General features: G+C 41.5%; 433 protein-coding genes, 23 tRNA genes, 3 rRNA genes, 1 other RNA gene, 3 pseudogenes, 5 riboswitches and 1 other annotated feature (2 of these 469 running past the window's edge). Of the genes and pseudogenes, 117 read left to right on the forward strand and 346 right to left on the reverse strand.

All coding sequences use genetic code 11. The features are described from left to right. The 26 genes from QNN06_RS25680 to QNN06_RS25805 all read right to left on the reverse strand — a co-directional run. Window positions 1-73 carry the 5' end (the start) of a glucose-1-phosphate adenylyltransferase gene (locus tag QNN06_RS25680; RefSeq protein ID WP_217037294.1) on the reverse strand. Its footprint begins 1073 nt before the window's first position, so 73 of the gene's 1146 nt are visible here — the first part of the coding sequence; its start codon is at window positions 71-73; its stop codon lies beyond the left edge, outside the window. After that, entirely contained in the window at window positions 15-1964 is a 1950-nt protein-coding gene (gene glgB, locus QNN06_RS25685) for a 1,4-alpha-glucan branching protein GlgB (protein ID WP_284036213.1), read from the reverse strand. Before glgB ends, QNN06_RS25680 begins: the two co-directional genes overlap by 59 nt. A 404-nt stretch (window positions 1965-2368) precedes the next feature. Then, window positions 2369-2440, reverse strand: a tRNA-Glu gene (locus QNN06_RS25690). 3 nt (window positions 2441-2443) lie between these two features. Then, window positions 2444-2534: transfer RNA gene (locus QNN06_RS25695), tRNA-Ser, on the reverse strand. Window positions 2535-2537: 3 nt separating this feature from the next. After that, window positions 2538-2612, reverse strand: a tRNA-Asn gene (locus tag QNN06_RS25700). A gap of 9 nt (window positions 2613-2621) precedes the next feature. Continuing rightward, window positions 2622-2698, reverse strand: a tRNA-Ile gene (locus tag QNN06_RS25705). 4 nt (window positions 2699-2702) lie between these two features. Further along, window positions 2703-2776, reverse strand: a tRNA-Gly gene (locus tag QNN06_RS25710). A gap of 7 nt (window positions 2777-2783) precedes the next feature. Beyond that, window positions 2784-2859: transfer RNA gene (locus tag QNN06_RS25715), tRNA-His, on the reverse strand. 24 nt (window positions 2860-2883) lie between these two features. Beyond that, window positions 2884-2956 (reverse strand) — tRNA-Phe (locus tag QNN06_RS25720). A 37-nt stretch (window positions 2957-2993) separates the two neighbouring features. Next, window positions 2994-3070, reverse strand: a tRNA-Asp gene (locus QNN06_RS25725). Window positions 3071-3073: 3 nt separating this feature from the next. Then, window positions 3074-3147 (reverse strand) — tRNA-Met (locus QNN06_RS25730). A gap of 169 nt (window positions 3148-3316) precedes the next feature. Next, window positions 3317-3409: transfer RNA gene (locus QNN06_RS25735), tRNA-Ser, on the reverse strand. A 17-nt stretch (window positions 3410-3426) separates the two neighbouring features. After that, a tRNA-Ile gene (locus QNN06_RS25740) sits at window positions 3427-3503 on the reverse strand. Between the two features lie 25 nt (window positions 3504-3528). Further along, window positions 3529-3605, reverse strand: a tRNA-Met gene (locus QNN06_RS25745). Window positions 3606-3626: 21 nt separating this feature from the next. Next, a tRNA-Ala gene (locus tag QNN06_RS25750) sits at window positions 3627-3702 on the reverse strand. 16 nt (window positions 3703-3718) lie between these two features. Then, window positions 3719-3795 (reverse strand) — tRNA-Pro (locus QNN06_RS25755). Window positions 3796-3810: 15 nt separating this feature from the next. Beyond that, window positions 3811-3887 (reverse strand) — tRNA-Arg (locus QNN06_RS25760). Between the two features lie 14 nt (window positions 3888-3901). Next, a tRNA-Leu gene (locus tag QNN06_RS25765) sits at window positions 3902-3990 on the reverse strand. A gap of 5 nt (window positions 3991-3995) precedes the next feature. Further along, a tRNA-Gly gene (locus QNN06_RS25770) sits at window positions 3996-4070 on the reverse strand. A gap of 10 nt (window positions 4071-4080) precedes the next feature. Continuing rightward, window positions 4081-4165: transfer RNA gene (locus QNN06_RS25775), tRNA-Leu, on the reverse strand. Window positions 4166-4175: 10 nt separating this feature from the next. Beyond that, window positions 4176-4251: transfer RNA gene (locus QNN06_RS25780), tRNA-Lys, on the reverse strand. 104 nt (window positions 4252-4355) lie between these two features. After that, window positions 4356-4431 (reverse strand) — tRNA-Thr (locus QNN06_RS25785). Between the two features lie 9 nt (window positions 4432-4440). Further along, window positions 4441-4516, reverse strand: a tRNA-Val gene (locus QNN06_RS25790). A 9-nt stretch (window positions 4517-4525) separates the two neighbouring features. Next, a 5S ribosomal RNA gene (gene rrf, locus QNN06_RS25795) occupies window positions 4526-4642 on the reverse strand. Window positions 4643-4777: 135 nt separating this feature from the next. Further along, window positions 4778-7712, reverse strand: a 23S ribosomal RNA gene (locus tag QNN06_RS25800). A 205-nt stretch (window positions 7713-7917) separates the two neighbouring features. After that, window positions 7918-9467 (reverse strand): 16S ribosomal RNA (locus QNN06_RS25805). The 16S, 23S and 5S rRNA genes sit together here with 21 tRNA genes alongside, the layout of an rRNA operon. Window positions 9468-10044: 577 nt before the next feature. Here QNN06_RS25805 and QNN06_RS25810 point away from each other — a divergent pair. From QNN06_RS25810 to QNN06_RS25825, 4 genes are all read left to right on the forward strand, one after another. Then, window positions 10045-10740 (forward strand): MgtC/SapB family protein, encoded by a 696-nt coding sequence (locus QNN06_RS25810; RefSeq protein WP_213117947.1) that lies wholly within the window; start codon window positions 10045-10047, stop codon window positions 10738-10740. Between the two features lie 81 nt (window positions 10741-10821). Continuing rightward, a tRNA-Ala gene (locus QNN06_RS25815) sits at window positions 10822-10894 on the forward strand. A gap of 304 nt (window positions 10895-11198) precedes the next feature. Further along, window positions 11199-11525: a DUF485 domain-containing protein gene (locus QNN06_RS25820; protein WP_213117946.1), complete on the forward strand. Its 327-nt coding sequence runs from the start codon at window positions 11199-11201 to the stop codon at window positions 11523-11525. Next, the gene (locus QNN06_RS25825) at window positions 11525-13063 is read left to right on the forward strand and encodes a solute symporter family protein (protein ID WP_213117945.1); all 1539 of its coding nucleotides are present in this window, start codon (window positions 11525-11527) and stop codon (window positions 13061-13063) included. Before QNN06_RS25820 ends, QNN06_RS25825 begins: the two co-directional genes overlap by 1 nt. A 63-nt stretch (window positions 13064-13126) precedes the next feature. Here the strand turns inward: QNN06_RS25825 and QNN06_RS25830 are convergent, their stop codons facing one another. Continuing rightward, complete coding sequence (locus tag QNN06_RS25830) at window positions 13127-14380, reverse strand: DEAD/DEAH box helicase (protein WP_213117944.1); 1254 nt, start codon at window positions 14378-14380, stop codon at window positions 13127-13129. A 140-nt stretch (window positions 14381-14520) separates the two neighbouring features. Continuing rightward, window positions 14521-14886 carry an SCP2 sterol-binding domain-containing protein gene (locus QNN06_RS25835; RefSeq protein ID WP_249366614.1) on the reverse strand — a complete coding sequence of 122 codons (366 nt, stop codon included), beginning with the start codon at window positions 14884-14886 and terminating at the stop codon, window positions 14521-14523. A gap of 214 nt (window positions 14887-15100) precedes the next feature. On the opposite strand from QNN06_RS25835, the gene QNN06_RS25840 reads away from it, so the two are divergent. Continuing rightward, window positions 15101-15985, forward strand: coding sequence for a selenium metabolism-associated LysR family transcriptional regulator (locus tag QNN06_RS25840; protein WP_217032012.1), 885 nt, complete (start codon window positions 15101-15103; stop codon window positions 15983-15985). A gap of 161 nt (window positions 15986-16146) precedes the next feature. Here the strand turns inward: QNN06_RS25840 and QNN06_RS25845 are convergent, their stop codons facing one another. The 10 genes from QNN06_RS25845 to QNN06_RS25890 all read right to left on the reverse strand — a co-directional run bounded on the left by QNN06_RS25845 (window position 16147) and on the right by QNN06_RS25890 (window position 28046). Continuing rightward, window positions 16147-17631 carry a class I adenylate-forming enzyme family protein gene (locus QNN06_RS25845; protein ID WP_284036214.1) on the reverse strand — a complete coding sequence of 495 codons (1485 nt, stop codon included), beginning with the start codon at window positions 17629-17631 and terminating at the stop codon, window positions 16147-16149. A gap of 282 nt (window positions 17632-17913) precedes the next feature. Next, on the reverse strand, window positions 17914-18816 hold the full coding sequence (gene phaZ / locus QNN06_RS25850) for an intracellular short-chain-length polyhydroxyalkanoate depolymerase (protein WP_217032014.1): 903 nt from the start codon (window positions 18814-18816) through the stop codon (window positions 17914-17916). A 5-nt stretch (window positions 18817-18821) separates the two neighbouring features. Further along, window positions 18822-19832, reverse strand: coding sequence for a 3-oxoacyl-ACP synthase (locus tag QNN06_RS25855; RefSeq protein WP_213117940.1), 1011 nt, complete (start codon window positions 19830-19832; stop codon window positions 18822-18824). Between the two features lie 14 nt (window positions 19833-19846). Beyond that, complete coding sequence (locus QNN06_RS25860; RefSeq protein WP_213117939.1) at window positions 19847-20026, reverse strand: hypothetical protein; 180 nt, start codon at window positions 20024-20026, stop codon at window positions 19847-19849. Between the two features lie 12 nt (window positions 20027-20038). Then, window positions 20039-21037 (reverse strand): branched-chain amino acid ABC transporter permease, encoded by a 999-nt coding sequence (locus QNN06_RS25865; protein WP_213117938.1) that lies wholly within the window; start codon window positions 21035-21037, stop codon window positions 20039-20041. A gap of 4 nt (window positions 21038-21041) precedes the next feature. Further along, a complete protein-coding gene (locus QNN06_RS25870) occupies window positions 21042-21902 on the reverse strand; it encodes a branched-chain amino acid ABC transporter permease (RefSeq protein WP_284036215.1) in 861 nt (286 codons plus the stop codon). Between the two features lie 17 nt (window positions 21903-21919). Further along, window positions 21920-22627 carry an ABC transporter ATP-binding protein gene (locus QNN06_RS25875; protein WP_213117936.1) on the reverse strand — a complete coding sequence of 236 codons (708 nt, stop codon included), beginning with the start codon at window positions 22625-22627 and terminating at the stop codon, window positions 21920-21922. Further along, complete coding sequence (locus QNN06_RS25880) at window positions 22624-23379, reverse strand: ABC transporter ATP-binding protein (protein WP_213117935.1); 756 nt, start codon at window positions 23377-23379, stop codon at window positions 22624-22626. The genes QNN06_RS25875 and QNN06_RS25880 overlap by 4 nt, the downstream gene beginning before the upstream one ends. A 77-nt stretch (window positions 23380-23456) precedes the next feature. Next, a complete protein-coding gene (locus tag QNN06_RS25885) occupies window positions 23457-24653 on the reverse strand; it encodes a substrate-binding domain-containing protein (RefSeq protein WP_213118009.1) in 1197 nt (398 codons plus the stop codon). 153 nt (window positions 24654-24806) lie between these two features. Next, window positions 24807-28046, reverse strand: a complete 3240-nt coding sequence (locus QNN06_RS25890; protein WP_213117934.1) for a winged helix-turn-helix domain-containing protein — start codon at window positions 28044-28046, stop codon at window positions 24807-24809. Window positions 28047-28202: 156 nt separating this feature from the next. On the opposite strand from QNN06_RS25890, the gene QNN06_RS25895 reads away from it, so the two are divergent. Both QNN06_RS25895 and QNN06_RS25900 read left to right on the forward strand, forming a co-directional pair. Continuing rightward, the gene (locus tag QNN06_RS25895) at window positions 28203-28346 is read left to right on the forward strand and encodes a hypothetical protein (protein ID WP_213117933.1); all 144 of its coding nucleotides are present in this window, start codon (window positions 28203-28205) and stop codon (window positions 28344-28346) included. A gap of 74 nt (window positions 28347-28420) precedes the next feature. After that, a complete protein-coding gene (locus QNN06_RS25900; protein WP_284036217.1) occupies window positions 28421-30961 on the forward strand; it encodes a bifunctional diguanylate cyclase/phosphodiesterase in 2541 nt (846 codons plus the stop codon). Window positions 30962-30989: 28 nt separating this feature from the next. Here QNN06_RS25900 and thrB read toward each other — a convergent pair whose 3' ends face one another. Genes thrB through QNN06_RS25915 form a run of 3 tightly spaced genes read right to left on the reverse strand, consistent with a single transcriptional unit; the run spans window position 30990 to window position 34253 of the window. Next, a complete protein-coding gene (gene thrB / locus QNN06_RS25905) occupies window positions 30990-31904 on the reverse strand; it encodes a homoserine kinase (protein ID WP_213117931.1) in 915 nt (304 codons plus the stop codon). Then, a complete protein-coding gene (gene thrC / locus QNN06_RS25910) occupies window positions 31891-32961 on the reverse strand; it encodes a threonine synthase (protein ID WP_284036218.1) in 1071 nt (356 codons plus the stop codon). Before thrC ends, thrB begins: the two co-directional genes overlap by 14 nt. Next, complete coding sequence (locus QNN06_RS25915) at window positions 32958-34253, reverse strand: homoserine dehydrogenase (protein WP_284036219.1); 1296 nt, start codon at window positions 34251-34253, stop codon at window positions 32958-32960. The genes thrC and QNN06_RS25915 overlap by 4 nt, the downstream gene beginning before the upstream one ends. 290 nt (window positions 34254-34543) lie before the next feature. Then, window positions 34544-34752 (forward strand) — a binding site (T-box leader). Window positions 34753-34854: 102 nt separating this feature from the next. Here QNN06_RS25915 and serA point away from each other — a divergent pair. Then, a complete protein-coding gene (serA, locus tag QNN06_RS25920; RefSeq protein ID WP_284036220.1) occupies window positions 34855-36498 on the forward strand; it encodes a phosphoglycerate dehydrogenase in 1644 nt (547 codons plus the stop codon). A gap of 267 nt (window positions 36499-36765) precedes the next feature. Here the strand turns inward: serA and QNN06_RS25925 are convergent, their stop codons facing one another. From QNN06_RS25925 to QNN06_RS25970, 10 genes are all read right to left on the reverse strand, one after another. Beyond that, window positions 36766-37890: an HAD family hydrolase gene (locus tag QNN06_RS25925; protein WP_284036221.1), complete on the reverse strand. Its 1125-nt coding sequence runs from the start codon at window positions 37888-37890 to the stop codon at window positions 36766-36768. A 150-nt stretch (window positions 37891-38040) separates the two neighbouring features. Continuing rightward, window positions 38041-39459, reverse strand: coding sequence for an NAD-dependent succinate-semialdehyde dehydrogenase (locus QNN06_RS25930; RefSeq protein WP_213118008.1), 1419 nt, complete (start codon window positions 39457-39459; stop codon window positions 38041-38043). A 35-nt stretch (window positions 39460-39494) separates the two neighbouring features. Then, entirely contained in the window at window positions 39495-40871 is a 1377-nt protein-coding gene (gene gabT, locus QNN06_RS25935; protein ID WP_284036222.1) for a 4-aminobutyrate--2-oxoglutarate transaminase, read from the reverse strand. A gap of 81 nt (window positions 40872-40952) precedes the next feature. After that, a complete protein-coding gene (locus tag QNN06_RS25940) occupies window positions 40953-42326 on the reverse strand; it encodes a putrescine aminotransferase (protein ID WP_213117925.1) in 1374 nt (457 codons plus the stop codon). A gap of 21 nt (window positions 42327-42347) precedes the next feature. Next, window positions 42348-43841: an aldehyde dehydrogenase family protein gene (locus tag QNN06_RS25945; RefSeq protein ID WP_284036223.1), complete on the reverse strand. Its 1494-nt coding sequence runs from the start codon at window positions 43839-43841 to the stop codon at window positions 42348-42350. 196 nt (window positions 43842-44037) lie between these two features. Beyond that, complete coding sequence (locus QNN06_RS25950) at window positions 44038-46170, reverse strand: sigma 54-interacting transcriptional regulator (protein ID WP_284036224.1); 2133 nt, start codon at window positions 46168-46170, stop codon at window positions 44038-44040. Window positions 46171-46306: 136 nt separating this feature from the next. Next, window positions 46307-46555, reverse strand: a complete 249-nt coding sequence (locus QNN06_RS25955) for a biotin/lipoyl attachment domain-containing protein (RefSeq protein ID WP_213117922.1) — start codon at window positions 46553-46555, stop codon at window positions 46307-46309. Window positions 46556-46577: 22 nt separating this feature from the next. Then, on the reverse strand, window positions 46578-46868 hold the full coding sequence (locus QNN06_RS25960) for an SAV0927 family protein (protein ID WP_284036225.1): 291 nt from the start codon (window positions 46866-46868) through the stop codon (window positions 46578-46580). Between the two features lie 14 nt (window positions 46869-46882). Continuing rightward, window positions 46883-48166, reverse strand: coding sequence for a Glu/Leu/Phe/Val family dehydrogenase (locus tag QNN06_RS25965; protein WP_213117920.1), 1284 nt, complete (start codon window positions 48164-48166; stop codon window positions 46883-46885). Window positions 48167-48359: 193 nt separating this feature from the next. Next, entirely contained in the window at window positions 48360-49700 is a 1341-nt protein-coding gene (locus QNN06_RS25970; RefSeq protein ID WP_284036226.1) for an APC family permease, read from the reverse strand. A 343-nt stretch (window positions 49701-50043) separates the two neighbouring features. On the opposite strand from QNN06_RS25970, the gene speB reads away from it, so the two are divergent. Further along, window positions 50044-50997 (forward strand): agmatinase, encoded by a 954-nt coding sequence (gene speB / locus QNN06_RS25975; protein WP_213117918.1) that lies wholly within the window; start codon window positions 50044-50046, stop codon window positions 50995-50997. A gap of 85 nt (window positions 50998-51082) precedes the next feature. Here the strand turns inward: speB and QNN06_RS25980 are convergent, their stop codons facing one another. Further along, window positions 51083-51679, reverse strand: coding sequence for a cell wall hydrolase (locus QNN06_RS25980; protein WP_213117917.1), 597 nt, complete (start codon window positions 51677-51679; stop codon window positions 51083-51085). Between the two features lie 274 nt (window positions 51680-51953). Here QNN06_RS25980 and QNN06_RS25985 point away from each other — a divergent pair, with 274 nt between their 5' ends. Next, window positions 51954-52193 carry a glutaredoxin family protein gene (locus QNN06_RS25985; protein WP_213117916.1) on the forward strand — a complete coding sequence of 80 codons (240 nt, stop codon included), beginning with the start codon at window positions 51954-51956 and terminating at the stop codon, window positions 52191-52193. Window positions 52194-52279: 86 nt separating this feature from the next. Next, window positions 52280-53170, forward strand: a complete 891-nt coding sequence (locus QNN06_RS25990; RefSeq protein WP_213117915.1) for a DUF2935 domain-containing protein — start codon at window positions 52280-52282, stop codon at window positions 53168-53170. 8 nt (window positions 53171-53178) lie between these two features. On the opposite strand, the gene QNN06_RS25995 is transcribed toward QNN06_RS25990, so the two are convergent. Next, window positions 53179-53601: a disulfide oxidoreductase gene (locus QNN06_RS25995; RefSeq protein ID WP_213117914.1), complete on the reverse strand. Its 423-nt coding sequence runs from the start codon at window positions 53599-53601 to the stop codon at window positions 53179-53181. A 1-nt stretch (window position 53602) separates the two neighbouring features. Further along, the gene (locus QNN06_RS26000) at window positions 53603-54301 is read right to left on the reverse strand and encodes a DsbA family protein (RefSeq protein ID WP_213117913.1); all 699 of its coding nucleotides are present in this window, start codon (window positions 54299-54301) and stop codon (window positions 53603-53605) included. 210 nt (window positions 54302-54511) lie between these two features. Here QNN06_RS26000 and QNN06_RS26005 point away from each other — a divergent pair, with 210 nt between their 5' ends. From QNN06_RS26005 to QNN06_RS26055, 11 genes are all read left to right on the forward strand, one after another. Further along, window positions 54512-55570: a lactonase family protein gene (locus QNN06_RS26005; protein WP_213117912.1), complete on the forward strand. Its 1059-nt coding sequence runs from the start codon at window positions 54512-54514 to the stop codon at window positions 55568-55570. Window positions 55571-55711: 141 nt separating this feature from the next. Beyond that, a riboswitch (SAM riboswitch) is annotated at window positions 55712-55826 on the forward strand. 82 nt (window positions 55827-55908) lie between these two features. Then, window positions 55909-57021, forward strand: a complete 1113-nt coding sequence (locus QNN06_RS26010) for a methionine biosynthesis PLP-dependent protein (RefSeq protein WP_213117911.1) — start codon at window positions 55909-55911, stop codon at window positions 57019-57021. Beyond that, entirely contained in the window at window positions 57021-58193 is a 1173-nt protein-coding gene (metC, locus tag QNN06_RS26015; protein ID WP_284036227.1) for a cystathionine beta-lyase, read from the forward strand. The genes QNN06_RS26010 and metC overlap by 1 nt, the downstream gene beginning before the upstream one ends. A gap of 11 nt (window positions 58194-58204) precedes the next feature. Next, entirely contained in the window at window positions 58205-60064 is a 1860-nt protein-coding gene (locus tag QNN06_RS26020; protein WP_284036228.1) for a bifunctional homocysteine S-methyltransferase/methylenetetrahydrofolate reductase, read from the forward strand. Continuing rightward, complete coding sequence (gene metH / locus QNN06_RS26025) at window positions 60045-63494, forward strand: methionine synthase (RefSeq protein ID WP_284036229.1); 3450 nt, start codon at window positions 60045-60047, stop codon at window positions 63492-63494. The genes QNN06_RS26020 and metH overlap by 20 nt, the downstream gene beginning before the upstream one ends. A gap of 136 nt (window positions 63495-63630) precedes the next feature. Beyond that, a complete protein-coding gene (locus QNN06_RS26030; protein WP_213117907.1) occupies window positions 63631-64035 on the forward strand; it encodes a MarR family winged helix-turn-helix transcriptional regulator in 405 nt (134 codons plus the stop codon). Window positions 64036-64049: 14 nt separating this feature from the next. Beyond that, on the forward strand, window positions 64050-65252 hold the full coding sequence (locus QNN06_RS26035) for an MFS transporter (RefSeq protein ID WP_284036230.1): 1203 nt from the start codon (window positions 64050-64052) through the stop codon (window positions 65250-65252). Between the two features lie 70 nt (window positions 65253-65322). Then, the gene (locus QNN06_RS26040; protein ID WP_217032041.1) at window positions 65323-65535 is read left to right on the forward strand and encodes a hypothetical protein; all 213 of its coding nucleotides are present in this window, start codon (window positions 65323-65325) and stop codon (window positions 65533-65535) included. A 137-nt stretch (window positions 65536-65672) separates the two neighbouring features. Beyond that, window positions 65673-66236 carry an FAD-dependent oxidoreductase gene (locus QNN06_RS26045; protein WP_284036231.1) on the forward strand — a complete coding sequence of 188 codons (564 nt, stop codon included), beginning with the start codon at window positions 65673-65675 and terminating at the stop codon, window positions 66234-66236. Window positions 66237-66518: 282 nt separating this feature from the next. Beyond that, window positions 66519-68030: an MDR family MFS transporter gene (locus tag QNN06_RS26050; RefSeq protein WP_284036232.1), complete on the forward strand. Its 1512-nt coding sequence runs from the start codon at window positions 66519-66521 to the stop codon at window positions 68028-68030. Window positions 68031-68236: 206 nt separating this feature from the next. Beyond that, the gene (locus tag QNN06_RS26055) at window positions 68237-69211 is read left to right on the forward strand and encodes a nuclease-related domain-containing protein (protein WP_284036233.1); all 975 of its coding nucleotides are present in this window, start codon (window positions 68237-68239) and stop codon (window positions 69209-69211) included. 246 nt (window positions 69212-69457) lie between these two features. Here QNN06_RS26055 and QNN06_RS26060 read toward each other — a convergent pair whose 3' ends face one another. The 9 genes from QNN06_RS26060 to QNN06_RS26100 form a co-directional block, all read right to left on the reverse strand. Then, window positions 69458-69856, reverse strand: coding sequence for a cytosolic protein (locus tag QNN06_RS26060; RefSeq protein WP_213117901.1), 399 nt, complete (start codon window positions 69854-69856; stop codon window positions 69458-69460). Between the two features lie 59 nt (window positions 69857-69915). After that, window positions 69916-70089 (reverse strand): hypothetical protein, encoded by a 174-nt coding sequence (locus QNN06_RS26065; protein WP_213117900.1) that lies wholly within the window; start codon window positions 70087-70089, stop codon window positions 69916-69918. Between the two features lie 74 nt (window positions 70090-70163). Continuing rightward, window positions 70164-70316: a hypothetical protein gene (locus QNN06_RS26070; RefSeq protein WP_213117899.1), complete on the reverse strand. Its 153-nt coding sequence runs from the start codon at window positions 70314-70316 to the stop codon at window positions 70164-70166. A gap of 19 nt (window positions 70317-70335) precedes the next feature. Next, complete coding sequence (locus QNN06_RS26075; RefSeq protein WP_284036234.1) at window positions 70336-71556, reverse strand: tetratricopeptide repeat protein; 1221 nt, start codon at window positions 71554-71556, stop codon at window positions 70336-70338. Between the two features lie 148 nt (window positions 71557-71704). Then, window positions 71705-72964 carry a S8 family peptidase gene (locus QNN06_RS26080; RefSeq protein WP_284036235.1) on the reverse strand — a complete coding sequence of 420 codons (1260 nt, stop codon included), beginning with the start codon at window positions 72962-72964 and terminating at the stop codon, window positions 71705-71707. 212 nt (window positions 72965-73176) lie between these two features. Beyond that, on the reverse strand, window positions 73177-74115 hold the full coding sequence (locus QNN06_RS26085; protein ID WP_213117896.1) for a magnesium transporter CorA family protein: 939 nt from the start codon (window positions 74113-74115) through the stop codon (window positions 73177-73179). Window positions 74116-74133: 18 nt separating this feature from the next. Then, the gene (locus QNN06_RS26090; protein WP_284036236.1) at window positions 74134-74259 is read right to left on the reverse strand and encodes a hypothetical protein; all 126 of its coding nucleotides are present in this window, start codon (window positions 74257-74259) and stop codon (window positions 74134-74136) included. A gap of 129 nt (window positions 74260-74388) precedes the next feature. Beyond that, complete coding sequence (locus QNN06_RS26095; protein ID WP_213117895.1) at window positions 74389-75279, reverse strand: cation diffusion facilitator family transporter; 891 nt, start codon at window positions 75277-75279, stop codon at window positions 74389-74391. 34 nt (window positions 75280-75313) lie between these two features. Continuing rightward, complete coding sequence (locus QNN06_RS26100; protein WP_284036237.1) at window positions 75314-75451, reverse strand: hypothetical protein; 138 nt, start codon at window positions 75449-75451, stop codon at window positions 75314-75316. Window positions 75452-75590: 139 nt separating this feature from the next. Here QNN06_RS26100 and QNN06_RS26105 point away from each other — a divergent pair, with 139 nt between their 5' ends. After that, window positions 75591-75800 carry a YozQ family protein gene (locus QNN06_RS26105; protein ID WP_213117893.1) on the forward strand — a complete coding sequence of 70 codons (210 nt, stop codon included), beginning with the start codon at window positions 75591-75593 and terminating at the stop codon, window positions 75798-75800. A 62-nt stretch (window positions 75801-75862) separates the two neighbouring features. Here the strand turns inward: QNN06_RS26105 and QNN06_RS26110 are convergent, their stop codons facing one another. Next, window positions 75863-76621, reverse strand: a complete 759-nt coding sequence (locus QNN06_RS26110; protein WP_217032051.1) for a TraR/DksA C4-type zinc finger protein — start codon at window positions 76619-76621, stop codon at window positions 75863-75865. Between the two features lie 231 nt (window positions 76622-76852). Between QNN06_RS26110 and QNN06_RS26115 the strand changes: the two genes are divergently transcribed. Beyond that, complete coding sequence (locus tag QNN06_RS26115; RefSeq protein WP_284036238.1) at window positions 76853-77014, forward strand: hypothetical protein; 162 nt, start codon at window positions 76853-76855, stop codon at window positions 77012-77014. A 33-nt stretch (window positions 77015-77047) separates the two neighbouring features. Next, on the forward strand, window positions 77048-78412 hold the full coding sequence (locus tag QNN06_RS26120) for an amino acid permease (protein WP_213117890.1): 1365 nt from the start codon (window positions 77048-77050) through the stop codon (window positions 78410-78412). A gap of 43 nt (window positions 78413-78455) precedes the next feature. Here the strand turns inward: QNN06_RS26120 and QNN06_RS26125 are convergent, their stop codons facing one another. The 10 genes from QNN06_RS26125 to yugI all read right to left on the reverse strand — a co-directional run bounded on the left by QNN06_RS26125 (window position 78456) and on the right by yugI (window position 88826). Next, window positions 78456-79079, reverse strand: coding sequence for a LysE family transporter (locus QNN06_RS26125; protein ID WP_213117889.1), 624 nt, complete (start codon window positions 79077-79079; stop codon window positions 78456-78458). Window positions 79080-79170: 91 nt separating this feature from the next. After that, complete coding sequence (locus QNN06_RS26130; protein ID WP_213117888.1) at window positions 79171-80190, reverse strand: glycosyltransferase; 1020 nt, start codon at window positions 80188-80190, stop codon at window positions 79171-79173. An 18-nt stretch (window positions 80191-80208) separates the two neighbouring features. Continuing rightward, window positions 80209-81879, reverse strand: a complete 1671-nt coding sequence (locus QNN06_RS26135) for a DUF6044 family protein (RefSeq protein WP_481819270.1) — start codon at window positions 81877-81879, stop codon at window positions 80209-80211. A gap of 123 nt (window positions 81880-82002) precedes the next feature. Beyond that, window positions 82003-82167, reverse strand: a complete 165-nt coding sequence (locus tag QNN06_RS26140; RefSeq protein ID WP_254124320.1) for an aspartyl-phosphate phosphatase Spo0E family protein — start codon at window positions 82165-82167, stop codon at window positions 82003-82005. Window positions 82168-82351: 184 nt separating this feature from the next. Beyond that, a complete protein-coding gene (locus tag QNN06_RS26145; protein ID WP_213117886.1) occupies window positions 82352-82759 on the reverse strand; it encodes a YugN-like family protein in 408 nt (135 codons plus the stop codon). A gap of 99 nt (window positions 82760-82858) precedes the next feature. Then, window positions 82859-84208, reverse strand: a complete 1350-nt coding sequence (locus tag QNN06_RS26150) for a glucose-6-phosphate isomerase (protein WP_284036239.1) — start codon at window positions 84206-84208, stop codon at window positions 82859-82861. 196 nt (window positions 84209-84404) lie between these two features. After that, window positions 84405-85568 (reverse strand): iron-containing alcohol dehydrogenase, encoded by a 1164-nt coding sequence (locus tag QNN06_RS26155; RefSeq protein ID WP_213117884.1) that lies wholly within the window; start codon window positions 85566-85568, stop codon window positions 84405-84407. A 123-nt stretch (window positions 85569-85691) separates the two neighbouring features. Further along, window positions 85692-86963, reverse strand: coding sequence for a Glu/Leu/Phe/Val family dehydrogenase (locus QNN06_RS26160; protein ID WP_284036240.1), 1272 nt, complete (start codon window positions 86961-86963; stop codon window positions 85692-85694). A 79-nt stretch (window positions 86964-87042) separates the two neighbouring features. Further along, entirely contained in the window at window positions 87043-88242 is a 1200-nt protein-coding gene (locus QNN06_RS26165; protein WP_213117882.1) for an ornithine--oxo-acid transaminase, read from the reverse strand. Window positions 88243-88424: 182 nt separating this feature from the next. Beyond that, on the reverse strand, window positions 88425-88826 hold the full coding sequence (yugI, locus tag QNN06_RS26170; protein ID WP_217032063.1) for a S1 domain-containing post-transcriptional regulator GSP13: 402 nt from the start codon (window positions 88824-88826) through the stop codon (window positions 88425-88427). 229 nt (window positions 88827-89055) lie between these two features. Between yugI and QNN06_RS26175 the strand changes: the two genes are divergently transcribed. Beyond that, window positions 89056-89277, forward strand: a complete 222-nt coding sequence (locus QNN06_RS26175; RefSeq protein WP_217032064.1) for a helix-turn-helix domain-containing protein — start codon at window positions 89056-89058, stop codon at window positions 89275-89277. Between the two features lie 138 nt (window positions 89278-89415). Here QNN06_RS26175 and QNN06_RS26180 read toward each other — a convergent pair whose 3' ends face one another. Further along, window positions 89416-89679, reverse strand: a complete 264-nt coding sequence (locus QNN06_RS26180; RefSeq protein WP_213117879.1) for a DUF1871 family protein — start codon at window positions 89677-89679, stop codon at window positions 89416-89418. Window positions 89680-89771: 92 nt separating this feature from the next. Here QNN06_RS26180 and QNN06_RS26185 point away from each other — a divergent pair, with 92 nt between their 5' ends. Next, on the forward strand, window positions 89772-90935 hold the full coding sequence (locus QNN06_RS26185) for a MalY/PatB family protein (RefSeq protein ID WP_284036241.1): 1164 nt from the start codon (window positions 89772-89774) through the stop codon (window positions 90933-90935). Window positions 90936-90981: 46 nt separating this feature from the next. On the opposite strand, the gene QNN06_RS26190 is transcribed toward QNN06_RS26185, so the two are convergent. From QNN06_RS26190 to QNN06_RS26220, 7 genes are all read right to left on the reverse strand, one after another. Then, complete coding sequence (locus tag QNN06_RS26190) at window positions 90982-91359, reverse strand: PH domain-containing protein (RefSeq protein WP_213117877.1); 378 nt, start codon at window positions 91357-91359, stop codon at window positions 90982-90984. 73 nt (window positions 91360-91432) lie between these two features. Continuing rightward, on the reverse strand, window positions 91433-92845 hold the full coding sequence (gene gndA, locus QNN06_RS26195) for an NADP-dependent phosphogluconate dehydrogenase (protein WP_284036242.1): 1413 nt from the start codon (window positions 92843-92845) through the stop codon (window positions 91433-91435). Between the two features lie 149 nt (window positions 92846-92994). Then, entirely contained in the window at window positions 92995-94197 is a 1203-nt protein-coding gene (locus QNN06_RS26200; RefSeq protein WP_481819271.1) for an alanyl-tRNA editing protein, read from the reverse strand. Between the two features lie 214 nt (window positions 94198-94411). Beyond that, a complete protein-coding gene (locus QNN06_RS26205; protein ID WP_284036244.1) occupies window positions 94412-94717 on the reverse strand; it encodes a spore coat protein in 306 nt (101 codons plus the stop codon). A 160-nt stretch (window positions 94718-94877) separates the two neighbouring features. Continuing rightward, the gene (locus QNN06_RS26210) at window positions 94878-95432 is read right to left on the reverse strand and encodes a superoxide dismutase family protein (RefSeq protein ID WP_213117873.1); all 555 of its coding nucleotides are present in this window, start codon (window positions 95430-95432) and stop codon (window positions 94878-94880) included. Window positions 95433-95530: 98 nt separating this feature from the next. After that, a complete protein-coding gene (locus QNN06_RS26215; protein WP_217032069.1) occupies window positions 95531-95740 on the reverse strand; it encodes a hypothetical protein in 210 nt (69 codons plus the stop codon). A gap of 81 nt (window positions 95741-95821) precedes the next feature. Beyond that, complete coding sequence (locus QNN06_RS26220) at window positions 95822-96358, reverse strand: peptidylprolyl isomerase (protein WP_481819272.1); 537 nt, start codon at window positions 96356-96358, stop codon at window positions 95822-95824. A gap of 333 nt (window positions 96359-96691) precedes the next feature. Here QNN06_RS26220 and kapB point away from each other — a divergent pair, with 333 nt between their 5' ends. After that, the gene (kapB, locus tag QNN06_RS26225) at window positions 96692-97072 is read left to right on the forward strand and encodes a kinase-associated lipoprotein KapB (protein WP_284036246.1); all 381 of its coding nucleotides are present in this window, start codon (window positions 96692-96694) and stop codon (window positions 97070-97072) included. Window positions 97073-97108: 36 nt separating this feature from the next. Here kapB and kapD read toward each other — a convergent pair whose 3' ends face one another. From kapD to QNN06_RS26275, 10 genes are all read right to left on the reverse strand, one after another. Then, a complete protein-coding gene (gene kapD, locus QNN06_RS26230; RefSeq protein ID WP_213118006.1) occupies window positions 97109-97732 on the reverse strand; it encodes a 3'-5' exonuclease KapD in 624 nt (207 codons plus the stop codon). Between the two features lie 171 nt (window positions 97733-97903). Beyond that, window positions 97904-98284, reverse strand: coding sequence for a hotdog fold thioesterase (locus tag QNN06_RS26235; RefSeq protein ID WP_213144358.1), 381 nt, complete (start codon window positions 98282-98284; stop codon window positions 97904-97906). Between the two features lie 116 nt (window positions 98285-98400). After that, window positions 98401-98661: a hypothetical protein gene (locus tag QNN06_RS26240; protein ID WP_284036247.1), complete on the reverse strand. Its 261-nt coding sequence runs from the start codon at window positions 98659-98661 to the stop codon at window positions 98401-98403. A 101-nt stretch (window positions 98662-98762) separates the two neighbouring features. Then, complete coding sequence (locus QNN06_RS26245; protein ID WP_284036248.1) at window positions 98763-100271, reverse strand: leucyl aminopeptidase; 1509 nt, start codon at window positions 100269-100271, stop codon at window positions 98763-98765. A gap of 65 nt (window positions 100272-100336) precedes the next feature. Then, a complete protein-coding gene (locus tag QNN06_RS26250; protein WP_284036249.1) occupies window positions 100337-100714 on the reverse strand; it encodes a DUF309 domain-containing protein in 378 nt (125 codons plus the stop codon). Window positions 100715-100803: 89 nt separating this feature from the next. Further along, window positions 100804-101412 carry a 3D domain-containing protein gene (locus QNN06_RS26255; protein ID WP_284036250.1) on the reverse strand — a complete coding sequence of 203 codons (609 nt, stop codon included), beginning with the start codon at window positions 101410-101412 and terminating at the stop codon, window positions 100804-100806. Between the two features lie 120 nt (window positions 101413-101532). Further along, a complete protein-coding gene (locus QNN06_RS26260) occupies window positions 101533-101856 on the reverse strand; it encodes a YuiB family protein (protein WP_213117864.1) in 324 nt (107 codons plus the stop codon). A 134-nt stretch (window positions 101857-101990) separates the two neighbouring features. Next, complete coding sequence (locus tag QNN06_RS26265) at window positions 101991-102119, reverse strand: YuiA family protein (protein WP_213117863.1); 129 nt, start codon at window positions 102117-102119, stop codon at window positions 101991-101993. A 154-nt stretch (window positions 102120-102273) separates the two neighbouring features. After that, window positions 102274-102765, reverse strand: a complete 492-nt coding sequence (locus QNN06_RS26270; protein WP_284036251.1) for an NUDIX hydrolase — start codon at window positions 102763-102765, stop codon at window positions 102274-102276. A gap of 200 nt (window positions 102766-102965) precedes the next feature. Next, the gene (locus tag QNN06_RS26275; RefSeq protein WP_213117861.1) at window positions 102966-104183 is read right to left on the reverse strand and encodes an NAD(P)/FAD-dependent oxidoreductase; all 1218 of its coding nucleotides are present in this window, start codon (window positions 104181-104183) and stop codon (window positions 102966-102968) included. A gap of 439 nt (window positions 104184-104622) precedes the next feature. Between QNN06_RS26275 and QNN06_RS26280 the strand changes: the two genes are divergently transcribed. Then, window positions 104623-105618 carry an NAD(P)/FAD-dependent oxidoreductase gene (locus QNN06_RS26280; protein WP_284036252.1) on the forward strand — a complete coding sequence of 332 codons (996 nt, stop codon included), beginning with the start codon at window positions 104623-104625 and terminating at the stop codon, window positions 105616-105618. Window positions 105619-105667: 49 nt separating this feature from the next. On the opposite strand, the gene QNN06_RS26285 is transcribed toward QNN06_RS26280, so the two are convergent. Beyond that, on the reverse strand, window positions 105668-106735 hold the full coding sequence (locus QNN06_RS26285; protein ID WP_217032072.1) for an NAD(P)/FAD-dependent oxidoreductase: 1068 nt from the start codon (window positions 106733-106735) through the stop codon (window positions 105668-105670). Window positions 106736-106998: 263 nt separating this feature from the next. On the opposite strand from QNN06_RS26285, the gene QNN06_RS26290 reads away from it, so the two are divergent. Both QNN06_RS26290 and QNN06_RS26295 read left to right on the forward strand, forming a co-directional pair. Beyond that, the gene (locus tag QNN06_RS26290; protein ID WP_213117858.1) at window positions 106999-107238 is read left to right on the forward strand and encodes a YuzB family protein; all 240 of its coding nucleotides are present in this window, start codon (window positions 106999-107001) and stop codon (window positions 107236-107238) included. Window positions 107239-107374: 136 nt separating this feature from the next. Beyond that, complete coding sequence (locus QNN06_RS26295) at window positions 107375-107740, forward strand: HesB/IscA family protein (protein WP_217032073.1); 366 nt, start codon at window positions 107375-107377, stop codon at window positions 107738-107740. Window positions 107741-107790: 50 nt separating this feature from the next. Here QNN06_RS26295 and QNN06_RS26300 read toward each other — a convergent pair whose 3' ends face one another. Then, window positions 107791-108117, reverse strand: a complete 327-nt coding sequence (locus QNN06_RS26300; protein ID WP_213117856.1) for a YuzD family protein — start codon at window positions 108115-108117, stop codon at window positions 107791-107793. Window positions 108118-108373: 256 nt separating this feature from the next. Between QNN06_RS26300 and QNN06_RS26305 the strand changes: the two genes are divergently transcribed. Continuing rightward, window positions 108374-108616: a NifU family protein gene (locus QNN06_RS26305; RefSeq protein ID WP_249366610.1), complete on the forward strand. Its 243-nt coding sequence runs from the start codon at window positions 108374-108376 to the stop codon at window positions 108614-108616. Window positions 108617-108694: 78 nt separating this feature from the next. Here the strand turns inward: QNN06_RS26305 and yutH are convergent, their stop codons facing one another. Next, window positions 108695-109705, reverse strand: a complete 1011-nt coding sequence (gene yutH / locus QNN06_RS26310) for a spore coat putative kinase YutH (protein ID WP_217032074.1) — start codon at window positions 109703-109705, stop codon at window positions 108695-108697. A 295-nt stretch (window positions 109706-110000) separates the two neighbouring features. Here yutH and QNN06_RS26315 point away from each other — a divergent pair, with 295 nt between their 5' ends. Beyond that, window positions 110001-110501: a phosphatidylglycerophosphatase A family protein gene (locus QNN06_RS26315; protein ID WP_213117853.1), complete on the forward strand. Its 501-nt coding sequence runs from the start codon at window positions 110001-110003 to the stop codon at window positions 110499-110501. A 154-nt stretch (window positions 110502-110655) separates the two neighbouring features. Here the strand turns inward: QNN06_RS26315 and QNN06_RS26320 are convergent, their stop codons facing one another. The 3 genes from QNN06_RS26320 to QNN06_RS26330 all read right to left on the reverse strand — a co-directional run bounded on the left by QNN06_RS26320 (window position 110656) and on the right by QNN06_RS26330 (window position 113252). Beyond that, complete coding sequence (locus QNN06_RS26320; protein ID WP_284036253.1) at window positions 110656-111420, reverse strand: TIGR01457 family HAD-type hydrolase; 765 nt, start codon at window positions 111418-111420, stop codon at window positions 110656-110658. Between the two features lie 65 nt (window positions 111421-111485). Continuing rightward, window positions 111486-111923, reverse strand: a complete 438-nt coding sequence (locus QNN06_RS26325) for a DUF86 domain-containing protein (RefSeq protein WP_284036254.1) — start codon at window positions 111921-111923, stop codon at window positions 111486-111488. A gap of 27 nt (window positions 111924-111950) precedes the next feature. Next, complete coding sequence (locus QNN06_RS26330) at window positions 111951-113252, reverse strand: EAL domain-containing protein (RefSeq protein WP_254124322.1); 1302 nt, start codon at window positions 113250-113252, stop codon at window positions 111951-111953. A 190-nt stretch (window positions 113253-113442) separates the two neighbouring features. Between QNN06_RS26330 and QNN06_RS26335 the strand changes: the two genes are divergently transcribed. Further along, window positions 113443-113709, forward strand: a complete 267-nt coding sequence (locus tag QNN06_RS26335) for a DUF3055 domain-containing protein (RefSeq protein WP_213117850.1) — start codon at window positions 113443-113445, stop codon at window positions 113707-113709. A gap of 58 nt (window positions 113710-113767) precedes the next feature. After that, entirely contained in the window at window positions 113768-114061 is a 294-nt protein-coding gene (locus tag QNN06_RS26340; RefSeq protein WP_284036255.1) for a cytosolic protein, read from the forward strand. Between the two features lie 109 nt (window positions 114062-114170). Here QNN06_RS26340 and QNN06_RS26345 read toward each other — a convergent pair whose 3' ends face one another. Next, complete coding sequence (locus tag QNN06_RS26345) at window positions 114171-114446, reverse strand: YutD family protein (protein WP_213117848.1); 276 nt, start codon at window positions 114444-114446, stop codon at window positions 114171-114173. A gap of 112 nt (window positions 114447-114558) precedes the next feature. Here QNN06_RS26345 and QNN06_RS26350 point away from each other — a divergent pair, with 112 nt between their 5' ends. Next, window positions 114559-115200, forward strand: coding sequence for a YhcN/YlaJ family sporulation lipoprotein (locus tag QNN06_RS26350; RefSeq protein ID WP_284036256.1), 642 nt, complete (start codon window positions 114559-114561; stop codon window positions 115198-115200). Window positions 115201-115247: 47 nt separating this feature from the next. Here the strand turns inward: QNN06_RS26350 and lipA are convergent, their stop codons facing one another. Then, window positions 115248-116168 carry a lipoyl synthase gene (lipA, locus tag QNN06_RS26355; RefSeq protein ID WP_213117846.1) on the reverse strand — a complete coding sequence of 307 codons (921 nt, stop codon included), beginning with the start codon at window positions 116166-116168 and terminating at the stop codon, window positions 115248-115250. A 177-nt stretch (window positions 116169-116345) separates the two neighbouring features. On the opposite strand from lipA, the gene QNN06_RS26360 reads away from it, so the two are divergent. Then, window positions 116346-117329, forward strand: coding sequence for a M23 family metallopeptidase (locus QNN06_RS26360; RefSeq protein ID WP_213117845.1), 984 nt, complete (start codon window positions 116346-116348; stop codon window positions 117327-117329). A gap of 28 nt (window positions 117330-117357) precedes the next feature. Here the strand turns inward: QNN06_RS26360 and yunB are convergent, their stop codons facing one another. From yunB to QNN06_RS26385, 5 genes are all read right to left on the reverse strand, one after another. After that, on the reverse strand, window positions 117358-118143 hold the full coding sequence (yunB, locus tag QNN06_RS26365) for a sporulation protein YunB (RefSeq protein WP_213117844.1): 786 nt from the start codon (window positions 118141-118143) through the stop codon (window positions 117358-117360). A gap of 92 nt (window positions 118144-118235) precedes the next feature. Beyond that, window positions 118236-118538: a YunC family protein gene (locus tag QNN06_RS26370; RefSeq protein WP_213117843.1), complete on the reverse strand. Its 303-nt coding sequence runs from the start codon at window positions 118536-118538 to the stop codon at window positions 118236-118238. A 67-nt stretch (window positions 118539-118605) separates the two neighbouring features. Next, complete coding sequence (locus QNN06_RS26375) at window positions 118606-119955, reverse strand: bifunctional metallophosphatase/5'-nucleotidase (protein ID WP_217032084.1); 1350 nt, start codon at window positions 119953-119955, stop codon at window positions 118606-118608. Window positions 119956-119965: 10 nt separating this feature from the next. Continuing rightward, complete coding sequence (locus QNN06_RS26380; protein ID WP_217032086.1) at window positions 119966-120787, reverse strand: sulfite exporter TauE/SafE family protein; 822 nt, start codon at window positions 120785-120787, stop codon at window positions 119966-119968. Window positions 120788-120823: 36 nt separating this feature from the next. Further along, window positions 120824-121669 carry a DUF72 domain-containing protein gene (locus QNN06_RS26385; protein WP_284036257.1) on the reverse strand — a complete coding sequence of 282 codons (846 nt, stop codon included), beginning with the start codon at window positions 121667-121669 and terminating at the stop codon, window positions 120824-120826. 62 nt (window positions 121670-121731) lie between these two features. Here QNN06_RS26385 and QNN06_RS26390 point away from each other — a divergent pair, with 62 nt between their 5' ends. Beyond that, a complete protein-coding gene (locus QNN06_RS26390; RefSeq protein ID WP_284036258.1) occupies window positions 121732-122037 on the forward strand; it encodes a hypothetical protein in 306 nt (101 codons plus the stop codon). Here QNN06_RS26390 and sufB read toward each other — a convergent pair. The 10 genes from sufB to QNN06_RS26440 form a co-directional block, all read right to left on the reverse strand. After that, the gene (gene sufB, locus QNN06_RS26395) at window positions 122026-123423 is read right to left on the reverse strand and encodes a Fe-S cluster assembly protein SufB (RefSeq protein WP_213117837.1); all 1398 of its coding nucleotides are present in this window, start codon (window positions 123421-123423) and stop codon (window positions 122026-122028) included. The two genes, QNN06_RS26390 and sufB, sit on opposite strands and share 12 nt — an antisense overlap. Window positions 123424-123494: 71 nt before the next feature. Continuing rightward, the gene (gene sufU / locus QNN06_RS26400; protein ID WP_213117836.1) at window positions 123495-123932 is read right to left on the reverse strand and encodes a Fe-S cluster assembly sulfur transfer protein SufU; all 438 of its coding nucleotides are present in this window, start codon (window positions 123930-123932) and stop codon (window positions 123495-123497) included. Next, on the reverse strand, window positions 123922-125151 hold the full coding sequence (locus QNN06_RS26405; protein ID WP_213117835.1) for a cysteine desulfurase: 1230 nt from the start codon (window positions 125149-125151) through the stop codon (window positions 123922-123924). Before QNN06_RS26405 ends, sufU begins: the two co-directional genes overlap by 11 nt. Continuing rightward, complete coding sequence (gene sufD / locus QNN06_RS26410; protein WP_213117834.1) at window positions 125151-126461, reverse strand: Fe-S cluster assembly protein SufD; 1311 nt, start codon at window positions 126459-126461, stop codon at window positions 125151-125153. Before sufD ends, QNN06_RS26405 begins: the two co-directional genes overlap by 1 nt. A 24-nt stretch (window positions 126462-126485) precedes the next feature. Then, window positions 126486-127271 (reverse strand): Fe-S cluster assembly ATPase SufC, encoded by a 786-nt coding sequence (gene sufC / locus QNN06_RS26415; RefSeq protein ID WP_213117833.1) that lies wholly within the window; start codon window positions 127269-127271, stop codon window positions 126486-126488. Window positions 127272-127642: 371 nt separating this feature from the next. Continuing rightward, window positions 127643-128473, reverse strand: a complete 831-nt coding sequence (locus QNN06_RS26420) for a MetQ/NlpA family ABC transporter substrate-binding protein (protein ID WP_217032090.1) — start codon at window positions 128471-128473, stop codon at window positions 127643-127645. A gap of 15 nt (window positions 128474-128488) precedes the next feature. Next, complete coding sequence (locus QNN06_RS26425) at window positions 128489-129154, reverse strand: methionine ABC transporter permease (RefSeq protein ID WP_213117831.1); 666 nt, start codon at window positions 129152-129154, stop codon at window positions 128489-128491. Further along, the gene (locus QNN06_RS26430) at window positions 129147-130172 is read right to left on the reverse strand and encodes a methionine ABC transporter ATP-binding protein (RefSeq protein WP_284036259.1); all 1026 of its coding nucleotides are present in this window, start codon (window positions 130170-130172) and stop codon (window positions 129147-129149) included. The genes QNN06_RS26425 and QNN06_RS26430 overlap by 8 nt, the downstream gene beginning before the upstream one ends. 122 nt (window positions 130173-130294) lie before the next feature. After that, a riboswitch (SAM riboswitch) is annotated at window positions 130295-130400 on the reverse strand. Window positions 130401-130525: 125 nt separating this feature from the next. Continuing rightward, window positions 130526-131842 carry an O-acetylhomoserine aminocarboxypropyltransferase/cysteine synthase family protein gene (locus QNN06_RS26435; RefSeq protein ID WP_284036260.1) on the reverse strand — a complete coding sequence of 439 codons (1317 nt, stop codon included), beginning with the start codon at window positions 131840-131842 and terminating at the stop codon, window positions 130526-130528. Window positions 131843-131911: 69 nt separating this feature from the next. Continuing rightward, a riboswitch (SAM riboswitch) is annotated at window positions 131912-132014 on the reverse strand. An 81-nt stretch (window positions 132015-132095) separates the two neighbouring features. Further along, on the reverse strand, window positions 132096-132452 hold the full coding sequence (locus QNN06_RS26440; RefSeq protein ID WP_284037981.1) for an SCP2 sterol-binding domain-containing protein: 357 nt from the start codon (window positions 132450-132452) through the stop codon (window positions 132096-132098). Between the two features lie 286 nt (window positions 132453-132738). Between QNN06_RS26440 and QNN06_RS26445 the strand changes: the two genes are divergently transcribed. Beyond that, window positions 132739-133608, forward strand: a complete 870-nt coding sequence (locus QNN06_RS26445; protein ID WP_284036261.1) for a nuclease-related domain-containing protein — start codon at window positions 132739-132741, stop codon at window positions 133606-133608. A gap of 788 nt (window positions 133609-134396) precedes the next feature. Here QNN06_RS26445 and ltrA read toward each other — a convergent pair. The 9 genes from ltrA to QNN06_RS26490 all read right to left on the reverse strand — a co-directional run bounded on the left by ltrA (window position 134397) and on the right by QNN06_RS26490 (window position 143897). Next, entirely contained in the window at window positions 134397-135671 is a 1275-nt protein-coding gene (ltrA, locus tag QNN06_RS26450; protein ID WP_284035999.1) for a group II intron reverse transcriptase/maturase, read from the reverse strand. Between the two features lie 532 nt (window positions 135672-136203). After that, entirely contained in the window at window positions 136204-136518 is a 315-nt protein-coding gene (locus tag QNN06_RS26455; protein WP_284036262.1) for a thioredoxin family protein, read from the reverse strand. An 8-nt stretch (window positions 136519-136526) separates the two neighbouring features. After that, the gene (locus tag QNN06_RS26460) at window positions 136527-136883 is read right to left on the reverse strand and encodes a toprim domain-containing protein (protein WP_213117825.1); all 357 of its coding nucleotides are present in this window, start codon (window positions 136881-136883) and stop codon (window positions 136527-136529) included. 145 nt (window positions 136884-137028) lie between these two features. Beyond that, entirely contained in the window at window positions 137029-137268 is a 240-nt protein-coding gene (locus tag QNN06_RS26465; RefSeq protein WP_284036263.1) for a YusG family protein, read from the reverse strand. Between the two features lie 109 nt (window positions 137269-137377). Then, window positions 137378-137761, reverse strand: coding sequence for a glycine cleavage system protein GcvH (gcvH, locus tag QNN06_RS26470; protein WP_213117823.1), 384 nt, complete (start codon window positions 137759-137761; stop codon window positions 137378-137380). Window positions 137762-137834: 73 nt separating this feature from the next. Continuing rightward, window positions 137835-138194, reverse strand: a complete 360-nt coding sequence (locus tag QNN06_RS26475) for an arsenate reductase family protein (protein WP_284036264.1) — start codon at window positions 138192-138194, stop codon at window positions 137835-137837. Between the two features lie 180 nt (window positions 138195-138374). Then, window positions 138375-140156 (reverse strand): acyl-CoA dehydrogenase family protein, encoded by a 1782-nt coding sequence (locus tag QNN06_RS26480; RefSeq protein WP_217032105.1) that lies wholly within the window; start codon window positions 140154-140156, stop codon window positions 138375-138377. Window positions 140157-140226: 70 nt separating this feature from the next. Then, entirely contained in the window at window positions 140227-141402 is a 1176-nt protein-coding gene (locus QNN06_RS26485) for an acetyl-CoA C-acetyltransferase (RefSeq protein ID WP_213117820.1), read from the reverse strand. A gap of 107 nt (window positions 141403-141509) precedes the next feature. Beyond that, entirely contained in the window at window positions 141510-143897 is a 2388-nt protein-coding gene (locus QNN06_RS26490) for a 3-hydroxyacyl-CoA dehydrogenase/enoyl-CoA hydratase family protein (protein WP_284036265.1), read from the reverse strand. Window positions 143898-144117: 220 nt separating this feature from the next. Here QNN06_RS26490 and QNN06_RS26495 point away from each other — a divergent pair, with 220 nt between their 5' ends. Further along, window positions 144118-144249: a YuzL family protein gene (locus QNN06_RS26495; protein ID WP_213117818.1), complete on the forward strand. Its 132-nt coding sequence runs from the start codon at window positions 144118-144120 to the stop codon at window positions 144247-144249. Window positions 144250-144413: 164 nt separating this feature from the next. Here QNN06_RS26495 and QNN06_RS26500 read toward each other — a convergent pair whose 3' ends face one another. Genes QNN06_RS26500 through QNN06_RS26520 form a run of 5 tightly spaced genes read right to left on the reverse strand, consistent with a single transcriptional unit; the run spans window position 144414 to window position 148315 of the window. After that, on the reverse strand, window positions 144414-144665 hold the full coding sequence (locus QNN06_RS26500) for a DUF2573 family protein (RefSeq protein ID WP_217032109.1): 252 nt from the start codon (window positions 144663-144665) through the stop codon (window positions 144414-144416). Beyond that, window positions 144625-145419 (reverse strand): IucA/IucC family C-terminal-domain containing protein, encoded by a 795-nt coding sequence (locus tag QNN06_RS26505; RefSeq protein WP_284036266.1) that lies wholly within the window; start codon window positions 145417-145419, stop codon window positions 144625-144627. Before QNN06_RS26505 ends, QNN06_RS26500 begins: the two co-directional genes overlap by 41 nt. Next, window positions 145412-146233: an ABC transporter ATP-binding protein gene (locus QNN06_RS26510; RefSeq protein ID WP_217032113.1), complete on the reverse strand. Its 822-nt coding sequence runs from the start codon at window positions 146231-146233 to the stop codon at window positions 145412-145414. The genes QNN06_RS26505 and QNN06_RS26510 overlap by 8 nt, the downstream gene beginning before the upstream one ends. A 25-nt stretch (window positions 146234-146258) precedes the next feature. Then, the gene (locus tag QNN06_RS26515; protein WP_217032115.1) at window positions 146259-147314 is read right to left on the reverse strand and encodes a FecCD family ABC transporter permease; all 1056 of its coding nucleotides are present in this window, start codon (window positions 147312-147314) and stop codon (window positions 146259-146261) included. Continuing rightward, window positions 147311-148315 (reverse strand): FecCD family ABC transporter permease, encoded by a 1005-nt coding sequence (locus tag QNN06_RS26520; RefSeq protein WP_284036267.1) that lies wholly within the window; start codon window positions 148313-148315, stop codon window positions 147311-147313. Before QNN06_RS26520 ends, QNN06_RS26515 begins: the two co-directional genes overlap by 4 nt. A gap of 253 nt (window positions 148316-148568) precedes the next feature. On the opposite strand from QNN06_RS26520, the gene QNN06_RS26525 reads away from it, so the two are divergent. Further along, window positions 148569-149558, forward strand: a complete 990-nt coding sequence (locus QNN06_RS26525) for an ABC transporter substrate-binding protein (RefSeq protein WP_284036268.1) — start codon at window positions 148569-148571, stop codon at window positions 149556-149558. Between the two features lie 241 nt (window positions 149559-149799). On the opposite strand, the gene rodA is transcribed toward QNN06_RS26525, so the two are convergent. Then, window positions 149800-150969, reverse strand: a complete 1170-nt coding sequence (gene rodA / locus QNN06_RS26530; protein ID WP_284036269.1) for a rod shape-determining protein RodA — start codon at window positions 150967-150969, stop codon at window positions 149800-149802. Window positions 150970-151071: 102 nt separating this feature from the next. Beyond that, entirely contained in the window at window positions 151072-151830 is a 759-nt protein-coding gene (locus QNN06_RS26535) for a DUF4931 domain-containing protein (RefSeq protein WP_217032119.1), read from the reverse strand. Window positions 151831-152026: 196 nt separating this feature from the next. Here QNN06_RS26535 and QNN06_RS26540 point away from each other — a divergent pair, with 196 nt between their 5' ends. After that, the gene (locus QNN06_RS26540; RefSeq protein WP_213117811.1) at window positions 152027-152809 is read left to right on the forward strand and encodes an undecaprenyl-diphosphate phosphatase; all 783 of its coding nucleotides are present in this window, start codon (window positions 152027-152029) and stop codon (window positions 152807-152809) included. Window positions 152810-152845: 36 nt separating this feature from the next. Here QNN06_RS26540 and QNN06_RS26545 read toward each other — a convergent pair whose 3' ends face one another. After that, window positions 152846-153508, reverse strand: coding sequence for an FMN-dependent NADH-azoreductase (locus tag QNN06_RS26545; protein WP_213117810.1), 663 nt, complete (start codon window positions 153506-153508; stop codon window positions 152846-152848). Window positions 153509-153744: 236 nt separating this feature from the next. Between QNN06_RS26545 and QNN06_RS26550 the strand changes: the two genes are divergently transcribed. The 4 genes from QNN06_RS26550 (at window position 153745) to QNN06_RS26565 (ending at window position 157056) form a co-directional block, all read left to right on the forward strand. After that, window positions 153745-154689: a substrate-binding domain-containing protein gene (locus tag QNN06_RS26550; protein ID WP_213117809.1), complete on the forward strand. Its 945-nt coding sequence runs from the start codon at window positions 153745-153747 to the stop codon at window positions 154687-154689. Then, window positions 154686-155555, forward strand: coding sequence for an ABC transporter substrate-binding protein (locus QNN06_RS26555; RefSeq protein ID WP_213117808.1), 870 nt, complete (start codon window positions 154686-154688; stop codon window positions 155553-155555). Before QNN06_RS26550 ends, QNN06_RS26555 begins: the two co-directional genes overlap by 4 nt. A gap of 62 nt (window positions 155556-155617) precedes the next feature. Beyond that, entirely contained in the window at window positions 155618-156316 is a 699-nt protein-coding gene (locus QNN06_RS26560; RefSeq protein ID WP_213117807.1) for an ABC transporter permease, read from the forward strand. Continuing rightward, window positions 156313-157056, forward strand: a complete 744-nt coding sequence (locus QNN06_RS26565; RefSeq protein WP_213117806.1) for an ABC transporter ATP-binding protein — start codon at window positions 156313-156315, stop codon at window positions 157054-157056. The genes QNN06_RS26560 and QNN06_RS26565 overlap by 4 nt, the downstream gene beginning before the upstream one ends. 157 nt (window positions 157057-157213) lie before the next feature. Here QNN06_RS26565 and QNN06_RS26570 read toward each other — a convergent pair whose 3' ends face one another. Next, the gene (locus tag QNN06_RS26570) at window positions 157214-157348 is read right to left on the reverse strand and encodes a hypothetical protein (RefSeq protein ID WP_284036270.1); all 135 of its coding nucleotides are present in this window, start codon (window positions 157346-157348) and stop codon (window positions 157214-157216) included. Between the two features lie 71 nt (window positions 157349-157419). Here QNN06_RS26570 and QNN06_RS26575 point away from each other — a divergent pair, with 71 nt between their 5' ends. Then, a complete protein-coding gene (locus QNN06_RS26575; protein WP_284036271.1) occupies window positions 157420-158178 on the forward strand; it encodes a (S)-benzoin forming benzil reductase in 759 nt (252 codons plus the stop codon). Between the two features lie 40 nt (window positions 158179-158218). On the opposite strand, the gene QNN06_RS26580 is transcribed toward QNN06_RS26575, so the two are convergent. From QNN06_RS26580 to QNN06_RS26595, 4 genes are all read right to left on the reverse strand, one after another. Further along, entirely contained in the window at window positions 158219-159592 is a 1374-nt protein-coding gene (locus tag QNN06_RS26580; RefSeq protein WP_284036272.1) for a HAMP domain-containing sensor histidine kinase, read from the reverse strand. After that, a complete protein-coding gene (locus tag QNN06_RS26585; protein WP_284036273.1) occupies window positions 159570-160280 on the reverse strand; it encodes a response regulator transcription factor in 711 nt (236 codons plus the stop codon). Before QNN06_RS26585 ends, QNN06_RS26580 begins: the two co-directional genes overlap by 23 nt. A 264-nt stretch (window positions 160281-160544) precedes the next feature. Further along, a complete protein-coding gene (locus QNN06_RS26590) occupies window positions 160545-162539 on the reverse strand; it encodes a galactosyltransferase-related protein (RefSeq protein WP_284036274.1) in 1995 nt (664 codons plus the stop codon). A gap of 40 nt (window positions 162540-162579) precedes the next feature. Beyond that, window positions 162580-163380, reverse strand: a complete 801-nt coding sequence (locus tag QNN06_RS26595) for a UTP--glucose-1-phosphate uridylyltransferase (protein ID WP_284036275.1) — start codon at window positions 163378-163380, stop codon at window positions 162580-162582. Window positions 163381-163665: 285 nt separating this feature from the next. On the opposite strand from QNN06_RS26595, the gene QNN06_RS26600 reads away from it, so the two are divergent. Together QNN06_RS26600 and QNN06_RS26605 are read left to right on the forward strand one after the other, a co-directional pair. Then, complete coding sequence (locus QNN06_RS26600) at window positions 163666-164115, forward strand: AAA family ATPase (protein ID WP_284036276.1); 450 nt, start codon at window positions 163666-163668, stop codon at window positions 164113-164115. A gap of 11 nt (window positions 164116-164126) precedes the next feature. Then, entirely contained in the window at window positions 164127-165056 is a 930-nt protein-coding gene (locus QNN06_RS26605; protein ID WP_284036277.1) for an ROK family protein, read from the forward strand. Between the two features lie 114 nt (window positions 165057-165170). Here QNN06_RS26605 and QNN06_RS26610 read toward each other — a convergent pair whose 3' ends face one another. From QNN06_RS26610 to QNN06_RS26630, 5 genes are all read right to left on the reverse strand, one after another. Continuing rightward, entirely contained in the window at window positions 165171-166688 is a 1518-nt protein-coding gene (locus QNN06_RS26610) for a flotillin lipid rafts scaffold protein FloT (protein WP_213117799.1), read from the reverse strand. A 27-nt stretch (window positions 166689-166715) separates the two neighbouring features. Continuing rightward, a complete protein-coding gene (locus QNN06_RS26615) occupies window positions 166716-167258 on the reverse strand; it encodes an NfeD family protein (protein WP_213117798.1) in 543 nt (180 codons plus the stop codon). A gap of 380 nt (window positions 167259-167638) precedes the next feature. Then, complete coding sequence (locus QNN06_RS26620) at window positions 167639-168373, reverse strand: amino acid ABC transporter ATP-binding protein (protein ID WP_213117797.1); 735 nt, start codon at window positions 168371-168373, stop codon at window positions 167639-167641. 270 nt (window positions 168374-168643) lie between these two features. Then, the gene (locus QNN06_RS26625) at window positions 168644-169339 is read right to left on the reverse strand and encodes an amino acid ABC transporter permease (protein WP_213117796.1); all 696 of its coding nucleotides are present in this window, start codon (window positions 169337-169339) and stop codon (window positions 168644-168646) included. Next, window positions 169326-170156: an amino acid ABC transporter substrate-binding protein gene (locus tag QNN06_RS26630; RefSeq protein ID WP_217032131.1), complete on the reverse strand. Its 831-nt coding sequence runs from the start codon at window positions 170154-170156 to the stop codon at window positions 169326-169328. The genes QNN06_RS26625 and QNN06_RS26630 overlap by 14 nt, the downstream gene beginning before the upstream one ends. A 651-nt stretch (window positions 170157-170807) precedes the next feature. On the opposite strand from QNN06_RS26630, the gene spo0A reads away from it, so the two are divergent. Beyond that, complete coding sequence (gene spo0A / locus QNN06_RS26635; RefSeq protein WP_284036278.1) at window positions 170808-171581, forward strand: sporulation transcription factor Spo0A; 774 nt, start codon at window positions 170808-170810, stop codon at window positions 171579-171581. 46 nt (window positions 171582-171627) lie between these two features. Here spo0A and nadE read toward each other — a convergent pair whose 3' ends face one another. Continuing rightward, window positions 171628-172449: an ammonia-dependent NAD(+) synthetase gene (gene nadE, locus QNN06_RS26640; protein ID WP_284036279.1), complete on the reverse strand. Its 822-nt coding sequence runs from the start codon at window positions 172447-172449 to the stop codon at window positions 171628-171630. A gap of 123 nt (window positions 172450-172572) precedes the next feature. Between nadE and QNN06_RS26645 the strand changes: the two genes are divergently transcribed. Further along, a complete protein-coding gene (locus QNN06_RS26645; protein ID WP_284036280.1) occupies window positions 172573-173085 on the forward strand; it encodes an acyl-CoA thioesterase in 513 nt (170 codons plus the stop codon). A 56-nt stretch (window positions 173086-173141) separates the two neighbouring features. Here the strand turns inward: QNN06_RS26645 and QNN06_RS26650 are convergent, their stop codons facing one another. Continuing rightward, window positions 173142-174143 carry a DUF3231 family protein gene (locus QNN06_RS26650; protein ID WP_284036281.1) on the reverse strand — a complete coding sequence of 334 codons (1002 nt, stop codon included), beginning with the start codon at window positions 174141-174143 and terminating at the stop codon, window positions 173142-173144. 156 nt (window positions 174144-174299) lie between these two features. Then, on the reverse strand, window positions 174300-175271 hold the full coding sequence (locus tag QNN06_RS26655) for a cation diffusion facilitator family transporter (protein ID WP_284036282.1): 972 nt from the start codon (window positions 175269-175271) through the stop codon (window positions 174300-174302). Between the two features lie 124 nt (window positions 175272-175395). On the opposite strand from QNN06_RS26655, the gene QNN06_RS26660 reads away from it, so the two are divergent. Further along, window positions 175396-176103, forward strand: coding sequence for a DNA alkylation repair protein (locus QNN06_RS26660; protein WP_217032137.1), 708 nt, complete (start codon window positions 175396-175398; stop codon window positions 176101-176103). 21 nt (window positions 176104-176124) lie between these two features. Here the strand turns inward: QNN06_RS26660 and QNN06_RS26665 are convergent, their stop codons facing one another. The 4 genes from QNN06_RS26665 to QNN06_RS26680 all read right to left on the reverse strand — a co-directional run bounded on the left by QNN06_RS26665 (window position 176125) and on the right by QNN06_RS26680 (window position 179133). After that, entirely contained in the window at window positions 176125-176562 is a 438-nt protein-coding gene (locus tag QNN06_RS26665) for a GtrA family protein (protein ID WP_284036283.1), read from the reverse strand. A 113-nt stretch (window positions 176563-176675) separates the two neighbouring features. After that, window positions 176676-176909 (reverse strand): ubiquitin-activating E1 family protein, encoded by a 234-nt coding sequence (locus tag QNN06_RS26670; protein ID WP_213117787.1) that lies wholly within the window; start codon window positions 176907-176909, stop codon window positions 176676-176678. A gap of 86 nt (window positions 176910-176995) precedes the next feature. Further along, window positions 176996-177997 (reverse strand): AI-2E family transporter, encoded by a 1002-nt coding sequence (locus QNN06_RS26675; RefSeq protein WP_284036284.1) that lies wholly within the window; start codon window positions 177995-177997, stop codon window positions 176996-176998. A 137-nt stretch (window positions 177998-178134) separates the two neighbouring features. Then, a complete protein-coding gene (locus QNN06_RS26680; RefSeq protein ID WP_284036285.1) occupies window positions 178135-179133 on the reverse strand; it encodes a polysaccharide deacetylase family protein in 999 nt (332 codons plus the stop codon). 315 nt (window positions 179134-179448) lie between these two features. Here QNN06_RS26680 and QNN06_RS26685 point away from each other — a divergent pair, with 315 nt between their 5' ends. Continuing rightward, complete coding sequence (locus QNN06_RS26685) at window positions 179449-179670, forward strand: hypothetical protein (RefSeq protein ID WP_284036286.1); 222 nt, start codon at window positions 179449-179451, stop codon at window positions 179668-179670. A gap of 69 nt (window positions 179671-179739) precedes the next feature. Continuing rightward, window positions 179740-180369, forward strand: coding sequence for a DUF2085 domain-containing protein (locus QNN06_RS26690; protein ID WP_213117783.1), 630 nt, complete (start codon window positions 179740-179742; stop codon window positions 180367-180369). Here the strand turns inward: QNN06_RS26690 and QNN06_RS26695 are convergent, their stop codons facing one another. From QNN06_RS26695 to QNN06_RS26735, 9 genes are all read right to left on the reverse strand, one after another. Then, on the reverse strand, window positions 180370-180708 hold the full coding sequence (locus QNN06_RS26695; RefSeq protein ID WP_213117782.1) for a helix-turn-helix domain-containing protein: 339 nt from the start codon (window positions 180706-180708) through the stop codon (window positions 180370-180372). A gap of 63 nt (window positions 180709-180771) precedes the next feature. Next, window positions 180772-181701 (reverse strand): type II secretion system F family protein, encoded by a 930-nt coding sequence (locus QNN06_RS26700; RefSeq protein WP_284036287.1) that lies wholly within the window; start codon window positions 181699-181701, stop codon window positions 180772-180774. A gap of 5 nt (window positions 181702-181706) precedes the next feature. Beyond that, on the reverse strand, window positions 181707-182666 hold the full coding sequence (locus QNN06_RS26705; RefSeq protein ID WP_284036288.1) for a type II secretion system F family protein: 960 nt from the start codon (window positions 182664-182666) through the stop codon (window positions 181707-181709). 2 nt (window positions 182667-182668) lie between these two features. Then, on the reverse strand, window positions 182669-184012 hold the full coding sequence (locus QNN06_RS26710) for a TadA family conjugal transfer-associated ATPase (RefSeq protein WP_284036289.1): 1344 nt from the start codon (window positions 184010-184012) through the stop codon (window positions 182669-182671). A 13-nt stretch (window positions 184013-184025) separates the two neighbouring features. Further along, window positions 184026-185207: a CpaE/TadZ family protein gene (locus QNN06_RS26715; protein ID WP_284036290.1), complete on the reverse strand. Its 1182-nt coding sequence runs from the start codon at window positions 185205-185207 to the stop codon at window positions 184026-184028. Beyond that, the gene (gene cpaB / locus QNN06_RS26720; RefSeq protein WP_213117777.1) at window positions 185204-185827 is read right to left on the reverse strand and encodes a Flp pilus assembly protein CpaB; all 624 of its coding nucleotides are present in this window, start codon (window positions 185825-185827) and stop codon (window positions 185204-185206) included. The genes QNN06_RS26715 and cpaB overlap by 4 nt, the downstream gene beginning before the upstream one ends. Before the next feature lie 151 nt (window positions 185828-185978). Further along, window positions 185979-186341, reverse strand: a complete 363-nt coding sequence (locus tag QNN06_RS26725; RefSeq protein ID WP_213117776.1) for a TadE/TadG family type IV pilus assembly protein — start codon at window positions 186339-186341, stop codon at window positions 185979-185981. Beyond that, a complete protein-coding gene (locus tag QNN06_RS26730; protein ID WP_213117775.1) occupies window positions 186341-186847 on the reverse strand; it encodes an A24 family peptidase in 507 nt (168 codons plus the stop codon). The genes QNN06_RS26725 and QNN06_RS26730 overlap by 1 nt, the downstream gene beginning before the upstream one ends. 81 nt (window positions 186848-186928) lie before the next feature. Beyond that, the gene (locus QNN06_RS26735) at window positions 186929-187099 is read right to left on the reverse strand and encodes a Flp family type IVb pilin (RefSeq protein ID WP_213117774.1); all 171 of its coding nucleotides are present in this window, start codon (window positions 187097-187099) and stop codon (window positions 186929-186931) included. Window positions 187100-187332: 233 nt separating this feature from the next. On the opposite strand from QNN06_RS26735, the gene QNN06_RS26740 reads away from it, so the two are divergent. Both QNN06_RS26740 and QNN06_RS26745 read left to right on the forward strand, forming a co-directional pair. Next, window positions 187333-187659: a DUF192 domain-containing protein gene (locus tag QNN06_RS26740; protein ID WP_284036291.1), complete on the forward strand. Its 327-nt coding sequence runs from the start codon at window positions 187333-187335 to the stop codon at window positions 187657-187659. Between the two features lie 72 nt (window positions 187660-187731). Then, on the forward strand, window positions 187732-188604 hold the full coding sequence (locus QNN06_RS26745; protein ID WP_213117772.1) for a pilus assembly protein TadG-related protein: 873 nt from the start codon (window positions 187732-187734) through the stop codon (window positions 188602-188604). A gap of 355 nt (window positions 188605-188959) precedes the next feature. Here QNN06_RS26745 and QNN06_RS31465 read toward each other — a convergent pair whose 3' ends face one another. Further along, window positions 188960-189175 (reverse strand): 2Fe-2S iron-sulfur cluster binding domain-containing protein, encoded by a 216-nt coding sequence (locus QNN06_RS31465; RefSeq protein WP_217032158.1) that lies wholly within the window; start codon window positions 189173-189175, stop codon window positions 188960-188962. Window positions 189176-189282: 107 nt separating this feature from the next. Further along, window positions 189283-189457, reverse strand: a pseudogene (locus QNN06_RS31470) (bacteriocin); the annotation flags it as partial. Between the two features lie 165 nt (window positions 189458-189622). Here QNN06_RS31470 and QNN06_RS26750 point away from each other — a divergent pair. Continuing rightward, window positions 189623-190306, forward strand: a complete 684-nt coding sequence (locus QNN06_RS26750) for a spore coat protein (protein ID WP_284037982.1) — start codon at window positions 189623-189625, stop codon at window positions 190304-190306. A gap of 61 nt (window positions 190307-190367) precedes the next feature. Here the strand turns inward: QNN06_RS26750 and QNN06_RS26755 are convergent, their stop codons facing one another. From QNN06_RS26755 to rpoN, 21 genes are all read right to left on the reverse strand, one after another. Beyond that, a complete protein-coding gene (locus tag QNN06_RS26755; protein WP_284036292.1) occupies window positions 190368-191549 on the reverse strand; it encodes a M20 family metallopeptidase in 1182 nt (393 codons plus the stop codon). 23 nt (window positions 191550-191572) lie between these two features. Beyond that, entirely contained in the window at window positions 191573-192631 is a 1059-nt protein-coding gene (locus QNN06_RS26760) for an alpha/beta fold hydrolase (protein WP_284036293.1), read from the reverse strand. Between the two features lie 71 nt (window positions 192632-192702). Beyond that, the gene (locus QNN06_RS26765; RefSeq protein WP_284036294.1) at window positions 192703-194019 is read right to left on the reverse strand and encodes an MFS transporter; all 1317 of its coding nucleotides are present in this window, start codon (window positions 194017-194019) and stop codon (window positions 192703-192705) included. 27 nt (window positions 194020-194046) lie between these two features. Next, a complete protein-coding gene (locus QNN06_RS26770) occupies window positions 194047-195633 on the reverse strand; it encodes a class I adenylate-forming enzyme family protein (RefSeq protein WP_213117768.1) in 1587 nt (528 codons plus the stop codon). 14 nt (window positions 195634-195647) lie between these two features. Then, window positions 195648-196412 carry an SDR family NAD(P)-dependent oxidoreductase gene (locus QNN06_RS26775; protein ID WP_213117767.1) on the reverse strand — a complete coding sequence of 255 codons (765 nt, stop codon included), beginning with the start codon at window positions 196410-196412 and terminating at the stop codon, window positions 195648-195650. Window positions 196413-196649: 237 nt separating this feature from the next. After that, complete coding sequence (locus QNN06_RS26780) at window positions 196650-198068, reverse strand: sigma-54 interaction domain-containing protein (RefSeq protein ID WP_249366606.1); 1419 nt, start codon at window positions 198066-198068, stop codon at window positions 196650-196652. A 92-nt stretch (window positions 198069-198160) separates the two neighbouring features. After that, window positions 198161-198469 (reverse strand): sortase domain-containing protein, encoded by a 309-nt coding sequence (locus tag QNN06_RS31475; RefSeq protein ID WP_372447599.1) that lies wholly within the window; start codon window positions 198467-198469, stop codon window positions 198161-198163. Window positions 198470-198794: 325 nt separating this feature from the next. After that, window positions 198795-199130, reverse strand: a transfer-messenger RNA (tmRNA) gene (gene ssrA, locus QNN06_RS26785). Window positions 199131-199307: 177 nt separating this feature from the next. Beyond that, complete coding sequence (smpB, locus tag QNN06_RS26790) at window positions 199308-199775, reverse strand: SsrA-binding protein SmpB (RefSeq protein WP_213117765.1); 468 nt, start codon at window positions 199773-199775, stop codon at window positions 199308-199310. Window positions 199776-200063: 288 nt separating this feature from the next. After that, window positions 200064-202451 (reverse strand): ribonuclease R, encoded by a 2388-nt coding sequence (rnr, locus tag QNN06_RS26795; RefSeq protein ID WP_284036295.1) that lies wholly within the window; start codon window positions 202449-202451, stop codon window positions 200064-200066. 36 nt (window positions 202452-202487) lie between these two features. After that, a complete protein-coding gene (locus tag QNN06_RS26800; protein WP_284036296.1) occupies window positions 202488-203234 on the reverse strand; it encodes an alpha/beta hydrolase in 747 nt (248 codons plus the stop codon). A 199-nt stretch (window positions 203235-203433) separates the two neighbouring features. Further along, window positions 203434-203667, reverse strand: a complete 234-nt coding sequence (gene secG, locus QNN06_RS26805; protein ID WP_213117762.1) for a preprotein translocase subunit SecG — start codon at window positions 203665-203667, stop codon at window positions 203434-203436. Between the two features lie 117 nt (window positions 203668-203784). Further along, a complete protein-coding gene (locus tag QNN06_RS26810; RefSeq protein WP_213117761.1) occupies window positions 203785-204327 on the reverse strand; it encodes a DUF6241 domain-containing protein in 543 nt (180 codons plus the stop codon). Window positions 204328-204564: 237 nt separating this feature from the next. Continuing rightward, window positions 204565-205863 (reverse strand): phosphopyruvate hydratase, encoded by a 1299-nt coding sequence (gene eno, locus QNN06_RS26815; protein WP_213117760.1) that lies wholly within the window; start codon window positions 205861-205863, stop codon window positions 204565-204567. Between the two features lie 207 nt (window positions 205864-206070). Continuing rightward, a complete protein-coding gene (gpmI, locus tag QNN06_RS26820) occupies window positions 206071-207603 on the reverse strand; it encodes a 2,3-bisphosphoglycerate-independent phosphoglycerate mutase (protein ID WP_213117759.1) in 1533 nt (510 codons plus the stop codon). Continuing rightward, window positions 207596-208357, reverse strand: coding sequence for a triose-phosphate isomerase (tpiA, locus tag QNN06_RS26825; RefSeq protein ID WP_217032178.1), 762 nt, complete (start codon window positions 208355-208357; stop codon window positions 207596-207598). Before tpiA ends, gpmI begins: the two co-directional genes overlap by 8 nt. A gap of 151 nt (window positions 208358-208508) precedes the next feature. Next, a complete protein-coding gene (locus QNN06_RS26830) occupies window positions 208509-209693 on the reverse strand; it encodes a phosphoglycerate kinase (RefSeq protein ID WP_213117757.1) in 1185 nt (394 codons plus the stop codon). A 164-nt stretch (window positions 209694-209857) separates the two neighbouring features. Further along, complete coding sequence (gap, locus tag QNN06_RS26835) at window positions 209858-210865, reverse strand: type I glyceraldehyde-3-phosphate dehydrogenase (protein WP_213117756.1); 1008 nt, start codon at window positions 210863-210865, stop codon at window positions 209858-209860. Between the two features lie 66 nt (window positions 210866-210931). Next, window positions 210932-211954, reverse strand: coding sequence for a sugar-binding transcriptional regulator (locus QNN06_RS26840; protein WP_284036297.1), 1023 nt, complete (start codon window positions 211952-211954; stop codon window positions 210932-210934). A 143-nt stretch (window positions 211955-212097) separates the two neighbouring features. After that, window positions 212098-212346: a glutaredoxin family protein gene (locus QNN06_RS26845; RefSeq protein WP_213117754.1), complete on the reverse strand. Its 249-nt coding sequence runs from the start codon at window positions 212344-212346 to the stop codon at window positions 212098-212100. 55 nt (window positions 212347-212401) lie between these two features. Continuing rightward, window positions 212402-213724: an RNA polymerase factor sigma-54 gene (gene rpoN / locus QNN06_RS26850; RefSeq protein ID WP_213117753.1), complete on the reverse strand. Its 1323-nt coding sequence runs from the start codon at window positions 213722-213724 to the stop codon at window positions 212402-212404. 301 nt (window positions 213725-214025) lie between these two features. Here rpoN and QNN06_RS26855 point away from each other — a divergent pair, with 301 nt between their 5' ends. The 4 genes from QNN06_RS26855 (at window position 214026) to QNN06_RS26865 (ending at window position 215700) form a co-directional block, all read left to right on the forward strand. Continuing rightward, entirely contained in the window at window positions 214026-214652 is a 627-nt protein-coding gene (locus QNN06_RS26855) for a hypothetical protein (protein ID WP_284036298.1), read from the forward strand. 29 nt (window positions 214653-214681) lie between these two features. Then, entirely contained in the window at window positions 214682-214936 is a 255-nt protein-coding gene (locus tag QNN06_RS31480) for an alpha-helical endospore appendage domain-containing protein (protein ID WP_481819273.1), read from the forward strand. Window positions 214937-215010: 74 nt separating this feature from the next. After that, window positions 215011-215238, forward strand: a complete 228-nt coding sequence (locus tag QNN06_RS26860) for a hypothetical protein (protein ID WP_213117751.1) — start codon at window positions 215011-215013, stop codon at window positions 215236-215238. A gap of 177 nt (window positions 215239-215415) precedes the next feature. Then, window positions 215416-215700 carry an alpha-helical endospore appendage domain-containing protein gene (locus QNN06_RS26865; protein WP_213117750.1) on the forward strand — a complete coding sequence of 95 codons (285 nt, stop codon included), beginning with the start codon at window positions 215416-215418 and terminating at the stop codon, window positions 215698-215700. Window positions 215701-216364: 664 nt separating this feature from the next. Here QNN06_RS26865 and QNN06_RS31485 read toward each other — a convergent pair. After that, a pseudogene (locus QNN06_RS31485) lies at window positions 216365-216433 on the reverse strand (sugar phosphate nucleotidyltransferase); the annotation flags it as partial. 384 nt (window positions 216434-216817) lie between these two features. Here QNN06_RS31485 and QNN06_RS31280 point away from each other — a divergent pair. The 7 genes from QNN06_RS31280 (at window position 216818) to QNN06_RS26910 (ending at window position 225300) form a co-directional block, all read left to right on the forward strand. Continuing rightward, window positions 216818-217696 carry an alpha-helical endospore appendage domain-containing protein gene (locus QNN06_RS31280; protein WP_349654923.1) on the forward strand — a complete coding sequence of 293 codons (879 nt, stop codon included), beginning with the start codon at window positions 216818-216820 and terminating at the stop codon, window positions 217694-217696. Window positions 217697-218728: 1032 nt separating this feature from the next. Beyond that, window positions 218729-219856 carry an alpha-helical endospore appendage domain-containing protein gene (locus tag QNN06_RS26880; RefSeq protein ID WP_213117748.1) on the forward strand — a complete coding sequence of 376 codons (1128 nt, stop codon included), beginning with the start codon at window positions 218729-218731 and terminating at the stop codon, window positions 219854-219856. Between the two features lie 649 nt (window positions 219857-220505). Continuing rightward, on the forward strand, window positions 220506-221705 hold the full coding sequence (locus QNN06_RS26890) for a glycosyltransferase (protein WP_213117747.1): 1200 nt from the start codon (window positions 220506-220508) through the stop codon (window positions 221703-221705). An 89-nt stretch (window positions 221706-221794) separates the two neighbouring features. Further along, window positions 221795-222127, forward strand: coding sequence for an alpha-helical endospore appendage domain-containing protein (locus QNN06_RS26895; RefSeq protein WP_213117746.1), 333 nt, complete (start codon window positions 221795-221797; stop codon window positions 222125-222127). Window positions 222128-222360: 233 nt separating this feature from the next. Then, the gene (locus QNN06_RS26900) at window positions 222361-222687 is read left to right on the forward strand and encodes an alpha-helical endospore appendage domain-containing protein (RefSeq protein WP_213117745.1); all 327 of its coding nucleotides are present in this window, start codon (window positions 222361-222363) and stop codon (window positions 222685-222687) included. A 1652-nt stretch (window positions 222688-224339) separates the two neighbouring features. Further along, window positions 224340-225098 carry an alpha-helical endospore appendage domain-containing protein gene (locus QNN06_RS31285; RefSeq protein WP_307852049.1) on the forward strand — a complete coding sequence of 253 codons (759 nt, stop codon included), beginning with the start codon at window positions 224340-224342 and terminating at the stop codon, window positions 225096-225098. Between the two features lie 58 nt (window positions 225099-225156). Next, complete coding sequence (locus tag QNN06_RS26910) at window positions 225157-225300, forward strand: hypothetical protein (protein ID WP_284036299.1); 144 nt, start codon at window positions 225157-225159, stop codon at window positions 225298-225300. Window positions 225301-225656: 356 nt separating this feature from the next. On the opposite strand, the gene QNN06_RS26915 is transcribed toward QNN06_RS26910, so the two are convergent. Continuing rightward, window positions 225657-225728 (reverse strand) — tRNA-Arg (locus QNN06_RS26915). A gap of 236 nt (window positions 225729-225964) precedes the next feature. Here QNN06_RS26915 and clpP point away from each other — a divergent pair. Next, window positions 225965-226567: an ATP-dependent Clp endopeptidase proteolytic subunit ClpP gene (gene clpP / locus QNN06_RS26920; protein WP_213144221.1), complete on the forward strand. Its 603-nt coding sequence runs from the start codon at window positions 225965-225967 to the stop codon at window positions 226565-226567. A gap of 84 nt (window positions 226568-226651) precedes the next feature. Here clpP and QNN06_RS26925 read toward each other — a convergent pair whose 3' ends face one another. From QNN06_RS26925 to QNN06_RS27060, 28 genes are all read right to left on the reverse strand, one after another. Then, on the reverse strand, window positions 226652-226909 hold the full coding sequence (locus QNN06_RS26925; RefSeq protein ID WP_213117730.1) for an HPr family phosphocarrier protein: 258 nt from the start codon (window positions 226907-226909) through the stop codon (window positions 226652-226654). A gap of 76 nt (window positions 226910-226985) precedes the next feature. Beyond that, a complete protein-coding gene (whiA, locus tag QNN06_RS26930) occupies window positions 226986-227936 on the reverse strand; it encodes a DNA-binding protein WhiA (RefSeq protein ID WP_213117729.1) in 951 nt (316 codons plus the stop codon). A 181-nt stretch (window positions 227937-228117) separates the two neighbouring features. Beyond that, window positions 228118-229101, reverse strand: a complete 984-nt coding sequence (locus QNN06_RS26935; protein WP_213117728.1) for a gluconeogenesis factor YvcK family protein — start codon at window positions 229099-229101, stop codon at window positions 228118-228120. Further along, window positions 229098-229994 (reverse strand): RNase adapter RapZ, encoded by an 897-nt coding sequence (rapZ, locus tag QNN06_RS26940; RefSeq protein ID WP_217032193.1) that lies wholly within the window; start codon window positions 229992-229994, stop codon window positions 229098-229100. Before rapZ ends, QNN06_RS26935 begins: the two co-directional genes overlap by 4 nt. A gap of 21 nt (window positions 229995-230015) precedes the next feature. Continuing rightward, window positions 230016-230474 (reverse strand): 8-oxo-dGTP diphosphatase, encoded by a 459-nt coding sequence (locus QNN06_RS26945; RefSeq protein WP_213117726.1) that lies wholly within the window; start codon window positions 230472-230474, stop codon window positions 230016-230018. A 365-nt stretch (window positions 230475-230839) separates the two neighbouring features. Beyond that, the gene (gene trxB / locus QNN06_RS26950; RefSeq protein WP_213117725.1) at window positions 230840-231790 is read right to left on the reverse strand and encodes a thioredoxin-disulfide reductase; all 951 of its coding nucleotides are present in this window, start codon (window positions 231788-231790) and stop codon (window positions 230840-230842) included. Between the two features lie 119 nt (window positions 231791-231909). Beyond that, window positions 231910-233406, reverse strand: a complete 1497-nt coding sequence (locus tag QNN06_RS26955) for a tetratricopeptide repeat protein (protein WP_284036300.1) — start codon at window positions 233404-233406, stop codon at window positions 231910-231912. 274 nt (window positions 233407-233680) lie between these two features. Beyond that, on the reverse strand, window positions 233681-234310 hold the full coding sequence (gene hisIE / locus QNN06_RS26960) for a bifunctional phosphoribosyl-AMP cyclohydrolase/phosphoribosyl-ATP diphosphatase HisIE (protein WP_284036301.1): 630 nt from the start codon (window positions 234308-234310) through the stop codon (window positions 233681-233683). A 66-nt stretch (window positions 234311-234376) separates the two neighbouring features. Next, a complete protein-coding gene (gene hisF, locus QNN06_RS26965; protein ID WP_284036302.1) occupies window positions 234377-235138 on the reverse strand; it encodes an imidazole glycerol phosphate synthase subunit HisF in 762 nt (253 codons plus the stop codon). A 21-nt stretch (window positions 235139-235159) separates the two neighbouring features. After that, window positions 235160-235888, reverse strand: a complete 729-nt coding sequence (hisA, locus tag QNN06_RS26970) for a 1-(5-phosphoribosyl)-5-[(5-phosphoribosylamino)methylideneamino]imidazole-4-carboxamide isomerase (RefSeq protein WP_284036303.1) — start codon at window positions 235886-235888, stop codon at window positions 235160-235162. After that, window positions 235885-236511, reverse strand: a complete 627-nt coding sequence (hisH, locus tag QNN06_RS26975; RefSeq protein WP_213117720.1) for an imidazole glycerol phosphate synthase subunit HisH — start codon at window positions 236509-236511, stop codon at window positions 235885-235887. The genes hisA and hisH (QNN06_RS26975) overlap by 4 nt, the downstream gene beginning before the upstream one ends. A gap of 61 nt (window positions 236512-236572) precedes the next feature. Next, on the reverse strand, window positions 236573-237160 hold the full coding sequence (gene hisB, locus QNN06_RS26980) for an imidazoleglycerol-phosphate dehydratase HisB (protein WP_213117719.1): 588 nt from the start codon (window positions 237158-237160) through the stop codon (window positions 236573-236575). 12 nt (window positions 237161-237172) lie between these two features. Further along, complete coding sequence (hisD, locus tag QNN06_RS26985) at window positions 237173-238447, reverse strand: histidinol dehydrogenase (protein WP_217032202.1); 1275 nt, start codon at window positions 238445-238447, stop codon at window positions 237173-237175. Between the two features lie 3 nt (window positions 238448-238450). Then, window positions 238451-239080, reverse strand: coding sequence for an ATP phosphoribosyltransferase (gene hisG / locus QNN06_RS26990; RefSeq protein WP_213117717.1), 630 nt, complete (start codon window positions 239078-239080; stop codon window positions 238451-238453). Next, window positions 239077-240246: an ATP phosphoribosyltransferase regulatory subunit gene (locus tag QNN06_RS26995; protein ID WP_284036304.1), complete on the reverse strand. Its 1170-nt coding sequence runs from the start codon at window positions 240244-240246 to the stop codon at window positions 239077-239079. The genes hisG and QNN06_RS26995 overlap by 4 nt, the downstream gene beginning before the upstream one ends. 396 nt (window positions 240247-240642) lie before the next feature. Then, the gene (locus QNN06_RS27000; protein ID WP_217032203.1) at window positions 240643-241176 is read right to left on the reverse strand and encodes an acyltransferase; all 534 of its coding nucleotides are present in this window, start codon (window positions 241174-241176) and stop codon (window positions 240643-240645) included. 140 nt (window positions 241177-241316) lie between these two features. Next, on the reverse strand, window positions 241317-241952 hold the full coding sequence (gene ppaX, locus QNN06_RS27005) for a pyrophosphatase PpaX (protein WP_217032205.1): 636 nt from the start codon (window positions 241950-241952) through the stop codon (window positions 241317-241319). Continuing rightward, entirely contained in the window at window positions 241952-242887 is a 936-nt protein-coding gene (locus QNN06_RS27010; RefSeq protein WP_217032207.1) for a nucleoside recognition domain-containing protein, read from the reverse strand. The genes ppaX and QNN06_RS27010 overlap by 1 nt, the downstream gene beginning before the upstream one ends. Window positions 242888-242949: 62 nt before the next feature. Then, the gene (lgt, locus tag QNN06_RS27015) at window positions 242950-243765 is read right to left on the reverse strand and encodes a prolipoprotein diacylglyceryl transferase (RefSeq protein ID WP_213117712.1); all 816 of its coding nucleotides are present in this window, start codon (window positions 243763-243765) and stop codon (window positions 242950-242952) included. A gap of 110 nt (window positions 243766-243875) precedes the next feature. Next, window positions 243876-244802 carry an HPr(Ser) kinase/phosphatase gene (gene hprK, locus QNN06_RS27020; protein ID WP_213117711.1) on the reverse strand — a complete coding sequence of 309 codons (927 nt, stop codon included), beginning with the start codon at window positions 244800-244802 and terminating at the stop codon, window positions 243876-243878. A gap of 280 nt (window positions 244803-245082) precedes the next feature. Beyond that, on the reverse strand, window positions 245083-245451 hold the full coding sequence (locus tag QNN06_RS27025) for a phage holin family protein (RefSeq protein ID WP_213117710.1): 369 nt from the start codon (window positions 245449-245451) through the stop codon (window positions 245083-245085). A gap of 68 nt (window positions 245452-245519) precedes the next feature. Beyond that, complete coding sequence (locus QNN06_RS27030; RefSeq protein WP_284036305.1) at window positions 245520-246626, reverse strand: DUF4097 family beta strand repeat-containing protein; 1107 nt, start codon at window positions 246624-246626, stop codon at window positions 245520-245522. A gap of 42 nt (window positions 246627-246668) precedes the next feature. Then, the gene (locus tag QNN06_RS27035; RefSeq protein WP_213117708.1) at window positions 246669-246983 is read right to left on the reverse strand and encodes a magnetosome magnetite crystal formation protein family; all 315 of its coding nucleotides are present in this window, start codon (window positions 246981-246983) and stop codon (window positions 246669-246671) included. 158 nt (window positions 246984-247141) lie between these two features. After that, window positions 247142-250015: an excinuclease ABC subunit UvrA gene (uvrA, locus tag QNN06_RS27040; protein WP_217032208.1), complete on the reverse strand. Its 2874-nt coding sequence runs from the start codon at window positions 250013-250015 to the stop codon at window positions 247142-247144. Between the two features lie 39 nt (window positions 250016-250054). Beyond that, the gene (gene uvrB / locus QNN06_RS27045; RefSeq protein WP_217032210.1) at window positions 250055-252034 is read right to left on the reverse strand and encodes an excinuclease ABC subunit UvrB; all 1980 of its coding nucleotides are present in this window, start codon (window positions 252032-252034) and stop codon (window positions 250055-250057) included. Window positions 252035-252320: 286 nt separating this feature from the next. Then, window positions 252321-252566, reverse strand: a complete 246-nt coding sequence (locus tag QNN06_RS27050; protein ID WP_284036306.1) for a CsbA family protein — start codon at window positions 252564-252566, stop codon at window positions 252321-252323. A 100-nt stretch (window positions 252567-252666) separates the two neighbouring features. Beyond that, window positions 252667-254112, reverse strand: coding sequence for a sodium/pantothenate symporter (gene panF, locus QNN06_RS27055; protein ID WP_213117704.1), 1446 nt, complete (start codon window positions 254110-254112; stop codon window positions 252667-252669). After that, on the reverse strand, window positions 254109-254375 hold the full coding sequence (locus QNN06_RS27060; protein ID WP_372447589.1) for a YhdT family protein: 267 nt from the start codon (window positions 254373-254375) through the stop codon (window positions 254109-254111). Before QNN06_RS27060 ends, panF begins: the two co-directional genes overlap by 4 nt. Before the next feature lie 418 nt (window positions 254376-254793). On the opposite strand from QNN06_RS27060, the gene QNN06_RS27065 reads away from it, so the two are divergent. Continuing rightward, a complete protein-coding gene (locus QNN06_RS27065; protein WP_284036307.1) occupies window positions 254794-257160 on the forward strand; it encodes an immune inhibitor A domain-containing protein in 2367 nt (788 codons plus the stop codon). Between the two features lie 19 nt (window positions 257161-257179). Here QNN06_RS27065 and QNN06_RS27070 read toward each other — a convergent pair whose 3' ends face one another. The 3 genes from QNN06_RS27070 to QNN06_RS27080 form a co-directional block, all read right to left on the reverse strand. Next, on the reverse strand, window positions 257180-257749 hold the full coding sequence (locus QNN06_RS27070; protein WP_284036308.1) for a TVP38/TMEM64 family protein: 570 nt from the start codon (window positions 257747-257749) through the stop codon (window positions 257180-257182). Between the two features lie 116 nt (window positions 257750-257865). Further along, window positions 257866-258507, reverse strand: a complete 642-nt coding sequence (locus tag QNN06_RS27075; RefSeq protein ID WP_284036309.1) for a YcnI family copper-binding membrane protein — start codon at window positions 258505-258507, stop codon at window positions 257866-257868. Window positions 258508-258530: 23 nt separating this feature from the next. Then, window positions 258531-260105, reverse strand: a complete 1575-nt coding sequence (locus QNN06_RS27080) for a copper resistance CopC/CopD family protein (protein WP_284036310.1) — start codon at window positions 260103-260105, stop codon at window positions 258531-258533. 183 nt (window positions 260106-260288) lie between these two features. Between QNN06_RS27080 and QNN06_RS27085 the strand changes: the two genes are divergently transcribed. The 8 genes from QNN06_RS27085 (at window position 260289) to QNN06_RS27120 (ending at window position 267537) form a co-directional block, all read left to right on the forward strand. Then, entirely contained in the window at window positions 260289-261080 is a 792-nt protein-coding gene (locus QNN06_RS27085) for a sensor histidine kinase (RefSeq protein WP_284036311.1), read from the forward strand. 2 nt (window positions 261081-261082) lie between these two features. After that, window positions 261083-261724 carry a response regulator gene (locus QNN06_RS27090; protein ID WP_213118001.1) on the forward strand — a complete coding sequence of 214 codons (642 nt, stop codon included), beginning with the start codon at window positions 261083-261085 and terminating at the stop codon, window positions 261722-261724. Window positions 261725-261954: 230 nt separating this feature from the next. After that, window positions 261955-263184 carry an efflux RND transporter periplasmic adaptor subunit gene (locus tag QNN06_RS27095; protein ID WP_284036312.1) on the forward strand — a complete coding sequence of 410 codons (1230 nt, stop codon included), beginning with the start codon at window positions 261955-261957 and terminating at the stop codon, window positions 263182-263184. Next, window positions 263168-263851 carry an ABC transporter ATP-binding protein gene (locus QNN06_RS27100; RefSeq protein ID WP_213117696.1) on the forward strand — a complete coding sequence of 228 codons (684 nt, stop codon included), beginning with the start codon at window positions 263168-263170 and terminating at the stop codon, window positions 263849-263851. The genes QNN06_RS27095 and QNN06_RS27100 overlap by 17 nt, the downstream gene beginning before the upstream one ends. Next, window positions 263848-265053 carry an ABC transporter permease gene (locus tag QNN06_RS27105; protein ID WP_284036313.1) on the forward strand — a complete coding sequence of 402 codons (1206 nt, stop codon included), beginning with the start codon at window positions 263848-263850 and terminating at the stop codon, window positions 265051-265053. The genes QNN06_RS27100 and QNN06_RS27105 overlap by 4 nt, the downstream gene beginning before the upstream one ends. Window positions 265054-265252: 199 nt before the next feature. Continuing rightward, window positions 265253-266038: an amino acid ABC transporter substrate-binding protein gene (locus QNN06_RS27110; RefSeq protein ID WP_217032221.1), complete on the forward strand. Its 786-nt coding sequence runs from the start codon at window positions 265253-265255 to the stop codon at window positions 266036-266038. Between the two features lie 75 nt (window positions 266039-266113). Further along, window positions 266114-266773: an amino acid ABC transporter permease gene (locus QNN06_RS27115; protein ID WP_284036314.1), complete on the forward strand. Its 660-nt coding sequence runs from the start codon at window positions 266114-266116 to the stop codon at window positions 266771-266773. Between the two features lie 17 nt (window positions 266774-266790). Then, the gene (locus QNN06_RS27120; protein WP_254124330.1) at window positions 266791-267537 is read left to right on the forward strand and encodes an amino acid ABC transporter ATP-binding protein; all 747 of its coding nucleotides are present in this window, start codon (window positions 266791-266793) and stop codon (window positions 267535-267537) included. A 53-nt stretch (window positions 267538-267590) separates the two neighbouring features. Here QNN06_RS27120 and QNN06_RS27125 read toward each other — a convergent pair whose 3' ends face one another. Both QNN06_RS27125 and QNN06_RS27130 read right to left on the reverse strand, forming a co-directional pair. Continuing rightward, window positions 267591-268325: an urease accessory protein UreH domain-containing protein gene (locus QNN06_RS27125; protein ID WP_213117692.1), complete on the reverse strand. Its 735-nt coding sequence runs from the start codon at window positions 268323-268325 to the stop codon at window positions 267591-267593. Between the two features lie 316 nt (window positions 268326-268641). After that, window positions 268642-270117: an alanine/glycine:cation symporter family protein gene (locus QNN06_RS27130; protein WP_213117691.1), complete on the reverse strand. Its 1476-nt coding sequence runs from the start codon at window positions 270115-270117 to the stop codon at window positions 268642-268644. A 362-nt stretch (window positions 270118-270479) separates the two neighbouring features. Here QNN06_RS27130 and QNN06_RS27135 point away from each other — a divergent pair, with 362 nt between their 5' ends. Further along, window positions 270480-271397, forward strand: a complete 918-nt coding sequence (locus tag QNN06_RS27135; RefSeq protein WP_284036315.1) for an urea transporter — start codon at window positions 270480-270482, stop codon at window positions 271395-271397. A 41-nt stretch (window positions 271398-271438) separates the two neighbouring features. On the opposite strand, the gene QNN06_RS27140 is transcribed toward QNN06_RS27135, so the two are convergent. The 9 genes from QNN06_RS27140 to QNN06_RS27180 form a co-directional block, all read right to left on the reverse strand. Continuing rightward, window positions 271439-271654, reverse strand: a complete 216-nt coding sequence (locus QNN06_RS27140; RefSeq protein WP_284036316.1) for a hypothetical protein — start codon at window positions 271652-271654, stop codon at window positions 271439-271441. A gap of 61 nt (window positions 271655-271715) precedes the next feature. Then, window positions 271716-272387 carry an urease accessory protein UreH domain-containing protein gene (locus QNN06_RS27145; RefSeq protein ID WP_284036317.1) on the reverse strand — a complete coding sequence of 224 codons (672 nt, stop codon included), beginning with the start codon at window positions 272385-272387 and terminating at the stop codon, window positions 271716-271718. 73 nt (window positions 272388-272460) lie between these two features. After that, window positions 272461-273285, reverse strand: a complete 825-nt coding sequence (locus QNN06_RS27150) for an urease accessory protein UreD (RefSeq protein ID WP_284036318.1) — start codon at window positions 273283-273285, stop codon at window positions 272461-272463. A gap of 2 nt (window positions 273286-273287) precedes the next feature. Then, window positions 273288-273899: an urease accessory protein UreG gene (gene ureG, locus QNN06_RS27155; RefSeq protein WP_213117686.1), complete on the reverse strand. Its 612-nt coding sequence runs from the start codon at window positions 273897-273899 to the stop codon at window positions 273288-273290. 22 nt (window positions 273900-273921) lie between these two features. Beyond that, complete coding sequence (locus QNN06_RS27160) at window positions 273922-274608, reverse strand: urease accessory protein UreF (RefSeq protein WP_284037983.1); 687 nt, start codon at window positions 274606-274608, stop codon at window positions 273922-273924. After that, a complete protein-coding gene (ureE, locus tag QNN06_RS27165; protein ID WP_217032231.1) occupies window positions 274598-275056 on the reverse strand; it encodes an urease accessory protein UreE in 459 nt (152 codons plus the stop codon). The genes QNN06_RS27160 and ureE overlap by 11 nt, the downstream gene beginning before the upstream one ends. Before the next feature lie 11 nt (window positions 275057-275067). Beyond that, complete coding sequence (gene ureC, locus QNN06_RS27170; protein WP_213117684.1) at window positions 275068-276780, reverse strand: urease subunit alpha; 1713 nt, start codon at window positions 276778-276780, stop codon at window positions 275068-275070. Continuing rightward, entirely contained in the window at window positions 276777-277106 is a 330-nt protein-coding gene (gene ureB, locus QNN06_RS27175) for an urease subunit beta (protein WP_213117683.1), read from the reverse strand. The genes ureC and ureB overlap by 4 nt, the downstream gene beginning before the upstream one ends. Window positions 277107-277129: 23 nt before the next feature. Next, entirely contained in the window at window positions 277130-277432 is a 303-nt protein-coding gene (locus QNN06_RS27180) for an urease subunit gamma (protein ID WP_213117682.1), read from the reverse strand. A gap of 236 nt (window positions 277433-277668) precedes the next feature. Here QNN06_RS27180 and QNN06_RS27185 point away from each other — a divergent pair, with 236 nt between their 5' ends. The 4 genes from QNN06_RS27185 (at window position 277669) to QNN06_RS27200 (ending at window position 281883) form a co-directional block, all read left to right on the forward strand. Then, window positions 277669-278565 (forward strand): DMT family transporter, encoded by an 897-nt coding sequence (locus QNN06_RS27185; RefSeq protein ID WP_284036319.1) that lies wholly within the window; start codon window positions 277669-277671, stop codon window positions 278563-278565. Window positions 278566-278751: 186 nt separating this feature from the next. Beyond that, window positions 278752-279828: a BMP family lipoprotein gene (locus QNN06_RS27190; protein WP_284036320.1), complete on the forward strand. Its 1077-nt coding sequence runs from the start codon at window positions 278752-278754 to the stop codon at window positions 279826-279828. 37 nt (window positions 279829-279865) lie between these two features. Next, window positions 279866-280975, forward strand: a complete 1110-nt coding sequence (locus QNN06_RS27195) for a PfkB family carbohydrate kinase (RefSeq protein ID WP_213117679.1) — start codon at window positions 279866-279868, stop codon at window positions 280973-280975. After that, window positions 280972-281883, forward strand: coding sequence for a pseudouridine-5'-phosphate glycosidase (locus tag QNN06_RS27200; RefSeq protein WP_213117678.1), 912 nt, complete (start codon window positions 280972-280974; stop codon window positions 281881-281883). The genes QNN06_RS27195 and QNN06_RS27200 overlap by 4 nt, the downstream gene beginning before the upstream one ends. A 40-nt stretch (window positions 281884-281923) precedes the next feature. On the opposite strand, the gene QNN06_RS27205 is transcribed toward QNN06_RS27200, so the two are convergent. The 12 genes from QNN06_RS27205 to QNN06_RS27255 form a co-directional block, all read right to left on the reverse strand. Beyond that, window positions 281924-282856 (reverse strand): cation diffusion facilitator family transporter, encoded by a 933-nt coding sequence (locus QNN06_RS27205; protein WP_284036321.1) that lies wholly within the window; start codon window positions 282854-282856, stop codon window positions 281924-281926. Between the two features lie 147 nt (window positions 282857-283003). Beyond that, complete coding sequence (locus QNN06_RS27210) at window positions 283004-285067, reverse strand: heavy metal translocating P-type ATPase (RefSeq protein ID WP_284037984.1); 2064 nt, start codon at window positions 285065-285067, stop codon at window positions 283004-283006. Next, window positions 285057-285428, reverse strand: coding sequence for an ArsR/SmtB family transcription factor (locus QNN06_RS27215; RefSeq protein WP_213117676.1), 372 nt, complete (start codon window positions 285426-285428; stop codon window positions 285057-285059). Before QNN06_RS27215 ends, QNN06_RS27210 begins: the two co-directional genes overlap by 11 nt. Window positions 285429-286474: 1046 nt before the next feature. Continuing rightward, the gene (locus tag QNN06_RS27220) at window positions 286475-287635 is read right to left on the reverse strand and encodes a chromate transporter (RefSeq protein WP_284036322.1); all 1161 of its coding nucleotides are present in this window, start codon (window positions 287633-287635) and stop codon (window positions 286475-286477) included. 304 nt (window positions 287636-287939) lie between these two features. Beyond that, on the reverse strand, window positions 287940-288470 hold the full coding sequence (locus QNN06_RS27225; protein ID WP_213117997.1) for a chromate transporter: 531 nt from the start codon (window positions 288468-288470) through the stop codon (window positions 287940-287942). After that, window positions 288470-289048 (reverse strand): chromate transporter, encoded by a 579-nt coding sequence (locus QNN06_RS27230; RefSeq protein ID WP_213117674.1) that lies wholly within the window; start codon window positions 289046-289048, stop codon window positions 288470-288472. Before QNN06_RS27230 ends, QNN06_RS27225 begins: the two co-directional genes overlap by 1 nt. Before the next feature lie 253 nt (window positions 289049-289301). Next, window positions 289302-289751: an Lrp/AsnC family transcriptional regulator gene (locus QNN06_RS27235; RefSeq protein ID WP_213117673.1), complete on the reverse strand. Its 450-nt coding sequence runs from the start codon at window positions 289749-289751 to the stop codon at window positions 289302-289304. A 64-nt stretch (window positions 289752-289815) separates the two neighbouring features. After that, window positions 289816-289917 carry a cytochrome bd oxidase small subunit CydS family protein gene (gene cydS / locus QNN06_RS31490; RefSeq protein ID WP_372447587.1) on the reverse strand — a complete coding sequence of 34 codons (102 nt, stop codon included), beginning with the start codon at window positions 289915-289917 and terminating at the stop codon, window positions 289816-289818. Between the two features lie 15 nt (window positions 289918-289932). Then, on the reverse strand, window positions 289933-290958 hold the full coding sequence (locus tag QNN06_RS27240; RefSeq protein WP_284036323.1) for a cytochrome d ubiquinol oxidase subunit II: 1026 nt from the start codon (window positions 290956-290958) through the stop codon (window positions 289933-289935). Beyond that, on the reverse strand, window positions 290955-292304 hold the full coding sequence (locus QNN06_RS27245; protein WP_284036324.1) for a cytochrome ubiquinol oxidase subunit I: 1350 nt from the start codon (window positions 292302-292304) through the stop codon (window positions 290955-290957). Before QNN06_RS27245 ends, QNN06_RS27240 begins: the two co-directional genes overlap by 4 nt. 292 nt (window positions 292305-292596) lie before the next feature. Next, window positions 292597-293139, reverse strand: coding sequence for a GNAT family N-acetyltransferase (locus QNN06_RS27250; protein WP_213117670.1), 543 nt, complete (start codon window positions 293137-293139; stop codon window positions 292597-292599). A gap of 224 nt (window positions 293140-293363) precedes the next feature. Then, window positions 293364-293945: a putative ABC transporter permease gene (locus QNN06_RS27255; RefSeq protein ID WP_213117669.1), complete on the reverse strand. Its 582-nt coding sequence runs from the start codon at window positions 293943-293945 to the stop codon at window positions 293364-293366. Window positions 293946-294265: 320 nt separating this feature from the next. Here QNN06_RS27255 and QNN06_RS27260 point away from each other — a divergent pair, with 320 nt between their 5' ends. The 3 genes from QNN06_RS27260 (at window position 294266) to QNN06_RS27270 (ending at window position 296861) form a co-directional block, all read left to right on the forward strand. Then, the gene (locus QNN06_RS27260; protein WP_213117668.1) at window positions 294266-294868 is read left to right on the forward strand and encodes a TetR/AcrR family transcriptional regulator; all 603 of its coding nucleotides are present in this window, start codon (window positions 294266-294268) and stop codon (window positions 294866-294868) included. A 215-nt stretch (window positions 294869-295083) separates the two neighbouring features. After that, complete coding sequence (locus QNN06_RS27265) at window positions 295084-295803, forward strand: ABC transporter ATP-binding protein (RefSeq protein WP_217032245.1); 720 nt, start codon at window positions 295084-295086, stop codon at window positions 295801-295803. Window positions 295804-295805: 2 nt separating this feature from the next. Next, entirely contained in the window at window positions 295806-296861 is a 1056-nt protein-coding gene (locus QNN06_RS27270) for an ABC transporter permease (RefSeq protein ID WP_217032246.1), read from the forward strand. A gap of 95 nt (window positions 296862-296956) precedes the next feature. Here the strand turns inward: QNN06_RS27270 and QNN06_RS27275 are convergent, their stop codons facing one another. The 10 genes from QNN06_RS27275 to prfB all read right to left on the reverse strand — a co-directional run bounded on the left by QNN06_RS27275 (window position 296957) and on the right by prfB (window position 307886). After that, the gene (locus QNN06_RS27275; RefSeq protein WP_213117665.1) at window positions 296957-297652 is read right to left on the reverse strand and encodes a Na-translocating system protein MpsC family protein; all 696 of its coding nucleotides are present in this window, start codon (window positions 297650-297652) and stop codon (window positions 296957-296959) included. A 78-nt stretch (window positions 297653-297730) separates the two neighbouring features. After that, complete coding sequence (locus QNN06_RS27280; RefSeq protein ID WP_213117664.1) at window positions 297731-298423, reverse strand: Na-translocating system protein MpsC family protein; 693 nt, start codon at window positions 298421-298423, stop codon at window positions 297731-297733. A gap of 284 nt (window positions 298424-298707) precedes the next feature. Then, the gene (locus QNN06_RS27285) at window positions 298708-299901 is read right to left on the reverse strand and encodes a PDZ domain-containing protein (RefSeq protein WP_213117663.1); all 1194 of its coding nucleotides are present in this window, start codon (window positions 299899-299901) and stop codon (window positions 298708-298710) included. 340 nt (window positions 299902-300241) lie between these two features. Then, window positions 300242-301717, reverse strand: coding sequence for a S41 family peptidase (locus QNN06_RS27290; RefSeq protein ID WP_213117662.1), 1476 nt, complete (start codon window positions 301715-301717; stop codon window positions 300242-300244). Window positions 301718-301954: 237 nt separating this feature from the next. Beyond that, window positions 301955-303220: a murein hydrolase activator EnvC family protein gene (locus tag QNN06_RS27295; protein ID WP_213117661.1), complete on the reverse strand. Its 1266-nt coding sequence runs from the start codon at window positions 303218-303220 to the stop codon at window positions 301955-301957. A 114-nt stretch (window positions 303221-303334) separates the two neighbouring features. After that, complete coding sequence (gene ftsX, locus QNN06_RS27300) at window positions 303335-304228, reverse strand: permease-like cell division protein FtsX (RefSeq protein WP_213117660.1); 894 nt, start codon at window positions 304226-304228, stop codon at window positions 303335-303337. Continuing rightward, window positions 304218-304904: a cell division ATP-binding protein FtsE gene (gene ftsE / locus QNN06_RS27305; RefSeq protein ID WP_213117659.1), complete on the reverse strand. Its 687-nt coding sequence runs from the start codon at window positions 304902-304904 to the stop codon at window positions 304218-304220. The genes ftsX and ftsE overlap by 11 nt, the downstream gene beginning before the upstream one ends. A 373-nt stretch (window positions 304905-305277) precedes the next feature. Then, window positions 305278-305610, reverse strand: a complete 333-nt coding sequence (cccB, locus tag QNN06_RS27310) for a cytochrome c551 (RefSeq protein WP_213117658.1) — start codon at window positions 305608-305610, stop codon at window positions 305278-305280. Window positions 305611-305661: 51 nt separating this feature from the next. Next, a complete protein-coding gene (locus QNN06_RS27315) occupies window positions 305662-306483 on the reverse strand; it encodes a YitT family protein (protein ID WP_481819274.1) in 822 nt (273 codons plus the stop codon). Window positions 306484-306784: 301 nt separating this feature from the next. Next, window positions 306785-307886, reverse strand: a protein-coding gene (gene prfB / locus QNN06_RS27320) for a peptide chain release factor 2 (protein WP_213117656.1) whose coding sequence is annotated in 2 segments (ribosomal slippage) — window positions 306785-307813 and window positions 307815-307886 — 1101 coding nt in all. Because the reading frame shifts where the segments join, the coding sequence is not laid out codon by codon here. A gap of 227 nt (window positions 307887-308113) precedes the next feature. On the opposite strand from prfB, the gene QNN06_RS27325 reads away from it, so the two are divergent. Beyond that, window positions 308114-308521, forward strand: a complete 408-nt coding sequence (locus QNN06_RS27325; protein ID WP_213117655.1) for a UPF0158 family protein — start codon at window positions 308114-308116, stop codon at window positions 308519-308521. A gap of 6 nt (window positions 308522-308527) precedes the next feature. Then, window positions 308528-310453, forward strand: coding sequence for a YecA family protein (locus QNN06_RS27330; RefSeq protein WP_213117654.1), 1926 nt, complete (start codon window positions 308528-308530; stop codon window positions 310451-310453). 165 nt (window positions 310454-310618) lie between these two features. Here the strand turns inward: QNN06_RS27330 and QNN06_RS27335 are convergent, their stop codons facing one another. The 8 genes from QNN06_RS27335 to QNN06_RS27370 all read right to left on the reverse strand — a co-directional run bounded on the left by QNN06_RS27335 (window position 310619) and on the right by QNN06_RS27370 (window position 321789). Then, a complete protein-coding gene (locus QNN06_RS27335; protein ID WP_284036325.1) occupies window positions 310619-311587 on the reverse strand; it encodes a hypothetical protein in 969 nt (322 codons plus the stop codon). A gap of 245 nt (window positions 311588-311832) precedes the next feature. Further along, on the reverse strand, window positions 311833-312570 hold the full coding sequence (locus QNN06_RS27340; protein ID WP_213117652.1) for an Ig-like domain-containing protein: 738 nt from the start codon (window positions 312568-312570) through the stop codon (window positions 311833-311835). Window positions 312571-312926: 356 nt separating this feature from the next. Then, window positions 312927-315176 (reverse strand): multiheme c-type cytochrome, encoded by a 2250-nt coding sequence (locus QNN06_RS27345; RefSeq protein WP_284036326.1) that lies wholly within the window; start codon window positions 315174-315176, stop codon window positions 312927-312929. 296 nt (window positions 315177-315472) lie between these two features. Next, window positions 315473-317371: a cytochrome c3 family protein gene (locus tag QNN06_RS27350; protein WP_284036327.1), complete on the reverse strand. Its 1899-nt coding sequence runs from the start codon at window positions 317369-317371 to the stop codon at window positions 315473-315475. Between the two features lie 117 nt (window positions 317372-317488). Beyond that, the gene (locus QNN06_RS27355) at window positions 317489-318457 is read right to left on the reverse strand and encodes a 6-bladed beta-propeller (protein WP_213117649.1); all 969 of its coding nucleotides are present in this window, start codon (window positions 318455-318457) and stop codon (window positions 317489-317491) included. Between the two features lie 19 nt (window positions 318458-318476). Beyond that, a complete protein-coding gene (locus QNN06_RS27360; RefSeq protein WP_213117648.1) occupies window positions 318477-319172 on the reverse strand; it encodes a tetratricopeptide repeat protein in 696 nt (231 codons plus the stop codon). A gap of 29 nt (window positions 319173-319201) precedes the next feature. Then, window positions 319202-320365: a cytochrome c3 family protein gene (locus QNN06_RS27365; protein ID WP_213117647.1), complete on the reverse strand. Its 1164-nt coding sequence runs from the start codon at window positions 320363-320365 to the stop codon at window positions 319202-319204. Between the two features lie 23 nt (window positions 320366-320388). Further along, the gene (locus QNN06_RS27370; protein ID WP_213117646.1) at window positions 320389-321789 is read right to left on the reverse strand and encodes a NapC/NirT family cytochrome c; all 1401 of its coding nucleotides are present in this window, start codon (window positions 321787-321789) and stop codon (window positions 320389-320391) included. Window positions 321790-322275: 486 nt separating this feature from the next. On the opposite strand from QNN06_RS27370, the gene secA reads away from it, so the two are divergent. After that, window positions 322276-324786, forward strand: coding sequence for a preprotein translocase subunit SecA (gene secA / locus QNN06_RS27375; RefSeq protein WP_213117645.1), 2511 nt, complete (start codon window positions 322276-322278; stop codon window positions 324784-324786). Between the two features lie 333 nt (window positions 324787-325119). Here secA and QNN06_RS27380 read toward each other — a convergent pair whose 3' ends face one another. The 10 genes from QNN06_RS27380 to QNN06_RS27425 all read right to left on the reverse strand — a co-directional run bounded on the left by QNN06_RS27380 (window position 325120) and on the right by QNN06_RS27425 (window position 337280). Next, complete coding sequence (locus tag QNN06_RS27380) at window positions 325120-326499, reverse strand: DUF5667 domain-containing protein (RefSeq protein ID WP_284036328.1); 1380 nt, start codon at window positions 326497-326499, stop codon at window positions 325120-325122. Between the two features lie 413 nt (window positions 326500-326912). Further along, the gene (locus tag QNN06_RS27385) at window positions 326913-327761 is read right to left on the reverse strand and encodes a DUF1028 domain-containing protein (RefSeq protein ID WP_284036329.1); all 849 of its coding nucleotides are present in this window, start codon (window positions 327759-327761) and stop codon (window positions 326913-326915) included. A 182-nt stretch (window positions 327762-327943) separates the two neighbouring features. After that, complete coding sequence (locus tag QNN06_RS27390; protein ID WP_284037986.1) at window positions 327944-329554, reverse strand: gamma-glutamyltransferase family protein; 1611 nt, start codon at window positions 329552-329554, stop codon at window positions 327944-327946. A 135-nt stretch (window positions 329555-329689) separates the two neighbouring features. Continuing rightward, complete coding sequence (gene hpf / locus QNN06_RS27395) at window positions 329690-330232, reverse strand: ribosome hibernation-promoting factor, HPF/YfiA family (RefSeq protein WP_213117643.1); 543 nt, start codon at window positions 330230-330232, stop codon at window positions 329690-329692. Window positions 330233-330556: 324 nt separating this feature from the next. Next, the gene (locus QNN06_RS27400) at window positions 330557-331273 is read right to left on the reverse strand and encodes a ComFC family protein (protein WP_213117642.1); all 717 of its coding nucleotides are present in this window, start codon (window positions 331271-331273) and stop codon (window positions 330557-330559) included. Between the two features lie 36 nt (window positions 331274-331309). Further along, the gene (locus QNN06_RS27405; RefSeq protein ID WP_213117641.1) at window positions 331310-332800 is read right to left on the reverse strand and encodes an ATP-dependent helicase ComFA; all 1491 of its coding nucleotides are present in this window, start codon (window positions 332798-332800) and stop codon (window positions 331310-331312) included. Window positions 332801-332816: 16 nt separating this feature from the next. Continuing rightward, window positions 332817-333848 carry a nuclease-related domain-containing protein gene (locus QNN06_RS27410; protein WP_249366661.1) on the reverse strand — a complete coding sequence of 344 codons (1032 nt, stop codon included), beginning with the start codon at window positions 333846-333848 and terminating at the stop codon, window positions 332817-332819. A 559-nt stretch (window positions 333849-334407) separates the two neighbouring features. After that, window positions 334408-335250 (reverse strand): DegV family protein, encoded by an 843-nt coding sequence (locus QNN06_RS27415; protein WP_284037987.1) that lies wholly within the window; start codon window positions 335248-335250, stop codon window positions 334408-334410. 139 nt (window positions 335251-335389) lie between these two features. Further along, window positions 335390-336073 carry a response regulator gene (locus tag QNN06_RS27420; RefSeq protein ID WP_213117639.1) on the reverse strand — a complete coding sequence of 228 codons (684 nt, stop codon included), beginning with the start codon at window positions 336071-336073 and terminating at the stop codon, window positions 335390-335392. A 64-nt stretch (window positions 336074-336137) separates the two neighbouring features. Continuing rightward, window positions 336138-337280, reverse strand: coding sequence for a sensor histidine kinase (locus tag QNN06_RS27425; protein ID WP_213117638.1), 1143 nt, complete (start codon window positions 337278-337280; stop codon window positions 336138-336140). A gap of 282 nt (window positions 337281-337562) precedes the next feature. On the opposite strand from QNN06_RS27425, the gene QNN06_RS27430 reads away from it, so the two are divergent. Continuing rightward, entirely contained in the window at window positions 337563-338201 is a 639-nt protein-coding gene (locus QNN06_RS27430; protein ID WP_284036330.1) for a YigZ family protein, read from the forward strand. A 133-nt stretch (window positions 338202-338334) separates the two neighbouring features. Here QNN06_RS27430 and QNN06_RS27435 read toward each other — a convergent pair whose 3' ends face one another. From QNN06_RS27435 to QNN06_RS27480, 10 genes are all read right to left on the reverse strand, one after another. Next, a complete protein-coding gene (locus tag QNN06_RS27435; RefSeq protein WP_284036331.1) occupies window positions 338335-339393 on the reverse strand; it encodes a glycosyltransferase family 4 protein in 1059 nt (352 codons plus the stop codon). Between the two features lie 161 nt (window positions 339394-339554). Then, entirely contained in the window at window positions 339555-340652 is a 1098-nt protein-coding gene (locus QNN06_RS27440) for a glycosyltransferase family 4 protein (protein WP_284036332.1), read from the reverse strand. A gap of 335 nt (window positions 340653-340987) precedes the next feature. Beyond that, window positions 340988-341833, reverse strand: a complete 846-nt coding sequence (gene rfbD / locus QNN06_RS27445; RefSeq protein ID WP_284036333.1) for a dTDP-4-dehydrorhamnose reductase — start codon at window positions 341831-341833, stop codon at window positions 340988-340990. Continuing rightward, complete coding sequence (rfbB, locus tag QNN06_RS27450) at window positions 341833-342855, reverse strand: dTDP-glucose 4,6-dehydratase (protein WP_284036334.1); 1023 nt, start codon at window positions 342853-342855, stop codon at window positions 341833-341835. Before rfbB ends, rfbD begins: the two co-directional genes overlap by 1 nt. An 11-nt stretch (window positions 342856-342866) precedes the next feature. Beyond that, window positions 342867-343427: a dTDP-4-dehydrorhamnose 3,5-epimerase gene (gene rfbC, locus QNN06_RS27455; RefSeq protein WP_284036335.1), complete on the reverse strand. Its 561-nt coding sequence runs from the start codon at window positions 343425-343427 to the stop codon at window positions 342867-342869. Between the two features lie 10 nt (window positions 343428-343437). Next, on the reverse strand, window positions 343438-344313 hold the full coding sequence (gene rfbA, locus QNN06_RS27460) for a glucose-1-phosphate thymidylyltransferase RfbA (protein WP_284036336.1): 876 nt from the start codon (window positions 344311-344313) through the stop codon (window positions 343438-343440). 72 nt (window positions 344314-344385) lie between these two features. Beyond that, window positions 344386-345450, reverse strand: a complete 1065-nt coding sequence (locus tag QNN06_RS27465) for a glycosyltransferase family protein (RefSeq protein WP_284036337.1) — start codon at window positions 345448-345450, stop codon at window positions 344386-344388. A 260-nt stretch (window positions 345451-345710) separates the two neighbouring features. Continuing rightward, the gene (locus tag QNN06_RS27470; RefSeq protein WP_284036338.1) at window positions 345711-346058 is read right to left on the reverse strand and encodes an EamA family transporter; all 348 of its coding nucleotides are present in this window, start codon (window positions 346056-346058) and stop codon (window positions 345711-345713) included. Next, window positions 346055-346429: a DUF2304 domain-containing protein gene (locus QNN06_RS27475; protein WP_284036339.1), complete on the reverse strand. Its 375-nt coding sequence runs from the start codon at window positions 346427-346429 to the stop codon at window positions 346055-346057. The genes QNN06_RS27470 and QNN06_RS27475 overlap by 4 nt, the downstream gene beginning before the upstream one ends. A gap of 51 nt (window positions 346430-346480) precedes the next feature. Continuing rightward, window positions 346481-347179, reverse strand: coding sequence for a glycosyltransferase family 2 protein (locus QNN06_RS27480; protein WP_284036340.1), 699 nt, complete (start codon window positions 347177-347179; stop codon window positions 346481-346483). A gap of 314 nt (window positions 347180-347493) precedes the next feature. Between QNN06_RS27480 and QNN06_RS27485 the strand changes: the two genes are divergently transcribed. Next, window positions 347494-348873: a DUF2142 domain-containing protein gene (locus QNN06_RS27485; RefSeq protein ID WP_284036341.1), complete on the forward strand. Its 1380-nt coding sequence runs from the start codon at window positions 347494-347496 to the stop codon at window positions 348871-348873. A 62-nt stretch (window positions 348874-348935) separates the two neighbouring features. On the opposite strand, the gene QNN06_RS27490 is transcribed toward QNN06_RS27485, so the two are convergent. From QNN06_RS27490 to QNN06_RS27510, 5 genes are all read right to left on the reverse strand, one after another. Next, window positions 348936-349751, reverse strand: a complete 816-nt coding sequence (locus tag QNN06_RS27490) for a glycosyltransferase (RefSeq protein ID WP_284036342.1) — start codon at window positions 349749-349751, stop codon at window positions 348936-348938. A 22-nt stretch (window positions 349752-349773) separates the two neighbouring features. Next, window positions 349774-350703: a glycosyltransferase family 2 protein gene (locus QNN06_RS27495; protein WP_284036343.1), complete on the reverse strand. Its 930-nt coding sequence runs from the start codon at window positions 350701-350703 to the stop codon at window positions 349774-349776. Next, the gene (locus QNN06_RS27500; RefSeq protein ID WP_284036344.1) at window positions 350696-351592 is read right to left on the reverse strand and encodes a glycosyltransferase family 2 protein; all 897 of its coding nucleotides are present in this window, start codon (window positions 351590-351592) and stop codon (window positions 350696-350698) included. The genes QNN06_RS27495 and QNN06_RS27500 overlap by 8 nt, the downstream gene beginning before the upstream one ends. Beyond that, the gene (locus QNN06_RS27505; protein ID WP_284036345.1) at window positions 351576-352361 is read right to left on the reverse strand and encodes a hypothetical protein; all 786 of its coding nucleotides are present in this window, start codon (window positions 352359-352361) and stop codon (window positions 351576-351578) included. The genes QNN06_RS27500 and QNN06_RS27505 overlap by 17 nt, the downstream gene beginning before the upstream one ends. A 688-nt stretch (window positions 352362-353049) precedes the next feature. Further along, window positions 353050-354702, reverse strand: a complete 1653-nt coding sequence (locus tag QNN06_RS27510) for a peptide ABC transporter substrate-binding protein (RefSeq protein WP_284036346.1) — start codon at window positions 354700-354702, stop codon at window positions 353050-353052. 384 nt (window positions 354703-355086) lie between these two features. On the opposite strand from QNN06_RS27510, the gene QNN06_RS27515 reads away from it, so the two are divergent. Together QNN06_RS27515 and QNN06_RS27520 are read left to right on the forward strand one after the other, a co-directional pair. Further along, complete coding sequence (locus QNN06_RS27515; RefSeq protein WP_284036347.1) at window positions 355087-356520, forward strand: oligosaccharide flippase family protein; 1434 nt, start codon at window positions 355087-355089, stop codon at window positions 356518-356520. 82 nt (window positions 356521-356602) lie between these two features. Beyond that, window positions 356603-357505, forward strand: a complete 903-nt coding sequence (locus tag QNN06_RS27520) for a glycosyltransferase family 2 protein (protein ID WP_284036348.1) — start codon at window positions 356603-356605, stop codon at window positions 357503-357505. Between the two features lie 71 nt (window positions 357506-357576). Here QNN06_RS27520 and QNN06_RS27525 read toward each other — a convergent pair whose 3' ends face one another. The 3 genes from QNN06_RS27525 to QNN06_RS27535 form a co-directional block, all read right to left on the reverse strand. Beyond that, a complete protein-coding gene (locus tag QNN06_RS27525; RefSeq protein ID WP_284036349.1) occupies window positions 357577-358707 on the reverse strand; it encodes a glycosyltransferase family 4 protein in 1131 nt (376 codons plus the stop codon). Between the two features lie 322 nt (window positions 358708-359029). Beyond that, window positions 359030-361753, reverse strand: a complete 2724-nt coding sequence (locus QNN06_RS27530) for a glucosaminidase domain-containing protein (protein WP_284036350.1) — start codon at window positions 361751-361753, stop codon at window positions 359030-359032. Window positions 361754-362026: 273 nt separating this feature from the next. Then, window positions 362027-363013, reverse strand: coding sequence for an LCP family protein (locus QNN06_RS27535; RefSeq protein WP_284037988.1), 987 nt, complete (start codon window positions 363011-363013; stop codon window positions 362027-362029). Between the two features lie 245 nt (window positions 363014-363258). On the opposite strand from QNN06_RS27535, the gene QNN06_RS27540 reads away from it, so the two are divergent. Continuing rightward, window positions 363259-364254, forward strand: coding sequence for an LCP family glycopolymer transferase (locus QNN06_RS27540; RefSeq protein WP_284036351.1), 996 nt, complete (start codon window positions 363259-363261; stop codon window positions 364252-364254). An 81-nt stretch (window positions 364255-364335) separates the two neighbouring features. On the opposite strand, the gene QNN06_RS27545 is transcribed toward QNN06_RS27540, so the two are convergent. Further along, window positions 364336-366372, reverse strand: a complete 2037-nt coding sequence (locus tag QNN06_RS27545; protein ID WP_284036352.1) for an N-acetylmuramoyl-L-alanine amidase — start codon at window positions 366370-366372, stop codon at window positions 364336-364338. Between the two features lie 157 nt (window positions 366373-366529). Continuing rightward, on the reverse strand, window positions 366530-367408 hold the full coding sequence (gene galU, locus QNN06_RS27550) for a UTP--glucose-1-phosphate uridylyltransferase GalU (RefSeq protein ID WP_284036353.1): 879 nt from the start codon (window positions 367406-367408) through the stop codon (window positions 366530-366532). Between the two features lie 364 nt (window positions 367409-367772). On the opposite strand from galU, the gene tagU (QNN06_RS27555) reads away from it, so the two are divergent. Continuing rightward, entirely contained in the window at window positions 367773-368705 is a 933-nt protein-coding gene (tagU, locus tag QNN06_RS27555; RefSeq protein ID WP_284036354.1) for a polyisoprenyl-teichoic acid--peptidoglycan teichoic acid transferase TagU, read from the forward strand. 419 nt (window positions 368706-369124) lie between these two features. Here tagU (QNN06_RS27555) and QNN06_RS27560 read toward each other — a convergent pair whose 3' ends face one another. From QNN06_RS27560 to QNN06_RS27645, 18 genes are all read right to left on the reverse strand, one after another. Further along, complete coding sequence (locus tag QNN06_RS27560; protein ID WP_284036355.1) at window positions 369125-370192, reverse strand: acyltransferase family protein; 1068 nt, start codon at window positions 370190-370192, stop codon at window positions 369125-369127. 839 nt (window positions 370193-371031) lie between these two features. Further along, a complete protein-coding gene (locus tag QNN06_RS27565; RefSeq protein WP_284036356.1) occupies window positions 371032-372057 on the reverse strand; it encodes a GDP-mannose 4,6-dehydratase in 1026 nt (341 codons plus the stop codon). Beyond that, window positions 372029-373408, reverse strand: a complete 1380-nt coding sequence (locus QNN06_RS27570; protein WP_284036357.1) for a UDP-glucose dehydrogenase family protein — start codon at window positions 373406-373408, stop codon at window positions 372029-372031. Before QNN06_RS27570 ends, QNN06_RS27565 begins: the two co-directional genes overlap by 29 nt. A gap of 342 nt (window positions 373409-373750) precedes the next feature. Continuing rightward, complete coding sequence (locus tag QNN06_RS27575; protein WP_284036358.1) at window positions 373751-375199, reverse strand: oligosaccharide flippase family protein; 1449 nt, start codon at window positions 375197-375199, stop codon at window positions 373751-373753. 21 nt (window positions 375200-375220) lie between these two features. Beyond that, window positions 375221-376306, reverse strand: a complete 1086-nt coding sequence (locus tag QNN06_RS27580; protein ID WP_284036359.1) for an EpsG family protein — start codon at window positions 376304-376306, stop codon at window positions 375221-375223. A gap of 16 nt (window positions 376307-376322) precedes the next feature. Further along, window positions 376323-377234 carry a WaaS/CpsH family glycosyltransferase gene (locus QNN06_RS27585; RefSeq protein WP_284036360.1) on the reverse strand — a complete coding sequence of 304 codons (912 nt, stop codon included), beginning with the start codon at window positions 377232-377234 and terminating at the stop codon, window positions 376323-376325. A 77-nt stretch (window positions 377235-377311) separates the two neighbouring features. After that, window positions 377312-378502, reverse strand: a complete 1191-nt coding sequence (locus tag QNN06_RS27590; protein WP_284036361.1) for a glycosyltransferase — start codon at window positions 378500-378502, stop codon at window positions 377312-377314. Window positions 378503-378557: 55 nt separating this feature from the next. Beyond that, a complete protein-coding gene (locus QNN06_RS27595; protein WP_284036362.1) occupies window positions 378558-379334 on the reverse strand; it encodes an AglZ/HisF2 family acetamidino modification protein in 777 nt (258 codons plus the stop codon). Between the two features lies 1 nt (window position 379335). Then, entirely contained in the window at window positions 379336-379953 is a 618-nt protein-coding gene (gene hisH / locus QNN06_RS27600) for an imidazole glycerol phosphate synthase subunit HisH (protein WP_284036363.1), read from the reverse strand. 25 nt (window positions 379954-379978) lie between these two features. Next, window positions 379979-381115, reverse strand: a complete 1137-nt coding sequence (locus QNN06_RS27605) for an N-acetyl sugar amidotransferase (protein ID WP_284036364.1) — start codon at window positions 381113-381115, stop codon at window positions 379979-379981. A 13-nt stretch (window positions 381116-381128) separates the two neighbouring features. Then, window positions 381129-382253 (reverse strand): non-hydrolyzing UDP-N-acetylglucosamine 2-epimerase, encoded by a 1125-nt coding sequence (wecB, locus tag QNN06_RS27610; protein ID WP_284036365.1) that lies wholly within the window; start codon window positions 382251-382253, stop codon window positions 381129-381131. Between the two features lie 3 nt (window positions 382254-382256). Further along, complete coding sequence (locus QNN06_RS27615) at window positions 382257-383366, reverse strand: capsular polysaccharide biosynthesis protein CapF (RefSeq protein ID WP_284036366.1); 1110 nt, start codon at window positions 383364-383366, stop codon at window positions 382257-382259. Between the two features lie 16 nt (window positions 383367-383382). Next, window positions 383383-384420, reverse strand: coding sequence for a polysaccharide biosynthesis protein (locus QNN06_RS27620; protein WP_284036367.1), 1038 nt, complete (start codon window positions 384418-384420; stop codon window positions 383383-383385). Between the two features lie 5 nt (window positions 384421-384425). Further along, window positions 384426-385610, reverse strand: coding sequence for a glycosyltransferase family 4 protein (locus tag QNN06_RS27625; protein ID WP_284036368.1), 1185 nt, complete (start codon window positions 385608-385610; stop codon window positions 384426-384428). 19 nt (window positions 385611-385629) lie between these two features. Then, on the reverse strand, window positions 385630-386523 hold the full coding sequence (locus QNN06_RS27630; RefSeq protein ID WP_284036369.1) for an NAD-dependent epimerase/dehydratase family protein: 894 nt from the start codon (window positions 386521-386523) through the stop codon (window positions 385630-385632). Between the two features lie 25 nt (window positions 386524-386548). Then, window positions 386549-387184, reverse strand: a complete 636-nt coding sequence (locus QNN06_RS27635) for a sugar transferase (RefSeq protein ID WP_284036370.1) — start codon at window positions 387182-387184, stop codon at window positions 386549-386551. Window positions 387185-387280: 96 nt separating this feature from the next. Next, window positions 387281-389107: a polysaccharide biosynthesis protein gene (locus tag QNN06_RS27640; RefSeq protein ID WP_284036371.1), complete on the reverse strand. Its 1827-nt coding sequence runs from the start codon at window positions 389105-389107 to the stop codon at window positions 387281-387283. Between the two features lie 483 nt (window positions 389108-389590). Further along, entirely contained in the window at window positions 389591-389995 is a 405-nt protein-coding gene (locus QNN06_RS27645; RefSeq protein ID WP_284036372.1) for a hypothetical protein, read from the reverse strand. A gap of 530 nt (window positions 389996-390525) precedes the next feature. Here QNN06_RS27645 and QNN06_RS31495 point away from each other — a divergent pair. After that, entirely contained in the window at window positions 390526-390669 is a 144-nt protein-coding gene (locus tag QNN06_RS31495) for an IS3 family transposase (protein ID WP_481819275.1), read from the forward strand. 101 nt (window positions 390670-390770) lie between these two features. Here the strand turns inward: QNN06_RS31495 and QNN06_RS27655 are convergent, their stop codons facing one another. Then, window positions 390771-393170 (reverse strand): immune inhibitor A domain-containing protein, encoded by a 2400-nt coding sequence (locus tag QNN06_RS27655; RefSeq protein ID WP_284036373.1) that lies wholly within the window; start codon window positions 393168-393170, stop codon window positions 390771-390773. A 275-nt stretch (window positions 393171-393445) separates the two neighbouring features. Here QNN06_RS27655 and QNN06_RS27660 point away from each other — a divergent pair, with 275 nt between their 5' ends. Then, complete coding sequence (locus tag QNN06_RS27660; protein ID WP_284036374.1) at window positions 393446-394063, forward strand: hypothetical protein; 618 nt, start codon at window positions 393446-393448, stop codon at window positions 394061-394063. 67 nt (window positions 394064-394130) lie between these two features. Here QNN06_RS27660 and QNN06_RS27665 read toward each other — a convergent pair whose 3' ends face one another. After that, complete coding sequence (locus QNN06_RS27665; protein ID WP_284036375.1) at window positions 394131-395045, reverse strand: CPBP family glutamic-type intramembrane protease; 915 nt, start codon at window positions 395043-395045, stop codon at window positions 394131-394133. Between the two features lie 453 nt (window positions 395046-395498). Here QNN06_RS27665 and QNN06_RS27670 point away from each other — a divergent pair, with 453 nt between their 5' ends. Together QNN06_RS27670 and QNN06_RS27675 are read left to right on the forward strand one after the other, a co-directional pair. Further along, window positions 395499-397280: a vWA domain-containing protein gene (locus tag QNN06_RS27670; RefSeq protein ID WP_284036376.1), complete on the forward strand. Its 1782-nt coding sequence runs from the start codon at window positions 395499-395501 to the stop codon at window positions 397278-397280. Between the two features lie 143 nt (window positions 397281-397423). After that, window positions 397424-398047 carry a LysE family translocator gene (locus QNN06_RS27675; RefSeq protein ID WP_217032303.1) on the forward strand — a complete coding sequence of 208 codons (624 nt, stop codon included), beginning with the start codon at window positions 397424-397426 and terminating at the stop codon, window positions 398045-398047. Window positions 398048-398081: 34 nt separating this feature from the next. On the opposite strand, the gene QNN06_RS27680 is transcribed toward QNN06_RS27675, so the two are convergent. The 6 genes from QNN06_RS27680 to QNN06_RS27705 form a co-directional block, all read right to left on the reverse strand. Continuing rightward, on the reverse strand, window positions 398082-399359 hold the full coding sequence (locus QNN06_RS27680) for a UDP-glucose dehydrogenase family protein (protein ID WP_284036377.1): 1278 nt from the start codon (window positions 399357-399359) through the stop codon (window positions 398082-398084). 224 nt (window positions 399360-399583) lie between these two features. Beyond that, window positions 399584-400186, reverse strand: a complete 603-nt coding sequence (locus QNN06_RS27685; RefSeq protein WP_217032307.1) for a response regulator transcription factor — start codon at window positions 400184-400186, stop codon at window positions 399584-399586. Beyond that, a complete protein-coding gene (locus QNN06_RS27690; protein WP_284036378.1) occupies window positions 400183-401316 on the reverse strand; it encodes a sensor histidine kinase in 1134 nt (377 codons plus the stop codon). Before QNN06_RS27690 ends, QNN06_RS27685 begins: the two co-directional genes overlap by 4 nt. A gap of 4 nt (window positions 401317-401320) precedes the next feature. Beyond that, window positions 401321-402058: an ABC transporter permease gene (locus QNN06_RS27695; protein ID WP_284036379.1), complete on the reverse strand. Its 738-nt coding sequence runs from the start codon at window positions 402056-402058 to the stop codon at window positions 401321-401323. Then, window positions 402059-402961, reverse strand: a complete 903-nt coding sequence (locus QNN06_RS27700) for an ABC transporter ATP-binding protein (RefSeq protein ID WP_284036380.1) — start codon at window positions 402959-402961, stop codon at window positions 402059-402061. 362 nt (window positions 402962-403323) lie between these two features. Next, window positions 403324-403464, reverse strand: coding sequence for a hypothetical protein (locus tag QNN06_RS27705; RefSeq protein ID WP_213117604.1), 141 nt, complete (start codon window positions 403462-403464; stop codon window positions 403324-403326). 335 nt (window positions 403465-403799) lie between these two features. Between QNN06_RS27705 and QNN06_RS27710 the strand changes: the two genes are divergently transcribed. Then, window positions 403800-404852, forward strand: a complete 1053-nt coding sequence (locus QNN06_RS27710) for a multicopper oxidase domain-containing protein (protein ID WP_284036381.1) — start codon at window positions 403800-403802, stop codon at window positions 404850-404852. Window positions 404853-405001: 149 nt separating this feature from the next. Here the strand turns inward: QNN06_RS27710 and QNN06_RS27715 are convergent, their stop codons facing one another. Next, a complete protein-coding gene (locus tag QNN06_RS27715) occupies window positions 405002-405178 on the reverse strand; it encodes a hypothetical protein (RefSeq protein WP_213117602.1) in 177 nt (58 codons plus the stop codon). Window positions 405179-405226: 48 nt separating this feature from the next. Beyond that, window positions 405227-405311: riboswitch (cyclic di-GMP riboswitch) on the reverse strand. Window positions 405312-405545: 234 nt separating this feature from the next. On the opposite strand from QNN06_RS27715, the gene QNN06_RS27720 reads away from it, so the two are divergent. Further along, on the forward strand, window positions 405546-406322 hold the full coding sequence (locus tag QNN06_RS27720; protein ID WP_284036382.1) for a M15 family metallopeptidase: 777 nt from the start codon (window positions 405546-405548) through the stop codon (window positions 406320-406322). A 963-nt stretch (window positions 406323-407285) separates the two neighbouring features. On the opposite strand, the gene QNN06_RS27725 is transcribed toward QNN06_RS27720, so the two are convergent. The 4 genes from QNN06_RS27725 to wecB (QNN06_RS27740) form a co-directional block, all read right to left on the reverse strand. Continuing rightward, entirely contained in the window at window positions 407286-408461 is a 1176-nt protein-coding gene (locus tag QNN06_RS27725; RefSeq protein WP_213117601.1) for a toxic anion resistance protein, read from the reverse strand. Beyond that, entirely contained in the window at window positions 408458-409114 is a 657-nt protein-coding gene (locus tag QNN06_RS27730; protein WP_213117600.1) for a 5-bromo-4-chloroindolyl phosphate hydrolysis family protein, read from the reverse strand. Before QNN06_RS27730 ends, QNN06_RS27725 begins: the two co-directional genes overlap by 4 nt. Before the next feature lie 208 nt (window positions 409115-409322). Next, window positions 409323-409709 carry an SMU1112c/YaeR family gloxylase I-like metalloprotein gene (gene gloA2 / locus QNN06_RS27735; RefSeq protein ID WP_284036383.1) on the reverse strand — a complete coding sequence of 129 codons (387 nt, stop codon included), beginning with the start codon at window positions 409707-409709 and terminating at the stop codon, window positions 409323-409325. 185 nt (window positions 409710-409894) lie between these two features. Continuing rightward, on the reverse strand, window positions 409895-411034 hold the full coding sequence (gene wecB / locus QNN06_RS27740; protein ID WP_481819227.1) for a non-hydrolyzing UDP-N-acetylglucosamine 2-epimerase: 1140 nt from the start codon (window positions 411032-411034) through the stop codon (window positions 409895-409897). 106 nt (window positions 411035-411140) lie between these two features. Between wecB (QNN06_RS27740) and QNN06_RS27745 the strand changes: the two genes are divergently transcribed. The 4 genes from QNN06_RS27745 to QNN06_RS27760 all read left to right on the forward strand — a co-directional run bounded on the left by QNN06_RS27745 (window position 411141) and on the right by QNN06_RS27760 (window position 415775). After that, a complete protein-coding gene (locus tag QNN06_RS27745; protein ID WP_284036385.1) occupies window positions 411141-412679 on the forward strand; it encodes a S1C family serine protease in 1539 nt (512 codons plus the stop codon). 421 nt (window positions 412680-413100) lie between these two features. Continuing rightward, on the forward strand, window positions 413101-414027 hold the full coding sequence (gene tagU, locus QNN06_RS27750) for a polyisoprenyl-teichoic acid--peptidoglycan teichoic acid transferase TagU (protein ID WP_213117596.1): 927 nt from the start codon (window positions 413101-413103) through the stop codon (window positions 414025-414027). A gap of 211 nt (window positions 414028-414238) precedes the next feature. Next, the gene (gene zupT / locus QNN06_RS27755) at window positions 414239-415060 is read left to right on the forward strand and encodes a zinc transporter ZupT (protein ID WP_284036386.1); all 822 of its coding nucleotides are present in this window, start codon (window positions 414239-414241) and stop codon (window positions 415058-415060) included. A 145-nt stretch (window positions 415061-415205) separates the two neighbouring features. Continuing rightward, complete coding sequence (locus QNN06_RS27760) at window positions 415206-415775, forward strand: glycerol-3-phosphate acyltransferase (RefSeq protein ID WP_284036387.1); 570 nt, start codon at window positions 415206-415208, stop codon at window positions 415773-415775. A 12-nt stretch (window positions 415776-415787) separates the two neighbouring features. On the opposite strand, the pseudogene QNN06_RS31500 reads toward QNN06_RS27760, so the two are convergent. Continuing rightward, window positions 415788-415916, reverse strand: a pseudogene (locus tag QNN06_RS31500) (magnesium chelatase subunit ChlI family protein); the annotation flags it as partial. Between the two features lie 146 nt (window positions 415917-416062). On the opposite strand from QNN06_RS31500, the gene QNN06_RS27765 reads away from it, so the two are divergent. After that, window positions 416063-416326: a hypothetical protein gene (locus QNN06_RS27765; protein ID WP_217032320.1), complete on the forward strand. Its 264-nt coding sequence runs from the start codon at window positions 416063-416065 to the stop codon at window positions 416324-416326. Between the two features lie 57 nt (window positions 416327-416383). Here the strand turns inward: QNN06_RS27765 and QNN06_RS27770 are convergent, their stop codons facing one another. After that, window positions 416384-416824, reverse strand: a complete 441-nt coding sequence (locus QNN06_RS27770) for a ferritin-like domain-containing protein (protein WP_213117592.1) — start codon at window positions 416822-416824, stop codon at window positions 416384-416386. 299 nt (window positions 416825-417123) lie between these two features. On the opposite strand from QNN06_RS27770, the gene QNN06_RS27775 reads away from it, so the two are divergent. Continuing rightward, the gene (locus QNN06_RS27775; RefSeq protein WP_284036388.1) at window positions 417124-417729 is read left to right on the forward strand and encodes a DUF3267 domain-containing protein; all 606 of its coding nucleotides are present in this window, start codon (window positions 417124-417126) and stop codon (window positions 417727-417729) included. Between the two features lie 283 nt (window positions 417730-418012). Beyond that, window positions 418013-420097, forward strand: coding sequence for a molybdopterin-containing oxidoreductase family protein (locus tag QNN06_RS27780; RefSeq protein ID WP_284036389.1), 2085 nt, complete (start codon window positions 418013-418015; stop codon window positions 420095-420097). A gap of 203 nt (window positions 420098-420300) precedes the next feature. On the opposite strand, the gene QNN06_RS27785 is transcribed toward QNN06_RS27780, so the two are convergent. Beyond that, the gene (locus QNN06_RS27785) at window positions 420301-420654 is read right to left on the reverse strand and encodes a hypothetical protein (RefSeq protein WP_284036390.1); all 354 of its coding nucleotides are present in this window, start codon (window positions 420652-420654) and stop codon (window positions 420301-420303) included. A gap of 163 nt (window positions 420655-420817) precedes the next feature. After that, window positions 420818-421651, reverse strand: coding sequence for a YitT family protein (locus QNN06_RS27790; protein ID WP_213117589.1), 834 nt, complete (start codon window positions 421649-421651; stop codon window positions 420818-420820). 331 nt (window positions 421652-421982) lie between these two features. Between QNN06_RS27790 and QNN06_RS27795 the strand changes: the two genes are divergently transcribed. Further along, window positions 421983-425510: a bifunctional 2',3'-cyclic-nucleotide 2'-phosphodiesterase/3'-nucleotidase gene (locus QNN06_RS27795; RefSeq protein ID WP_284036391.1), complete on the forward strand. Its 3528-nt coding sequence runs from the start codon at window positions 421983-421985 to the stop codon at window positions 425508-425510. A 193-nt stretch (window positions 425511-425703) separates the two neighbouring features. Here the strand turns inward: QNN06_RS27795 and QNN06_RS27800 are convergent, their stop codons facing one another. After that, on the reverse strand, window positions 425704-427659 hold the full coding sequence (locus QNN06_RS27800; protein WP_284036392.1) for a bifunctional 2',3'-cyclic-nucleotide 2'-phosphodiesterase/3'-nucleotidase: 1956 nt from the start codon (window positions 427657-427659) through the stop codon (window positions 425704-425706). A gap of 181 nt (window positions 427660-427840) precedes the next feature. On the opposite strand from QNN06_RS27800, the gene QNN06_RS27805 reads away from it, so the two are divergent. Then, window positions 427841-428260 carry a VanZ family protein gene (locus tag QNN06_RS27805; protein ID WP_284036393.1) on the forward strand — a complete coding sequence of 140 codons (420 nt, stop codon included), beginning with the start codon at window positions 427841-427843 and terminating at the stop codon, window positions 428258-428260. Between the two features lie 68 nt (window positions 428261-428328). Here QNN06_RS27805 and QNN06_RS27810 read toward each other — a convergent pair whose 3' ends face one another. The 3 genes from QNN06_RS27810 to QNN06_RS27820 form a co-directional block, all read right to left on the reverse strand. After that, on the reverse strand, window positions 428329-429204 hold the full coding sequence (locus tag QNN06_RS27810) for an ADP-ribosylglycohydrolase family protein (protein ID WP_284036394.1): 876 nt from the start codon (window positions 429202-429204) through the stop codon (window positions 428329-428331). Between the two features lie 88 nt (window positions 429205-429292). Beyond that, on the reverse strand, window positions 429293-429733 hold the full coding sequence (locus QNN06_RS27815) for an NUDIX hydrolase (protein ID WP_213117584.1): 441 nt from the start codon (window positions 429731-429733) through the stop codon (window positions 429293-429295). 160 nt (window positions 429734-429893) lie between these two features. Further along, window positions 429894-430358 carry a hypothetical protein gene (locus QNN06_RS27820; RefSeq protein ID WP_249366598.1) on the reverse strand — a complete coding sequence of 155 codons (465 nt, stop codon included), beginning with the start codon at window positions 430356-430358 and terminating at the stop codon, window positions 429894-429896. Between the two features lie 269 nt (window positions 430359-430627). On the opposite strand from QNN06_RS27820, the gene QNN06_RS27825 reads away from it, so the two are divergent. Next, window positions 430628-431926: an NCS2 family permease gene (locus tag QNN06_RS27825; protein WP_217032337.1), complete on the forward strand. Its 1299-nt coding sequence runs from the start codon at window positions 430628-430630 to the stop codon at window positions 431924-431926. A gap of 142 nt (window positions 431927-432068) precedes the next feature. Here the strand turns inward: QNN06_RS27825 and galE are convergent, their stop codons facing one another. Next, complete coding sequence (gene galE, locus QNN06_RS27830; protein ID WP_284037989.1) at window positions 432069-433040, reverse strand: UDP-glucose 4-epimerase GalE; 972 nt, start codon at window positions 433038-433040, stop codon at window positions 432069-432071. Window positions 433041-433262: 222 nt separating this feature from the next. On the opposite strand from galE, the gene QNN06_RS27835 reads away from it, so the two are divergent. Continuing rightward, on the forward strand, window positions 433263-434915 hold the full coding sequence (locus QNN06_RS27835; protein WP_284036395.1) for an N-acetylmuramoyl-L-alanine amidase: 1653 nt from the start codon (window positions 433263-433265) through the stop codon (window positions 434913-434915). Here QNN06_RS27835 and QNN06_RS27840 read toward each other — a convergent pair. Beyond that, window positions 434912-435139 carry a hypothetical protein gene (locus tag QNN06_RS27840; protein WP_213117581.1) on the reverse strand — a complete coding sequence of 76 codons (228 nt, stop codon included), beginning with the start codon at window positions 435137-435139 and terminating at the stop codon, window positions 434912-434914. The two genes, QNN06_RS27835 and QNN06_RS27840, sit on opposite strands and share 4 nt — an antisense overlap. Before the next feature lie 129 nt (window positions 435140-435268). On the opposite strand from QNN06_RS27840, the gene QNN06_RS27845 reads away from it, so the two are divergent. The 3 genes from QNN06_RS27845 to QNN06_RS27855 all read left to right on the forward strand — a co-directional run bounded on the left by QNN06_RS27845 (window position 435269) and on the right by QNN06_RS27855 (window position 438081). After that, window positions 435269-436078: an N-acetylmuramoyl-L-alanine amidase gene (locus QNN06_RS27845; protein WP_284036396.1), complete on the forward strand. Its 810-nt coding sequence runs from the start codon at window positions 435269-435271 to the stop codon at window positions 436076-436078. A 315-nt stretch (window positions 436079-436393) separates the two neighbouring features. Further along, entirely contained in the window at window positions 436394-436897 is a 504-nt protein-coding gene (locus QNN06_RS27850) for an Lrp/AsnC family transcriptional regulator (protein WP_213117579.1), read from the forward strand. Further along, a complete protein-coding gene (locus QNN06_RS27855) occupies window positions 436894-438081 on the forward strand; it encodes an aminotransferase (protein ID WP_217032343.1) in 1188 nt (395 codons plus the stop codon). The genes QNN06_RS27850 and QNN06_RS27855 overlap by 4 nt, the downstream gene beginning before the upstream one ends. 247 nt (window positions 438082-438328) lie before the next feature. On the opposite strand, the gene QNN06_RS27860 is transcribed toward QNN06_RS27855, so the two are convergent. After that, a complete protein-coding gene (locus QNN06_RS27860; protein WP_284037990.1) occupies window positions 438329-439321 on the reverse strand; it encodes a zinc-binding dehydrogenase in 993 nt (330 codons plus the stop codon). Window positions 439322-439446: 125 nt separating this feature from the next. Here QNN06_RS27860 and QNN06_RS27865 point away from each other — a divergent pair, with 125 nt between their 5' ends. Continuing rightward, window positions 439447-441009, forward strand: a complete 1563-nt coding sequence (locus QNN06_RS27865; RefSeq protein WP_284036397.1) for a sensor domain-containing diguanylate cyclase — start codon at window positions 439447-439449, stop codon at window positions 441007-441009. A 279-nt stretch (window positions 441010-441288) separates the two neighbouring features. Here the strand turns inward: QNN06_RS27865 and QNN06_RS27870 are convergent, their stop codons facing one another. The 13 genes from QNN06_RS27870 to QNN06_RS27930 form a co-directional block, all read right to left on the reverse strand. After that, complete coding sequence (locus QNN06_RS27870; protein WP_284036398.1) at window positions 441289-443286, reverse strand: FapA family protein; 1998 nt, start codon at window positions 443284-443286, stop codon at window positions 441289-441291. Between the two features lie 448 nt (window positions 443287-443734). After that, window positions 443735-444049, reverse strand: a complete 315-nt coding sequence (locus QNN06_RS27875) for an STAS domain-containing protein (protein WP_284036399.1) — start codon at window positions 444047-444049, stop codon at window positions 443735-443737. A 69-nt stretch (window positions 444050-444118) separates the two neighbouring features. Then, on the reverse strand, window positions 444119-444952 hold the full coding sequence (locus QNN06_RS27880; protein ID WP_284036400.1) for a PP2C family protein-serine/threonine phosphatase: 834 nt from the start codon (window positions 444950-444952) through the stop codon (window positions 444119-444121). 3 nt (window positions 444953-444955) lie between these two features. After that, window positions 444956-445273 carry an STAS domain-containing protein gene (locus QNN06_RS27885; RefSeq protein ID WP_284036401.1) on the reverse strand — a complete coding sequence of 106 codons (318 nt, stop codon included), beginning with the start codon at window positions 445271-445273 and terminating at the stop codon, window positions 444956-444958. An 18-nt stretch (window positions 445274-445291) separates the two neighbouring features. Then, window positions 445292-446890 (reverse strand): methyl-accepting chemotaxis protein, encoded by a 1599-nt coding sequence (locus tag QNN06_RS27890; protein WP_284036402.1) that lies wholly within the window; start codon window positions 446888-446890, stop codon window positions 445292-445294. Window positions 446891-446906: 16 nt separating this feature from the next. After that, window positions 446907-448343 carry a class I adenylate-forming enzyme family protein gene (locus QNN06_RS27895; RefSeq protein ID WP_284036403.1) on the reverse strand — a complete coding sequence of 479 codons (1437 nt, stop codon included), beginning with the start codon at window positions 448341-448343 and terminating at the stop codon, window positions 446907-446909. Continuing rightward, window positions 448340-448579: a hypothetical protein gene (locus QNN06_RS27900; protein ID WP_284036404.1), complete on the reverse strand. Its 240-nt coding sequence runs from the start codon at window positions 448577-448579 to the stop codon at window positions 448340-448342. Before QNN06_RS27900 ends, QNN06_RS27895 begins: the two co-directional genes overlap by 4 nt. Further along, the gene (locus QNN06_RS27905; RefSeq protein WP_284036405.1) at window positions 448569-449657 is read right to left on the reverse strand and encodes an alpha/beta hydrolase; all 1089 of its coding nucleotides are present in this window, start codon (window positions 449655-449657) and stop codon (window positions 448569-448571) included. The genes QNN06_RS27900 and QNN06_RS27905 overlap by 11 nt, the downstream gene beginning before the upstream one ends. Then, entirely contained in the window at window positions 449632-450588 is a 957-nt protein-coding gene (locus tag QNN06_RS27910; RefSeq protein WP_284036406.1) for an ATP-binding protein, read from the reverse strand. Before QNN06_RS27910 ends, QNN06_RS27905 begins: the two co-directional genes overlap by 26 nt. Window positions 450589-450605: 17 nt before the next feature. Beyond that, entirely contained in the window at window positions 450606-451328 is a 723-nt protein-coding gene (locus QNN06_RS27915; protein WP_284036407.1) for an SDR family oxidoreductase, read from the reverse strand. After that, window positions 451328-452143 (reverse strand): 6-carboxytetrahydropterin synthase, encoded by an 816-nt coding sequence (locus tag QNN06_RS27920; RefSeq protein WP_284036408.1) that lies wholly within the window; start codon window positions 452141-452143, stop codon window positions 451328-451330. The genes QNN06_RS27915 and QNN06_RS27920 overlap by 1 nt, the downstream gene beginning before the upstream one ends. 13 nt (window positions 452144-452156) lie before the next feature. After that, window positions 452157-452774 (reverse strand): GTP cyclohydrolase I FolE, encoded by a 618-nt coding sequence (gene folE, locus QNN06_RS27925; RefSeq protein ID WP_284036409.1) that lies wholly within the window; start codon window positions 452772-452774, stop codon window positions 452157-452159. 109 nt (window positions 452775-452883) lie between these two features. After that, window positions 452884-452972: riboswitch (cyclic di-GMP riboswitch) on the reverse strand. Window positions 452973-453375: 403 nt separating this feature from the next. Then, window positions 453376-454344 carry a 2-hydroxyacid dehydrogenase gene (locus tag QNN06_RS27930; protein ID WP_284036410.1) on the reverse strand — a complete coding sequence of 323 codons (969 nt, stop codon included), beginning with the start codon at window positions 454342-454344 and terminating at the stop codon, window positions 453376-453378. Window positions 454345-454649: 305 nt separating this feature from the next. On the opposite strand from QNN06_RS27930, the gene QNN06_RS27935 reads away from it, so the two are divergent. Further along, on the forward strand, window positions 454650-455552 hold the full coding sequence (locus QNN06_RS27935; RefSeq protein ID WP_284036411.1) for a DMT family transporter: 903 nt from the start codon (window positions 454650-454652) through the stop codon (window positions 455550-455552). Window positions 455553-455607: 55 nt separating this feature from the next. Here QNN06_RS27935 and QNN06_RS27940 read toward each other — a convergent pair whose 3' ends face one another. From QNN06_RS27940 to flhB, 6 genes are all read right to left on the reverse strand, one after another. Then, entirely contained in the window at window positions 455608-455949 is a 342-nt protein-coding gene (locus tag QNN06_RS27940) for a PilZ domain-containing protein (RefSeq protein ID WP_284036412.1), read from the reverse strand. A gap of 256 nt (window positions 455950-456205) precedes the next feature. Then, the gene (locus QNN06_RS27945) at window positions 456206-456919 is read right to left on the reverse strand and encodes a sigma-70 family RNA polymerase sigma factor (protein ID WP_284036413.1); all 714 of its coding nucleotides are present in this window, start codon (window positions 456917-456919) and stop codon (window positions 456206-456208) included. Window positions 456920-456977: 58 nt separating this feature from the next. Further along, window positions 456978-457847 carry a MinD/ParA family protein gene (locus QNN06_RS27950; RefSeq protein ID WP_284036414.1) on the reverse strand — a complete coding sequence of 290 codons (870 nt, stop codon included), beginning with the start codon at window positions 457845-457847 and terminating at the stop codon, window positions 456978-456980. Next, window positions 457807-458985 carry a flagellar biosynthesis GTPase FlhF gene (gene flhF, locus QNN06_RS27955; RefSeq protein ID WP_284036415.1) on the reverse strand — a complete coding sequence of 393 codons (1179 nt, stop codon included), beginning with the start codon at window positions 458983-458985 and terminating at the stop codon, window positions 457807-457809. Before flhF ends, QNN06_RS27950 begins: the two co-directional genes overlap by 41 nt. Further along, entirely contained in the window at window positions 458982-461012 is a 2031-nt protein-coding gene (gene flhA, locus QNN06_RS27960) for a flagellar biosynthesis protein FlhA (protein ID WP_284036416.1), read from the reverse strand. Before flhA ends, flhF begins: the two co-directional genes overlap by 4 nt. A 13-nt stretch (window positions 461013-461025) precedes the next feature. Beyond that, window positions 461026-461373: the 3' portion of a flagellar biosynthesis protein FlhB gene (gene flhB / locus QNN06_RS27965; protein WP_284036417.1), read on the reverse strand. It continues 705 nt past the right edge of the window; only the last 348 of its 1053 coding nucleotides appear in the window; the start codon falls outside the window, past its right edge; its stop codon occupies window positions 461026-461028.

Here is a 461373-nt window from a genome sequence, read left to right on the forward strand (position 1 = left end):
CCTTTGTAAGAGCATTAAGCCTGCTCCCTTTCCCTCCTGCCAGCAGCATGGCTACGCACCTTTTCTTTTCCATTGCCTTTTCTCTCCTTCCGTTTTTTCACTTGTCTTATCATTTGAAACCCATACGGGGCAATTGTGAGCTTAATAGAATACGGTCTTCCGTGGAAGGGCTCATCTGAAGCCGGAATGGTGTGCTTATTAATGTGGCCGGCACCACCAAATTCTAAGTCGTCATTATTAAGAATTTCCCGGTATTCACCAGGGTTTGGCACGCCTATCTGATAATCCTGATAGCTGATGCCCGTAAAATTGCAAATGATGATTATCGCATCCTCTTCCTTCTTCCCTTTTCGAATAAAGGAAAACATAGACTGCTCGTTGTTATTAACATCCATCCACTCAAATCCATCCCACAGATGATCGAGTTCGTAGAGGGCTTTCGTGCGTTTGTAAACTTTCGTTAAGACTTTCACATAGGCATTCAGTTTTCGGTGCAGCTCGTAGTCCAAAAGATGCCAATCTAGCTGTTCTTTATCTTTCCATTCCGCGAACTGTCCCAGTTCAAATCCCATAAATAGCAGCTTCTTCCCGGGATGGGCAAACATATAGCCCAGTAAAAGCCTTAGCTGGGCAAATTTTTCCCAATAATCGCCGGGCATCTTATCCAATAATGATTTTTTCCCGTGGACAACCTCATCGTGTGAAAACGGGAGCATAAAGTTTTCTGAGAACGCATATAAAAGTGAAAAAGTGACCTTTGAATGGGCCTGTGACCTTGCAAACGGCGGCGTTTCCATGTATTCAAGCATGTCATTCATCCAACCCATATTCCATTTGTAATCAAATCCAAGACCGCCATAACGGACTGGGGTCGTTACCTTCGAAAAATCGGTAGAGTCTTCCCCTATCATTAAAAAATATGGATTATAGTCGTTTATTGCTTGATTAAGTTTTTTTAAGAAAGCAATGCCGAAGGGGTTTTCACTTTTTCTATTTGAGGCATTCGGCCAATAAATGATATTGGCAACAGCATCCATTCTGAAGCCATCGATATGGTAATTTTCCATCCAAAATAGGGCGTTTGAAATGAGGAAACTTTGCACTTCTCCTTTTCCAAGGTCAAAATTGGCTGTGCCCCAGATGTGGTTTTCCCTATCATTTAGATGGGAATAGGAATAAAGATGTGTACCGTCAAAATTATATAACCCATGAGCGTCCTTGCAGAAATGCCCAGGTACCCAGTCAAGGATGACCCCTATGCCATGCTGATGGCACTGTTCGACGAAATAGCGGAAATCATCCGGAGTCCCGTACCGCGATGTTACGGAGAAATAACCAGTCCCTTGGTACCCCCAAGAAGCGTCAAGTGGGTGTTCAACCAGCGGCAGCAGTTCAATATGCGTAAAGCCATGCTCCAATACATAAGGGACAAGTTCTTCCGCCAGTTCTCGATAGGTTAAAAAATCACCATTATCCTTGGTCTTCCATGAGCCCGCATGAACCTCATAAATGACGGCTGGTTCTGCCAGGAAGTTCGATTGTGCTTTGCGACTCATCCATTGAGTGTCACGCCATTTATAGTCCCCCAGCGAATAAACGACAGAGGCTGTATTTGGCCTTAATTCTGAGTAAAAAGCATAAGGATCTGCTTTTAACAGTCGTTTCTTTGATTTTGTGGTGATTTCATATTTATAATTGCAGCCATCTAAATTTTGCTTGATGACAATAATCCATACACCCTCACCATTTACTTTTTGTAATTCATATCCATCACCATTCCAGTGATTAAAATCCCCCACTAGCCTTACTTGGAGGGCATTCGGAGCCCAAACGCAAAATCGTGTATAAGTCTCTGCGGAATCCTTAAAGATATGAGCGCCAAAAAGCTGATGACTTTGAAAAAGATTTCCCTCGTGAAATAAGTGAAGCTGGTAATCAGTCGGAAAAAATGTATTCACTGCCATGGCTCTCCTCATCCTCACCTGAAAATATGTATTTCAAAAACCAATTATAAGTGCAAATAACAAATAATCCTTGTAAAACTTTTTTATCTTTTCTGACAGCAAGCGGGGAATGATTCTAAAAAATCTGTTTTTTTGACACAAATCTTCGTAATACGACAAAAAATCATTCAATTTTCGACATGATTCTATTAAGTTTTTTTGTAATTTTATTGTGAAAATAGTTTGAAAAGTTATTCAATTTTTGAAATGTTAGATACCAACATTTACGGAGAATAGGAGATTTGCAAGCGATTTCAACACTTTATTGCATTGCAGGAATAGCAAAAAGGTTATATTAATATAATGATTTGCATGTTCAAAAACAACAAAAAAGCTGATGACTATATGTCATCAGCTTTTTTGTATGACCCCTACGGGATTCGAACCCGTGTTACCGCCGTGAAAGGGCGGTGTCTTAACCGCTTGACCAAGGGGCCAAATGGCAGAGAAGAAGGGATTCGAACCCTCGCGCCGCTTACGCGACCTACTCCCTTAGCAGGGGAGCCCCTTGAGCCACTTGGGTACTTCTCTATTTGGCTCCGCAGGTAGGACTCGAACCTACGACCGATCGGTTAACAGCCGATAGCTCTACCACTGAGCTACTGCGGAATAATACTATGGTGGGCCTAAATGGACTTGAACCATCGACCTCACGCTTATCAGGCGTGCGCTCTAACCAGCTGAGCTATAGGCCCATAATGGAGCGGGTGATGGGAATCGAACCCACAACAACAGCTTGGAAGGCTGTGGTTTTACCACTAAACTACACCCGCATTATAATGGGGCGGCTGATGGGAATCGAACCCACGAATGTCGGAACCACAATCCGATGCGTTAACCACTTCGCCACAACCGCCGTGATGTTTTTTAAAATGAAAGGTGGCTCAGGACGGAATCGAACCGCCGACACAAGGATTTTCAGTCCTTTGCTCTACCGACTGAGCTACTGAGCCATTATTAAATCATTTTTTCTATTGAGCCAAAGATAAATGGCGGTCTGGACGGGACTCGAACCCGCGACCTCCTGCGTGACAGGCAGGCATTCTAACCAACTGAACTACCAGACCGGATTGCGGGGGCAGGATTTGAACCTGCGACCTTCGGGTTATGAGCCCGACGAGCTACCGGACTGCTCCACCCCGCGATAATAAGAAGTATTAAATTTACGTCATGCTAAAAGCTAACGTAGGACTGTATCAATCTCAGAAAGCTTATTCAAACAGCAGCTCGATTGATACAACTCGCAGATTATTCATCGAAGCAACGCTCGTTGCTCCACCCCGCGATAATAAGAAATATAAAATTGAACTTTATGGCGGAGGAAGAGGGATTCGAACCCCCGCGCGGTTTAACCCGCCTGTCGGTTTTCAAGACCGATCCCTTCAGCCAAACTTGGGTATTCCTCCATAAAATATGAAACTAATGGTGGACCTTGTAGGACTCGAACCTACGACCGGACGGTTATGAGCCGTCTGCTCTAACCAGCTGAGCTAAAGGTCCAAGTTAAGGTTCTCAAAAGATAATTTGGTAGCGGCGGAGGGGATCGAACCCCCGACCTTACGGGTATGAACCGTACGCTCTAGCCAGCTGAGCTACACCGCCAAATTACATATTTAAATCTAATGGTGGAGCCTAGCGGGATCGAACCGCTGACCTCCTGCGTGCAAAGCAGGCGCTCTCCCAGCTGAGCTAAGGCCCCATGATTTTAGTGAGAATGGTCGGGAAAACAGGATTCGAACCTGCGACCCCTTGGTCCCAAACCAAGTGCTCTACCAAGCTGAGCTATTTCCCGTACTATTAAATTTAATGGCGCGCCCGACAGGAGTCGAACCCATAACCTTCTGATCCGTAGTCAGACGCTCTATCCAATTGAGCTACGGGCGCATCTTAATTTTAAATGGTGCCGAGGACCGGAATCGAACCGGTACGGTAGTCACCTACCGCAGGATTTTAAGTCCTGTGCGTCTGCCAGTTCCGCCACCCCGGCAATTTTGGAGCGGAAGACGGGATTCGAACCCGCGACCCCCACCTTGGCAAGGTGGTGTTCTACCACTGAACTACTTCCGCAATATTTAAATGGTGCGGGTGAAGGGAGTCGAACCCCCACGCCTTGCGGCGCCAGATCCTAAGTCTGGTGCGTCTGCCAATTCCGCCACACCCGCATAATTATAATGGTGAGCCATGAAGGACTCGAACCTTCGACCCTCTGATTAAAAGTCAGATGCTCTACCGACTGAGCTAATGGCTCGAAATAATAAAGTCTATCCAAAGACAACTTAGTTATTTCTGCTTAAAATCCCTTCGGGATTTCTCGCATGCTTCCGCTGATGTAACTCAAGGAAGTAAGAAGCATGGTGCCGGCTAAAGGACTTGAACCCTCAACCTACTGATTACAAGTCAGTTGCTCTACCAATTGAGCTAAGCCGGCATATTAATATGGTGGAGGATGACGGGATCGAACCGCCGACCCTCTGCTTGTAAGGCAGATGCTCTCCCAGCTGAGCTAATCCTCCAATTTAACAGCCTGGCAACGTCCTACTCTCACAGGGGCTTTCGCCCCAACTACCATCGGCGCTGAGAAGCTTAACTTCCGTGTTCGGGATGGGAACGGGTGTGACCTTCTCGCCATTACTACCAGACCATTTATCAGACACTATTTTATTATAATGTCTATTTCATATTTTGCAAGAGGAAATTTAAACTTTTTCATTCCCTCAAAACTAGATAATGCAGAAGAAGTTTAGTAAAAACGAGTTCACCTTACTTAATATGACTTGGTTAAGTCCTCGATCGATTAGTATCAGTCAGCTCCACACGTCACCGCGCTTCCACCTCTGACCTATCAACCTGATCATCTTTCAGGGATCTTACTAGCTTGACGCTATGGGAAATCTCATCTCGAGGGGGGCTTCATGCTTAGATGCTTTCAGCACTTATCCCGTCCACACATAGCTACCCAGCGATGCCTTTGGCAAGACAACTGGTACACCAGCGGTGCGTCCATCCCGGTCCTCTCGTACTAAGGACAGCTCCTCTCAAATTTCCTGCGCCCACGACGGATAGGGACCGAACTGTCTCACGACGTTCTGAACCCAGCTCGCGTACCGCTTTAATGGGCGAACAGCCCAACCCTTGGGACCGACTACAGCCCCAGGATGCGATGAGCCGACATCGAGGTGCCAAACCTCCCCGTCGATGTGGACTCTTGGGGGAGATAAGCCTGTTATCCCCAGGGTAGCTTTTATCCGTTGAGCGATGGCCCTTCCATGCGGAACCACCGGATCACTAAGCCCGACTTTCGTCCCTGCTCGACTTGTAGGTCTCGCAGTCAAGCTCCCTTGTGCCTTTACACTCTGCGAATGATTTCCAACCATTCTGAGGGAACCTTTGGGCGCCTCCGTTACATTTTAGGAGGCGACCGCCCCAGTCAAACTGCCCACCTGACACTGTCTCCCACCCCGATGAGGGGTGCGGGTTAGAATTTCAATACAGCCAGGGTAGTATCCCACCGACGCCTCCACCGAAGCTGGCGCTCCGGCTTCTCAGGCTCCTACCTATCCTGTACAAGCTGTACCAAAATTCAATATCAGGCTACAGTAAAGCTCCATGGGGTCTTTCCGTCCTGTCGCGGGTAACCTGCATCTTCACAGGTACTATAATTTCACCGAGTCTCTCGTTGAGACAGTGCCCAGATCGTTACGCCTTTCGTGCGGGTCGGAACTTACCCGACAAGGAATTTCGCTACCTTAGGACCGTTATAGTTACGGCCGCCGTTTACTGGGGCTTCGATTCAGAGCTTCGCTTGCGCTAACCCCTCCTCTTAACCTTCCAGCACCGGGCAGGCGTCAGCCCCTATACTTCGCCTTGCGGCTTTGCAGAGACCTGTGTTTTTGCTAAACAGTCGCCTGGGCCTATTCACTGCGGCTCTTCGGGGCTATTCACCCCAAAAAGCACCCCTTCTCCCGAAGTTACGGGGTCATTTTGCCGAGTTCCTTAACGAGAGTTCTCTCGCTCACCTTAGGATTCTCTCCTCGCCTACCTGTGTCGGTTTGCGGTACGGGCACCTTTTATCTCGCTAGAGGCTTTTCTTGGCAGTGTGGAATCAGGAACTTCGGTACTATAATTCCCTCGGCATCACAGCTCAGCCTTAAGGTGAACGGATTTTCCTATTCACCAGCCTAACTGCTTACACGCACATATCCAGCAGTGCGCTTACCCTATCCTCCTGCGTCCCCCCATCACTCAAACGATAAAGAGGTGGTACAGGAATATCAACCTGTTGTCCATCGCCTACGCCTTTCGGCCTCGGCTTAGGTCCCGACTAACCCTGAGCGGACGAGCCTTCCTCAGGAAACCTTAGGCATACGGTGGATGAGATTCTCACTCATCTTTCGCTACTCATACCGGCATTCTCACTTCTAAGCGCTCCACCAGTCCTTACGGTCTAGCTTCAACGCCCTTAGAACGCTCTCCTACCGCGGACACCATAAGGTGTCCACCCACAGCTTCGGTGATACGTTTAGCCCCGGTACATTTTCGGCGCAGAGTCACTCGACCAGTGAGCTATTACGCACTCTTTAAATGGTGGCTGCTTCTAAGCCAACATCCTGGTTGTCTAAGCAACTCCACATCCTTTTCCACTTAACGTATACTTTGGGACCTTAGCTGGTGGTCTGGGCTGTTTCCCTTTTGACTACGGATCTTATCACTCGCAGTCTGACTCCCACGGATAAGTCATTGGCATTCGGAGTTTGTCTGAATTCGGTAACCCGATGAGGGCCCCTAGTCCAAACAGTGCTCTACCTCCAAGACTCTAACTACGTGAGGCTAGCCCTAAAGCTATTTCGGAGAGAACCAGCTATCTCCAAGTTCGATTGGAATTTCTCCGCTACCCACACCTCATCCCCGCACTTTTCAACGTGCGTGGGTTCGGGCCTCCATCCAGTGTTACCTGGACTTCACCCTGGACATGGGTAGATCACCTGGTTTCGGGTCTACGACTACATACTATTTCGCCCTATTCAGACTCGCTTTCGCTGCGGCTCCGTCTCTTCAACTTAACCTCGCATGCAATCGTAACTCGCCGGTTCATTCTACAAAAGGCACGCCATCACCCATGAACGGGCTCTGACTACTTGTAGGCACACGGTTTCAGGATCTATTTCACTCCCCTTCCGGGGTGCTTTTCACCTTTCCCTCACGGTACTGGTTCACTATCGGTCACTAGGGAGTATTTAGCCTTGGGAGATGGTCCTCCCTGCTTCCGACCGGATTTCACGTGTCCGGCCGTACTCAGGATCCACTCAGGAGGGAACGAAGTTTCGACTACAGGGCTTTTACCTTCTATGGCCGGCCTTTCCAGACCGCTTCATCTACCTCGTTCCTTTGTAACTCCATGTTGAGTGTCCTACAACCCCGAAAGGCAAGCCTTTCGGTTTGGGCTGTTCCCGTTTCGCTCGCCGCTACTCAGGGAATCGCGTTTGCTTTCTCTTCCTCCGGGTACTTAGATGTTTCAGTTCCCCGGGTCTGCCTTCAATACCCTATGTATTCAGGTAAAGATACTGCTCCATTACGAACAGTGGGTTTCCCCATTCGGAAATCTCCGGATCGGCGCTTACTTACAGCTCCCCGAAGCATATCGGTGTTAGTCCCGTCCTTCATCGGCTCCTAGTGCCAAGGCATTCACCGTGCGCCCTTTCTAACTTAACCTAAAAGGTTTTACTTACTCTTAAAAAATAAGAGAGAAAAACTAAAATGGCGATTACTCGGTTCTTACTTGGTTACTTCTTCTATACGATTATCTAGTTTTCAAAGAACGAAAGTTTTGAGAGATTGTTCTCTCAAAACTAAACAAACAAGAAACAATCAAACAAACATGTATTGTCTGGCTCATATGTCCAGCTTATATCCTTAGAAAGGAGGTGATCCAGCCGCACCTTCCGATACGGCTACCTTGTTACGACTTCACCCCAATCATCTGTCCCACCTTAGGCGGCTGGCTCCTTACGGTTACCCCACCGACTTCGGGTGTTACAAACTCTCGTGGTGTGACGGGCGGTGTGTACAAGGCCCGGGAACGTATTCACCGCGGCATGCTGATCCGCGATTACTAGCGATTCCGGCTTCATGCAGGCGAGTTGCAGCCTGCAATCCGAACTGAGAATGGTTTTATGGGATTGGCTCCACCTCGCGGCTTCGCTGCCCTTTGTACCATCCATTGTAGCACGTGTGTAGCCCAGGTCATAAGGGGCATGATGATTTGACGTCATCCCCACCTTCCTCCGGTTTGTCACCGGCAGTCACCTTAGAGTGCCCAACTGAATGCTGGCAACTAAGATCAAGGGTTGCGCTCGTTGCGGGACTTAACCCAACATCTCACGACACGAGCTGACGACAACCATGCACCACCTGTCACTCTGTCCCCCGAAGGGGAAATTCCTATCTCTAGGAGTGTCAGAGGATGTCAAGACCTGGTAAGGTTCTTCGCGTTGCTTCGAATTAAACCACATGCTCCACCGCTTGTGCGGGCCCCCGTCAATTCCTTTGAGTTTCAGCCTTGCGGCCGTACTCCCCAGGCGGAGTGCTTAATGCGTTAGCTGCAGCACTAAAGGGCGGAAACCCTCTAACACTTAGCACTCATCGTTTACGGCGTGGACTACCAGGGTATCTAATCCTGTTTGCTCCCCACGCTTTCGCGCCTCAGCGTCAGTTACAGACCAGAAAGCCGCCTTCGCCACTGGTGTTCCTCCACATCTCTACGCATTTCACCGCTACACGTGGAATTCCGCTTTCCTCTTCTGCACTCAAGTCCCCCAGTTTCCAATGACCCTCCACGGTTGAGCCGTGGGCTTTCACATCAGACTTAAAGGACCGCCTGCGCGCGCTTTACGCCCAATAATTCCGGACAACGCTTGCCACCTACGTATTACCGCGGCTGCTGGCACGTAGTTAGCCGTGGCTTTCTGGTCAGGTACCGTCAAGGTACCGGCAGTTACTCCGATACTTGTTCTTCCCTGACAACAGAGCTTTACGACCCGAAGGCCTTCATCGCTCACGCGGCGTTGCTCCATCAGACTTTCGTCCATTGTGGAAGATTCCCTACTGCTGCCTCCCGTAGGAGTCTGGGCCGTGTCTCAGTCCCAGTGTGGCCGATCACCCTCTCAGGTCGGCTACGCATCGTCGCCTTGGTGAGCCGTTACCTCACCAACTAGCTAATGCGCCGCGGGCCCATCTGTAAGTGTCAGCCGAAACCGACTTTCAACCTTCCCTCATGTGAGGGAAGAAATTATCCGGTATTAGCTCCGGTTTCCCGAAGTTATCCCAGTCTTACAGGCAGGTTGCCCACGTGTTACTCACCCGTCCGCCGCTAACCAATAGGAGCAAGCTCCTATTGATTCGCTCGACTTGCATGTATTAGGCACGCCGCCAGCGTTCGTCCTGAGCCAGGATCAAACTCTCCAATAAAGTTGAGTTGATTAGCTCAAAAATGTTACGTTGGCTTCGTTTCAAATGAAACGAATATTATTGTTTGTTGACGTTTTTGTTTGTTTAGTTTTCAAAGAACTATCATAAGGTTGAGTGTTTGTCCACTCACATTTTCTAGCATCGCTCTCAAAAGCGACTCCTTTAATTTATCACAGTCAACTTCTCGATGTCAACAACTTTTTTAAATTTCTTTTTCAGTTGTTTGCCACTCTCGAAGAGGACGAGAATTAATATACCATGATAAATAAATGTTTGCAATATAATTTATAATTTTTTTTTGAAATGATTTTAGTTTTTCTACCTAAATATCCATTAAAAAATATTATTGACCTCAAAAAACGAATTTTATCCTTGTAATTTCATCCTTAAGGGAGGTTAGAGGCATATTACAGATTCTAAACTGCAAATACATAAAACAAATAATAATTGTATATGTAATTAATGAAGCGTACGCATTTGTTCTTCCATATTGCGGTCCTTTATGCAAGAATCAAAGTATAAATAACAAATGAGTTTTCAAAAAAAATAGACGAATATATAAAATGGACGTGAATTTATGAGCAGCTTGGATTTAGATATACTGATTAAATTAGGAATTTCAGCTGTATTCGGTCTAATTATTGGCCTTGAACGGGAATTAAAAAGAAAGCCGGTTGGATTAAAAACAAGTCTCGTCATTTCAGTTGTCAGTTGTTTGCTGACAATTGTATCTATTGAATCGGCTTATATGTTCCCCGATTCAAAGGAAGTTAGAATTACCATGGATCCTTTGCGTTTGGCAGCACAAATCGTCTCGGGAATTGGTTTCCTTGGAGCAGGAGTCATTTTAAGAAGAGGTAATGACAGCATTTCCGGGCTAACTACAGCTGCCATGATTTGGGGGGCTGCCGGTATCGGGATTGCCGTAGGCGCAGGATTTTATTTAGAAGCATTCGTCGGCGTTGCCCTACTTATAATTAGTGTAGAATTTATCCCTGCCGTTATGAAAATTTTTGGACCAAAGCAATTACGGGAAAAAGAAATCATGCTTCAATTATTTATTCGAGACCAGGATCAGATTGATAAAGCTATATCTTATTTACTTGAGAAAAAATATATTTTGCGCAGAATACGGATTAAGGATCTAGATAACGGTGATCATCTGGTACAAATTTTAGTTGCTGTTGACTACCGCGAAAAGACAACGGATGTATATATGGCTGTTTCTGATATAGAAGGTGTTAAAAAGGTGGAAATTGAAAGCATTAGTTAAAAATAATTTTTTGTGATTCTCTAAATTTCCTCTTGCAATACGCTCGTAATGCAGATATAATTTTTCTTGTACTAATCCATCGGGGGCTTAGCTCAGCTGGGAGAGCGCTTGCATGGCATGCAAGAGGTCGTCGGTTCGATCCCGATAGTCTCCATCGTTATTCTGAAAAAAACCTTTGCAACTGCAAAGGTTTTTTTATTTTTCCAAAATTGATAAAAAAATTCCAAAATAAGAAAATTTTCCCTTGCAGCTATGATTCTCTTAAAATTATAATAAAAACCGTAAAATATTTTCAAATTTTAGAAATATCCGTTATTGAAAGGGGGGGAATTCTCAAGCCGATTGTAATCAGAAGTTTTATAACACCTTTGGCCCCTGCATCATTACCTGTCATCATTTTTTTATCTAAATTCCACATTCACTAATCCAATGGTTTATACGAAAGGGGGAGCTTCTATTTGGAAGCTAAAAAAATAAACACTCAAACTGAAAGCGATTACAGTTCTATCGTCCAGTCTTCTTCGTTTCAGACATTACTCTCCGAAAAGAAAAAATTTATTATTCCATTTACTATTTTCTTTTTCTGTTTTTATTTTGCCTTGCCAATCTTAACCTCTTATTCAACGATACTTAATACAAAATTTATCGGAAATATTACTTGGGCATGGGTATTTGCTTTCCTGCAATTTATTATGACATGGGGTTTGTGCATGCTTTATTCTAAGAAAGCGGCAAGGTTTGATGAGTTATCGTCCCAGGTCATTCAAGAAAGGGGGAATAGCTAATGAATACCCCTGCATTCCTTATGTTTCTTGCCATTGTTCTCGTAACGCTAGTCATCACATATTTCGCTTCCAAGAAAACCAAAAATGCCAGTGAATTTTATACGGCTGGCGGTGGTCTTACCGGCTGGCAAAATGGACTTGCCATCGCAGGTGATTATATGTCTGCAGCATCTTTCCTAGGGATTGCCGGTGCTGTAGCCCTGACCGGCTTTGATGGATTTTTCTATAGCATTGGGTTTCTAGTGGCTTACCTTGTCGTTCTCTATTTGGTAGCGGAACCGTTGAGAAACCTTGGCAAATACACTTTTGCCGATATGATAGCGGCTCGTTTTGATGCCAAAAAAATCCGCGGATTCGCTGCCATGAATACAATGACGATCTCAATTTTTTATATGATTGCTCAGCTTGTCGGTGCTGGTGCACTTATTAAATTATTATTAGGATTGGAGTATACAACCTCTGTCTTAATCGTCGGGGTGTTAATGACGGTATACGTTATTTTTGGGGGAATGCATGCAACAAGCTGGGTGCAAATCATTAAAGCGATCCTGTTAATGGGGGGCACCTTCATTATTTCTATGATTGTTTTTGCCAAGTTTAATTTTAGTATTACCGATATGTTTGCTCAAATGAAAACGGCAACTCCTTTAAAGGAATCCTTCCTAAATCCAGGTGTAAAGTACAAAGACGGTTTGGATACATTATCTCTAAATATGGGACTTGTTCTTGGGACGGCAGGGCTTCCGCACATTCTTGTCCGCTTCTTTACCGTAAAGGATGCCAAGACGGCACGCTCGTCTGTTGTTTATGCTACTTGGGTTATTGGACTATTTTACGTTATGACCATTTTCCTTGGTTTCGGTGCTGCAGCATTTGTCGGCAATGAAAAAATTATTGCTGCCAACCCCGCCGGAAATATGGCAGCGCCTTTATTAGCTCAAGCAATTGGCGGTAACATGTTGTTTGCCTTTATTTCTGCGGTGGCGTTTGCAACCATTCTCGCTGTTGTGGCGGGCCTTGTGCTGACAGCCGCTTCTGCGTTTGCCCATGACTTCTACAATGAGATTTTGAAAAAAGGAAAAGCAACCGAAAAGCAGCAGGTATTGATGGCCCGTTATGCAGCCATTGGGGTTTCTGTCGTATCTATTATTCTTGCATTAGGCGCACAAACGCTGAACGTTGCCTTCCTTGTTTCACTTGCATTTGCGGTTGCTGCAAGCGCAAATTTACCAGTCATTATTTATACCATCTACTGGAAACGTTTTAATACAAGCGGTGCGGTATGGGCGATGGTAGTCGGTCTAATTTCTGCTATCGGCTTAGTGCTGATCAGTCCGAATGTATTCAGTCCGGAAGTTGGTAAAGCTATTTTTGTAGGAAATCCTATTTTTCCATATACTACTCCAGGAATTGTTTCGATTCCGCTTGGTTTCTTAGCAGGTTACCTTGGAACCTTCTTCTCTAGCCAAAAGGCTGATGTTAAAAAATATGAAGAAGTGCTCGTTAAATCCAATACAGGGATTGGTTTAGGAAAATAAAATATAAAGGTTAAAAAAACCCCCTAAGCTGGATTGTTAAGTCCACTTAAGGGGTTCACTTCATTAATGGGGTTTTTTTCCTGTGAAATTCTTCTTCTGATGTTTTCTTTCACCATTTTTCTTTTGACGGACAGTTTTCATTTGCTGTCCAGCTTGACGTTTTTTTGCAGAAGTGTCCAGCTGAGTTTCTTTTTCCTTATTCGCATTCCCTAGGTTTTGTTTATTTATTCTAATATTTAGCTCTTTTTCAATTAAATCAAGAGTCGGTCGGTCCTTAGTAGAATAAAGGGTGATAGCTAGTCCTTTCGTCCCTGCCCTTCCGGTCCTGCCGATTCTATGAATATAACTCTCGGGATCCTGAGGAATATCGTAATTAAACACATGGGTTACACCTTCTACATCAAGTCCTCTTGCTGCTACATCGGTGGCAATTAGCAATTGTATTTCCGCATCCCGAAACCGTTTCATGACCTGCTCTCGTTTTGCTTGTGACAAATCACCATGCAACTCATCACAGGGAAATCCATGGCTTTTTAGAATTTCATAAAGCTTGGTAACTCTGCGTTTTGTCCGGCAAAAAATCACTGCTAAAAATGGCCGATGCGTTTCAATTAATTGAATAAGAGTTGCCTGCTTCGCACGGTCAATCGTATGAATGGCAATCTGTTTCACATTGTCAGCGGGGCCTTGAACTTTTTCGACTTGAATATATTCCGGGGTCCGCATGTATTTATTTGCAAGCTTTTTAACCTCAGGAGGAATCGTAGCTGAAAAAAGCATGGTCTGCCTGCTTGCGGGCGTTTCTTTAATGATCTCCTCAACCTCGCTGAGAAACCCAATATGAAGCATTTGATCTGCTTCATCCAGAACAAGATAAGATACATTCGCTAATTGGATTGTTTCCCTTCGAATATGATCGAGAAGTCTGCCCGGAGTTCCTACAACAATCTGTGGATGGTTCTTCAATTTCTTTAATTGTTTGTCAACATCTTGCCCGCCATAAACAGCTAGAACATTAATATCATCGAAATCATGAATCAATTTTTCAATTTCATCCGTAATTTGCAAAGCCAATTCCCTCGTTGGCGTCACAATAAGGGCTTGAATATGGCCGTCATTTCGATTTAATTTTTCAAGGATGGGCAGGATGAAGGCAAGCGTCTTGCCAGTACCTGTTTGGGCTTGGGCAATAGTATCCTTGTCCTTCATAATAATCGGAATCGCCCGGTATTGAATCGGTGTTGGGGTTGCGATCCCACACCCGCGTAATTTATCCACTACTGTGGTTGAAATCCCTAATGATAAAAATTCTGACAAAAAATCGCCTACTTTCTGTATTACCTTCCACTAATAATGATTGTTTTCCACAATAATTTCAATTATTCATTTGCGAAAAATTGAATTTACCAGGACAAAAGCAAAAGGCTGCTGAGATATCTCAGGCAGCCTGGTATTTCTTATAAAGGTTCTTTAAGATTATATTTTTTGAGAATGCTTTCTATTTTCAAACCAGTGCTTACGTCACCCTTTACCTTCACTTTTCCTGTCAGCAGGGCCATCGTACCGCTCATTTTACACAAAACAAATTTTTTGAAGGTATCATAGTTTAAAGACATCGTCACGTTAGGAGTAACTTGGACTCCTTCTTTAATTGTTAATGTACCCTCTTGAAAATAATGCTGATAGGTTGACGGTATCTGGTCATACACATCGTATTGAACAACTGCGTTAAAGCCTTGGATTGGACCTGGATTTTCATTAAAGATTTCCTCAATTCTTGCCATTAAATCCTTTAAAGAATACTCTTGAATCGCCTTTTCCATTAAGGGGGTCCTCCTTTAAATAAACCTTTATCTCCATGATACTAATTCGTATCATAAGGATAAAGTGACAATATTAAGAACTCTTTCAAATATCTAATAAAAAATTAGCTTTTTGAAATATTGGATTCATAAATATCAATGATATATTTAAACTATCTATTAATTCGGGTACCAATTATCGATTTTTACGAATGAAACATAGGAGGAACTCTCGTTGGATTTACACCAGTTATATGTGTTTACAAAGGTGGTTGAACATAAAAGCTTTTCGAAGGCCGCTGAAGATATTTTTCTAAGTCAATCTACTGTCAGTTCCCATATTCAGGCTTTGGAAAAAACATTGAATGTGCAGCTGTTTGATCGCGTTGGCCGTGAAAGTATTCTAACTCCCCATGGAGAGCGGCTTTATCAGTGGGCGCTTAAACTATTGCTCTTAAAAGACCAGGCTTTAATGGATTTAAAACAAGGAATGACTGAACTTCGAGGCATGATTCGGGTTGCCGCAAGCTCGGTGCCGGGGCAGTTCCTTCTTCCGAAAATGGTCAAGAGGTTTAGAGAAGATTACGAAAATGCCATGTTTCATATTAGCCAGTCCTCCTCAAAAAATGTCGTGGAAAAAGTACTAAACGGATCCGTCGAAGTTGGGGTCTTAGGAGAAAAGTATGAAAGCGATAAACTTCACTATATTCCGTTATTAAAGGAAAAGCTTGTTCTGATTTCAGCGAATGAACGAAATATAACAGAACCGGTTAAAATTCAAGAGATTTTGAAGTTTCCATTTATCATGAGGAACACTGATTCGGGCACAAATGCCATTCTTGAAAGGGTTCTAAAGAAACATAAAATATCAAAGGATAAATTGAATACTATCGCTTATACAGATTCCAGTCAAAGCTTAATACAGTTTGTCATACAAGACATTGGCATCTCGATTATTTCCGAAATAGCCGCACGAGAATATGCTTCTCAAAACAGACTTAAAATGTATGAAATTCCTGGATTTGATGAGGAAAGATACTTTTATCTCACCTATAACATCCATAAAACCCAATCCATCCTAGCCAAACTATTTATTGAAAAAGCCGCTGAATTGCTCTAAAAAAACTTTGACGGGGGTCATGCCCCCGCTGCTGTAAAGTGTAACGTCCGGCAGTTCCCCATCCCGATTCTTTAGTGAATTAAGGTTTAAGGATTACTTTGATGCAGTCCTCGGTTTTAGTATCAAATACTTCGTAACCGTGCTTGGCACGGAGTTCTCCTTTATATTTTGATAGCCATTTCCTTTAATTTCTTTTTATCGATTTTTCCCACATGGGTTTTCGGCAGTTCATTTACTTGAATAAATTTTTTAGGAATTTTATAACGGCCTAGTTTGGCTTCACAATATGTTTTTAGTTCGTCATCAGTTATGCTCCATTCCTTAAAAACTATAAAAGCCGCTACCACTTCGCCCCATTTTTCTTCAGGCAGGCCGATTACTGCAGCCTCTTCGATAGCTGGGTGTTCCGCAAGCCAATGCTCAATTTCCAATGGATAAATATTCTCGCCGCCAGTGATGATCATATCCTTCTTCCGGCCGACAATATAATAATAGCCCTGTTCATCTCTTTTGGCTAAATCCCCGGTTCGGATCCAGCCCTCCGTCATTGTTTCGTCCGTCGCTTGTTCATTATTCCAATAGAACGAAAAAGCATGCTTGCCCCTGATTAATAGTTCGCCTACTTCGTTTGCTGCTGCTTCCCTGCCATCTGTTTTTTCAAGGATGATTGAATTAAACATCATGGGTTTGCCGACTGAGCCTCGCTTTATCTGCGCTTCCTGCGGACTTATATAAAAATTATTCGGCCCTGCTTCTGTCAACCCATACCCCTCTTTAAAGGCCAGGCCCTTTGTTTGAAACGCCTCATAAATTTGCAAAGGACATGGCGCCGCCCCAGATAAGAAGATTTTCATAGAAGGAAAGTGGCTGCTTTTAAATTCTTCCGATTGGATTAACATATGATACATCGTTGGCACTAGGAGAATGATTGTGCAGTGGTAACGATTGATGGATTCTACTGCTTCCGCCGCATCAAAATGGTCCCCAATGACAACGGTCCCGCCCATCATAAGGATGGGAATGCTTAATGCATTCAGGCCGCCTGTATGAAACATGGGCATATAATTGACTGTGACATCTTGATCCGTCAGCCCCCAACTTAAAATGGAATTTATCCCATTCCAGAGGATGGATCGATGACTTAACACAACACCCTTCGGCTTCCCGGTTGTACCGCCTGTGTAAATCATCGCTAATGGGTCAGTTTCAGAAATTCCCTCTACTTTTTGGAGAAAATTAATTTCAGAATAATTAGAGCCTCCGACCATAAAAGCGTGTGGTTTTTCCTCAGGAAGCTGATCATATATTTGAATAAATTGTTCATGTACCCCGATCAGAATCGGTGTGCAGTCCTGCAATATTTCGTTTATTTCATGAACCGAAAGCCTCCAGTTCAGCGGTACAAAAATGGCGCCAATTTTTCCGCAGGCAAATAATAAATCAAAATAGCATATATGGTTTGGGGCCAAGAGAGCAACCCGATCGCCTTTTTTTACGCCCATGTTTTGCAGGTTTGCCGCAGTATTGCTCGCCCGTGCGTTCAATTCTTCGTAAGTCCAAGTCTCTTTTGTCTTATCATCGATTATGGCAGCTTTATTTGGCGATAATCTCGCTCTATTTTCCAGCCAATCCAGTTCCCACCTCACCAAAACTCGCTCCTTCACTACTAGATGGTGCTATTTTAGCTGGGAGTGGTTACAGAGGAGTTACAACAGAAGAGGAGTCTAGATTATAGGAAAGGGTTATCAACACTTTTCGGATTTTATCTACAATTCTTTAAAGATATCTACGAAATTAATTAGGATATCTACAATTTTAAAAAATTTATCTACAAATTTAAGGAACATATCTACAAAGTTCACAATGTAGACAATAATTCGAAGCGTCAAAAAAAAACGACCCCCTCAAAGGCCGTTTTCACTAACTTATTATACCTGCACTTCCCTCTCCAAAAACTTCGTCATTGCCTCCAACAATTGCGGCAGATCATCAACTAATGGGGAGTGTCCACAGTTTTTCAATTCAACATAGGTCGCCTTATCTCCCAAATCTGCTAAAAGCTCGTTCGTCATTTCTCTGGCAATGACCATATCCCTTTCACCATATAAGACCAGAACAGGAACATGAATGTCGTCGACCTTGCCATTTCCAGGGACAAGTCCATTATGAAAATGGCTGATATTAAAGGTATTGTTGCAGTGATGGACTTCAGCCAGATTGCGCTGCGTCCGCATGTCCTGAACATACTCATCATAAAGATCAGGTGCCGGCTGGTTGTGAGTGTAAATGACTGCGTTCCAAATTAATTTCAGTAAAGCGACATCATTGGTATCATAAGCGGCTTGCACAGGAATGGTGCGAACTAGGTCTCGCTTTATCTCTTCATGTAAGGTAAATCGGCGCGGCTCATCAGCATCATTCAATTTTCCGTCAAACGGATAACCCCTAGTAGATTCAGATGCTAATAAAATCAATTTATTGCAATAACCAGGATAATCAGCGGCGAATTGCATCCCCACTGCACCTCCGGTTGACCAGCCGACAAGAGCAAAGTCGTTCAAACCAATCGCGTCTACAAACAGTTTGACATCATCTGCAAAATCCTTAATTGATATAATTAGGTTGTTATAGGTAGACAGGCCGAATCCCCGTAAATCAACGGCATACAATTTATATTTTTCATCCATGTTTTCAAGAACGAGATCCCAGTGCTTGGATGATGTCATATTACCATGGACTAATAATACTTTAATTTCTCCGCCTTCCCTTTCCCGGTAAAAAAGCGTTTCTCCGTTTGAAAGCTCGACACTCTTCACTGATACGTTTACCATTCCTATCATCCCTTTCCCCATTTAATGGTTGTCGCTCCCCACGCATAGCCAATCCCGGCGCTGACAAAAACGACAAGATCGCCGTCCTTCACTTTCTCTTCCCGTAAAGCCAGCTCCAACGATAAGATTTGATCTATCTGCCCAATATGACCGTAATCCTCCAAATAAATTGCCTGCTCGTCGGACAAGCCCAGTTCTCTTAAAACATATTCATGAGCGGATTTTTTCATGTGAAGAATCGCTAAATACGCAATATCATCCACTGTATACCCACTCTTCCGAACCGATTCAAGAATGACTTTTAAAAAATTGCTCATTGATTTTTCCTCAAGGCGCTGTTTCATCCCCTCAGGGTCAAGTACATCGAGCATGTTCAAGCGTTTGGCAATCGCCTCGCTCGAGATTGGATGTTTAGTGCCGCCGGCAACGACGACGACGTCCTCGGAAAAAGAACCATCCGTAAGGATTTCCGTCTCAAGCAAAAGATTTTCCGAATAATCCTTTTGAAGAAGAATGGCCCCGCCGCCAGCGCTAAGATTATACATAAATCTTGTTCTAGGGTTCTCGTAATCTATGAAATCAACATTTCGGTAACCCCCGGCAAGAAGAACCGTGCGTATACCTGGGTCAGAGAGCATCATGCTTTTCGCTACCTTCAACGCCATCACGGTTGTGCCGCACCTTAAAGCCGCATCAAACGCCCAGGCATTAAAAGCGCCGATTGCTTCCTGCAGCTTGATTCCCGCCGTCCAGAGTGGATATTCCTTATGCTCCTCACCGATATAAATGACGAGGTCAATATCCAAAGGATTAAACGAGGCTTTCTCAAGCGCCTTTCTTGCAGCAAGGATGCCCATTTCACAGGTATGGTCATCGGGACCTGGAATATGCTTTTTCTTAATCCCCATTTTTTCTTCTACAACGGTCACCGGAATGCCTGCCTTTTCGGCGATTTCCCGACCAGTCATTGTTTTTTCCGGCAAGTATATCCCTGTACTGACTATACCTATTTGCAAAACGATCACCTACTCTATGAATCTTCCGCAATTTCCTTCATAAACGACATCGCCTCTTCAATCGTTTCAAATAAAGTTTCCCGGTCTTCCTGCACATGGGTCACTTTAATCCTCCAGTGCCGGGACCCGGTCTCCTTTTCGACTGCAGCCAATTGAAAGCGGACGACAAAGGAGGTAACTTGATTCGTATCCATTGCCGCCTCCTTCTAGCCCGCCAGCTTTTCTTTTTTCTTGACTGCCTGCTGCTTTTTCCGCTTCCAGGTTATGGTCCTTAACGTACCGACAATTCCTTTTGGGAAAAACATGACCACTAAAATATAAATAATGCCAAAAAAGATAATCCAGCGTTCGAAAATCCAATGCTCCTTCGCCAGCCCTGTCAGCCAGTCATGGGCGAATTCAATTAATCCGGCACCGATCATCGCACCATATAGCGTGCCGACACCGCCGATAATCGTCATTAACAACGCATCCAATGTGATGTCCATCGAAAAAACACTTGTATTGACAAACCGCAGTGACATCGCATAAAGTATACCCGCTATACCGGCTAATACCCCGGAAACGATGCTTGCGGCAATTTTATAGTGGAGGACATGAAAGCCAAGTGACTCGGTGCGCTGCTCATTCTCGCGGATCGCCTGAAGCACCCTTCCCAATGGTGAATTGGTAAACCGCTTTAACATCATAAAAACCGCCGCTATAATCAGTAGACAAATCAGATAGTAATCGGTCCGGTCAATAAATTGCTCTGGAACACGAAATGTGAAGCCATCATTCCCATGGGTCAGGCTCCGCCATTTTTCTGCCGCTACTAGAAACAATCCCGATAAAGACAACGTTAACATCGCATAAAAGTGGCTTTTTAAGCGGAGCGTCAAAAGCCCGACTAAAAAGCTGACCAGCGCCGTTAAAGCAAGTGTTGCCAAGAGTGCTAGCAGGAAATTCAGCATCGTCGGCTCAAATCGCTTCATAAAGATCCCGATCGAGTAGGCACCAATTCCAAAAAACATCGCGTGACCAAAAGAAACAATACCGGTAAAACCGAGGAGCAGGTCATAGCTCATTGCAAATACCGAAAAAATAAATATTTGCGTTAATAAAATCATCAGATTACGGGATTCATAGACAAATGGTAAGAGGAAGAGAAATGCTGCAACTATCCAAAATAATGTTGTCCCTTTATTGGTACGTAACCACTTCATATTCTCACCCGTTTGCCCCAAATAGCCCTTGCGGCCGAATAATCAATACAACTGCCATCAACAGCATATTAACAGCAAGTGACAAATCCGGAACATAGTACGCCATAAACGAACCGGACAGCCCCACCAGAATGGCCGCCAAAATGGAACCACTGAAATTGCCCATACCCCCGATGACTACCACGATAAAGGCTAAAATGGCAAACTCCATTCCCATCCCGGCATGGATGACTCCGGAATACGGCCCCAAAAGAACTCCGCCGAGAGCGGCCATCCCTGCACCAATCATAAATACAAACATAAATACCTTTTGAATATTGATACCTAATGCCTGGACCATTTCCTTATTCATTACGCCAGCTCGGACGACAAGGCCGATTTTCGTTTTTTTGAGCAAAAATTGCACGCACGTATAAATAAGCAGCCCAGCCAAAATAATAAATACCCGATATTTAATGATAATCACGCCGCCCAGTTCCCAGCTTCCCTTTAAATAATCCGGCGGCGTGGCGGTAATTTGATTTGGTCCCCAAATCACCTTCAGCATTTCCGAAAGCACAAGCATGAGACCAAGTGTAATTAAAATTTGTTGGACATGATTGCCGTAAACCGGTTTGATAATCCATTTTTCCGTGATGATGCCTAAAAGGAATCCGGTCAGGATAGCACCGGCAATCCCAATCAGAAAGCTCCCCGTTTTTCCATAAATCCATAAACCGCTGTAAGCTCCCCAGGCAAATAACCCGCCATGGGCAAAGTTCAATACATCCATTAACCCAAATATTAGCGTTAACCCGGCTGCCAGCAGGAAAATGAGCATCCCAGTCGCCAGCCCATTTAAAGCCAAATTGAAGAATAAATCCACAAAGGTCTTCCCCTTTCCTAGGCAATCCCTAAATATTTTCGTTTCTTTTCCTCGTTTTCTTTCAATTCCTGCATTGTTCCATGGCTTACTGTCTGACCGTCATCGATAATGTAATAACGGTCACCGATTGTACTCGCCATCATGAAATTTTGCTCGACCAAAACAATGGTTCTCTGCTCCTTCATTTGGGTAATCGATTCCATCACCTTTTCTACAACGATTGGAGCCAATCCCTTGCTCGGCTCATCAATTAATAGCAATTCATTCTCATTAATATAGGCTCTGGCAATGGCCAGCATTTGCTTCTGCCCGCCACTTAACAGCCCGCCCGGCTTTTTCCAAAACTTTTTCAAGTCGGGAAACAGCTCCAGGATCCAATCCATTCTCTTCAAGGTTTCTGTATTTTCCTTTTGCATTGCCACCTTCATATTTTCCTCAACGGTTAAGCCTGAAAAAATCCCTTGGTCTTCTGGGACGAAGCCAATCCCTTTATTGGCAATTGTATAGGGGGCAAGAGTATGAATGGACTCCCCTTTAAAGATCACACTTCCTTTGGAAGCAGGCGTAAACCCCATGATGGTCCGTAAAGTGGTTGTCTTACCTGCTCCATTTCGGCCAAGCAGAACGGTCACTTCTCCCCTTTTCACTTCCAACGAAACACCCTGAAGAATATGATATTGGCCAATATGTGTTTCTATGTCCTTTAGCTGCAGTAGTTCGCTCATTCGTAAAGCCCTCCTAAATAGGCCGACTGAACTGTCTCATTTTTCATGATTTCCTCCGGCGTCCCGTCAGCAAGAAGCCTGCCATTAAACAGAACCATGACCGAATCGGACAAATCTAAAATCATATCCATTTTGTGTTCTATAAGAATGATGGTACGATCCCCTTGCATCTTAATCCGCTTGATGACTTCCAAAATCACCGGAACCTCCTCCAAAGACATTCCTGCCGTCGGTTCATCCAGCAATAAAACCTCCGTTTCCAATGCCAGCAGCATAGCAATTTCCAGCTTCCGCTTTTCACCATGGGCAAGGTTAGCGGCAAGTGAGTCTCGTTTGTCATCGAGAAGCACAAGACTCAGCCATTCCATCGCCTTCTTCTCAAATTGGCGATATTTTTTATAATGAAAGAGCATTTGATAGCGGACTCCCGCCTGTGATTGGACAGCGAGCCGGACATTTTCCAAAACGGTTAAATTCGGAAATACATTTGTAATTTGAAAGGAACGGCCAATTCCTGCCCTGGTTCGTTTCGTCGGTGAAAAAGCAGTGATGTCTTTCCCTCGGTAATAAATTTTCCCTTTTGTCGGCGTAAGCTGCCCGCTTAATAGATTAAAAAAGGTCGTTTTGCCGGCGCCATTCGGCCCGATAATTGACTTAAAGTGTTTTTCAGGAACTGTTAATGTAACGGAATCAACCGCGGTATGGCCGCCAAAGGTTATCGATAAATCATTTGTTTCTATCAATGCTGCCAAACATGTCACCACCTTAGATTACAAATAGGAAGAGGGGGACCCTGTCAACCCATAATCCCCCCATTCACCTGTGAAGTTTATTTATTACGGATTGGCGGAGCGGTTTCCTCAGGAGTCAGCTCGCGCATTAATACTGGAACTGGATAATTCACGCCATCCTTTTTCTCAAGCTTAATCGCATATAATGACTGCAGTGCCTGGTGATCCTCAGGTCGGAAGGTCATTTTTCCTTTTGGTGTTTCAAAGCTCATTCCTTCCATCGCTTTAATCAATTTATCGGCGTCAGTATCGCCTTTTGTTTTCTTGACGGCTTCCACGATGGAGATTGCCGCACTCATACCTCCTGGTGTAAATAGGTCGGGAACCTCATTGTTAAATTTCTTTTTATGTTCAGCGACAAGCCAATCATTGATTTTATTTTTTGGGAGGTCATGATAATAAACAGTAAAGCCTTCCATGCCAACCAGCGGTTCCATTGTTGCTAAGGCCGCAATATCCGGCGCTCCGGTGGAGATTTTGATGCCTTTTTCCTGAACCTTCATATCGGCAATCTGTTTCCATGGAGAGTTAGCACCCGCCCAGACTACGAATAGGTAATCAGGTTTAGCATCAATGATTTTTTGAATATTAGAGGTAAAATCTGTTGCTGCCGGATCCGCATATTCTTCCTTTACAATATCAGCACCTAATTTCTTAGCCGCTTCTTTAAATGCCGCTACCCCGTCACGTCCAAATGAATAATCAGGAGCTAGGGTTGCAATTTTGACACCCTTTTTCGCGATGGCTGCTGCACCAGCTACTGCGTCCTGTGAAGAGTTCCGTGCTGTTCGGAAAATATAAGGGTTGAACTCGGACCCAGTAATCGTATCCGCGGCAGCTGGTTCAACCACCATAATCCTTTTATATTCCTCAGCCAGCGGAAGTACTGCTAATGTATCAGCCGAACTGGAAGATCCAACCAAGAAATCTACTTTATCTTCTTCTAATAGTTTCGTTGCTTTTTGTACGGCTACTTCCGGCTTCGTTTCGGTATCTTCCACATAGAATTCAATTTTTCTGCCATCCACTTCCATCTTTCCATCTGTAGCATATTGAAGTCCCAGCTCAAAGCCTCTTAATGTTTGTTTACCGTAGGACTCCAAGGCACCAGTTTTTGATGCTAGCACACCGATTTTAATTGGTGCTTTATTTTCTTCCTTCTTTCCACCGTTGTCCTTCGGCTCTGATGATGATTTGTCCGAGCTGCACGCACTGGCAAACAGCATCACAAACATAAGTAATCCTAAAAATGCCCATCTTTTTCTGCTTCTCTTCACATTTCTTCCCCCTTAAAATTTTTCAGGTCAATCATGGAAATGCTTTGACTTCATCATAGGAAATAGGAGTTACAAAGAAGTTACAAAAAAAACAGCCTTTTTATCAGGCTGTTAGATTGGCTGGATATAGCTGTCAGATTCCATAATCATGTCACGCATATGCCTTGTTGGCTCAAGCGGTGAAACACCAAGTTCCTTTTCGAGGACCTCTGTGCATTTTTGATACCATTTTAAGGCCTGCGGCCGGTTATTTTTACGATAGTAGCAGTACATGAGCAGCCGGTATGCTTCTTCCCAGGTACGGTCCCGTTCCAATATTTTTTCACACCAGAAAATGGCCCCATCATAATTTTCCTGACGAACATAAGTTTGAGCCATTTTTTCCGCTCCTCTTAGGAAATAAACGAGCATCCTCTCCCTTTTGCTGATACACCAATCATCGTAGCGGCGGTCAGGCAAATACTCCCCCTGATAGAGCTTTAATCCCTTTTCCAAGAAAAGCTTCCCTTTCTCAGGTTCTGCTTCCTGAAGCCCTTTTTGAATTAACTCCTGAAAAAGGACTGTATCCAATTCGATTACCGCCAGTGGATTTAATCCATAGAAGCTTCCTTCCCTTATCACAAAAAAAGGGGCAGCTCTTGCCTTCCGTGTGGGTTCAAGGACATTCTGCAGGCTGTTTAAGGCCACCTTGAAGTCCCGGTCTGCACTTTTTCGCTCTTGATTTGGCCAAAGAATTGCAATAATCTCTTCTTTTGAAATTAATTCACCGGTGGTCATCAATAATTGAAATAGTTCCTTTGCCTTTTCTCTCTGCCATTCCTTTTCACCGACTTCTTTATCCGCCAGCCAAATCCTGAATTGTCCAAGGGTTTGGACCCTGATGGAATAGCCGGGGTGGGATTCCAAGGCAGCAATTCCCATATCCTGCAGAATTTTGGCTGCATATCCTGTTTGTCCGTCTTCTTTTAAACAATCTATTAACATAGGAATGAACACCTGCAAATCTCTTGGACCAAAGACAGATCGCTTATGAAAAATAAATTCATATTCGTGTGTTTGGACAACATTTAAGAACTCAGCAAACGCTGTCCTGAAATGTTCCCGATTTTTCTCGATGTGAAAACAATAGGCCAGCCAGAATTTGCTGAGCATTTGACCATAAGAGTCCTCACATTGTACAAACATGATATTCGTTTGTTCCAAGTAATCCAGGGCCTTTGAGAATCGTTCATTATGAATGCAAGTGATCCCCATGCCAAGTGTAATCATGGCCGAAAGCCAAAGGTCATTCACTCTTTCCGTCTCCTGCAAAGCACGTTTACCGGCCGTCATCGCCCGTTCGAATTCCCCTCTGGCACCATATAAAATGCAAAGTCCCATTAATGGCTCTGCCTTACCACGGTCAACATGCAATTTATCCATCAATTCTAGTGCTGTCTGATAGCAGTTCTCCGCTAACGAAGTATCATATTTATTCAAAATTTGAACAGCGTGCCCCATCCTAATCCACCCGCAGGCCTCCACAAAGGGAGCCTTCAAGCTGATTCCCTGCTGGATGCCTGCCTGGGCAAGCTCTTTTGCTATATTCCCTTCTCCTGTAAAAGCCTCGATAATGGAAAGCAATAAGTCAATTTCACGGTGTGCCTGCGGCAGGGAAGAAAATTGAACATTCTCCACTTCAGCTTTTTTCATATATAGAAATTTCTTTGCTTCATCAAACCGTCCTGTTCGTAGATACAATCTTGCCTCGAGGCTTCCGTCAAGCTTGGAAATAGTCGATTCCTTGGCTTTTTTTAGCCAAACCTCCGCTTTTTTTGCTTTCCCGGAGTTAAGCAAATTCTCGGATAATAATTCATAGAGTCTGCCGCTCTCCTCCACAGGGCTATTGCTTTTTTCGCGGTGGGCAATCGCTTCATATAAAAGCTGTTCTGCACGTTGAGGCTGAATCGTGTCCAAGTAAATCTTTGCTTTTCCCTCTAAAGCTCTGCTCATTCCGAGGAAATCATTTCTCCTCCGGGCGCCTTCGTAAGCCTCATGATAACATTCTTCGGCGTCGAGATATTGGGAACGGTATCGGTATACCTCCGCTTTTAATAGCCAAAGAAGATAGTAGGTATCGAACTCATCCTCAGGAATTTTTCTTAATAAATCCGCTAAGCTTTCCAATTTACCGCTTTCTAGCATGTGAAAGCCATTTTCCTGTAATATGGAAGCAATCGCTTTAAGCTGTTTTATTTTTTTGTAATGATAAAGTGCCTTTTCCCAAAGCTCCCTTTTTTCATAAAAACGGGCACATCGTTCATGCAGGAAGATAAAGTTTTCCGGATGATTCTTTTCAAAATGATTTTCTAAGAAATCCTTAAATAATGCGTGGTAACGATAATGCCTTGAGTCAACTTTTTGGATGAACAGGTTTCGGTCTTTTAACTGTTCCAACATACTTGAAGCCGCTTGAATACCGATGACCTCGTCACATAATTCCTCTTCAATCTCCTCAAAAATAGATGTTTGTTCAAGAAATCGCTGAATGATGGGCGGTTGCTTTGAAAACACTTCCAAAACAAGATACTGAAAAAAGTCATGAAGGGACAGGGAAGATTGCTCAAATAAAGCGGAAATGTCCTGTTTCAAGGGAATTTGCTGGGCAATCATACATGTGGCAATAATCCATCCTTCTGTTACTTGATAAATGGCTAGTAAATGATGATGCTCCACCTCCAGCCCATATAAGTCCAACAAGAGCAATTCCATTTCCTCGATGGTCAGAATTAAGTCCTCTTTGGTAATTTCCAGCAATTGTCCGCACACTTTCATTTTTGTAAGAGGCTTCCAAACCGGACGGCTTCGGCTAGAGATCACAATATGCAAATTGATGGGGATATGCTCGAGGAGATTTTCCATGAAACTATTAATTGTATAGGACTGTTCAATTTGGTGAAAATCATCCAAAATCAAGATAATTTCGGAACTGATTTCAAGGATTTCGTTAATAAACAAAGAACAAAGGAAACCTATTTCTTCATTGCGGGTATAACGATCTGTGGTTTCCACAAAGGTTAACAACTCTCTGCCAAACTCGGGGGCAGCTTTTCGAATGGAATGGATAATATGAGACAGAAACGGAAGGATATCATCATCCATAGAAGAGATGGAATACCAGCAGCCATTAATATTTTCGTCCTTCATGAACAAGGCAAGTGCGGTGCTTTTTCCAAAGCCAGCCCCGGAATGAATAATAGTTAAGGGATGTTCTGGTATTTTTTTCAGCTTCCTCGTAAGATTTGCTCTTCTTAGAAACTCATCTTTCACCGCAGGAACCCGCAGCTTCGTTTGAATAATTGGAAGCTTCATACTTGAAGGCCTCCCCCCTAAAAATTTTCCCAATTTTTACACTATTTTACCATACTGGGAGATAGTAGGACGAGTTGCTGAAAGATTTTTTTCTATTATAAAACTTAGGTTGCGGGAAGAAACTAAACTATCTATATTTATAAAGGAGGATAGAAAATGCCTGATACATGCTTTTATTGCACAAACCAATTTGAGGAAAAACATCTTCATCAAGTTTCGTTTGATTCAGCCAATCAAGAAAGGCATGAAACGCTATGTGATGAATGCTATGAAGAATGGCTCCATGGAATAAAGGGTTAATCTGTCCCCTAATCTACAACAGCATACACACCTTATTAAAAGGAAGTGTATGCTGCTCATTGGAGTGTTAAAGCTTGTCTATAAAGAAAAAACTTCCGCTCTTATTTTGTCTGCTTGTATTTATCATTTTAGTTACGAATAATGCCTTTCATTATTTTCGGTCAAAAAATCAGCTCATTAACAATAACAACCGAGAGATTTCTATGATCACAAAGGAAATTTCCTATCATGTCAAAAACACAACCAAGGGCTCCTTATATGTTGAGGATATTCTTGGCAGGGATTTACGAATCGCCTCCCTGGCCATCAAGGATCAGCTTCCGCCACGCTGGGAAGATGTCTCTAATGAGCAGCTCAAACAAATAGCCAAGGATGTCGGTGTCTCACATATTACTTTATTGGCAAAAACAGACGATGACATTATTGGCGTGAAATCTTCCGACCCGCAAGAAATTAACATGGCCACCAAGGGATGGGGCTATTGGTATGATGCCTATATGCAGCTTTTTGCGTTAAAGCCTGTTACAGTTGGAAAGGGGTTAACACTGCCAAATTATTGGTCGGGACCAATCGAAGTTGCCTCCTCCAATCCGGATCACATTGACAAATGGGGCTATTATTTTGATGGGACAACGAATTATATCATTAACCCTTATTTCCGGGACAGCGAAGCAATAGAATACGAAGACCTTTTTGGTCCTAGAAAATTTATTAAAGATTATACAAAGCAAAAAGGCGTTTTGGAGATAACGGTTTTTAATCCGAAGAATTTCGGAAAAAAGGATGAATATGTCCATTTAAATGGAAACAGCTATATGCGCATTTCTGCCCGACCATGGTGGTACGGTGACTATAAAAAGTACGTAAACTATAAGAAGGATACTCCTTTAATCCAAAATGCGATGAAAACGGGGAAAACACAATCCTACAAGGCCCAATTGAACGGAAAAAGCGTAATGAAAACTTTTGTCCCCGCTTCCGCCAATGGCACAGCATTTGTCATAGGCCTTGTCTATGATTATGGCCTTATTGAAAATGAACTGGCACATGAACTGAAAGTTCATATTCTGCTTTCCATCATCATTATGATTATCGTATTAATTATCAGCTTTATTTTTTCAAACTCTATTACTAGGCCGATTGGTTATATTGTCGATCGGGTCAATGAAATCGCCAAAGGCAATTTTGGAAAAAACCTTCATTTGAATCGCAAGGATGAGCTGGGCATGCTGGCGGAAAACGTCAATGCATTGTCTATGGACCTGCACAACTATGTTACGGACCTCCAGCAGAGCAGAGAGTTTATCGAATACCAAGCGAACCATGACCCGTTAACAGGACTGCTTAACAGAAGATATTTTCAAGAAAAACTCCCTTCGATTGTAAATAGGGCGAATCAAAATGGAGAAACCTTATCGGTTATTTTCATGGATATGGACCGTTTTAAGGAAGTTAATGACTCCTTTGGGCATTCCAATGGGGACGAAATCCTCAAAATGACTGCCAGCCGAATAAAGGATAGCCTCGCCAATAATGAAAATCATTTCATCATCAGGCAGGGCGGCGATGAATTTATTATTTTATTGTTCAATTATAATTTACAAGATACAAAGAGTGCTGCAGAGAGCATTATTTCCAACCTAAAAGCCCCTTATTTTCTCAATGAAACAGAAATTTATATGGGGGCCAGCTGCGGTGTCAGCATCTACCCTGAACACACGGATAATATCGAAAGCCTCATCATCTATGCAGACACGGCCATGTATACGGCGAAGAAAATGGGTGGAAACAAAGTTGTTGTTTTTTCAGAACAGTTAAGAAAGGCGAATATTAAAAGACCGCAACTTGAGGCACGCTTAAGAAAAGCTATTGAAAATGAATTATTAGAAGTCTATTACCAGCCAAAAATGAATGTAAAAGAAGGTACCATCTTTGGTGTTGAAGCATTGCTGAGATGGACGGATGATGAATTGGGTGTTGTTTCGCCGGAAATCTTTATCCCGATTGCCGAAGAAACAGAATTAATTCAACCAATCTGGGAATTTGTGATGAAAACAGCCTGCAGTCAGGTAAGCATCTGGAACAGGAATCGGCCTATTCCGTTATCAGTAGGTGTAAATTTCTCTGCCCGGCAGTTCCAGGAACCGCGCAAGATGGTTACGATGATTGAGGGAATTCTTGCCAATAGTGAATTGCGTCCTGATTGTTTTGAAATTGAGATTACAGAAAGCATTCTTTTGAATAATTCACGAGAAATTGTTCAATCACTTCGCACACTTAAAAGTTTAGGAATCTCCATTTCTATTGATGATTTTGGGACAGGTTATTCGTCTTTAAGCTACCTAAAAGATTTACCTATCGATTGTTTAAAAATCGATAAATCCTTTATTCAAAATATCGAAGAAGATTATGAGAACTCCGAAATTCCTGAAGCGATTATTAATCTAGGCCGAAGCCTGAAGCTTAAAGTAATTGCAGAAGGAGTCGAAAAGGAATATCAGAAGGAATTTTTACTTTCTAGAGATTGTTGTTTGATGCAGGGCTATTTATTTAGTAGACCTTTAAATAAAAGCGATTTTGAGGAATATTTGAGAAAGCAAAAAGAGGCTGAATGATTCAGCCTCTTTTTGCTTTTGTTTTAAATTAATTCCGTTTCGCTGTTTCACAGACTCTGCTGCCGGAGGAATCAATTTGCAAGAGCTTTACGGTCATTTCCGGGAAAGCCTTTTGAATATCTTCAACCAGCTGCCTGCCATTGCCCTTTTCAACAAAGCAAAGGACAGTTGGGCCTGCGCCGCTTAATGCTGTTCCGAATGCCCCATTCTCTTTAGCGAATTGTTCAACGTCTTGATAAAAAGGAATCAGCGGTCTCCGATAAGGCTGATGAAACCGATCTCGTTCCATCATTTTTCCGGCCATTTCCCAATTTTCACTTAACATGGATGCCACCAATACGTTTGCTGCCGAAGAAGCCTCGATCGCTTCTTTCATCGAAAAACTGTTTGGCAATACCCCGCGTGAATCCTTAGTTAATAAGATTTCTTTCGGGATAACCGCAGCCATTTCAAAGGAAAGATTGGTAAAGCTCAGCATCTCCACTTCGTTTTGCCGATAACTTCCGATGACAAGGCCCCCATAAAGGGATGCCCCAACATTGTCCGGATGGCCCTCTATATCAGTTGACAAAAGAAGCTTTTCCTCCTTTGTCAGGTTTAAGCCACCCACGATATCAGCAAGTTCAATCCCTGCAATGATAGCAGAAGCACTTGAACCGAGTCCGCGTGCCAAGGGAATCTCACTTTCCATTTTTACACGGCAGGGAGTTAGCTCTTTTCCATATTTCTTAGCTGTCTCAAGGGCAATTTGTGCGATAAAATGGGTTTCATCAGTTGGAAGCTGGTTTAATTCAGGGTTAGGAGAAAAGAATTCCCAATGGTCACTTTTCTCCACCTCTAAAGTCAAATACAGATCTACTGCCAGCCCCATGGAATCAAATCCCGGACCAAGATTGGCAGTGCTTGCCGGAACCTTGATCATCCATTGATTATTCAGCGGCATGCCCGACAACCCCTCGAATATGCTCTGCCACAGCCTTTTCATCGTTTGGCAATACAACAGGTTTCACCAAGCTGCTCTGAATAGCTGTGTCCGGATCCTTCAAGCCATTTCCTGTAAGAACTGCAACAATTTTGGTACCTTTGGCGATTTTCCCATTTTGTAATGATTTATAAACACCAGCGATAGAAGCGCAGGATGCCGGCTCTGCAAAAACACCTTCAGTGGAAGCTAATTTTTTATAAGCCGCGACGATTTCATCATCGGTAACCTCATCAAACTGACCGTTAGATTCTTTTACTGCATTAACCGCCAAATCCCAGCTAGCCGGGTTGCCAATCCGAATCGCTGTTGCGATTGTTTCCGGATTTTCAAACACGCGGTTATGTACAAGAGCGGCGGCCCCTTCAGCTTCATAACCGAACATTCTTGGCAGACCAGTTTCCTTTTTGCTGTTATATTCTTTAAAACCTTTCCAATAAGCGCTGATGTTACCGGCGTTTCCAACCGGGATCGCTAAAATTTCAGGTGCTGAACCAAGCTGGTCACAAACCTCAAAGGCAGCTGTTTTTTGCCCTTCCAGACGGAATGGGTTAACTGAGTTAACCAATGTGATTGGCTCTACTTCGCTGATATCTCGCACCATTTTAAGAGCTTGGTCAAAATTTCCCTCAATGGAGATGATTTCGGCCCCATACATCATCGCCTGAGCAAGTTTGCCCATGGCAATTTTCCCTTCCGGAATCACAACGATACAGTTGATACCCGCCCGGGCTGCATAGGCTGCAGCAGCAGCCGAAGTGTTTCCGGTAGAGGCGCAGATGACAGTTTTGCTGCCTTCCTCAACTGCTTTGGCAACCGCCATGACCATGCCTCTGTCCTTAAAGGAACCCGTTGGATTGGCTCCTTCTACTTTCACATAAAGCTCTACTCCCCATTCCTTGGAAAGATTCTGCAAGTGAATTAGAGGGGTATTTCCTTCATTTAGCGTTAGCTTTGGTGTCTCATTATTTACTGGTAAAAATTCTTTATATGCTTCAATTAATCCTGGCCATCTCATATCGTTTTCCTCACCACTCTATATGCACTTTTTATTTCTTTTACAGCTTGCAGGTCATTTAACTCCTGTAGAATTCCATCGTAGCTTGTTAAAGAAGCTTTGTGGGTTACTAGGACTATTTCTGATGTTTCATGTTTCTTAATTGGCAGCTGAAGAATTTTTTCAAAGCTCACCCCATACTTGGCAAAAATCGTCGTTATATCGGCAAAAACACCAACTTCATCCCGGACGTGGATACGCAGAAAGTACTTCGAATATTTTTCGTTATCATCCTTTAATTGCTTTGGATATTGCGGGGTCACGGCACTTTTCCCGTTCACACCAAGCCGCAAATTTTTCACCACACCGACAAGGTCAGAAACAATGGAGGTTGCGGTTGGCAAACTGCCTGCTCCAGGCCCGTAAAACATCGTTTCACCCACAGCTTCACCATAAACATAAACAGCATTGTATTCATTTTGAACGGAGGCAAGCGGATGATTGTCAGACAAGAAGGTAGGTGCGACACTGACCTCGACCTTTTCTCCTTCGCGGTGGGCATAACCAATCAGCTTCATCGTATAGCCAAGCTGTTTCCCATAGCGTATATCATCTTCCGTTACGCCCGAAATGCCCTTCACCTTTACATCCTCTAAATCAATATGCATGGAGAAGCCCAATGTAGCAAGGATGGTCATTTTACGGGCTGCATCCAATCCTTCGACGTCAGATGTCGGGTCAGCTTCCGCAAAACCGAGAGCCTGGGCCTCTTTCAGCACCTCATCATAGGAGCGGCCTTCATTGCTCATTTTCGTTAAAATATAGTTTGTCGTTCCATTGACAATCCCCATCATTTGCGTAACTCGATCAGAAGCAAGACCATCCACCAAACTTCTAAGAATCGGGATACCGCCAGCCACGCTCGCCTCATAAAACAAATCACAGCCATACTCCGATGCCACCGTTAACAGTTCGGAGCCATGAAGCGCCATTAAATCCTTATTGGCAGTCACAACATGCTTGCCTTGACGGAGGGCCGTAATCAAATAGTCTTTTGTGGCGTCAATGCCGCCCATAACCTCGATGACAACATCAATTTCTTCATCCAATAAGATGTCATCAGCATTATTCGTTAATAAGCCTGCTTCTATTTCAACAGGTCTCGTTTTAATTAAATTTTGAACCAGAATTTTTTTAATCGTTACTGGACAGCCCACCTGGTGCATTAATTTATCTTGATGATTTTTAATAATTTGGACAACACCTGAGCCAACGGTACCCAACCCCAGTAATCCAATCGAAATTGCTTTCACCCATTTCCCCTCCGTTCCTATGTCCTTCTGGTGTGAACAATTGTATTTCTATTGTAGACATTATAAGTGTCTGTTCGTTTTTTTACAATAGATTTATTTCTGACTTTTCCCACTGTAATCGCTTACTATCCTATCATAGCAAGGTTCTTCATTTTGAGTAAAAATTTTCAGAGAAGACTGGCAAATTTTTTTGATTTTACCCCCTTTACAAGGCCGAAAGCGGGATGTAGAATAATCCCTATATTCAGTTAAATTTTGAAATTTCACTCAATTGGGTGTATTCTATTAATGAAATAGTGATGATGAAGACGGCAATAGGAAATAGCTTCAGAGAGCCGGTGGACGCTGCGAACCGGTGCTAATTCTATAATGCCCAGCCCTTCTGAACTGGCTGCTGAAATTGTTAGTAGGCTAGCCCGGGTATTACCCGTTATTTGCTTTGAGGCCGCACTGTGTTGCGGCAAAAGAGGGTGGCACCACGTTAACTTACGTCCCTCATAACACGACCACTGTGTCTGTTATGAGGGGCGTTTTTTATTTTTCAATGAAATAACGTAAGCTATTAAAATTTTTATAAAAAAACAAACTGGAGGTTTTAAAAATGTACAAAGTGCTTGTAACTGACGGAATCAGCCAGACAGGTTTAAAATGCTTAGTCGACCATGCCAATTTCATTGTGGAAAGACAGCCAACACTGCCTACAGATGAATTAAAAAAGATTATCGGTGATTACGACGCCCTTATTGTGAGAAGCCAAACAAAGGTAACAGGAGAGCTTCTTGAGGCAGCAGGCCGCCTGCGTGTCATTGCTAGAGCAGGTGTCGGTGTGGATAACATTGATGTCAACGCTGCTACCAAGAAAGGGATCATCGTCATTAACGCACCTGGTGCCAACACGATTGCTGCAACTGAGCACACATTGGCGATGATGCTGGCGATGGCAAGAAAAATTCCGCAGGCCCACCAAAAGACCTCCTGCGGTGAATGGGACCGCAACTCTTTTAAAGGAGTGGAGCTGTACAAAAAGACACTTGGTGTTGTCGGTATGGGCAAGATCGGTACTGAAGTGGCCAAACGGGCAAAAGGCTTCGGCATGAATATTTTGGGCTTTGACCCATATTTGACGGAAGACCGGGCGAAAAAGCTTGGCATTACAAAAGCAAGCCTTGATTTAATTGCGGCAGAGGCCGATTTTATTACCATCCATACACCGCTGACTAATGATACTCGCGGAATTATTAATGATGAATTTTTAAGCAAAACGAAAAAAGGCGTTCGCTTTGTGAACTGTGCCCGCGGCGGTATCATTGACGAAAAAGCATTGGTCCGGGCCATTCAGTCTGGCCATGTTGCCGGTGCTGCCCTTGACGTATTTGAAAAAGAACCGGTTGCCGACCCGGAGCTATTGCAGAATCCGAATATTATCGTGACTCCGCATCTTGGCGCTTCTACCGTTGAAGCACAAGAGAAAGTAGCAGAAGAAGTCAGCGCGGAAATCGTTGAGATTTTTGAAAACCAATCGATCCAAAATGCGGTAAATATGCCGCAAATGTCAGGCGAAACGCAAGCCAAGCTCCAGCCTTATTTAGTACTTGGCGACCAAGTGGGCGAGCTTGTCATTCAATTATTGAAAAACTCTGCACCTACAAAAATAGAAATCAATTATTATGGTGATCTAATCGATGAGGATACAGAATTATTGACACGGACAATGCTTAGAGGTGTTTTATCCTATCATTTAAGCGATTCTGTCAATCTCATCAACGTGCTTCATTTATTGAAGGAGCAGGGCGTTTCCTATAATGTACAGAAAAATGCTACGAATAAAGGCTTTGCCAACTATTTGGAGCTTTCAGTTTCGCAAGGCGATGAAACTGCTCGGATTGGGGCCACTGTGTTAAACGGCTACGGTGCCCGGATTGTAAAGATTAATCAATACCGGATTGACGTGAAGCCTGAGAAATATCTATTATATATTAAACACCAGGACGTACCGGGTATGATTGGAAAGGTAGGTTCTTTACTTGGAGACTATCAAATCAATATCGGTACGATGCAAGTGGGCCGTACAGAAGTTGGCGGCGAGGCCATCATGGTGTTGACGCTTGATAAGACGCTCGGTACAGAAGTCAGCCGTGAACTTGTCCAAATTCCTGGTTTAGACGAAGCGCAATTTTTGGAGCTATCAAATGTCGATACGTTTGATGCAGGCCGCATTGAGCAGCAGGCTGTGGAGAGTGTGTGATTTTTAGCTGTTTATTAAGGGCTGCTCCCTTTTTGCAAGGGGCAGCCTTTTTTTAAGTTTAGGTGACGGATCCGTGCTAAATTTTTCGATCCGCCAATAGGACCTTCAGATTCGCCAATAGAAATCGATAATTCGCCAATAGAATACATAAATTCGCCAATAGACGCACAAAATCCGCCAATAGAATTTATTTATTATATCTTTATCTGAGAAATTCTATCAAAAATAACTAATAAAGCCATAAAATAATAAAATTCAAAAATTCGTTTATAGAATTCCCTTCAAATCAAGCACAGAATCGAGAATATAGTCTGCTTTATGCTTTTCAAATTCACCCCGCGCGTCTTTTCCTGAGAGTCCGGTTAATACTGCGACGAACTGGCAACCCATTTGCCTTGCAGCTAGAAGATCTGCCAATGAATCCCCGACAATCAGGACCGAATCGCCATCTTTAATTGGCAGCGGCGTGTTCAAACACTCCTGCACGGACAGATCTTTGCGATGCAGACCCAATATGTAGGTATACGGATGCGGCTTTGATAAAGATTTCCCTTCTGGAAGCTCCTGCTCAGCCTTGGCGACATCATCCGCAGTCACAATCCGGCTCACATCAAAATGCTTTAACCATTCCAAGTGCTGAAAAGGCTGAATCGTTTCCAATTCAGGCCGTCCTGTTCCGATCCCAATCTCAATCCCCGAGGCTGTTAAAAATTGAAATAGCTCTCCTATCTCTTCTTTAGGAGCCAATGTTGTTTCATTAACTAGAAAGCCTTTCTTGCCTTTCTGAACAGAAGGCTTGCCAGTTGAAGCAATAATATTGGCATCCCCTACGTACCATTCCTGAGAAACATGCTCACATACTGACCAAAGCTCCCCTTTTTGAAAAATAGTGGTTTCTACCCCAAGTTTCTCAAGTGCCAGCACATTTAAATAATCAAGCAGTTCTTGCTTAGTTGCCTCGGACCTCTCAAACTCCTTCACAAACAAACCGAAATCCAGTTCAACCGAATAATTATTCAACACCCCACCAATCTCAAGTAAGGTCTTACGATGGATTGGTGCTTGACACCATTTTCTAATGTTTTCAATTTCGTATTCTTTGATTTGTGAAAGTAGATGAATTAGCTGGTGGGCAAATGTTAAATAAATCATATCCCAGTTGGCATTAAGGCCTCGTGATTTTTGGAATTTCAAGATTTTATCATTTTCAAATACCAGATTTCGAATTTCTTCTATTTCTTTATCGCTATAGTCTGTTTTGAATTTTTCAGGTGATAAAGCCAAGTAATTACTGCTTATCAGCATCTCCCAGACGGTTAGTGCCGATGCATCAAAGTAACGTTCTTCGCTTAGTAGAACCCCGTCAACGTCGAATAAAATCGTTTTAATCAATTTCCTATAACCCCATTTCCCTGTCTGCTTTTATACGTTATCGTACCACAGTAAATGAACTGAATAAAAGTAAAAAGAGGGAAGATTCAGTTTTAGCAACAATAAAAACAAGCCGTGCCCCGTTGTTTCGGAGCACGGCTTATTTATACTTTAGTCCAAACCGATGGAAATATATTTCACTTCTAAAAACTCTTCAATTCCGAAATGACCACCTTCACGGCCAATACCGCTTTCTTTATATCCGCCAAACGGTGCTTGCGCAACGGAAGGAAGCGCATCGTTGAGACCGACAATACCGTATTCTAGCTGCTCCGTGATTCTAAACGAACGGCTCAAATTCTCGGTATAGACATAAGCAGCTAAACCATAGTTAGAATTATTGGCACGTTCAATCACTTCTTCTTCCGTCTTAAAAGTCGCAATCGGTGCAATCGGGCCAAAGATTTCATCCTTCATGCATTCCATGTCATCCTGCACATCTGTTAAAATTGTTGGGGCATAGAAATAACCATTCTCTTCTGCCGGTTTTAGTCCTGTATAAACGACCTTTCCACCCTTTTCGACTGCATCTTTTAAAAGTTCTTCCACCTTGCTGCGGGCTGCTTGATCGATTAACGGCCCGATATCGACGCCTTCTTCAAGCCCATTTCCAACCTTAAGCTTCTCTAATTCCGCTTGGAATAGCTTCGTGAATTCCTCTGCGACACCTTCTTGTACATAGACACGGTTCGTACAAATACAGGTTTGTCCCGCATTTCGGAATTTCGATTGGACAAGGCCTGCAGCTGCCTTTGCTAAATTGGCATCGTCCATAACGATAAACGGTGCATTTCCGCCAAGCTCAAGTGATACTTTTTTCACAGTTTCGGCAGCGCCCCTCATTAATGTTTTACCAACCTCTGTCGAACCGGTAAAAGTAATTTTAGTAACACGAGGGTCTTTCAACCAAACATCCCCGATTTCTGAGGATCTTCCGGTTATTACATTTAATACGCCTTCCGGTATTCCCGCTTCATGGGCAAGTTCAGCCATCTTTAACGCGGTTAAAGGCGTCTGATTAGCCGGTTTAACTACCGCCGTACAACCGGCAGCAAGCGCAGGACCCACTTTTCTAGTAATCATTGCAGCCGGGAAGTTCCAAGGAGTAATCGCCGCAATAACACCGACAGGCTCTTTGCGTACGAGAATGCGCTTATTTGGATGGGAAGCTGGTATCGTTTCCCCATAAACCCGCTTGCCTTCCTCGGCAAACCACGAGATAAAACTATTGGCGTACTGAACCTCACCAACGGCCTCTTTTAACGGCTTTCCTTGCTCCATTGTCATAATCTTAGCGATTTCAAGTTTATTCTCATCAATCAACTGGTACCATTTCATGAGAAGCTGATATCGTTCTTCAGCTGTTTTTTTCGACCAGGTTTTAAATGCCTTATGGGCCGCATCAACTGCCTGCTCCGCTTCAAAGGCACCGCCGGTCGGTACTGCCCCTAAGACTTCCTTAGTTGCCGGATTGATGACTTCGGTAAATACTTCATAATCATTACCAACCCATTTTCCATCAAGATACATCGGAAAAATTTGATATTTTTGTTTCACAGTGTCCATTACATCCTCCCCGTCCTCGCTGGTGCGGCCGAATCCTTCTGATATACGGCTTCAAAGGCTTCCTCAAGAATTTGTAATCCTTCCTCCAGTTGTTCATCTGAGATGATAAGCGGCATCAGAAGCCGAATGACATTTCCATAAAGCCCGGCGCTTAATAAAAGAAGCCCCCGCTCACCAGCTGATTTGACAATTTTTCCCACTCCCTCTTTATCAGGAGCCTTTGTTAGTTGATCCTTCACGATTTCCATTGCGCACATCGCACCTAGTCCGCGGACATCGCCAATGCACTCAAAGCGCTCAGCCAATTGCTTCATTTTTTCAATCGACCTCGCACCAATTTTTTCTGCCCGGTCATTTAGATTTTCACTTTCAATGATATCTAAAACCGCCAATGCCGCCCGACAGCCAAGCGGACTTCCGGAATAGGTACCGCCGATTTCCCCAACATCTGCTGCTTCCATTATATCAGTTCGGCCAATCACCCCGCTAATCGGGACACCTGCACCCATTGATTTGGAAATCGTTATTAAGTCTGGTACCACCCCAAAATGATCAATGGCAAAGTACTTTCCTGTCCGGGCAAATCCGGTTTGAATTTCATCGGCTACAAAAAGAATTCCATATTGAACACAAATTTCCTTCACTTTTTTTACAAAATAATTATCAGGAACAACAAAACCGCCCTCCCCTTGGACAGGCTCCATTACCACAGCGGCAATCGTTTCCGGTGCTACTTCAGCAAGTAAAAATTGCTCGAATTGCTCGATAATCATGTCGCTGTACTGCTGTTCGCTCATACCTTCCGGGCGGCGATAAACATATGGATACGGTGCCTTGTACACCTCTGGGGCAAATGGCCCAAAGCCGAACTTGTAAGGCTTGACCTTGCTTGTCATTGTCATTGTCATTAATGTTCTGCCATGGAAGCCCCTTGTAAAAGATATGATTCCTTGTCGCTTTGTATACTTCCGTGCTATTTTCACTGCATTTTCAACCGCCTCCGCACCGCTGTTAAAAAATGCAACCTTTTTATCGAAGTCTCCTGGCGCGAGATTGGCAAGTCTCTCAGCAAGATTAATATACGATTCATACATCATCACATTAAAGCCCGTGTGGATAAATTGGCTTGCCTGTTCCTGAAGAGCCCTTACGACTCTTGGATGGGAATGTCCTACGTTAATTGTTCCAATAGCACCAGCAAAATCAATAAAGATATTACCATCAACATCCTCAACCAGCGCTCCCTGTGCCTTTTTAACAAACGAATGACAGTTATTACTGATCCCTTTTGGGACAAATTGATTTCTCCGCTCCAATATTTCCTTCGATTTCGGCCCGGGAATTTCCGTTTGGAGCTTCACATATTTCTTCTCCACTTTATTGCTCCCCCTTTAATATACATACCTCTGTTTAATAGGAAGCAACCGGCAGCTTACCGATTGCTTCTTTTTAAAAAGCTATTCCTTTACCTGTTTTAATACTTCTTTAAAGGTATTGACGACTTTGTCAACTTCGTCGTAGCTAATTGTTAGCGCCGGTTCAATTCGAATAGTTTTAGAGTTAATTAATGTACCGGCCACTAGGACACCTCGGTCAAACATACCCTTTGACACTTCATAGCCGATTTCATCCTTATGAAACTCAATCCCAATCATTAAGCCTTGGCCGCGGATTTCTTGCACTTTATCCTCATGCCCTTCCGCTGCCTTCTTCAATTCAGCAAGGAAGTATTCCCCGACAACCGCTGCACGCTCAGGCAGATTTTCTTCTATTAAAATACCAATCGTCGCAATCGCAGCAGCACAGGCCAGCGGGTTGCCCCCAAAAGTTGTGGTATGCATGAATGGGTTAGGAAACCAGCTCTTGAATACTTCCTCGCGCGCCACAATCGCCCCCGCTGGCATAACACCCCCGCCGAATGCTTTCGCAAGACAGATAATGTCGGGAACCACATCATACAATTCAGCAGCAAACATTTTGCCAGTGCGTCCCATGCCGGTCTGCACTTCGTCAAAAATCAATAGCGTACCATATTGGTCACAAAGCTCGCGAACCTGCTTTAAGTAGCCTTCCGGCGGCAAAATGATTCCGCCTTCGCCTTGAATTGGTTCCAAAATTACTGCTGCCACGTCTTCGCCAACCATTGAACATGTTTCAAACGTTTTTCTCATCATGTCGATATCGCCAAACGGCACATGACGGAATCCAGGAATTAATGGCAGGAATGGCTTCCGGAACATTCCCTTGGCTGTACCTGACAATGACCCTAAGCTTTTTCCATGGAAAGCACGGGTTGTGGAAATAAACGTTGTACGGTCGCTATACATTTTGGCAAGCTTTAACGCTGCCTCCACGCTTTCCGTCCCACTGTTACTAAAATAGGAATATTTTAAATCCCCAGGTGTGATATCTGCCAAAATTTTCGCCAGCATCGCGCGCAGCGGGTCGAGCAGGTCCTGGCTGTGAAGGGCCTGACGCTTTAGCTGATCTGTTACAGCTTTAACAACCTTTGGATGACGGTGGCCGACGTTATAAATGCCAAATCCGCCTAGACAGTCAATATATTCCTTTCCGTTTACATCCTTAAAGCAGGCACCGTTATCGGACCACTCAACAGCAGCAAATTGTCCGTCCTTGGTAACAGTTTTACGATAAGCAAGGAACCCCGGGTTCACATGCTCGCGGAAGCCGTCAACTGTTTCCTTTGTAATCCAGGCAGCTTCCTCAGCATTAATTTCCTCTTTTTCTATTAAACTTAAAACCTTATTAATATAATCCGTTACCTGCAGCTTCTGTTCACTTTTCGTCTCTCGTGATAAATCAATACTCATATTATCTCTCCTCATAATGTTTTAGTTTGAAAACCAGCCAATTGGCTCTACCTGCAAATTGATATTAATCTGTTTAATTTCTTGGAATTCCTCAAGACCGAAGGTTCCAAGGCTGCGGCCGATTCCACTTTGTTTGTAGCCGCCCCATGGCGCTTCATTATAAGTAGGATGATAGGAATTCACCCATGTGATTCCCGAGCGAAGCTTTTTGATTACACGCAAGCCCTTTGCTCCATCATTCGTGAATACACCACCGGCTAGGCCGTAAACTGTACCATTAGCAAGCTTGACAGCTTCCTCTTCATCCTTAAACTTCTGAATCACAACAACAGGACCGAAAATCTCCTCCTGGACAATTCTCATCTCTTGCTTCACATCAACGAACACGGTCGGCTCCACAAAATATCCTTTCCCCAAACCGCTGTGGACAATCCTGTTTCCGCCGCAGGCAACCGTGGCACCTTCCTGTTTACCTAGCTCAATATAGTGGAGAACTTTTTCCAAATGCTGCTGGCTTACCAGAGGCCCCATTTCTGTGGAAGGATCATCCCCTGAGCCCACCACGATTTGCTTCGCTCTCTCTGCAAAACGGGCAACAAAACGAGCATAAATGCTTTCTTCAACAAGAATTCTTGAGCCAGCTGAACAGACCTGGCCGGCACCCGCATAGATCCCAAACAATGCATAATCGACTGCGGTTTCAAAATCGGCGTCAGCGAAAATGATATTTGGCGATTTGCCGCCTAATTCCAGAGAAACCTTCTTCATCGTATCAGCAGCCGTTTTCGCAATATGTTTACCCGTTTTCGTTCCGCCAGTGAAGGAAACCATATCCACCTCAGGGTGGGAGGCAATTTCATTGCCGACAACCGGACCGGCACCCATCACCATATTGGCTACCCCTTTTGGCAGACCCACATCTTCAAAAATTTCAAACAGCTTCTTTGGTGTAACCGGCGTCACTTCAGATGGCTTAAACACAATCGTATTTCCCGCTGCTAAGGCCGGAGCAATTTTCCAAACACTCATTAATAATGGATAGTTCCATGGAACAATGAGTCCACACACACCAACCGGCTCCCGGACCACCATCGCCTGGATCGGATCGGCGACATGGTAGGTGTATCCGTCAGGCTTGGTAATCAGTCCTGCATAATAACGGAAACAAGCTGCTGCGTCAGCTACATCAAAACCGGCTTCTCTTAATGGTTTCCCGTTATCCATTGTTTCGAGCCGAGTGAACTCGTCTGCATATTGATCGATTTTATCCGCAATTTTAAATAGATAGAAGGCTCTTTCTTGAGCGGACAATCCAGACCAAACACCATCTTCAAAAGCGGTCCGTGCTGCAAAGATTGCCGCCCGTGCATCTTCAATTGTTCCTTCAGGTGCGTATGCAATCACTTCTCCATTCGCCGGATTTATAACGGGGCGGGTTTCTTGATTTTCTGCATCCTTCCACTCGCCGTCGATATACATCTTCAGGTTGATTACTTGATTCTTCACTTCGACCATTTCCCATTCCTCCTTTTAATACCCTCACTTACTACTTATGCAAGAAGTGTGCCAAAATCAAAAGACTACTGTATTGCAATTTTTCCGGAATGTTAAAAATCAGTTTATTCATTTTTGCATAACTCTATTTTGTATTGCATAATGGTGGGAAAAATAAAAAGCTGCCTCAGATTCTCAATCTGAAACAGCTTTCGTGTTAAAAGGATGGCATATTTTCTAGTTTAATATTTTTCTCGGTTAGGATTTTTTGATATTTCCTGCTGACAGAGGATTGGCTAATGCCCAGGGCTTTGGCGGCCTTGGTTGTCGTTTTATACTGATTCATGGCAAGAACAATCAGCTGTTCCTCTACATGCTCAAGCGCTTCCTGCAGGGGAATTACCCTTGTGATGACAGGCTTCATTTTTTTACTTTCAAAGCCCAACGATAAAAACTGGCTGACGAATTCGGCATCAATTGCCGGATGATCGGCTGTTACTACCAATCTTTCGATGATGTTTTGCAACTCCCTGACGTTGCCCGGCCATGGATAAAATTCCATTACATTAACGGCATCTGGGGTTAAGTGATAGTTTCTATCATACTTTTCGTTCAATTGCTGCAAAAAGTGAAAAGCCAGCAGTGAAATGTCCTCGGTCCGCTCCCGAAGCGGCGGTATATGAATCGGAATAACATTTAACCGATAGAATAAATCCTCCCGGAACGCTCCTTCCTCAACCAATTTTTCTAATTTTTTATTCGTCGCCGCAATGATTTGCACATTTACCTTAATCGGTGTCGTGCTTCCAACTGGGATAACCTCCTGCTCCTGCAGGACCCGTAATAGCTTTACCTGCAGATGCATTGGCATTTCACCGATTTCATCCAGTAATAAAATACCTCCATCGGCTTGCTTAAAGTAGCCTTCTTTGCCGTTTTTATCAGCACCGGTAAAAGCACCCTTGGCATAGCCAAATAATTCACTTTCCAGCAAGTTTTCCGGAATCGCCCCACAGTTCAATTTGAGGAATGGTTTTTGGCAACGCTTACCTAATTGATGAATCGCCTGGGCAATCACTTCTTTTCCCACACCGGATTCCCCATTAAGCAGAACTGTAGAAGAGAACTCAGCAATTTTCTTTACCTGATTCATGATTTTTTCCATCTTTGGACTGCAATAGATCAGCTTTTTCAAAAAGCGATCCTTGCTTTTGAAGTCATCTAGTTCCTTCTTATACTGTTCCGATATTTTACGCATTTCCTGAAGTTCTGTTTTTAAACGGGTGGTTTCGGTAATATCCCTGGAGGCCACGATAATCCGGTCCAGTTCATTTTTTTCATTAAAAACCGGATTGCCGACAGCAAGAATTTTCCGGCCTGTTTTCGTTTCCTGAACAACCGAAACCTTACGCTTTTTTTCCATCACCAGCCTCGTGACAGATGGCGTAAACAGCCCCTGGTCCTCAAGCTCGAGGACGTTTTTGCCAATTAAATCTTTCAAATCTACCTGCCAAAAATCTTTAATAATATTTTCACTATAGCGGATTAATTCGCCCTTCGCATTGACGACCAGAATTTCATCATAAATGCTAGATAGAATCGCATTTAAATCTTTATTTAAGTCTTTAATATATTCAATTTCCATGGCCATTTCTTCAACCATCGGCAAATCCTGAACAACAATGACAGCACCTTCCACTTCGTCGTTGTAGCCAAAAATAGGACTGTAGTCGACGAGAACGCCCATTTCATCGGAAATTTCCAGATGATTCAAGAATGTCTTTCCGGTTGCAAATACATTGTTGATATGCTGTCGGCTGAAAATTTTTTCCCCGGGAAAGTTCAACACCTTTTCCGCAGTGGATTTAATCATCGTTAAACCGGCTTCATTGCAATTAATGATCCGCTTTTCTTTATCCAATACAAAAATCCCCATCGGAATCGAGGTTAATAGAATCTTTAAAAGGTCCCCGCTTTTATTTTCCTGTTTAAACAGTTCCGCCAGGGCATCTTCTCTTCGGATGTAACCCATAGGCCTGCCGTCATCTCCCTTAATAATGGAAAACGGTTCGCCGATAATCTGGAACAGAGCCGGAAAGGAGATCTGCTCGCTCAACTGACAGATGCTCTCCAAGGATTTGGCATTCTCAAGCAATACGGTTTTAGAAAAATCAGACCCATTCAATTTCTCAACCAGCTGTTTATTCAGTGCTACATAAGCAAATAACTGGTCCTGTTTTTCTAAGAATAAAAAGGGTTCTTTAAAATGATTTAAATCCGGGATTAAAACTTCTTCCTCTACTATGACTGATATAATCGGTTTAATCTTTTCCTTGGCGACGGAAAACATTTTTTCATCCCCTTTAATTCCTGACTACTCTTAATACTATCATTTAATTTCGAATTTTTTAAATAAAATTCAAAAAGAAGATGAGCACTTTTCATCTTCTTTTTATTAAAGCTAAAGATCGGTCCCCTTATCTTTTTTAATCACTTCCCGTTACAAATAAATCCTCCTTAATATAGGCAAGGACCATGCCGGGGATTACATAATCTCCTTGCTGAACCTCCAATGATTCAATTTCTCCGCTTACACTTGTTTGCACTAATTCAACCTTTCCTTCTTCTGTTTTAATGGAAAAAAGCGTTTCCCATTCATAAATTCTTTCTGTCCCTTTAATAGAAATTTTCTCCACTGTCCCGTAACACGGGCTGAGCACCACTCCAAAATACATGCATCCCAACTCCATTCTCCGTTTAATATTGTTCTTGAAAGGGCCGCTGCTGCAAAACAAGGCTAAAGAATTCTTGAAACTCCGGAATGTCCTCTTTCTCAATCCCCAATTTTTCCGCCCAATGATGGTCCTCATATGTATCCTCCTGGCAAAGGAGAACCATTTTTCCAGTCTGAATGGAAGTGACCATGGCTTTTCCGAAAAAATTTCTGGAATAGCCAATCGCTAAATCATAACGGTGATTGCTGGAGATAAGGCAAAAATAATGTAGCAGTTGCTGCTCTTTTTGTTCTGATAAAATATCCAATTTCATTCATTTCCCTCCTTTTAATATTTCAACCAGCCTCGCAGCCTGGAGGCCTCAGCCAGTTTTTGAATTCCTTCAATATAAGCCGCAATTTTCATATTTACTTGATATTTTTTCGCCGTATTGTAAACATTTTTAAAGCTGGCGGTTATTTTTTCCTTCAGACGTTCATCGACTAATTCTTCGCCCCAGTAATAACCTTGATTGTTCTGACACCACTCAAAATAGGAAACGATTACACCGCCGGAGTTGGCTAAAATATCGGGAACCACAAGAATTTCCCGCTCATTTAGGATTGTTAAGGCATCTTTGGTGGTTGGCCCATTTGCCGCCTCAATCACAATCTGACAGTTAATCCGGCTCGCATTCTGTTTATGGATCACACCGGAAATCGCTGCCGGTATTAGAACATCACATTCTTTTTCCAAAAGTTCCTGGTTTGGAACTGAATTTTGGAAGCGGTTCGAAACAATCCCGAAGGAATCGCGATTTTCAAGCAGGTATGGAATATCAAGGCCGTTCTCATCAAAGATGCCGCCAAGTACATCTCCTATTCCAATTACCTTCGCACCCAGATCATACAAATATTTCGCAAGGTAGCTTCCGACATTTCCAAACCCTTGTATGATAACTCTTGTATCCTTTAATTCCATCTTTCTTAATTCACAGACCATTTGCAGGGTATAAAGTACGCCTTTGGATGTGGCCGTTTCCCTGCCCTTTGAACCGCCAAGGGCAATCGGCTTCCCGGTAATGAAGCCTGGGGAATCAAATTCACGGATATGGTCATACTCATCAAGCATCCACGCCATGATTTGAGAGTTTGTGTACATATCAGGGGCCGGAATGTCCTTGGTCGGGCCGACAATCTGGCTGACCGCCCGAACGTAGCCTCGGCTTAATCGTTCCAACTCATCCATGCTCATTTTCCGCGGGTCGCAAATAATGCCGCCTTTAGCACCGCCGTAAGGAAGATCGGTGATGCCGCATTTTAAACTCATCCATCCCGCCAACGCCTTCACTTCTTCCGGCGTTACATCCGGATGGAAACGGATTCCTCCTTTGGTCGGTCCAGATGCATCATTGTGCTGGGCACGGTACCCTTCGAAAATCTGCACCTGTCCATTGTCCATCTTTACAGGAATGCTTACCTCCAGAAACCGCATCGGTTTCTTTAAAAATTCGTATACTTGAGGGGGATAGTTCAGAATATCGCAGGCTTCTTTCAGCGTTTCCTGAAATTCAACTAGAGAATTATCCTTTAATACCTCTCTCTTTTTAACCTCAAGAGAATTGATTGCCATTATAACACCTCATTTTTTGTTGTTATAAATACATTAAGCAAGTTCCGTGCCAAAAATAAAAAAAGCAGTTTTTAAGGGTTCTAAGCGGTAAAAGTAACAGGACATTATGAAAAAATGCGTGTTTTATGCATTTCTGCATACTTTTTTAAAAAGAAAAAAACGCATCCTGCCAAGGCAGAATGCGTTTTATCGTTTAAGCTTCCTCCGCTTTGAATTGCGGAGGAGCCGCACGGAATGCTTTTGTTAAATAGAGCAGATAAATAAATCCAGCAGAGAACCAAATCAACCCCATAATTAAGGAGCTTAATTCGAGATTGATCCATAAGATGCCAACGGTGGCCGCCCCAATCAATGGCATGACTACATAGTCAAAGAAACCTTTTGGAGTCTTGTACATTTTATTTCGTATTGCAAAATGACTGATGACGGATAGGTTAACAAATGTAAAAGCCATTAAGGCACCAAAATTAATTAACGATGTTGCCGTAACTAAATCAAAGAACCAGGCCGATAACGAAATAGCGCCGACAATCACGACATTAATGGCAGGTGTCCTCCATTTTGGATGGATATAGGCAAACCATTTTTCCGGAAACACCTTATCGCGCCCCATAACATACAACAACCTTGAAACACTTGCATGTGAAGCCAAACCAGATGCAAGCGTATTGACAAAGGTTGTACACAAGAAAATCGATTGAAACAGCTTGCCGCCAACATAAAGAGCAATTTCCGGAAGGGCGGCATCAGGTTCTTTGAACCGTGATATATCTGGGAAAAACAATTGAATGAAAAACGATGTTGTGATAAAAATGATACCTCCCCATAAAGCTGTAAGCATAATCGCCTTAGGGATCGTTTTTTCCGGATTAGGAGTTTCTTCTGATAACGTCGTAACAGCGTCAAATCCCAAGAACGAAAAGCAAAGAATGGTTGCCCCTGTAATGAGAAGATGCACGTTCATTCCTTCTTTAAAAAATGGCTGCAGGCTGAATAAGGTTCCGGTTCCTTCACCGTCTTGAAGACCCTTAACGACAAGAATAATGAAGACAACCATAATCGCAATTTGGATAAATACAAATAATGTATTAAAGTTTGCTAGTATATTGACGCTTCTTAAATTAAGGTAGGTAACGATACCGACAAACAATAGTACCCAAACGAAATCCGGCACCGAAGGAAACAAAGCATTTAGGTATATTTTAGTTAACAATGCATTTACCATTGGCAAAAATAAATAATCAAGCAGCGATGACCAACCGACCAAAAACCCTAAATGGCCATTGATTGCTTTTTGAGTATACGTATAGGCAGAACCTGCCTGAGGAAACACCTTGACAAGCTTGCCATAACTTGCCGCCGTAAAAAGCATGCCAAGCAAGGCAATAATATAGGCTGTTGGGACATGCCCCTTTGTCTCACCCGAAACAATCCCAAACGTATCAAAGACAACCATTGGTGTCATATAGGCCAACCCCATAATGACTACCTGCCAAAGCTTTAACGATCTTTTCAGCTTTACGCCATTTTCCACATATCATACCCCCAGTTTTGAATTTAAAGCGTTTTCATCATTCGGCGGCCCCTTTGTTTCGTCTGAATTTTTTATTCCCCCTCTTCGTAAATTTCAAATTATAAACTTGCAATTTTTATGCCAAACCAGTTTCTATCGAAAATTCTTTATGTATTGCCCTATGGAAGGTAATGAGTTATAAATAAGAATATTGTGAATTATTCAAATGTGCATACATTATTCCATAATACATACCGTTTGTCATTATCAAAGTTAGCCGGCTTTAGCGCTCTATGGACATTTTTTTTGGCACAAATATTGCATCTATAAATGGTATAAATAATGAAAAATGGAGGAACCCATCATGCAATATCCATTATCACCAGATGTAAAACCAGAGTTTTGCACAACAGGCACATTTATGAGGCTTCCATCAAACAGAGAGGATGCAAAGCTCGCCATTGTCGGAATGCCTTTTGACACAGCCGCTTCCTTTCGTGTCGGTGCCCGCTTTGCACCACAGGCGATCCGCCAGGCTTCAATGACGCTATTCCCTTATCATCCAATCCATAAGGTCTATCCGTTTGAGGATTGCAACGCCATCGATATCGGCGACGTTTCTGTGATCCCGCATAATATCCACCGCAGCTATGAGGTCATTGAAAAAGCTGTCCGTGAGCTGATGGAACAGGGAATTGTCCCAATCGGCATTGGTGGGGACCATTCCGTTACATTAGCCAACCTCCGAGCTGCCGCCAAAGTGCATGGTCCTGTGGCTTTAATTCATTTTGATTCCCATACCGATACATGGGATACGTATTATGATGAGAAATACTGGCATGGGTCGCCATTCATTCGTGCATATGAAGAAAACCTGCTGATTCCGGATAAAGTCTTTCAAGTGGGGATTCGAGGAACACTGAACCATCCTGGGGATATCGATGCCAGTACGGAATTAGGCTATCATGTCATTACTACTCCAGGTTTAAAGGAACGAGGATATGAAAACGTCATAGCGGAAATGAAACAGAAAATTGGCGACACACCTTGTTTCTTAAGCTTCGATATCGATTTTGTTGACCCTTCCTGTGCCCCGGGAACAGGCACGCTCGAAGTTGGCGGCCTTAACAGCTTTGAAACTCTGCAAATAATTCGCTCACTGACAGATTTTAATTTTATCGGCTATGACTTGGTTGAAGTACTTCCGCCATATGATCCAACTCAAATTACCTCTTTACTTGCGGCAACCATCATCCATGATTTTGCCTCACTTGCAGCTTTAAAAATAAAAAAAGAAGAGCTGGCAGAAACTAAGTAATAGTAATAAAAAAAGCAGTTCATATTCCACTTTCTGGAATTGAACTGCTTTTTTGTTAAAAATTATTTTTTTTGAAATACTAAGATTATCTTGCAAATACATGGTTGCCGATTTTTACAGTCACTGCACGCGACTTAATCCAAGAGCTTTGAGCGGTATTAGGATTATAGAAGAATAGAGAACCATTTCCTTTACCCATTAAAGCTATTGCTTCGTTGACAGCTCTTTTTGATTCAGCATCAGCTGCCTGATTGATTTGACCGTTTTCTACAGGTGTAAACGCATAATGTCCATTTGAAATTTGATAAATAACTTCCCTTACGCTATTCGGGAATTGGTCACTTTTTACGCGGTTCAAGACGACTACAGCAACTGCAACCTTCCCTGCATATGGCTCGCCAACAGCCTCAGCACGAACTAAACGTGCCATTAACTCTTTGTCTGCCGCAGTAACAGGAGAGTTTGGCAGAGTAATATTTTTACCAGTGATAAGCGGTTTGCTATTATTCGCTGCCATTAAGCTATTGACAGGAACACCGAATCCTTTTGCAATATTCCAGTATGTCTCACCAGATTGTACTGTGTGAGTGGTTGTTGCTGCTTCTGTTTGTCCATTTAATGTAAAAGCTGACATTGATAACATTAATCCGGCTGCAATTACTAGTTTTTTAAGTTTTTTCATTTGATAACCTCCTAGATTAGTAGCTCGTTCTCTCTACAACCTAGGCTATCAGTTGTAACACACTTATTCATTACCTAAAAAATGGAAAACTTGTGCAGTAACTAGCATAATAGGCTTCTAATGCTCTTTGGTATTAATCACCAACTTATTTGTTTATCCAGTGGTTGGAGAAAATGGATGATTCCGGTCCCTTTTTTACATAATGTTTCACGCTTGTAATATAGTAAGTGATTGATTATTTTTAATTACAAGATTGTATATGGAGGTTTTTCAGGTGTCCCGTCATGAAATAATTGTATACAGCAGCAATGGCTGCTCTTACTGCGATCAGGTAAAAACATTTTTAAAAGAAAAGGGAATTGAATTCGAAGAGCGGAATGCTTCTATTAATAAGGAGTACTTGGAGCAATTAAAGGAAAAGAAAATTTTCGCTACCCCCGCTACCTTTATTGATGGAAAACTGGTATTGGGATTTCAGGAGAAGAAATTGAACAAGCTTCTTGAATTAACGTAAGAATTCTTAAACTTGACCAAGCAGCCTAACATAAACACTTAAACCCTAAATATAATGTACTATGCGTGTTTTAAGGAGGGCGGCTTATGGTCTACCAAGGACTGAGCGAACAGGAATTTAACAAAATGTTAATTGCCCCGGAAAACTTTGCATCACCACCTGAATCTCTTACGGAGCAAATGTTTATTGAACGTTCTTTAACTGAGAATAAATTTTGGCTGCGGATTATGAAGGAGCATTCTTATTTTTTAGGGGAAGGCTTCAATCGAAAAGACAAGCAGCTTATCCAGCAAACGGACCGATTCTATCAATACTTTGCAGAGCAGGAAAAAAGGGCTCATCAAACGCCTTATAATGTAACAGCAGTACGGAAATTAAATGAAGATACCATTCAGTTAGTATTGGGTTTACGGAATTTTAAGCGGAATCTGCTCATCTTAATCATTAATTGTAAAGTCATGGGGTTCAACTTCCCGCTTCTTGTGGACCATATCGCCCGTGAAGCTGAATACTTTATGAGGACTTTAAAAAAATTAAATGATGGAATACTAGACCCTATCCAGGATGCGATCATCAAAGAAAATGTCTTTTGGCTAAAAATTATGATGGAGCATTCGCGCTTTATCGCCTCCCTTCTCGATCAATCTGAACGGAATTTAGTGATTGCTGCAAGAAAATTTGGGGATGATTTTGAGGTCCTCCTAAATCAGGCTCGAGATGTTGAATCAATGTTGTATAAAAAAAGCCCTACGTATCCTATTATTGGAAAACTCAATAAGGACAGTGAAAGTGCCACTCAGGAACTGCGTGCTTTCAAGCAAGCCGGCCTCGATTTTATTAAGACCTGCCAAATTAGAAATGTCATCGACCCGCTGTTAGCCGACCATGTTGTCAGAGAGGCAGACCATTTCTTGCAAATCGTGCATGTTTTAGAAGAACGATTAAAGGTAAAACAACAGGAGCAACAGAGGATATAAAGAAGAGACTATCCGCGGATAGTCTCTTCTTTTTGGCTGCGTGCCACGATTACCATGCTGATTGTTATGATTGTAAAGGCAATGAAGGCTAAGATAGGGATCGTAATAAACCCCAGCCAGTTAATATAATCCTTGGAGCAAGGTACCCCGCTTGTACACATTTCAAACCTTTGTAAATATGGAAGCTTTTGAAGCAGAGTATGATAACCCGAAATCAGCATACCGATTATAGATAATGGAAGGACATATTTATATATGCCGTTGTCATTCCGGTAAACTGCAATTCCTAACATAATGGCCAATGGGTACATGAATATCCTCTGATACCAGCACAGCGTACATGGAATGAAATGCATAACCTCACTAAAATACAAGCTACCTAAAGTGGCGATAAGCGCGGCAATCCAGGAAAGAAGCAGGGATTTATTCATATCACTTCCCCTTTGCGGCGTTTTCGACCATCTCTTTTAAGTCGTCGATGGATTGACCTTCAAACTTTTTGCCATTAACAAATAATGCGGGAGTTCCTTGAACATTTAATTTTTTCACATAATCCATATCCTTTTGCCAGGCATCCTTCGATTTGTCGGCTTGGAAGTGCTTAACCACCTTATCCACTTCTTTGTCACCAGCCACTTCCTTTAGTGTATCAGTTAAGAACTTTTCCGTATAAAGATCGATTTTTTCATATTTTTGATCTTCAGGCTGCTTTTTATAAAGAAGATCATGGAATTTCCAGAATGTATCGTTTCCAAGTTCAGCATAAACAGATTCCGCAAATTTGGCCGAACGCTCAGAATCGACGTTTATAAAGGAATCATTAAAGAAGTAGAATTTAGCCTTTCCCGTATCGACCAGTTCCTTTTCAATAAACGGAACAGCGGATGCAGAAAACTCCTTACAATACGGACATTTATAATCCCCAAATTCAATGATAGATACTGGAGCGGATTCCTTACCCAAAAATGGCTGATGGCTGTAGTCAATCTCATTTGATTTAACTGCTTCTTTATCCTTGGAGTGGTTGCCTAAAAAAATAAGTGCCAAAACCCCAACGGCAATTAAGCCGACTACCCAAAAAATAAACTTTGAGGATGAATTCTTTGTATTTGCTTTTTTATTATTTGCCATGATCAGACTCCTTCAAAAAACTATTATTTATGAGATAAATTTATTTTCCCAGATAGTTTTAATATTACTTATCTATTGTAATAAATCAAATAATTGATTCCGACTTTATAGGTGTTGTTGACACTTACAGTTATTAAAGTTGTTATTTTTTATAACTTTCAACTAAAATTGATAAAATAAGTTAGATTATGAATATAAAGGAGCACGAATATGACGAATAACAACAGCTATATGGGTTATATCGGTACCTATACAAAGGGAGACAGCAAAGGAATCTACTCCTTTACCTTAAATACTGGGGAAGGGAAGATTGAAAATGTGAAAGTGGCAGCGGAGCTAGAAAACCCTACATACTTAACGATTAGCAATGATAATCGTTTTCTTTATTCTGTGGGGAAAGAGGGGGAAGTTGGCGGCATTGCGGCATTTTCAATTAATGATAACGGGGAGCTGACAGCTATAAACCGGCAAATGACGCCAGGTTCACCGCCTTGCCACGTTAGTGTGGACAGCCAGCGGAATTACGTCTTTACCACCAATTATCATAAAGGTACTGTCGAGTCTCACCTTGTTAACGGGGAAGACGGATCTGTTCAGCCTACGGCTTCAAGTATAAAACATGAAGGCCGAGGGCCGGACCCAAGGCAGGAAAAAGCCCATACCCATTATGCCGGGCTTACCCCTGATGAAAAATACTTAGCGGTTGTCGAATTGGGAACTGATGCGCTGATCACCTATAAGGTCGACGACGACGGAACCCTTACAAAAGTGAAACTATTGCCATTAAAAGCAGGAAGCGGACCTCGGCATTTGACATTTCATCCAAACGGGAAACTTGCCTATTTAATGACTGAGTTCAGCTCTGAGGTAATTGTGCTCACCTATCATCCGGAAAATGGCCATTTTACTGAAAAGCAATATATTTCTACTCTTCCAGAGGACTTTAAAGAGAATAACCAGGGAAGCGCGATCCATATCTCTTCCGATGGCCGCTTTGTGTACGCAGGAAACCGCGGGCATAACAGTATTGCTGTTTTCAGTGTTAATGGAGAGACAGGTGAGTTAACGTTTATTGAGCATACGTCTACTGAAGGGGATTGGCCGAGGGATTTTGAACTGGATCCTTCCGAGAAGTTTATTGTTGCTTCTAATCAGGAATCGGGGAATCTTGTGCTTTTTGCGAGGGATGAAATATCTGGTCGATTAACACTGATTCAGTCGGATATAATAGTGCCTCAACCAGTATGTGTGAAGTTTCTCCATGTTTAAACAATAGTCACCAGGATTAATGGAGAACCAGCAAAGGATATGAAGCGCTTACATCGTGAAACTTACTCAAAATCCTTAGAAATCCATTGACACCATTCATTTAGTGTAGTAAATTTTATAAATAATCTAAATATTAATATGTTCTTATCAAGAGAGGTTGAGGGAAGGGCCCGGTGACACCTCAGCAACCTTCAATGTCTTTAACATTGAAACGGTGCTAAGTCCTGCAAATTGTTACTAATTTGCGAGATAAGAAGAGTGACAGATGTGTTGTACATGCAAAGGTCTTCTTCTTATAGAAGGCCTTTTTTTAATATCAAAAAGGAGTGTAGACAAAAATGTATAAAATCGATACGAAACTAGCGCAAATTGGGAACCGCAGTGAAACTACAACAGGAACCGTTAATCCCCCAGTATATTTTTCAACTGCATTCCGCCACGAGGGGATTGGACAATCAACAGGATTTGATTATATTCGAACTGGAAATCCGACACGCCAGTTGCTTGAGAAAACCATCGCCGATTTAGAAGGCGGAGATCAAGGCTTTGCCTGCAGCTCAGGAATGGGGGCAATTTTAACGATTCTTTCCTTATTTCAGTCTGGTGATGAATGGCTGGTTAGCGAGGATTTATATGGCGGAACCTACCGTTTGCTGGAAAAAGGATTTCAAAAGTGGGGCTTGAAAAGCCAATATGTCAATACCTGTTTTCCGGAAGAAGTTGAAAAGAGCATAACTCCACAGACGAAAGCTATCTTCTTGGAGACTCCAACCAATCCGCTAATGCAGGAGGCAGATATTGCAGCAGTGGCAAAAATTGCAAAGGAACATAGCATATTATTAATAGTGGACAACACCTTCTACACCCCGCTACTACAGCAGCCGATTGCACTTGGTGCAGACATTGTCATGCATAGTGCGACGAAATACCTTGGAGGACATAACGATGTTCTTGCCGGACTCATTGTTGCTAAAGGCAAGGAGCTTTGTGAAGCATTAGCTTTCCATCATAATGGTGCAGGCGCCGTTTTAAGCCCATTCGATTCCTGGCTGTTAATGCGCGGTATGAAAACATTATCACTTCGCATGGAAAGACATGAGAAAAACGCTAAGGCGGTTGTCGAGTTCCTATCTAATAGTGATGCAGTAACAGATGTTCTTTACCCAGGACGAGGCGGGATGGTTTCGTTCCGTTTAAAAGATGAATCATGGGTAAATCCGTTTTTGCAAAACATAAATTTGATTTCATTTGCTGAAAGCCTTGGCGGAACCGAGAGCTTTATCACCTATCCGGCGACCCAAACCCACGCTGATATTCCCGAAGAAATTCGGATTGAAAAAGGCGTCTGCAACCGCTTGTTGCGTTTTTCCGTAGGAATTGAAGATGCAGAGGATATCATTTTTGACCTAGAGCAGGCTCTTGCAAAATTAGTTGAAGGAGTGAATGTGTGATGGAACACGAAGAATTTAGTTTTGAAACGAGGCTTCTTCATAATCGTCATAAAATGGATGCACAAACAGGAGCCGTCAGTGTCCCGATCCAGCACGCATCTACCTTTCATCAGTTTGAAATTGACAGTTTTGGAAAATACGATTACGCCCGCAGCTTAAATCCAACGCGGGAAGCTCTTGAAGATATTATTGCAGAGCTCGAAGGCGGAATCCGTGGGTTTGCCTTCTCTTCAGGAATGGCTGCCATTTCCACCGCCTTCCTGTTACTTTCTTCCGGAGATCACGTTGTTATTACTGAGGATGTATACGGCGGAACCTATAGGATGGTCACTGAGGTCCTAACACGTTTCGGGATTGAACATACCTTTGTTGATATGACTGATTTTGATCAGGTTAAGCAAGCCATCAGGCCAAATACAAAAGCATTTTATGTAGAAACACCATCTAACCCATTATTGAAGGTGACTGATGTACAGGCCATCAGCCAGCTGGCAAAGGCACATAACGCCCTGACCTTTGTTGATAACACCTTCCTTACCCCTGCACTGCAAAAGCCGTTGGAGCTTGGCTCCGATGTGGTCCTTCACAGTGCCACCAAATTCTTATCTGGCCATAGTGACGTTGTCGCGGGTCTAGCGGTAGTTAAGGATGAAGCACTGGCAAAAAGGCTTTATTTTTTACAAAATTCGTTTGGCGCAGTACTTGGCGTACAAGACGCCTGGCTTGTGATGAGAGGCTTGAAAACTCTTCACGTCCGTCTTGAGCAGTCACAGAAAGCCGCTTTGCAAATCGCCAGATTCCTAGAGAATCACCCTCTAATCGAAAAAGTGTATTACCCAGCGCTCGAAAATCATCCGGAGAAGGAATTGCAGGAGAAGCAGGCAAGTGGCGCGGGTGCAGTTCTTTCATTTGAACTGGCTGACGAGGATGCCCTTAGGACCTTTGTTTCAAATGTAAAAATTCCTGTCTTCGCTGTCAGCCTTGGTGCTGTAGAATCCATTTTGTCGTATCCGGCAAAAATGTCCCATGCTGCCATGCCGCAAGCGGAAAGGGAAAAACGAGGAATTAAAAACAGTCTGTTGCGACTTTCAGTCGGACTTGAAAAACCTGAAGACTTGATGAAGGATTTTTCGCAAGCCTTGGAAAAGCTGCAGGTGAATAAGCTCTCTTAAGGAGAATAACGATGAGTTTTCTAGAAAAATTACAAAATCAAATTTTGATTGCCGACGGAGCCATGGGAACAATGCTTTATTCCTATGGAAAAGATTCCTGTTTTGAGGAATTAAATCTTTCCCGCTCTGAGCAAATTCTGAATATCCATAAAGCCTATATTGATGCCGGTGCCGATATTATTCAAACGAACACCTATGCAGCCAACTATTTAAAGCTTGGACGGTACGGGCTGGAGGATTCGGTCAAGGATATCAACAGCGCCGCTGTACAGATTGCCAAAAAAGCCGCCGGGAACCGTGCCTACGTGCTCGGGACCTTGGGCGGCAACCGTGGCATCAAGCCCAAATCCATTTCAATGGAAGAAATTAAACGAAGCTTTCGCGAGCAGCTGTATTGCCTTTTATTAGAGGGTGTTGACGGCCTTTTACTCGAAACCTTTTATGACCTCGAAGAACTCGAAACCGTTCTTACCATTGCGAGAAAAGAAACAAAACTGCCAATTATTGCCCAAGTTTCTCTTGCAGAACCGGGTATTCTGCAGGATCGTACTCCTGTAAATGAGGCATTGCAGAGACTTGAAGGGCTTGGCGCGAACGTTGTCGGTCTAAACTGCCGGCTTGGCCCGCATCATATGCTGGTAGCGCTCGAACAAATCGAACTGCCTAAGCGTGCCTTTCTTTCAGTCTATCCAAACGCCAGTCTCCCTGCTTATACAGATGGAAAGTTTCATTATGATGGTGATGCTGACTACTTCCGCAGGTCAGCGGCTGAATTCCGCAAACAAGGTGTCAGGCTTTTAGGCGGATGCTGCGGAACAACACCTGAACACATCAGGGCATTTGCCACAGAATTAAAAAATAGCGCTCCGATAACAGAAAAAGTAGTAGAATTAAAACCAAAGAAAATCATAGTTGAAGATCGTCCTGCCAAGCGGGATTACACCCCTCTTCAAGATATTGTGAAGGAACGCCCATCTGTTATCGTTGAATTAGATCCACCAAGAAAGCTTGATACAAAGAAGTTTTTTGATGGGGCAAAGGCTTTAAAGGAAGCAGGAATTGATGCGATTACGCTGGCCGATAATTCTCTTGCCCAAGTAAGGATATCCAATGAATCATTAGGTTATATGGTTAAAAAAGAACTGGGAATGCGTCCGCTAATCCATATTTCCTGCCGTGACCGCAACATTATCGGTCTGCAATCCCATTTAATGGGTCTGCACACGTTAGGAATGCACGATGTTCTGGCAATCACCGGTGACCCTGCCCGGGTCGGCGATTTTCCGGGGGCTTCTTCCGTTTATGATGTTTCTTCATTTGAACTAATTCAAATGATTAAACAATTAAATGAAGGCTTATCTTTTTCCGGAAAGGACTTGGGCCAGAAAACGGCGTTCAGCATTGCCGGAGCCTTTAACCCGAATGTCCGCTCTGTGGAAAAAGCAGTCAAACGACTGGAGAAGAAAATTGCGCATGGGGCTGACTATTTTATCTCCCAGCCTGTTTTTTCTGAAGAAAAATTGCTTGAAGTCTATGAAAATACGAAACACTTAAAAGCGCCGATCTACATCGGCTTAATGCCGCTTACCAGCAGTAAAAACGCGGAGTTCCTTCATAATGAGGTGCCTGGAATTAAAATTTCCGACTCCATTCGTGAACGGATGGCTGCGCTTCATGATAACCCGCTCCAAGCGGCCAAAGAAGGTGTTAAAATTACCAAGGGGCTAATCGATGCAGCATTAGATTTATTTAATGGAATTTATTTAATCACACCATTTTTGCGCTATGAGCTTACTGCTGAACTGGCCCTTTATGCCCGGCAGCGTGCGTGTGAACTGAGGGGGAACAGCGATGTCGAAACGACCATTTAATGAGCAGCTGAAAAAACGCATCCTAGTAATGGACGGGGCAATGGGCACGATGCTGCAGCAAGCAGGTCTTTCTGCAGATGATTTTGGCGGCGAACAATACGAGGGCTGTAATGAAAATCTCAATTTAACCGCTCCAGCAGTTATTGCGCGCATTCACCGCGAATATTTAGAGTCCGGAGCTGATATCATCGAGACTAATACATTCGGCGCCGCCAGTATTGTCTTAGATGAGTATGAGCTTGGATATAAAGCCTATGAAATCAATAAAATTGCTGCAATGATTGCTGTGAAGGAAGCTCAGGCAGCTTCCACCGAAGATTGGCCTCGCTATGTGGCCGGTTCCATGGGACCGACAACAAAGACATTAAGCGTTACCGGCGGAACGACCTTTGATGCCTTAGCTGCCGCCTATGAGGAACAAGCGATTGGCTTAATTGACGGTGGAGTTGATCTGCTCCTTCTTGAGACGTCTCAAGATATGCTGAATGTTAAGGCCGGCTATGTCGGCATCCAAAAAGCGTTTGAAAAAACCGGCAAAACATTGCCGCTGTTTATTTCTGGAACAATCGAGCCAATGGGAACGACTTTAGCGGGGCAAACGATTGATTCTTTTTATATTTCCATCGAGCATATGAATCCAGTGGCTGTTGGATTGAACTGCGCAACAGGACCAGAGTTTATGCAGGACCATGTACGCTCGCTCGCTAATCTGTCCGGAACCGCAGTCAGCTGCTATCCGAATGCCGGCCTGCCTGACGAGGAGGGCCACTATCATGAGACACCGGAAACACTGGCGAAAAAGCTGGCTGATTTTGCCGCTCATGGCTGGCTCAATATTGTCGGCGGCTGCTGCGGTACGACCCCTGATCACATTCGTGCTATTGCGGATGCAATGAAAGATTACAAGCCAAGGGAATTCCAGCCATCCTCCCATCATATGGTTTCAGGAATTGAACCGTTCATTTACGATGATCCTACTTTAAGGCCAATCATGGTCGGAGAACGGACCAATGTTATTGGGTCACGCAAATTTAAACGTTTGATAGCTGAAGGTAAATTTGAAGAGGCGGCAGAAATAGCCCGTGCCCAGGTAAAAGGCGGAGCGCACGTCATCGATATTTGTCTTGCTGACCCGGACCGTGAAGAGCTTGTCGATATGGAAAACTTCATCACCGAAGTCGTCAAAAAGGTAAAGGTGCCGCTTGTCATCGACTCAACAGATGAAAAGGTTATTGAAAAGGCGTTGAAGTACTCGCAGGGAAAAGCGATTATTAATTCCATCAACCTTGAGGACGGCGAAGAACGTTTCCAAGCGGTAGTGCCATTGATTCACCGATACGGGGCTGCCGTTGTTGTCGGTACTATTGACGAAACAGGCATGGGGGTTACTGCAGAACGCAAATTGGAAATTGCCCGCCGTTCGCATGATATCTTAGTCAACAAATATAAATTGAAGCCTCAGGATTTAATTTTTGACCCATTAGTGTTTCCTGTAGGTACAGGTGATGAGCAATATATTGGTTCTGCTAAAGCCACAGTTGATGGCATCCGCTTAATCAAGGAACAGCTTCCTGGTGTGCAAACGATACTCGGCATAAGTAACGTATCCTTCGGGCTGCCACCGGTTGGACGGGAAATATTGAATTCTGTATTCCTCTACCACTGCACCCAAGCGGGACTTGATTATGCGATTGTCAATACAGAAAAGCTGGAACGGTTCGCTTCCATCTCCAAAGAGGAAGTGGCACTTGCCGAGGCCCTTTTATTCGATACTACCGATGAAACATTGGCTGTTTTCACTGATTTTTATCGGGATAAGAAGAAGGTAGCCAAAGGCACTACGCTCGATATGAGTCTTGAAGAGCGGCTCGGCTATTATATTATCGAAGGGACAAAGGAAGGACTCATTCCTGATTTGGAAGAGGCACTCGCCAAGTATCCTGCCCCTCTTGATATTATAAATGGTCCGTTAATGGACGGAATGAAGGAAGTCGGACGACTGTTTAATGATAACCAGTTAATCGTCGCCGAAGTTCTTCAGAGTGCAGAAGTCATGAAGGCCTCCGTTTCCCACTTGGAACCTTTTATGGAAAAAGGCGATGTGTCTGCCTCAAAAGGAAAAGTTATTTTGGCCACTGTTAAAGGAGACGTCCATGATATTGGGAAAAACCTGGTCGATATTATTCTCAGTAATAATGGTTACGAAGTCATTGATCTTGGGATTAAGGTGGCACCTGCCGAACTAATTAAAGCTATTCGCGAAAACCAACCGGACATGGTTGGGCTATCCGGTCTTTTGGTGAAATCGGCCCAGCAAATGGTGTTAACGGCACAGGATATGAAGGAAGCAGGCATCTCCCTCCCTATCATGGTAGGCGGTGCGGCACTTTCCCGCAAATTTACGGATACGAAAATTGCCAAGGAATACGAAGGACTTGTTCTTTACGCCAAAGATGCGATGAATGGCTTAGCACTCGCCAACCAACTTCAATCCCCAGAGGAGCTTGAAAGATTATTCGCCGAAAAACAGGAAAAGCTGGCCGCCTTAGATGTACCACGAGAGCTGCCAGTCCGCTCTCCTCTCACTACGGCTGTTAAGCCGAGGGCTGCTGTCTCTACTGAGGTTCCGGTTTTTGTTCCAAGAGATACAAAACGGCATGTACTAAAATCCTATTCCTTGTCGCATATTGAACCGTATATCAATATGCAGATGCTGTTGGGCCACCATCTAGGTGTGAAAGGGAAAATTTCAAAACTGCTGGCCGAGAATGATGAGAAGGCTTGGAAAGTAAAAAACATGGTTGATAATCTGATCGCGGATGCCAGCGCAAATAGCTGGATTACACCTGCGGCCGTGTATCAATTTTTCCCGGCACAATCTGAGGGTAATAATGTTCATATTTATGATCCGGAAAATCATGAGAAGATAATTGAAACATTTGATTTTCCACGTCAGGAATCTGCACCATATTTATGTTTGGCAGATTTCCTAAAGCCAGTCGATAGCGGCGTCATGGATTATGTCGGTTTCTTTACGGTAACTGCCGGAAGGGGCATTCGCGAGCAAGCTGATCAGTTTAAAGCATCCGGCCGCTTCCTTGAAAGCCACGCCTTGCAGTCTCTCGCTCTTGAAAGTGCCGAAGGCTTGGCTGAATTGATTCACCGGCAGATGCGTGACCGCTGGGGCTTCCCGGACCCTCTAACCTTTACAATGCAGGACCGTTTCGCGGCCCATTATCAAGGCCAGCGCTTCTCATTTGGTTACCCTGCCTGCCCTGACCTAGAGGATCAGAAGAAGCTCTTTAAACTAATCCAGCCGGAGGATATCGGTATCCAGTTAACAGATGGCTGTATGATGGAGCCTGAAGCATCTGTTTCTGCCATTGTTTTCGCCCATCCGGAGGCAAGGTATTTTAATGTGTTAAGATAGTCTTATAAAGATTCCGCGGAATAATGTTCCGCGGAATTTTTTTTAGGAAGGTCGACATATTGTGAACATTTCTTGACATTTTTTAATATATCCATTATAGTTACCTAGGTAATTAATTATTGATTTGGAGCGAATTATGATCAATCACGAATTAATCCATACCCTTCATCAATTATCACGACGTCTAACGAATAAACTCAATGAAGCACTGAAACCAACGGGATTATACGGTTCGCAATGGGCCGTTATTTTTGTTTTAAAAAACAAAGGCTCATTAACTCAAAAAGAGCTCAGTGAATATTTAGCTGTTGAAGCACCTCCCATGACCCGAACGATCCAGCGCATGGTTAAACAAGGCTACGTTAAACAGATTCCCGGTCAGGATAAACGTGAAAAACGTGTTGAATTAACGGATGAAGCGCATGCCAAATATCCGGAGTGGGAAAAAATCGTCATCGAATTGAATAAATCATTGCTCCCAAAATCACATAAGGAGGAACTATATCAACTTCAAAAAAGCTGGCTTGAACAGCTTTATTAAAAGGAGTGCATTAAATGTCTAACAAACCAAAATTATGGACGAAAAATTTTATTGGTATTTCTGCAAGTAACTTTTTCTTATTTTTGACCTTTTATATATTGCTAGTAACACTTCCAAGTTATGCGTTGAATGAGCTTCACACAAGCGCTTCACAGGCAGGATTAATGACAACCGTCTTTTTGCTTTCTGCTATTATTTCGCGGCCGCTTGCAGGTAACTGGCTTGAACGTGCTGGAAACAAAAAGGTGCTGTTAACCGCGCTGATTCTTTTTGCAGCAGCGGCTCCCTTTTACCTATTCCCTAAAACAACAGCTGGATTTTTAGTCATCCGCCTGCTGCACGGTATTGGTTTTGGTATGGCAACAACAGCAGCGGGGGCGATTGTTGCTGACATCATTCCTTTTTCCAGGAGAGGTGAAGGAATGGGTTATTTCGTCTTATCAACCAATATGGCCATGGTATTAGGACCTTTTGTCGGGTTGATGACGATGCAGCAATGGGGCACTAAAATCATGTTTATCATAAGCATTGCAGTGGCAATTGGCGCTTTGATTACCGGTCTAAGCGTTAAGCTTCCAAAACAGGAACAAGACGAACAGAAGGTGGCTGCAGCCTTCTCGGTCCGAAATCTGTTTGAGCTTTCCGCTGTTCCGATTGCCATCGTTGGCGGCTTCCTGGCAATTGTTTATTCAGCACTGCTTTCTTTTGTATCTATCTATGCAGCCCAAATTCATTTAGAGCATGTTTCGAGCCTGTTCTTTGTTATTTATGCGGTGGTCCTGCTAATTTCAAGACCTTTTACAGGAAAATGGCTGGATTTATATGGTCCAAACGTGATTTCTTATCCATGTCTCATTCTATTTGCAATTGGAATGGCCGTCTTGAGCCAAAGTAATGGGGCGTTTACGTTCCTCCTTTCGGCAGGCCTAATCGGTTTAGGCTGGGGAACACTTTTTCCAACCTTCCAAACGATTGCGATTCAAAATGCAGAACCTCGAAAAAGAGGCTTAGCAACAGCAACATTTTTATCCATTTACGACACAGGTATCGCATTTGGGTCATTTTTAGTGGGCATAATTGCCGCCAAAATGGAATATAGCTCGATGTATTTCATTTGTGCATTTTATATTTTAATCGGTGCTGGTTTATTTTATGTTCTTCATACAAAAAGGAAGGCGACTACAAAGGCGCAATCTAGAGCTCAGGAAATATCATAAATTTCTCTTACATCACTCCTTCAAATAGTATATAATGTTATCCAAGCAATTTTTAAAGGAGTGATTTTTTATGGCAAAATCAAAAGCAAAAAAGCTGCGCGAAAAGCTTTCCAGGGAAGGAAAAATGAATCCCGAAGCAAAGCGGAGCCCGTTTGTTTTTACCGATATGAGAAACCGGGTAACAAAGACTAAAAAAGACCATTTATACCAATTTAAGCACAGGAACCATCAAACCCCTGACGGAAATGATGGTTCTTTTTATTTTTCCCAAGCAACCAGATAGTTCCGCAGATGTTCATCCCCCATCAAGAAAGAAATTATTTCGTTCTCCAAACATTTAGAAATAAGCAGTTCATTTTACTTTTAGTTTGTAATTGGCTACCATTATTATTGAAAAAATAAATAATTGGAGGTTTTGATATGTTTGATGTAGTCATCGTTGGTGCAGGCGCTGCTGGCGCTAGTGCTGCTTTATTTACTGCAAAAGCCGGGAAACAAACATTGGTTGTTGATAATGATAAGAGCATGACTAAACGGGCGTGGATTGAAAACCATTATGGTGTAAAAGAAATTACAGGCCCTGAACTTGTGGAAACCGGAAAAGAACAGGCTCGTAAATTTGGTGCGGAAATTGTTCAAGCGACCGTTACAAACATTATTAAAACTGATGCTGGATTTTCAGTAGAGACAGATCAAAAAACGTTTGAAGCAAAACATATAATTATTGCGACCGGTGCTTTGACTGACCTTGCTGAAAAGGCTGGCTTAAATACAAAGCCAGGTACAGAACCAAGAATCAAAACAGTTTTTGATGTAAATGCCGAAGGAAAAACAAACATTGACGGTATTTGGGCTGCCGGTACTGCTGCTGGTGTCAGCGTACATACAATTATTACTGCCGGTGACGGCGCAAAGGTTGCCATTAATGTGATCAGCGAAATCAATGGTGAGCGCTACGTTGACCATGATGTATTGAAAGCTTAAGCTGCCTTTGATTGTAATTCTAATACGATAAATGAAAACTCGCTGATTGGCGAGTCCGTTAGGACGAAGACAGAGGCGTAGTTGAATTTATGCGTTAAGAAATATAAAGCTTTCGACAGAAAGTTCATACTTTCTTATTAGCTAAGTTTAATCCCCTTGCAGAAGGGGATTTTTTTTATAAAAATTTAATTTTATTTTCTATCTTCTGTCAGTTAAACTATTTCGGAGGAGTTTTTTTGGGCCATCGGCCTATGAGTTTAAAAATTGAATAAGGAGACTTTTATGATCAAACATGACAGCAATATTAACCTTGTGACAGCCGGTCTGCTTCTGGCCATTTTGATGTCAGCGATGGACAACACGATTGTTGCCACTGCGATGGGAACGATTGTTTCCGACCTTGGCGGGCTCGATAAATTTGTTTGGGTCACCTCTGCCTACATGGTAGCCGTCATGGCGGGCATGCCGATATTCGGCAAACTTTCCGATATGTATGGGCGGAAACGCTTTTTCCTGTTTGGGTTAACGGTGTTTTTGATTGGTTCGGCCCTCTGCGGATTCGCACAAACCATTGTCCAATTAAGTATTTTTCGAGCCATTCAGGGCATTGGCGGTGGCGCATTGATGCCGATCGCTTTTACGATTGTCTTTGATATTTTTCCGCCGGAGAAACGCGGAAGGATGACCGGCCTGCTTGGCGCGGTTTTCGGCCTGTCAAGCGTACTTGGCCCGCTTTTGGGTGCTTATATTACGGATTATATCAGTTGGCATTGGATTTTCTATGTTAATATCCCACTTGGACTCGTTTCGATTATTTTAATTGTTCGCTATTATCATGAATCCTTACAGCATTCAAAACTAAAAATTGATTGGCTTGGGGCGGTTACCCTGGTCATTTCGGTTGTCAGCCTGATGTTCGCGTTGGAACTGGGTGGAAAGGAATATGAATGGAATTCTGCTCCGATTATCAGCTTATTTGCAAGTTTTGTAGTCTTTTTCGTTGCATTTTTTATAGCAGAATTCAAGGCTGCAGAACCGATTTTACCGTTATGGCTTTTTAAAAGACGGTTGTTTGCTGCATCGCAGATTCTCGCCTTTTTATATGGCGGCACGTTTATTATTTTAACAGTGTTTATTCCGATTTTTGTGCAGGCGGTTTTTGGCGGAACGGCTAAAAATGCAGGGCTGATTTTAACACCGATGATGCTTGGATCTGTTGCCGGGAGTTCTATCGGAGGTATTTTTTTAACAAAAACGTCTTATCGGAATTTAATGATTATCTCGATAATCTCATATGCTGTTGGCATGTATTGCCTAGGTACCATGACCGAGGATACGTCCCGCTTGATGCTGACCATTTTCATGATTCTTGTCGGCTTTGGCGTCGGCTTCTCCTTCTCCCTTCTGCCGACCGCCTCGCTTCATAACCTGGAGCCGCAATATCGGGGCACAGCGAACTCCACGAACTCGTTTTTGCGCTCGTTTGGAATGACGCTGGGGGTAACGATTTACGGTACGATTCAAAATAATGTCTTTACAGATCGTTTGAAAGAGGCATTTAAGGGAATGCAAGGCGGCGGTGGGTTTAAAATGGGTGATCCACGGGAAATCTTTGAAGCAAGCGAACGTGCGAAAATTCCTGGGGTTATTTTAGATAAGATCATTCATGCGCTGTCGGAATCAATTACCTATACCTTTACGCTTACGTTGATTCCAATTGCTTTGGCGGCTGTGACGATATTCTTTATGGGGAAAGCTAGGGTTGAGGTAAATAAAGAAGGTTCGCGGGGGTAATTTAGAGCACTGGATCCTGTTTGAGGTCTGGTGCTTTATTAATTCGCCAATAGAGCATAAAAATTCGCCAATAGAAATTTACTTACAATTTAAAGGTTTTCAATTTTTAATACCGGACACAATTTTTTAATAATTTTCGATAAAATTCGGCAGGATTCACCCTCTTTTTTTCGAATTTATTTTTCAAAAAGAAAGGAGAGGTTACCTTGCTTATAAAAGACAGGACAATTCCAATAAAAATTCTTATTTTGGCCGCTATTTTACGGCGCCTGCCACTAAGTAACATGAAGTATCAAGAAATTTTGGATGAACTTAGAAGGAGGGAAGCTGGATATCAGGGAGAAAAATCACTCGATTTCTATTTTCGAATGCTCCCGAAAGACAAATACATGATACTTCATGATTTAAATCTTCCTGATAATGAATTTAACCTTCAAATTGACACCCTTCTGATTACTCCTGCATACGCCTTAGTTATTTCAGTTAAACATATGGCCGGGAAATTAATAATTGATACCGAAAATGAGCAGTTTACGCAAATCGTTAATGAGAAAGAGAAGGGTTATCCTTATCCGGTTGCTCAAGTAGAGAGGCACCAAAAATATATTAAAAAGTTGCTGACCGATAATGGTTATCCCCCATTACCGGTTGAATATTTAATTGTCTTTAGTAATTCATATTGTACTTATGTCGTATCTGGCCCCAATTCCCGCAAAGTAAAGCCCCGTACCTGTAAGGCTGATGTTCTTCTCAACAGAATTGAATTCTTCGAAAAATTGTATCCCGATGCAATCCTCACCTCGAAAGAACTCCGAAAACTTTGCAAATATCTGGTAAAGTTGAATACACCACCAACAAAGTACCTATTAAAAAAGTTTGGAATTCAAAGGTCAGATCTACTAACCGGGGTTCAGTGCCCTTATTGCGGCTATCTTCCACTAATCCGTAAAAAACAAAAATGGTGGTGCCCTCGCTGCGACAAATATTCAGCTGATGCCCATATGAATGCATTGATGGACTATTTTTTGCTTTATGATATGAAAATTACTAGTAAAGAATTTCGTGCGTTTACACATTTAAAATTAATTCATACCGCGAAAAGACTTCTTCATTCTGAAAAACTAAATCATACTGGAGAAAACAGGTATAGAATTTATTTTCCTAAATCATTCCCATGGTAAGAATTCAATTCGCCAATAGAAGTGTCGGATTCGCCAATAGGATCTTATAATTCGCCAATTGAAGTCCTTAATTCGCCAATAGACTCGAAAAATTCGCCAATAGAATTTTTTTAGAAGGAAATTTCCCTTTTTTAAGTGCTAAAATTTATAATTTTTCAAAGAAAAATTACCCTTTTCAAAGACTAATAAACAAGTTTTAGACCAAAAACATCAAAAGGACGCACAAAAATCGGCGTCCTTTTAATGTTAAACCTCCAAATCCCTGCCTTCACCCGCAATATGAAATAGTAAATGCGCTAAATGATGAACCGGGCCGTATGCTTCTTCGTCCTCTTCATCTTGTTCATCATTAAATTCAAAATCATTCAGGTAGAGGGCCATAAATTCGTAAAAATCCTTAAGCTGGAAGGAGTAGCAGGCAACTGGATCCTCGTTGTCTTCTTCATACTGGAGCACCATGTAGGAGATGTCCCCGTCTTTGTCTGCTCCATCGAAAAAAATGAACAAGCCAATGTTTGTGTCCAGTTCAAATAGATGTCTTGTACCGCCTTCTGTCGCTTTTTCAAATTCCTCTTGATTTAATTTTTGAACCTGCATCGTATCAACATTATCTTCTTGATGAAAACTTACCACAAAAGATTTCATTAAAATACCTCCTAAATCACTACCAAAAATTTAAACACATATGAATAGCATAACCATTTTTATTGGTTTTCTTTCGAGTCTTCCTGATAGTGTTCATTCAGGAAGGGATTTTCTGTCGTGGCAAAATTCACAGATAATAAGCTCATTTCCGGATCTAATCCGTAAAGCCCTTTAACAGACTTGTCTTCTGCCTTTCCGCTTTGAAACTGCGGCTCTTTGTTCCTATTGGTCATAAGAAACACCTCTTCAAAAAATTTATTACTTATTATGCACAAAAAAAACCCCTGATTAATCAGGGATTTTCCTATCAACCGATTGGCGGTTGGATTGGAGGTGGTGAAGACATGTAAGTAGAAATTGCTACATCATTGCTAGTCTTTTGAACTTTCCCATTGTCAGAAAATGTGAAGAGCCCTAACACCGAAACGGATAGAACAAATCCAATAATAAACTTCTTCATAAATTTGCCTCCTCTTTTTCTATGTAATTTTATTTAAATACTTGACAGCTTCCAAAGCCATATCCTTTTCAAAATAATAATCAGCAAGCATTTTATAATAATGGGTAAGGTCCTCTTGGGAATCATTTTCCTCTTCTAAAAAAGGTATTACTTTTGATTCCAAGTATTTATAGCCCTTTATCGGAGAAGACATAAGTTGCAGATAATATTCGCTTAAAAGTCTAAATTTCTTTACCCCTAGATCCTTTGCAAGAGAATTTACTTCTTGAAAGCATTCTATCGATTTTTCCTTTGCCCCTAAAAAGTAATTAATTTCTCCAATGGAATATAAAGTAACGAGGTAGTGCTGATTAATATTCGGCTGCAGTTCCAAACTTTTTTCATAATAGAACAGCGACTCATTAAGATGCTTCATTTTAAATTGCAAATGCCCCATATTATGGTAAATTTGCGGAAGTAACTGTTCTTCTTTTAGTAATTTGGCATTTCGGATAATATGTTGGAAACATTCTTCCGCTTCTTCATATATATTTGAGTTAGTATAATTGATCCCTAACAGCATAAGGGTATGAAGAATCCGGATAAAGTTATGTTGATTCATAAACATTTGCAGCGCAAGTTTACCAAAATGAATGGCATGGCCCGACTGCTCAAGAGAACTCTTTACCAGAGCCCGATGATAAAGGAATTCCCCATCCGATGCCTGATAGTTATTTTCAGTATGAAGGGTATCAAATATGTCATCAGCATTTTTATATTGACCCTTCCACATTAAAAATACCGCATTATAATAACGAAATAAATACTCTTCATGTTGGGAAAAATTTTTCTTTTGCTTATACAATAAATCTTTTTGGTGTTCGGCTTCGTCCATTTTTCCCTTAAATAATAGATACCTATATTTATATAAACCCCAAATGTGGATATACTTAGAAAACGGAATTAAATGTTCTATCTGTTTTAGTTTCTGATAAGTTTCCTCTATTTCTTCTTTTAAATAAAAGTTAATCCTGTTACTAAATTCCCGAATAAGGATTTTTATTTTTTCCTCATTTTCCTCCATCTCTTCCATGCTTATATTTAGTCGTTCAAGCAGAAGGGCGATGGTCTCCTCGTTTGCTTCTTTGGAGTTGTTCTCTATTTTACTTAAATGGGGAACCGAGCATATCCCTTTAGCAAGCTCTGCCTGGGTGATTCCTCTCTGGGTACGATAGTATTTGATCAGTGCTCCAAATTCCATTATGTCACCAGCTTGCCTCTCTTTTTTACACTATTTTACATCAATAATTTCCATTCTGAAATATATTTTTTCAGACTATTATTAAAATAACAAAAACATGTTCTTCACAGTATCAAAGCGGCGGAGACCTGAGCCCCCGCCACTATTATTATTTTACTCTAGGGAATCCGAAGCCTGATGCATAATCGTCGCCCGTTGCGGCACCAGAGCCGCCTTTAATATCATATAATTTTGCCCGGTTTTGCAGTTCAGCGCGAAGCTGGGTATGGGACCAGGATGGGTTTGCCGCCCATAGCTTCGCTGCAAGCCCGGAAACATGCGGAGTTGCCATTGATGTTCCGCTAATCGTGTTATAGCCGCCATCCTTCCACGTCGATTCAATCGCTCTTCCCGGCGCAGAAACTTCGACATCGTGTTCCTGAATGATATAATCACCTGCTGTTACAGGATTTCCGCGTGATGAGAAGTCCGCGACGCGATAGGTGCCATTTTCCTGAACATTTTCCAAGGCAGCAACAGCCACCGCATTTACAAGAGCGCCTGGGTAACCGATGGTGTTTGAACCAGGTCCATCATTTCCGGCGGCGGCGACAACAAGCACTCCTTTGCCATATGCATAATTAACCGCATCCTCAATGAGGGTACTCTTTGTACTTGAGCCGAGCGACATCGAAATAATGACCTTTGATCCAAGACGAACACCTTCATCGGCTGCCTTGCGAATGGCTCCGGCAATATCATCCGAATACCCCGATCCGCGGTCACTTAACACCTTATAAGCCCACAGCTTGGAATCTGGGGCAACCCCATAGATTCCGGTGCCATTACTGCCCCCGTTAGCGAGGATAGTCCCGGCAACATGGGTTCCATGCCCGTTGCCATCATTACAGCTTCCCTCAACTAGAGGGGACTTGTTTTGCGAAAAGTCCTTACATTGATCAATATTACTAACCAAATCCTTGTGATTAATTACACCTGTATCTAGCACCGCAACCTTAATTCCACCCCCACCAGAAGTGGAAGCAATAGTGGCATCATTATAAATTGCCTCTATTCCCCATGGCGTCCTGTCACTTGGACCCGTGGCAATCCCTCCTCCCGGTTTTGCCTTAGCCTCCGGTTTATCTGCGAGCTGCATTTCTGGAAGATTTTCAATCGTTAAGTTTTTATTTTTTAAAAGCGCTTGGTATTGCTGGGAATTAACTGTTGTCGTAAAGCCCTCCACTCCAAAATCCCAGCGGGCACCATAATTGGCTTTGGCTTGTGCCTTTTCCGCTGCCGGGCCTTGAATGAATACCCGATAAGACTCCTGACTGCTTGTTTGCTGTCCAAAGGCACCTGAAGCAAAAGTCGAAATTCCCATGACTGCACTGAGTAGAACAGTCCCCAATAATCGTCTTTTTTTCATCCAGAAACTCCCCTCGAAAAGTATGTACAGCGTTTAGCGCTGATACAAAAAAACTATTCGGGGAAATCACAACCGATAACAGGTAGTCAAGCCATCTCATGTTGGGAAAATTTTTTATTTTTTAAAAAATTAACAGTAAAAAATTACAGTCTTATTAACAGTTAGCTCTTACAACATAAAACCGCCCATCTTCCAAGGGGCGGTTTTGTCTTTTAAAAATATTTCTTTTTCCAAAAAATATAGGCCGTTAAACAGGCTAAACATGCCGAGAGGATCAATGGAATTGCAAATGCATAGGTGTTTTTCTCGAATGGAAGCTCTACGTTCATCCCGTAAAAACTCGCCACCATCGTCGGCAGTGCGAGAATAATAGTGATGGATGTTAAAAACTTCATAACGATGTTCAGGTTATTTGAAATAATTGAAGCAAATGCATTCATCATTCCCGATAAGATAGAATGATAGGTTTCCGCCATCTCAATCGCCTGCGTTTTTTCAATAATCACGTCTTCTAATAAATCCTTATCTTCCTCATACATTTTCAAATAATTAAAGCGCAAAATTTTATCCATAACGACCTTGTTTGACTTTAGAGAAGTAGTGAAATAAACCAAGCTTTTTTCCAACGCAAGAAATGCGTAAAGTTCTTTATTTTTCAAGGATTGATGAACAACCCGCTCAATCTCATTGGTTTTCTTATTGATTTGCTTTAAATATCGAAGATAATAAGATGAAATGACAAATAATATCTGCAGGGCAAAACGTGTTTTTTTGAAGGTGTAAAATTCCTTTACCCTGTTTTTCCGGAATTCATCAATAATTGGAGAATCCTTCAAAGAAACGGTAATAATATTATCATCGGTCAGAATAATGCCGATTGGGATTGTCTCGTAAACGGCAAGACCTGATTCATCATGGACGATATAAGGAAAGTCGACGATAATGTAGATTCTGCCATCGTCACGCTCAATCCTTGGGCGCTCTTCATCGTCCAGCGCGTCTTTGATAATGTCGATGTCGACCTGTGCGTCATTTGAAACTTTGGCTATTTCTTCTGCTGTCGGGGCGTACATATTTACCCAGCAGCCCTTTGAAATGGCATCCACCTTTTCTAACATTCTTGTTTCAGTGCTTTTAAAAATTTCCAACATGCCAAAACCTCCTCACTCTCATTTTTGAGGAAGCCAACCGCCTTTTTTTAGAGTTGATATTCTTGCAGCAGCCAATTTCATCAATTCAAAAAACACATTGACTTCCCCGCTCCTTTCAGGGTCCGGGTCTATGGAATAACTCAAAAATATCAACTCCTTCTCTGTAGTTATCTTTATTTTTTAAGGGTACCGCAAGATGCAGCACCCTATACCAATCCTATCATAAACCCAAATTTCCGAAAGTACAAATCAGTTTTTTTTGGTAAATTATTTTTATTCCGGAAAATAAGGGTTTAAATGAATAAGCACTTCTTCGATATTGTCATGCTGATCCATCAGCTTTACCTTGATGGATCTGGCAAGATCATGCCCTTCCTTAATGGTTTTATAATGGTCAATGGAAATCCGTAAATCAACCAAAATGTAATGACCGAGTTCTCTAGCCCTAATTCGGTCAATCCTCCTCACATCGGAAAATTCATGGATAATAGCAATATATTCTTGAATGGTTTCATTGTTAATATTCCGCTCCAGTAAAATATCGAATGCTTCAGTTAACATTTCTTTGGCAATTTTAAAAATGAGATAGGCGACAAAAATACTTGCTACCTTATCACCGTACTGCAGGAGATGAATCGAAAAGCGTTCACCGATGATGGACAGCAGAACACCAATGGCAGCCGCAAGCGAAGCAACAATATCGGCTTTGTGATCAAACGCAATTGCTTCAATCGCTTTTGAATTATTCTGTTTGGCCACGTTCATGGAACTTCTATATAAAACCACTTTTGCAACGTAAGAAAATACCGCCACCCACATCGCCAAAAGGCTCGGTGATTCGACTTCCTTGAAGAAACCTGTAATCCCTTCGTATACAAGATAAATAGACACAAGTAACAATAAAATACCCACAATTCCTGAAACAATGACCTCTGCTTTCCCATGTCCATATGGGTGCTCCTCATCGGCAGGTTTATTGGCAATTTTGATGACCAGCAGAACAATAACGGATGCAAAAACATCGGCAGCTGAATGGATTCCATCGGCAAATACGGCATCACTATGGCCATACCAGCCTATTATCATTTTTCCTAAAGTAAGGATAATATTACTTATTACACTTATCCAGGCAATTTTTTTTGCCAAAGCTTCTCTTGATCCCATAACAACCCCCTAAAACAATCCCAAGCTGCTCCCTCTACTCTTCATGCACGTCTTTTTCTTTTTTAATCATTTCGATTTCTTCGATTACCGCGATTCTGTTAATTTCATCATGCAAAAAGTGAAATGCCTGATCCAATTGTTCCTGCGATGGAAATTCAGTTCTCTTCTTCATATATAGTGCCCCTTCCATGGATTTATTTTATAGGAGTAAGACTAAAATAAAAAGAAACAATACAGATGTAACACGAAAAGCGAATGCGCCTTGATCAGGCGCTGCAGCTAGACAATTATAACAAAAAGGAGAGAGATACATGGTGAAAAAAGACCCAAAAAAAGGAACTGAAGTGGCGGGCAGCTTCTTTCATGCCAGTTATTATCAAAATAGCGATCCACTTTCCTCCGGTTTTGCCACGACACATGAGCAGGTTAGCGATGTCTATGCTGAGGGTGAAATCGGTGCCGTCGTCGAAAATGAAGACGGTGCAGACATTCCGCTGAATAATAACAATAAATCAGAGTAAATATCAGAGAAAACAGCTCTCGTTTGAAAGCTGTTTTCTTTTTTTAAGAATCAGGTCCTTTGCTATCTATCGTCCCGATCCACATACGGGTCATGTTCGTAAGCCGGTAAATCCCCGAAACTTGTCATGATCCCTTCTTCATCAAGTGAGTCCTCATATTTTTCATGCTGTGGATTCGGATAAACGGTGATATTTTTTCCATACATATCATTGCCGACAAAATTTTCATAATCCTCGACATAGCCGATATTTTCATCTGCCTCAACATACACGTCCTGATAATTATCCTGCGGGAAGGCCAGGTCGGATGGCGTGTCCGACGTTCCCCATTGTGCAACAGTCTGCCAGGAATCCTCCGCATCAAAGGCAACGCTCTCGTCCTTTTCATCCATATCAAATTTACCAAATGGAGGCATGAGGACACCTTCTTCGACAGGACGTTTATGAGAGGTCACCTGATCCGGGCTATGCTCAATGCAGTACGTAGTGTTCGGCAATGCTTCCAAACGCTCAAGCGGAATCTCCTTATCGCATACTTCACATTTACCGTATGTCCCATTTTCCATCGCCTCTAAAGCCTTGTTAACATTGTAGAGCTCTAATTTATAATGTTCCAGTAAAGCATTATCTTTTTCCCGCTCATATAGCTCCGTTGCTTCATCAGCCGGATGATTGTCGTAGGAGGACAATTCGCCCGTTGATTCATGAGCATGGCCTCTTTCTAAACCTAAGTGGTCATTTTGCTCCAAATGTGCCTCCAGCTCACTCTTTTCCTCTAATAATTGCAAGCGCAAACCAGCCAGCTTTTCTGTCGATAACATCCAAATCTACCCCTTTCATTAGAAAAGCGTTTGTTATAAAAAATCTATATCATGCCTGATGTGTCCAGTTTTGTCTAGTTCCTCTTTAGTTTCATTTGTTTCGCGGCGGTTTATGTAATAAAAATTTAATTCCATAAAAAAACAAACTGAACATCCTTTGAAGATTGAATAAGAAACAAGCAAGAGTATATCTTAAGAAATATATTTGAGCATTAGAAAAGAGGGATTAATTTGGTAAATGAAGACTTTGATAAGTTTAAAAAGGCGCAAGAAAAACACCAGGGAGAGTATTTAGGGTCGGATAGAAGACAAATGCCTGGCCTGAATGATGAAGACTATAATAACCAAAGCATTACTGACAAATCACCAGGTGCCACTGGGCGCAACGTATAGCCGGGGCCAAATCAGTATAAAAGGAGATATTATATGGGTAAGTCAACGTCTGGCTCAAAGGAAACTACTTTGCGCTGGTGGCAGCTTTCCTTGTTTGGGATTGGCTGTACAATCGGGACAGGTTTTTTCCTGGGCTCGAGCTTGGCAATTAAGATGGCGGGACCGTCCATTTTAATTGCCTATTTAATCGCTGCGCTTGGCACCTATTTAGTATTTGATGCCCTATCAAAAATGACCGCCAAAGAGCCGCTTGAGGGCGGCTTTCGGTCTTATGCCAAAAAGGCTTACGGCAGATGGGCTGGGTTTAGCAGCGGCTGGGTATATTGGTGTTCAGAAGTTTTGATTATGGGGAGCCAAATGACCGCTCTATCTATTTTTTCGCGATTCTGGTTCCCAAACATTCCCCTCTGGGTATTTGCTGCCGTTTACGCCATCCTCGGATTGGCCGTCATTCTTATTGGTGTGGGCATTTTAAATAAGCTGGAAAATGTTCTTGCTGTCTTAAAGGTGGCAGCCATTTTAATGTTTATCATTATTGCCCTGTTGGCCATATTTGGCGTGATTGATGGTGACCGTCCGATTCAGTATCCTAACAGCAAAAAGGATTTCTTTCCGGGCGGAATGAAAGGACTGTGGTCTGCTGTTATTTTTGCCTATTATGCCTTTGGTGGCATTGAAATTCTAGGTTTAATGGCAACTAAATTAAAAGACCCTAAGGAAGCTCCAAAGGCCGGCAGGGTTATGCTCTTTTCCCTAATGGTCATCTATGCCCTATCGATAGGGATTGCCGTCACCATGGTCAATTGGCAGCAATTCAACGCCAAGGAAAGCCCGTTTGTTATTGCATTGGATGCTTACAACCTTTCGTTTGTGCCGCATATCTTTAACGGTGCTTTAATAATTGCCGGCTTTTCCACCATGGCTGCTTCACTTTATGGAGTTACCAGTGTTTTAGTTACCCTTGCAAAAGAAGGGGATGCTCCGGCAAGCTTTGCAAAGGAAGGAAAGCTAAAGATTCCGCTGCCTACACTAATTCTTACAATGATCGGCATTACTGCATCTGTCTTGTCAGCATTACTGATGCCAAATCGAATCTATGAATATATAACGACTGCAGCCGGATTGATGCTGCTTTATAATTGGATGTTTATTCTTGCTTCACCAAGAAAAATTCTTAAAATAACTGCTAAAGATAAAATAAAATATTTTCTTGGAATCCTGTTGATTTTAATTGCGGTAAGCGGCACCTTATTCCATACCTCAAGCAGACCTGGTTTCTTCATCAGCATTGCTTTTGTTGGAGTGATCGGTGCAATTACCTTAATCATGAGAGTGAAATGGAAAAGAAGTGAGAAGAACAAAAAGAAAACCATCCTTAAACCATGGCCGACAGCTTAATCCGTCAAAAAGGCGGCAAAATGCCGCCTTTTCCCTAAAGTGATTAAAATAAAATACTTATCGCCTGAAAACCAAAATACATGCCGAACGCTATTAAAGATAGACCTGAAAGTATCGAAATTACCACAAGAAGCCTTGATGTTAAAAAATTTCGAAAGCTGCTGGCCACACTCGCCATCATAATGTCCCAAATCAACAGCCCAATAAAAATGGCGCTGCTGTACAATACAAGCCTCCCCGCATCATAAGAAGCGGCCGTTTTCGCAAGAACAGAGCCGTAAATTCCCAACCAAAATAGAATCGTTAAAGGATTGGAGATTGACATAAAAAAACCGGTAAAAAAGGATTTTAAAAGTGGCTCCTTTCCACGATAATGATTCATATGGATTTTCCCAACATTAAGGATCGTTTCCACCCCCGTATAAATGAGCACAAAAAAGCCAAAAAGCCACAGAAAGGTCTGCATAAACTCGGTATCGAGGAACTTTACTACTCCTATGTAAACGACCAGCATATATACGCCATCGGCAACTACCGCACCTACTCCAATCAGCCATGAGTGCATAAAACCGCTCCGGATTCCCCTGTCAATTTGCGCTGCATTAATCGGACCAATGGGAGCAGCCAGTGATAGCCCTAGTAAAATATAACTTAAAAATACATTCATTTGATCTTCTCCCCCCAAAAAGCCTGTCTATAACATATGTATTCAAGGGAGGGAGGTTGTACGACAAAAAAAAAGAGGGTAGGCCCTCCTCTTATTTTAGGTTTACAGGAAATAGTTCTTCATCATTGGTGGTGTTCAGTAAATGACGCCGGGGAATCGGCAGATTTAACGTATCGATATCAACAATGTATTTAGGGCGCTGCTTCGTTTCCTTATATATTTTTCCGATATATTCCCCGATTAGACCAATCGCAATTAACTGCAGCCCGCCAATTAACCAGATGGAGGTAATCAGCGAAGTCCAGCCTGTTTCGGTATTGCCTAAAAATTTTAGAGTCAAGAAATAGCCGCCAAAGATTATACTCATCAGAAAAGAAACAAAGCCAATTACCAGCACAAAGCGGATCGGCGAAACAGAAAAGGAGGTAATCCCATCAAAGGCAAATGCCAGCATTTTTTTTAACGGATATTTAGTCTCTCCTGCCTGCCTTTCGAGCCTGTCATAATACACCACATCCGTGTGAAACCCGAGAAGCGGCACGATTCCTCTCAGGAATAAATTCACCTCTTTAAAACGCTCCAATTCATGTAGGGCCCGTTTACTCATCAGCCTGAAATCAGCATGGTTATAAACAAGGTCAACACCTAATTTTCTCATCATTTTATAAAAGCCTTGGGCCGTGCTTCGCTTAAAAAATGTGTCCGTTTCTCGGCCTTTTCGTACACCGTAGACGATCTCGCTGCCTTCATTAAATTTCATAACAAATTCGCGGATGGCTCGAATGTCATCTTGAAGGTCCGCATCAATCGAAATGACGCAATCAGAAAAATCTTTGGCCGCATGGAGCCCAGCAACAAGTGCGTTTTGGTGACCGACATTGCGGGCCAATTTTAAGCCGCGGACATATTTATTTCGCAGCCCCTCTTTATAAATCAGTTCCCATGTTTGATCCTTACTTCCGTCATCTACAAACAAAAGCTTGCTTTGCTTTGAAACAAGCGAATCGGCAATCAGCTCCTCAAGTTGCTGCTGAAGCTTCACCATTGTTTCCGGCAAAACTTCCTCCTCGTTATAGCACGGTACAACAATAGTAAGGATTGGTTCCATCATCTGCTAATACCCCCGATGTTAAAATGTCTTATACAAGTAAATTTTCCAGGCAGACGTTTTGGTGACAAACACCTTTTCAAGTGTCAGCTGATTTTTAGCAGCATTATCGATCGGGATAGCTGAAAAAATATAACGCCCGCCCATTTCCTTAAAAACAGCCGTGTTTAATTCCAAGTTTTTTAGATGCCGCTTGGAATCTTTTTTTATCATATATCTCTTTCCAAGCTGTGCCGTATAAATATAGCAGCGCCCGCCCCATTGGTCGAAATACTTTTGAATGGTTTTATTTTTAGCCAATTCCTTTTCAATTATTTTCCTAAATTGATGTTTGTAGCTTAATGGATAAAAATTATTATAGGTATCAAGTGTGTAAAACCCATTAAACTGGGCGATTGCCGGATGGATGCCAATACTTGCGACCCGATACTCCTCCTGGGGCAGCGCAATATAATCTTTAATTTCCGCGAATAAATCCTCGGCATAAAACTGCTTCACTGTCGGTTTGTCGCGGTAAATGATTTCATCATTGAATAGTCCCAGCACCAGAAGCTGCATTATCGCTAAACACTGGGCTGTTTTCGCCCAATTGACTCCCTGCATGGTGATGATTTTAAGGGCTAACGCAAAGCTTGCATAGATCACCATCGGCCGTAAAAAATGATAACGGGCGAAATTAAAGGTATCCATAAAGTGGAATTTTTTTGTCAAAGGCAGCCAGCCCTCATAAAACCAGAACGCATACCATAACGACAAGAAGAAATTTAGGGCAAATAAAAAAACAAAGATTCTTTCCTGCCTCCACAGCTTTTTTGAAACAATAAAATAAAAGGCGAAAAAAGTAGCTGGCAGGATGATTAAAGTATGAACCGTCATTACATGGGTGTGTCCCAGTAGATAATTTTTAAAGGTGAGCCGGACAGCACGCCAAAAGGGCAGTTGCGCATGGAAATATTCGTCGCGGCTATTCGGTTCTCCTTTAAATAAAAAAGAATAGACTAAACGATACTCAACAATTGCAAAAACAAATGTCATATAAACAATCGCAAACAAGAAGCGAAGGTTCCAGCCCTTTTTACGAAGACAATCTACTAGCCAAAAAACCCCCATCGCACTTAAAAAAAAGAAAAATCCCAATACGATGCTGGCGTAAAAAGGCAGGAAGGTTAACACCGCATAATCCTTTAAAGACCCTTCACCGCTGCGGATATTTAAAAACGCCCACAAGGCCAGCGGCATGCCTAATGTACTTAACATCCCAGATGGCCAGAACGGCGTCATCGCAAAGGCCAGGGCTGCGGAAATGTTTAATAGAAGCCAGCGTCCATCAGGAAGAAAATGATTTTTTAACAGCAAATACATCCCGAAAAATGCCGTGACTCTCGTTAATGCCTGACTTAATGCATAGGCCGTCATCGTTGGCAGCAATGAATGTAGCCAAACAATGACACTGTACTCCGTTCCAAAGGCATTCCTCGAAAGGAGCCCATTAATAATTTGCGGAACTGCCCCCTCAACACCGCCGAATATTTCGCCGCTCCTTGCCAAGACCTTATACCAGGCGATGTTGGAGTCCAAATTATCGTGAACCCGAATATGGGCATTTTCCTGCAGAATAAATAACGGAGAAAGATAGACTGCTAAAACAAGCAAGGCAAAGATGATATATCTTTGCTCTTTTTTTGTTTCCATCATCACTTTTTGCACCTCAAAAACATGGTTGTAATTAGTTCAATTTTCCTTTTTAAACTTTGCATTTTGGCTGGAAATTATTCCATAAAAAAAACCTTCCGGCAAATGGAAGGCTTTTTTGTATTAATGTTTTACACTTTTCCTGTCATATGTATTTAAAAGTTGGTCCAGTTGCTGACTGCATTGGACTACATTTGGATTGGAGTACCCATAAAGATGCGCTAATTCAATCATTTCCTGTCTCGTTTTTTCAATAATGGATAACAAAGAATTCTCCCTCATCATCATGCTCCAACCCTCAATTTCATAATATAACAATAGTATTAAACATAATTTACAAGTTTTCCTAGATATATACAAGTACCTTAATGCAAAGAAAATAGTTTATTTTGTGAAGATTTTGTGAATGTAAATTCTTATGAATAAGGAGAGAGGCAATTGTGCTCCTCTTCTCCTCATTAAGCGAATCAACCTAATCTGATAGCAATAATGATTCCAGTTCCGCTACAAGTGATTCCCCAGCGTTCAAGGCATGATCTGAAAGACTGGCATCTTTATCGGTCGGCTCTTGAAACTGATTAAAGGAACCGGAAAATGTGCCGGAAGTTCCTTGTTCATCAATTCCTTCCTCATATTGGTGGGAGAGCAGAAACGGCCTGCCAAGTTCAACCGTGCAGCCATTTCTATCGAGGTTGCCATCAACCGCTGTAAATGGCAGCCTTAAAAATTGATAGCCATCTTGATCATCTATTTTGTAATCAAAGGAACCATGGTCATAATCCCAATTCCCGCCAATAGAATAGCCGATAGGTTTTAATTTTTGTTCAAGCTTATACAAATCAAACTGTTTTCCTTCAACTTTAGACGGCAATTCCTTCAAAACATATCACCCCTTTTAGACATTAAGGTTAGTATTCCCTTTGCTAATAAATTCATAAAAAAGAGTGCCGAATTTTATCAGCACTCTATACTTTAATTATTATTTTAAACGTTTTTCCAACTCTGCCTTTTTCTCTTCAAATCCAGGCTTGCCTAAAAGAGCAAACATATTCACTTTATAGGCTTCCACACCAGGCTGATCAAATGGGTTGACGCCAAGCAGGTAACCGCTCATGGCGCATGCCTTTTCAAAGAAATAGACAAGATAGCCAAATGTATACTCATCCATTGCCGGAATCGACACAATTAAATTTGGAACGCCTCCATCGGTATGGGCAAGCATGGTTCCTTCAAATGCCTTGTTATTAACGAAATCAACAGTTTGACCTGCTAAATAATTAAGTCCATCAAGGTCGTTATCAAATTTCTCAATAGTCAGCTCATGACGAGGATTTTCTACCTTGATGATGGTTTCAAATAGGTCACGGCGCCCTTCCTGCACATATTGACCAAGGGAATGAAGATCCGTTGAAAAATTAGCCGATGATGGATAGATGCCCTTTTGGTCTTTTCCTTCACTTTCTCCGAACAACTGCTTCCACCATTCTGAGAAATATTGCAGCCCTGGCTCATAATTTATCAGCATTTCAATGGACTTACCTTTATTATAAAGAATGTTTCTGACGGCTGCATATTGATAAGCCTGGTTGTCCTCAAGCTCTGAATGGCTATAGTCCTCCTCAGCTTTGGCAGCGCCATCCATCATTTTCACAATATCCGCTCCGCTCGCAGCGATTGGCAGCAAGCCCACAGCTGTTAACACTGAATAGCGGCCACCGACATCATCAGGAATGACAAAGGTTTCATAGCCTTCTTCGTTCGAAAGTGTTTTCAAAGCTCCTCTCGCTTTATCGGTTGTCGCATAAATTCGTTTGCGTGCTTCATCCACACCGTATTTTTCTTCGAGTAGTTTACGGAAAATACGGAAAGCAATCGCTGGCTCTGTGGTTGTTCCGGATTTGGAGATCACGTTAATCGAGAAATCCTTATTTTCAAGAAGGTCCATAATATCCCGCATATAAGAAGAGCTGATATTATTGCCGGTAAAAATAATTTGCGGGGTCTTCCGCTTATCTTTTGGCAGGGCATTGTAAAAGCTGTGCTGAAGCATTTCAACTGCAGCTCTTGCTCCTAAATAAGAGCCGCCAATCCCGATAACAAGGAGAACATCGGAATCTGTCTTGATTTTTTCAGCTGCTTTTTGGATCCGGGCAAATTCCTCTTTGTCATAGTTAGTTGGTAGGTCAATCCACCCTAAAAAGTCACTGCCAGCTCCGGTTTTTTCATGAAGGGAATGGTGGGCCACTTTAACGGCATCCCTTAAGTATGTAAGTTCATGTTCTCCAAAGAAGGAGAGAGCTTTTGAGTAATCAAAACGAACATGTGTCATGCATGATCCTCCATTATTTTATATTTCATAAATCACTTTATCGAATAAGGGGTGGATTAGCAAGGAAAGCCCCCTGTTGTAAGCGTACCCAATTTTGATGATTTTTTTACAAAATTGGACATTTTTCGTCTTTTGCTTTTATTTTTGCGTTTTGCCCGCAGAAAAAGGCCCGGGCAGTAAGCCCGAGCCACTCTTCTTATAATGCTGCACGATAAATCGCCAAGCAATCTTCTCTATTCAATTTTGTAAAGTTGCCAAATTCCCCGTTGGCCATGGCACGGTCTGCCATCAAGTCAAGCTTGCTTTCATCGATGTCATAATCAGCTAAACGAGCAGGGGCACCGATGCTATTCCAGTACTCCCGCAGCTTACGAATACCTTCAAGGCCTGCTTCCTCAGCGCTTTTCCCTTCAGAATTAACGCCAAGAACCCGTTCGGCAAGCTGCTTGAAACGCTCAGGCTTGACTTTGAGATTGTGCTCCATCCAATGCGGGAAAAGAATCGCAAGGCCGCCGCCATGCGGAATGTCATAAACTGCCGACACTGCGTGCTCTAAATTATGGGTTGCCCAATCGCCGCGGTAGCCCATATTTAAAATACCGTTTAAGGCCATGGTACCGCAATAAAGAATGGTTGCCCGGTGATCATAATTCTCGAGGTCTTCCAGCAATTTTGGTGCTGTTTCCATAACTGTAATCAACAGAGATTCGCACATGCGGTCCTGAAAATCCGTTTCCTCAGTAAGATGGAAATAATGTTCAAGAACGTGGGACATCATGTCAACAATTCCGTAAATGGTTTGATTTTTTGGAACGGAATAAGTATGAACTGGATCAAGAATAGAGAATTTCGGAAATGTTACCGCACTTCCCCAGCCGTATTTTTCATTTGTTTCCCAATTTGTAATGACGGAACCCGCATTCATTTCCGAACCGGTTGCAGCCAGTGTCAGCACGGTGCCGAACGGAAGCGCTTCCTTAGCAAATGCTTTTTTAATGACTATATCCCAGGCATCGCCGTCATATTTCGCTCCGGCAGCAATTAATTTGCTGCAATCAATTACACTTCCGCCGCCTACTGCCAAAATGAAGTCTATTCCTTCTGTTTTGCAGATTTCTACCCCTTTTCGGGCCGTTGTTATACGTGGGTTGGGTTCTACTCCAGGAAGTTCAAATACCTCTGCCCCAATCTCATTTAGAATTGTCACGACCTTGTCATATAGACCAGTACGCTTGATGCTTCCGCCCCCATAAACAAGCAGGACCTTTTTCCCATAGCGCGGAACTTCTACTTTTAGCTGTTGAAGCTGATCTTTCCCAAAAATTAATTTGGTTGGATTTTGAAAAATAAAATTATCCATTTTTTTGAACACTCCCTTCCATTTTTATTATTATGGATATTAAGTTTTTTTGCAAAATTGGCGCCCAGCATATCCCTGGAGACAAACGAAATACCCGCCAGCAGGCGGGCATTCCTTTCTTCATTAAACCCATCCTCTATAAAGAGATGCCTCGGCCATTTTTTGGATCCCCGTCATACAGGCAGCCAAACGCATATTAATATTTCGGCTTTGCGACAAGTCATAGACCGTGTTAAACGATTGGACAATCTTTTCTCGCAGTTTATCTAAGATTTCTTCTCTGCCCCAATAGTATCCTTGTTTATTTTGAACCCATTCAAAATAAGATACAATTACACCCCCGGCCCCAGTTAAAACATCGGGCACCAGAAAAATGCCGCGCTCAGTAAGGATTCTGGTTGCCTTAATGGTCGTTGGGCCGTTTGCCACTTCAGCCACAATCCTTGCTTTTATGGCATGTGCATTTTGGGCCGTAATTTGATTGGAGACAGCAGCAGGAATCAATATATCACAGTCCTGCTCTAGTAGTTCTTCATTTGTGATGACACCGTCAAAAAGAGTTGATATCGTGCCAAAGCTGTCACGTCGTTTAAGAAGGTACTCTATATTTAAGCCGTCCGGTTCATATAGGGCACCATATACATCCGAAATGCCGATTATATCTGCTCCTGCTTCATGCAGAAACTTGGCAATAAAACCGCCGGCATTGTCGAACCCTTGAATGATGACCCGGGCTCCCTTAAGTCTTATCCCCTGCTTTTCGGCTGCTTCTTCAATGCAGATCGCTGCCCCCAATGCTCCGGCTATATCACGGCCTTCTGAACCCCCGAGCACGAGCGGCTTCCCAGTAATGAATGCAGATGAACCATACTGTTTAAGCTTGCTGTATTCATCAAGCATCCATGCCATAATTTGGGCATTCGTGTAAATATCCGGGGCCGGAATATCTTTGGTCGGCCCGACAATTTGGCTGATTGCCCGCACATAACCACGGCTTAACCGTTCAAGTTCTCCCATTGACATGGTTCTTGGGTTACAAAGGACTCCCCCTTTTCCTCCTCCGAAGGGGAGACCTGCAATCCCGCATTTTAGACTCATCCAAATTGCCAATGCCTTTATATCATCTTCACAAACGCGGGGATGAAACCGAATTCCCCCAATTGTTGGCCCAAGGGCATCATTATGCTGGGCTCGGTAGCCTGTGAAAATTTTTGTCGATCCATCATCCATCCTCACTGGAATTCTTACAATGAGCGACTTCATTGGCTCAGACAGCAAATCAAACATCTCCGATTTAAACCCTAGTTTATCTAATACTTCTCGAAAGACCATTTGTGTAGATGTAAGCAGGCTTAATGTTTCTTTTTCTTTTCCATCTCCAACCGTATTCCCCATAACTGCACCCCTACTATATCAAAAAGTCCCCATATGATCAGCGGGGGGTAAAGCCCCACTGCTTTCATGCATGATGTCGTTATCCTAATATTTTTTGAATTCGTTCAATTGCCCAGTCGAGTTCTTCTTTTGTAATGACCAGTGGTGGTGCAAAGCGAATGACGTTGTCATGGGTTTCTTTACACAATAGACCCTCGTCTTTTAATTGCTCACAATATTTTCTAGCAGGTTCAGAGAGTTCCATACCAATAAACAGGCCGCGCCCGCGAATTTCCTTAATTTTTGGATTCTGGATTTCCCTTAGTTTCTTAACGAAATATTCTCCTAGCTCCAATGACTTTTCCGCTAGTTTCTCTTCTTGAAGAACGTCGAGTGCTGCGATTGATACTGCGCATGCCATCGGATTCCCGCCAAAAGTCGATCCGTGTGAGCCCGGATTGAAGACTCCTAAAATCTCGTTATTGGCTACAACACAGGAGATTGGGAATACACCTCCGCCAAGTGCTTTTCCGAGTATATACATATCCGGTTCAATGCCTTCCCATTCACAGGCAAACATTTTTCCTGTCCGTGCCAGACCTGCTTGAATTTCGTCGGCAATGAACAGAACATTATTTTCCTTGCAAAGGTCATATGCTGCCTTGATATATCCTTCAGGAGGAATAATAATACCCGCTTCACCTTGGATTGGTTCAATTAAGAAAGCAGCAGTGTTAGGTGTAATCGCCGACTTTAAAGCCTCAATATCGCCGTATGGAACTAGTTTAATCCCCGGAAGCATTGGGCCAAAACCACGTTTGTATTCGTCGTCAGAAGACAAAGAAACTGCCAGCATCGTTCTGCCATGGAAGTTTCCAACGCAGCCGATGATTTCAGCTTGAGTATCAGGAATCTTTTTGACATCATAGCCCCAGCGCCTTGCTGCTTTTACAGCGGTTTCCACTGCTTCAGCACCAGTATTCATTGGGAGAGCCATTTCTTTGTTTGTCATTTTACAAATTTTTTCGTACCAAGGTCCAAGCTGATCGTTATGGAAAGCACGGGAAGTCAGCGTTACCCTATCCGCCTGTTCCTTTAACGCTTGAATAATTTTGGGGTGGCGGTGGCCTTGATTGACCGCTGAATAAGCGCTAAGCATATCCATAAATTTATTGCCTTCCGGGTCTTCCACCCAAACTCCTTCAGCCTTATGAATCACGATTGGCAGGGGATGATAATTATGTGCTCCATACTTCTCGGTTTTTTTAATAATTTCTTGCGAATTTATATTTGCAGGCATTTATTAATCCTCCGTTTTCAGGCAATTTTAGTTACATACATCTTTATTGTAGCCCAGCACAATAAAAGAATGAATTTGTTCACAAAAATTTTTATAATCTTCTTTAACGGAATCAATAGCGACGGTTAACAGAAAAAATAAAGCCTAGACCCGTTATATGCTGAGTCTAGGCTTTAAAAATACTATTTTTTAATTTCTTCTCGTTGAGATTGGTCAATCCATTCCTGGAGCTTTTCTTTTAATGTGTTGAATCCTTGCTGTCCATCGCCTTCTTGGATAATGGCAGCAGCAGCCTGGCGCTTACGCGGCTTTTTAGGGCGTGCCGCTTGTTGAACAGGTGCTTCTTCTGTAGCTTTGATGGAAAGGCCAATTTTTCCAGCCCCTTCATCTACCGACAAAACTTTAACCTTTATTTCGTCGCCTACTTTTAAATGGTCGTTTATATCCTTCACATATCCGTGCGTGATTTCAGAAATATGAACAAGACCCTGTGTATTTCCGTCCAAAGCAACAAATGCCCCATATGGTTGAATACCTGTTACTTTACCTGTTATAATACTACCGGTTTCAATTTTTCCTGACATGAAAACACTCCTAAGTAAATAAATTATATATCCCTTTTATACGCATTATAAAATTATACCACATCAGCTAGTCATAATCAAAAACTAATTTCCAAAAAATAAACAAATTCTTCAATATTTTCAAATTGTCAGAATATCGTAACATTATTTTGCAATGAGATTAAAAAAAAGAATAGTTACCATGATATAATAATAGACAGCAAACTATCCAAAAATAGGGGTGAACAGTATGAATTCAATCGGTCATATTATTAAAGAGGCCCGTGAAAGACGCCACATGACCCAGGAGGAACTGGCACAAAAGGTTAGAGTAGGGATTCAAACGATTGAGAATTATGAGTCAGGGGAACAAATTCCAAGCTCTCAAACGATTTTAAAACTATCTACTGTTCTCGATATTCCGGCTGCAGAGCTTTTAAAAAACCATAAAGAACCATCTGTTAATGAATGACGAAAAAAAGCGGAAATTTCCGCTTTTTTTATTTTTTGAAGTATATATTGGGGAAAATGTGGAAATTATGATAACATAAGCTTTCTAGTATTCCCCCCTTTTTGAGCGGACCGCCTAACAGTTGGTCCGCTTTTTTTGTTAGATCGAACATGAATCATTGGATTTAATGGTTAAAAGTTCTTCCGCCATTTTCAAGCAGTTCTCCAACGGAATGATTCTCTCAAAAGAAAATTCATATATGCTTTGGATTCTCCTTGCCAGCTTGGCAGGATCATCTAATTCATGGACAGCCTGAATCACATCCGCGATCTCTGTTTCATAACTAGCGTTTGTCAACTGAAATGGGTTCCATTCATTCAATAAATCAACGATTTTCAAATTTGTTTGAATCTCTTTTCTCATCGTAAAAATCTCCTATTATTTTTCCATTTTGCTTAAAATATTTTATCATAAGAGATAGGCACTATAAAAATATTTCGGGTGGTGGGACAAAGATGTCAATATTTAATGAAAGAATTGACCGGAGGAATACCTCCTCAGTTAAATGGGAGGCAACAAAGCATCTTTTTGGAGAAGAGGACCTGTGGCCGATGTGGGTTGCAGATATGGATTTCAAGCCGCCACAGGCTGTCATCACGGCAATAAAGGAGCGGGTAGAGCACGGTATTTTCGGCTATACATTTGTACCTCCCTCCACATCTCAAGCGATAGCAGAATGGCTTTTGAAAAGACATCAGTGGAGTATTGAGCCAAATTGGCTTCTGTATTGCGGCGGCGTGGTACAGGCAATCAGCACGGCTATCCAAACGTTTACCGAAGAGGGCGATCATGTACTGCTCCAATCACCAGTGTATACACCTTTTTTCGATATGATAGAAAAAAACAATCGAAAGATTATCAATGCTCCGCTTATTCTTGACGAAGATAAGTACAGGATTGACTTTACCGCCTTTGAAAATGCTTTAAAGCAAGGCTGCAAGCTCTTTTTGCTGTGCAGTCCGCATAACCCTGGAGGAAGAGTTTGGATCAAGGAAGAGCTGGAGAAAATTGCTGAACTCTGTTTAAAGTATAACTGCCTGATTCTTTCTGATGAAATACATTCCGATCTCGTCTATAAAAAGCATAAGCATATTCCGATTGCGTCACTAAATGAGGAAATAGCTGAAAAGGTGATTACTTTTATTGCCCCCAGCAAAACTTTCAATCTTGCTGGTCTGCACGCTTCCGCTGTCGTAATCAAAAATGAAACCTTGCGTACTCAATTCCTGGAAACGATGAGGCGACAGGGGTCCTTTTCACTGAATACTTTTGGCATCACCGGGATGGAGGCTGCCTATCGTGAGGGCGAGGCTTGGCTCGAGGATTTGCTTGATTATCTTCAGAAAAATAAAGATTTCGCAATTTCCTATCTTAAGGAGCATCTGCCTGAAATTACTTGCATCGACTCGGAAGGAACCTATCTGCTTTGGCTGGATTGCCGAAAGCTTGGACTTAGCGATAAGGAACTTCGGCAGCGCCTCCTCCAAAAAGGAAAACTGGCGCTCGAGCCCGGCCCAAAATACGGGCCAGGCGGCGAAGGCTTCGTCCGCATGAACATCGCCTGCCCCATGGATGATTTAATCGAAGGATTGAAGCGGCTGAAAAAAGCATTTGAATAAAAGAAATCCTGACCCCACACGTAAATCAGCAGGGGTCAGGATTTTTTTATTTTAATACATATTCAGCCAGTACGCTTTGCAGTTCATAGATATTTAAATTTTTGTTAAATTGTTTTTGCAGTGGCAGGGCACTGCCGGAAACCCAAATTTTTAGTTCTGCATCCAAATCGAAATTCCCGGCCGTTTCAATGCTAAAATGAGTAATACTCTTATAAGGAATCGAATGATACTCGACTTTCTTTCCTGTTAAACCTTGCTTGTCCACTAAAATCAAGCGCTTGTTTGTAAAGAGGAACAAATCGCGAATCAGCTTATACGCCTTCTCAATTTGTTCATTCGGCGCCAGCACCTTTGCAAATTCCCTTTGAATTTCCGCAACATTTACTTCCGAAGCATTACCCATTAAGCCATCCAAAAATCCCATCAATACTCCTCCATTCTTCCAACTTTTCTCATTTAAGTATACTAGAAAACTCACAGAGATACTGTGAGTTTTTCTAGATTTCCAGCCATTCGGTATGGAAGGTCCCTTCCTTATCGACTCGCTGATAGGTGTGGGCTCCAAAATAATCCCTTTGCGCCTGCAGCAGGTTGGCAGGCAATACTGCTGAACGGTAGCTATCATAGTAGGCAACGGCACTTGACAAGCCTGGAACTGGAATTCCTATTTTTACGGCAGTTGCCACCACTTCCCTAGCAGACTCTTGATAATCAGCGGTAATCGACTGAAAATAAGAATCCAACAATAAATTTTCCAAATGCGGATCGCGGTCATAAGCATCCATGATATTTTGCAGAAATGCCGCTCGAATAATGCAGCCTCCCCGGAAAATTTTTGCAATTTCACCTGGCTTCAGGTCCCATTTATACTCCTTGGAGGCTGATTGATATTGACTGAATCCTTGTGCGTAGGAAATGATTTTACTAAAATATAAAGTTTTTCTGATATGCTCAATAAAATCCTGCTTGTTTCCAATAAACTTATTGTCGCGCGGCCCACTCAAAATTTTGCTTGCTTTCAAACGTTCATCCTTCATAGCTGAGATAAACCGTGCAAAGACAGATTCGGTAATCGTTGATAATGGCACACCTAATTCAAGCGCACTTTGACTGGTCCATTTTCCCGTTCCCTTTTGTCCGGCCGTATCAAGAATGACGTCAACTAAAGGCTTGCCGGTATCAGTGTCGATTTTTGTAAAAATATCCGCAGTAATTTCAATCAGGTAGCTGTCTAGCTCACCTCGGTTCCATTCGTGAAAAACTTCATGAAGTTCTTTTGCGGATAAGCCCAGCATTGATTTCATAAGATGGTAAGTTTCACAAATAAGCTGGATATCCCCATACTCGATGCCATTGTGTACCATTTTGACAAAGTGTCCCGCTCCATCTGGTCCTATGTATGTACAGCATGGCTCACCATCTACCTGTGCAGAAATTGCTGTAAGCAGCGGACCGACGTGCTCGTATGCTTCTTTTTGGCCGCTCGGCATGATGGAAGGACCCGTTAATGCCCCTTCTTCTCCTCCTGAAACTCCAGCACCAATGAAAAGAATCCCTTTGTCCGCAAGCGCCGCATTCCTGCGAATCGTATCCTGATAGTAGCTGTTCCCACCATCAATAAGGATATCTCCTTGCTCCAAATGTGGAACGAGTGATTCAATTGCCTTATCCGTAATCACACCGGCATTCACCATCAACAAAATCTTCCGGGGTGTTTCCAGCGATTGGATAAATTTCCCGATGTTTGTGGTCCCGGTAATGTTTTTATCTTTATGCTGCTCTAATATTTCGTTTACTTTCTCGGCAGATAGGTCGTAGATGGACACGGAGAAACCTTTGCTTTCAAAATTCAATGCCAAACTTCTCCCCATCACTCCGACTCCTACAACACCCACTTGTTGTTTAGACAATCTAAATCATCCCTTCAAGATGTTTAAAAAATATTTCACCATTTTTTATTATAAACGAAAAAATATTTCGAACAACTCTAATACACTAATTTAGAAAATTCAATTTTAGTATTCACTGGGAAGGGATGTTCATCCAATTTTTTTTACGTTTATGTTGATGCCACTTTTAGTGAATCTAGTATATGCTGCAAAAGCACTTCGCTTGAAACGTGCGGGGTACCGCCGCCTTGGGCAAAGGAGTCATTGCCCCCGCCTTTGCCGTTAATGAGTTCCAGTCCGCTTTGAATCAACTTATTCATCTTTTCGGTTCGGGACGCACCCCTAGCACATACTAACTGGAGCCGGTCTTCATTTTCTGCTGCCAGCACAACCACCGTTGCAGCATTTTCGCCAGTCACAAGCCTTGCCAGCTTTTGCAGTTCCTGAATCGAACGGTTTTGAAATACTTTACCAATAACACCAGCGGATGAGGACTTGCCCAGAAGCTCTTTCACTTCATATTTTAGTAGGAGCTCTTGCTGCTGCTCCAGTTCCTTCTCCAGTACCTTCCTACCTTCGATAAGCCGAATGGCTGCTTGTTCCATCTCTAGTTCTGGTGTATTAAGAAGTTTTGTTAAGCCAACCAGCACCTTTTGTTTCTGAGAAAACTGATTCAGGACACGTTCACCACAGACAAATTGAAGGCGGACCTTTTTCTTCTGTCTTTCCCAATCTAAAATCCTAATTGCCCTTATCTCACCTGTTCCTTTCGGATGCGTCCCGCCGCAGCCGTTATAATCAAAATCCGGAATGATGACGAGGCGGATATTTTCCTTAACCTTAGTCTCTTTTCGTAAAGGATATTGAGATAATTCCTTCTCGGTCACCCATTTTGTTTCAATCGGTCTATTTTCTAAAATAATTTGATTGGCCAGTTCCTCGGCTTTTTCTGCTTCTATTTCGGTTAATTGTTCAGTATCCAAGTCAATCGTGACGGTTTCATTACCTAGGTGAAAACCAACAGTTTTATACTCAAATAAATGCTCAAACGCCGCGGACAATATATGTTGGCCGGCATGCTGCTGCATATGGTCAAACCGCCGCTCCCAATCAAGTTTCCCGCATACCTCTTTTTTCTCCGAGGGTAATGGGATCTCAAGGTAATGGCGAATTTCACCATCGACTTCCTCCACATTAACCACTTTGACTCCTTCTATCAAGCCTGTATCAAATGGCTGCCCGCCGCCGGTCGGGTAAAAGGAAGTCTGCGATAACACCACGAACCAATTGCCTGAAGAATCCTGATCCTGCTTTACAACTTCCGCTGTAAAGGATTTTATGTACGAGTCAGTATAGTACAATTTATTTTCCATCATAAATGCTCGCCTCCGAAGTATTTCACTATACCCATTGTGGAAAAAAATAATCAATTAATCAAGTTAAATGAAAACTCGCCGATTGGCGAGTCCGATAGGACGGTTCATGAGGCGTAGTTGAATTTATACTTTCCTATTAGCCAGAGAAAAACCTGCTCCCGCGAAAGGAACAGGTAAAATTGATTAAAGTCGTATTAATTTCATTGAGGGATTATTTTTTTTCTGTTCTTGGGCCAGTAGGAGTGGTCATCTGTGGAAAACCGCCCATTTGCGGGAATCCTTGCTGTGGAAAACCGCCCATTTGTGGATAGCCGTGGTAACCGCCCATTTGTGGATAGCCATGGTAACCGCCCATCATATGCGGGTATTGCTGTGGAAAACCGCCCATTTGTGGATAGCCGCCCATTTGTGGGAATCCTTGCTGTGGAACACCGCCCATTTGTGGAAATCCTGTCATTTGCGGGGACCCCATTTGTCCAAACTGCCCTGGAAATCCGCCCATTTGTCTTTTGCTCATCCTTTATCCCTCCTAAACTATTTCATGGTAGTGTATGTACAACTAGTGGGATAAGCGTAGATAGATACCTATTCTTTGAAAAAAGGGCTTCCTTCATTGGATGATGACAGCCCCGATTTGCATCTTTTAGTTTTAGGAGCAATGGACATTACAACCATTGTTATCGTTTTTCATCCTGAGCTTTCTTTTGGCCCGGTTTCTGTTTATTATTGGAAACCTCCCCGCAGGCCACTCTTTTTCCTGAATTACCTGCCGGCTGCGTCATACCATCATCTTTTTTCTCAGTGACAACAATGGAAGTACCTTCCTTTGTGAACAAGGATTTCTTCCCATCCTTTAACGTTGCATTCGGGGCCATCAGGTCGACTTTCGCAGATCCGTCATCCTCAACAATTAAATTCGGCAAATCGCCGGCATGGGCACCTTTTGGATGAAGGAGGCCATGTTCTTTGCTTTCCGGATTAAAATGGTTCCCTGCCGATTTAAAATCGGGTGCTTTGCATGTGCCTTTTTCATGGATATGAATGGCATGTACACCCGGCGTCAGGCCCTTTAGGCTTCCAGTCAATTTCACCCCGCTTGACTGCTCAGCCAATTCAAGCGTTCCCAGCGAATCTCCTGAAGCATTATGCATATCTACATTCACCTTTGTAATCGTCTTTTCCATACATCCCGACAGAAACAGGAGCGGAATGAACAGGCAAAGTTTTTTCATATTTATAGATCCCCCCACAATAGACAATTTGCGATTAGTATGAACAATCGAATATTGTCCTATTCCCGCTGTGCCAAAAAGAAAAAGAACAGCCCTTTTTAGCTGTTCTTTTGTGAAGTATTATTTTGTTCAAGCTGTTTCTCTAATTCTTTTGCCTTCAGGGCTTCCCGCTTTGAAATTTTTATGATAAAGCGAAACGTAAGAATGGCTGCCACAAAGAAAATCGCAAAGCTGATGACAGCCGGGATATATTCTGATTTATCTTCCGGGAAGTATAAAAACAAGGATAGAATAAATGGCTGAAACATATTAATCTCCCTTTCTACAGAGACCTGTGTCTAAAGCCTAATTATACAATAAATGATGTTTCAGACCAATTTTTTATTCTCCTATTTTAGGACCTTGATATGCTTAATCACAACATCTGTTTCCGGCTTGTCCTTTGCATCAACCTTTATGTCAGTAATTTTGTCAACAATATCCATTCCCTCGACTACTTGGCCAAAAACAGTGTGCCGGAAGTCAAGCCATGGAGTCCCGCCATTCTCAGCATATGCCTCGATAATTTCTTTTGGATATCCTGCCTTTTCCAATTGCGACTTCATGGATGGGTCAAGCTTGGTGCTTTGAACGATAAAGAACTGACTTCCGTTCGTATTGGCACCTGCGTTTGCCATTGACAACGCCCCGCGCAAATTAAACAGGTTTTTCGAGAACTCATCTTCAAACGGCTTGCCCCAAATACTTTGGCCGCCTGTACCATTCCCGTTCGGGTCCCCGCCTTGGATCATGAAATCCTTAATGACTCTGTGAAAAATTAGGCCGTCATAATAACCATCCTCGCTATGTTTCACAAAATTTTCTACTGCTTTTGGAGCGTACTCTGGAAATAATTTGATTTTGATATTCCCCATTGAAGTTTCCATCTCCACAAGCTGTTCATTCTCAGCCACCTCTGTTGTAAGCTGTGGATAAACTGTATTTCCCACTTGCTGCTCTCCTTTCTTCTGCACAGTTTTTGGCTCGGCAGTGTCCGACTTACTTTCTTCCGTCTTACTGCTTGTCCCACATGCTGCCAATAGAACAACCATGATTAAAAAAGAAATAAAGATATGTACATTCCTTCTCATACTAGCTTCCCTCCATTCTCTCGCTTTAAACGAGATTATAATTTTTTGCATCATGTTTTTAATTTATTATTTTTCATAATAAAATGGAAGAAGTAAAGGAATTAATTTTAGAGTTAGGAGTGTTTTATTGTGTCAGAATTAGAAATAGGAACGATTGTAACGGGGATTTATAAGACTGGAAAATATATCGGGGAAATCACGGATATAAGACCCCAAGCCTATTTGGTAAGGGTTTTGGCGGTTGCCAAACACCCGATGCAGGGGGATTTACATAATCCTAAGGATGCTGATGTTATGATTTTTCATGAAAGACGGGCCCTGGCCCATCGGGAACAGGCGAATATTCCGAAAAAAATGGTCAAACCATTCGAAGGAGACGTACCTGAATATTTATCATCACTGAAGGAAGCATGTGGAAAAATGAGGCACGAACTGGAGGAGATGCAAACCAAATGGGCCGAAATGAGCCTAAACATGTTGGATTCCCTTGAAAAGGATTATTTTAAGTAATAGTAAAGGCCAAATCCATTAAAGTGATTTGGCCTTTTATGCGAATTCATTTAAGAACTTTGAAAAATCAATACGATCACCAATGGTCGTTGGTTGTGGCTTCTCTAAATAACGTTTATCCTTTTCTACCAACTTGAATATATTATAGGTAGTCAACGCATCATCTAGAGCCCGGTGGTGCCTGCCTGTCCCTTCCTTCCCATATTCCTGGACCGCTTTCCAAAGCCCGGTTTGATTTTGGTCACCGAAGAATCGTTTATACTCCATCGATAAATCTAATTCTGCAGCATGGAATGGAAACGCAACTCCTGCCGCTAAACAATTCTGGCGAAGTACCTTCATATCCATATTTCCCCACGTAACAATGGTGGTATCCAATTTGTTTTTATTAAATTCCTCGAGCTTTCGGATAAACTCAAAAAAGGATAACCCCGTGTCCACTTGCTGCTGCGTAATATGTAAGAAGGACTTGCAGCGTTCAGTTAATTTTGGAAATTTAAGCGGCGTAACAAAAGAGGAAAACTGCTCGGTAATATGATCATCCACAACCGCAACAATTCCAACCTCAATAATTTCCGCAAAAAAGTCCCTCACTCGAACATTCCGTTCAGGCATCGTAAATTCAAAATCAATAAACAAATGCTGCCGCGCTGCCTTCATCACTTTTCACCCGCCTTTCCATTTAAGTCGTCTTATTACATTATATAATCATACCTGTACAAAAAATTGTGCTCATTTCTTACATTATAGCATGAATTTGAAGTAAATTTTTTAAATTTTTGTACAATATGGTAAAAAAGGACGGGAAATATCTCCCATCCCAACTCATGACTATTTCTTTTTAATGACGGCCATCGTGCATCTTGATACGCAAATGAGGCGGTCCTGTTCATCAGTTAGTTTAATATCCCAAACCTGTGTCGTTCTCCCTTGGTGAAGGACAGTTCCGACAGCCGTAACCACTCCCTCATGTTTGGAACGTACATGATTGGCATTAATTTCAAGACCAGCGACAACCTCAGTCTCCTGGTCAACTAACTCATATGCACCGACACTTGCCACTGTTTCCGCCAAGGCAACCGATGCCCCGCCGTGCAAAATTCCAAATGGCTGGCGAGTGCGTTCATCAACCGGCATAGTGGCAATTACCTTTCCCTTTTCAAGGTGGGTGACTTCAATTCCTAGTGCTTGAAGCAATGTATTTTCTATCATGTATGTTCCCTCCGATATGTAATTGGTCCTCTTTAATCTATTCTCGTTTTTTGAACAATTTCCTTTATATTTTTTAAAAAGAAAAAACAGCCCGAGCTGAGCTGCTTTTTCAAATATTAATAATAAGGTGCTCCAAAACCAGGGTATCCGATGCCTGGATATCCAAAGCCTGGGTATCCAAAGCCTGGGTATCCGAATCCGCCATAGAACGGCGGTCTAAGAGCTAAAGAAGCACCAATTCCTCCGCCTATTCCGCCACCAATTAATCCACCTAAAAAGCTAAGCCCGCCAATAGCCAACGGCAAGCCCAATCCCCATCCCCCAATAAATCTTTGATCTTGAATTGGGTATGGACTTCGATAATAATATGGGTACATGAAGGCATTACCTCCTTTTCATTTATACCTGCCTATACTATTTCATATGCAAGCATAACTTGATTGGAGTGGGCGGGCTTACCCTAAGGCGAGCCCCTTTCCTATTTTTCGATAGGCTCAAAGCGTTCAACAAAAAGGGCGAGCGTTCTGGTCATGACGCCTGTTGCCCCGGCAGGCCCAAGGTCATGGGATTTTGATGTTGTCGCTGTCCCGGCAATATCCAAATGAACCCAGGGTGTATTTTCAGCAAATTCGCCGATAAATGCCCCGGCGACAACGGCATGACCTTCGCTGCCTGGGGAGTTGTTAAGGTCAGCCACTTTACTGTTCCTGACCCGTTCCTTTTCACTTTCAAACAGTGGCAGCTGCCACATCTGCTCTCCTGCTTCCATGGCAGCTTCCAATACCTGCTCATATAATGTCTCGTGATTTGTCATAGCGCCTGTGGTGTTTAAACCAAGGGCAGTAATAACGCCTCCAGTCAGGGTAGCAACATCGACCAAGTATTCGGCTCCATGATGCTTTGCATAGGTTACTGCGTCAGCAAGGACAAGCCTGCCTTCCGCATCTGTATTTAAAACCTCAATTGTTTTCCCGCTCATAGAAGTAATTACATCGTCCGGCTTAAAGGCATTTCCGCTAATCATATTGTCCGTTGATGGGATAACAGCCACTACATTCTGCTCTGGTCTAAGCCCGCCAATAATTTCCATGGCACCGAGGACAGCGGCAGCACCGCCCATGTCAGATTTCATTCCAACGATACCTGCTTTCGTTTTAATGGAGTAGCCTCCGGTATCAAAGGTGATCCCTTTTCCGACAAGGCCGATGACATCCTTCCATTCTTCTTTACCTTGATATTTTAAAACAATCATTTTCGGTGGCTCTACAGACCCTTTATTGACAGCGAGGAAAGCCCCCATACCCAATTTTTCAATCTCAGCTTTATCGAGGATTTCTGCCTCAAAATCGTACTTTTTAGCGAGTTCAGCCGCATAGTCAGCCATATTAGTAGCAGTCAGCATATTACCTGGAGTGTTAACGAGCGTACGGGCTGAATTGGTTCCCTTGCCAAAGGCATATCCTACCGTTAGCGAGGCGTGGATTTCCTCCACATCGGCGGTATTACAATAAATCGTTAGATGGTCAAGCTTCTTCTCAGGTTCATTTGATTTTTGCTTATAGCCATCGAACTGATAAGTGGCTAGAGTATATGCCTCACTTAGCGCATGAGCAGCATCCTGCCCATCCACCTTTTCGCTTATGAAAGAATCCAAATATACGGACGCTTCCGTCTGCTTGCCTTCCTTTAACTCTTTGAATAGCCGTCCAAAAGCCTTCCTCAATTTATCAAAGGATAGTTCCTTTTCTTTGCCCAGTCCGACAATCCAAAGCCGCTTAGAACCGATTTTGCCAAAACTATGTAATTTGTTAATTTTATTTAGCTTTGCCGAGATATCCCCTGCTTTGACGAGTTCTGTCAACTGCCCATCAAAAGCCTCATCCAATTTGGCCAGCAGTCCGGAAAACTTTTCCGGTTTATCCAACAGACCAATAACTAAGCTTTCATGCTTTGCTGATAAATCGAATTCTTTTTTTACATCAAACATTTTGATCGACCTCCACTTTTTGATTCGAATCCATTATACCGAATTGGGCAATTTATTTCGATAATCTAAACATCCTCCAAATACAAAAACAACTGTGGCAGCTTTGGCAATTCCCCCACCTGTTCAAACGGGACACTGTCTATGTCTTGAGGAAATAGAGCTAAGCATTGTTCAATAAATGGATAGACCTTTTCTAAGTCCAGCCCCCAAAACTTGGGACGGTATGCCTGCAGGTAGCGGTGGGCTGTCGCCATCATGGACCTGGCTCCCTTCACATTTCCGTACTCATAGTGATATATGGCCACACTCATTTGCAATAATCCTTTTAAAAAAAGATTATCCCGATCAATCAGCCACATTTCCTCGAGCAGGTCATGGCAAGTGTAATAATCCCCTTCATTAAAGCTGACAAAAAACTCATAATACTCGATTGGATAATCCATGAAACCACCTGCCATTAAGCCTTTTTATTCAATTTTATTAGATAGGCATTCAGAATTCCATTAAAAAACAAAAACAGGCACAGGGCCTGTTATTTTTTTTCTGAACTTATATATTGCTGCCTGAAGACCTGCAGGGATTTATCTTCATTTAATGCTTGCAACTGTTCCTCAGACAGTTTTCCATTTCCTTTTTGAACGATATATACATCGACCGTTTTCTTGCCCCAATGGCTGTAAACATCCTCAACTGTTTCATAATAAAGGTCCAAACGATTTCCCTTAATGGCACCGCCTTTGTCAGCGACCACTCCATACCCATACCCTGGAATAAAGAGGACGGTTCCAATTGGAAAAACAGTTAGGTCTGCTGCAATGGTTGAAAACAAATCACGCTTAACTTTAACACCGGAATAGGTGATTCCATATTCGGGGTGGCCCTGATTTTTCCCGGTGGATTCCGCCCCAGCCGTATAGCCGGTTGCTGTAACGGTATGTTTAGGGTATTGGGACCAATCAATGGAATTCTCCAGTGTTTGGGTAGGCGCAGTGACTGCCTCACTTACTGAAATGGCTTTAACTAAATGAAAAAACATGGTCTGCACAGGTAAACCTGAAATAGATTGGAACGTCGCGAATAATGCCAAAAAGAACAAAATAATCATAGCAAATCGTTTCGTCCAATTTTTCATTTTATTCATTCTTGTTTTCACTCCTCCCAAAATATTCATTCCCAAGTAGGAATGAATTATTCAAAAAAGGAATGAAAAAAATTACCAATAATGTTTTATATTAAAAAAGACCTTCATAAAAGTGAAGGTCTAAAACATTTGGTATCCATTTTTGCGTAAGAATTTAATGGTAAGACCTGCGGCAATTGCTCCTGCCAGACCACTAGATAAAATAAGAACATCCGCAGTCGCTAAGGAGCCAAGTCTGTGCCCTAAGTCTAAAAAGGCAGCTTTGCTATTCGTAAAATATTCAATAAACGAGACTTTATCTATGATAAAAATGGCGACAAACGGATAAATGACAGCCATAATCCATGACATTCTTAAAAGCATATTCAGAATAAAGCCAATTCCAAAAAACAACACAAAAAACAGTACAATTGAAATAATCAAGACAACAATGCTCATCTGCATTGAAACTCCCCCTTTGCATCAACATATAGTGTACTCAATGTCCATGTGGGAGTCAATATTAACAGCATTTTAACGCAAAAAAATAGCCCTTCGAGTCTTCGAAGAACTGGGTTTTCCTTTTTTCCTAGGAACGGTTATTTTTCAACTTTCTTGCCAGTGCCGCCGCAGCTTGCGCAGGTTTCGGTTCCGCCGAGAACCAATTGAAAATAGCCGTTTCCTGAACAATAATCACAGTTTTTTGTGTCAACACTTTGAACTGTCATTAAAATCACCTCTTCTTATTAACTTAATTTTCTGATAATATACCAAGTATTTAAATAAAAAGAAAGAGCGAAATTCAGGCAATTTGGACGGAAGAAAACGGATACACCTACCGTTTTCTTTCATTTACTAAGCGTGACGTAAATTTTCTAAATATTAAAAAAATAATTTATAAGCGGTATAGCCAAACTGGTCACCAGGATTTACGCCGTCGATAACAGGCTTCTCAAGCAAATCCTTTCGCCCAATCAGATACCCTAAAAGAATCGATGCTTCCTTTTCCTTTAGCAGTTCTTCCGGCGCCATAAATCTAGCTTCATACAATTCATATTCCTGATGGGTAATATCCATTTTCCCGGCTGGTTCAAGTAAAAACAGCAGCATGTTATCACTAATTTCACTTTTAATTACACCCGTACGCAGCCCAATCAGTCCTTTAACCGTACAAGCAATTCCCGTTTCTTCCTTCACCTCTCGAAGCACGGCTTCATCTGCCGTCTCACCTTCTTCGACAAAGCCTGCAGGGAGGGACCACTTTCCTTTTAACCCGCCATACCTCTTTTTAACTACCAGCCATTCACCCGCATCAGATTGAACCAACCCGGAAACAGCCAGCCAGACCTTCCCGCGTTTTTCCCGACTACTCATAATTTTCCCCCTATCTAGCTTTTAAAACTATTCTAATAAATGGAAACTCGCCGATTGGCTAGTCCGACAGGACTAAGACAGAGGCGTAGTTGAATTTATGCGTTAAGAAAGTATAAAGCTTTCGACAGAAAGTTTATACTTTCTTATTAGCCAAAAAAAGAACAGGCTGTGCCCTGTCCTTTTTTTGTTACGGATATTTATTAAAAGATATTAAATTTACCTTTTTTCAATACGAGGCCAGCCCCGCCAATCATGTAAAGAGAACGGTTATCGACTACTTTCTTCATGAAAGAAGCACTTGCCCCTGTTATTTTCTTACCAAAAACAACTCCAATTGCGTCATCCTCACCAAGAGAGCAGACAGTACCTTTATTATCAAACTTGAATTCTTCAAGATCCTGCTTATTACGCACAAGTGCAGCAATATTACGGGCACACACTTCACCCTGCTGCATCGCAATCTGTGCAGTCGGCGGGTACGGGCGGTTGATTTCTTCATTAATAACCAGCGAGCTGTCGCCAAGAATGAAGACATCATTGAAACCAGGAACTCTTAAATCAGGCTGAACTTTGACACGCCCTCTCATTGCTTCAAAACCGGACTTTTCAATAACGGAGTTACCACGGACACCGGCCGCCCAAACAACAGTACCTGCTTTGATTTCACGAGGCTCATCTTCACCTTTTGCAACAAAAATCCCTTCAGGCGTGCACTCCTTAATTGCCGTTCCGATTAAGAATTCTACACCCTTACGCTCTAATTGCGATACTGCATACTTGACTAATTCAGGGTCAAATCCAGGCAGTACAGTTGGGGCAGCTTCCACACAGATAATTTTCACTTTATGCTGATCCACATCGTATTCATGACATAATTCCGGAACACGATTGGTCAATTCTCCAAGAAACTCGATTCCTGTGAAACCAGCGCCGCCGACAACAATTGTCAAGCGTGTATCATCCTTTTCCTCTTCCATATTGTAAGTGGCAAATTGATATTCCATATGCTCACGAAGCAAACGGGAGGAATTTACATTCGTAATACCGAAAGCATATTCCTTCAAGCCTTTGATGCCGAAGGTTTCAGGCTCCCCACCAAGTGCAATCACAAGATAATCATATTCAACTTCGCCGCTCTCTAAAATAACCCTCTTTTCATCCTTCTTAATCTCAACAACGGTACTTTGAATAAAGTCAACCTTGCTGCGATCAATGACATCACGAATATCATAACGAACCTTGTCGTGGTGCAATGTACCGGCCGAAGCCTCATGCAGCCAAGTGGTTTCATAGTGGTAATCATTTTTGTTCACTAAGACAATATCCGCTTCGTTAACACCAAGGTGCTTTTGCAAGCGTACAGTCGTCATCAGCCCGCCGTAGCCCGCTCCGAGAATAACAATTTTAGGCTTTCTCAACGCAATCACTTCCACCCTTATAAAATATTTTAATAAATCCTCTTCTTTTTCTTATCTTCCACAGCTTTGTCGATTATTATTTTGGTTTACTGGAAAATGTATGTGATATAATTCACGAACGAGGATAAAAATAAAGAACCTAGCAAACATAAAGTTTTGGAATCCAAACAAATGCCATTTTGTGAAAAACAGAGCAAGACATTTCATAAAAAATTGTACCAGTTTTGTCACAAAATCTTAACAATATATCCACAATACATCATATGCTACTTCTATCCGAAATTCAAGCAATTTATCGAATATATTTATCGCAAAAATAGTATAAATTTTCACAAGTTATTATTCATTGTCATAATTTTCTCAACAAAGATATGAGGATTTACATATTTTATGTTATGATAAGGAGTGGAATCGTAACTACTAGTTGGGGGGATACGGAGTGCAAGAACAAAAGGTATATGATATCACCATCATTGGAGGAGGCCCCGTTGGTCTTTTTACTGCCTTTTATGGGGGAATGAGACAAGCATCCGTTAAAATTATTGAAAGCTTGCCTCAGTTGGGCGGTCAATTATCTGCGCTTTATCCGGAAAAATATATTTATGATGTTGCCGGATTCCCAAAAGTCCGTGCACAGGAATTAATAAATAACTTAAAGAAGCAAATGGCCAAATTTGAGCCTACTGTTGCTCTGGAGCAATCTGTTGAAAAGCTTGAAAAGCAGGATGATGGAACCTTTAAATTAACAACAAACAAAGATGTCCACTATTCTAAAACCGTAATTATCACTGCAGGAAATGGTGCATTCCAGCCTCGTCGTTTGGAGCTTGAAAGCGCTGCCCAGTATGATAGTAAAAACCTATATTACTTTATCGATGATTTGAATCAATTTGCCGGACAAAAGGTTGTTGTATTTGGCGGCGGCGATTCTGCGGTTGACTGGGCATTAATGCTCGAGCCAATTGCTGAAAAAGTGACAATTGTTCATCGCCGTGACAAGTTCCGCGCCCATGAACACAGCGTAGAAAACTTAATGAATTCCAAAGTAGATGTGAAAACCCCATACGTCCCTGCAGAATTAATAGGTGATGAAACTGGGATTAAACAGGTCGTTCTTGAAACCGTAAACGGAGAGACAAAAGAAACTGTTGACGTTGACGCCGTTATTTGCAACTATGGCTTCGTTTCCTCCCTCGGACCTATTAAAGAGTGGGGCCTTGAAATTGAAAAGAATTCCATTAAGGTAAATTCTAAAATGGAAACCAATATCCCTGGAATTTACGCTGCTGGAGATATATGCACCTATGATGGAAAAGTAAAATTAATTGCCTGCGGCTTCGGTGAAGCACCTACTGCTGTTAATAATGCAAAGGCATTTATGGATCCTAAAGCGAAAATCCAACCACTCCACAGTTCTTCCATGTTCGATAAATAATTTATTAACTAATACGAAAGGCGTCCAGATTTGGACGCCTTTTTTTATGTTATCCATTATGAAATTTGTACATCCACAGTACCCCTGATTTTAGCAGACGGGCAACGCGGCCGGTTAGAGGGCGATCAGCGAGCATGGCAAAGCCGTGCTTTTTCCCCAATGAACCAAGTACTCCCTTTAATTTAATAGGCGGGAACGAATCAGGCAGTTCTTCGCCGTTCCAGCGCTTTTTTAAAACTTCGACAATCTGTTCGGCCTGTCCTTCTGCTAGCTGTGCACTTGGAGCATGCGGCAGACTTGCACAATCACCGAGAACAAAAACATGCTCATCATTAGGTAAGAAGTGCTGCGGGGTTAACACCATTCTTCCTGAGCTATCCTTTTCCCCTTCCATTTCACGGATCACTTTATTCGCCTGGATCCCGGCTGTCCATACAATTACATCACAAGTAATGGACTTGTCATGGTTATAAAGGGTATTTTCCTCTACTTTGGTGATATTGGAATTATTAATGATTTCAACGTTATGCTTTACAAACCAGTTCTCTACATATTTGCTCAACCTGTCAGGAAAGGCGGAGAGAATATGCTTCCCGCGGTCAAATAATTTAATTTGCAAATCATCGCGGCTTTCGCTTAATTCGCTGGCAAGCTCCACCCCGGATAGGCCTGCCCCGACAATCCCAACGACTGAACCAGGGGGTAAATTATTCAGAACAGAATAGGTTTCCCGTGATTTACCGATACTTTGAATGCTATAGGTATATTGATCAGCACCCGGCACACCGTGGTATTTATCCTCACAGCCCAAGCCGATAACGAGGTCATCATAGCTTATTGGCTGAGCGTCTTTTAACAGGACATTTTTTTCTTCTCTGTCAATCCCGATGACTTCCCCAAAAACTACCTCAAGTCTAGCATGCTCCGGGAAGGAAACGCGTATTTCTTTATCTGAAATCGTCCCAGCAGCTAAAGCATAGTATTCTGTTTTTAAACAATGGTAAGGAACACGATCCACGAGTGTGATGGTCACGTCCTCCGGCAGGTTATTAGGAAGAAGTTCGGAGAGAATCTTCATGCCCCCATAACCGCCTCCAAGAATGACTAATTTTTTCATGCTTATTTCCCCTTTGTCATAACTGTACTATAGATTTTCTATTTTTTTATTTTGTTCAGAAAGACATTATTTCAATTGAAATTACGAGTGGGATTTTATTGAAATAGATATTCCGTCCATTTAACACACAAATATGAGTATATCGAAAATATGGCTAAATAACAACACATTTAAGATACATCTTGACAGGCTTGCCAAGAACATGATAATTGACGAAGCAGTCTAAAAGCGGTAGGATAAGTAGTTGTGGAGAGGTGAAGGTAATGATTAAGCCGATCATTGAGTTTTGCGTCAGCAATCTTGCAAGCGGTGCTCAGAAAGCCCTTGAAATATTAGAAAAAGATCCAAATTTGGATATCATTGAATATGGATGCCTCGGCTATTGTGGTAAATGCGCATCCACTCTCTATGCGCTTGTGAATGGAGAAGTTGTTACGGGTAAAACCCCTGAAGATTTGGTGGATAATATTTATCAGTATCTCGAAGAAAATCCTATGTTCTAAATATAAAGGGGGCTTACCGCTCCCTTTTTTATATTGACAGCATATCCTGTTACTAGAAATCGTATTAGTTGAGTAGTTTTCAGCTAGTGTATATACTAATTTTATAAGCCTCAAATATTTAAGGAGGGGTCATTTTATGAGCAAAGATATTGTTATTTTAACAGAAGCAGCATCACTGCAAATTAAAGATATGATGAAACATAATGAAGAGGAAGGCGCCTTTTTGCGCGTCAGTGTAAAAGGCGGCGGCTGCAGCGGCTTATCTTACGGCATGGGTTTCGAGCACGAAGTTAAGGAAGATGACCATCAATTTGAACAATTTGGCATAAAGGTTCTTGTCGATAAAGAGAGTTCACCAATCTTAAATGGAACGAAAATCGATTACAAGCAATCGATGATGGGCGGCGGGTTTACGATTGATAACCCTAACGCGATAGCATCTTGCGGCTGCGGTTCATCATTCCGTACCGCAACAGCCTCTGGAACACCTGAGGAGTGTTAAGACTTTGTTTAAAGATCAGAGGCTGTCTTTCGAGACAGCCTCTTTCCTTCTTATATCGCCTTGTACCCGTACTTTTCCAATTCGGAAAAAATCGTTTTTAGACGAGGATTTCCTTCGCCAACCACTTTATCCTTAATAACCACAACCGGATAAAACATATCCTCTTCAATTACCCTCTGGGCAAATTGCAATTTATCGCTATCTTCAGGCGGCTGAAAAATATCTACATAGGTCATTTTAACAGGCTGCTCCGGGAATTTTCTCGCAATCGCTGCTTCCAGCCATTCAAAGGTTTCCTTCGAGGATGGAAGATTCACACAGCTTGGACAGAGTACTGCCGCGCCATATAGGACAATTTCCACTTCCGTAAATTCCATAAAACCATTCCTTACGTTTTTCTTTTATTTTACAATATGGCCCCTTCAAAACCTAAGAAAATGACTTCTTTTGGCTAATAGTAAAGGATAAAATTTTTTCCAAAATTTATCCTTTATTAACGCATAAGTGCAAATACGTCTCTGTCTTCGCCCTTAGGGGCTTGCCAATCGGCGAGTTTTCTTTATACATTTCGCCAGTTTCTGAGAATGGATTTTTCCTCGCTGCGACAGTATAATATAATTAGGAAAGGAGTCGATGAAAGTGTCAGAACAGGAAATGTTTGAACAAGTACAAGAAGTATTAGATAAATTACGCCCATTTCTTCTTCGCGATGGCGGAGACTGCGAACTAGTTGATGTGGAGGAAGGCATTGTTAAGCTTCGCTTACTTGGCGCTTGCGGATCTTGCCCAAGTTCTACCATCACACTAAAAGCAGGTATCGAACGGGCTTTACTAGAAGAAGTACCTGGTATTGTTGAAGTTGAACAAGTGTTTTAAAAAATAATATTAATAATAATAATAATAAAGCGATTGCCTAAAGACGCAATCGCTTTTTTGTATTCAGTTTAAAGTTCATTAAGAATATAACCAATCCAGCTGCGGCAGGCTTAGGTGTTTCACCGGCGCCCCTGAGATATGGAAAAAGCCTGCCAGAAAGCGTTCATATTCGGAGGACTGCCGCAAAATTTTTCCTAAAGTATCCTCCGACAGCTTTTTTTCCTGTTCCGAGCGGGTAATATAATAATTTTCTACACATTCAAAATAATGGAGCGGAAAAATTAAGCGGGCATATAAAAGCCGCCATGAAAAAGAGGACAATGGGGATATCCTCTGATATTCATCGTAAAACTGTTTTAACTCCATATCATATGTCTGGATATTATGAAAATATTGTTCCCTTGTCCACTCAGCCAAGTCACGGCTCCGGTGGTCGAACACCCATTCAAATGGATTTCTGATCATATATTGGCCGCCCCACGTTTTTTTCGTGAAACGTTCATGGCAAACCGTCCCGCTGTCTGTTTCTAAAGGGGAATCATCAATCTCCGTATCCACTAAATATTGGATAGCATTCTCTGTTAATCCCATATAATACGGAAAGGACTCAATAAACAATTTTTCAAATTCATCCTCGGGTGTTTGAAAAAGCAGTCCACTCCACACTTTTTCCATCTGTTCCAGCCGTTTTTCCCAAATCCCCTTCCATTGTCCGACTCTGCTTGACCGCTGAATCTGAAAAGGCACCCTTCTTCCCCTCTCATGAAATTTTGCCAGTTTCCGCCCCATTCTCGATATTCGTTGCTGCTGGTCTATCTGCCGGTTTACTAATACGCAAAATTTGTTTTGTTCCCAGTTTGTAATATAGCTGCCATCCTTAGTCTGCATGAATGCAGGGACATTTTTGTCACCTGTCTGGCGCATATGCTCCGCCAGGCTTGCCAGTTCCTGCATATCCTCCTCCTCTCTGCCCCCAGGACTTACAATCAAATATAGCCAGCCGTTTCCTCTTAGCGCATCAAAAGCATCTATTTTAACCTGTTCATCAGCCTTGATTCCATATTGATCCTCCAGCATTTTTCGCAGCATCTCTCCACCCCTTCTTCTTTTCACCTCTAAGTCATATATATGAGTAAAGCCAGGAAAACTTGTTGTCTTCCTTTTTGTAAATGAAAACTCGCCGATTGGCAGTCCGTTAGGACGGTTATGAGGCGTAGTTGAATTTATGCGTTAAGAAAATACAAAATTTGAAAAAAGTTTTGTATTTTCTTATTAGCTAAAACCCAGCAGTAAAGTTATTTTATTTGATTCTTGAAAGGATAATTGCATATCATAAGTTAATAGAGCAATTATAGAAAAATTCACAGAAAAGGTGATATAAGGGATGGCAGAACAAAAAAAGCCCAATGTTGTTCAGGAAACGGCTCGCAGGTTATTGAAAGAAAGAGGGGTAGAAATTCAAGATATTGCAAATTTGGTTTTTTATCTTCAGGAAAAATATCATAAAAACCTGCAAATGGAAGACTGTATTGCGAATGTGGAAAAAGTGCTTACTAAAAGGGAAGTCCAAAATGCCATTATTACCGGAATCCAGCTTGATGTTTTAGCTGAAAAAGGTATGCTTGAGGAGCCGCTTCAATCGATTATCGCAACAGACGAAAGTCTTTACGGGGTGGATGAGATTCTGGCTTTTTCCATCGTGAATGTATACGGTTCGATCGGTTTTACTAATTATGGTTATATCGATAAACAAAAGCCCGGCATTTTAGCTCATTTAAATGATAAATCAACAGGTCAATGCCATACCTTTTTAGATGATATAGTTGGCGCCATTGCCGCTGCCGCCTCAAGCAGACTGGCACACGCTGCGGCCAATTGTGAATAAAATCAACAATAAAGAAAACTCGCCGATTGGCGAGTCCCTAAGGGCGAAGACAGAGGCGTAGTTGCACTTATGCGTTAAGAAAGTATAAAGCTTTCGACAGAAAGTTTATACTTTCTTATTAGCTGGTAAAAGGATGGCTATTTCAGCCATCCTTTTATGGTTCCCAGTGGTCCAGTGTATCGATTGTATATGTAGGATGAATAGTATATCCTTTTAATAGTTCCTTCGTGGTGACGCCCGTATGAACGAGCAAAGTGTCTATCCCTGCATTTATTCCCGCTAGAATATCGGTATAATAATTATCGCCCACCATCAGCGTATCTTCTTTGACCACACCTAAAACCTTTAACGCCTGCTCCATAATAATTGCTTCCGGCTTTCCGATAAAAATCGGCTTTGTTTGTGTTGATACTGCTATAACCGATGTTATCGAGCCATTGCCCGGTACTAGCCCTCTTTCAGTTGGCAGGGCGATATCGCCATTTGTCGAAATGAATGTGGCTCCGTTTCGGACAGCCAGACAGGCAATTGTCAGCTTTTCATAATTAATCGAACGGTCAAGGCCCACTACGACAACATCGGCATCTTCCCCGGCAAACCGAAAGCCCTTTTCCTCAAGTACTGTGCGAATTCCTTCTTCACCAATAACATAGACAGAGGCATCTTTTTTCAGTTCTTCGATATAATTGGCGGTTGCCTGACTTGTCGTAAAAACCCTATCTTCCGTTGTTGGAATATCAAAGCTGTTTAATTTCTCTGCCACCTGTGCCGGGGTCCGGGTAGAATTATTTGTCACAAATAAATAGGGTATTTCCTTTTTCTTAAGGTTCTTAATAAAATCTGAAGCCGCTTCTATCCTCTCCGTGCCTTTGTACATCGTTCCATCTAAATCAATTAAATATCCTTTATATTTCTTCAATCATCCCACTCCTTAATTGATCTTGTCCTCCTCTTTATTAAAAAGAAAAAGACCGATTGGCGGTCTTAGTTTTTAAATGCTGAAACTGGTCCCAATTCATTCGTAAGATAGTCCCGAACATTCACTGAAAAAATAGTCAGTGCAGGCAGATGTTTTGAAAATTCCTGGGTTAGTTCACTATGGTCAATTTCCGTATAATACTGCACAAGTTTTTTCCGAAAACTGATAAGAGCTTTCAGGCTGCTTCCTGTTTCTTCAGTAACGACCTTTTCATCCATTAAAATATCTATAATGTCTTCATAGCTTCCTGGATCACGCATGATAAAGCCATCAATCATGGCATTGCCGACATCCAATACCGACTCGAGCATCATTTGCGTAAGCCGTTCTAATGCCGCCTTTTCAATGGGGGTCGACCATACCTGCTGGGTAGAGAAATGAGTGATCTGTGTTTCCAAATAAATTAATGTCGTTTCAATTTTATCCCGGTCAACAAAGTACATGAACTCCACTTCCTTCTATTTTCTGTTCTAAGTTGCCATCTCCATGTTTAGTACAGTAGGCGGAGCGTAGAAATATCCTTGTGCCAAATCGACCTTGTTTCTTGTGAGGACAGATGCCTCATCCTCATTTTCGATTCCCTCCGCGACAACCAGTGAACCGGCCTCCCGCGCGACTAGGAGAATCCCCTTTAACATCGATTCCTTAAGCGAGTTTTTATCGATATTTTGAATAAGAGATCGGTCAATTTTTATAATATCTGGCATAATTTCACTAATAGTACTTAAATTGGAGTATCCCGCGCCTGTATCATCAATGGCAATTCGAAACCCCATTAATCGTAACATTTTTATATTATAAATGAAATTCTTTAAACCTTCGATTGAATCGTTTTCTGTAATTTCAATTGTTATTTGTTTTGGTGATATACCAGTGAATCTTTGCAATAAATTCTTTATATCCCTTGTGAAACGAATATTTCCAAGGGTTAACGGAGTACAATTGATAAAAATATCCTGTCTGCATTTTGCTTTCTTAATTTGTTCAAACGCTTTTTCCAATACCAGCATTTCGAGTGCATATAATGTCCCTGTCTGCCTTGCAACCGAGAATAACGGCAAAGGATTTTCTACTGCCGTACCTTTAGGCCCCCGTGTCAAGAGCTCCCATGCACGGATTTCATTTGTTGCCACATCAATAATGGGCTGGGCCAGCAGACGGATATTTTTATTAGCAATAATTTGATTGATCATATAATCTATATCATCATATTTTACTGCAAGTCTTTTTTCAGCCATCGCAATGGCCTGTCGATGGGCTTTTTGGATGGAATCAGAAATGGAGTAATGTTTCTTGTCAATAAACATATATCCGGTTTCAAAGTGAATTTGCTGTGAAGGATAATGTTTTTGGAGACTGCCCTCAACATAATAAAGCAATCCGTTTATGACATGGTCCATATCAGACAAAGTGTTTTTATCAACATCCACCTTCATGATCAAGGTCACCATATCGCCATAAAAATCATGCAGCGAAATGATCTCCTCTTCTTTCAGTTCCTCTTGGACAGCATGGCGAAAATACTTTTTTAACTGCTTCATGAAATAACCTTGCTGTGATTTGCCTTGTAAAACCGACAATTCATTCATATTCTGCAAATGAAAAACAATAACAGCTGCCTCCAAGCCTGATTGAAAGGCGGCTGTTACACCCTCTAATACAGGGTTGCGCAATATAAATTGAGGCGGATAAAAGCGCAAGGAAGCAGCAGGAAGCAAAATCTTCCCCCATTCCATTGCCCCTTTTAGCTTATTCATGATGCGACGAGCCATACATTCATCCCTCACAACCAGTTTTGGCTTACAGATTTAGTTATATTATAACATATTTTTACATTATCCGTATTTTTCGAAAAAAAATATTCCTAAACAAATGGTTGGGAAATTTAATCCTTCTCCCATCCACTGCAGGAATTTGTTACTATAGATAATGTGAGAGTATTTTTTTAAAAGGAGATATAAAATGAGCGAGCGTTTTTTCTTATATGATGATACCGAAAATACCAAAACAAGGTTTGTCAGCTTTGTCGGGGAAAATCAACGTTATGATTTGGCAATCGTAAAAACGGACCGGCACTACGGCAAATCCCTTGTAATGAATATGCAAGGAAATCGATTTGCCATCATTGGGCATGATGACCTCGAGGAAGAAGGATATTTAGAATATGCTTTTAACATAAATGAAGCAGAAGCTGAAGAGCTAAAATCCTTCTTACAGGAGATTATCTAAAGGTTCATTCATGTTTTTCACTCGGAATGAAATAATAAAAGAAAAAGGAGTGAGGAACATGGCAAAAAAGGATTCCGATCAATACGGGGACTTCTCGAATGTGGAAGTACAGCGGAACTATCTTACCGCGGAAGAATTTCCGGAGGGGCCTTTAGGTTCTCCAATTCGAAAAGAAGACCCTGTCGAACTAAAGAGTACCCCGTGGGAAGAGGGGCAGCGCCGGCACAGTGCATTTAACTATGAATTTAAGGCCCTGCATCAGGATTTGCCAAGAGAATACCCGGGGGCACATCCGCCGCATGATGATGAAGAAACCGGTGAACTGGCCCCGTATAACAATAACGAACCGTAAACTTAAATGAAAACTCGCCGATTGACGGGTCCGAAGGACGAAGACAGAGGCGTAGTTGAATTTATACTTTCTTATTAGCTAAAAACGAAGGGGATTAATCGCCCTTCGTTTATTTTTTTACCTTTTTCAATACAAAATAAGCACAGCCAAAATTGCAGTATTCATACAGATACTCACTTAATGTGCTAATTTTTGTATCAAAGGTTGCTTTTTGATTTTGGTCCTCAAAGAAGCCTTTTAATCGGAGCTGGCCATAGCCCCAATCCCCCACAATATAATCATATCTGGATAAGATGTCACTATATCTAGCCTTTAGAGCTTCCTCATTAAAACCATCCCGAAATTCCTGTACAAGTTCGTAAGTAGTGTTATTAATAAGAATCATGGTTTTCACCTCAAATTTTGCCAGCTATTCTTTATCCCATTATAACCGATTCACCATCAATTACTAAGAAAAAAAATAAGTGCTTTGGAAAATCTAATAAAAGGAGGTGTTAATGTTGAAAAAATTAGGCATAATCATTGGGTTATGTGCATTAACTGCAGTCACAGGCTGTTCTAAGGATATGGGTAAAAACGATGTATATGAAGAATCCGGCAATACCATTAATGTGAACAATAAACGGCATGAGCTCTACCGTGAAGGTGCCAGCAAGGATATCCGTAACGCCAACAATGACTATGGCTTTGTACGTCACCAGAAAAGTCCACTGATGAACGATAATAACACGAATGATGGCTACACGGCCCTTGACCGTGAACAAGTAGCCCATGTCATCAGTCGCTTAAGCGCCAATATTCCAAACGTCCATGATGTGGCTACATTAGTAACGGACAGAGAAGTCTTAGTGGCGTACCGGACCGATTCGAAGGACAGAAATTTAACGGCTGACCAAGTGAAGAAAACAGCATTATCCGTTGTCCCAAGGTACTACCATGCATACGTCAGTGATAATAAAGTCCATATCCAAGATATCCAAAACCTGGCGAATTTGGATTCCCTAAGCGGCAAATCACGTGACCAGGTAAATTATGTAATCAAGCAAATGAAAACATCTCCACAAGGAACAAGACTGAACGATCATGAAGATGAAAACGGCCTGACAAAGGACGATATGAATTATAATCACCAACGCTAATAAAAAGAGTTCAGACCTTTAAGGGCTGAACTCTTTTTAAATTCAAGTTATTTAGCTTCCTGCGCACTTTGTTCGCCAAGTAATTGCTTATGCTTTGCAGCAGCATTTACTTGTTCGTCAGCGTGATAAGAAGAACGCACAAGCGGTCCCGCTTCGCAATGGCTGAACCCCTTACTTATGGCAATTTCGCGGAATTCATTAAACTCATCAGGGCTATAGTATTTAATAACCTTTAGGTGGCTTTTGGTCGGCTGCAAATACTGGCCAATCGTCATGATATCAACATGATTTGCCCGCAAATCATCCATAACCTCAATAATTTCTTCCTTTGTTTCACCAAGGCCAATCATTAAGCTTGATTTCGTCGGAATACTCGGATTCATTTCCTTTGCCCGGCGCAGGAACTCTAGTGACCGGTCATATTTTGCACGGGCTCTGACTCTCGGTGTCAGGCGTCTGACCGTTTCGATATTATGGTTTAAAATATCTGGCTTCGCATCCATCAATGTTCGCAGGTTTTCTTCTTTTCCGCCCATATCAGACGGCAAGACCTCGATGCTTGTAAACGGGTTTTTCCGGCGGATGGCCCGAACGGTTTCCGCAAAAACAGCAGCACCGCCATCCTTTAAATCATCTCTGGCAACTGCGGTTACAACGACATGCTTCAGGTTCATAAGTTGAACAGAATCGGCGACTCTTTCCGGTTCCTGCCAATCCAGTTCTGTTGGCAGACCCGTTTTTACTGCACAAAAGCGGCAGGCCCTGGTACAGGTATCACCGAGAATCATAAAAGTAGCCGTTCGCCGTACTGCCCAGCATTCATGGATATTCGGGCAGCGCGCCTCTTCACAAACGGTGTGAAGATTCTTTTCCCGCATCAATTTCTTTAATCCCGTATATGATTCATTTGTATTAAGCTTTATTTTTAACCAATCAGGTTTTCTCAGAACTTCCTCTTTCTTGCTCATCATGCACCCCCGACTATGTATAAACACTCCTGTTGTCACTTTAACATACTGGGTCGACATCGACAAGAAGTCAGCATCTGCCGCAAAGATTTTCCCGATTTCCAATTATTGACCATAATGAAATGTTCTAGAATTCATAAACTAACCTTGTACAATAAATGGGAAGGGAGAATTCCTATGCGGGCTGTGCTGATAATAGCTGCTTTCCTCTTGTTATTTACCTCAAGTATAGGGGCAAAAGCTGCGGAAGCCGATCCATACCAGGAACGAATGAAGCTTTATAAGAAGGTTGAAACCATCACCCAAATTCCTTGGTATTATTTAGCTGCGGTTGACCAATATGAACGAAATGTCCGCTTGTCACGCCGCGATTTGCCAAAACCAGAGAGCCTGATTGGCATTTATTTTCGCCCTGAACAATGGGCCGGGCTGACTAATCCTAATCCATCAGAAGAGAATCCTGCAATTATCCAGTTTTTTAATGGAGTCGGAGTTGATGGGGATGGAGATGGAAATGCCAGCCTGAAAAATGATGAAGATGTATTATATTCCTTTGCTCATTATCTGCTTTCTTACGGAGTAGATGAAGATAATATTAAAATCGGTTTATGGGATTATTACCACCGTGATCGAACGGTTGGAAGCATCGTCAGCTATGCCAAAATTTACCGTCATTTTGGGCGGCTGAATTTGGATTCAAATGTTTTCCCGGTTCCGTTAAGAAGCAATCATAGCTATCGCAGCACCTGGGGGGATGCCCGGGGCTGGGGCGGCCGAAGAATTCATGAGGGCACTGACATTTTTGCCGGCTATGGTGTTCCGGTAAGAGCTACCGGTTACGGGATTGTGGAAATGAAGGGCTGGAACAAATTTGGCGGTTGGAGAATAGGCATCCGGGATATAAATAACACATATCATTACTTTGCCCATCTCAGCGGGTTTGCCAAAGACTTGCAGGTCGGGCAAATTGTTAAACCCGGGATGGTGATCGGCGGAGTAGGAAGCTCAGGCTACGGCCCTCCAGGCACATCAGGAAAATTCCCGCCGCATCTCCATTACGGCATGTATAAAGATAATGGGATTACCGAATGGTCATTTGACCCCTATCCGTATTTAGCAAAGTGGAAACGGATTGAACGGATGAATGTTCGCAAAAAATAAGGACTGTCCATGATGGATAGTCCTTTTGTTAATTTCCTGATTTTTTTGTATCCTGCTTTTTCTCGGGAACCTGAATGGATGGAATCGTACCTCCTCCGCCGTTATAGAACTGCGGAACCGTTCCCTCAACAAGAGCACTTCCTACTGGAATACTTTGCTTCAGTTTCGTAATTTTCGTAGCAAATGGAGTAATAATTTGAACGGAGACCTCTATCTGAATAGAGACTTCCACCCATGTATTATTGATCCCCATTTCTTTCGTTTGGATATGCACATCCGGTTCCACTTCCCCAATGGCTTGAAATTTGACAGGGATTTTCGGACCAAGGTTCCCCAGCAACGCTATATTGGTTGCCTGCCCTAATGGAACATACCAGGTGATCGAGTTCTCATCCTTCGTGTTCTCTGTCTCAATCTCCACATCTGTAATCTGTTCCAGCTGGGCAAGATTACCTTGTTTTGCCGCCTTCAAATTCTTTTGAATTTGTGCCGTTGTTTCAGCTAATACCCTGTTAATTAAATCCGTATTTAACTGAAAGTTTTGTTTCTCCCCATCGCTGCCTGGGATGATTTGCACGACTTGATTATTTTCTCCGACATTAGTGGTCCTTTTGGTAATAGCTCTATTTATCACAAGGGAAGCGATATTTCGAGTTTCGGATTCGGCATATCTCATTAAGGTAGGTTCAATCCCTTTGTTCACAAGCAACACACTGATTGCTGATGTCAACAGGAAAAAGACAAAAGTTAAAAGCATGACATATCGGAAAGGCAACGGACCTCTTCGCCGCCGGTACATGCGAAATTTTGCCAACAAAAATCACCCCTTCATCGTATGTGTATGCGAAAAAGGGGTGAACTAGCCCAATAAATAAATGGGAAAAAGCCTGCTACGAAAGCAGACTTTTATATCATTTTCAGCAAGGCATCCTTGCCAATCATGCCTTTTGAGATTCCTAATTCCTCCGCTCCAATTGTGACGGATTCCAGCGGCGCGTTCAACAGCTGGTCGATTGTTCTTACTCCGACTGCTCTCCCAGCGATAATGTTTCGGTCCTTTAGTTTATCATTTAATAAGCCGATATCCAACGCACCGCACATTATATATCCTTTATCGCTTGTCACAGCAAGCAAGGTCGTTTTTGGAAGTAATACAGAGACCGCAAGAAACGTATGGCCGTCAATTTCAATTGGTGAAAGATCAATCATCAGGATTCCACACTCCTTTCCCTACTATCACATTATGTAGGAAAAGGAAAAAGCGTGTGTCCCAGGATTAAGACTGGGTCTTTAGTTTCCATTTTAGGATATCGCGCAAAAATTCCGGCAGGAAATATTTCTTATTCTTATGAGGCAGAACTCCTTTGAAAAAATGTCCGAACGTAAACATATCCGGCAGTGCCAGTGTGTAGATTTTTTGCGGCTCCAGCTTTTCTCCATTAATAAAAATCTCACCGGAGTCAAACCTTATTCCGTCATAAACAAATATTCCTAATTCATTGCCTCTAAAACCAAGCCCTGTTATTTGTTTTTGATGGAGGCTCTCGTCCATCGATTCCCGTAATATTTCCGTTAATTCTTGGCCCGTAACCTCGACAACACACGGATTAATCGGGTGTGGGCAGATGTTTAGAAGATCAAATTCTGTCACATCGCCGGATAACGGACCAAGAAGGATGCCGGCATTGAGCATCGCGCATTCGGTATGGCACCATTCTCGTAAAGCTTTGCATAGGAAAAGCGAAAACTCTGTTTCCTTAAACGGATCGCTTAAGAATGGCTTCGTTAGGGTCGTGACTCTTCCATTAAGCAGCTTTTTCCCTTTATCTAGAAAGGCCTCTGCTATCTGAGCCTCATTTAGAGCCACCGGAAGCTCCTTTGTATCATAAAGAATGGCTTGTTTGTCTTGAATGCTATTTTTGCTGTCCAACACAATCGTAACATGGCCTACATAATAACCAAATTTTCCGGCGGCCGCCAAAAGCGTATTGTCTACAAGCTTTCCATTTTCCAAAAAATGATGTGTATGAGCACCCAGAATCACGTCAATCTCAGGAAATTCTGCTGCAATCCGTTCATCATCACGAAGGCCTAGGTGGGAAAGCAGAATAACCATGTCTGATTGTTCCTTTACGGCTGTGATCCATTTTTTAAGTTCGTTTAAAGGCTCGGTCAGATTCCAACCCAATAATTCGTAAAGATGCGTGAAGTTGGCCGTTAAGCCGATAACGCCAAGGCGGATACCCGATTTGGTTCGATAAATTTGATAGGGCTTCACCCAGTCTGGATGCTGGTTATTTTTTTGAAAAAGATTCGCTGCTAGCACATCAAACTTTGAGGCGGCATAAAGCTGCTCCAACCCGTCATGCGGCAGGTTGATTCCTTCGTTATTGCCAATTGTGACCGCTGTATATTGGCATTCGTTTAAGAGTTCAATACTCGCTTTACCCATGGTCGCTTCTGTCAACGGATGCCAGCGGTCAATGAAATCACCAATATCAAATAGGAAAACCTCATCCTGATCTTGGTGCTGCTTCCTTTGTTGCTTTAAAAATTGCTCGATGCGCGGCCAATTTTCCAAGTGGCTGTGGATGTCGTTCGTATGGTATATATGTATTCTTTCCATTTGTATCTACCTACCCTGTTATTCCTTCATAGATTAACCGAATCCCTACGATGACAAGAACCGTTCTTAATATCCAGACAATCGTTTTGCTCTTTAATCTTGTATTTAAAAATACGCCAATGTTCGCCCCAATATAAGCCCCCGGCACAAGTGCCAAAGCATAAAGCCAGTTGACGTTTCCTAATGAGATGTGCGTAATGGAGCTTAAAATTGAGGTTGGTAAAATCATAAACATCGATGTTGCTGTAGCCACATGCGGCGGGAAGAAAAAGATGAGAATCATCGTTGGAACCATCAGTGAGCCGCCGCCAACACCAAAAATACCTGATAAAAACCCGACAACAAACGAAACAATGACTGCAACAACGGGGCTGTAGCCATATTCAAAGGTTTTCCCCCTGTTATCCGTAAAGGTACGGGTAATGCCTCTGTCCTTCCGATATGGTATTGGCTTTAATTTATCTTTTACAAACAGGATAATCGAGACGAGAATAATAAATAGTCCAAAATATAAATTAAAAGCATGAAGGTTCATACTTTCTGTTACCCACGCCCCCAGAATACTCCCCGGGCCGCTGCCGATGAGAAAAATGAGCCCGCTCTTATAATCGACCACTTTATGTTTTGTATAAGCTAAGACTGAGGAAAGACCCGTAAAAATCATCGTAAAAAGCGATGTTCCTACGGCAACCTGCGGAGTTATATGGGCAAACCCGTTTATAGTCGCCAAATAGAGCAAGGCCGGCACAACGATGATTCCGCCGCCAAGGCCTATCAGCGATCCCAATGAACTTGCGCATATACCGATGATAAGAAGGATAATCCATTCCATGGTTTCACTTTCTTTCTATGTATACTCTGGTTGTATTTAAAATAAGTCTAGCTGTCTTGGTGCTAATCCCTCATATTCAATATTTAAAATGTCCATCATCTGCTTGGCATTATCAGCCGCATCTCCGCCGGAATTGTTATTAAAAAGGAGGTATACGTCGTCGCATTCCTTGGTAAGCTTTTGGATGTGTCCGGACCATTCTAGGAGTTCTTGCTCGTTATAGCGGTAAAGGTAGCGGACATCCCGCCAATTCTCGGCGTTTTTCTTTTGCCAGCCATGGACATTGCGGCCGTGGAATCTGACGAGAACCTTATGTTGGTATGTTGATACAAGAACCGTCGGAACGGAACCCTCCCCGGATTGCGGTTCGTCACATATGCTGTGAATCCAGTTTTCCTCTCTCATAAATTTCAGTGTTTGTTTGCGGTATTGCGGCGCAAACCAGGATTGGTGTCTAAATTCAAGTGCGCATGGAATATCCCCCATTTGCTGCTTGCACCATCTTAAGTAATCTACATTTTCCCGTTTGCAATCAAACCATGGCGGAAATTGAAATAAGACCATTGCAAGTTTATTTTTCTCAATATAGGGGTCTAATGATTCTATAAATGCATGAAACATTGCTTGTTTATTTTCAAAAGGTATTTCACCACGGAGATGGCCTGTCATGCCTTGATATGCTTTGACGATAAATTGAAATTGAGGCGGCGTTTCATTGACCCATTTCAAGCCGTTCCTTTGGGGCTGTATCGCATAAAAGGCGGTGTCCACTTCCACGATTGGAAAATGGCCTGCGTATTCCTTTAATTTGTCTCTGGGCATGATTGGACCTGTATACAAACTGTCATGATCGCCCCAGCCTGTTACACCGATGTATATCAATGAGTTCACCTCCGCTTTTTATAATAGCATAACCTTTTTAGTTCGGAATAGGTGGACGACATTTGACGGGCTTTATACGACAGTGGGGTGGGCTTTTACGACAGTTGGCGCACTTTATACGACAGTTAGGCTCCATTCCGACAGTTGGCGCGATTTATATGACAGTTGGACCGGCCTATCCGACAGTTGGAAGGACCTATCCGACAGTAAGCATCCTTTCTGAGAGTATTCCGTCCCTATCCGAGAGTATTTCACCCTTATCCGAGAATATCCCGCCCCCATCCGAGCGTAACCTCATTCCCAATGCAAAAACCCGCCTGCCTATCCCAGCAAGCGGGTTTAATTTTTCAAAAATATTAACCGATTGAGCCTTCCATCTCGAACTTGATCAAGCGGTTCATCTCAACAGCATATTCCATTGGAAGTTCCTTTGTAAAAGGCTCGATGAAGCCCATGACGATCATTTCAGTAGCTTCCTGCTCGGAGATACCACGGCTCATCAAGTAGAATAATTGCTCTTCAGAAACCTTAGAAACCTTTGCTTCGTGCTCAAGTGAGATGTTGTTATTTAACACTTCGTTGTATGGAATCGTATCTGAAGTAGATTGATTATCCATTATCAACGTATCGCATTCGATATTAGAGCGAGCGCCATCTGCTTTACGGCCAAAATGTACCATGCCGCGATAGTTTACACTTCCGCCATGCTTAGAAATCGACTTTGATACGATCGTTGAAGAAGTATTTGGTGCTAAGTGAATCATCTTAGAACCTGTATCCTGCACTTGGCCTTTGCCAGCAATCGCAATGGATAAGGTCATCCCGCGAGCGCCTTCGCCTTTTAAAATAACAGCAGGATATTTCATCGTTAATTTAGAACCGATGTTACCGTCAATCCATTCCATTGTCGCATTTTCTTCGCAGACAGTCCGCTTTGTTACAAGGTTATATACGTTATTTGCCCAGTTTTGAATCGTTGTATAACGGCAGTAGCCGCCTTTTTTAACGATGATTTCTACAACTGCACTGTGAAGGGAGTTAGTTGTATAAACAGGTGCTGTACAGCCTTCAACATAGTGGACATGGGCACCTTCATCAACAATGATTAGCGTTCTTTCAAACTGCCCCATGTTTTCCGAGTTAATCCGGAAATAGGCCTGTAATGGTGTATCCACCTTAATACCAGGCGGTACATAAATGAAAGAGCCGCCGGACCAAACAGCTGAGTTTAGTGCAGAAAACTTGTTATCAGTTGGCGGAATAACTGTTGCCCAGTGTTTGCGGAAAATATCTTCGTTTTCCCTTAACGCAGAATCGGTATCTTTAAAGATGATTCCTAATGCCTCAAGGTCTTCCTTCATGTTATGGTAAACAACCTCGGATTCATATTGCGCAGAAACTCCAGCAAGATATTTTTGCTCGGCTTCTGGAATTCCAAGTTTGTCAAAGGTCGCTTTAATTTCTTCCGGTACTTCATCCCATGACTTTTCTGATTTCTCCGATGGTTTTACATAGTACGTAATTTCATCGAAATTCAATGAGTTTAAGTCACCGCCCCATTGCGGCATTGGTTTACTGTAGAATATTTCAAGTGATTTTAAGCGGAAGTCAAGCATCCACTGAGGTTCACCCTTCATTTTTGAAATCTCTTCAACAATCTCACGTGTTAAACCACGTTTTGATCGGAATATGGAAACGTCTTTATCGGCAAAACCATATTTGTACTCGCCAATCTCCGGCATTTTCTTCGCCATCGCAAGTATTCCTCCTTTTTTTACGAGAGGTGAAAGCTCCAGGCAAGAGGCCGGATACTTTCAGAACCGTTTTAATCTTGATTCTCTTCTTTTAAGCTTTTTTCCATAGCCTTCCACGCCAATGTAGCGCATTTAATTCTGGCTGGAAACTTGGCAACCCCTTGAAGCGCTTCGATATCGCCTAAATCGATATCATCATCCACTTCTTTGCCTTGCATCATATCCGAAAAAATCTTTGACAGCTTTAATGCGTCTTCGATTTTCTTACCTTTAATGGCCTGTGTCATCATCGAAGCAGATGACATGGAAATCGAACAGCCTTCCCCTTCCTGCTTGGCATCAACGACAATGCCGTCCTCCACCTTCAATGTTAATTGAATACGATCACCGCAGGTCGGGTTATTCATATTGATCGTATGGCTTCCATCCTCCAAAATCCCGCGGTTGCGCGGATTTTTGTAATGGTCCATGATTACTCTTCGGTAAAGTGCATCTAAGTTAGAAGACATCGCTGAAATACTCCTTCGTTTTGACAAGCCCTTCTACGAGTTTATCAATATCTTCTTCTGTGTTGTATAGGTAAAAGCTGGCACGAGCTGTTGCCGATGCCTTAAGCCATCTCATCAGCGGCTGGGCGCAGTGATGGCCGGCGCGGACAGCGATTCCTTCCGCATCCAGAACCGTCGCTACATCATGCGGGTGAACATCGCTTAAATTGAAAGTCACTAGACCAGCGCGTTTAGTCGGATCATGCGGTCCATAAATCGTGATGCCTTCAACAGTTGACATTTTTTCAAGCGCATAAGCAGCTAGCTTATGTTCATGCTCGACAATATTGTCTAAACCGACTTCATTCAAAAAGTCAATTGCCGCGCCTAAACCGATGGCACCAGCAATGATTGGCGTTCCACCCTCGAACTTCCACGGCAGCTCTTTCCAGGTTGATTCATATAATTCCACGAAATCAATCATTTCACCGCCGAATTCAACCGGCTCCATTTTTTCAAGCAGATGCTTTTTCCCGTAAAGGACACCAATCCCGGTTGGTCCGCACATCTTATGGCCGGAAAAAGCAAGGAAATCGCAATCTAAATCTTGAACGTCGATATTCATATGCGGAGCACTTTGTGCACCGTCAACTACCATGATGGCGCCATTTTCATGGGCAATCTTGGCGATTTCTTTAACAGGATTGATGACGCCAAGCACGTTGGATACCTGCATCACCGACACAATTTTTGTGTTTGGTGTGATGGTCACGCGAACATCATCTAATGAAATTGTTCCATCCTCTTGGAGCGGAATGTATTTCAACTGGGCACCAGTCCGTTTAGCTATCTGCTGCCATGGGATGATATTGCTGTGGTGCTCCATATAGGTAATGACGATTTCGTCGCCTTCCTTCAGGTTGGCGGCGCCGTAGCTTGCCGCCACAGTGTTAAGGGAGGTCGTCGTTCCTCTTGTAAAAATAACTTCCTGAATGGACTTGGCATTGATAAACTTACGAACCTTTTCCCGTGCTCCTTCGTAAGCATCAGTTGCTCTTGTTCCTAGTGTATGCACACCGCGATGAACATTTGAATTGTACTCGCGGTAGTATCTGTCAAGTGTTTCAATAACTTGGACGGGCTTCTGCGATGTCGCAGAGCTATCCAGATAAACTAATGGCTTACCGTTAACTTCTTGGTCTAAAATAGGAAACAGTTTGCGAATATCCTGGATATTCATTATCTTACTTTCCTTTCAATAACTTCCACTAATTGCTGTTTTACTTTTTCAATTGGAAGCTGATTTACCACCGGTGCAAGGAAGCCATGAATGACTAAACGTTCCGCTTCCTTCTTCGGAATACCGCGGCTCATCAAATAATATAATTGCACTGGGTCAACGCGTCCTACAGAAGCAGCGTGGCCAGCCATAACATCATCTTCGTCGATTAATAAAATTGGATTCGCATCGCCGCGAGCTTTTTCACTAAGCATTAACACGCGTGATGTTTGCTCAGCGTCAGATTTAGAGGCGCCATGTTCAATTTTTCCAATTCCGTTGAAGATAGAAGTAGCGTTATCCTTAACAACGCCATGATTTAAGATATTTCCTATTGTATGTCTGCCAAAGTGAACAACCTTTGTCGTAAAGTTCTGGGTCTGCTCACCACGTCCGACCACAACAGTTTTAGTATCCCCATTAGAGCCGTCACCAAGGAGATTGGTAGTATTTTCAGAAATAGTATTGCCTTCATTCATCATGCCAAGCGCCCACTCGATTCGGGAATCGCGGCCGGTGACACCACGGCGGTTCACATAGGTTGTGATGCCTTTTGCCAAAGTATCAACAGCACCGTATTGCACCTTTGCATTTGTATTGGCAATTACCTCTGTCAGGATATTTGCCAAGGTATTAGACTCTTCCACTGTGGAAATATAGTTTTCCACGTATGTCAAAGAGCTATTATCTTCTGCGACCACAAGAACATGGTTAAACAGGTTTGCTTCCGCATTGTCATGAACGAACACCGCCTGAATAGGTTCCACAATTTCGATGTTCTTCGGAACATACAGGAAGGCTCCGCCATTGACAAATGCTGCATGAAGAGCAGTCAAACGGTGCTCATCAGCATTGATCGCCTGTGTCATATAATATTTTTTCAGTAAATCGCCGTGCTCTCTAGCAGCAGTGAAAATATCGGTAAACACAACACCCTTTGCCTTTAGGTCTTCAGATAAGGAAATAAAGGCTGGCGTTTGATTGCGCTGAATATATAAATTTTGTTTTGCCGCATCCAAATCAACTAATGCTTTAACCTCTTCTGGCAATTCTGCCAAAGATGTATATGGAGCACTTTTAACTGTATGCTGCTCAAACTGCGTAAAATTCCATTTATCTATTTTTGTTTTATCTGGCCGAGGCATCGGCAGTTCGTGGAAATGCTCAAGTGCCTTCAGACGAAGCTCTTCAAACCAAGCAGGCTCGCTCTTTTCTTTTGAAAAAGAGCTCACAAAACCCTTATCAAACGGTAATGTTGTTTCTGTTGTCATTGCTAACCCTCCTAACAAAAGCTTTTAAGCTTCTTGCTCAACTGTTTCATCTTCAATACCAAGCTCTTGCTTGATCCAGTCATATCCTTCTGCTTCTAAGCGCTGTGCAAGCTCTGGCCCGCCGGATTTTACCACACGGCCTTGCATCATTACGTGCACATGGTCAGGAGTGATATAGTTTAACAGACGTTGATAGTGAGTAATAATTAAGCATCCGAAATCCTCACCGCGCATTTCGTTAACACCTTTCGATACTACCTTTAAGGCATCAATATCAAGACCGGAGTCGATTTCGTCGAGAATCGCAATTTTCGGTTCCAACATCATTAATTGCAGGATTTCATTACGTTTTTTCTCACCGCCGGAGAAGCCTTCATTAAGGTAACGCTGCGCCATATCTAGATCCATTTCAAGGTATTCCATTTGCTTATCCATTTTACGAATGAATTTCATTAAAGAAATTTCGTTGCCTTCGCCCAGACGGCTGTTGATAGCTGAACGCAAAAAGTCAGCATTCGTTACACCGTTAATTTCGCTTGGGTATTGCATCGCTAAAAATAGTCCAGCACGAGCGCGTTCATCTACTTCCATTTCTAAAACATCTTGCCCATCAAGCGTAATGCTGCCGCTTGTTACTTCATATTTAGGGTGACCCATGATAGCAGAAGATAATGTAGATTTACCAGTTCCGTTAGGACCCATAATGGCGTGAATTTCGCCGCCTTTTATTTCAAGGTTGACACCCTTTAAAATTTCTTTCCCATCAATTGCTACATGCAGATCTTTGATTGTTAAAGTTGATCCAGCCATATTCATACCTCCGAAAATGTATTGTATCTTTGCAGACAGATTTTTAAGATCTTCCGCATTCATTCTCACTTTATTCTCATTACAATCTTATAACAAATGAAATTTGTTAGCAACTTTTTAATAGTAATAACTAGCATGTATTTTCACTCAGAACATGCTAAATGAGAATAGCAGGAAGTTTTTAAAGTAATTTCAGATAAAGACTTTTTATGTAATACAAGCCCGAATAAAATGATACCTTATTTTTTGCTAAAATGCCATCGGTGGTTATGGCATCTATTTTTTACTGAATAATGGGCTTTCATGTAATGAATACAGAAAAGCCAGTGAATCCTCACTGACTTTTCTGCAATTTCATATTTATTTAATAATTACTCAGTTGCTGCGATAACAGCACCCTTGTATTTATCCTTAATAAAATCTTGAATTTCTTTCGATTGAAGAACCTCTACAAGTGTTTTGATTTCCTTACGGTCTTTGTCCTCCGAACGAACTACTACAAGGTTTGCTGGAACCACGTCACTACCTTCAAAGGCAATACCATATTTTCCAATATCAATGCCGCCTTCTAATGCATAGTTGGTATTAATGGCAACCGCATCACCTTCACCGTTTTCGAAGGAAGATGCTAGTAATTTTGCTTCAATTAATTTAGGGAACTTCAGGTTCTTTGGATTTTCAACGATATCGTCTATTCTTGCGTTTGCACCCACGCCTTCTTTAAGCTTGATTAGTCCAGCCTTTTCAAAAATAGGCAGGATACGGCCGTGGTCACTTAAAGAATCACTCATAATAATGGTTGCACCATTTGGAAGATCTTTTAGACTTTTATACTTTTTTGAGTAAATGCCGATTGGTTCTTTATGAACCCCACCCACACTGACAAAATCAAAATCTTTATTTTCTTTCATCTGCAGATCTAAATACCCAGGTGTTTGGAAATAGTTTGCATCTATTTCTTTATCCTTTAATGCTACGTTTGGCAGAATATAGTCTTGGAAAACTTGAATTTCCAAATCAATACCTTTTTTCTTCAATATTGGTTTTGCTGCTTCAAGTACTTCTGCGTGTGGTACAGCTGTTGCACCAACCACTAATTTTTTGTTCCCATCTTTATCTGCTGAATCATTTTTTGCACCGCCGCAGGCTGCTAAGGCAAATACGGTAAACGCAATGAAAATCAAACCCAGAACTTTTTTCATTCTTTTCTCCTCCTGTTATCGTTTATCTGTTTTCTTTGTGAAATAATCTCCAATAAATTGGATAATAAAAACTAAGATTAAAATAGCAATAGTTGCCACTAACGTAACCATTGGCCTGTTGCGTTGAAAGCCTTCTAGATAGGCAAAATGGCCAAGTCCACCGGCTCCAATGACCCCAGCCATTGCAGTAAAGCCAACAAGTGAAATCGTGGTAACGGTAATCCCGGAAATTAATGCTGGCAAGGATTCAGGTATTAATACCTTAAAAATAATATGTCCATGTGTGGCACCCATTGATTGTGATGCTTCAATTACCCCTTTATCAATCTCCCTAAGGGCGATTTCCACCATACGCGCATAAAACGGAGCTGCTCCAATAATCAGTGCCGGCAGTGCAGCATTGGCACCGAGCATTGTCCCAACGAGAATTTTAGTAAAAGGGATTAATAAAACAATTAAGATAATAAAGGGAATGGATCTAAAAATATTTACAAAGCCGGCAGTAATAATGTTTACTCCGCGATTTTCCCATATGTTTCCTTTACTCGTTAGAAATAGCAGCAGGCCTAGTAACAAGCCCAAAATAAATGTGGCAAGGACCGAGATAGCGGTCATATAGATCGTTTCACGTGTTGCCAGTAACAGCCCATCCCACTTAACTAATTCCATAAAGTCAGCCATTACTGATCACCTCCACGCCCACTTGCTGCGAGTGAATATATTCGATGGCTTTCTGAATTTCATTTGCTTGGCCATCCAAATGAATAAATAATGTTCCATAAGACCCGTTTTGCGTATGTGAAATATTCCCTTGCAGAATATTTACTACGACATCAAAATCACGAATAACACGTGTGATTAAAGGCTGTTCTGTTGCTTCCCCAAGAAACGATAGTTGAATGACCTTTCCATGCGGATAGCGCTCAAGCAAATGCTCTGCTGTCTCTTTTGTTTTTTCCGGTTCGGTTACCTGCTGCACGAAACGCTTCGTGATGGGTTGCTGCGGGTTTTTAAATACATCAAGTACTGGCCCAAGCTCGACTATCCGCCCGCTTTCCATGACCGCTACCCGATGACAGATTTTCCGGATGACATGCATTTCGTGAGTAATCAACACAATCGTTAAGCCAAGTTGTTTATTAATATCCACTAAAAGGTCGAGAATAGAGTCAGTGGTTTGCGGATCGAGCGCTGATGTCGCCTCGTCACATAAAAGCACCTTCGGGTTATTGGCAAGGGCCCGGGCAATCCCGACCCGCTGCTTCTGACCGCCGCTAAGCTGCGAAGGGTAGGCGTCTCCTCTGCCTTCAAGGCCGACTAACTTGATCAACTCTTCAACCCGTTTTTTTCTTTGCTGTGCGCTCACACCAGCAATTTCTAATGGAAACGCGATATTTTCGCTGACCGTTCTTGACCAAAGAAGATTAAAGTGCTGGAAAATCATGCTGATTTCCTGACGGGCTTTTCTGAGCTCTGCACCCTTTATTTTTGAAATCTCCCTGCCAGCCACGTTTACAGTTCCATCCGTAGGCAGCTCGAGACCATTTAACATGCGGATTAAGGTACTTTTTCCGGCCCCGCTATATCCAATCACACCAAAGATTTCTCCTTCTTTAATATCAAGGTTAACTTCATCAACTGCTTTTAGTTGCCCCTGCTTGGTAGAAAAAATCTTTCGTACATTTTTAATTGAAATCATTGAATCACCTACTTCTTATCCTTATTTTAGGATTTGATAATTTTCACGAAAGGATTCTATTTTAGTAAAATAAATAGCCTCTCTGCGCAGGCAGAAAGGCATCATCATTAAATGAATCCTTTCTCCCATCTCTCAAAGCCGTAAGCTTTGTGTGAATTGGCACCATTTCAATAAATTGACGGTTGCCGGGCTTCATAGGGCACATCCCTCCACCTCTCTTGATAAGAGCAAAAGCTATCCTATATTTAATTATTCATTCATTAATACTATTATTATGAAAGTAATAGTATCACGGTTAGAAAGTAGTGTCAACGACGAAATTCTACATTTTCAAAAAACTTTTTTGGAAAAATTCAGGCATTTGTTTTTAAAGATGTTAGGCCAGTTGCAGCTTCGATTGCGTCCTCTAAATCTTCCACTAAGTCCTCAACATTTTCAATTCCAATGGAAAGACGGATTAAATCCTCGGAAACGCCCGCCGCCTTTAAACCTTCCGCATCCAGCTGCTGGTGTGTGGTGCTTGCTGGGTGGATAATTAAGCTCTTGGCATCCCCGACATTAGCCACGTGTGCCCATAAGGTGATCGCATCGATTAATTTCGCACCGGCTTCCCTGCCGCCTTTAATGCCAAATACCACCATAGAACCAGCACCCTTAGGCAAATATTTTTGCGCCAATTCATAGTCAGGATGTGATGGATGCCCCGGATAAGAAACCCATTCAACCGCAGAATGATTTTGCAAGTATTCCACTACCTTTTGGGTGTTGGCCACATGCTCTTTCATCCGTACATGAAGCGTTTCTAAACCAAGAACAAACTGGAATGAGCTTTGCGGACTTAAAGCCGGCCCCATGTCGCGGAGAAGCTGTACGCGTGCTTTAATAATATAAGCTACCGGTCCAAGTGCCTCAGCATAGACCAGGTCATGGTAACTGGCATCTGGCGTTGTAAAACCAGGGAATTTTGGCGAATTCCAATCAAACTTGCCGCCGTCGACAATTATGCCCCCTGTAGTTGTTCCATTTCCTAACAGCCACTTGGTGGCGGAGTGAACGACGATATCAGCGCCATGCTCAATTGGACGGCACAAGTATGGTGTCGCAAAGGTGTTGTCCACGATAAGAGGAACCCCTGCTTCGTGTGCAATATTGGCTACCTTTTCAATATCAAGGATTCTTAAGCTCGGATTGCCGATTGTTTCAGCAAAAACGGCTTTTGTTTTTTCCGAAATGGCCGCACGGAAGTTTTCCGGATTCTCTGGATCTACAAACTTTACATTAATCCCGTATTTTGGGAGGGTCACTGCAAATAGATTATAGGTTCCGCCGTATAGGTTGGATGCAGCAACAATTTCATCGCCTGCTTCGGCAATGTTTAAGATGGCCAGTGTGATAGCTGCCATGCCGCTTGCCACTGCCAGTGCACCAACGCCGCCTTCTAGGAGCGATACTCTTTCTTCAAAAACAGTTGTGGTGGGATTGTGAATCCGCGTATATATGTACCCAGGCTCTGCTAAGGCGAAAAGGTTGGCGGCATGCTCTGTGCTTTTGAATTGGTAGGCGTTATTTTGATAGATAGGTAGCGCCCGTGCTCCTGTTACAGGGTCTGGTGTGAGGCCACCGTGAACACTTAATGTTTCAAACCTTAACTTCTTTTGTTTTTCTGACATAGTTCTTATTCCCTCCCAATATAAAAATAAAACCCATGCTTCCTATAAGAAGATGGGGGTTCTCCGCTCTTCTTATCTTTCAGAGCCTGTTTGCTCTGCTGGATTTAGCACCGTGTGGTCTACCGGTTGCCGGGCTTCAACGGGCCAGTCCCTCCGCCGCTCTTGATAAGAATGTTTATTTAGTTCGTTGATCGTTGCTTGAATATTCTAAAAAAATAATACCTGAAGTTTAATTCCGAGTCAATACCTTTGATTAAATTATTTCGGCAAGATTTGTCTGAGCTTTAGTTAAATAAAATAGTGATTCCAGTAATAATACGGTCCTTAGTGCGCCTTTTACGTTCAGGACTCCATTCCGTTGCAGTACCCTTAATCTTTCTTTCCCTTCAAGAAGTTGCTTTAGTTCTTGTAGGCCGCCGTGGATTTGGCAATTCGCCTGATCCTGTTGTGAGTCATAGAGGGCGAATATTTCCCCGTTTTTAATAACCAGTTGAACCGATTGCTGTTCGGTGGTACTTAGGCTAATCCTAAGTTCTGCGTGCTGTATTAGCGGAAGAATATGTCCTTGGTCATTAAATGTTTTTAAAAAGCTATTAACCTCTTCTATCATTTTAATCACTCCGAAATCCTCGTCTATACCAATTACTATTCAGCAGTGATTTATTTATTCCTTTATGATTTGCTCGACATTTATCTTCGGACGGATGGGGAAATATTAACATTTCCCGAGAAATATGTCGGACTATGCTGGATGCTGGTAATGTTAACAAAATATTCATACATTCTAATTTGCGTTTAAGTTGGAGTAAAATTGGATATGGGTATTTTAATTATTTGAGAGGATGTGGACTATGCCTACACCAAAAAAATCGCGCCGAGTAACAAAGGAGTTGCTTATGTTACGGGCATTAAACCCGCGTATGGCACTTACTGATACAGACAGGAAAAAGTATTATGCTCTTGAAAAAGGCTATCAAGGAGAAGTGATGTTTGATGCTTTAACCGAAAGATTGAAGAATAACTGCATCGTTTTAAATGGCTTGCTTTTTAAATTGAAAGAAAAGCACTTTCAAATCGACACTATTATTATTTTTCAAAAAACGATTTACCTGATTGATGTAAAAAATTTTGAAGGAGACTATATTTATAAGTCTGACCCCGACCGTTTTTGTAAAAATGATACCGAAATTGACGACCCTATCCTTCAATTGTTTCGAAGCGAGTCAAAACTGCGGCAGCTTCTCGATGAGTACAGATTTAATTTGCTGGTTGAATCCTACGTGGTTCATATCAACCCCACGTTCACCTTATACAAGGCTCCTCAAAACAATCATGTTATTCTCCCAACACAAATCAATCGCTTCATAAGAAAACTAGAAAATATCCCATCAAACCTGAATGGTGGCCATGAGAGGTTGGCAGACCTATTAATTTCTTTGGATCAAGGTGATTATCCTAATGCTCCAAAGCCGACTTATTGTTATGAGCAGCTAAGAAAAGGTACTTGTTGTTCGAAGTGCAACTCATTTTCGGTTTCGGTTGAAGAGAGAAAAATCGTTTGTAATACGTGTGGGTGCGAGGAAAGACTGGAGTCGGTAGTGCTGCGCAGTGTTGGGGAGTTAGTGTTGCTTTTTCCGGAGTTTAAGATTACGACTACTTTGGTGTTTGAGTGGTGCGGGGGTGTTTTTTCTAAGAAAATGATTCGAAGGGTTCTTAAGGCAAACTACACACTAGTAGGACATGGGCAATGGTCGTTTTTTGAGTAAATAATTACCTTTTTGAGTATCGGGGGATAATAGATTTACGGCCAGGGCAGCCATTCCTTTCATTGGTTACCTTTACTCTTGGATTTACAGCGGTTCGGGCGCCCATATCCCCTATTGGTTACCCTTCCTCTTGGTTTTACAGCGGCTTGGCACCCATATCCCCTATTGGTTACCCTTCCTCTTGGTTTTGTGGCGGACAAGGCACCCATTCCTATTATTGGTTACCCTTCCTCTTGGTTTTATAGCGGTTTGGGCACCCATATCCCTTATAGGTTACCCTTTCTCTTGATTTTAAGGCGGACCGGGCACCCATTCCTTTTATTGGTTACCCTTCCTCTTGGTTTTACAGCGGTTTGGGCACCCATATCCCTTATTGGTTACCCTTCCTCTTGTATTTACAGCGGTTTGGGCATCCATATCCCTTATTGGTTACCCTTCCTCTTGGTTTTACGGTGGTTTGGGCACCCATATTCCTTATTGGTTACCGTTCCTCTTGTTTTTGTAGCGGACCGGGCACCCATATCCTTTTATTGGTTACCCTTCCTCTTGTATTTACAGAGGTTTGGGCACCCATTCCCTTTATTGGTTACCCTTCATCCCGGTTATCCGGCCGTTCAGGCATCCATTCCCTTTATTGGTTACCTTTCCTCTCGGTTTTTCAGCTGGCCGGGCTCTATGACTCTTTAATGCTTATCTCTTTCCTCAAATCGAGTAGAGGGAAAATAGGTTGACTATTTTCGCCCCTCTCACAACACCGTACGTACGGTTCGCGTATACGGCGTTTCAATTTATATTACAGTGTGTACTTTTAGGTAACGTTCTAGAGCAGAGGGTACTCCCCTCTGCTTTAGTCTTTTGTTTGAGATTGCTCTTTGGACAACTTTTGATAACCCGATATACCGGTATCCTTTCCGGCAGAACGTTAATCCTTTCGCTTCTTCTTCGGGTATTCCTAGTTGAATTAGCGACTTGATTTGTTTTGCCGATACTTTCCATTGTTTCCAGATGATTACTCTTATTCTTGAGCGTAGTTTCTTATCAATTCGACTTGTTAATTTTTTCATATTTGCGATTCTAAAGTAATTTACCCACCCGAACATGACTTGTTTCAGTTTCAATATTCGGTAGTCTAGCGGAACACTCCAGTTTCGCTTTGTCAGTTGTCGAAGCTTCCTTTGAAATTTCTGTACTGAAGTTGGGTGAGGTTTCGCTTGGTATCTCTTGTTTGTGAAATCGTAGTAATACCCAAATCCTAAGAATTTCAATTCTTTTGGGCGAGAGATTTTACTCTTTTCGACATTGACTATCAACCCTAATTTTTCTTCTATAAATTTCACGATTGATTTCATCACTCTGTTCGCTGCTTTTTCACTCTTCATAAAGATGAGGGCATCATCCGCATATCTCACGAATCGTAGTCCTCTACTTTCTAATTCCTTATCGAATTCATTTAACATAATATTACTTAAGAGCGGACTGAGGTTGCCTCCTTGCGGAGTCCCAATTGGTGTTTCTTCATATTTCCCATTCACCATAACCCCACTGACAAGGTATTTTCTTATTAGTGATATGACGTCTCTATCATTTATTGTGTTAGATATGATTCGCATAAGTTTATCGTGGTGGACTGTATCGAAGAATCTTTCAAGGTCAATGTCTACTACCCAATCGTGTCCATCATTCAGAATTTCCAAGCTTTTTATAATCGCCATTTCACAACTTCTTTTTGGTCTAAAGCCGTAACTGAATTCACTGAACTGCTCTTCAAATATCGGACTGAGAACTTGATGAATGGCTTGCTGAACTACTCTATCCACTACTGTTGGTATTCCCAATTTGCGCATCTTTCCATTTTCTTTTGGGATTTCCACTCTTAAGGCAGCTTGTGGTTGGTATTTTCTTGTTCTGATACGCTGACGCAGCTCATCCTTATTCTCTTTCAGATATTGCTTTAATTCATCGACCGTTACTCCATCGACCCCACTTGCACCTTTATTTTTATAGACACGTAAGTAGGCTTCATTCATATTTTTATTACTTAGAATCTGTTCTAAAAGTTCCACACTCGTTTCTCCTTCCCTCTCACGTAGTAAGTGATAGCTCCCTTTTGGTTATCCTTTGAGATACGCTCATACTTTCGCCATTAACACATTCGGAGTACGTCACTCACGCATTCGTGGTGTTGAAACACTATAAATTGTTCAGCCCTTCATGAATTTTCATTCATTACTATGGCTTCTGCTGACTTCTTGCGGCTAACCTTTTTCGACTGTATTTCTGTACATCCGCAAGACCTCCCAGGGTAAGACAACTATCTTTCCTCTTTTACTCGCCTGATTTACTCTATAAAGTTACGCACATCTTTTGGACTTTGACTTGATATGGAGCCTTATCCTTTTATAAAGCCTTGGTATCAGATTTCTGTTCGTCGAGCCAAGATTTTATTCCACGCTTCCTCCAGCCCCTACCTCACGGTAAGCGCCTTGCGTTTCCTTAGTGGTTGGTCGATGTGTACCCCCACAGTGGACTTTCACCACCTAGATAGTTGTCATGCCTGGCACACATAAAAAAACAGACGCCCCACCCGGCGTCTGCTCATCCTCTCAAATACCCTTTTATCTTCTCTAACAAGTACGGAACCGAATGAAATGCGTAAAGCGTCTCTGCCATACGCCCGCCTTCAACAAACAACAGGCACGGCACACTCTCAATCGCAAAAGACTCAGCCAGATCAGGGTAGTAATTTAGGTTCATTTTTCCAACACTAAAATCCCCTAGGGCAGCCTCCACAACCATAAGCATTTTTCCGGCCACCTGGCAGGTCCCGCACATGGGTGTATAAAAGTAAACTACACCGCGCTCGCCGCTCTCCCAAAACGCGGAAAATTCATTTCGATTCCATTCTAACATCTGTAACTTCAGCCCATCTCTAAAAACTCTTTATGCACATCAATGTTTGCCCCCAGCAAAACCGTTGCTAAGTGGTGCTCTGGGGCGGTTGCCACTTCGCGGTACATTCGGTCTATATATAAATGCTCTGCATTTGGAAATTCTCTTTTAAAAAGCTTGCGCAGCTTTTCGCCTGCTGCATCGGCGTCGACAAGAATGTAGACATCTTTGTCCTCAAGAATATCAATCCATTCATCCAACTTTGTGTGACTAATGGTTCCGTTTGTACAAATTATTTCGACGGGCTCTTTTAAAATATTCTTGACTTTGTTTTTGTCCGATTTTCCTTCCACAATAAGAACTTTGTCAACATACGAATCATTCATCATCCATCACCTGATATGAAGTGGTTTACTGTTAACATATTCCGGAATTCCTAATACGTGTACACATCTTTGTATGTCAACTATACCATCATTGTTATTTTTAAAATAGGAATTTGCTTATAAGATGATGAAATTCTTTTATTTCTCAGCACCATCCGCCATCATCACAGTCTGTATACTTAGCATCCCTGCCCTCTGTTGTGGAGACATGCTGATATATCTTTTGGCCTTCGGCTTCAAAATGGTGTTCGAGCTTCATTTGAATATTATCTGGAAGTTTACAAATGCCGATTGACTGATTTTCCAAAAATAGCTCTAATTCTCCATTTTTGAGCTTGCCCACGACCCTGTCTGTTACGTCTATCTTATGGTGATTCAATGCCATTTTTTCCACCTGCCATATAATTTTATTTATAGTTTCCCCATTAACGCAGAAGAAAAAGTGGTAATAAAAAGAAAAAGCACCCGCAATAGGCGCTTTTTCGCTCAAAAAATTAATCTGCTTTAATCATTTCCTCGTATTGCTCAGCAGTCATCAGATCATCCAGCTCGCTGCTGTTTGAGACTTCAACCACAATCATCCATGCCTTTTCATAAGGAGATTCGTTCACATATTCAGGGTTATCATTCAAATCTTCGTTAATTTCGACAACCTTGCCGCTAATAGGGGAGTAAAGTTCGGAAACCGTCTTAACAGACTCGACGCTGCCGAATGGTTCGCCGGAATTGATCTCATCGCCGACTTCAGGAAGTTCAACGAAAACGATGTCTCCTAATTCATGCTGTGCAAAGTCGGTGATTCCTACACGCACGCGGCTACCTTCCGTTTTTACCCATTCATGCTCTTCAGTATAACGCAATTCTTTTGGTGTGCTCATTGTCTAAATCCCTCCATAATTTTTCTAAAAATATCTATCATCGAAATATATCGATTGCCCTTTTAATGACGGACTATTTCGTCCATACTTTCTCAAACTCATCTTCTTTAAAGCCGACAGTGACATGTTCACCGTCTGTTAAAATCGGCCGTTTCAGCAACATGCCGTCAGACGCAAGCAAGTCTAACAGTTCATCTTCGGAAGCGGTCTTTAATTTGTCTTTAACGCCTAATTCACGATATTTCATTCCGCTAGTGTTAAAAAACTTCTTTAATTCCAAGCCGCTTTTTTGATAAAAATCTCGAATTTCCTCATGGGATGGAGGATTTTCCACGATATGTACAGGCTCATAATTAACTTCATGTTGGTCAAGCCACTTTTTTGCGTTTCGACATGTTCCGCACTTCGGATACCAGTAAAAAGTCAAAGACATCCTTTTCACCGCCTTTTACTAAAATTCAGTCATAATTGAATATTACCATAACTATTTTCAAAAGAAAAAATATCCATCCAACAAATTCGACTAATTTCGTGAAAATCCTGCCAAGTTTCGAAAATATTCAAAAATAAAAGGCCCCCACAAGAATGAACAAAGGGAGCCCTGTAAAAGGTATTAAACTAGATAACGTTCAGCTTCGACGATGACATCAGCAGCTTCGCGTTTTTTTGCAATTACGTTGATTGGAGTGTGGCGAGTCAGCTTTCTTAGTGTGGAAAGCATCATGCGCAGCATGTCGCCTTGTTCAACAGCCACAAGTGTTTCTTTCGCAACAGCTTCGATGCGGTTGAACGCTTCTTGGCAGAAGATTTGAGTGTAAAGAAGCTTCTGCTGGTTCTTTTCTGCGCCGTCTTTGGCAATTGCTTTTTCAGTACGCAACACAACAGATTCCATTGAATATACGTCTGAAATGATATCAGCGATATTTGCAAGGATTTCCTGCTCTTTTTCAAGGGCCTTGCCAAATTTTTGAGCTGATAAACCAGCGGCAACTAGCGCAAGTTTCTTAGCTTGCTTTACTAGATATTTTTCCTGTGCTAATGGCTCATCGCCTGGCTCTTCAGGCATTAACATCATTAATTCTTCTTGAAGGGCCATTGCTTTTTGGAATAATGGAAGCTCGCCTTTAATCGCTTTTTTCACAAGAGTACCTGGAACAAGAAGACGGTTGATTTCGTTTGTTCCTTCGAAAATACGCTGGATACGGGCGTCACGGTATGCTCTTTCAATTGGATACTCCTGCATGAAGCCGTAACCGCCATGGATTTGAACGCCTTCGTCAACCACATGGGCAAGTACTTCACTGCCGAAGAATTTGTTTAATGAACACTCTATTGCATATTCAGCGATAGAATCCGCAAGTTTCTTAATATCTTTAGTTTCTTCATCGGAAAGCTTGCCTTGGTTTTCTTCATATAGGCCGATTGTGCGCCATACGGAGCTTTCAGCCGCATAAATTTCAGAAGCCAATGTTCCGAATTTTTCTTTTGTTAAATTAAATTGAGAAATTGGTGTTTTGAATTGCTGACGGCCGTTTGCATATTTTACAGTCATTTCAAATGCTTTCTTGGAACCGCCCACAGCACCGATTGCAAGCTTGTAACGACCGATATTTAAGATGTTGAACGCGATAACGTGGCCTTTGCCGATTTCACCTAATAGGTTTTCAACTGGAACTGGGACATCTTCTAAAATAAGGGTCCGAGTGGATGAGCTCTTGATACCCATTTTCTTTTCTTCAGCGCCGGTAGAAACGCCAGGGAAGCTACGGTCTACGATAAATGCTGAGAACTTTTCACCGTCAATTTTAGCGTATACAACAAATACATCTGCGAAGCCGGCGTTCGTAATCCATTGCTTTTCGCCGTTTAGAATATAGTGAGTGCCTTCTGCATTTAATTTGGCAGTAGTTCTTGCGCCTAGAGCGTCTGAACCTGAACCTGGCTCAGTTAATGCGTAAGCAGCTAGTTTTTCACCAGATGCAAGGGCTGGTAAATAGCGATTCTTTTGGTCTTCGTTACCGAATAAAACGATTGGCAGTGAGCCGATACCTACGTGTGCACCGTGGGAAAGAGCGAAACCGCCTCCGCCGGCCATTTTTTCAGTAATTAGAGATGAAGTGATTTTGTCCAAGCCTAAACCTTCGTACTCTTCAGGTACGTCAGCAGCTAAAAGACCCAGTTCGCCGGCTTCCTTTAAAAGCTTGACTGTGATATCAAATTCATGGTTTTCAAGACGCTCAAGAACAGGATGAACTTCTTTTTCCACAAAGTCTTCAGCTGTCTTGGCTATCATTAAATGTTCTTCAGTAAAATCTTCCGGGGTAAAGATTTGATCATAAGTAAGATCTTCAATTAAAAAGGCTCCGCCTTTAACGATTTTTTTAGTTTCAGTCATCGAAAATTCCTCCTAATTTAAATTGGTAGGGTGGGGGCGACTCGCTCGAGGGCAGGGCCGCCAAAAAAATTTAAAGTAATTCAAATACGCCTGCAGCACCCATTCCGCCGCCGATACACATGGTAACGACACCGAATTGTTCCTGTCTGCGTCTTAGTTCATTGATTAGCGTTAAGGTTAATTTTGCACCTGTACAGCCAAGCGGGTGACCTAATGCAATCGCACCGCCGTTTACATTCACTTTCTCTTCATCAAGGCCAAGCTCACGGATAACCTGAATGGACTGGGAAGCAAATGCTTCGTTTAATTCAAACAGGTTGATATCGGAGACTTCAAGGCCAGCAAGCTTAAGAGCCTTTGGAACGGCAACAACCGGACCGACACCCATGATTTCCGGCGGAACGCCGCCGACAGCGAAGGAGCGGAATCTTGCCAATGGCTTAAGGCCAAGCGCTTCTGCTTTTTCACGATCCATAATCATTACTGCAGCCGCACCATCACTTGTTTGTGATGCGTTACCAGCAGTTACTGAACCTGTTACCGAGAATGCAGGACGAAGCTTTGCCAATGTTTCAAGATTTGTTTCCGGACGAACACCTTCGTCTTGAGAAAACTTGATTGTTTTTTCAACCAGTTTATTGTCTTTGCCGACAGAGCGGAAAGTAACATCAACTGGAACGATTTCATCAACAAATTTGCCTTCCTGGATGGCTTTGAAAGCGCGTTGATGGCTTCTTACTGCAAAAGCGTCCTGCTCTTCACGGGTAATGCCGTATTTTTTCGCTACCTCTTCAGCTGTATGACCCATTCCCATGTAATATTCCGGTGCGCTTTCGACTAGTTTTGCGTTTGGCCGGATCACGTGTCCGCCCATTGGCAGCAAGCTCATTGACTCTACTCCGCCAGCGATGGCTGTGTCGATGTGCCCAAGCATAATGGATTGTGCCGCATACGCAACGGCCTGCAAACCGGATGAACAGAAACGATTGACAGTGATGGCTGGAACCGTGTGCGGAAGTCCTGCCAATGCCCCAATATTTCGTGCCACGTTCATGCCCTGCTCTGCCTCAGGCGTCGCGCAGCCAATCACTAAATCATCGATATTACCGTCATAATTTCCGGCACGCTTTAATGTTTCTTTTACGACTAATGCCCCCAAATCATCAGGACGAACTTGGGCAAGCGTTCCTTTTTTCGATTTGCCGACCGGTGTTCTTGCGCCGGCAACGATTACCGCTTCTCTCATGCAAGTTCCCTCTCTTTCTTCCATTCTTGGAATATACGAATCTATATGTCTGCCAAGGGCGAGGGCCCCTGGCTGTCTCATAATTTTTAATGCTTAGAGCTCGTTTTCTAGTTTCTTAACGGCTTCCCTTTCACAAGCATGTGCTGCATGCGCTGCTGTGTTTTCGGTTCTTTGATTAAGCTTAAGAAAGCTTCTCTTTCAAGGTCTAATAGATATTCCTCGTCGACCTCAGTACCATATGGTACTTTACCGCCGGCAATAACGTAGGCTATTTTCTTCGCAATTTTTAGATCATGCTCGGAAATATAGCCAGATAGCTTCATCGCTTCTGCGCCAAGTAAAAGCGTGGCATAACCAGTTTCACCAACAACTGGAACCTTTTTCTTCACGCGTGCTTTGTAGCCTTTCTCATGCAGTGCAAGAACAGCCTGCTTCGCATCGTATAAGAGATGGTCGCCGTTGACGCTGATGCCGTCGGCTTTGCTTAAGAAGTTATTTTCGCGTGCTTCTTCACCTGAAGTGGAAACCTTCGCAGTGGCAATTGCTTCAAAAACTTTATTGGCAACCTGCTGCAGGTCAAATTGTACGCCGTTTGGAATGTTTTCCAAGTGCTTAATGTAAAGTTCTTTGTTTCCGCCTCCGCCAGGCAGTAGACCGACACCGACTTCAACAAGACCCATATACGTTTCAGCAGAAGCTTGAATATGTGCAGATGGCAAGCAAACCTCAGCACCGCCGCCAAGTGTCATGCCAAATGGCGCTGCGACAACCGGTTTGGCGCTGTATTTTACTTTTAATAATGCTTTGTGAAGCTGACGAACTACCATGTCGAGTTCCCAATAGTTGTCATCCTGGGCTTCCATCAGCATCATCGCCAGGTTTGCACCTACACAGAAGTTCTTGCCTTGGTTACCGATGACAAGGCCCTTGTAGTTTTTCTCCACTTCATCAATAGCAAAGTTGATCATTTGGATTGAGTCCATACCGAGTGCATTGTTTGGTGAATGGAACTCTAAGAGTGCTACACCATCACCGATATCGATTAAGCTTGCACCGCTGTTTTTCTTAATAACGCCTTTTTGCTTCTTAATTTTCTTAAGGTCAATCACCTTTGGATTGAACTCAACAAGCTTGTATTCACCTTTATCGTAGTAGTAAAGCTCGTTGTTTTCTTCTTTATAGAAGGTGGTGAAGCCTTTTTCAAGCATTTCGGTTACCCATGCAGGGATTTCCATGCCTTGTTCCTTCATCTTCGCTACTGATTTTTCAACACCGATTGCATCCCATGCTTCGAACGGTCCGTGCTCCCAGCCAAAGCCCCATTTCATGGCCCGGTCGATGGACACGATATCATCTGCAATTTCTCCTAAAAGCTTAGCCGAATAAACTAAGTTTTGAGAGTTGGTATTCCACAAGAATTGTCCTGCACGGTCATTTGCATAAACAAGCGCTTTCAATTTGTTGCCAGTGCCTTTTTCCTGTTTCGCCAACTCCATGGAAGGAGTGGACAGTTTTTTGCGCGGTCCGTATTCAAGTGTATGTGGATCCAATTCAAGAATTTCTTTACCCTGTTTCTTGAAGAAACCTTGCCCAGACTTGCTTCCTAACCAGCCGTTTTCAATCATTTGCTTAAGGAAAGCAGGTACTTCAAAAACTTCCTTCTCATGGCCTTCGACTTTTTCGTACACGTTTCCAGCAACGTGATAGAAAGTATCTAGTCCAACTACATCAAGAGTTCGGAAGGTAGCACTTTTTGCACGACCAATTAGTGGACCCGTGAGGGAATCAACTTCACCGACACTGTACCCGCCCTTTAACATTTCGCGGACAGTTACGAGCAGGCCGTAAGTTCCGATGCGGTTGGCGATAAAGTTTGGTGTATCCTTCGCTACTACAACACCTTTACCTAATACATCCTCGCCAAATGTTTTCATGAATAAAAGCACTTCTGCATCAGTATATTGTGTAGGGATAATCTCTAATAATTTCAGGTAGCGCGGTGGGTTGAAAAAGTGTGTTCCAAGGAAGTGCTTTTGGAAATCCTCTGAACGGCCTTCCACCATCGCTTCAACAGAAATACCGGAAGTATTAGAACTAATGATGCTGCCTGGTTTGCGATATTGGTCAACTTTTTCAAAAACTTGCTTCTTAACATTGAGGTTTTCAACGACTACTTCGATCACCCAGTCTACATCTTTTAGTTTCTCTAAGTCATCCTCAAGGTTACCTGCTTCGATTAGCGCGATATTCTTTTTAGCTGAAAGTGGTGCTGGCTTTTGCTTAAGTAATTTTTGAATGTTTGTGGCTGCGATGCGGTTACGTACCTGTTTATCTTCTAATGTAAGTCCTTTGGCTGTTTCTTCTTTTGTCAATTCACGTGGCACGATATCCAATAATAGTGTTGGAATGCCGATATTTGCTAGATGTGCCGCAATACCTGATCCCATCACTCCGGATCCTAAAACGGCTGCTTTTTTGATTAATTGGTTCAACATTGTCTCCCCCTTCAAACTTTGAATGAATCTTCATTCATTTTTTGGGTAAAAAAAATTTCAAACACCTGAATGAGTTTTACTACTAATTACTATAAGATATTTCAAAAAATTGTGCAATCGGTAAACGTGGAAAATTGAAATTTTTTTGAATAATGATTCTTCTTCTCACTACGATATATATTTTGGGGGCTGGGCAACCTATGTTTTGAGGTGATAAACGATGGCGAAAATGAAAAAAAATCCGTCTAAGGCAGGCGTCAGCGCAGCGAGTGTGCAAGGAAATGCCGGACCGGGCCGCGAAGCAAGCGGAGTGGACAAGCAAAACAGCCAGAATAGTCAATTTAAACGATAATTTATAAAAGAAGGTGCTCCTGAATTAAACTTGGAGCACCTTCTTTGATAAAATTCGCATTAAAAATGCTCTTTTGGAATTTCTATTGGCGAATTTTTGAGTGCTATTGGCGAATTTAAGCGTTCTATTGGCGAATCACAGACTTCTATTGGCGAATTGCAAAATTACTTTTGATTCGATTTCCGATGCTGCTCATTTAAGACTTTAATATCGTTAATAATTTCCTTCATCTCCGCGCGCGCTTCCGGATAAAGCGCACTCCAATGGCCAATTAGTGCGGGCATTGACTTGGCAATATGGGAGTACAACGCCCATGCCTTTACTTTTTCCTTTGTTGCTTCATCTGTTTGGCCAACCAACAGCTCACTGTATTTTTCAAGCAAGGCCTCGAATTGCTGAGCAAAATCCTTCTCCATCCTGACACCTCCCATTCTTGGCATTTAGATTGCACGGACAGGTTTTGCAGCGTTTGCTGCTCCCTTCCAGCTGATATGTAAAGCAGCACGTTTTTCTGATCCGCACCTCTTCTGACCATTCTTCCAGATAACTTTTTTCAGCGTAATATTTTTGCAAAGGGTTCTGTTTATAGCGTCCAAACAAAGAACCATTTGCTTCAAAGATTAGAAATGTAAAATCTTCTAAAGCATTCTCATGTTCTGTTAACTCGGATTCGTACACCCAAAATACATACACTGCGATATTTTCCCATAAAATGAATCGCGAAATACCAAATGTCTTTTCAAAGAAAGCTATAATCGGGTAAATATTTTTCGCAAAAAGATCCCTAATTACACGTTTGCGCCATTCGGAACGCGCTACGGCACCATTCCACTCTTGGACTGTTATATCCTTGAAAGAAAAAGACGGTAGCCAATTACCCTCCCCGGAGGCGGATTCCATTGTCACACCATCCAAAGAAACATTGATTTTCTTACTCCACGCTGTCATTGCATAAAGCGCAATAACCGCCAGAAATGCATACCGTTTGATAAAAATGGAGGCCGCTACTTTTTCCGAGGAGGCGCCGATTCTACTCGATAAATTCGCCATAAATTTTTTCAAAAAGGCTTCATCCAAAACATTAGAAGCCTCAAAAAATCTGTCAAGCTCTGCGTTGAACCTGTATTTACTTAATTCAGTGGTTTCCTTCTCCGTAAGTAGTTTATCCATTGACAGCGGCCGCCTTATCTAGAATACATCTTCCCTTGCCATAAGGAATGCAAAGCGGCGTCCCGAACAACGGGTCCATTGTTACTTCGCAGTCCATATCAAATACGTTTTTCACCAGGCTGCAGTTGATCACATGCTCCGGCTTTCCCTGGGCGCAGACATTTTGATTCTTGATGGCGACAATATTATGGGCATAACGGCAGGCAAGATTTAGATCGTGTAGCACCATGACCACCGTCCGTTTTTTCTGTTCATTTAATTCAAAAAGCAAATCAAGAATCTCGATTTGGTGGGTCATATCCAAATACGTTGTCGGCTCATCTAGTAAAATAATTTCCGTATCCTGAGCCAGAGTCATGGCAATCCAAGCCCGCTGTCTTTGGCCGCCGGAAAGGGAATCCACAGGTCTGTCCTTTAAATCCTCTAGCCGTGTTGCTTTAAGAGCATCGTTTACCTTTTTCTCATCCTCTTTCGACCACTGCCGAAGCCAAGTTTGGTGTGGATATCGTCCCTGTTTAACAAGCTGCAGGACAGTTAAGCCTTCAGGTGCAGTCGGTGACTGTGGCAAAATGGCCATTTTTTTTGCAATCTCCTTTGTCGATAATTTGGAGATTGCTTTACCATCAAGAAGAACAGAGCCGCTTTTCGGCTTTAGAAGACGGGCAATTGAACGAAGCAGAGTTGATTTTCCGCATCCATTTGCACCTATAAAGACAGTAATTTCACCCTTTGGAATTTTTAAATCTAATTCCTTTATGATGAGAGTTTCCCCGTAGGATATGGACAACTCCTTTGTTTCAATCGAAATCGTCATATAAAGCCAACTCCTTCAGCAAGATTTAAATATTTCTAGTTTTAAAAAGTAAGTAAATAAAGTAAGGGGCACCGATTCCTGCTGTAAATACTCCAGCCGGCACCTCCAACGGTGAAAACATCGTCCGGCCAATAAGGTCTGCAAGCATCACAAGGATTCCGCCAAGCAAAGCCGAAACCGGCAGCAACGCACCAAAGGACGACCCGACAAGTCTGCGAGCCATATGCGGTGCCATTAATCCGACAAAGCCAATGCCGCCGGCAAATGCCACGGAACCTCCGATTAGTGCCGTGCTTATCATTAATAATAGAAAGCGATGTTTCTGAACCTTTTCACCCAAGCCAGTCGCTATGTCATCGCCAAGCTCTTGGATATTTAGCGTCCGCGCTGCCACAAAGGCAAGAATCAAAAAAATCACAGCCCACGGGGCAAGAATGGCGACGTTTTTCCAATTGGAGCCATAGACGGTTCCGGTAATCCAAATATTTGCCTGACTCGCCTGATAAATGGGACCCATCACCATCAAGAGGGTTGTTAATGCCTGCATAAGGGTGGAAATTCCGATTCCTATTAACACAAGCCTAATCGATGAAACTCCATTTTTCCAAGCAAGGAAATAAACTAAAAATGCTACAACCCCAGCGCCAATAAAAGCGGCAAGCGGTAACCAGGCAATACTTACTGTCAGCGAATGGTTTTTGTCGCTAAATATCGCTAAAAAGCCGACAACAGCAACGGCCGCCCCGCCGGTAATTCCCAGCACATCAGGAGAGGCCAGCGGATTGCGGATCATCCCTTGCAAAATACCGCCAGCAGTCGCTAAACACATGCCGACAATAAGGGCGACAATAATGCGCGGCAGGCGGAAGGAGGTGATCACCAGCGTCTCCATATCCGGCCCGGAGCCCAATAAAACCTTTAAAACTGTCAGAGGATTAATTTTCATTTCCCCGGATCCCGTACTTAGGACAAAAACCGCAAACGTGATGATCAGCAGGACGGTAAAAATAATCCCAGCTTTTCGGTCCATTAAAACCGAAAAGCTGCCATTTAACAGACGGAAATTTTTATATTTGCTCATCGTGCATTGAACCCCTTTCTTGCAATGAAAATGAAGAACGGAGTTCCAATGATGGCAGTCATCACGCCGACAGGAACCTCTGACGGCATTAACAAATATCTAGCAGCAATATCGGCTGCCAATAATAGGATTGCACCTAAAACCCCGGCCATCGGAATGACCCAGCGATGGTCAATTCCTACAATCGACCTGGTGATATGAGGAACGACAATCCCTACAAAACCGATCGGTCCGGCCACGGTAACCGATCCTCCTGCTAATAAAATGACTAGCACCCCGATGGCAATTTTAATGAACCCTGTATTCAACCCCAGTCCTTTCGCTACATCTTCCCCCATAGCAAGGATATTCATTTTTCCAGAAATCATGAGGGAACCAAGCCAGCCTACTCCTATGTATGGCAAGACTGAAACAAGCGTTTCGAGCTTGCGGCCTGAGACCGAACCAGCGAGCCAAAACAGCACCTGGTCCAAAAGGGCTTCGTTCAAAACAAGCAAGCCTTGCGTAAAAGACGAGAACATAGCCGCCATTGCCGCACCCGCTAATGTGAGTTTCATTGGTGTTAAGCCGCCGCGTCCTACGGAGCCAATGACATATACGCTGATAGCCGCGACCGCAGCTCCAAGAAAGGCTAAGGCATTAAATCCCTGAGTACTATCAATAGAGAATAAGGTAATCGCGACGACTACAGCGAACCCTGCCCCCGCATTAATCCCAAAAATCCCTGGTGATGCCAACGGATTTTTCGTTAAGGTTTGCATTAGCACTCCGGCAATGGCGAGGCTTGCTCCGACTACGGAAGCAATCAGTGCCCGCGGCAGCCGGACCGTTTGAATGATGATATGCTCATTTGAGCCATTATTGTTTGTAAAAGCGTCAATTGCCATCTGCAAATTCGTGTCTGTATATCCGAAGATGACACTGGCACACATAAGTAACAGCATTAGAATAATAGCCGCCAATAAGCCGGCCAATTTTAAGGAAGAACTTTTTAAAAGCATGTTGAAAAACCTTTCTCTCTTTATCCTTAGTTAAATCCTCTCGCTACTTTAGTCTATCTCTAATTGATAATGATTGTCAATTAAATTGATAATAGTTTTCAATTATGATGCTGCCTGCCTTCATGAAATTGTCATTGATTTTGAAAATCATTTTCAATAAAACTGTTGACAGCTGAACGGCAGGCACTTTATGATTAGGATGTAATTGAAAATGATTATCATTCACATTTGAATAAGGAGGATACATACCTTTATGAAAGCTTTAAAATCATTTTTAACTCTCTTTTCCGTCATGGCTGTTTTCTTATTAGCAGCTTGCGGCGGAAATACAGAAAAATCAACAGAGAAAAAAGAAACTGGAAAAACTGCTGAAAAGTCGTATACAGTTGATCATGCGATGGGCTCTACAACAATTAAGGGGACACCTAAACGCGTGGTGGTTTTGACAAACGAAGGAACTGAAGCATTATTAGCTTTAGGCATTAAACCAGCCGGCGCGGTTCAATCCTGGCTTGGTGACCCATGGTATGATCATATTAAAAAAGACATGAATGGCGTAGAAGTTGTTGGAACTGAAAGCGAAGTTAATGTTGAAAAAATCGCTGCTTTGAAGCCGGATTTAATTATCGGGAACAAGCTGCGTCAGGAAGCGGTTTATAACCAGTTAAGCGCCATCGCTCCGACGGTTTTTTCAGAAACATTACGGGGAGACTGGAAGGAAAACTTTAAATTATATGCAAAAGCTGTCAATCAAGAAGAAAAAGGCAACAAGGTGTTAAGCGATTTCGATAATAAAGTTGCATCATTAAAGGAAAAACTCGGTGACAAAGTAAATCAGGAGGTTTCAGTCGTCCGCTTTATGGCTGGAAAATCCCGAATCTATTATACAGATTCCTTCTCTGGGGTGATTTTTAACGAGTTAGGATTTAAGCGTGCTGCCCAGCAGGCAGAGCTATTTACACCTTCTAATAAACTTGGCAACCTGGCTGTCGAAGTTGGCAAGGAAGTGATTCCGAAAATGGACGCGGACGTTCTTTTCTACTTCACTTACGCTCCTAACGGCGACCAGACTGCTTTAAATACTGCTAAGGAATGGACAACGGACCCTCTTTGGAAAAACTTAAATGTTGTTAAAAACGGCAATGCCCATGAGGTTAGCGATGCTGTTTGGAACACTGCCGGAGGGGTTATTGCGGCAAACTTGATGCTCGATGATCTTGAAAAAATCATGCTTAAGAAATAGTTTTTTTTTAAATTCCTTTATACAATTCACATTGAAAGAGCAGGGCAAGACAATAGCCCTGCTCTTTCTCCTTTGGAGACATATTTAGAGGGTATCCGCCGAGTTGGGGCAGGTATCCGCCGAAATATAGGAGTTATTCGCCAAGTTCAGGGGGATATCCGCCGATTTTCAAATATAATCCGCCAACCCCCATATTGACAGAAAAAAAAGAGCGGAACCATGTCGCTCTTTTTCAAACCAGTTATGCCGTTGTCGAAAACATATACTTTTTATAATGATACCTAATGGAAAAAATCAATCCCAGCCCCAGCATGTTCCCCATCAACGCGCTTCCCCCGTAACTGATGAACGGGAGCGGAATACCGGTGATTGGCAGGACGCCGATGGTCATGCCGATGTTTTGGAAGACATGGAAGGTAATCATGCTGATGACACCAACACAAATATAGGTATAAAAATGATTCTTTGTTTCCATTCCGACCTTTGTAATATGGTAAATAAGCAAAAAGAATAAACTAATCAGCACACTTGCGCCAATAAAGCCGAATTCTTCGCCGACAACACTGAAAATAAAGTCAGTATGGCTTTCCGGCAAATATACTTCCCGGTGGCCATAGCCTTTCCCTCCAGTTTGCCCAGAGCCAATCGCCATTAACGATTTGGTTAGCTGATAACCGGCTGAGCTTTGGAAATTATAAGGGTCAAGCCATGAATAAATCCGGCCGAACTGATACTGTTTAACACCTAGATATTTTTCCAGCAAATCAGGCTTCCATAAAACAAAATAGAGAATTGTTGATGCAAGCACGATTCCGGCTGAGAAAATGGGCACAAGCAGTTTCCAAGAAATGCCCGAGATAAAGATCATCCCTAATAAAATGGCCAGAAATACGAGCGAGGTTCCTAAGTCTGGCTGCTGCATCACTAAGAGCAGCGGCACCATCGTCACAAGACCAAGCTTCACCAACAGCCAGAAATCGGTCTGCAATGTTTTGACAGGATTTTTATGGTGATGGTCATCAATCACCCGCGCCAGTGCCAAAATGATAAAAATCTTTACAAACTCAGAAGGCTGCAAAGAACCCATGCCAGGAACCTTATACCAGCTTTTCGCCCCGTTGATCAAAGGAGCAATGCTGGTCGGAGCAACAATTAAAAAGCCGAGCAAAAAGATCCCGAAGCCGTAAGCGTACCAGGTTAATTTGCGGAGCTGATCGGAATCCAGCGTCATCACCGCCGCGACAATCCCGCCGCCAACCGCATACCAGACAATTTGCTTCAGCAGAAAGTTTTCCTTATATTGACCGCTCGCCTGCGCACTATATATCGACACACAGCTAGCCAAAAACAACAATAATACTATCAAAACAAGACTGTAATCAATCTTGGAGGTTGTGTTCTTTGAAGTCACGAAGAAGTCCCACCTTAAAAAAAGACTTGTACATTCCTCCATTATATTTTTAATGAACACAAATCACAACTTTCAAACCGTGTTTGGGTGAATTTACATATTCTAAAAATAAATTCGCTTCAGCTCGTCCGCCATCCAATTCAGATTGTTCGGCACCTGTGGAAGACCGTAGCCAATATAGAGCGGCGTCGTTACAAACCTAGGTACAACCTTGGCGTAAATTTTCCCATCAAGATGATGGAAGAAAATATTATAGCTCGTCGCCTTAAAGGGAAAATGATGAAGAATATAATCGGCAGCCATTTGCATGTATTCCGCAAAGCGCTCTTGATAGCCGAACTCCGGCATTTCCATATTAAACTCGTAAAAACCAACACGCGGCTTTGTGGAAAGCGTAAATCGGACTCCATTTTCTTCAGCAATCACAATGCCATCAAACATTTCAGGCTCGACTTTTTCTTTATAGTCAAGATCATTCAGTCCAATAATTTGCATATGCGGATGGGCCAGGGTGCCTCCAGATAACGGACCATGATTTTTGAAAAAAATAACCGACTTAAAGCCTCCGCTTTCTTCCATTTCCAGCCAATGCTTCAATCCAAATCTAATCAATCTATGTAAATGCTCTTTTGAATAGGTGGATAGTTCCGCATGACAATCGTCCGTTTCAATTAACACGGTTTGATAGGCATTTTCCAATACGGGATATTTATTTTTCAAGAGAATAATCGGACCATCGACCTCAATCAGGTCGGTAAGCTCTTCTCTGGCGCAAAATGGACAAGCCTGCTCTTTATTACGATAATTTTCCGGCTTTTTGACCCCTATGGAAGTATTAAAATAAAGATGTTTATTTTCCAACCCGATTCTCCTCTCAGGAAAGCTATACTTTTATATTATGGGAGAATGCAGTACCTTTGCACCTATTTTGTCTTTTAGGAGATAATTTGTTTTTCATAACTGTAAAAACACAGATGATTTTCATGAATAAGTAAAAATACGCATATGAATGGAATGTACAGGCTTAGCCAAAAAAAAATGAACTGAGAGGGAATGTATGTTAACAAAACTTGAAGCACTTATCCTCGGAATTATTCAAGGGCTGACGGAATTTCTGCCGATTTCAAGTACCGGCCATCTTTATTTAGGTAGAAATTTGTTTGGACTGCAGGAAGCAGGCCTTTTGCTTGATACAATGCTGCATGTTGGAACATTGCTGGCTGTGTTCGTCTTTTATAAGGATGAATTTATTAAAATCCTCAAGAAACCGTTTAGTAAATTAACGTTTTTGCTTATTGTCGGAACGATTCCGGCAGTGATCTTCGGACTGGCCTTTAAAGATTATATTGATGAAATTTCTAAAACAGGCGTAACGATTGGCTGGGAGTTTTTAATTACAGGTTTATTCCTGTGGCTGGCCGATTCGGCGAAAAACGGCCATAAGAGGATGGACGACATCAGCTATAAGGATGCTTTTATCATCGGCACGTTCCAGGCGATAGCGATTATGCCGGCCATTTCGCGTTCGGGAATGACAATTGTGGCGGCGCTTTGGCGTAAATTGGACCGGGAAACAGCAGCCTATTTTTCCTTCCTGTTGTCAACACCGGCGATTGCCGGGGCGATTGTTCTGCAAACAAAGGATTTGTTTGGCGGCAGCGCTGAGGAAATTTCACTGTCTGCCTTACTCGTCGGAATTGTCTCTTCTGCCTTCTTCGGCTATATTGCGGTCCGATGGATGATCGGCTATTTGAAAAAGCATTCCTTGAAGCCATTTGCAGTGTACGTTTGGGCGCTGGGATTAATCGTCCTGTTCTTTCAGTTTACCGGGAAATTCTAAAAAACACGGCTCGCATTCCGGTGCGAGCCGTGTTTTTTAGATGGTAACAGTTGCTTTCGCCATTTCTCTGGCCGCATCTGCCGCTTTTTCCTTTGCCGCTGCCATGATTTCCGGGATTTGTTTTGGGTAATGGTCTAGCCCTTCTGCGTAGACGGTGTCCATTAATTCAAAGCCAAGGAATTCAAGCGCCTTTCTTAAATAGCGGTCACCCATTTCAAATTCGACCATTGGGCCGGTTGAATAAATGCCGCCGCGGGTTTGGATATGAAGTGCCTTCCTTCCTGTCAGCAATCCTTTCGGACCTGCTTCCGTGTTCGTAAAGGTTTTTCCGTGAAGAAACATACAATCCATAAACGATTTTAAAATCGGCGGTGCGCCGAGATTCCAAATTGGCGTCACGAACACATAGTAATCGGCCGCAATAAATCGCTCGGCCAGCGCATGCATTTTTTCAAGCTTCGTCCGCTCGTCTTCAGACAACTGGTCCTTCGTATACCCCATAAAAGAAAGCTTAGCCCGGCCATATAATAAATCCATGTCTATTTCCGGGATATCCATGCTGTAAAGGTGCATATGCTCAATTTCAACATCTGGCTGTATTTTCTTGAATTCTTCAAGAAACACTTCCCCGATCTGTGCCCCCTTTGAAAGCTTTGAATCTATTTTCGGATTGGCGGTTATATATAAAAGCTTGGACATTCAAATCCCTTCCCTTTTTCAAAAATTAATCTCCTTCTATTAATAGTACAACAAACTTTATATGCTCACTATTGAACAATAGGTGAAGTTTGTGAACGTATTATGAATTCTGATTAAAACCATGAACGATTCATGACATTTCTAAACAAAACTTAATAAAACCTTACAAAACTTAACAAAAGTCACATTCAGTATGATATGATTTTTTTAAAATAATGGCAAAAGGAGGGATTGTTATGGAGGAAAAGGCCTATACTCCCGATGAGGTCGCCCAGATTTTTCAAATTTCCAAGCACACCGTTTATGAGCTTATCAAACGCGGAGAGCTCCAGGCCTTCAAAATAGGAAATAAAATGAGAATTGAACATGCCGAACTGGAAAGATATAAAGAAAACATGAAAGCTCCAACAAAGAAACCGGCTGCAGAACAGGCTTCACCCGTTTACCATCATACAGTACCAATTCGTTTGTCCGGCAGCCACGACTTTTTGGTCGAGCATTTTTCCAAACAGGCGGCGGGGGCCCTAAGCCTACAAATCCAGCCTTCCTATATCGGAAGTTTGGAAGGGTTGATGCTCTTGTATCGTGGACAATCTGATATTGCCGCCATCCATCTATTAGACCCGACATCACAAGAATATAATCTGCCATTTATCCATCAGTTATTTATTTATGAGTCGATTTTGGTGATGAGATTGGCTGCACGAGAACAAGGATTTATTGTTGCCAAAGGGAATCCAAAAGGGATACAGGATTTCCACGACCTGACCAGAAAAGACGTGCATTTTATTAACAGGCAAAAAGGGGCAGGAACACGATTTTTACTAGATTCTAAACTATCAAGCTATGGAATCGATCCTAGTAAAATTTTTGGCTATGGGAACGAAGAATGGAACCACCTATCTGCCGCCTCCTACATAAGCCGGGGAATTGTCGATGTCGCCTTTGGCATTCAGTCCGCTGCCATTCAGTTAGGGCTTGATTTTGTACCGGTTGCAAAGGAAAATTTCGACCTTGTTTTTCGCTTCACAAAAGAGAACAAACAAAGCTTGGCGGAACTCATTCGCTTTCTGCAATCAGACAGTTTCAAAAACAGCTTAACCAATCTCGAAGGTTATGATGTTTCAGATTTAGGAAAAATCATCTATCAAACAACTACATCGGAGGAACTAATTTTATGAGAAAAAATCGTTTATTGATTACTCTATTTGCTTTTATGCTTTTAATTTTATCAGCGTGCGGCAATTCCGATACGAAAACAAATGCTGCTCCTAAAGAAAAGAAGGCAGCAGAGAAACCAGCTCCAACGGAAATGATTCTAGCAACCACTACCAGCACACAGGACAGCGGCCTGCTGGATGTTATCATTCCAATGTTTGAAAAAGAAAATAACGTAAAAGTGAAAACAATTGCCGTTGGTACAGGACAAGCCCTTGAAATGGGAACAAAAGGTGAAGCAGATGCCCTGTTAGTTCACGCTCCCGCAGCCGAAAAAGCGGTAGTCGACGCTGGCGATGCCATCAACTACAAACGCGTTATGTACAATGATTTTGTTTTAGTAGGGCCGAAGGAAAACCCAGCCGATGTTAGCGGCCAGGACATTAAAGCAGCCTTCAAAAAGATTGCTGATACGAAAGGTGTTTTCATTTCACGCGGTGACGACTCTGGTACACACAAAAAAGAACTAAGCATCTGGCAGGCAGATACGATCAAGCCAGAAGGAGAATGGTACGTGTCCACTGGTCAAGGAATGGGACAAACCCTTCAGGTTGCGGCTGAGAAAAAAGGCTATGTATTAACAGACCGCGCAACATGGCTTGCCCAGGAGAAAAATCTAAACACGCTTAAAATCGTCGTTGAAGGCGGACAAGATTTAATGAACATTTACCATGTCATGCAGGTTAATCCTGAAAAACATAATATGGTCAACAGCAAAGACGCAGAAAAGTTTGTTAAATTTATGGTAGATAAGAAGACTCAAGAAGTCATTGAAAACTTTGGCAAGAAAGAATACGGACAATCATTATTTATTAGCTATACAGAATAAAATTTTACTTAGCTGAAGGCCGCCCTTTAATTGGACGGCCTTCCCGGCACCAGGAGGTACTTATGGAACTGCTAATCGATGGACTGAAGAAAGCGATAGAGATGATATTTACCGGTAATCCCGAGGTTTTTGCGATTACATGGCTGACTCTAAAAGTTTGTCTCATTGCCATTCTGATTAGCACCCTCATTGGTTTGCCGCTTGGGATCCTGCTTGGGTTGTCGCGATTCCGCGGACGCCGGTTTTTATTATTATTCATCAATATGGGCATGGGCCTGCCCCCGGTTGTTGCGGGTCTGTGGATAACGATGTTTTTATGGCGTTCCGGTCCGCTTGGTGAGTGGAGACTTCTATATTCGCCGACTGCCATTGTGATGGCCCAAGTACTAGTCTCATTGCCGATCGTGACAAGCTTGACAAGTTCAGCCTTCCAGCAAATTAACGAAAAAATGTTACTACAGATTAAGGCCCTTGGCGCTACTAGGTTGCAAACATTAATGATTCTCGTCAAGCAGTCGAAAATTGCGATTGTGGCTGCAATTATGGCGGGATTTGGCCGTGTCATTGCCGAGGTGGGGGCCGCGATGATGGTCGGCGGGAATATCCAGGGAGATACCCGCATCCTAACGACCACCATCGTGATGGAGGTTTCAAAAGGTAACTTCGATATTGCATTGGCTTTGTCGTTTATCCTGTTATCCCTTGCCCTGATGATTACAGCGGCGTTAACCTTTTTACAGCAAAGGAGGCGTTTCTCATGACACCGTTAATTGAAATGAAAAATATCACTTATCGTGCGGGCAACCGCAGCATCCTAAACATTCCGGAATTTCAGATTGAAAGCGGCGAATTTCTGGGGATTATGGGCCCGAACGGTGCGGGAAAAAGCACTTTGCTAAAGCTGATTGCTTTTTTGGAGAAGCCTTCGGGTGGTGAAATTCTTTACCGCGGTGAGACAATTCCCTCTGGCAACGCTCCTCTTGAGTTGCGGCGGAAATTTTCAATTGCCCTGCAGCAGTCGTTACTATTAGATGGTACTGTTTTTTATAATATTGCAATTGGTTTAACGTTAAGAAAGGTTCCTAAAAGTGAAATTAAGGAAAAAGTTACTCGCTGGCTGGAATTGTTTGGGATTAGTCATTTGGCGAAAAAAAATGCCCTCTATTTATCTGGCGGCGAGGCACAACGAGTCAATTTGGCGCGAGCGATGATTGTCGAGCCGGAAATCCTGTTTCTTGATGAGCCATTTTCAGCATTAGATTTTCCTACGAAAATCAAACTCATGGAAGATTTTAAGGAGATTATTTCCACAACCGGGACAACTGCTGTGTTTGTGAGCCACGATTTGATGGAAATTCATTATCTAACAAACCGGCTGGCAATTATCGTTGGCGGCGAAGTAAAGCAATCCGGACCTACCCCTCGGGTCCTTGAACATCCCAATTCTTCCACCCAGTCCTTCCTAAACGAGTGGAAGAAGTTCTATCCGATTGCACGTTAGTATTTTTGCAGTTTTCCTTTATGGGAGGCTGCTTTTTTTTATTTGTCGGGCTTAACTGATGGGGGTGGGAAATTATGATTCGCCAATAGGAAGACGTAATTCGCCAATAGAACCCTTCAAAACGCCAATAGAACGTTAAAATTCGCCAATAGAGTGCTTAGATTCGCCAATAGAAGTAAGATTCGCCGATAGATTGATATAATCCGCCGATAAACTGCTTCAATTCGCCGATAGAAACCATAAATTCGCCGATTGCCTCCTTAGATCCGCCGATAGAACTTATTTTTCCCAAGCCTCTTCCTTGAATTAAACCTTTTACAAACATAAAATAATGAAAGGATGAAAAATAAGGGGGATTTTTCCATGAAATATGCGATTATTACCGGTGCCTCGAAGGGATTGGGCGAAGCCATTACAAAGCGCCTTTTCGAAGAACAAATGGCCGTGATATCGGTGTCCCGAACTGAAAATGAGGAACTAAAAAAGCTTGCTGCTGAAAAAGGCGTAAATTATAGACACTTTTCCTGCAATCTTTCCTTGGATAAAGAAATCCAGGAAGTCTTTATGGAAGTTGCCCATGTTATCTTTAAAGGAGAGCCTGAAGAGATTCTTCTTTTCAACAACGCAGGTGTGATTGAGCCGATACATACGGTTGGCAGCCTGGACCAAACCCCGACTATTCGGAACATCAAGGTGAATTTAATTGCGCCAATCTTGATTACCAATCTATTTTTAAATAAAGCCCAGCATACAAACACTACCATTCAGGTCATCAATGTGACTTCGGGTGCTGCTGTCCACCCGATTGAGGGCTGGAGTGTGTATTGCAGCTCAAAAGCCGGGTTAAATATGTTCACGCAAACAGCGGCTCTTGAGCAGAGGGAATTAGGAACCAATCATAAAATTTTCGCATTTAGCCCCGGGGTCATGGATACAAAGATGCAAGAAACGATCCGCTCTTCATCCCAAGATGCCTTTAAAGATCTCGAAAAATTCATCGAGTTTAAGGAAAAAAATGTCCTATTAAAAGCGGATGTAGTGGCTGGAGCACTAGTAGACCTCGTCTTAAGCGGAACTGTTGAAAGCGGGAAGGTTTACCATATTAACGATTTACTTAAATAAAGAAAGGGCCGCAGCGACATCATGCGGCCCTTTCTTTACACTAATCTTCCCGCGGAAACCACAACGTCATAGTTGTTCCTTTTCCAAGCCTGCTTTTCACCTTGATCATCCCTTTATGAGTGTCCATTAAGGCTTTCACAACGGAAAGTCCAATACCCGCTCCACCTGTTTTTCGGTCCCGGGACTTATCTCCGCGATAGAAACGTTCGAAAATGTGCGGAATGTCTTCCTCCGCCATGCCGGAGCCTTCATCCTGTATCTTAAAGCCGACGTAGCCATCGCGGTCCGTTGACACCGAAATGGTCACATTTTTTCCTTCCGGCGTGTACTTCAAAGCATTGTTAAGAACATTAGAGAGAATTTGCATCAGGCGATCCTTGTCTGCTTCAAAAATCTCCTCCTGCTCAGGCTCTTCAATATGTAGCTGAACTCCTTTTTCCTTAAAAATCGGCATAAACATTTCCCATAAGGCCGCCAGCACACTGCCGGCATCGAGCTCTATTTTTTCGAGCTTCATTTGCGGGTTTTCTGCAGCGAGCAATTTTTCCAGCTCGTTCACAAGCCTAACCAAACGCATCAGCTCCTCGTGACTGGCCTGCAGGCGCTGCTGGGTTGGCTCCCAAACTCCATCTTGAAAAGCCTCGATTTGACTTCGCAGCGTGGCAAGAGGGGTTCGGAGCTCGTGGGCCAAGTCCCCCGTAAACTGTTTCCGCAGCATTTCCTCCTTTGCCAGCGATTCTGCCAGATTATTAAAGGAAATGGCCAGCTGCTTGACCTCGGTTGGCAGCCCTTTTAACGGGATGCGGATATTGAGATTGTGCTGCTGCAGCTCATTGGCCGCAAACGAGAGCTTTTTCAAACCAGAAGTTAATTTTTTTGAAAAAAGCATGCTGAAGACAATCGCTAAAACGACTGTCAAGCATACGGCGGCATATATGTATAACTGGATAGTTTGGATAAATGTATACTCGTCATCAATTAAGCCCTCCGGATAAATGGCGACGAGTTTTCCGATCATGGTGTTGTCGACCTTAAGTGTATAATTTTTCGAATGCCATTCCTCACCGCTTGGCTCCGGTTCGGTCAGGCCGAGACTGTTTAGCATGCTGCGGATATTGGAGGAGTCCATCTGGATTTGTCCGTAGCGGTCATACAGCTGAAAATAAAGCTGGTCACCCATCGCATATTCGTGCAGCATCGCAAACACCGGGTCCCTTGTAAAATGGCCATTTTGCCGAAAATCCTTTTCAATTTCGTTTATCACCCTATCAATCTTTTTTTCGCGATTCCGATCCAAGTAACTATTAAAACTCTCTTCAAAACCGTACTGAATAAAAAAGCTGACGATCAATATACCGATCATCGAAATCAAAAGCAGGTAAAAGAGAATTTTAGACCGGAGCGTTTGCAGCATCGGGAACCCCTCCAAATTTGTAGCCCATGCCAAAAACAGTCATGATGAACTCCGGCTGCCGTGAGTCGGTCTCGATTTTTTTGCGCAGGTTTTTGATATGGGTATCAACACTGCGCTCATATCCTTCATAATACATGCCTTCATCCTGAATTTTTTCGAGCAAATCCATACGGCTGTATACCCGGCCGGGATTGCCCGCCATATTGGTTAACAGCTTGTATTCAATGGGGGTAAGCGTAATATATTGTCCGTTAACGGTTACTTCCTTTTTCTCTAAATCTATCGCCAGTTTCTTTCTGTTAAATTCAACGCGGTCCACCTTTTCGGTCTTTTTGACGCGCCGTAAAATGGCCTGAACACGGACAACGACTTCGCGCGGGCTGAACGGTTTCGTTAAATAATCATCCGCGCCCATGACGATGCCGTTAATTCGGTCGTCTTCAGCTGACTTGGCCGTCAGCATCAGAATTGGTACATCGGATTCCTTGCGGACAAGCCGGCAAACCTCTTCACCTGATATGTCGGGAAGCATCAGGTCTAATATTATTATATCAGGCTGAAGGGTTTTGGCCTTTTTCAGAGCATCTATCCCATTATCTGCACTATGAATTTCATAGCCTTCTCTTTCAAGGTAAGCTTCGAGAACTTCTATGATTCTACGTTCATCGTCGACTAATAATATTTTCATTATTATCACTCCCCATATCCTTAATATATCATCTTGGGTCTGTGATTTTTGTAACTTCACAAAATCATCATAAGTTCTTCATAACATCTTCAATCTTTCCCGCTAAAATAAGAACATCTAAGAAGAAGGGATGCTCGACGGACCCCCAAGTTATCGAAGCAATCCCCTCTTCGGAATGGTAGTTGGTCTTTATGGCCTCTTACTCATCCCAAAACACCTCTCTTAAAATATACAAAGGTGTCCCGACGTCGGGGCACCGATTTTTTATTTGGGAAAGATGTCTTTCCATATTTTTTTATCAAACTCCCAATAATAAAATTTATTGTTGGATTTATACACAATGACACAGCCGTTGTCCTGAAGCTGGGTTCCCATTATAAGCTCATCTACATTCTCCTGCCGGGAAACAGCCCGGCCGTACCATGGGTATCCAGACGCTTCGTTGTCTCTCAGCCAAAATCCAATATTGCCTGTTTTTAATTTACAGACCACCACAAATTGACCTGCATTATTTTGAAAAAATATCGGGGTTCCGACAACGTTAGTAGCAAACGTCTCACTTTTATTCCACTTCCCATCCGGGTCCTGCCAATAGTGGGTCAAGAACGAACCCGACCGTACTATTAATTCGTCATTTCCAAATTTACTTTTGATTGGAATCGTTATTGAATAATTCTTTGGATCACTATCGTGCCATGGATAATCATTGGTTTTAAATCGTTTTGTATGAATATCACTGTTCATATGAAGGATTAGTTTTCGGACTGGATCATCATTAGCTCTTATCACTGGGTGGCACAGCCCTCCCGTTTCGTTATTGTTCAGGCAGGATATCATTTCGTCCAGTGTAAAGTATGGACGATAACGAATCATTTGTGACGCGGTCTCATTGGGATATTTTTTTAATCTGAAGCCTAGCTCCTTAGCCATGTTTACAAAAAGAACCTCATCTGTGCCGAAGGAAATCGTTTTGATTAAAGCATTTTTTAACTTTTCCAGCCTTTCCTGTTTCAGTAAAGCTTGAACGAGCGGCCTTGAAATTACCTGACCCACATTAAAAACGCCGTAGAAAGGGTTAACATTAAATAATTTTTTCCAGCGATTGATATCTTTCTTTAATTCTTTTCCAATATACCAGCCGCTTTTTGGAATTCTAAGTTTAACGGCCATATAATCAGTATCTTTCATTTCTTTTTGAACAAATTCCTCATAGCCCTTTCTGATAAATAATGCATCCGAATCAATATTAATAAAATAATCGTACTGTATCCCCTGTTTCTCCAGCCATTCCATTGTTTCCAAAAAATAAATGGTCGTCCATCCCCGCTTTAATTTATGGCTGGAAGGGCAGACAGGAACACCTAACCCCTCACAAAGTTTCGGGTCCTCCCCCCCGTTGTATAAGACAATGGTACTGCTTGGGCAATAGTAGCGAACATTATCAATTAGCTGCTTGACTAACTCTCGGTCTTCATGAACAAGGATGGCAAAACAAATTTTACTGTTGGATGAAGCTGTTGATTCATTTTCACCACTATTTTCATTGTCTATTTTAATAGTTTTATCCTTTTCTAGACGTTCATTAATGATCTCGGCCATTTTCTTAATGTTTCCACTGGCACGTTCATAGCGTCCGAGAAGATTGGCATTCGCTTTTCCGTTTGGGTTTGTTTGATAGCTTGAACTTGGGTGCCATAAATGATAGATTCTTCCTTTAACATTAACAATGTCCCCGCATAGGGTACGGACAGAATGTGAAAAGGCATCATCCTCCCCTCCCCAGCCAATAAACCGTTCATCAAAACCACCGACTGCTTCGAAGTTTGCCCTTGGTATGACAAAGAGTTTACCGGCAAATCCTTGATAAAGCCAATTTGCTTTTGAACAATCTCCGGAGTTTACATCCATCGGCCATTTTGGTTTCGTTTGAAGCAATTTTTTAGTGCCTTGCTTTTCAACATTATATATCTCAGTAAAAGGAACAACCCATGCTGCTTTTTTTAGTACTTTTATAGCTTCCTCAATAAGTGAGGGGGCATAAACGACATCCGCATCTGCTATGACAAAAATATCTTTCGTTGCCTTTTTTGCTGCTAAGTTTATGGCCTTCGCTTTATTAATGTCTCCACTGATGATTCCCAAACATAATTCAGCTTCGGGCATGACCCTGGCATAGTACTTTTTGATCCATTCAAAAGCCTTCGCCCTAGGCCCATTGTCTGTTTGGAATGGTATAATGATAGATACATTTTCTAACAACGACAACGCTCTCCTTTTTTCTCCCGTTTTTCTCCCTTTTTTATCTTTTGCTCATGATTTTCATTAGTTCGACGTATTCCTCTAAAATCCCAATATCGTAGCGATCCCCGGAAATGATTTTTCCATAGATGGATTGTGTGCCAAGCAAGTTTTTAATGGCATCCGTCAGTTGAATTTCCCCATCGACCCCTTCCGTAATATCCTCCAGACATTTAAATATTTCTGGGGTGAAAATATATCTTCCGATAACAGCCATATCAGAAGGAGGGTCTGTTTTAGGTTTCTCCACAATATTCTCAATTTCGATTGGATTTGTTTTATCAGAACATTGGATGACACCATAATTTTTTAAATGTTCTTGTTGGACTTGCTTTAATCCTATAACACTGCTATTTGTCTCCTTATAGACATCAATTAATTGTTTGAGAGCAGGAGTTTCGTCTGATATGACAAAATCATCCGGCAGCAGTACACCAAACGGTTCGTTTCCAATAAATTCTTTGCCAAGCCGAATAGCGTCCCCAAGTCCTCTGGCATACGACTGCCTTGTATAAAAAATTTCTGCATTTGGCAGTTTCAAATGTTTAAGCAAATATTCTTTGTTTTTGCTTCTTAACAAGGTCTCTAACTCCAATGAATGATCAAAATAGTCCATAATCGCGTTTTTTGAATTTGAAGTGACGATTAGTACTTGTTCAATCCCCGATTGAACCGCTTCCTCGACTATATAATGAATCGCCGGTTTAAAACCTACAGGCAACATCTCTTTTGGTATTACTTTTGTGATAGGTAGATTTCGCGTTCCGTACCCCGCAGCAGGAATTATTGCTTTCCTGACCATAACTTTTTCTCACCTTCTTCTGGATTGTTAATAAACAAACGAACTTTTTTCTCCTAAGAGGACATTAGAAGTTTCTTTTATACTTATGTGAATCGATATGGGATGGAAACGGCTTGTATCCATACCCAAGGAGAATATTTCGGTAAATTAAACATAGTTTTTTGTACCTTTCAAATGTATGCTCATTCGCATTCAATAAAATAGAGAACCTGTTGATTAAGTGATGATGTGTCTGTTCCTGTCATTTTGATTACAGGCAGGAATTTTTTTGGGAGGAGATGAACAGTGAAACTGGGAATAATGTGCGGGATGCCGCTTAGTGGAAAATCAACATACGGCAAAACTCTTCAGAAGCAAGGTTGGGTACGTGTATCTCTCGATGATCTTAGGCTTGCTTTACATGGCCAAGTTTATAAAGCAGAGGCAGAACCTCTCGTGTGGGAAAACGCTGAACTCATGGTCCGGACATTGCTAAAAAGCGGACATGATGTGCTCGTTGATACCACCAACAGAACAAGAGACAGACGAAAAAGATGGAGACGAGTGGCAAAAGAATATGGCCTGACTTTGGAAATTTTCTATGTAGATACTGATTATAGAACTTGTAAAAACCGAAACAGAGTTTTAAAGCGGTTATCAGATGATGTTTTAAAACAAATACACAACGAATTCCAGAAACCGACTTCGGATGAGGGGACTATTAGTCAAATTTCTGGGCTTGATAATCGCAAATAGGAGGATGAAAGGTGAAAGAATATACTAGTTTCGAAATTGACGGGAAGGAAGCTAAAAAATATATCAGTTTTGATGTTGGCGGGACAAAAGTAAAGCATGGGCTATTGTTAGAAGATGGAACCATTCTTTCAAAGGACAGTTACGATACCCATTGCACTAACCTGGACCTATTTTTAAAAGAAATGACAGAAACAATTAACATGTATACCCAAAATCATCAAGTGAGCGGTGTTGCCATTAGCTTACCGGGCTTTATCAATCCGCATACAGGTTACTCAGAAAGCGGGGGCGCGGTCACAGCTCTGGATCACCAGAATCTAAAAAAACTACTGGAAAAAAGAACTTCTCTGCCAATTGAAGTTGAGAATGATGGGAACTGTGTCGCGTTAGCTGAAAAAGTGAGTGGCAACGCAAAGAATTGTACCGATTTTATTTGTATGACCATTGGTACCGGTATTGGCGGCGGTATCTTTGTAAACGGAAGTCTTTTACATGGACACAGCTTTAGGGGCGGCGAAATTGGTTTTATGATTACAAGGGCAGGAAATTATGACATGGACATATTGCATTCCAATGCTTCCACTAATGCCTTAATAAAAGCTTATAAAAAGCTAAAGGGTATTAGTGAGCACCAACATATTGAAGGAGAAACAGTTTTTCTGGAATCCAGGAAAAATAGTTCGGTACGAAAACTAGTTGATGAGTGGGTTCAACACATAAGTTATGGAATTTTCAATCTAGCCGCAACCTTAAACCCGCAAAAGATCTTAATTGGCGGAGGGGTCATCGCCCAACAAGGATTGATTAGTAAAATCAATCATAAACTTGACCAGCTCCCTTGGTGGAAACGGATTAAGATACCGGTTGAGCGCTGCAAGTATCAAAATGATGCTGGAATGATTGGCGCGATGTACAATTTTATTGAAAAACAGGGGAGGTAAATTCTGAGTTAGCCGTGGTGTTTGGGAAGAATCCTACTGCGACTCCTGGACTTCGCTCATGCTGTGCGCATTGAAAAAGGGGCGACCGCAGTTAAACAGGTCAGCCCCTTTCTATTAATCTTTCTTTTTGATTTCGTCCGTTAATTCCTCAATGCTTCTTTTCACATTGGATTTGCCGGAGTAGTTTTCAATCATCTCTTTAAGGTCCAAGCCGCTTGATGCCTTTAATGACTCCTGCAAGCTTGCCATCAGATTGGTAGCATAGCCGGTGATTTTATTGGCGCCGCCATTTGGGCCGGAACCGCCGCCTGTATCCACGACAGTAATTTTTTCAATATTGGACAGCGGGCTTGCCACCTGCTTTGCGTATTCCGGAAGCATTTTGATGATCATGTCGAGAATCGCAGCCTGGCCGAATTGTTCGAATGCTTCTGCAATCTTTTGCTTTGCTTCTGCTTCGGCAAGACCTTTCATGCGGATGATTTCAGCTTCAGAAAGCCCCTGTGCCCTTTGCGATTCCGCTTTAGCAAGACCGTCCAAACGCACGCGCTCAGCTTCCGCTTTCGCCATCGCTTCAATCCGGTATTTATTCGCTTCTGCATCAGCAATTTGCCGGGCTTTTTCTGCGGCAGCAGACTGTTCAATCGAATAGCGGTCGGCATCGGCTTTCTTTTTCACTTCAGAATCATATTGACGTTCACGACGAAGGATTTCTTTTTCCTCGAGTTCAATTTGCTTCTGTCTTTCAATGATTTTAACTTGCATTTCCTGTTCGGTTACGTCCTGCTTGGCCTTGGCACTTTCAAGGTCGTAAGCCATGTCGGCACGGGCCTTGGCGATGTCCTGCTCGCGGCGGAATTCCGCTGTTTTCAACTGATTGACTTTTTCAGCCTCGGCGATTTCTGTTGCCCGCTCCAGCTCTGAACGTTTCGCTTCCTTATCGGCCTCCGCCTTTTTAATGCGGGTTTCTTTATCAGCTTCGGCAGTGGCGATATCAGCGTCGCGTTTTACTTGGGCAATCCGCGGTTTACCAAGGGCATCGAGGTAGCCGTTTTTGTCACGAACGTCTTTAATCGTAAAGGAAACAATGATCAGACCCATTTTCGCAAGGTCCTGTGATGCGACACGCTGTACTTCCTGCGAGAATTTATCGCGGTTTTTATAGATTTCTTCAACTGTCATCGAGCCAAGAATGGAACGCAGATGACCCTCTAGAACCTCTTTTGCTTCATTTTCCCTTTCTTCCTTCGGCTTGCCAAGGAACTGTTCAGCAGCTGTTGCAATCTCAGTGATGGAGCCGCCGATCTTGATGATTGATACCCCATCTGCCATGACCGGCACGCCCTGCTCAGTGTAAACCTCCGGGGTTGTTACTTCTAGTTTGCTAGATAACAAGCTTAACGGTTCTGCTTGTTGAAAAACTGGTAAAATAAACGTACCGCCACCGCGAATGATCTTTATTTTGTTACCCGATTCGTCGAGGTGGACATTTTTGTTCCCTAGGAAACTACCGGTTACAATCAGTGCCTCATCCGGCCCGGCCGTCCGGTACTTGGTAATAAATACACCGATTAATGCGATTAAGATAAGTGCGACAATCCCAATAATTACCCAAATAAATCCAAATTCCATATTGTGTACCTCCTCTTTCTCTCTCTTTTATAAAAAGCTTTCAAGTTCCTGGTGTATGGTTACTTCAAGGACCCCATTTTTCACCTGAACAATAAGCACTTTCACACCGTTTGGTATGGATTCCCCTTCAAAGCTGGTGGCAGGCTTGGCAATCCGGCCGCTGGCATTCTCAATAATGACCTCGCCAAAGCCATCGGCAGGAATCGGCGTGATGACGGTACCAATCCGACCTCTTAAATCAGATTCTTTATAGACAAGTGATTCCTCCGCGGAGGATAGTGGGACGAGAACAAATACATTTAATAAAGTAACGACTATTAATGCGATAACAGCTGATATTCCTAGAATCAGTAGGTAATGAAGGGCCGTCAATCTTTCAAATAGGTAGCCGCTTGCAGATAGAACTGTGATGAAGGCAAAGACAAGGACTGGGTTGAGAAAGTGCAAGCCGCCGTCTCCAGTGTCAAAATGAAACACATCAGCAAACAACACATATAAAATAGTTAATACTCCAGAAATGATGAGACCGTACAAATAAATCGTGACTAATGGCAAGCCGAAAAGTTCCATGTGCATCATCCTTTTCCTTCATTAATGGGGAAAGTTTGTTTTCACTTGAGCATGGGGCATCGGTCCCTTCCCTATTGTCTATGTATAGTCAATAATACGGATGAAAAAGGGAAAAGTTTCACTTTTTGGGGATTATTTATGAAATTTTTCACAAAAATCTTTCGGGAGTTTTAAGAGACAGTTAAAATGGTTTATGCGACAGTACGAGCGGACTATACGACAGTAAGTCGGTCTAACGACAGTAAAACAGGGTTATCCGACAGTTAACCAAGTTTATACGACAATACGACCAGATTATCCGACAGTTAAACCAGGTTATACGACAGTAAACATGTTTATACGCCCACAACAAAAAGTGCCCCAGCCCACGGCTGAAGCACTTATTGAATCATATTCAAAAACTTCCTGGTTCGTTCCTCTTTAGGGTTGGTAAAGATTTCTTCTGGCTTATTACGCTCCACAACGACGCCGCCGTCCATGAAGATTACTTCGTCTGCCGCTTCACGGGCAAAACGCATTTCGTGGGTAACGACAATCATCGTCATCCCCTCTTGCGCAAGGTCCTTCATGACCCTTAACACCTCGCCGACTAGCTCAGGGTCGAGCGCTGATGTCGGCTCATCAAACAGCATTACCTCCGGCTCCATCGCCAATGCCCGGGCAATGCCGACCCGTTGCTGCTGACCGCCCGATAGCTGTGAAGGATAGTAGTCCATTTTATCACCGAGGCCAACTTTTTGAAGAAGGGCCGCCGCCTTCTCTCGCGCTTTTGATTTATCCATCCCCTTCACCACCACCGGCCCCTCCATAACATTTTCAAGAGCCGTTTTATGCGGGAAGAGATTATAGTTTTGAAACACCATTCCGGTCAAGCGGCGAAACAAGGCGATGCTTTTTTTCGGAACGTTTTTTGAAAAATCAAGACTGTGACCTTCAATGGAAATGATACCTTTTGTGGGAATCTCAAGCACGTTCAGGCAGCGAAGCATCGTCGTTTTCCCCGATCCGGACGGACCGATCACAACCACAACCTTCCCTTTTCCCACCTCAAGGTCTATTCCCTTTAATACCTCTAATTGATCGAATTGCTTGTGTAATCCTTTAATTGAAATCATTGGAATACTCCCTTTTTCATTCGGGTTTTTTCTAAAAAAGGTCATTAAAAATCGATTCGCTGATAGAATGGCTCGATTCGCCGATAGAACGGTGAAATTCGCTGATAGAACGGCCTAATTCGCCGATAGACATGTAAAATTCGCCGATAGGATCCTATCGAATGCTAAAAACAGTAAACGAAACCCTTTTTAAGTATGAAAATTTACCTATTTAAGTCCTTTTGTTATTGATTTTGTGAAAATTCCTTCATCTTTTGGCAAAACAATATTTCACACATACCGATCCAGCCGCTTTTCCATATATTGCTGGAGCACAGACAAGAAAAAGCAAATAACCCAATAAATGAGGGCTGCTTCGGTATAGACCAACAGAAACTCATAGTTCCGGGAGGCGATTTCCTGGGCGCGGCGGAACATTTCCGTTACAAGCACAAGTGATGCGAGTGAAGTATCCTTAACAAGACTAATAAATGAATTCGATAATGGCGGTACGGATACCCTCGCTGCCTGTGGCAAAATGATTCTTTTTAAAGCTTGCGCGTAGGTCATACCAATAGAATAGCCTGCCTCCCACTGTCCTTTTGGGATCGAAAGAATCGCTGCGCGGATAATTTCCGATGCATATGCCCCAACGCTCAACGAAAAGCCGATGACAGCAGATATAAATGGATCAAGCGTAATCCCGACGTTCGGCAGCCCGTAAAAGATGATAAATAATTGCACTAACAGCGGCGTCCCGCGGATGGCGGACACATAAACTCCGGCAATCCCCCGCAATACTTTCCCCTGTGAAATTCGGGCAAGGGCTGTCAATACAGCTAAAATGATCCCGACAATAAACGAAATAATGGTTAAGGGAATGGTGTTCATAATTGCACCCTCCAGCATCGGCTGGAGGGAGGTTTTGGCGATATCCATTAACCGGGCCGTTCGTTCCGGGTCAGCGAAAATACTATTTAAGTACATCTACACCAAACCATTTCTCAGAAATTTTTTTGTAGGTGCCGTCATCGACCATGTCTTTTAAGGCCTTGTTCACGGCATCAACAAGCGTATCGCTTTTCTTACGGAACATAAAACCGCTTGATGACGCATCTTCACCTGTAGCCACAATTTTAATCGGTGCATCCGGCTTCTGCTTTGTATAATCCAAATAAGCGATTTTATCATTAATCGTTACATCGACGCGATTTTGTGCAAGCAGCTCTACTGCCTGCTGGAAGCCATCCACCCCCACAAGATTTGCGCCGTACTTTTTCGCCATATCGCCATAGTTGCTTGTCAATGATTGCGCGGAGTTTAATCCTTTGATATCTTCAAATGATTTAACCTTTGTATTGCTCTTGTTGGTAACTAGAACAGCAGCAGAAGTAATGTATGGATCTGAGAAATCGTATTTTTCCTGACGGTCAGGTCGGATTCCAACCTCGTTGGCAATCATGTCAAAACGCTTCGCGTCAAGGCCAGCAAACATGGCATCCCACTGGGTTTCCTTGAATTCTGCTTTTACCCCAATCCGTTTGGCAACCTCTTCAGAGAGTTCCACATCAAATCCCGTTAATTTCCCATTTGTATCATGAAAGGTGAACGGTGGGTATGTCCCTTCTGTTCCGATTAAAATTTTCCCGTCATCCTTAACCTTGGCTAATAAGTCATTGGCCGTTTTCTCAGCCGTTTTATTGTCATTCTTTTTATTATTATCGGCCTTGTCATCCTTATTGCAGGCTGCCAATACAAGCATGAAACCTAACAGCAAGGCGAAAATAATGGATAGTTTTTTCATGATGGTTACCTCCTAAGTTTGAGTTATTCTTATCCCATAAAAGTGATGGGTTTATTTTGCCCTTTTATAAAAATTAAAAACCTATCAGAATGGTTCTGATAGGTTAAAATTTCTTATATAATGGCGTTCAGTTTGGAGAGAGGCTTCTGATATAGTCCAGTTATATACATGATTGTCCCAAGGGTGACGTCTTTATTATAATAGCTAACAGCAAAATAATGGCAATAGTTGAACAAAGAGCGAACGTTCGCAAAATTCCACAAAAAAAATGAGACTTATATTCCAAAATCTAAAGATAAAGGGTTTTACGCCTCCGTTTGATAAAACGGTATCTACCCCTTACCGCCTTTACAATTATTTAATTTTTATGAATATTTGGTAATCATTTTCAAAATAGACCATTTGTAGTATAAGTACTATCTTTTCATACTCTCTTTGGATTAGACATTAATACCGAAATTGAAAAGTACAGTCTAGTTCAATAGCCTTTTATTTTTACAATAAAGCTAAAAGTTCGACAGGAACAAACAAATACCATAGGGGTTTTATATAAATACTAAGTTTTTTGTTGGAAAATATTACTTGTCTCCCAACGAAATATATCGAAAAATACTTAGTAGTGGGATTTTTTTAGGAAGGAATTGGTTAAACATGATAAAAATTGGAATTATAGATGATAATTTTCAATTAACGGAAATACTTAATGAATACCTGTCAAAGCTAGTCGATATGAAGGTGGTCGGAATCGCCCATAATGGCATGGAGGGATTGGAGTTGATCAAACGAGAACATCCGGATGTGGTCGTTCTGGATTTAATCATGCCTCATACCGACGGATTTTCTTTACTCGAAAAGCTTTATGCCGATCATATTTCGACCAAAGTCTTAATGTTAACGGCCTTTGGAAAAGAGGATATCATTAAGAAAGCAAATGAGTTAGGGGTGTCCTATTTTCTGTTGAAGCCATTTGAGCTGTCGCAATTATCCGATACAATTCGAACGATTTGTTCAAATGAAAGTTATTCTATAAAAATCTCGAGAGAAACTAAGCCGTCAAACGAGAATAAGAGCGGCGAGAGCTTAGAAGTAAGAATCACCGACGTGCTCCGCTCGATGGGAATTCCAGCAAACCTTAAAGGGTATATTTTCTTACGGGAAGCCATCCAAATGGTGTTCCGTAATGTGGAATTATTAGGTGGAATCACAAAATTGATTTATCCAGCCATCGCCAAATTGCACAATACTACCCCAAGCAGGGTTGAAAGAGCCATCCGGCATTCGATTGAAGTGGGCTGGAACCGCGGCAGTATCGAGCATTTAAATCTGGTCTTCGGCAACACTGTAAGCCCTTTAAAAGGAAAGCCGACGAATAGTGAATTTATTGCACTGATTGCAGATCATCTGCGGCTGCAGAAAGTGGGTTGATTTAGATGAGACTGCCATTTAAGCGGGCAGTCTCATTTTGGTGTTCTTACTTCCACCATTCATCAAACATACTGGCGGGAAGCCTCCGTTTATGTTCGGTCAAGATATAGCGCTGTTCGATTTTTTCCGCAGCCTCCTCAGAAACCTGCTTGCCTTCGAGGTAATCGTCGAGTTCATCGTAGGTAATGCCTAACTCCGTTTCATCGGCCTGACCAGGCTTTTGATCGAGCAGATCGGCAGTGGGGATTTTTAAATAAAGGCGTTCGTCTGCACCAAGTTCTTTCAGAAGTGCCTTGCCCTGCCTTTTGGATAAGCCGGTCAGCGGCAGAACATCAGCCCCGCCGTCACCGTATTTTGTGTAAAAACCAGTGACCGCCTCGGCTGCATGGTCTGTCCCAATTACAAGCAGCCCTTCCATCCCGCCGACGGCATACTGGGCAATCATTCTTATTCTTGCTTTCACATTTCCTTTTTGATAGTCGCTTAGCGGCTGTGTTTGTGACGCTATGTTATATTCCTTTTGGACCTCATCGACCGCTCCTTTAATATTAAACACCATTTCCCGGTCAGCGCGGATAAAATCAAGCGCCATCTTCGCGTCTTCCTCATCCTGCTGGACTCCATATGGCAGGCGGACAGCGATGAATAGGGCATCTGTCCCTTCATTTCGCAGCTCTTCAACCGCCAACTGCGTCAGGCGTCCTGCCAGAGTGGAATCCTGCCCACCGCTGATTCCGAGCACATAGCCTTTTGCCTTCGTTTTTGTTAAATACATTTTTAAGAAATCGATTCTCTTCCGGACTTCTTCCTTCGGCTGTATGTTGGGAGAGACGTTTAACTCCTTCATAATTTGTGCCTGCATGCTCATTTATTTGAAACCTCCTGGAAAGTGCTATTATATTGTAATGTACCACAATCGCTGATTTTTCACTAAAAATTGAACGGAATTAGGGCAAAATAGAATTAGTTAAGCAAATGGAGGTTTTTATAAATGGAAGCTAAAACATGCAATGAGTCTCGAGTAGTCAGGACCAGTCGGGTGTTCCCAAACGATGTCAACAACCATAATACGTTGTTTGGCGGGAAGCTGATGAGCGATGCTGATATGCTCGCATCGATTTCGGCAACAAGACATTCACGAAGCGAATGTGTGACCGCTTCGACCGATTCTGTCGACTTCCTTCATCCGATTACACCGTTGGATTCGGTCTGCTTCGAATCATTTGTCACTTGGACTGGTACGTCTTCAATGGAGGTTTTCGTGAAAATTATTGCCGAAAACCTGATTTCCGGCGATCGAAAAATTGCCGCCACTGCCTTTTTAACATTTGTGGCATTAGATGACGATGGCAAGCCAACTAGAGTCCCTGGTATCATCCCTGAGACAGAGGAAGAAAAAAAGTTATACGATACAGGTAAAGAAAGGGCCGAAAAACGGAAAGAACATCGGAGACACAGTAAAGAACTGGCCGGATACTTTACAACGCAAAAACCGTGGGAATAACCTGGAGTCTTTAATAGGTAAAAAAATAGACTAGGTTCACTGCACACTGCTCGAACCTAGTCTATTTTCTGAAGGTCTCTTCTGCTAGGGGCATGAGGCGGCTTTTGGAACCAGCCACGGTCCATTAAAAGGTCGACTCCCTTAGCAGAGTAAATAAGAATTTCAGCGATATATTTTTGATAATAGGCCACTAAATCAGATCTCAGCGATAACGATACCGCATGACCGAGCAAAGCGATATCAATGCCGTTTAAGGAATGAAATAGGGTAACAACCAACCGATCAGAAAATGGAGAGACGGTTGAATCCGTCACCTCAACATTGGTTGTAATAATGCCATACATCTCTTCTTTCATTAATATATCATTAAACGTTCTAATTTGTTGTTCAGAGATTTTTTTTCCTTCTTTAATAAAGCTATGAATTTCTTTATCCTTAACCACTTGAAGAAGTCCCATACAAAGCAATAACGAAAAATAATTTCGTTCGATATTAAAGAAAATTTCCATTATTTCAGCAACATTCAATGGCCTCTTTTTTCCAAAACCACTAATATAGGAAAGTTTGTCTTCATATTCCACCTTATCGGGATAAGGAACGTATGGCGGACGGTCGTAAATCCCCTTTGACAGCATTAACTCAGTTGCTTGCCTATAAAGTTCGGTTGATTCGTAGTTCATCGTGATAAAAAAATCCAAAACATCCTTCCTTGCAACATTAGCCGTCAAAAAACTCCCATTAATCATAAGTAGACGGGATAAGGAATAAACGAAGCTGAGTCCGAACATATCATAAAATAAAGGCGGGGCCGCCAAATTCACATCTTTTTCTGAAAAACCATCAGGTATTGGAATGCCTTCTTTTACAAAAATGTCAGTAATTTGTTGAAGATGTGTTTCCGAATTCTGCAATGCCCTCTCAAGGATCGGCTTAATTTCCACATCCTGATTGTGATGCAGGAAATAGGTGAGCAAACAGACCGTCATGTTTTCCTGTATGTACGTAGCCCATAATGCGGCAATTTCCGAACTTGACAACCTAATGCTGCGCTCAGACATACGTAAGCCTCCCTAAAAAGTACTCTAAGAATATATTCCCTGTAATTCATCCATTTTATACAAAGTGAAGCATGGGGACGGTTTGTGCATCACTCAATATGATGCACCTTTAAAAAACACCATTATAAAGAACAAATCGTGAGGAAAAGAGACCTACTATACAGTAGGCCGTGGTCTATTTTCCCAATGCATAACTTCGTCTTCTTCATCAATTTCAATCTTGACATCGACTACGCCGTTTTCAGCCAGTATTTTTTCCGCTAAGCGGTCTCTAATATCATCCGCCTCAGCAACTGTAAGCTGCGGGTCGACTTCGATTTCCAATTCAACATGAAGGTCTTCCCCTTCCTTAATAACAGTAATTCCTTGAATATCCTTTACATCCGGGTCTGCGATAACAAGCGAACCAATTTTGTTCTCCATTTCTTCATCGGCTTGGCCAATTACCCCTGCTGCATTGTCCAAAAAGACCCTGCCGACCACAAAAAACATCATGGCTCCAATCAAAATGGAAGCCAATCCTTCGAGCCAATGGATGTTGGAAAAATGGGCAATAACTACTGCGATAATGGCCAGTAAACCGCCCATGGTTGCTACAAGATCTTCCATAAACACCAGCTTCGTCGCCGGCTTGGCCCTGCCCAGATTCGCAAAGCTTTTAGCAAATACCCCTGGACCGCTAGCTTCCATGCCGATTTCATGAAGGACCTCTTTCATGGCTTTAAAAAGAACAAATGTCTCAAGGATAGTGGCAACCCCTAAAACAATGATATTGATGATAAAACCGCCGGATGCCGTGGGATGAACCATGTGGTGATAGCCTTCTTTAATGGTTTCAAACGCCATAATCCCGACAATCAACACCGCGCCAAGTAAAACTAGATTAACAAGCCGGCCAAATCCGTTTGGAAATTTTTCAGTCGGGGCTTTTTTACTTAAAGCCGAACCGATAAACACAAAAAACTGGTTTGCAGCGTCCCCTAAACTATGCATGGTTTCCGCAAACATCGCTACATTGCCGGTAAACATATAAGCCACACCTTTGATAATAGCAATAACCGTATTCACAATTGCCGCCAGCATCGCTGATTTATTTCCACGCTTTAATAATTTAAATAGTTCTCCCATCCGAATCCTCTTTTCTCTTAAGATTGGCTAATCTTAATATTTTCTAAAAAGGTTTAATGAATGCGATAACAGAAAAATTTCCATAATGATGGTAATATAAGATAAAAGGGTTGGAGGGCGGAAAATGAAATTAGAAGAGATAATGCAAACTCTCGAGGAACTTGGTTCGGAACAAACGAAGAAGACATTTATCAATCATGGGGCCCGCGGGCCTTTATTTGGAGTAAAGGTCGGCGATTTGAAAAAGCTCGTTAAACATGTGAAAAAGGATCAGGAATTGGCGCTCGCTTTATATGAAACCGGAAATAGTGATGCGATGTACCTGGCCGGTTTATCAGTTAAACCAAAATTAATGTTGAAGGAAACACTCCAGCTTTGGGTGCAGAAAGCTGATTGGTACATGCTTGCCGAATACACGGTTGCCGGAGTTGCTGCAGAAAGCCCGTTTCCACTTGAACTGGCCCGAGAATGGATGAAATCGGATGAGGAAATGATTGCAGTGGCTGGATGGAGTACATATTCGAACTATCTCTCGATAACTCCTGACGAATTGCTGGATCTTGGGGAGATTCGGAGCCTGCTGCATCAGGTTGAGTCTACAGTCCATCAGGAGAAAAACCGCGTCCGCTATGTGATGAATGGGTTTGTTATTAGTGTCGGTGCCTATGTGACTGAACTGAATGAAGAAGCCAAAAGTGTGGCAGAGAAAATTGGTAAGGTTCACGTTGATGTCGGCAGGACAGCTTGTAAGGTGCCCTTAGCAACTGATTACATTAAAAAAATTGAAAATCTCAATAGAATTGGCGTAAAGAGGAAGACGTGCATTTGTTAATTTGAAAGGACCCCCTATGTATCAACATTGGGGTCCGTTTTTTATAATTCTTCGTTTTTCTGCATCTTTAAAAACAAAATGCTTCTGACCTAAATAATTCATAATAGTATAAATTCCAGTCCCTAATAAAACCGCTAAATCCTTTGCAAACTCCTTCGGAAACAAAGGCAATTTTTCTAAAAACCAATTAGCCAATTTCAATCCTAAAGAGTAAGAAACAAAATAACAAATACCAATCACAATAGCAAACCGGACAAGGCTACCGCCAATCGCAGCCTCGTTTTTAAAAGTAAAATTTCTGTTTAATATAAAACTGACCCCTGCCCCTACGATATTGCCAAACAACGTGGACCACCAGTAGGACAAACGGAACCCGTTCAGCAGTACATACATGGCGGTTAAACCTACTATCGTATTGATGACTCCGACAATTAAAAAACGAATAAAGGAGTACTTCATTAATGAACCTCCGTATAATACTGTTCAATTGTTTCTAAAATGCCCTAGAATCGCCAACATTAAACCACGAAAACGCCCCCCAAGTTTAATAAAAGGGAGGCTGCTACTTCATTTTATAAATTTCTCAACACCATATTCAAACGGTTTGTCCGCTCACTCTTTTCTTCCTCGGATGCCAAATCAAATTTTTTCAATAAATGAAACACTTCATTCAAAATGTCCTGGGTGTGGTCTTTTTCGAAAAACTGCTCAAACAATGGATTCATTTCCTCCGGTAAAAAGGCCGACTGCGATTCATATTTCTTTTTCACATCATCGTGCGAATGATCTAATTTGCATTCACTCATAAGATTCCCTCCTATGTCTAATTAACATTAGAATACCATTTTTCTGGCCAAACAAAAAAGCCCCTGAGTTAAGGGCTTTTCGCAAATTAAGGTTTCTTGGTTTCGGTAACTTCCAAAACATCAAGAAGGAAGACAAATACCGGAATCCCGATAATTAACCCCCAAACTCCGAAGAAGTGCTCAGAGAAAATCAACACAATGAAGGTATAGAAAACCGGCAAATTCGTTTTCGAGCTCATTAAATTCGGGTTCAAAATATAGGCCTCAATGCCATGGATGATGGCAATCGCAATCCCGACATAAAGGACCTTCATCAAGCCGCCGATACTATAAGCGATGATGGTTAACGGAATCAAAGAAATAATTACCCCTGCAACCGGAATCAATCCGAGCAGGAAAATCATTATTGATAAGCCGCCTAGCTGCGGGAAGTCCAGCAGCCAAAGAGAGATGGTTGTTAAAATACAGTTTACAACAGCAATAATTAATTGCGCTTCGATTACTTTACCAAACGTCCGGACAAACTTTTGGGCAAAAAATTCTATTTCGACATAAATGGAGGCAACCTTACTTGTTTTGAATTTCCCGGTAAATTCAATCAGCCTTGGTTTTTCTAATAGGAAAAATAAGCTTAAAAGAAGCGCAAGCAAAACCTGCAGGCTTATTTTACTGATGTCTGTAAAATACTTGAACAGGTACGTAACTCCCTGTTCCAGATAGCTGGAAATTTTCACTTCATTCATTTGGCTGACGATATAATTCAGAACCACATTATCATGCTGGGAGGTATAAAAGGCCGTCAGCTGCCTGATTAGGGCAGTGATTTCCCCCGCAATCATCGGCAGGTACATAACCAAACCATAGGTAAGCAAACCAACAATGGTAGCATACGAAATAATCACCAGCAGCTTTCTATTTAGCGGTATTTTGTCTTCAATGAATTGAACGAGCCGATCCATTAAAAACGCAAAAATGAAAGTCAGCAATATTAAATTAATAATTGACTTCATCGCATATAAAGCCAATGCAATCACAATAAAAATTAAGATTCTTTTGAAGCCTCTGCTTTGGTAAAGTTTATTCATCATCAGTATTTATCGAACCCCATTTTGTTTACTATAACCTTCACAATTATTGTGAAATTTACAAATTTATTATATCAAATTTGTTCCTATTTTTCCGAATATAAAGTTGGATTAAATGTGAACACCGTCCGTACAGCTATTTAAAATTGAACCGGTATCAACGAACTGTCAATCGCTTTACTTTCAAACCCCTGCTGGGTTAAATAATCGAGCAGACGTGGTAAATGGGCGAGCGTTTCTTTTTTCTCATGTAGCAGAATCACAAGCGGACCATTATAACTGGCCTTGGCTTTAATTTGCGTGATGACGTTGTCGACGTACCGTGCATCTTTATAATACCAATCCTTGCTGTCAATATTCCAATCCCACATGAAATAGCCGTTATCCTTCACCGCTTGTTTATATTCAGGAGTCATATACGGAGAACTCCCGTATGGTGTTCTTGCCAGAAAAGAATCTACTCCTGTAATTTCCCTTAATGTATTTCGATTCTGGGTTAATTCGCCCAATACAGAATTGGCGGAAGCGTAGAACACTTCTTTCCGGTGCGAGACGCTATGCAGTCCCACCGCTTCCCCGGTCTGTACCATTAATTTCGCAGCATCCTGATATTTGCGGATGTTCCCATCAATCATAAAAAAGGTTGCTTTGTAGTGGTGCTGTTCTAAGAGTGCAATGATGTCACCCGATATGGCCGACGGCCCATCGTCAAATGTTAAATAAATCGTTCTTTTTCCAGATGGCTGAGCAGGCGGCTGGGCGGCTGTCGGCTGTTGCGGATTCGTGTTGGGTTCTTTTGTAGTTTCAGGAGCAGGTGTATTAGCTGGTGGTTGGGCCGAAGACGAATCAGATGGTGGATTTTCCTGGTCCTTCCTTTTCTCTTGTTCATTTCTAGACGCCATGGCTTGTTCCGTGCGTTTTTTTATCATTTCTTTTTCCTGCTCGTGATCAAGGGCCCCTTTTCCCTTCATCGCAGCATTTGCCTTTTTTATAGACTCGTTGTTTTCCTGATTGGCAGATTCTCCTGCCGCGTTTGCCTGAAAATAGTTTACGGCAAACATTCCAATGGCCAGTAACCCAATCATAGTAAGAAGGAATACAGCCCCCCTCACCTGTCTTCTCCTCTTCAGTTTCCCCATTGTTCATCCCTCTTTGAAGGTATTTATTTTTCATCCACCATTATAGACGATTTCTTCTCTCGATTGTTACAAATCTATTAAAAATATTACAATTCTTTTAAAAGGCTGGCAGATTAATAGTTTTTTAGACAAGTACCAACAAAAATCTCCACTTCCCATTTTAACCCAAAAACACTGCAAATGGGTGGAAAATTACTCAGGAATTTCCAAAAAGTACAGGCAAATTCCATTTCCCTATGTCATACATATCATAGTGTGAGGATTTTCCAGTCCCAAGAGGAAATCCGCAAGTTTTCGTCATTTGGAGGTGATCTCGTGTCGGGTGGATTAAAAGCACTGCTTTACATTTTATCGTTTTTCATACCCATTATTGGAATTATATTAGGGATTATCTGGATGAATGACCAGGACATGGAGAAAAAGGCTATTGGGAAAACTTGTTTAATTATCGGCATCGTCTCAATTGTGTTAAGCTGCATCTACTGGTTCGCGTTGTCGACGTTGTCACTGTCTCCGGCGTTTATGACGGGGTATTAGGATAGAATGGATTCTAAAATAAAGAACCCAACTCCAGAAGGTTGGGTTCTTTTGATGAAGGAGATGTGTATGCTGCATGAGATACTGCATTTTCTCGGAGGGGCGATTTGCCACCAAATAGAGGAACGCTCACTCCATGCCTCTGGGAAGGCCCTGTCAGTCTGTGCCCGAGACACAGGGATTTACATTGGTATCTTTTCATCGCTTATCTACTTACATTTAGTGAAACGAAAAACCAGCATCACCATTTCGTCAATAAAAGTAAGCTTTTTTCTTCTTTTATTTATGCTTCCTTTAATAATTGACGGTGTAGGCTCATATGCGCACTTATTTGAAAGTACGAATGCACGGAGGCTAGTGACCGGGATATGCTTTGGATTAGTACTTCCGTACTTTCTTTATCCGTTACTTTCGGCAAAAGCGCTTGAACCATCCAGCCAGCCAATTATAAATCAACGGAAGGATGTACTTATTCCCCTGTTTCTAAGTGTTGGCCTTGGAAGTTTGGTCTATTGGGGAAGACTTCCATATTATTTGCTTGATGGCTACATCATTTTGATGATCGTCATATGGTTTAGCTTATGCTCCTCATTCCTATTCTCACGGCTTCGTGTAAAACCGCTAAAATGGGTAATATCTATATTGAGCAGTTTTGCGTTTCTTTCTATTCTTTCTCTATTGCATCAATTGGTCATTTAATTACTCGTCTGCATTTATGGCAGCAATCAATGCTTTGATTTGTTTTAATTTCTGAGGACTCAATTGGTCCTCAGACAATTCGATTTCGACCTTTAACACACTCTTAACTGATTTTTTTCTATTATTCGATATGATACTATCTTCTTTATTTTTCACTAAGTGTTCAACATCAACCTCTAAAGCTTTTGAAATTTTTTCTAGTATTTCTAAACTAGGGTTTGTTTGAATATCACGTTCGATTAAGCTTAAATAGGACTTCGAAATACCTGTTAGTTGACCAAGCTTTGTGATTGAGTACCCTTTTTCTTTCCGGAGCCTCTGAAGTTTTTTTCCATCCATCGTACCTCTCCCTTTTGTTAACACCTTCCAATACAAAAATATCCTATACTATCTATCGTACTCTTAACCTCCAAATCCCTTAGTAATCAATGTAATAACTAAAGGACCTAATATTACTATAAAAAGTGAAGGAAAAATGAAAAATACCATTGGGAACAGCATTTTTACGGGAGCCTTCATCGCCTGCTCACGAGCCGCCTCACGCCGCTGCTCACGAACCCTTATTGTTAAATTCCCTAACACCTTAGCCATCCCGATTCCAAGCTGATCGGCTTGAATAAGCGAAGTAATCAAACTTTGAAAGGAGTGTGAAGGAACTCGCCTCCTAAGCTCATAAAATGATTCCCTTCTTGATTTGCCTAGTTTCATATCCTCGAGCGTAAGCAGGAATTCATCTGCTAATGGACCTTTGATATTAAGTGAAACCTCTTTTAATGCCAAATCAAGCCCCATCCCTGCTTCAAGCAGCAGATTAACAGTATCAAAGAAATCCGGCATTGCTTTGTTAATCGCCTTGATTCTTGCTGTTTTCTTTTTTCCAAGATAAAAAATGGGCAGTCGGAACCCCAATAATGCCACGACAGCAACCATCACCCAAGCTAAAGTTTTATTCTCAGCAATCGGCATAAAAAGCATGAAAGCAGCAAGCCCCATTACAGCACTAAGGAGAATCTGGAATAGCCTGAAATCTATAGCTGACTTAAATGGATAGCCCGCATCTCTTAATAGAGAATCAAGTTTTCTTCTTTCCTCTTTCGAAACCTTTTTGTTCAAAACATCGGTTCCTTTTTCCCAATATTGACTAAAGAAATGTTTAACATCCTTCTCTTGTTTTTCCGGGATTCGCTCATCACTTTTTATTGTCACGCTGCCAAAGTACGTTTTCACACGCTCATTGAAGGCAATTTTCCTTTTATAGATAGTTAATAATATGGTTGCAAACAAAGTCGAAACAAACCCGGTTATCAAAAAAATTAACAACAAATCTCCCATCTTCATTACACCTCAATTTGGATGATTTTCCTGATAAAAACCCAGCCAATGATATTTCCGGCTGCCCCAACAAATATCATCATCCAGCCCAGTGGGTGCTGCAGCATCGGCGCAAAATATTCCCAGTTTACCAATGATAAATAGGCAGCAAGTGCTACTGGGAGAAGAGAAATAATCCACGTCGACATTCTTCCCTGTGCAGTTAAAGTCCGCAGCTCTTCTAAAATCCTGACCCTGCCCCTAATCGTTTCTTCCATGGTTTCCAGAAGTTCGGCCAAATTCCCTCCGCTTCTCCTTTGTGCGAGAATTGCTCTAACAACAACATCCAATTCATTATTCGGCAGACGCTCCACCATTTCTTCGAAAATATCCTCCATCGGCATGCCCAGGCCTGCCTGGCGGAATGCACGGTCAAATTCCGGACCAAGCGGATCTGGGACTTCCTTGCCGACTAGCTGCATGGCCTGCATGAAGCTAAAGCCTGCCCTCATAGAGTTTGCCATCATCCCTAATACCTCAATTAACTGATAATTAATTTGTGCTAACCGTTTCTTTCTTTTTTGCTTCATGAAAGTTTTAGGGACGATAAAACCAATAACAAAAGCCGCTATCCACAGGTACCAGGGAAGCCCTAGGAGAAGCGTCAAGAGGACGAGTCCAGCTGCAGTAATAAACCTAAACGCCAAAAACTCTTCCGGTTTAAAGCTGCTTCCAGCTTCATTCAATAATTTTATTGTATTGCTACTAAACTCCATATTTTTGAAAATATCCGCAATCCTGGAAAAAAATCGCTTAATAATCGAAGGCTGTTTCTCTTCTTCGCTTTCCTCAGTTGTCTGTGATGATTGCAAAAAGGTTTTCATGCGGTTATCGAGCCTTTTTCTCGCAGTAAAGCTTCTTAAAAACAAATAAAATCCAATGGTTACGCCAATACAGATTAGAATCAGTTGGAGCGCTGTATCCATTTCTACCAACCTCCATAAAACCATGTTGCTGGTAAAGAATAGCCATTCATCTCAAGCTGTTCGGTAAACCTCGGGCGGATGCCGGTGCTGACAAAATTGCCGATAATCTTGCCATCTTCGGTATAGCCTTGTTCCTTAAAAACAAATAGATCCTGAAGAACAATGGTATCCCCTTCCAAGTTTAAAACTTCGGTAATATGAGTGATTTTTCTTGTTCCATCCTTCATTCTGGCTTGATGAACAATTAAATCAATCGCATTCGAAATTTGTTCCCGGATAGCCTTTACCGGCAGTTCATAGCCTGCCATTAACACCATCGTTTCAATCCGGGATAGGATATCGCGCGGTGAGTTGGCGTGACCTGTACTTAGTCCTCCGTCATGGCCTGTGTTCATCGCCTGTAGCATATCCAGCGCTTCGGCACCGCGAACCTCACCGACGACAATACGATCTGGCCGCATCCTTAGGGCGTTTCTTACCAAATCCCTGATGGTGATTTCACCTTTTCCTTCGATATTCGGCGGCCTTGATTCCAATCCCACAATATGCTCCTGATTAAGCTTCAGTTCAGCCGCATCCTCGATGGTGACAATCCGCTCTTTATTCGGAATGAAGGAGGATAACACATTTAATGTCGAGGTTTTCCCTGAACCAGTACCACCGCTAATAAAGACATTAAGTCTTGATTTCACGCAGATTTCAAGAAACTCCGCCATCGTTTGATCAAGAGTTCCAAATCCTATCAAATCCTTTATCGTAAAGGGAGTTTCTGAGAACTTACGAATCGTTAAACTTGGGCCCTTTAATGCTAGTGGAGGAATGATTGCATTAACACGAGAACCATCGGGCAGGCGGGCATCTACCATAGGGGAGCTTTCATCGATACGGCGTCCAATCGGTGAGACAATTCTTTCAATAACCCGCATCACATGCTGATTATCCACAAAATGAATATGGCTCTTGGAAATTTTCCCTTCCTGCTCGTAATAAACCTCATCAAAATGATTAACCATTACCTCCGAAATTAACGGATTTTGCAAAAGTGAAGTAATGGGACCATAGGCAAGAAGTTCATTTGTGACATAATCAATGATTTCCTGTTTTTCTTCAAAGGTAAGCCTGGTTCCTTCCTGTTCAAAGAACGCATCTGCCAATTCCACGATTTTACTTTTTTCCTTTTCCTTATCTTGCCCTGGGTATTTCTTCAATTCCTCCAGCAGATGATTGTGAAGATTGTTTTCAATCTCCCAAAATTCCTGAGACTTTTTTTGTTCAGATATAACAGGAGCATCTTTTTTCAGGGCACTCCCCTGGACCTCTTCTAAATATCGTTTAAATAATGACATTTACTTCACCGCCTCACTTTCCAAGTTGATACCATTTTTTCTCTTTCTTTTTCCCGCTAACCTCCACTGTTTTTTGAAAATTAGAGTTTTCAGCCATTTGCCAAACTGCCTTACCAAGATGACTGCGAGAATTCGATAACATGAATGGCTGCCCCGCCTTTATGGAGGAGACAGCGACATTGACCTGCTCCGGAAGAGTATGATAAACCTTGGCTTCTAAAATTTCTTCGATCCGATTAAGATCAAGCCCCTGCCCCTTCACATGACGATTCAAGACCAGCTTTACTTTTTCCTTGAGCTGAATAGCATCCAAGGTTTCCAGATAAAGCTTGGTTAACCTTAAAACCGATAAATCGTTTCCTGTCAGCAGCAAAATTTCGTCTGCCATATTAAGGCTTCGCAAATGAATATCAGATAAATGGGCAGGCAAATCAATTAGGATGATATCAAATAGTTCTCGTGCCTCCTCGATTGCCGCTTTCATATGTAATTCTGTAATCCCTTCAAAAAATTCAGGGCGTGTTGGTGCGGCAAGTACAGAGATATCCCCATCCACAACGGTCATGTATTGACGTAAGGAATAATGGTCTTGCCCATACCCTTCCTTGACCCATTCGTAAATGGTTCGCTTAGGCTTCACATTATAGAAGATAGAGATTTCACCAAATTGGAGGTTGCCATCAATCACAGCTACCTTTTTTCCCATTCTGGCATAAGCAACTGCCAGATTTACGGTTAGAACCGTTCTGCCAATGCCTCCCTTAGGACCAGAAACCGCAATGACTCTCCCGATGTCCTTTCTGAGACTGGCAACACTAGGCTCCATTTTTGCCCGATGCTGCATAAATTTCTTGGCATGGGCAACTGTTTCAGCAAGGTCCTCGATTCTGTAGTTTGTTCGAAGTGTATCTGAAGCACCCACTTGCATCGCCTTTTTCAGGTTTTCCATTTCCTCAGGTACCATAAGAATGATGTAAACCTGGGGGTATAGTACCGAAATCTCTTGAGATAGTTCATAGACATCATATTGTGATTGGACATTAATAAATAAGACCGTTATTTGACTTTCTAATGCTTGTCGTAATTTTTCAATCTGATTAACGAAGATCAGAGTGTATTCCTGTTTTTCTAAAAATGTACTGACGCCTTCCGGAAAAGTGTAAGAGTCTGAAAAATAAACCCAATTTATGTTCATTTCTTACCAGAATCCCCCTCTTTAATGACTTCCCTTGTCTGCTTAAAGCCAGCTTTTCCTGTTTCTGAATCTTTTGTATTGCGAAGCATTAAATAGAAACCATCCTTATCCTTCGATGCTAGACTAAGCATGACCCCTTCCTCCGGCTTCACTTCCAAAGTAACCGTTTCATAGTTAAGGGCAGCTTCCTTGTTATCCGCTGATTTACCGGACGTAAGGACTTTCACATTTTCAAGGACAAGCACCGCTGATCTGTACTCTTTGCCCGTAGCATCGTCCTTCATAGATTCATAGGCAATCACATCGACCATCGAATTTGGTGCAATATAACCTGAAACGCCTTCTTCCTTTTCAGCTCTTATTGAAATGGCCCTTTTCCCTTCACTAACATCAACCATCGGGTTAACAGACTCCCGCGCCAGCGCCTTTTCTTTTTCTGCTTGCTTCTCTTTTTCAACCTCTGCATCTGTCTTTTTTCCTGTCCCATCCTTCAGTTTCTCACTGACTGTGGCACTTGCTGGAGTAGAGCCGTTTCCTTTTGCGAATACTGTAAAATAAACAACACCTGCGACAGCTATTCCGAAGATTAATGATATGATCCAGATTTTTTTTGTGTTCATTGTGAGCCTCCCTATTTCCCTTATGACCTGAACTTTAATAAAATAATTACCCACTCTTTTTCTATCTTTAAAGCTATAAGGAGATTAATAAATTCGCAAAAGTCCGACTATTGCAATCTCTCACTGCCTGGTTTTTTCAATTTTAACTTGATTACTCAACTCTCATTACCGTTTTATCCTTAAGTTCAACTTCCCCAATTACACTACTGATTATTGGTGTAAGAAATGTAATTGGGTAGGTAATAGCAATAGTTACATCGTTTGAAGTTGGTGATCCTTTAGTTACTTTCACATTTCCTGTAGTTAAACTAATTCCTACAGCATTTTCAACAGCAACTTGTTCGATATTTGCACTGCCAATACTTGCAGCACGAGCTGCTTCTCTACCAGCGTGATCAATCGTAAGATAGGCATGGAGGATCCGTCCAAAGTCAACAATTCCAAATAAAAGTAACAGTAATACCGGTAAGACTAAGGCAAATTCAACTAGTGATTGGCCTTTTTCCGACTTCATTAAAATCCACCCCAAACCAGTGTGCAAAGTGTACCAAGGGCAATTGCAACTCCATAAGGAAATGAAATTCTCCCCTTTTTATCTTGAGATATAATAATCTCCCCAAGATTACTTCTTAAAAATACTAAATTAAAAAGAGTAGACTTAAGCAGGGGTATAAAGCCTTTATTTTTTATGATTAATAAAAGACCAATTACTCCACCAATCAGTGCAGTATAAATAAACGAATAAAATACAAATTCGGTGCCCATTAAGGCCCCAATTGCTGCCATTAACTTTACATCCCCTGCACCCATTCCACCTAAAATAAATGGGATTAATAGTAAGCTTAAGCCTACTAGGAATCCTTTGCCGCTAAATAAAAGTCCATTAAAGCCAGATATAATTATGGAATATACAAATCCAAAGATAATTGTTGGTACAGTAACTATATTTAATATTTTCCTTGATTTTAAATCAGTTATGAGACAAATTATTAGAACAATTCCCAAAACTATTATTTGCATGTTTTTACCTTCCTCCCTATAAGAAAGCCCTGCCTCTTTTTAGATGAGCAGGGCTAGAGATAACAGTTCTTATTTTAGCTATTAAATTGCACCAACAAGTTTATCTTTAATGTTTGTAAATACATCAGAAATACCAGTGCTCAATAATGCCACTGCTGCAACAACAACAGCAGCCACCAATCCAATAATCAAACCATACTCTGACAAAGTCTGTCCTTCTTCTTCTTTCCACAACTTTGTAATAATGTTCATTCTGTTCTCCTCCTATTATTCTTTTTAGAATTCTTTTGTTCTATATTTAGAACCTGAATTAAATATATAATGAACCTAGGGTTTTGAAAACTATCATTTTTGTTCGTTTTAGCGTAATATTAAGTATTTTTCATCAATTCCCTTAATAATTCTAGGTATTTCTCACTATTTCGTTCTTTAAATAAAACGTTTTGTTCATTATAATAAATATATAAAATGAAAGGAGCACGTCTATGGAAAAGAATATTGTTCACATCCCCTACGTGATACATTTAGCAGATTCAATTATTAAGCGAGTCATTGGGTTAATGTTTCGAAAGAAACCTATCGTTAATGAGGGACTTTGGATTATTCCTTGTAATGCGGTGCATATGTTTTTTGTGAGATTTCCCATTGATATCGTTTTTATTAACAAACAAAATGAAGTTGTAAAAGTTTATCATAGTTTGAAGCCCTGGAAAATGACGAAACCAGTAAAAACTGCCTACTCCACATTAGAACTTCCGGATGGATCGATTAAAAAGTTAGGAATTGAGATAGGTTGTATTGTTAAATTCTAATGAACCTAAAACTATAAAAAAAATTTTAACTAAATAATTCGTTTTAAAGAACGACAAAAAGTGAGGTAAAGGATGTTTACTAAATTAAAAAATATTATCAGAGAAGAATCTGGTCAGTCCCTTGTTCTAATTGCCGTATCACTTGTAGCGTTACTTGGTTTTACATCCTTAGTTACTGATGTTGGATATATGTATTTTCAAAAGAGTAATCTACAAAAAGCCGCTGATTCTGCTGCTTTAGCCGGAGCACAGGATCTGCCGAATGCAAGTACTGCTAAAAACACAGCAGAAAACTATGCAAATGCAAATGGAGTCAAAAAGTCAGAGATTACTTCTATTAATCCTTCTTATCAAAGCGACCCAACAAAGATAGAAGTTAAATTAAAAAGGAATGTTTCATTTAATTTTGCCCGAGTTTTGGGATTTACTGACACAGATATATCAGCGCGTGCTGTAGCTCAAAACAGCCAATGGGACGGGGAAGCACTACCTTTTATAAACCTGGATAACAAATATGGAGCAGAAGGGACAATACTTGAAGGCTGGAATAAAGTAGATCCTGGTGATAAGGAAAGAATTCATAATAATGATTTGGTGATTTCAGATGATAATACTAGTATCAAAGTAAAGTATGCCGATGGTTCTCTTATGTTTAAAAAAGGTAAAGATAACAGTATAAATGCTGCATTGGATAATATTTTAAAAGTGGGAAGGACTGTTTACTTGTTTAGTTTATCTAACGAAGTAATTGATTCTGGAGATTACAATAAAAAAGGTCCTAAAGAATTAAAAGAAGGAGATCTAATTCCACTTGAAGATACTGTTCTTTTAGAATGTCAAATCATTGAAGTTGAAGGGAAAATTGTTACTTTAAAATTTATGAAAGTTTACGATATATCTACTGGCGTTTTCCCGCAAGGTGATTCTTCAAAATTAGTTGAGTAAAAATGTACTATTCACCAAAATAGCTAGAACATCATTAACCACGTGAATTAAATTGCTGTCATACAACCCTTGCTTCATAAAATTAATCTGCCTGCTGTGAATAATACTTATTTTAAGCAAATGATGCTTCATGATACCTTACAATATTTACAAAAATTAGGTGAAGTGAATGATGGATTTGTAACTCAATCCTTTAAAAAGAATCTCTCAAGCTTGTTAGTGATATCAGTGTGACAGAACTTAAGAAACACGATATTACCTTTCCGTTCTCTGTTGAAGATAATTTAGTTCATATGAATAATCGCATGCATACGTAAATAAAAAAACGAGGTTCCGCTCAGTGGGCCTCGTTTTTTCATTTAAAGAATTTCTGCCTGCCAAGCCAAGCGATAGCCATTTTGGATTTCCTTTTGGAGTTTTGCATGCTCTTTGTAAGACCCGTGCTACTGTCTACAACTTTAACTGTACATTGCCCGCATGTTCCTTTCCGACAATTAAAATTAATGGACTGGCCTTGATGCAGTGCCGCATCAAGAAACTTCCCTTTTACCGAAGAAATCGTAAATTTCATGTCTCTTGGAACACAATAATTTTTTAAACAGCAGGTACAGGCTTTTCAGGTGGTACTGCCACAGCAACGGCATGCTGCACGATGGCCTACCGTAAAAACACGACTTCTCACCCGTTATCCTCAATCGCTTCCAGCTTACAGATCGCGGAAGGACGTTTTATCCGCAACACTGCCGTCTCGTATAATCGGAATTTCTGACCCCAGATAAGCGGTATTGAAATCCTCTGAGACAGCCAAGTCAAAATTATTTCTTCCCGTATTGGCCAATACACCTTTTTTGCCTTATAAAACAAGTGATTGGAAAATATCGTCTACCCTCTATAGATTTCCTATCTGTCATTATGAACGTGGAAGATTTTTTTAAAACCCAAAAGCGAATAACAATTCCCGCTTTATCCAAAATAATGAGTGGCTGTGTCCAATTTTTTTGAGGAGGAGATTCGATTGATGATACAGAATCAGCAGGGGCAAATGCACCAAAACATGCATACAGGGGCTGTACCACAGCAACTTAACCATGGCGGCCATGAAATGTTTGATGTCCATGAAGTGTTGAATGGCTCGATTGGGACTTTAAATCAATATTTGATGCTGCGTCCACATGTGAAGGACCCGGAGCTTCTTGATATTTTAGACCGTCAATATCAATTCATTCAGGATGAATATAATATCACAAGGGAGTGCTTCCAATCCGGGCAGGATCCGTCTAAGCCGACGCAAAGCTATAAAATGAATCAGGGGAATGACTTTGTATATGGGTTAACTCCGACTCAGCCGAAAAAACCAATGCAGAACATGACGGAAATTTCCGATGAGTTTATTTCAGGCTGTATGCTAACAGCTTGCAAGTCCGGTGCCACACATAAGACAATGGCCGCCTGTGAAACGACCAATCCGGTTGTCCGCCGCGTGCTTGCAGACTCTGTGCCAAACTGCATTGAAATGGCTTATGAGCTGTCCATTTATCAGAATAAAAACCATTATTACCAGGTACCGCAGCTGGCCCAGCAGGATATGACGCAAATTGTTAACTCCTTTGCACCAGCACAAGCTTTGCCACAAACGCAAAACATGAACATGAACGCCAATATGAATATGGGCATGAATAACAACATGAATTTGAAGCATTAAAAATAAAAGCCGGAGGCTGTCTTAAAGGGTCAGACCCCAAATAAGACAGCCTACAGCTCTTTTATTTCTCCCCTAAATACTCAATGGCCAGTGCCATAAAATAACGTATGGATTCGATGAACTTGTTAATTTCCACATATTCATCCGGCTGATGTGCAAGTTTTGGGTGCCCCGGGCCAAAGATGAATGTCGGAATCTGTAGATGCGGTTGATAAACAGAAGCATCTGTATAATAGTTGACTCCTGCTGGCTGCAAGTCAAGGTTTAGCTCTTTTTTACCGGTTCGGACCGCCATTTGGACAAACTCATCTGACACTGGAGTATTAACCGATTCCATTCGATTAATTATTTTGACTTGGTACGATGCCTTTGTTTTTTCAGCGATACCCTTCAGCATCTCATCAATATCTTTTAAAATCCGGTCAATATCCTGCCCTGGGACTGTTCGAATATCCAGTGTCACACTGCATTGGTCAGGCACAACATTTGTCTTGACGCCGCCTTCAATGGTGCCGATATTTAGTGTCGGATGCCCTAAGATTGGATGCGGTGTATAGAAAAACTCATACTTAAGAAGCGCATTGATGAAATCATTCATGGCCAAAATGGCGTTAACACCTTGATCCGGCATGGAGCCGTGGGCAGTTTTTCCATTCGTAGTAATCTCCAGCCACAAGCACCCTTTATGAGCGGTATAGATTTCGTTTTCGCTTGGCTCCGAGATGACCATGGCTGTAGCCTTGTCAATCTGTCCCTTTTGGACAACCGTCTTGGCACCATAGCCGTCCACCTCTTCTCCAGCAGTTCCAACAAACTGCAGCTTACCCTTTAGTTTCACACCGGCACGGGATAAATAATCCATCGCCAGAATCATCGCGGCAACTCCAGCTTTCATGTCAGTAGTGCCGCGGCCATACATTTTGTTACCGACGATTTCCCCGGAAAAAGGACCATGCTGCCACTCTACTTTACCAAGAGGAACAGTGTCAAAATGACCGCTGTAAACTAAATACTTCTCGTCTGTTTTTGTGTCCGGATAAGTAACAAACAAGTTGGCCCGGTTATCGCCTAGGTCATCCAGTTCCACTTGAAGCTTGGATGAAGCTAAAAACATTTCAATAGCCTCAGCGACCCTTTTTTCATTCCCGTCAGGATTTACACTGTTTACCTGGATAAGAGATTGCAAAAATTGGACTGATTCTTCTACATCTACCATCTCATAAATTGAATGCAGCTTTTGCATGTGTTTCCCCACCTTGCTATTTATTATTTCGTCGAACGTTCACTTAGCCAGTCATCTAGTATTCCGGCAAATTTTCCGGACATCGCCAGGTTGACATGTCCGCCCTCTATGCGTAGAAACGTTTTATCTTTACTTGAGACTGCATCCATGATTGGCTTGCTTTGCTCTTCTGGAATCAGGTTGTCACTTTTCATGCTGACGGCCAATAGATTCGCCTTAATATTTTTTAAATCTGCTTTTTTGCCGTGAATGGTAAACTCACCTTTAACCAGCTTATTTCCTTTAAACAAGTCTTCATTTAACTGCTTAAACGCTCCGCCGGTTAACGGGACGTGCCCCTTTGTCCATGTGTTCATCCGATGCCATTTTTCCGTAAACCTTTGATCATGCGCCCGTGATAAAAGGAGCGTGTAAGGGGTGTTGTAGACCGGTGAAGTGATCGACCTGAACATGGCCTCAACATAAACAGGCGGTACTAATCCATACACTTCGATAAAACGGTCGAGATTCATGTTTCCTTCAAGCATCGCTTCCGCCCAGTTTTCCGGAACGGTGGCCGTCACACTAAAATCAATCGGAACGGCAGCAGTCACTAAATTTTTGATCGGCTCCTCTGCTATTGAAGCATACATCGCTGCCAACGTACCGCCCAGACAATAACCGACCACCGATATTTCCTCCCCACTAGAGTGCCTCAAGGCCCGCTGAACCGCTTTTTTGATATAGCTGGCTACATAATCTTCAATTGAAATATTTTTATCTTCGTAACCTGCGACGCCCCAGTCTAATAAATAGACATCATACCCCCTGTTTACCAGTCCTTCGAGAACACTTGAGCCTGGGGCAAAATCAAGAATGGTTGGCTGATTGAACAGCGAATACACAATGAAAATCGGGACATCGTATTTTTTTGTTTGTGCCGGATAGTGCCATAAGGTGGCTTTATTCTTTTTCCAAACTAATTGTCTGGACGTATGACCGAATTGAAAGTCACCACTGTTAAGGGTTTTGAAAAATCTTTCCCAGCGCTTCTGTTCTTTTTCAAGAAGAGATGCCTCTTTATTTGCTGTATTTGTTGGCACGATTTGTCCTCCTTGCATCAAATATCGGGAACGAATATGCCTAGAAAGACTTCGTCCCTATTTTCTAAAGATTAAATTACTGATTTCTCATTTTTTACTACTGCAAGCGGATGAATCTGCTTCTCTTTCAGAATAATTGCACACACAGCGGCCACCGCTGCAGTAAGAGCGAAGAAGATGAAGACGCCGCTAAAATCCTGAGAACCATTCGCGCCCACTTTTACTAAATAGCCAGCAACCAGTGGCGACACAAAAGAACCTAATTGGCCGATACCATTTGCTAATCCGGTTGCACTTCCGACAATTTCTTTTGGATAGCGCTTTGGCAGATAAGCATAGATGGAACCGAAATTTAAGTTAACAAAGAAACCAGTAAGTAAAAGGAGCGTCAGTAACATGCCGGTATTTCCTTTTTCAACAGCACCAAGCATCCATAGGACAGGTATACAGCCGATATAGGCAATCAAGGCAACAGGTTTCATGCGATGAAGAACCTTATCCATCAGCCAGCCGCCAAGCATCATCGCAAAGAATGCCACGATGTAAGGAGCAGATGCGAAAAAGCCCATTTCTTTAATATTTAATCCGTGTTGGGTGACTAAGAAAGAAGTAAGCCAAGTGGATGAACCCCAATAGACAGCCAGCTGGCAAAATAAGCACAAAGTATACACATAAAAATTGCTATCCTTTAAGAAAACTCCGTATTGCTTTCTTTTCTCTTCTTTTGTAAGAGTGGCAGAAACCGCTCCATCTTCAATATCTTCGTCCTTGCTCAGTCTTCCCTTTGCGATCAACTCTTTTGGAGAATCCGCTACAAAACGCCATAATAAAAAGATTCCAAGTGCACCCGGGATGGCAAGAACGTAGAATACAGGGCGCCATGCACCTGCAAAAAAGTAAACAGAAATGCTGGTAACGATGACCGGAACAATCGCCGGCGCAACAGCCCAAGAGGTGGCAAAAAACGAAACGGCCCGTCCTCTTTCCTTGAATGGGAACCAGTTATTGATGGCACGGATAGCCGGTGCAAAATGATGGCCTTCTCCTAGACCTAAACCGATTCGGAGAGCTATAAACTGTGCGAAGTTTTTCACCATACCGGTTACGGCTGTAACGGCGGTGAATACGGTAATCGCAATATACATAACTTTTTTCGCGCCAATTTTATCGGCAAGAAATCCGGCGCTGATTTGCGCGGCTGCGTAGGCAAAGAAAAACACGGAGGCAAGCTGTCCAACCTCAACCGGCGTCAGATTTAAATCCTTCTGGATAAACGGAAGGAAGGTAAGAACGGCCATCCGGTCAAAATAATTAATAATGTAGACTAACCAAAGAATGACAAGAACGACATAACGATATTTCCAAGCTTTTTTTGCCACAGTGGACATTGGAATCAAATCCTTTCGAATGTAAAATTAGCTTTGCAGATTCTTCAATGCGTTCTTTAAAACTTTCCCCCCAGGGTTGCGGGGCAGCTCGGAAACAAATTCTATTAGTTTCGGAACCTTGTAATTTGCTAATCTTTCCGCCACAAAATCTTTGATTTCCTGCGGGTCGATGACTTCCTGATTTTTTGGTACAATCACTGCTTTGACAACTTCCCCAAAAATAGCATCAGGAACGCCTAAAACGGCCGCTTCATGCACCTTTGGGTGATTATAAAGGACATTCTCAACCTCAATGGAAAAGATTTTTTCACCACCGCGGTTAATCAGGTCTTTTTTCCGGTCAACTATATAAACAAAGCCGTCCTCATCCATTTTGGCTAGGTCGCCGGAACGCCAAAATCCATCAACAAAAGAGGTTTGATTTGCTGCTTCATTATCCCAATAGCCCTCTACTACCATTGGCCCCTTAATTAATAGTTCTCCGACTTCTCCCGGCGGGCATAGCTCATCGTTATCATTTACGACCTTTAACTCGCCAACCGGCACGGGCATGCCGACCGATTGAAATTTCGCATCGCTATATGACCGTGGCATAAGCGTTGCGGGTGATGAAGTCTCCGTAGCCCCATATGCATTTTGTAAATAGGCGTTTGGAAAATATTTTTTCAATTTATAAATGGTTTCTGTCGACATCGGGGCGCCGCCGTACGCGATACAGTTAACATTTGTGTAGCTGTATAATGAGAATTCCTGATGGGCCATCATCATGACATAGATGGTTGGAACATTGAACAAAAATGTTACCCGCTCTTCGACTGTCAATCGGATGAATTCCTCCGTCTTAAATCTCCTTATGATCACGGATGTGCCGCCCACTCGTACCATATGAAAAAGCTGGCCAATCAATCCGGTCACATGAAAGAGCGGAACCGCAATCAGCGTCTTCGCCTTGTGCGTTGTTTTAAATACTGTTTCATAATTGATGGAACTGTGTATGGCCCCTATATGGCTGCCCACCGCTCCCTTTGGCAATCCGGTAGTTCCAGATGTATACATAATAAATAGTGGGTCATCCTCTGAAACAGGAAACTCAGTAACCGAAGCAGGCTGCTCGAGAATTTCAAAAGGTAAATAGTCTTTCCGTTTAGGCGTTTTATTTCCGATTAAAAAGAAATTTTGGATTGAATCGATTGAACTGCTGTCTCTCATGCTTTCGACTGTTTCTAAAAATTCATCATCGACAAACAAAATCTTGCTGCCTGATTGCTGCAGCATATAAGAAAGCTCGTTTTCCTTTAAACGAGTATTTAACGGTACAAAAATGGCCCCCAATTTGGCACAGGCAAACACCAGCAAACTAAATTCGATGCTGTTCCCCAGTAACAGGGCAACTCTGTCCCCTTTTTTTACACATAAGGAACTTTGTAAATTACCGGCAATTTCTAGCACTTTATCGTGCGTTTCTTTGTAGGTTAATCGTACTCCGTTCATGACCAGCGCTTCGTGTTCAGGGTACTTCCGGGCTGCTTCCTCCAACATTGCAAAAAGATTCCGGGGCCGGTTCTCAAATACTTTTAGTTCTCGGTTAAAATGGGTTTCTTTTACGATCTTCATGTAGTAAACCTCCTTTAACGTGCCGTCCAACCGCCGTCGACGTGGAGCACTTGGCCTGTCACATATTTTGATGTATCAGATGCCAAGAACACGACTGGACCAACGAGGTCTGATATTTCCCCAAATCTTTTGATCATTGTAGAGTTGACGATTTTTTCGACCCGCTCAGGATCGGAAAGCCAATCCTGCGTCATCGGCGTCATAATATAGCCAGGTCCAATCGCATTGACAGTAATATTATTTGGTGCCAATTCCTCAGCCCAGATTTTTGTTAATTGATTAATGCCGCCTTTACTGGCAGCATAGGAAGTTTGAAACGACATTCCCACGCTTCCAAAAATGGAGGAGATGTTTATGATTCTTCCGTAGTTTTGTTTGATCATCTGCTTGGCACAGGCCTGCCCGACCAGAAAAATCCCTTTTAAATTGACCCCCAAAACTCGGTCCCAATCGCTTTCTTCCACTTCGACCAATGGCTTGCGGATATTCATGCCGGCATTGTTGACCAAGATATCAAGCGAGCCAAAGCGCTCGACGATTTCATTAACAAGCCTTTCTACCTGCTCCTTTTTTGTCACATCGGCTTGAATATAAGCCGCATTCATGCCCTCTTCCTTTAATTGTTGGACGGCCGTTTCTCCTTCATCAGCCCCCCGGCTGGTAATGACAACAGTTGCCCCATAACGACCCAAAGCTTGTGCCATACCTAAGCCAATTCCTTTACTTCCTCCAGTTACAAGGGCCACTTTTCCATTCAGCTCAAAAGTTGGGAAATTCATCAATTTTCATCACCTTCCGTCGAATTTATTTTTTTTATGACAATCCATCCTTTTATAATGCAATTATCGTGCCAATTTTTGAATAGATAGAAAATATTTAATATTTAGATATTATTCGACAAAACTCACTGAAGGATCTTGTCAAACAATGTTGAAATGAACAGAAAAAAGCCGACAAATGAACGTCGGCTCTTGAATATAGTTGATGAGGTTTGATTCCTTTTTTCATCAAAAATTTTATATACCTAACTTTTGCATCTTTTTTACTAGCGCAGACTGACTAATTCCTAATTCCATCGCAGCACGCCTGGTCGTCCTGGATTCCTCCATTTGTTCTTTTATGATCTTCCGCTCCACATTGGCCAAAATTTCCTTTAACTTTCCCTTTTCTGTTGTTGTTTTTTCCAAACCTCTGAGTAAATTTGGCGGCAGATCTTTAATATGGATTTCGTCATGATCGGAGGTAATAACCAGTCTTTCCACCAAGTTTTCCAATTCTCTGATATTTCCTGGCCAGTGATATTTTTCAAAAAACTGAAGAATTTCTGGATGAAATCGTTTATTCAGCTTGCTTTTTTTATTCGTTTTATTTAAAAAATAGAACGCAAGCGGCACAATGTCGGCTTTCCTTTCCCTTAATGGCGGAATCCGGATAGGAACGATGTTTAGCCGGTAATAAAGGTCCCTTCGGAAATCATTTTTATCCACCATTTCCTCTAGATTCATATGGGTTGCCGAGATGACCCGCACATCAATTTTGATGCTTTTCCGGCCGCCGACTCGCATGATTTCAAACTCCTGCAGTACCCTTAATAATTTCACCTGGAGATCGATCGGCATATCGCCAATCTCGTCTAGAAAGATGGTGCCCCCGTTTGCCAGCTCAAACAACCCCGGTTTTCCATGGCTGTCCGCACCGGTAAACGCCCCTTTTTCATAGCCAAATAGTTCGGATTCAAGTAGGTGTTTAGGAATGGCACCGCAATTGACTTTAATTAATGGCTTATCGGCCCGGTCGCTTTCGTTATGCAAATAATTGACAATAACCTCTTTCCCTACTCCAGACTCCCCCAAGACCAGCACACCGGAATCAACCTTGGCCACTTTTCTTGCGAGATGGTAAACCTTTATAATTTCCTGGCTTTGCGCGACAATCCCGTCAAGATGCATCTGGATTAATTCCCGTTTTTTTAAATCCTCAATTTCACTTAAATATTTTTCCGTTAATTTTCTAGATTGATAGAGTGCGTTTTTCATTTGGTTTAAATCTGATATATCTCTTACGTTCGTCACGACAAACGATATGGCACCGCCCGGGTCGAACACCGGACTCCCGGTTACAAGCAGTTCCTTGCCCCTAACGGTTTGAATAATCGTGACCGGTCTTTTTTCATCCAACACTTTTAACGTAACAGACTCGGAAACAATCCCTTCTTTTACCACGGTCTCCATGCTTTTTCCTAGCAGCTCATTGTTTTTTACACCGGTTATTTTGGAGTAAGCCTGGTTGACCATGACGCCGACACCATTTTTATCAGCAACATATACACCATCATAGCTGCCTTGAAAACTTGATATTAGAATATGGACGATATCTGATTTGTTCATTCCGTTCTTTTTCAGGACTTCAGAATTAAAGAAGTTCTCCGTTTCCAATGGGGCTCCCTCCATTTTTAAAAAAAGCTGATGAAATTTCGAATCAAATTTTCTAGATGATTCCTTTTGTAATCAAATATTCTCCATCTAATTCAGAATTTCCTTTTTTTGTGTATAAAAAAAGCCGGTTTACTTAACCGGATAGGCATAAATGATATATCGTTCCGGCGCTTTGCCGACAAAATGGAACGGGTGGAAAGGACCAATTCCTCCTTGCCCGCCTTTCTAATGATGGTCCGATCATTTTTATCGACAATTTTCGAAGAAGCCATTTTGTATTTAAAAGTACCATAAGGGAATTCAAGGATAAAAATATCGCTTGGTTCTAGTTCGCCAAACTTTCTAAACACCGTGTCTCTGCGTACTGCCTGAGAAAAAAGAGCATAAAAAAAGACCAGCATTTCTGCTGACCTTGTATCCACCTTATGTATGGTGGAGACGGCGGGACGTGCGTTTCCATGCTTTCGACATGGCACTGACTATATCTTGAACCTGCATTTATTACAGGTCCTCCGGCGTCTTATGCGAATCATATATTTGTCCATTATGACAGGATTTCGCATCTTAGTACTACCATTTTCGAATGGCAGCCTATAAGTCGATACACGGCTGTTGGATTGCTCCACATACCGCTCGGCATTGCCTTATCGCTTTTTAAAGCGACGTAGGTTTCACCGATAAAGCCGGATTTTCACTTATGTGTTACCACATAAGGCGACTAATTACTAATCGAACCCGCGTCCAAAGATATCGGCACTTAAGCTTCTACGAGTGTAGTCGATATATTCGCGCTTCGCTGATCCATATGCCTATCGACGGGCGTCCGGTAAGCTAGTCTGGTTGTTCTCTTCCTTCGCCCTCAGACGGTGGGCTCCGGCGTAGCCTACTTAGAGTGAGTCCGCTACCCTACCACATAGGCGATGGAGGGGCGAACAGCTATGCAGTATTAAGCTGCGAAAGCTAAGTTGTTGTTAGTTTTGCCAGTTATAGGCTTTGACGTTTTAACGAGGCCGATCCCCTCGACTCGCAACCCAAGCTCGAACTACCCCTGTCGAATCCGTAGCGTCCCCATATAAAAAGTTGCTTTTATGAAGCAAGACGTTAGGAAACTGGCAAGTTGCCTGAGCTAAGTTGTTTGCCGCTCATCTCAGCGACAAATTTATTATAACACATTTAATGCGTTTTTCAATTGTAATTATTTGTAAGGCAAACCAACTTTGTTTGTGAGGTTTAATGGTCCTACATTTTCTGGCGATCGCGGAATGCGCGCTCGATTTCGCGTTTTGCTTCTTTTTGCTTCAAGGACTCACGCTTATCGTAGTTCTTTTTACCTTTTGCAAGCCCAAGCAGCACTTTGCAAAAACCATTTTTTAAATAAAGCTTTAATGGTATTAAAGAATAGCCCGCTTCTCTAGTATCTCCAAAAAGCTTTAAAATCTCGCGCTTATGAAGCAGCAGCTTTCGTTCTCGTTCCGGGTCATGATTGTAGCGGTTTCCTTGCTCATATGGGCTGATATGCACTCCGATAAGAGTGATTTCTCCATTCTGAATCCGTGCGTAGGAGTCTTTTAAGTTCACCTTTCCAGCACGGATGGACTTGATCTCCGTTCCCTGCAGGACAATTCCAGCCTCATATGTTTCTTCGATAAAATAGTCATGATAAGCCTTTTTATTCTGGGCGACTACTTTTCCTTCACCTTTTGGCATAATTTTCACCTCATTTACGTGTTAATTTTAACAGAACGGGTGAGTCTATACAATTAGAAAAGAGGGTGAAAGGGTGATGTGGTGGATGAAAGACATTTTTTAGCCTTGCACCTCTGCATTTCTTTGCACTTTGTCCTTCATCCGCCTTATGAAGGACATTTTACGATTAGCACCACTCCATTTTGTCCTTCATCCGCCTCATGAAGGACATTTTCCAGCTCGCACAACTGAGTTTTGGTCTTCATACTCAATTAAAGTTAATAAAGAGAGCCCAAAACAGGCTCTCCCCTAATATTTCTTTTTCTTCCGCTTCGTGCTTTTGTTTTTCGGAACGTTCTCAAAAAATTTGCGTTTCTTTTTCGACTTTCCGTCGCCCTGGCCGCCACCGCCGCCGGCATCGGATTTGCGGTCGCCTTGTTTGCCTCCACGGCCGCCTTGCTGCCCTCGCTCACCCTGCTTATTCCGGCGTGGCTTGGACTCATTGCTGCCCGTCTTAAAGACCTTTGGCACAGTAGAACGCTCACGCCGTGGCGTGCCCTTCATACCGACAATTTCAAAATCAATTGAGCGCTCCTCTTTATTGACCTTAACTACCCGAACGGTAATTTCATCACCGATGCGGAACACATTCCCGGTCCGCTCGCCAATCATCGCATAATGGCGCTCATCAAAACGGTAATAATCATCGGTCATGTAGCTGACATGGACAAGGCCTTCGATCGTATTCGGCAGCTCGACAAACAATCCGAAATTCGTGACGGAGCTGATGATTCCATCGTACTCTTCGCCAATCTTGTCTTCCATATACTCCGCTTTTTTCAATTCATCGGTTTCACGCTCAGCATCAACGGCACGGCGCTCCATTTTTGAAGAATGCATTGCAATATCTGGAAGTTCGGCATTCCATTTTGCCCTTGTAGCCTCATCTAGTTTTCCTTCAATGATATAAGTCCGAATCAACCGGTGCACAATCGTATCCGGATAACGGCGGATTGGCGAGGTGAAATGGGTGTAAAACTGGGCTGATAACCCGAAGTGGCCAAGATTTTCCGGATCATATTTTGCCTGCTGCATCGAGCGGAGCATTACCGTGGAAACGACCATTTCCTCGGGCTTTCCCTGGACCTCTTCAATAATTTCCTGCAACGCCCGCGGGTGGACGTTGTTTGCCGTCCCCTTCACGATATAACCAAAGTTAGTGATAAACTCGAAAAACTTGCGCAGCTTATCTTCCTTCGGATCTTCGTGAATACGGTAAATGAACGGGACCTCCATCCAGTGGAAATGCTCGGCAACTGTTTCGTTGGCCGCCAGCATGAATTCCTCAATCAGGCGTTCCGCCACTGAACGTTCGCGCAAGACCACATCGGATGGCTTTCCTTCTTCATCGACCAATACTTTCGACTCTTTAAAGTCAAAATCAATCGCGCCCCGCTTCATTCGTTTAGCACGGAGAATCGCAGCTAATTCACCCATCAATTCGAACATTGGTACCAACGCCTCGTAGCGCGCCCGGGTTTCCTCGTCCTTATCCACAAGTATCCGGTTGACATCGTAATACGTCATCCGCTCAGTCGTTTTAATCACGCTTTGAAAAATTTCATTAGAGACGACTTGGCCTTCCTCGTTGATTTCCATTTCACACGATAGCACAAGACGATCTACCTTCGGATTAAGGGAACAGATTCCGTTAGACAACCGATGCGGAATCATCGGAATTACACGGTCTACTAAATAAACACTTGTAGCCCGGTCCGCAGCTTCGACATCAATCGGCGTGCCTTCTTTTACATAATAGCTGACATCGGCAATATGGACGCCGAGCTTGTAGTTACCATTTTCGAGTTGCGTAACGGTAACAGCGTCATCCAAGTCTTTTGCGTCCGCGCCGTCAATCGTCACAATCGTTTCGCCACGAAGGTCACGGCGGTTTTCTAGCTCACTTTCATCGATTGTGTCTGGTGTCTCATTTGCCTGTTGCAGAACTTCTTCCGGAAACGCCATCGGTAACCCGTGCTTATGTATGACAGACAGAATATCCACACCTGGGTCATTTTTATGGCCAAGGACTGAGATAACTTCACCCTCAGCACTTTTTCTCCCCTCAGGATAGGAGGTAAGCTTTACGACTACCTTATGTCCTTCGACCGCACCCTTTGATGCCTCTTTTGGGATAAAAATATCACTAGCAAATTTTTTGTCATCTGGTATGACGAAACCAAAGCTTTTGCTTTCAACATAAGTACCGACAATTTGCTGCGTACCCCGCTCGATGATCCGGATAATACTTCCCTCGCGGCGCTGGCCAGAGCTTTCAGAGGAAATTCTAACTAGCACGGTATCCCCATGCATGGCATTATTCGTTTCTGTTGGCGGGATAAAAATATCATCCATCCCTGACTCTTCAGGAATTACAAACGCAAATCCCTTTGCATGCCCTGTCAACTTGCCACGGATTAGATTCATTTTTTGCGGAAGACCATAGCGGTTCGCTCGGGTTCTTACAACAAGACCCTTTTCCTCCATTTGCACAAGTGCTTTGACAAATTCCTTAAAATCAGCAGAATCCGAAATATCCAACGCGGATTCCAGCTCCTGAACCGTTAATGGCTTGTATGCCTCGTCCTTCATATATTGCAAAAGCCTGTCGACATGCTTTTTAATATTCTCTTCCATGTTAATCCCTCCTTTAAAAAGGTTTTTAAATAATCGTTATACTAGCCAATCTAGTTTTTCTAAAAAGGCGTATACATCTTCATGCAGTTGTTCCTTCTCTTTGTCCAGCGTAATGACGTGGCCGGACTCTTCATACCATTTGATATCCTTCTTTTCTGATTCAATATTTTCGAAAATAATATTGGCGCTCTCGGTGTTGATCATGTTATCATGGCGGGCCTGAACTACAAATGTTGGGGCATAAATGATATCGACATTGTCGCGTACATCGGCAATCAATGCCTGAAGAGCTTTTAACGTCCCCATCGGTGTCTTTTTAAACTCATCCATTTCCAATTCGATTTGCTCGTTTGTTTTTCCTTCCCGCTTTTTAAATTCACGAGCATATTCCAGAACTCCTTCGTACATAACCTGTTCACTTTTTATATGCATCGGGGCGCACATGGTGACAATTCCCTTTACAGGTACAGTGTAACCCAATTTCAAGGAAAATACGCCGCCAAGGGATAAACCGGCTACTGCAATTTCCTCGTGGCCTTTATTTTTCAAATATTGGTATCCATTCAATACGTCCTGCCACCAATCCTCTGGACCTGTATGGACCAGTTCTTCCGGGGGGACTCCGTGGCCCTTATAATGCGGCGCATGGCAGGTGTAGCCCTTCTTTTCTAGAAAACGGCCCAGCATCCGGACGTCCGAAGAATTCCCAGTAAATCCGTGCAGCAGCAAAACCGCCCGCTTCCCTCCCTCAAAGGTAAATGGTTTAGGCAATGAAATTCTCATACTTACTACTCCTTCACTAACACAAAATATCGCTATTCCTTAGTTTAATCAAAGAAGAAGTGAACATTCTACCAAAATGCTTGAATAGTGGTGTCAGGCACCGCTCGTGGACATTGTCCACTCCAGATGGACACACCCCCTCACGTTCCTGCAGAAACGCAGAAAACCCGGCGCGGGGCCGGGTTTTTGTTTAGTTATATTAGATTTTGAAGTAGGTAACGGCTAAGGTGAGCAAGAAGAATAGGACTGATAGGACGACTGTGATTCGATGAAGGATCAAGTCGAGTCCACGTGCTTTTTGCTTACCGAATAACTGTTCCGCACCACCGGAAATGGCACCGGATAAACCAGCGCTTTTACCTGCCTGAAGTAAGACAACAACAATCAGTGCGATACTTACGATCACTAATAATGTAACTAATAATGCATGCATGAAGGCCACCTCCTGTAGACGTACAATACACAGTATATTAAATTTACCATAATTAAGCCTTTTTAACAATACACGTTTATGTGACATGTTTTGGATTGGAGGACAGTGTGAAAAGGTTTATTGCTTTACCTTAATATGGAAGTTTTTCTCAATATACGCCTTTTCCTCATCTAATGATAATACCCCAGTCGCTTTCCCAATGGTTCCTCCTTGAAGATTCCAAATAGCATTGTGGTCGTTATCGACCCGGGAAAACTCCCCTTTATCCCAGCGATTTAATATGGCAATGTAAAGGGTAGCATTTTCATATTTGGCGGGGTGGGTATTGACTATTTCCAGCAATCTTTCCACCCGTTCCTTTGTTAAAGGGATTGCTCCCCACTTTTTATTGGCGATCACCTTTTGGTGAGACATTTTGTGAATAGCATCCTGAATTGCGGTTTCTGACATATCCATTGGGAACTCGACTGCAATTTGGCTGAGGTCAGCATCCTCAATTTGAATGACGGTTTCCCCACTTTTTGTTTTTTGCTCCTTCATGGTGACATCTACTTTTTGAAAAGGCAAAGCTCCGTTGAAAAGATAGTATCCGGCAGCAAGAACAGCAACAATTATAAGCACCCACTGTATCTTCGATAACCTTTTCAGAATTTTTTTCATTCCCATCTTCCCCAGTCTATCTGTTTTAAACAATGTTGTTATCTAAGTATTATTATACAAAGGCAAGTTGATTCCCTGCTTTTTATTCCAATTTTTTCATAAATGGATGCTGCGACAGTGAAAAAACTCCTTACGACAGTAAACAAGTTTTATCCGATAGTTCAAACAGTAACCCCCGAAAACATAATAAAAGGACCTCCAGCCAAGTACAGCAGGAGGTCCTAATTTTATTAATAATTACTTCTTCAAGTTGTAGAAAGACTTGATTCCGTTATATTGTGCAGTTTCACCTAATTGGTCTTCTATACGAAGTAATTGGTTGTATTTCGCCACACGGTCTGTACGGGATGGCGCACCTGTCTTGATTTGGCCAGCGTTTGTTGCAACAGCGATGTCCGCAATTGTTGCATCTTCTGTTTCACCAGAACGGTGAGAGATAACAGCAGTGTAGCCTGCGCGCTTAGCCATTTCGATAGCATCAAAAGTTTCAGTTAATGTACCAATTTGGTTAACTTTGATTAGGATAGAGTTACCGATTCCTTTTTCGATCCCTTCAGCAAGCTTCCTCGTGTTCGTTACGAATAGGTCGTCACCCACTAATTGAATTTTCTTGCCAAGACGCTCAGTTAAAAGCTTGTGGCCTTCCCAGTCGTTTTCATCTAAACCGTCTTCGATGGAGATGATTGGGTACTTAGAAGCAAGCTCTTCATACCAGTCAACCATTTCTGCAGATGTTTTCACAACACCTTCACCAGATAAATGGTATTTGCCGTCTTCTTTGTTGTAGAACTCAGAAGATGCAGCATCCATAGCAAGCATAACTTCTTCTCCAGGCTTGTAGCCAGCTTTTTCGATTGCTTCTACAATGGTTTGAAGTGCTTCTTCGTTTGATCCTAGATTTGGAGCAAAGCCGCCTTCGTCACCAACAGCTGTATTAAGGCCTTTACCTTTAAGAACTGATTTTAATGTGTGGAAGATTTCTGCGCCCATGCGAAGTGCTTCTTTGAAGTTTGGAGCACCTACAGGCATAATCATGAATTCTTGGATATCCACGTTGTTATCAGCGTGCTCGCCGCCGTTTACGATGTTCATCATTGGAACTGGAAGCTGCTTGGAGTTGAATCCGCCAAGGTATTGGTATAAAGGAACATCTAAGTAGTTTGCTGCAGCATGAGCCACTGCCATAGATACGCCAAGAATTGCGTTTGCACCTAATTTGCCTTTGTTTTCAGTTCCGTCTAACTCGATAAGAGCCTTATCAACAGATACCTGATCAAGTACGCTGTAGCCTTCTTCTACTAGCATTGGCGCGATAATGTCGTTCACGTTGTCAACTGCTTTTTGAACACCTTTGCCAAGGTAGCGGCCTTTGTCACCGTCACGAAGTTCAACTGCTTCGTATTCACCAGTTGAAGCACCACTTGGTACTAATGCACGGCCGAATGCGCCTGATTCAGTGAAAACTTCAACTTCTACTGTTGGATTACCGCGGGAATCTAATACTTCACGAGCATAAACATCAATAATATATGGCATTTTTAATTCTCTCCTTTGAAAAATTAATTTTATTAATTAAGTTCTGTTAATTTTAGATGAAAATTACATCCTGTTAGCGTATTTTCAGGTTTTATTGGCGAATTCGGAAGTCCTATTGGCGAATTTCGCGGTTCTATTGGCGAATGCCAGCATTCTATTGGCGAATTTCAACGTTCTAAAGGCGAATCAAATTTTTTAAGCGAACTCCTACTTAATCAACGACTTTCCAGTCATTTCCGTAGGCTGCTTCACGTTTAAAAGATCCAGTATAGTTGGCGCCAAGTCTCCAAGGATACCGCCGTCACGCACCTCAACACCCTGTTTTGTGACAATCACCGGCACTGGGTTGGTGGTGTGCGCTGTCATTGGATTTCCCTCAAGGGTCACCACTTCATCAGCATTTCCGTGGTCGGCAGTAATAATCGCTGTACCGCCTTTTGCAAGAATTGCATCAACAATTTTTCCTAAACACTCATCCACTGCCTCGATCGCTTTAACAGTTGGCTCTAGCTTTCCGGAGTGACCAACCATATCTGGGTTGGCGAAGTTTAAGAGAATCGCATCGAACTTATCCGCTTCGATTTCCTTCAACAAAGCATCGGTCACTTCGTAGGCGCTCATTTCAGGCTGCAGATCATAAGTCGGTACCTTTGGTGAGTTGATTAAAATCCGCTCCTCGCCAGGGAACTTATCCTCGCGTCCGCCGCTCATAAAGAACGTCACATGCGGATATTTTTCTGTTTCGGCAATGCGCAGCTGTTTCAAATTATTTTGAGACAGTACTTCACCTAACGTGTTGTCCAAGTTCGTCGGCTTAAAGGCCACGTAGCCGTCGACCGACTCGCTGAAATGCGTTAAACAAACAAAGTGTAAATGTTTCGGATGCTTCGGTCCGCGGTCAAACGAACGGAAGTCTTCGTTTGTAAATGTATTCGAAATCTGGATAGCCCGGTCCGGACGGAAGTTATAGAAAATAACGGCATCGTTGTCCTGGATAGTTGCAACAGGCTGACCGTCTTCCTTAACGATGACCGATGGCAGGACGAATTCATCATAGATTCCGTGAGAATAAGAGTCCTCTACAACCTCTTGTGGGCTCTTGTAAGAAGGACCTTCTCCATACACCATTGCCCGGTATGATTTTTCAACACGCTCCCAACGCTTGTCACGGTCCATGGAATAATAGCGTCCAGAAATGGTGGCGAATTCACCGATACCAATCTCCTTCATTTTTTCCATAGTCTCTTTAATATATGTTGGTGCTGTTTGCGGACCGACGTCGCGGCCGTCAAGGAATGCGTGAATATATACTTTTTCCACGCCTTCTTCCTTGGCCAATTTTAAAAGGGCAAACATATGATTAATATGGCTGTGCACACCGCCGTCTGACAGAAGGCCAAACAGATGCAAAGCTGTGCCATTTTTCTTCGCGTGCTCCATTGCGCCAAGGAAGGTTTCATTTTTTTCAAATTCCCCTTCACGAATAGCAATGTTCACACGAGTTAAGCTTTGGTAAACAATCCGGCCAGCACCGATATTTAAATGGCCAACTTCTGAGTTTCCCATCTGCCCCTCAGGTAAGCCGACTGCTTCACCGCTCGCGGTTAAATGGTTATGCGGATATGTTTCCCAATAGCGGTCAAAATTTGGCTTTTTCGCATGGTAGACCGCATTACCTTTATGCTCATCCCGGCAGCCGAAGCCGTCAAGAATGATGAGGGCAACAGGAGCTTTACTCATATTTACCACCCTCTAGTAATTGCAAAAATGATTGCGGTTCAAGGCTTGCGCCGCCAACAAGGGCACCGTCAATATCAGGCTGTCCCATGTATTCTTTAATGTTTTCTGGTTTCACGCTGCCACCGTACTGAATACGGATAGCCGCTGCCACATCTTCGGAAAATTGCTTAGCAACAACTTGGCGGATGTGTGCACACACTTCGTTTGCATCTGCAGCAGTCGAAGATTTACCTGTTCCGATTGCCCAAATTGGTTCGTAAGCAATGACCGTTACTTTTACTTGATCCTCCGTTAAGCCTGTGAGAGCTTTTTCAATCTGAGAGCCAACAAGGTTCATAGTCTCGCCATTTTCACGTTGCTCTAATGTTTCACCGCAGCAAACAATCGGTGTTAGGCCGTGTTTAAATGCTGATAAAACCTTTTTATTAACTGATTCATCTGTTTCATTGAACATTTCACGGCGCTCAGAATGGCCGATGATAACGTATTGAACGCCTAAATCAGCAAGTGCTACAGGGCTGATTTCACCTGTAAAGGCACCCTTTTCTTCGAAATGCATATTTTGTGCACCGATTTTCACTTCGCTGCCTTTGACCGTTTCCACAAGGCTTTGTAAAAATAACGCCGGTGCACAGATAACAGAATCCATCTTATCAGCAGCAGGCACTAGGCCTTTCACTTCTTCAGCAAAGCTCTTCGCTTCGGAAAGTGTTTTGTGCATCTTCCAGTTACCTGCAATAATTGGTTTACGCATGCTGGAACATCCCTTTCTTTGGTAAAAAAATTGAAATGTAGATATCAGTCCAAGATTTGTAGATATCTGCCTAAAATTTGTAGATATATTTTAAAAATTGTAGATATCGGCTCAATCTTTGTAGATATCCCTCTTAAATTTGCAGATAAAATTATTTATCGTTCAACGCCACTACACCTGGAAGTGCTTTTCCTTCCATAAACTCCAGTGAAGCGCCGCCGCCTGTGGAGATGTGGCTCATTTTTTCAGCAAGGCCGAATTTTTCAACTGCCGCTGCAGAATCGCCGCCGCCAATAACGGAATACGCACCTTCAGCATCTGCCAAAGCTTGTGCAACAGCCTTCGTACCGCCAGCGAACTTATCGATTTCAAACACACCCATTGGCCCGTTCCAAATGACAAGCTTGGATTTTTGAATGACATCGCGGTAAATTTCCGCTGTTTTTGGTCCGATATCTAATGCTTCCCAATCGGCAGGAATCTCTTCGATCGCAACCACTTTTGTGTTGGCATTGGCTGAAAAATCGTCAGCAACGATCGCATCAACCGGCATATAGAAGTTAACGCCCTTCGCTTTTGCTTTTTCCATAAAGGATTTAGCTAAGTCAATTTTGTCTTCTTCAAGCAGCGATTTACCGATTTCATGGCCCTGTGCCTTAACGAACGTATAAGCAAGGCCGCCGCCAATAATCAAGTTATCGACTAATTCTAATAAATTTTCAATAACACCAATTTTGTCCTTTACCTTTGCCCCGCCAATAATTGCTGTGAATGGACGTTCCGGATTTGACAATGCCTTGCCAAGAACATCAAGCTCTTTTTGCATTAAGAAGCCTGATACTGCTGGCAAATGGTGTGCGATTCCTTCTGTGGAGGCATGGGCACGGTGCGCAGCACCAAATGCATCATTTACGTAAACATCAGCAAGCTCTGCTAATGACTTCGCAAGTTCTGCATCATTCTTTTCTTCACCAGGGTAGAAACGAACATTTTCAAGCAATAAAACGTCTCCTTCAGTCATGGAGTCGATTAATGCTTTAACAGAATCGCCGTAGCCTTCATCTGCTTTCTTCACTTCTTTTCCAAGCAGTTCAGACAGGCGGACCGCTACTGGAGTTAGTCGCATTTCTTCAACCACTTTGCCCTTTGGTCGGCCTAAATGGCTCGCCAGAATTACTTTTGCACCCTGTTCCATTAAATATTGAATCGTTGGCAGTGCCGCACGAATTCGCGTTTCGTCGGTAATTTTTCCATCCTGCATTGGAACGTTGAAATCCACCCGGCAAAACACGCGTTTACCCTTCACATCAACATCTTTTACTGACTTTTTGTTCATCGAAAAAGGACCTCCTTATGTATGGCTATTGAAAAAATCCCTGGTAAAACACAGTAAAAAAGGAGAGGGGCTCCCATCACCCACTCCCCTTGGAATACCATTAATCATTATAAATAGTTTGCGGTAAAAATTCCATTCCTATCCAACGGGATTCTGAAAAAGAATTAAAGTCCTTTTTTAGCGATGTAATCAACAAGGTCAACAACGCGGTTAGAGTAACCAACTTCGTTATCGTACCAAGATAATACTTTTACCATGTTTCCTTCAAGAACCATTGTTGATAAACCATCAACAGTAGAAGAAACTGTAGCACCGTTGTAGTCGCTAGAAACTAATGGAAGATCGCTGTATGCAAGAATACCTTTTAATGGACCTTCAGCAGCTTCTTTAAGAGCTGAGTTAATTTCGTCAACAGTTACGTCTTTTTCTAATTCAGCAACTAAGTCAACGATAGAAACGTTAGGAGTTGGTACGCGCATAGCCATACCATTTAATTTACCTTTAAGTTCAGGTAAAACAAGTGCAACTGCTTTTGCAGCACCAGTTGAAGTTGGGATCATGTTTTCAGCTGCTGCACGGGCACGACGGTAGTCCTTATGTGGTAAGTCTAGGATTTGTTGGTCGTTAGTATATGAGTGAACAGTTGTCATCATACCGCGTTTGATTCCGAAAGTATCATTTAATACTTTAGCAAATGGAGCTAAGCAGTTTGTAGTACAAGATGCGTTTGAAAGTACATGGTGGTTAGCTGCATCGTACTTGTCTTCGTTAACACCCATAACAATTGTGATATCTTCGTTAGTTGCTGGAGCAGAAATGATAACTTTCTTAGCGCCTGCTTCAAGGTGTTTTGCTGCATCTTCGCGCTTTGTGAAACGACCAGTAGATTCTACTACTACGTCTACACCAAGGTCGCCCCAGCCTAATTGTGCAGGGTCACGCTCAGCAAGAACCTTCACTTTGTGGCCGCCAACTACTAGGTATTCACCATCAACAGTTACATCTTCTGTAAGTGTTCCGTGAACAGTGTCATATTTTAAAAGGTGAGCAAGCATATTTGCATCTGTTAAGTCATTGATTGCTACGATTTCCACTTCGCTATTGTTTAATGCCGCACGGAATACGTTACGACCGATACGTCCAAAACCATTAATACCAACTTTTACTGTCATGTTAATTTCCTCCTTTAAATGGGCAGGGTTTTATTATTAAAAAGGAATAATCCTTTTCATTAACTATTACTGGTTTAATAAATTGTTTGCGGCCCCTTCATCCGTAATTAATATCGTGGATGGCGGTGCCTGCTTCATATAAGCCCTGATTGCTTTCGCTTTTGACGCTCCGCCAGCGACTGCAATCACGTTTTGAATCTTTGCCAAATCCTCTAGCTGAAGCCCAATGGTGACCACTTTGTGGACAATCTCGCCTGCTTCGCTAAAATAATAGCCGAAAGCCTCACCGGCAGCTTTACCATTTTCCAGCTTTTCCAATATATCAGGGTTCGTCTTGCGCCGTTCGGCCATTGTCATAGCATCCCCAATTCCATGGAGAACCATGTTGGCTGAGCGGATTAATTCCAAAACTTCGTGGATGCCGGGTTCCTTAATCAAGGAGTCATAAATTTCCGTGCTGACCTGATCGGGAACATAAAAGACGCGGTGTCTTGAATGGGTGTTTTGCGCCATATTGGAGCAAATCGTGTTGGCTTGATTTTGAACATCCTCGCCAACCCCGCCTCGTGCCGGTACAAACAGCAATTGCTTGCCTGAGGCTTCAGGTGACAGCCATTCCGCTACGGCAGCCATCGTTGAACCGCCTGTAACAGCGATGATATTTTCCCCTTGAAAAAGCTTTTTCATGCAGGCTGCAGACGCCTTGCCAAGCTCGCTTTTTACCATGGGCGATTCGTCGCTGTCTCCTGGAACAATGATGACCTTCTTGATGCCAAGCTGATGTTTTAGTTCCAGCTCCATGACGTCGATACCCTTCAACTCACGCATAAATCCGTTTAAATCCTCAAGCAAATTTTTTCCTTCAAGAGTTAAACTCATTCCTACATTGTTTGTATAAATAAGATTTTGCTCTTTGAGGAATTCTACTTCACTACGAAGGATTCTTTCGGTTAGTCCAAGGCTTGTGGCTAAACTCCTCCTGCCTACAGGCTGCATCATCCCTATGTATCTTAGGATGGAATGACGTTTTTGCAGGACTGGAAGGAAATCGGGCAATAATCTTTTTGTCATATCGATGAATGACTGCATGCTTTCCATACTCCTTTATTATATGCAGTTGGTCAAAAAATGTCCACCATAGACATATTATGTCCCACAACCACCAAAAAAAAATCACCCTTACTACGTTTTTTATTGTAGCAGGAGTGAAAATTTAATTCAACCAATAAAACTTAGGATTTTTCTTGCAAACGATTACTTATTTCAAACTTGTTAATGAACCCGTAAGCAGCTTCTTCCCCATCAATGTGGACAACCGGGATCATCAGCCCATAGCGCTCATGAAGCTCATCATCCTGCTCAATATCGATTTCATCCAGGGAGAAATCATATTCCTCCTTCAGCTCGAGCAAGGCCGCTTTCGCTTTGTCGCATAGAGGGCAGCCGTTTCTTGTATATAGGGTAATGATTGTTTGCGGCATTGTTTGTATCCTTTCTACCTTTTATCCTGGGGGCAGCTTATCCCAAATGCCCCCGCTAGTTAAACCTCTTCCTCTTCGAAGAAGACGGGATGCCAAGTTGGTCCCGGTATTTGGCAATCGTTCTTCTAGAGACGACGATGCCCTCCAAGACCTTTAATTGCTCCGCGATATCCTGATCAGAAAGCGGCTTTTCTTTATTTTCTTTTTCAATCAGCTTGCTAATAGCATTCTTTACCTGTGTCGACGAGGTGGACTCTTCCTCAGATACGGTTTGGATAGTACTCGAGAAAAACGATTTCAACGGAAACGTCCCAATCGGAGTTTGCACATATTTTTCCCGAACTGCCCGGCTGACAGTCGATTCATGAACATCCAACTCGGAGGCAATTTCCTTCATCGTCATCGGCGCCAAATATTGCGGACCCTTTTGGAAAAAAGCCGGCTGCTTTTCGACAATCTTGGTAACTACCCTTGTCAGCGTTTCCTTTCGCTGCTCAATGCTTTTTAAAATCCATTGATAATCCTGTACCTTCTCATGAAGAAATTTGCTGACCTGCTGATCCTGGTCCTTAAATTTATGAAAATATTTATTATTAAAACTAATTTTCGGTATGGGGTCATCAAACATTCGGACGATTAGCCCTTCTTGTGTTTGTTCGATAATCACATCTGGAATGATGTAAGAGGCTGCCTCTTTTCCTAGAAGCGCCCCCGGTTTCGGGTTCAAAAATTGGATCTCGTCAAAAACATCTTGGATCTCTTTTAACGAGACCTGTAGCTCCTTCGCAATTTGCTTCCATTTCTTTTCGGCAAACGGGACAAAATAGTCCGAAATAATTTTTTTGGCGAGCTCGTTGTCAGGCAAAAGATAATCTACCTGGATATGCAGGCATTCCTGCAAGCTTCTCGCCCCAATTCCCGCCGGTTCAAGCGTCTGGAGAACGGCCAGGCCGTCTTCAGCCAGTTCAAGCGGTATTCTTAATGTTGCAGCTACCTCGTGTAAATCGCCGGTAAAGTAACCGTTTTCATCTAAATTCTGAATAAGATAGCGAATTGCCTTTAACTCCCCCGCCGGTAGCTTTGATATATTTAACTGTGAAATTAATTGTTCCTCAAGCGAGTATGGCTTTGTGCCAATCTGCTCAATCCAGTCTTTTTCCGTCTTTTGATGTTTGCGCCGGTTCCGGTCAAGCAGCGGATTCATCGGTCGCTCATTGACATTTTCAATTTGTACTAGGGGATTTTCAAGTGCCTTATTTTCTAAAAATGCTGTCAATTCTTGCGCTGAATACTGCAATAAGGCAATCGCCTGGGACAGTTCCTGCGTCATGGTCAATTTCAGAGTTTGTTGCTGCCATAAACCTGCCTTAAAATTCATACGTTTCCCCCCTTCTGTTTTATTTTACATGAAAGGGGTGAATTCGTGAATGGGAATTAGTTGGTTGGATTTAATTAGTCAGTTTAAACACCTGTTCCTGTTATACTGCCATTTCGGTCCCATCAAATTTAGTAAGAGTAAATTCTAACCAATATGGTATTCCCTCCAATGGTTGTAATTCGTTTTCTATAGCTCTTCTTTTAGCATCTTTCGAATTTCTTTTTCGCCACGTTATGTTTTTAAACACCAATCCGGGCATTAACACATATATATACCGTGTGAAAAAAAATCAAAAAGAGGTGTGGAACAATGCCGAAGCATCATGACAAGGATGGTGGCCCAAAGCGACCGCATAAAGGTCCCGGCAGTAGTGGCAGAAGTGGTAGCAGCAGAGGTAGCACCAGTAAAAAACATCCGCATAAAGGTATCCACAGCAGCGAAAGCAGCGACAGCTTCGGAAGCAGCGAAAGCAGCAGCAGCTTCGGAAGCAGCGAGAGCAGCAGCAGCTTCGGAAGCAGCGAGAGCAGCAGCAGCTTCGGAAGCAGCGAGAGCAGCAGCAGCTTCGGAAGCAGTGAAAGCAGCGACAGCTTCGGAAGCAGTGAAAGCAGCGACAGCTTCGGAAGCAGTGAAAGCAGCGACAGCTTCGGAAGCAGTGAAAGCAGCGACAGCTTCGGAAGCAGTGAAAGCAGCGGCAGCTTCGGAAGCAGTGAAAGCAGTGGCAGCTTCGGAAGCAGCGGCAGCAGTGGCAGCCGTGGCAGCAGTGGCAGCAGTGGCAGCAGCGGCAGCAGCGGTAGTTGTGGTAGCAGTGGTAGTTGTGGTAGCAGTGGTAGTTGTGGTAGCAGTGGTAGCAGTGGTAGTTGTGGCAGTAGTGGCAGTAGAAATCGAAAAAAACGCTCCTCGAAGAAACGCCGTAAAAAACGATCATTAGATAAAGTTCTGTTTAAATTAATTGAATCCATTGCTAAGGAAGAAAAGGCTCTAGCCAAACTTATTAAAGCTGAAGCCGAAAAAATCAAAGCCTTTGTAGGCAAAAAGGGCAATTTTCCTACTAAACCATGTAATGATGACATCCTTGATATAAATCATTCGGTAAGACAAATGCTCGAAACCATTGTGATGAAGGAATGGCTTTTACTAAAGAAATTGGAAAATACACTAGAGGTCATCAAAAAGGAAAAAATTGTTTGTCATAAATGCAAAAAAAGGCATTGAAAATGTACAGATCATAAAGACCCCAAAGATTAATCACTTTTGTCTTGTCTTCCATGGGAAAGGGGGAAATATACATGGAGGAGCATGTTAGTGAAAAGTTTAGCCAAATGTTTGAAGAATCTCTCTCCCATATTGAATCATCCTTCACTCACCTTTTAAATTCCCTCAGTATGCTTGAAGAAGCGGCGGAGGAAAAGGACGATTTTTTTATTGTATTAAGAGATATAAAGGCTATAAGGGATTCTATTCTAGAATTTAAGAAACTGGCGGACGAAAAGAGAAAGATGTTAATTGTAAAATGAACAGACCGCAAAAATGCTGTCTGTTTTATTTATGGGTCCAGTTTGGGCTCATTTTCTAAAGAACGAATTGTTTTTTCTTTCTATTGCACAAAAAGATATTGAAAACATAGGGTATAGTGTGCAGAAATTTGCGGAGGTTTAGTCAGTAAAAAGCATAACGAAAAGAGGAGGTCCAAAATGGGTTTACCGGAAATTCCAAAAGATTTTCATATCCCCAAAAGGCGGGATGTAGTTACATTGAAGCTGGCAGGTATTGCCTTGATGGAACAATCACTGGCAAATTTATTAGAAACAGAGGTAAAAATACTTCGAAAAACAGTGAAGGATGTTAAATGTAAAAAAGCATCAAGGAAAGATTTAAAAAAGGCAAACAGGAAGGCCGAACGAGTGCTGCGCGCAATCATTGCGAAAGAAATTTTGTTATTGTTTGAGCTTGAAGATACGATTGATTTCTTACTTTAAAAATTTTTCAGGGCAATCCTTGAGAACTGGATTGCCCTTATGCATAAGTTTTAACTGAACTTTCACTCACTTCCAATAGATTTCTTTCATTTCTTCCCGTGACATAAACAACCGAACAATATCTCCTTCATCCAGTTTACTCCCCATTTGAACTTCCTGATTTCAAGATCCTCACTTGCCTTGATTCCAACTTTGCGCTTAATGGAATAGTTAGCACATCGCCCTTTTTTACAATGGACAATTTGTCTTCCAGAACGAATTTTCCCTCACCTGCAACAGCCACTCATACTTCACTCCGGTGATGATGATATTGATAGCTGAGGTTATGCCCCGCAAAAACGAACAATCGCTTTGTCGGTACTTCCATTCCCTCAGTGGATTTCTTGTATTCCAAGACAGGATACCGCCCCCAACGGCGCTCCACGAACATAGGCCGTTGTTCGATATCTTTGACAATTTCTTTGACCTGATGGCTTGCGGATCTTTATGAAACCAAAATACCATAAGGACTAGCTGCTACCATAAGATTCGAAGCACCTAATACAAATACAGGTAAATCTATAAGCATGATTTACTAATTGATTCAAATCTTATTGCCGCCAGATATTTAGAATATGGATTCAAGCTCATCATCAAATCGTGACAGCACCTTTAAAAATTGCTACGATCTGGAGTCATTGGAAAGAGGCCACAATCGTTTCCCGGAACCTCCTGAGAGCAATATAAGTTTCATTTTAGGCACATCTATATCATAATTATCCAATTTTTACATTCGCTTGAATTACCATCATATGAGTGCATATAGCATTATGAAATAGATAAAATCCCATTAATTCAGGTTTAACAAATAAGCTGTATTTAATAAAAGTAAGCAAGTGGATTTTAGTAAGGTTTTTTCACCCCCTAAAAAAAATGGGCGAATAGAAACAATTTTTTGTTGAAAAGCCCGTACTATTCGGAACTTTATTCGTATCCTGCTAGTGTATAAGTTTTAATAGTAACCTGTACTATTCTCGTATCATCCACTCTGTAAGGATTCATATCTGTTTCCGGATACCAAAATGAAAGTGCAGGTTCTATTTCAAACTTAATAAAATAAATGAAATGGAGTGAGTAAATGTCGAATCCAAACATCTTTAATATCACACCCACAATTTCGCTTAGTGTGGGACAAACTGTTCCATTGCTTCTTGCTTCAGTCGCACTCGAAGAACTAGCTTTGGCTCATTTGCTGAATGCGGAAGCCGAGAAGCTTCAATTCGTTCTCGGAACAATAACCCCTACTAGAACAACATTTTCCCCTGCAGTCGTTTCTTTATCAAATCTTATTGATCTCGATACAAGTGTTCAAAGAACCATTCGTGATATGATTAAAAAGGAAATGCTGCTAGAGTTCAAATTTGAAAACATACTGGATCTTATACCAACAATATGTACTCCAACAACAGGTGCTACTTTCTCAAACCCACAGCCAATCAACCCTATAGATGGGGTACCTGGAACTAATCCTTATCCGTCAAATATTACGGTCTCTGGTTTACAAGGTACCATTTCTAAAGTAACAGTTACAATTACTAACTTTGTTGACGACGGCGGCGCCCCACAACCACCTGCTAATGTTGCAAACCGTCAACATGATATGTTCTTAGTCGTCGCTCCGGACGGCACAGCTGTCCTTATATTTTCACATAATGGAGATAATGGTCCTGTCGGTCCGGTAACTTTGACGTTTGACGACGATTCTCCAAACCCATTACCAGTAGCCGCGGGAGGAACTTTGACTTCCGGTACGTTCAGGCCGAGCAACCAGTTTGATAATCATACTTTTCCTGCCCCTGCACCGCCTGCACCATATGCATTAGCATTGAGCGCGTTTAACGGTCTGGATCCGAATGGCACATGGAGCCTTTATGCGTTCGATGAATTTGGGGGAGCACATTCACGTATCGAAGGTGGATGGTCTCTAACGCTTTCTACAGCTTGTCCCTTAATCTAATAATCCAGACTGAATAGGAGAATAAAGTTATAAAATATAGAAAGCTCAGTTCAAAATGGACTGAGCTTTTAATGATTAGGTTTTTGACTTTATAGTAACGCTTCAATGGCTACTAGACATCGAAAACTACCGGCTGCTCTTCCTTCACAAAACACCTAACCAGTAATCATAAATTTCCTTTAATGCATTCTCAAGTTTCCGTTTTGGTTTGCATCCCGTTAATTTAAACAATTTTTCAGGTTCTCCTGCTAATCAAGGGAATTCTGCCCCTTTTATTCCCTTGGGTAAATTAGTAAATCAATCTTTTTGTTTGAAAAATTTATAAAATGTCTATATATCTTGAATATTAACACCCTGACCAGTTCACATATTATAAGTTTCCCCTGCACTGCCAAAACGTGAAGTAGGGTAATAAGCCTCCTCAATATCCCCATACATAGGTAAAATCCCTTTCATTTTTAAAATTCCCTATTTGGGGGTGATAGAATCGTTCGTTATTTCTTTGTTAAAAAATGCAATCTGATAGGCAAAATCAGAGGTTACGAAACTCAACCTTTGGCCGGAACCGAAAATGAGTGAATGATACGAGAATAATAAAGGTTACTACCAAAACTGATACCACCAGCACCACCAGTACCGCCAGAGATAATTGAGCCGCCGCCGCTGCCACCGCCAGAAATCAACATCTTCAAGTGACTTTCTGACAACCTGATCACAAATGGAATCAATTTCGGCTCGGGGAGAGGGATCTATAGAGAGAATCTTAGATTGGAGTTCCTGATCCTTAATAGCTTTATTATGTCTTTTTCCCAGCCCCTAAAAAATGGACAACCTGAATCAATTTATAAAGTGAGTAAGCCCGTACCAATAGGAATTTTTTTCGTATTATGCAAGTGTATAAGTTTAATTTGCAACCTTATTGATTCTTAACATCATTGATTCAGTAAGGATTGATTTCAGTGTCCTAGAAACTAGTTTAAGCTGCAGGTCCTAAATCGAACTTATATAAAATAAATGAAATGGAGTGATCAAATGTCTAATCCAAACATCTTTAATATCACACCCACGATTTCGCTTAGTTTGGGACAAACAGTTCCATTGCTTCTTAGCTCAGTCGCTCTCGAAGAACTAGCTTTGGCTCATTTGCTGAATGCAGAAGCGGAGAAGCTTCAATTCGTTCTCGGAACATTAACCCCTGCACGTACTACTTTTACTCCCGCAACCGTTTCTCTTACAAATCTTCTAGATCTTGATACTAGTGTTCAAAGAACTCTTCGTGACGTGATCAAAAAGGAAATGTTATTGGAATTCAAATTTGAAAACACATTAGATTTAGCTGGATTTTTGGCAAACTTGGGGACTTTCACATTCACCACACCAGGAATTTTTACAATCACTGTTCCGGAATTCGCGACAACCGCTCGAATCACAGCAATAGGAGCAGCAGGCGGCAGCGGTACTACAGCAACAGGTGGCAGAGGCGCCTCTATGCAGGGTGACTTCCCGGTCACACCTGGACAAACATTGTCCATCCTAGTGGGACAACAAGGCGGCGTAGGAAACAATCCAAATGCCGGACAGGGCGGTGGTGGCGGTTCCTTTGTATGGAGCGGAACACCACTTAGCTTTACTTCCCTACTGATCGCTGCCGGCGGCGGCGGCGGGTCTGGTGACAATAGTGCCAATGGAGGCGACGCTAATACTAATTTTACCGGCGCTAACGGCACCGGTGCAGGCGCTGGTCTCGGCGGTCTGTCTCCTACAGGTGCCATCGCGGCTACTGGCGGAACAGCAACTGGCGGAGGCGGAGGCGGAGGCGGCAGTCTTACGATAGACGGCACAGATGGAGGTCCTAATCCGAACGCTGGCGGCAAGGCAGGAAAGTCTATTGTTTCTGGCGGGGCTGGCGGGGCTGGCGGTTCCCTCGCTGGTAGACTTGGAGGTAGTGGCGGTAGTGGAGGCGGTGCTGGAGGCGGTTCCAGCGCTGGTGCAAATGTCGGCGGCGGCGGTGGCGGCGGCGGCTTCAACGGCGGCGGCGGTGGCGGGGCCAACGGCGGCGGTGGCGGCGGCGGTTCGCTTAATAAAGGTGCAAACCAGGTGAATACAGCTGGCGGCGGAACTGGAGATGGAGTAGTTATCATTAGTTTTAGTGGGCTCTAGATGTACGATATGTTGGAAGTTCTTTAATAACACAAACGGTGGGGCAGCCCGATACTTTAGGGTTGCCCCATTGTTTCTATCAAAGCAAGATTTCAATGGTATCTTCACAATAAAAGTATTACAATCGAAAATAATAGCACGCAGAAATCACTCGGCCTTCCTGTTTGCCTTTTTAGGTCTCAATGGGAAGGCTTTTTTACGTTCAAATTACAACAATTTGGCTAAAGAAAGCAAAGGTTCCAATCAAATTATTATTTCTGTTCTTGAACAAAGCTTGGAAATGGTAAACCGCGATTGTGTAGCTGCATAGCATAAAAAAGATGCTGTCACTTAAGGGATAAGAATTTGAAAGCTGTAATTTTGCCTGGATGTTACGGGACGAGAATCAGTGAAGAAACAGAATTTAAGCCTAAGCCAATGATTCGATTGCAAGACTATGACCGGTAAATTGAGGACCGACTCAATAAATTTTTAGATTTCCAGTCTTCAACAGCATCCACCTCAAGTTTCATCACGGGGGTTTCTTTCTTCACTTCCACATTATATTGAATAACGATGAGGTTGTTGCCAAAAAAGCACTTTTACCTAGTTAAAATCATAATATATCAAGTGTTTGATTACTGTTTTTATAAGGAGTGAAAGAAAAAACATGGACTTTAAGCGGTTATCGTTATGCATGATTGTAAAAGATGAAGAGGCATTTATCGAAAAGTGCCTTAACAGCACAAAGGGGGTTGTAGACGAAATCATTATTGTAGATACCGGATCTTCAGACCGAACCGTTGAAATCTGTAAATCATTTGGAGCCGAGGTTTACGAATTCCCGTGGAACAATAGCTTTGCTGACGCACGCAACTACGGATTCGAACGCGCAACTGGGGATTGGATTTTATGGATGGATGCAGATGAACAGGTCGATGCTTCTGATGTTTATAAAATGCGTGATATTCTTTATTCCGATGAAGATATTTTATCGATTCATTTGATTAATTATTATGGCGAACGCCCTGAACCGGAAAAAACCTTTGATATAGCCCATACTCGTCTTTTGCGGAATCATAAAGGATTTAAATTTCAAGGCAAAATCCATGAAATGCTAAACGCAGAAGAGGTTCTGACGGTACCAGAGGATGGCATGACCATCAAGCATGTTCCCATAAAAATTCACCATTATGGTTATTTGGATTCGGTAACTAAAAATAAAAAGAAATTTGAACGTAATATTACCATGTTAGAGGAAGAACTTAAACAAGAAGACCATAGCCCCTGGATTAATTACCATATTGCCGCAGAGTATTATGGGCAAGAGGAATATAGTAAGGCATTTGATCATGTCAATAAATCCATTAGAGATTTCCTAATGCGGTTACAAACCCCCCCATCGCTTTTATATCGATTAAAGTATTCCATATTGATTAGTACTGGAAGCATCGACGGGGCATGGCCAAGTATTGAAAAAGCGTGCGTACTCTATCCGGATTATGTAGATTTACATTTTTATAAAGGCATAATCTTATATATGAAGGATATGCACAAAGAAGCATTGGAGGCGTTTGATCTATGTCTTGAAATGGGTGAAGCGAATATAGAGTATCTTACCCAAAAGGGGATGGGTACCTTTCAAGCATTACACTATAAAGGATGCTGCTTCGAAAAGCTGGGGCAGATTGAGGAGGCTGCAAGGTGTTATGCAATGGCGGCAAGCCAATCGAAAACATTTCATTCTCCCGTAGAAGCTCTTCGTAGCCTGTTGCCGAAGCACCAAGACCTATTTAGTCCATTAACGGAAGATTGCGAAGATGAAACGCTAATCGCAAAGGCACTCAATCTCAATTCTCCTAAAAAATAAAATCAAATAAAAAATAGATTATTTGCCGTGACGCTCATCGAGGGGAATAAATACACTGTAATCAGATATAAAAGAAAGGAGGTGATTTCATGTCACAAGCTAATATTAGTAGTATCACTCCTACAATTTCTCTTTCGACTGCACAGACTATTCCATTGCTTTTGGCTTCTGTTGCCCTTGAGGAATTGGCTCTGGCTCACATCATTAATGCTGAAGCTGAGAAGCTACAATTTGTCCTCGGAACATTAGCAGGAACTACCCGTGTATTCACTCCTAACACTGTTACGTTGACTAACCTGCTTGATATCGACGCAAGTGTCCAAAGAACACTTCGTGATGTGATCAAGAAGGAGATGCTGCTTGAGTTTAAGTTCGAAAATATTCTCGATTTGATCGCTATTACCCCAAGACCTTTTGTATAATTTCCAACATCTCTTTATCGAAATATCATCAAGAGGTTGGGGGTAGTACAAGCTCAAACTGAGCTGGTTTATTCCTGTTTACTTTGCTCCCGATTGGCATACAATTGTATCCAATCGGGAGCATTTTTAATGGAATAAACTCAGCATGGCAAATATCATAAAAATAGTTGTGTCATACTTTAGCCTGTAAAAATAAACTAACATTAGCGCTAAAGAAAAACGAGGTGATAACAATGTCTCAAGCCAATATCCCGAATATTAGTCCAGTCACATCAATTAAAACTGATCAGACCGTTACATTGCTGCTGGCTTCCATTGCCCTTGAGGAGTTAGCCCTTGCCCACGTCATTAATGCTGAAGCTGAAAAACTTCAATTTGCACTCGGAAAATTAAAGCCTACAAAAACAAAACTTTCTCCTAAAAAGCTTTCCGCTTCAAATCTTTTTGCCATCAATGCTAGTGCTGAAAGAATCCTTCAGGATGTGATCAAAAAGGAGATGCTGCTGCAATTTAAATTGGAAAACGTTCTTGATTTAATGGACATGAAGCCTCAACCATAGTCTTATTGAATCCCGGGAATGAAAAGCCTTTCAATTCCGATTATTACTTTGCTATTTTAATTTACCGAAACATAAACTTTCGAAGTCATTCTTTATTTTTTGTTAAGGTAAATTGCTTTTCTAAGTAGCTTTATTAAAATTTAATTCAAGATGGGATTGCGGAGGCAACCCCATCTTTTTTCAATATTCTTACAAGCCTTTGTTCTCTCATATTAATTTTTATGGGACTTTTTTAGTCTTTTCATTTTTTTCGATTCTATTATTGGTGCAGGGTATCATCTACCAATTGGGGCAGACCGTTATCATCACAACCTGTCTCGCACGGTAAAATGGACATCTAAATTTCAGATTTCAGTATCAACACACGCTAAATGCAATGAAATCATTGAAATCATTAAATCTTCTGATACAATTTTTCTTATTCAACTCTCTCCCGAGTAGGCAACATTGCCTGCTCGGGATTTCTTTGTCCAAATGGGCTCTTCATTTTCCTGTTCACTCATACCAGAATTATCGGAACCGATACATTTACTGACATTCTAACTGGCACAATTTGCCCAAGCTGCGACCCAACAGGCAGTGGATTCACACATACACGCATAGAGACAGGAAATTTTCCTTCTACCGTAATTTTCAGATCTAACACAATCACTTTGGTCACATGTATAGGCACATCAGGTAACTTCCGAAGAATGGAAGTAACGGGAACTGGAACAGGATTTGTGGCAGGTGGTGTACCGTTCTCTAGTAACTTCAGTTTGCTATTGGAAGATTTCCCTCTTCAAGATCAGTTCACATTAGTTTAAAATGATCAATTCGGGAACCCCTTCACATTAAATGATACCTAACTGTACCAGGAGCCATCAACAAAACTCCTTGCCCTTAATTTTGTCAAACATTGAGTTCAAACAATTCCCATTCCGATTTGGAATGGGAATTGTTCGTTTTCGTTTGTTAAAGGAGAGGAATAACACTATGAGTGATCAAGGAAACCACGAGCTAATAAAACAAGGTGGTTGCGTCTGAGGAAAACGCCGCCAGTTATAATCCAGAGACAAAAATGAGACGGAGCAAATCCTTATCAATTCGGTTCATTTTTCTTGGCTATTTCAGCTAGTTATTCTATCTCTTGGCGTACCATTATTGAGCGGAAAAAGGAAAACGATTAAGTTATACGGCTCGCACACCCCTGAAATACGAAATGCGAATGTCCAATTTCTGAGTCTATAATTGCAGGAGGCTATCCTCTACCAATTGGGGACGGACCGTTAACAGCCGATTTCATTCTATAAACTATAAAATGGGCATTTATATTTCTAGGTTCTCGTGTCAAGCCTGTACAAAAATGTAATATTGAAATAATATATCACAGGTGTAATATTGGAAATATTCAGGTCATGCATAGTGTTCACCTCTTCCTGAGTAAGCGCAGGACCCTGCTTGGGAATTTTTCTCCAAAAATCCAGCTTCATTTTGTTATATCAAAAAACTGTTAAAACGAATGGGCGGCAGCCTTTTTTTTGCTAGTTTATACGAAAAAACAGACAAAAACACAATCTCTTAAATTTTACTTGAATATAAATAATAGGGAATGAAGGTTAAAACAGCTTTTGTTCCACTCTAGGACTACTTATCAAGGAGGTGAAAAATTTATGAGTTTACCAAATTTCCCTAGTATGACACCTACCATTTCTCTTAGCACTGCACAAACTGTTCCATTACTGTTGGCTTCGATTGCCCTTGAGGAGTTAGCTCTCGCTCACCTTGTAAACACAGAAGCGGAAAAAATTCAATTTGTTCTTGGCACCTTAACCCCAGCAAGGGCATTCACTCCTGCAACAGTTTCGTTAACCAATCTTCTTGCTCTCGACGCTAGTGTTCAAAGAACCCTTCGTGACGTGATCAAGAAAGAAATGTTACTAGAGTTCAAATTTGAAAATGTTCTTGATTTGATCGCTGCTGTTGGAGGCGGAGGTCCAACACCAGGTACATGTGGGTGTAGTGTTTTACTACCTGCAACTTCAATCACACTTAATCCTCCTATTCCAATCCCTATTATACCTGGTTTCGTGGCTGCTATAGCAACACTGAATATCAACATTTGTCCTAGTTGTGTAGCAGGCGATTCTGTTTTCGAATTAACATTGATTGCGTCGGGTGGTTTAGGAACCTTAGGTTTTACTATTGGTGCAATTTCAAGTGTTGTTTGCACAGCTGAAACTGTGACCATTATGGGTACCGGAGATGTAACCTTTAATGGAAATCCACTTGTAACTGGTGTTAGTTTTACTATTACCATTAATCGTATTACTAATACCGTGACTGTAAGGGTACCAAGCGATACAGGTAATATACTGAATGTAACAATCACAGTACCAGTACCAATAACTATTGGCAGTACTTGCCCGTAGCTTTTAATGGACGAAGAGACAGCATTTTTGCTGTATTTTCTAAAAGGGGGGGGAAAAAATGAATGAACAAAGCAATAATGAGCAAAGTACAGCCAACCAACAAAACACTATAAAATCATCAAATTCCCAGCCAATCGTAAAAAAATCGATTCAAATCATTAAACACGGTGGTTGCGGCTGTGGAAAACGCCGTCAAATATAAAATAATGGCAAACTAAAAAATAAGGCGGAGCAAGAAAAGCAAATAATTATAGAATACAGACTTAAAAGGTGCATGCCAGATAACCTTCTTTTAAACCAAAGGAAGGTTTTGTTGTATTTTGCTTGATATAGTTGTTATCCTATATCATAGGAAATTATTTCTACTTATAGGTAAGAATCAATAAATGTACTATTGCTGTTCCTAATCCTACCACAAGTATTTTCGATCTGAGTAAGAGAGATTTTCTTACTTGCCATTGATGAGTTCTACCATCAAAGGTTATACACGAATGAAAAAGGAAATTAAAAAAGACCTTGCCATTGCTGAAAAACTCAACAATAACAAAGTCTGTAGTACGCCCTCGGCAGGAATCGAACCCACATTTTAAGAACCGGAATCTTACGTGCTATCCGTTGCACCACGAGGGCAAAAATATTAGCGACTTTTATATTATACAGCGAGTTATCTTTTTTTGCAAGTGGTTTAACAGTTATAGTATTTATAAGAGTCCAATACGGTTTTAAAAATGCCGAAGATTGGTTATCATGAATGAGGGAAAGTTGTCGAACATTTTTCGAGATGAATTGTTTGACCTTTATTGACCATCAGTGTATGATAACTATACATAAGCTTTTTACATTTTTTATTCAAAGGAGGAAGAAAAATGAATTTGATTCCTACAGTCATTGAACAAACGAATCGCGGCGAACGAGCATACGATATCTATTCCCGATTATTAAAAGACCGAATTATCATGCTTGGCAGCGGAATTGATGATAATGTTGCTAACAGCATTGTAGCACAATTGTTGTTCCTTGAAGCGGAAAATCCTGAAAAGGACATTACTCTTTATATCAACAGCCCGGGCGGAAGCATCACCGCTGGAATGGCCATTTATGATACCATGCAGTATATTAAACCAAATGTATCAACTGTTTGTATCGGTATGGCAGCATCAATGGGCGCATTCTTACTTGCCGCTGGGGAAAAGGGCAAGCGCTTTGCTTTACCAAACGCTGAAGTGATGATTCACCAGCCGCTAGGAGGAGCTCAAGGCCAGGCAACTGAAATTGAAATTGCCGCTAAGCGCATTCTATTCCTTCGCGAAAAATTAAACGGCATTTTAGCCGAGCGCACTGGCCAGCCAATTGAAGTACTTCGCCAAGATACCGACCGCGATAACTTCATGACTGCTGAAAGAGCAAAAGAATATGGCTTAATTGACAACATCATTACACGCAATATTCTTGATAAGAAAGACAAATAATACTTATAACGGGCAATCGGCGGGCATGCCGATTGCTTTTTTAATACAAAAAAGCTGGTCTCGAATGTGAGCCAGCTTTTTTTCTTAATGATCCTTCTGAATAAATTCTGATAATGCCTTAATGGCAGTTTCTTCATCAGAGCCGTCTGCAATAATATTGATGACAACGCCTGAACCGACAGCTAGGCTCATTAAGCCCATAATGCTTTTGGCATTTACTTTCTTGCCGTCTTTCTCTAGGAAAATATCTGCCGAAAAGCGGTTCGCCTCCTGTACAAATAGGGCAGCAGGACGCGCCTGTAAACCAGTTCTTAATTTAACTTCTACTTCTTTAACCAACATTTCAAATTCCTCCTCATTATCCCACTATAATATAAAATGAATGCTCATTCTTTAACAAACTATTCTAAAATTATATCTACTTCACAGATGGCATTTCTCCAGCCCTCAGCCTCTCGGCAATTTCATCAATTTTACGCAGGCGATGATTGATGCCGGATTTGCTAATAGACCCGCCGGAAACCATTTCACCCAGTTCCTTTAAGGTAACGTCTGTATAATTCAACCGAAGTTCAGCTATTTCCCGCAATTTATCAGGTAAAATCTGCAGGCCAACCGTTTGATCAATGAACCGGATGTTTTCTACCTGCCTTATTGAGGCACCGATTGTTTTATTAAGATTGGCGGTTTCACAGTTTACCAGGCGGTTAACGGAATTACGCATGTCCCTGACAATTCGGACATCCTCAAAGCGGAGCAGGGCATTATGCGCGCCAATAATATTTAAAAACTCGGTTATCTTTTCAGCCTCTTTTAAGTACGTAATATAGCCTTTTTTGCGCTCAAGCGTTTTGCTATTCAAGTCAAATGTATTCATCAATTCACATAAGGAATCATTATGCTCCTTATATAGTGAAGCAATTTCCAAGTGATAGGAGGATGTTTCCGGGTTATTCACGGAACCTCCGGCCAAAAACGCACCACGCAGATAAGAACGCTTACAACACTTCTTTGTTATCAGTTCGGGGGAGATATCATGGATGAAGGTAAAACCCTCACCAAGGATTTTCGTATCCTCGAGAATTTCCCTGGCCTGCTCTGCCAAACGCACGATGTAAACATTGTTCTTTTTCAAGCGCATTTTTTTGCGGACAAGCAGCTCAACCTGAACCTGGTAATTCTTTTTAATCAATGTATAAATTCTTCTGGCAATCGCAGCATTTTCGGTTTGAATATCGACAATGATTTTTCGATTTGAAAAGGAAAGGGAACCGTTCATGCGGATCAGCGCTGAAAGCTCAGAGCGGCTGCAGCAGGATTTCACTTCCAAGTTCGTTAATTCCTTTTTCGTTTCCGAAGCGAAAGACATTCCCTCACCTCCTTATGACCAACACTAACATAAATATTCCTTTTTGAAAGTAATTTTTTAAAGAAAACTTGCCGATTGGCGAGCCCCTAAGGGCGAAGACAGAGGCGTAGTTGCACTTATACTTTTTTATTAGCTCAAAAAAGAACATGCCAAATAAGCTTTTTAAATAATATTAACTTATTTACGCTTCATAACGTCTTTTGGTTTCATTTATTAACAAATTATATAAAATTTTTGCGACCTTCTTCGGGTCATGCCTTAGCGCGCCGTTTTCTAGATTGGCAATGTCGGCATAAACCGTCTCAAGACCAAGCTCGGTTAACCGGTCCACATCGTAGAGGACAGGATGGGCCAATTCCTCATTATAGCGAAGCTGAACATCCTGCGGAATTTCTTCATTATTCACGAGTATCGTATCGATAAACGCTCTGCTCATATGATCATAAATAGCTCGCACATGATCGCTAGCAGTATAGCCATGCGTTTCGCCGGCCTGTGTCATCAAATTGCAAATGTAAACCTTTTTGGCATGCGAACGACACACCTCATCGCCTAGCCGTGGAACAAGCAGATTAGGCAATAGACTCGTATATAAACTGCCTGGTCCAAGAATAATAAGGTCGGCTTGTCGGATGGCCTGAATCGTTTCCGGAAGCGGTCTGATTTGCTTTGGGGTCAAAAATACCCGGTTAATTTTTTTACCGGAGTAGGGAATTTTCGATTCTCCTGATACAATCGTGCCATCCTCCATTTCCGCATGCAATACAACACTTTGGTTGGCAGCAGGCAGCACTTTTCCCCTTACATTCAGAACCTTGCTCATTTCCTGAATCGCATGAACAAAATTACCGGTAATTGAGGTCATCGCGGCAATAATCAGGTTGCCAAGCGAATGGCCGGATAGTTCGTTTGACGTCTTAAACCGGTGCTGGAACATTTCCTCGACAAGAGGCTCCACATCGGAAAGTGCCACCAAAACATTACGGACATCACCTGGCGGAGGAACATGCAGGTCCTCACGGATTCGCCCTGAACTGCCGCCGTCGTCTGCGACGGTGACAATAGCGGTAATATCAACAGGATACTGCTTTAAACCTCTAAGCAAAACAGGTAACCCTGTGCCGCCGCCGATGACGACAATTCTAGGCTGCCAAAATTCTTTCATGTTGTCTTTTCCTTTCTCCGCTCAATGTCACGGTGAGAAACAATCGTCTTATAATCCTTTTGGAAAAGTCGGCCAATGTATTCGGCGAGCGCCACAGAACGATGCTGGCCTCCCGTACAGCCAATCGCAATCACCAATTGGGCCTTGCCTTCCCTTTTGTAATGAGGGAGCATGAAACTCAGAAGGTCGGTTACTTTTTCCAAAAATTTCTGTGTTTCATTCCATTTTAAGACATAGCTAGAGACATCCTCGTCGAGTCCTGTTTTCGGGCGCATATGTTCAATATAATGCGGATTGGGCAAAAAGCGCACATCAAAAACAAGGTCGGCGTCAATGGGAATGCCGTGTTTAAAACCGAACGACATAACGTTAACTGTAAAAATTAATTGTTTATTCGCCGTAAACTCCGTTAATATCTTCTCACGTAATTCCCGCGGTTTCATCTGGGAAGTGTTGTAAATTAATTGCGCCCTGCCTTTTAACTCCTCAAGAAGCTCCCGTTCAAGGGTAATTCCTTCAAGAGGCGACCCTGACTTCGCGAGTGGATGGGACCGTCTTGTTTCCTTATAGCGGCGGACCAATGTGGCATCATCCGCATCAAGGAATAAAATCTGCGGTGTAACCCAGGAGGTTTCTGCAAGATTATCATCCAACGCTTTAAAAAGATGATCGAAAAACTCACGTCCCCTCAGGTCCATGACAAGGGCAACTTTATTCATTTTATTCCCTGATTCCTTCATAAGTTCTAGGAATTTCGGCAGTAAGGTAGGAGGCAGATTATCGACACAGAAGAATCCTAAATCCTCAAAGCTTTGGATGGCGACTGTTTTCCCTGCGCCGGACATGCCAGTAATAATGACCATTTGGATATCGCTTGTCGAACCGGTACTCATTTTGATTCCTCCTATTTCGAATTAACCTGGATCTAATCGGTAACTAATCAGCTGAAAGTCTTTTGTATAAGTAAAAGTACCGTAAATCATTCCCTTGCCGTGGATCATATAATCGATAATATGGTAGTCTCCGGCTGCCATCGGCAAGCCTTTTATTTGGTCAAAAAGATGCCATTCAAGCTTGCCTTCTTCCGACTCATCAAGGTCTAAGCCGTCGGAATCGTGGGCCACAAAGGTAAACATCATCCACTCCGACAGAAGTTGGTCTCCCTCCATCATAATCATCGTAAAAATTCCTTTTAGCTGGGGATTCTTTAAATATACGCCCGTTTCTTCACGGTATTCCCGGATGCAGGAATCCCGGACCGACTCGCCCGGCTCCATTTTCCCGCCTGGTGCCACCCACCAGCCGCGCCGCGGTTTTTGCAGCAACAATACCTTATTTTCTCTAATTAACACACAATTGGTGACCCGCTGCACAACATTTCACCCTCTTTATATAAACACATATTGCAAAATATCTTAAGATAACAACCTCATATATTCTTCTCATTATACTATTTTTATAACCCGCTCACAATCAATTGAAAATTGATATTTCTGTAAATTCCCTCTTGCAAATATTACAATTGGGGCTAGTTTCCTTTTAGCGGGACCCTTATTAGTTATGTAGCTTTCTTGCTAAACACAAAAAAAGAGCACAGGCTGCTGGACCTGTGCAGAAAAGGTATATATTTTTAAAGGGGGTCAATTTCCATAATCATACTATATTTTTATTTCACTACTGTTACAGTTCAATTAAAACAGGATTAACTTTTTGTAAAAAATGTTGGGAAACTTTTTAATTATTTTTTCAGTTTCATTTCCTCTTTCAATTCTTCCACATAGTGCTGGGCTGTTTGGGCAGCAATACTACCGTCGCCAGTCGCCGTTACAATCTGGCGTAGTGTTTTTTCACGGATATCTCCTGCTGCGAAAATGCCCGGCACCTTTGTTTCCATTTTTTCGTTTGTTTCAATGTAGCCATTTTCGTTTGTTATGCCTAAGCTCTCGAATGGTTTAGATAGCGGCACCATTCCGATATAAATGAACACACCGTCTGCAGGCAGGGTTTGTTCTGTACCATCCACTGTTGACACCAATGTTACACTGCCAACCTTACCGTCCTTATCATTAATCGATTTAATGGTATGATTCCAAATAAAATCGACCTTTTCATTGGCAAAGGCGCGATCTTGAAGAATTTTCTGTGCACGAAGCTGGTCACGTCGATGTACGATGGTAACCTTAGATGCGAATCGAGTTAAGTATACACCCTCTTCAACTGCAGAGTCCCCTCCGCCGATGACAAAAAGCTCTCTATTTTTGAAGAATGCCCCGTCACAGACCGCACAATAGGAAACTCCGCGGCCGCCTAGCTCTTTTTCGCCTGGTACTCCGACTTTTTTATACTCTGCACCTGTTGTAATGATGACAGAATAGGCTTTATACTCCTTTGATCCGGCTTTGACCAATTTATAATCGCCATGATCAACAACCTCTTTAATGTCACCGTAAGCATATTCGGCACCGAACTTCTTCGCATGCTCAAACATTTTCGTTGATAAATCTGGACCTAAAATGCTTTCAAAACCCGGATAGTTTTCAACATCCTCGGTATTGGCCATCTGGCCGCCCGGCATTCCCCGTTCAATCATGAGGGTCGAAAGATTTGCACGTGATGTATATACAGCAGCTGTCATCCCGGCAGGACCCGCCCCAGCAATGATGACATCATAAATTTTTTCTTCAGTCATGGTCGTTTTCACTCCTTGTATAAAAAAAACGATTAAGTTTAGCTTTCCCAACTTAATCGTATTAAACAATTGATTTATAGTCCAAAAATCTGCTCATTTCCGGGGATTTCGGGGTGATTTTAATTTAAAAGCTCATTGACTAGCTTTACGTATTTTCCGATTGTTGCCGATGAGGTTCCGTAGCGCTGTGCGATTTCCTGCTGGGACACTTTTTCACTGCGCAGCCTGTGCCAGACGTACTCGACTGCACCTGCCCAGGCGCTTTTATTTTTCAATTGCATATTTGCTTTAAACATTTCCACAAAAACGGAAAACCACATTAAATATAAACCGGCCTCAATTGTCCCAATCGGCTGGTGGTTTTCGTAAAACAGCTCGGCGACTTCCTGCGCGTCGGCCGTCCGTGACGGTCTTCCCGACCGGATTAACGAGATGTATTCCTTCTCCAGTGCCGTAAATTTCTGGTTTTGAAAAAGGCGCTTTGAAGTGATGATTTCATCCTTTTTATCCGAAACAGTTGTCAGGAAAAGAGCAAATAGCCGTTCCTCGACATAGTCGCTTTCTAGTTTTTGAAAAATCGATCCTGAATGGTCCTCAAACCCGTTTGCACGGTCCTGCTCATTTGTATTCCACGGTTCCTGGCCCTCTTTGTCAGGGCTAATTTCCAGAAGCTTTTTCCAAACGTTTTGGGCGAAAATTTCCCTGCCAGTGAAATAAGCAGAATAGGCGAGCCAATAATAAAACGGGCCATCCCCATCAAAGCCGTTTTTATATAATTTTTTCAGCCATACATAAGCATGCTCATATTCGCCAACAAGTGCGAAAGAAGTTCCAAGCTTAAATTGGTGTTCGCTTAAGAGCGGCTGAACTTTTTTCAAGCTATCGAACAGCTCATTGACATATTTGGTACGCCCTTGATAATGGGCAAATATCATTTTATTGCATAGTGCGTGCAGATTCCCAGGGTTCTTTTTCAAAACATCATTTAAGATGGCGTCCGCCTTCTCGCTTTTGCCTAAATAGAAATAAGCAAGCGCTAGGTTGTTGTAGGCAGACCAGTATTCCGGATAGTCCTTGATGACTTCCTTTAATAGTTCAATCGCTTTTGGGAAATAACCTGATTCGAGAAGCTCGCGAGCTTGCTCCTGTTTAACGATTAGGTCGTCTTGCTGAAAGAACTCATCAGCCAAATCATCCGACTCCAATGCGAGAAGCTCAAGCAATTCCTCCGCATCCTCTGAAAAATCACCACCTGCATCCAATTCCATATAAAGGTTGGCATGGTGATAAGCGTCTTTAAAAAATCCCAAATGGGCATAATTATTTGCTAAGAAGTAGTGGCACTCCACCATTTCGTGATCAAGATCTTCAAGGATGAGATGCAGGAGTCGGTTGGAATCTTCAAACTCGCCAAGTTCAGTCCACACAATGGCCAGCTGGCACGCAATCATCGGTTCGCCCGGCTCAAGCTGCAGCGCCCGTCCTAGGTATTTTTTCGCTTTGAAAAAATCACGGCGATGGTATGCCTTAATTCCTTTCTTGAAATAATATTCCCCCGTAGGAACAAATGAAAGTATTTTCCCCTTTTGCATTCTTGCTTTTGCGTCTTTACTCATGCAGTCCTCCATCATCCATTAATAACTAATGTAGTATAACACAATTCTGACTTGTACGAGAAGGATTTAGGGCTTTGGGCGGAATGGAAAAATTTCCGGAGCTAAAAAATGGGGGAGCAGCCAGTAAAATGATGTTTTTGGCGAGTAAATTCTGAAATTGTGCGAGTAAATGTTAGATTCCGACGAGTAAATCCGAATTTCGGCGAGTAAATTGAAAAAATCGGTGAGTAATTCCCAAAACAGGTAATTTTCCCATAGAAAAACCGGTCCAAAATCAGGACCGGTCCTTGTGTCTTTCTTCCAGTGTCCGCAAAACTTCCTTAAATGGAAGGCCTTGTTCCACCAGCAATACCTGCAGGTGATAGAGCAAGTCGGCTGCTTCCCATTTCAGTTCTCCATGGTCGCGGTTTTTAGCTGCGATGATGACTTCAGCCGCTTCCTCACCGACTTTTTTCAAAATCTTGTCTACACCTTTTTCAAATAGGTAAGTGGTATAGGCACCTTCCGGCCGCTCCCGTTCTCGGTCCAAGATTACCTTTTCAAGGGTATGTAAAATTTGATAGTCCCCTAGGCTGGATTTTCGGTCCGCAACCTCATCACTAGAAAAACAACTGACCGCTCCTGTGTGACATGCAGGTCCGTTCGGATTCACCTGTACAAGAATGGCATCCTGGTCGCAATCGTATTTGATGCTCACGACAGACTGAGTGTTGCCGCTCGTTGCACCCTTATGCCACAATTCCTGGCGGGAGCGGCTGTAGAACCAGGTTTCACCTGTTTCCAATGTTTTCGCAAGCGACTCTTTATTCATATAAGCCAGTGTCAAAACTTCTAATGTTTCTGCATCTTGAATAATGGCAGGGACTAATCCCTTTTCGTCAAATTTGATAGTGTCCGGATTCATCGGACCGTCACTTCCTTTTTTGGAATCGAACTTAGTTTTTGATAAAATCTTGAGATCGCGCCCTAGTTAACGGACGGCCAGTCCCTTTTCGCGCAAACAGCTTTTAACTTCCTGTACTGAAGTTTCTTTGTAATGAAAAATGGATGCGGCAAGTGCAGCATCAGCTTTACCTTCTAAAAAGGCTTCAGCAAAATGCTCCGCGTTTCCGGCACCGCCTGAGGCAATAACCGGAATCGTAACGGCTTCACTGACCGCCTTCGTAAGAGAAAGGTCAAAGCCGTTTTTCTCGCCATCGCTATCCATGCTGGTCAATAAAATTTCCCCAGCGCCAAGCTCCATTGCCTCCCGCGCCCAATCGATTACCTTCTTTTCAGTTGGCTTTCGGCCGCCATGTGTGTATACCCTCCAAGTCCCGATCTCGGAATCATATTTTGCATCGATTGCTACAACAATACATTGGGAACCGAAAAAGTCGCCCCCTTCACGAATGAGTTCCGGATTCTGTACTGCCGCAGTATTCAAGGAAACTTTATCCGCCCCGGCACGAAGAATTTTTTTCATATCTTCCAATGAATTGATGCCGCCGCCGACCGTAAAAGGAATGGCCAATTCGGAGGCAACCGCCTTAACAACCTCAACCATTGTCTTCCGTCCCTCAACTGAAGCCGAGATATCAAGAAACACAAGCTCGTCTGCCCCTTGCTCATCGTAAATCCGCGCCAGTTCTACCGGATCGCCGGCGTCGCGCAGTTGGACAAATTGAATTCCCTTTACTACCCGCCCGTCCTTTACGTCCAAACAGGGTATAATTCTTTTAGTTAAAGTCATGATTTCTCCCCCGCCCCTGTTTTAAAGCTGACCAATTTTTAAAGCTTCCTTTAAGGTAAATCTTTTTTCATAAAGGGCCTTTCCAACGATTGCCCCGCCGATTCCTTTTGCCGTGGATAGGGCCAGTAAATCCGCTAGGCTGCTCACTCCGCCTGAGGCAATGACGTTTTTGCCAGTAACTTCGGCTAGTTCACTGACAGCAGCAATATTTGGTCCAGAAAGCATTCCGTCAGTGGCAATATCGGTAAAAATAAAGGTCTCCGCCCCAGCATCCGCGAAGCGTTTCCCAAGCTCAACCGCCTTCACTTCAGAAGTGTCGAGCCAGCCATGTGTAGCCACATAACCATTTTTCGCATCGATTCCTACTGCAATCTGCCCACCGTACCTTTTAATCATATCAATAGCGAACTCCGGATTGGAAACTGCAATGCTTCCTATAATAACTCGGTCCACATTATTCTCCAAATAATGGGCAATATCAGCCTCCGACCGAATGCCGCCGCCGATTTGGATTTTCACATTAGCGAGCTTCTGAGCAGCCTCAATCACAAAACGGTCATTCACGCGCTTGCCATCCTTTGCCCCGTCAAGGTCCACCATATGGATCCACTCGGCGCCATCAGCCGCGAAGGACCGGGCCATGTCAAATGGAGAATCGCCGTAAACTGTTTCTTTGTCGTAATCGCCTTGCAGAAGGCGGACACATTTCCCGCCCCGCATGTCAATTGCGGGATAAATTGTGAATGTCATCGTACCGCCTTCCTTTCAACTGCTATTTTTAAAAAATTATCAAGTAGGGCCATTCCAAGCCGGCTGCTTTTTTCGGGATGGAATTGCATACCGAAAATGTTATCACGGCCGACAACAGCGGATACCTGTTCATGGTAATCCGCTTTAGCAACGAGGACCTCGGAGTTCTCCGCATTAACAAAATAAGAATGAACGAAGTAGACATAATCCTCTTCCAACTTGCTAGTAAGCGGCGAGGCATTCACGAACTCAAGCCGGTTCCAGCCCATGTGGGGAACCTTGTATGGTTCACCGTTCTCGGAGCGGCCAGGGAAACGGCGGACACTGCCCGGCAAGAGACCAAGACCTTCTGTAAAACCATTTTCCTCACTGTTTTCAAACAAAAGCTGCATGCCAAGGCAAATACCAAGAAGCGGTTTTCCGGTGGCAGCAAATTCCTTTATTGTATCTGCAGGCAGACGCTCCATCGCATCACGAAAGGCACCAACCCCAGGCAAAATCAAGGCATCAGCCTCAAGCAATTCACTATGATTGGCTGAAATAAAATAATCTGCCCCCAGACGTTCCAGCGCCTTGCTGACACTAAATAAATTCCCCATGCCATAATCTACAATACCGATCATATAAACATCCTTTCTGGTACAGTGGCACGCGGTGCCTGTTACTCCCCGAATTTTCTAGAATCTACAACATTCCTTTTGTAGATGGAACACCTTTGATGCGCGGATCGATGGTTGTAGCTTCATCGAGTGCCCGGCCGAGTGCTTTGAAGACAGCCTCAATCATATGGTGAGTATTTTTTCCGTAATGGACGATTACATGGAGATTCATCCGTGCCTCCAGGGCAAGCTTCCAGAGAAACTCATGAACCAATTCGGTATCGAAGGTTCCTACCTTCTGGCCAGGGAACTCCGCACGCATTTCCAGATGTGGGCGATTGCTAAGATCGACCACTACCTGCGCCAATGCTTCATCCATTGGAACAAAAGCATTGCCATAACGTTTGATACCACGTTTGTCGCCAAGGGCTTCACGAAGAGCCTGCCCCAGACAAATGCCGATATCTTCCGTTGTGTGATGGTCATCGACTTCAATGTCACCATTTGCATCCACTGTTAAATTAAATTGTCCGTGTTTCGTAAACAAATCGAGCATGTGGCTTAAGAATGGTACACCTGTTTCCAGGTTGGAACTTCCTTCGCCATCCACATCAAACGTCAGCTTTATATTCGTTTCATTTGTTTTTCTATCCACTCTTGCAACTCGTTCCACGAGCTCACCCCACTAGTTATCGTTTTTTAGTCTTGCCTCAACAGCGCGGGCATGGGCCTCAAGCCCTTCCATTCTGGCAAATGCCGCAATTTTTGCGCCGTTAGCCTTTAATGCTTTTTCACTATAAATAATCACACTGGATTTCTTTTGAAAATCATCGACGTTGAGCGGGCTCGAAAAGCGTGCCGTTCCATTTGTCGGCAGCACATGATTCGGTCCGGCAAAATAGTCGCCAACTGGTTCAGAACTATACCGTCCGATAAAAATAGCTCCAGCGTGACGAATTTTCCCTAACAGCTCCATTGCGTTTGCTGTAATAACTTCAAGGTGTTCTGGTGCTAGCTGGTTAACCGTTTCAACCGCTTCATCGATATCGTTCGTCACGTAAATAGCACCGTAATCGGCAATTGACCTGGCAGCAATTTCTTTGCGCGGCAGCAAGGCAAGCTGTTTTTCAACCTCGATAGCAACCGCCTCGGCCAACTCCTGTGACGGTGTCACCAACACACTGCAAGCCCGTGGGTCGTGCTCGGCCTGGGATAACAAGTCAGCCGCCACTTCGTCTGCCCTGGCTGTTTCGTCTGCTAAAATAGCAATCTCACTTGGGCCGGCAATCATATCGATGTCGACGTCGCCGAATACTTCGCGTTTAGCAAGCGCTACGTAGATATTTCCAGGTCCGGTAATTTTATCAACAGGCTGGATTGACTCCGTTCCGTAAGCCAGCGCCGCTACGGCCTGGGCTCCGCCAGCCTTGTAGATTTCTACTACACCTGCTTCTTTAGCGGCAACAAGTACCGCTGAAGGCAGTTTCCCATCGGCACCCGGAGGAGACACCATGACAATCCTCTTCACGCCGGCAACCTTTGCAGGAACCACGTTCATCAGCACTGATGAAGGATAAGCCGCCGTTCCGCCAGGAACATACACGCCTACTGAATCAAGCGGGGTAATTTTTTGCCCAAGAATAGTGCCATTCTCCTCCGTTGTCATCCAGGAAGGACGCAGCTGTTTTTTGTGGTATGTACGGATATTTTCCGCTGCTTCCCGAACGATGGAAATAAATTGGTCATCAACCTTCCCGTAAGCTTCTTCAATTTCCTCTTCTGTTACGGAAAAAGAAGACAACTTTACACGGTCGAATTTTTCTGTGTATTCTCTTAATGCCTCATCTCCGCGGCTGCGGACATCTGCGATAATTCCTTTGACAGCCGCCTGCTGTTCGGAGGTCCCGGCCTCTATCGACCTTTTTATTGAAACTAGATCCTGCACTCTTTGAATTTTCATTTATTAAACCCCCACCACTTCATGAAGACGCGCAACCAGATCGTCAATCTGCGCATCCTTAATTCGGTAGCTGACCGGATTGACAACCAGCCGTGAAGTCACATCGACAATTCTTTCATACTCAACCAGTCCGTTTTCCTTAAGGGTACGTCCAGTTGAGACAATATCAACAATCCTGTCCGATAATCCGATTAATGGGGCAAGTTCAATGGAGCCATTTAATTTAATGATTTCCACCTGCTCCCCCTGCTCACGGAAATAAGCTTCAGCGACATTCGGATATTTCGTTGCCACTCTTGGCGCCACTTCGTTCATTTTTGTATCCGGAAGACCGGCAACTGCCAGATAACAATAGCTGATTTTTAAATCAAGAAGCTCATAGACATCGCGTTCTTCTTCGAGTAATACGTCTTTTCCGGCAATGCCTACATCGGCAACGCCGTGCTCGACATAAGTGGCAACATCCATTGGCTTTGCGAGAATGAAGCGCAGGTTTTCCTCGGCAACATCGATGATGAGTTTGCGGGAATCATCAAATTCAGGCGGCAGCTTATAGCCTGCTTTACGCAACAATTCCGCTGCTTCTTCAAAAATTCGCCCCTTTGGCATGGCAATGGTTAATACATCTTTCATCGCTGTCCACCCCCAATTAAAAAGGTAGTCCCGGCAAATTTCTTTGTGAAAGCATCAAGGTCTTTTACACCGGTAATATCCTGAAGCACTGTTCTCGTTCCTTCCTCATGCATTTTGCGGGCGAGGTCAAACGCTTCCTTCCTGTGTTCCTGACTAAACAAAATGCAATGCCCGGTAGTTTCCGTTTGGCCGCCTCCCATTGCCTCGAGCAGCATATCAAGCCGGACCGCAAACCCTGTTGCGGTTGCATTTTTTCCAAACTTATCAAGTAAGCTGTAGCGGCCGCCGTTGCCAATCGGAAAGCCGACATTCCCGGCATAAACCTCAAATAAAATGCCAGAATAGTAGCTCATATGACTGACGATTGAAAAATCAAACTTCACATGTTCTTCGACACCATAATCCTTAATGACATCCCACAGCTCTTGTAATTCTGTGATTGCCTGCTTGCCTTTGTCATTTTCAATAACGTCCAAAGCGTATTCGATTACCTCTTCACCACCCCTTAGCTGTAGCAGCTTCAAGAGCCTTTGTTTATCAATCGAAGAGAGGTTAAAGGACTGGACGCTTTCACGATAGCCGACATAATTTTTTTCATATAAAAACTTCCTTAGTGCTGTCGCCCTGCCGTTGGTGCCAAGAATCTGCATGAACAGTTCCTGGGAAAATCCGACATGTCCGATTGAGACTTGAAATTCCGACAAGCCTGCTTTTTTTAAAGAAGAAATTAATAAAGCTATCGTCTCACCGTCGCAGGAGACGGTATTGTCATTCAAGTATTCGACACCAATCTGCTCAAATTCAGCAGGCCTGCCGCCCTCGCGCTGCTGGGCCCGGTATACATTTGCCGAGTACGCCAATCTAACGGGCAAGTCCTCATTTAATAACTTGGAAGCTACCACGCGTGCAATCGGAGTTGTCATTTCCGGCCGTAAAACGAGGGTATGCCCCTCTTTGTCAAGTAATTTAAAAAGCTGGGCATCAAGAATCGCCGATGCCGCGCCAACGGTTTCATAGTATTCAAGAGTCGGGGTTTCAATAAATTGATAGCCCCAAAGCTTCATCGTTTCCGCAATTGCGGAACGTACTTGATGCTTTTTTTCATATAATTCTGGGAGCGTATCCCGCATCCCTAAAGGCTTTTCAAACATAAACAAGCGGCTCATCTTTCCCATCCTTTTCCGAACACTTTAGTCTGCTAATGTATTAGAGAAGTAAAGTTAATTATATGTAGTTTAAACCTTGTCGTGGTTTTCGTCAATGAAAATACTCTGAAAATAAAGACTTGTTGAGGGATCTCTGGCTGGGGTATTGACTTATTCGCCAAATCTTATGTATTATTCGCCGGATTCCTGATTTTATTCGCCAAATCGGGTAACCTATTCGCCAAACCGGGTAACTTATTCGTCAAAAATTAGTTGTTATTCGCCAACGCTATTTTTTTAAAAATGCCTTTTGAAAAAGGTTGCTTTCAAGGACCAGACTGGGGGTATCCGCCAAACTAAAAAAACCACCTATTAAAAAAGCCTGGTCAAACACCCCAGACCAGACTTTCATTTCATTTATTCTTTTTTTGCATAAATTGGATCATCAGCCCACCGATCGGCCTGCTGCTCTTTTGTATAAATGACCTGCATTGGGTTGCCCCCGACAAAATAGCCGGGAGGAACATCCTTATGTACCATCGTACCCGCTGAGACAATGGCCCCGTCGCCAATCGTCACCCCGGGCATGATAAGCGAGTTGGCGCCGATCATCACTTCGTCTCCGATGATAACATCACCCAAGCGGTATTCCTTTATCAAATACTCATGGGCGAGGATCGTCGTATTAAAACCGATGACCGTGTTGCGGCCGACCCTGATTTTTTCCGGGAACATGATATCCGGCATAACCATCAGCGCGAACGATGTCTTTTCCCCTACCTTCATGCCGAGAAAGGTTCGATACAGCCAGTTTTTCACACTCATAAAAGGAGTATAGCGCGCCACCTGAATAACAATAAAACTTTTGGCAACCTTCCAGAAAGACACCGTTTTATAGACCTGCCAAAGGGAGTTCGCGCCCTCGACAGGGTAGCGGGTCGTTTTCCTCATTTTTCTCACTCTCCGAGGATTGTTTATTTTTTATAGAAAACTCGCCGATTGGCGAGCCCCTTAGGGCGAAGACAGAGGCGTAGTTGCACTTATGCGTTAAGAAAGTATAAAGCTTTCAACAGAAAGTTTATACTTTCTTATTAACCAAGGATTGTTAATAAATCCGGCATTTCCTCTAAGATGTAATCTGGATTTTGCTCGGCAATGTGATCGCGGCCTTTAGCTGACCAGGCGACACCTGCCGTCAACACCCCAGCATTTTTCCCGCCTAAAATATCGTGGAGATTATCGCCGACCATCATCGCTTCAGATGGAGACGAGCCAAGCTGTTCCAATGCTTTCAAAATTGGTTCTGGATCCGGCTTGACCTTGGTAACATGGTCCAAAGCAATGACCGTATCAAAAAACGAATCCATCTTCGTCAAGCGCAGCCCCATCATCGCCACATCAAGACGTTTAGTTGTAACGATCGCAAGTTTGTAGCCCTTTTCCCTTAAAGCTTGAATTGTTTCAAATACACCAGGGAATTCCTTCACAAAGGCATCATGGTTTGCAACATTAAAAGCCCGGTACTCTGCAATCATATCGTCTACCTGCTCAGGGTCTACAGTGCTAAACGCCTCACTAAGGGTTGGACCCATGAATGGTAAAACATGCTCGCGCTGATACTTGCCGGGATAAAATTTTTCCAATGTATGCAAATACGATGCGATAATTAATTCATTTGTATCAATCAAAGTTCCATCTAAATCAAATAGTATTGTAGTAATTTTCACTATGCCGCTTCCTTTCTTAGTAGACCTGACCGCCGCCAAATGGTGCCGACGATTAAGGTTAAGATAATCGCTACCCCCAGCCGGATTAAGAACAACGGCCAAACTGGGATGCCTAGCGGTACAAAAATTAATGTATCCTCGACAACTGCATGACAGGCGACGAGAAAAATAAATGCCAAGGTCACGTCTTTATGGCTGACTCCGTCCTCTTTAACGGCTTGAATCATGACGCCTGCACCATACGCTAGCCCGAATAAGAGACCTGCAGCCATGGTCGTGGAGGTATTCTCCTGCATGCCAAGCGATTTGGTAACAGGAGACATCGTTTTCGAAAACTTTTTCAACCAGTTGATATCCTTCAAAATCTGAATGACCACCATTAGCGGAATAACAATCATTGCGAGTTGCAGGATACCGAGGCCCGCTTTTTCAATCGATTGTAAAAAGATTCCGCCAAGGCTTGATGGATGCCCTGTTTGTGCTTCGATTAAGCCGTACTTGGCTGGGGCGCTGCCGCCATGCCAGACAAGATTAATCACTGCAGCAGAAACAATCGCCAATCCCAGCCTTGTTGTCAGGACGACCCAAAGCTTGACGCCAGCCTTCATCGCAACACCGGATTCGATAAATAAGTTGTGTGAAAAGGATAGCATAATGGCTAAAATAAACACTTCTTTTACGGAAAAATCGAGTGTTAAAATGGCTCCGATTGCCGCATAAAGGTTCAGGAAATTGCCGAGAACAAGCGGAATGGCGGCATCTCCAGAGAGTCCCAAAAGCTTCATCAGCGGGGAAATCAGCTTGATAACCCAAGGCAATACTGGTGTATACTGCAGCACGGCGACGATAAGCGTAACTGGAAAAATAATTTTCCCCAATGTCCAAGTTGTCTTTAAGCCGGACAGCAGTCCGTTTTTAATCGAGTTGAACAGCATTTCCCCAAAACTCCCTTTTATGTTTTACATGTTGTTTCATTTTATCTAATAATTTTAAGATCCTAGTTTGTCTGCTCCAAATACCTTGTTTCCGACAGCTGTTTTTTCCGTCGATAAATTAAGATGATAATCGCACCAACGATTAGCGCAATCGAAATGGTTTGTGCCATGCGCAGGCTGCCGAGCATCAGGCTATCTGTACGAAGACCTTCGACGAAGAAGCGGCCGATGGAGTACCAAATGACATATGTTAAGAACAACTCTCCACGGCGGAAATTCACGCGGCGCAACAGCATCAATAGGACAAATCCAGCGAAATCCCAGAGCGATTCGTACAAGAATGTTGGGTGGTAATACGTCCCATTAATGTACATTTGGTTAATAATAAATTCCGGCAAATGCAGGTTTTCAAGGAATGTGCGGGTAACCTCCCCGCCATGGGCTTCCTGGTTCATGAAATTGCCCCAGCGCCCGATAGCCTGCCCGAGGATGATACTCGGCGCAGCAATGTCGGCAATTTTCCAAAATGAAATCCCCCGTTTTTTTGAAAAAATGTAAGCCGTCAGGACGGAGCCAATCAGGGCGCCGTGAATAGCAATTCCACCGTTCCAAATTTGCGGAATGTCCGCCAGGTGGTTTTTGTAATAGCCCCATTCAAAAATAACATAATAAATGCGGGCAGAAATGATGGCAATTGGAATCGCCCAAAGCATTAAATCGGCAAACGTATCCTTCGGCAGACCGCGGCGATTTCCTTCACGAATTGCCAGGTACAACGCAAGAGCAAGGCCGGAGCCTATGATAATCCCATACCAATGCACCTGTATGGGACCAAACGAAAAGGCGATGGGGTTTAGTGGCTGAATATTTTCGTTCATCTAATTCTCCTCTTCCTATTAAAACTGTTTCGCATGAGAAAGTTACAAGCCGGTTCCGCCTCTAAACGCAGGCAGCATACCAATGATGAGCCCCTGAAAAAATGTATCTCTTAATGATCAGTATCTTCAATGACATCGGATAAGCGGTCGGTAAATTGCTGAGCGGCATTGACACCCATACGTTTGAGGCGGTAGTTCATCGCGGCCACTTCAATGATGACGGCAATGTTCCGTCCTGGACGGACCGGTACGGTCAGCTTCGTTACCTCAGTATCGATGATTTTCATTTTCTCTTCATCCAAGCCGAGGCGGTCATATTGCTTCTTGGCATCCCAGATTTCCAGGTTGATAACAAGTGTAATCCGTTTGTTGCTGCGGACTGCTCCAGCACCGAACAGCGTCATCACATTGATGATACCAAGACCGCGAATCTCCAATAAATGCTCAATTAATTCCGGCGACGTTCCCACTAGTGTGTCCTGGTCCTCCTGACGGATTTCCACGCAGTCATCGGCAACGAGACGGTGTCCGCGCTTTACAAGCTCCAGCGCTGTTTCACTCTTACCGACGCCGCTTTTTCCGGTTATTAATACGCCTATTCCGTAAACGTCTACCAATACCCCATGCACAGCCGTGGTTGGCGCCAGTTTACTTTCCAAATAGTTGGTCAGACGGCTTGAGAATCGGGTCGTCTTTAAAGTGGTTCTGAGAACCGGTACTGATTCCCGTTCCGCTGCTTCAATTAACTCAGGAGGAACCTCCAAGCCTCTCGTCACAATAATAGCCGGTGTGATATCGGTGCATAGTCGCTCCATTCTGGAAGCTTTATCTCTTTCAGGAAGCTCTTCGAAAAAAGATAATTCTGTCATTCCTAAAAGCTGAATGCGTTCTGCCGGGTAATATTCAAAGTAACCGGCCATCTCAATTCCAGGCCGGGAAATATCACTCATCGTAATCGGGCGATTAATACCCTCTTCTCCGCAAATCAATTCAAGCTGAAATTTTTCTAACACATCTTTTGTACGGACCTTAGGCAAGGAAGTTACCTCCTTCAAATTTCCACTCATTTCATAACAAACTACATTAAAAAATCAATTTGCTCCTATTTTAACATTTTTTTTATCGAAACCATACTTTAGTTGTTTAAATGTGTAACGTGCCTCCTAAATGAAAACTCGCCGATTGGCGAGTCTGTTAGGACGGTTCATGAGGCGTAGTTGAATTTATGCGTTAAGAAGTTATAAAATTTGCGAAAATTTTATAACTTCTTATTAGACAATAAAAATACCCGCCCTCAGTTTGGGGCGGGTACTTCGTTTATTTTTTCCTTGAAGATCTGTCTGAGTTCATAATCGTTTTTTGAAGGATAATATTGATGAGCGACATGAGTAAGGAGAAAAAGAGGGCCATGCCAAAGCCGGAGATTTCGAATGAATCTCCCATCAAATAGTCTGTCAGTTCAAGCGTCATCGCATTAATCACGAACAGGAACAACCCCATTGTCAGGACCGTCACCGGAAGAGTGAACAGAATCAGCAGCGGACGTACTAATATATTTAAGATGGACAAAAGGATGCTGGCCTGCAGTGCAGCCCAAAATCCTGTCAGATATAAGCTATCGTGAAAATAACCGGCAAACGCCATGAATAATACTGCATTGATCAAACATCCTATCAGCCATCTCATGTAACCAAACTCCTATTACAAAAAATTAATAAAGCTTGTTCATTAAAATATATTTGCAAAGTCCCCAATTATTCAAACGATTTTTGCAATGAAATCGAACCCGATTTGGAGTCCGCGTATATTTTTAACATTTTATCAGGATGATTGACGGATTGGAAGCGAAGCGATTTTTGAATCATTTCACTCTTTTCCTCTAAAATTTGTACACCGACAAGCTTCAGGTTAAAGCCGCCAAGATTGGTCTTAAGCTCACCATTTACCGGCAGGCTCTCCGGAACATACAAATCAATTGGGCCTGACGTTGTTTTGGCATGAATCCATTCGCATCGGTCCCCACTCAAGTTCACGCTGACATTCCCATTAAAGGATTGGGCCTCCGCCTTTTTAAAATCACCATCAAGCTTTATCGCACCATTTATCGTCTCGGCCTCGAGCTCATCAAAGCGGCTGTTCTTGACCTTGATTTTCCCGTTCGCTGTTTCTATCTCTGCTTTCGTGCCTGAGAGCTGTTCCAGCTGAATTTTCCCATTTGCGGTTTTCACACGTAGATCATTTACATTAATATCACCGCCGGAAATGGAGCCATTAAAGATCCGCACCCGTACCTTATCATACTGCGTTTTGGGCACGAACATCACGGCTTCAACCTTCATCCATTTTTGCTGGGTTAAAAAGCTCAGCTTTTCGGACTCCACTGTAAACGTAACATCCCGTAAAAAGTTTTGGCGGGCCTGATCCTGATTGTCAACGCGATAAACCTTTGCCTGGCACTCCACCCGAACATCGGGCTGATCCCAAGCAACGAGTTTCACGGAGCCATTCGCAAGGTCAATATCCATGTCCTTAAGTTCCACATTGCCATGGTGAAAAATATGCGAAATTTCAATGGAATGGCCAAAATTCAGGTCCAAATCAATCTCTTTTATTTTTTTCAAGGCAGTATCGACAAATTCAAAAATCTTTTCCTTTGTCGATTGGTACTTCGCAAAAACAGGGTCTTCCTTTTTCGCCTCCTCAAAGTGAACAGCCGTTGATAGCTCATTTAGGATTTGCGCCTGCTTTTGCTCCATCGCAGCTTGAGCCTTCTCCAATTCTTCGAGCAAGGTTAAGGCTTCCTCAACTGACAACTTACCCTCTTCGACCATTTTTAAAATTCGTATGCGTTCCTCTTTCATGGTTTCCACCCTCTAAGGTTTAATATTTTTCTTCATAAAATATTATTCAGCCACTAAGACCTTTACGCCTTTTATCACGTTCCAAATGATTACAACGACCCATATGATTGCAAGGACAATTAAACTAACGATAAACAACACCGGAAATTGATTGTCGAAATTGGCAAAATCAATCGCAAAAGCAACAATAGCCAACGGTGTCAAAACGATTGGCAGCACATGTGACAGCAGTGATTTTTTGGCATGCTCCTTGGTTACTTCATCACCCGAAGCAAAATAAACAACTAACGGGAAAAGAAATCCTGCGAAAAAAATGCTGAAATAACACAGACTTGATAGGACTTTTCTCGATTCCATTTTCTCTACCACCCCTTATCCTTTATTTACGGATTGAGCCGGGAAAGGTTTCGAAATTTTGAAGTCGGTGCTTTTATAAATTCATAAAACTGAAATATTTAGACGAATAAAGAGCCGGCCCCGCTTCAGAAGCGGAGCCGGCTCTTCCTAGAACTTATCTATGCATTGATCGCACTTTTATCTTCAATTTCCTGTTTCATTCTTAATCGGTCGCGTTCAAGGATTGGCTTGAGGTATTTTCCGGTGTACGATTCCGGAACTTCAGCAACCTTTTCTGGGGTTCCCGTAGCGACAATCGTACCGCCTTTGTCGCCGCCTTCTGGTCCGAGGTCGATCAGGTAATCGGCGGTTTTGATAACATCCAGGTTATGCTCAATGACCAATACGGTGTCACCATTCTCGACTAGCCGCTGCAGCACCACAAGCAAACGTGAAATGTCGTCTACATGGAGGCCGGTTGTCGGCTCATCCAAGATATAGAACGAACGGCCATTGGAGCGGCGGTGCAGCTCGGAGGCAAGCTTGACACGCTGCGCTTCCCCTCCCGACATCGTCGTTGCCGGCTGGCCAAGCGTCATGTAACCTAGTCCCACGTCATAAATCGTCTGGAGCTTACGGCTGATTTTTGGAATGTTTTCGAAAAATTTTACTGCGTCCTCAACAGTCATATCGAGAACTTCGGAAATATTTTTGCCTTTATATTTTACCTCGAGCGTTTCACGGTTGTAGCGTTTACCGTGACAAACCTCGCAAGGAACATAAACATCAGGTAAAAAGTGCATTTCGATTTTAATAATCCCGTCACCGCGGCAGGCTTCACAGCGGCCGCCTTTTACATTAAAGCTGAAGCGGCCCTTTTTGTATCCACGGACTTTGGATTCGTTTGTGGCAGCATACACATCGCGAATATCATCAAACACGCCGGTGTAAGTTGCCGGATTGGAGCGCGGCGTCCGCCCGATTGGTGACTGATCGATATCAATGACCTTTTCTAAATGTTCTATACCCTTAATACTCTTATGCTGACCTGGCTTCGTTTTTGCGCGATTAAGCTTCTGAGCCAGCGCCTTATGAAGGATTTCATTCACAAGCGTACTTTTTCCGGACCCGGAAACACCCGTTACGGCGATAAACTGGCCTAATGGAATTTTCACGTTGACATTTTTTAGATTGTTTTCGGCCGCGCCTTTGATTTCGACATAACGACCATCCGGCTTACGGCGTTCAAGCGGCAGCGGAATAAACTTTTTCCCTGACAAATACTGACCTGTTAGCGAGTTCGGATCGGCCATCACCTCTGCCGGCGTTCCAGCGGAAACGACTTCACCTCCGTGCACCCCCGCACCCGGACCAATATCAATCAAGTAATCCGCCGCCATCATTGTATCCTCATCATGCTCAACGACAATCAACGTGTTGCCGATATCACGCATATTTTGCAGCGTCCCAATTAACCGGTCATTGTCGCGCTGGTGAAGCCCGATAGACGGTTCATCCAAGATATAGAGCACGCCTGTCAGCCTGGAACCGATTTGTGTCGCCAATCGGATCCGCTGAGCCTCTCCCCCTGAAAGCGTCCCTGCCTGCCGGCTTAAATTCAGATAATCGAGACCAACATTGATCAGAAAGCCTATGCGCTCGTCTATTTCTCGTAAAATCAATCTGGAAATCTGCTCTTCTTTTTCAGAAAGCTGAAGGCTCGAGAAAAAGGCTTTCGCTTCATCAATTGCAAGTTCGGTTATTTGTGAGATATGATGGCCGTTGATTAAAACAGCTAGGGCTTCTTTCTTCAAACGGTAGCCTTTACAGGTTGGGCATGGCTGATGGCCCATGTATTTTTCCATTTGCTCGCGGATGAAATCGGAGCTTGTCTCCTTGTAGCGGCGCTCGACATTACGGATGACACCTTCAAATTGGATATAGCCCTCGCGGAGCTGCCCGAAATCGTTCTCGTAGCGGAAGTAAATTTTTTCCGAACCGGAGCCATAGAGAATTTTTTCAAGCTGGTGTTCCGGAAGGTCCTTTACAGGAATATCCATTTCAATACCATAATGATTGCAGACTGCTTCCAGCAGCTGCGGGTAATATTGTGAGCTTGTCGGCTCCCATGGAGCAATCGCATGCTGCTTCAATGTCAAATCTTTATTTGGAATCACCAAATCGAGATCAACCTCAAGCTTTGAGCCCAAGCCATCACATTGCGGGCAGGCTCCGAAAGGACTGTTAAATGAGAACATCCGCGGCTCCAGTTCCCCAATCGAAAAACCGCATTGAGGGCATGAGTGGTTTTCACTGAACAGAAGCTCTTCCTCGCCAATCACGTCGACGATTACCTTTCCTTCACCAAGACCCAAGGCGGTTTCAAGGGAGTCGGCGACACGAGCGGCGATACCTTCTTTAATGACAATCCGGTCGACAACCACTTCAATCGAATGCTTTTTATTTTTATCAAGCTCAATATCTTCGCTCAGGTCGAGCATTTCCCCGTCAACTCGGACACGGACAAAGCCCTGCTTTTTAATGTCTTCAAATACCTTAACATGCTGTCCTTTACGCCCTGAAATCACTGGAGCGAGGATTTGCATTTTCGTGCGTTCCGGATATTCAAGAACACGGTCGACCATCTGCTCAATGGTTTGTGAGGAGATTTCAATATGGTGAATCGGACAGGTTGGATGTCCGACTCTGGCAAATAACAATCTTAAATAATCGTAGATTTCGGTCACCGTTCCGACCGTTGAGCGCGGATTCCGGCTAGTTGTTTTTTGGTCGATTGAAATTGCTGGTGACAAGCCTTCAATGGTATCCACATCGGGCTTATCCATTTGTCCGAGAAACTGCCTTGCGTAGGCCGAGAGTGATTCCACATAGCGGCGCTGACCTTCTGCATAAATCGTATCAAACGCGAGTGAGGACTTTCCTGACCCGGAAAGTCCTGTCAATACAACAAGCTTATCTCTCGGAATGGTGACATCGACATTTTTTAAATTGTGGGTTCTGGCACCTTTCACAATTAATTTTTCCATTGCCATGCATTACGTCATCCTTCCGTCTATAAAAGCGGTGTTTTGTTACCCTTCCGCCTTTAATTCCAAAATTAAATCACGAAGCTCTGCGGCACGCTCAAAATCAAGCGCTTTGGCGGCAGCCTTCATTTCTTTTTCCATATCGCCAATCAGTTGGTCTCGTTCCTTCTTCGTCATCTTGCCAAATGCTGCAGTCGGTTTGTAATCTTCTTGTTCTTCCGCTGCATGGGTAGCGCGGATGACATCACGGATATCCTTCTGAATAGTCTTAGGCGTAATGCCATGCTTTTCATTGTACTCCTCTTGTATAGCACGGCGGCGCTTCGTCTCGCTGATGGCCAGTTCCATTGAATTGGTCATTCGGTCCGCATACATGATGACATGACCGTTTGCATTCCGGGCTGCCCGGCCGATCGTCTGAATCAAGGAACGTTCCGAACGGAGGAAGCCTTCCTTGTCGGCATCAAGAATGGTAACCAAAGAAACCTCCGGAATATCGAGACCTTCCCGGAGCAAGTTAATTCCGACCAGCACATCATATTTGCCGAGACGTAGCTCACGGATAATTTCAATCCGCTCAAGCGTTTTAATCTCAGAATGCAAATACTGAACCTTGATACCAATTTCCTTCAGATAATCCGTTAAGTCTTCGGACATTTTTTTCGTTAATGTCGTAACTAGGACTCGTTCATTTCGTTTAACGCGATCCTGAATTTCGCCAATCAGGTCATCGATCTGTCCTTGGATTGGACGGACATCGATGGTTGGATCTAGTAGTCCAGTTGGGCGAATGATTTGCTCTATCATTTCTGGTGTATGCTCTTGCTCATAAGGTCCCGGTGTTGCCGAAACGAAGACGATGTTGTGGATATGCTTTTCAAACTCGTCAAACGTGAGCGGCCGGTTATCCAACGCAGATGGGAGGCGGAAACCATGTTCCACGAGAACTTCCTTCCGCGCCTTATCGCCATTGAACATTCCCCTGATTTGCGGCAAAGTTACATGCGACTCATCAATTACTATAAGGAAGTCTTCTGGAAAATAATCTAATAACGTATATGGTGTCGAGCCTGCCGGTCTGAGGGTCAGATGGCGCGAGTAGTTCTCGATGCCGGAGCAAAAGCCCATTTCACGCATCATTTCAAGGTCATAGCGGGTGCGCTGTTCCAGCCGCTGTGCCTCTAGCAGCTTATTGTTTTCACGCATTATGGCAAGCCGTTCTTCAAGCTCTTTTTCAATATTCTCGATGGCAATCCGCATCTTTTCTTCCCTGGTAACGAAGTGAGAAGCCGGAAAAATCGCCACATGGTCGCGTTCGCCAATAATTTCCCCTGTTAGGGCGTCAACCTCGCGGATCCGGTCAATTTCATCACCAAAAAATTCAACCCGCACACAGTGTTCATCGCGGGAAACTGGGAAAATCTCGACCACATCGCCGCGTACCCGGAACGTCCCGCGCTTAAAATCGATATCGTTCCGTTCATATTGAATATCAACCAGCCGATGAAGCAGCTGATTGCGCTCAATTTCCATGCCTGTGCGGAGGGAAACGACCATCTCCCGGTATTCTTCCGGCGAACCGAGGCCGTAAATGCAGGATACGCTGGCGATGATGATGACGTCCTTGCGCTCGAACAAAGAAGAAGTAGCGGAGTGCCGCAGTTTATCAATCTCATCGTTGATGCTGGCATCTTTTTCAATAAATGTATCGGTCTGCGGAACGTACGCTTCCGGCTGATAGTAATCGTAATAGCTGACGAAATACTCCACTGCGTTATTCGGAAAAAAATCCTTGAACTCGCTGTAGAGCTGGCCGGCTAATGTTTTATTGTGAGCGATGACAAGGGTTGGCTTGTTAACTTCCTTTATAACGTTTGATATGGTAAAAGTCTTCCCCGTACCGGTTGCACCAAGAAGCGTCTGGTGCTTCTTATTGTTTCGGATGCCTTCGACAAGTTCTTTAATGGCACCCGGCTGGTCGCCTTGTGGGGAATACTTTGAAACTAACTCAAATTGGTCCTTCACGTGGTTTCCCTCCCTTTTTCGAAAAACTGCCGTTCACACTTTCCTGAGGCGGCTAGAAAGTGTATCTCCTAAATTGCATATTAACATTTTAACACATTTACCCAAAATCAAACCAATAATATGCGAACTAATATTCGATTTTTATGTATTTCCTTCTTTCCTTTTGAAAATACATTTTCTAGAAAAATAAGAGGTCTATTTTTACCGACTGCACCCTCTTGTACCCTTCCAGGGCAAAAAAGGGACCTCTTTTAAACAAAAAAAGCCTGCCAATTAAGGCAGACTATTATCCATCAATTTTTTTAACGGTTTTGGGCTTCATTTTCGCGGCAAGCCAGAAACCGGCGGTCAGCGAAAAGGCGTCAATGACAATCAGAACAAACGTATTGGTATACCCCTTGTATACAGAAGCTGCGATAAGTGCCACTGTCAGGACAAGGCCGATAATTCGATTGTATGTGACCCTTGTAAAAAATAACACTAATAAACCTGGCATGATAAGCGCCGATAAATGGCGAATAACCTCTACCAATGGGATCCCCCACCTCTTCATTCTGTTAATTCATTTTAAAAATTCATAAAGAAAATTGCAACAAAAATAGTTCTGAAGCGGGGGCATCCAGAAAAGCTGCCTATTTTTCCAGTCCAAGACTGCTGGCTTTAGAATCAGTAAACATACTTGCCACGACAAATCCAGCCAGGGAAATCAGGATTGGCAGCACCACTGTATGCACGCCGAGGGGATTAGGATAAAATCGGTCAAAGATAATGTAGGAACTCATCCCCAAAATCATCGAAGTAATCGCCCCATATTTATTCCCCTTGCTCCAATACAAGCCTAAAATAACCGGCCAAATAAACACGGACTCCAAGCCGCCAAATGAAAATAAATTGAGCCAAATGATTAAATCCGGTGGACTCAACGCGAGCAAAATGACCAGGACACCAATAATCGCAGTTACGCTGAAACTTACCTTTTTAATTTGCTGGTCGCTGGCGGTCGGTTTAATATAATTTAAATAAACATCCTTCACCAATGCCGAGCTGACCAAAATCAACAGGGCATCAACTGTTGACATGATGGCCGCCATCGGAGCCGCTAGGACAATACCCGCAACAAACGGCGGGAGCACTTTCATGGAAAGCAGCGGCATAACGGTATCGCCAATTTTAACACCCGGAAGCACAGGCCTTGCGAAAACGCCGATGAGGTGCATACCAAGCATGATAAAGCCGACCACAACTGTTCCAATGATAATGGCATTGTGCATTGCTTTTGAGTTTTTATAGGACATGGCCCGAACGGCAATCTGCGGCAGGCCGACGACGCCTATCCCAACTAAAATCCAAAAAGAAGAAACGTACGCCGGAGTTAAAGTGCGTTCGGCACCAAATGGGCTGATTAAGTTCGGGTTTTCCGCCGCCAAATCGGCAATAATCCTTGGAATTCCCCCGCCGGCCTTAATGGTAGCGATTAGAAGAATCAAGGTTCCCATGAACATCACAACGCCCTGAATCGTATCCGTTAAAGCAACAGCCCGGAAGCCGCCAACAATGACAAAGACAAGGACGGAAAAAGCAAAAATCAATAAGGCCACCGTATACGGCAGTCCGGTCAACGATTCCACCAGCCTGGCCCCGCCAATCCATTGGGCTGTCATCGATGAAAAAAGAAAAATGATAATACTGGCCGCTGATAAAAGAACGACCGTCTTGCTATGATAACGATTTTTCAAAAAGTCAATCAGCGTAATGGCCTTGTACTGGCGGGAAATAATCGCAAATTTCTTTCCCAGCACCATTAAGGTGAAATAACCAGTGGCCAGCTGTGCCATCGCCAGCAGCACCCAGCCCAGGCCCTGTGTGTAAGCGACACCCGGCCCGCCGATAAAGCTTGAGGCACTGCCATAAGTGGCCACCATCGTCATGGCCAGAATGAAGCCACCCATCTGACGTTCGCCTAAAAAGTATTCCTCCAAAAACGAGTTGGATTTGAGGACAAATTTATTCGACCAGAAGCCGACAGCAAAAATGATGAATAAAAAAATAATTAATGGCGTAATGACTGCCCAGTTCACTCAGTATTCCTCTCTTTCTCTTCAAAGGGTACATCTTTAAATACAAATTTAACGGTTATGCTGACAAGAATGATCATTACGACAAATCCCGCGATGCAGCTATAAAAAAACCAGGCCGGCAAGCCGAATATGTAAGAGTAATCTTCTACCTTTTTAGAACCCAAACCGTAAGCAAACCCGTACCACCATACAAAATTGATTACAACCAGGACCACGCCGATTAACGCTTCTCGGTGGGCAATCTTAAACCGCTTGTCCTTCACAAAACCCCTCCTCATCACTTTAACTCATTGCCAAGCGGCATTGCCTGCAATGCGTTAAAGTATTAAATTCCTTCCTATGATACTGAACATAATTCTAATTTCCTATTTTAACGAATAATGAATATTTTACCAAACCTAATCACTTGAAAAAATAGGTGAAAATTCTCACTTTATGCTGAAGAATGCTTATCAGACAATGAAGCATGTTTCCGGTTTTTAGGATAATTTAACTATTTTTGTCATTCAATATTTTAAATATTTACAATTTTCTGTACCAATTTTATTATTAAAATAGATTATATTTTCTTAGGGACACTAAGTTTTTATGGTAACCCTAAAGGGGGAATGGTACATAGCGTAGTTTTTTAATAGAAATACTTCGTGAAAGCGGTTACAAACATTGTCTAGGAGGGGCTTTATGAAAAGAAGAAAACTATTTTCTACAGCACTAGCACTATCTTTAGGGCTGGGAATGCTGAATATGGCGGCAGTACCTGCCGGACAAGCCGCAGGTCCGGCAGCAAAACTATCAACACAAGGGGCACCGATTGACCTGGGAATTGCTAATGATGAGAGATTAATAGAAATGCTGAAGCGGCAAGGGAAAATTGCTAAAAATGCTAGCCCTGCGGAGGCGGAAAAGGCATTACAACAATATCTAAAAGCAAAAGGCAAAGCTTTCAAGACAAAAGACCAGCTGCCTGCCGGACTTGGCACTATTAAAGAAGGAGTGAAGCCTAATTCAAACGGGCTTCAAAGTGGCAAGGGAAATAAACTAGGACAAGCCAACAAAAATACTGTAGACCCTGTCCAAAAAGAGAGTTACGACGGTAATGTCCGCCACGACAAGGTTCTTGTTTTGGCAATTGATTTCCCAGATTACGAGAAAAGCTCAATCACAAAAGACGAAACGGATATGTGGTATGAGGATTACACCCACGACCATTTCCAAGATATGATTTTCGGAGCAAATGGCTACGATGGCCCTAACGGCGAGAAGCTTGTTTCCATGAAGCAGTATTATGAGCAGCAATCAGGCGGTAGCTATACGGTTGATGGAACTGTTGCCGGCTGGTATACTGCGGATCATCCTGCAGCGTATTATGGCGGGAACTATCCCACACCGGATGGAAGCGATGCTCGTCCGAGAGAACTTGTCTATGAAGCTCTTAAAAAAGCCGCAGCGGACCCTAATATTAATTTAGCAGATTATGATGTTTGGGACCGTGATGATTATAATGGTGATGGTATCTATAACGAGCCTGATGGCATTATTGATCACTTAATGGTCATTCATGCTGGTGTTGGAGAAGAAGCTGGCGGTGGAAAATTAGGGCCAGATGCTATTTGGTCCCACCGCTGGAATCTTGGTGCGCTAAGAGCAGTTCCTGGCGGAATATCCAATAGTGATCGTTTTGGAGGCCTCTTAGGAGCATACGACTACACCATCGAACCAGAAGACGGAGCAGCCGGAGTATTTTCTCACGAATTCGGTCACGACTTAGGCCTTCCTGATGAGTATGATACTCAATATACGGGTGCTGGTGAAGCAATTGAATATTGGTCTATTATGTCAGCCGGCAGCTGGGCCGGAAAAATTCCGGGAACTGAGCCGACTGGATTTAGCCCATTTGCGAGAGAAATGCTGCAAGACCTGCATGGCGGCAACTGGTTAAGTGGAACAACTCTCCATGCGAATGACATCACAAAAACAGGTACTACTGTTCTTCTCGATGAAGGGGTCACAAAAGGTACCAATAATGATGCGGTAAGAATTGACCTGCCTAACAAAGTAAATGTCTTGAATACGCCAAAGGATGGAACATTTGAGTACTATGGTGGCAAAGGTGATGAAGCTGACCATAAAATGTCTGCATCAGTGGATTTAACAACTGCAAGCAAAGCGACTCTTGATTTCGATGCCTGGTACAACATTGAAAAAGATTGGGATTACGCGATGGTGCAGGTTTCAACGGACGGAGGAAAAGCTTGGAAATCCCTTTCTTCCGAACGTACTAGCACAACCCTTGACCCTGGCGGCTATCCGGCAATCAAAGAAAACCTTCCAGGCTATACCGGCTCAAGTAACGGATGGGTCCATGAAACAATCGATTTAAGTGCCTACAAAGGTCAAAAGATCCAGATCCAATTCCGCTCAATGACAGACTGGGCTACCAATTTAGACGGCTTCTTCGTTGACAATGTAAAAGTGACTGCCGACGACGCTCAGGTATTCTTTGATGGCGCAGAAGACACCCCTCAATTTACATTAAACGGCTTTGAAAAGCATGATGGCAAATATACTACTACCCATTATTATCTATTAGAATGGCGCTCCCATAACGGTGTCGATGCAGGTTTATCCCACATCCGCCGCGGCGCAACCCTAATGAGCTATGACCCTGGCCTTGTTGTTTGGTATGTAGATGGATCCTATGATAACAACTGGACAGGCATCCATCCTGGGGATGGTTTCCTAGGTGTCGTAGATTCAGACCAGCATGCTCTATCCTGGAGCGATAAAACTGTCAGCTCCTCTCGTTACCAATTGCATGACGCCGCATTTGGTCTAAGCAAAACAGAAAAAATGTTCTTGAATTATCCAGGGCAATTTACGTTAACCGACAACTTCACTCAGCGTAATCCGCTTTTTGATGACAAGGCTGACTACAGCAACCTAGGCCTCGTGGATGCCGGCCGTAACGTACCAAAATACGGATTGAAATTCCGTGTGGTTGGCGAAAGCGCCGATGGCACAGTTGGTAAGGTATTAATCTTTAAATAAGTAAAAAACAAGGGCGCCTTCACTTTCTTGGAAGGACCCTTGTTTTTTTTCGAAACCTTTTTATTAAAAAAACAACCATAAAAATTGAACATAACACCAAAATAATTTTTCCCTGTACACTCCAGTTAAGAACCTGCTGAACGGAGTAAGCTTCTATTAATAGGGCAGGAATTTTTCCAAGCGTGCTAGCAATTGAATAATTCAGGATTCCCACCTTGCTGCTTGCGCTTACGAGCGTCACCACTCCTGAGGGGATGAACGGAAAGATTCTAAGTGCGACAATCAGGAAAAAAGCCTCCAAGCCTTGGGTACTCTGCAGTCTATTTAAATATTTATTTTTTATGGTAATCCTATCTTTTACCTTATTAATCCCTTTTCGATATAAATGAAAACTGAAAATTGCTCCAAAAGCCTCACCAAGAATCGAGATTAACAGGCCTTGTCCAAATCCAAAGAAGCTGATATTGGCGGCGGTTAGAAAGACGCTTGGAACAATTCCCAAGAAACTAATGATGATATTCAGAACAATGCTCAGCAAAACGGCATAGATACCACTGTTTTCAAACCATGCTAGAATTTGCGCCTCCATCTAAACCTCCGAAGCAAAAGAATATTCTATATCATTATTTATTTTATATTTTTACTACTAAAAAATATATAGGGGTGTCCCTAAAAAGGAACACCCCTATTGTGTTAACAAACCTATTATTTCTTTTTCAAAGAGAACCCTAAGGCAATTAACCCTACTAAGAGTGCTGCGATAGAAAGGTAAAGCGCCGTATTGGATGATGCTTTATTCTCCGTATTTTGTGCGTGATCAGCCGCAGTATCCGCCGTTTTATCTGTTTGGACAGCCCCATGACCATGTCCGCTATCACCCGTAGCTGGATGTACGACTGTTACAGAAGCAGGCTTATCCGCATCCGCTGCTCCAACCCATTCAACGACATTGCCATCCTGGTAAGTTTGGTAGGCCTTCCAGACAATTTTCTCAGCTTTGTCGCCAACTTTTCCGGACATGTTAAACATCGCAAATTCTGTCGGTGATAAGCCTTCGCTTTCAGTAGTCCAGGTAACACTTGTGATTTTGCCTGTCGCATCCTTTTGAACGTCATATTTCCAGCCCGGTTTTGGTTCAAAACGAGTAACATCGACATCATCAGGAATTTTTACTTCAATTTTCGTTGTTGGTGCCTGCTCATTTTCTGAAGGTACTTTAACCGTGAATACTTCATATTTTCCCTGTGATGTCTCACTCGGCTGAACAGTAACATGGGCACTGGCGACGCCAGCAAATAGAGATAATGCCCCAATAATTGATAACATATATGTTAAAAGTTTTTTCATAATAAAAATCTCCTATCCGTTTTTTAATAAACAACAAAATCTTTCCGATACACGGTTTCATTATCCTCCGAATCCAGAATCCGGACCTCTGCTGTCCAGTTCCCTGCAAACGGCAGGTAGCTGCCATCGGTCATAAAATGCGCATACTTCCCTTGGTCATAAACCTCCAGCGGGACATGAATCGGTGCGACATCGGAATTGTCTTTATTGATTAAATAAAGCTCAATTCGTTTAATCCCCAGCCCTTCCTCATGAGAATTCGCCTCCACCATGAATGAGTTGGTACCAGGCACCTTAGGTGAAATGCTTGTTGTAAAATCCATTCCTTCCACTTTTTCATGCCAATGTAACGGTTTATTTTCCGGAATCGGGCTAAGGTAGGTAAGAGCCCCCACGATACATACAATGCTGAGCATGAGAATAAAATCCAGCTTTACCAATCTTCGAATGTTTCCTTCATCCTGTTTTTTTAAATATAAACGTAACGCCGCAGCAACCGCTATTACGACTAAAACGAGATTAGTTTTAACTATTAGCAGGGTTCCCCATCGGGTTTCCAAAAGGTACTGGATTTTTGGCAAATAAATAAAGGTAGAAATCAATCCCGTTCCAATCAACACCACCATACTGATAAGGGCCGCAGCAGAAAATAATTTAATAAACTTTTGGACGTGTTCTTGAAACTTTTTAATATAGAGCAAAATATAAAGCAATCCGCCTGCCCAAATGGCTGCTGCCAGCAAATGAAGCAAGTCCAAGGAAACAGTTAAGAGCCTCGGTTCAAAGGCAAACGCATGGCCGTTGACACTCTTTGCTCCAAGAATCAGCACTACCCAGACACTATCTACCCATGGATTGCGGAATAATATGACAAACCCAAGCAGCAATAAAATAGTCGTGATCATCCATGATAGACCTGCTGTTGTATCAATTATCATGGCGATTAAGTTACTTAGACTCCATTGGTCCAGGTACCCTCCTGCCAACATGGCGCCAAATTCGAAATTGGCAATGATAAAGACCATTAACAAAAGACGGGCAATACTTTCATGGCTTTGCTTTAATTCATGCAATAGCACCAATTGTTTTCTTGCCATTGCCCCCCACCAAATCCATCCTGCAGCAAGAAGCAGCGCAAGATAGTAGAAAATTCGTCCAACCGAAGTTAATGGGGAAAGTTCATCCCCTTGTTGAATCGGGACAGTCTTACTTTTACCAGCAAAGCCTTCTCCAACAGAAAATATGTAAGACCCCTTTACAGGATGACCATCCGCGGAAACTACCTGATAGGATACTGTATAATTTCCATCTGCTAATTTAGGTAATTTCAAGTCCAATTCCTTTTGATCAACACTAAGCTTGGCCTTTGTTCTGCCGATTTCTTCCCCGTTTTCATCGAAAACCTTTAATGTAAAAAATTCATTCTCCAGCCTTTCATTAAACGTTAGTGTTATTTCTTTTGGGGAAGACTGTAAGTGGATATCTTGAGCCGGTACAGCCTTTTCCAAAACAGCATGGGCGAATGCTGCCTTCGGTGTTGCTAGTAAAAACAGCACCCAAAATAATAAGGTATAAGAAAGGGATTTTTTCAAAGTCACCGTCACCCCCTTTTTCCACTATAAAAAAGTTTTCTAATATAAAATTAAGATTTTCAGCCCTTTTTTTATATGACTCTTTGGGGCTATTTTTTAAAAAAACAGCCGAATGTGTTCATAAAACGGTCACAGTATTGTATCGTTAGTTAAAGCAAAAGAAATGCCATCTATAAAGGAGAAGCCTTGATGTCCTACCGTTTCCTTCCGTTTCTTACCGCTTTAATCCCGACTATTTTAATTGGCGGTTTTGAATTTTTCCGCCATAGCGAACTTCTCCATCAAATTTCGATGGAGATTGGAAATTATTTAATTACTATCCTTACTTTTCTTATTTCATATGCCTTCGCCCTTTGGGTTTTCCATTTAATGAAAAAACAGAATAAACGAATCACCGTTGAAAGGGAAATGCGGGTGATTTATGAAGAAAGAGAAAGGTTGGCAAAGGAGTTACATGACAGTATTGCCCAAACTCTGTTTTTATTAAAAGTTCATCTAAAAAAAGGCAAGCATGATGAGTCCGGAGCTCTCGTGAACTCGATTGACACCCAACTGCGGCAGGCAATTTTCAACTTACGAATGAGCCCAGCAAAGGATGTTTCTTTTTCAAAAAGGATCGAAAATTGGCTGGAAGACTGGAGTGTGGTTTCGGGGATTGATGTCGATTTAAGCCTGCAGTTAATAGATGCTTATTTCACAGCTGCCGAAGAGGTACAGCTTTTCGGCATTATCCAAGAGGCTTTTACAAACATCCGAAAACATTCAGAAGCATCTAATGTTACTTTCCATTTTCATGTGCAAGAGGACGAATGGACTCTGAAGATAGAAGACAATGGAGTTGGATTTAAAGTATCTAACATCGGACTGAAGCAATACGGTGTTTCGATGTTACAGGAGAGGTCCGAAAGGCTCGGGGCTATTTGTGAAATTGATTCTAAAGAAGGCCGGGGAACAAAAATTATTGTGAGAGGGATGAAATAATGGTGCATCCATATCGTATTATTATTGCTGATGACCATCCCCACGCACGGGAAGCCATCGTTACCATGCTTGAGGATGACTCTACTTTTCAAATTGTAGCGAGTGCCAAGAACGGTATGGAAGCCATCGAACTTTGCGAGAAACATATCCCAGACATTGTCTTGATGGATATTGAAATGCCCGTGATGAATGGTTTAGAAGCCACAAAAATGATCAAAGAAAAATTCCCCTATATTAAAGTTATCATCCTGAGTGTTTCCGACAATGTTGCAGATTTGTTTACCGCCGTACAATACGGTGCCCAAGGCTATTTGCTAAAAAATATGGATCCTGATGATTGGCTCCAATATCTGCATTCAATCGTAGAAGGAACGAGTGATGCCACACGGGGAATGGCAGGAAAACTTCTTTATCAATTCAGAGAAAAGGACCTTCAGGTTTCCCCTTCCACAAGATCGCTGACTCCCCGTGAAAAAGAGATTCTGTTATTGCTTACAGAAGGGATAACCAATAAACAAATTGCGGAGCATTTATTTATTGCGGAAAACACGGTGAAAAATCATATCAAAAACTTATTGGAAAAACTAGGGCTGGAGAATCGTGTCCAGCTTGCTTCCTATGCTTTAAAACATTTGAAAGCGTAAAAAGGCTCTTTTAGTAAAATCTAAAGGGGTCTTTTACTTCTTTATGACACCATCCTTTCCAGACTATTTTTTCTAAAAATTGAACCCAATCAGTTTAAAATCTCGTCATAATAATAGATAATTTTCCAATTATCTATTAAATCTCCCATATTTATATTTTTATTGTAATATTTACCAAATAATTTATAGTTAATATGAGAGAAAAATAAATTACTAGACGGGGGTTCATTGTGAAAAAAAAGGTTTGGATTTGGATTGTATCGATTATTGCAGTATTAATCATCGGGGGAACGACCGCTTATTTTATTACTAAGCCACAGAGTCAAATGGCGGGAGCGGAACCAAAAACAACAATGGGAATTACCGTTCAAAAAGTGAGTCAGAAAGAACTTGCCCAATCTATTCTCGTAACCGGGAAAATTGTGCCGGAAAGTGAGCAAAAGGTCTTTATCGATCCCCAAAAAGGGGCGATTAAAGAAATTAAGGTAAATGAAAACCAGGCAGTCAAAGCCGGTGATGCGCTGGTAGTTTACGATTCCGCCAAAATAGAAAACGAACTTACTAGAGCCGCCCGCAGCAAAGATTTGCTCACTAGCAGGGCAAAAACAGAGCAAAATCAAATTGCTGACCTAACGAAGCGCCTTAATGATGCGAAGAAGAAATTGCAGACACAGGCTTCCAATTCGGAAAGGACGGAAGAGGCTCCTGTAACTCAAGAAAGTGTAAATCAGCTTTCGAATGAAAAAATCCAGTTGGAAATGCAATATGAAAGCACAAAATCCGAAATTGCCACTACCGAAGATCAGATTAAAGAGCTTACTGCTCAGAAAAATGACATGACGGTTGTAAGCAAAATGGATGGCATAATCGTGAAGGTTGACCCTAACGTCGCCAAAACGGAAACCGGTTCAGCAGAACCTGTCATCCATATTATTTCAAGTCAGCCATATAAAGTGATTGGGACTATGAGCGAATTTGACGCTGTCAAAATTCAGCACGGGCAGCCAGTCATTATTCGCCCAAAAGTTTATAAAGACCGGGAATGGAAGGGTACGATCGAATCTGTTTCCCAATTCCCTACGGAAGACGGCGGAGGCGGCGGAGAATTCGGCGGACCTCCAGGCGGAGGCAATGTGACGATGTATCCGTTTAAGGTCGCGATTACCGATGATACTTCAGAGCTGCGGCAAGGCTTCCATGTTTCATTAGAAATTAAAGTGAGCGGCGCCGAAAAACCACTTGCGGTTCCACACCCAGCGCTTGTCGATGAAGGAGGCGCCAAAGTTGTCTATGTTTTAGTGGATAGAAAGTTGGAAAGACGTGAAGTGAAAACAGGCGCAATGAATGATGAATTCATCGAAATTAAGGATGGAGTAAAGCTGGGTGAGCTTGTCGTGATTACGCCAAACGAACAAATCCATGATGGAATGGAAGTGACCTCTTTTGATGAAGTTAAATAAAATCACAAAGGTTTATGGAAAGGGGTCACTCGAGGTTCCAGTCCTGCATGGAATTGATTTAACCATTGAAGATGGAGAGTTTATTGCGATTATGGGGCCATCGGGGTCTGGAAAGTCCACCTTAATGAATATCATTGGGTTTTTGGATTACCCGACATCTGGAACCTATGAATTGAATGGCGAAGTTATCAGCTCCGCAAAAGAGAGCATCTTGGCAAAATTGAGAAATGAGCATATTGGCTTTGTTTTTCAACAGTTTTTTATGTTCCCCAGGGATAATGCTTTGAAAAATGTTGCCTCCCCGCTCATATATGCAGGGATATCAAAACGGGAAAGAACCGAGAGGGCGAAGCAACTGCTGACCAAGGTCGGCTTGGAAGACCGCATGAAGCATCTCCCCAGCGAATTGTCAGGAGGTCAAAAACAGCGGGTCGCCATTGCAAGAGCTCTTGTCAACAATCCTACAATTATTCTAGCAGATGAGCCAACCGGGGCTCTTGATTCAAAAACAAGCGCCCAAATCATGAAGCTATTTACCCAGTTGAACGAGGAAGGAAAAACGGTGATTATCGTTACCCACGAAGAAGAGATAGCAGCCTACGCGAAGAGGATTATTACAATAAAAGATGGCATGATTACCGATGACCGGAGTGTGGTGGCCTCATGAATATATGGGAAAGCTTTAAAATCGCCCTTTCTTCCATTTGGAATCATAAGGTACGGTCCATCTTGACGATGCTTGGGATTATTATCGGGGTTGCCGCTGTTATCATTATAGTGGCAATCGGCCAAGGTACTAGAACCAAAATGACGAATGAATTTTTCGGAACCGATAAAAATGCAATTAATATTTTCTATGAATACATGCCTCCCGAGGGTGAAGAGCCGACGTTTTGGATGGAACCTGAGCTGACCAACGATGATGTCCAAACACTTGCTGAGGTTCCCGGCGTGAAAGCGGTGATTGCGACTAATCAAGGCTATGGAATGATGGTACGCAATGATGTGCAGGGAGACATGCAAATCACCGGTGTCGGTGCCGAATACTTCTCTGCCAGAAAAATTAAGGTACTGGAAGGGCGTTCCTTCTATGCGGCAGATAATGACGGTCTAAATCGCGTTATCATGATCGATACCTTCGCCCGGAAGAAATTCTTCAAGGAATCTGAACATCCCATTGGTGAAATAATTGATTTAAACGGCAATCCTTATAAAATCGTAGGTGTCTATGAATCACCGATTCCTGAGCAATTCCGCAACAAGGATAACGGTGAAATGATGATGCCTCGGGCCGTCATTTCTATGATGTTTGGCAATAGGGAAATTGAGCAATTATCTGTGATTGCCAGCGATCCTGAGAAAGTTTCAGAGACTGGCAGGCTGGCCGCTGAAACCTTGACAGAAAAAAAAGGACTGGAAGATGGCAAGTATACAACCAATAGCTTCGAAGATTATGAAAAAGAATTAAATAAGATGATATCGTTGCTGACACTGCTGATTGGAAGTATCGCCGGTATTTCTCTCTTAGTTGGCGGGATTGGCGTCATGAACATCATGCTTGTATCTGTCACGGAACGAACAAGAGAAATTGGCCTTCGAAAAGCAATCGGTGCTACAAGGAGAAAAATCCTCCTGCAATTTCTAATCGAAGCGATCACTCTAACCTCTTTAGGCGGCCTAATAGGCATGGGGTTAGCCGCAATCGGTACGATTATTGTGTCTAAATTATCTCCTATCACAGCCACAATGAGTCCTTTAATCGTGTTAATAGGAATCAGTTTTTCTGCCTTTATCGGGATTATTTTCGGCATCCTCCCTGCTAACAAAGCATCCAAGCTTAGTCCAATTGATGCATTAAGATATGAGTAAATACTTTGGTAAAAAGCTCCGACAAAACTGGTCGGAGCTTTTTCCTTTTAAAAAAACGGCTTAAATCAAGAGGTTAAATTTTCGTAATATTGTTATTATTATTCTCATATTGTATTAGATGATATTTTAGTATTATAATATGGTAGTGTGATAAAGTACTAAAGCAATTAAAATTAAATATAAAGGTGGTTTCTATAGAATGAAACGTATCGCAACTATGATTCTAGCAATAGCTGCAGTATTCGCCATCGTAACGGGATGCTCTTCTAATTCTGCTGAAAAGGCTGCTAAGGCTGATGACACGTTAGTAATCGGTATTGATGATAAATTTGCTCCGATGGGATTCCGTGATGAAAAGAACGAAATCGTTGGTTTTGATATTGATTTCGCAAAAGCAGCGGCTGAGAAAATGGGCCAAAAGGTTAAGTTCCAGCCAATCGATTGGAAAACAAAAGAATCCGAATTAAGCTCCGGCCGAATCGACCTTATTTGGAACGGTTACACCATTACAGATGAACGTAAAAAGAAAGTTCTTTTTACAAAGCCTTATTTAAAAAATGCGCAGGTAGTTGTTACCCGCTCTGATTCTAATATAAAAAAATTAGCTGATTTAGAAGGGAAAGTGGTTGGCTTACAATCTCTTTCATCTGCATCTGATGCCTTAGATGCTAATCCAATTAAAGACAAAATCAAAACAGTGACAGAATTTAAAGATAATGTTCTTGCACTGAACGACCTAAAGAGCGGCAGATTAGATGCTGTTGTCATTGATGAGGTTGTAATAAAGTACTATATGTCTAAAGAAAAAGAATCCTTTAAGATTCTTGATGAATCCCTTGCTCCTGAAGAGTATGGAATTGGCGTGAAAAAAGGAAATGAAAAGCTTCTAGATAAACTGCAAAAAGCACTGGATGAAATGAACGAAGACGGCACTGCCGCTAAAATTTCAGAAAAGTGGTTTGGCGAAGATAAAGTTTTAAAATAATAATAATAATAACGAAGATTATACGGAACAGGATTTCCATAGGAAACCCTGTTTTGTTTTTGGAGGAATCCTTCTATGTCTTTTGATTATATCGTCTCCATTCTTGGTCCGATGCTCGAAGGGGCCCAGATGACCATCCTGTTGTTTTTAATTGCCATTGCCGTATCTATTCCGCTTGGCTTTTTATTGACACTGGCTGTCAGAAGCCGCTTTAAGACGCTTTCCAGGCTTGCCCAAACCTATATTTATGTGATGCGCGGCACACCGCTTTTGTTGCAGCTACTATTTATTTGTTTCGGTCTGCCGATGATTCCGGTCATTGGCGAATATTTGGTATTAGACCGCTTCGTTGCAGCTTGTTTAGGGTTTATCCTGAACTATGCCGCCTATTTTGCCGAGATCTTTCGCGGAGGGCTTCTGGCTATTGATAAAGGACAATATGAAGCTGCACAGGTTCTTGGCTTAAATAAGTTTCAAACAATGACTCGTGTCATTTTACCGCAAATGTTCCGCATTGCTCTTCCGGCCGTAGCGAATGAATCAGTGACTTTGGTTAAAGATACCGCCCTGCTTTATGCCGTTGCTGTACCAGAATTGCTCCACTTTGCCGAGACAGCGGTAAACCGCGATTTTACTATTGCGCCTTTTCTTGTTGCCGGTATTATTTATTTAATCATGACGTTATTCTTAACCATGTTCTTTAAATGGATTGAAAAACGGTTCAATTTTGCATAGGAAAGGAGCAGTGGAATATGGCAATCATCGAAGTAAAGAATCTAAAAAAATCGTACGGCCATTTAGATGTTTTAAAACAAATTACCTTTGATGTAAATAAAAATGATGTGGTCGCTGTCATCGGCCCCTCCGGTTCTGGTAAAAGTACAATGCTTCGCAGCCTGGTACAGTTAGAAACAATAGACGGCGGCAGCATCTGTGTTTCCGGAGATTATTTGGTGAAGGATGGAGTCTATTCTAAACCAGCCGACATCAAGAATATTACCGCCAAGATGGGCATGGTGTTCCAACACTTTAACCTTTTTCCACACTTAACGGTCAAGGAAAATCTGGAACTAGCGCCTAAATTGGTAAAAAAGCAAGCACCATCAGCCATTCAACAGCAAAGCAAAGATATTCTTGAAAAAATTGGTCTCTCTAGTCATGCCAATGCCTACCCATCCAACTTATCGGGGGGCCAAAAACAGCGGGTAGCCATCGCCCGAGCACTGATGATGAATCCTGGTATCTTGCTGTTTGATGAACCTACTTCCGCCTTGGATCCAGAGTTAACAGGTGAGGTTCTACAAGTAATGAAAGATTTGGCCAAAGAACACATGACAATGATTGTGGTGACCCATGAAATGGGCTTTGCAAAAGAGGTAGCCAATCGTGTTATTTTTATGGATAATGGTGAGATTGTAGAATCTGGCCATCCAGCTGAGCTTTTCGAAAACCCGCAGCATGAACGGACGAAGGCTTTCTTGAATCGCAGTTTGAAATAATTATAATATATTCTTAATTAACAAAGGCAGTATGTCCAATCATACTGCCTTTGTTATAAGGACCAATAAGTTAATGTATCAAAAATCCCCAAAAGCAGCATGACAATTCCCGCTGACCTTTGAATGAATGCCCCGAACTTTCTACCCTTTTTCATGATCATACCGCTTCCGCCAAGGTACCAAATGATCAACATGATAATTAATAATGGGATGGCCGTCCCTAAGGCAAATACTGGAGGAAGAATAAATCCATACGGACTAGAGAGCACAACTGGCATTAAGGTAACAAAAAACAGAATAAACATGGTCGGACAAAAGGCAAGTGAGAAACTAAACCCAAGCATAAAGGATCCAAAAGGATTTTCATGTTTGTACTCTTTCGTTGCCTTAAAGAGATTGAATGTCCCTCTAAATTTTATGATTCCTACCATAAATAGTCCCACAAAAATTAATAAGGGTCCCATTATCTTGCGAAGCCATGGAAAAACAAAGGTAAGGTTTTGTTCAATTTCTTTTCCAAGCAGCCAAACCAAAACACCCAATAGAGAAAAAGCGATTATTTTTCCCAGAGTAAAAAAGAAAACATCCTTCCAGGCAATTTTCTGTTGAATCGAACGGTTGCCATAAAGGGTGATGGCACTAATATTCCCGGTCAGCTGGCAGGGCGCAAGCGCTCCTACTAATCCAAGAATTAACGCGAAAATAATCGGCCATGATTCTAAACTATTCGCCATTTCAAAAAACGGTTGGCTTAACACTGCACTGATTTTGCTAAATAAATTGTACATGATATCACCTTACATACCATTTTTATAGAATTAGTCTAACATACAAACATTCACGTTTTATGGAGAAAAAATGACGAAATTAAAACCTTTAGGAGATTTGCCCTCTTAAATTCGGTGCTTTAGATTTGCTTTTTTTAAAATCAGGGAACTTATTTTTCTGTTAGACCGCTTATATAGAGTGGATAAATCCCGGTCGAGAACAACTGTCGGCTTCGGGCAGGGCACTTGCTTTATCATAAAATTAAGGAAATAAACAAAGGCAACAGGAAATTGTTACTCACCCTGTTGCCTTTTCCTGCTTTATAAACTTTTCTGCTTAATTTGCTACACGTTTCTTTCCATCTTTTTCTGACTTTTTATAACCATCAGCCCAGAAATCTGCATTCTTGATACCCAATTTAGTTGAATTGAACTCCGGATCTAGCCCTTGCTTCAGCTGTGCTTCATAATCCTTTAGAGCAATATGTGCTGGTTTGAATAATAAAAGAATTGCCAGCAAGTTCAACCATACCATGATTCCAAGTCCGATATCCCCCATGGCCCACGCTGTTTCCGCGGTCTTTACTGATCCATAGAAAGTGGCACCTAAGAGGACAATCTTTAAAACTGTCATAGATAATTTCCTATTTTTACCCTTTACTAAATATGCAAGATTTGTTTCCGCAATATAGTAGTAGGCAAAAATAGTTGTGAAAGCAAAGAAGAATAGAGCGATTGCAATGAATCCTGAACCTAATCCAGGCAGGATGGTATCAACTGCTGCTTGCGTGTAAGCAGGACCACTCTCCACTCCCTTGAGGTGCTCAACTAGGATTTTGCCCGTTTTTTCATTAATAGTATTATACGAATTTGTAAATAGAATCATAAATGCAGTCGATGTAACGACTAGGAATACATCAAGATAAATCGAAAATGCTTGTACAAGTCCTTGTTTTGCCGGGTGTGATACTTCTGCGGCAGCTGCAGGGTGGGCACCTGTACCTTGTCCTGCTTCATTCGCGTATAGACCGCGTTTTACACCCCACATTATGGTAGAACCGAGAATTCCGCCAAACATTTCTTCCGCTCCGAAAGCACTCTTAAAAATAAGGGAAAATACTTCAGGAATTCTATCAAAATTAACCGCAATGATGGCAAGAGCAATTAATAAATATCCCCCGGCCATAAACGGCACGACAAATTCTGCGACTCTAGCAATCCGCTTAACTCCTCCGAAAATAATAAGCCCCATTAGGAACACAACTACTAAACCAGTTACCGTCCTGTCAATGCCAAATGCATTGCTGACGCCCTCTGCAATGGAGTTTGCCTGAATGCCCGGCATCAATACCGCCATAGCAAGGAGAGTGGCAATCGCAAAAATAACCGCAAACCATTTCCAACCAAGCCCTTTTTCAATATAGAAGGCCGGACCGCCTCGATACTCTCCGTCTTGCTTTTCCTTGTAAATTTGTGCAAGCGTTGATTCCACAAAAGCGGATGCTGCACCAATAAAGGTAATCACCCACATCCAAAACACAGAACCTGGTCCTCCGAATGCAATTCCCGTTGCCGTTCCAGCAATGTTACCGACACCTATACGGCCTGATAATGACATGGCCAATGCTTGAAAGGAAGATACCCCCTCATTGGAACTCTTACCGGAAGAGATTAAACGAATCATTTCTTTAAAATGACGAATTTGCAAAAATCCGGTGCGGACACTAAAGTACAGCCCTACCGCAACGATGAAGACGATGAGTGGCGGGCTCCATAAATAACCTGTAATGCTTGTGACCAGTTTCTCAAACATAAATTTCCCCCTTTGTTATGTACTACAAATTTTCTCCCCCAAAGATGTTATATAACAAGGTGATAAAAAAATTATAAATTAATTGATGATAATATTTCAATAGAATATTTTATCTATTTCGATTTTACTGAAATATCTTTATATATCGACTCTTGGGCTATTTTGGTTTATTTGAACCTTGCAAAAGACCTTTCAAGATTAATTTGGACTAATTAAAGTTTAATTTAACAAGATTACCTTCTTTATCCTCATACTTTCTTCATCCCCGGGGAAATTTATTAAGGGTTTCTTTATAAAATCAAGTTGCTACTTTCATTCTCTGGAAAGGAGTGGTTGTCAATCATGCCAATACAGGTAATAGTATGAACAGGGACTCATTGAAATGGCTGCTGGTGTCTACCTTAAAAGGAATCTCTCAAGTAATTTTAATTGAAAATGCCATCTCTGGGTTTATTATTCTGGCTGCGATCACCATCTCCTCCGTTTCTCTAGGGGTGGTCACACTTTTGTCAGCTGTTATCGGAACTTTAATCGGAAAAATTGGCGGGGCTGATGCAGAAAGCGTCAATCAGGGTTTATATGGATATAACTCTGTACTTACTGGAATGGCCCTTTCCTTATTTCTAAGCGGTGATGACCGTTTTTTCATCGCTTTGGTTGGTGCTGCCGTTGCATCCGTTTTTACAGCTGCGATGATCCATTTCATGCGGCAAACGGGCATCCCTGTTCTCACCTTCCCGTTTATCGTCCTAACCTGGTTTTTGCTGCTGACAACTTATCGCCTGGTTTCATTTAAGATAAGCCCAAATCTCACCCCGCAATCTTTATCTAATTGGACGTTAAATATCAAAGGGGAGACAGATTGGCTTGATGGTGCAGTGAATGGAATTGGACAAATTTTTTTCCTTGATAACAGTTTTTCTGGAGTATTACTTTTTATCGCTGTATTCTGGGCCGGATGGAGATTGGGAGTTTACGCTATAGTTGGAAATGCAGCAGCATTATTAACATCGTACGGCCTTGGGGGAGAGCATCATCTGATTTTTATGGGGCTTTATGGATATAATGCTATTTTAACAATAATTGCTGTAGCTATTGTTTTTAAGGAAAATGCCCGTTATCCACTATTAACAGGTATTATCGCTGCCTGTTTAACCGTTCCCATTACCGGCAGCGTCGTAACATGGCTCTTACCTTACGGCCTCCCGGCATTGACCATGCCCTTCGTGTTATGTACATGGCTGTTTTTGGCTGCCAGAAAAGTAATGCTGAGAATTTAAATTTGCTACAAAAAAGGATGCCCGTTTCGGACATCCTTTCGCTACTCCAAATGCTCTTGCATCATATCATAGACCTGAGATTCAACAGCACTTACATGCTCTTCTTCAAGCCTTTGTTTGGGGTGGGGCTGGTACCAATGGATTTTATCATCTTTAACCATACCCTTATACTCATGACCATCAATACTTAGTGAGAAATGCGGATGTTTCCGGACCGAATCCTCAAATAAATGATTGACTTCAAAATTTTCAAACATGCCCCTTAACCTCCTTTTTTCAATTAGAGTTTTTCCATTAACTTAAACATGTATGCGGCGGTTACATCCAAAGGTTAAATAATCCATCTTTAACGCCTAAATTATACATATAATAAAACCCAAACACAGTACTTACGGCGCCTGTAGTTAAAATTAAGACCCTACTTGTAACCATTTGCTTCATACTCAAAATAAACGGGATTCCTATAATCGTTGTAAAAATTAACATACCAAGGACCGTTCCCAAGCCGAACACAATAATATATAATGCCCCCTGCCACACCGAATGAACCGTGCTCATCGTCAGCAGCACCATCGCCGCACTGCCGGCAAGACCGTGAACAAATCCGATAAATAAGGATTTGTAATATCTACCCCGCTTTCCTATAGGGGGATTATGTACGTGGCCATGTTCCCGGTGAGGCGTCCGGTTTTTTCGAATCGATAACATCGCTGCGACACCTAAGTATACCAGCATAATTCCGACCAAAAATTCCAACGTCAGGGCCCATTTTTCCGGAATATCATTTTTCATTAAAATTAAAAAAATCCCAATAATAAATAGTGTGGCTGTATGTCCAATTCCCCAAAAAACACCGGCAAGTGAGGCGTGCCAAAGCTTTTTGCTCTGGCTTGCAATGGTCGAAACTGCAATTACATGATCCGGCTCAATCGCATGCCTGATGCCCAAAATAAACCCTAACGCCAATACCGAAAAAAAGGTAACATCCATTTTCTTTCCTCCCCAACTACTTTTATCTATCTATTAAAAACCCGGCAGCCATTTTGGTTTACCGGGTTGACTATCAATATTTTCTGAGAAAGCTTGGTTTCCTGCTAAACCATTCCTCGCTAATCATCCGATGAATGTCCGAAAAAATTTTTTCAATCACCTGAGTGGAATTCGCAAACACGCGAATCGTAAATCCAGGCACCGGCAATGAGGACAGTCCAACTTTATAATCATTTGTATTCATTTCAATTGCCAAATATAACTGGTCAAGCAAGGAACTGCCCGACTGCGTCCCGACCACAAGCATCGAGCCCAAGTGGGAATACCCCTCTATAAAACCGAGACCTCGTAAATTTTGCTGGGATGGTTTTAATTTTATATGGTCGTAAACCACTAGTTCATCATCAATGTAGATCTCATTCAACAATTGGATTGTTTCATAGCTGAAATGGTCTCCTTCCGGTGACCAGCCAGGGGTAATGATGTCCGAATAAAGAAAAGTGGCAGTTTTGTCCATCCGAATTACATTTTTTTGTTTATATTTCGCATTCTGATAAGCAATTAAGGGATCAGGAATAAACTCAAGGTAGCTGCCTGCCTGAAGAGTAATCTCTGATTCCTGGTAGGCATGCATTTTCGGCGTTTTGTAAATCTTTGTGGCTCCTTGTGTGGTCAGCGTCATCCTCGCATTCTCACCGAGGGATACTTTCATTTGATATCGGTCACCATCCAAATAGCCGCCGCCAGGATTTAATAAATAATAGCAGGCCTGACCGGAATTATCATGGTAAATAGGGCGCATTACTTTAAATGCGCCCTGAAAATACACATTTTTCGCGACAGTCTTTCCTTTCCGTTCCTCTGCTTCAAGATGAAGAACACCTGTCCAGTCCTTCATGGTTAGGCCAATCCTTTTAATAATGCATTTTCCTTTAACCAATCAATCACATTATCCAGCCCTGAATCATCTTTTAGATTGGTAAAGACAAATGGTTTGTCACCGCGGAAAACTTTTGTATCTGACTCCATGACGTCAAGCCTTGCTCCGACATGCGGGGCTAAATCGGTTTTGTTGATAATAAATAAATCCGATTTAATCATTCCTTGCCCTCCCTTGCGCGGAATTTTTTCTCCTTGGGCCACATCAATGATATAGATTGAGAAATCAACCAATTCTGGGCTGAAGGTGGCTGCCAAGTTATCCCCGCCGCTTTCCACAAAAATCAGCTCGACATCCGGGTGTTTTTCTTTTAGTTCGTTGATTGCCGCAAAATTCATTGAAGCATCTTCCCGAATGGCCGTATGCGGGCAGCCGCCGGTCTCCACACCAATAATGCGGTCAGAAGGGAGTACGCCGTTTTGCATTAAAAATTTAGCATCTTCCTTTGTATAGATATCGTTTGTCACAACTGCCATGCTAATTTCATCATTCAATTTACGTGTTAATTTTTCCACTAACATCGTTTTTCCTGCCCCAACAGGACCGCCTACACCGATTTTAATTGGATCCATAATAAAACTTCCTTTCTTTTATTTATGACATAAAAATTCGTATATTCACACGTTCATGCCTCATTTGGGATAACTCGATACCAGGTGAGACAATGCCAAAGTCCTCTTCATCAATCTGACCTATTTTTTCAACAGCTGCTATTAAAACAGGCTGAATATCATGAAGGATTTTCTGACCTGCCGTCTGCCCTAATGGAATCCCTCGTACGGCATTTTGAACAATACTGGATACAACTGAATAGAGATAAAATAAAACAGTTGATGGTTTTGGTACACCAAGATCATGCGCTGCCATCGTAAAGACAATCGCAGGATGACCAAACGATTCCTTTGCCCTAATCCTTTTTCTGTAAATCGCTAGAACAGGTGCATCATATAAAGACAGGACAAGTTCTAACATCCGCTCACCCATTCTTTGGCTGCCCTCCCGCGTTTCCCGCGGCAAATTTTGGACAGTCAATAATCGATCCAGCTTCCAGACCCTAGCAAGATCATCCTCTTCCAATGCCTGATATACAAGATGGCTGGCCAGCCCATCTGAATAGATGAGCTGCTCGTCAATATAAACCTGCAGCCATTGTGAAAAGGTTTCAGAATTATGAACCGTATTCTCTTGGATATAGCTTTCCAAACCGAAGGAATGACTAAAGGCTCCTGTCGGAAAATTAGAATCACAAAGCTGAAACAGTGCTAGTAATTTACTCTCCATGACTATGACCAATATGGCGAAACGCCTGCTTCACTTTTCGGTTTTCCCGTTTATACGGAATCTCCAGCTCCTTTAGCAGGTCTTCTACAAGGTAATCGTATTGCACCATCATCTCATCACCATCAAATTGGGCTGGAAGGTGCCTGTTACCCAACTGATGCGCGATGGTCCCCATTTCTTTCAAATTACGGGGACCAATGACGATTAAATCATCTGCGATTACGTCAACGACAATCATATTTTTTTCATCCATAAACAACACATCTCCGGCCACAAGATCACGTGGATCCTTCAGGCGAATGCCTATTTCCCGGCCGTGGTCCGTTTTAACTCGCTGAACACGTTTCACGAGATGATCACTTTCAAGGTATACTTTTTCAATATGGCGTCTGAAGATTTCTTCCTTTTCCATATTTTCAATATTGGCTTCAATTCGTTCAATTAACATGCTTTTTCACCTCAAAATAGGAAATATCTTTGTGCCATTGGTAATTTTTCAGCGGGTTCACATGTGATAAGCTCCCCATTCACTCTAACCTCGTATGTTTGTGGATCTACGGAAAGTTCAGGGGTTTCCGAATTGAGCTTCATGTCTTTTTTCGTAAGCTTGCGGATTCCCTGGACAGGAAGAATGACTTTTTCTAAGCCAAGCTTTTCATGAACTTTTCCTTCATAAGCCGCCTGCGACACAAACGTAATCGAGCTCTTGTGCAAGGCTTTTCCATATGCCGCATACATTGGCCGGCAAACTACTGGCTGTGGTGTTGGAATAGAAGCATTGGCATCCCCCATCATTCCGTAGACAATGAAGCCGCTTTTTATTACCAATTCCGGTTTCACTCCGAAGAACGCAGGCGACCAAAGGACAAGGTCAGCAATTTTTCCTACTTCTATCGAACCGACATAGTCAGCAATACCGTGGGTAATTGCAGGGTTAATCGTATATTTTGCAATATAGCGCTTGGCCCGGTTATTATCGGAAAGCTTACTGTCCCCCTGCAAAGTGCCTCTTTGCAGTTTCATCTTATCGGCTACCTGCCAAGTTCGCGTGACCACCTCACCTACCCGCCCCATTGCCTGGGCATCGGAGCTGGTCATACTAAAAATCCCCATATCCTGAAGGATATCTTCAGCAGCAATTGTTTCCTTTCTAATCCGGGAATCGGCAAAGGCGATATCTTCCGGGACGGAAGGATTCAAATGGTGGCAAACCATTAGCATATCAAGATGTTCATCAATCGTATTAACTGTATAAGGAAGCGTCGGATTCGTGGACGAAGGCAGGACATTCATAAAGCTTGCAGATTTGATCAAATCCGGCGCATGCCCGCCCCCGGCACCTTCCGTATGATACATGTGAATAACCCGGTCTTTGACGGCAGCCATCGTATTTTCTACAAAGCCGGCTTCATTTAAGGTATCTGCGTGAAGCGCCACTTGCACATCATATTGGTCCGCCACCTTCAAAGCATGGTCAAGAGCTGAAGGTGTAGCTCCCCAGTCTTCATGAACCTTAAGCCCAATCACACCTGCCCGTACTTGCTCGGCCAGCGGTTCTTCAGTTGCAGCTTGGCCTTTACCGGTCAAACCAACATTTATTGGCAGGCCTTCTACTGCTTCAAGCATACGGTGGATATTCCATTCTCCAGGGGTGACAGTGGTAGCCCTTGAGCCTGCAGATGGCCCTGTACCGCCACCAATTAAAGTTGTCAGTCCCGCTGAAAGAGCAACATCGACTTGGGCCGGATTAATAAAATGGACGTGTGTGTCGATGCCGCCTGCCGTGACAATCATTCCTTCACCGGCAATGATTTCTGTAGAGGCCCCAATAACGATATCTACCCCATTCATCACGAGCGGATTTCCAGCTTTTCCGATTCCAGAAATTTTCCCGTCACGAATGGCAAGATCCGCTTTATAAATTCCCGTATAATCTAAAATAACGACATTGGTAATTACAACATCTGGTATCCCATCACCGCGGGTGACAAGCGGATGCTGTCCCATTCCATCGCGGATGACCTTTCCGCCTCCAAAGACGACCTCTTCTCCATAGGTGGTAAAATCCTTTTCAATCTGAATGATTAAATTGGTATCCGCCAGACGAATGGAATCCCCGGTAGTTGGACCGAACATTTGGGCATATTGCTTACGAGGCATTTCAAAACTCATTTTCCACACCCACTTTCCACAGATCCATCGACTTTATTATTAAAGCCGAAAACCTTTTGTTCCCCTGCAAAACAAACCAATTCCACTTCTTTTTCATCGCCGGGTTCGAATCGGACCGCTGCTCCAGCAGGAATATTCAGCCGTTTTCCAAACGCGTCATCCCTGTTAAAAGTTAGGGCATCATTTACTTCATAAAAATGATAGTGCGAACCAATTTGGACCGGCCGATCACCGGTATTCGTCACCTTTACCCTGTGTATTTCTCTTCCTTCATTACAAATAATCGGATCCTCTTTTAAAAACAACTGACCTGGTTCCCATTCCATTTATGTATCCCTCCTGCTGCCTCTTATCGAATTGGATCATGAACCGTTACAAGTTTTGTTCCGTCGGGAAAAGTTGCCTCTACTTGAATGTCGTCAATCATTTCTGGAATGCCTTCCATGACATCATCACGCGTTAAGATGGTAGCCCCATATTTCATTAATTCCGCCACCGTTTTCCCATCTCTTGCCCCTTCTAGCACTTCATAAGTGATAAGTGCTACTGCTTCGGGATAATTTAACTTCAATCCTCTTTCCTGTCTTCGTCTAGCAAGATCAGCGGCTACCACAATCATAAGCTTGTCTAACTCACGCGGTACTAGTAACACTGCCCAGCCTCCTTTAATAGTTGTCATTTTTGTAAAAATTAACCACCTTCAATAGACTTTCCATATGGACTTCATTTAAACAGGGCTGGCAATTTTTTAATAATATATTTTTTAAAATTTATTTAGAAATTCACTGGACGTTTGCCTCAGCTTGGTGAACACCGCCCAAGTTGTCTATCGAAAATATTATGTTAGAATAGGACAGTTGGCATCCTATGATAGAAAGGGTGGTAAATGTGTTAAAGGCATATGCGTTGCTGACTATCTGTGTAGTAGTATGGGGAAGTAATTTTGTATTCGGGAAAATATTAGTCCAAGATTTCTCTCCAACCCTATTAACCATGTTGAGACTCTTATTTATTGTCCTGTTTTTAAGCGGATTATCCTTTTACAAAAAACAATTTAAACGGGTAAAGAGCAAGGATTTACTCTCGGTTGTTTTTCTGGGGATTATTGGGGTATTTATTAACCAATGGTCTTTTTTTGTAGGCTTACAAACAGCGGATCCGACGACTTCGGCTCTTATTTTAGCCACTACGCCGATTTTAACTAGCTTTTTAGCTGCCATTTTTTTAAAGGAAAAGTTGACCCTTCAAATGTTGATGGGTTCTGTAGTGGCAATTATAGGTATTTACTTTGTAGTCGCAAAAGGAAATGTGTCTTCCATACAAATTGATAATGGTTTATTATGGATTGTGTTAACCATGGTCACATTCGCCGTTATGATTATCATGACACGGCTTCTTTCTCACAGAATAAATCCTCTAACGATTACCCTTTACTCCAATATCGTCGGCTTGATTGTATCGATTCCCTTCGCTTTTTCTTTAGATACTCCCCTACGAATAAGTTCGAATGTATCCGACTGGGCTTTGCTAATTGGAACTGCCGTTGTGGTACATGGTATGGCCGCACTAATATGGAATCAAAACATTCGACATGTTGATGCTTCAAAGGCCTCTATTTTATCTAATTTAGAGCCTTTCGTTGCAATGATCATGGGGGTGGTTTTGCTATACAAACCAATAACGAGTACAGAAATAGCAGGCTCACTCTTGATTGTCGGCGGCGTTGTATTATCTACGTACCAACGGAAAAGATTAAAAAGACTTGGAAGGCAATCGTTAACTTAATGATGAAAAGCCCCAATTTCCCATTTTTTACACTGAGAGATTGGGGCTTTTTTTTTACTTGTTATGTTTTTCAGACATAACAGTTGACCAAAATATATATAGGCGTTATAATACAAACGAAAGTTTAACAAGCAAACAAATGTTTATAAAATCTTCTAACAACTACAACTTAGGGAGGCACACAAAATGAAAAAGCGTAAAATTGGTATGGCACTATCACTTGTTCTTGCAGCAGGCACGCTCTTGGGTGCATGTGGAAAAAGTAACGATAACGAGAACACTGGGGGCGACAAAAAAGACACATTTTCTGTTGGTATGGTGACTGACATCGGTGGTGTCGATGATAAATCCTTTAACCAATCTTCATGGGAAGGCCTGCAAGCATTTGGTAAGGAAAATGGCTTGAAGAAGGGCAGAGGCGGCTATGATTATCTTGCTTCCAAATCGGATGCGGATTATACAACAAATTTAAATACGCTGGTACGTCAAGGGTTTGACCTAGTGTACGCAATTGGTTTCTTAATGCCGTCAGCAGTTGAAGAAATTGCGAAACAACAAAAGGATTCCAAATTTGCTATCGTTGATGCTGAAGTAGACCTTCCAAACGTGGCAAGCATTCTTTTTAAAGAGCAGGAAGCAGGCTTTCTTGCGGGAATTGCAGCGGCCAAGACTACAAAATCTAACCACATTGGATTCATTGGCGGTATGGAAGTTCCCGTTATTGAACGTTTTGAAACTGGCTTCTTAGCAGGCGTTAAAGCAGTGAATCCAGACATTAAAGTTGACGTTCAAATTGCAGGGGCTTTCGATAGGGCCGAGGTTGGACAGGCTATCGCCTCAAAGATGTATTCATCGGGAGCGGACGTCATCTTCCACGCAGCAGGTGCAACAGGGGTCGGACTATTTAAAGAAGCCAAAGACCGAAAGGCAAAAGACCCTAATAAAGACTTTTGGGCAATTGGCGTTGACCGTGATCAAGCAGACATGGGTCAAGATGTTGTCCTTACATCTGCCTTAAAACGCGTGGATGTAGCAGTTAAAGACCTTGCCACTAAAACAAAAGACGGCAATTTCCCTGGCGGTAAAGTAACATTATATGGTTTAGCAGAAGATGGTGTTGGCTTAGCCCCTATTAATTCGAAAGCAGCAAACAAAGCAGACATTGAAACAACAGTTAAAGATTGGGTTGAGAAAATCAAATCAGGTGCTGTAAAGGTTCCTGAAACACTTGATGAATTAAAGACATTTAATCCAAAACAATAACACTTAGGAAGATTAGTGTAATTTATGGGGTGAGTTTGTGCCTGAAAAACTGACTGAGAAAGAACAATTGATTCTCGATTTAATCCGGAACAACCCCTATGTTTCGCAGCAAGAGCTTGCGCAAAATTTAGAATTGTCCCGGCCCTCGATTGCTAACATGATTTCAGGGCTGATCAAAAAAGGCCATATTTTAGGCAGAGCCTATATTTTAAGTGAATCACAGCATGTCATTTGCATTGGCGGAGCTAATATTGACCGTAAATTTCATATAAAAGGGCAGGCACAGCTGGGAACCTCCAATCCCAGCTATGCCACCCAGAATGCCGGCGGAGTTGCCCGGAATATCGCTGAAAACCTCGGACGCCTAGGGTTAGAGGTATCACTTATATCTGCTGCCGGAGCTGATAAGGACTGGACCATCATTGAGGATTCATCCACTCCTTACATGAATTTAGAAACTGTATCCAAATCCCCCGAAAAAGCAACAGGCTCCTACACAGCAGTTCTGGACGCCAACGGTGAATTAGTGATTGCGCTTGCTGATATGGATGTATATGAAACCATCACACCTGAATTGTTGCGGAAGCATGAGGGATTTTTAAAACAATCAAAATGCATCATCGTCGATTTAAACAGTCCGAAAGAAACAGTTCAATACTTATGTCATTTCGCTAAAAGTCATAACTTACCGATTGTTATAATACCAGTTTCATCACCAAAGATGTCACGCTTACCAGATGAACTTGATGGTGTAACATGGCTCATTACGAATCGAGATGAATCAGAAACCTATTTTCAAAACGAAATCAAAAATGATTCGGATTGGAAAAACGCCTTAGAAAAATGGCTGTCTCTGGGAATCTCCAATGTGGTCATAACTAATGGAAAAGAAGGCTCAATGATCGGGAATAAAGAAGAAGGAATTTTCCATGTTCCTCCTATTGAAGTGAAGGAAATCATTGATGTAACTGGTGCGGGAGACGCATTTTCCTCGGCAGTTATTTACTCTTGGCTAGAAGGCAAATCTTTAATGGAAATTGCCAAGGCAGGAAGTATGAATGCATCCAAAACATTGCAATCGCCTTATACAGTTCGTCAGGATTTATCGGCGGAGCAATTACAAAAAGATCTGGAGGAATTATCATGAAAGAATATATAACATTATCAGAAGAAGTACGTACCGCTAAGGAACAAGGAAAACCAATCGTTGCCCTAGAGTCTACGATTATCTCTCATGGCATGCCTTATCCGCAAAATGTCCAAACAGCCCGTGAAGTGGAGCAAATCGTCCGTGATAATGGGGCTGTTCCGGCTACAATAGCCATCATTGATGGAAAAATTAAAATCGGCTTATCCGATGAAGAGTTAGAAATGTTCGGGAAAAGCTCCGGTGTCGCAAAAGCATCCAGACGCGACCTTGCTTATTTGCTTGCGACTAAAAAACTTGGCGCAACTACAGTAGCAGCAACGATGATTTGCGCTGAATTGGCCGGAATCAATATCTTCGTGACCGGCGGTATTGGCGGCGTTCACCGCGGTGCCGAAACCACGATGGATATCTCAGCAGACTTAGATGAGCTTGGACAAACAAACGTGGCCGTCATTTGTGCGGGTGCGAAATCGATTTTGGATTTAGGATTAACGATGGAATATTTAGAAACAAAAGGCGTACCAGTTATCGGTTACCAAACCGATGTACTCCCTGCCTTCTATACACGCAAAAGCGAATTCCCATTAAACCTGCGCGCCGATGATGTCGATGAAATTGCTTCTACCTTAAAAGTGAAATGGGATTTAAATCTAAAAGGCGGTGCAGTAATTGCCAACCCGATTCCTGAAGAATATGCGATGGATGAGGAATTTATTAATGGCGTCATCGAAACAGCATTGAAAGAGGCGGCGGAACGCCACATCACCGGTAAAGATGTGACACCGTTCATGCTCGGAAAAGTGAAAGAACTGACAGAAGGAAAAAGCTTGGATGCCAATATAGCTTTAGTTAAAAACAATGCTGTTGTTGGGGCAAAGATCGCTGTAAGCTTTAATGCGAAGTAATAATGTTAGAACTTTAAAAGGAGCCGTGGTGGCTCCTTTTTTAATTACACGTTCCATGTGGACTCGGACAGCCGATTGCTTCTTTTTCGACCTGGATTGTGCTGTGCTCGATATGAAAGTCATCATGGAGAACTTTCTGTGATTGCGCGAGAATTTCATCATGAACCCCTTCATCATAGATAGTGACATGGCAACTCAAAACCGGGTAACCGGAAGTAATTGTCCAAATATGGAGGTCATGTACTTCTTTGACACACGGGATTTTTCCAAGTGCATCCTTGACCTGATTTATATCAATTTGTGTCGGCGCCCCTTCCATTAAAATATGGAAAGAATCCTTCGTGACCCGAAACCCGCTGATTAGAATCAGCACAGCAACAATAACGCTGGCAATCGGATCGGCGATTCCCCAGCCGAGGAACATGATAAGCAATGCCGCGATAATAGCCCCAACAGATCCTAGCATATCGCCAAGAACGTGGAGGAATGCGCTGCGTACATTCAAGTTTTCATCCTTATCACCCTTCATTAAAATCCAGGCAGCAATAATGTTCACGATTAGACCTGTGACGGAAATGACCAGCATCCCTGTGCTTTGAATCTCCGGAGGATTGAAAAAGCGATGGACGGCTTCGTAAATAATATAAATCGATATTAGAATCAATGTTAAGCCGTTTAACGCAGCCGCAATAATTTCGAATCGTTTATAACCATACGTTTTTTCCTGAGAAACTGCCTTTTCCCCAAGCTTAATTGCGTAAAAGCTCAACCCTAGTGCAGCGGCATCGCTGAGCATATGCCCCGCGTCAGAAAGCAGCGCCAGACTGTTGGTTAAAAACCCGCCGATGACTTCCACAACCATGAAGGCCGCTATTAAAATAAAGGAACTAAATAACGCTTTTTTATTACTTGTATGTGAATGACCGTGTGAATGGCCATGTCCGTGTCCATGATGGTGATGATGGTGACCCATGTTTATCCCCCCATTAGCCTATTTGTACCTGCCTGCGATTTCTCTTTGTCTAAAACGAAAATATTACGATTACGGTTAGTTTTTTCTAATCTTGATTTTTCGATACATACTAGAATATATCTGCCTATCCCACAGGCCCCCTCTTGTTTAATCTTTAACCCGCAAGAGACGCAATCCATTTAATGTGACAATCAAGGTCATGCCCATGTCGGCGAAGATGGCAATCCAGAGGGTCAACCAGCCGGGTACGACAAGCAGCAGAGCCAAAACCTTTACCACTATAGACAGGGTAATATTTTGTTTAATAATCTGCAGTGTTTTCCGGCTTAGCTTTATCGTAAACGGCAGCTTGTTCAAATCATCATTCATTAGAGCGATGTCAGCTGTTTCTAGCGCCGTGTCCGTTCCGGCGCCGCCCATCGCGATTCCAACGGTCGCAGCAGCAAGTGCTGGGGCGTCATTAACACCATCACCAACCATTGCGACTCTTCCAAATTGCGATTTCATTTTTTTTATAAAAGCTAATTTATCCTCTGGTAAAAGTTCAGCTTCAATACTGCTAATCCCTGCATGCTGGCCAATCGATTCAGCCGTCGCTCGGTTATCGCCGGTCAGCATAACGGTCTGATTAATTCCCAGCTGATGAAGACGCTCAATGACACCGCGGCTGCTGTCGCGGACCTCGTCAGCAACGGCAATCAAAGCAAGAATACCTTTTTCCGTACCGACGAGGATCACTGTCTTCCCCTGGTTTTGCAAAAAGGTAATTTGACTTTGAATCTCCGAGGGAATTTCCGTAAAAAGCTTTGCGTTTCCTACCAGATATTCCGTGCCGTCCACTAACCCCTTAATACCCTTTCCAGTAATTGTGGAAAAGTTTTCAACCACGTATTCGGTGTGTGCAGCTTTTTTTATAATCGCCCCTGCAAGCGGGTGCTGGGACTTGCTCTCCAGTACGGCGACTTTTTCAAGGAGGTTATCGTCCCCGCTAAAATTAATAAAATCGGTTACTACCGGAACCCCTCTTGTCAATGTACCTGTTTTATCAAAGGCAATTGCCCTTAAGGCACCTGTCTCTTCTAAAAAACTGCCACCTTTGATAAGGACCCCATTTCGGGCTGCATTTCCGATGGCCGTTACGATTGCGACTGGAGTAGAAATCACCAGCGCACACGGGCAGCCTACTACCAGTACGGCGAGCCCTTGGTAAATACACTCCTGCCAACTTGCTCCGAATATAAGCGGCGGCACCACCACCACCAGTGCTGCAACCGCCATAATGACCGGCGTGTAGTATTTTGCAAACCGGTCAACAAACGCTTGAGACGGTGCCTTTTCCGCCTGCGCTTCCTCCACCAAATGAATAATTTTTGCTATAGTCGTGTCCTCGCTCAACTTGGTGACTTTTATTTTTAAAAAGCCTTCCTCATTGAGCGTTCCTGCGAACACTTCGTCATTGACGGACTTTTCAACAGGGACCGACTCTCCTGTAATCGTAGCTTGATTAACGGAGGACGCCCCCTCGATAATCATGCCATCCATTGCTATTTTCTGCCCTGGCTTGACATGCATGATATCGCCAATTTCAATGTCCTCTGCTTTTAGGGTCATTTCGCGGCCGTTTCTGAGAACTAGCGCTTCCGCAGGCGCGACCTCCATCAGCGATCGAATCGAAGCCCGCGCTTTGTCCATGGAATAGCCCTCGAGCACCTCGCTGATGGCAAACAGAATGACGACCACAGCCCCTTCACTCCATTCGCCGATGATAGCCGCCCCGATAATCGCTATCGTCATCAGCGTTTTCATATCAAACTCAAGACGGGTTAAGTTTTTCAAGCCCGTTTTAAAAAGAGGAAATCCTCCCAGTAAAATGGCGGCTGCAAACAGAAGGTTATTTGTAAAAAGGTACCCGGCAATCATGAACACTAAGGACAGGCCTAGCAGCGAATGCCGCTTCCAAAACGGTTCTTTTGTTACCGGTGCCCGCTTTTCCTTTTCTGGGTAGATCGTTAATTTTTCAAACGCGCCAGCTTCATGCAGTTCTTCCAGACTGGCATTTCCATAGACAGTGAGCTTCGAAGCTCCGAAATTAACCTGTGCATCAGCAACACCCTCCAGGTGTTTCACGTTCTTTTCGAACTTGGCGGCACAGCTCGTTCAGGAAAAACCCTGAACGCGGTAAACTTGTTTTTCAAGCGCTTTATCCACGATCCATCACCTCTACCTGGTGCTCAAAGGCAATATGAATTAATTGTTTTACATGGTCATCATCAAGGGAATAATAAACTAACTTGCCTTCTTTGCGGTATTTGGCGAGTCCAAGGCTTTTTAAATGACGTAAGTGATGCGAGGCCGTTGCCGTCGTCGCCCCGACAATATGGGCGACATCACAAACACAAAGCTCGTCTTCGAGCGTAAGTGCATAGGCAATTTTCATTCGCGTCTCATCAGATAATGCTTTAAAAAGCTTGGTGACTTCTAGGATATGCGAGCTGTTCTCAAGCTGCTGCTGGACTCGCGCCGTTTTTTCACTATCCACACAATTAATCTCACAAACATCTCGTTCCTTCATGGTGACACCTTCTTCATTCAAATATTCGTTTGAATATATCATATTCAAATACAGGTTTGAGTGTCAAACATTTTTATTCAAATGGTGATTTGAATGTTCATTTCTGCTTTTTGAAGCTTTTTCATTATGTTTCTTAATAAATAGAGTTGAATCTCCGCGTCTTTTTTCAGATTCTTTAAATGATTTATTTGCGTTCCCTACCCCATTATTTGCGAAATTTCCTGTTTTATTTGCAGTTCTAAAAAAGATGGGTCGACCCCCATTTTTTATTTGCGGATTTAAAAATTTATTTGCGATCCCTCCCCCGTTATTTGCGATTCTAAAAAAGATGAATAGACCACCATTTTTTATTTGGGAATTCAATAAATTTATTTACGATCCCTCCCCCTTTATTTGCGAAATCCCCTGATTTATTTACGATTCTAAATAAGATGGATTGATCCCCATCCTTTATTTGCGGATTCAATAAATTTATTTGCGATCCCTCCCTCTTTATTTGCGAAATCCCCTGCTTTATTTGCGATTCTAAATAAGATGGATTGACCCCCATTTTTTATTTGCGGATTCAATAAATTTATTTGCGATCCCTCCCTCTTTATTTGCGAAATCCCCTGTTTTATTTGGGATTCTAAATAAGATGGATTGACCCCCATTTTTTATTTGCGGATTTAATAAATTTATTTGCGATTCCGCCCCCTTTATTTGCGAAATCCCCTGTTTTATTTGCGATTCTAAAAAAGAAGTGACGACCCCCATTTTTTATTTGCGGGTTTAATAAATTTATTTGCGATTCCGCCCCCTTTATTTGCGAAATCCCCTGTTTTATTTGCGATTCTAAAAAAGAAGTGACGACCCCCATTTTTTATTTGCGGCTTTAATAAATTTATTTGCGATTCCGCCCCCTTTATTTGCGAAATCCCCTGTTTTATTTGCGATTCCTATTCTAGATGGAGATGCTTCTCATTCGCTCTTTCCTGAGGAACAAATTTATAGAAAACTGCCTTATAAAATAGTAAAGAAGCCGCTCTGCGAAGCAGAGCGACTTCTTATATGATAGAACCGACTACTATTCCCACCACCACCACAATCCAAGGCGGTAGTTTCCAATAAGCCAACATCGAAAATAACACGGCATCAAAGGCAAAATCCTGAGGGGCATGAATCGAACTTGTCCAGATCGGAGTATAAAAGGCGGCAATCAGTATTCCGACGACTGCGGCATTTACTCCAGTTAACGCTCCTTTGATACGCGGGCTCCGCCTTAAGCTGTTCCAAAACGGCAGCGTTCCGAAAACGAGCAGAAAAGCTGGCAAGAAAATCGCTATTGTTGCAACGACTCCGCCCTTCCATCCATTGATAACCGCACCAATATAAGCTGCAAAGGTGAACAGTGGGCCCGGTACCGCTTGTGCCGCACCGTAACCTGCCAGGAATTCCTCTTTTGACAGCCAGCCGGTCGGAACGAATTCGCGTTCCAGCAATGGCAGAACAACATGACCGCCGCCAAATACAAGCGCCCCGGAACGATAAAAGCTGTCGAACAAAGCAAGCCCACTTGAAGAGACTACTCCCCTAAGCAGCGGAAGAACAATCAACAAGCCGAAAAAAATAGCAAGACAGATCATCGCAAAACTCCGTGAAATAGGAAACTGGGCATTCGCTGCTTCTAGATCATTTTCATGATTTTTAAAAATCAACAGCCCAACTACGGCAGATAGCAATATAATAGCTATCTGCGAATAAGCGGTTTGCCACAGTAATACTGTTACAATTGCAGCAAGTGCGATGGCCTTTGTCGGTTTATACGGCGTCAGTTTTTGCGCCATCCCAAGTATGGCTTGGGCGACTACTGCAACAGCAACAATTTTCAAGCCGTGGATCCAGCCAGCATCATTTATTTCCATTCCTTTTAGAAAAAGAGCCAAAAGAATTAGAGCAACAGCCGATGGAGCGGTAAATCCGATAAATGCCAAGATTCCACCTATTACGCCGCCTCGCATGACGCCAACACCAATCCCCACCTGGCTGCTTGCGGGACCGGGCAGAAATTGGCACAATGCCACCAAATCCGCATAGCTTTTTTCATCAAGCCATTTCCGGCGACGGACATATTCTTCATGAAAATACCCCAAATGAGCGATAGGACCACCGAATGAAGTTAATCCCAACTTTGTTGAAACAAGTAAAATTTCGATTAATGTCTTCACGTTATTTCTCCTATTTTTTATTAAACTTAAATTTCTGCAAGCCAGTCTAAGATACCTTTATTCTAGCATTCTTCGTCTAAAATTAATGGTCTATTACAATGGAATTATTGCTCTTAAAAGTTGTTTGGCGGATTACTTTCAGATTTCGGCGGATACTTTCAAGAGTTTGGCGGATTTTTACCTGGATTTGGCGGATACTATCCTGAACTCGGCGAATAACCCGCGAAGTTTGGCGGATAACCGCAACATCAATCCCTGCAACAAAAAAGAAGAACCGCGAAGGCCCTCCTTTAAATTGGTATATTCAACTCAAAAACACTGCTCCATAACCAAGTGCCCCCATAATCACGAATGCCGGGTGGATTTTTAATTTTTCCATCAGTACATAGCTGGCAATGACCAGAAACAAGGTTTGCCAGATGCCAATGTTAATATAGGAGCCTGAAAAGAAGTTATAAGCCATGACACCAAGCATAACGGCGATGGCTGGCCTTACGTACAAAGTCATTTTCTTTACTTTCGGGGAATCTTTAAATTTATACAACAGTCCCAGTAGCGAAATCATTAGGATCAACGACGGTGCGACTGTGGCAAACACGGCAACGGCCGCCCCAAGAATGCCCCCTTGCTGGTAGCCGATATACCCCGCCATCTTTGTCGCAATCGGACCGGGCAGCGAGTTTCCGAGGGCCAGCACTTCGCTGAATTCCTGCACCGTCAGCCAGCCATAATGGTCCACCACTTCATTTTCAATCAGCGGAATAGATGATGGACCTCCGCCATAACCGAGAATGCCCGGGATAAAGAACGCCAAAAAGATTTTCCACTGAAGCATCATATTGTTTTCCTCTCTTTTTCAACGACTTCCGTTTCCGCCTTTTTCCCGCGGCCAAATAACGCCCAAGCCAACAGACCGGCTATAAGGACCCCTGGGTGGATCCCGAGGAGTTCCATAATAACAAAACTCACCACGACCATGGCCAAATTCCCTTTCCAGCCCATCCCCTTCTGGCCGTTTTGGAAAAATTGCCAGGTCAGGACAGCGAGCATAACACCCACAACCGGAACGACCGCTTTCGTCATTCCCTGCACCCATGGCTGATCTTTAAAAGAAGACAACGACGTCAGCAAGACAATCATTAAGGCGATGGTCGGAAGAATCGACGCAAGGATCGCTGTGAAAAGCCCAAGGATTCCTGCCACACGATAGCCAATGTATCCCGCCATTTTCGTGTTGATCGGACCGGGTAGGGCGTTGGCGAGGGCCAGGGTGTCGCCGAACTCCTCATCATTCATCCATTTGTAGATACCGACTACCTCTTTGTGGACAAGCGGTATAGCTGATGGGCCGCCGCCAAACCCAAGCATTCCTGACCTGAAAAAGGCCACAAACAAAGCAAGATGTTGTTTCATTTTTATCAATTCCTTTTCGCTCAAAACTACTTGTTAAAAGATATATGCCATATCATTTCGTTTGTTAACTAAAAAGATGAATATAATTAACAATTGGAATAATTTAGATTTTTCATCATTTTAACGCACATCCAGAAGACTGTCTATTATTTTTTTAAAGAAAACTCGCCGGGTGGCGAAGACAGAGGCGTAGTTGCACTTATACATTCTTATTGGCCAAAAAAAATAATCCATGAAGGATAACCTCCAAGGATTATAGTTTTAATCCGGTACGGCTTTTGAAGCGGCGCAGCATGATTTGGCTTTCGACCCGGGTGATGCCTTCCACCGCGTAAAGCTCCTGGTTGATAAATTTTTCAAGCGAAGCAAAATCCTCAACGAGAACGTGCATATGCAGCGTACTTGGACCTGTCATCTGATAGCAGCTTGCCACATTCGGGTTGTTGGCAAGGTTTTCCGCCACCGAGACGAGATACGCCGGCTCGCAGTCAACTTCAAAAAAAGCAGATACCTTTTTCCCGACCGCTTCAGAATTAATAACCACGCTGAATTTTTCAATAATGCCTGACTCTTCCATCCGGTTAACCCGCTCGCGGACCGCCACCCGCGACAAATTCAGTTCCTTGCCAATATCGGCATATGACGCTCGGCCGTTCTCAGCCAGGATGGCAAGAATTTTCCGATCCACTTCATCTATTTTCATCAAATCTCATTCCCTGTAAATGGATGTTTTCGTTCATTTTATCATAATTCATGGGCAATGATATTTATTTTTTAACCGCGTCATCTTTACTGGCAGCCCAGAACGCCGCAGCCACAGAAAGAAATATTACGATAAACGGCGCGTAAAACATTAAGAATTTTTCCAAAAAGAAGCCCCCCCATTATACATGATCATTGCGGTTCCCCTGCACATAATCCTTGTTGAACAAAAACAGCTTGAGCAGCAGGTACAGAGATGGAATGAGCAAACAGAGCCCAGCAATAAAGGCAGTCACCAGCGCGGTGGCCATTGCTTTATTTGTAAAGCCGTCATAAATAGTAAGGTACGGATACAAAAGGTAAGGATAGTGCGATATTCCGTATGCGAGGAAGGCGGCCGTAAACTGCCCAGCCAATAGCACAAAGGCGAACCCATAGGCAATCCTTCTCCAAAGCAAATACACCGTCCCAGCAAAAAACAAAACTGATAGCCCGAACATCCACCATAAATCAAGGAGACGCTCATAGTGTTCGGGATTATGTGTCCTCATCTCCACAATGATACCGGATGCGGTGATAATCGCCGGTCCCGCCCAGGCAAGGGCATATTTTCGAAGCAGATTTGCTGCATTATAATCCTTCGCCTTTTGAGCATACCAGGTCAAAAAGACGGCAGATATATATAAAACCGACGTCAAACTTAACACAACAATGCTCCATGCTAATGGGCTGGTAAATAACACCCAGTAGTCGAGCTCTGGTCCGCCGTTTCTTATTGTGACAAAGCCGCCCTCTGAAATAACCAGCACGATGGACAATGAAGCAGGAATAAATAATCCGGTCAATCCGTAAAGGATGGTGTACCGTCTGTACTTCAGGCCCCCATAGATTGTAAAAGCATAATAGGCTCCGCGTATCGCCAGGAGTATCGTCGCAATACTAGCCGGAACAAGCAGGGTCAAACCGTAGTAATAAGCTGTTTTCGGAAAAAAGCCGACCATCCCGACAAAGAAAAACACTAAAAATACATTTGTCACTTCCCAAACAGGAGAAAGGTAACGCTGAATTACTCTGGTTAAAATGTGTTCTTTTCCCGTGACGACACTAAAAGCATTGAAGAACCCGGCGCCAAAATCAATGGAGGCAACGATGATATAGCCAAACAAAAATACGCCTAGAACTGTTATTCCAAGTATTTCGAGCGTCATTTTAGGTCACCTGCCCTTTCCGCGTCGCGGTCCGCCAGTTCCTGTTCCACCGGATTTTTGCGGAACATCCGAATCAAGACTAGTATGCTGCCAATCCCAAGGATCAGATAAAGCAGCGAAAACAGCATTAACATTATGTCGACCTGACCGCTGCCCGTGGCTGCCTCACTTGTCCGCATGATTCCGCGAAGAATCCATGGCTGCCGGCCTACTTCGGCCATCCACCAGCCTGCTTCAATAGCAATTACCGCTAATGGTCCGCTAAGCACCAGTAGCCAGCTAAACCATTTTTTAAAAATAATTCTCCATTTCCGATGCACACCTAGCACATAGACGAATGCCAGGAACGTCAATCCCATCCCGAGGGTGACCATTAAGTCGAATAAATAATGGATATAGAGAGGAGGTTCTTCATTATCAGGGAAACGGTCGAGCCCGATTACTTCTGCATTTGGATTGCTGTGTGCCAAAATACTAAGACCAAATGGAATTTTTAAAGCATATTTCACTTCCCCATTATCAAGAACTCCGTACAGATAAAGCGGTGCGCCTTTCTCTGTTTCAAAATGCCATTCTGCGGCCGCTAATTTTTCCGGCTGGTATTCAGCAAGGTATTTTCCGGAAAAATCGCCGATTACTGCGGTGGCTACGGAAAAGATCAAGCCAAGTTTCATCGTTAAGAAAAGTGCCTTTTTGTGATACACATGCTTGGTGCTCTTTATGAGAAGGCGGTAAGCCCCGATGGAGGCCAGGACAAACGCAGAGGTCATATAGGCCGTGGACAAGACATGGGCGACCTTTGTCGGCATTGCCGGATTGAACATCGCAACCAGTGGACTAACATTCACCAACTGACCTTTTACAATGTCAAAGCCTTGCGGCGCGTTCATAAAAGCATTGACGATAGTAATAAATAGGGCGGAAAAGGAAGCACCCAATGCCACAGGAATTAATAGAAGAAGGTGCTTCTTCTGATTTTTGAAGCGGTCCCAGGTGTAAATGTAGATTCCCAGAAAAATGGCTTCAAAGAAAAAGGCAAACGTTTCCATGAACAGCGGCAGGGCAATGACATTTCCGGCCAACTCCATGAAATTCGGCCAGAGGAGCGATAGCTGCAGACCAATCGCCGTTCCGGTCACAACACCCACCGCCACCGTGATAACAAAGCCCCTTGTCCACCTTCTTGCTAATAAAATGTAGTGTTCATCCTGTTTCTTGATTCCCACCCATTGTGCAATCATAATCATCAGCGGTACCCCGACGCCGATCGTTGCGTAAATAATATGAAAGGAAAGAGTCAGCTCGGTTAAAACCCGGCTGAAAAAAACCGCTTCTTGGTTAACCATTTTTCCTCACTAGACCACCTTTCTAAGAAAATGTTATGTATGTCATCTTTGGTGGTATGGAATTTTTTCGCAGCGTCCTTATGTTCTCCATTTCATCCGGTTTTCATTATCCTGAAAAAATCCGCCCGATGATGGATAATGCCATGATGGCTGCTACCGTAAAGGTGAGCCAAACTAGCATCCGTTCTTGTTTTTTATAAATAGGAATCACTCTCCCATTGTCCAATAATTATTGTTAATTTACTTCAAAATGGTTTTTTATATTAAAAGAGAAGCGTCTGATTCTTCTCTTCTACTCTATTTCATTTAAAATCGACATCTGAAGATGGTCTTCCCAATTCCCATTAATCTTAATATTTTTCCGCGCAATGCCTTCTTTTTCAAAACCTGCTTTTTCTAGTACACGGATGGAGCCAATATTGGAAGGCATGACACCTGCGGCAATCCGGTGGAGTCCGAGTTCCTTGAAAGCATAATTAACTACTAGCTTCACCGCTTCCGTCATATACCCTTTTCCGTTGTATTGACGGTCAATACTGTAACCGACATAACAGCTTTGAAAAGAATCTCTAACTATGTCGAATAATTCGATATCGCCAATTAACTCGTTCGTTTCTTTTAAGAAGATCCCAAATGAATACTGGGTTTCTAGTTCCCGGCACTGAATGACAAACCGTATCGACCTCAATTGGTGCTCAAAGGAGTAAAAGTGCTCACTTCGCTTAGGTGAAGTTTCTTGGAAAAATTCGCGGTTTTTGATCGTAAGCTGCGTCATCGCCTTCGCATCCTTCTCCTCCAAAAAGCGAAGATAAATCTCCGTTCCTTCCATCCTCATAATCCTTCCCCCTCTCTGATTCGGATTCCCGTTCCCGCTTCTATTCTATAAACATATGCACCAGCAATCATAAAAATCTATATAAACAAAATTACACATTCATGAAAAAAACTCCTTCTTCCTACGAAAAAAGGAGCATATGCACGTCGCTAGTGTGACTTATGAAGTTATGCAACCGACTGGAGTTATTCAATACTTCTAAAGATGTTAGGGAACGGTACCTGCTATTCCACAGTGTCAAGATTGCTAATAGTTTCAGGCCCCCGTATGTACTTCCGTACTGTCAGTGCTAAATCGGCTATGAAATATAACATGAGGGCTGGCCATGTCCAGTTCCATAGCGTTTCCGAAGCCTCATACATTTTGATAACAGCAGGATGAATCCATTTTAGACATAGGAACGAGAGCACACCCCAGCAAAGGGAAAATGGCAGACAAATATGGCCGTGCAGCTGCATGGGCGTGCCGGAATAATCCCACCACTGCTGTCTGAAAAATTTCTGCAGCAGGGCGCCGCTTATATATTCCACCACGGTGGGAATCGTGAAACATAGCAGCAGCACGAGTGCCAATTGGGAATCCGGTTTAGTTAGCAAAACTAGCAGTACAGGCGCAATGCCATACATCGGTTTAAATGGCCCGTACAAAAAATTGGCTTTAATAAAAGTTCCTTTTGTAAAGAAGTTATAGCTGTTTTCAAGCATCCAGCCGAAAAAGGAGTAGATCGTAAAATAAAAAACGATGGAGGCAGCTTCTTCAAAAAGGACATTTTGCGCATTGATACCATTTAACAAGCTAATCAGCATCGCAATCACCTCTTTAAATTGGAAAATCCATCGTTTATGGTTAGCAGAAGCCCGCCTAAATATTCGGAAATTCAATTTTATTACTTGTTATTAGTAATACTTTCATCATTTTGTCGTTTACTTTCCCAAAAAGAAGTTTTACTTTCCCAAACTGCATGTTTACTTTCCTGTTTTGACAAATTACTTTCCAATTTTGATACTTTACTTTTCAACCCAAAAATCCTTTAACCACTTTTCAATTAATGAACATTGTGTTGATTTATAACTGAGCCATTTATTATATTTAATTTAGATAATAAATATTTTTGGAGGCACCGACAATGGCTAACCAAACACATGATAAACGAGCAGCCCGAACGAAAATGCTAATTCGTGATGCCCTGACAGAGTTAATGGAGGAAAAAGGGTTTGAGGGCGTGACTGTGAGGAATTTGACGGAAAAAGCACAAATTAATCGCGGTACATTTTACCTGCATTACCGGGATAAATACGACTTGCTGGAGCAAAGTGAAGAAGAAATTCTGAAAGAAATAGAAGATAAAGCAAGAGGAATCAATCCGAAAGATGCACTTCACTCTACGAGTCAGGATGAGCCATTTCCTGTCATTCTGAAGTTATTTGAATACTTTCAAGAGAATGCTCGATTTATGAGGGTCGTTTTGGGTCCGAAAGGGGATGCCTCTTTTCAAGTTAAACTAAAGGAATTAATCAAACAGCAATTTTTACAAAATATCGCTTCAAAACTTAATGTGGAAGATATGCTTGTTCCTGCGGAATACTTCATCGCCTTTGTCAGTTCCGCCCAACTAGGGCTGATTCAGCACTGGCTGGAAACGGGGATGAAAAAGCCCCCAAAGGAAATGGCCTTAATTGCTGCAAAAATGATTTTATTGGGTCCTGGGCATGTGGCCGGAATTAAATGAAAACTCGTCGATTGGCGAGTCCGCTAGGACGAAGACAGAGGCGTTTGAATTTATGCGTTAGAAAAGTATAAATTTGTAAAAATTCACACTTTCCTATTAGCCAAAAATAACAATCAACACTTTGCCTCATATTGTTCATTGTAATTGCCCCGGCGGCATTTTAATATGAATATATAGAAACTCAACAATGTGTTGATTAAGGGGGGATCATTAAGATGAATCCAGCCATAAAAGTTGAAAACGTCAGCAAAAGCTTTAGCAAAAAAGCAGTGCTCCAGAATGTAGACCTGTCAATCGAAAAAGGACAATTATACGGACTCATCGGGCCATCGGGGGCAGGGAAAACCACACTCGTCAAAATGATTGTCGGGATGGAAAAGGCCGATAACGGTGAAATCCAGGTGCTAAACACAAAAATGCCAAATCTCGCCATCCTCCAAGAAATTGGCTACATGGCCCAATCGGATGCATTATATGCCGAGCTGACCGGGGAAGAGAATTTAAAATTTTTCGCTTCGCTATACAAATTGAATAAAGAAGAACAGAAAAATCGGATTGCGTACGCTTCCGGGTTGGTCAACTTGACGGACGACCTAAAAAAAAGGGTATCGGCCTATTCCGGAGGAATGAAGCGGCGCCTGTCGCTCGCGATTGCCTTGATTCAGGATCCGAAAATTTTAATACTCGACGAACCGACTGTTGGGATTGACCCAGAGTTAAAGCTATCAATCTGGAATGAGCTGCTGCGGTTGAAAAATGAAGAGGGAAAAACCATCATCGTAACGACCCATGTGATGGATGAAGCGGAAAGATGTGATTATGTTGCGATGGTTCGCGATGGACGAATTTTAACAAGCGGCACACCAGCAGAATTAAAGGAGAAATACCAAGTAGACCGGTTTGATGAAGTATTTTTAAAAGCGGGGGTGAAGTAGTCATGAGGATTACAGCGCTGATTAAAAGAATTGCCCAGCAGCTTTTCCGTGACAAACGGACACTTGCGTTAATGTTTGTTGCCCCGTTATTAATCCTGACCCTGATGTACTTTTTATTTAACGGCAACACGGTTGACCCCAAATTAGGCGTAGTCAACATCGATGAGAGTCTTGTAAAAGTTCTCAAAAAAGCTGACATCACCGTAAAGGAATATGATAAAGCTGGCAAGAATACCGTTACAGACCATAACCTTGATGGCTTGCTCGTTCAAGAAAACGGTAAACTTAAATTAACGCTGCTAAACGCTGACCCTTCCAAGGCGAAGGCTTTGCAAATGAAGGTCAATCAAGCGGCAGCATCGCTTGCTCAAGCCAAACTCATTCAACAGAACCAAGCCTTGGCAGGGATGGTAGCGCAAAAGATGGAAACCAAATATGTTTACGGAGATAAGGACACGGCCTTTTTTGATGTCTTAAGTCCGATTCTGGTAGGTTTCTTTGTCTTTTTCTTCGTATTTCTTATTTCTGGAATCGGGCTCTTGCGTGAGCGGACTACAGGTACACTGGAGCGTCTCATGTCAACACCTATTCGACGGGGAGAAATCGTTACAGCCTATCTGGTAGGTTACGGAATGTTTGCTGTCATTCAAACGGTTATTGTTGTTTTCTACGCTATTAATGTTCTAGATATCGTTCTGGTCGGATCGATTTTTCATGTGATTCTGATTAATTTACTTTTGGCACTAGTGGCCCTTTCTTTAGGGATATTGTTATCATCCTTTGCCGCTTCCGAGTTTCAGATGATGCAATTTATCCCGATTGCCGTTGTTCCTCAAGTATTTTTTGCCGGGATTTTCCCGCTTGAAGGGATGGCCAATTGGCTGCAGGCTATCGCCAAAGTCATACCGATGTATTATGCCGGCGATGCCTTGAAAAGTGTTATGTATAAAGGAGCCGGACTCGGGGATATTTCGGGAGACCTCACAGCACTTGTCATCTTTGCCGCCATCTTTATCGTGCTGAATATCTTTGCGTTGAAAAAGTACCGGACATTGTAGAAAAAGGAAAGCCGAGGGATGTTGGTTCCCTCGGCTTTCTTCATTTACATAAGTATGAATATTATCTAAGTTATCCTTTATCAACCCTTCCATCTCTACTTGAGCACAAAACACATAATACTTCTATCTTCACTAAAGTCCCAATCCACAAAGATATCAGCGACAGGATTATTAAAAATTTCTTCAAAGCGGTTATCATGATGTAAATACAACTTTTCTAGTTCATCCTTTGCGACCATAAGTGTATCTTCATATCCCTTTTCAATTAACTTCTTTTCAATTTGAACTAAAATTCCATCCCGCTGTACCAGATAGATTTTTGGAGAGATAAAGAATGCCTCTGTTCTTTCAGGTCTTTTTTGAACTAAAATACTAATTCTTTCAACTTCATCCGTTAATAGCGTTAAATCAATAGGGCGGTCAATATTCTGAAGGTTTTGTTTAGCGATCTCACCTTCAAATTGGACAGTTATCATGCCTGTATTTTGTGGATAATTCCAATCGTGGTAAAACGATTCTACATTTTGTTCAAATTCTAATTCGATAATTGCCTTCAATTGGTACAGGACCGTTTTCATGATTATATTTCGGGAAATTTCGACGTTATCTGAATTGCCGTTCTCAAGCAAAGTGGATTCCAAAGGAGACAAAAACCCTCGTATGTAAAAAATCAGAAATCGCTCGTTCGCATAAGCAATGCAGGATTCCGGGCCACGACCAAAATTTTTCCTTAACAATTTGCTAGTTAGGCTGCTTATATCCATTAACTTTTGCTGCAGTGTTGATGACATAAGTGATTTGACCTCTCTTTCGACAAAGGCAAAAAAAGACTGCTTAACATTATCATGTCCAGGCAGTATGATTACTATTTAGTAATAAACCTTGTTGAAGCTAAAAATCAAATAGCTTTTATTATGTTTACAATCCCACATCAAGAATATATCCTGGATTGACCTATTAAATATTTTTTCAAATAATTCCCTATTCTTAAAGTATCCCTTTTTTATTTCTATAGTATGAGTTAATAATAGGTCTGTTTGCCCTTGTTCCAATAACAAGTATTCCAGTGGAAGCTTGCTCTCTTGAGATTCAATCGCACAAATATTCTGCGTATACTTGACAACCTTAAGATTGTACGGGATTTTATGCAGCTGTGAACCTACCATTCGTACTGTTTGATATAACTTCCTTTCAAACTCTTCATCTATCTTTACATCCGGATTGAAAGTATTATCCACTAATAACAAAATACCGGAGTTAGTATGAAAGTTCCAATCTTGATGAAAGGAATCGAAGGAAATCTTTAAAAGCTGCGATGCCTCTTGCATTAACTCGTTGGATAATGCAGATATTACAGAGGAGCGATATCTCATTACTAAGTTATACTCTTTTTTGTCGGTTAAGACTTCTTCTGCAGGTGTCTTAAAGTTACGAATATAGATATATAATCGGTTTTCTTTTAACACAGAATAACAGGTTTCAGGGCCCTTCCCAACCCCCTGCTTGATAATTCTACTGAAAGAACTGCTTACAGATAGCAGATCTTCTTGCGTTGCAACCATTCAAATCCCCCTTATAAAAATAAAAAGGCCTAACTTCACAAAAAGGAAGTTAGGCCACGGTCAAGACGACTAATAATAATAGTTTCTACCATTTACCATCACAATGATTTATAGATTATCAAAAAAGATACTTTTAGTTAGTATGATATATCTAATGACTGCAAGACATTAGACATATATCATCATAGCATCATTTACATTGGATAACAACAGGTCCTGATGAAAAATTAACGAATGAATGTTTCATGGGTGCAAAAACCCCCATTTTTTTAATACCAGCTACATTACCCTGTCTTTTTCCCATATTTCCGTTGTTCCTGTACAAAAAGGATTCCAAGTTCATGGTGTTCACCTTCGAAAAGGGCACGCTGGACGAAGCGGATCTCGCTGTTGGTATCGAGAACGTCAAGCTTGCAGTGGGCGCGGTTCTTTTGCAGCGCCTCATAGAAGGTCGATTCATCACGAATTTGCATTCCGTTCACTTTCGCAATGGTTTCCCCAACCTTGAGGCCCATTTTATCTGCCGGCGATTGCGGAATGATGCCTATGATCATCAAGCCGTTATTTTTTTTCGAAAAATAAACTGGTTTGTTGTCATCCTTTAAGTAAGCGAATAATGATATAGCTTCCCGGCCGATGACAGCAAGTCCGACTGTCACAATCGATGCTAGCGGATACCAATAGCCTGCTACTGAAAGTAAGGTAATCAATACACCAAGCGTAATAACTTGACGGCCATGCTTTTTAACGGCTTCACTTGGAAGCATCCCTTTGATTTGCTGATGAAAGCTGATAGCGAAGGGTACTAGAATAAGAGAATATTCTGTAACACCCAAATGGAATACCGGCCACCAATCGAATGGCAGTATTAATGCATTTCCCGGTACCAGCATAAGCATGGGAAGCATCCAGAGGCGCTTCACCTCATGGGCACCAATGCTTTGGCCGCGTTTGCTCTTAACCAGCTTTGGTGAAGTCCCCTTGGTACCATTTTTGAAAATAAGGATCCCTTCAGCGATTATGAGGAAACCCAAAATGACCACGATGGATGGATAAATCCTGTCACTAATCTGGTTAAAGGCTTTTGAAAAAAACGGAATTGACCAATTGTTTTGCGCAAACAGGATGACCGCAAAGAAAGCAGCCCCAACCGTGTAAGCCGGAGACATCCAGCGGACATTTGTGGTCAGTGACCACAAAAGGGTCGTCCCCACGACTAGCAGGATTGCCGCAAATGGCACAGCGATTCCCACGGCGACTACAATGGCCGAAAGAATTACGCCGATAATAAGCCCGAGAGGAAACAACTGCCGCAATTCAAAATAGGCATCCTCGGCCCGCACATGGAAATTTTTCCGTTCACGTTTTACCCTCATTACACCCAAGATTCCTGCAAGGAAAACGAGATAGTATAAAACAGGATGAAGAAATAACTTGCCTGTCCCTTTGAGAAGTTCCACAAGCCATATTTGTACCAAATCCTGTCACCTGCCTCTATCAAAGTTTCTAGTAATGGAATTTAAAAGTCTCTAAGTTTTATTTTACCAAATTAAAACCATAAAACATATTGCTAGATTATAGAAACTTTTAAATTAGTTATTTTGGAGCGGGCCGGTTTTATGGGGGATTACGGTTATCCGCCGAATCTGACTGGATATCCGCCAAATTTGTGAAGTTATCCACCGGATTTTTCTAATATCCGCAACCTGATAGAGCTTTCCGCCAAAATACGAATGGTATCCGCCAAATCGGATTCAAGAGCACAAAAAAGCAGCACCCCTCTATCCAAGGGCCGCTGCTCTGCTGCAAAAATGCACCCTATTTCGCCGCCAGTCTCAATGCCGCTTGCAGCTGCAGGTCGTTTTTCTCTTTTTTCATTTCTTTCATCGCGGCTTCCTCTAGTTTGGAGGCCGTTTTCGCGTCAATTTTCCCAGTAACCGGTAGGTCGTGATTTTGCTGGAAGCCTTTCACGGCTGCCGCAGTTTCCTCACTGAAATAACCATCCGTCCGCCCAGGAGCAAGCCCCAACCCGTCTAGAATCTCCTGAGCATTCTTCACCTGTTCATTGTTCATGTCCTTAACGAGTGGCTTTTCAATCTGAAGCGGATGGGTAGAGAAGATAACCGGCTGCTTAACGGCCACATCTGGCTTGATGCCCTTCTTATGAATCCAATTTCCATCCGGAGTCAGCCATTTATATAATGTCAGCTTGATGTTGCTGCCGTCCTCCATCGGCATCGCCTGCTGAACAGTGCCCTTGCCGAATGTTTTCTCTCCGACAATCGGGTAGCCGGCCGCTTCCTTTAACGCTCCAGCTAAAATTTCCGAAGCTGAAGCACTGCCTTTGTTTGTAAGAACGACTACCGGATACGGTTTTTTCTCAGTTATCGTTGAAAAAAAGCGCCGCTTGTCGCCATTTCTCTCCTGAATTTGAACGTAAGGTTTGTCGTTTGGAATAAACTCTTTTAAAATCTCGTCAACACTCTCGAGGAGTCCGCCCGGGTTACCGCGCACATCAAGCACGAGTCCTTTAATTTTGTCATCCTCTAACTCTTTTAAGCTCTTTTTAAAATCTTCATCTGTTTGATCAGAAAAAGAAGTAATCTCGATGTAGCCGACTTTTTTGCCGTCCTGCTTTTTGACTGAGGAATGGACAGTCTCAAGCGGAATTTCATCGCGCTTTACTTTTACTGTCAATGGCTCCTTAAGGCCTTTTCTGGCAATCTCTAAAGTGACGGTTGTCCCCTTTTTGCCGCGAATTTTGAGCGTGGCTTTATTCAGGTCGAGTCCTTCAACAGAGGCCCCATCCACCTTTAAAATTTGATCATTTGGCTTGATTCCTGCTTTTTCAGCTGGTGAATTTTTAAAAGGCGAGACAATAACAATTTTACCGTCGACCATTCCCACTTCGGCACCAATTCCTTCGAAGGAGGATTCCAACGTTTGTGTAAATTGCTGGGCTGTATCCTTATCCATATAAACGGAATATGGATCCTTTAATACCGAAAGCATCCCTTGGATGGCGCCCTCAACCAGCTTATCTTGGGCTACTTTTTCAACATAGTTATCCAGGATCAGTTCATAGGCCTTCTCCACCTTTTTCAAGTCCTTAACTTCTGTTTCGGACGCCGCCGTCTGGACATTGGCAGCTTTAGGCTTGTTTTGCGGGATCAACGCCTGTTCTAGCTGGGAAGATGCATCCTTCTTCTCTAAAAACTGCATACTCGCATAGGTGCCACCTGCCCCTGTTATCAGCGACCCTGCCATCATCAAGGCTATCCATTTTCGATTCATTCAAAGGTCCTCCTCATATAGTACGCCTAATAATCTATTTTCTAAAAAGGCTCCGAATTCCTGCCCGATTATTAAGATATATGTAAGGAATGGACGAGTTATGAGTGTCTGAGAGGATAAATGAAAACTCGCCGATTGGCAAGTCCGATAGGACGGTTCATGATGCAAAGTTGACATTGTACGCAATTAGGAAAAAAACAGGCGGAGCCTCTGCTCCGCCTGTTTAAGTTATTATGTTTACAACGGTACAATTCCCACCGGATTGATGGCCGCATGGTATTCCCATTTGCCTCTGTATAGCTCGAAGTGCAAGTGCTGGCCGTGGGAGTCGCCAGTGTTCCCCATAAGTCCGATTTGCTGGCCTTTTTTCACGGTAGTGCCTTCGCCCACCATTCTCGTGCTCATATGCGCATAAACGGTTGTATAATACTGACCATTGATATTATGCAAAATGTAAACGACGTTTCCATAACTGCTTGAGAAATGAGATACATACACTTCTCCATCTGCTGCGGCAACGATTGGCACAGAGCCCGCCTTGGCAATGTCGACGCCATAGTGGAAGCCGCCATCTCGCCCACCGTATCCTGAGGTAATGATACCTGCAGCCGGTCTTGTGAAGCTGCCTCCCGAAACCGGTGGTGCTACAGCTACAGTATTGCTGCCATTGCCGGACGGCTTAGCAGCGGCTGCAGCTGCTGCGGCTGCGGCTGCTGCGGCTGCTGCCGCTTCCTGGGCTTTGATGGATCTTTGAATTGCAGCCTCCTGAGCAGCAAGAATCTGCTCCTGCTCCTGCATGTCCACTACATATTCCTGGGCTTCTGCTTTTTGGTCAGCTATCGTAGCCAATAAATTATCTTTTTCAGCCCGTTGTGCGCTTAATTGTTCGTTCATTTTTTTCAAATCTGCGACCATCGTTTCTAAACTAGCAAGATCCGATTCTACTTTTTTCTGCTTTTCTTCCACTTCAGCTTTGTCAGCCTCGTGTTGCTTTAAAATATCCTGGTCTGCCTGCATGAATGTGGCTACCGCGCTTGCCCGGTCAATAAAGTCACTAAAGCTCTGCGACCCCAGCAAAACATCCAGGTAATTTATTACAGTTCCATTCGCCTGATAACTGCGGACCCGGTCCTTCAAAAGGACATTTCGTTTTTCAATCCGTTCCTGCAAGGCCTTTATATCTTCTTGAAACTTGGCGATTTCAACCTTTGTTTCGTCAATCTTTGCCGTTTTTTGATTGATTTTACTCGTTGTGTCGTTCATGGCAGCTTCAAGACGGCTGATTTCATTGTGAACACTGTTTTCTTGATTTTGCAGATCATTAATTTTTGCATTCGCATCGTTAATTCCTGACTTAAGTTCGGACCGCTGGCTGTGGATTTTATTCTGCTCACCCTTCAGACTGGAAATAGAGGCTGCTTTTGTTGTCAGCGGCAAGCCTCCAAGGACAGTCCCAAGTCCGACGGTGGCAGCAGCGGTCAGCGTAATTATCGTCTTCTTCATTCCGATTTCTCCCTCGTTTCTCTCTCTAATCGGTTAATCGTCCCTATTTTTCAAATGATTCTATAAAACACACAAAATCAGGAAGGAACAATATACGGTTCCCTCCTGATCTTATTAAACTTTTAAAAATTTCCTTACCGACATGACACTGCCCCAAACTCCGATAAAGGCACCCATTAATAGGAGGATACCGGCAACTTGGTAGAAGAATGGATCAAACGGAAGGATTTTGATAAATGTCCCAACCAGCTTAGGGCTAATATAATCGTAGGCTCGGTAATAAGCGATGCCGATTAAGATGATCGGCAAGATTGAACCGATAATTCCAAGCCATAACCCTTCAAGGAAGAACGGCCAGCGAATAAAGGAGTTTGTCGCTCCTACCAGCCTCATAATCTTAATTTCTCTTCTTCTCGCAATAATCGTAATTTTGATCGTATTGGAAATAAGGAAGATCGCCGTAAAGAACAAGCCTAGGATTAACACAACTCCGACATTTCGGCTAGCTTTAATGAACTTAAATAGTTTTTCAACCTTGTCCTGACCGTATTTGACCTTGGCGACATAATGGAGCTTTTCCACTTTTTTCGCGGCCTTCATCGTGTCGGTTGGATTTTTTGTTTTTACAATAAACACGTCATTTAAAGGGTTATCCTGTTCAAAAAGCTTAAAGGCTTTCCCTTCTTCACCCATGCTCTGAACTAAATCTTTCAATTCTTGTTCCTTAGGAGAAAATTTGACACTTTTCACCTCAGGAATGGCCTGAATCTGTGCCATCAAGGCATCCTGATCCTGTTTGTTGGCAGCAACATCGATATGAACGCGGATTTGCACGTCCTCTTCAATCGTATCGGCCACTTTATTTAAATTCATCATAATCACAAAAAAGACACCGACTAAGATAAGGGTAACGGTAACGGCCCCCACTGACGCAAATGTCATCCAGCCGTTTCTTTTAATACTTTTTAAGCTTTCCCGGGCGTGACGGCCAATTGTTCTAATTTTCATAACCGTATTCACCTCTTTGTTCATCACGCGCAATTCTTCCGCCTTCAATAGCGATGACGCGATGTTTTAAAGTATTGACTATCTCTTTGTTGTGGGTTGCCATCACGACAGTTGTGCCGCGATTATTGATTTCTTCAAAAATTTTCATTATCTCCCATGATGTATCAGGGTCAAGGTTCCCTGTCGGCTCATCGGCAATAACGAGTCTTGGTGAGTTAACAATGGAGCGGGCAATCGAAATACGCTGCTGCTCACCGCCGGAAAGCTCGGAAGGAAGCATTTTAATTTTATGCTTCAAGCCAACAAGATCCATAACTTCCATGACACGTTTCTTGATTACCTTCGGCTGCGCCTCAATAACCTCTAAAGCGAATGCGACATTTTCATAGACTGTTAGTGTTGGAAGCAGTTTAAAGTCTTGGAAGACAACGCCAAGGTTACGGCGGAATAACGGAACCTTGCTCATCTTTAACTTTGCAAGATTCGCTCCGTTGATCGTGATTGTTCCTGAGGTTGGAACTTCTTCGCGGTACATCATTTTAATAAATGTCGATTTCCCGGCACCGCTCGGCCCTACGACATAGACAAATTCACCCTGATTAATCCGGACGTCAATCCCATTGATAGCAGAAACGCCATTCGGATATTTTTTATATACTTCCTGCATTTCTATCATAAAGATCACCTATTGTTTTAAGTTTGTTTTACAAATTTCGACAATACGGACAAAATAGCTACAACTATATGCATAATTCTGCATAATAGTATTATAACATCATAATTTGTCAAAAAAAGTGGTATTTATATTACAGTTTCTTTTCAAAAATACAAAAAGAGACATGTTTTTTTACATATAACAATATTGTTAGGAAATTCATGTTCTTTTGTCGAATTTTCTTCACGGACCATATTAGGATAACATACATAATTTGAATGTCCAAACATTAGGGGGAAGGAGATTCTGGAAAAAGTAGTTAGGATTAAGATTTTTTCCGGGGGTAAAAAATTAAAACGCCCTGTTAATGAACAGAGCGTTTCTTGGGTAGTTTTTACTTTTTCGCAGATAGCCATTCAGCCACTTTGTCAGCATCATCACCAGTAATGACGCCTGCTGGCATTCCGCCGCGGCCATTATGAATGATATCTAGGATTTCATCCTTGGAATACTTAGAACCAACCTTTGTTAGGTTAGGCCCTACTCCACCTTTAAGATCTCCGCCGTGGCAGCTGGAGCATTTTTGATCAAAGATCTTAGCAGCTTCATCACCGGTTGCAGTGTCTTTACCACCGCCGCCAGTGTCCTTGTTCCCGCCGCCCCCGCAAGCAGCAAGTCCCATTACTAATGATGTTCCTAATAACAATGTTAGCAACTTTTTCTTCATTGTTACTCCCCCTAATGTAAATAATCCCATCACTGATTAATTATACCAATGTTATGGGCGTTTGAAACCCTCCCCTAACACCTCTGCAGCATCCATTACCACGACAAAAGCAGACGGGTCAAGGGTTTTGACCAATTGTTTCAATTTTGTGAACTCCGTTTGATCCACCACACACATCAAAACTGGGCGTTCATGCTCGGTGAAACCACCGTATGCTGATAGTTTTGTCACACCACGGTCTATTTTATGCAAAATCCCTGCACGAACTTCTTCTTGTTTATTTGTAATTATCATCGCCATCTTTGACCGGCCAAAACCGACCTGAACCAAATCAATGGTTTTGCTGGTTACATACAGTCCGATTAATGCATATAAGCCTTTTTCAATATCAAAAACGATAGCTGCAGTGAGGACGATGAGGCCGTCAATCATAACGACACATCTACCTAGGGTAAAACCAGTGTATTTATTGATGATCTGTGCGGCAAGGTCGGTTCCGCCAGTCGATGCATTTCCTCTAAAGACAATCCCAAGACCAAGACCAACGCCAATCCCGCCGAACAAAGCGCCGAGTAGTGCATCATGTGTCCACGGCTCCCAATTTCTTGTTAGGAAAACCACGAACGGAAGAAAAACAGTGCCGGCTAGTGTTTTGACGCCAAATTGTTTTCCAAGCAGAACTACACCAGCGATAAACAGCGGAATATTGAATGCCCATTGGACGTATGCGGGCTCAAGGCCGAGCACGGATTTTAAAATAGTACTGATGCCGCTGACTCCACCCGAGGCAATTTGGTTTGGCAAGAGAAAAACGTTGAACGTAATCGCAATAATGGCTGCACCGACCAGAACAAAAAGGTAGTCGGCGGCAATTCTGGATAAGTGTTTGTTAATTTGCTCAATATATTCATGAAATGATACCTCTCTTATTAAATTCCGATTGAGAGTATAGCACGGGAAAAATATGGTGTAAATGGCATTAGGCTAACGCGATAAAGGGGTAAATTTTTATTAGCATATGTTCTTTGGAGAAATTTCATAAGGGAAGCTAGAGGGCATACTCGAATCACTAGAAGAAACCGTTAATCTTCATTAAAGCTACCATGATTGGCAACAATCCCAAATAAAAGCCTTTGCCAACCAAGTTGACAAAGGCTTTTATTTGGGATATCGATTATGAAATCCTTGAACGCAAATATGAATTAATAAACTGATCCAATTCCCCGTCCATAACAGCCTGAACATTACCAGTTTCGGCACCAGTACGGTGGTCTTTTACCATTGAATACGGATGGAAGACGTAAGAGCGAATTTGACTTCCCCAGCCGATTTCCTTTTGTTCGCCGCGAATTTCCAAAAGCGCCTTTTCCTTCTCTTCAATTTCCCGTTGGTAAAGCTTGGCTCTTAACATGTTCATGGCCCGCTCGCGGTTTTGAATCTGGGATCGCTCGGTTTGGCAGCTTACCACAATGCCGGTCGGGAGATGGGTAATTCGGATGGCTGATTCTGTTTTGTTAACGTGCTGTCCGCCCGCGCCACTTGAACGGTACGTATCAACCCGTAAATCCTCTGTCCGAATTTCAACCTCGATATCATCGTTTAGTTCCGGCATCACTTCACAGGATGCAAAAGATGTATGTCGCCGGCCGGAAGAATCAAACGGCGAAATCCTTACCAAGCGGTGAACTCCCTTTTCTGCCTTCAGGTAGCCATAGGCATTATGCCCTTTGATAGCGAGGGTCACGCTTTTGATGCCTGCTTCATCACCCGGAAGATAATCAAGGGTTTCTACCTTAAAGCCCTTTTTCTCGGCCCATCTTGTGTACATTCTTAGCAGCATTGAGCCCCAGTCCTGCGACTCTGTTCCACCGGCACCCGGGTGAAGCTCAAGGATTGCATTATTTTTATCATACTCTTCACTTAAAAGAAGCTGCAATTCAAATTGACCTAACCGGTCTGTCAGCTGCTGAAGCTCTTCTTCCAGTTCAGCCTGAAGCTCGGCATCGCTTTCTTCTTTCACCAACTCATAGGTCACTTCCAGGTTCTCAAATGATTCGTTCAGTTCATAAAATTCATGAACCTGGTCCTTCAAGCCATTGGCCTCGCTGATTACTTTCTGGGCCATTTCTTGGTCATTCCAAAAATCGGGGTGGAGCATTTCATCCTCAAGCTCCGCAATTCTGGCTTCCTTGTTTTCTAGGTCAAAGAGACCCCCTAAAGTCGGCTAATTTCTTAGCCGTAATTTCAAGTTCATTGCGAATTTCCGCTAATTCCATTTTCGTCACCTCTAAAAAGTTATAACATTTATTATAGATTATTCTGAAGTTGCTGGTTAGTCCTTGTTAATTATAACTTGAGAAGTGGGAAAAATTCAAAAAAAGGCGTTGAATTTTTCTTTTGGATATTTTTGGCACTAATCTAGAAATTCTCCCCTAAAACCTTTGTATTTTCCTATATGAATCTGTCGAAAATGGTACTATTGAATAAGAGCAGGTGGTAACATATGAATTTATTGGATGAATTGATTGATACATATTTAATGAACAATATCGGACAGTCTTACCTGGATTTGGAGACGAAACAAGTTGTCTATGACGGAGACCCACTCATAACCGACGAAGAAGGAATAGACTGGGATGATGAGAAAAATATAGACCGTTATATTGAGATTCCAAGCATCGAATCTTTTGAAGCATTTCGGCTAATGGAGCTATTTGCAGCACAGGTTAATGATGACAAAAAAAGCGAGCCGCTGTTTCGAGCGTTAAGTAGCAGTCATCGGCCTTTTCGTAAATTTAAAGATGGGCTGATTGTAGCCGGGCTTGAAAATGAGTGGTATGCCTTTGAATATGGGTATGCAAAAAAAGAAATGGAAGAATGGTTAGAATTTATAGAGAAAAAAGAGGTGTAAAGCGAGATGGAGAAACCAAGCCGGAATGAACCATGTCCTTGCGGGAGCGGAATAAAGTATAAAAAGTGCTGCGGTGCAAGTGAAGCTGTGTCCATCACCCATTTACTGGAAAGTGAAGCAGACGAGCTGCAGAAGCAAATGATTCATTTTGCGTTCAATTATTTTGGCGCGGAAATCGAAGATGATTTTGAAATGTTCATGGAGTATAGCAGCCTCGAATTAGAGGATGAAGAAGAACGGGAATTCTATGAAGTGGTTCATGCCATCTGGTTTTCCCTTTTTGAAGAATTGGATGACGGAAAAAAAGTTATTGAGAAATTTATAGCTACAGAGGCTGGAAAAATTAAGCGGCCCAAGCTGAAGAAAATTTTTCAAACTTGGACAAAGGGGCGTACAATTGCCGGGAAAGTCTTAAAAGTTGAAAACAACAAGCTGACAGTAGAGGATGGCTTTACGGGGGAACAGCATGAGACAATTATTACAGGTACGCCGGCTGATTTTGAGGAAGGCACATTCCTTTTGGGTTTGTTGGTACCATTTGACCAAAACTTTGCATTTTTCCCGGCGCCATTTGATTTGCCGGATTTAAAACCTGAAGTTGCTTTTTCTTATATTGAAGATAGCAGCATCGCCGCAGACTATCCGTCCCCACAACAGTATTTAGATGATTTTTTTATTGAAGTTTTGAGCGAACTGCCGATGGTTGGCGGCCTAATCGAAACGGATGACATAGAATGGCCAGCCCCAATTTACAAGGAGGTTGCCGACCTTTTCAAAGCACAAGCAGAAGCTTTTGACACGCCTGCGCCAGTTGTGGACGCTGGGATTGTGCTTTGGTTTAGTTATTGCCAGAAGCGGAAAAAGCGGATTCAGAACCCGAATCTATATGCCGCCGGGCTGCATTATTTAATGCAAAAAATGATGCCGATGCTGGAAAAAGTATTTACACAAAAGGAGCTTGGGCAGATATACAGCGTGTCCGCGAGGTCCATTTCCACAATCTCATCGGAGATGGAAAATGTCCTGAACCAAGAAATAAGCGAAATGATGAATATTGTGTACGGGGTTGACGAGGAACCACAATTTGAAGAAGCGGAGGTCATTGAGTTTCCGAAAGGAAAAGATGAAAAGGGGCGTAGAGGAAACCCCAGTAAGGCTTCCGCCTTTACTATAAATATTCCTGACAAATTGCCAAAGAAGGTTTCAAGACGAGATGAGCACCGTGCTCAGGAATTGGTTTTTGAGGCCTTGCGTTCTGAAGTCGTTACAAAACTTCAACTGATCCAGGAAGCACTAAACATTAATCCCTATTGTGTCGATGCTTATGTTTTACTTGGTGACCTTGCCGAAAACCCCGAAGAAGCGGCAGAATTGTATTATCATGGCCTGCAGGTCGGCGAAAAACATCTCGGCAAGGAGTTTTTCTTGGAAAACGAAGGGGATTTCTGGGGGCTAATTGAAACAAGACCGTACATGCGGGCAAAGTTCAATTATGCCGAGACAATCTTTTTGTTAGGGAATATTGACGAGGCAATAGAGCATTATGAGGAACTGCTCATATTGAACACAATGGATAATCAGGGTGTCCGGACTTCCTTGTTTGTGGCTTACATCGAAAAAGAAGAATATGAAAAGGCCGAAGCTCTGTTAGAAAAATATAATGAGGAAACAACAGAAACCACCTACAATAAGCTTTTGCTAGAGCTGCTCACGAACGGCAACACAGTAAAGGCAAAAACGTTGGTGAAACAGGCAAAAAGCAGTAATAGGTTTGTGTTATATTACCTAACCGGCAAAAAGAAGCTGCCGAATGATGCGCCTGAATATTACGGTTTCGGGGATGAGAACGAAGCTATTGTGTATGCGTCGATGCATTTGCATTTGTGGGGGAAGGTTGACGGGCTGAAGGAATGGTTGTTAAAGCTAAGATAAGAAGTCTAAATTATAGGGATGGCAAAAATTCTAAGATTGAAGGAAACTTGGCTGTTCGATATTTTTTCCATTTACCAAATAGCTTGTATATTAAATGCTAAAAAAGGGGCTACCAAAAAGCCAAATTTTTTGGAAAGCCCCTTTATCTATTTTTCCGTTAGTAAATTAATTTGCACTACGTGAATCTTCGTAACTGCCCTTTGAGTGACAGGTTGCACACTTCGAATGGATGTCCTTATGGACAGTATCCCTGGAGTGACAGGACGTACAAGATGTATTTTTATCTTTTATCGCTTGCACCACTGCAGGATTCGTACTTTGGTGACAAGTATTGCAAGTGATCGGGTTGCCATTTGCATCTTGTCTGCCATCGCGGGCATGTTCGTGCGTTAGTGATTTTGCGTGGCATCCTGTACAATCCGGTTCATTATTTGCCTTATGAAGTTCCGGAATATCGTGATTGTTCAAAAGTCTGGTTGGTGTAGACTGATATCCTGTATAGCCTTTGACCTGTGATCCTGGCTGGTGGCAGAGGATACAGTCATTCATTTCACGATTCTCCGTTACCCTTAATGGCATTGTAGCATCAACATTGGTTGGTTGATATTTGATCGATGGTGTTGATCCGTGTGGAGCGTAAGCAAATGTCCCATCAGGGTCTTCATGGCACTGACTGCAGTTAGACGGGACGGATATATAATTGTGACAGTTATCACAACGATTGTTTGAATGTGTTCCATTAAAGTATAACTTTTTGATATGAACACTTTCTAAATCCCCATTGCTTCCCTCAATGCGATTGGCCTGGTGACAGGAAGTACAGTTGGAAATATTTGAATCCTTCATATCTGGGTAGGTATTGGTATAGAATTTCCACTCTTTATTAATAGATGTACCTGACAGGTCGGACGCTGCGATGGAAACAGTATGGTAAGCTTCATTTTCCAAGGCGTCAGAAGGAGTGTAGCTTACTAAACCGGAACCTGCATCATAGGTGAAACCAACAGGGTGTCCATCCAATTTAAATATGATGGAATCGCCATTAATTGTGCCGTTTGGCGATGTTATTGTTGCAGAAATCGCTGGTTTTAGATTCTTAACACCGTATTTAAAAGGAATGGCATTCGAAACCACTGGTTTGACAGAGACAGTAAATTTCCAGTTGCGGGTGATGCTGTTACCTAATTTGTCTTCTGTATATAAGGACAGGGTGTGTTGACCATTTCGAATCGTACCGGTGTACGTAATGTAAGCAGTTTTCCTGGATGTAACAACATAATCATCATCATAATCGGAATAACCTTCATATTTAAAATCAAAATCTACGGGTGTTCCGTCTAATGTTAAACTTCCGTTATCTTTGATATCCGTTAAATCTTTTAATTTTGTGAAATATTCAAGTTGCTGTAGTCAATCGTAGCGCCGTCTTTTAAGCCGCTAAAATATTCAAGGGCTGGCGCTGTGTTATCAACAACAAAACTCCAGGTTTTTGTACTTAAATTACCATTCATATCTTTTACTTCCAGAGCCGCAGTGTAACTGCCACTGGCAAAATTTCTGTTATATGTTACAGTACCAGTTTCGGAGTTAAAATTTAATGAAGCAGTACTCACATAACTATTATTTATTTTGAGCTTTACGGAACTCCAGTCCACTGCTGTGTTATCCTTAACCGTTGCAGATAATTGACCCAAGTTGGCCTGCTCACTTTTATCTGCAGGACTAAGATTGCTGAACTTTGGCGCTTCCTTTACAATAAATGACCAGGAATCATTAAGAGTGTTCCCAGCATTGTCATTGATGCTGACTTCTACCGTGTTGGTTCCATCCTTTAAATCGGATGCTTTATAGAAGATAGTCCCATCCTTGCGTTCGACTTTATAGGAAAATTGCGCATTTACCTGAGTGCCGTTTATTTTCATGCTCAAGCTTTGGTCGTCCAAATCATTTGCACTTTTTACATAGGTAGATATATCCGGATTTGAAACGGTTGTCGTACCATTACTGGAAGGCTTGTAATTCGAAAAGTTGTTACTTAAAGCGGAAACATAAAATGTGCTTAGCATCAATAAAGCAGCAATAAACACCACGCTGATACCAACCGATTTACGACTCATCTTAAAACTCCCCCATTTTGTGAGACATGTTTTGTCTCTCTTCTCTATTTACTCTTCTTTAAACCAAATGACATTTCCCACCCTATCCCCCCTTTCTTTTATTGATTAAAAAAGATCTACAATTAGTAGATCTAATTCACTAATTTTGTATAATACAATGTATTTAATAACAGAAAAACATACCGTAATGAGGAGTTCTCAATTTAAATATAAACCTGCAAAAATATCCACATTAAGTCTTTTGGCTTATGTGAGGAGATTTTTATGGGTATTTATACCCATAAAAAAGATGCTAATATTATTTTCTTTCCCAAACGCACAAAAACGAGAGGAAATTTCCCTCTCGTTTTTTACGGCTACTTCTTAGGTGCATGGGCGGCCTCGATAAATGAGTTATTGGTGCTATGGCATTTGGAACATGCCTGATCAATATCATTTTTATTATGGCCAACAATTGAATTGATGGCCTGACCTGCATCATCATAAATCGCATTGCCCTTTATACCGTAAATTTCAGTTGACCCATTATGGCATTTGGTACAGAACTCCCGTTCATTTACCGCATTCCATTTCGTCCCTGAAGTTCTATATTTATCAGTTACCGTTGGATTATTACCCAATACTTCCCGCAAATTATACAGATTGTTCGATCCATGTGTTTCATGGCATTCCGCACATGGGATTGGGCCATTTAATTGGCTGCCATCTCTTTGAGTGGTTGCATTCATCGGAATGCTAAAATTATGGCCAGAATTGGCGTCAAGATAAAAGGATTCGATATCTGAACTAACCTTATTTTGTTTTTTCTTTTCAAGATTATGACACCTTAAGCATAAGGAATAATCTCCGATGGTTTTGGTTGGAACTTCAAGGTCTGTTGATTTATTAATTTTTGTAGTTTCATTGCCTACTGCAGTGAAAGACTTGTTATATTTAAGTAATTCGTACATTCCTTTATCTGCAGGTATAGCTGCAAATTCGATAGTATTATCATGACAAGTTTCACAAGATGTATCCAAACTGTCCACCGTTAATGGGGTAGCTCCCATTTTCTCTTGATCTTCCGAATTATGTTTATAGACATAATGGTCCTTCAACAAATTCGGGTTTTCCTCTGACCATTCCGCATGAGGGTTATGACAGCTGGTGCATGATGTTGCATCCTTTAAATTGTCCTTTCCAGTTGATGAATACTCAACCGGATTATCATGATGGTATTGGCTTGTAATCCCATCAATCAGTGGTGCGTTGGTAGTCCCGTCGTGGCAAGCCATACAATAGTTTTGTGAATCTTTACCATTTAACTGTTCATTAAAATCAATAAGATAGGAGCCGCCTTCCCGGCCTGAAGTTAGTTTACTTTTTGTATCCAGTTTGTCAAACGGTGAATCAGTATGCGTGCTGTGACAGGATGCACACATATTCGTATTCAACATGTAATGTTCATGAGGATTTGACGATGTGTGTTTTTGCTCGTCAATATCATCCCAATCAGCATTTGTTTTGGTTGTAATTTTGAAAAACTTCGTAAATACCGGATTGTCCAAATCATCAGCAAGTTCGGGATCTAGGTACACCAGATAGGTCCTGTTAATTTTTAATTCACCAGCAGCAGGAGTAAAGGTGATATCGTAATAATATTTATTATTTTTTAAAACTGGCTCACCGATTTGAGTCGTTCCTTTAATAGTATCCGTGCCCAATATTACATTGATAGGGTTATAGCTTCCAGTGTCAATTTTGCTTTTAAGCTGATCCATTCTTTGGTCGTCAACAACAGTTATTTTGATTTTCGCATTAAGCGGAACGCTGGTTAAATCTTCGGACTTTTTTTCCGAATTGTCTGGGAAGATAATTTTTGTATCGCCGATGTATGGTCTAGTTAAAGCCAGGATAAAGGACGTTGTTGCACTAGCAATTTCACCTGTTACCTTATCGGTCATTTCCATTGAAACTGTGTGGGTACCTTCCGGCAATGTCTTTGTTGAAAAAGACCACTTTTTTGGCGAGCTTGTTTCATCAAAATTCCAATCGCCTGCATTGGCGGACGAATCGGAAATCTTCTTGCCATTTTCTAATAGGGTAAACATCAAGTTAGTTTGTGGTACATCAGCAGTATAGGTTCCTAAGATTAGAATATTTGTTGAATCAAAAACTTCAGATGGTGATGGTGTCGTTATGGAAATTGCAGGTTTTACAGTTACCGTTGGTATTTTTATTATAAAAGCGATAGATGCCGTTGCAGGATTGGATGTTGATGATGATGATAATTCTTCCAACTTAATAGTAATAGCATGATCTCCTTCTGATAAAGCGGATGTAGAAAAAGTCCATTTGTGACTTGTTTCATCAATCTGCCAATTGGAATCTGCAATTTCGACTCCATCCTCAGAAGCGGTAAATGACAATTCGGACTTTGGAAACTCAGAAGTATATGAGCCTGAAATAACAACATTTTTAGTAGAAAGTTCCTCATTCGGGACAGGGGACTCAATTGTTATGGCAGGATCACTGGCAGAGTATGCATCAATGGACGGAAACGACAGAATCGTAGTTCCTAAAAGCAGAACGATCAAGAAAATATAAATATAGGATTTATTATACAAGGGGAAGACTTTCACCAGATATCATCTCGCTTATTATGGATTTATGTATTTAATGTAGGTTGTAGAGTTATATATAGGGATTACACATCTATTATAGCAGTGAAGATAGGCGGAAATTGAGGCAGAAATAAAGCAATTTATTGACGATATTTTGTCAAAAAGTTTGACAATTTTGTGTCAGATATAGGATAATAAAATTAAAGCAAGGCAACAAAAATTGCTGCCCTGCTCTTTGTGAGAATTAAAATATACTATTTCAAAAGCTAACAAGTAGTGGCGCTATTTGTTGGCTTTTTTTATTCTCTAGTACCTGGTTGACCTGGTTTTAATGGAGCTTCACCGTCGTCATATTGAACTCCGGCATCATTAACAACAGCATGAGAACCATAAATTGTGCTTGTAGGTCCATCAATTGCTTCATTGGCAGGGTTGTTGATGAACTGACCGCCAGAACCGTGACAAGCATAACATACTGACATACCAGTGTAACGTTTTAATGCAGAAGATGGGTTAGGATCTACATAATAGTCTAACTTTCCTGCATGATCGCCTTCAAAGTAAGATTCATCGTTGGAATCTTTCATGATTGTAGCATCAGTACCGTGACCGTAGTGGCAGCGTACGCAAGTTAGGTTATCCTTGCCAGTTGTATGGCGGTGTGCTTGAGTATAAGTACCGGTTAAGTTAGTACGTACGGTAGACAAATAGTCAGTGTGACAAGATGCACAGTATTTGCTCATTTCTGTACCACTGTCATAAATATAATTTGTGTAACCACTATCAAATAGTGATCTAATATTAGTTGTAGTTTCAACATCAATACCTAAAGAGATTTGTGCCTTAGAAACAGCATCTACAGCTGTGGCAGCACCAAATGCAAATCCATCTCTCCAAACAATTGTAAGACCTGTAGCAGGAGCACCAGTTAAGACTGTATTAGCTGCCTCACGGCTGGAACCTCTTAACCATAGGGAGAAGTCTCTAACATAAGCTTTGCCAGTCCATCTGTAGGTTTGGATAACCTTTTGGCCTACCTGAACATTTGCACGAGAATACATGTAACCTTCTTTTGTTTTATCTGTAGAAAGGTCAGCAGCTGTTATAGTTTTCTTAGCAACAACGTATGGCTTAATGAATGATGCTAATGCAGCTGAATTGGCATCTAAATCGATGATTGTAAGATCCTTGAATAATTTACCGTTTAAAGAATCTTTTTGAGCATCAGTTGCACCATCAAGTGTTACACCCGTAGGTAATGCTTTGTACTCAACTCCGCCCCAGCCTAGTGGGTCCATGTTTAAGTTATTTTCCATTGTAGAACCTGCTCCGTGCGGTGCGTGGCAGCTTGCACAGTTAAATTCTCCACCCCATACTGCTTGTGATTTACCTCCACCAGGAGCAGCACTTACAGTAATTGAGCCGTCTGATTGGTGAAGTGAACCGTTGTGTGCGGAATCAGTACTAATGTTAAAAGTACCAGCAATTTCTTTTGTAGTTTCTGCAGATGATGTTGCAAATGCGTTATATGCACCAGTTGTACCATCATGACAAGCAGAACATGTGCTGTATACGCCATCTTTAAACAATAAAGCTTCACCTTGGGCAGCGGTGTGCGTTTGGTGACAGGCCGCGCAAGAGTTTGTGTTGTTTTGGTAGAAACCGTGCTTATTGCCGCCTTTGCTGGCAGCGCCAGGTAAACCGGTATGGTTGGCGTTCACAAGCCCTGAACCGTCAACGTCTACCATTTCAGGATCATCAGAAACGTTATACAATTTCTTATTAGTATCATTTACAGTTGTGACACCGTATTTTGTTTCAGTAGCTACTTCCTTGGCAGGATCTGTAACATCAACCAGGACAAATTTGTAAATAACACCAAGTTGGAAATTAACATTATCCGGTGTAACAGTAACTGTTACATACTCACCCGCAGCACCAGTTGGTTCTGGATGTGGAGCTACCGCTGTTTTAACAGGAGATGAATACAATGCATCAGTATAACCATCTTCATTTGAATAAACTTTTACAGTGAAATCTTTAGCTTTATCGCTAGTGTTAATAAATTTAAATGACCAGCCGCTGTTGTCGCCAGTCAAGCTGCCCCAATAGGCGCCTCTAGCAAATACAGAAGTGCTGAGTATTCCCACTAGAATAATCGTTAAGACTAGTGAGAAGCTGAATTTAAACTTACTCATTCCAGAAAACCTCCCTGTTTTCTCGCTCTTTTCTCTTTTTCTCTCTCTCTCTATTAATCTTAAAACCTGCTCTTTTCCTCTATTTAAGGCATCACCTCCTAAAATGCAATAAGTGTTTTAGTAATAAAAACCTACCCTGGCGTTTACGGTATCTGTAATTAATACTTCTCCTTTATCATCCACAAATAATCCGTTTGGAAGATAAAACTGGTTCTTATCGCTTCCAATACCGCCAAATTGGAAAATTTGCTTTCCATCCTTGTCAAAGCCATAAACATAATGGGTCATGTTATCGACCATTAACAGCGTACCGTTTGAAGCAACCCCAATTCCTCGTGGATTAACAAACTTGGAGCTGCCCTTATTGTCTGCTGAGCCATTGATAGTGCGCTTATATTTTCCAGTTTTATCATAGACAACCAGTCGTTGCTTTCCTGTATCGGAGACATAAATATTTTTGTCATCGTCAATGGTCACTGCATTCGGCGCATTGAGAAGGTCTTCTTTTCCCGTTACACTAGTGATCTCAAGCATTTTTTTGCCTTTTAAATCAAAAACTACAACTCTATTATTTGGAATATCAGTTACATAAAGCTGATTGTTATATATCCGTAAACCTCCTGGACCTTTTAATTGATCTGCTTTATCGGCCACTTCAAAGTATTTGATGAATTTCCCCTTTTCATTAAAGATGGATATATTGGCATTGTATAGGTCCGCCACATAGATGTTTCCATCCTTATCCCCGGCAATGCCGTAAGGAAATTCGAATTGTCCTTTATCAGTGCCTTCCTTGCCGAATTTAAAAACTGGCGTGCCAGACCTATCAAAAACCTGAACCTGTTTGTGATTTGTGTCAGTCACATAAACGAATTCTCCAACTTTTGTTACATCCATCGGTTTCTCAAGAGGATCATTCAAATCCCCTTGGATATAGTAACTCAATGTTGGTTGCCCGCCAGTCTTCAAATTATCTGCTACTTTTATTGCGTCATCCTGAAGATGGAAAAAGTAGATGACTGCAAACAGCACGATGCTAAGTGCCACTATGGATCCCATCCATATATAGGTGGTCTTCTTTTTCATGGCATTTCCATCTCCTTCACTATTTGTTTTTAGACTTTATTCGATCCAATGCTTTGATTGCTGGTTTAAAGGTAGGGTCGTAAGAAAGTGATTCTTTGTAGATATCCTCTGCCTCTTTTAGCTTTCCTTGGTCTTCGGCCACTAAGCCAGTCTCATAAATAACATCTGTATTGCCCGGTTTGAAACGATTTGCTTGTTCCAATGCCGCTGTTGCTTCTTTATACATTTTTAGCTTTCTATAGCTTCTAGCTTTTAGTAGAAGACTTTTATAGTCCTGCGGTGCCAGCTTTGCAGCCTTGGTGGCCATTTGAAGTGCATCGTCCGTTCTATTCTCTTGATCATATACAATCGCCAAGTTTAAATAGGCTGCATAAAAATTTTTATCCAAGTTCTTTGCAGTTTGATATTCCTTGATGGCGTTACTATTGTCACCTTTTAGGAAGTAGGTATATCCTAGCTGAACCCTTAAGCTCGGATCATTTGGTTTTTGCTCCACAAGTGTTTTATTATAGGCCAATTGTTTGGCAATTTCGTCATCCTTCTGGTTCCACAAGTATTTTTCACTAATGTAATAGCCTGCAGATAAACATATTGCCAAGGTTCCCACAAGGAGGATAAGGGATTGCCACCATTTAAAACGGTCACTTTTTACTTTAATTTCTTTTTGGGAGCTTCTCGTAGGTTCCTGGGCATTAGGCTGTATTTGCGCTTCCATATTCGCCCTCCTAATCTGGTTAATTACCATTATTCTTTATGACACGATTCACATTTTGGCCTGTTGTGACAGGTGTAGCACTGTTCAGTCGGCGCTGTAACCCCATTAATATTAATTGGGTGACGTTCCTTAAAGTTCTTGCCATCATGCATGGCCGGGTGACAGCTGCTGCATGCAACGGTCTTACTATCATTAAAGCCTGTTTTTTGGTAATCGTGGCAGGCAAGACATTTTTCCTTGCTATTTTTTGCAATTGCACCGTGTATATTGACAAATCCTTTTACGTGGGTTTCCGGTTTTGTCGTGTGACAATTCTGGCAAAAAGTATTTTCTTTTGCATAGTCTTGAGCGGATATTTGTTTTGATTTGTTCGCTCCATTACTTAAAAATTGCTGTGAAGCCGGAACCTCTTTTATGCCTTCTACTTCTGTTTCGGACATAAGTCCATGGCATTTATTGCAACTTTTAATATCCTCTTTTGCTAAAGTGCCATGATTTTTTGTTTTGAAATCAGCCTTCTTGTGCGATTTAGGCTCCATTCCTGCATTATGGCATGTCTCACATTTATTGGAGACATTGCGTAGCTCGTGGCACTCCATACAGGTTTCCATTTTGGGACTTGTAAATTTGACATCGCTCATCATCGACTTTCCAAGTGTGTCATCCCACTTTTCATAGTCCGATTTAAACGTCACATTTCGTTCTGCAATTTTCCCGTGTGCAACCCCGCTATGACACTGGGTACATTTAATATCTTTTGCCAAGTGCTTATCATGTGGAATAATCAGGTCGCCAGAAGATGTAACTTCTCGCGTTTCCATGTTATGACACTTTTCACAAGCAGAATTGGGTATGTTTTTTGGCATTTGAATTGGAGCAGTATAGGCATCAGCAGTTTTTTTATAAAGCTGTGCTAATCCGTTTGCTTTTGCCTTAGTGAGATTCTCTACTCCCTCCCCAATATGGCAGTTAACGCATTCCACTTCGCTGTGCGTGGAGGCCTTCCACGTATAGTACTCAGGTTTCATCTCATGACATGATGAGCAAAACTTCGAGCTAGATGTTGCTTCTAGCCCTGAAAATCCAAGAAAGAAAAACAGGGCTAGAAAAAACAGTGTCAGCGTCAAAAATTTAAATCCCTTGTAACGAAAACGGGGAGGGGCCGATCGTTCTTGCTTTTGCTCTTCATCCATATAGCGACCCTCCTGTCAATTTATTAGTTTTTTACATCCGACTTAAAGCCAGTTCTATGACAGTATTGACAATAAACATCTGTAGGTGCCTTGGCACTAGTTGAATCGGCAGCCGGTTTTTCACGATCGTGACAGACAAAACATTCTGCCTTTTGGTCTGCTGTTTTTGCTTGGCTGGCGTGAGCAGTCAGCCATTGATCGCTCTCACCGTGCCCTGCTGGCCGGTCTGCGTGGCAAGCAGCGCAAAACTTATTGGTACGGGCCTGGTCTTTTGCAAGAGTAACGTTAGGCGTGTATATTACTTTTTCATTGCCCATTTTGAGCAAGGAAATGATGTCTTCCTTCGGAATTTCTCTTATCCACTTGGAATCCTGGTGGCAGTTCATACATTGATCCAGCTTTAGAATGGCTGTCGTACCGTGGTTCTGATTCCAATCAACTGCTTTATGCGTTTTAGGAATGTTTAATTTTTTATGACAGGTTTCACAGGACATTGAGATTTTAACGTCTTTTTGCTGCTTACCGATTGCTTGTAAAATTAGCTCCTGCGTTTTTTCTTCATGTGCCTTTGCTAATTCTTCAGCCGTTCCGCTTCCGGGAGTTCCTTCTGCAGGTTTTGCTGTTGTTTCCTTCGCAGTTTCACTGACTGATTCTTTTTTAGTTTCATCAATCTTTTTCTCAACTTCCTCCGGATTCGGCGGAACAAGGTAAGAAACATCTTTCCAAGGCTTTTCGCCATTGTTCACTTTGTCATGACAATCGATACAGGTACCCATGTTCGGGCGCAAGTATTTCTTTTCCATGATTTTTTCAGCTGTTTCTTTCGTGAAATCGCCGCGAACCTCATCTGTGTTGATGCCGCGGGCTGCCATTTTGGCGTGAACCACACCGGCGTGGCAAGAGATACATGGAATGCCTTCATCAATATGCCCTTTGTGGTTAACCTTTAGGTCACCGGATGCAGTGACAAGGCGGTTCTTGGAGTGGCATTGCATACAGTTTTCGTTAGATACGACTTCTTCTTCAGTTTGGACAATTTGTTTTGGCACCCCTGTGACATGATAATAAACTTCCTTCAGGGATTTCACTTTGTGTGTAAGCATATTGATTGTCCCTGGTTTGATATGGCACTGGACGCAAGTGATATTATTGTGGGCACTTGCCGTGAATGTAGAATATTCCGGCGCCATTTCGTGACAGCTTGAACAAAAAGTCGGCGAGTTGGTTAAAGTAAGAGCGCCATAACTTCCCCCGCCGACAACAATCAACCCAATTAGTGAAATGAACATGACTTTCCAGCGTGTGACCGGATCCTTCCAATCTATGTTTCTAAGCTTTTGCCAAAGCTTGCGAAAAAGGCCAGCTTTTCTATCTTCTCTTGCATCGGGATTGGTTTCTTTTTTCTTTTTCCCCCAAAAGGCCATTTTCCTCACCCTTCCCATATTTAATTGGTTCTCTATTTATTTTCCTTTGCTACCTCTCTAAAGGTAGTATCTTACATTAAAAAGAAGAATCCAATGTACAATTTGTGAATATTTTTACATTCACAGAATTGCTACAATTCACTAGATAAACAACATACAAACGTTGTAATCTAGCGGTTTAGTTAACAATATACACAGAGTGATAAGATGTATTAGAACTAATTTTTATGCATATTATTTTTAAAATATACAAATAGCCATAGACTCTAAAAGGCAAACCAAAAGTTCTATGCATTTTTCATGGATTTGTCATAATTGAAGCGGATAATAGGACGTATGTCCGGGAATTTCCGCTGAGTTTCTTCCATTGTTGTCACCTGCATAGTGAAAATGGTAAGATTAAATAGGAAAATTAGAGATTTTTATTGGATTCACTTTTTCAAAAAATGCTTTTGAGTCTCAGATAAAAGGAGCGTTTCATCAAATATGGGGATTTTAAATAAAGTGTTTGACCTAAATAAACGTGAGCTGAAACGGCTGGACAAGCTGGCTGCAAAAATTGATGCGATTGCCTCGGAAACAGAACGTTTAACTGACGAGCAGCTACGTGAAAAGACGGAAGAGTTCAAGGCCCGCTACCAAAAGGGCGAAACGCTTGATGACCTATTGGTTGAGGCGTTTGCGGTTGTCCGTGAGGGTGCCCGCCGCGTGCTTGGCCTTTATCCATACCATGTTCAGCTGATGGGGGGTATTTCTCTCCATGAGGGTAATATTTCCGAAATGAAGACCGGTGAAGGTAAAACATTAACGGCGACAATGCCGGTTTACTTAAATGCTTTGTCCGGAAAAGGCGTGCATGTTATCACGGTCAACGAATATCTGGCAAGCCGCGACGCAACCGAAATGGGCCAGTTGTATGAATTTTTAGGACTGACCGTTGGATTGAACTTAAACAGCATGGATAAGGATGAAAAACAAGCTGCTTATGCCTGCGATATTACGTATGGTACGAACAACGAGTTCGGCTTCGATTACCTGCGTGATAACATGGTCCTATACAAAGAGCAAAAGGTTCAGCGCCCTCTTTATTTTGCCGTCATTGACGAGGTCGACTCGATCTTAATTGACGAGGCGCGGACACCGCTGATTATCTCAGGCTCTGCCCAGAAGTCGACGGTTCTTTATATGCAAGCGAATGCGTTTGTACGGACGTTGGCGAAGGACGTTGATTATACGTACGATGAAAAAACAAAAGCTGTTATGCTGACCGAAGAGGGTATCAGCAAATCAGAGAAAGCATTTGGCATTGAAAACTTGTTTGATATTTCTCATGTAACATTGAACCATCATATTAACCAAGCGCTAAAGGCGATTGTGACGATGCACCTAGATGTCGATTATGTCGTGCAGGATGGCGAAATTGTCATCGTTGACCAATTTACTGGCCGTCTGATGAAGGGCCGTCGTTACAGCGAGGGCTTGCACCAGGCGATTGAAGCCAAGGAAGGCGTCGAAATACAAAACGAAAGTATGACGATGGCGACCATTACGTTCCAGAACTACTTCCGGATGTATGAAAAATTATCCGGTATGACTGGTACGGCGAAAACGGAAGAAGAAGAATTCCGCAACATTTATAATATGAACGTTATCGTCATTCCGACAAACCGCCCGATTGCTCGTGATGACCGTGCAGATTTAATTTACGCATCAATGGAAGGCAAGTTCCGCGCCGTTGTTGAAGATATTGCCGAGCGCCATCAAAAGGGACAGCCTGTGCTTGTAGGTACAGTCGCAATTGAGACTTCTGAACTGATTTCCCGGCTGCTTTTGAAAAAGGGTGTACGCCACAATGTCTTGAACGCGAAAAACCATGCACGTGAAGCAGAAATCATCGCTGAAGCAGGATATGCTGGTGCGGTTACGATTGCGACGAACATGGCCGGACGCGGTACCGATATTAAACTCGGCGAAGGCGTTAAAGAGCTGGGCGGACTTGCAGTAATTGGTACCGAGCGTCACGAGAGCCGCCGTATTGATAACCAGCTGCGTGGTCGTTCCGGACGTCAAGGGGATCCTGGTATTACTCAGTTCTACTTGTCCATGGAAGATGAATTGATGCGCCGCTTCGGTTCTGACAATATGAAAGCAATGATGCAAAAGCTTGGCATGGATGATACCCAGCCAATTCAAAGTAAAATGGTATCCCGTGCTGTAGAAAGTGCACAGAAACGCGTGGAGGGCAACAACTTTGACGCCCGTAAGCAGCTATTGCAATATGATGATGTACTTCGCCAGCAGCGCGAAATTATTTATACGCAGCGTGACGAAGTGCTGGAATCTGAGAATTTACGTGAAATTGTTCAAAATATGATTTTACGGTCCATTCAGCGCCACGTCGAGGTCAATGCGCCTGGGCATATGGATGAAGAAGAATGGAATCTTAAAGGGATTATCGACTTTGCCCATGCAAACCTGCTTGGGGAAGGCGACGTGACGGTTGAGGACTTGCGCGGCAAGGATCAGGAAGAGATTGTTGAATTTATCTTTGCCAAGTGTAAGGAGCACTACGATGAAAAAGAACAGCTTCTGTCTCCTGAGCAAATGCGTGAGTTCGAAAAGGTTGTTACCTTGCGAGCAGTTGATTCAAAATGGATTGACCACATCGATGCGATGGACCAGCTACGCCAAGGGATTCACCTACGGGCTTACGGACAAACGGATCCTTTACGTGAGTACCAGCATGAAGGTCTTGCAATGTTCGAGGCAATGGTTGAATCCATTGAGGATGAAGCGGCCATGTACATCCTGAAGGCGGAAATTCGTAATAACCTTGAGCGCCAAGAGGTTGCCCAGGGCCATGCCGTAAACCCGAAGGAAGACGGCGAGGCTGTTAAGAAGAAGCCGAAGCTAAATAAGGAGAATGTTGGACGGAATGACCCATGCCCTTGCGGAAGCGGGAAGAAGTATAAGAATTGCCATGGGGCAGGGAAATAATATTCGCATTTGAGATGGAGTCGGCAATTAGGTTGCCGGCTCTTTTTTTAGTTTTGTTGCAGTCGAATTAGTCCTCACTACATAAATTAGGGCTTTTACGACAAAGTTTCGGAGGGTCACAATATCATTTTAGTCATTCACGACAAAAACACGTGTTCACACGACATTAATTAGTGTAATCTGGAGTAAATTACATTTTCCTCACTTCTCTCAAAAATCTTCTGATCTCACGACATTATTTTATGACAAAAAGAGCCAAAGCGGACCGCTCTGACTCAGTGTTTATGCCCCCGGTTTAACCGAGGCCATTCTAAATTTTAAAGTTTATTAGGATTAATTATCTTCGTTCCCCTGTGAATCTTCAGCTTTTTTACCTGCACCAGCATGCTTTTGGGCAGCTTGGGCTTGTTTTTCTTGAGCTCTTTTTACGGCTGCAGCTTGTTTTTCTTGAGCTCTTTTTACAGCTTCAGCTTGTTTTTCTTGAGCTCTTTTTACAGCTTCAACTTGCTTTTCTTGAGCTCTTTTTACAGCTTCAGCTTGCTTTTCTTGAGCTCTTTTTACAGCTTCAGCTTGTTTTTCGGCAGCTTTTGCTTGAGCTGCAGCTTGGTAGTCTGCACCTTTATTTGCAGATTCCGTTTGTTGCTGGTCTGCTGTTGAAGTATCCTCGCCTTGGCTGTTTTCTTCTGTTACAGCTGTAGCTTCTTCTGTAGTTTGAGTAGTTGCTTCAACTTCAACTGCTGTTTCTGTCTCTTGTTTCTTTTGCTTTTTTAGAGCTTTACCATGTTTTTTCACGGTTGTTGTTTGATCGTCGGAAACTTTTTCTTCGATTTGCTGCACTTGTTCAGCAAAATCTGCATCTTTTTCTTCAAGCTTCGCAAACTTTTTCTCAAGTTTTACAAAAGTCTTCTGAATGTTTTTCATATGTGCTTGCTGTGCAACTGGATTTTTTATATGTGAAAGAGATGCTAATAGTGCATCGATATTATTGGCCAGTTTGCCTTCAACTGTACCTTTAGCAGCAGCTTGAGTATCATCAGTTTTTTCTACATCAGCGGTTTTTGTGTGGTCCTCTTTTTCCACATCTGCAGTTTCTGTGTCAGTGTCTTCATCAGTGGCGGTAAGCTTTTGTGCTGCCTCCTCTTGTGTTGCGACAGCATCCTTTAACACCTGCTCCGCTTCGTCCGTTTTACCATCTGCAATTAACGCGTTTGCCTCAGCGATACGTTCAGCTGCAAATCCAGCCAAAAGCTTTGCTTGTTTATAATCGTCAAATGTAAAGGCAAGGCGGATTTTTTCAGTGATGGTTTTTACAAAATAAAAGAAATCTCCAGGAACCAATGATGGTGCTTCAGCTTTTTCTTTCACTTCAGTTTGGGCCTTGTCCTCTTGTTTTACTTCGTTATCGGCTGCCACAGTTTCGTCAGCATCAATATCAGTGTCTTCTACTGTTGCTTCATCTGATGGAGTTTCAGCTTCTTCGGAAGTTGTTGTTGTTTCCGCTGCATCTGTTTGTTCAGTAGTGGTCTCATCAGTTGCGTTTTCAGTAGTTGTTGCTGTTTGATCTGTAACCTGCTCTGTAGTCGTACCTGTAACTGCAGAATCCTCCGTTGTGTCATTACCAGTAGCAAAGGCCGCTCCTGCTCCTACTGAAAAAATAAGTGATGATGCCAATACACCGCTTGTAACCAGATTTGTCAGTTTCTTGTTTATCATGTCTTGTTTTGCCTCCTTGTGAAGTTCTACTAAACTTTACGTCGGGCTTTTTTCTTTTTTGTAGGTGTTTTTTTTAAAAATTGTTAAAAGGTTACATTTACCTACGTCATCACGAAAAAACGACTATCAAATAAATGATAGCCGTCTAAGAAAGTCCTATTAAACTGAAAATTTATTACCAGATTGTATATTTGTACTTCTTCCAACATGTTTGAAAAAATAAATAGGAGCAACCTTTAAAAATGCTTTGCCCATCCTGTTTATTCCTCTAAAAGACCTATATTTCATTCTTTTCCAATTTAAATAGATTTTAAGAAAAAAACACTATGATGATAGTGAAAATTAACTAGATGATCTGGGCAGATGAAATACAGACCCAATAAAAGAACCCTCCAGTAAGTGGAGGGCCATGTTTATCTCTTGTTATTCTTCATAAATTCGAGAACTTCTAGGTCAATCCAGCCCCTCTTTTGTTCCCGCATTTCAAAGTTTTCGGTATGAATAAAAGTGGTTAGCGCCTGATAGATTTCATCATCACTGGTGTCATCGCCCGGAAGGTACCCTAACCGTTTTAAATGTTGCGTTACCTCTGTTTTAACTTTCCCTTCAACTGATGCTATTTTTTCTGGCTTAGATGTCGAAAAATAGAGCCGTTGAAGTTGATAAATTCTGATTAGTTCCTTTATTGGATCAGGGTGGTCGTCCACGCGAAGGTCGATGTACCGGTCGTTATAGCCGCCGTAGCCTCCTTTTTCTTTCACAACGTAAAGGGCGGCAGACTGTTTGCCGCGGTTGTCACCGCCCGCTTCCTGCCCGGCATCTAAGGCTGCAAGAAGCCTTTCGGCCAGCGTCCCCTCCGCTTTTTGAAATATTTCAGACATCGCTTGGACCGTTTTTTCATCAACTAAAATGTTCCCCTGCGCAGAAAAGTGTGGTCCTGTGACGCCACCGGCCCAGTTATAGCAGGCGCTTCCGGTAAATGTCGCAGCGTCGCCATTTGCATCAATGAGTCCAACCTGCCGAATTTCTTTGTCAGGGTCATCGGCAAGGATGGCTTCAAGTGTTTCTTGTGCTGACTTTCCTTGCTCCATCAGTTCAAGAGCCCTTGGGCCGTAAGCCGTATTGGCATAGGATTGGGTTGCAACCGCTCCGACTCCCGCTTTGGCCCACGGAACTACCGCTCCTACGCCTAAAAATTTAGATTGAACGGCAATTCCCCATTCTTTTTCCACTGGGTCATAACCGACGATTGAAAATGTCATTTAATTTGCCTCTCCTTTTGAAGTAATCTGCCGATATAGAGCGGATATCCGCCGAGTACGCTGTTTTATCCGCTGAATCCCGGAAATTTATGCCATATTAGAAATGTTATCCGCCGAATTTTTTGGTTTATCCGCCGAACGGAGTTTTTTAGATCCATGTCCGAGCTTCCGCAGCCCTTGAATCACCAAGCCGCAACGGCCCCGTCTGTCCGGGGTTCAGTACCGCCCATCAAAACGCCGGTATCTGGGTCACGCCAGATGATCTGTCCACGACCAAACGAGCCTGTGTCAAGGGCAACCTCAATCTGATGACCTTTCCGAGCCAAAGCTTGAGCGATGTGGTTCGGGAAATGCGGCTCGACTTGAATTCTCTTACCCTCAATCCACTGCCACCTTGGAGCGTCAAGGGCAGCCTGAGGATTTAAACCAAAATCAATCGTATTCATGATGACCTGCATATGACCTTGTGGCTGCATGTAACCGCCCATGACACCGAACGGCCCAACTGGCTGATCTCCCTTTGTCAAGAAACCAGGGATGATCGTGTGGTACGTTTTGGAGCCCGGTCTTAGTGCATTGGCATGCGAAGGGTCCAATGAAAAATCGTGACCACGGTTCTGCAGGGACACTCCGGTACCTGGCACCACGATGCCGGAGCCGAAGCCCATATAGTTGCTTTGAATGTATGACACCATATTCCCTTCACCATCTGCAGTTGCTAAATAGACCGTTCCGCCGCGTGGCAATTCGTATGGCAACGGTTGGAGCGCTTCCCCACTGATTTCACTGCGTCTTTTCTCGCCGTACTCGTCGCATAGAACGTCGGCTACCTTCATTTTCATAAAAGAAGGATCGGTAATATAGGCCTTGCCGTCGGTATAGGCGAGCTTCATGGCCTCGATTTGCTTGTGATATGTATCGATGGTTTCCTTTTCGGTGAGCTCGAAGCCCTTGACGATGTTCAATGCAAGCAGCGCCACTAGCCCCTGTCCGTTCGGTGGAATCTCCCAAACATCGTAGCCACGGTAGTTCAGCTTAATCGGCTCAACCCACTCAGCCCAGTATGCTTCCAAGTCTTTTTTGGAAATGAACCCATTGTGGCGCTCAGAGAAGGCGGCTATTTGGTCGGCGATTTGGCCTCGATAAAAGCTTTCAGCATTTGTATCGGCGATGGAGCGGAGAGTCACGGCATGGTCCGGCGAACGCCAGATTTCTCCTGCCTTTGGAGCGCTCCCATTTGGGGCAAATGTGTCAAACCAAGGCTGGAACTCCTCACTGGTGAGTGAGTGTTTATAATGTTTGTAGGCATACGCCCAGTTTTTAGCAAGAACAGGTGTTAATGGATAGCCGTTTTCGGCATAGTCAATGGCCGGCTGGAGTACCTCTTTTAGCGGGAGGCTGCCAAATTTTTTAGAAAGTTCCGCCCATGCTGAAGGTGCGCCTGGAACTGTTACCGGGATAAGACCATGAGCCGGCATTTTTTCATAGCCCCGTCCCTTAACTGCATCAATAGTCAGCGATTTTGGGGACGGGCCGCTTGCGTTTAGACCGTGGAGTTTGCCCTTCGTCCAAACGAGCGCAAATGCGTCACTACCAATGCCGTTGGAAGTTGGTTCAAGAACCGTTAATGCCGCTGCGGTGGCAATCGCAGCATCGATGGCATTGCCCCCTCTTTTTAGGATATCAAGACCTGCTTGAGCAGCAAGCGGCTGAGAAGTGGCAACCATGCCGCGTCGTGCAAACACGGTCGTTCGGTGGGATGGATACGGATTGTATTGATAGTCAAAATTCATTTGTGAACCCCTCTTTCTTTTGTATATTACTTCCATTATAAAGAAGATTCTGAATTTAGGGTATCGTAATATTTTCATAGTACCAAAAAAAACGCTGCCAAGGGATAGGCGCCCTGGCAACGTTTTAATAGTTTATTAATGTGCTTCGATTAAACCGTAGCGGCCATCTTTACGCTTGTAAACAACGTTTGTACGGTTGGTATCGGAATTTGTGAACACGTAGAAGCTATGCCCCAGCAGGTTCATCTGCAGGATTGCTTCTTCGCTGTCCATTGGCTTAAGGTCGAAGCGTTTCGTACGAACTAATTCCAACTCCTCATCATCATGGACATCTGCAGCATTCAGAGTTGTGAATTGGAAATCAACGTTTCCTTTTTCACGGAACTTGCGGTTCACCTTTGTTTTGTGCTTTCTGATTTGACGTTCTAGCTTGTCAGTGATCAGGTCAATCCCTGCATACATATCTTGGTTTGTTTCTTCCGCACGCAGTACTAAATTTGGCAGTGGAATTGTTACCTCTACTTTGGAAGTTTTATCTGGATTGAATCTAAGATTCACGTTAACTTTTGCATCAGGTGCTTCTGTAAAATAACGCTCCAATTTTGAGATTTTCTTTTCTACATACTCTCTGATTGCTGGAGTTACCTCAATGTTTTCACCACGTACGTTATAGTTCATGTGTGGAGTCCTCCTTTATTTTAAGGCTATGTATTACATTTCTATTTTACCCTATGATTATCCTGCTGAATCAACATAAATTGTTTGTCGATTTATTGACAAAAACACCGGGAAAATAGTGACAATGTTTTGCACAGCCTTTGACTTGTGTGGAGAAGTTTACTATTATGAATGGTTGTACATCTTTATTTTAGTATTGATTGGGACAATTTGCCACTAATAAGCTTCGGGAATATAGGAAATTGATTTGAAACGATAGAGGATTGTCCCTAATTGTTCGCCTGAGATGACAGTGTCCACGTGCAGTGCCTGACACCATTACTCTTATCTAGCTAATGTTATGGACCAGACTGTGTCAGCGCCCGCTTGTTTGAGGAGTTTTGCTGCGTGTCTTAGGGTGGAGCCGGTGGTGTAGATGTCGTCGATGAGGATGACCTTTTTTCCATGCAGGTTGGTTTGAGAATCGATTTGAAAGACTTGGGGGAGATGGATTCTCTCCAACCTGGATTTTTTGGACTGCTTTTCGGTGTGGACCCGCGAAAGTATATCAGTTGGCATTTTTCCTGCTTCTGTCAAAATTGCTTCTGCCTGATTGAAGCCCCGCTCGTAAAGCCGTTCTTCGCTTAACGGGATCGGCACAAATAAATCGGCTTCCCAACCTTTCGTAACCTCCTTGAAGTAATCCGCAAACACTTTGGCTAGCACATAGTCCCCGCGAAATTTATATTTGGCCATAACCTCCTTCAAAAAATCATTATAAAGGAAAATTGAAGTATTCTTTTGAAGGAATCCTTGCCAGTCAGGATCCTCTTCCCAACGCGTACAATCATGGCATAATTCCCCGTCGCGAAATTGCTCGTCCAACAGTCGGAACGGTCTGCTGCACATCCGGCAGATATCTCCTTCTATTTTTTCAAACTTCTCATCACAATCCGCGCATACATGGTGCTCTTTTTCTTTTGAAAAAATAGCTCTCCATCCTATATCCGGATATATTATTTCCTGGCAGATAATACATCGATTTTGACTGAGAAAATTCATTTGTTTTATCCCTTTCTTCGAAAGATAGACCACCCTTTAGATGTCAATCAGTCCCCGCTTCACCCCCTCACGGTTCATCGTGACAATCTGCTTCCTGGCCTTCAGCATCTCGTCTGTTTTTCCAAAATGAAAAAAAGTCACCACTCCATCCGGGTAATCCTTGTTTCGTCCTGCTCTGCCAGCGATTTGCACAAGGGCACTTTCAGTAAAAATCAAATCCTCGGCACCCACAACGGCAACATCAATATTGGGAAAAGTAACGCCCCGCTCAAGGATGGTGGTAGTTAGCAGTAGTGGAACTTCTTTTGCCCGCATCTTTTGCACCTTTTCCTTCCGTTCAGGGTCTTCTGCGTGAACTGCTTCGATTCTAGAATCGAGCTTGCGAAGTAATGGAAGGGCTTTTTCCATCAAAGGGATATGGGGAAAGAAAACAAGTGCCTGTTTGCCGCTCTCGAGCCTGTCTTTTATCCATCGAAGGACATTGGCGGGAAGCCTGCCTTTTTGGAGCTGTTTTTGCCAGTTGCCGCACCATGCAAATTCAGGAATGGGAAGCGGATGCCGATGAAACCGGGCCGGAATGGTAGTAAATGAACGTTTGCCGGCACGGCATTCCCTTTGCCATTTTTCATTAGGGGTTGCTGTCAGGTAAATCATCGCGGAGGACGGCTTCCGGGCCTGAATCGCCGCATGCTGGAGCGATTCCTCGACAGTGTAAGGAAACGCGTCAACTTCATCCAAAATAACAGCATCAAAGGCTTGATAAAAGCGGAGCAGCTGGTGGGTTGTGGCGATGGTTAAAGGGGCGTAGAGATGGCGGTCCGTGCTGCCGCCGTATAGGGAAGCGACCCTAATCTCAGGAAAAGCTTCCTTAAGTCTCGGCGTCAGTTCAAGAACTACGTCTGTTCTCGGCGTGGCGATGCAGATTCTTTTATAGGCGGCAAGCGCAGTTTCAATTCCGGCAAACAACACCTCGGTTTTCCCGGCCCCGCAAACGGCCCATACTAGCCACTCCTTTTTTTGCCAGATAGCCTCAACTACCTTGTCAGAAGCCACCTGCTGCCCTTCTGAAAGTTTCCCATTCCAAGCCATAATTTTTTGCGGAAGGGTGATGTTCGGCGCCGGACCATTCCAGCCGATTAAAGGGGTGCATTCACTGATTCTACCCATCATGATACAGCGGCGGCAATAAAAGCAGTTTTCACCGCACCGAGAGCAATGGAAGATGGCGAACAACTGTTGATCCTTGTTTCCACATCTCATACACATGGGCTTTTTCCCGATATAGTCGATGCCTTTACGATATGTAATATAGCCATTCTCATAGTGAGATTGAATTTCGTCGAGTGGGTGCGGGATATCGTCAAGGAGGAGCTGCTTGCCAGCGAGAATCTGCTGGAGTTCGCGGCTATATGGAAAGTCTGGGTTTAACGGCGGCTGCAGGATTTCCGGGATTTGTGTGATTCGATAGGAATCTTCTGTGAAAAATCTTTGTGGGATGAGTTTTTCATCCTTTATTTGAAAACGCATGGGAGGCCACCTTCTTTTAACCCTTTATCAAAAAATTCGCATATTTTTGTTCGTTTTCTAAAGTAGCCATAATATTTTGAGGCTCCCATTCCAAAAGTGGGAAATAAAGACGACCCCTCTTCTCTCCTTCATAGGGTAATTTCAAAAGATGAAGCTTTTTTTGGGCTGTATGGACTGTTGGCAGATGAAGAAAGCTGCGGCACTCTGCATTGGTAATTGATGAATTTATTAGAAGAAAGTAGTCTCTGATGGAATCAATAAAGGCATCTTTTGAGGTGTAAAGGCAGATTGGGCAAATCCAGCTTCTACGGTCGTACACCATCGGGATATGAAGGCAATCGGGGCATCGGACTCCTGACCGGATGTCATTTCTCGTCAAACCATATTCTTTTAAAATATTGATTTTTTGCGGAGTGTGATGACTTAATAAGAAATTTGCAATTTTATAGATAGTCTCTTCATCCACTCTTGGCTGGTTATATGTATTTTCAAAGGTTTCAATTTTTTTAAATATATCCCTTGATTTGCATACCTTTTTAAATGCGTTTGGATCATTGGTGTTGCTTTTTAAGAAGGTCTTTGTGCTGCTGAAAAAAACAAGCTGGTCGATAGGCAGAAAATTCATTCCGTATTTCGCCAACAATCTTCCTAATAATATACGCAGCCTTTCAGCCTGAACACGAGGATCTTCAAAAATCTCTTCAGTACCATCCGGTTTAACCCGAATTAATTGGTTAAATTGATTGTCGAATATCAATGTTCCAGCTATATTTTTCGCTTCAATAATGAGAATGCCGTTTCTTGAGATGAGAAGTGTGTCAATTTGGAAATGAAATCCGTTGTATTCGAGTTGAAGGTCGTGGAAGATAACATATTTTTCTTGGGGGAGTTGTTTTACAAAATTTCTTAAGGCTAGTTCGCCTCGAAAGCCAGCTTTTCTTTTCGCGAGGTCTTTTTCGATTTCGGGTTGTTTAGGATGGCCGATTAAAATACGGTAAACCAGGACTTGGGTTAAGACCAGTCTCAGGGGGACGGGCAAGTCTCTCATTAACAATGGAATCATCGCTCCTTTATTAAAAAATACAACTACATTTTACAACTATTGTTTAAAGTTGTCGAATTTTAGCTAATGGCAGTTTGATAGATTTATAAAGTGTGTCCTCCTATGCTGGGGTATTCGCCGAAATAGATTAGTTTTTCGCTATTTATAAGGCAATATTCGCCAAACTATGTTAGCTTTTCGCCATGTATTAGGCAATATTCGCCAAACTATGTTGGTTTTAATCGATTCTTTTAAGTTATTCACTGGTTCTGTTGACTTATTCGCCAAACCCTTTGATTACCTTTTTTCTCAACACGCTGGCCCAGCCTCCGGCTTGCTTGCTATTTTTGGCCGGCCATTACGTTATTCGCCCGTTTTGAACAAATATTCGCCAAACTTAGAAGGTTATTCGCCGATAAGGTTAGTTATTCGCTGAAATTAGGTGACTATTCGCCAATTACTATAACTTATTCGCCAAACCTATTTACTACATACCAAAGTAACCCCCAGCAAATAAAAAAACCATTCCAGCAACCCGGAATGGCCAGTCAGTAACTTAAAAAACCTATTTCTTCATCCACCCCATGCCCATTGCACCTTCTCCAAGATGGGTTCCGATGACGGCACCGAAGTAGCCGATGGTAAAGTTGACGTTTGGATAGAGAGCCTCAAGCTCCTTCTTCCACTCTAGTGCTTCCTCCTCGCGATTGGCATGGATCACCACTGCTTGGTAGCGGCCGCCGCCCATTGCATCCTCTCCAAGTAAATCTGCAATTCGTTTCATCGCTTTTTTGCGGGTGCGGATTTTTTCAAAAGGGACGATTGCCTTGTCCACAAAATGTAATAAAGGCTTAACCTGCAATAGGCTGCCGATTAATGCGGCTGCTCCTGATAACCGTCCGCCACGCTGAAGGTGCGACAGGTCGTCAACCATGAAATAAGCGTGAGCTGTGCTCTTCAGTTCTTCCAAGCGCGCTATAATCCGCTGGGGGTCCATTCCCCTTGACGCCCATTCCGCCGCCTCTAATGCATAAAACCCTTGAACCATGCAGCTAATTTCCGAGTCGAAAGAGTACACTTTGATGCCCTCGACCATTGTTCCAGCTGTTACCGAGCCTTGGTAGGTGCCGCTGATGCCGCTCGATAAATGGATACTGATAACCGCATCGCAACCCTCCGCCGCCAACCGTTCGAACAACTCCACAAACTGGCCTATCGGCGGCTGAGATGTAGTTGGCAAGTCCTTTATCTTTACCTCCTCGTAAAACTGTTGCCAGTGAATGTCGACTTCTTCCCAGTAGACTTCATTGCCGAAAATGACATTCAACGGGATCATATGTATATTCCATTTATCTAGTAATTCCGTGGGAATGTATGCGGTACTGTCTGTGACAATTGCCGTTTTCATATGTATATTTACCATCCTTATTTTTTTACAATAATACTGTTCATTATTTTATCAAAAAAGCTTTCTCCAAAAAAGAAAAAGAACACGCATTGTGCGTGCTCCCCAATCATAACATATAATTAGTTTTTCAGAAAAATAACTACCTTACTTCCACCCAGCCATTCTTAATCGCCACAACAACAGCCTGAGTACGGTCATTAACATTCATTTTTTGCAAGATATTTGATACATGGTTCTTAACGGTCTTTTCACTGATGTAAAGCGCTTCGCCGATACCGCGGTTGCTTTTTCCATCAGCAAGCATTTGCAGTACCTCACACTCACGGCGTGTCAATAAATGAAGCGGGCGGCGGATTTCAATAGTCTGCACGTAAGAACCTCCGCGCGTCACACCTGCTGCTAGTTTACGATATTCGTTGACTAAATTATGAGTCACCTTTGGATGAAGGTAGGAACCTCCGTCTGCCACGACACGGACCGCTTCAATCAACGCATCGGCATCCATCTCTTTTAACAGATAGCCGCAGGCTCCTGTCTGCAGTGCATGAGTGACATAATTCTCATCATCATGAATGGAAAGGATGATAATCTTAGTATCCGGATATTTAGCGACTAGCTCGCGAGTTGCCTCTACACCATTCATTTGTGGCATATTGATGTCCATGATGACAACATCAGGACGGTGTTCTTCAACAAGCGTTAATGCCTCGCTGCCGTCATCGCCTTCTGCCACGACCTGGAACGATTTCTCAAATTCTAGAATTCTCTTAACACCTTCTCTAAAAAGCTGGTGATCGTCAATAATAATAATTTTTGTAGTCATTTGTAACGCCTCCTAGTTTTTCAAATTCCCCATCAGAGAATGTTACTTTCTTCATTATCTGAGCTCAATTCATTAACGGCACTTGGATGGAAACAGCGGTGCCTTTGCCGATTTTCGAATCAACCGTCAAATCGCCTTCAAGCAGGTCGACCCTCTCTCTCATGCCCATCATGCCGAAGGAACCCGGCTTCTTTTGGTTTGTATCGAAACCAACGCCGTTGTCCTTGATTAACACTTTCACATCGGTGTCCGTCATTTCCAATTGAACTTTTATGGAGCAGGCATTGGCATGCTTGAGCGCGTTTTGCACCGATTCCTGTATAAGCCGGAAGAGGGCAACCTCATATTTCGTCGGAAGTCTCTTCTCATTTCCTATTTTCACAAATTCAATTTTTGAATGATTATGATATTCTTCAATGGTCTGTAAATACTTTCTGAGGGTCGGTACGAGTCCCAAATCATCCAATGCCATTGGACGCAGGTCGTAAATAATCCGGCGGACCTCATAAAGTGCTGAGCGGACCATTTTCTTAAAGCTCTGAATCTCTGCGAATGCATCATCAGGACCCTTCTCACGAAAAACACGATCCACAATATCAGAACGCATGATGACATTTGCCAGCATTTGCGCCGGCCCGTCGTGAATTTCTCTCGAGAGACGTTTCCGCTCTTCCTCTTGGGCTTCAATTATTTTCAAGCCCAAATCCTGCTTAGCCTTGGCATTTTCAAACGCTTCACCAAACTGTTTCAAGTCGCTCTGCAGGTAATTCATGACCACGCAGATTTGCGAAATCAGCTGCTCGGCACGTTCAATCGTATCATTAATACCAACAAGCCTGTGCTCGAGTTCTTCCCTTTTTTCAAGAAGCTGCTTGCGGTATTGCCAATTGATGGAGAGATCCATTTGCAGCTGATGCGCTTTTTCGTAGGCGTCACGGACCTCCTCCTCCGAGAAGGTTTTCATATTCATGCTTACTTCTGAAAGTCTGTGCCTCGCGGCAGTAACCTGCGCCTCCAGCTGATTTCCTTCATCGATCAGCTTAACCATGACTTCCTTAATATTGTCCAGCTCACTTGTAATGCTGTCATAGTCTGTACGGCATTGCTCACTAATGCGGAAGATGTCACTTTTGCTGCAGGTGACGGTTTCAATCATCGCTTCACGAATGTCATCAATCGATTTCAAATCTATTTGCTTTAAATTCATTTCAGATTCCTCCGGGGCTTTTTTTCCCTTAGGCCTTTAACATACTTTACCATTTTTTGAAATACTTTGCTAAGCTATAATTATTGCTTAAGTGACTTTTGTATAAAAGTAGTATAATTACTATATCAGACTACTACCTTTAGCCTATTAGAAGGTACTATAAAGCTGTATTTATTATATCATTCGAACTTTACACCCATATTATAGGTATATTACATTAATTTTTTTAAAAAATATTATATTACATTAGTGTGACATTTTTGCTAAAGAAAGGAGTTTAACATGCTGCCTCGTTACTTAACTGTAAAAGAGTATGGAGAACATGAAATAAATATCCAAAAATCCCGTTTTATTGCCCAACTGAAAAGAGTGGAATCCGAACAAGATGCCCAAGAGTTCATTCAAGCTATTAAGAAAAAGCATTGGAACGCCACCCATAACTGCTCAGCCTACCTAATTGGCGAGCATGACCAAATCCAAAAAGCAAACGATGACGGCGAGCCAAGCGGCACAGCCGGCGTCCCGATCCTTGAAGTTTTGAAAAAAAGACAGTTAAAAGACACTGTTGTCGTGGTCACCCGCTATTTTGGCGGGATCAAGCTCGGTGCAGGCGGGCTAATCCGTGCATACGGAAAAGCTACTTCTGAAGGTCTTGATGCGATCGGCGTTGTCGAAAGACGGCTTGTTCAAATTATACAAGTGAAAATCAATTACACATGGCTTGGGAAAATTGAAAGGGAACTGCGTGCTTCCGAGTACAAAATTAAAGATATTCTCTATTTAGATAACGTCCAAATTGATGTCTATGTTGAGGAAGATAAGAGTAAAATCTTTATGGACTGGATGGTCGAGCAGACCAATGGACAATGTACGCTGGGCAAGGGTGAAACGGTTTATTTGGAAGAAGATTTTGTTAGGTAATTCGAATTATTCTTTAATTGAATTATATTAGGATATAAGACGGGAGACAATTGGGAAAAAATATTAAGTTTGAACTATTTTAAGTAAAATGTGGCGAAAATCTGAAAAAGGGCTTCGAAATTCGAGGCCCCATTTATTTTTTAGCTGTGCTTGTCTTTAAGGTTTGTAAGATGTTTAGGATTGGACGGTAGTCTCTGCCAACCAAGCCGATTTTTTCGGCGATGATTTCAATAAACAAGATGATTAATGCAATTAAGACTAAAGCGCCTCCTATACGGGCCTGGGAATAAATGACTGCTACCAAGCCAAAGAAAGCGGACATAGCGTATATAAGCAATACCGTCTGCCGGTGGGAAAATCCAATGCGCAGCATGCAGTGGTGCAGGTGCTGCTTGTCTGGTGCACCCAATGGCTTTTTATGAATGATTCTTCTTAGGATGGCAAAAAAGGTGTCTGAAATTGGTACTGCAAGGATGATAACTGGAATTACAAATGAAATGAATGTTACATTTTTAAAGCCCATTAGAGAAAGAACTGAGATCATAAACCCTAAAAAAAGTGCACCCGTATCACCCATAAAAATACTTGCGGGATGAAAGTTATAAATCAAGAACCCAAGGGTACTTGCGAGAACAATTAACCCGATTGTAGCAACGATAAAATATCCTTGGATGATTGCCATTCCTGAAATTGAAATTAATGCTATTGACGATACTCCAGCAGCAAGACCGTCCAACCCATCGATTAAATTAATCGCATTTGTTATACCGACAATCCAAATAATTGTAAAAGGAATACTTAATAGGCCAAATTGGAGCTGTGCACCAAAAGGCAAATTGATAAAGGCTACCTGCAAGTTCCCCCAAAAAACAACCACACAAGCCGCAGCAAGCTGACCAATAAGTTTATATTTTGCGGGTAATTCTAACATGTCGTCCAAAAAGCCTGTAACGGTTATTATCAAACAACCGATTAATATTGGTAACAAAGATGGGTTCTCTGGACGCATGAGGAAAATGCCCAACATAAAACTGATAATAATCGCTAATCCTCCAAGCCTAGGCATAATCGATTGATGAACCTTTCGCTGATTAGGCCTATCGGTTGCTCCAATAAAAAAGGCGAATTTTTTTACTAGTGGTGTAATAATAACTGAAACGATAAAACATAATATCAAGGTGAAAAGAAACATAGTAAAAATCCTCCTTAACAATAAGTTTGTCCATTAAAGAGGAATCAAAACACTAAAGAAATTGTAAAACACGGAAATCCGAAAACATTTTTTTAAAGCAAAAATTATAATTATGAATAAAAAAAGTGGGCAAACTCTTAAGGTGTATGCCCACTTTATCATTATTTATTTCGTATATTCACTTGTCTAAACCCTCGAATTAGGTTTAACAAAGGCTTGTAGTCTTCTCGTACAAGACCGATTTTCTCAACAAATAACTCGATGATAATCAAGATTGTGAGAAGAATAATAACTGATCCACGTATCGTTGCTTGTGTAAAGATAAATCCCGCTAGTCCAAAAACAGCACTCATTGCATAAATCATTAAAACCGTTTGCCGATGTGAATAACCTGCTCTTAACAAACAATGATGCAGATGTGATTTATCCGGTGCAGATAATGGCTGTTTATTCACCAGTCTGCGGATAATAGCAAAGAAAGTATCAGAAACCGGAACACCTAATATAATAACCGGAATAACGAGGGACATTACCGTAACACTTTTTAGACCTAATAATGAAAGAACGCTTATTAAGAATCCTAAAAACAATGCACCGGTATCACCCATAAAAATCTTGGCAGGATGGAAATTATACAAAAGGAAACCCATTGTCGAAACAGCAGCTATTAAGGCAACAATTGTTACATATGGGTTCCCTGTGATATAAGCTATTCCCGCAATGGAGAATAAAGCTATTGTGGAAACCCCGCCTGCCAAGCCATCTAATCCATCGATTAAATTAATCGCATTAGTAATACCAATAATCCAAACCATTGTAAATGGAATACTGAAGATTCCAAAGTCCAACTGTCCGCCGCCGAATGGCATGTTAATGAATTCAACTTTTATGTCACCATAAATTATAATTACTAAAGAAGCAAGTATTTGCCCTAGCAGCTTTACTTTTGGTGAAATTTCTTTCACGTCATCAATTGCACCCGTAAGGATAATGATTAAACTTCCGAGTATAAGTGCCAAGTGAACATTGCCATTAGGAATAAAGAGATTTAAATCAATGTTTCCAATTGGGTGAATCATTAAAATTCCCAAAATAAAACTTATATAAATAGCCAACCCGCCTAAACGAGGCATAATTTTCTGATGAACTTTTCTTGCATTAGGCTTATCTGTTGCGCCAATATTAAACGCTAATTTTTTTACTAATGGTGTGAGGAAGATCGAAGCGCAAAAACATACAAACAAAGTTACATACAACATAAAGACCCTCCGAGCTTTTTTCATAACCTGTTTTAAAATAAGTAGTTAATTGATATGAAATAAAATGCATAAAAAAGCCAAATTTCGATAAAATACTCCTAATGGATTATAGCACATACTTATATTCAATGAAACTACTAATTTTACCAAGTCGAAAAGTTTAGTAGAAAAAAGAAAATCTATGTATTGATTTAATACCATAATTTACAGACGAAATTATTGTGAAGAAGGTTACATTTCATTTTAGATAATAACAAATTTTTTATGACAAAAAAAGAGACACATTAAGTCAACTGTATGACTTTTTAATGTATCCCTTGTAATAAGTTATCAGTTTAACCTCTAAATTCCTTTAAGTATGCTGATAAGGCATTCTGCCAGTTTGGGAGAGGCGTTAAACCTTGCTCCTCAATTTTTTTCTTACTTAATACAGAATACTTGGGCCTTGCTGCTGGCCGAGGAAATTGCTCAGTTGTTAATGGATGAACAGATACAACCATTTCAGCTTGCTTAAAAATTTCAACAGCAAATTCATACCAAGAACAAACCCCATTGTTAGTTGCATGGTAAATTCCGTACTTTTCCGTTTCCATTAGTTCCACCATGAACTTAGCAAGGTCAACGGTATAGGTAGGAGAACCAACTTGATCGTGGACCACACCTACTTCATCACGCTCTTTGCCTAAACGAATCATCGTTTTAACGAAATTGTTGCCATGAATACCAAATACCCATGCTGTTCGAACTATAAAGAATTCCTTTAGAATTTCTTGAACAAACACTTCACCAGCTAATTTTGTACGCCCATATGTCCCTAACGGTTTTGTAGGATGGTAAACCTCATATGGCTCCGAGGCTGTTCCATCAAATACATAATCCGTACTAATATACATCATTTTCGCACCGGCCTGTTTAGCTGCCTGAGCTAGATATTTAGCTCCCAAGCCATTAACCTTATATGCAGTGTCTTCATCCTCTTCTGCGGCATCCACATTTGTATAAGCAGCACAATGGAGAATCACATCAGGGTTTACTGCCTGAATGAATGCTTGTACAGCTGCTTCGTCGCTTATATCTAACGTTTGGCGGTCAGCTCCAATAGCTTGGTGATTATTTCTTTCCAATTCCAAAAGAACGTCTTGCCCTAATTGACCAGCAGCACCAGTTACGACAACCTTCATTATTCTACTCCCAGTCTATCGCCATATTGGGATTTAAAATATTCCTGATATTCGCCGGAAATGATATTTCCCCACCATTCCTTATTATTCAAATACCAATTAATAGTTTGTTCAATGCCAGTATCAAAATTGTAATTAGGGGACCAGCCAAGTTCAGTACGCAGTTTCGTCGCGTCAATCGCATAGCGGCGGTCGTGGCCTAGACGGTCTTTTACAAATTTGATTAATGATTCAGGCTTTCCTAAATGCTTAAGGATTGTCTTTACAATATCAATGTTTGTACGTTCGTTATTACCGCCAACATTGTACACCTCGCCAATTCTTCCATAGTGAAGGACAAGATCGATTGCTTGGCAATGGTCTTCAACATGCAGCCAGTCACGAATATTCAAGCCATCTCCATAAACCGGAAGCTCTTTATCATTTAATGCATTAATAATCATTAATGGTATAAGCTTCTCCGGGAAATGAAACGGTCCATAGTTATTTGAGCAGCGTGTAATATTCACCGGTAGTCCGAAGGTTTCATGATAGGCACGAACTAACAGGTCTGCACCTGCCTTACTTGAACTATATGGACTATTTGGAGCAAGCGGGGTTTCCTCCGTAAAATACCCTGTTTTGCCTAAAGTACCGTACACCTCATCAGTAGAAACTTGCAGGTATTTCTTTACACCAAATGTCTTTGCAGCATCAAGTAATGCTAATGTTCCCTGGATATTTGTTTGCACAAAGATGCCAGGATCGGTAATGCTCCGGTCCACGTGTGATTCAGCCGCAAAGTTCAATACATAATCGAACTTCTCTTCCTGAAAAAGACCTTGAATAAAATCGCGATCTGCTATATCACCGCGAACAAATTTGTAATTTGGTTTATTCTCGATGTCCTTTAGATTTTCCAGATTCCCTGCATAGGTTAACAAATCCAAGTTTACAATATTGTATTCAGGATATTTATTTACCATATAGCGGACAAAATTGCTGCCAATAAAGCCAGCTCCGCCAGTTACTAATAACTTCATTTTTCTGCCTCCTATTTTTCAAACACAAAGTTGAGGTGGGTTGCATCCTTTAATCTTGGGTGCTTATTATCTTTTTCTGAAAGAACGGGATTGGTGGTTGGCCAATCAATCCCTAGATCAGGGTCATTCCAGAGAATGCCGCCGTCATGTTCCGGTGAATAATATTCATCCACTTTATAAGCTACAGTGGTGTCAGGCACCAATGTGCAGAAACCATGTGCGAAGCCTTTTGGAACTAAAAGCTGGCGTTTATTATGCTCACTCAAAATGACGCCAACCCATTGGCCATATGTAGGAGAGCCTTCTCGAATGTCTACCGCAACATCATAAATGGCTCCTGTGACACAACGAACAACCTTTGTCTGCGCTTTAGGATTTAATTGAAAATGCAAACCTCGTAAAGTCCCAACTGGTGCGGATAGAGATTGATTGTCTTGAATAAAATCAAAGTTCAAGCCTAATTGTTCAAAAATAGTCTTATTATAGCTTTCCATAAAATAGCCTCGGTGGTCACCAAATACCTTTGGTTCTAAAACTTTCACACCGGAAAGCTTGGTTTCAATTACGTTCATACTTAATACCTCATTTCAATCCTTGGTTTGCAACTTTTACTAAATATTGGCCATATTGATTTTTCATTAATGGCTCGGCAAGCTCCAATAACTTATCTTTTGTAATATAACCCATTCTATATGCAATTTCTTCTAAGCAAGCAATTTTTAATGACTGACGCTTTTCCACCGTTTCGATAAATTGAGATGCTTCTAATAATGAGGCATGTGTGCCGGTATCTAGCCATGCGTAGCCGCGGCCAAGTAATTCAACGTTAAGTTCTCCCATATCAAGGTAAGCCTTGTTAATATCTGTAATTTCCAGCTCGCCACGAGCTGAAGGCTTGATGTTCTTAGCAATTTCTACGACCCGGTTATCGTAAAAATAAAGGCCGGTTACAGCATAGTTCGACTTCGGTTCTGCAGGCTTTTCTTCGATTGAAACAGCTTTCCCATCTTCATCAAATTCAACAACACCGAAACGCTCAGGGTCATTGACGTAATAGCCAAATACGGATGCTCCGGTTTCCCTAGAAGCAGCTCTTCTTAATAATTGGGTCAAGCCATGGCCGTAGAAGATATTATCACCAAGTACTAAAGCAACATTATCGTCACCAATAAATTCCTCACCGATTAAAAATGCTTGGGCCAGCCCGCCTGGATGAGGCTGAATTTTATATGAAAAACTCATTCCTAGATCGGAACCGTCCCCTAAGATTTGTTCAAACCTTGCCGTATCTTCTGGCGTAGAAATGATTAAAATATCCTTTATTCCAGCTAACATTAATACTGAAAGTGGGTAATAAATCATTGGTTTATCGTATACAGGTAACAATTGTTTTGAAACAACTTTGGTCAACGGGTAAAGCCTTGTGCCACTGCCACCCGCTAAAATAATGCCTTTCATTTTTCAGACAACTCCTTTTCAAAAAATCATTCTAGGCAATGTTTTGTTATAGGTTAATAAATCCATGAGAATCTATTTTAATATATCAAGAATTACTTCTGTTCTCTTATCCCACGTATTATTTACTAAAAATTCACGTCTACTCTCTTCATTATACTTTAATGCATTATTGTCAATTAAATTTCCTAGAACCTCTATATACTCGGAATAGTTTCGGTAGAAGAAAACATAATCCCTGAATCTTTCTATTTCCTCATAATTTACAGTAATAATATTTTTATTAAAGTTAACGTATTCATAAAGTTTTACTGGGTCAACAGACAGAATAAGTTCATTTATTTTAAAAGGCATGATTAAACAATCATAGTCTTTTATCGCATTATAAATTTCGCTATGTTTTAATGGGCCATGGAAGATAATCCTTTTGTTTTGAGGAATTTCACATTCAATAGGGCCATAAAAATGGTATTCAATGTTCTCAAACTCATTAAGGCTGTTTAAAATAATATCAAAGTTTACCCAATTTGATATTGTACCTACATAAGCAAGTCTGTATATTTTTTCATTCTCAGGCCTGTCTATAATAGGTTTAATAATTTCTCCGTTGTACCCATTTCTAACTAAACAAGTTTTTTCTCTCGCACAGCCTCTGTTTATTATTTGATTTTGTAAATGTGCACTAGATACAAACACAATATCGGAGTCCTCAAATAAGCGCTTTTCCGATTGATCAAGTGCCATCTTAGCCTTTAGAGTGTTGGAAAAACCTAATACATCATCCATGCAATCATAAACGACTTTATATTTAGATAGCTTTTTTCTTGGCAGGTAGTCATGCAACGACGGATGTGTAATCCAGATAATTTCCGGTTTAATTAATTCTAAAATGATTCCAAAAATAAATTTCTGCAGAAATAAATTTAAATTTTTTATAATACTAAATTTCTTAAATGGCAGCGTTATTATCGGTGTGGTCTTAATTGACGTTGGATTAGCTGTCATCACTTTTCTATTTCTTGATAACGCATAAAAAACGGAAACATCAAATACCTTATGGAGCTTTTCTGCTAAGAAATGGGGTCTTTGCTTAATCCAGCCCCAATCCACATGCATTAAATATAACATCCTTTTTTTCATAATATACTCCTTTGTTGATTATCCAATTGCTTATCTATAGTGTAATAAAATAATGAAAAAATAAATCCTTACCGTTATTAATCACAAACAAAACAAGTATATTATATTGACTTGATTGAATCAATGAATAATGATTAATGAGCCTTTTTGTCTACCATTTTAATAAGACCTGATTAATTTCCGTAAAATAATCTCCACCTAAAGATGGAGATTAAAAGTTTCTTTTAATTTGGTAACTTATGCGCAAATCATCAAATAGTCTATTTTACAATTAAGTAAACCCCAAACAATATCACACCCGTACCAACCCATCTAGTCAACGGAATAAATTCTTTAAAAATCATTAGACCTACAAACAGAGAAAACACATAGGCAAGACTTTGCAATGGATATAGAAAACTTAAGGGAAACTTTGATAATAAATACATCCAAATGACAGTTGCAATAATGTACAAAACAAATCCTAGAAATATTAATGGGGAAAATACAAATTGGAACAATTTTTGAATAATATTTCCGTGCAATTCTATATTCTCCATGCCTAATTTCCAAACTGTTTGTCCAGAAACCAAACAAATAATATTTATAATAATTAATAAATATTTCATAAACGATTCCTTTCAGTTTCTGAACTTTTAATTTCTTCAAGTTCTTTTTTTAGTATGCCTACTTCTTGAGCCACTTGGCCTATCTTATTAGAAATTCTCGAAATTGTAAGCGTAAGAGAAAAAATTAATGAAAATTGGAAAATAAATGACAGCAAAAATATAGCATTTACAGGCTCCTTAATGCTAAGAATATTAGCTATAAAAACCCCTATCTTGGAGAATGAGGCTAACAAAATATTTACTATACAGAAAAAAAGCCAAAGCAATGAGTACCTTAATTCCAAGTTATACTTTCTAATCATATTAATGATGATAAATAAAGTTAAAATTGATACTAATAATAAAATGACTTGTAATTTAACTGTAACCATGAATTTCCCCTCTATTTATTAATAAACCATTACAGAAATAAATTCGTATTTTTAGGTCAATCCTATTTTCCTTAGGTTATCAATAATAATAGCTAAAGATACTTTAATCATATAATATACTGATTTAATAGCATTAATACTTGATTCACCACCCATTCTTTCGTTCATTATCACTGGAACTTCTTGAATGTTATATTCATTTCTCAAAAGATAAACAATCGATTCGGGTTCAGGGTAATCGATTGGATAACGTTGGCTAAAAAGTTCGATTACCTTTTTATTGGCTGCCCTAAATCCGGACGTTGGATCTGTAATTTTTTTCTTGTGTAGAAGGTTAATCAAAAAAGTAAAATATTGAATTCCTACTCTTCTTACTCGTGTAGATTGAAAACCTTCCTTGTTTAAATATCTAGATCCGATTACTAAATCAGCATCCCCATCCATAATCGGCTGAATTAATTGTTTAATGTAAGAAGGATTATGTTGACCATCTCCATCTACTTGAATGGCAATATCATACCCATTGTTCAGTGCATATTTATACCCAGTTTGTACTGCACCACCAATTCCTAGATTTGCCGGCAAATCAATTACATTTAGTCCTAACTCCCTACAAACTAAAGATGTCTTATCTTTTGAACAATCATTTATGACCAAAATGTCAACGTAATCAATATTTTTAAAATGTTCAACAACATGTCTTATTCCCTGTTCTTCGTTATATGCTGGAACAATTGCTAAAATCTTCACAAAAGACCCCCCAAATACTTTTTTGCTTCCTATTTGAATGGCAACAACAATAAATTTTCCTGAATATTATTAACCTCAAAAGAAAAAAATCGACAAATTTCTAATAAATATTTTAAACAAATCAACCTATTATAACATAATTAAAAAAAGAAAAAATAAAAGATGTAATAAATCTAAATCAAGGATAAGCGAAGATAATTCGCCAAATGATTTAATTGAAGGAAGTTGGAAATGTTATTGCTTTGTTAATAATTACCCAAATATGGTACTATAATCTCTAATGTGTTTTTAAAAAAGTAGAAGGGAGAAAATTTGTGAACAAAGCTTTAAAAAATATAATAAATACCAAAGTAAAAATTCAATATATCTTCATATTAATTAGTATCCTGATGGGGATATATTGGACTAAAATAATACCCCCTTTTCAGGCTCCTGATGAATTTGTACATTTTTATCGTGCCTACGAAATTTCTGAAGGTCATTTGGTTTCTAAAAATGTAAATGGAGATACCGGAAACTACTTGCCTAAGGCAATAAAAGAATTTGAAGACACAATGGGAGCTTACGATATTCCATTCAACTATGAAAAAAAGTTAGGGCATTCACAGATGGAAGAAGCAAAAAAAATACACTTGTCCGATGAAAGAATTTTTTTCTCTTTCCCTTCAAGTGCAATTTATAGCCCTATCCCATACATACCTCAATCATTGGGAATATTTTTTGCAAGAGCATTCGATTTGTCAGTTTATAATATTATTCTTTCGGCAAGATTGTTTAATTTGTTTGCCTATATACTTTTTACATACTGGGCTATCAAGATACTCCCAAAGTTAAAAAGTTGTTTGTTCTTATTGGCATTGATGCCAATGACTTTACAACAAGCTGCTTCCACAAGCGGAGATGCTCTTCTCTTTGGCGTTTCGTTTTTTATGATTGCATATATTTTCAGATTGATTTTCTCTGATGAAATTGTTCATTTCACTAGAAAAGACTTTTTTATAATAAGCTGTTTGTCCATTGCAACTGCCTTGTTAAAGCCTGCATATTTCTTATTTTTTTTAATAGTATTTTTAATTCCGATAAAAAAATATAAAAGCAAACAATTATTTTGGCTATACAATTTTTCTATTTCTTTTGTCACATTAATTTCTTTGTTTAGCTGGATGACTTTTGGTCCTGGTGCAGCCACACCCCAGGATCCCATCGAACAAGTTAAATGGATTCTACTGAACCCTATTGCATACTTTAAAAAATTTATCGGGACTTTTATTTATTATGACAATCTTTATATTGAATTCGTGGGATATTTGGGCTGGTTAGACACTCCCATCCCTTATGTCATTAGTTTTTTATTTACTATTTTCTTTACTATTGCTATTACATCCGAATCACCGTTTGAAAATCAGAATAACTTTTCAACATTTATTCGGGGGTTGCTGCTGTTTGGATTTTTTCTATTAGAAGTGGTTGTTATTGATACCATGATATTTTTGGCCTGGCCGCAAAGAGGTTTAAAATATGTAGCTGGGGTGCAGGGCAGATACTTTATTCCAGTATTTATAATATTTGCTTATGGAATTTATGTCATCCTACCCCGAATAAAAAAACTGCCAAAGAACACGTTTAATATTTTAGTAGTTATCTTTTCATTTCTACTTGCATCCTATTTCTTATTACTTCGATACTATCCATAAGAGGATTCTTTTAAAAAAATGCATGTCTTCAAGCTAAAGAGATTGAAGACATGCATTTCTTTTTATACTCGAAGAAGTTTTTTATAAATAAAACCTCTCAAGGAATTGGGAAGAACTCTAACTACACCCCTTGTTACGATATTCTTTATGAATGTTTTATTATCAATGAAATCCATTTTCAAAAATTCTTTTTGCAGTTCAACTTCTTTTTTAAAGTACTTTAACCCGCCGCGTCTATTAAACATTTCTGCCCCGGCACGGGCATATACCAATATTTCAGGGATATTCATAATTTTAATATTATTATTCAACATTCTTCCCCATAAATAATAATCTTCGTTCCACATTAAGGTCTGATAGCTGCCTGCTTTTAAAACGGCATCCTTCCAATAAACAACTGTCATATGATTTAATGGGCAACGTGTTTTGGCATATTCTTTGACCTCTTCATAAGCAGAGGGGACTTTTCGAACTGATTCTATTTTTTCACAGTCTTCTTCAAATTCCCCAATCCAAGAACCGAGGACCTGAATATCAGGGTTTTTTATTAAAAAATTCACTTGTTTCTCGAATCTTTCAGGATGACAAATATCATCACTATCCATTCTTGCAATTAAATCATATGAACATTTTGTAATACCTATTTCCAAGGCCTTTCCAAGCCCCATATTTTGTTCCAGCTGAACATATTTAAATAAATTCGGAAAAGCTTTTTTATATTCATTTAATAAAACATACAATTCATCAGTTAGCTTTCCATCAAATACAATCACAATTTCGTTTGGTTTTAAGGTTTGACGTAATAAACTTTCAATTGATTCTTTTAAATACTCCGGTTTTTCCTTGAAATATACGGACATTAGAACGGAAAAGTTCATGACTTCATCTCCAATTTACTGTCTATGACTTCGATTCATAAACCATTTTTGGCTTTTCTCCATTTATATTGCCCCTAATACCCTTAATAGCATCTATAACTCCTTTTGTAATCATCCTGCAGCGGACAGTTCTAGGTTTAACAAAAAGAGTGAAAAAGAAAAACTTAAAAGGTAAGATGAGCATATATTTTAATTTAAAATTTAACGGTACATAGGACCTCATAAACATGATCATAGTGTTCCTGAATTGAAAATAATGTCTGATCGGAGAAGGTACTCCAATGCTCTTACCTAAAAAGTGGTACCTGTCCTCCCCTAATCGATGGGCCATCTTTACGTCCTTTGTAATATAGGTGGAATAGCCCATTTTTTCTGCTCTCCAGCACCATTCATAATCAACTAAGTCAATGAATAAATCTTCTTCCATACCGCCTATTTCAATAAACGCATTTTTCGGAATTAATGATCCAGAACTTAAGGTTTGTTGAACCTCTATAATTGTTTCCTCACTTGAGCCATAACTGTGGTATACATCTTCTTCAGATTTATCACGATCATATGCAAGTGGACCAATACAAGCAATATTCTTATTTTGACTTAACAAATAATTATATTCTCTAACCAATTTAGATACAGTTTCTTCCTTTAATTTGCTATCCTGATCTAACTGAAGAAATGCCTCATAGCCCTTTTGAAGGGCCCATTTCATTCCTATATTTTGAGCAGATGCAATACCAAAATTGTCCTTATTTGATATAACATGAATGGTTTCATTCTCTTGGAAAGCCAATACCCTTTCTTGAAAGGAAGCGTCCGTTGAATTATCAACAATGCAAATGCCTCCTACTTGATGGATAACCGTTTCCATGTTTTCCTTGAGCTCTTCAATTTTAGGGTTATAAGTAACAACGATTGCGCAAACGTTATTAATGTTGATAATGCTCTCAGCCATTTGTAAATTTCCCTTTCTTATTGAATAAGCCATCAATGATCCCACTTACAATAAAACGAAATCTTTTTAATCTAGGTGAAACAAATAGTGGGTAAAGAAAGAACTCAATGCTTCTTTCAACTAACGACTTAATTTTCCAGTAATTTGGGACGTAACTTCTTTTCAAAAGAAAAAGTGTATTTCTAAATTGATAATAGTGTCTGATAGGGGAAGGAATTAATAAAGTATACAATTTTAAAACTTTGACATTTTTCTGTCCAACCATATGCCCCATTCTTGCCCGTTTACTGCTAAAAACCCGATAGCCGTGTTTTTTAGCTCTCCAGCACCATTCAAAATCGACTAAATCAATAAACAAACTTTCATCCATCATACCAATATCTTTGACTGCATTCGCCAAAATTAGTTTACCTGAAGCGATTAATACATCCTTTTCAATAAAGTCTTCATGTAATTGAATTCCTTTATTGATAAGAGGTTTGTAGGTTTCATTTGTGTTCTTATTAAAGATATCCGGTCCTAAACAAGCAATTTTTATCCCTTGATCTAATAGAAATTCAACTCCAGCTACAAGAGAACTTACAAGGTCAGCAGGTGGATTGCTATCCTGGTCCAAAAGTAAAATACTATCATAATTTTCTTCTATCGCTAGTTTGATTCCGACATTCTGGGCTGCACCGATTCCTAAATTTCCTTTTAAAAAAATCCATTGGATTTTGTTTTCATCCTGTGTACCAGGTAAGAGATTAGAATTAACAGGCTTTTCGCTATTATCCACAATAATTAATTTATCGACTTGTTTCACAATAGACATAATATTGGAGGCTAACTCCTTGATGTCAGGGTAGAAACAAACCATAACAGCACAAACCTTAAATTTTTGATTCAATGTTTTTACCCTCTTTTAGATATAGTTTATTTAATGAGCTAACTACAATTAGGACGATAATATTAGTTGTATCGAACAAATAAGGATTTGTAAAAGCATATAACACATAAGATAAATAAATTAAAAAAGTAATTTTATTTCTCCAGAATTTAATGATAAAAATGATTTTTGTGACCAAAAATAGGATGAAATACAGAATGCCAACTTGATTCAATACGTAGATGGTTTGAAGTTCAAAATAATAAGCATTCCGATAATCCCGGTAGTCTGAAATAACATAAATTATATTGCCTAAGCCCTGACCAAACAAAAACGTAATCGGGGATTCCACTAAATCATTTAAAAGATGGCTTACTTGATCAAAGCGGGTTGGGATCGAATACTCCATTTTTCTTACCAAAACTTCCTTAATATACGGATATATCAGAATCCCCGCCGCAGCTAGTATGGCCACGAGAAGGCAAGTGAGCATAATAACTCTTTTTTTGTTTCCAAAAAGAGTTTTCAAAAAAGCGACTACCCTGGCATTTAAGAAAAATAAAATTACCCCATACATGCCAAAAAAGAAAACAATAGCAAGTATAAAAGCTAAATTCCCCGCAACAATCGTTCCAACAAATAAAAGGGATGCTGCGGCAAACTTAATCCGTTTCGATTGAATGGCAAATAAACTAACGATAAAGGCAATTGGCAGTATTGGATTGCCCTTGATTTGAATTCGATAAAAATACTGGTTATATGTATAAATATCTCCCATTCCAAGGGTCATTACTTTTGTTCTAATATATTCCGCGAAATCAGGCCCTCCAAATACGAGGATGTAGATTTCAAAAATGATCAGGACAACACTGTGGAGCAAAGATAATAGAATAAAAATATTAACATAACTTTTTTTGCCTGGTAAAAAAAATACCATTAACATCAAGAAAAGGATGGTAAAAAACCTGACCGCTAACGAAAGATTATTTTTTTCTATTACGATAGAGTAAATGAGCAGCACAGTTAAACATACAGCATTCACAATAAATAAGAATTTTATTTGTTTACTGCACTTCCAGAAATTTTTTAAAAGAAAAGGAACTGAAAAAACAAAAATAAAAATTAAACTTAGACTTATTATTTTCGACAATTGGATAAATGGGAATTGCCGGGTCATCGCTAAAACACATAAAAAGAATGATAAAATCGATAGTGAACTTAATATCGATTGCAAGGAATGTCGATTAATAATCTTAAGCCCCTCCTATATTCAGACTTGTTATAACAAAATGCCAGTCCAGGTTGTATTGTAACATACTCCATCATTTTTTTGATAACAAAATAGTGTTTATCATGGACATGAACAACATTTATTTAGGTAAAAAAAGGGAAAAGACTGATTAAGATTTAACATAAAATCTTAATCAGTCTTTAATATTTTATCCCATATTTATAAGGGCTATAAACAAAAGACGTGCTCAGTCCTCTTCAAAGTAGGCCCATTTAAATTGAAGGTGGCCAAGGCCGGATAAGGCCACTCCTTGAAGATTTTTGTTTTGAACCCAGGTATTTGCATAATTGTAAATCGGGATGACTGGCATCTCATCCATCAAGACGCCTTCAGCCTGTTTTAATAATTTTAAACGCTTATCTTGATCAGCTTCTGTTTGCGCTCTCTTTAATAATGATTTATACTCCTTATTTTCCCATCCAGTTCCGTTATCATCCTGTTTTACATCTAGGTACACGTTAAGGAAGTTAAACGGGTCATTATAGTAGCCTATCCATTCCATTGAAGGGACTTCATAATCAAAGATGTTTGCCCGTCCATTCTGTTTCCCTACATTTGAATGATCGACTGTGACACCTACCCCTAAATTTTCCTTCCACATCTTTTGGATTGCTTGAGCAAGATTTCGATATGCGTCACTGGTTTGGACAGAAAGGGTAATTGGAGGCAATTCAGAAGCATTATGATAGCCAAGTTCTTCTAACCCTTTTTGTAAATATTTTTTTGCGTCTTCTACATCATCATCTTTGAAATACCCTTTTTTATTTTTGTCAGGAAATAAGTTTGGTGGTACAATTCCCATCGCTGGGGACAGCCCCCTCTCTCCCACAATGCCAATTAATTTTTGGCGATTAATCGATAATGCAAAAGCCATTCTGATATTTTCATTATTGAATGGCACAGCACCCGTATTAAACTGATAAATATAGTGACCTGTAATCGGTTGGGAAATAATCTTTTTAGCATCTACAAATAACTCTGTTCCCACCTTTGGCAAATGACCAGCTGGGGAGCCGGCCCAATCTAGTTTACTCTTATCAAACATTGTTATTTCCGTGAGCGGATCAACCATAAACATAGTAATGGTTTTTAATTTCACTGAGTTTGAATCCCAATAATGTTCATTCTTTTTTAGGACAATATTATTATTATGTGACCATTCGACTAATTTAAATGCACCATTTGATATATAATCTTTCGATTCATTAGCCCAATCAGGTATTTTCCCGGCAACTTTACTATTAACAGGAAAGTATGTTGGCAAGGCGGTTAATTGTAAGAAATTTGGGGTTGGTTCTTCAAGTTTAACTTGTAATGTTTTATCATTTAAAGCCTTTATGCCTACTTTATCCGCACTGCCTTTACCCTTATTGAATTCCTCAGCACCTTCTATGTAATAAAGTTTCTCAGCAGATTCAGAATGGTTAGCTGGATTTAAAGCCCATTTCCATGCAAATTCAAAATCCTTTGCCACCACAGGATCACCATTTGACCACTTTGCATCACGGAGTGTAAAGGTATATGTCTTTTGGTCTTGCGAGATTTTTACCACCTTTGCTGCGGCATTTACTGTCTGGCCCCACATGTCAATCCGAGTTAAACCTTCAAATGTTTGGAGAACGACGGTTCCCGATGTTACATCTGCTGCTAATCCCGGATGCAATGTTGACGGTTCTTTACTTATATTTATTCGAAGATCTTGTTTTAAACTTTCTCTTTTTTGACTCTCTTCACTCTTGGCAGCATTTTTGTCTTTACCTATTAGAGCAACATAGGCCATGCTAAGGAACATGCTAAATATAAGCAGCATGCTTAGTATTACGATTATATTTTTTTTCATGTTGGTACCTCCATTATAATAAATCACATGGAATCTTCTCTCTTTTTAAAAAAAACAACTCACATATTCAAGTTTTTTGGACCAAAATACCAGTCATTTTAAAATACATACGGTTATAATTTTACATAATAATCAAAATAAGTAAAACAAATTTGAAACAAATCATTTTTTTATAAACACGTATGATATAGGAAAAACATATTTAGTTTTTCAAAAAGAAGTAACTTATTATGATGGAGGATATTTTAGGTGATTTGTCAGCTTATCCTAATGACCATATATTTTTCGTTGTTTATAATTACGTTTAATGCTAATCTTAAATGATGTAAAGCGGAATAAAACATTCGATTACAATAAATTGTTTAAAGGATTTGAAGGCATCACATGGGTAAACTTATATCAAATTACTTATATACAGTAATATATCAGTTATTAATATTAATTACGCCGTTTATTACCACACCATATGTTTCTCGAGTACTAAAACCCGAAGGAATTGGTATTGATGCATATGTATTATCCATCGTACAGCTGTTTGTAGTTTTTGCTGCTTTGAGTTTCCCTATGTACGGAAGTAGACAAATAGCTACAAAACAATCTTTGGAGGAAAGATCAAAAGAATTCTGGTCCATCTATGTTTCACAGATTGTTAGTTCACTGATCACGATTGCGGTTTATATCATCTATATTTTCACTGTTGATGACTATAAAATGTTGTTTTTCATTCACATTTTCACCCTGATTGCCGCAACCATTGATGTATCTTGGTACTTTATTGGAAAAGAGCAAATGAAAAGTATTACAACCAGGAATATAGTAGTGCGAGTCGTAAGTTTAATATTGATATTTACCTTTGTAAAAGAGGTAGATGATTTAGATAAATATATCATGATTAATGCTTTTACACTTTTTGCTGGTCAATTAATTATGTGGATACCTTTATTAAAAGATATCTCCTTCACGCGTATTACTTTACGTGAAATGAAAATACATATAGGGCCAATCATTAGTTTATTTTTACCTCAAGTTATGATCCAGGTCTATCTTCTTGTAAACAAAATAGTATTAGGCCGCATTTCCGGCGAAGTTGAAGTAGGCTTTTATAACCAGGCAGATAAGGTAGTACGGATAGCCTTGGGATTTATTACATCCTTAGGTACTGTGTTACTCCCCAGAATGTCTAAAGAATTCTCCCTGGGGAATATAGATGCCATGAAAAAATACATTAAATATGCACTACAATTTGTATTGATGATTACTCTGCCAATGACATTGGGCCTAATGGGAATAGCATCAAATTTCGTATCATGGTTCTTAGGGAGTGATTTTAAACCGGTTATTGGTTTAATCAATATTATCAGCCCAATCATATTTTTTGTTGGTCTAGCTAATATATTTGGTGTTCAAATTTTGGTTTCAACAAACCAACAAAATAAATATGCATTAAGCATTACGGTTGGAGCAATACTCAGTCTGGTTACAAATATATTGCTTGTAACCCAGTTCGCAAGTGCTGCTACTTCTTGGGCCTTATTAGTTGCAGAGGCCGCAGGTGCATTGATTCAATTGTATTTTGCGAGAAATTATTTTGATTTTAAAAATTTCTCAGCAATGTTTTTAAAGTACTTAGCTTTAAGTTTTTTCGTTTTCCTATCAGCAAATGCAGTTGATAAATATATCAATTTTAACCCTGTGCTTACAACATTTCTTCAATTATTAGCAGGACTTTGTGTCTACCTTCTAGGGCTGGTCCTAATAAAAGATTCAATCCTAATGATGCTATTAAAACCGATTAAAACCAAAGTATTAAAACGATAACTTATTGCAGATTAACTGTACGATTATGACAATTGAAAACCAGCATGTTTTTCATTACATTTTTTAAAGGAGCGAAGGGAATTTGGATAATCAAAGTCTACATGTTCCATCAGTCTATATTATCATTCTAAATTACAATAACCCTGAAGATACGATTGCCTGTGTTGAAGAAGCCGAAAAAATTAGCTATGGAAACTTTAAGATTGTCATTGTTGATAATAAATCTACCGACAATTCGGAAGCCCTTTTAAAGGAAAAATTCCCGCATCATACATTTTTCCAAACTGGCGCTAATTTAGGATATGCAGGTGGAAATAATATTGGAATGAAGTATGCAAAGGACCAAGGGGCAGACTATATTTGCGTGCTAAATAATGATGTCATTACAAATCCTGACTTTTTACAAAAATTATTGGATTATTTAGAAGCAAATCCCAAGGTAGGAGTTGTCGGCCCAAGAGTATGTGAGTATGATGAACCTCATATTGTCCAGTCAACTGGTGCTATGATCGATTTCCATACTGGGCGAGTCAATATCATAAATAACGGCGTACATGAAGATCAATTGAAGGGTGAAATAATACCTTGTGATTACGTTGGCGGTGCATGTTTGCTGTTTAATAGCAATATTCTCGAAAAAGTTGGATATTTTCCTGAGGACTACTTTTTATTTTACGAGGAAACAGAATGGTGTCTGGAAATAAAGAAAAAAGGTTTTGGGGTAATTTGTTATTGTGATGCAAAAGTTGTTCATAAAGGTTCTGCATCGATTAATCAAATCTCCGGTTTATCCGAGTATTTTATGTATCGGAACGTTGTCATATTTATGAAACGAAATGCTAAATTAAATCAACGGCTTGTATTTTATTCTTATTCAATGCTGTATGCAATTTATCGTGGGTTAATAAAAAAAGAAGGATTGAAATTTATTAACTATTTCTATCATGGTTTAACAGAAAAAAATAAGTATGACAAAAAATTATAGAGCTATAAAGCAATCGCTTTATAGCTCTTTGGTTTGGATTAGTAATAGCATAAAAAGATTGCTGACTATCTTTAATCATCAAGACATTTTTTTATAACTCGGTCACAAGATTCTAACCATTTATCCCAGTTTAAACTATTCTCATATTTTGTTCTTGAATTTTTTGAAAAAGTCATATAAGTATTAGGGTCATTGCAAATAAACTCAACTTTTTCTGCGAACTCTTTTCCCTTTTTTTCGAGCGGCAGCCTAAATCCGTTTACTTCATCCTCCACATAACTTTGGATTCCTCCAGTATCATATGTGACTATCGGAAGCCCATACATGCTGGCCTCCGAGAAGACAATTCCAGCACACTCTGCCCGTGTTGGTAAGATAAAAATATCACTGTCTTGGTAGTATTTAATAAGCTTATCGTAATCCCCCTGGTTATTCTTATTAAGAAATCCAACAAAGTTCACATGATCATTCTTGATCGTACCTGGATTTTCCAAGCCGATGATGGTTAGTTTATATTTTGAGTCCGAATTTCGATTGAGAAAGTCCAGGCATTCCAAAGCGATATCAGCACCTTTTCTCTCCCATTCTACACCAACGAAAAGTAGATTGATTTGCTTATTTGTTTCGAAGCTTTTTTTAATAAATTTATCAATTAAATTTGCTCCAAAAGGCAGCACATTAATTTTATTAACGTTAATGCCGTAATAATTGATTGCATCGTTTTTGGCCCAATCACTTGCATAAATGATTTGATTTGCATTCACTAACGCCTGTTTTTCCACCATATTTCCATTTTCGATACTTCGTTCATCCAAATTAAAAAGATAATAATTAATCATTACGTGAAAAGTTGCATCAGATAGGTAAATGATTGGTATATTTGTATTTACAAAAGCAGCAGCTACACTATTAGCCGGGAAAAATAAAATATCATATTTCTTGCCAGATTGTTGTAATAAATTAGTCAGCTTTTTTGATTTTAGCTTTGAATAGGGAACCATCATATTAGTGGATGACTTTTTTGTAAGTATTTGTTTCAATCGTTGTTTTATGTAGAACCATTTATCTAAGCCTTTCGTTTCCAACACGATGGGGTCTACTTCATACTTTTTCGAAAGTATATTATACAGGTTAAATATTGTTCCTGACCACTGTGTTTTATCATTAACATCCGCATTAACTACATAACCAATCTTTAACATATTGCAATTTCCTTTCTATGGCTGCTAAGCATTTAATGTGATCTATTAAGTGGATTTGTATTAGAAATCACCTTATTTAAGTTCATACTATATATTTGTTCTTTAAGCAGATTATGTCCCTTTTTCAGGTAATAGCTTTTACAAAAAAGGAAAATATTAATCAAATTAAAGTATAGACTTCAATAGACTATCACGAAATAGTAATCCTTTCAATCGGTTACAAAAATGATATTATTTGTACTTCTTCAAATGAACGAAGGCTACCCTTGAAAGTCCTGTTTCCATTACTTTTAAGGGCAGCCCTTTTTATAAATTTATTTTATTATTTATATACTGGAAATTCTAAATAAATTGTATATGGTTGAATTTTATATACGTCATACATAACTTGGACTTGTTTATATGCCCAGCCAATATCCGTTGCATATTGATGTCCAGCTCTATTAAAAGTGGACATTACCTGTGGGTTCCAACGCATTTCATATAATGTGTTTTGAACTACATTGTAGTTGTTATTTCCACCCAAGTAACCATTGTCAATAAAGGCAGCGCCGCCCACTATTGCATCGTAAGGGGTAAACCAACCTTTTTCATAAGCTGTTTTAGCTCCACATTCAACCGGACAACTATCAAGTGCTCCCACACCATACATGTTATAAACCGTTCGACCATTATATTCTACTCCTTTTGCAAGAGTGGAAGTACCCTGACCTGTTTCTAACAAAGTATGAGCCATTAAATATACTTCATTTATACCGTATTTAAATCCAGCCTCAATAAAAGCTTGACCCTGATTCGCTAAAATTCCTTTTCCTGCTAGATATTGATTTAAAGTCTCTTTTGAAACTCCACTAGGTTTTTTTAAATCCATGAATTGGAATTTTTGTTGCACATCATTTATAAAGTTATTTGGATCCAAATAATATAAGACATCAGAGGATGTTGCATTACGCCAATTACCAATGCTTACTTTATACCAACCACTATTGTCTTCTTCTAAAACAATTAATTGAGCATCCTTCATTACTGTAGCGTAGATATGACTCCCTGAATTCTTTTCTGCTCTAATATTAAGGTAATCGGTAGTTGCTTGGCCGATTCTTAAATTAGCGTTTGCAAGACTACTATGCACGTATAAGATATTTCCATTGTATTCAATTTGATACCATCTTGTACTACCTGAAACCATATCCCCTGTAACATTAGCATCCAAGACTTTAAACAATGTACCTTTTCCAACGTAAACAGCGACATTATCAGCAATATTTGGAGAAGTTCTAAGATTCACACCGCTCCCAGTAATCGAACCACCATTAAATACATTCATGTATTGACTGCTAACATATGCAGGATCATTTCTATATTTATCAGTCTGTGGAGAAACTTTCATTTGCATATTTAATGCATCATTTAATGTTAAACTATAATAATTAGTTATATTTGACTCAATAAACGGTTTAGTTGTCGGTCCTGGTGCTGCCCCACCTTTTTCAACTAAAATAATCTGAATGGCTTCTAAACGTTTTGAAAGACCTTGTGTACCAGCAGATTCCCCGTTTTTTGCCCAATCCAGCCAACCATAATCTTGTGCATGAACACGGTAATAGATATCAAAGTGTTGTGCCATTTCACCTGTTAGGTTGATTTGAATCGCTTCTAAACGTTTACTTTCTCCAGATGTTCCAGATAATGCTCCATTTGATACGTTATTTAACCAGCCATATCCTTGAACGTGAGTTTTGTAAGAAATACCGCCAGAATAAGGAGCCTTATCCAATGAAATCTTTATGGCTTCCAATCGTTTTGCTTGTCCTTGTGTTCCTGACATTTGTCCATCAGATACGCCCGTTAACCAACCATAATCTTGAACATGGGTTGAATAAACTACAGATGGATCCATAATTAATGGTTTATTTGTAGAACCTGGTGCAGCTCCATCTTTAGCAACCAAAACAATCTCAATGGCTTCCAAGCGCCTCGAAAGTCCCTGAGTACCAGCAGATTGCCCGTTTTTAGCCCAATCCAGCCAACCATAATCTTGTGCGTGAACACGGTAATAAATATCGTAATGTTGCGCCATTTCACCAGTTAGGTTAATTTGAATTGCTTCTAAACGTTTACTTTCTCCAGATGTTCCAGATAATGCACCATCTGATACATTATTTAACCAACCATAATCTTGAACATGGGTCGTGTAGGAAATACCACCAGAATAAGGAGCCTTATCCAATGAAATCTTTATGGCTTCCAATCGTTTGGCTTGTCCTTCTGTTCCAGACATTTGCCCATCAGATACCCCCGCTAACCACCCATAATCTTGAACATGGGTTGAATAAACTACAGATGGGTTTTCTACGGGGGAACTTGTTGCTGTAGTTTGTACTGACTTTAAAGAATAATCTTCTTTTACTAAATTGAAACTATTCTCACTTACTATTGGATTATCATTAGTAGCGATAACTTCTGTAGATGGATCTACATCAGAATTTAAAGAATTATATTCTTCTTCAGTAATCTCTATTTTTTTGTTATTCTCGTCAATTGAATAGTATGTTAAGCCTTTATTTTGAATCACGGTACCGTATTCATCAACTGCTTGCACTTCTTCTATTGAAGTTCCATTTTCGTTTTCAGCCACAACTGTAATGTGCTCATTTAAATTTAATGGCTTTACCTCATCAACTTTAAATGAATCAGACATAGCTAATCTGTAAGGAATACTTTCGTTTTCCGATACAGCTATTTCATTTAGTTCATCATTAACAGCTAATGTAATATCTTGTATTTGACTTGATGAATCATTTTCAATTTCAATTCTACCATTTACAGATAATTTCGATTCATCCGTCCATCCTGTTAATATCAACTTTACATTTTCAGATAATACTATTTCTTGTTCTCCGCCATTATAATTGATGAAATAATAACTAGATCCCTCTTGGAAATTTCCTGTATCGGAACTTTCTATTGCATAAGCAATACTTCCTGCAGAAGGAAATGCAGAACCCATTAATAGCATTCCTGTTAGAACTATCCTTCCTCGCATTTTTCATACTCCCCATAATTAAATTTAATACTACATAAAAAAACGAATTATAACTTTATTCGACAATTTTTATGCATTAACTCTATTAGTCTAACATAAAAAATGAACCCATGACTATATATCTATTATTTTTTTACAAAAAAATACACTTAGGTTTAGTTCTATTATTTTGTTTTATTAAAGACGATAGAATAAAAGTAGATAATTGAACAATTTGCTTGTTTCAATGACAAAAAACACTTACTGAGATTAAAATGTAAGTGTCTTTTTACTTTATTCTTTTTCTGTACTTTGGCTATCATTTTCTGAAACCATTTGATTTTCATTTAAAAATTGGTTGATGGCTGCCTTATTTTCTTCAGAATCAATTTCTAGAACAGAACCAGCATGCTCATAGCTTCCCATCTTGAATGAATGATCGATAGGGATTCGTAAGGTTTCGATCTCATCTGGAGGATGTAACATAAAGTCCTTTAATAACGCCAATCGGTCCATACCTTCCAAGTTGGTATCAATATAAGGCTGAATCGTCCCAAGTAACTTTGGCAATTTGGTAACACCATTAATACTTACAAATTCATCCTTTAAACCGTTAATTACTTTTTGTTGACGCTCTACTCTTCCAAAATCACCGTTTGTGTCACTTCTAAAACGAGCGTATCCGAGCAACTGTTTACCGTTTAAATTTTGCAATCCAGGTTGTAAAACAACACCAATTTTTTCGGACATTTTCTTTTCGACATCTATTTCAATTCCATTTGGAGCCAGTGTGTTTACGACTGATTCAAATCCTTTAAAATCAATTACGGCATAGTAGTGTATATCAATATCAAAATTTTGCTTTATCGTTTGTCTAAGCAGTTCCGTCCCGCCCAAAAAGTAAGCCGTATTTAATTTATAATTTCTGTAACCTGGAATCTTAACATAAATGTCTCGCATAAGAGAAACAATTTTTGCTGATTGATTTTTGGGGTCATACTGGGCAATCATAATGGTATCTGTACGTGACTTTTCCTCGCCTCTGGAGTCAACTCCAAGTAAAAGTATATTAACCTTTTCCATTTCCTCCCTTTCCGTACCATTAAACTCTTTCTTTGCAGTTACATTAGAACCAATCGATTTTCCAGAAGCCTGTTTTAAGCCTTGAGAATATTGATAGTATATATAGCCTGAAACACTCAATAGCATAACAAAAATAACAGAAAAAACTCTCCCTAATTGAATCTTCCTTTTCTTTTTTTTGTAAAGTTGTCGACTCATTATTTCCATCCTTTTTATCGGTTAATAAGACAAGTCTTTTAAAGATGTTTTAATCATTAGTCTATTACAATTACTTATTTCCAACTACAAAAACTATAGCATATATTGTCATTTTTTGTAACAATTTATTTTCTAAATGTCTAATTTTAGTTGATATTATGTTATTTGCAGACTATAATTTTGAATGTGTATACAATTAATTTTAACATAAAAGTTTATTAACTTCATATAGAAGGGACTGTTAGGTGATTAATAGATATCAAAGAACAGATAATAAAAAAAAGAAATCGCATAGATTCCTGCGTTTTTTTCTATTTACACTTTTGGTTTTAGCCATTGGCGGTGGTATCTACACTTATAATGTATATTCAGATGTAGCAAAAGCTGTAAATAAAATGCATAAGCCAATAAAAAGGGAAGTCTCACAGAAACGTGAAGAAAAAGTTGAAGTTAAAAAGAAGGACCCAATTTCAATTCTTCTGGTTGGGGTTGATGAAAGACAAGGAGATAAAGGGCGGACTGATTCTATGATTATTGCCACCATTAATCCTGAAACAAAAACTACGAAACTGCTAAGTATTCCACGTGATACAAAAACAAAATTAATAAATAGCAATAACCCTAGTAAGAGTAGTGTCACCAAAATAAATGCTGCCTATGCTTATGGCGGGATTGAAATGACTATTGACACTGTAGAAAATTTTCTAAATATCCCTATTGATTATTATGTCGAAGTTAATATGGAAGGCTTTAGGGATATTGTTGATGCCCTGGGTGGGATTGATGTTAACAACAAAATTGCATTTGAATTGGAAGGAGTCTCACTTAACAAAGGGCCACAGCATCTAAATGGTGAAAAGACTTTAAAATATGTTCGTATGAGAAAACAAGATCCTGCCGGAGATTTCGGCCGACAGGAAAGACAAAAAGAAGTAATTTCACAGATTATCGAAAAAGGTGCGAGCTTATCTTCTTTAACTAAATACAATGATATTTTAGAAGCTCTGCAGGGAAATATAAAAACAAATTTATCCCTTAATGATATGATTGGTATACAAGCCGATTATAAAGCTGCTACTGGAACAATTGAAAGGCTTGAAATAAAAGGTGAAGGAAAACTGGTGCCAGGAGATGGCTGGTATTACTTTGTAAACGATCAATCACGACAAGAAACCTCCAATGAACTTAGGGCTCAATTAGGTCTTTCTGATGCTACAGTTGCCAAATTAAATATTAAATAAAAATTCCTGATAGTCCAATAATACAACAACAAACACCCTCATAATTTGAGGGTGTTTGTTTTATAGATAATAAAATTTCCATTAGTACATATCAAAATATTGATCAATTCCATCAACAATCGATTTTGCAAGTATATCTTGATATGAATCTGTAAATAATTTCTGTCGTTCGCTCGAATTGTTAATAAAACCAATCTCCAGTAAAGTGGCAGGCATAGCCGATTCACGTACAACTGAAAAATCTGCCCCATCAGTTCCACGGTTTGTGGCTCCTGTATAAGCAATCATTTTTTCCTGAATTAAATTAGCTAGTTGCATACTCTTTGCAATTCTGTCCGGATTAGTAGCCATTCCAGCATTAATTTTTGAAGGATATGTTGGATCAATTTCATAGAAGTAAGACTCAATACCATTCACAGAAGTTGATGTTGTTCCTGAAGAGTTAGTGTGAATACTGACAAAAATATCAGTATTTAGATTATTGGCCATTTTAGACCGATCTAGCAACTCCACAGATGTATCACCATTACGTGACATATAAACTGTATATCCACGATTTAATAATAATGATTGAACTTTTTTTGCAACTGCCAAATTCAAGTCTGATTCGCGATAACCGACTGAAGTTGCACCAGGATCAGTTCCACCATGTCCCGGATCTAAAAATACGGTAAATCCTTGTTGCTTAAATGCGGCTTTTTCACTGACCGGTTCACCTTGACCTTTAGGGACTAATTTGATTTCGATAGCTTCTAACCGTTTTGAACGTCCTTCGGTACCGGCTTTCATCCCATTTTTTGCCCAGCCTAACCAACCGTAATCTTGTGCGTGAACCCTGTAATAAACATCATAATAATTTGCTATTTCGCCCGTTAGACCAATTTTAATTGCTTCTAATCGTTTACTTTGTCCAGATGTACCGGAAACTTCACCATTTGATACGTTATTTAACCAGCCATAATCTTGAACATGCGTTGAATAGATAATTTCTCCACTATAAGGAGCATCAGGTAGAGTAATCTTAATGGCCTCCATACGTTTACCTTGCCCTTGAGTTCCACTCATTGCTCCATTTTTTACATTATTCAACCAGCCGTAGGTTTCAACATGAGTTGAATAAACAACAGATATATTTTTTACAAATGCTTGCTCTATTGAGCCAGGAGCTTCTCCACCTTTTGGGACTAAAACAATTTCAATTGCTTCTAATCTTTTTGCAAATCCCTCTGTACCGGCCGATTCTCCATTCTTAGCCCAACCTAACCAACCAAAATCTTGAGCATGAACACGATAATAAATATCATAATTTTGAGCTTTTGAACCAGTTAGTTCGATTTTAATGGCTTCTAACCGTTTCGCTTCTCCTGTAGTACCACTTTCTTTACCATCAGTGACAGAAGCTAACCAACCATGATCTTGTACATGAGTGGAGTATTTCACACCCAAATCTTGTACATTATCAATTGAAATTTTAATACTTTCCAGCCGTTTGGCTTGACCTGCTGTACCCGACAATTCTCCATTAGAAACTGCGTTTTGCCAACCAATGTCTTGTACATGGGTAGCATATCGAACGGAAGGGTTTTCCACCTCTGACTGTGTACTATAAATATTTACTACTTCCTCAGCATTTCCTTCACTAATTACAGCCGGTGCTTCTGAAATAGGACTTACAGTCGGAGCTTCTGAAGTAGGAATTACACTGTTATTTTGTTCACCAGTAGTCATTTGTTCATTAGTCACTTCTTCAACTTTAAATGTATCAGAATCTTCTAATCTATAATAAATACTTTCTTTCTCCGGCACTGTAATTTCCTTTAAATGATTGGTAGCATCAATCGTTATATCTTCTGTTTGATTTATTGACTCAGTATGAATATTAATTTTACCATTTACAGAAGATTTCGTTTCATCTGTCCAACCAGATAATGTCAATGTTACATTCTCATTAAGCACTGCTTCTTGGCTTTCACCATTATAATGAATGACAAAGTAACTCGATACTTCATCGGAAGTTCCTGAGTTTATACTATCTAATCCATTTGCATTACTTCTATTTGGAAGTAAACTAATAAAGATTAATAGTACGACAAAAAGCAAAAAAATCTTTCTATGCATTCTTCTACTCCTATTCTACAAATTTTTACAAACAATATTGTTATTCTATCATAAAGTTAGTAGAAAATTTGCGAATTTTATACTGATTTTACAAAAAAAAAAACTATGAGTAATTTATTTAACTCATAGTGCAATTTTTTATTTTGATGTATTGGAATTAAGATTGATTTTTTTCCATTTGACTTGCCATAAACCTTAATAACGGTTCTCTCAATTCCTCTTTCTGAAGGGCAAATTCAATCGTTGTCTCGATAAAGCCCAATTTTTCTCCAACATCGTATCTGCTGCCTTCAAATTCATAGGCAAATACGCGCTGAATATGATTTAAATTTTGGATGGCGTCCGTTAACTGTATTTCCCCACCTGCTCCGATTTCCTGCTTATCTAAAAACATAAAGATTTCAGGCGTAAAAATATATCTACCTATAATGGCTAAATTAGATGGTGCTGTTCCTATTTGAGGCTTCTCCACAAAGTTACGAACTTGAAAAGATCGGCCATGCTGTTCAACTGGATCAATTATACCATAACGGTTCGTTTCCTCTTCAGGCACCCTCTGTACTCCAATCACCGAAGAATGGGTTTTGTCAAATTGATTTATTAATTGCTTCAAACATGGTGTTTCTGCCTGGACAATGTCATCCCCAAGCAGTACTGCGAATGGTTCATTTCCAATAAAATTTCGGGCACACCAAACGGCATGACCAAGCCCTTTAGGTTCTTTTTGCCTAATATAGTGGATGTCGACCATTCTTGATGGCTCTTGAACTTTTTCTAATAAATCAAACTTTTCTTTATTAAGGAGGGTTTGTTCTAGTTCAAAGGCAACATCAAAATGGTCCTCAATTGCCCTTTTTCCTTTACCTGTAACGATAATGATATCTTCAATACCAGATTCAATTGCTTCTTCTACTATATATTGAATTGTTGGCTTATCTACAATCGGAAGCATCTCTTTTGGCATGGCTTTTGTTGCCGGTAGAAAACGGGTTCCAAGGCCGGCGGCAGGGATAATCGCCTTTTTTACCTTTTTCATATAAGTACATCCTTTCCTTGCTAATCAGTATGTATTTTAATATACATTTAATTATTAACTATTACAAAAGAACATATTGTTCAGATTTCACTAAAATTATTTCATAATAAAAAGAAATTTACAAGGTACAGCCTCAGGTTAATAAATTTTTAAAGGAGTCAACAAAAGTCTGCTAAGGATACAATGGAGACATTTTTGTAAACATGTTTAAACTTCATGATATCTTATGAGTAAAATTGTGATATTATTATATAGTTAATTTATGTAGAAAATTGGCGAATGCATAGGCTGATTTTCCTAACAAAAACTTTCAATAAGAAATAGTGCAACTTCGATATAGTTATTTTAGTAGGGGGAATTTCACATGCCGTCTAGAACAGAGAGAAAGAAAAAACGCAGATGGCCAAAGGTTTTACTTATAACTTTTGCCATTTTGTTCATTGGAGTAGGAGCATATGCATATTCTGTTTATCACTCACTAACAAGTGCAGTAGAAACTATGCATACCCCACTTGAGAGAGAAAAATCCGATAAACGTGAAGAGCAAGTGTCATTAAATAAAGCACAACCATTTTCCGTTGTTTTATTAGGAGTGGATCAAAGGGAGAATGACCGCGGACGCTCTGATTCCATTATTGTCATGGCAGTAAATCCAAATACGAATTCTGTTAAAATGTTAAGTATACCTCGTGATACACGAACAGAAATTGTTGGAAAAGGAAAAGTAGACAAAATTAACCATGCCTATGCTTTTGGAGGCATTGATATGTCACTTAAAACCATTGAACATTTTTTAAATATTCCAATTGATTATTATATTCAAATCAATATGGAAGGCTTTAAAGATATTGTAGATTCCGTTGGTGGTGTAACCGTTCAGAATGATTTAGATTTCACAGAAGAGGGTTTTCATTTCCCTAAGGGACAATTAAAATTAAATGGGGAAAAAGCTTTAACGTACGCGAGAATGCGGCACGAGGACCCAAGAGGCGACTTTGGAAGACAGCAGCGCCAACGCCAAATCATACAAGCGGTTATAAATGAAGGTGCAAGTTTAAGTTCCTTAACGAATTATGGGGATATCTTTACAGCCTTAGGTAACAACGTAAAAACAAATCTTGCATTTAATGAGATGGTGACGATTCAAAGCAAATATAGGTCTGCAAGTAATTCAATCGAGCAAGTGCAAGTAAATGCTCAAGGAACTATGATTAATGGCGTTTCCTATCAATTAATTTCTGATCAGGAAAAAGCTAGAATTCACCAGATACTAATGGAGCAGTTGGAATTAAATTAATAAACTTAATAAAGTTAATTAATATACAAGATTAATAGCACAGACTATGGTCTGTGCTACTTTTTTAGTGAAGGATAAATGTTAGAGCCTCAAACCCAAGATCTTCCTCTGTACTATCTCTATTAAGATAAACGCAAGTCGCGAGTTAGTGGAAACGTCCTTTATTAGGAAAGATAAAATGTAAGAACACTCGATTATTGGAGCGCTAACCGCAGTTAAGACTTTTGCCTTCGAGCCGTGTCCTTAACCATCAATTCCAAAAATGATGATGGAGATAAGATTATTCCATCTTTAGCTTTAAAAATTGTCAAACCTCTTTGAATGGCTAACCATCTAACTAAGTATGTGAAAAAGCGATAAATAGCTTCTCTTCTTTGCGTTGGTCAAAAAAAGACCAAGACAGACAGCATCTTTGCAATTTAAGCCACAATTTTATTAACTTCTTTTTTAACTAATGGTTGTTTTTTTAATTTAAGTGCATTTTTTTCTACCCAATGCCAAGAACATATCGACATTAGGAATATTATTGGAAAGGAAATTAGAAAATTAGCCCACCAATACATTGTACCACCAAAAAAATAGGTAACCGATTGCTGAATTGGAAAAGCAAAAATATACGTTCCATATGAGAAATCACCATATTTAGAGCCATTAATTTTTCGTTTGGTTGCATAAGTTAAATACATAATAATGTATGCAAGACAAGTGGTAATAATGGGTAGAAAGTAGAATTTGTAAAAAACTAAACTAACAAGTAAAATAATAAAAGCTATGAATGATATTCTAGGAGTAAGTTTTATTTTTTCTTTAAAGGCATAAAATAACATTCCAACTGAAAAGAATGAAAGTATATTTATAACATTCCCATAAAAGCCATCTCCACCAAAGTTTTTTGCAGCTAGAAAGGAAGAAGTAATGTATATAAATAGTATTATTCCTTTTCTTAGGAATCCCAAGTAGCCTAAAATCATAATACCTATATAACATATAAATTCAAAAAATAATGTCCATATCGACCCATTTACAAGTGAAGGATATATATTATTTTCAAATACTCCTGGCAAAGGATATGATATAAAAATTAATGAAAGAACTTTGATATACTCATATGTTGCACCATTGCTAAAATATTCATTAAGAGACAGAGTGGTTACTATTGGTCCTAAAATAAAAACGGTGAAAAGAACAATAAAAATTAATCCAGGAAAAATCCTTAGTATCCTTGCTTTAAGATAGTTGCTTGGGTCATTATGCCTTAGATAGCTTTGTGTGATTAAGAACCCGCTTATTATAAAAAAAACAATTACAGCGATCCGTCCAAATGAAATATCTCCAGTTAGTTGATATAGTGGATCAGGGTCATTTCCATTAAACTTTCCCAAAGAAAGGGGAAATGAATGTGAAAATATAACTGTGATTGATGCTAATAATCTAATAAAATCGTAGTTATTATCCCGATCCTTCATCAGACTACCAATAGTATTCATTAATGTCATATCCTTTCGATAAATAAATTATATATAAAATAACATATAAATTAAAAAAAGAGGGAATTTGTAGAAAAGAAACCATCCAGTTATCCATCTTACGGAAACAAACAGAAATAAGGGAAGAAAACGGGATTCTCAAAGATATGATTTGTTATCCGTAATCTGCTTAGGTAGATAAGCAAAAGGGAAAGGGACGTCCAAATAATCATTGTATTAACAATAAATCGAATCAATTATTCAGCGGAAAAATTAGTATTTACCAAGATACATGCATTGAAAAAGTAGGCAGAGGTAGGAAGATAAGATAAACCACTTCAATGGCTTAGATACAGTGGAAAACTTTCTTATATTCAAATAAACTATTATATATAGAATTAATAAGTTTGATTAGAGGATAGGGTTCAAGAAATATTTTGTCCCCTATCCCATTAATAAATACAGTCGATCATTTTTAGTATCCAAATATGAAGCTTCAGTTTGTTGTGACACTTGATTCCTAACTGTGTTACATCAATTTGTACTTCATATCTCTTCACCTTATGAGAGTATGCCCCTGCACTTCCTAAAACTTTACATCCTTTTACAACCATTTTCACATAAGCAGGAAACTGAGAAATTTACAGGTTCCAAGATTAACAAAAGCAGGATACAAAGTTTAGACTCTATCCTTAATTGGTTTGCTCAAAAAAATTAAGCAAATTACTATCTTTTTTAATAAGAACAACTTAAAATGCTATCTCTTTCGATAGCTTTAATCTAAAAATTACTATGCCTGTTTCTAAATCAGAAAATATATTATAATCTAAGAAAAGCATTTTATGAAAGTATTAAATTTATTACTTTACCTTATAATAATCCACATACCAATCCGCAAACTTTTGTAAACCTTCATCTAGTGAAGTTTTTGGCTTAAATCCTATGGCTTTCATTAATAAATTTGTCGATGCATAAGTATATCGTACATCTCCAGGCTTTATAGGTTCAAATTTTTTCTCAAATAAAACTTCTCTTCCTAGTGCATTGGTTAACGCTTTCTCTAAAGTTTCAATGAATACCATTAACTTTTCGGGTCTATTGTTACCAATATTAAATACTTTATGTTGAATTTCTCCTGCAGGTGGATTAATAATAAGACGTTCGATTCCTTCAACAATGTCATCAATATAAGTAAAATCTCGATAAAGGTCATTTTCAAAATCACCATCATTGAAGATTTGAATTGGTTCTCCTGCAAAATAATTATTAGCAAAACCAAAATAAGCCATATCTGGTCGACCCATTGGTCCGTACACTGTAAAGAATCTTAACCCTGTTGCTGGTATCTTATATAAATGGCTGTATGTATAAGCCATTAATTCATTTGATTTCTTTGTAGAAGCATAAAGTGATACCGGGTTGTCAACAAAATCCGTTTCTTCAAATGGTACCTTTTTATTAGCTCCATATACAGAACTCGAAGATGCATACAAAAGGTGATCTACGGGATAATATCTGCAAGCTTCAAGGATGTTAAAGAATCCAATTATATTGCTTTGTATATAGACATCAGGGTTATCAATTGAATACCTTACCCCCGCTTGAGCTGCTAAGTTAATTACTACATTGGGCCGATACTCTTCAAAAATTCCCATCACCAAATCTTTATCTGATATATTACATTTCAGAAACGTAAAATTATCATAACGCTTTAAATGCTCTAATCGAGTATTTTTTAAATTCACATCATAATAGTCATTAATGTTATCAATACCAATTACCTTACAGCCTTTTTGTAATAAACTTCTAGATAAATAGTATCCTATAAAACCTGCTGCTCCAGTGATCAGATATGTTTTACCTGGACATAGATTTTTGTTTTGCAAGTTTCTCCAACTCCTTTATTACGCCTCTAGTAACTGCCTTTCTTCCAATTGAATAATATTCAACTCCAGCTTTTTGCATATCTTCTATACGATATATATTACGACCGTCATATACCAAAGGAGTTCTCATCAATTTCTTATAGGTTTCAGGTACAATAGCTTTTACTTCGCCCCATTCTGTAAAAATAAAGCAAACATTAGCCCCATCTAGTGCATACTGGATATTTGAAACATATGTGATACTTCCTTTTCTACATTTTCCTTCTGGATATATTTTAGCAAAATTTGCAGTTCCAACTGGATCAAACGCATATATGTTAGCGCCTTTTTCCAATAATAATGCAACATTTTCAAGAGATGCAGCTTCACGTAGATCATCGGTTCCAGGCTTAAATGTTAGACCTAATACTGCTACCTTTAAACCATCAAATGTAATTAATCTCTCACTTGCTTTTTTGAATAACCTAGTTTTTTGTTCCTTGTTAACATCAATTGCGGCCTTAACAGTTTTTAACTCATATCCATTCTGTCTAGAAATATAATCTAGTGCCTTTGTATCTTTAGGAAAACAAGACCCACCATATCCTATTCCTGCATTTAAAAATTTACTTCCGATCCGTTCATCAAAACTCATACCTTTTGCTACATCCTGAATATCCGCACCGACTAATTCGCATAAATTAGCAATATCATTCATATAGGAAATTTTAAGTGCAAGAAAATCATTGGAAGCATACTTAATCATTTCCGCTGATCTCCTATTTACTGAAACAATCGGTAAATTGAATGGTTCATAAATCTTCATCAAAAGCTCTTCTGCCCATTTGCTTTCTGTTCCAATGATTACTCTTTCAGCGTGTAAGGTATCGTATACAGCAGAGCCTTGTGCTAAAAATTCCGGATTTGAGGCTACTTCAACTCTTACATCATGAACTAAAAAATCATTGATGAATTGTTCCACTTTATCATTTGTTCCAACTGGCACAGTCGACTTCACAACAACAAGGCAATCTTTTTCAATAGATTCAGCAATTTGTCTTGCAACAGTTGCAATATAGGAAAGATTAGCCGAACCATCCGGCTGTTCTGGTGTCCCTACACCAATGAAAATGGCATCTGCATTTTTATAAGCTGATTTGTAATCAGTTGTATAATCAATTTTTCGTGCTGAATAGTTTCGCTTCATCAATTCTTCTAAATTCGCCTCATAGATTGGAGAGACTCCAGACTTCATTAAGTTTACTTTATTTTCATCAATATCAACACAAGTTACTTGATGGCCTTTTTCGGCAAAACATACACCTGCCACTAAACCAACATAACCTGTCCCTGCAACTGCTATCTTATACATCTACTTTTCTTCCTTTACTGATAATTTATTAACTTGGTGACCTATTTGTACTTGATTCTTAAATAGTACCCTAGTACGCTATCTTTTAGTCATTGTTATAGAGGAAAGAGAATTAATTTTGATACAGTATTAGTATACTTAGTCTATTATTTTATTAAATTAAGGTATATATTTCCTGAAATTTCCGACTATCACATTTTTTAACACAGTAAAAAGATAAGCCACATGAAAAGACTGGTAGACATTTATACTAGACTCCGCATGCAGAGAAAGTTAATCTATTTTATAGTATCTTAAAGAATGGAATTTTTTACATTTATAGAGAAAGTACTATTTTCTCCTCTACCCAACCACCAACTGTTTAACATTATCAAATGTATTTCTAATGTCTCTCTTTTTGATTAATAAATATAATCCATATACTACAATATAAACTATGACACCTAACAAGGAATTTACAAACCAACTAATTAGTATGAATATCAGAGACATAGTCAATTCAAGTATTATATCTTTATACACTGAAATATTTAGTATTTTTGATAAGAATACCTCTGCCAATACAGAACGAAAGGCCAAAGCCAACACAATTGATACTGTAATCAAGGTTAAGTTCTTTAATAATGTTGTGAACATGATTGCTAATATTATGCTCAATATCACTGAGCCTAAATTAACAGCAAGCATCAACTTCTCTTTCCGTAAAGTTTTTAAATAGGTATTAATTAATAAAGCTATTTTCCCCTCAAAGATAAACATAGGAAAAATAATTGACATATACATAAAACTATCATTATACTCTGGCAACCATACTGATAAAATAAATTTTAAAGGATAGAAAACTATGAGTAAACCAGTTAAGGGAACCATTAAAAAGTTTCTCATAGTTGTATAAATTCCAGGAAGCCTCTCCTTATTCGTCCTTCTTAAAACAGGAAACATTATAATACCAACTGCATTAATAAATGTCATTATAAGATTTGAAATAGTTAAGGTAAGTGATACGATACCAAAAGTTGATATACTCCATGTACGTTCTATTCCAAATTGAAAAACCCCTATAATTAACATGTTGGCTGTATTCGCAAACATTAACTTTATTCCAACACAAACATTTTCATAAGTTTCTCTTAAACTAATATAAAAATTAGTTATTTTCATAAACACGATATCCCTGCAACAATACATTGCGTACATTAACGATACTAATTTTCCTATTAGATCTGCAACTATTAATAATTTGTATTGCCTCACTCCACCGAATAAGAATAGTAAAATTAAACAACAAAAAAGGATCCGCTCGATCAATGTTAATTGAGCATACTCTTTAATTCTATTTGTTCCTAGTAAAATGTAGACTAACATATATCTAATATTTACCATTAACATATAAATAGAAGTCATAATAAGAACATATAATCTATTGGAGTCTGAACTAAATATATAAGAAAGAGCAATGATCACAATACCCATCAATATTTGTAATATTCCCATCATCCAAAACTGAGAAAAAAATAATTTTTTATTTAATTCATTATATTCTTTACCGCCATATCTAAGATATATCCCATCATTCCAGCCAAAGTGCAAAAAGCCCACATAAGAGGTGTAAAATAGATATAACTGCCAATATCCATAGTCTTCTACTCCTATCAATTTTGGAACAATAAGTAAAACTAATGTTGAAATGACCATTGAAATTAAATTGGATGACAGTGAATATGAAAAATTCTTCATGAAAGTATTTACTTTATTATTTATTTTTAGCCTCATCATATATTCAGTAAACACTCATTTCCCTTTTTTAATTTTTTAAAAGAAGAAATTATCTTCTAAAACTTGTTTAACTATATTCATTGTTGGTACATATAACACTAAAAGAATAAATGAAGCAGAAACAAATAGTAAAATACTAAATAATAAAATATAGTACTTATAATTCTTTGTAATACTATTTAAAGCCACAGCAAATAATAAATAATTTATAACAAAAATATTTCTATACAGCCTAATAAAATCTAGATTATTCATTACAAAATAAAGTGTAAGTAAACATATAATATTAAGTTTTAGAATAGCATTTGGATCAATAACATTTATTAAAGTCTTTGATAGTTTATTGTTCTGATCACAGATATTTTCATTATTAGAATTCAAAATAATATTCCTAGATATTAATACAAGTAAGATTGAAGTAAGGAAATATACTAAAACCATACATTTTGTAAATAAGCTTGTTTCTGTAAAGAAGTATGCCGTGATTTTTTCTGAGGGTATAAATCCGTTTAAAATTTGTAAAATAATAGGGATAAAAAAAACACTTAGTATAGATGCTATTATTATTGTATACATAGTTTTTTTATTATCTTTTAATGCCGTTAACAATCCAAACAGGTAAAATAAAGAAGTCACATGAAAAGCACTTGCCAGCAAAACAAATATAGTGTATTTTAAATAGTTTTTTTGTGTTGAGATAATAAATCTACTTCCATAAATAATAAAAGACATAGCTAAAAAATTTCGAATCTGTACAACGTCTATAAAAAATGGATAAATAAGGTATAAAATAAATACAAAAGAAATATTAGCCCTATAATATTTAATGGTGTTAACTATTAGTAATAGTCCAATTGTTGCAATAGTAAATTGAAGGATATTATACGATAATCCAAGACTCAAACCTAATTTATTAAGTAGTTGGAATCCAAACTCAAAATCATAGAGAGGCTTTCCTTTTGATAAACTAATGTAATTATTTAAATATCCTAGCCTGTCTGGATTATCAGTATTCCCACCAAATAATAATAATAAAAATAAAAAAGAAACATATAACAGTACTTTGGAATTTTTCACCAAAACACCTAATATTATTAACAAGAGTGATGCTGCATAAAACACATTTTGCACCTCTAAACTAATTTCTATTTGAAATTCTATTTAACCAATTCCCAAAATCATATTTTCTGATAATTTGTTCATCAATTTGTACATAATCTGAATTAATAAAACTTGCAATGTTATTTATGTCATCTTTACCCAAAATAAATATATTATTTTTATTATAAAACTCATATTTTGATATGTTTTTATCATTAGTAATTAACTTTTTTTCTAAAAAGAGGGCTTCCATTGGTCTTTGAGACATTCCACTTTGGCCAGCCTGAACTAAATCAAGTATAGCAATACTTTCAGATATTCCTTCAAGAACTTCTTGATATGGAATTCTTTGCATAAAAGAATAACTTCTATGATTAGATTCCTCTGATTTGGTAATATGCATTTTGACTCTTAAGTCGGATTTCTCGAATGTTTCTTTTAATTTTAGAAGTTTATCCAATCTTCCTTTATCAGCACCCATAAAATAAATGTCATTCTTAATTTTAGTTTTCGTTAGCTTAATATTAGAAAAATAATAAGTTGAAATGTAGTTCATACCATAATTCTTACAATCATTAATATCAAAAGACCAAAGCTCAGTATTTTGGCCCATAATCTTTTTCGGATTTATTGATTTTATTACAGGATTCCAGTACCAATGTATAATTCGACTATTAGTTTTCTTCTGTATATAATTAGCTATATGCAGACTATAAATGGATGTGGATAAAATTACTGTACTATATTTTTTTATTTCCTTTTTCCAATCACCAAACAACATAGGTAACAGTGGTAATTTCATTTTTATTATTATTTTCCGAAAAATCTTATTTAGAATACTATTATTTTTAAAGATATTTGTTGCAGTTACATTTTCATATTCATTTCTCTTTTTATTATAGAATTCTTTTTCAGAGTTACCATCTAAAAACAAAACCAAATCATCCATTAGTAACCCCCCTTTTCTAATAAGCCTTTTTAAATTAACAGAATTATGATGCCACCATACTATAAGCTAATTTTTTTCTAATCATTTTCATTTTCAGCAAGCTTTCGTAACCTACTATAAAATTCAGTTCTTCTTTTATTCAGTTTCTCCTTCGTATACCTTTTTGCCACTTCTATATTTATAGAACTCATTTCTTCTAGTTCATCAGTATTATTTATTAAACGCATAATCTCATAAGCAAAGCTTTTACTATCCTCAGGTTCAAATAAATACCTTTTATCTAATAATTCAGGGATTCCCGCAACTGGAGTTGAGATACATGGAAGACCAACAGCCTGGGCCTCAATTACTGCCCTTGGTAAGCCCTCTGTGTACGTAGGAAAAACAAAAAGGCTACCTTTAGAAAGACGGTCCAATACTTCCTGTCTACTATGGAGTCTCCCGATAAAATGTACTTTATCGCCCACATCCAATTCTTCTGCATACCTTTTAAACTCAGATACTAAGTTACCATCACCAATACAACAAGCTGTTATATTATAACCATGGTTACAGACGATTTTTAAAGCCTCAATTAATGTTTTATGACCTTTAATGTTACTATTTATGGAATTTGATATGTGTATAATTTCAAAAGGAGAATTAGTATCAGAAAACGTTTTGGGTTTCCTAATATCACTTTCCGTAAGTTCTATTGATGAATAATAACTTTCAAAATACCTTTCACATTCACCTTCTAGCATGGCTCTATTTGGATAGAGTCCTTGTAAGAAGTTTTTTGTTACATAAGATGCACCATTTGCCTTTTTAACGATATGTTTTAACATCCTAATATTAATCCATTTAAAAATACCCTTTAGATCAGTAAAGGAGAACGGATCATTAACTACCTCAACAGCAAAGGACTTTCCACGTCTTTTCCCAATAATATATGCCAGATAGCTCTCGATTTGAGATACTCTAAAAATATAACAATCGCAGCCATCACATATTTTTCTATATCTAACTAGCAACTTGAAAATATTTTTTAGCATACCTTTAATTCCCTGATACCATGGTAGTTCATATATTTCTAATCCTTTACCACTAACAAGGAGGAAATTTGAAGTATCTATTGTATCTACATACTTTGTCTTTGAAACAAAGCGAACCTCATCAAAGACATTCAAATACCTTTTGAAAAACTCATAACTATATATTGATGGTGTGTAATATTTACCATCAGGAGTTTTATATAAGTGTGCGTTATCAGTTACTAAAACTTTCATAGCCTCGTTCACTCATCTCAAATTTTGTTAGGATCTCTTTTGTAGAATTAATAAATTAATTCTGTTTATAAATACCTATATCAATTAGCTCTTGTTCTTCAGGTGCAGTTATCAGTACAGCTTTTTTTGCCCCATAATAGACATACATACTTCCAGCTGCTGCTGCATGAGCCTTCCCATCTTCTAATACCCTTTTAAAATCATATATATCTTTAGCCCCACCACAAGCTATTACGGGAATAGAGACTGATTCAGACACATCTTTAACAAGGTCCAAATCATAACCTTTCATAGTACCGTCATAACTAATGGAATTCAATAATAGCTCCCCTGCCCCCAACTCTTCTGCTCTTTTTGCTAAAGTAACTGGATCATGTTTCACTTTAGTCTTTCCATCATTTATATAACAAGACTTTTTACCAAACAGTTCATTCTTAACGTCAATTGACACTACAATGCTTTGGCTGCCAGCAAATTCTACAGCTTCTTTAATTAATTCGGGCTTAGTAACAAACGAGGTATTAATGATAGCTTTTTCATACCCAATGTAAAATAACTTTTCTATTTCTGATAGAGTTGTTATGCCTCCGCCATAGCTTAACGGCATAAAAGCTTCACTTGCTATGTCTTTTAAATATTCAAAATCCGGTCCTCTATTTTCGGAAGTAGCAGTAATGTCTAAGATACATAATTCATCTACGCCCTTACCGTTAAAAATCTTAACGGCGTTAATTGGATCTCCTAGATAACGAGGATTCGTAAATTTAGTTGTCTTCACTAAACCACGGTCTTGAATTGATAGACAGGGTATTAATCTTGGTCTACTATACAATTTATACCCTCCTTGCAAAATTACTTAGTAATTCCATACCAAACTTATGACTTTTTTCAGGGTGAAATTGCACACCATAAATATTTCCCTTCTTTACTGCCGCAGCAAAAGAATACCCATAGTCACATCTCATTAATACATTTTCTTCACTATCACAAACAGCATGATAAGAATGAACAAAATAATATCTTTGCAAAGGGGTTAAGCACTCAACAAGTGGGTCATCTTTTATGTTGTTTATTGTAATATCCCAACCCATATGTGGAACTTTTAATTGAGGGATTCCATCTATTTCAAATCGCTTATTGTCAAATGGAATTAATCCCAATCCGCTCTCGTTACCTTCCTCACTTTTTCTTCCTAACATTTGCATACCAAGGCATATTCCTAGGAGTGGCTTATGTTCATTTAATGCATGGTTTTTTATTGCCTCAACCATTCCACTACTATTTAATTTATTCATCCCTGCATCAAATGACCCAACTCCTGGTAGAACTAATTTATCAGCCTTTTCAATTTCTGCTATATCATTCGTTGGGATGGCAGGTACTCCTATTTTTTTAAACATGTTAATGATTGAACTTACATTTCCAACTCCATAGTCTAATACTGCAATCAATTCCATCACCTAATAAATTTTTTTATTATCGGAAATTACGTTTTTCAACACCTAGTTTTTTAGCCATTTTTATCGAAAATTCAATTAAGCTTAATGAGTTTTTATAATCTTTATAAGTTTTGTTTTCTCCATTAATGATTTCTTCAAATTCAGCTTTGGTAATACCAAGTTTTTTTGCAATGTATTCTAAGTCTTCTAACATCGTTTCCTCATTATAAGGAGATTCTTCTAGTTTTTTTAAAGCTTCTTCACGTGTCATTTGTCCTGTTAAGATCAAGTTAGAAAAATAAGACTTTCTTTTGTCAAACCCAAACTTTTTAGGTAAATAATATCCTTCATAAAACCTTGTAAAGATATTTTCATAGTGCTTATTTTCGTATTTTTCCCAACCGAACTTTTCCTTTAATTCCTTTTCCGCTGCATCTTTGTCATAGTGAATAATATCTAGAGGGGCAACACGCTTCATTCCTTTAATATATGCGTAATGTAATCTATATTTAAACATTCCACACATTGGAAGAGTTTTAAGCTTAACCTTTCCAAATCTTTTATGAATGTCTTTTATTAATGTCAGGTCATTTAGGTGAACCCACTCAATTGGAGGTCGGACACATTCTGTTGCATTATTTGAACCAGTTAATACGTATTTAATGCCATGTTTTACGGCGTAATTATACAACCCTGCAAAAATAACATGGTCTTGTGGTAAATCCTGATATGCTACTTGTGACTTAAAAAATGCAAGTTGTAGATCACGCATTTCATTCCAGTTTATTACTTCAGTATACATATCCAAATCCAGTGCTTTTACCAGTCTTTCAATATTTTCAACAGCAACATTCAAGTTCCAGCCGGTATCAACTGTATATATCAATGGTCTTAAACCCATCTTTTCTTTAGCAATATAAGCTAGATATGAACTATCCGTTCCGCCGCTTAGTCCAAGAATACAATCATATTTCTTCCCTTTTCCAGCCTCACGTATTTGCGCTGCAATCTTTTCTAACTCAGCTTCGTTATTTATATTAGGCTGCCAATTAGGTAAGATTTCATTATAATAACTATTACAATAATCACAGACGCCATTTTCATCAAAAACAATTTTACTATCCGTTGTATCCATAGCACAGTTTGTACAAACTTGATATTCTCTATGTGGCATATAAACCTCTCCCTTATTTGCTCCAAACAACTCTGTTAACATAGTCTGTATAAGATAATATTATTCTTAATACTTTATCAGAGACATTAGGCATACTATAATCTCCAACATGCCTTAATGTATTTCGTTGTTGTGTTTCAAGAATTTCTAATCCTTGTAAGATTCTCTCTTTCTTTAAACCAACCATCATGACGGATGCTTCTTCCATCGCTTCCGGTCTTTCATGAGCTTGTCTAATATTTAGTGCTCTAAACCCAAGAATAGAGGATTCTTCACTTATCGTTCCACTATCACTCAACACGGCTTTAGCTTTAATCTGAAGCTTAACATAATCATTGAACCCTAATGGCTTCATTATTTTGACTAACGGATTAAACTCTATTCCTTTAGTCTCAATCATTTTTCTAGTTCTAGGATGCGTACTTACAATTACAGGAATTTTATACTTTTCTGCAACTGCATTTAAGCTATCAACTAAATCTAGGAAATTGCTTTCCGAGTTAATATTTTCTTCCCTATGTGCTGACACAACAAAATAATTTGCTTCTTCAAGAGATAGACTCTCTAGTACAACCGAGTTCTCAATGTCATTCTTTCTTGAGTTAAGTACCTCAAACATTGGGCTGCCTGTCTTAATAATTCTATCTGACGGAAATCCTTCCCTAAGAAGATATTCTCTTGCAATATCACTGTAGGTTAAATTAATATCCGATGTATGATCAACAATTTTTCTATTTGTTTCTTCTGGAACTCTTTGATCAAAGCATCTATTGCCTGCTTCCATATGGAAAATAGGGATTTTCCTTCTTTTTGCAGCAATTGCACATAAACAGCTATTCGTATCACCTAGTACTAAAAATGCTTCCGGATTTACTTCTTCCATAATAGGATCAATCTTTACTAGGATATTCCCTATTGTTTCAACTGCCGTTCCAGTAGCTGCATTAAGAAAATAATCAGGTTTTTTCAGGTTGAAATCCTTAAAAAACACTTCATTTAATTCATAATCATAGTTTTGTCCGGTATGAACTAGAATATGTTCAATAGCCTCTGACTCTTCTAATTTATTAATAACGGCCGACAGTCTAATAATTTCTGGTCGTGTACCCACGACTGTCATAACCTTTAATTTCTTCATCAATTAAACCTCCACAAAATAGGTGTCTGGCTTGTCTGGATCGAAGCACTCGTTGACCCACATAACGGTTACTAAATCACCCTCGCCGACATTTACAATTGAATGGGTGTATCCAGTAGGAATATCCACAACTTGCAACTTTTTTCCACTAACTCTATATTCAATAACTTGATCAGAATCTATCTTTCTAAATCGTATTATCCCTTCCCCGCTTACAACTAAAAACTTCTCATTTTTTGTATGGTGCCAATGGTTTCCTTTTGTAATTCCGGGTTTTGAAACATTAATAGAAACCTGGCCTCTTTCAGATGTTCGGATAAATTCAGTAAATGAACCCCTTTGATCACAATTCATTTTAAGATCATACGAAAACTTATTTTCTGGTAAAAAGCTTAAATAAGTGCTATAAAGCTTCTTGGTTAGAGCATCTTCCATATTAGGAATAGATAAATCCTCCCTGCTTTGTTTGAAGCTTTTTATGGTATTTGCCAGTTCACCAAGTTTAATTTTATGAGTCACAGGAACAATACAGTAATCTCCTTGTTTAGTTGGAAATCCTTCCAGAGCTCTTAAAAACTCTTCTAATAAATCATCAATATAGCTAAGAGTTAATTCAGCATCAGGGTTATTTATTTGAATCTCCAAATCTCTCGCTACATTATGGCAGTAAGTAGCAACAACCGTATTATAGTTAGGTCTGCTCCATTTTCCAAATAAGTTTGGCAGTCTATATATATATACTTTTACATCCGTTTCCTTATTATAATCAAATAACAATTCCTCTCCTGCCCTCTTACTTCTACCATAAGGATTATCACTTTCTGCTTGAATAGACGAAGTAATTAGCACCGGAGCTTTTTTGCCGGATTTCTTGAGCAATTCTAATAAAATAGATGTTAGACCAAAGTTACCCTTCATAAATTCTGCATCATCGTTTGGTCTATTGACACCCGCAAGGTGGAAAACAAAATCACAATCTTGTGTGTATTTTTCTAACAAAGAAATATCACTTTCTCTATTAAATTCATTTATATCGTTATATCCCTTATTTTTCAGTTCAGCAATTAGGTTTTTACCAACAAAGCCTTTAGAACCTGTAACTAAAATTTTCATTTGTTTGTTCCACCCTTTAATTAACCGCGTAAAATGTTTTTTTCCACTTCTTAAGTTCCCCTTGTACATATTCGAGTGTAAGAAGTTTTTCCTTTATTTGTTCTACATTAAGTAGTTCTGTATTTTGAGAGTTATACTCCTCTATAGTTGTGAGCTTTTGATCTCCCTCTACAAAATATTTATCGTAGTTGAGATCCCTTTGGTCCGCAGGAACTCTAAAGAATCCGCCCATATCCTCTGAAACGACATATTCTTCTCTAGTTAGAAGAGTTTCATATAATTTTTCACCATGACGCGTACCGATGATTTTTATTTCATTTTCAGCATTAAATAGTTCTTTAATTGCTTGTGCAAGATCACCAATAGTACTTGCAGGTGCTTTTTGGACCATAATATCTCCAGCCTCAGCATTCTGAAATGCAAATACAACCAATTCAACTGCTTCTTCAAGGCTCATTAGAAATCTTGTCATACTAGGATCGGTAACCGTTAACGGCTGCCCACTTTTTATCTGTTCAATAAATAACGGAATAACCGAACCACGTGAAGCCATTACATTCCCATATCTAGTTCCACAAATCAGTGTTTTATCAGGTGAAACAGTTTTTGACTTTGCAACAAAAACCTTTTCCATCATCGCCTTTGAAATACCCATTGCATTAATTGGATAGGCAGCTTTATCGGTCGAAAGACAGATTACCTTTTTCACACCATAGTCAATAGCAGCAGTTAATACATTATCAGTGCCCAATACGTTGGTCTTTACTGCCTCTAAAGGGAAGAATTCACATGATGGCACTTGTTTTAGTGCGGCAGCATGGAAAATATAATCCACTCCATGCATAGCGTTTTTAACGCTTGCAAGGTCTCTAACATCCCCAAGATAAAATTTTAGCTTATTATTTTTATAAAGTTTTCTCATATCATCTTGCTTTTTCTCATCACGAGAAAAAATTCGAATTTCTTTTATATTAGTACCAAGAAATCTTTCCATTACTGCGTTTCCAAAGGAGCCTGTCCCACCTGTAATTAATAAAGTTTTACCATCAAACATCTTTTTCACCCCAGGTTAATTAGAGTATCTTCTAATAACGTAATATATCTTTCTTTACTGTAGTTCCTGATATAGTAATCATATGAGTTCCTAGCCATGTTTTCTTTCTTATCACTATTACAAAACTGTAAGATTAGATTGGCCAATCCTTTATGATTTTCAGCCTCACAACATAGCCCACAATCAGCATCTTTTATTACCCAATTTGTTTCACCATCGATCGCTCCAATTATTGGCTTGCCGGAAGCCATATAAGATTGGACCTTGCCTGGCAAAGTGTGTGATAAAGTTTTATTATTTTTTAATGTTATTAACATCGCATCTGCTAATCCATAAATCTGCGGCATTTCACTAATAGGTTTTCTGCCGTAAAACACAACGTTGCCAAGCCCAAATTTGCTGCTAATGGCCCTACATTCATCTAGTTTGGAACCATCACCAACTATGTGGAAAAGTATATCCGCACGGTCACGCAACTCATTTGCTGCCTTTATAATCGTTTCTACACTTTGCATATCACCGATATTCCCTGCAAAAACAAAGTTATATTTATCATTTTTAGTGATTTCAACACTGCTAGCAAATATGTCTTCTGCATACTGCGGTAAATAAAGTATAGCTTCCTCATTCACACCAAGTGTATTTTTAAAATATTCCTTAAACATACCGGAAGTAACTGCTATGGAATCTGCCGAATTATAAATCCACCTAGATACTCTTAAGAAAAACTTATAAATAGATGAATTCTCTTTTATTCCGCCTGCTGCTAAACTATCAGGCCATAAATCCAGACAGTAAAGCAAGATCTTCTTCTTATGCTTTTTCTTATAAACAATTGCAGGAATTCCCATCATTACAGGAGAAAGTTGATTCACCAGTACTACATCAAACTTTTCTTTCATAAATAAAGTCTTTAACGATGCTGACATCGCATAACTTAGATAATTTAGGAATAAACTTAATTTATTATTACCTCGGCCAATTTCAAAACACCGTATAATTTTGACACCGTTGAGGACTTCAATCCTTTTCTTACCGCGGCGATAATCATCGAGCACTCGTCCCTCTGGATAATTTGGGAGCCCCGTTAATACAGTTACCTCGTGTCCCTTATTTACAAGTGTTTCACATATGTCTGATATACGAAAAGGCTCTGGGTAGTAATATTGACAGACAACCAGTATCTTCATATAACAAAAGCCCCCAAATTTAATTAACCTTTTTCAAATACTCTTCAATTTCTATTTTTAACCCCTCGGATAAAGGCATGGGGGAGTATCCAAAGTCTTTCATGGCATTTTGAAAGGAGAAGTTCCTATCTTCTCCCATTCTTTGAACTTTTTCAATATAGTCAACTTTACCTAGCGAAAAAACTTTAAGGCATTTGGCCAGAAATTCTCCTAGCGCCAAAGGCACACTTATAAACGTAGTCCTCTTCCCCAGAAGATTACTGATCAACTCAAATAAATTTTTCATAGTAATAGGTTTTTCCCCAGATAAAATGTAATCGCCATTCATAATATTTGTGTTTTTTAACACTTGATAGTAGGCTTTACCTAAATCTCTCCCGTTAACAGGTTGAAGCATATTTTTTCCTTGATCGATAATTGGAAATAACCTTAATCTATCTACCATTTTAATAAAAACAATCATATTCCTATCATTTGAGTATCCATAAATCATAGTTGGTCTTAAATAAATTAGACCGATTCTTGATTTACTTTCCTTAATAACTTTTTCTATACTTTTTTCAATGTCTTTATATTCCTCTGAAGCACTCTTATATTTTGAATAAATACCGGTCGTATGAACGAGTATAGCTCTTTTAACATCGTTTTTAACAGCCGCCTTCATTAATGTAACCGAATAAAAGATAGATGCTATATGAACCACTGTATTAACACCGATCATAACTTCATTCATGAACTCTTGGTCATCTAAATCCCCAACTACTTTTTCAATATTTAAACCTGAATGATCTAGTAATGATGTATCAGAATTTTCCCTAACAATATAACGAATATGGCCCCGGTAATTATGATCAATCAATTCTTGCAAAAAATGTTTACCGCTATGACCCGTTATTCCCGTTACTAACAGCATTTTTCCACCTCTATTGCCTTAATGACTAAAACTTGGCCTTATGACTTTCTCGTATCTTCTCTTCAATTGTTCCTGTACCACCTTCAACCACACCATCACTTTTCACGACACTTACGATGGTCCCAAAGAAACACTTAACATCCATCCAGAGATTCATTTTCTCAACATATTCACCATCAAGTCTAGCCTTTACTTCAATCGGTAGCTCATCTCTTCCATTGATTTGTGCCCAACCAGTTAACCCCGGATATATATCGTTTGCCCCATATTTTTCTCTTTCAGCGATTAGGTCATATTGATTCCAAAGGCATGGCCTCGGACCAATAATACTCATTTCTCCCTTAAGAATATTAATAATTTGCGGAAGTTCATCCAAGCTAGTTTTCCTCAAAAACTTCCCAACTCTAGTAATATATGTTTCAGGACTTTTCAAAAGATGTGTAGGCATATCTTTTGGAGTATCAATTTTCATTGTCCTAAACTTCAAAATATTAAACTCTGTTTTATCTTTTCCAATCCTACGCTGCATAAAAAACACCGGACCCTTAGAATCAAGCTTAATACAAATAATTAATATTAAAAAAACAGGCGAAAGAATTACCATGCCTATAAAGGCAAAAACAAGATCTAGAATATTTTTTATATATTTTCTATAAATCACTCTTTTATCCACCTCAATCAGAAAAGGTTAAATAAGTATTTAACCTTTCCTCCCCCCAATATTATGTAGTGAGAGTATAATCTTATTTAATTAATACTAGTTCACCACAAACATTTTAGATAAACTCTCAAACTTGTTATTAGCCACCGAAATTAATATATCATGAATCTCCGTGTCCGATAGATCTAACAGGCGATTGATTAATTTACTTAAATCTTCCGCATTGATAACTCTAGCTTTCCCGATATGAATCTTAGGATACACCTGAACCGGATGCACTTCATTTTCATTCAAGAGTTCTTCAAACATCTTCTCCCCAGGCCGCAAGCCAGAAAACCGTATACCAATTTCCTCTAAATTAAATCCAGATAACTTTATCAGGTTTTTCGCCAGATCAACAATCTTAACTGGTTCACCCATATCGAGAACGAATACCTCACCGCCACGTGCCAACGAACCAGCTTGGATCACAAGCCGTGACGCTTCAGGTATCGTCATAAAGTACCGTGTCATTTCAGGATGTGTAACTGTCACAGGTCCACCCGCCTGAATCTGCTTCTTAAACAAAGGAATTACACTGCCACGGCTTCCAAGAACGTTACCGAACCGAACAGCAACAAATTTAGTGTTACTAATCTGCGCCAAGCTTTGAATAATCATCTCTGCAAACCGTTTCGTCGCCCCCATTACATTCGGTGGATTTACTGCTTTATCCGAGGAAATCAACACAAACGTATGAACCCCAAAAGTGTCCGCAGCCTCTGCGACATTTTTAGTCCCGAAGATATTATTCTTTACTGCTTCTCTAGGATTGTATTCCATTAAGGGTACATGTTTATGTGCCGCTGCATGATACACCACAAAAGGACGATGTTCTTCCATGATTTCAAAGATTCGTTGCCGATCTTGAATATCGCCAATTACCGGTACAATCTCGATTAAATTTTGATAGATTTTCCGCAGCTCCATATCAATATGATAAATGCTGTTCTCGCCATGACCGACGAGAACGAGTTTCCTCGGATTAAACTTACATATTTGCCGGCAGATTTCTGAACCAATCGAACCACCAGCACCAGTAACCAAAACTGTTTTTCCGGATACATACTCCGAAATGCCGTTAATATCCAACTCCACAGGCTCCCGGCCTAATAAATCCTCGACCTGAACATCCCGGAATTGATTAACAGAAATTTTACCGGTCATTAAATCTTCAATCTTTGGCATTATTTGTGTTTTCACTTTTGTTTTCGCACACTCGTCAATAATCCTACTTAACTCCAGTTGGCCTAACGAAGGAATTGCAATTACTATATTCTCAATTTCGTATTTTTCTACCATTTGAGCTATTTTACTGGAGGTTCCCACAACCGGTATGCCAAGGATGTCCAATCGAAGCTTAAGCGGATCATCATCAATAAACGCAACAGGCTTTAATTCAATCTCATGATTATGGAGTAATTGCCTCGCTGCTAATGTACCCCCAGCACCAGCCCCAACAATCAGTGTCCGTTTAGTATTTGTTTGTATATTGATAAAGTTATCACGAAATACCCTCCACGAAATGCGCGAGCCTCCAATTAACAATACGTACAACATCCATGTAATTAGAAGCGCCCTGGCATACAAATCGTGAAACACAATGACCTGCACAATTGCTGTTACCGCTATCGTCAACGTGACTGCTTTGACAATTGTTATCAATTCTCCGACACTGGCATATTCCCATGCCTTTTGATAAAGTTTATAAATAGACGCAAATAAATGATGGCAGATTAATAGCGTTAACAAAGTAGCCAAAGGCATAGTTATTTTAAAAATTTGCATCTCTGGATTCAAGATAAAATAACTAATGAAGACTGCCGTTAATACAATAACGGAATCCAGCACTGCGAGTACTACCAACCTCGTTTTAAATGTCACCCCTATCTTCCTCCCCTTTTTTATCTAGAGTGAATCTAATTTATAATGACAAAAATAAATATTTAATGGAAAACCAAGTGTTTTTTATACTTACTCTTCCATTAGATATCTATTTTTTACCATAAATTCAGGCATCTGCCCCGCCCTCACATCAAATTTTGACGACATCGCCTAAGGCCCTACTACCTAAGACCCACAATAAGGCCGAGCACTACCAATGAGAACGTTAAGGTAATCTTCCTCGATTAGGATACACTCGAATATAATTCACAGAAAAATAAAAGGCAAACTTAACCAATAATATAAAACAGAATTATTATATCATTTTAAATATGGTATTTCGACATATTCTCTAATTTTCTGCCATTCCTGCACTTATTTTACACCCTTTTTTTAATTTTTGTAGATTAATATTGAAATTGGAAATAATTTTCCGTTTCCGTTTTTTGTAAATACACAAAACAAAGGTAATCTCTAAGACCATCAATCTTTTGGTCTTTCCTTGTTTACAAAACCCACCAATTTTGAAATAATAATTTTAAAAGCCAAATAAATTATGAATAAAAAAATAAATCCATACACCCCCGCCATAACATCAGCAAATTCCAAATTCCCTTTTCCTGTTATCTTTTGTTCAATCTCAATTGCAAATACAATCACTAGTAGTACGGTAATTGTATAAATGAATGAGACCACAGTGATACTCCATTTTGAAAGAAACTTAAATATAATATGGGTAGGAACAAAAAGAATCATACCTATAATACCAATTACCCAAAAATGCAAATCTTTGTCCGTTAATGAATAACCTAGCGAATCAAAAATTTCTATTAGTAAATCGTGCATTAAATTGACTGTTTGAACAATTAATACAATCAATTCCTTCATAATTCCATCCCCTTTTTTAAAAAGTGATATCGTTTATCAATTATATACATGTGAGTGCAGAATAAAGTTTACACCAAAATTTAGTAAATGACATTGTAAATTTCCATAATGCGATGTTACCATATTTATCCACATCTAACATACCTATGTATTCTGCGAGATTCCCATGTCCATGAATACCGTCGAGAAGTTCCTTGATATTCCACTAAAAAACACAGATGAATAGGCATCCGAATGGGCTCATTTCGAATGCCTTTTGTCTACAATCTGAGATACTCAAAGGATGAGTATCCCTATTATCAAAGGTAGGTCCACAACGCTTGAAGAGCGTTTGGAAATTGTGATGTGTTGTCTTCCGAACAGGAAACTTATCACCAAGCATCAGAGCATTTCAAAGTCTCTTATCAACAGGTGTAATCAATGGGTAAAAAAGTATGAGCAAGTAGGAGAAACCGGTCCAAAAAGCAATTGAAAAGGCAAAAATGGTGCAAAGTATGTCGGGAGTGGGAAGGTGCATTGATAACGGACCAATGGAGGCGTTTTGGGGAACCTTAAAATGTGAAAAGTATTATCTAAATATATACAGTACCTTTGAAGAATTGAAAAAAGACATTGAGGAATACATAAAGTTTTATAATCATGAAAGATTACAAAAAGGATTAAAACGGCTTTAGTCCCTTAGAATACAGGGCTAAAGCCGCCTAGTGTCGTTTTTTTAATTCCACTGTCTATAATGATAGGGGACAGTTCATTTCTCGATGTCCCTTAAAAACCATTATTTATGAAGCCAAACAGCCCCAGCGGAGTTGTCTTTTGCTTCACCGATGACTTGAACTTTAATAGGATACTGAGCAGGAACTTTAACTCCAGCATCAGGGATTACATTGTTAATGTAAGCCTTAGTGGAATCGAATTCCGTTACACCTGGAAGGCCTTTGTAATCGTAGATTCCGCGGGTTGGTGAGCTCACAGACCATGCAGGTGCCTGATCTAATGAGAACGCAGCATCCGCTACTTGGTAGCGAGTAGTTTGAGCGATGGAATCTTTACCCTTCAAGTTAAAGATAAGCGCTTCTGGATGAGAATCGACTACGCTTAGGAAGCCTTCACCAGGGTGGACACCGCCCCAGTTATCAGTAAACGTATCGTCACCATACCAAACTACTAAACCAGTATTATATTTTGCGTCACGAGAGTATTGCAGTGCCTTATCAGAGCCGGCGTAGTTTCTCCACTCTAGGTAATAGTAGTGAGGCTTTTTAATCCAGCCGTCCGATACTTCGAAACCGTCTAATGTTACTTGTGGTGTACCCTCTGCATCGTCGGAGAATTTCACTTGTCCATCAACTGTTAATTGAAGGTTATCAATTGCAAAACCGTCTGGAGCAAGGCCGCCGTCTGTTACATAATTAAATACTAGTTTTACTTTTTTGCCAGCAAATTGGCTTAGATCTAGAGATTTATCTTCCCATTTGCCTTGAGAAGTTTCAAAACCACCTGAAGTGTTTTGATCACCAATTGTATCAAGTCTTACGCTCTTGCCATCTTCTGTTACTGCGTTAACATATAGGTAGTCATAATCAGCTTCAACTTTATAATACTGTTTGTAAGAGAAATCTGCAGCTGTCGCAGTTGTTAAATCAAATACAGGAGTTTCAAGTACCGTATTAAGGTCATCGCCTTTAGTGCTGTAATAGTATTTTGCGCCAAATTCAGGCTGGATTCCAGGAACCTTTTTAGCAGGAAGATTAACCTTCACGATTCCAGGATTCTTCGATTTCGTTACACTCTGGTCAATGACTGCAGCCAGACCATTTTGATCGATATCTTCATAGTTTACTTCTGTAATATTCGCCCAGTTTCCGCCGATTGTTTTTTGATAGAATTCTTTCACCTGCGGCGAGAAACTTGGCGGCTGTGTTCCGGCAATATGGCCGCTCCAGCTGCCGCCGCTCATGATCGACCATTGTGCAACTGTATCGCCATTACCGGTATATTGTGTATCATACTCATCTGGAGCCCCTAAGTCATGGCCATATTCGTGTGCGAATACGCCCACTGCTCCGTCTTCAGGCTCAACAGTGTAGTCATAAGCTGCCATTTTACCGCCCCAGTAATCTACAGAAGCTGTAGTATTAGCGACAGGATAAACACCATTTAATGTCCAGCGGTGTGACCAAATTGCATCATCTCCAACTACTCCGCCGCCAGCCTCCTGGCCGACACCTGCATGAAGAACCATTAAGTGGTCTACTAAACCGTCTGGCTCGTTTCGATCGCCGTCACCATCTAGATCATATTGGTCGAATTTATCATAATCTGCTAAATTAATTCCAGATGCCACAGCTGCATTTAGTGCATCCTTAATAAGTCCGCGTGCTCCTTTTGTGCCAGGTTTATTATCATGGCCGCCTGCTGGACTGTCACCGCCATACTCAGCAGCGTTTCCTGGTACTGTCAACCAATCGGACACCGTACCGTCGACAGTGTAACTACCGCCTGATTGCTCTTCATAATATTGTTTAAATGTTTTAATCTTGTCTCCGTTGAAGAGAGTGAAATCTTCATCGCCAAACAACATTTTTTCATAATGTTCTTTGTTGAAGTCATCTGCGTACATATATCCGTCTTCTTGTTCTACATTATTGTGCTTTAGGTCAGCATACTCTACTAAAAGCACAAGAACCTTATCTTCACGAACATCCCCGTTATATGCTGCCTGCTTGGCAGAGTCTACTTTAACTGCGCCAGTCGGCTTACCTTTTTTGAAGTTTTCGTGACCTTTGTTAAGCTGAGCAGAAAGCTTGTCCTTTTGCTGGGTTAAAAAGTCTTTTGCTTTTTTGTCCATTTCCTGCTGTTCTTTTGTAACTGCTTTGTCTGACTTGCTAGGCTTTTCTCCCTGCTTTTGCATGATATAGGCTTTCACAGCCTTCGTTACTTCCTGAGAAGAAGCGTTCTTTGAAATCAGCCCCCGCTCCTGCAATGCTTTGGCCAGCCTGTCCTGATCAATGATGTTCAAATCAACAGGAGCCGATTCAACTTCAGCAGCATACGCTGGTTTTGCTGAAAATGGTGCTGCTTTTGTCCCAGCGAACGGCACTGTAAATAATGCCGATGCGGCTAATGTGGTTGCCGCGATGCTGGAAAATACCTTTAGACCGTAGTTCTTCTTCACTATGTATCCCCCCTAATAATAGACTCCTTTTTTATATTTTCAGAAGAGTCTGATTTGAATTCTATCACCCTGTTAGAATATTGTAAATAATGTTAATATAATAATAATTCAAAAGTACTAGAAAAAAATTCCATAATAATTCGTTAATATCAAGATTTTCGTGTCATATCTATATTCGTTAAATTATTTTATTAAAACGGTTTAGGGAATAAATGGATTTAACCACTACTTTTGTAGTAGTATAATAGTAATCTATTATTAATCGGGGTGCGTTCATGCTGACTCCTGCCCAACAAAAAGTCAAACAAGAGCTAGAGGAACTAAAGGCAAATGCTTCTTACAAGGAGCATCCGATGAGTGAAAATCCCATTCCGGCCAAAACAAACTCACATAAAAACTGGATATTTGCAGCCATCGGAATTATTCTACTAATATTGTTTTCCTCTATGTTAACTATGAATCTGGCAGGCCCAAAAAATGAGAATGTTGTCACCTATTTAAAAAAAGAGCAAAGATACCAGAGGGAAAGTTCAACATTATTGGAGGATTGCCTAGAAAATAGAGCGCCCAATCTTCAAGGGGCTAAAGTGAAGCAGAACGAGCTGGTCACTATGCTAAAGAATTTGCCGGTTCCTTCGGGCTTTCGTGAATATAGCCAGGAATTGCTTAGTGTTTTTGAGCAGCGCCTTTTCATTATCACGTACCTTGCTGAAACGAAAACGATTGACCCTTTTCTGCTTCACAAATATTTAATCGAGCTTGATGTAAAACAGGAATTGGCTAAGGATAGTTTGCTGAAGGCCTTTGACAGCCAAAAAATAAAATATCGTGTACAGGAAAATGGGGCGATTGAATATTGGGTAAGTGGCAAATCTTATCTTTATGAAAAATGACTAGTTTCATCTGATTATAACGGTCGACAAAAAAAGGTCACAGAGCGATTCTGTGACCTTTTTTCTATTATTCTGCTATTTGCCTCGCCTCAGTCTGTTCTAGCGGTGTGTGAATGCGTTTTTGCGCCGATTTTTCCTTTAGGAATAAAATCATGTGTACCACCAACAATCCCCCTGCAAAAAGTTCGACAGCATAGTCGATGTAATACCATGACAGGGTTGCAGTGATGTCGTAGAGGGAATGAACCAGCACGGTCAGCCATAGGTTTCGTGTCCATAAAAGAATGATTCCAAACAGAAAGCCCATGTTAGCGAAGGTAACTATGGACCCTATTTTTATTGTCCATGCCTGTTCGGTATCGAGTGTGTGGTCGATGCCGAAAAAAATCGAGGTCCAAAACAGGGCAGCCATAAGGAAGACATCTCTCGACCCACTCTCCCACCGTTTTGAAAAAAGTTTTTTGGAGACGGCAAGAATAAGGATTATATAGGCTAACCGCCATACCTCCTCCAAACCGGCAAGGGCGTCTGTATAAAGATCAGCGCCAATTGTATCGATTTTATCCATATAAGACCAAAATTTTGACTCTTCTGTTGCGGCGGTTCCCTTCTCTTCTTCTTGGTAGGTTTGCGTTTCGGTATAGGTTTGCACATATTGGTCATAATCAGAGTTAAATTCATCGAAAGTCATACTTGAATAGATGTTAATAACGGTGCTGCCTAGAAAGAAAATCAAAAATGCACCCGTAAATTGAAGGATCTTCTGACGTTTCGTTTTACGAGGGCCATGCTCCTGCTGGGGAATGAGCCTTCGGTGAAGCTTGATGCCGATAAAAAGCGAAGCGACCATCACCGCGTCATAAAGGGTTCCAGCGAGATAGCTAAAGCGGTTGAGATAGAGCAGAATTTCGGCTCCAAAGACCACAACCAGCATGCCAACAAGCAGCTTGATTGAAATAGGTTTAGTTAAATTCGTTGTCATCAACGTCATTCCCTATAGGTTAATTTTGTGGGGATTTTCAAGTTTACTTACTCAATAAATGTACTGCCAGGATCCCTAAGCCATTTAATAAAAGCAAGAATACGAAACTGGCAATAATCCACTTCCATGTTCTCGTCATGCGATTTCCCCTTTTTAATGGTTATTTGAATTTGAGTTTAATAGAAATAATTTAACATATTGTTATGTGATAAGCATCAAAATATTCTTACCATTATCCGTAAACCGTCCACACTCCTCTGTAATCCCCCATTTTGAGGCACGAGAACCGTCCCCATGCATCACTCGAAATTTGTCGATAATACTTTTGTTTTTTTAGACAAATATTTTATGTAAAATACTGTAGGGTTGGTAGAATAGTATTATATAAAGAACATTATGTTTTTATTTATTGAACACTTTCTAATAATAGATTACTAGTAGGGGGTTACATAGATGATTAAAAAGTGGGTTTACCTTTTTGCCGTGTTTGTCTTCATCCTTAGTTCGGCGGGCGCTTACCGTGCTGAAGCTGCCACCCAGATGGAGCTTTCATCAAGGATTGAAGGGGTGCTAGTGGTCGATGTTAGCAAGTCGATGTTGTCCAGTGATCCGAACGGTCTTTCTAATGAGGCGATGAAGATGTTTGTGGATATGTCCTCTATCAAGGGGGACAAGATTGGCGTGATTGCCTACGGTAATGATGTTGAAAGCAAAAAGGAGCTCACGAAAATCCAAACGGAAGCGGATAAGCAGGCAATCAAGGGGTTTATTGATTCGCTTGGAAAATACAATAACACCGATATATCCGTTGGAGTTGCTGAGGCCCTCAAATTTTTGGACACTGGCCATGAATCAGGCTATATTCCGCTCATTGTCGTGCTCGCCGACGGCAACAATGATTTGGACAAAACCAAGCCGAAAACCAATCAGCAGGCGGATGAGCAGCTGGCCCAATCGGTGGTGGATGCAAAAGCGAAGGGCTATCCGATTTATGTCATTGGCTTGAACGCCGATGGCAAGCTGAATAAACAGCTGTTGCAGAATATTGCCGCCGGTACGAACGGGAAATTTTTCGAAACAAATAATGCTGCTGACCTGCCTGGAATTCTTAGTGAAATCTTTGCTGACCATTTGAAGTTAAAAATGGTCCCCGTTAAAGATGTGACAGCAACCGAGGAGTTTCAGGATGTTCCATTTACCGTTCCGAATGAAAATGTCTTGGAGGCCAATATTTCGCTTATTTCCAGTAAGCCTGTTGAGCTGAAGCTGGTTGACCCGTCAGGAAAAGAGGTCGCTATCCCTTCCGACAATATTTCGTTAACGAAGTCAAAGAATTATTCGATGTTGAAATTGCTTAATCCCGTTCAAGGAAATTGGACTCTAAAAGTGAAAGGATTCCCGCAGGACAAGGTGGATGTAAAGCTTGTCTTCAATAATGACCTACAGCTGAAACTTGCCCCGTTGGTAAAGAATATTAAAACGGGCGATACCGTGAAGATTGAGGCTTTCTTTGAGGATAACGGCGAGAAAATCGTCAATAAGGATCTTTACCCTACGCTTAAGGCAAGTCTTTTTGTAAAGGATTCAGCTTCAGGGAAAACAGAGGAAATCCCTCTAAAGGCTGGGGACAAAGGGTTTTTCGGCGAGTTTAAAGCAGGGGACTCTGCCAGTTATGAATTAACAGTGAAGGCGGAAAGAAACAGCTTTTTCCGTGAGACCAAGCCGCAAACAATTGAAGTTGCTACGACTGGCGGGAAAGACATTGAGCCTGTTGCTGGGGATGTTAGTCCTTCCCCTTCAAAAAATTCAATACCATGGCTATACATTGCGATTGCCGCAGCTGTTGTGTTTCTTCTGGCGGTACCAAGCTTCTCTTATGCCTCTAAAAAGAAGAAGGAAAACCGTGGCTTTATCGGCCAAATTGTGGTCGAGATAATGGATGAAGAAACAGGAGTAAGCACAGAGCCAAAGGTAAAAAAATTAAAAGCGTTTAAAGGAGAATTTCACTTGCGCCAGCTGTTCTTGCTCGATCAGGAATTTTCCGAAACCGACCAAATAACCTTCGTGCCGATAACGGACAATACCTTGCTGCTCCTCAACAAATCCAGTTGTACGATTGACATGGGCGGCGAGTTGATTGATGCCGAAACCGGCCACCGGCTTAGAAGGAATGACAAGCTTTGTATTCATTTGCCTGAATTGCATAAGGCTATTTATATTGAGAATGTGAGTTAAATAAGTAGACTCCTTGCCTCCGATTTCCGGGCAGGAGTTTTTTTATTGGTACGTTCAAATGCTTTTTCACTTTAACGCATTATAATATTTTCAATATTATGATAAAATGGCATCACCATATATTTTCCATGGGGGCATAAAAATTGCTATCGTTTATCTTAGTTGTGCTTGTCCTATTCCTTATTCCCGGCCCCGCCGTCCTGTTAACGGTCACACAGACCGCCAATGGCGGGCGAAAATCAGGGATCATCACAGGTGTTGGGATTGCCGTCGGGGACTTGATCCATACGGTTGCGGCGGTGCTTGGACTTTCAGCCATCTTGATGACCTCCGCTCTTGCCTTTGAAATCGTGAAATATTTAGGGGCTGCTTATTTGATTTTCATCGGAATTAAATCGTTTTTAGAAAAAGCAAAAAGTCAAACCGAAGCTGCAGCGGCGGCGAAACCTGGCTCAGCAGTCACCTCCTTTCGCCAGGCACTGCTCATTGAACTGTTGAATCCGAAAACAGCGCTGTTCTTTTTGGCCTTTCTGCCGCAATTTGTTCATCACAACGGAACGCCGGTTGTTTTACAATTGCTAACTCTCGGACTCACCTTCGTATTAATGAGCATCCTGTATACAACGCTTTTGGCATTTTTGACAAGCTCCATCGGGAAGCGGCTCTTTTCCAATCGGAACAGCCGATTCGCCCGCTGGCAGGGCAAAGTGGTTGGGACCATCTATATCGGCCTGGGATTGCAGCTGGTTTTGCAGAGCCAAAAATAATAAGGGGACAATTGTCCCCTTATCTTATCAAGATTTAGTGATTGGCGACTCCCAGATACCGAAAGCCAAGTTCCTCGATTTTTGTTTTATTGAGCATGTTTCTACCATCAAAGATGATAGGTTGTTTCATCAATTGCTTAAGGGCCGCCCAGTCTAAGGTTTTGTAGTCGTCCCAGTCGGTGCAAAGAATGACTGCATCAGCGCCTTTCACTGTTTCTTCCACCGTCGAAAACTGCATGAAGCCCACTGATTTTACGACGGGATCATGGACTTGAACCGCGGCCTGTTCCCCGCGCAGTTTTTCAATCAAAATCAAACTTGGCGATTCCCGTGTGTCGTCCGTATTGGCTTTAAAGGCTAATCCCAGCACGGCAATTGTTTTATTTTCCAAGTTCCCGCCCAACACCTGCCTGATTTTTTTCATAAAATAAAGCTGTTGTTCGTCGTTTACTTGAACCACCTTTTCCAATATCGAAAGCGGTCTTCCCGTTTCTTTGGACGTTTGGATTAAGGCATTGACATCCTTGGGGAAGCAGGAGCCGCCGAAGCCCATTCCAGCACGGAGGAAATGCGGGCCAATCCGGTGGTCGAGGCCAATCCCCGTGGAAATATCATTGACGTTAATCCCTAGCGCATCACAAACCCGGGCTAACTCATTAATAAAGGAAATTTTCATAGCGAGGAAGGAATTGGCGGCGTACTTGATCATTTCGGAGGCTTGCGGGTTGGTTTCAATGATTGGGCATTGAAAATCCTTGTATAGTTCCCGCATGACTGCTCTGGCTCTGTCACTTGAAGCACCTATGACGATCCGGTCGGGATTGAGTGCATCGTGAAGGGCGGAACCCTCACGTAGGAATTCTGGATTGGATACTACGTCAAAAGGGATGGGGGATGGCTGGTTCTCCTTAATCCAATTGGTGACTTTTTCAGCTGTGCCCACAGGTACCGTACTTTTGGTCACAATCACCTTGTAATGGTTCATATAGCGGCCGATTGTGCCTGCAACATTTTTTACAAAAGTGAGGTCGGCTTTTCCCTGTGGTCCCAAGGGTGTGCCGACGCAAATAAAGATGACATCGTTTTCTTTTACGGCCTTCTCGGTGTCAGTTGTAAAGCGGATGTTTTGAGCGCTGACATGCTTGGTCAATAAATCCTCAAGGCCAGGCTCGTAGAAATACAGTTTACCCGCTTGAAGTGCGTTTATTTTTCGTTCATCGAGATCCAGGCCGGTAACTTGATGCCCAATTTTGCAAAAAATAAGTCCGGTCGTCGTCCCGACATAGCCTGTTCCGACGATTAATATTTTCAAAACAGATGTAGTCCTCCTTTTCTCGAAAGGACTGAATAAGGCTCCCTAGGAGAATTCTTCAGATGTTCCCATTTATGGCTTTCAGCAGAGCCTTGTCCTCCCCTCAATTAAGATAGTATTAATCTATTCAGAAAATGATTTTAAGGAAGGTTGTTCTGCCTAGAGAAGAGGAAATGGGCAGTTGGTCTCGGACGGTTCTCATGTTTCAAACCGTCCCCAGTCCATTAGATCCACCCTTTTTGCTGGGCGATTGCCGCCGCTTCAGTGCGGTTTTTGGCGCCGAGTTTGTGGATGATTTCGGAGATGTAGTTGCGGACGGTGCCGGATGAAAGATAGAGTGCGGATGTTATTTCTTTCGTTGTTTTGCCTAACGCTGCCAATCTTAGAATCTCTTGTTCCCGCTGGGTTAATGGGTTTTCCTCGCGAATGACATCGACCGCCAAATCGGGGCTGAAAACCCGCTTTCCTGCCATGACCTTGCGAATTGCTCCTGCCAGGTCGTCAATTTCCCCATCCTTAAGCAAGTAGCCATGAACACCGATTTTTACCGCGCGTTCGAAATAACCAGGACGGGCAAAGGTGGTCAGAATGATGACCTTGCTCGGTGCTTCGAGCCCTGCCAGTTGTTCCGCTACCTCCAGTCCATTCAGTACAGGCATTTCAATATCCATTAAACAAACATCCGGCTTAAGCTTCAAGATGGAAGCGAGCGCCTCCTCCCCGTTCATTGCCTGGCCGATTACCTTCATGTCCTGCTCCAAATCTAACAAAGAGCCGAGTGCACCTAAAAGCATCCGCTGGTCCTCTGCTATAAATAATGTAATCATACTGCTGCTGCCTCCTTTTTTATAATCGGTACGTTGATTTCCAACACTGCCCCGTTTTGGTTACGCAACAACACCGAACCATCAATAAGTGCAAGCCTTTCTTCCATTCCCTTCAGCCCATTTCCGAAGGCGACCGTGGGGAGCGGAACCCCCATCCCGTCGTCGCGGACCATAGCCTTCAGCTTTTCTGCAGATAGATTAATAGATATCGAGCAATGTGTTGCCCGGCTGTGCTTTACTACGTTTGTTGCCGCCTCCTTTAGGCACATACTGATAATATTCTGCGTAAAAGGAGGAATGTTTGAAAAATCAATATCGCCATCGTATTGATAGGTAATGTCTGCTGCCCGTAAAATCTGCTGAACCTCGAGCAGCTCCTCGGTGATCGCAATGGCTCTCATATCCGTCACCAGCTCGCGCACCTGCTTTAACGCTGCCCGTGAGGTGACCTCCATTTCTTTGGCTTCACTACGTGCCCGCTCAGAATCAACCGGAATCAAACGCTGGACAAGCTGGCTCTTAAGCGTGAGAAGCGACAATGTATGCCCGAGAGTGTCGTGCAGGTCACGAGCAATCCTGACCCGCTCCTCCCGCTTCACCAGTTCCTCGATTCGTTGATTTGCCCGTTCAAGTTCCTGCTCTAGCTCCATCCGTCTGTTCATCGAACGGATGCCAAACGGTGAAATCAACATGATAATGAGAAAAGGAACGAAATATAACAGCTCTTTTGGTGTGAAAAACTGTTCAGTCCTAACCACATGGTAAATAAACGGGACAATTTCAACAAAAGCTAAACTGAACAGCCCGCGCTTAAACACCTTTTTATCACGATACCAGCCGATAAAATTCGCCGGAAAGAATCCCAAAAAAATGTGATTAAGACTATAAAAGACACTCAGGATAAACACAATGATAAGCTGGACCGCCAGCCAGTATGAGAATGCTTTTTTTTCCATCAAAAAATAAAGCTGACGGTACGTCAGCAAAAACAACAGCACCATCCCATAGCCAGCCAGCTGCTTTACTCCTGATTCCTTTGTCAAATAATAGATAGGAAACCCAAAATAAACGAGAAAGATATAGGGAAAAAGGCCGTATTTTCTTGGAAATATGCTGAATGATAGTTTCATTAAATCACACCGCTTCTTGTTTTCTTCTAATATACTTCGATAGTAGCATGAACAGGACCAAATAGGCGATAAGAATCAGTATATTTTTCCAATCCGGCATCCCTCCTCGGACAATCTCCCAGGCCCCGCTGCCGAAATTATAGGACGGAAGCCATTTTCCAATAGTCTGCATGATTTTTGGCATCACATCAAGCGGCATCCACAAGCCCCCGGAAACCGCGAGTACCATGTACAGCACATTGCTGATGCCAGCCGCGGTCTCTACTTTCTTCATCAAGCCAATCAATGTGCCAATCGCTAGGAATGGCAGGGAGGCTAGCAGAATCCACAACCCACTCATAATCCATTCGAATGCTGTTAACGAAACCCCGTTAATGAGCGCTCCTGCGATAAAAATAATCGTGATAGACATGGCATGAATCACGCTCTGCCCGACCATTTGCGCCGCAAAATAAACCGTGTCAGACAGCGGTGTCGTACGGATAAACGTTGACCAGCCCTGAGAGCGCTCCTGCACCATGCGGATCCCGAGGGTCATCATTGACGAACCCATCACGCTGAACACCGTCATTGACATTAAATAATGCGCCTGCCACTCGGCTTTATTCGGAACATCGGCATTCACTAAATTAGTGAAAACATAATAAAAAATAATCGGCATCAGCAGAGACCAAAACACAAAATAGCGATTCCTCAGCACCCTGATGATTTCTGTTTTACATTGCATTTTAAATGTTTTCATTTAGATGGCCTCCTTTGTTTCGCTGGTCAGCTGCTCAAATGCTTCCTCCAGCTTTCCTCGTTCAATTTGGATGTCACGTGCCCCAATTTTTTCTTGAAAAAGCAGCTCGAGAATTCGGTCCGTGTTATCCGTATGAATGTAGACCCGGTTATTTTTTCGAAAAATATCATGGATTTCGATGTTAAGATATAGTTTTTCAAGTGATATTTCCGGGTCGACGATAAAGGAAACGGACTGCTTGGATATGCTTGCTTTAATTTGTGCAGGCGTTCCATCGGCGGCAATCGCTCCGTCTTTAAACAATAAAATCCTGTCGGCCGCGTCATCCGCTTCCTGTAAGTAGTGAGTCGAAAAAATGATCGTTTTGCCCTCCTCTGCTAGTGTTCGTACCGTTTGCCAAAAGCGTTTTCGCGCATGTATATCCATGCCGACAGTCGGTTCGTCAAAAATAATCAGCTCCGGGTTTCCTGCCAGTGCTAGGGCAAAGCTAAGGCGCCGCTTTTGTCCACCCGATAACTTTTCCGCCCGTGTTCTTAAATCCTGTTCAGTAAGACCTGTCAGCTCTATGAGTTCCTCCATGGCTAGCATCTGTGGATAATAGCTTCTGATTAGCTCGAGAACCTCGCCAACTCTAAGGCCCTGCATCACACTGACCTCCTGGAGCATCGTGCCGATTTTTTCTCGAACTTGCTTTTCCTGTGGAGGAAGATTAAACAACCGGATTTCGCCAGACGTGTGCTTAAGCAGTCCCAAGATCATCGATATCGTCGTTGTTTTTCCGGCACCGTTCGGTCCGAGGATTGCTACAACTTCACCTTTTGTGATGGAAAAAGAAACATCGTTTACTGCCTTTTTACGGTGGAATGACTTTGTCACGTTTGTTACAGTTAGAATTTCGTTCATTACTGAACACCTCCTGATTACTTGATTTCATTGTACGTTGAGGAGGCGTTGCTTTTTAGTAAGCATTGTCATCAAAATGAGGTGACAAATGTCATATTCTAAGAGGGGAAAAAATCAGACTGTCCACAGGGTTGTTTTACCTATCCATAGTTTATAAACAAGTTTTTAACAGTATCCACATGGTTATCAACAGATTTATACAAGTTATCCACGATTTAACCAAGAAAAATATTTTTTTAAAAAATCAAATACCCACAAAAGCACACTAGTTACCCACAATCAGTAAAGATTTATCCACAAGTTATACACATTATGCACAAATAAATAGGAACTAGGTATTAGTTTCTAGTTCCATGGGTTTATTACTGCTGCGACCGTATTTCTGAAGATTGATTTTCATTATTTTCAACAATTTCCCGAAGTTCCCCTTCATCTCCTTTTGCATTAATAATTTCAAAAATTTGATTCAATCCATCGCTTGTTCCATCGTTTTTATTCTTCAAAAAAATCGCCTCCTTTTATTAATAGAATTACCACTATCAGCTGAGAAATTAGTATTTACACCATATAAATATTACTTTGCTCAGTTATTCACAAATTATTCAAGAACACCGCATTTTTGAGTGACCAGCATCACTTGGAGCATTTCTAATAAAAGTAAAATGAAAGTGTAATCATTAATCAAATAAATGAAAACTCGTCGATTGGCAAGTCCAATAGGACGAAGACAGAGGCGTAGTTGAATTTATGCGTTAAGAAAGTATAAAGCTTTCGACAGAAAGTTTGTACATTCTTATTAGCCAAAAAAAATTAGGAGTTCTAAATGGAGGGAAGAAAAATGGGTAAGTTTACAAAGGTTGCAGCAATGGTTGTCACATCCGCATTAATTCTAGGTGCTTGTGGTAAAGCTGATCTTTCAGTGGAAAAAAAGGTGGAGGCGCAAAGTGATAAGGAAGCTGCAGTCGAAGTATTCGCACCCCATAAAGGCCTAAACCAAAAACCAACTCCAATTAAGATTGACCGAATTAGCGAACATGAAGTGAATATTGAAATAACTGCTCAAATTACCGATATAGAAATCAACAAAGGCGAAATGTATAAGGCTTGGACATTTAACGGCGAAGCACCTGGTCCGGTGGTTGTCGTCAATCAAGGAGATAAAATCAATTTTACCTTAAAAAATATGGATCCATCCATCCCGCACAGCATGGACATGCACGCCGTACATGCAGCACCTTCTACGGATTTTGCAAATGTAATGCCTGATCACACCGGCACGTTCAGCTATCCTGCTGACAATCCTGGCGTATTCATGTACCACTGTGGCACGAAGCCAGTTCTCGCTCATATTGCGAACGGGATGCACGGGATGATTATTGTGAAACCGAAGGATGGCTACCCTACAGACTCTCAAGTGACTCGCGAATATGCGCTTGTGCAAAACGAGTGGTATAAATACAACAACCTAGAGGACTTTACAAATGGTGTTCCAAAATATGTAGTCTTTTCCGCGAAAGCGCTTAAAAACGGCGACCCAAACACAAATGGTGCCGTTGGCTCCCTTGTTGATAAACCGCTCCTTGCCAAGGTTGGTGACAGAGTGAGACTTTACGTGGACAACGTGGGCCCTAATGAAGTTTCTAGCTTCCATGCAGTCGGAACTGTCTTTGATGATGTGTATATTGACGGAAATCCATTCAACCACATGAAGGGCATACAAACCGTGCTGCTGCCAGCAAGCGGCGGTGCCGTGGTTGAGTTCACTGTAACAAAAGAAGGCAGCTATCCAATTGTAACACACCAATTCAACCATGCCACCAAGGGCGCTGTAGCAGTACTGAAGGTGACCAAAGACGGACATGACGATGGCAGCGCTGTAATGTCTCACTAAAATATGTATAGATGTAAAAAGAAATCGGCTGGGGAACAGCCGATTTCTTTTTTGTCTTGGCGAGAAAAGTGTCGAAAGATTCCTTGTCCCTCTGACATTTTTCATCTTATTTCACCTTAAGGATTTGCTATCTTAAAAGAAACCAATTTTTAGGTTAAAGGATTTAATTTAAAACCAAGTTCAATCGCTTTGCTATTGTGATAAATGGCTTTAATCTTCAACTTCCACCTTAGCTTCTCGCATAAACAATCTTTCTGCAGCAGCTCATTATGTCTGTACAGATAGACATGATAATAGTATTTTCCCTTTTGCCATAATTTTAACACATGAAAGCCTCCTCACTTGTCTTTACATAAACCGCTGGAGTATTCGTGTTCGGTAGCTGGCTAGCATCGTTGTTAAACATTAGCCCCTATAGCTTTGCGTCACCATTTTTCAATAGTTTTGCCGTTTCGTACGATTTATGTGTTTGTAAACAGCATAAATAACCTAATTTAAAATGAAAAGAGTCTTGGGTACTAATTTTTTTGAAAATTCACATAAGGTTTGCCTGCTGACAATAGGATCATGCTTTTGTTTATAGGAAAAAGGGCACGCCTTGCTAGTGGGGCTTTATTTTTATAAGCATGTTTAAAAGTGGCTTTATTGTGTCCATGCTGTTATCAAATTCATTTTAAAAAAAGGAAGTTTGCGATGTTAAAAATATTTTCTGTGATGACTAGCTTGATAATCCTGCTCTTTCCTTTAACCGGCTGCATGGGAAAAAGCTTCTTTTCCCAGGACGATAAAGGTGTCACAGGAACCGAATCTGATGCTAAGGACGGCTCTTCATCCGCTGCCTCTGAGAAAAAGTCGGAACACCGTGATGGGCAGGTGCAAGAGGTGTTCAACCCAGAAAGTATTCCTGTGCTTGTAAATCAGTACAATATCTTACCTGAAAACTATCAACCTGAAGATTTAGTGTATCCAAACATCCCGTATATTTCTAATAAAAAAGCGGAAAAACAAAAAATGCGAAAGGAAGCGGCTGCGGCTATCGAAAAATTATTTGCCGCTGCCGAGGAACAGGGCATCGGTCTAGCCGGAGTTTCTGCCTATCGATCGTATACCTCACAAAAGGCGTTGTTCAATTATTACGTCAATCAGGATGGTATTAAAAAAGCGAAAACCTACAGTGCCGTGCCTGGGACAAGCGAACATGAAACGGGCCTTGCTATTGATGTAACGGGCGGGAACGGAAAATGCCCTGCGGAGGATTGCTTTGCGGGAACGGTGGAAGCTAAGTGGCTCGCGGACCATGCAGATGAGTATGGCTTCATTATCCGCTACCCGAAAGGAAAAGAATCCATCACCGGCTACAAATATGAGCCATGGCACCTTCGTTATGTTGGTAAAGCCATCGCCAAGGCTATCACCAAACATGGGATTACCCTAGAGGAATACTATGATGCGGTACCGGTGAATAATTGACAACGGTCTAGGGCTGCGGACAACAGATTCTGAGGTTGGGGGTTGACTCATAAAACAGGGGTGGGCGAGTAAATCCTATCTTTTGACGAGTAAAACCCAAATCGAGCGAGTAACTTTTAAAAAGGTATTATTAAGATCTCATATGTTACCTAAGCCAGGCTCGCCGCCTGGCTTTTTTGGGTGATCCCCCCTAAAAAATAAGTTTAGAAAGTAAATCATTTATTTTGGAAAGTAATTGGCCAAAAAGTGTAAGTAAAACATGAATGTGGAAAGTATTTCTCCCCATTTGGAAAGTAACCACACCTAATCGGAAGGAGTATCCAATAAATAGAAATAACATCAAAAAGGGTAATTGAAAAGGTACCTTTTTGGGTAGATTTGGCCTCTCCATATAGGGATGGGCGAGTAAATCATGAAATTAGGCAAGTAAAACTCAAAAGTTGACGAGTAAAACCTATCTTTTGACGAGTAAAATCCCAAATCCAGCGAGTAATTTTTAAAAGGTATTATTAAGATCTTATATATTACCTGAGCAAGTTTCGCCGCTTGGCTTTTTTTGGTGATCCCCCCTAAAAAATAAGTTTGGAAAGTAAACCAGGTATTTTGGTAAGTATTCGACCAAAAAGTGTAAGTAAAATCATGAATGTGGAAAGTATTTCTCCCCATTTGGAAAGTAACCACACCTAATCGGAAAGTATATCCAGATAAATGGAAATCACACCGAAAAGGGTAATTGAAAAGGTACCTTATTTGATAGGTTTGGCCTCTCTAAATAGGGCTTGGCGAGTAAATCTATAAAGTTGACTAGTAAAACCACAGAAATGACGAGTAAAGGCAGGGGACGCCCCCCTGCCTTTTTTGGTTTGAAAAAATGCTCCGTTTCTCAGAACGGTATAAGGGCGGATTGTGTCTAACAAAAAAATAGCCCCCGCAACCTGAACGTGTCCATTGCGGGGGCATTTCTTATTTTCCTTTGATTTCTAGGAGTTTCAGTTTTAAGTCGTTTTCCATCGTGGCAAGTTCTTGTTCGGCAATCCGGCGTTTGTGGCGGCCTTCCTCTTGGATTCTCAGCGTCTCCTCCAATGTGGAGATCAGGTTTTCCTGTGTTTTCTTAAGCGTTTCGATATCGACAAGGCCACGCTCGTTTTCTTTGGCTGTTTCAATCGTATTTGTTTTCAGCATTTCGGCATTTTTTAGCAGCAGCTCGTTCGTTGTTTTCGATACCTGCTTCTGTGCCTCCACCGCATGCCGCTGGCGGATGAGTGTCAGTGCAATCGCCACTTGGTTTTTCCATAACGGAATGGCTGTAACAATGGAGGACTGAATTTTTTCCACTAATGCCTGGTTTGTGTTTTGAATCAGGCGAATTTGCGGTGCACTTTGAATCGTGATCTCCCGGCTTAGCTTCAAATCATGGAGACGTTTATCGAGCCGGTCCGCAAATTGAATCATATCGTTGACCTCTTGAAACTTCATCTGGTCATTTGTGGCTTCTGCTTCTCTTTTTAGCTGCGGGATTGTCTTTTCGTACATTTCCTCAAGCTTAATTTCACCAGCGGCAATATAGACATTGAGGGCATGGAAATATTCTTTATTCGTTTCATAAAGCTGTTCGAGCAGCTTAATATCGGACAACAGCACATTTTTACTGCGCTCCAGCTTTACACTGATGCGGTCAATTTGCGCCCCCGTTTTCTGGTACTTGGACAGAACCTCCTGAAGCGAGCTGGAGATTTTTCCAAACATCCGTCCAAAAAAGGACGGCTTGCTATCCTTTAGCTCGTCCGGATTCACTTCGTTGAGGCGCTTCATTAAATCGCTGATGATTTCTCCAATTTCACCAACGTCCTTTTGCTGAACATGCTCAAGCATCGCGTGAGAAAAGGAGAGCAGCTTTCCTTGTGCCTGTGTCCCGTACTGTATCATCGCCTGATGGTTGGTCGGGTCAATTTGTTCGGCTAGCTGATAAGCTTTGGCACGGTGCTCCTCCGGAATAACATCGATAAGTTTCGTCGGTCTTGGGGCGTCCCCAGGCTGCTGAACCACTGGGCTTTTCGAGGGCTGAAGCCCATCGCCAAACGGATCAGCAAGAATATCGTTTAAAAAATCACCTTTTTGCAATGGATTATTTTCGGTCATTTTAACCACCTATTTTCTTCAGGGAATTTAGCTTCTTTTTGTTTTTTAATCGTATGTTTGGCAACATCAATTTCAAAATTTAAATGGTCCACGTCATCTGAGACCACATGATATAAATCTTCCTCAAGTACCTTGGTAAGTTCATTCAATGTCTGTCTTGTTTCAATCAGAGATTGATTAATTTCCAAGCTTTTTTTGGGCTGAGCTGAAAGAAAATTGTATTTTTCCGTCAGCTCGATAACTGAATCGAGATGGGAAAAATAAAACGGCTCGGCCTGATAAAAACGCTTCGGCTCCTTGAGAGCCATTTTTTGAATTTTTTTGGTGATGCGAAGAATATCAATTCGCTGCTTCACTGACGACAGGTCGCGAATACTGAAAAGCGATTTATTCAAACGGCGGATTTTTTTCTGGGCATCCGCTAAATTTTTTCGAATATAACGGTATTCCCTCCATGACAGCTGGTGTTTTTTCAAAAACGTTGAAGTCATGATTGGGCCTAGGATCAAATGGGTTAGAACTCCTGCGGCAATCGCGATACCAATCGACGGCAGAAAGTTTATGTTCATAAAGAAAAAGCTGACAAAGCCCGCCATGATGGTAACCGGTACAGCCACAAACGAGCGTAGAATTAACGAAAGAATGGGATTCATTTTAATCGACTCCTGACTATTCATCACTTCTATTCATACGTATGAAAGAAGCGAATGTTTCATTTTCGAATGAATTGCCAACAAATGAAAGTTATTTCCATCTATTAATTCCACAATACATGAAAAAACTCCTGCCCGCCATAGACTCGAATCGCAAACAAACTACGACCTGAGACCTATTTTTTGAGAAGGCGGGTGGTGGTTTTTTCTATACCTCGTATAGTTCAATGGGAAGGCCGTCCGGGTCTAAGAAGAAGGTGAATTTCTTGTTGGTGTGGGTGTCGATGCGGATGGGCTCCACCTCTATTTGCTGCTCTGTTAAATGGTGAACCGCTTCTTCGATGTTCTCTACTTCAAAGGCTATATGCCGTAGGCCTGCTGCCTCCGGATAGCTTGGTCGCTTGGGTGGATTCGGGAAGGAAAACAGTTCAATCTGATATTGGCCATTCACTTCTAAGTCCAGTTTATAGGAATCCCGCTCGTTTCGATATGTTTCGCTTTTTGGGGTGAGGCCAAGAATTCGCACATAAAAATCCTTTGACTTCTCATAATCAGAACAAATAATGGCAATATGATGGATTTTCTTTAATTTCATAAATAACACAACTTTCTACATAAAAATAGGAATAACCCTCTTTCCTCCCTGTAGGAGACAAGAGGGCTGAAAAGCTCAATACTTACAAAGGTTTAGTCAGTTTAAACCTAAATTCAAAAAACGTCCACCCTACATGGCCAATGTCCACAAGCGGTGCCTGATACTTTTAATGACACCCTTTAACTTTAAACCCCAAAATCCTCTGGCCTATCCCCTCTTTTACCAAAGTGGTAGAGGATGGCTTGGACGATGCGCCCGGAGGCGATGCCGTCGCCGTAAGGGTTTGAGGCTTTAGCCATTTGGTCGTGTGCGGCCGAATCCGTAAGCAGTTCGTCAGCCATTCCAAAGATGGTTTCTTCATCGGTGCCCGCGAGCTTTAGCGTGCCGGCGGCAATCCCTTCTGGACGCTCGGTTGTATCCCTTAGGACAAGAACCGGAACACCTAACGATGGTGCTTCCTCTTGAACACCTCCGGAATCAGTAAGAATCAAATATGCCTGTGAGGCAAAGTTGTGGAAATCAATAACATCCAGCGGTTCAATCAAATGAATTCGGTCATTGTCTCCCAAGATTCGACCGGCAATCTCGCGAACAACCGGATTCATATGTACCGGGTAAACGACCTGAACATCATCGTGCTTTTCAACTAAACGGCGGATGGCATTGAACATGTTCTCCATTGGTTTCCCGGTGTTTTCACGACGGTGGGCTGTCATAAGCACCAATCTATCTCCGCCAAGCCTATCTAATACAGGATGCGAATATTGGCTTTTAACGGTGGTCTTTAACGCATCAATAGCGGTATTTCCTGTTATGAAAATAGATTCTTCCTTTTTATTTTCGACTAATAGGTTCTGCTTTGACTGAACCGTTGGCGAAAAATGAAGATCAGCCAAAACACCTGTCAGCTGGCGGTTCATTTCTTCCGGGTAAGGTGAATATTTGTTGTGCGTACGAAGCCCCGCCTCCACATGACCAATCGGAATCTGATGATAAAAAGCTGCTAAACTTGCCACGAACGTTGTGGATGTATCGCCATGAACCAGCACGATATCTGGTTTAACCTCGGCCAAAACCTGATCAAGTCCCTCCAGCGCGCGGGTGGTCACTCCGACCAACGATTGTCTTTCTTTCATTATATTTAAATCATAATCAGGCGTAATTTCAAAAATATTCAATACCTGGTCTAACATTTCACGATGCTGAGCCGTCACCGTTACAATTGACTTGATTTGCTCCGGATGCTTTTCCAGCTCCTTTACAAGCGGCGCCATTTTGATTGCTTCAGGTCTCGTACCGAATACCGTCATAACCTTTAATTGCATATCTAATAAGACCTCCATTAGTTAATCTACAAACCATTATACCTTTCAAATACTTTTTTGAAAAATTACTGCCAGTTCCATGCTAACGATTATAAGAAAAGACACCTTGAAACTATGGCGCCCTTCCCTGCCGCCTCCTCAGCAAAATTTTGCAGGTACAAATTCCCGTTATCCAACCACCGAATATATTGCCATTGTTGGTTTTTTAAAAATTCCGAATATAGAGGTGAATCATGCATTGAAGAAGAGGGCCCTATTTAGCATTCCGATCAGCTTACTGCTGATTGCGGGGATTGTCGCTTCCTTTATCCTCATTAACATCAAGCCTTCCAAAGGAGATGTATCGCAAGCCCAGAGGCTGAATGAATATACAAAGCCTGCGGTGGTGCGGATTATTGACTATGCATTGGTCGGGTGGCAGTTTAACGACTACAACCCTGAAGTCGAAGCTGTTTTGGAACAGTTAAAATATCAGACGCTTATCGGCGGGTCGGGTTCAGGCGCGATTATCAGCGCTGACGGCTATATCGTTACTAATGCCCATGTCGTCGAATATGGAAAAATGGCTGACCAAGAGGTGGCCGATGCAGCATTCCAACAGCTGGTGACCATCATGGCGGACCACTTCCAGGTTGATTACAATACTGCTTATAATTATTTAGTCGCCTATACTCTGTATACCGAGATTAAGCGTGTCACTAAGGTTATTTTACCCGGCGGAGATGTTCTCGATGGGGAAATTAAGAGCTACGGTGCGCCGATTAACCAGGGAAAGGACGCTTCCGTTGTAAAAATTGAAGGAAAGAACCTGCCAACCATCCCTCTTGGTGATTCCAGTGACGTCCAAAACCAGGATAATATTTGGGTAAGCGGGTATCCGGCCGCTGCCGATTCGGACCTTTTATCACCCAATTCATCTCTCGTTTCCACCATGAATGCCGGGCAAATTTCCGCGACTGACAAAAAGACCGATCAAGGAAGTCCGGTAATTCAAATCAACGCCGCGGCTACTCACGGAAATAGCGGCGGACCTGTCATTAACGAAAAAGGGCAAATTATCGGGCTTCTGACCTTTAGAGGCGATACTGTCAACGGTCAAGAGGTGCAGGGCTTTAATTTTGCCGTACCAGTCAATACAGTCAAGGAATTTGTGAACCAGGCCGGTGTCAGAAACACCAAGAGCGAAACGAATCGGCTTTATAAAGAGGGCCTTGAATTGTATTGGGGCGGATACTATAAACATGCCTTGGATAAATTCGAAGCAGTCCAGCGGATTTATCCAAATCACTCGGAAATAAAAGAGTATATCAGCAATTCTGAGGAGAAAATGAGCAAAAGCAAGATGCTTTGGTCCGATTATGCCACCTTCTTCTATATTGGTGACGGTGTAGCCGGTCTGCTAGTTCTGATTCTTTTGGTGTTCACCTTTGCTAGTGGTTCGAAAAATAAGGCGGCTGCAGCTGTACTTCCGGCTGCTGGTCCGGGTGTGAATATGGGTGTGCAGGGCCCGACGCCTACTGTACCACCAACGCCAGAAATGAATTTAAACGACCTGAACAAGGACGGCAAGGTGGATATCCAGGACCTTCTGATTGCCCTGCAGGAACAGCAGAAAAAACAAAATAAAGATGGAAATAGCGAGTAAAATACTTGTGCTATTGGAAAAATGAGAAAAGGGGATCCAGTTCGATAAAACTGGATCCCCTTTTCTATTGTGGGGAAAATGCCAATCAGCGGCTACAATCTTTTAAACCCTATCAAAACATACTTTCGAATTGGACTTTTTTCCAAATGGTGATAATATATCCCTAACTACTATATATTTAACTGTACCAAAAGATTCATTTTTGCATCCACAACGGTTACATCAACACGTATTTTCTAACATTTAAATCTTTCACAAACTACCACAACAAACAACACCGCTACTTGAAAGCGCCGACTACATAACCAATTGTCCACCCCAGAAGGACAATTGTCCACGGGCGGTTCCTGACACCCATAGCATAGAAACTAACACCTATATTGTTATACTATTAAACTACATATTTTGGAGGTCTACTATTATGGAGATTCAAACAAAAAAAGGTAGAAAGTGGCTAAAAGTAACAGGAATTATTATTTTACTAGTTTTTGTTGCGGCGGGGGTTTATGGGTATATGGTTTATCATTCGCTCAAAGAAGCCGTAGTCACCATGCACCAGCCGGTTAAACGAACCGTGCCGGAAAAACGGGAACAGCCAGTTGCTTTGGAAAAAAAGGAGCCATTTTCTGTGTTAATGCTCGGTGTCGATGAACGGAAAGGGGACAAAGGCCGTTCGGACACGATTATCGTTTTGGCTGTTAATCCAAATACCAATTCGGTTAAAATGCTCAGCATCCCGCGAGACACTCGAACGGAGATTGTCGGAAAAGGAAAAGAGGATAAAATTAATCATGCTTATGCTTTTGGCGGAATTCCCATGTCAATGGCTACCGTCGAAGAATTTCTTGATATTCCAATTGACTACTATATGCAGATCAATATGGAAGGCTTTCAGGATATTGTCGATGCGGTTGGAGGTGTCAAGGTCTATAATGATTTTGATTTTTCCGAAGGGGATTCCCACTTTCCTATAGGAGAAATAAACCTTAATGGTGAGCAGGCTTTAAGTTTTTCAAGAATGAGGTATGAGGATCCCAGAGGTGATTTTGGCCGGCAGTTAAGACAGCGACAGATCATTGAAGGAGTAATTGATGAAGGCATGAGCCTGTCAAGCCTGACCAAATTTTCCTCCATTTTTAACGCGATTGGAAAAAACATAAAAACTAACCTAACCTTCGATCAAATGGTAGACATCCAAAAAAATTATAAAGACGCCGGAAAATCGATTCAGCAAATGGAAATCAAAGAAACGGGGAAGTTGATCAATAAAATTTACTATGGACTGGTCTCACCAGAAGAAAAGACAAGAATCCAAACCGAACTAAAGAAACAATTGGAATTACAATAAAAGAATAAAAGAGAAGTACCTGACTGGCTAAAAGGGCAGCTTACCCCATTTAGCCAGTTTTTTTGTGATGCACAGGGACGGTTCTTCTGCCTCATAAAAGGAAACATTTCTGGGTTTGCGCATATAAAAATATAACTGTTTTTAAGTTATTTTGAAAAGAAAGAGAAACATTGAGAAAGATAAATTTTTTTTTATAAAGGGAGGGAAAAAGGTGACTCAAAATCTGCTATTGGCCTTTGGGTTAACTTTATTTGCCGGCCTTGCGACTGGGATTGGCAGCGTACTTGCATTTTTCACCTCGCACACAAATACAAAGTTTCTTTCAGTCACACTTGGATTCTCCGCAGGTGTCATGATTTATGTGTCCATGGTTGAGATTTTTGTGAAGGCAAAAACGGCACTAGTTGACGCCATGGGGCCCGTTCCAGGCAACTGGCTGACCGTCGGCGGCTTCTTTGCAGGGATGCTTTTGATTGCCAGCATCGATAAATTTATTCCAAAGCAAAGCAACCCGCATGAACTTCGTACGGTTGAAGATATGTCCGATTCCGGAGGGGCAGTTGCAGCAGCCGGAAAGAAACAAGACTTACTAAAAATGGGGACATTCACGGCCCTTGCGATTGGCATTCATAACTTTCCAGAAGGGATTGCTACCTTTACCTCTGCCCTCCAGGACCCAAAGCTTGGAATCGCCATTGCTGTGGCCATTGCCATCCACAACATCCCCGAAGGAATTGCGGTTTCCGTTCCGGTTTATTTTGCCACCGGCGATAAAAAAAGAGCGTTTAAGCTATCCTTTCTTTCGGGACTTTCGGAACCAATCGGGGCGTTAGTTGCTTACCTTTTCCTAATGCCTTTTCTTAACGATATTATGTTCGGGGTTATATTTGCCGCCGTAGCCGGGATTATGGTATTCATTTCCCTTGATGAGCTGCTGCCAGCCGCCAAACGATATGATGAAGCCCATCTGTCCATCTATGGGTTAATTGGCGGGATGGCTGTAATGGCAATCAGCCTCCTGTTGTTTATATAAAATATTTAGGGTTCGGTTCCCTGGGGACCGAACCCTATTGATATTTTAATCACATTTGCGCTTTAATAAATCTCCGTCCAAACAATAGAAGCATATTATAATAGTTAAAAGCAGCGTTTTTATAAAAGCACATGGATAGGCAGTGATGACAATGGTTTGGTTGTATTATCTTGTTTCTTATATCGTTGGTAATATCATGTTCGGTTTCTTGGTATCCAAGTTGTTGAAAGGGCAAGATATCCGCGAGCACGGGAGCGGGAATGTCGGAGCAAGGAATGCTGGGCGTGTTTATGGAAAAAAGGCCTTTGTTCTAACTTTTCTGGGAGACGCTTTGAAAGGCGCAGCAGTGGTACTCGCCGGGCGGTATCTGCTGCATTTTTCAGAGATAGTCCAAATGATAGGACTGGTGTTTGTCATTGTTGGTCATCTCAAACCGATTGTCCTTAGGTTTAAAGGCGGCATGGGGATTTCGACCTTTATCGGCGGAATCATTGCGTTCGAGCCGCTGCTAGCATCCGTAATTGTTCTCGCATTTCTCGTACTCTATCCTTTTTTTAAAAGCTTCACATTCGCAGGCTTGGGGTCGTTCCTTTTTATTCCTCTATTCTTGGTAATCAACACGAATAATTGGGTTATCCCTGCCATTGCCTCAGGCATAATATTGCTCCTAATCCTGGCCCATATAGTAAACATTAAGGAGCGGCTTAGAAAATAGTAACTTTGCGAACTATCGTTTTAATGCTCCTCCGTTCAAGCGAATGGCCCCTGCGATGCTTTGACCTGTGATGTGTGGACTTCCTTCGAGGTCGGAGATGGTGCGGGCGTGGCGGATGATTTTGATTTGTGCTCGGTTACTGAGTCCTTTTTTTGTTTAATAGCTCATTTAAGGTCCGCTGCTGCCCCTCTTTCAGCGGGCTTGTTTTCATGAGGGCTTCATAAGGCTGTAAACTGTTCGTAATACATAAAAAGTCCTACTTGAAAATAATTATTTTATAAGGGGGGATGTTTCTGAATGCAATAAGATTGCTTCAAAGGGTGGTTGGTGCAGTACTCTTGATTTTGGGTATATACCTTATTTTCGGAACGCAAGAGTTCTTTGGGACCATATTGATTATCTTGGCTTTCTTAATTTTCCCAAGCATTAAGAAAGAAAAATCCTCTGGCCATCATTATGATGATAGAGACTATTTACATGATACCGCTAATGATAACGATAATTATGGCAGTTCCGACAGTGGAGGCGATTCAGGTGGCGGCAGGGACTAATCATGAACCATCTAGCAAAATGACCCCGGTAAGGATACTGTTTACCGGGATCATTTTTTATTTTCTTTTTGAAAAAAAGTACAAAAACCACACCGCATGATTCTGTTCATCCGCGGCGGCCCTGCGAAAGACCTCCCTAATAAACGGGTCGTTTGCGGTATCGGAAATTTCTAGATAAAAATCGACCGTTTTTTGCTCATCCACCAGGGCAAACTCCAGCCCATTCAGGTAATTTCCGGGACATTCTTCAATAATTTTCGGCTGCGGATGCTGCCCCGTTAGTCTTCGGTATATTTCCACAAACTGCTGATAATGTTTGATTTCATCCTGGCGAATTTCCAGGATTTGATCTCGTTCTCCCTTGTTAGAAGCCAAATTGGCCAGCTTGGCATAACAATCGATGGCACTGTACTCCCCATTGATCGCCCTCTCCACTTCACCTATCAATTTATTGCCTTGCCGGTTTAATGCGTCAAGGTAATTGGAATAAGGATACATAGAAAAACCTCCCACCCATTCTTATTTAATATCCTATGGGTGGTAAGGTGATTGGTGAAAGGATAATAAATTTTTGAGGTTCCCATCAAAACAGCAAATTCAACAAGATTTCCCGGGAAAACTACAAAATTCGACTCTAAAAAGGGCCTTTTTGATGTAATGGGTGGGGCTCCGACAGTTATTTGAGAGTAAAGAAACCAACTGTTTTCTTTTTGGAAAGGCTATATTTCCAACAAACGGAAACTTTTCACATCAAGAGACGTATATATTTTTAGGACTGTTAATGATGGAGGTATTTCGTGAAAATAAAAACCAAGTTGCCAGAATTTAATGAAGATGTACACCTTGAGCTTATTAAAAACAATTGGGTTCCGCTGAAAGAACCTAAACATTTGGTAAGTGCTATTTTTTTGTCTCTTCCATTAATGATGATCAATGGACTAATCTCTAGTGGGTTAATAAATCTTTTCTCTCCTATTTCATTGAGGGAATTTGGGCTGCTATCCGATTCTATATCTTTAACCATCGACTTTGGAGTCATTTTCTTAATCATATTTCTTGTCATTCTTCACGAATTACTTCATTTGCTTTTCATCCCCAATTTTATTAAATCAAAGAATACATTTATTGGGCTAACATGGTTTGGCGGGTTTGCAGCCACTGAAGAAGTGATGTCAAAATCAAGATTTATCCTGATCACAATAGCACCATTCTTAATCATTTCCGTTGTTTTGCCATTTATATTAGGTTTCTTCGGGCTATTAACTTCGACATTAAAGTTTTTGATTATAGTAAATTCATTGGCTTCATCTGTAGATATGCTGAATCTCCTACTGATAATCAAACAAGTTCCGAATAATAGTATTTTAATAAATAACGGGCACAAGACCTATTGGAATCATTAACATACGGACTTCAAATTTTGAAGCCTTTTTTAGTTTTAAAAAAAACAGCCCATCCTTGATTTAAATCACATACTTATTTTGTCGCGGCGAGGTTGGCTGGATTTTGAATTTGGCGTTCTAAAACAGATTTCGTATTGGGTGATAGTAAAATGTCTTTCAAAATGTCCTAGATTTACAATAAAAAGATGTTTTGTTCAATTAAGTTTTTCTCTCCAACCACTGGTGACAATCAAGCACATTCTGCGATAGTATAAATCTATCAAACTCTTTAAGGAGAATGCTTATGCCTTCCTACGAAAGTCTCCCGCGAGATGGAATTTTTCATGCGGTCTGCCCGCTTGACTGTCCGGATCAGTGCGGCCTCCTGTTACACAAAAAAGACGGCAAGATTGTCAAAGTCGATGGCGACCCGGAACACCCCGTGACAAAAGGGCACATTTGCAATAAGGTTCGGAACATGGCGGAACGGATTCATGACGAAAAACGCCTGCAATATCCGCTGAAGCGCATCGGGGCAAAAGGCGAGGGACGGTTTTTGCGGATTAGCTGGGACGAAGCGCTGAGCAACATCACGGATCGCTGGAAGCAACTAATTCAAACAGACGGCCCTGAGAGCATCCTTCCCTATAGCTTTTACGGAAATATGGGGCGGCTAGCAGCCGAAGGTATGGACCGCCGCTTTTGGAACAGGCTTGGTGCCTCACGGCTTGACCGGACCATCTGCAACTCGGCCGGGGCAGTCGGATACAAGTATACAATGGGCGGTAGCTTTGGCATTGACCCTGAGGAGACAATTCACACGAAGCTGTTCATTTTCTGGGGCATCAATGCGGTGAGCACGAACATGCACCAAGTGGCTTTGGCGCAAAAGGCCCGCCGCGAAAATGGAGCCAAGATTGTCGTCATCGATGTCCATAAAAACCAAACTGGAAGATTGGCGGATTGGTTTATTCCGATTTTGCCGGGCACGGACAGCGCCTTGGCCCTCGGCATCATGCACATTTTGTTTGACGAAAACATGGTCGATGAAGACTTTTTGAAAAAATATACGGTTGGGCACGAGGAACTGCGAGAGCATGTGAAGCAATATGACCCGGCTACGGTTTCTAAAATTACCGGGGTGCCAGCAGACGATATCTATGGCTTGGCACGAATGTATGGGTCTACGTCGCCTTCTTTTATTCGAATTGGAAATGGCCCGCAGCACCACGATAATGGCGGCATGTTCGTCCGGACAGTTTCCTGCCTGCCAGCGCTGACTGGCCAGTGGCTTGTGAAGGGCGGCGGCGCCATCAAAGGCAATTCGGGATACTTGGCCCATAACGCAGCAAGGCTGCAGCGGCCTGATTTTTTGAAAAATAAAAACACACGCAGTGTGAATATGAATTTGCTCGGCGATGCCTTGTTAACGCTTGATCCGCCTGTGAAGTCAATGTATGTATATGGTTCTAATCCGGCAGTTGTGGCTCCTTCAAGCGGGAAGGTGCGTGAAGGACTTGCACGTGAAGACTTGTTTATTGTGGTGCATGATTTATTTTTAACAGAAACGGCCAAGTACGCGGATATTGTGCTTCCGGCGACATCGTCGGTCGAAAATACCGATTTCTATACTTCGTACTGGCATCATTTTGTGCAGCTGCAGCAGCCGGTCATCGAACCGTTCGGCGTGGCGAAGTCGAATGTCGAGGTATTCCGACTGCTCGCTGAGCGAATGGGCTTTACGGAGACGGCGTTTACGGAGACGGAAGCGGAAATGATTACGTGTGCGCTTGATAACCCGCGAAATCCTTATATGGGAAATGTGAACTACGAGGTGCTGGCAGAGCGCCATTATGTGAAGGCTGATGTTAAGCCGCTGTTCCCGGGCAGGCTGCCGACGCCAAGCGGGAAAATCGAATTATACTCGGAGCGGATGAAGGAGGACGGGTACCCGCCGCTGCCAACCTACGTGCCGTTGGTGGAAGATGACGGTGAGTTCCCGTTTCAATTTGTCCCGGGACCGAATCATAATTTCTTAAACTCGACTTTTTCTAACAACGATAAGCATGTTTCCTTGGAAAAAGAGCCGCGTCTCTTTATGAATTGCAAGGATGCGACACGACTGGAGATTGAGGATGGTGAACATGTCCGGGTCTGGAACCATCGTGGTGAGGTAGAGCTGAAAGCCGCGGTCGGGGACAGCGTTCTTCCGGGAGTGGTTGTGACACAGGGTTTATGGGCTGATGAAGCTAAGAAATCGGGCGCAACCGTAAACACATCAACAAAGTACCTGGTTAACTCCCTCACACCTGACCGAATTGCCGATATGGGCGACGGCGCCACCTTCTTCTCAGGCCGAGTGGCAATCGAAAAACTGAATGGGATGTAAAAACACTCAAAATGTCCACGCACGGTGCCTGACACCATAAATGCCCCATCTTACAACTCTCTGTAAATTATAATAAAAGGAAGTTTTCCAAATTCTAAAGAATGAGGATTCTTCCTTTTTTTGAAACGCTGATTTTTTGATAATCATGGGGTTCTCAAATGAATATTTTACGGATTGTATATGCAGATTTTTTATTGAAGGTCTTATAACTGAAGATGTATTTTAAGTTTCGCCAACTCCCGTTCATTTCTAGCTGCCTTTTCCCAAATATGGTCCTGGTCTGCTTGCATGTCGGTTAGCTTTGCATGGATTTCCGCAAATTGTTTTTGGTTTTCGGCACGCATTTCCGAAAGTTCCGCTTTTATCCCTAGCTGTTCACTTCGTAATTCTGACAGTTCTGCTTTTATTCCTTGCTGTTCCCCTCGTAAATTTGACAGTTCTGCTTTTATTCCTTGCTGTTCCCCTCGTAATTCCGACAGTTCCGTTTTAATCCCGCCTACCATTCCAATTAAATTAGAAAGCATTTCTTCTAGCCTGTCAAATCGTTTCCCATCCATCACAATCACCTCCCTTTTCTAAAAAAATTATACTCCTATATACTTTGGATTACTATGCCAAAAACAGTAAACCTGTCGAACTATCACATATCATACAAAATTCTGTCAGTGTCCACCCCACGTGGACAAAACCCAATTTGTCCACGTGCGGCGCCTGACACCTCTACCCTGCTTTGTACCCCTTCCCCATCATTTCGTGGACGTTGTGGACGGTGACATAAGCGTTTGGGTCAATGCATGCAATGGTGTTTTTGAGTTGAACGATTTCTTGTTTGTTGATGACAATGTATAGGACCTCTTTTTTCTGGCCGGTATAGCCGCCGTGTCCTTCGAGGACGGTAAGGCCGCGTGACATTTTCTCGGTAATAGCGGCCAAAACTGCCTCAGGCGAGTTGGAAATGACTAAAACGGCAACCCGTTCATCAAGCCCTTCCACGATGAAATCAATCGCCTTCGCCCCGACGTACACAATCAACAATGTGAACATCGCTTTTTCCAAGCCGATGATGAATATCGATCCTGCGACCACGACAATGTCAATGATGAGCATCGCTTTTCCCATGCTCCATCCAAAAAATTGATTCGCCAGTCTTGCCAAAATGGTCGTGCCCCCAGACGTTCCGCCAGCGCGAAAAATAAAGCCTAAACCTGCTCCCACTAGCAATCCGGCAAACAACGAGGCAAGCAGGGTATCCTCCGTCAGCTTTCTTCCGATATCCTCTGTTAAAAATAAAAACCCTGAACAGGCTGCAAGCGAAACTAGTGTATAAACAAAAGCTCTTTTATCAAAAAATTTATATCCTATTAAAATTAGTACGGCATTTAATACGAAGTTCACAACACCTGGCGACCAGCCAAACAAATAGTGAGCCACAATGGTGATCCCTAAAATGCCGCCTTCGGAGAGATGGTTTGGGATGGTAAAATAATTCACCCCTATCGCAAAAATAAGGGCACCAAGAAAAATATATAGGATGTCCTTTGCCGTTTTTTTCATGAAAATACCGTCCTTCTCTTAAGTTCTATCTATAAGGATACAACATAATATCAAAATTGTTTATGGAGGGGGCGAAATTTCGAACTTAAGTATATTTAGACCTACGACTTTCTTCCCTTACGAAACTTGAAAAAGTTTTTTATGATGAAAAAGCTTGGGTGAAAAATAAGGAAAAACTACCTAAAAAAGGACATAAACCCTCAATTAAAACGTATTTTTTGAATGATGCTAATTTTGTCCTTCAATAAGAACAAATTGGTACTTAGACTTTTTTTAGGGGGGATTCCATTTTTCCTGAAGTAAAATGATAGATTTTTAGGAGGCGACATGGTTGAAAAAGAGAGAAATAACTAAAGCAAAGAGACTTTTATCCGCAGCACTTGCCGTTTCACTTGTAACCGTTCCATTTTTTCCAACAGGGAAAGCTAATGCAGCCCCGAAAAACAGCAATGCTAATCCAATGGTAGAACTCCGTCTAATGGAAACGACGGATCTGCATACCAATCTACTAAACTATGACTATTACAAGAATGCCGAATACTTAAAGGTTGGACTGGCCAGTACCGCAGCGCTTGTGAAGGATGCCCGTGCAGAAGTAGATAACAGTCTATTGGTTGATAATGGTGACTTGATTCAAGGGACGCCGCTCGGTACCTACTTTGCAAAGGTAGAACCGTTAAAACGCGGCCAGGTTCACCCGGTCTTCAAAGCGATGAACCAAATGGGCTATGATATGGCCACATTGGGAAATCATGAGTTCAATTATGGCCTTGATTTTTTAGAAGAAGCATACAATGACGCGAATTTTCCATTTGTCAATGCGAACGTATACATTGATGACCATGACAATAATCCGGATAATGACGTAAACAAATTTACGCCTTACAGAATCATCAACAAAAAAGTCGTCGATGAGCAAGGCAAGAACCATGTGATCAAAGTTGGCTTCATCGGCTTCGTGCCGCCGCAAATCAACGAGTGGGACAAGGCGAATCTGGACGGCAAGGTTATTACAAAAAATATCGTGGACACAGCTAAAAAGTTTATTCCGCAAATGCGTGAAAAAGGAGCGGATGTCATCATTGCGATGACACACTCCGGATTCAACGGAAACAAGGCCAACACGGAAGATGTCATCTATGCCTTAAGTGAAGTGCCTGGCATCGATGCGATTACGTTCTCACATACGCATAAGTTGTTCCCGGCAAAGGACGTTAATTCTCTCGATGGATTGTTCAAAGGAGCTGACGGCCAACCGCTACCTGGTGTAGATAATGCAAAAGGAACCATTAACGGCGTTCCAGCTGTCCAAGCTGGTTATGGCGGCGGATCGTTGGGGATTATTGACCTTGATCTTGTGAAGGTGAAAGGAAAATGGTCAGTGGCTAATTCTCTGTCTGCCACACGTGAGATTTATTCGCCAACACAGGTAAAGCCGGTTCAATCCATCGTGGATGCGGTGAAGGCGGACCATGAAGCAACAATTAAATACGTTAATACTCCGATTGGAAAAACAACCGATGATATCTACAGCTATTTTGCACTAGTACAGGATGACCCTTCCATCCAAGTCGTCACCGATGCGCAAAAATGGTATGTGGAAAAATATATTGCAGGGAGCAAACCGGAATATAAGGACCTGCCAATCCTTTCAGTTGGTGCACCATTTAAGGCTGGCCGCAACGGAGTGGCCGAGTATACAGAAATTCAAAAAGGCGATTTAACCATTCGCAGTGCCGGCGACTTGTATTTATACGATAATACGCTGAAGGCCATTAAGGTCAAAGGCTCTGTTGTCAAAGAGTGGATTGAAATGTCAGCAGGGAAGTTTAATACGATTGACCCATCGAAAGCAGGAGATCAACCTCTATTAAACTCAGGGTTTCCGGTTTATAACTTTGACGTTATTGACGGTGTTCAATATCAAATCAATGTAACTGAACCAGCTAGATATGATAAGGATGGAAATCTAGTTAACCCGGATTCAAGCCGTGTTGTCAACCTGACTTATAACGGTCAGCCTGTCGATCCAAATCAAGACTTTATCGTGGTTACGAATAACTATCGTGCCGGCGGCGGCGGTAACTTCCCAGGCGTAAAGGGAAGCGAACTGGTTGTAGATTCAGCAGATGAAAACCGTCAGATTTTGATGGATTATATTACGGAAAAGAAAGAAATTACGCCTACTGCTGATGGAAACTGGTCGATTGCCCCAATCGCCGGAAATGTGAATGTTACCTTTACATCTTCGCCTGAAGGAGCAAAATTCCTTAAGGAAGGCAGCAATATTTCCTATACCGGAAAAACCGACAAGGATGGCTTCGGCATTTATAAATTGAACTTAAGTGTGGAGCCTGTCAAGGTCCAGCTGCTTGGCATGAATGACCTACACGGACAATTGGATACGGATACAACAGTAAACGGCAAACTTGCGGGGAGCATGGAATACACAGCCGCGGCACTTCGAGAGCGTGAAGCAACCAACCCAAACACCCTGCTTGTCCATGCAGGAGATATGATTGGCGGCAGCCCGCTTATCTCTGCTCTTTTTCAAGATGAACCAACCGTCGAGGTCATGGAGTCATTGGGCTTTGATGTCGGCACCCTTGGCAACCACGAATTTGACGAGGGAATCGATGAGCTTCGCCGGATGATTAATGGCGGGGAGCATCCTGACGGAAAAGGAACGGCTGGATACGATGGGATGAATTTCCCGGTTATTGCGGCCAATGCTTATGACAAATCCACTGGCGAGTTAATCACAGCACCATATGCGGTGAAAGAAGTCGGCGGCGTGAAAATTGGCTTTATCGGCGTCATCACCCAAGAAACGCCGGAAATGATTGTCACAAAGGGCAACGAAAACCTACAAATTACCGATGAAGCAGAAGCCATTAACAAATATACGGCAGTGTTAAAAGAACAAGGCATTCGGGCCATCGTCGTTCTCGCACATAATCCAGCGGCACAGACTGGGTATACAGATAAGTTCGATGCTTCAAAAATTGCAGAGACTATTGATGATGAGGTCGATGTGATTTTCGCAGGACATAACCATGTTTATAACAATAGAATTGTAGATAACAAATTAATTGTTCAAGCCTACTCTTACGGTTCTGCTTTTTCCGATGTTGACCTTGAGCTAGATCCTGTATCTGGCGATGTCTTGAAGAAGGAAGCGGAAATCGTAACGGTTTTCCAATCTGATTATACTCCTGACCCTGCTGTGTCATCTATCATGAAAAAGTATGAGGATTTGGTGGCACCGTTAAAGGCCGAGGTGGTAGGCAATTCGTTGACTAGCCTGGTTAAGGGATACCCTTCTGCTGCAGATGTGATTGGTGACAACGGGCTAGGCAACCTGATTGCCGATGGCATGAAAGCAGTGATGAACTCAGACTTCGCCCTGATGAACGGCGGGGGTGTCCGTGCCGATCTTGACGCAGGAGAAGTGACGTTCGGCGATTTATTCGCGATTCAGCCATTCGGGAACGTACTAAATAAGGTTTACTTAAGCGGTGCTGATTTGGAAACAGTTTTGAACAATCAGATTACCGACCGCGGCCTCGACTTCCATATTGCTGGTTTCAAGTACACCTACACTTTTGACCCGGTATCGAAAACTGGAAAAGTTGTCGACCTCTTCCTGCCTGATGGAAGTAAGATTGACCCTAACAAGGAGTATTCGGTTGTCGTGAACAATTACATGTATGGAAATGCGAAATACGGAATTGGTGCTCTATCAACTGGCCTTGAGGTAGGTCCAGAGGATTTAGAGGCAACCGTTGAATTTGTCAAATCCCTTCCGAAACCATTTGAATATAAGGCTGAGGGACGGATTCAAAAAGTGACACAATAATTGTTTTTAGCAAAGCAGTCTGACCTCGGGTTAGACTGCTTTTTTTACGCCTCACTACGTAATTGCGAGGGTTTACTACATAAAATGGATTTCTCACCACAAAATTTTAATTTCTTACTACAAAATCCTTTGCCCTCACGACATTTTTTGGAATTATCATCCAATAAAAACCTTTTTGTCTACATTAAATGAATTAATTTGTTAAATCAATCGAATACTTCGCAAACCCGCCGCCCGATGGACCGATATATTGAATATTTTTGAATAGCTTTGTGTAGTCCTGCGCCCTTGGCGAGGATTCGAATAGAGGGACGACTGTGCCTTGGAATCTCGCAATAGACCAGTTCTGATCCGCAGACGGGTTAATCGTTTTGTTTTCGCGAATATAGTTCGTGATGATTTGGCGATTTTCATCCGGTGACTGAAGAATGACTTCACCCTGGCTAACCCCCGGAAAGGTTTTGCTGGATGCACGGTAATTATTTGTTGCGACAATGAACCTCTGATCCGCGGTAACCGGTTTTCCCTGATAAGTTAGGTTCACGATTCGGCTTGAGTTCGGATTAATCAGTTTCCCGTTATAATCATATTTCGCAGGCTTGGTCACATCCACCTGGTACTGAACACCGTCAATGATATCAAAATTATAGGACCGAAAATCTGGATTGACTAGCTGCTCCTCGCCTCCCGTTGCTGGATTTAACTGATTGAACTGCCCTGCACTCATTTCGAGCCATTCCTTCAGCTGGGCTCCGTTCACCAGTACAGCCTGGAGAGTATTCGGATACAAATACAAGTCAGCGACATTTTTGATAGCCAGTGTTCCTTCTGGGATATCCGTGTAATAGCTGGACCCGCCGCGTCCGCCGGCTTTAAATGGCGCTGTCGCCGAAAGGACCGGAATGCCTGCAAATTTGCTGTAGGTTGGATCCTTCAATTTTTCAACCAAATACTCCGTTTGCGCATTATTGACGATTTGCACGGATGGGTCGTCCTGAACAAGAGCGAAGTAGCTGAAAACCGGTGCGCTAGTCTCGCCAATCGGCTGGTTGACATAATCAATCGTGCCTATATGCTCCGGCAAAATCTCATTCATTAAGGCTTCGTCAGTTTCCACAAGCGAATTGCCTTTTTCATCGACAATCGGCCTAAGTGTACTCGTGCCGCCAGCGACCGCCCATTTTCCACGGATTTTTTGCAACTTAAGGTCAATGACACCCAAATGGCTCCCAAACGAACCCGCCATCGCGACTGGTTTACCGTAGATAGTTCCTTTTTCAAGATTTGTATTTGGCAAATTCGCATAGAGCGGACCCGGGAATAAGTTATGCGAATGACCGGTAAATACGGCGTCGATGCCCCTGATTTGTGTTAAGTAGTAGGCTGCATTTTCCATGTCAGGTGAATAGGGTTCAGCGCTGATTCCCGTGTGGGAAAGCGCCACAATCACGTCAGCCCCCTTCTTTTTCATTTCCGGGACAAGTTTTTTCGCCGATTCTACAATCGACTTGGTGGTAACCTTACCCTCTAAATTAGCTTTATCCCATTCCATGATTTGGGGCGGCACAAAGCCAATCACCCCTACTTTAATGACGTGATTTTGCCCCTCATCATCGATCACTTTTATATTAAAAATAACATAAGGCTCAAAATAATGTTTACCCGTTGTTGCATCATAAACATTAGCGTTCACTACCGGCATTTTCGCCCCTTCAAAGGCACGGGTTAGAAAGTCCAACCCATAATTAAACTCATGGTTGCCGACAGTAATCGCATCGTATCCCAGCATATTAAAGGCCCTCGTGACTGGATGGACATCACCATCTTTTAGCCCTCTTACCTTTGCGACATAATCCCCCAGCGGATTCCCTTGTATATTATCGCCATTGTCAAAAAGCAATGAGTTTTTAACCTCGTTCCGGGCTTGTTTAATCAAAGAGGACGTCTTCACTAGCCCTACCTTGTTATCTTCTTTTGTCTGGTAATAATCATAGTTTGCTAAAAATACATGCAAATCAGTGGTTTCAAGCAGGCGTAACTGAACCGTAGGATCCTCCCTTACTGCGTTGGCTAATTTCGGAAAAATATGACCTGTGAGCTGCCAGGCTATTAAAAGCAGCAAGACAGCCACAAAAGATATCCTCTTCATTAAAGAAAAATCCTCCCCTTACCTGTCAAAAAATCATACAAACAAAAATAGTATTTGTAGAATGTTTTAGAATATGAATTAAAGTGGAGAAATTTAAAGGAAACCTGGGCCATCAACAAGTCTAAGCGGGGTTTAAAATAAATTCCTGAAGACCAAAATGGTGGCTAGAGGAGGCACTTTTATGAGAGTTTTACTAATTCTACTTTGTGCGGGAGCCATTTTTGTTTCTACGTGTACATATAGCTTTGATCAATTAATACGGATTGGGGAGATTCGGTTTGAGTGGGACCTTCATCCAGACCTATCTGTGTTCCTAGAGCCATTGCCAGCCCACCTTAGTGGTGACTTTCTGCTTCAAAAAGCGGGACATTTCAGCGCTTTTTTCATCCTGACAATATTGCTGCAATCACGATTTCAAGCAAAAGGGGCAGCGCTGATTCTCGCCATTTCCTACGGGGTATTCACCGAGATTCTACAATTATACTTTACCCGCGATGGAAGACTGTTTGATATTGGGTTTGATTCCGCCGGCGTTTTTATCGCGTTGTTTGTTAGAAGCTGTATACCTAGACAGCAATACAGAGATATTCACTTTAAATAAAAAAGCTGGCCGCCCCCTAGGGTTTGACCAGCTTCTTTTATTCTTGTTTAGAATGGCTCAGCCTATTTCTATTTGGCTAATTCATAGAGCTTTAAACCTAACTCTTCTAGATCTGACTTTACAAGCAATACATCACAGTACCCTCGTGGCAGCTCCTTATAGCCACAAGCTAAGCCCGCTAATCCGCCTGCGATGGCGGCGACTGTGTCCGTATCATAACCTTCGTTGGCAGCACCTATCACAACGTCCAAGAAGGATTCGCAGTTGAGAAGCCAGTGTAAAACCCAATGCATGGTGTTCACAACGAAACCATCCGGCGGGGGTGTGGGTCTTTGCCCATTTAGAGCAGGTTCATAGATGGTTCCCTTGATTTCGGCTTGGATGGCCTCCTTCAGCCCTGCGCCATGAAGGACGTGATAGGCGACTCGGTTATAGATGACACAAGCTTCATCGGCTAAGGAGTCGTAATGTGTCATTTTAGATTGTTCCCTTGTCATTTCTTCTACTTTTTCGAGGTCCCGGTAGGCTAATGCAACGGGAAGGCAGCGCATTAATGTGCCATTGCCTGCAGATTTACCACTAAGATAGTGGTTATGGGCTTTTTCGGCAGCAACTGCCCAACTGCCCTCGCTGTATGTACTTATAACCGCACGAATGATATTGCCAATATCTTTAGGGTTCGTCGCATACCATTTTAAAAATTCTTCCCCAATCGACTCGATCGGGCTTTCTGGGTTCTTTAGGATCCCCTTTGCAACAGCCACGGTCATCGCCGTATCGTCAGTGGTTTCCCCTTTTGCCAGGTTCCAGACCCCGCCGCCGATAATCCCGGTCACCTTCCCATATTTTCTGCGAATTTCTTCCCTTGTTAAAAATTCTGTCGTGCCGCCCATTGCGTCCCCAATGGCCAGACCGAAAAGGGCACCTTTAATTTTGTCTAACATAACTTCACCTCTTCGTTCATCAAAAGATATGGTGCATGAGTGGGGCTCTTACGCCGCGGAAATGATGCATAAGAACCGTCCCCATGCATCATCCAAACTTGTTAATAATGCTAGCTACTAACGGGCTTGTCTTTTCTGGGAGATTTCCGATGTCAAAAAATCCAGCGTCTAATGTTTCATGGCCATCAATTTTGATATTTGCGTTTTTAATATCTTTTGATTTGTATGCAATCGTGATGGGATAGAATTGGTCGCCATTTGGTAGCTCGACAAAATACTGTTTTCCTGAAAAGACCCCGGCCAGCTCGAGTTGGCCAATTTCAACTCCGGTTTCTTCGAATACTTCGCGTCTCGCCGCTTCTTCCGCTGACTCACCTAATTCCAGCAGACCACCAGGCAGCCCCCACATTCCGTTGGGTCTTTTTTGGAGAAGAAGCCTTCCCTGATTATCGAGTGCACCCACACAGGCACCGACCAATATCAGCGGCCGTGTTCCAACAATTTTCCGTAAATCTTCTATGTATCCCATTTAAACCTCCAGTTAATTGTTTATATTTATTGTTATTAATTCGGGAAATCTATTACATTCCTCCATACTAAAGGAAAACCTAAAAAGCAATACAGGCACAGCCGGGACAATTGTCTGCCTGAGGCGGACACCGTCCACGTGCAGTGCCTGACACCCTCTATTACTGACCATTGTAATCCCAAAGAATACACCATTTTTCTTTTTCTTTGACGGCGAAGACCTCTTGTTTGAGTTCGAAGTTGCCGTATTTTCCTTTATAGGTTTGGGTGACCAGGATTTTGTAGATATTTTTGAAAGCAGGCCCTTCTTTCGACATTTCCCATTTATCCAGTTTCTCAGCACCATCAAGTGTATAGGTAAATGTTTCAACCCCGAAATGATTCATGAATACATGCGCGCGATCCTGAATATAGGCGCCTTTGCCAAATCTTTTCTTCATCTCGGAATGGAACAGCGCCCAGGAACTGGCGAAATCTCCCTGCTGCTCATATTGATAAAACTCATTCACCACAGCCACTGCCTGTTGGTCCGATGAAACAAAAACACATCTCACCAGCATCAAAACCGCAGCTATCAACAAAATCCCCATAAACAGCCCTTTTACCGGTACATTTCTTCTCCTCATGATGCACTCCTTTACGATGGAAAAGCCTATATACCAAAGAATATGTCTTAACACGTCCAAATAGTATCACTTTAGACCAGGCGCCGCCGGGACAAGTTTCCACCCTGGGCGGACATTTGTCCACGGCCGGTTACTGACACCCTTATTGACAGCCCTATAATAATCATCAAAATGAATGGGAAATATAGAATTACCTATTGCAAGTTTATTTAAATGCGAATAATATTATAAAGTATTTATTCTATCGTTCGTGTTTTGGAGGAACTAAGATGTTTAGACTTACAGAAAATGGTACAAACTGGAGAACAGAAATGATTGCGGGGATAACTACTTTCTTTACGATGGTGTATATCGTCGTGGTAAACCCTGTTATTCTTGCCGATGCGGGTGTTCCGTTTGATCAGGTTTTCACTGCCACTATTTTAGCTACAGTTGTGGGCTGTCTATGGATGGCGCTGTTCGCCAACTACCCAATCGCCATCGCGCCAGGAATGGGGCTGAACGCCTATTTTGCCTATTCCGTCGTCGGTGGTCAGCACATCAGCTACACTACCGCCTTTGCTGCTGTTTTTGTGGCCGGGATTATTTTTGTCATCTTGTCATTAACTCCCCTCAGGGAAAAATTAATTGAAGCCATTCCGGAGAATCTGAAGCATGGAATTACCGCCGGGATTGGCCTTTTTGTCGCTTTTATTGGCCTGCGATTGACCAAAATTATCGTTGCAGACCCAGTTAATCTAGTCCGTCTCGGCAATCTACATTCAGCATCTGCTCTATTAACAATTTTAGGACTAGCCGTTACTCTTATCCTTATGGTTTTAAGAGTGAACGGGGCTTTATTTTTCGGGATGATTATCACTGGAATTGTTGCCTTTTTCACCGGACAGCTTTCCTTTGATAAAGGCTTCCTATCCTTCCCTTCACTTCCAGAAGGGCTGATGGTCGCCAATCCGATCACAGCGCTTGGCGATGTCGTTCATCACAGCCTTTACGCGGTTGTTTTTTCTTTCATTTTAGTAACGATATTTGACACAACCGGAACGATGGTCGGGGTTGCAAACCAGGCGGGATTAATGAAGGATGACAAGCTGCCGCGGGCACGTCACGCTTTGCTATCGGACTCCGTGGCTACCGCCATCGGCGCAATGTTTGGGACGAGCCCAACCACGGCCTATATTGAGTCAACATCTGGGGTTGCTGCAGGCGGCCGGACTGGCTTGACCACTCTTACGGTTGCCATTCTGTTTATCCTATCCGCTTTCTTTGGACCGGTTGTCGGTGCCGTTTCGGGCATTTCCGCCATCACTTCACCGGCGCTCATTATCGTCGGCAGTCTGATGATGGGCAACATTGCAAAAATTCGCTGGAGCGAGCTTGAAGAATCGTTCCCTGCTTTCTTGACGATTTTGGCTATGCCGCTCACTTCGAGCATTTCAACTGGTATCGCCCTTGGTTTTATCAGCTATCCGCTGTTAAAATTGGTCAAAGGAAAAGGGCGTGACGTACACCCGCTTGTCTATGTTTTTGCGGTGCTGTTCTTTATCCAGCTTGCCTTTTTACAACATTAACAAAACGCTTATACCAATATGCAAAAAGTCCAATCCGCAATCGAATGCGAATTGGACTTTTTTAATTTACTATGGGTAAAATTTCCTCATTATAAACGGGTCCTCTTAGAAATGATGCACAAGAACCGTCCCCATGCATCACTTAGTACCGCTGCTCTTGGTGCCAGTTCCAGGCGTCGGCGATGATCCGTTCTAGGTTGCGTTCTGCTTTCCAGCCGAGTTCGTTGTATATCTTATCTGAAGATGCGACGAGTCTTGCCGGGTCGCCGGCACGGCGGTCAGCCATTTCGACATTGGACTTCACACCTGTTACGCGTTCGCATGTTTCTATTACTTCTTTAACAGAGTAACCAAGCCCGTTTCCAAGATTGTATATCTCGGCCGATTTCTTTTCAGATAACAGCGCCTCTAGAGCAAGAATATGGGCCGAAGCCAAATCGGTGACATGAATGTAATCGCGGATACATGTGCCGTCTTCCGTATCATAATCCGAACCGAACACCGAAATCTTTTCGCGCTGGCCTAACAGTTGCTGAAGAATAATCGGAATCAAGTGCGTTTCCGGATCATGGCTTTCTCCAATCACAGCCGATTCATGTGCACCCGCCGCATTAAAGTAGCGCAGTACAACATAATGTAAATCATAGGCTTTTGAAAAATCAGCCAAAATCTGCTCTATCATCAACTTTGAATGACCATACGGATTGATAGGTGCCGTTGGCGTTGCTTCATCGATGATGTCCACATTCGGTATCCCGTATGTAGCCGCTGTGGATGAAAAAATAAAGTTTTTAACATTGTGTTTCATCATAACCTTTAATAAAGTTAAAGTAGAAGCAACGTTATTTTGATAATATTTCATTGGGTCCACGACGGACTCGCCAACAAGGCTGTTTGCCGCGAAATGCATCACGGCATTTATCGGATAACTATGGAATATCATGTCCAAATCTTCTTCATTGCCAAGGTCGCCTTTGACAAAAATCGCCTGGTCGTCAACGGCTTCGCGATGGCCGGTAGACAGGTTGTCCAATACGACGACTTCATCTTTTTCAACTAATTCTTTCACAAGATGGCTGCCAATATAACCTGCGCCGCCTACAACAAGGATCATCATTCATTTCCCCTTATATAAGATTCACGTGACCTAGGTATTATACCATTATTAGAAAAATGATGCCCCAATTTCGGTTTCTTAGTATTTTTTCCAAAAACTTCATAAAACGCATTTCTAGTCCAGAAGGCCGGAGCCATAGGCAGAATGGACTAGGCCCGAACCAATTCCTCGTCTTGCCATAGGATATATATGATTAAAAAATGAAATGGAGGAGATGAAATGAAGATTTATTTAGATCCGGGTCATGGCGGAAATGACCCCGGTGCTCAAGGAAATGGCCTGAATGAGAAGGATGTCACCTTGGACATTGCATTGAAGCTGCGCTCCATTTTAGTCAATGATTTTGAAAACGTACAAGTAAAAATGAGCCGTGAAAGTGACATTACAAAAAGTCTGGGTTCCCGGACAAGCGAGGCTAATAGTTGGGGCGCTGACTTTTACCTGTCCATCCACATCAATTCAGCGGGCGCTTCCGCTCAAGGCTATGAGGACTATATTTATAACGGCCTTTCGAGATCCTCAAGAACTGCCCGGATCCAAAGTATTATTCATGCAGAAGTGTTGAAGGTAAACGAGTTAATTGACCGCGGCACGAGGCAGGCCAATTACCATGTGCTGCGTGAGTCCAATATGGAAGCCGTATTAACGGAAAATGGCTTCATTTCTAATGCTCATGATTCTGCGTTAATGAAGCAGGATGCGTGGCGGCAGAAGGTGGCTCAAGGTCATGCGAACGGTCTTGCAGCAGCCTTTAATCTTGTTCGAAAAAACAATCCCGCTCCCGCACCGCAGCCTTCTCCAGCTCCAACACCGGCTCCTGCACCGCAGCCTGCTCCAGCGCCTGCGCTGTCAAATCCCGGGTCCGGAACCCTTTTTAAAGTCTATTCCGGTTCGTTCAAGTCACGAGAAAATGCGGATGAACGCGTGGCCAAACTGCGGTCGATGGGATTTGATGCCTTCGTGGTAACTACGACAATTTCTAGTGGGACGTGGTACCGCGTTCAGGTTGGAGCATTTGCAAACCGTGAAAATGCCGAACAGCGCTTGAAAGTCGTGCAAATTGCAGGATTTAATGATTCCTTCATTATTATCGAAGGTGGCGGAGGAACTGCTGCAAGCCCGGCAGGAGGAACAAGCAGCACAACGGATAATTCCGAGGCGACTGACAGCAATACTGCGGGTAACGCTCCTAGTCCAGATGTCGGCAGTGTCACAAATGAAGCGAGTGAATCTGCCCCATTAGGCACCACTAACCCGAATATCGGCACTTCTTTAGGGAGCGATTCTGAAACAAGCAGCGGCTCTGACACAGTCATTGAAACCCCGAGTCCCCTTGTTCAAGATTCATCTATTAACTCAATTTTTGGACCAACCTTCTTATCGCCAGAGCATATGAACCGATTTGTAAAAACAGTCAATCCAAGCGCCCCTGATTTGGGAAGCCTTTATTTAAAATATGGCGAATATTACGGAATTCGAGGGGATATCGCGTTTGCACAGGCCGTTCACGAGACAAACTTTTTCCGATTCACTGGCGTCGTCAAGCCGGGGCAGGACAACTTCGCCGGCATTGGAGCAACCGGGCCTAACAATCCAGGTGCCAGCTTCCAAACACCTGAAGAAGGGGTAATCGCTCATTTGCAGCACTTGTTCGCCTATGCGACCACGAATCAACTTCCAAACCAATACCCATTAGTGGACCCCCGATTCCACCTTGTCAACAGGGGTTCTGCCGCGACTTGGACCTCCTTAAATGGCAAGTGGGCAGTACCGGGAACCACCTATGGTCAATCTGTTTTAAACCTTTATAAACGGATGGTGAATTTCTCCATTCAAAATCTGGATAGTATTCAAAAGGAGATACAATATTAAGGAGAGTTCCCACTAATTAAACGTTTGGCGAAAAACAAGCAGTAGTTTCCCCTATTTTCATAGTTGGCATTATCTAATTTGGAAGCCATAAGAGTTGATTGATTTACTGATTTTTTCAAAAAAAAGCATATTTCCTCTTCAAACGTTTGATTAGATTTTGCTTTAGCCCTTTTTTTAAAAAGGGCTTTTCTTTTTTTAACTGATTCCAGAATAAATTGTTCCACAGCCTGTCCTTTGGGGGATTTTTTTCATAAATAAAAGGTGGAAAGGGTAAAAAGCTGGCTGACACCAGCCCGAACCTTGTCCACCTTTTTTTCATAAGATATAGGTGAAATAAGAATGGAGGTGATGAAATGAAGATATATCTTGACCCAGGCCACGGCGGCACCGACCCGGGCGCCCAGGGCAATGGCTTGAATGAGAAGGATGTGACGCTCGATATCTCGCTTAGACTGCGCAACATTTTAATCAATCAATATGAAAATGTTGAGGTAAAGATGAGCAGGGAAAGCGACATCTCGAAAAGCTTGAGCGCTCGGACAAATGAGGCAAATGCTTGGGGTGCCGACTATTATTTGTCGATTCACATAAATGCCGCTTCAAGCGCTGCGCAAGGATTCGAGGATTATATATATAACGGCCTGTCAGATTCCTCGCAAACGGCAAAGTACCGCGAAATAATCCATGGGGAAGTCGTAAAAATGAACCAACTGATCGACCGCGGAATGAAAAAGGCCAACTTCCATGTGCTCCGCGAATCGACCATGCCGGCAATGCTGTCGGAAAACGGCTTTATTACGAATGCGCATGATGCTGGGCTAATGAAACAGGCAGCGTGGCGCCAGGATGTCGCTCAAGGCCATGCAAACGGGCTTGCCAAGGCTTTTAATTTGCAGCGTAAACCAGCCCCTTCCCCACCGCCTAGCACCGGTACGCTTTACAAAGTAATCGCCGGATCGTTCCAGTCCAAAGAAAATGCGGACAAGCAGGGCGCCCTGCTGAAGTCGAAAGGATTCGAAGCGTTTGTCGATACCGTTGTCATCAGCGGAACAACCTGGTACCGAGCTCAGGCTGGGGCCTTCTCCATCCGTGAAAATGCCGAAGAGCGGATGAACACCATTAAAAATGCCGGATTTCCGAATGTGTTCATTTCAGTGGAATAAGCCAGTAATTTAATAGGAACAGTCAGCCCGCCTTTTGGAGCGGGTTTTTTTCATCGGTGTTTGCCATCACCAATACTGCCTCCATTGTTGCCTCCTGCATTAGTGTCTTTCCATTATTGCCTTAAATTGGTGCCTGACACCAGCCGTGGACATTTGTCCGCCCCACATGGACACTTTTTATTGTTCCGCAGTTTTTTTGTGCTAGCACAATATATTTGTTGTATAACAGTATTTGGGAGTGACTTTCATGCTGAGAAGGATTAAAATCATAGATAGGATTTTTTTTAGTTTAGCTAGTTTAGGAGGTACTCCGTTATGAAACTTAATAGTGAAGAAATTGAAATTCTGAAAATCATTGAAGAGAACCACAAAATTTCAGCGGCGACAATCGCGTCCATGGTCATGAGCAACGAGGAAAAGGTCCGTGAAACGATTAAGAAGCTGGAACAACAAAAAATCATCATGAGCTACCCAACTTTGATCAACTGGAGCAAGGTTGAGGGGCAGGAACATACTATTGCCATGATTGAGGTAAAGGTAACACCGAAGCGCGGGGTAGGATTTGACGAAGTGGCTCAAAGAATCTCCCGCTTTCCGGAGGTATCCTCCTTGTATTTGATGTCAGGTGCCTACGATTTATCGATTACCGTTGAAGGAAGAACCATGCACGAAGTTGCTTCCTTTGTTTCTGAAAAATTGTCGCCAATCGAAAGTGTTGTTTCCACCACCACCCATTTCATGCTGAAAAAATACAAGCATGATGGCGTTCGTTTTGACAGCGGCGATGAAAAAGATCGCAGAATGGTGGTCACACCATGACTAATGGCGTTTCGAACTATCTTTCATATACAGCTAAAGAACTTAAGCCGTCACCAATTCGAAAATTTTTCGATTTGGCAGCCAGCATGGAGGGCGTCATTTCGCTAGGTGTTGGGGAACCAGACTTCATCACTCCTTGGAACGTGCGTGAAGCAACGATTCTTTCCATCGAGCAAGGCTTCACATCCTATACGGCAAACGCCGGCTTATTGGAGCTGCGTGAGGAAATTTCAGCCTATCTACAGAGAGGCTTTAACGTGGACTACAATCCCGTTAACCAAATCATCGTCACCGTCGGGGCGAGCGAGGCAATCGACCTTGCCTTTCGGGCGATTGTAAACCCTGGCGATGAAGTCCTTATCGTGGAACCGTCGTTCGTTTCTTACGCTCCATTGGTGGCGTTGGCAGGCGGAACACCGATTCCTGTATCCACTTCACCAGCTAACGGTTTTAAAATTACGGCTGAACAAATCGAAGCAGCCATTACGGAAAAAACAAAAGCCATTTTAATTTGTTCGCCAAACAATCCAACGGGAACTGCGTTAACTCGTAAGGAACTTGAGGAAATTGCTAGAACAGTTGAAAAGCATGATTTAATTGTCGTGATGGATGAAATTTATGCGGAACTGACCTATGATGAGGAGTTTACTAGCTTTGCCGCCATTGATGGCATGTATGAGCGGACGATTTTAATTAACGGTTTTTCCAAAGGCTTTGCGATGACAGGCTGGAGGCTGGGATTCTTGGCTGCTCCTGCTGAATTTGTCGGGCATATGCTAAAAATTCATCAATACACTACCATGTGCGCGCCGCATATGCTTCAGCACGGAGCCATTGAAGCACTCCGCAACAGCTACCATGAGGTTGAATCTATGCGTAATAGCTATCGCCGACGCCGGAATTATGTGGTCGATACCCTGAACAATATCGGGCTGGACTGCCATGTTCCTGGTGGAGCCTTTTATGTATTTCCATCGATTAAGGCAACCGGCCTGAGCTCCGAGCAGTTTGCCGAGAAACTGCTGATGGAGGAAAAAGTGGCCGTTGTACCTGGCAATGCCTTCGGGGAAAGCGGCGAAGGGTATATCCGCTGTTCATACGCTACCTCGATGGAACAGCTGCAAGAAGCTTTGAAACGGATGCAGCGGTTTGTGGAGCGCCGAGTCGGTGCTGTCGTGAAATAATTATAAAGGTTCGGGCGGGTTCTCATGGGACCTGCCCTTTTTTGTTGTTGTCGAACTTTAATTTGCCGAAATTAACCAGATATTCGCTGGTTTTCGGAGTTTATTCGCCAAACTGGACAGGATATTCGCCGATTTTTAAAAGTTATTCGCCAAACGCCTTTAGAAGTGTTCACAACAGGTATTATTTTTTCAAAAAAAATGCCCGACACCGCCCTCGAAGGCTGGTATCAGGCACTTTCCCAAAACATTATCCAATATAAAAGCCAATTTTCCCTAACTGTTCTGCTTTTTCCATCCGCTCGAAGGCCGCGCCGAATTCCTCTAATGAGTACATGCGGTCAACCACCGGTTTAATTTCATGCCTCGTAACGAATTCCAGCATTTCCTTGTATTCCTCGCCGCTGCCCAAAGTGGAGCCAAACAATTTGTACTGGCCATAGAAAAAGTCGCGCAGGTTGAATTCAACGACATCACCCGCCGAAGCACCAAAAGTCACAATCGTTCCGCCCGGGCGGAGCTGCTTTAATGACTTATTAAAGGTTGCCGCCCCAACGCACTCGATGACAAGGTCCATTTTTTCGCCATTAAGCGCCTGCTCCCAGTCTTCGTTGCTGTCAAACGCCTGATCCGCACCAAGTTCGAGGGCCTTCGCACATTTTTCCGAAGAACGGGAAGTCACATACACAACCGCTCCAGCGGCTTTCGCAAACTGCAACAATAAAGTCGCAACACCGCTGCCGATACCAGGGATCAATACCTTCATCCCTTCCCGCACCTGACCCTGTGTAAATAAAGCCCGGTAGGCTGTCAGCGCCGCCAATGATAGCACACCAGCTTCCTCCCAGCTTAAATAGCCAGGTTTCAATGCAACATTATCGGCCGGGACGACCACCTGCTCAGCAAAGGTTCCGTGGAACGGGAGTCCAAGAATTTCAAACCCTGCTGGCGGGGCATCGCTCTTTTCCTTCCAGCCAAGGCTTGGATTGATCAGCACCTCATCGCCCACCTTGACGCCAACAACACCCTCACCGACTCCATCAACCACGCCGGCGCCGTCCGATCCGATGATAAGCGGCGGGTCCGTCGGTTTATGACGCACAAGCACGAACAAATCCCGGTGATTTAGGCCTGCTGTTTTTAGCTTGACCCGCACCTCTCCATCGCCCGGTTGCAACTCTTCCATTTCCCGAACGGCTAACCCTTCAATACCAGCCTTGTCCGCATGCACAACTGCCTTCATTTCGTTCACTCCATTCCGATTAATATTTTGAAAAATATGTACTAAATCCATAATACTCTGAAAACAACATTTTTTAAATAATATGACTTTTAAAATTGATTTAATTGGTGCGTGGACAGGCTTCAATGCCTATGTTACACTACATGAAAAAAAGGAATTTTGGCGGAAAAATGATGATAGACTTGAAGAATAATACTATAAAAATGCAAAAGAATTCCCTTCCTGACCGTGAGTTTCAACAATCAAACTTCGATATCCTCTTTGAAAGATTAAAGCTCGTTTCCTATATGCTCATCTTCACCTATCCGTGCTTTTTCATTGTTGACTTTTTCTTTTTACAAAATCTCCATCAGCCTGCCTTTAAATGGACCCTTAAAGTGGTGCATCTATTTGGTCTGCTCATCTCCCTTGTATTCATCATGCTATACCGGCGCAGTAGACGCCACACGGTTTCCAAAAGCTTCATTGTAAATTCCTATATTTCGCTGTATCTACTGATAGGAGCCGTATCATCAATTAACAGCCAGCTGTACACTGGAAACATCTACGCCTATCTGATTATTTTATTTGCGGCTGCGATTATTTTTCCAATCCGACCAAAGCACATGCTCACGATGATGCTAAGCGCTCATCTCATTTCTATCGCAGGACTAGCCTTTTGGGGAAAAATTAATTATTCTTTCGTGTTAAATCTTGTCAATTCAACCGGGGCCGCAGTAATCGCGTTTACAATTGCTCTAACCTTTTATAGATTTAGAAAAAATGATTTTTTTAACAAGAAGAAGTTAACCAAAAACGAGGAAAGCTTCCGCCGCTTGTTCCAGCGGAATCCCAATCCGTTGATACTTACCAATCTGGACAACGAAATTCAGCTGGTCAATCGGCAGGCTATCAACTACTATCAGCTAGAGGGGAAAGATTTGGCCGCACTCGATGCCGGTTTCTTGTTTGGCAATCCCGCTGAAAGACAAGATATTATGAAACAGTTGTATGAGGAGAATAGTGTCAAAAACTACGTGACCGAGCAGCAGCTTGCTCCCGGTCAAAAAAAATGGTCGCTTTTGCATTTTGAGTTGGTGGATTATCATGATGAAATCTGCGTCCTCATTGACACTACCGATATTACAGACATTAAGAAAAAGGAACAGGAGCTTATCGATCACGCCTCCATCGATGTGCTTACAGGGGTGCGGAACCGCCGCACCGGTATCGAGATGCTTCGCCAAGAGTTAAGTAACGGGACAAATTCCCGCGAGTTTACCATTTGCTTTATTGATATTAATAGACTAAAAAAGGTCAATGACCACTTGGGTCATGCGATGGGTGACGACCTGATTAGGACATGCTGCATAACGATTGAACGTTATATCCAGCGGGACGATATCCTATTCCGTCTCGGCGGGGACGAATTCATCATTGTATTTTTTGAAAAAGAAATGGCAAACGTCGAACAGGTATGGATAAATATTGAGAATGCGTTCAAGACCATGAATGAGACCGGACAAAAGCCGTACAAGATTTCCGCCAGCCATGGGTTTTACCACTATAAGCCGGGTACGCCAATTACTCCAGATGAAATCCTGGAGGTTGCCGATCAGCAGATGTATAAAAATAAATTTGCTAATAAAACGGGAATTGGTGATGTATTGCCCGACGCTGCCATAAGCCATAAGATAGGAGGACCTTGAAACAGATCCTCCTTTTTAAAAAAATTAATACCTGACAACGTTAACATCCTCATTTACGTTGATAACTTTAAATAAAATATGAGGGTATATTTTGGTGAAACTAATAAGGACACAGATTCCAGTAGAATCGATGAACTCTAATCGCTCAAAGTCAAAGCATACCTCTTTAATATTTTCGGTTAAAAAGTCTTTCACTTTTCAAAATCCACTACTCCATTCATATCTAACCAACCTTCGAGGATTACTGTGAAAAACTGCCACCAACCTTTGTTAGAGCATTCATCCCATTCTATTCCTTTCTATGGTTATGTTTTCGCTTTCCACATCGCGATGCACGAATGCCCGTTTAACTGATTGATGCAGCTTCTCCACGTTGCCTCCTACCTTAATGGTCGTATTCTTCCATATGTGTTCGGCCACAATAACCCCTTCACCTTTCTCAATGTTCAAAACGGTTTTTGTATCAGTTGAAGACCCAGCCTGAACTGCTGTGATTTTTTCCCCAGCTGTAATATCACTAGCTTCTATCATGCCTGCCTGTACACTAATCTTAGAGCGAATCGTAGATTGAAAGATTCTATCTTTAATTACAATATGGCCAGTACTGTCCAATTCACATTGGTCTGTCCTTTCCACAAAAATAAGGGTTGACTTAAATAATTCCTGCTCCATTTCATCTAAACAGTTTTTAAGTTTGTAGGCAATTTCTTGCAACTGTTCGATGGACGACAGCATATGTTGTTGTAAGAAAGTCTGATCCAAAATGGTAATAATATTGTTCCACTCTTTATTCGCAAATGGTGTGATTTTTAGTTTCAATTTTTGCACTAGTGAGGGGAATTCGTTAAATTTCATTTCCAAAAGCAATTTCAAAAGAGGTTGAAAACCCTTTTTAGCAAGATCACTTTTCAAAAAAGCTGGGTTAGATGTTAACTGTTTGATTGCTGAAATCTTATGACCCATCATTTCATGTGTTTCTTTACCGATGGGCAGGCTTTCATTCAACCATTCCGGAACCCATCCAGAAGTAATAGAGGCGGAATGAGCTGCCCCCTTGATGATAATGTCTTCACCAGCCAGAATTTTGGAATTAGTAACACTTCCGGTAATATAAATACAGCCGCTAGCTTTTATCAAAGTGTTTTCTTCTACATTTCCTTTTATTGAAACATCCCCATCAAACAAAATGGAGCCCATGCTAGAATTTACGTTTCCTTCATATAAATAAACTGGGACAACCTGAAACACCATATTATTAGGCGAATAGGATTTTATTAAAACCCTGCCGGAACGCTTGGCAACAACGATCCCCTTTTCTATAAGATAAAGGACTCCATCTCTGGTATAAACTTGTAATGGATTGGGTTCACTCGTTTCAATGATATCCCCAAAGACATCATACCCGTTCTGACCGGGAACAGGTGGTTTTACATATCCAATAATATCCCCTTCACGAACAGTTAGATGGTTTACAAAATCTTTTTCATCATTTTGTTTTTCCGTGTCATACTGGAAATCTCTAACTGGGGCAAAGTATCCATCTCTACCAGGTATCACAGGTTTCCCCCTGGCAATGACAAACGCTTTCGGCTCCGTTGAGGCGCATGCTTGTTGGATTTGTTCAGGTATAGCTTGTGCATGAAACTGGGCAGCTAGCTCTTGATAGATTTCATCTTCATCTAATGGTTTAAAAAATTTTTCTTCTTTTACCTCAATCTTTACTAATCTGCTTGGAAGGGCGTTACAAACCTTTTTGGTTATTGTGTATCCTGGCTGCACCTGTACATAAACCTCCATTTTGTCTGGAGATGGTTCGAGACTAAATCGACCCTTAACCTCTTCTTGGATGGTCCTAAGCTCTACGGTATCATCCTCTGTTATGATCGTTACTTCATTTTTGACTACTACCCCGTTTAGGAGAATTTCCACTCCTTCACAGGGGTGCAATGCAGGAAAATGACTTTTTCCATTTTGACAATATACTTGCCCATTACGAATCCAAGCCATACCACTTCTGTCTGACGATGAGGGTATGTATAATTTTTTGGAGGTTCTTTTAAAAGATAAATTCTTCAATACTATTTTTCTTCGTTTCTTGTCCTCTTTTTGTTCTTTCATTACTGAGACAAAGACTGTGAGTGTTTCTTTTCCAAAAAAGCTTTTCCTTCTATTTATAACTCTATACCATATTTGATTCTTTTCTACTCCCAAAGTTTCTGCACCAATTTTGATTGCTTCTTGCAATGAATTTGCATGAACAAGTTTGAATGGTGTCATGGTGTCACATCCTATACTCTTCAATGGTAACAATCGTTACGTTATATCATCATGTTATTAACATTTATACAATGAACACTTTTCCTATCTAAACCTATAAAAAAGTATCGACAAAAATTTTTAGATGTTTATGTTAATCAATCGGACCATAGGCCCCAGTAAATCATTCCAATTGTTTTTCAGAGAAAAAAGTGTTCTTTTCTCTTATTCTTTTATGGCAATAAAAATAAAGCAATGTCCCTTTTGGTGTATTTTATATATGATGTTATTTAGCTTTAACAGTTTTACTTTTAATTAAAAAAAGGTATTAGTTATTTCAAAATCGGTCAATGACGAAACCATAATATTATAAAGAGAAGCGCTCTCCACTGCTTACTGGTAAGTGCTTCTCTTTCTTTGAGCTAAATTAAATGTGCTGCTTTTCAACCTTTCCATCTAAATGGCTCTGTTATACCAAAACACCTTGTCCCAAAATCTGATCTAACTGAATCAGTTCAAATATTTGCTGAACATCTTCCTTTACATTTATAATTTTAGGATTTCTTCTGGATTCCTTTAATTGTTCAATTAATGTAATTAACAATCCTATGCCCGATGAATCAACAAAGTCAATTTTTCGAAAATCAAACTCTATCATTTTATCTGTTCTGGAAATTTCATTTACTAGTTCATTTTCAATGATTTCAGTTGCTTCGATATCCAGTGCGCCCTCCAACTTGATAAACAATTTATCATTTATTTCATCGGCTGAAAATTTAAACATGTTAATCCCCCACTTAAGGTTTTGATGTAGAAAGTAAAAACCAACTTTAACCCATTTAAAATTCATTCTTTATTGTTTTAGTGATAAGGAATTAGACCCGTAAATATCTGTACTTTCTTCCCCTACTTTTAGCACAACCATTGTAATATCATCTTTTTGCGGAAGTTTCTCTGTGAATTCCATGACACTATTGATTACCTCTCCTTCAATTTCTGAGGCACTTTTATCTACATGCTGTTTTAACACTTCTTCCAGGCGTTCTTTTTTATATAACTCACCTTTCCTATTTAGAGCCTCAATAATGCCATCTGTATATAAACAGACGACGTCCCCTTCGGATAGCGTAATCTTTTCTTCATGGTAAATTTGATTGCTCAGTCCGCCAATCATGACCCCCTTCACTTTGGGAAGTTCAGTCCGTTCACCATTCTTCTTGATTACTTCAGGTAATGAATGGCCTGCATTTGCATATGTAAGAATACCTGTTTCGGGCTCCCAATCGGCACAAAAGACGGTTACAAATGAGTTCAATTTTCTTAGGTCCTGATATGTTGCATTATTCATAGCCGTCAAAGTCCCCCCAGGACCAGTAGTAGATTCAGCTGCCGTACGGAAAGCACCTCGTGTTAAAATCATTAACATTGCAGCAGGAATTCCTTTCCCCATTACATCCCCAATCACGATACGAAGTTTGCCGTTTGGAAGCGGATAAAAATCAAAGTAATCTCCGCCAATTAATCTTGCAGGGATCGATACACCGGAGATGTCATCTTTCCCCAATTTCGGCTTTTCACCATTTAACAGCTTTGTTTGAATTTTTTTTGCCAAGTTTATTTCCCGTTCAAGTGTTTTGTTGTGTGATATAATGTCACTATTTTTCTGTGATAACCCCTGGTTATCCATAATCTATCGCCCCTCGCCTAATAATGACTCCTTGATATCAAACACCCCTATTGTTTCAAATAATTCTTTTGTTTCTTCTGACATCCCGATAAAGTCGACTTCTGCCCCTAAGCTATTTGCTTTATGCAAAATAGAAATAATAGCCCCGATTCCTGTTGAATCAATAAATTCCAGTTCAGAAAAGTCTACATCAATGCTTGCTATATGTTCTGGTATTTTTTCGACAAAGTTGAAGGCGTCAACTGTGGAAAAGTCGAGTAACCCCCTCAATTTTATATGCTGCGTTGTATCTTCAATAAAATGTTTTATAGTTAAATACATGATTCACACCCCTTGACCTTATAACTTAAATTTGTACATATTCTTAAATAATGTACTTGAAATTTTTGACAACTCAACAGATTGTGCTTGCAGCGATTTGATTAAGTCAGACATGGTGATCGTAATATCAGTCGTAGATTCTGAACGGTTATCTGATAAATCTCTAATGTGTTTTACTCTCTGGATGAGATTATTAATATCCTCTGTCTGTTCTACCATGTTTAATTTCTCTTCGACCAAGTCCAGGAAGTCCGCTATATCAAAGTTATCTTCACGGGCATTGGAAGTTAAATCAATGGATAGTTCATATACCTTCTCTACTGAGTCATCTGTTTCTGCTTTTAAAGTTAAGGCAAGACTTTGCACTTTTTCTGCTTGTTTTGTTGTATCTTTTAAAACATGACTTAATGTTTCCGCCATGTGATTAATGCTTGCTGATAAATCCCTTAGCTCCCCTTTATCTATTACAGTACTTCGGGCCGTGAAATCCCCTGCTTCCAATAGATTTATTTGAGAGATAATTGCTTGAATGTTTTTATAAATATTACTAAAGAAACTTGTAGATAGAATAAATAAAGCTAATAAAGAAAGTAAGCTAAATATAAGTAAGATTAAAGACATACTCTTTAACGGTTTGCTCAAAAGGTCATAATCTAAACCAACATAGATCACTTTGCCATCTGTAACAGGGATAAATACTTTGTAAAATGTTTTCCCCCCTTGCTTGGAAATGTAGGCAACACGTTTTGGGCCTTTCGCTAATTTTACTAATGTATCTCTATCTTTTTGGGTTTCTAATTTAAAGTTACCGTAATCAACCTTTTTCCAAGTTTCTGTCTTTGCCTTTACTAATGATGGGTCAGCATATACTTTAGGGGTTAATACGGCAATCTCTTTTACATTTTTGTTTGAGTCTAACACCTTTTTAATCCAATTATTCGGCCCCACTTCTTGTGTGAAATGGTAAACCTCATTTGCCTCCAAAAAAGGATTTATAATATAATCTTTATCGTCTGGCTTATAATAACCATACTTGAAAAATGTAGGTTTTTTATTATTTGAACCCGATGGTGCAATAGGTAACATATATGTATTTTTATCTATATACGTTTCAAATGTGCCATCTATTTTCTTACCATGGTATAAACTGTTTAATGTTTGATAACCATAAGAATCCTCACCTAAGAACTGTTTAAAGCTAAAGCCAATGTCTGAAGGTTGTGTTGACTTTACCCCTGTGATACCATGATCCTTGTCCATGTCTTGTAAAAGTGTAATACCTGCAACACCGAATTCCTTACTTAAAGACAGTAATTCCTCATTCGTAACTTCCTCTAGAGGTTTATCTCCTAATCTATCATTAATCCGCTGGGCAATTATCTTTAATTTTAAATCTAACTGAAGTTCAATAGCTTTAGATGCTACATCTGTTTCATTAATACCTTGTTCAATACTTTCACTTACTTTGTTAGCCTCTAACGCTACGTCAGACTCAATTTTCTTGCTCAAATATACATATTGAAATACACTCGAACAACTTAGAATAATGATAAGAACGATCAGCATTCGGGTTGTAAATTGTCTTTTTAATGTACTGCTAGCTTTTTTTGCTGCCATAAATTCTTCCTCCACGCTAGACCAATGATTTTAATTTTACTTTATCAACCTTCCCATGAGTTAAAGGGAGCTCATCTACAAATACCACTTTATCCGGGATTTTATATGCCGAAATTCGACCTGTGCAATAGGAACGAATATCTTTAGCCGTTACCCCTTCAGCTACCACGAAAGCCACCACTTGTTCACCGTATATTTCATGGGGCGCTCCTGCTACTGCGACATTTTTCACCCCATCTATAGATGATAAGAAGTTTTCCACCTCACTGGAAACGACTTGCATTCCACCCTTCTTGATTACATCCTTCTTACGCCCTATGATCTTGAATGTCCGATCAGAAGTGAACTCTACTAAATCGCCTGTCTTAAACCAACCATCTTCAAAAGCTTCTTGTGTTAATGACGGACTATTATAGTATTCAGTGAACATACCTCCCGTTTTTATCCATAATTCATCATCCATTATTTTAGGCTCCGCCCCTTTTACTAGGGAAAGTTCTATCTCTTCTGCATCCTCATTGATCAACCCATCTGCAATAGGGCCTGCTTCTGAACTGCCATAGTAAGATAAAAATAGGCAATTTTCCATTAAAGGGAAGTTACCTACAAAGCTTGGTGTCACTTTCTCACCGATAACGCAAACTAACTCCAACCCTTTTAACACTTCGGGTTTTAATTTACTAGCAAAATTATAGATTGTCTTAAAGATAGATGGCGTTGTCGTAATCTTATTGCACTTCGTTTTCTCCATCGTGTCTATGATTTTGATAAGGTCAAATCCATCTGCAGTTACTAGTTTCGCCCCACCCCTTAGGACGGTGTTCATAGCCAATAACCCATAGACGGTGCTTGTTGCTGAATAAACAAATACACTGTCCGTTGCTTTTAATCCATAACTTTCAGCATAGCAATTAAAGATATGGTCAACTGCACTATCACTGAACACGATACCTTTAGGTTGACCTGTGCTGCCTGATGTGAATGAAATAAATCCCCCAGAGAGATTGGATACTACCTTGATAGAAGATCCAAAGGTATGCTCTTCCCATTCAACATAATCTTCTGAAGTGTAAATGGTTGTTTTTGTTTCTCTACCTTCTGCCCAATTCTTCATAGTAGTTGAAAAGGAAAAACCTGAATTCTCATTAATCGTAAAAATAATGTGCGGGTCAAGAGAATCTAATACTCTATGCAAATCATCATGTCTAAACTGCAAACTTAAAGGTACTACGGTACCTTTTAGTTTATTCACTGCTAGAAACAAAGGTAAATAACACTCAATTGAATCGATTAAAAGCGCAACTCTATACCCCTCTAGGTTTTTGAAACCTAACATTTCTTCATACTTAGCAACATTACCTTTTAATTCTCCGGCAGTGTAACTGCCATTTATATTGGAAAAAGATATATTATCATTGTCTATACCTTCTAGAACCTTACTGTAAAAACTCATTGCGTGGCCCCCTCCTTAACAATTGTGTATAAACCACCAACAGTCCCAACCTTATCCGCATTTTTAATAAAGAAACCAAATGGAATATGATAGTGTTCTGCCAAACTCGTGGTTAAATTAACCATTTGAAGTGAATCCACGTTTAACTCATCTTTCAGATTTGTTTCTTTGAAAACTTCGACTTGTTCTAGCTCAAGCAAGTCGAACATTGTTTTACAAAAATCATTAAATTTCATTGATATTTACCCCTCTAAACCATTCTGCAGAACGGCTGCGAATCTCACCTAATTTAAAATCGCAACAGTGACCTTCATCTTCATACGTTATGAAACGTTTTTCTTGTCCAAAACGGTTATAGACCTCCATTAACTCGTCACCGTCAATTAACAAATCCTTCCCTCCGTGAAATACGAGAATGTTATCAATCTCTGATACATTGTCAAAAGAAGGCATATGTCCAATGTCACTATCCACCAACACATTTCCCATACGTACTCTAAAATAATCTGGCAGTTTAATAGTTGATACATACTTAGTAGGTGGACTTACTGTTACTATTTTTGATACAAGTGGGTGTTTACTTGCTTCCATTGCCCATGCACCACCTGAACTTGTACCAAAAAGATTGATAGACAAATTAGGGAAGTTAGTAGCTGTAAACTCGATCAATCCCTTTGTAAATTGGTCCCAAGACTCAAAATCTGCCTTGTGACCATGTAAGAGAAAAGTTTCACCTTGACCTGTTCCATCAAAATTAATGACTATGAAGCCTTCTCTAGCAAAGTCTTGTTCATAGGTGCAAAATTCCTCCTTCGTAGAATCCCCCGGGATTACAAGGATAACGACCCCTGCAATAGAGCCGTTTGGGATGCGTACTCGACCTCCGTATTGTTTATCATTAAAGGTAAGGGTGTGACGGGTAATCTTGTCCTCGGACACATGATCCGCAAGGTCAAATTGTTCTAGGCATTGTTTATACCATTTTGCTCTGGCACCGTTAGGTTCTGGGTAAACCCACGAGGCAAGATTGTAATAAAGACCAGCCTTACGGTAGTTCTGTTCTGCTTGAAGAAAATCATTTGATTCAACCAAGCTTTTTGCTCGATTTGAATATTCTTGGGCTTTATTAGCTAATGTCCCTGTCCATCCGTCTAAAGATATCATTTTAGGCTTACTTTCTTTAATAAAATCTTCATCAATTCCATGTGCAATCCAACGATTCCAAAAGCCATTGTTCATCACACTGGCAAAAATGGTTTTTTCGATGATAACCTCTGTAGACATTTTCTTAAGTGGCTTTTGCGATTTGTTCACGTTCTTCACCCTCATTTTCCTTGAATATTAAAACAATTGTAGAACCGTTTGGTGAGGTCTCCAACAGCACGCGAGATGCTAATTTCAGCATTAATGTAAACCCCTGACCTAGCGATTTCTTGGTAGAATAACCCGCAGTTAAGACTGTATATGGTAGTATTTTTAGTGGGAAACCTGGACCTGTATCCTCAATCACGATACTGAGCGAATTGTCAGTCTTTGTAATTAGAAGTCTGCCATCCTTAGCGTGTTTTATTATATTAGTGACAGCTTCAGAGATTAAAAGGACATAGCTTAGAATTTTAGATTTCGGTATCCCTAATTTTTCCAAATCTTCTTTTGCTTTGTTTCTTACCCTAGGAATATCAGACTTTTCCACAACAGGCTCATTACAAATAATGGTACCTTCTGTATAAGGCTTTATTTCCTCTTCCCGCGCTAAAAGAAATTTTTGCTGACTTGCGGCATGGAGTACATCCCGGTAAACTTCCCATATTTTATCTTCTTCTGTTGCTTCCTTCTCATCGGGTGATTTTCGATTGAAGTATAAGTTTTGGTTAGACTTGATGATTTCATAGACTTCCAGTAATGCCTGATGGTTATTCCTTCCTAAATTCATTTGTTTTAAATTGAGATAAACATCCTCGTCCTTTTCAATCCAAGAAATCATTATATTAGCTAGATGGAAAATAAAGTCTTCTTGCATATCTAAATCTAATACTTCAATGTTTTTATGTAACACTTCGTTGATAAATACGCCTTTATTTGCCTGCTCTAGGTTCAATTGTTGGCCTAATTTATTAGCCACCCATCCAACTATTGATGCTCTTTGATGTTCTGCTATGGAGTCTATCGTTAACGGGATAGGCTGTTCTTCTTGTGTTGGCTGTGTCCCTTTTCCACCTATTAGTCTGTTTAGAAGCGGTTTCAACCTTTCTCCCTCCAGCCTTATAGAATCCCTAAAGGTGGCATGATTGTCACTTCGTCAACTACTGCTCCATCTGGCTGACAAAGAATAGATACGATGTGTCTTGCGATTGTTTCTTGTGGAATCATTTGATTAAAATCTGGATGCTGTGGGATATGATCCCAAAAGGATGTTTTAACAGAACCCGGTAAAATACTCGTTACATAGACCCCTTTGGATCGCAATTCTTGCTGCATGACCCTGGATAGCCCTAACAAGCCAAACTTTGATGCAGAATATCCAGAACATCCTTCTAATGCGGTTGTCCCTGCAATGGAATTGATATTGATGATTTGCCCGCTTTTGTTTTCAACCATGTGTTTGGCAAAATGTTTTGAAGTTAGGAAAGTACCTCTTAAATTAATGGCAATCATACGGTCAAAGTCTTCTGTTGATAAGTCTAAGAACGAATTAAAATTCCCATATCCTGCACAATTAATAAGTGCATCTATTTTTCCAAAACTTGATATCCCTCTATTCAGGAAATCTTTGATGGAGTTTTCATCTTCTACATCTAAATACTGTGCAACGACTTTGTTTGGTAACATACTCTCAGAAAACTCCCTGAGTTCTTCCGTATTTCTTGCTCCAATCAACAAATTGGCACCAAGACATGAAAGAAGAGCTGCTGATGCTCTGCCAATCCCTCTAGTGGCTCCTGTTATGGCAATATTTTTATCCCTAAGCGTATGTTCATTGAACATCAATACTCACCCTCACCAAAATACTCGAAATAATTCTTCTCTGTCTCCCATACGCCAACCTTATGCAGATCGGGTATATAAGGTTTTAAAAGCTTATATATTACCAATGCCAATACTTCTGATGTTGGATTTAATTCTTTAAACTCCTCTGTATCCAGATTTAAGTGCTTATGATCAAATTTATCCAAAACCTCGCGTTCTACAATTTCGTCCAAATCCTTTAAATTCATAATCATCCCAGTTTGAGGGCTTGGATTGCCCTGTACTTGTACATCAACATAGTAATTATGTCCATGGCCATTTGGGTTATTGCATTTGCCGAATAAATCTTTATTCTCTTGGTCTGAGAGATGAATACTATGTAATCTATGTGCGGCAGAAAAATGATATTTTCTTGTTAAATATGTCATGCCAGATAACACCCTTTCAGCTGATAGATAGTGATTTTCAAAGAGCCTTAGGCGATACAATTCGCACCCCTCGAAGGAATCTTTAATGGAATCCCATATATAATTTACGAGATTCTCAGTTGTTGGTATATTTTCTTTGAAATAAGGATGCTCTTTATCTAAAAATACCCCGTCTAACTCTTGAAGAAAGCTGCTAACGATTTTCTTGATATCTACTGTATTCACCACAATGCCTTTTTTTTGATCAAGGTTCCCTCGAACCATTACCTCTAATTTATAATCATGTCCATGACCATTTGGATTGTAGCATTTTCCAAAAGTAGCTAAGTTCTCCTCTTCACTCCACTCTTGATTATGGTACGTATGAGTCGCTGAAAAATCGACCCTTCTTGATAAATAGAGCACTGATACTCCCCCCTTAACTTCTTGCAATTGAACGTTCAAATTCTTCACAAAGTGCGATTGATTCAGCAAAAACACCTTTCTTAATGGTTGTTACTGTGGAAGTGCCTGGTTTCTTTACTCCTCTTGCACACATACATAAATGCTGTCCTTCAACCGTTACAATCACGCCCTTTGGTTTAAGAACATTCATGATTGCATCAGCAATTTGCTTGGTCATGCGTTCTTGTACTTGCGGACGCTGAGAAACTAACTCTACCAGTCTGGCAAACTTTGATAAACCAACGACCCTTCCATCTGGGATGTAGCCAACATGCACTTTTCCGAAAAAAGGAATGATGTGATGTTCACAGAATGTATAGTAGGTAATATCTTTTACCGTTACGATCCCGTCATAGTCTTCTTTAAATGTAGTTGTTAATGCTGATTCCGGGTCTACCCCAATCCCTTGAAATACCTCACGATACATTTTTGCTACACGTTTTGGTGTATCAAGTAAACCTTCACGGGTGACATCTTCACCCAATTCAGATAGAATTGTACGCATTGCTTCTTCGATTACCGCATTATTTGGTGTTGTAAAATTATTTTTACGATCATGATTGTCCCTTAAAGCTGTTTCAATTTTAAACATTGTCTAACCCTTCTCTTTTTTGTATTTTTTATTGAATTGCTTTTTCTAAAAAATAAAAAGGCTATCCAAAAAATAGGGATAGCCAAATAGACACAAATATATTGTATTTTCTGGCAACCCGACGATCATGGCCCTTTTTCAGACTTTAGACTCGTAGCTTTGCGTCCTTACCTTTCGATAAGTTTGCCTTTATCAATTCATTACTATTTTCATAGTATAATTATACTATGAAAAATCCAGCTTGGAAGAGTAAATTTAATAAGCTTTAATAAACTCTTGGGATTAAATGATTCAGACTTGTATCATGCACTGGAGGAATGTATTTAAGGGTTCCCTGTTATGCTGAGAAATAAAGTTGCGAAGCGGTACTTTTCGATAAAGGAGATATTGAGGATGTGGAGACCGTGGAAATGTATCAAATAATCCCACTTGAGTAGGCTTATAAAAATATTTTTCTTGTTTTGTAGGATGATGTCATCCAGGAACTCGCCGATCGGGAGATGTATAAAAATAAATTCGCCTATAAAACGCAAAACGAAGGGATATATGCTTTAAAAATAGGCAAAAAGGAGGATCCGTGTAAGGTCCTCCTTTTTTAAAATTAATTTCGGACAACGTTCGCTTTTCCTACATTCCCATTTAACACATGAATTAAATTGTCAGCGGCCATATGGGCCATTCCCAAGCGTGTTTGAACGCTGGCACTGCCAATGTGCGGGAGTGCTACTACGTTTGGCAGGGTTAACAAAGGGTTATTTAGCGAAACCGGCTCCTGCTCAAAAACATCAAGGCCAGCGCCCCAGATGATCCCGTTATTTAAAGCTTCGTACAAAGCGTCCTCATCAACAATCCCGCCCCTGGCCGTATTGATGAGAATTGCGTTCTTTTTCATAAGAGCTAATTCTTCTCTGCCGATAAGATGATGCACCTCGGCGCTGTATGGAAGCATGAGGCAGACAAAATCAGACTGATGAAGTAGGCCTTTGAGGTCAACGTACTCGATTCCGAGCTCTGCCTCTTTTTCCGGCTTGCGTGTTCGGCTATTGTAAAGAACCTTCATATCAAAGCCCTTCGCCCGTTTCACAAGGGCTTCGCCAATCCTCCCCAAACCAATAATTCCGAGGGTAGCTCCGTAGATATCCTGGCCGGTCATTTGCATGAGGGACCATGAGCCCCACTTTCCGTTATGTAATATGTTCGAGGCCTCCACCACCCTCCGTGCTGTGGCCATTAATAAGGCAAACGTGAGATCGGCCGTCGTTTCTGTCAAAACACCGGGTGTATAACCCACCTTGACACCCTTTTCAGCTGCAGCCTGGACATCAATATGGTTGTAGCCAACCGAGCAGGTGCTGACCACCTTTAGCTTTTTAGCCTGCGCGAAAACCTCTTTATCGATTGTGTCTGTGATAAAACAATAAAGGCCATCAACTTCTGCTACTTCCTTCAATAAGATCTCCCTTGGGACAGGGGTTTCTTCTTCTCCCCACATTCTTACCTCAAACTGACTTGAAAGCCTCCTATAGAGTTCTTCCGGCAGTTTCTTCGTCACATAAACCGTTTGCTTCAACCTTCACGCCACCTTTCAAGAGAATCGTATTTACTCCATTCTACTTCAAAATAAATTAATAGAACAAATTGAATCCTGAACCCTACCCTTTATTTTTATCCTTATCCTTACTAGTTGCTAACTAATTAGAAATCCCTTCGCAGTCGTGGGCCTTCAGCTCCGCCTTCAACCTAGGAATAAACGAGTTTTTCCTGAAAGGGTATTACAATGGAAAATAAAGGTCTACGAATTTCGAACAATATCTGCGATAATAGTAATAGATTTGTGAGAATTCATTCAAAACACCATCAAGGAAGGAAGCAGCAATGAAACAATCTATAAGTTCAAAATCCATCAGCCTGGCGCTCACTATATCCATTATTGCCATATCGTTTTCGGCTATCTTTGTGAAATGGTCCGATGCGCCGGCTTCAATTTTAAGTATGTATCGAATGTTGTTCGCTAGTTTGTTATTGGCCCCAATGGTTTGGGTCAAACGCAAGGAGTTTAAAAAAGTAAGTCCCAAGAATGGCGCCATGCTCTTTTTCTCCGGAGTTTTTCTGGCCCTGCATTTTGTCCTTTGGTTCGGCTCGTTAAAGTTAACCACGGTCGCAAGTTCAACCATCATTCTCGCCTTGCAGCCGATTATTTCACTCGTTGGTGGGTTTTTCCTTTTTAAAGAAAGAACCACCGCTTCCGCACTGGCCACAATGGGGATTGCAATTATTGGAGCGATGATGATTGGCTGGGGAGACTTCGGTTTAAGCGCTGATGCCATCCGTGGCGATATTCTCTCCTTTTTCAGCGTTATCGCAGTGGTCGGGTATTTATTTATCGGGCAAACCGTCGTGAAAAATATATCCCACTGGATATACAGCTTTTGCGTGTTTTTCTGTGCGGGGATTGTGCTTGTTGTTTATAATCTGTGGGCAGGAGTGCCGTTTCTCGATTATCCGCCAAAGGAATGGGGGATTTTCCTGTTGCTGGCCATAGTTCCGAGCCTTAGCCATGTGATTAATAACTGGCTATTAAACTATGTGAACGCCACAACCATTTCAATGAGTATTCTCGGCGAACCGGTTGGCAGTACCATTTTGGCAGTCATTTTACTCGGAGAGCGATTATCAGGATGGCAAATCGCAGGGGGCCTCCTCGTCCTGCTCGGCGTCTTCTTCTTCATGAGCAAAAAACAAAAAGCCGCCCCGCCAATGCAGAAAGCAGCTGTTTGAGCCATGGGGACAGTTCTTGTGCATCACAATAGTGATGCACAAGAACTGTCCCCATTCATCCTAGAAGTTGATTTAAAAATGCTCTTGTTTGTTCCGGAGTTTCAAAGTGGACGCCATACTGGAACAGGTCTTTAGATATTTCCTCTTTCCAGATTACTACTCCTGGAATGCTAATTTTATCCTCTAAGAACTCTGACTCTATCGAATAAATAATCTCTTGATCTAGTTCTAATTGTAAATTAGATACAAATCTTAACCCACCTGGACCAACATTTTCAATGATTATCTCAATATTCTCCAGATCTTCTCCCACTTTAACCAAGGTCAGCTCCGATTCTACTGGGTATTGAATTTTTACTCGCAAAGAATCGGCATGTTCATACAACTTTAAAGCCATTTGAATCCCCCATATGTATTATTTCCGACCAAACCATATAGAAATAAATTGTATTATAAGTAATTGTTTAATATTATTAACGGCACTTTTTTGCTAAAGTTGAGCCTTATGGCATATTTTTCTATAAAAATATTACAAATGTACCATTAATCGAAACCACCACAATTACTAATTCAAACAAAAATCCCCTGTTTATTATTCAAAACAGGGAACCAGCTACTTATGGAATTTTTGGAGGGAGATAGCCATGCGAATCTTAAATTGAAAAACCTTGTTCATCCATTGCCATTCGCAGCTTCTTAATGGCACGTGCATGGATTTGTGAGATCCGTGATTTGTGCACATCAAAGATTCTGCTGACATCGGTGAAACTTAGATTCTCAAAGTAGATTAAAGCAAGAATTTGTTTTTCTCTTTCTGGTAATTGGTCTATCAAGGAGGCTAGCATTTTTTTCCTTTCCTTTGCCTCAATCAGGTCATCTTGCCTCCCAAAATAATGATCTTCAATCTGATGATAAATGGAACTCTCTTGGTCCATTTCTTGTACAGGCCTATCAAGTGAATCTTGATGGATATAGGAAATCTGCACTAGTGCCTGCTCGTATTCCTCTACCTCCATCCCAATATACTCACTCACTTCTTGCTTTGTCGGCTTACGTAAAATGGATTGTTCCAGTGTTTCCAACGCTTCCCGAAACATCTTTTCTTTTTTACGTAAGGTCCTTGAAGCATGGTCTGATTGTCTTAAACCATCAAGGATAGCACCCCGTATTCTTTGAACAGCATACGTTTCAAACTTGGCCCCATGGCTTGCGTCAAATTTTCTGCTTGCATCCCATAATCCTACCAGTCCTGATGAGAAAAGGTCTTTTTCATCTACCTGGTCGGACAATTTTTTCTTCATTTGCCCAACTACCATATGAACCAACGGAATATATTGATCAAGTATTTCTTCACTACAATAATTCAATTGATAAGCCTCCTCACCAACACCACACTTATGCACTATATAAAAAATAAACCTATTTTTATTTATCTAGAATCCTTGTAAGTTTCCTAATAAACCCTTTTATTCCCCCGTTATCTTTAGGTTCCGGTGTTCCTGATACAAACCGTTCGGCCAGCCTCTTAATCGTTGATGAGGCAGATGAACGAGGAAAAGCAAGGGTAAAAGGCACTTGTTTTAAAACAGCCTGCATGACATAAGGGTCATCTGGTATGGCTCCAAATATTTTAATTTCCTTTTTTAAAAATGATTGCACAGCAGATTTAAATTTACTGGCCACTTCCATTCCTTGTTTCGGATTAGAAACGCGATTGATGACAAGTTGAAAGGACAACGACGGCCGCTGGCTGTGCAGCATTTTCACAACAGAATAGGCGTCAGCAATGGAAGTTGGCTCTGGTGTCGTCAGCAGGATGACCTCATCCGCGGATAGGTGGCATTGCTGCGATTCTAGAGTAAGACCAGCACCTGTATCAATAAGAATGATATCTGCGTATCCATGAAGTTTCTCTAATTCATGAAAGAAAAAACTCCTTTCATCCTCATCCAATTGATGAAGATGGTTAAACCCTGAACCGCCCGCTAAATATTCTAATTGATTAGGACCTTTCTCCAGCACATCCCAAATACTCTTTTTATGTTTAATCATATCTAGTAAATGATATTTTGGATTCAGCCCCATTAAGATATCCAAATTGGCCATTCCAATATCAAGATCAATCAAAACGACTTTCTTTCCTGCGGCAATCAAGCTTAGCGCAAAGTTTAAGGCAAAGTTAGATTTTCCAACGCCGCCCTTACCGCTCGCAATGGTGACGACTCGAGATTTACGACTATGGCCGGGTGTGGAGTTAGATAACTGTCTCAAAAGATAGGCTTGATCTTGTTGCATGTTCATCCACTCCTAGTATCTTTTTCGCCATAAACTCGGGATTTGCTGTCATAATATCTTGCGGAACTCCTTGGCCAATACATAGATAAGCTAAAGGGTAAGGAAAGTGGTACAGCATATTGAGAGCTGCTCCATAACATGTTGTTTCATCCCATTTTGTTAAAATAAGCTTGTCAATTGGTACGGATTTCATCTTTTCGGTAATCTTTTTCATATCCCGCCAACGGGTGGTCATACTCAATACCAAATAATTCTCCTGCGGCGCTTCATAGCCTAAATATTGATTAATCTCATCAATGTACTGATCCTCCAAATAATTTCGCCCTGCACTGTCCATGAGTATCATTTGACACCCCTTCAAACCATTTATGGCAGGCTGCAAATCGTCCGGGGTTGTGACAACCTCGATCGGAATGTTTAAGATATTGGCATAGGTTTTTAATTGTTCAACTGCACCAATTCGATACGTATCTGCCGTTAATAGCCCTACCCGCAGGCGGCCATTCAGTACTCGGGCAGCCGCTAACTTTGCTAGTGTCGTAGTTTTGCCTACTCCAGTCGGTCCTACTAAGGTAATAAGATAAGGAGTTGAATCTGCTGCATCTTTCGCAATACCTTCTTCAATTAGCTGTACTAGAATAGACACAAGCATTTCTTCGATTCTCTCGCTTGGAAGCTCGTCAATTCTTTCCTCCTTCATTTCTACACGCTTAAGGATATATTGGATGACTTCTTCATCTACTTCTTGATCTTGCAATCTCTCTACCCATTTAGCTAATGGTTCGGGAATACTTTGTGAACGGTTATCTGTGTTTGTAATGGAGCGAATTAGCCCCTTTACCTCTGATAATTCCTTCAATAATACATCTTGTGAGACGATGGCTGATTCATTGACGACTTCGGAAGGAATTAACTCTTTATTTATTTCCTCCTTTAATTCCTGCCTGCTCGAATTACTTGGTTCATCCGCCAGATCCGAAGCCGCGACGACCTCCAATTTTCTTTTTCGAAACATCCCGAATAAACCTGGGGCCTTAATGACCTTCTGTTTTAAAATCATCGCGTCTTTTCCCAAATCGCGCAAAATCAATGGATAGGCTTCTACCAAAGAGTTCACTACGTAAGTTTTTATTTTCATAGATTCACCACTCCAATATTTTGTACATCTACATTAGGTTCTAACTCATTGTAAGAAAGGATCGGTATATCAGCTAATGAACGGTCTGTTAGCTGCCTGACGTACATGCGAATCCCAGCAGATGATAGAATGACCGGACGGAGTCCCATTTGAGTTGTTTGCTGAATGGTTTCAGTAAAGGAATGAATAATCTTCTGACTGGATTCCGGATCAATAGTAAGGATATCTCCCTGTTCTGTCCGCTGAATCGACTCAGCGAGTTTCTTTTCAATCCCTGCCCCAACGAGAATAGCATGGATGACTCCATTTTGTGCATGCTGGGAAGTAAGCTGCCGTGCCAGGGCTTGTCTTACGTATTCCGTTAAGATTTCCGCATTTTTTGTGTACACCGCATAATCTGCCAGCGCTTCAAATATCGCCGAAAGACTTCTGATAGATACATTCTCTTTTAATAGCTTTTGCAATACCTTTTGGATATCCCCGACAGACAATGCCTGAGGAACGAGTTCTTCGACTAAGGAAGGATAGCTTTCCTTCACATGATCAATTAATTGTTTCGTTTCCTCCCGTCCTAAGATCTCATGGGCATATTTGCGAATCGTTTCGGAAAGATGCGTGCTAATGACAGAAGATGGATCAACAACCGTATAGCCAAACAATTCTGCTTGTTCCTTCATTTCTTCATTTATCCATAAGGCCGGCAGTCCAAAGGTCGGTTCTGTCGTCTCAATCCCATCAATCCCATGTTCCTCGTTTCCGGGATTTAACATAAGGAAATGATCTAAGAGAATTTCTCCGTTTGCCACTTCATTTCCCTTGATTTTGATACTATATTGATTGGGCCGGAGCTGGATGTTATCGCGAATGCGGATGACCGGAACGACGATTCCCATATCCAAGGCAATCTGCCTGCGAATGGCGACCACCCGATCAAGTAAATCACCGCCTTGATTCACATCTGCCAAACTAATAAGGCCAATCCCAAATTCAAATTCAATCGGGTCTTCGCGAAGCAAATTGAAGACATTTTCAGGTTTCCGTACTTCCTCCAATTCTTGCTCAGATTGAAGGTTTTCTTCTGCTGCTTCCTTATTCGTCTGGCTTTTCTGCATTTGATAACCGCCAAGTGCTAACAAACCGGCAATGCTCCAAGTAAGGAAAATCCCAATCGGTGTCACTACCCCTAAAAGGGCAATACAGCCTGCAACAATGTACAATAACGTCGGAAATTGCAGCATTTGCTGGCTAAGATCATCTCCAAAATTCCCATCAGAAGCTGCTCTTGTGACCATAATTCCTGTTGCCGTTGAAATCAACAGAGCAGGGATTTGACTCACAAGCCCATCCCCTACAGATAATAGGGTAAACGTGTTGATAGATTCGTTGAAATCCATCCCGTGCATCGTCATTCCGATGATGAAACCGCCAAAGACGTTAATGATGAGGATGATAATCCCGGCAATCGCGTCCCCTTTGACGAATTTACTCGCACCATCCATGGAGCCATAGAAATCAGCTTCCTGTTCCACCTTCTGGCGGCGGTGCCGGGCTTCTTTTTCACTGATCATTCCTGTATTTAAATCCGCATCGATACTCATTTGTTTACCTGGCATCGCATCTAATGTAAAGCGGGCTGCTACCTCTGCCACACGTTCCGAACCCTTTGTAATAACAATGAATTGAATAATGACCAAAATTAAGAAAACGATAAATCCGACAACAGCATTTCCGCCGATTACAAAACTTCCAAATGCCTCGATCACGTTCCCTGCTTCTGCTTTGGATAATATCGACCGCGTACTTGACACATTTAAAGATAATCGAAAAAGCGTCGTCAATAATAGGAGCGATGGGAAAATGGAGAAGTCAAGCGATTCCTTCGTATTCATGGCAATTAATAGAATCAATACGGAAGCGGAAAGATTCAAAATCAGCAAAATATCAAGCATAAAGGTCGGTAATGGAATGACCATCATGACCACAATCATAATAACAGCCATTAATACGACCAGATTTTTCAGTTTCATTCTTTTACCCCCGCTACTTGCTTAATGTTCCTTTAACCCGATAGACATAAGCCAAAATCTCGGCAACAGCTTTAAACAGTTCTTCTGGAATCTCTTGTCCAACCTCAACATTTGCATATAATGTTCTGGCTAAAGGCTTGTTTTCCATAATGACGACACGATGTTCCTTGGCTATTTCTCTCATTTTTAAAGCCAAGTAATCGGCACCCTTTGCCACCACGACAGGCACATTCATTTTTCCTGCTTCATAGGCAATCGCCACAGCAAAATGGGTGGGATTGGTGATCAGCACTTGGGCATTCGGAACTTCCTGCATCATCCGTGATCTCGCCACTTGCCGCTGCTTTTCCTTAATCTTGTG

The sequence above is a fragment of the Neobacillus sp. 114 genome, assembly GCF_030127045.1.
Lineage (GTDB): Bacteria > Bacillota > Bacilli > Bacillales > Cytobacillaceae > Neobacillus > Neobacillus rhizophilus.

Bases quoted from the DNA above. Each gene is read 5' to 3' on its own strand.
- glgB (WP_284036213.1), bottom strand. From the start codon at position 1,964: ATGGCAGTGAATACATTTTTTCCGACTGATTACCAGCTTCACTTATTT.
- QNN06_RS25810 (WP_213117947.1), top strand. From the start codon at position 10,045: ATGAGCAGCTTGGATTTAGATATACTGATTAAATTAGGAATTTCAGCT.
- QNN06_RS25825 (WP_213117945.1), top strand. From the start codon at position 11,525: ATGAATACCCCTGCATTCCTTATGTTTCTTGCCATTGTTCTCGTAACG.
- QNN06_RS25835 (WP_249366614.1), bottom strand. From the start codon at position 14,886: ATGGAAAAGGCGATTCAAGAGTATTCTTTAAAGGATTTAATGGCAAGA.
- phaZ (WP_217032014.1), bottom strand. From the start codon at position 18,816: ATGGTAAACGTATCAGTGAAGAGTGTCGAGCTTTCAAACGGAGAAACG.
- QNN06_RS25860 (WP_213117939.1), bottom strand. From the start codon at position 20,026: ATGGATACGAATCAAGTTACCTCCTTTGTCGTCCGCTTTCAATTGGCT.
- QNN06_RS25865 (WP_213117938.1), bottom strand. From the start codon at position 21,037: ATGAAGTGGTTACGTACCAATAAAGGGACAACATTATTTTGGATAGTT.
- QNN06_RS25875 (WP_213117936.1), bottom strand. From the start codon at position 22,627: ATGAGCGAACTACTGCAGCTAAAGGACATAGAAACACATATTGGCCAA.
- QNN06_RS25885 (WP_213118009.1), bottom strand. From the start codon at position 24,653: ATGTTTGTGATGCTGTTTGCCAGTGCGTGCAGCTCGGACAAATCATCA.
- QNN06_RS25890 (WP_213117934.1), bottom strand. From the start codon at position 28,046: ATGAAGCTTCCAATTATTCAAACGAAGCTGCGGGTTCCTGCGGTGAAA.
- QNN06_RS25895 (WP_213117933.1), top strand. From the start codon at position 28,203: ATGCCTGATACATGCTTTTATTGCACAAACCAATTTGAGGAAAAACAT.
- thrB (WP_213117931.1), bottom strand. From the start codon at position 31,904: ATGCCGCTGAATAATCAATGGATGATCAAGGTTCCGGCAAGCACTGCC.
- thrC (WP_284036218.1), bottom strand. From the start codon at position 32,961: ATGAGATGGCCAGGATTAATTGAAGCATATAAAGAATTTTTACCAGTA.
- serA (WP_284036220.1), top strand. From the start codon at position 34,855: ATGTACAAAGTGCTTGTAACTGACGGAATCAGCCAGACAGGTTTAAAA.
- QNN06_RS25930 (WP_213118008.1), bottom strand. From the start codon at position 39,459: ATGTATCTTGATGGAAAATGGGTTGGTAATGATTATGAAGTATTTACC.
- QNN06_RS25940 (WP_213117925.1), bottom strand. From the start codon at position 42,326: ATGAGTATTGATTTATCACGAGAGACGAAAAGTGAACAGAAGCTGCAG.
- QNN06_RS25945 (WP_284036223.1), bottom strand. From the start codon at position 43,841: ATGGTCGAAGTGAAGAATCAAGTAATCAACCTGAAGATGTATATCGAC.
- QNN06_RS25950 (WP_284036224.1), bottom strand. From the start codon at position 46,170: ATGTTTTCCGTCGCCAAGGAAAAGATTAAACCGATTATATCAGTCATA.
- QNN06_RS25955 (WP_213117922.1), bottom strand. From the start codon at position 46,555: ATGTATTTTGGAGTGGTGCTCAGCCCGTGTTACGGGACAGTGGAGAAA.
- QNN06_RS25960 (WP_284036225.1), bottom strand. From the start codon at position 46,868: ATGAAATTGGATATTTTATCAGAACAAAAAGAGCAGCAACTGCTACAT.
- QNN06_RS25965 (WP_213117920.1), bottom strand. From the start codon at position 48,166: ATGGCAATCAATTCTCTTGAGGTTAAAAAGAGAGAGGTATTAAAGGAT.
- speB (WP_213117918.1), top strand. From the start codon at position 50,044: ATGCAATATCCATTATCACCAGATGTAAAACCAGAGTTTTGCACAACA.
- QNN06_RS25980 (WP_213117917.1), bottom strand. From the start codon at position 51,679: ATGAAAAAACTTAAAAAACTAGTAATTGCAGCCGGATTAATGTTATCA.
- QNN06_RS25990 (WP_213117915.1), top strand. From the start codon at position 52,280: ATGGTCTACCAAGGACTGAGCGAACAGGAATTTAACAAAATGTTAATT.
- QNN06_RS25995 (WP_213117914.1), bottom strand. From the start codon at position 53,601: ATGAATAAATCCCTGCTTCTTTCCTGGATTGCCGCGCTTATCGCCACT.
- QNN06_RS26000 (WP_213117913.1), bottom strand. From the start codon at position 54,301: ATGGCAAATAATAAAAAAGCAAATACAAAGAATTCATCCTCAAAGTTT.
- QNN06_RS26005 (WP_213117912.1), top strand. From the start codon at position 54,512: ATGACGAATAACAACAGCTATATGGGTTATATCGGTACCTATACAAAG.
- QNN06_RS26010 (WP_213117911.1), top strand. From the start codon at position 55,909: ATGTATAAAATCGATACGAAACTAGCGCAAATTGGGAACCGCAGTGAA.
- metC (WP_284036227.1), top strand. From the start codon at position 57,021: ATGGAACACGAAGAATTTAGTTTTGAAACGAGGCTTCTTCATAATCGT.
- QNN06_RS26020 (WP_284036228.1), top strand. From the start codon at position 58,205: ATGAGTTTTCTAGAAAAATTACAAAATCAAATTTTGATTGCCGACGGA.
- metH (WP_284036229.1), top strand. From the start codon at position 60,045: ATGTCGAAACGACCATTTAATGAGCAGCTGAAAAAACGCATCCTAGTA.
- QNN06_RS26030 (WP_213117907.1), top strand. From the start codon at position 63,631: ATGATCAATCACGAATTAATCCATACCCTTCATCAATTATCACGACGT.
- QNN06_RS26035 (WP_284036230.1), top strand. From the start codon at position 64,050: ATGTCTAACAAACCAAAATTATGGACGAAAAATTTTATTGGTATTTCT.
- QNN06_RS26040 (WP_217032041.1), top strand. From the start codon at position 65,323: ATGGCAAAATCAAAAGCAAAAAAGCTGCGCGAAAAGCTTTCCAGGGAA.
- QNN06_RS26045 (WP_284036231.1), top strand. From the start codon at position 65,673: ATGTTTGATGTAGTCATCGTTGGTGCAGGCGCTGCTGGCGCTAGTGCT.
- QNN06_RS26050 (WP_284036232.1), top strand. From the start codon at position 66,519: ATGATCAAACATGACAGCAATATTAACCTTGTGACAGCCGGTCTGCTT.
- QNN06_RS26060 (WP_213117901.1), bottom strand. From the start codon at position 69,856: ATGAAATCTTTTGTGGTAAGTTTTCATCAAGAAGATAATGTTGATACG.
- QNN06_RS26065 (WP_213117900.1), bottom strand. From the start codon at position 70,089: ATGACCAATAGGAACAAAGAGCCGCAGTTTCAAAGCGGAAAGGCAGAA.
- QNN06_RS26070 (WP_213117899.1), bottom strand. From the start codon at position 70,316: ATGAAGAAGTTTATTATTGGATTTGTTCTATCCGTTTCGGTGTTAGGG.
- QNN06_RS26075 (WP_284036234.1), bottom strand. From the start codon at position 71,556: ATGGAATTTGGAGCACTGATCAAATACTATCGTACCCAGAGAGGAATC.
- QNN06_RS26080 (WP_284036235.1), bottom strand. From the start codon at position 72,964: ATGAAAAAAAGACGATTATTGGGGACTGTTCTACTCAGTGCAGTCATG.
- QNN06_RS26085 (WP_213117896.1), bottom strand. From the start codon at position 74,115: ATGTTGGAAATTTTTAAAAGCACTGAAACAAGAATGTTAGAAAAGGTG.
- QNN06_RS26095 (WP_213117895.1), bottom strand. From the start codon at position 75,279: ATGGGATCAAGAGAAGCTTTGGCAAAAAAAATTGCCTGGATAAGTGTA.
- QNN06_RS26100 (WP_284036237.1), bottom strand. From the start codon at position 75,451: ATGAAGAAGAGAACTGAATTTCCATCGCAGGAACAATTGGATCAGGCA.
- QNN06_RS26105 (WP_213117893.1), top strand. From the start codon at position 75,591: ATGGTGAAAAAAGACCCAAAAAAAGGAACTGAAGTGGCGGGCAGCTTC.
- QNN06_RS26110 (WP_217032051.1), bottom strand. From the start codon at position 76,621: ATGTTATCGACAGAAAAGCTGGCTGGTTTGCGCTTGCAATTATTAGAG.
- QNN06_RS26120 (WP_213117890.1), top strand. From the start codon at position 77,048: ATGGGTAAGTCAACGTCTGGCTCAAAGGAAACTACTTTGCGCTGGTGG.
- QNN06_RS26125 (WP_213117889.1), bottom strand. From the start codon at position 79,079: ATGAATGTATTTTTAAGTTATATTTTACTAGGGCTATCACTGGCTGCT.
- QNN06_RS26130 (WP_213117888.1), bottom strand. From the start codon at position 80,190: ATGATGGAACCAATCCTTACTATTGTTGTACCGTGCTATAACGAGGAG.
- QNN06_RS26135 (WP_481819270.1), bottom strand. From the start codon at position 81,879: ATGGAAACAAAAAAAGAGCAAAGATATATCATCTTTGCCTTGCTTGTT.
- QNN06_RS26140 (WP_254124320.1), bottom strand. From the start codon at position 82,167: ATGATGATGAGGGAGAATTCTTTGTTATCCATTATTGAAAAAACGAGA.
- QNN06_RS26150 (WP_284036239.1), bottom strand. From the start codon at position 84,208: ATGACACATGTTCGTTTTGATTACTCAAAAGCTCTCTCCTTCTTTGGA.
- QNN06_RS26155 (WP_213117884.1), bottom strand. From the start codon at position 85,568: ATGGATAATTTTATTTTTCAAAATCCAACCAAATTAATTTTTGGGAAA.
- QNN06_RS26160 (WP_284036240.1), bottom strand. From the start codon at position 86,963: ATGGGGAATACGGTTGGAGATGGAAAAGAAAAAGAAACATTAAGCCTG.
- QNN06_RS26165 (WP_213117882.1), bottom strand. From the start codon at position 88,242: ATGCCTGCAAATATAAATTCGCAAGAAATTATTAAAAAAACCGAGAAG.
- yugI (WP_217032063.1), bottom strand. From the start codon at position 88,826: ATGTCAGGAAAAATTGAAACCGGTAGTATTATAACAGGTAAAGTAACA.
- QNN06_RS26175 (WP_217032064.1), top strand. From the start codon at position 89,056: ATGAATTCAATCGGTCATATTATTAAAGAGGCCCGTGAAAGACGCCAC.
- QNN06_RS26180 (WP_213117879.1), bottom strand. From the start codon at position 89,679: ATGAGAAAAGAGATTCAAACAAATTTGAAAATCGTTGATTTATTGAAT.
- QNN06_RS26185 (WP_284036241.1), top strand. From the start codon at position 89,772: ATGTCAATATTTAATGAAAGAATTGACCGGAGGAATACCTCCTCAGTT.
- QNN06_RS26190 (WP_213117877.1), bottom strand. From the start codon at position 91,359: ATGGGATTTTTGGATGGCTTAATGGGTAATGCTTCGGAAGTAAATGTT.
- QNN06_RS26200 (WP_481819271.1), bottom strand. From the start codon at position 94,197: ATGGAAAATAAATTGTACTATACTGACTCGTACATAAAATCCTTTACA.
- QNN06_RS26205 (WP_284036244.1), bottom strand. From the start codon at position 94,717: ATGAGCAAAAGACAAATGGGCGGATTTCCAGGGCAGTTTGGACAAATG.
- QNN06_RS26210 (WP_213117873.1), bottom strand. From the start codon at position 95,432: ATGAAAAAACTTTGCCTGTTCATTCCGCTCCTGTTTCTGTCGGGATGT.
- QNN06_RS26215 (WP_217032069.1), bottom strand. From the start codon at position 95,740: ATGTTTCAGCCATTTATTCTATCCTTGTTTTTATACTTCCCGGAAGAT.
- QNN06_RS26220 (WP_481819272.1), bottom strand. From the start codon at position 96,358: ATGGAAACTTCAATGGGGAATATCAAAATCAAATTATTTCCAGAGTAC.
- kapD (WP_213118006.1), bottom strand. From the start codon at position 97,732: ATGAAGGCAGCGCGGCAGCATTTGTTTATTGATTTTGAATTTACGATG.
- QNN06_RS26235 (WP_213144358.1), bottom strand. From the start codon at position 98,284: ATGATAGAAAATACATTGCTTCAAGCACTAGGAATTGAAGTCACCCAC.
- QNN06_RS26240 (WP_284036247.1), bottom strand. From the start codon at position 98,661: ATGTACCCATATTATTATCGAAGTCCATACCCAATTCAAGATCAAAGA.
- QNN06_RS26245 (WP_284036248.1), bottom strand. From the start codon at position 100,271: ATGTTTGATGTAAAAAAAGAATTCGATTTATCAGCAAAGCATGAAAGC.
- QNN06_RS26250 (WP_284036249.1), bottom strand. From the start codon at position 100,714: ATGGATTATCCAATCGAGTATTATGAGTTTTTTGTCAGCTTTAATGAA.
- QNN06_RS26255 (WP_284036250.1), bottom strand. From the start codon at position 101,412: ATGAATAAAATGAAAAATTGGACGAAACGATTTGCTATGATTATTTTG.
- QNN06_RS26260 (WP_213117864.1), bottom strand. From the start codon at position 101,856: ATGCAGATGAGCATTGTTGTCTTGATTATTTCAATTGTACTGTTTTTT.
- QNN06_RS26265 (WP_213117863.1), bottom strand. From the start codon at position 102,119: ATGACAGTTCAAAGTGTTGACACAAAAAACTGTGATTATTGTTCAGGA.
- QNN06_RS26270 (WP_284036251.1), bottom strand. From the start codon at position 102,765: ATGAGTAGTCGGGAAAAACGCGGGAAGGTCTGGCTGGCTGTTTCCGGG.
- QNN06_RS26285 (WP_217032072.1), bottom strand. From the start codon at position 106,735: ATGAAAAAATTAGTCATTCTTGGAGGCGGTTATGGGGGCATGAAGATT.
- QNN06_RS26290 (WP_213117858.1), top strand. From the start codon at position 106,999: ATGATTAAGCCGATCATTGAGTTTTGCGTCAGCAATCTTGCAAGCGGT.
- QNN06_RS26295 (WP_217032073.1), top strand. From the start codon at position 107,375: ATGAGCAAAGATATTGTTATTTTAACAGAAGCAGCATCACTGCAAATT.
- QNN06_RS26300 (WP_213117856.1), bottom strand. From the start codon at position 108,117: ATGGAATTTACGGAAGTGGAAATTGTCCTATATGGCGCGGCAGTACTC.
- QNN06_RS26305 (WP_249366610.1), top strand. From the start codon at position 108,374: ATGAAAGTGTCAGAACAGGAAATGTTTGAACAAGTACAAGAAGTATTA.
- yutH (WP_217032074.1), bottom strand. From the start codon at position 109,705: ATGCTGCGAAAAATGCTGGAGGATCAATATGGAATCAAGGCTGATGAA.
- QNN06_RS26315 (WP_213117853.1), top strand. From the start codon at position 110,001: ATGGCAGAACAAAAAAAGCCCAATGTTGTTCAGGAAACGGCTCGCAGG.
- QNN06_RS26325 (WP_284036254.1), bottom strand. From the start codon at position 111,923: ATGTACTTTGTTGACCGGGATAAAATTGAAACGACATTAATTTATTTG.
- QNN06_RS26330 (WP_254124322.1), bottom strand. From the start codon at position 113,252: ATGGCTCGTCGCATCATGAATAAGCTAAAAGGGGCAATGGAATGGGGG.
- QNN06_RS26335 (WP_213117850.1), top strand. From the start codon at position 113,443: ATGAGCGAGCGTTTTTTCTTATATGATGATACCGAAAATACCAAAACA.
- QNN06_RS26340 (WP_284036255.1), top strand. From the start codon at position 113,768: ATGGCAAAAAAGGATTCCGATCAATACGGGGACTTCTCGAATGTGGAA.
- QNN06_RS26345 (WP_213117848.1), bottom strand. From the start codon at position 114,446: ATGATTCTTATTAATAACACTACTTACGAACTTGTACAGGAATTTCGG.
- QNN06_RS26350 (WP_284036256.1), top strand. From the start codon at position 114,559: ATGTTGAAAAAATTAGGCATAATCATTGGGTTATGTGCATTAACTGCA.
- lipA (WP_213117846.1), bottom strand. From the start codon at position 116,168: ATGAGCAAGAAAGAGGAAGTTCTGAGAAAACCTGATTGGTTAAAAATA.
- QNN06_RS26360 (WP_213117845.1), top strand. From the start codon at position 116,346: ATGCGGGCTGTGCTGATAATAGCTGCTTTCCTCTTGTTATTTACCTCA.
- QNN06_RS26370 (WP_213117843.1), bottom strand. From the start codon at position 118,538: ATGATTGATCTTTCACCAATTGAAATTGACGGCCATACGTTTCTTGCG.
- QNN06_RS26375 (WP_217032084.1), bottom strand. From the start codon at position 119,955: ATGGAAAGAATACATATATACCATACGAACGACATCCACAGCCACTTG.
- QNN06_RS26380 (WP_217032086.1), bottom strand. From the start codon at position 120,787: ATGGAATGGATTATCCTTCTTATCATCGGTATATGCGCAAGTTCATTG.
- sufB (WP_213117837.1), bottom strand. From the start codon at position 123,423: ATGGCGAAGAAAATGCCGGAGATTGGCGAGTACAAATATGGTTTTGCC.
- sufU (WP_213117836.1), bottom strand. From the start codon at position 123,932: ATGTCTTCTAACTTAGATGCACTTTACCGAAGAGTAATCATGGACCAT.
- QNN06_RS26405 (WP_213117835.1), bottom strand. From the start codon at position 125,151: ATGAATATCCAGGATATTCGCAAACTGTTTCCTATTTTAGACCAAGAA.
- sufD (WP_213117834.1), bottom strand. From the start codon at position 126,461: ATGACAACAGAAACAACATTACCGTTTGATAAGGGTTTTGTGAGCTCT.
- sufC (WP_213117833.1), bottom strand. From the start codon at position 127,271: ATGGCTGGATCAACTTTAACAATCAAAGATCTGCATGTAGCAATTGAT.
- QNN06_RS26420 (WP_217032090.1), bottom strand. From the start codon at position 128,473: ATGAAAAAAGTTCTGGGTTTGATTTTCATTGCGTTTACCGTATTTGCC.
- QNN06_RS26425 (WP_213117831.1), bottom strand. From the start codon at position 129,154: ATGGCTGACTTTATGGAATTAGTTAAGTGGGATGGGCTGTTACTGGCA.
- QNN06_RS26430 (WP_284036259.1), bottom strand. From the start codon at position 130,172: ATGATTTCAATTAAAAATGTACGAAAGATTTTTTCTACCAAGCAGGGG.
- QNN06_RS26435 (WP_284036260.1), bottom strand. From the start codon at position 131,842: ATGTCAGAAAAACAAAAGAAGTTAAGGTTTGAAACATTAAGTGTTCAC.
- QNN06_RS26440 (WP_284037981.1), bottom strand. From the start codon at position 132,452: ATGATAGAAGAGGTTAATAGCTTTTTAAAAACATTTAATGACCAAGGA.
- QNN06_RS26445 (WP_284036261.1), top strand. From the start codon at position 132,739: ATGTTACGGGCATTAAACCCGCGTATGGCACTTACTGATACAGACAGG.
- QNN06_RS26455 (WP_284036262.1), bottom strand. From the start codon at position 136,518: ATGTTAGAATGGAATCGAAATGAATTTTCCGCGTTTTGGGAGAGCGGC.
- QNN06_RS26460 (WP_213117825.1), bottom strand. From the start codon at position 136,883: ATGAATGATTCGTATGTTGACAAAGTTCTTATTGTGGAAGGAAAATCG.
- QNN06_RS26465 (WP_284036263.1), bottom strand. From the start codon at position 137,268: ATGGCATTGAATCACCATAAGATAGACGTAACAGACAGGGTCGTGGGC.
- gcvH (WP_213117823.1), bottom strand. From the start codon at position 137,761: ATGAGCACACCAAAAGAATTGCGTTATACTGAAGAGCATGAATGGGTA.
- QNN06_RS26475 (WP_284036264.1), bottom strand. From the start codon at position 138,194: ATGTCTTTGACTTTTTACTGGTATCCGAAGTGCGGAACATGTCGAAAC.
- QNN06_RS26480 (WP_217032105.1), bottom strand. From the start codon at position 140,156: ATGACTGAAACTAAAAAAATCGTTAAAGGCGGAGCCTTTTTAATTGAA.
- QNN06_RS26485 (WP_213117820.1), bottom strand. From the start codon at position 141,402: ATGAGAGAAGCGGTAATCGTTGCCGGCGCAAGAACACCGGTCGGCAAA.
- QNN06_RS26490 (WP_284036265.1), bottom strand. From the start codon at position 143,897: ATGTTGAACCAATTAATCAAAAAAGCAGCCGTTTTAGGATCCGGAGTG.
- QNN06_RS26495 (WP_213117818.1), top strand. From the start codon at position 144,118: ATGGCGAAAATGAAAAAAAATCCGTCTAAGGCAGGCGTCAGCGCAGCG.
- QNN06_RS26500 (WP_217032109.1), bottom strand. From the start codon at position 144,665: ATGGAGAAGGATTTTGCTCAGCAATTCGAGGCCTTGCTTGAAAAATAC.
- QNN06_RS26505 (WP_284036266.1), bottom strand. From the start codon at position 145,419: ATGGATAAACTACTTACGGAGAAGGAAACCACTGAATTAAGTAAATAC.
- QNN06_RS26510 (WP_217032113.1), bottom strand. From the start codon at position 146,233: ATGACGATTTCGATTGAAACAAAGGAGTTGTCCATATCCTACGGGGAA.
- QNN06_RS26515 (WP_217032115.1), bottom strand. From the start codon at position 147,314: ATGAGCAAATATAAAAATTTCCGTCTGTTAAATGGCAGCTTTTCGGTT.
- QNN06_RS26520 (WP_284036267.1), bottom strand. From the start codon at position 148,315: ATGCTTTTAAAAAGTTCTTCCTTAAAATTGGCCGGCTTATTGGCGGCT.
- QNN06_RS26525 (WP_284036268.1), top strand. From the start codon at position 148,569: ATGAAAGCTTTAAAATCATTTTTAACTCTCTTTTCCGTCATGGCTGTT.
- QNN06_RS26540 (WP_213117811.1), top strand. From the start codon at position 152,027: ATGTTAACAAAACTTGAAGCACTTATCCTCGGAATTATTCAAGGGCTG.
- QNN06_RS26545 (WP_213117810.1), bottom strand. From the start codon at position 153,508: ATGTCCAAGCTTTTATATATAACCGCCAATCCGAAAATAGATTCAAAG.
- QNN06_RS26550 (WP_213117809.1), top strand. From the start codon at position 153,745: ATGGAGGAAAAGGCCTATACTCCCGATGAGGTCGCCCAGATTTTTCAA.
- QNN06_RS26555 (WP_213117808.1), top strand. From the start codon at position 154,686: ATGAGAAAAAATCGTTTATTGATTACTCTATTTGCTTTTATGCTTTTA.
- QNN06_RS26560 (WP_213117807.1), top strand. From the start codon at position 155,618: ATGGAACTGCTAATCGATGGACTGAAGAAAGCGATAGAGATGATATTT.
- QNN06_RS26565 (WP_213117806.1), top strand. From the start codon at position 156,313: ATGACACCGTTAATTGAAATGAAAAATATCACTTATCGTGCGGGCAAC.
- QNN06_RS26575 (WP_284036271.1), top strand. From the start codon at position 157,420: ATGAAATATGCGATTATTACCGGTGCCTCGAAGGGATTGGGCGAAGCC.
- QNN06_RS26580 (WP_284036272.1), bottom strand. From the start codon at position 159,592: ATGCTGCAAACGCTCCGGTCTAAAATTCTCTTTTACCTGCTTTTGATT.
- QNN06_RS26585 (WP_284036273.1), bottom strand. From the start codon at position 160,280: ATGAAAATATTATTAGTCGACGATGAACGTAGAATCATAGAAGTTCTC.
- QNN06_RS26595 (WP_284036275.1), bottom strand. From the start codon at position 163,380: ATGGTCAGGAAAGCAATAATTCCTGCTGCGGGGTACGGAACGCGAAAT.
- QNN06_RS26610 (WP_213117799.1), bottom strand. From the start codon at position 166,688: ATGGAATTTGGATTTATTTGGGTAATTATTGGGATTGTCGCACTTATC.
- QNN06_RS26615 (WP_213117798.1), bottom strand. From the start codon at position 167,258: ATGGAACTTTTCGGCTTGCCATTAGTCACGATTTATTTGTACGGTCTC.
- QNN06_RS26620 (WP_213117797.1), bottom strand. From the start codon at position 168,373: ATGATTTCAATTAAAGGATTACACAAGCAATTCGATCAATTAGAGGTA.
- QNN06_RS26625 (WP_213117796.1), bottom strand. From the start codon at position 169,339: ATGTACTTAAATAGTATTTTCGCTGACCCGGAACGAACGGCCCGGTTA.
- QNN06_RS26630 (WP_217032131.1), bottom strand. From the start codon at position 170,156: ATGAAAAAACTATCCATTATTTTCGCCTTGCTGTTAGGTTTCATGCTT.
- spo0A (WP_284036278.1), top strand. From the start codon at position 170,808: ATGATAAAAATTGGAATTATAGATGATAATTTTCAATTAACGGAAATA.
- nadE (WP_284036279.1), bottom strand. From the start codon at position 172,449: ATGAGCATGCAGGCACAAATTATGAAGGAGTTAAACGTCTCTCCCAAC.
- QNN06_RS26645 (WP_284036280.1), top strand. From the start codon at position 172,573: ATGGAAGCTAAAACATGCAATGAGTCTCGAGTAGTCAGGACCAGTCGG.
- QNN06_RS26650 (WP_284036281.1), bottom strand. From the start codon at position 174,143: ATGTCTGAGCGCAGCATTAGGTTGTCAAGTTCGGAAATTGCCGCATTA.
- QNN06_RS26655 (WP_284036282.1), bottom strand. From the start codon at position 175,271: ATGGGAGAACTATTTAAATTATTAAAGCGTGGAAATAAATCAGCGATG.
- QNN06_RS26660 (WP_217032137.1), top strand. From the start codon at position 175,396: ATGAAATTAGAAGAGATAATGCAAACTCTCGAGGAACTTGGTTCGGAA.
- QNN06_RS26665 (WP_284036283.1), bottom strand. From the start codon at position 176,562: ATGAAGTACTCCTTTATTCGTTTTTTAATTGTCGGAGTCATCAATACG.
- QNN06_RS26670 (WP_213117787.1), bottom strand. From the start codon at position 176,909: ATGAGTGAATGCAAATTAGATCATTCGCACGATGATGTGAAAAAGAAA.
- QNN06_RS26675 (WP_284036284.1), bottom strand. From the start codon at position 177,997: ATGATGAATAAACTTTACCAAAGCAGAGGCTTCAAAAGAATCTTAATT.
- QNN06_RS26680 (WP_284036285.1), bottom strand. From the start codon at position 179,133: ATGGGGAAACTGAAGAGGAGAAGACAGGTGAGGGGGGCTGTATTCCTT.
- QNN06_RS26690 (WP_213117783.1), top strand. From the start codon at position 179,740: ATGCTGCATGAGATACTGCATTTTCTCGGAGGGGCGATTTGCCACCAA.
- QNN06_RS26695 (WP_213117782.1), bottom strand. From the start codon at position 180,708: ATGGATGGAAAAAAACTTCAGAGGCTCCGGAAAGAAAAAGGGTACTCA.
- QNN06_RS26700 (WP_284036287.1), bottom strand. From the start codon at position 181,701: ATGGGAGATTTGTTGTTAATTTTTTTGATAACCGGGTTTGTTTCGACT.
- QNN06_RS26705 (WP_284036288.1), bottom strand. From the start codon at position 182,666: ATGGATACAGCGCTCCAACTGATTCTAATCTGTATTGGCGTAACCATT.
- QNN06_RS26710 (WP_284036289.1), bottom strand. From the start codon at position 184,012: ATGTCATTATTTAAACGATATTTAGAAGAGGTCCAGGGGAGTGCCCTG.
- QNN06_RS26715 (WP_284036290.1), bottom strand. From the start codon at position 185,207: ATGAACATAAATTGGGTTTATTTTTCAGACTCTTACACTTTTCCGGAA.
- cpaB (WP_213117777.1), bottom strand. From the start codon at position 185,827: ATGAACACAAAAAAAATCTGGATCATATCATTAATCTTCGGAATAGCT.
- QNN06_RS26725 (WP_213117776.1), bottom strand. From the start codon at position 186,341: ATGAAGTCGGAAAAAGGCCAATCACTAGTTGAATTTGCCTTAGTCTTA.
- QNN06_RS26730 (WP_213117775.1), bottom strand. From the start codon at position 186,847: ATGCAAATAATAGTTTTGGGAATTGTTCTAATAATTTGTCTCATAACT.
- QNN06_RS26735 (WP_213117774.1), bottom strand. From the start codon at position 187,099: ATGAACATTATTACAAAGTTGTGGAAAGAAGAAGAAGGACAGACTTTG.
- QNN06_RS26740 (WP_284036291.1), top strand. From the start codon at position 187,333: ATGGAAAAGAATATTGTTCACATCCCCTACGTGATACATTTAGCAGAT.
- QNN06_RS26745 (WP_213117772.1), top strand. From the start codon at position 187,732: ATGTTTACTAAATTAAAAAATATTATCAGAGAAGAATCTGGTCAGTCC.
- QNN06_RS31465 (WP_217032158.1), bottom strand. From the start codon at position 189,175: ATGAAATTTACGATTTCTTCGGTAAAAGGGAAGTTTCTTGATGCGGCA.
- QNN06_RS26750 (WP_284037982.1), top strand. From the start codon at position 189,623: ATGATACAGAATCAGCAGGGGCAAATGCACCAAAACATGCATACAGGG.
- QNN06_RS26755 (WP_284036292.1), bottom strand. From the start codon at position 191,549: ATGCAAAAGCTGCATTCAATTTATGAGATGGTAGATGTAGAAGAATCA.
- QNN06_RS26765 (WP_284036294.1), bottom strand. From the start codon at position 194,019: ATGTCCACTGTGGCAAAAAAAGCTTGGAAATATCGTTATGTCGTTCTT.
- QNN06_RS26770 (WP_213117768.1), bottom strand. From the start codon at position 195,633: ATGAAGATCGTAAAAGAAACCCATTTTAACCGAGAACTAAAAGTATTT.
- QNN06_RS26775 (WP_213117767.1), bottom strand. From the start codon at position 196,412: ATGAATTTCCCAACTTTTGAGCTGAATGGAAAAGTGGCCCTTGTAACT.
- QNN06_RS31475 (WP_372447599.1), bottom strand. From the start codon at position 198,469: ATGCTGGTCTTTTTTTATGCTCTTTTTTCTCAGGCAGTACGCAGAGAC.
- smpB (WP_213117765.1), bottom strand. From the start codon at position 199,775: ATGCCAAAAGGTGAAGGAAAAGTAGTCGCCCAGAATAAAAAGGCTTAT.
- rnr (WP_284036295.1), bottom strand. From the start codon at position 202,451: ATGGAAGAGAATATTAAAAAGCATGTCGACAGGCTTTTGCAATATATG.
- QNN06_RS26800 (WP_284036296.1), bottom strand. From the start codon at position 203,234: ATGAGAATTTCATTGCCTAAACCATTTACCTTTGAGGGAGGGAAGCGG.
- secG (WP_213117762.1), bottom strand. From the start codon at position 203,667: ATGCATGCATTATTAGTTACATTATTAGTGATCGTAAGTATCGCACTG.
- QNN06_RS26810 (WP_213117761.1), bottom strand. From the start codon at position 204,327: ATGAAAAAAATTCTGAAAAGGTTATCGAAGATACAGTGGGTGCTTATA.
- eno (WP_213117760.1), bottom strand. From the start codon at position 205,863: ATGCCATATATTATTGATGTTTATGCTCGTGAAGTATTAGATTCCCGC.
- gpmI (WP_213117759.1), bottom strand. From the start codon at position 207,603: ATGAGTAAAGCTCCTGTTGCCCTCATCATTCTTGACGGCTTCGGCTGC.
- tpiA (WP_217032178.1), bottom strand. From the start codon at position 208,357: ATGCGTAAACCAATTATTGCAGGTAACTGGAAGATGCACAAAACACTT.
- QNN06_RS26830 (WP_213117757.1), bottom strand. From the start codon at position 209,693: ATGAACAAAAAGTCAGTAAAAGATGTTGATGTGAAGGGTAAACGCGTG.
- gap (WP_213117756.1), bottom strand. From the start codon at position 210,865: ATGACAGTAAAAGTTGGTATTAATGGTTTTGGACGTATCGGTCGTAAC.
- QNN06_RS26840 (WP_284036297.1), bottom strand. From the start codon at position 211,954: ATGCAGTCATTCATCGATATGACAAAAAGATTATTGCCCGATTTCCTT.
- QNN06_RS26845 (WP_213117754.1), bottom strand. From the start codon at position 212,346: ATGCCGCAAACAATCATTACCCTATATACAAGAAACGGCTGCCCTCTA.
- rpoN (WP_213117753.1), bottom strand. From the start codon at position 213,724: ATGAATTTTAAGGCAGGTTTATGGCAGCAACAAACTCTGAAATTGACC.
- QNN06_RS26860 (WP_213117751.1), top strand. From the start codon at position 215,011: ATGGAGGAGCATGTTAGTGAAAAGTTTAGCCAAATGTTTGAAGAATCT.
- QNN06_RS26865 (WP_213117750.1), top strand. From the start codon at position 215,416: ATGGGTTTACCGGAAATTCCAAAAGATTTTCATATCCCCAAAAGGCGG.
- QNN06_RS31280 (WP_349654923.1), top strand. From the start codon at position 216,818: ATGTCGAATCCAAACATCTTTAATATCACACCCACAATTTCGCTTAGT.
- QNN06_RS26880 (WP_213117748.1), top strand. From the start codon at position 218,729: ATGTCTAATCCAAACATCTTTAATATCACACCCACGATTTCGCTTAGT.
- QNN06_RS26890 (WP_213117747.1), top strand. From the start codon at position 220,506: ATGGACTTTAAGCGGTTATCGTTATGCATGATTGTAAAAGATGAAGAG.
- QNN06_RS26895 (WP_213117746.1), top strand. From the start codon at position 221,795: ATGTCACAAGCTAATATTAGTAGTATCACTCCTACAATTTCTCTTTCG.
- QNN06_RS26900 (WP_213117745.1), top strand. From the start codon at position 222,361: ATGTCTCAAGCCAATATCCCGAATATTAGTCCAGTCACATCAATTAAA.
- QNN06_RS31285 (WP_307852049.1), top strand. From the start codon at position 224,340: ATGAGTTTACCAAATTTCCCTAGTATGACACCTACCATTTCTCTTAGC.
- QNN06_RS26910 (WP_284036299.1), top strand. From the start codon at position 225,157: ATGAATGAACAAAGCAATAATGAGCAAAGTACAGCCAACCAACAAAAC.
- clpP (WP_213144221.1), top strand. From the start codon at position 225,965: ATGAATTTGATTCCTACAGTCATTGAACAAACGAATCGCGGCGAACGA.
- QNN06_RS26925 (WP_213117730.1), bottom strand. From the start codon at position 226,909: ATGTTGGTTAAAGAAGTAGAAGTTAAATTAAGAACTGGTTTACAGGCG.
- whiA (WP_213117729.1), bottom strand. From the start codon at position 227,936: ATGTCTTTCGCTTCGGAAACGAAAAAGGAATTAACGAACTTGGAAGTG.
- QNN06_RS26935 (WP_213117728.1), bottom strand. From the start codon at position 229,101: ATGAAAGAATTTTGGCAGCCTAGAATTGTCGTCATCGGCGGCGGCACA.
- rapZ (WP_217032193.1), bottom strand. From the start codon at position 229,994: ATGAGTACCGGTTCGACAAGCGATATCCAAATGGTCATTATTACTGGC.
- trxB (WP_213117725.1), bottom strand. From the start codon at position 231,790: ATGACTGAAGAAAAAATTTATGATGTCATCATTGCTGGGGCGGGTCCT.
- QNN06_RS26955 (WP_284036300.1), bottom strand. From the start codon at position 233,406: ATGAGTAAAGACGCAAAAGCAAGAATGCAAAAGGGGAAAATACTTTCA.
- hisIE (WP_284036301.1), bottom strand. From the start codon at position 234,310: ATGAATCCGGACACTATCAAATTTGACGAAAAGGGATTAGTCCCTGCC.
- hisF (WP_284036302.1), bottom strand. From the start codon at position 235,138: ATGACTTTAACTAAAAGAATTATACCCTGTTTGGACGTAAAGGACGGG.
- hisA (WP_284036303.1), bottom strand. From the start codon at position 235,888: ATGACATTCACAATTTATCCCGCAATTGACATGCGGGGCGGGAAATGT.
- hisH (WP_213117720.1), bottom strand. From the start codon at position 236,511: ATGATCGGTATTGTAGATTATGGCATGGGGAATTTATTTAGTGTCAGC.
- hisD (WP_217032202.1), bottom strand. From the start codon at position 238,447: ATGAAAATTCAAAGAGTGCAGGATCTAGTTTCAATAAAAAGGTCGATA.
- hisG (WP_213117717.1), bottom strand. From the start codon at position 239,080: ATGAAAGATGTATTAACCATTGCCATGCCAAAGGGGCGAATTTTTGAA.
- QNN06_RS26995 (WP_284036304.1), bottom strand. From the start codon at position 240,246: ATGAGCCGCTTGTTTATGTTTGAAAAGCCTTTAGGGATGCGGGATACG.
- QNN06_RS27000 (WP_217032203.1), bottom strand. From the start codon at position 241,176: ATGAGGAAAACGACCCGCTACCCTGTCGAGGGCGCGAACTCCCTTTGG.
- QNN06_RS27010 (WP_217032207.1), bottom strand. From the start codon at position 242,887: ATGCTGTTCAACTCGATTAAAAACGGACTGCTGTCCGGCTTAAAGACA.
- lgt (WP_213117712.1), bottom strand. From the start codon at position 243,765: ATGAACGAAAATATTCAGCCACTAAACCCCATCGCCTTTTCGTTTGGT.
- QNN06_RS27025 (WP_213117710.1), bottom strand. From the start codon at position 245,451: ATGAGATGGCTGATAGGATGTTTGATCAATGCAGTATTATTCATGGCG.
- QNN06_RS27030 (WP_284036305.1), bottom strand. From the start codon at position 246,626: ATGAAAGAGGAACGCATACGAATTTTAAAAATGGTCGAAGAGGGTAAG.
- QNN06_RS27035 (WP_213117708.1), bottom strand. From the start codon at position 246,983: ATGGAATCGAGAAAAGTCCTATCAAGTCTGTGTTATTTCAGCATTTTT.
- uvrA (WP_217032208.1), bottom strand. From the start codon at position 250,015: ATGGCAATGGAAAAATTAATTGTGAAAGGTGCCAGAACCCACAATTTA.
- QNN06_RS27065 (WP_284036307.1), top strand. From the start codon at position 254,794: ATGAAAAGAAGAAAACTATTTTCTACAGCACTAGCACTATCTTTAGGG.
- QNN06_RS27070 (WP_284036308.1), bottom strand. From the start codon at position 257,749: ATGGAGGCGCAAATTCTAGCATGGTTTGAAAACAGTGGTATCTATGCC.
- QNN06_RS27075 (WP_284036309.1), bottom strand. From the start codon at position 258,507: ATGAAAAAACTTTTAACATATATGTTATCAATTATTGGGGCATTATCT.
- QNN06_RS27085 (WP_284036311.1), top strand. From the start codon at position 260,289: ATGTCCTACCGTTTCCTTCCGTTTCTTACCGCTTTAATCCCGACTATT.
- QNN06_RS27105 (WP_284036313.1), top strand. From the start codon at position 263,848: ATGAATATATGGGAAAGCTTTAAAATCGCCCTTTCTTCCATTTGGAAT.
- QNN06_RS27110 (WP_217032221.1), top strand. From the start codon at position 265,253: ATGAAACGTATCGCAACTATGATTCTAGCAATAGCTGCAGTATTCGCC.
- QNN06_RS27115 (WP_284036314.1), top strand. From the start codon at position 266,114: ATGTCTTTTGATTATATCGTCTCCATTCTTGGTCCGATGCTCGAAGGG.
- QNN06_RS27120 (WP_254124330.1), top strand. From the start codon at position 266,791: ATGGCAATCATCGAAGTAAAGAATCTAAAAAAATCGTACGGCCATTTA.
- QNN06_RS27125 (WP_213117692.1), bottom strand. From the start codon at position 268,325: ATGTACAATTTATTTAGCAAAATCAGTGCAGTGTTAAGCCAACCGTTT.
- QNN06_RS27130 (WP_213117691.1), bottom strand. From the start codon at position 270,117: ATGTTTGAGAAACTGGTCACAAGCATTACAGGTTATTTATGGAGCCCG.
- QNN06_RS27135 (WP_284036315.1), top strand. From the start codon at position 270,480: ATGAACAGGGACTCATTGAAATGGCTGCTGGTGTCTACCTTAAAAGGA.
- QNN06_RS27140 (WP_284036316.1), bottom strand. From the start codon at position 271,654: ATGTTTGAAAATTTTGAAGTCAATCATTTATTTGAGGATTCGGTCCGG.
- QNN06_RS27145 (WP_284036317.1), bottom strand. From the start codon at position 272,387: ATGGATGTTACCTTTTTTTCGGTATTGGCGTTAGGGTTTATTTTGGGC.
- QNN06_RS27150 (WP_284036318.1), bottom strand. From the start codon at position 273,285: ATGAAGGACTGGACAGGTGTTCTTCATCTTGAAGCAGAGGAACGGAAA.
- ureG (WP_213117686.1), bottom strand. From the start codon at position 273,899: ATGGATCCAATTAAAATCGGTGTAGGCGGTCCTGTTGGGGCAGGAAAA.
- QNN06_RS27160 (WP_284037983.1), bottom strand. From the start codon at position 274,608: ATGGAGAGTAAATTACTAGCACTGTTTCAGCTTTGTGATTCTAATTTT.
- ureE (WP_217032231.1), bottom strand. From the start codon at position 275,056: ATGTTAATTGAACGAATTGAAGCCAATATTGAAAATATGGAAAAGGAA.
- ureC (WP_213117684.1), bottom strand. From the start codon at position 276,780: ATGAGTTTTGAAATGCCTCGTAAGCAATATGCCCAAATGTTCGGTCCA.
- ureB (WP_213117683.1), bottom strand. From the start codon at position 277,106: ATGGAATGGGAACCAGGTCAGTTGTTTTTAAAAGAGGATCCGATTATT.
- QNN06_RS27190 (WP_284036320.1), top strand. From the start codon at position 278,752: ATGAAAAAGCGTAAAATTGGTATGGCACTATCACTTGTTCTTGCAGCA.
- QNN06_RS27200 (WP_213117678.1), top strand. From the start codon at position 280,972: ATGAAAGAATATATAACATTATCAGAAGAAGTACGTACCGCTAAGGAA.
- QNN06_RS27205 (WP_284036321.1), bottom strand. From the start codon at position 282,856: ATGGGTCACCATCATCACCATCATGGACACGGACATGGCCATTCACAC.
- QNN06_RS27215 (WP_213117676.1), bottom strand. From the start codon at position 285,428: ATGAAGGAACGAGATGTTTGTGAGATTAATTGTGTGGATAGTGAAAAA.
- QNN06_RS27225 (WP_213117997.1), bottom strand. From the start codon at position 288,470: ATGCTTCAGTGGAAAATCTTTTTGGCGTTCTTTATCCCGGGCATTCTC.
- QNN06_RS27230 (WP_213117674.1), bottom strand. From the start codon at position 289,048: ATGAAACAACATCTTGCTTTGTTTGTGGCCTTTTTCAGGTCAGGAATG.
- QNN06_RS27235 (WP_213117673.1), bottom strand. From the start codon at position 289,751: ATGAAAATAGATGAAGTGGATCGGAAAATTCTTGCCATCCTGGCTGAG.
- QNN06_RS27240 (WP_284036323.1), bottom strand. From the start codon at position 290,958: ATGACGCTCGAAATACTTGGAATAACAGTTCTAGGCGTATTTTTGTTT.
- QNN06_RS27245 (WP_284036324.1), bottom strand. From the start codon at position 292,304: ATGGTTAACCAAGAAGCGGTTTTTTTCAGCCGGGTTTTAACCGAGCTG.
- QNN06_RS27250 (WP_213117670.1), bottom strand. From the start codon at position 293,139: ATGAGGATGGAAGGAACGGAGATTTATCTTCGCTTTTTGGAGGAGAAG.
- QNN06_RS27255 (WP_213117669.1), bottom strand. From the start codon at position 293,945: ATGCTGATTAGCTTGTTAAATGGTATCAATGCGCAAAATGTCCTTTTT.
- QNN06_RS27260 (WP_213117668.1), top strand. From the start codon at position 294,266: ATGGCTAACCAAACACATGATAAACGAGCAGCCCGAACGAAAATGCTA.
- QNN06_RS27265 (WP_217032245.1), top strand. From the start codon at position 295,084: ATGAATCCAGCCATAAAAGTTGAAAACGTCAGCAAAAGCTTTAGCAAA.
- QNN06_RS27270 (WP_217032246.1), top strand. From the start codon at position 295,806: ATGAGGATTACAGCGCTGATTAAAAGAATTGCCCAGCAGCTTTTCCGT.
- QNN06_RS27275 (WP_213117665.1), bottom strand. From the start codon at position 297,652: ATGTCATCAACACTGCAGCAAAAGTTAATGGATATAAGCAGCCTAACT.
- QNN06_RS27280 (WP_213117664.1), bottom strand. From the start codon at position 298,423: ATGGTTGCAACGCAAGAAGATCTGCTATCTGTAAGCAGTTCTTTCAGT.
- QNN06_RS27290 (WP_213117662.1), bottom strand. From the start codon at position 301,717: ATGAATCGAAAATGGATAGCCTTGATGATGGCAGGGTCGCTGATAACA.
- QNN06_RS27295 (WP_213117661.1), bottom strand. From the start codon at position 303,220: ATGAAGAAGACGATAATTACGCTGACCGCTGCTGCCACCGTCGGACTT.
- ftsX (WP_213117660.1), bottom strand. From the start codon at position 304,228: ATGAAAATTAGAACAATTGGCCGTCACGCCCGGGAAAGCTTAAAAAGT.
- ftsE (WP_213117659.1), bottom strand. From the start codon at position 304,904: ATGATAGAAATGCAGGAAGTATATAAAAAATATCCGAATGGCGTTTCT.
- cccB (WP_213117658.1), bottom strand. From the start codon at position 305,610: ATGAAGAAAAAGTTGCTAACATTGTTATTAGGAACATCATTAGTAATG.
- QNN06_RS27325 (WP_213117655.1), top strand. From the start codon at position 308,114: ATGAATTTATTGGATGAATTGATTGATACATATTTAATGAACAATATC.
- QNN06_RS27330 (WP_213117654.1), top strand. From the start codon at position 308,528: ATGGAGAAACCAAGCCGGAATGAACCATGTCCTTGCGGGAGCGGAATA.
- QNN06_RS27340 (WP_213117652.1), bottom strand. From the start codon at position 312,570: ATGAGTCGTAAATCGGTTGGTATCAGCGTGGTGTTTATTGCTGCTTTA.
- QNN06_RS27350 (WP_284036327.1), bottom strand. From the start codon at position 317,371: ATGAGTAAGTTTAAATTCAGCTTCTCACTAGTCTTAACGATTATTCTA.
- QNN06_RS27355 (WP_213117649.1), bottom strand. From the start codon at position 318,457: ATGAAAAAGAAGACCACCTATATATGGATGGGATCCATAGTGGCACTT.
- QNN06_RS27360 (WP_213117648.1), bottom strand. From the start codon at position 319,172: ATGGAAGCGCAAATACAGCCTAATGCCCAGGAACCTACGAGAAGCTCC.
- QNN06_RS27365 (WP_213117647.1), bottom strand. From the start codon at position 320,365: ATGGATGAAGAGCAAAAGCAAGAACGATCGGCCCCTCCCCGTTTTCGT.
- QNN06_RS27370 (WP_213117646.1), bottom strand. From the start codon at position 321,789: ATGGCCTTTTGGGGGAAAAAGAAAAAAGAAACCAATCCCGATGCAAGA.
- secA (WP_213117645.1), top strand. From the start codon at position 322,276: ATGGGGATTTTAAATAAAGTGTTTGACCTAAATAAACGTGAGCTGAAA.
- QNN06_RS27380 (WP_284036328.1), bottom strand. From the start codon at position 326,499: ATGATAAACAAGAAACTGACAAATCTGGTTACAAGCGGTGTATTGGCA.
- QNN06_RS27385 (WP_284036329.1), bottom strand. From the start codon at position 327,761: ATGACATTTTCAATCGTCGGTTATGACCCAGTGGAAAAAGAATGGGGA.
- QNN06_RS27390 (WP_284037986.1), bottom strand. From the start codon at position 329,554: ATGAATTTTGACTATCAATACAATCCGTATCCATCCCACCGAACGACC.
- hpf (WP_213117643.1), bottom strand. From the start codon at position 330,232: ATGAACTATAACGTACGTGGTGAAAACATTGAGGTAACTCCAGCAATC.
- QNN06_RS27400 (WP_213117642.1), bottom strand. From the start codon at position 331,273: ATGAATTTTCTCAGTCAAAATCGATGTATTATCTGCCAGGAAATAATA.
- QNN06_RS27405 (WP_213117641.1), bottom strand. From the start codon at position 332,800: ATGCGTTTTCAAATAAAGGATGAAAAACTCATCCCACAAAGATTTTTC.
- QNN06_RS27410 (WP_249366661.1), bottom strand. From the start codon at position 333,848: ATGAGAGACTTGCCCGTCCCCCTGAGACTGGTCTTAACCCAAGTCCTG.
- QNN06_RS27415 (WP_284037987.1), bottom strand. From the start codon at position 335,250: ATGAAAACGGCAATTGTCACAGACAGTACCGCATACATTCCCACGGAA.
- QNN06_RS27420 (WP_213117639.1), bottom strand. From the start codon at position 336,073: ATGACTACAAAAATTATTATTATTGACGATCACCAGCTTTTTAGAGAA.
- QNN06_RS27425 (WP_213117638.1), bottom strand. From the start codon at position 337,280: ATGAATTTAAAGCAAATAGATTTGAAATCGATTGATGACATTCGTGAA.
- QNN06_RS27430 (WP_284036330.1), top strand. From the start codon at position 337,563: ATGCTGCCTCGTTACTTAACTGTAAAAGAGTATGGAGAACATGAAATA.
- QNN06_RS27435 (WP_284036331.1), bottom strand. From the start codon at position 339,393: ATGTTTCTTTTCACCTTGATATTATGTTTTATCGTTTCAGTTATTATT.
- QNN06_RS27440 (WP_284036332.1), bottom strand. From the start codon at position 340,652: ATGTTGTATGTAACTTTGTTTGTATGTTTTTGCGCTTCGATCTTCCTC.
- rfbD (WP_284036333.1), bottom strand. From the start codon at position 341,833: ATGAAGGTTGTCGTAACTGGTGCTGCTGGTCAATTAGGGCAAGACGTT.
- rfbB (WP_284036334.1), bottom strand. From the start codon at position 342,855: ATGAAGTTATTAGTAACTGGCGGAGCTGGCTTTATTGGCAGCAATTTT.
- rfbC (WP_284036335.1), bottom strand. From the start codon at position 343,427: ATGAACGTAATTGAAACCAAGCTTTCCGGTGTGAAAGTTTTAGAACCA.
- rfbA (WP_284036336.1), bottom strand. From the start codon at position 344,313: ATGAAAGGCATTATTTTAGCGGGTGGCAGTGGCACAAGGCTTTACCCG.
- QNN06_RS27465 (WP_284036337.1), bottom strand. From the start codon at position 345,450: ATGAAAAAAAGGATGTTATATTTAATGCATGTGGATTGGGGCTGGATT.
- QNN06_RS27470 (WP_284036338.1), bottom strand. From the start codon at position 346,058: ATGAAATATTTATTAATTATTATAAATATTATTTGTTTGGTTTCTGGA.
- QNN06_RS27475 (WP_284036339.1), bottom strand. From the start codon at position 346,429: ATGGTTACAGTTAAATTACAAGTCATTTTATTATTAGTATCAATTTTA.
- QNN06_RS27490 (WP_284036342.1), bottom strand. From the start codon at position 349,751: ATGAACTTTTCCGTTCTAATGTCCGTATATTTCAAGGAAAAACCGGAG.
- QNN06_RS27495 (WP_284036343.1), bottom strand. From the start codon at position 350,703: ATGGCTGAGAGCATTATCAACATTAATAACGTTTGCGCAATCGTTGTT.
- QNN06_RS27505 (WP_284036345.1), bottom strand. From the start codon at position 352,361: ATGACCCTTGGAATGGGAGATATTTATACATATAACCAGTATTTTTAT.
- QNN06_RS27510 (WP_284036346.1), bottom strand. From the start codon at position 354,702: ATGAAAAAAAATATAATCGTAATACTAAGCATGCTGCTTATATTTAGC.
- QNN06_RS27515 (WP_284036347.1), top strand. From the start codon at position 355,087: ATGGGTAAACTTATATCAAATTACTTATATACAGTAATATATCAGTTA.
- QNN06_RS27525 (WP_284036349.1), bottom strand. From the start codon at position 358,707: ATGTTAAAGATTGGTTATGTAGTTAATGCGGATGTTAATGATAAAACA.
- QNN06_RS27530 (WP_284036350.1), bottom strand. From the start codon at position 361,753: ATGCGAGGAAGGATAGTTCTAACAGGAATGCTATTAATGGGTTCTGCA.
- QNN06_RS27535 (WP_284037988.1), bottom strand. From the start codon at position 363,013: ATGAGTCGACAACTTTACAAAAAAAAGAAAAGGAAGATTCAATTAGGG.
- QNN06_RS27545 (WP_284036352.1), bottom strand. From the start codon at position 366,372: ATGCATAGAAAGATTTTTTTGCTTTTTGTCGTACTATTAATCTTTATT.
- galU (WP_284036353.1), bottom strand. From the start codon at position 367,408: ATGAAAAAGGTAAAAAAGGCGATTATCCCTGCCGCCGGCCTTGGAACC.
- tagU (WP_284036354.1), top strand. From the start codon at position 367,773: ATGCCGTCTAGAACAGAGAGAAAGAAAAAACGCAGATGGCCAAAGGTT.
- QNN06_RS27560 (WP_284036355.1), bottom strand. From the start codon at position 370,192: ATGAATACTATTGGTAGTCTGATGAAGGATCGGGATAATAACTACGAT.
- QNN06_RS27570 (WP_284036357.1), bottom strand. From the start codon at position 373,408: ATGTATAAGATAGCAGTTGCAGGGACAGGTTATGTTGGTTTAGTGGCA.
- QNN06_RS27585 (WP_284036360.1), bottom strand. From the start codon at position 377,234: ATGGATGATTTGGTTTTGTTTTTAGATGGTAACTCTGAAAAAGAATTC.
- QNN06_RS27590 (WP_284036361.1), bottom strand. From the start codon at position 378,502: ATGAAAGTTTTAGTAACTGATAACGCACACTTATATAAAACTCCTGAT.
- QNN06_RS27605 (WP_284036364.1), bottom strand. From the start codon at position 381,115: ATGCCACATAGAGAATATCAAGTTTGTACAAACTGTGCTATGGATACA.
- wecB (WP_284036365.1), bottom strand. From the start codon at position 382,253: ATGAAGAAATTAAAGGTTATGACAGTCGTGGGTACACGACCAGAAATT.
- QNN06_RS27615 (WP_284036366.1), bottom strand. From the start codon at position 383,366: ATGAAAATTTTAGTTACAGGTTCTAAAGGCTTTGTTGGTAAAAACCTA.
- QNN06_RS27620 (WP_284036367.1), bottom strand. From the start codon at position 384,420: ATGTTTGATGGTAAAACTTTATTAATTACAGGTGGGACAGGCTCCTTT.
- QNN06_RS27625 (WP_284036368.1), bottom strand. From the start codon at position 385,610: ATGAAGATACTGGTTGTCTGTCAATATTACTACCCAGAGCCTTTTCGT.
- QNN06_RS27630 (WP_284036369.1), bottom strand. From the start codon at position 386,523: ATGCTGTTAGTAACGGGAATAACGGGTCATAGCGGTAAACATTTTTTG.
- QNN06_RS27645 (WP_284036372.1), bottom strand. From the start codon at position 389,995: ATGAAGGAATTGATTGTATTAATTGTTCAAACAGTCAATTTAATGCAC.
- QNN06_RS31495 (WP_481819275.1), top strand. From the start codon at position 390,526: ATGGAGGCGTTTTGGGGAACCTTAAAATGTGAAAAGTATTATCTAAAT.
- QNN06_RS27660 (WP_284036374.1), top strand. From the start codon at position 393,446: ATGCTGACTCCTGCCCAACAAAAAGTCAAACAAGAGCTAGAGGAACTA.
- QNN06_RS27665 (WP_284036375.1), bottom strand. From the start codon at position 395,045: ATGACAACGAATTTAACTAAACCTATTTCAATCAAGCTGCTTGTTGGC.
- QNN06_RS27670 (WP_284036376.1), top strand. From the start codon at position 395,499: ATGATTAAAAAGTGGGTTTACCTTTTTGCCGTGTTTGTCTTCATCCTT.
- QNN06_RS27685 (WP_217032307.1), bottom strand. From the start codon at position 400,186: ATGATTACATTATTTATAGCAGAGGACCAGCGGATGCTTTTAGGTGCA.
- QNN06_RS27690 (WP_284036378.1), bottom strand. From the start codon at position 401,316: ATGAAACTATCATTCAGCATATTTCCAAGAAAATACGGCCTTTTTCCC.
- QNN06_RS27695 (WP_284036379.1), bottom strand. From the start codon at position 402,058: ATGAAAACATTTAAAATGCAATGTAAAACAGAAATCATCAGGGTGCTG.
- QNN06_RS27700 (WP_284036380.1), bottom strand. From the start codon at position 402,961: ATGAACGAAATTCTAACTGTAACAAACGTGACAAAGTCATTCCACCGT.
- QNN06_RS27710 (WP_284036381.1), top strand. From the start codon at position 403,800: ATGGGTAAGTTTACAAAGGTTGCAGCAATGGTTGTCACATCCGCATTA.
- QNN06_RS27720 (WP_284036382.1), top strand. From the start codon at position 405,546: ATGTTAAAAATATTTTCTGTGATGACTAGCTTGATAATCCTGCTCTTT.
- QNN06_RS27725 (WP_213117601.1), bottom strand. From the start codon at position 408,461: ATGACCGAAAATAATCCATTGCAAAAAGGTGATTTTTTAAACGATATT.
- QNN06_RS27730 (WP_213117600.1), bottom strand. From the start codon at position 409,114: ATGAATCCCATTCTTTCGTTAATTCTACGCTCGTTTGTGGCTGTACCG.
- gloA2 (WP_284036383.1), bottom strand. From the start codon at position 409,709: ATGAAATTAAAGAAAATCCATCATATTGCCATTATTTGTTCTGATTAT.
- wecB (WP_481819227.1), bottom strand. From the start codon at position 411,034: ATGCAATTAAAGGTTATGACGGTATTCGGTACGAGACCTGAAGCAATC.
- tagU (WP_213117596.1), top strand. From the start codon at position 413,101: ATGGAGATTCAAACAAAAAAAGGTAGAAAGTGGCTAAAAGTAACAGGA.
- QNN06_RS27760 (WP_284036387.1), top strand. From the start codon at position 415,206: ATGACAATGGTTTGGTTGTATTATCTTGTTTCTTATATCGTTGGTAAT.
- QNN06_RS27765 (WP_217032320.1), top strand. From the start codon at position 416,063: ATGTTTCTGAATGCAATAAGATTGCTTCAAAGGGTGGTTGGTGCAGTA.
- QNN06_RS27770 (WP_213117592.1), bottom strand. From the start codon at position 416,824: ATGTATCCTTATTCCAATTACCTTGACGCATTAAACCGGCAAGGCAAT.
- QNN06_RS27780 (WP_284036389.1), top strand. From the start codon at position 418,013: ATGCCTTCCTACGAAAGTCTCCCGCGAGATGGAATTTTTCATGCGGTC.
- QNN06_RS27785 (WP_284036390.1), bottom strand. From the start codon at position 420,654: ATGGATGGGAAACGATTTGACAGGCTAGAAGAAATGCTTTCTAATTTA.
- QNN06_RS27790 (WP_213117589.1), bottom strand. From the start codon at position 421,651: ATGAAAAAAACGGCAAAGGACATCCTATATATTTTTCTTGGTGCCCTT.
- QNN06_RS27800 (WP_284036392.1), bottom strand. From the start codon at position 427,659: ATGAAGAGGATATCTTTTGTGGCTGTCTTGCTGCTTTTAATAGCCTGG.
- QNN06_RS27805 (WP_284036393.1), top strand. From the start codon at position 427,841: ATGAGAGTTTTACTAATTCTACTTTGTGCGGGAGCCATTTTTGTTTCT.
- QNN06_RS27810 (WP_284036394.1), bottom strand. From the start codon at position 429,204: ATGTTAGACAAAATTAAAGGTGCCCTTTTCGGTCTGGCCATTGGGGAC.
- QNN06_RS27815 (WP_213117584.1), bottom strand. From the start codon at position 429,733: ATGGGATACATAGAAGATTTACGGAAAATTGTTGGAACACGGCCGCTG.
- QNN06_RS27820 (WP_249366598.1), bottom strand. From the start codon at position 430,358: ATGAGGAGAAGAAATGTACCGGTAAAAGGGCTGTTTATGGGGATTTTG.
- QNN06_RS27825 (WP_217032337.1), top strand. From the start codon at position 430,628: ATGTTTAGACTTACAGAAAATGGTACAAACTGGAGAACAGAAATGATT.
- galE (WP_284037989.1), bottom strand. From the start codon at position 433,040: ATGATCCTTGTTGTAGGCGGCGCAGGTTATATTGGCAGCCATCTTGTG.
- QNN06_RS27835 (WP_284036395.1), top strand. From the start codon at position 433,263: ATGAAGATTTATTTAGATCCGGGTCATGGCGGAAATGACCCCGGTGCT.
- QNN06_RS27845 (WP_284036396.1), top strand. From the start codon at position 435,269: ATGAAGATATATCTTGACCCAGGCCACGGCGGCACCGACCCGGGCGCC.
- QNN06_RS27850 (WP_213117579.1), top strand. From the start codon at position 436,394: ATGAAACTTAATAGTGAAGAAATTGAAATTCTGAAAATCATTGAAGAG.
- QNN06_RS27855 (WP_217032343.1), top strand. From the start codon at position 436,894: ATGACTAATGGCGTTTCGAACTATCTTTCATATACAGCTAAAGAACTT.
- QNN06_RS27860 (WP_284037990.1), bottom strand. From the start codon at position 439,321: ATGAAGGCAGTTGTGCATGCGGACAAGGCTGGTATTGAAGGGTTAGCC.
- QNN06_RS27865 (WP_284036397.1), top strand. From the start codon at position 439,447: ATGCCTATGTTACACTACATGAAAAAAAGGAATTTTGGCGGAAAAATG.
- QNN06_RS27870 (WP_284036398.1), bottom strand. From the start codon at position 443,286: ATGACACCATTCAAACTTGTTCATGCAAATTCATTGCAAGAAGCAATC.
- QNN06_RS27875 (WP_284036399.1), bottom strand. From the start codon at position 444,049: ATGTTTAAATTTTCAGCCGATGAAATAAATGATAAATTGTTTATCAAG.
- QNN06_RS27880 (WP_284036400.1), bottom strand. From the start codon at position 444,952: ATGGATAACCAGGGGTTATCACAGAAAAATAGTGACATTATATCACAC.
- QNN06_RS27885 (WP_284036401.1), bottom strand. From the start codon at position 445,273: ATGTATTTAACTATAAAACATTTTATTGAAGATACAACGCAGCATATA.
- QNN06_RS27890 (WP_284036402.1), bottom strand. From the start codon at position 446,890: ATGGCAGCAAAAAAAGCTAGCAGTACATTAAAAAGACAATTTACAACC.
- QNN06_RS27895 (WP_284036403.1), bottom strand. From the start codon at position 448,343: ATGAGTTTTTACAGTAAGGTTCTAGAAGGTATAGACAATGATAATATA.
- QNN06_RS27900 (WP_284036404.1), bottom strand. From the start codon at position 448,579: ATGAAATTTAATGATTTTTGTAAAACAATGTTCGACTTGCTTGAGCTA.
- QNN06_RS27915 (WP_284036407.1), bottom strand. From the start codon at position 451,328: ATGTTCAATGAACATACGCTTAGGGATAAAAATATTGCCATAACAGGA.
- folE (WP_284036409.1), bottom strand. From the start codon at position 452,774: ATGTTTAAAATTGAAACAGCTTTAAGGGACAATCATGATCGTAAAAAT.
- QNN06_RS27935 (WP_284036411.1), top strand. From the start codon at position 454,650: ATGAAACAATCTATAAGTTCAAAATCCATCAGCCTGGCGCTCACTATA.
- QNN06_RS27940 (WP_284036412.1), bottom strand. From the start codon at position 455,949: ATGGCTTTAAAGTTGTATGAACATGCCGATTCTTTGCGAGTAAAAATT.
- QNN06_RS27950 (WP_284036414.1), bottom strand. From the start codon at position 457,847: ATGCAACAAGATCAAGCCTATCTTTTGAGACAGTTATCTAACTCCACA.
- flhF (WP_284036415.1), bottom strand. From the start codon at position 458,985: ATGAAAATAAAAACTTACGTAGTGAACTCTTTGGTAGAAGCCTATCCA.
- flhA (WP_284036416.1), bottom strand. From the start codon at position 461,012: ATGAAACTGAAAAATCTGGTCGTATTAATGGCTGTTATTATGATTGTG.